At 73.9% G+C, this 328,355-nt stretch carries 239 protein-coding genes, 2 tRNA genes, 5 pseudogenes and 1 riboswitch; of the genes and pseudogenes, 117 read left to right on the top strand and 129 right to left on the bottom strand.

Features of this window, described 5'->3' with window-relative positions; translation table 11 throughout:
* Positions 1 to 55: 55 nt before the first annotated feature.
* Positions 56 to 20,416 carry a type I polyketide synthase gene (locus ACJ6WD_RS14020; RefSeq protein ID WP_407615874.1) on the bottom strand — a complete coding sequence of 6,787 codons (20,361 nt, stop codon included), beginning with the start codon at positions 20,414 to 20,416 and terminating at the stop codon, positions 56 to 58.
* 252 nt (positions 20,417 to 20,668) lie between these two features.
* On the opposite strand from ACJ6WD_RS14020, the gene ACJ6WD_RS14015 reads away from it, so the two are divergent.
* Positions 20,669 to 21,859, top strand: coding sequence for a cytochrome P450 (locus ACJ6WD_RS14015; protein ID WP_233659260.1), 1,191 nt, complete (start codon positions 20,669 to 20,671; stop codon positions 21,857 to 21,859).
* 425 nt (positions 21,860 to 22,284) lie between these two features.
* Here the strand turns inward: ACJ6WD_RS14015 and ACJ6WD_RS14010 are convergent.
* The 8 genes and pseudogenes from ACJ6WD_RS14010 to ACJ6WD_RS13975 all read right to left on the bottom strand — a co-directional run.
* A pseudogene (locus tag ACJ6WD_RS14010) lies at positions 22,285 to 28,932 on the bottom strand (SDR family NAD(P)-dependent oxidoreductase); the annotation flags it as partial.
* A 55-nt stretch (positions 28,933 to 28,987) separates the two neighbouring features.
* A complete protein-coding gene (locus ACJ6WD_RS14005) occupies positions 28,988 to 34,324 on the bottom strand; it encodes an SDR family NAD(P)-dependent oxidoreductase (protein ID WP_407615873.1) in 5,337 nt (1,778 codons plus the stop codon).
* A gap of 56 nt (positions 34,325 to 34,380) precedes the next feature.
* Positions 34,381 to 62,853, bottom strand: a complete 28,473-nt coding sequence (locus tag ACJ6WD_RS14000) for a type I polyketide synthase (RefSeq protein ID WP_407615870.1) — start codon at positions 62,851 to 62,853, stop codon at positions 34,381 to 34,383.
* A gap of 351 nt (positions 62,854 to 63,204) precedes the next feature.
* The gene (locus ACJ6WD_RS13995) at positions 63,205 to 63,921 is read right to left on the bottom strand and encodes a LuxR C-terminal-related transcriptional regulator (RefSeq protein ID WP_374206832.1); all 717 of its coding nucleotides are present in this window, start codon (positions 63,919 to 63,921) and stop codon (positions 63,205 to 63,207) included.
* Between the two features lie 337 nt (positions 63,922 to 64,258).
* Entirely contained in the window at positions 64,259 to 66,967 is a 2,709-nt protein-coding gene (locus ACJ6WD_RS13990; protein WP_376438545.1) for an AAA family ATPase, read from the bottom strand.
* Between the two features lie 3 nt (positions 66,968 to 66,970).
* Positions 66,971 to 69,700 carry an AAA family ATPase gene (locus ACJ6WD_RS13985; protein ID WP_233659269.1) on the bottom strand — a complete coding sequence of 910 codons (2,730 nt, stop codon included), beginning with the start codon at positions 69,698 to 69,700 and terminating at the stop codon, positions 66,971 to 66,973.
* Between the two features lie 79 nt (positions 69,701 to 69,779).
* Positions 69,780 to 72,677: an AAA family ATPase gene (locus ACJ6WD_RS13980; protein WP_407615869.1), complete on the bottom strand. Its 2,898-nt coding sequence runs from the start codon at positions 72,675 to 72,677 to the stop codon at positions 69,780 to 69,782.
* Between the two features lie 396 nt (positions 72,678 to 73,073).
* The gene (locus tag ACJ6WD_RS13975) at positions 73,074 to 74,102 is read right to left on the bottom strand and encodes a GDP-mannose 4,6-dehydratase (protein WP_016577845.1); all 1,029 of its coding nucleotides are present in this window, start codon (positions 74,100 to 74,102) and stop codon (positions 73,074 to 73,076) included.
* Between the two features lie 375 nt (positions 74,103 to 74,477).
* Here ACJ6WD_RS13975 and ACJ6WD_RS13970 point away from each other — a divergent pair, with 375 nt between their 5' ends.
* From ACJ6WD_RS13970 to ccrA, 3 genes are read left to right on the top strand one after another with little or no spacing between them, the layout of a single operon-like run.
* Positions 74,478 to 76,286 carry an ABC transporter ATP-binding protein gene (locus ACJ6WD_RS13970; protein WP_233659272.1) on the top strand — a complete coding sequence of 603 codons (1,809 nt, stop codon included), beginning with the start codon at positions 74,478 to 74,480 and terminating at the stop codon, positions 76,284 to 76,286.
* Positions 76,264 to 78,072 (top strand): ABC transporter ATP-binding protein, encoded by a 1,809-nt coding sequence (locus ACJ6WD_RS13965; RefSeq protein ID WP_376438538.1) that lies wholly within the window; start codon positions 76,264 to 76,266, stop codon positions 78,070 to 78,072. Before ACJ6WD_RS13970 ends, ACJ6WD_RS13965 begins: the two co-directional genes overlap by 23 nt.
* Positions 78,073 to 78,114: 42 nt before the next feature.
* Positions 78,115 to 79,464, top strand: a complete 1,350-nt coding sequence (gene ccrA, locus ACJ6WD_RS13960) for a crotonyl-CoA carboxylase/reductase (RefSeq protein ID WP_016577848.1) — start codon at positions 78,115 to 78,117, stop codon at positions 79,462 to 79,464.
* Positions 79,465 to 79,542: 78 nt separating this feature from the next.
* Here the strand turns inward: ccrA and ACJ6WD_RS13955 are convergent, their stop codons facing one another.
* A complete protein-coding gene (locus tag ACJ6WD_RS13955; protein WP_233659275.1) occupies positions 79,543 to 80,754 on the bottom strand; it encodes an FAD-dependent monooxygenase in 1,212 nt (403 codons plus the stop codon).
* A gap of 208 nt (positions 80,755 to 80,962) precedes the next feature.
* On the opposite strand from ACJ6WD_RS13955, the gene ACJ6WD_RS13950 reads away from it, so the two are divergent.
* A tRNA-Met gene (locus ACJ6WD_RS13950) sits at positions 80,963 to 81,036 on the top strand.
* A gap of 55 nt (positions 81,037 to 81,091) precedes the next feature.
* Here ACJ6WD_RS13950 and ACJ6WD_RS13945 read toward each other — a convergent pair.
* The 6 genes from ACJ6WD_RS13945 to ACJ6WD_RS13920 form a co-directional block, all read right to left on the bottom strand.
* Positions 81,092 to 82,102, bottom strand: a complete 1,011-nt coding sequence (locus ACJ6WD_RS13945; RefSeq protein ID WP_407615868.1) for a DUF418 domain-containing protein — start codon at positions 82,100 to 82,102, stop codon at positions 81,092 to 81,094.
* A 114-nt stretch (positions 82,103 to 82,216) separates the two neighbouring features.
* Positions 82,217 to 82,852, bottom strand: coding sequence for a response regulator transcription factor (locus tag ACJ6WD_RS13940; protein ID WP_232817292.1), 636 nt, complete (start codon positions 82,850 to 82,852; stop codon positions 82,217 to 82,219).
* 71 nt (positions 82,853 to 82,923) lie between these two features.
* Positions 82,924 to 84,144, bottom strand: a complete 1,221-nt coding sequence (locus ACJ6WD_RS13935) for a sensor histidine kinase (RefSeq protein WP_376438530.1) — start codon at positions 84,142 to 84,144, stop codon at positions 82,924 to 82,926.
* A 98-nt stretch (positions 84,145 to 84,242) separates the two neighbouring features.
* Positions 84,243 to 84,764, bottom strand: coding sequence for a universal stress protein (locus ACJ6WD_RS13930; RefSeq protein ID WP_233659281.1), 522 nt, complete (start codon positions 84,762 to 84,764; stop codon positions 84,243 to 84,245).
* A 16-nt stretch (positions 84,765 to 84,780) separates the two neighbouring features.
* Complete coding sequence (locus ACJ6WD_RS13925; protein WP_376556130.1) at positions 84,781 to 86,025, bottom strand: SLC13 family permease; 1,245 nt, start codon at positions 86,023 to 86,025, stop codon at positions 84,781 to 84,783.
* Positions 86,026 to 86,193: 168 nt separating this feature from the next.
* Positions 86,194 to 87,231, bottom strand: a complete 1,038-nt coding sequence (locus ACJ6WD_RS13920; RefSeq protein ID WP_407615867.1) for a DUF5954 family protein — start codon at positions 87,229 to 87,231, stop codon at positions 86,194 to 86,196.
* Positions 87,232 to 87,377: 146 nt separating this feature from the next.
* Here ACJ6WD_RS13920 and ACJ6WD_RS13915 point away from each other — a divergent pair, with 146 nt between their 5' ends.
* The 7 genes from ACJ6WD_RS13915 (at position 87,378) to rodA (ending at position 94,165) form a co-directional block, all read left to right on the top strand.
* Positions 87,378 to 87,890, top strand: coding sequence for a nucleotide triphosphate diphosphatase NUDT15 (locus ACJ6WD_RS13915; RefSeq protein WP_407615866.1), 513 nt, complete (start codon positions 87,378 to 87,380; stop codon positions 87,888 to 87,890).
* Between the two features lie 94 nt (positions 87,891 to 87,984).
* Entirely contained in the window at positions 87,985 to 88,701 is a 717-nt protein-coding gene (locus tag ACJ6WD_RS13910; protein WP_233659283.1) for an N-acyl homoserine lactonase family protein, read from the top strand.
* Positions 88,702 to 88,772: 71 nt separating this feature from the next.
* Complete coding sequence (locus tag ACJ6WD_RS13905) at positions 88,773 to 89,411, top strand: C39 family peptidase (protein ID WP_233659284.1); 639 nt, start codon at positions 88,773 to 88,775, stop codon at positions 89,409 to 89,411.
* A 180-nt stretch (positions 89,412 to 89,591) separates the two neighbouring features.
* Entirely contained in the window at positions 89,592 to 89,807 is a 216-nt protein-coding gene (locus ACJ6WD_RS13900; protein ID WP_055584440.1) for a hypothetical protein, read from the top strand.
* A gap of 183 nt (positions 89,808 to 89,990) precedes the next feature.
* Positions 89,991 to 91,640 (top strand): APC family permease, encoded by a 1,650-nt coding sequence (locus ACJ6WD_RS13895; protein WP_016575226.1) that lies wholly within the window; start codon positions 89,991 to 89,993, stop codon positions 91,638 to 91,640.
* 290 nt (positions 91,641 to 91,930) lie between these two features.
* On the top strand, positions 91,931 to 92,743 hold the full coding sequence (locus tag ACJ6WD_RS13890) for a class I SAM-dependent methyltransferase (RefSeq protein ID WP_407615865.1): 813 nt from the start codon (positions 91,931 to 91,933) through the stop codon (positions 92,741 to 92,743).
* A gap of 225 nt (positions 92,744 to 92,968) precedes the next feature.
* Positions 92,969 to 94,165 (top strand): rod shape-determining protein RodA, encoded by a 1,197-nt coding sequence (gene rodA / locus ACJ6WD_RS13885; protein ID WP_374206834.1) that lies wholly within the window; start codon positions 92,969 to 92,971, stop codon positions 94,163 to 94,165.
* 58 nt (positions 94,166 to 94,223) lie between these two features.
* Here rodA and ACJ6WD_RS13880 read toward each other — a convergent pair whose 3' ends face one another.
* Positions 94,224 to 94,667 carry a hypothetical protein gene (locus ACJ6WD_RS13880; RefSeq protein ID WP_376556104.1) on the bottom strand — a complete coding sequence of 148 codons (444 nt, stop codon included), beginning with the start codon at positions 94,665 to 94,667 and terminating at the stop codon, positions 94,224 to 94,226.
* A 283-nt stretch (positions 94,668 to 94,950) separates the two neighbouring features.
* Between ACJ6WD_RS13880 and ACJ6WD_RS13875 the strand changes: the two genes are divergently transcribed.
* The 3 genes from ACJ6WD_RS13875 to ACJ6WD_RS13865 all read left to right on the top strand — a co-directional run bounded on the left by ACJ6WD_RS13875 (position 94,951) and on the right by ACJ6WD_RS13865 (position 100,798).
* On the top strand, positions 94,951 to 95,391 hold the full coding sequence (locus tag ACJ6WD_RS13875) for a hypothetical protein (protein WP_233659287.1): 441 nt from the start codon (positions 94,951 to 94,953) through the stop codon (positions 95,389 to 95,391).
* A gap of 57 nt (positions 95,392 to 95,448) precedes the next feature.
* Entirely contained in the window at positions 95,449 to 99,852 is a 4,404-nt protein-coding gene (eccCb, locus tag ACJ6WD_RS13870) for a type VII secretion protein EccCb (protein ID WP_407615864.1), read from the top strand.
* A 184-nt stretch (positions 99,853 to 100,036) separates the two neighbouring features.
* Positions 100,037 to 100,798 (top strand): GNAT family N-acetyltransferase, encoded by a 762-nt coding sequence (locus ACJ6WD_RS13865; protein WP_376438502.1) that lies wholly within the window; start codon positions 100,037 to 100,039, stop codon positions 100,796 to 100,798.
* Here ACJ6WD_RS13865 and ACJ6WD_RS13860 read toward each other — a convergent pair.
* Both ACJ6WD_RS13860 and ACJ6WD_RS13855 read right to left on the bottom strand, forming a co-directional pair.
* Positions 100,785 to 101,519: a DUF4389 domain-containing protein gene (locus tag ACJ6WD_RS13860; RefSeq protein WP_233659290.1), complete on the bottom strand. Its 735-nt coding sequence runs from the start codon at positions 101,517 to 101,519 to the stop codon at positions 100,785 to 100,787. The two genes, ACJ6WD_RS13865 and ACJ6WD_RS13860, sit on opposite strands and share 14 nt — an antisense overlap.
* 189 nt (positions 101,520 to 101,708) lie before the next feature.
* Positions 101,709 to 103,157, bottom strand: a complete 1,449-nt coding sequence (locus tag ACJ6WD_RS13855; protein WP_020930645.1) for a glutamate decarboxylase — start codon at positions 103,155 to 103,157, stop codon at positions 101,709 to 101,711.
* Between the two features lie 603 nt (positions 103,158 to 103,760).
* Between ACJ6WD_RS13855 and ACJ6WD_RS13850 the strand changes: the two genes are divergently transcribed.
* On the top strand, positions 103,761 to 104,801 hold the full coding sequence (locus ACJ6WD_RS13850; protein WP_233659293.1) for an alcohol dehydrogenase catalytic domain-containing protein: 1,041 nt from the start codon (positions 103,761 to 103,763) through the stop codon (positions 104,799 to 104,801).
* Between the two features lie 21 nt (positions 104,802 to 104,822).
* On the opposite strand, the gene ACJ6WD_RS13845 is transcribed toward ACJ6WD_RS13850, so the two are convergent.
* The gene (locus ACJ6WD_RS13845; protein WP_331246306.1) at positions 104,823 to 105,779 is read right to left on the bottom strand and encodes a helix-turn-helix domain-containing protein; all 957 of its coding nucleotides are present in this window, start codon (positions 105,777 to 105,779) and stop codon (positions 104,823 to 104,825) included.
* Positions 105,780 to 105,879: 100 nt separating this feature from the next.
* Here ACJ6WD_RS13845 and ACJ6WD_RS13840 point away from each other — a divergent pair, with 100 nt between their 5' ends.
* Positions 105,880 to 106,194: a cupin domain-containing protein gene (locus tag ACJ6WD_RS13840; protein ID WP_038517683.1), complete on the top strand. Its 315-nt coding sequence runs from the start codon at positions 105,880 to 105,882 to the stop codon at positions 106,192 to 106,194.
* 460 nt (positions 106,195 to 106,654) lie between these two features.
* Entirely contained in the window at positions 106,655 to 107,743 is a 1,089-nt protein-coding gene (locus tag ACJ6WD_RS13835) for a cytochrome P450 (RefSeq protein ID WP_407615872.1), read from the top strand.
* Between the two features lie 106 nt (positions 107,744 to 107,849).
* On the opposite strand, the gene ACJ6WD_RS13830 is transcribed toward ACJ6WD_RS13835, so the two are convergent.
* Positions 107,850 to 108,362 (bottom strand): N-acetyltransferase, encoded by a 513-nt coding sequence (locus tag ACJ6WD_RS13830; protein WP_331246397.1) that lies wholly within the window; start codon positions 108,360 to 108,362, stop codon positions 107,850 to 107,852.
* 535 nt (positions 108,363 to 108,897) lie between these two features.
* Positions 108,898 to 110,310, bottom strand: coding sequence for a DUF5685 family protein (locus ACJ6WD_RS13825; protein ID WP_376559217.1), 1,413 nt, complete (start codon positions 110,308 to 110,310; stop codon positions 108,898 to 108,900).
* A gap of 292 nt (positions 110,311 to 110,602) precedes the next feature.
* Between ACJ6WD_RS13825 and ACJ6WD_RS13820 the strand changes: the two genes are divergently transcribed.
* Positions 110,603 to 111,019, top strand: a complete 417-nt coding sequence (locus tag ACJ6WD_RS13820) for a hypothetical protein (RefSeq protein WP_233659301.1) — start codon at positions 110,603 to 110,605, stop codon at positions 111,017 to 111,019.
* A 6-nt stretch (positions 111,020 to 111,025) separates the two neighbouring features.
* Here the strand turns inward: ACJ6WD_RS13820 and ACJ6WD_RS13815 are convergent, their stop codons facing one another.
* Together ACJ6WD_RS13815 and ACJ6WD_RS13810 are read right to left on the bottom strand one after the other, a co-directional pair.
* Positions 111,026 to 111,895 carry a bifunctional 5,10-methylenetetrahydrofolate dehydrogenase/5,10-methenyltetrahydrofolate cyclohydrolase gene (locus tag ACJ6WD_RS13815; protein ID WP_407615863.1) on the bottom strand — a complete coding sequence of 290 codons (870 nt, stop codon included), beginning with the start codon at positions 111,893 to 111,895 and terminating at the stop codon, positions 111,026 to 111,028.
* A gap of 27 nt (positions 111,896 to 111,922) precedes the next feature.
* Positions 111,923 to 112,010, bottom strand: a riboswitch (ZMP/ZTP riboswitch).
* Positions 112,011 to 112,079: 69 nt separating this feature from the next.
* Positions 112,080 to 113,156: a hypothetical protein gene (locus tag ACJ6WD_RS13810; protein WP_407615862.1), complete on the bottom strand. Its 1,077-nt coding sequence runs from the start codon at positions 113,154 to 113,156 to the stop codon at positions 112,080 to 112,082.
* Positions 113,157 to 113,330: 174 nt separating this feature from the next.
* Between ACJ6WD_RS13810 and ACJ6WD_RS13805 the strand changes: the two genes are divergently transcribed.
* The gene (locus ACJ6WD_RS13805) at positions 113,331 to 113,729 is read left to right on the top strand and encodes a hypothetical protein (protein WP_016575582.1); all 399 of its coding nucleotides are present in this window, start codon (positions 113,331 to 113,333) and stop codon (positions 113,727 to 113,729) included.
* A 75-nt stretch (positions 113,730 to 113,804) separates the two neighbouring features.
* Here the strand turns inward: ACJ6WD_RS13805 and ACJ6WD_RS13800 are convergent, their stop codons facing one another.
* The gene (locus tag ACJ6WD_RS13800; RefSeq protein ID WP_233659304.1) at positions 113,805 to 114,236 is read right to left on the bottom strand and encodes a hypothetical protein; all 432 of its coding nucleotides are present in this window, start codon (positions 114,234 to 114,236) and stop codon (positions 113,805 to 113,807) included.
* A 156-nt stretch (positions 114,237 to 114,392) separates the two neighbouring features.
* Positions 114,393 to 115,013: a TetR/AcrR family transcriptional regulator gene (locus ACJ6WD_RS13795; protein WP_233659305.1), complete on the bottom strand. Its 621-nt coding sequence runs from the start codon at positions 115,011 to 115,013 to the stop codon at positions 114,393 to 114,395.
* A gap of 143 nt (positions 115,014 to 115,156) precedes the next feature.
* Between ACJ6WD_RS13795 and ACJ6WD_RS13790 the strand changes: the two genes are divergently transcribed.
* The 13 genes from ACJ6WD_RS13790 to ACJ6WD_RS13730 all read left to right on the top strand — a co-directional run bounded on the left by ACJ6WD_RS13790 (position 115,157) and on the right by ACJ6WD_RS13730 (position 128,572).
* A complete protein-coding gene (locus ACJ6WD_RS13790) occupies positions 115,157 to 116,347 on the top strand; it encodes a cytochrome P450 (protein ID WP_233659307.1) in 1,191 nt (396 codons plus the stop codon).
* A 5-nt stretch (positions 116,348 to 116,352) separates the two neighbouring features.
* Positions 116,353 to 116,571: a ferredoxin gene (locus tag ACJ6WD_RS13785; protein ID WP_376438483.1), complete on the top strand. Its 219-nt coding sequence runs from the start codon at positions 116,353 to 116,355 to the stop codon at positions 116,569 to 116,571.
* A 342-nt stretch (positions 116,572 to 116,913) separates the two neighbouring features.
* A complete protein-coding gene (locus ACJ6WD_RS13780) occupies positions 116,914 to 117,963 on the top strand; it encodes a hypothetical protein (RefSeq protein WP_407615861.1) in 1,050 nt (349 codons plus the stop codon).
* Positions 117,964 to 118,019: 56 nt separating this feature from the next.
* Entirely contained in the window at positions 118,020 to 119,288 is a 1,269-nt protein-coding gene (locus ACJ6WD_RS13775; RefSeq protein WP_233659313.1) for an FAD-dependent monooxygenase, read from the top strand.
* Positions 119,289 to 119,403: 115 nt separating this feature from the next.
* The gene (locus ACJ6WD_RS13770; protein ID WP_233659314.1) at positions 119,404 to 120,855 is read left to right on the top strand and encodes an MFS transporter; all 1,452 of its coding nucleotides are present in this window, start codon (positions 119,404 to 119,406) and stop codon (positions 120,853 to 120,855) included.
* A gap of 44 nt (positions 120,856 to 120,899) precedes the next feature.
* A complete protein-coding gene (locus tag ACJ6WD_RS13765) occupies positions 120,900 to 121,775 on the top strand; it encodes a xanthine dehydrogenase family protein subunit M (protein WP_233659315.1) in 876 nt (291 codons plus the stop codon).
* On the top strand, positions 121,772 to 124,165 hold the full coding sequence (locus tag ACJ6WD_RS13760) for a xanthine dehydrogenase family protein molybdopterin-binding subunit (RefSeq protein WP_407615860.1): 2,394 nt from the start codon (positions 121,772 to 121,774) through the stop codon (positions 124,163 to 124,165). Before ACJ6WD_RS13765 ends, ACJ6WD_RS13760 begins: the two co-directional genes overlap by 4 nt.
* 83 nt (positions 124,166 to 124,248) lie before the next feature.
* On the top strand, positions 124,249 to 124,761 hold the full coding sequence (locus tag ACJ6WD_RS13755) for a (2Fe-2S)-binding protein (protein ID WP_233659359.1): 513 nt from the start codon (positions 124,249 to 124,251) through the stop codon (positions 124,759 to 124,761).
* Complete coding sequence (locus ACJ6WD_RS13750; RefSeq protein WP_233659317.1) at positions 124,761 to 125,492, top strand: SRPBCC family protein; 732 nt, start codon at positions 124,761 to 124,763, stop codon at positions 125,490 to 125,492. The genes ACJ6WD_RS13755 and ACJ6WD_RS13750 overlap by 1 nt, the downstream gene beginning before the upstream one ends.
* On the top strand, positions 125,489 to 126,139 hold the full coding sequence (locus tag ACJ6WD_RS13745) for an isochorismatase family protein (RefSeq protein ID WP_407615859.1): 651 nt from the start codon (positions 125,489 to 125,491) through the stop codon (positions 126,137 to 126,139). The genes ACJ6WD_RS13750 and ACJ6WD_RS13745 overlap by 4 nt, the downstream gene beginning before the upstream one ends.
* Before the next feature lie 123 nt (positions 126,140 to 126,262).
* The gene (locus tag ACJ6WD_RS13740) at positions 126,263 to 127,162 is read left to right on the top strand and encodes an alpha/beta fold hydrolase (RefSeq protein ID WP_233659319.1); all 900 of its coding nucleotides are present in this window, start codon (positions 126,263 to 126,265) and stop codon (positions 127,160 to 127,162) included.
* A 53-nt stretch (positions 127,163 to 127,215) separates the two neighbouring features.
* A complete protein-coding gene (locus ACJ6WD_RS13735; protein WP_233659320.1) occupies positions 127,216 to 127,728 on the top strand; it encodes a MarR family winged helix-turn-helix transcriptional regulator in 513 nt (170 codons plus the stop codon).
* 85 nt (positions 127,729 to 127,813) lie between these two features.
* Positions 127,814 to 128,572: an aspartate/glutamate racemase family protein gene (locus tag ACJ6WD_RS13730; protein WP_331246760.1), complete on the top strand. Its 759-nt coding sequence runs from the start codon at positions 127,814 to 127,816 to the stop codon at positions 128,570 to 128,572.
* Positions 128,573 to 128,633: 61 nt separating this feature from the next.
* Here ACJ6WD_RS13730 and ACJ6WD_RS13725 read toward each other — a convergent pair whose 3' ends face one another.
* The gene (locus tag ACJ6WD_RS13725; protein WP_233659322.1) at positions 128,634 to 129,308 is read right to left on the bottom strand and encodes a class I SAM-dependent methyltransferase; all 675 of its coding nucleotides are present in this window, start codon (positions 129,306 to 129,308) and stop codon (positions 128,634 to 128,636) included.
* 211 nt (positions 129,309 to 129,519) lie between these two features.
* On the opposite strand from ACJ6WD_RS13725, the gene ACJ6WD_RS13720 reads away from it, so the two are divergent.
* Both ACJ6WD_RS13720 and ACJ6WD_RS13715 read left to right on the top strand, forming a co-directional pair.
* Positions 129,520 to 130,815 (top strand): extracellular solute-binding protein, encoded by a 1,296-nt coding sequence (locus tag ACJ6WD_RS13720; RefSeq protein WP_407615858.1) that lies wholly within the window; start codon positions 129,520 to 129,522, stop codon positions 130,813 to 130,815.
* 80 nt (positions 130,816 to 130,895) lie between these two features.
* Positions 130,896 to 131,672, top strand: a complete 777-nt coding sequence (locus tag ACJ6WD_RS13715; protein WP_407615857.1) for a PE-PGRS family protein — start codon at positions 130,896 to 130,898, stop codon at positions 131,670 to 131,672.
* Positions 131,673 to 131,906: 234 nt separating this feature from the next.
* On the opposite strand, the gene ACJ6WD_RS13710 is transcribed toward ACJ6WD_RS13715, so the two are convergent.
* Entirely contained in the window at positions 131,907 to 132,161 is a 255-nt protein-coding gene (locus ACJ6WD_RS13710; RefSeq protein WP_233659325.1) for a zf-HC2 domain-containing protein, read from the bottom strand.
* A 49-nt stretch (positions 132,162 to 132,210) separates the two neighbouring features.
* Between ACJ6WD_RS13710 and ACJ6WD_RS13705 the strand changes: the two genes are divergently transcribed.
* Positions 132,211 to 132,915 carry a sigma-70 family RNA polymerase sigma factor gene (locus ACJ6WD_RS13705; protein ID WP_020930635.1) on the top strand — a complete coding sequence of 235 codons (705 nt, stop codon included), beginning with the start codon at positions 132,211 to 132,213 and terminating at the stop codon, positions 132,913 to 132,915.
* Between the two features lie 86 nt (positions 132,916 to 133,001).
* Here ACJ6WD_RS13705 and ACJ6WD_RS13700 read toward each other — a convergent pair whose 3' ends face one another.
* The 8 genes from ACJ6WD_RS13700 to ACJ6WD_RS13665 all read right to left on the bottom strand — a co-directional run bounded on the left by ACJ6WD_RS13700 (position 133,002) and on the right by ACJ6WD_RS13665 (position 143,710).
* A complete protein-coding gene (locus ACJ6WD_RS13700; RefSeq protein ID WP_233659326.1) occupies positions 133,002 to 133,472 on the bottom strand; it encodes a copper chaperone PCu(A)C in 471 nt (156 codons plus the stop codon).
* A complete protein-coding gene (locus ACJ6WD_RS13695; protein ID WP_407615856.1) occupies positions 133,469 to 135,910 on the bottom strand; it encodes a heavy metal translocating P-type ATPase in 2,442 nt (813 codons plus the stop codon). The genes ACJ6WD_RS13700 and ACJ6WD_RS13695 overlap by 4 nt, the downstream gene beginning before the upstream one ends.
* On the bottom strand, positions 135,907 to 136,278 hold the full coding sequence (locus ACJ6WD_RS13690; RefSeq protein WP_233659327.1) for a hypothetical protein: 372 nt from the start codon (positions 136,276 to 136,278) through the stop codon (positions 135,907 to 135,909). The genes ACJ6WD_RS13695 and ACJ6WD_RS13690 overlap by 4 nt, the downstream gene beginning before the upstream one ends.
* 459 nt (positions 136,279 to 136,737) lie before the next feature.
* A complete protein-coding gene (locus ACJ6WD_RS13685; RefSeq protein ID WP_233659328.1) occupies positions 136,738 to 137,196 on the bottom strand; it encodes a cyclic nucleotide-binding domain-containing protein in 459 nt (152 codons plus the stop codon).
* 98 nt (positions 137,197 to 137,294) lie between these two features.
* Positions 137,295 to 140,174 carry an NHLP bacteriocin export ABC transporter permease/ATPase subunit gene (locus ACJ6WD_RS13680; protein WP_376557213.1) on the bottom strand — a complete coding sequence of 960 codons (2,880 nt, stop codon included), beginning with the start codon at positions 140,172 to 140,174 and terminating at the stop codon, positions 137,295 to 137,297.
* A 1-nt stretch (position 140,175) separates the two neighbouring features.
* Entirely contained in the window at positions 140,176 to 142,458 is a 2,283-nt protein-coding gene (locus ACJ6WD_RS13675; RefSeq protein WP_233659330.1) for an NHLP family bacteriocin export ABC transporter peptidase/permease/ATPase subunit, read from the bottom strand.
* Positions 142,455 to 143,261: an HlyD family efflux transporter periplasmic adaptor subunit gene (locus ACJ6WD_RS13670; protein ID WP_233659331.1), complete on the bottom strand. Its 807-nt coding sequence runs from the start codon at positions 143,259 to 143,261 to the stop codon at positions 142,455 to 142,457. Before ACJ6WD_RS13670 ends, ACJ6WD_RS13675 begins: the two co-directional genes overlap by 4 nt.
* 233 nt (positions 143,262 to 143,494) lie before the next feature.
* Positions 143,495 to 143,710: a type A2 lanthipeptide gene (locus tag ACJ6WD_RS13665; protein ID WP_016576071.1), complete on the bottom strand. Its 216-nt coding sequence runs from the start codon at positions 143,708 to 143,710 to the stop codon at positions 143,495 to 143,497.
* A gap of 672 nt (positions 143,711 to 144,382) precedes the next feature.
* Between ACJ6WD_RS13665 and ACJ6WD_RS13660 the strand changes: the two genes are divergently transcribed.
* Positions 144,383 to 145,423, top strand: coding sequence for a PHP domain-containing protein (locus ACJ6WD_RS13660; protein ID WP_407615855.1), 1,041 nt, complete (start codon positions 144,383 to 144,385; stop codon positions 145,421 to 145,423).
* Between the two features lie 24 nt (positions 145,424 to 145,447).
* On the opposite strand, the gene ACJ6WD_RS13655 is transcribed toward ACJ6WD_RS13660, so the two are convergent.
* From ACJ6WD_RS13655 to tdh, 3 genes are all read right to left on the bottom strand, one after another.
* Positions 145,448 to 146,356 carry a LysR family transcriptional regulator gene (locus ACJ6WD_RS13655; RefSeq protein ID WP_407615854.1) on the bottom strand — a complete coding sequence of 303 codons (909 nt, stop codon included), beginning with the start codon at positions 146,354 to 146,356 and terminating at the stop codon, positions 145,448 to 145,450.
* Positions 146,357 to 146,413: 57 nt separating this feature from the next.
* Positions 146,414 to 147,607 (bottom strand): glycine C-acetyltransferase, encoded by a 1,194-nt coding sequence (locus ACJ6WD_RS13650; protein WP_038517723.1) that lies wholly within the window; start codon positions 147,605 to 147,607, stop codon positions 146,414 to 146,416.
* A 72-nt stretch (positions 147,608 to 147,679) separates the two neighbouring features.
* Positions 147,680 to 148,708 carry an L-threonine 3-dehydrogenase gene (gene tdh, locus ACJ6WD_RS13645; protein WP_407615853.1) on the bottom strand — a complete coding sequence of 343 codons (1,029 nt, stop codon included), beginning with the start codon at positions 148,706 to 148,708 and terminating at the stop codon, positions 147,680 to 147,682.
* A gap of 521 nt (positions 148,709 to 149,229) precedes the next feature.
* On the opposite strand from tdh, the gene ACJ6WD_RS13640 reads away from it, so the two are divergent.
* A complete protein-coding gene (locus ACJ6WD_RS13640) occupies positions 149,230 to 152,031 on the top strand; it encodes an ABC transporter substrate-binding protein (protein WP_407615852.1) in 2,802 nt (933 codons plus the stop codon).
* An 18-nt stretch (positions 152,032 to 152,049) separates the two neighbouring features.
* Here the strand turns inward: ACJ6WD_RS13640 and ACJ6WD_RS13635 are convergent, their stop codons facing one another.
* Positions 152,050 to 152,841, bottom strand: a complete 792-nt coding sequence (locus tag ACJ6WD_RS13635; RefSeq protein ID WP_037635493.1) for a VOC family protein — start codon at positions 152,839 to 152,841, stop codon at positions 152,050 to 152,052.
* A gap of 280 nt (positions 152,842 to 153,121) precedes the next feature.
* Between ACJ6WD_RS13635 and ACJ6WD_RS13630 the strand changes: the two genes are divergently transcribed.
* The 4 genes from ACJ6WD_RS13630 (at position 153,122) to murJ (ending at position 158,634) form a co-directional block, all read left to right on the top strand.
* Positions 153,122 to 155,539 (top strand): SpoIIE family protein phosphatase, encoded by a 2,418-nt coding sequence (locus ACJ6WD_RS13630; protein ID WP_407615851.1) that lies wholly within the window; start codon positions 153,122 to 153,124, stop codon positions 155,537 to 155,539.
* A gap of 98 nt (positions 155,540 to 155,637) precedes the next feature.
* Positions 155,638 to 155,829 carry a hypothetical protein gene (locus ACJ6WD_RS13625; protein ID WP_016579111.1) on the top strand — a complete coding sequence of 64 codons (192 nt, stop codon included), beginning with the start codon at positions 155,638 to 155,640 and terminating at the stop codon, positions 155,827 to 155,829.
* 117 nt (positions 155,830 to 155,946) lie between these two features.
* Positions 155,947 to 156,453: a DinB family protein gene (locus tag ACJ6WD_RS13620; RefSeq protein WP_016579112.1), complete on the top strand. Its 507-nt coding sequence runs from the start codon at positions 155,947 to 155,949 to the stop codon at positions 156,451 to 156,453.
* Positions 156,454 to 156,864: 411 nt separating this feature from the next.
* Positions 156,865 to 158,634, top strand: a complete 1,770-nt coding sequence (murJ, locus tag ACJ6WD_RS13615) for a murein biosynthesis integral membrane protein MurJ (RefSeq protein WP_407615850.1) — start codon at positions 156,865 to 156,867, stop codon at positions 158,632 to 158,634.
* A 295-nt stretch (positions 158,635 to 158,929) separates the two neighbouring features.
* On the opposite strand, the gene ACJ6WD_RS13610 is transcribed toward murJ, so the two are convergent.
* The gene (locus tag ACJ6WD_RS13610; RefSeq protein WP_233659337.1) at positions 158,930 to 159,163 is read right to left on the bottom strand and encodes a hypothetical protein; all 234 of its coding nucleotides are present in this window, start codon (positions 159,161 to 159,163) and stop codon (positions 158,930 to 158,932) included.
* 219 nt (positions 159,164 to 159,382) lie between these two features.
* On the opposite strand from ACJ6WD_RS13610, the gene ACJ6WD_RS13605 reads away from it, so the two are divergent.
* From ACJ6WD_RS13605 to ACJ6WD_RS13590, 4 genes are all read left to right on the top strand, one after another.
* Positions 159,383 to 160,294, top strand: coding sequence for a hypothetical protein (locus ACJ6WD_RS13605; protein WP_407615849.1), 912 nt, complete (start codon positions 159,383 to 159,385; stop codon positions 160,292 to 160,294).
* 222 nt (positions 160,295 to 160,516) lie between these two features.
* On the top strand, positions 160,517 to 161,056 hold the full coding sequence (locus ACJ6WD_RS13600; RefSeq protein ID WP_376438440.1) for a GNAT family N-acetyltransferase: 540 nt from the start codon (positions 160,517 to 160,519) through the stop codon (positions 161,054 to 161,056).
* 99 nt (positions 161,057 to 161,155) lie between these two features.
* The gene (locus tag ACJ6WD_RS13595; RefSeq protein WP_233659340.1) at positions 161,156 to 161,896 is read left to right on the top strand and encodes a bifunctional 2-polyprenyl-6-hydroxyphenol methylase/3-demethylubiquinol 3-O-methyltransferase UbiG; all 741 of its coding nucleotides are present in this window, start codon (positions 161,156 to 161,158) and stop codon (positions 161,894 to 161,896) included.
* A gap of 146 nt (positions 161,897 to 162,042) precedes the next feature.
* Positions 162,043 to 162,930, top strand: a complete 888-nt coding sequence (locus ACJ6WD_RS13590) for a DUF2268 domain-containing protein (protein WP_407615848.1) — start codon at positions 162,043 to 162,045, stop codon at positions 162,928 to 162,930.
* 145 nt (positions 162,931 to 163,075) lie between these two features.
* On the opposite strand, the gene ACJ6WD_RS13585 is transcribed toward ACJ6WD_RS13590, so the two are convergent.
* From ACJ6WD_RS13585 to ACJ6WD_RS13575, 3 genes are all read right to left on the bottom strand, one after another.
* Positions 163,076 to 163,954 (bottom strand): GNAT family N-acetyltransferase, encoded by an 879-nt coding sequence (locus tag ACJ6WD_RS13585; RefSeq protein ID WP_233659342.1) that lies wholly within the window; start codon positions 163,952 to 163,954, stop codon positions 163,076 to 163,078.
* 34 nt (positions 163,955 to 163,988) lie between these two features.
* Positions 163,989 to 165,440, bottom strand: a complete 1,452-nt coding sequence (locus ACJ6WD_RS13580; protein WP_233659343.1) for an amino acid permease — start codon at positions 165,438 to 165,440, stop codon at positions 163,989 to 163,991.
* A gap of 159 nt (positions 165,441 to 165,599) precedes the next feature.
* Entirely contained in the window at positions 165,600 to 166,556 is a 957-nt protein-coding gene (locus tag ACJ6WD_RS13575) for a hypothetical protein (RefSeq protein WP_331246771.1), read from the bottom strand.
* A 1,221-nt stretch (positions 166,557 to 167,777) separates the two neighbouring features.
* Here ACJ6WD_RS13575 and ACJ6WD_RS13570 point away from each other — a divergent pair.
* Positions 167,778 to 168,164, top strand: a complete 387-nt coding sequence (locus ACJ6WD_RS13570; protein ID WP_232817039.1) for a winged helix-turn-helix domain-containing protein — start codon at positions 167,778 to 167,780, stop codon at positions 168,162 to 168,164.
* Between the two features lie 78 nt (positions 168,165 to 168,242).
* On the opposite strand, the gene ACJ6WD_RS13565 is transcribed toward ACJ6WD_RS13570, so the two are convergent.
* On the bottom strand, positions 168,243 to 169,976 hold the full coding sequence (locus ACJ6WD_RS13565; RefSeq protein WP_407615847.1) for a hydrogenase maturation protein: 1,734 nt from the start codon (positions 169,974 to 169,976) through the stop codon (positions 168,243 to 168,245).
* A gap of 402 nt (positions 169,977 to 170,378) precedes the next feature.
* Between ACJ6WD_RS13565 and ACJ6WD_RS13560 the strand changes: the two genes are divergently transcribed.
* The 8 genes from ACJ6WD_RS13560 (at position 170,379) to ACJ6WD_RS13525 (ending at position 177,155) form a co-directional block, all read left to right on the top strand.
* Positions 170,379 to 170,543 (top strand): hypothetical protein, encoded by a 165-nt coding sequence (locus ACJ6WD_RS13560; RefSeq protein ID WP_233659346.1) that lies wholly within the window; start codon positions 170,379 to 170,381, stop codon positions 170,541 to 170,543.
* Positions 170,544 to 170,659: 116 nt separating this feature from the next.
* A complete protein-coding gene (locus tag ACJ6WD_RS13555; protein WP_376447723.1) occupies positions 170,660 to 171,901 on the top strand; it encodes a hypothetical protein in 1,242 nt (413 codons plus the stop codon).
* Positions 171,898 to 172,455 carry a hypothetical protein gene (locus tag ACJ6WD_RS13550; protein ID WP_233659348.1) on the top strand — a complete coding sequence of 186 codons (558 nt, stop codon included), beginning with the start codon at positions 171,898 to 171,900 and terminating at the stop codon, positions 172,453 to 172,455. The genes ACJ6WD_RS13555 and ACJ6WD_RS13550 overlap by 4 nt, the downstream gene beginning before the upstream one ends.
* On the top strand, positions 172,452 to 173,699 hold the full coding sequence (locus tag ACJ6WD_RS13545; RefSeq protein WP_233659349.1) for an MFS transporter: 1,248 nt from the start codon (positions 172,452 to 172,454) through the stop codon (positions 173,697 to 173,699). Before ACJ6WD_RS13550 ends, ACJ6WD_RS13545 begins: the two co-directional genes overlap by 4 nt.
* A gap of 237 nt (positions 173,700 to 173,936) precedes the next feature.
* Entirely contained in the window at positions 173,937 to 174,353 is a 417-nt protein-coding gene (locus tag ACJ6WD_RS13540; protein ID WP_233659350.1) for a hypothetical protein, read from the top strand.
* Between the two features lie 105 nt (positions 174,354 to 174,458).
* Positions 174,459 to 175,061: a carbonic anhydrase gene (locus ACJ6WD_RS13535; protein WP_233659351.1), complete on the top strand. Its 603-nt coding sequence runs from the start codon at positions 174,459 to 174,461 to the stop codon at positions 175,059 to 175,061.
* Between the two features lie 16 nt (positions 175,062 to 175,077).
* The gene (locus ACJ6WD_RS13530) at positions 175,078 to 176,532 is read left to right on the top strand and encodes a SulP family inorganic anion transporter (protein WP_331246775.1); all 1,455 of its coding nucleotides are present in this window, start codon (positions 175,078 to 175,080) and stop codon (positions 176,530 to 176,532) included.
* A 176-nt stretch (positions 176,533 to 176,708) separates the two neighbouring features.
* A complete protein-coding gene (locus ACJ6WD_RS13525; RefSeq protein ID WP_016572059.1) occupies positions 176,709 to 177,155 on the top strand; it encodes a nitroreductase family deazaflavin-dependent oxidoreductase in 447 nt (148 codons plus the stop codon).
* A gap of 27 nt (positions 177,156 to 177,182) precedes the next feature.
* Here the strand turns inward: ACJ6WD_RS13525 and ACJ6WD_RS13520 are convergent, their stop codons facing one another.
* The 3 genes from ACJ6WD_RS13520 to ACJ6WD_RS13510 all read right to left on the bottom strand — a co-directional run bounded on the left by ACJ6WD_RS13520 (position 177,183) and on the right by ACJ6WD_RS13510 (position 180,662).
* A complete protein-coding gene (locus tag ACJ6WD_RS13520) occupies positions 177,183 to 179,195 on the bottom strand; it encodes an ABC transporter permease (protein WP_331246776.1) in 2,013 nt (670 codons plus the stop codon).
* A 121-nt stretch (positions 179,196 to 179,316) separates the two neighbouring features.
* Positions 179,317 to 180,111 (bottom strand): molybdate ABC transporter substrate-binding protein, encoded by a 795-nt coding sequence (modA, locus tag ACJ6WD_RS13515; RefSeq protein ID WP_233659459.1) that lies wholly within the window; start codon positions 180,109 to 180,111, stop codon positions 179,317 to 179,319.
* 155 nt (positions 180,112 to 180,266) lie between these two features.
* Positions 180,267 to 180,662, bottom strand: a complete 396-nt coding sequence (locus tag ACJ6WD_RS13510; RefSeq protein ID WP_016573546.1) for a molybdopterin-binding protein — start codon at positions 180,660 to 180,662, stop codon at positions 180,267 to 180,269.
* Between the two features lie 416 nt (positions 180,663 to 181,078).
* On the opposite strand from ACJ6WD_RS13510, the gene ACJ6WD_RS13505 reads away from it, so the two are divergent.
* On the top strand, positions 181,079 to 181,501 hold the full coding sequence (locus ACJ6WD_RS13505; RefSeq protein ID WP_233659460.1) for a molybdopterin-binding protein: 423 nt from the start codon (positions 181,079 to 181,081) through the stop codon (positions 181,499 to 181,501).
* A 77-nt stretch (positions 181,502 to 181,578) separates the two neighbouring features.
* On the opposite strand, the gene ACJ6WD_RS13500 is transcribed toward ACJ6WD_RS13505, so the two are convergent.
* The 3 genes from ACJ6WD_RS13500 to ACJ6WD_RS13490 form a co-directional block, all read right to left on the bottom strand.
* Positions 181,579 to 182,094 carry a molybdopterin-dependent oxidoreductase gene (locus ACJ6WD_RS13500; protein ID WP_016573544.1) on the bottom strand — a complete coding sequence of 172 codons (516 nt, stop codon included), beginning with the start codon at positions 182,092 to 182,094 and terminating at the stop codon, positions 181,579 to 181,581.
* Between the two features lie 199 nt (positions 182,095 to 182,293).
* Positions 182,294 to 185,092 (bottom strand): molybdopterin-dependent oxidoreductase, encoded by a 2,799-nt coding sequence (locus ACJ6WD_RS13495; protein WP_407615846.1) that lies wholly within the window; start codon positions 185,090 to 185,092, stop codon positions 182,294 to 182,296.
* On the bottom strand, positions 185,089 to 185,931 hold the full coding sequence (locus ACJ6WD_RS13490) for a xanthine dehydrogenase family protein subunit M (protein WP_016573542.1): 843 nt from the start codon (positions 185,929 to 185,931) through the stop codon (positions 185,089 to 185,091). Before ACJ6WD_RS13490 ends, ACJ6WD_RS13495 begins: the two co-directional genes overlap by 4 nt.
* A 205-nt stretch (positions 185,932 to 186,136) precedes the next feature.
* On the opposite strand from ACJ6WD_RS13490, the gene ACJ6WD_RS13485 reads away from it, so the two are divergent.
* On the top strand, positions 186,137 to 187,648 hold the full coding sequence (locus ACJ6WD_RS13485; RefSeq protein ID WP_407615845.1) for a helix-turn-helix domain-containing protein: 1,512 nt from the start codon (positions 186,137 to 186,139) through the stop codon (positions 187,646 to 187,648).
* 27 nt (positions 187,649 to 187,675) lie between these two features.
* Here the strand turns inward: ACJ6WD_RS13485 and ACJ6WD_RS13480 are convergent, their stop codons facing one another.
* Entirely contained in the window at positions 187,676 to 188,083 is a 408-nt protein-coding gene (locus tag ACJ6WD_RS13480) for a molybdopterin-binding protein (RefSeq protein ID WP_037632613.1), read from the bottom strand.
* A 508-nt stretch (positions 188,084 to 188,591) separates the two neighbouring features.
* Here ACJ6WD_RS13480 and ACJ6WD_RS13475 point away from each other — a divergent pair.
* The gene (locus ACJ6WD_RS13475; protein ID WP_233659464.1) at positions 188,592 to 188,963 is read left to right on the top strand and encodes a hypothetical protein; all 372 of its coding nucleotides are present in this window, start codon (positions 188,592 to 188,594) and stop codon (positions 188,961 to 188,963) included.
* 78 nt (positions 188,964 to 189,041) lie between these two features.
* Here ACJ6WD_RS13475 and ACJ6WD_RS13470 read toward each other — a convergent pair whose 3' ends face one another.
* Entirely contained in the window at positions 189,042 to 189,830 is a 789-nt protein-coding gene (locus ACJ6WD_RS13470; RefSeq protein WP_376444180.1) for a methyltransferase domain-containing protein, read from the bottom strand.
* Positions 189,827 to 190,918 (bottom strand): hypothetical protein, encoded by a 1,092-nt coding sequence (locus ACJ6WD_RS13465; RefSeq protein WP_407615844.1) that lies wholly within the window; start codon positions 190,916 to 190,918, stop codon positions 189,827 to 189,829. Before ACJ6WD_RS13465 ends, ACJ6WD_RS13470 begins: the two co-directional genes overlap by 4 nt.
* A 958-nt stretch (positions 190,919 to 191,876) precedes the next feature.
* Here ACJ6WD_RS13465 and ACJ6WD_RS13460 point away from each other — a divergent pair.
* From ACJ6WD_RS13460 to ACJ6WD_RS13440, 5 genes are read left to right on the top strand one after another with little or no spacing between them, the layout of a single operon-like run.
* On the top strand, positions 191,877 to 192,062 hold the full coding sequence (locus ACJ6WD_RS13460; RefSeq protein WP_016573986.1) for a hypothetical protein: 186 nt from the start codon (positions 191,877 to 191,879) through the stop codon (positions 192,060 to 192,062).
* 50 nt (positions 192,063 to 192,112) lie between these two features.
* A complete protein-coding gene (locus ACJ6WD_RS13455; protein WP_374206845.1) occupies positions 192,113 to 192,775 on the top strand; it encodes a hypothetical protein in 663 nt (220 codons plus the stop codon).
* Positions 192,772 to 193,761, top strand: a complete 990-nt coding sequence (locus tag ACJ6WD_RS13450) for a DUF6895 family protein (RefSeq protein ID WP_233659468.1) — start codon at positions 192,772 to 192,774, stop codon at positions 193,759 to 193,761. The genes ACJ6WD_RS13455 and ACJ6WD_RS13450 overlap by 4 nt, the downstream gene beginning before the upstream one ends.
* Positions 193,758 to 194,702, top strand: a complete 945-nt coding sequence (locus tag ACJ6WD_RS13445) for a DUF6895 family protein (RefSeq protein ID WP_233659469.1) — start codon at positions 193,758 to 193,760, stop codon at positions 194,700 to 194,702. The genes ACJ6WD_RS13450 and ACJ6WD_RS13445 overlap by 4 nt, the downstream gene beginning before the upstream one ends.
* A complete protein-coding gene (locus ACJ6WD_RS13440; RefSeq protein WP_331246784.1) occupies positions 194,702 to 195,739 on the top strand; it encodes a serine hydrolase domain-containing protein in 1,038 nt (345 codons plus the stop codon). The genes ACJ6WD_RS13445 and ACJ6WD_RS13440 overlap by 1 nt, the downstream gene beginning before the upstream one ends.
* A 17-nt stretch (positions 195,740 to 195,756) precedes the next feature.
* Here the strand turns inward: ACJ6WD_RS13440 and ACJ6WD_RS13435 are convergent, their stop codons facing one another.
* From ACJ6WD_RS13435 to ACJ6WD_RS13425, 3 genes are all read right to left on the bottom strand, one after another.
* Complete coding sequence (locus ACJ6WD_RS13435; RefSeq protein WP_233659471.1) at positions 195,757 to 197,796, bottom strand: NB-ARC domain-containing protein; 2,040 nt, start codon at positions 197,794 to 197,796, stop codon at positions 195,757 to 195,759.
* 57 nt (positions 197,797 to 197,853) lie between these two features.
* Positions 197,854 to 199,710, bottom strand: a complete 1,857-nt coding sequence (locus ACJ6WD_RS13430) for an alkyl sulfatase dimerization domain-containing protein (RefSeq protein WP_331246785.1) — start codon at positions 199,708 to 199,710, stop codon at positions 197,854 to 197,856.
* A 170-nt stretch (positions 199,711 to 199,880) separates the two neighbouring features.
* Complete coding sequence (locus tag ACJ6WD_RS13425; RefSeq protein WP_233659473.1) at positions 199,881 to 200,960, bottom strand: methyltransferase; 1,080 nt, start codon at positions 200,958 to 200,960, stop codon at positions 199,881 to 199,883.
* 334 nt (positions 200,961 to 201,294) lie between these two features.
* On the opposite strand from ACJ6WD_RS13425, the gene ACJ6WD_RS13420 reads away from it, so the two are divergent.
* Complete coding sequence (locus ACJ6WD_RS13420; RefSeq protein WP_020929425.1) at positions 201,295 to 201,447, top strand: hypothetical protein; 153 nt, start codon at positions 201,295 to 201,297, stop codon at positions 201,445 to 201,447.
* 113 nt (positions 201,448 to 201,560) lie between these two features.
* Here ACJ6WD_RS13420 and ACJ6WD_RS13415 read toward each other — a convergent pair whose 3' ends face one another.
* From ACJ6WD_RS13415 to ACJ6WD_RS13390, 6 genes are all read right to left on the bottom strand, one after another.
* Positions 201,561 to 202,001, bottom strand: a complete 441-nt coding sequence (locus ACJ6WD_RS13415) for an SPW repeat protein (RefSeq protein ID WP_044372629.1) — start codon at positions 201,999 to 202,001, stop codon at positions 201,561 to 201,563.
* A gap of 213 nt (positions 202,002 to 202,214) precedes the next feature.
* Positions 202,215 to 203,246: a lysylphosphatidylglycerol synthase transmembrane domain-containing protein gene (locus ACJ6WD_RS13410; RefSeq protein WP_407615843.1), complete on the bottom strand. Its 1,032-nt coding sequence runs from the start codon at positions 203,244 to 203,246 to the stop codon at positions 202,215 to 202,217.
* Positions 203,246 to 204,133, bottom strand: a complete 888-nt coding sequence (locus ACJ6WD_RS13405) for a class I SAM-dependent methyltransferase (RefSeq protein ID WP_331246788.1) — start codon at positions 204,131 to 204,133, stop codon at positions 203,246 to 203,248. The genes ACJ6WD_RS13410 and ACJ6WD_RS13405 overlap by 1 nt, the downstream gene beginning before the upstream one ends.
* Positions 204,130 to 205,242 (bottom strand): glycosyltransferase family 4 protein, encoded by a 1,113-nt coding sequence (locus ACJ6WD_RS13400; protein ID WP_331246789.1) that lies wholly within the window; start codon positions 205,240 to 205,242, stop codon positions 204,130 to 204,132. The genes ACJ6WD_RS13405 and ACJ6WD_RS13400 overlap by 4 nt, the downstream gene beginning before the upstream one ends.
* 19 nt (positions 205,243 to 205,261) lie before the next feature.
* A complete protein-coding gene (locus ACJ6WD_RS13395; protein WP_233659478.1) occupies positions 205,262 to 205,660 on the bottom strand; it encodes a 6-carboxytetrahydropterin synthase in 399 nt (132 codons plus the stop codon).
* A 64-nt stretch (positions 205,661 to 205,724) separates the two neighbouring features.
* Positions 205,725 to 206,729: a zinc-binding alcohol dehydrogenase gene (locus ACJ6WD_RS13390; protein WP_407615871.1), complete on the bottom strand. Its 1,005-nt coding sequence runs from the start codon at positions 206,727 to 206,729 to the stop codon at positions 205,725 to 205,727.
* 123 nt (positions 206,730 to 206,852) lie between these two features.
* Between ACJ6WD_RS13390 and ACJ6WD_RS13385 the strand changes: the two genes are divergently transcribed.
* Positions 206,853 to 207,656, top strand: a complete 804-nt coding sequence (locus ACJ6WD_RS13385; RefSeq protein WP_376444204.1) for a CDP-alcohol phosphatidyltransferase family protein — start codon at positions 206,853 to 206,855, stop codon at positions 207,654 to 207,656.
* A gap of 46 nt (positions 207,657 to 207,702) precedes the next feature.
* On the opposite strand, the gene ACJ6WD_RS13380 is transcribed toward ACJ6WD_RS13385, so the two are convergent.
* Positions 207,703 to 208,104, bottom strand: coding sequence for a DUF6126 family protein (locus ACJ6WD_RS13380; protein ID WP_233659480.1), 402 nt, complete (start codon positions 208,102 to 208,104; stop codon positions 207,703 to 207,705).
* A gap of 56 nt (positions 208,105 to 208,160) precedes the next feature.
* Complete coding sequence (locus tag ACJ6WD_RS13375; protein WP_233659481.1) at positions 208,161 to 208,361, bottom strand: hypothetical protein; 201 nt, start codon at positions 208,359 to 208,361, stop codon at positions 208,161 to 208,163.
* 774 nt (positions 208,362 to 209,135) lie between these two features.
* Between ACJ6WD_RS13375 and ACJ6WD_RS13370 the strand changes: the two genes are divergently transcribed.
* Together ACJ6WD_RS13370 and ACJ6WD_RS13365 are read left to right on the top strand one after the other, a co-directional pair.
* Complete coding sequence (locus tag ACJ6WD_RS13370) at positions 209,136 to 210,236, top strand: nitrous oxide reductase family maturation protein NosD (RefSeq protein ID WP_233659482.1); 1,101 nt, start codon at positions 209,136 to 209,138, stop codon at positions 210,234 to 210,236.
* 55 nt (positions 210,237 to 210,291) lie between these two features.
* Positions 210,292 to 211,323: a methyltransferase gene (locus ACJ6WD_RS13365; RefSeq protein ID WP_407615842.1), complete on the top strand. Its 1,032-nt coding sequence runs from the start codon at positions 210,292 to 210,294 to the stop codon at positions 211,321 to 211,323.
* Positions 211,324 to 211,425: 102 nt separating this feature from the next.
* Here the strand turns inward: ACJ6WD_RS13365 and ACJ6WD_RS13360 are convergent, their stop codons facing one another.
* From ACJ6WD_RS13360 to ACJ6WD_RS13330, 7 genes are all read right to left on the bottom strand, one after another.
* Positions 211,426 to 211,758: a TcmI family type II polyketide cyclase gene (locus ACJ6WD_RS13360; protein ID WP_016573736.1), complete on the bottom strand. Its 333-nt coding sequence runs from the start codon at positions 211,756 to 211,758 to the stop codon at positions 211,426 to 211,428.
* Between the two features lie 56 nt (positions 211,759 to 211,814).
* Positions 211,815 to 212,291 (bottom strand): SRPBCC family protein, encoded by a 477-nt coding sequence (locus tag ACJ6WD_RS13355; protein WP_233659484.1) that lies wholly within the window; start codon positions 212,289 to 212,291, stop codon positions 211,815 to 211,817.
* A gap of 1 nt (position 212,292) precedes the next feature.
* Entirely contained in the window at positions 212,293 to 212,556 is a 264-nt protein-coding gene (locus ACJ6WD_RS13350) for an acyl carrier protein (RefSeq protein WP_016573738.1), read from the bottom strand.
* Between the two features lie 12 nt (positions 212,557 to 212,568).
* Positions 212,569 to 213,819 carry a beta-ketoacyl synthase N-terminal-like domain-containing protein gene (locus tag ACJ6WD_RS13345; RefSeq protein ID WP_233659485.1) on the bottom strand — a complete coding sequence of 417 codons (1,251 nt, stop codon included), beginning with the start codon at positions 213,817 to 213,819 and terminating at the stop codon, positions 212,569 to 212,571.
* Positions 213,816 to 215,084, bottom strand: coding sequence for a beta-ketoacyl synthase (locus ACJ6WD_RS13340; protein ID WP_016573740.1), 1,269 nt, complete (start codon positions 215,082 to 215,084; stop codon positions 213,816 to 213,818). Before ACJ6WD_RS13340 ends, ACJ6WD_RS13345 begins: the two co-directional genes overlap by 4 nt.
* Complete coding sequence (locus ACJ6WD_RS13335) at positions 215,081 to 215,521, bottom strand: cupin domain-containing protein (RefSeq protein ID WP_275465857.1); 441 nt, start codon at positions 215,519 to 215,521, stop codon at positions 215,081 to 215,083. Before ACJ6WD_RS13335 ends, ACJ6WD_RS13340 begins: the two co-directional genes overlap by 4 nt.
* Positions 215,522 to 215,611: 90 nt before the next feature.
* Positions 215,612 to 216,739, bottom strand: a complete 1,128-nt coding sequence (locus tag ACJ6WD_RS13330) for a SchA/CurD-like domain-containing protein (protein WP_233659487.1) — start codon at positions 216,737 to 216,739, stop codon at positions 215,612 to 215,614.
* A 293-nt stretch (positions 216,740 to 217,032) separates the two neighbouring features.
* Here ACJ6WD_RS13330 and ACJ6WD_RS13325 point away from each other — a divergent pair, with 293 nt between their 5' ends.
* The 5 genes from ACJ6WD_RS13325 to lnt all read left to right on the top strand — a co-directional run bounded on the left by ACJ6WD_RS13325 (position 217,033) and on the right by lnt (position 225,303).
* A complete protein-coding gene (locus tag ACJ6WD_RS13325; RefSeq protein WP_407615841.1) occupies positions 217,033 to 218,667 on the top strand; it encodes an FAD-dependent oxidoreductase in 1,635 nt (544 codons plus the stop codon).
* Between the two features lie 415 nt (positions 218,668 to 219,082).
* On the top strand, positions 219,083 to 219,571 hold the full coding sequence (locus ACJ6WD_RS13320; protein ID WP_233659489.1) for a glutathione peroxidase: 489 nt from the start codon (positions 219,083 to 219,085) through the stop codon (positions 219,569 to 219,571).
* Between the two features lie 165 nt (positions 219,572 to 219,736).
* Complete coding sequence (locus ACJ6WD_RS13315) at positions 219,737 to 221,314, top strand: GAF domain-containing protein (RefSeq protein ID WP_407615840.1); 1,578 nt, start codon at positions 219,737 to 219,739, stop codon at positions 221,312 to 221,314.
* Between the two features lie 249 nt (positions 221,315 to 221,563).
* Complete coding sequence (locus tag ACJ6WD_RS13310; RefSeq protein WP_407615839.1) at positions 221,564 to 223,531, top strand: ABC transporter ATP-binding protein; 1,968 nt, start codon at positions 221,564 to 221,566, stop codon at positions 223,529 to 223,531.
* Positions 223,532 to 223,725: 194 nt separating this feature from the next.
* Complete coding sequence (gene lnt, locus ACJ6WD_RS13305; protein WP_376440300.1) at positions 223,726 to 225,303, top strand: apolipoprotein N-acyltransferase; 1,578 nt, start codon at positions 223,726 to 223,728, stop codon at positions 225,301 to 225,303.
* A 236-nt stretch (positions 225,304 to 225,539) separates the two neighbouring features.
* Here lnt and ACJ6WD_RS13300 read toward each other — a convergent pair whose 3' ends face one another.
* From ACJ6WD_RS13300 to ACJ6WD_RS13275, 6 genes are all read right to left on the bottom strand, one after another.
* On the bottom strand, positions 225,540 to 227,759 hold the full coding sequence (locus ACJ6WD_RS13300; RefSeq protein ID WP_407615838.1) for an ABC transporter permease: 2,220 nt from the start codon (positions 227,757 to 227,759) through the stop codon (positions 225,540 to 225,542).
* Entirely contained in the window at positions 227,756 to 228,463 is a 708-nt protein-coding gene (locus tag ACJ6WD_RS13295) for an ABC transporter ATP-binding protein (RefSeq protein ID WP_407615837.1), read from the bottom strand. The genes ACJ6WD_RS13300 and ACJ6WD_RS13295 overlap by 4 nt, the downstream gene beginning before the upstream one ends.
* A gap of 122 nt (positions 228,464 to 228,585) precedes the next feature.
* Complete coding sequence (locus ACJ6WD_RS13290) at positions 228,586 to 228,930, bottom strand: hypothetical protein (protein ID WP_407615836.1); 345 nt, start codon at positions 228,928 to 228,930, stop codon at positions 228,586 to 228,588.
* A 94-nt stretch (positions 228,931 to 229,024) separates the two neighbouring features.
* A complete protein-coding gene (locus tag ACJ6WD_RS13285; protein WP_407615835.1) occupies positions 229,025 to 229,369 on the bottom strand; it encodes a hypothetical protein in 345 nt (114 codons plus the stop codon).
* Positions 229,370 to 229,784: 415 nt separating this feature from the next.
* A complete protein-coding gene (locus tag ACJ6WD_RS13280; protein WP_376440297.1) occupies positions 229,785 to 230,708 on the bottom strand; it encodes a Gfo/Idh/MocA family protein in 924 nt (307 codons plus the stop codon).
* A 69-nt stretch (positions 230,709 to 230,777) separates the two neighbouring features.
* Positions 230,778 to 231,989: an FAD-dependent monooxygenase gene (locus tag ACJ6WD_RS13275; protein ID WP_407615834.1), complete on the bottom strand. Its 1,212-nt coding sequence runs from the start codon at positions 231,987 to 231,989 to the stop codon at positions 230,778 to 230,780.
* A 161-nt stretch (positions 231,990 to 232,150) separates the two neighbouring features.
* Between ACJ6WD_RS13275 and ACJ6WD_RS13270 the strand changes: the two genes are divergently transcribed.
* A complete protein-coding gene (locus ACJ6WD_RS13270; RefSeq protein WP_376440291.1) occupies positions 232,151 to 232,768 on the top strand; it encodes a TetR/AcrR family transcriptional regulator in 618 nt (205 codons plus the stop codon).
* Between the two features lie 23 nt (positions 232,769 to 232,791).
* On the opposite strand, the gene ACJ6WD_RS13265 is transcribed toward ACJ6WD_RS13270, so the two are convergent.
* The 7 genes from ACJ6WD_RS13265 to ACJ6WD_RS13235 all read right to left on the bottom strand — a co-directional run bounded on the left by ACJ6WD_RS13265 (position 232,792) and on the right by ACJ6WD_RS13235 (position 238,341).
* On the bottom strand, positions 232,792 to 233,355 hold the full coding sequence (locus tag ACJ6WD_RS13265) for a hypothetical protein (protein WP_233659496.1): 564 nt from the start codon (positions 233,353 to 233,355) through the stop codon (positions 232,792 to 232,794).
* Positions 233,356 to 233,424: 69 nt separating this feature from the next.
* Entirely contained in the window at positions 233,425 to 234,138 is a 714-nt protein-coding gene (locus ACJ6WD_RS13260; protein ID WP_037682991.1) for a uracil-DNA glycosylase, read from the bottom strand.
* 78 nt (positions 234,139 to 234,216) lie between these two features.
* Positions 234,217 to 235,179 (bottom strand): aldo/keto reductase, encoded by a 963-nt coding sequence (locus ACJ6WD_RS13255; protein ID WP_233659497.1) that lies wholly within the window; start codon positions 235,177 to 235,179, stop codon positions 234,217 to 234,219.
* 136 nt (positions 235,180 to 235,315) lie between these two features.
* Complete coding sequence (locus ACJ6WD_RS13250; protein ID WP_016573001.1) at positions 235,316 to 236,086, bottom strand: SDR family oxidoreductase; 771 nt, start codon at positions 236,084 to 236,086, stop codon at positions 235,316 to 235,318.
* 43 nt (positions 236,087 to 236,129) lie between these two features.
* Positions 236,130 to 236,891 (bottom strand): 3-oxoacyl-ACP reductase FabG, encoded by a 762-nt coding sequence (fabG, locus tag ACJ6WD_RS13245; RefSeq protein WP_233659498.1) that lies wholly within the window; start codon positions 236,889 to 236,891, stop codon positions 236,130 to 236,132.
* A 236-nt stretch (positions 236,892 to 237,127) separates the two neighbouring features.
* Positions 237,128 to 237,523: a DUF3037 domain-containing protein gene (locus ACJ6WD_RS13240; protein ID WP_016572999.1), complete on the bottom strand. Its 396-nt coding sequence runs from the start codon at positions 237,521 to 237,523 to the stop codon at positions 237,128 to 237,130.
* Positions 237,520 to 238,341 carry a HipA family kinase gene (locus ACJ6WD_RS13235; protein WP_037635891.1) on the bottom strand — a complete coding sequence of 274 codons (822 nt, stop codon included), beginning with the start codon at positions 238,339 to 238,341 and terminating at the stop codon, positions 237,520 to 237,522. The genes ACJ6WD_RS13240 and ACJ6WD_RS13235 overlap by 4 nt, the downstream gene beginning before the upstream one ends.
* Before the next feature lie 628 nt (positions 238,342 to 238,969).
* Here ACJ6WD_RS13235 and ACJ6WD_RS13230 point away from each other — a divergent pair.
* Both ACJ6WD_RS13230 and ACJ6WD_RS13225 read left to right on the top strand, forming a co-directional pair.
* Positions 238,970 to 240,937: an ABC transporter ATP-binding protein gene (locus ACJ6WD_RS13230; RefSeq protein ID WP_407615833.1), complete on the top strand. Its 1,968-nt coding sequence runs from the start codon at positions 238,970 to 238,972 to the stop codon at positions 240,935 to 240,937.
* A pseudogene (locus ACJ6WD_RS13225) lies at positions 240,934 to 241,865 on the top strand (serine hydrolase domain-containing protein); the annotation flags it as partial. The gene ACJ6WD_RS13230 and the pseudogene ACJ6WD_RS13225, both read left to right, overlap by 4 nt.
* Before the next feature lie 46 nt (positions 241,866 to 241,911).
* Here ACJ6WD_RS13225 and ACJ6WD_RS13220 read toward each other — a convergent pair.
* Together ACJ6WD_RS13220 and ACJ6WD_RS13215 are read right to left on the bottom strand one after the other, a co-directional pair.
* The gene (locus tag ACJ6WD_RS13220) at positions 241,912 to 242,679 is read right to left on the bottom strand and encodes a GNAT family N-acetyltransferase (RefSeq protein WP_233659500.1); all 768 of its coding nucleotides are present in this window, start codon (positions 242,677 to 242,679) and stop codon (positions 241,912 to 241,914) included.
* 157 nt (positions 242,680 to 242,836) lie between these two features.
* Positions 242,837 to 243,412, bottom strand: coding sequence for an ABATE domain-containing protein (locus tag ACJ6WD_RS13215; RefSeq protein WP_233659501.1), 576 nt, complete (start codon positions 243,410 to 243,412; stop codon positions 242,837 to 242,839).
* Positions 243,413 to 243,494: 82 nt separating this feature from the next.
* Between ACJ6WD_RS13215 and ACJ6WD_RS13210 the strand changes: the two genes are divergently transcribed.
* Positions 243,495 to 244,667, top strand: a complete 1,173-nt coding sequence (locus ACJ6WD_RS13210; RefSeq protein ID WP_407615832.1) for an epoxide hydrolase — start codon at positions 243,495 to 243,497, stop codon at positions 244,665 to 244,667.
* A 42-nt stretch (positions 244,668 to 244,709) separates the two neighbouring features.
* Here the strand turns inward: ACJ6WD_RS13210 and ACJ6WD_RS13205 are convergent.
* Positions 244,710 to 244,844, bottom strand: a pseudogene (locus tag ACJ6WD_RS13205) (alpha/beta hydrolase); the annotation flags it as partial.
* Here ACJ6WD_RS13205 and ACJ6WD_RS13200 point away from each other — a divergent pair.
* The 5 genes from ACJ6WD_RS13200 to ACJ6WD_RS13180 all read left to right on the top strand — a co-directional run bounded on the left by ACJ6WD_RS13200 (position 244,837) and on the right by ACJ6WD_RS13180 (position 249,653).
* Complete coding sequence (locus ACJ6WD_RS13200) at positions 244,837 to 245,067, top strand: hypothetical protein (protein WP_331246841.1); 231 nt, start codon at positions 244,837 to 244,839, stop codon at positions 245,065 to 245,067. The pseudogene ACJ6WD_RS13205 and the gene ACJ6WD_RS13200 sit on opposite strands and share 8 nt — an antisense overlap.
* A gap of 225 nt (positions 245,068 to 245,292) precedes the next feature.
* Complete coding sequence (locus ACJ6WD_RS13195) at positions 245,293 to 245,826, top strand: GNAT family N-acetyltransferase (RefSeq protein ID WP_407615831.1); 534 nt, start codon at positions 245,293 to 245,295, stop codon at positions 245,824 to 245,826.
* Positions 245,827 to 246,352: 526 nt separating this feature from the next.
* Positions 246,353 to 247,069, top strand: coding sequence for a S1 family peptidase (locus ACJ6WD_RS13190; RefSeq protein WP_407615830.1), 717 nt, complete (start codon positions 246,353 to 246,355; stop codon positions 247,067 to 247,069).
* 271 nt (positions 247,070 to 247,340) lie between these two features.
* On the top strand, positions 247,341 to 248,336 hold the full coding sequence (locus ACJ6WD_RS13185) for a LysR family transcriptional regulator (protein ID WP_233659507.1): 996 nt from the start codon (positions 247,341 to 247,343) through the stop codon (positions 248,334 to 248,336).
* 477 nt (positions 248,337 to 248,813) lie between these two features.
* Positions 248,814 to 249,653 carry a carbohydrate-binding protein gene (locus tag ACJ6WD_RS13180; RefSeq protein ID WP_407615829.1) on the top strand — a complete coding sequence of 280 codons (840 nt, stop codon included), beginning with the start codon at positions 248,814 to 248,816 and terminating at the stop codon, positions 249,651 to 249,653.
* 171 nt (positions 249,654 to 249,824) lie between these two features.
* On the opposite strand, the gene ACJ6WD_RS13175 is transcribed toward ACJ6WD_RS13180, so the two are convergent.
* A complete protein-coding gene (locus tag ACJ6WD_RS13175) occupies positions 249,825 to 250,556 on the bottom strand; it encodes a hypothetical protein (protein ID WP_407615828.1) in 732 nt (243 codons plus the stop codon).
* A 474-nt stretch (positions 250,557 to 251,030) separates the two neighbouring features.
* Between ACJ6WD_RS13175 and ACJ6WD_RS13170 the strand changes: the two genes are divergently transcribed.
* Positions 251,031 to 251,669, top strand: a complete 639-nt coding sequence (locus ACJ6WD_RS13170) for an ATP-dependent Clp protease proteolytic subunit (protein ID WP_233659510.1) — start codon at positions 251,031 to 251,033, stop codon at positions 251,667 to 251,669.
* 1 nt (position 251,670) lies between these two features.
* Positions 251,671 to 252,273, top strand: a complete 603-nt coding sequence (locus tag ACJ6WD_RS13165; protein WP_016570248.1) for a ClpP family protease — start codon at positions 251,671 to 251,673, stop codon at positions 252,271 to 252,273.
* Positions 252,274 to 252,352: 79 nt separating this feature from the next.
* Here the strand turns inward: ACJ6WD_RS13165 and ACJ6WD_RS13160 are convergent, their stop codons facing one another.
* Positions 252,353 to 252,784: a RodZ family helix-turn-helix domain-containing protein gene (locus ACJ6WD_RS13160; RefSeq protein ID WP_038517851.1), complete on the bottom strand. Its 432-nt coding sequence runs from the start codon at positions 252,782 to 252,784 to the stop codon at positions 252,353 to 252,355.
* Positions 252,785 to 253,503: 719 nt separating this feature from the next.
* On the opposite strand from ACJ6WD_RS13160, the gene ACJ6WD_RS13155 reads away from it, so the two are divergent.
* A complete protein-coding gene (locus ACJ6WD_RS13155; protein WP_407615827.1) occupies positions 253,504 to 254,202 on the top strand; it encodes a hypothetical protein in 699 nt (232 codons plus the stop codon).
* Between the two features lie 427 nt (positions 254,203 to 254,629).
* Here ACJ6WD_RS13155 and ACJ6WD_RS13150 read toward each other — a convergent pair whose 3' ends face one another.
* Complete coding sequence (locus ACJ6WD_RS13150) at positions 254,630 to 255,862, bottom strand: MFS transporter (RefSeq protein ID WP_407615826.1); 1,233 nt, start codon at positions 255,860 to 255,862, stop codon at positions 254,630 to 254,632.
* A 548-nt stretch (positions 255,863 to 256,410) separates the two neighbouring features.
* On the opposite strand from ACJ6WD_RS13150, the gene ACJ6WD_RS13145 reads away from it, so the two are divergent.
* On the top strand, positions 256,411 to 257,100 hold the full coding sequence (locus tag ACJ6WD_RS13145) for a FadR/GntR family transcriptional regulator (RefSeq protein WP_407615825.1): 690 nt from the start codon (positions 256,411 to 256,413) through the stop codon (positions 257,098 to 257,100).
* Between the two features lie 46 nt (positions 257,101 to 257,146).
* On the opposite strand, the gene ilvA is transcribed toward ACJ6WD_RS13145, so the two are convergent.
* Positions 257,147 to 258,397 (bottom strand): threonine ammonia-lyase IlvA, encoded by a 1,251-nt coding sequence (gene ilvA / locus ACJ6WD_RS13140; protein WP_376440253.1) that lies wholly within the window; start codon positions 258,395 to 258,397, stop codon positions 257,147 to 257,149.
* A gap of 330 nt (positions 258,398 to 258,727) precedes the next feature.
* Between ilvA and ACJ6WD_RS13135 the strand changes: the two genes are divergently transcribed.
* From ACJ6WD_RS13135 to ACJ6WD_RS13125, 3 genes are all read left to right on the top strand, one after another.
* Positions 258,728 to 259,387, top strand: coding sequence for a hypothetical protein (locus tag ACJ6WD_RS13135; protein ID WP_407615824.1), 660 nt, complete (start codon positions 258,728 to 258,730; stop codon positions 259,385 to 259,387).
* Between the two features lie 47 nt (positions 259,388 to 259,434).
* Positions 259,435 to 259,908: a nuclear transport factor 2 family protein gene (locus ACJ6WD_RS13130; protein WP_233659516.1), complete on the top strand. Its 474-nt coding sequence runs from the start codon at positions 259,435 to 259,437 to the stop codon at positions 259,906 to 259,908.
* 274 nt (positions 259,909 to 260,182) lie between these two features.
* Positions 260,183 to 261,619 (top strand): FAD-dependent monooxygenase, encoded by a 1,437-nt coding sequence (locus ACJ6WD_RS13125; RefSeq protein WP_407615823.1) that lies wholly within the window; start codon positions 260,183 to 260,185, stop codon positions 261,617 to 261,619.
* A gap of 39 nt (positions 261,620 to 261,658) precedes the next feature.
* Here the strand turns inward: ACJ6WD_RS13125 and ACJ6WD_RS13120 are convergent, their stop codons facing one another.
* Entirely contained in the window at positions 261,659 to 267,481 is a 5,823-nt protein-coding gene (locus tag ACJ6WD_RS13120) for a TIR domain-containing protein (protein ID WP_233659518.1), read from the bottom strand.
* Positions 267,482 to 267,613: 132 nt separating this feature from the next.
* Between ACJ6WD_RS13120 and ACJ6WD_RS13115 the strand changes: the two genes are divergently transcribed.
* The gene (locus ACJ6WD_RS13115) at positions 267,614 to 268,801 is read left to right on the top strand and encodes an SLC13 family permease (RefSeq protein ID WP_407615822.1); all 1,188 of its coding nucleotides are present in this window, start codon (positions 267,614 to 267,616) and stop codon (positions 268,799 to 268,801) included.
* A gap of 21 nt (positions 268,802 to 268,822) precedes the next feature.
* Here the strand turns inward: ACJ6WD_RS13115 and ACJ6WD_RS13110 are convergent, their stop codons facing one another.
* From ACJ6WD_RS13110 to ACJ6WD_RS13100, 3 genes are read right to left on the bottom strand one after another with little or no spacing between them, the layout of a single operon-like run.
* Positions 268,823 to 269,665: an inositol monophosphatase gene (locus ACJ6WD_RS13110; RefSeq protein ID WP_233659520.1), complete on the bottom strand. Its 843-nt coding sequence runs from the start codon at positions 269,663 to 269,665 to the stop codon at positions 268,823 to 268,825.
* Positions 269,646 to 270,305: a hypothetical protein gene (locus tag ACJ6WD_RS13105; RefSeq protein WP_407615821.1), complete on the bottom strand. Its 660-nt coding sequence runs from the start codon at positions 270,303 to 270,305 to the stop codon at positions 269,646 to 269,648. The genes ACJ6WD_RS13110 and ACJ6WD_RS13105 overlap by 20 nt, the downstream gene beginning before the upstream one ends.
* Positions 270,306 to 270,324: 19 nt before the next feature.
* A complete protein-coding gene (locus tag ACJ6WD_RS13100) occupies positions 270,325 to 271,275 on the bottom strand; it encodes a hypothetical protein (protein WP_407615820.1) in 951 nt (316 codons plus the stop codon).
* A 521-nt stretch (positions 271,276 to 271,796) separates the two neighbouring features.
* On the opposite strand from ACJ6WD_RS13100, the gene ACJ6WD_RS13095 reads away from it, so the two are divergent.
* The 3 genes from ACJ6WD_RS13095 to ACJ6WD_RS13085 all read left to right on the top strand — a co-directional run bounded on the left by ACJ6WD_RS13095 (position 271,797) and on the right by ACJ6WD_RS13085 (position 273,860).
* Positions 271,797 to 272,414, top strand: a complete 618-nt coding sequence (locus ACJ6WD_RS13095; RefSeq protein WP_376556182.1) for a DUF6230 family protein — start codon at positions 271,797 to 271,799, stop codon at positions 272,412 to 272,414.
* Position 272,415: 1 nt separating this feature from the next.
* Positions 272,416 to 272,814, top strand: coding sequence for a DUF6114 domain-containing protein (locus ACJ6WD_RS13090; RefSeq protein WP_233659524.1), 399 nt, complete (start codon positions 272,416 to 272,418; stop codon positions 272,812 to 272,814).
* A 374-nt stretch (positions 272,815 to 273,188) separates the two neighbouring features.
* On the top strand, positions 273,189 to 273,860 hold the full coding sequence (locus ACJ6WD_RS13085) for a hypothetical protein (RefSeq protein ID WP_407615819.1): 672 nt from the start codon (positions 273,189 to 273,191) through the stop codon (positions 273,858 to 273,860).
* Positions 273,861 to 273,988: 128 nt separating this feature from the next.
* Here the strand turns inward: ACJ6WD_RS13085 and ACJ6WD_RS13080 are convergent, their stop codons facing one another.
* The 4 genes from ACJ6WD_RS13080 to ACJ6WD_RS13065 form a co-directional block, all read right to left on the bottom strand.
* Positions 273,989 to 274,243 carry a hypothetical protein gene (locus ACJ6WD_RS13080; RefSeq protein ID WP_407615818.1) on the bottom strand — a complete coding sequence of 85 codons (255 nt, stop codon included), beginning with the start codon at positions 274,241 to 274,243 and terminating at the stop codon, positions 273,989 to 273,991.
* A gap of 41 nt (positions 274,244 to 274,284) precedes the next feature.
* On the bottom strand, positions 274,285 to 276,666 hold the full coding sequence (locus ACJ6WD_RS13075; RefSeq protein WP_233659527.1) for an excinuclease ABC subunit UvrA: 2,382 nt from the start codon (positions 276,664 to 276,666) through the stop codon (positions 274,285 to 274,287).
* A 151-nt stretch (positions 276,667 to 276,817) separates the two neighbouring features.
* The gene (locus tag ACJ6WD_RS13070) at positions 276,818 to 277,228 is read right to left on the bottom strand and encodes a VOC family protein (protein WP_016574739.1); all 411 of its coding nucleotides are present in this window, start codon (positions 277,226 to 277,228) and stop codon (positions 276,818 to 276,820) included.
* Positions 277,229 to 277,238: 10 nt separating this feature from the next.
* Positions 277,239 to 277,682, bottom strand: coding sequence for a helix-turn-helix transcriptional regulator (locus ACJ6WD_RS13065; protein ID WP_233659528.1), 444 nt, complete (start codon positions 277,680 to 277,682; stop codon positions 277,239 to 277,241).
* A gap of 147 nt (positions 277,683 to 277,829) precedes the next feature.
* Between ACJ6WD_RS13065 and ACJ6WD_RS13060 the strand changes: the two genes are divergently transcribed.
* Positions 277,830 to 278,360, top strand: coding sequence for a MarR family winged helix-turn-helix transcriptional regulator (locus ACJ6WD_RS13060; RefSeq protein WP_233659529.1), 531 nt, complete (start codon positions 277,830 to 277,832; stop codon positions 278,358 to 278,360).
* Between the two features lie 15 nt (positions 278,361 to 278,375).
* Here ACJ6WD_RS13060 and ACJ6WD_RS13055 read toward each other — a convergent pair whose 3' ends face one another.
* The 11 genes from ACJ6WD_RS13055 to ACJ6WD_RS13005 all read right to left on the bottom strand — a co-directional run bounded on the left by ACJ6WD_RS13055 (position 278,376) and on the right by ACJ6WD_RS13005 (position 288,431).
* A complete protein-coding gene (locus tag ACJ6WD_RS13055; RefSeq protein ID WP_331246814.1) occupies positions 278,376 to 279,398 on the bottom strand; it encodes an aromatic ring-hydroxylating dioxygenase subunit alpha in 1,023 nt (340 codons plus the stop codon).
* A gap of 2 nt (positions 279,399 to 279,400) precedes the next feature.
* Positions 279,401 to 279,628 (bottom strand): recombinase-like helix-turn-helix domain-containing protein, encoded by a 228-nt coding sequence (locus tag ACJ6WD_RS13050; protein WP_407615817.1) that lies wholly within the window; start codon positions 279,626 to 279,628, stop codon positions 279,401 to 279,403.
* Between the two features lie 34 nt (positions 279,629 to 279,662).
* Positions 279,663 to 280,598: a PDR/VanB family oxidoreductase gene (locus tag ACJ6WD_RS13045; RefSeq protein ID WP_233659532.1), complete on the bottom strand. Its 936-nt coding sequence runs from the start codon at positions 280,596 to 280,598 to the stop codon at positions 279,663 to 279,665.
* Positions 280,599 to 280,611: 13 nt separating this feature from the next.
* Positions 280,612 to 282,249, bottom strand: coding sequence for a thiamine pyrophosphate-binding protein (locus tag ACJ6WD_RS13040; protein ID WP_407615816.1), 1,638 nt, complete (start codon positions 282,247 to 282,249; stop codon positions 280,612 to 280,614).
* Between the two features lie 10 nt (positions 282,250 to 282,259).
* Complete coding sequence (locus ACJ6WD_RS13035) at positions 282,260 to 283,042, bottom strand: SDR family oxidoreductase (RefSeq protein WP_376556197.1); 783 nt, start codon at positions 283,040 to 283,042, stop codon at positions 282,260 to 282,262.
* Positions 283,043 to 283,076: 34 nt separating this feature from the next.
* Positions 283,077 to 283,841 (bottom strand): SDR family oxidoreductase, encoded by a 765-nt coding sequence (locus ACJ6WD_RS13030; RefSeq protein ID WP_407615815.1) that lies wholly within the window; start codon positions 283,839 to 283,841, stop codon positions 283,077 to 283,079.
* On the bottom strand, positions 283,834 to 284,355 hold the full coding sequence (locus tag ACJ6WD_RS13025; protein ID WP_233659535.1) for a cupin domain-containing protein: 522 nt from the start codon (positions 284,353 to 284,355) through the stop codon (positions 283,834 to 283,836). Before ACJ6WD_RS13025 ends, ACJ6WD_RS13030 begins: the two co-directional genes overlap by 8 nt.
* Before the next feature lie 9 nt (positions 284,356 to 284,364).
* Positions 284,365 to 285,147, bottom strand: a complete 783-nt coding sequence (locus tag ACJ6WD_RS13020) for an alpha/beta fold hydrolase (protein ID WP_407615814.1) — start codon at positions 285,145 to 285,147, stop codon at positions 284,365 to 284,367.
* Positions 285,144 to 285,953: an aspartate dehydrogenase domain-containing protein gene (locus ACJ6WD_RS13015; protein ID WP_376440206.1), complete on the bottom strand. Its 810-nt coding sequence runs from the start codon at positions 285,951 to 285,953 to the stop codon at positions 285,144 to 285,146. The genes ACJ6WD_RS13020 and ACJ6WD_RS13015 overlap by 4 nt, the downstream gene beginning before the upstream one ends.
* Positions 285,950 to 286,882, bottom strand: a complete 933-nt coding sequence (locus ACJ6WD_RS13010) for a VOC family protein (protein WP_233659538.1) — start codon at positions 286,880 to 286,882, stop codon at positions 285,950 to 285,952. The genes ACJ6WD_RS13015 and ACJ6WD_RS13010 overlap by 4 nt, the downstream gene beginning before the upstream one ends.
* A 64-nt stretch (positions 286,883 to 286,946) precedes the next feature.
* Entirely contained in the window at positions 286,947 to 288,431 is a 1,485-nt protein-coding gene (locus tag ACJ6WD_RS13005) for an aldehyde dehydrogenase family protein (protein ID WP_376440200.1), read from the bottom strand.
* Positions 288,432 to 288,629: 198 nt separating this feature from the next.
* Between ACJ6WD_RS13005 and ACJ6WD_RS13000 the strand changes: the two genes are divergently transcribed.
* From ACJ6WD_RS13000 to ACJ6WD_RS12985, 4 genes are all read left to right on the top strand, one after another.
* Entirely contained in the window at positions 288,630 to 290,015 is a 1,386-nt protein-coding gene (locus tag ACJ6WD_RS13000) for an MFS transporter (RefSeq protein WP_233659539.1), read from the top strand.
* Between the two features lie 149 nt (positions 290,016 to 290,164).
* Positions 290,165 to 290,238 (top strand) — tRNA-Met (locus ACJ6WD_RS12995).
* A gap of 189 nt (positions 290,239 to 290,427) precedes the next feature.
* Positions 290,428 to 291,990, top strand: a complete 1,563-nt coding sequence (locus tag ACJ6WD_RS12990) for a PH domain-containing protein (protein ID WP_407615813.1) — start codon at positions 290,428 to 290,430, stop codon at positions 291,988 to 291,990.
* A 150-nt stretch (positions 291,991 to 292,140) separates the two neighbouring features.
* On the top strand, positions 292,141 to 292,380 hold the full coding sequence (locus tag ACJ6WD_RS12985; RefSeq protein WP_233659541.1) for a hypothetical protein: 240 nt from the start codon (positions 292,141 to 292,143) through the stop codon (positions 292,378 to 292,380).
* 372 nt (positions 292,381 to 292,752) lie between these two features.
* On the opposite strand, the gene ACJ6WD_RS12980 is transcribed toward ACJ6WD_RS12985, so the two are convergent.
* Entirely contained in the window at positions 292,753 to 293,517 is a 765-nt protein-coding gene (locus ACJ6WD_RS12980; RefSeq protein WP_331246821.1) for a helix-turn-helix transcriptional regulator, read from the bottom strand.
* Between the two features lie 93 nt (positions 293,518 to 293,610).
* Here ACJ6WD_RS12980 and ACJ6WD_RS12975 point away from each other — a divergent pair, with 93 nt between their 5' ends.
* Complete coding sequence (locus ACJ6WD_RS12975) at positions 293,611 to 294,408, top strand: sulfite exporter TauE/SafE family protein (RefSeq protein WP_267953006.1); 798 nt, start codon at positions 293,611 to 293,613, stop codon at positions 294,406 to 294,408.
* Between the two features lie 332 nt (positions 294,409 to 294,740).
* On the opposite strand, the gene ACJ6WD_RS12970 is transcribed toward ACJ6WD_RS12975, so the two are convergent.
* On the bottom strand, positions 294,741 to 295,559 hold the full coding sequence (locus tag ACJ6WD_RS12970; RefSeq protein ID WP_331246823.1) for a TetR/AcrR family transcriptional regulator: 819 nt from the start codon (positions 295,557 to 295,559) through the stop codon (positions 294,741 to 294,743).
* Positions 295,560 to 295,818: 259 nt separating this feature from the next.
* Between ACJ6WD_RS12970 and ACJ6WD_RS12965 the strand changes: the two genes are divergently transcribed.
* Both ACJ6WD_RS12965 and ACJ6WD_RS12960 read left to right on the top strand, forming a co-directional pair.
* Positions 295,819 to 296,259, top strand: a complete 441-nt coding sequence (locus ACJ6WD_RS12965; RefSeq protein WP_233659545.1) for a nitroreductase family deazaflavin-dependent oxidoreductase — start codon at positions 295,819 to 295,821, stop codon at positions 296,257 to 296,259.
* Between the two features lie 361 nt (positions 296,260 to 296,620).
* The gene (locus ACJ6WD_RS12960; RefSeq protein ID WP_407615812.1) at positions 296,621 to 297,184 is read left to right on the top strand and encodes a hypothetical protein; all 564 of its coding nucleotides are present in this window, start codon (positions 296,621 to 296,623) and stop codon (positions 297,182 to 297,184) included.
* Positions 297,185 to 297,252: 68 nt separating this feature from the next.
* Here ACJ6WD_RS12960 and ACJ6WD_RS12955 read toward each other — a convergent pair whose 3' ends face one another.
* The gene (locus tag ACJ6WD_RS12955) at positions 297,253 to 298,689 is read right to left on the bottom strand and encodes an MFS transporter (protein ID WP_331246825.1); all 1,437 of its coding nucleotides are present in this window, start codon (positions 298,687 to 298,689) and stop codon (positions 297,253 to 297,255) included.
* Positions 298,686 to 299,759: a nucleoside hydrolase gene (locus ACJ6WD_RS12950; protein WP_331246826.1), complete on the bottom strand. Its 1,074-nt coding sequence runs from the start codon at positions 299,757 to 299,759 to the stop codon at positions 298,686 to 298,688. The genes ACJ6WD_RS12955 and ACJ6WD_RS12950 overlap by 4 nt, the downstream gene beginning before the upstream one ends.
* Positions 299,760 to 300,010: 251 nt before the next feature.
* On the opposite strand from ACJ6WD_RS12950, the gene ACJ6WD_RS12945 reads away from it, so the two are divergent.
* Both ACJ6WD_RS12945 and ACJ6WD_RS12940 read left to right on the top strand, forming a co-directional pair.
* Positions 300,011 to 300,799 carry a GntR family transcriptional regulator gene (locus ACJ6WD_RS12945; RefSeq protein ID WP_020930811.1) on the top strand — a complete coding sequence of 263 codons (789 nt, stop codon included), beginning with the start codon at positions 300,011 to 300,013 and terminating at the stop codon, positions 300,797 to 300,799.
* 224 nt (positions 300,800 to 301,023) lie between these two features.
* Complete coding sequence (locus ACJ6WD_RS12940) at positions 301,024 to 301,632, top strand: hypothetical protein (RefSeq protein WP_407615811.1); 609 nt, start codon at positions 301,024 to 301,026, stop codon at positions 301,630 to 301,632.
* A 107-nt stretch (positions 301,633 to 301,739) separates the two neighbouring features.
* Here the strand turns inward: ACJ6WD_RS12940 and ACJ6WD_RS12935 are convergent, their stop codons facing one another.
* Together ACJ6WD_RS12935 and ACJ6WD_RS12930 are read right to left on the bottom strand one after the other, a co-directional pair.
* On the bottom strand, positions 301,740 to 302,324 hold the full coding sequence (locus ACJ6WD_RS12935) for a TMEM165/GDT1 family protein (RefSeq protein WP_016575088.1): 585 nt from the start codon (positions 302,322 to 302,324) through the stop codon (positions 301,740 to 301,742).
* A gap of 353 nt (positions 302,325 to 302,677) precedes the next feature.
* Entirely contained in the window at positions 302,678 to 303,388 is a 711-nt protein-coding gene (locus ACJ6WD_RS12930) for a nitroreductase (RefSeq protein WP_233659549.1), read from the bottom strand.
* 107 nt (positions 303,389 to 303,495) lie between these two features.
* On the opposite strand from ACJ6WD_RS12930, the gene ACJ6WD_RS12925 reads away from it, so the two are divergent.
* Positions 303,496 to 304,110, top strand: a complete 615-nt coding sequence (locus ACJ6WD_RS12925) for a TetR/AcrR family transcriptional regulator (protein ID WP_233659550.1) — start codon at positions 303,496 to 303,498, stop codon at positions 304,108 to 304,110.
* 94 nt (positions 304,111 to 304,204) lie between these two features.
* The gene (locus ACJ6WD_RS12920; protein WP_407615810.1) at positions 304,205 to 304,861 is read left to right on the top strand and encodes a class I SAM-dependent methyltransferase; all 657 of its coding nucleotides are present in this window, start codon (positions 304,205 to 304,207) and stop codon (positions 304,859 to 304,861) included.
* 270 nt (positions 304,862 to 305,131) lie between these two features.
* Here ACJ6WD_RS12920 and ACJ6WD_RS12915 read toward each other — a convergent pair whose 3' ends face one another.
* The 3 genes and pseudogenes from ACJ6WD_RS12915 to ACJ6WD_RS12905 all read right to left on the bottom strand — a co-directional run.
* Positions 305,132 to 305,812, bottom strand: coding sequence for a PhzF family phenazine biosynthesis protein (locus ACJ6WD_RS12915; protein ID WP_407615809.1), 681 nt, complete (start codon positions 305,810 to 305,812; stop codon positions 305,132 to 305,134).
* A 56-nt stretch (positions 305,813 to 305,868) separates the two neighbouring features.
* A complete protein-coding gene (locus ACJ6WD_RS12910) occupies positions 305,869 to 306,510 on the bottom strand; it encodes a DUF3887 domain-containing protein (protein ID WP_016575093.1) in 642 nt (213 codons plus the stop codon).
* 59 nt (positions 306,511 to 306,569) lie between these two features.
* Positions 306,570 to 306,788: pseudogene (locus tag ACJ6WD_RS12905) on the bottom strand (DNA-binding response regulator); the annotation flags it as partial.
* Between the two features lie 120 nt (positions 306,789 to 306,908).
* On the opposite strand from ACJ6WD_RS12905, the gene ACJ6WD_RS12900 reads away from it, so the two are divergent.
* A complete protein-coding gene (locus ACJ6WD_RS12900) occupies positions 306,909 to 307,253 on the top strand; it encodes a hypothetical protein (RefSeq protein WP_233659553.1) in 345 nt (114 codons plus the stop codon).
* A 423-nt stretch (positions 307,254 to 307,676) separates the two neighbouring features.
* Positions 307,677 to 309,893 (top strand): alpha/beta fold hydrolase, encoded by a 2,217-nt coding sequence (locus ACJ6WD_RS12895; RefSeq protein WP_407615808.1) that lies wholly within the window; start codon positions 307,677 to 307,679, stop codon positions 309,891 to 309,893.
* Between the two features lie 30 nt (positions 309,894 to 309,923).
* Here ACJ6WD_RS12895 and ACJ6WD_RS12890 read toward each other — a convergent pair whose 3' ends face one another.
* Positions 309,924 to 310,568 (bottom strand): cysteine hydrolase, encoded by a 645-nt coding sequence (locus tag ACJ6WD_RS12890; RefSeq protein WP_233659554.1) that lies wholly within the window; start codon positions 310,566 to 310,568, stop codon positions 309,924 to 309,926.
* Between the two features lie 185 nt (positions 310,569 to 310,753).
* Between ACJ6WD_RS12890 and ACJ6WD_RS12885 the strand changes: the two genes are divergently transcribed.
* The 3 genes from ACJ6WD_RS12885 to ACJ6WD_RS12875 all read left to right on the top strand — a co-directional run bounded on the left by ACJ6WD_RS12885 (position 310,754) and on the right by ACJ6WD_RS12875 (position 314,419).
* Positions 310,754 to 311,272, top strand: coding sequence for a pyridoxamine 5'-phosphate oxidase family protein (locus ACJ6WD_RS12885; protein ID WP_374206844.1), 519 nt, complete (start codon positions 310,754 to 310,756; stop codon positions 311,270 to 311,272).
* A gap of 230 nt (positions 311,273 to 311,502) precedes the next feature.
* Entirely contained in the window at positions 311,503 to 313,008 is a 1,506-nt protein-coding gene (locus tag ACJ6WD_RS12880; RefSeq protein WP_407615807.1) for an acyl-CoA synthetase, read from the top strand.
* The gene (locus ACJ6WD_RS12875; protein WP_407615806.1) at positions 313,001 to 314,419 is read left to right on the top strand and encodes a carboxyl transferase domain-containing protein; all 1,419 of its coding nucleotides are present in this window, start codon (positions 313,001 to 313,003) and stop codon (positions 314,417 to 314,419) included. Before ACJ6WD_RS12880 ends, ACJ6WD_RS12875 begins: the two co-directional genes overlap by 8 nt.
* 194 nt (positions 314,420 to 314,613) lie before the next feature.
* Here the strand turns inward: ACJ6WD_RS12875 and ACJ6WD_RS12870 are convergent, their stop codons facing one another.
* Complete coding sequence (locus tag ACJ6WD_RS12870; protein ID WP_407615805.1) at positions 314,614 to 315,591, bottom strand: LysR family transcriptional regulator; 978 nt, start codon at positions 315,589 to 315,591, stop codon at positions 314,614 to 314,616.
* Between the two features lie 75 nt (positions 315,592 to 315,666).
* On the opposite strand from ACJ6WD_RS12870, the gene ACJ6WD_RS12865 reads away from it, so the two are divergent.
* Positions 315,667 to 316,713 (top strand): DMT family transporter, encoded by a 1,047-nt coding sequence (locus ACJ6WD_RS12865; RefSeq protein ID WP_407615804.1) that lies wholly within the window; start codon positions 315,667 to 315,669, stop codon positions 316,711 to 316,713.
* Positions 316,714 to 316,943: 230 nt separating this feature from the next.
* Here ACJ6WD_RS12865 and ACJ6WD_RS12860 read toward each other — a convergent pair whose 3' ends face one another.
* Positions 316,944 to 318,275: an aminotransferase class I/II-fold pyridoxal phosphate-dependent enzyme gene (locus ACJ6WD_RS12860; protein ID WP_407615803.1), complete on the bottom strand. Its 1,332-nt coding sequence runs from the start codon at positions 318,273 to 318,275 to the stop codon at positions 316,944 to 316,946.
* 35 nt (positions 318,276 to 318,310) lie between these two features.
* Here ACJ6WD_RS12860 and ACJ6WD_RS12855 point away from each other — a divergent pair, with 35 nt between their 5' ends.
* On the top strand, positions 318,311 to 318,979 hold the full coding sequence (locus ACJ6WD_RS12855) for a pyridoxamine 5'-phosphate oxidase family protein (RefSeq protein ID WP_407615802.1): 669 nt from the start codon (positions 318,311 to 318,313) through the stop codon (positions 318,977 to 318,979).
* A 9-nt stretch (positions 318,980 to 318,988) separates the two neighbouring features.
* Positions 318,989 to 319,093 (top strand): annotated as a pseudogene (locus tag ACJ6WD_RS12850) (FMN-binding negative transcriptional regulator); the annotation flags it as partial.
* Positions 319,094 to 319,213: 120 nt separating this feature from the next.
* On the opposite strand, the gene ACJ6WD_RS12845 reads toward ACJ6WD_RS12850, so the two are convergent.
* Positions 319,214 to 320,230 (bottom strand): NAD(P)/FAD-dependent oxidoreductase, encoded by a 1,017-nt coding sequence (locus ACJ6WD_RS12845; protein WP_331250060.1) that lies wholly within the window; start codon positions 320,228 to 320,230, stop codon positions 319,214 to 319,216.
* Between the two features lie 83 nt (positions 320,231 to 320,313).
* Here ACJ6WD_RS12845 and ACJ6WD_RS12840 point away from each other — a divergent pair, with 83 nt between their 5' ends.
* Positions 320,314 to 320,928 (top strand): helix-turn-helix domain-containing protein, encoded by a 615-nt coding sequence (locus ACJ6WD_RS12840; protein WP_016574442.1) that lies wholly within the window; start codon positions 320,314 to 320,316, stop codon positions 320,926 to 320,928.
* A 36-nt stretch (positions 320,929 to 320,964) separates the two neighbouring features.
* Here the strand turns inward: ACJ6WD_RS12840 and ACJ6WD_RS12835 are convergent, their stop codons facing one another.
* Positions 320,965 to 321,600, bottom strand: coding sequence for a TetR/AcrR family transcriptional regulator (locus ACJ6WD_RS12835; RefSeq protein ID WP_233659562.1), 636 nt, complete (start codon positions 321,598 to 321,600; stop codon positions 320,965 to 320,967).
* 165 nt (positions 321,601 to 321,765) lie between these two features.
* Between ACJ6WD_RS12835 and ACJ6WD_RS12830 the strand changes: the two genes are divergently transcribed.
* Positions 321,766 to 322,569 (top strand): hypothetical protein, encoded by an 804-nt coding sequence (locus ACJ6WD_RS12830; protein WP_376557633.1) that lies wholly within the window; start codon positions 321,766 to 321,768, stop codon positions 322,567 to 322,569.
* On the opposite strand, the gene ACJ6WD_RS12825 is transcribed toward ACJ6WD_RS12830, so the two are convergent.
* From ACJ6WD_RS12825 to ACJ6WD_RS12815, 3 genes are all read right to left on the bottom strand, one after another.
* Positions 322,566 to 323,525 (bottom strand): DMT family transporter, encoded by a 960-nt coding sequence (locus ACJ6WD_RS12825; RefSeq protein ID WP_407615801.1) that lies wholly within the window; start codon positions 323,523 to 323,525, stop codon positions 322,566 to 322,568. The genes ACJ6WD_RS12830 and ACJ6WD_RS12825 overlap by 4 nt on opposite strands.
* 177 nt (positions 323,526 to 323,702) lie before the next feature.
* A complete protein-coding gene (locus ACJ6WD_RS12820; protein ID WP_376447693.1) occupies positions 323,703 to 324,863 on the bottom strand; it encodes a DMT family transporter in 1,161 nt (386 codons plus the stop codon).
* Between the two features lie 99 nt (positions 324,864 to 324,962).
* Positions 324,963 to 325,496 carry a Clp protease N-terminal domain-containing protein gene (locus ACJ6WD_RS12815; RefSeq protein ID WP_407615800.1) on the bottom strand — a complete coding sequence of 178 codons (534 nt, stop codon included), beginning with the start codon at positions 325,494 to 325,496 and terminating at the stop codon, positions 324,963 to 324,965.
* A 287-nt stretch (positions 325,497 to 325,783) separates the two neighbouring features.
* On the opposite strand from ACJ6WD_RS12815, the gene ACJ6WD_RS12810 reads away from it, so the two are divergent.
* Both ACJ6WD_RS12810 and ACJ6WD_RS12805 read left to right on the top strand, forming a co-directional pair.
* Positions 325,784 to 326,056: a hypothetical protein gene (locus ACJ6WD_RS12810; protein WP_407615799.1), complete on the top strand. Its 273-nt coding sequence runs from the start codon at positions 325,784 to 325,786 to the stop codon at positions 326,054 to 326,056.
* A gap of 99 nt (positions 326,057 to 326,155) precedes the next feature.
* The gene (locus tag ACJ6WD_RS12805; RefSeq protein WP_233659568.1) at positions 326,156 to 326,584 is read left to right on the top strand and encodes an SRPBCC family protein; all 429 of its coding nucleotides are present in this window, start codon (positions 326,156 to 326,158) and stop codon (positions 326,582 to 326,584) included.
* A gap of 49 nt (positions 326,585 to 326,633) precedes the next feature.
* Here ACJ6WD_RS12805 and ACJ6WD_RS12800 read toward each other — a convergent pair whose 3' ends face one another.
* Positions 326,634 to 327,260: a PadR family transcriptional regulator gene (locus tag ACJ6WD_RS12800; RefSeq protein ID WP_407615798.1), complete on the bottom strand. Its 627-nt coding sequence runs from the start codon at positions 327,258 to 327,260 to the stop codon at positions 326,634 to 326,636.
* 189 nt (positions 327,261 to 327,449) lie between these two features.
* On the opposite strand from ACJ6WD_RS12800, the gene ACJ6WD_RS12795 reads away from it, so the two are divergent.
* Complete coding sequence (locus tag ACJ6WD_RS12795) at positions 327,450 to 328,271, top strand: PhzF family phenazine biosynthesis protein (protein WP_407615797.1); 822 nt, start codon at positions 327,450 to 327,452, stop codon at positions 328,269 to 328,271.
* Positions 328,272 to 328,355 lie beyond the last annotated feature (84 nt).

Below are 328,355 nucleotides of genomic sequence, written 5' to 3'. Positions count from 1 at the left end.
GGGGGGGGGGGGGGGGGGGGGGGGGCCCCCCCCCCCCCCCCCCCCCCGACGATTTCTAGGACAGGCCGATCTCGTTGTCGAGGAGGTCGAAGACCTCCTCGTCGGAGGCGGATGCGAAGTCGAAGTCCGCATCGGATCGGGGGGCCTGCTGCCCGGTTGCCGTGGGGGCGTCCCGCAGGGCGTCCCACTTCGCCCGGAGGACCTCCAGGCGACCGGCCACCTGCTCGTGGACCTCCTCCGTGACGGCGAGCCCGCCGAAGGCCCTCTCCAGCCGTTCGAGCTCGCCCAGGAGCGCCTCCGGGCCGGAGGCCGCCTCGGGGGCGATCCGGGCGTGGAGGTGGTCGACCAGCTCCGCCGGCGTCGGGTAGTCGAAGAGCAGGGTCGCCGGCAGGCGGATCCCGGTGAGGGCACCCAGCCGGTTGCGGAGTTCGACCGCGGTGAGTGAGTCGAAGCCGAGGTCCAGGAAGGCACGGTCCTCGTCGATCTCCGCGGCTCCGGTGTGTCCGAGGACCACCGCCACCTGGCCGCGCACGGCGTCCAGGACGACCTCGCGGCCCTCCGCCGTCGACCGGCCGGTCAGGCGCCGGGCGAAGGCCGCCGCCGCGTCACCGTCCGCGGTGGCCGCCGCCCGGCGCCCCGGGACCCGGATCAACCCGCGCAGCAGGGACGGAACCTCGCCCTGCCGACGCAGCGCCGCCAGGTCCAGGCGGACCGGAAGCGCGGCGGGCCGGTCGGCGGCCAGCGCGGCGTCGAAGAGGGCCAGGCCCTCCTCGACGGACAGCGGCGGCATGCCCGAACGGGCCATCCGCTGCACGTCGGCCTCGGACAGCGTGCCCGTCATGCCGCTGTCCTGCGACCACGGGCCCCATCCGAGCGAGGTGGCCGGCAGTCCTCGTTCCCTGCGGTGCTGTGCCAGGGCGTCCAAGAAGGCGTTGCCCGCCGCGTAGTTCGCCTGACCCGCACTGCCGAACGTGCCGGCGACCGACGAGAAGACGACGAACGCGGCGAGGTCCAGGTCCTCGGTGGCCTCGTGCAGGTGCCAGGCGGCATCCACCTTGGGCCGCAGGACCGCCGCCAACCGCTCGGCCGTCAACGACCCCACCACACCGTCGTCGAGAACACCCGCCGTGTGCACCACCGCACCGATCCGATGCCCGGAAACCAACTCCCCGACAGCACCCCGATCCGTCACATCACACGCCACGACCGAAACCTCGGCACCACACCGACCCAGCTCCGCCACCAACTCCTCAACACCCTCGGCATCCGGACCCCGCCGACTCACCAGCAGCAGACTCCGCACACCATGCTCGGCAACCAAGTGCCGCGCCACCACACGCCCCAGACCACCGGTACCACCAGTGACCAACACCGTGCCGGAGTTCCAGGCGACGGGTTCCGGAGCGTCCGGGCGTTCGGTCCGGGCCACCCGCGGGGCGAGGACCTGGTCGGCGCGCACCAGCAACTGCGGTTCGTCCGACGCCAACGCCCGCGGCAGGAGCGCCACTTCGGCCTCCTCAGCCACGTCCACCAGGCCGAAGCGGCCCGGGTTCTCCGCCTGCGCCGACCGCACCAGGCCCCACACCGCCGCACCCGCGAGGTCCGCTCCGGACACCGCGCCGCGGGTGACGAACACCAGCCGCGCGTCGGCGAACCGCTCGTCGGCCAACCACGACTGCACCCTCGCCAGAGCCCAGGCGGCCGCGGCGTGGACGGACTCCACCGTCCCGGCGGGCGCGACCGCCGACGGGGCGAACACGATGTCGGGGACACCGGCCTCCGCCAGGTCGTCGAGGTCCGCATGGGGCTGGAGCGCCAGTTCGTCGAGGATGCCGTGGGCGTCCTTGCCGAGCACGGCCAGCGAGTCGGCCGGCTCGTCCGCGAGGTGGATGCCGGTCCAGTCGACCTGGAAGAGCGCGTCACGGTCGCCGGTCTGCAACTGACCGGTGCTGATCGGGCGCGCGATCAGGGACCGGACCGAGGCCACCGGCGCGCCGGTCGGGTCGGCGAGGGCGATCTGCGTGCCGTCGTCGGTGGAGCGGAGCCGGACCCGCAACCGGGAGGCGCCGGACGCGTGCAGGGAGACACCGCTCCAGGAGAAGGGGACACCGGCCTCGGCCGCTCCCCCGCCGCCCAGGAGCCCCGCGTGCAGGGCGGCGTCGAAGAGCGCGGGGTGCAGCGCGTAGGCGGCGCCGTCGGTCCCTTCGGGGAGTTGGACCTCGGCGTAGACGTCCGCGTCGAGCTTCCAGGCCGCCCGCAGGCCCCGGAACACCGGGCCGTACGCGAACCCGGTGTCTGCGAAGTCCTCGTAGCAGTCCGCCACGTCGAGCGGCTCGGCGCCCTGCGGGGGCCAGGCCGCCGCCTCGAACGCCACCACCGGCTCGGTGGCCGGGGCCACCGCACCGCTGGCGTGCAGCGTCCAGGGGCCCTCGCCCTCGCGGGCGTGGACGGACACCGGTCGGCGTCCCTCGTCCTCGGGCTCGCCCATCCACACCTGCACCTGCACCGCGGACCCCGACGCGGGCAGCACCAGCGGCGCGGCCAGCGTCAGTTCCTCCAGTGCGGCGCAGCCGACCTCGTCGGCCGCCCGCAGCACCAGCTCCACCAGCGCCGTTCCGGGCACCAGTACCGATCCCAGCACCACGTGGTCGGCCAGCCACGGTTGCGCGGACGTCGACAGTCGTCCGGTGAACAACCGGCCGCCGGAGTTGGCGAGTTCGACCGCGGCACCCAGGAGCGGATGCCCGGTCGAGCCCAGTCCCGCGGACCGCACGTCACCCGCCCGAGCCGCCCCTCCCGCCGGCCAGAACCGCTCGTGCTGGAACGCGTACGTCGGCAGGTCCACCCACCGCGCACCCGAACCGGCGAGGACGGCGGACCAGTCGACCGGCACGCCGTGGGCGTGCAGCCGCGCCACCGCCGTGAGCGGTGCCGTCGCCTCGGGCCGGTCCTTGCGCAGCGCGGGAACGAGAGCCGATCCGTCCGCGGCGGACTCCGCGGCGAGCGCGGAGAGGGCGCCGTCGGGGCCCAGCTCCAGGAAGCGCGTCACGCCCTGGGCCGCCAGCGCGGCGACCCCGTCGGCGAACCGTACGGCCGCGCGGACGTGGTTGACCCAGTACTCCGCGGAGCACAGCTCTTCCGCGGTGGCGGGCTCGCCGGTCACGTTGGAGATGACGGGCAGACGCGGCGCGTCGTACGTCATGCCGTCGGCGACGGTGCGGAACTCGTCGAGCATCGGTTCCATGAGCGGCGAGTGGAAGGCGTGCGAGACCCGCAGCCTGCTGGTCTTGCGGCCCTCCCCTTCGAAGTGCGCGGCCACGGCCAGCACGTCGTCCTCCGTGCCGGAGACCACGACCGACGACGGACCGTTGACCGCCGCGATCGACACCGTCTCCGACACGTGCGGCAGCGCCTCTTCCTCCGTCGCCTGGACCGCCACCATGGCTCCGCCGGACGGCAGTTGCTGCATGAGCCGACCGCGGGCCGCCACCAGCGCGCAGGCGTCGGCGAGGGAGAAGACGCCGGCGACGTGCGCGGCGGCGATCTCCCCGACGGAGTGCCCCAGGAGGTGGTCCGGGCGGACGCCCCACGACTCCACCAGCCGGTACAGCGCCACCTCGATCGCGAACAGTGCCGCCTGGGCGTACCCCGTCTGGTTCAGCAGCTCCGCGTCCTCGCCCCAGACGACCTCGCGCAGCGGGCGGTCCAGGTGCGCGTCCAGGGCGGTGCACACCGCGTCGAACGCCGCCGCGAACACCGGCTGGGTGCGGTGCAACTCCCGTCCCATGCCGAGGCGTTGCGAACCCTGGCCGGAGAATAGGAAGGCGAGCCTGCCCGACCGGGCGCGGTCGTGCGCCACGACGGCCGGCTCCGTGCGGCCGTCGGCCAGGGCCGACAGCGAGCGCAGCAGGTCCTCCCGGTCCGCGGCCAGGATCACCGCGCGGTGGGAGAACGCCGCACGGCCGGTCGCCAGCGCGTTGGCGACGTCGGTGACCCGGGTCCGGGGGTCGGCGTCGGCGAGACGGGCCAGCAGTCGGGCCGCCTGGGCCCGCAGCGCCGGCTCGCTCCGGCCCGACAGCAGCACCGGCACCGACGCGGCGGCATCGGCCGCCCCGTCCTCGGTGCCGTCCGGTGCGGCCTCGTCCGTGACCGGCTCGGGCTGCTCCAGGATGACGTGCGCGTTCGTACCGCTGATACCGAAGGACGAGACGCCGACGCGGCGCGGGCCGTCGCCCTGCGGCCACTCGGTCGCGGCGGTCAGCAGGGCCACGGCACCGGAGTCCCAGTCCACGTGGGACGACGGGGCATCGGCGTGCAGCGTCCGCGGCAGCACACCGTGCCGCATCGCCTGCACCATCTTGATGACGCCCGCGACGCCGGCCGCTGCCTGGGCGTGACCGATGTTCGACTTGATCGAACCCAACCACAACGGCCGGTCCACCGAACGGTCCTGCCCATAGGTGGCCAACAGCGCCTGCGCCTCGATCGGGTCACCCAACGTCGTGCCCGTACCATGCGCCTCCACCGCGTCCACGTCCGCGGCCGACAACCCCGCACTGGCCAACGCCTGCCGGATCACCCGCTGCTGCGACGGGCCGTTCGGCGCCGTCAGACCATTCGACGCACCGTCCTGGTTCACCGCGGAACCCCGCACGGTCGCCAGGATGCGGTGTCCGTTGCGGCGCGCGTCGGACAGGCGCTCCAGCACCAGGATGCCGACGCCCTCGCCCCAACCGACGCCGTCGGCGCCGTCGGAGAACGCCTTGCAGCGCCCGTCCTCGGCGAGACCGCCCTGGCGGGAGAACTCCACGAACGTCGACGGCGTCGACATCACCGTCACGCCGCCCGCAAGCGCCAGCGAGCATTCGCCCTGCCGCAGCGACTGGGCCGCCAGGTGCAGCGCCACCAGCGACGACGAGCACGCCGTGTCCACCGTGATCGCGGGGCCCTCGAAACCGAAGGTGTACGACACCCGGCCCGAGGCGACACTGCCCGCGCTGCCGCTGCCCTGGTAGCCCTCGAACTCGCGCCCGGACAGCAGCGTGGCGTAGTCGTGGTACATCACGCCGGCGAAGACACCGGTCCGGCTGCCCCGCAGGGTCGCCGGGTCCATGCCGGCCCGCTCCAGCGCCTCCCACGTCGTCTCCAGCAGCAACCGCTGCTGGGCGTCGGTGGTCAGGGCCTCGCGGGGGCTCATCCCGAAGAACTCCGGGTCGAACTGCGCCGCGTCCTCGAGGAACCCACCGGAGCGGGTGGCGATGGCGCCCTCGGCGTCGGGGTCGCGGGTGTCCTCGATCTCCCAGCCGCGGTCGGTGGGGAAGTCGGACACCGCGTCCACGCCCTCGGACACCAGGCGCCACAGGTCCTCCGGCGAGGCGACGCCGCCCGGGAACCGGCAGCTCATGCCGACGATCACCACGGGGTCGTCCGTCAGGGACGGGAGGGCGGACACCGCGAGCGGCGCCGCGGTGTCCGCGCCGAACAGCTCGCCCAGGAGGTGGTCCGCCAGGGCGTCGGCCGTCGGGTAGTCGAACACGGCTGTCGCCGGGAGCCGCAGTCCGGTGGCCCTGGCCAGTACGTTGCGCAGTTCGATGGCGGTCAGCGAGTCGAAGCCGAGGTCCTGGAAGGCCCGGTCCGGGGCGACCGTCTCCGGGCCCGCGTGCCCCAGGACCGCGGCGATCTGGGCTCGTACGACGTCGAGCAGCGCCGCGCGCCGCTCCGCCGTGGACAGCCCGGTCAGCCGCGGTGCGAGGCCGGCTGCCGCGACGGCGCCGGACCGGCGGGTCCGCGTGCGGATCAGGCCGCGCAGCAACGGCAGCGGCTCGCCCTGTGCGCGGAGCGCCGCGAGGTCCAGGCGGACGGGCAGCGGCGCGGGCTCACCGGTGCCGAGCGCGGCGTCGAAGAGGGCCAGGCCCTCCTCGGTCGACAGCGGCGGCATGCCCTGACGGGCCAGGCGCCGGAGGTCGACGTCGGTGAGGGCGCCGGTCATCCCGCTGTCCTGGGTCCACGCCCCCCACGCCAGCGACGCGGCGGGCAGTCCCTGTGCGCGACGGTGGCGCGCCAACGCGTCCAAGAAGGCGTTCGCCGCCGCGTAGTTGCCCTGGCCGGGGCTGCCGACCGTGCCGGCCACGGACGAGAACACCACGAAGGCGTGCAGGTCGCGGTCCTTGGTCGCCTCGTGCAGGTGCCAGGCCGCATCGACCTTCGGCCGCAACACCCCCGCCAGGCGCTCCGGAGTCAACGACTCCACCACGCCGTCGTCGAGGACGCCGGCCGTGTGCACCACGGCCGTCGGCTCATGCCGGCGGATCAGGTCGGCCACCGCCGCCGCGTCCGAGACGTCGCACGCCTCGACCACCGCCGCCGCGCCGGCCCGCGCCAGTTCGGCCACGAGCTCGGGTGCGCCCTCGGCAGTCAGGCCGCGCCGGCTGACCAGCAGCAGGCTCCGCACTCCGTGGGCGGCCACCAGATGCCGCGCCACCGCACTGCCCAGGCCCCCGGTACCGCCGGTGACGAGGACCGTTCCGTCGGTGTCCCAGCGCTCCGCGTGCTCCGAGTGGGCACGGGCCAGCCGCGGTGCCAGCACCTCGGTGCCGCGCACCAGCAGTTCCCCTTCGTCGGTCGCGAGGGCCTGCGCCAGCACGCTCCGGTCGGCGTCGTCGTCGAGGTCCACCAGGCCGAAGCGCTGCGGGTTCTCCGACTGCGCCGAGCGGACCAGGCCGTGCACGGCGGCGGCCGCGAGGTCCGCGCCGGACACCGCGCCCCGGGTCACGAACACCAGGCGCGAGGACGCGAACCGCTCCTCCGCCAACCACGCCTGCACGGTTTCCAGCGCCCAGGCGGCGGTGCGGTGCACGGACTCCACCACGCCCGCGGCGTCGGCGGGGGGTGCGACGAGGACCGTCGCCGGCACGGTCGGGCCGGTCAGGTCCGCGAGGGTCCGCAACGGCTCGCCCTGCGGTCCGGTGCCCGGTTCGATGCGTTCACCCGTGAGCGGGACGGGGACCCAGTCGACCGTGAAGAGGCTGTCCCGGTCGGCGGCCTGAACCTGCGCGGCCGAGAGCGGACGCGCCACCAGGGAGTCCACGGAGGCGACCGGGGCACCGGAGGTGTCCGCGAGCACCACGGACATGCCGTTCGCGGTGGTGCGGATCCGGACGCGGAGGTGGGAGGCCCCGGAAGCGTGCAGGGCGACTCCGCTCCACGAGAACGGGACGCCGGTCACGTCCCCGTCGCCGGCTGCCGCCGCGTGCAGGGCGGCGTCGAAGAGCGCGGGGTGCAGGCCGTAGGTGCCGCCGTCCGTACCCTCCGGGAGGCTCACCTCGGCGTAGACGTCCGCACCGAGCTTCCAGGCCGCCCGCAGGCCCCGGAACACCGGGCCGTACGTGAGCCCCGCGTCGGCGAGCGCGTCGTAGCAGTCCGCCGCGTCCACCGGCTGGGCGCCCGGCGGGGGCCAGGCCGCGACGTCGAAGGCGACCGCTCGGGCCCCCGAGGTCACCGCGCCGTTGGCGTGCAGGGTCCAGGGACCCTCGGTCTCCCGGGCGTGCACCGACGCCGAGCGGCGGCCCGACCCATCCGGTTCGCCCAGCCACACCTGCACCTGCACTCCGCCGCCCGAGGCGGGCAGCACCAGCGGGGCGGCCAGCGTCAGCTCCTCCAGCAGGTCGCAGCCGACCTCGTCGGCCGCCCGGAGCACCAGCTCCACCAGCGCCGTTCCGGGCACCACCACCGATCCGAGGACCACGTGGTCCGCCAGCCACGGATGGGCGGACGACGAGAGCCGTCCGGTGAACAACAGTCCGCCGGAACCGGCCAGTTCGACCGCGGCGCCGAGCAGCGGGTGCGCCGGGGAGTCCAGGCCCGCGAACCGCACGTCGCCGGAGCGCGCCACCCGACCCGACGGCCAGAACCGCTCGTGTTGGAACGCGTACGTCGGCAGGTCCACCCACCGCGCACCCGTACCGGCGTACAGCGCCGCCCAGTCGACGCCGGCGCCGTGGACGTGCAGGTGCGCCAGGGCACCGAGCAGCGCCGTCTCCTCGGGCCGGTCCTTGCGCAGGACGGGAGCGAGCACCACGTCGTCCGGCAGTGACTCCTCGGCCATCGCCGACAGCACGCCGTCCGGACCGAGTTCGAGGAAGCGCGTCACGCCTTCCTGGTGCAGCGCCGCCACCCCGTCCGCGAAACGCACCGCCTCGCGCACGTGCCGGACCCAGTAGTCGGCCTGGCGGAGCTGTTCGGGCTCGGCCGGGCGACCGGTCAGGTTCGAGACGACGGGGAGCGTCGGCGCGCCGAAGGACAGCCGCGCCACCACGGCGCGGAACGCGTCGAGCATCGGTTCCATGAGCGGCGAGTGGAAGGCGTGCGAGACCCGCAGCCTGCTGGTCTTGCGGCCCTCCCCCTCGAAGTGCGCGGCCACGGCCAGCACGTCGTCCTCCGCGCCGGAGACCACGACCGACGACGGACCGTTGACCGCCGCGATCGAGACGTCCTGGGTCAGGTGCGGAAGGACCTCCTCTTCCGTCGCCCTGATCGCCACCATCGCCCCGCCCGTGGGCAGTTGCTGCATCAGCCGACCCCGGGCCGCGACCAGCGCGCACGCGTCCGGAAGGGAGAAGACGCCCGCCACGTGTGCCGCGGCGACCTCGCCGATCGAATGGCCGGCCACGAAATCGGCGCGCACGCCCCACGCCTCCGTCAACCGGTACAGCGCCACCTCCAGTGCGAACAACCCGGCCTGGGCGTAGGCGGTCTGGTTCAGCAGGTCCGCGTCCTCGCCCCACACGACGTCCCGCAGGGGACGGTCCAGGTGCTCGTCCAAGGCGGCGCACACCGCGTCGAACGCCGCCGCGAAGACCGGCTGACTGTCGTACAACTCCCTTCCCATGCCGAGGCGTTGGGACCCCTGGCCGGAGAACAGGAAGGCCGTCCGGCCCGCGCCGGAGGTGCCCTCCACCAGGCCGGCGTCGGCCTCGCCGACCGCGAGGGCGGACAGGGCGAGCACCAGCGCCTCGCGGTCCTGGCCCCACACCACCGCGCGGTGGGGGAAGCTCGCCCGTGCGGTCACCAGGGAGTGGCCGATGTCCCGCGCGGAGCGCGCGTCGCGGCCGGCGACGTGGGACAGCAGACGGGCCGCCTGGCCGCGCAGTGCGGCCTCGCTCCGGCCGGAGAGCACCCACGCCAGCGCGCCGGGCTCCTCCTCGGCGACGTCCGGAGCGGCGTCGTCCGCGATCGGCTCGGGCTGCTCCAGGATGACGTGCGCGTTCGTACCGCTGACACCGAAGGAGGAGACGCCCGCGCGACGCGGGCCCTCGCCCTGCGGCCACTCGACCGCGGAGGCCAGCAGCTCCACCGCACCGGCGCTCCAGTCCACGTGGGACGACGGGGCGTCGACGTGCAGCGTCCGCGGCAGTACGCCGTGCCGCATCGCCAGCACCATCTTGATGACGCCCGCGACGCCGGCCGCTGCCTGGGCGTGACCGATGTTCGACTTGATCGAACCCAACCACAACGGCCGGTCCACCGAACGGTCCTGCCCATAGGTGGCCAACAGCGCCTGCGCCTCGATCGGGTCACCCAACGTCGTGCCCGTACCATGCGCCTCCACCGCGTCCACGTCCGCGGCCGACAACCCCGCACTGGCCAACGCCTGCCGGATCACCCGCTGCTGCGACGGACCGTTCGGCGCCGTCAGACCATTCGACGCACCGTCCTGGTTCACCGCGGAACCCCGCAGCACGGCCAGCACCCGGTGCCCGTTGCGGCGCGCGTCCGACAGGCGCTCCAGCACGAGCATGCCCACGCCCTCGCCCCAGCCGACGCCGTCCGCGCCGTCGCCGAACGACTTGCACCGTCCGTCCGCCGCCAGGCCGCGCTGCCGTGAGAACTCCACGAACATCGTCGGGGTGGAGAGCACCGTCACGCCGCCGGCCAGGGCCAGCGAGCACTCGCCCGAACGCAGCGCCTGCGCCGCGAGGTGCATCGCCACCAGCGACGACGAGCACGCCGTGTCCACCGTCACCGCCGGGCCCTCGAAACCGAAGGTGTAGGACACCCGGCCCGAAGCGACGCTGGCCGCGCTGCCGTTGCTGCGGTAGCCCTCGAACTGGTCGGCGACCAGGAGCTGTTCGTAGTCGCCGTACATCACGCCGGCGAAGACACCGGTCCGGCTGCCGCGCAGCGACGTCGGGTCGATGCCCGCCCGCTCGATGGCCTCCCAGGTGGTCTCCAGCAGCAACCGCTGCTGCGAGTCCGTCGCCAGCGCTTCCCTGGGGCTCATCCCGAAGAACCCGGGGTCGAACTCCGGTGCCTCGTGGAGGAAGCCGCCGGAGTGGCTGTACGAGGTGCCGATCGCCTCGGGGTCGGGGTTATAGAGGGACTCCACGTCCCAGCCGCGGTCCGTCGGGAAGTCGGACACCGCGTCCGTGCCCTCGGACACCAGGCGCCACAGGTCCTCCGGGGAGGCGACGCCGCCCGGGTAGCGGCAGCTCATGCCGACGATCACGACCGGGTCGTCGGCCGCTGCCAGCGGGTTCGGGCCCGCGAGCACCGGCGCGTCCTGGTCGTGGGCGCCGAACAGCTCGTCCAGGAGGAAGTCGACGAGCACGCCCGCCGACGGGTAGTCGAACACCGCGGTGGACGAAAGGCGCATGCCGGTCGCCGCGTTGAGCCGGTTGCGCAGCTCGACGGCGGTCAGCGAGTCGAAGCCGAGGTCCTGGAAGGCACGGTCCGGATCGACCGTCTCCGGGCCCGCGTGGCCCAGGACGACCGCGACCTGGGCGCGCACGAGGTCCAGCAGGGCCTCGCGCCGTTCCACCGCGCCCAGCGCGGACAGGCGCTCCACGAGGCCGGCGACCGCGGCGGAGCCGGCCACCGTCGAGCGGCGGACCCGGGTCCTGACCAGGCCGCGCAGCACCGCCGGTACGTCGTCCTGCTTCCGCAGTGCGGCCAGGTCGAGGCGGACGGTCAGGACGAGCGCGTCGTCGGCGGCCAGCGCGGCGTCGAAGAGCGCGGCGCCCTCCGCGGGGCTGAGTGCGGGCATGCCCGCACGGGCGATCCGCTGGAGGTCGGCGTCCGTCAGCGTGCCGGTCATGCCGCCGTCCTGCGACCACGGGCCCCACGCCAGGGACGTGGCGGGCAGTCCGGCCGCGCGGCGGTGGTGCGCCAGGGCGTCCAGGAAGGTGTTGCCCGCCGCGTAGTTGGCCTGTCCGGCGCCGCCCCAGAGGCCGGAGACGGACGAGAAGAGGACGAACGCGGCGAGGTCCAGGTCCTTGGTGGCCTCGTGCAGGTGCCAGGCGGCATCCACCTTGGGCCGCAGGACCGTCGCCAACCGCTCGGCCGTCAACGACCCCACCACACCGTCGTCGAGAACACCCGCCGTGTGCACCACCGCACCGATCCGATGCCCGGAAACCAACTCCCCGACAGCACCCCGATCCGTCACATCACACGCCACGACCGAAACCTCGGCACCACACCGACCCAGCTCCGCCACCAACTCCTCAACACCCTCGGCATCCGGACCCCGCCGACTCACCAGCAGCAGACTCCGCACACCATGCTCGGCAACCAAGTGCCGCGCCACCACACGCCCCAGACCACCGGTACCACCAGTGACCAACACCGTGCCGGCGGCGTCCCAGGGGGCGCCGACCCGGGCCCGCGTCACCGGCGTCCGTTCCAGCCGCGCCGCCAGCACCGCGCCGTCGCGCAGCAGGAGCTGCGGCTCGTCCGCGGCCAGGGCCCGCGGCAGCACCGCGGGGTCCGCGTCGGGACCGAGGTCCACCAGGCCGAACCGGCCCGGGTGCTCCGACTGCGCCGACCGCACCAGGCCCCACACGGTGGCCCCGGTGAGGTCCGTGCCGTCCACCGCGCCGCGCGTGGCGAACACCAGGCGCGAGGTGGCGAACCGCTCGTCCGCCAGCCAGGACTGGACCAGCGCCAGCGTGTGGGCGGCGGTGGCGTGCGCCGCCTCCACCACGTCGTCGGGGGCGGCCGTCACCGGCACCACCACCGCGCCCGGCACCTGACCGGCCTCGGCCAGCGCCGCCAGGTCCGGGTAGCTGTCGAACGGTGCGCCGGGCAGGGAGCCGAGCAGGGCCACGGACTCCGCGGCCCCGGTCGGGGGAAGCCGGACCGGGTTCCACTGGAGGCGGAACAGCGCGTCGCGCCCGATCCGGTCCGCGGCGCCCGCCAACTGCTCGGTGGCGGGCGCCCGCAGGTCGAGGGTGCCGATGGAGGCGACCGGCTCGCCGGAGGTGTCGGCGACCTCGACGGACAGCGTGTCGCCGCCGTGCTGGACGATCCGGGCGCGCACGGCCGCGGCGCCGGAGGCGTGGAGCGTGACGCCCTCCCACGAGAAGGGCAGCACGCCCCGGTCCAGGCCGTCGAGGGCCCAGGCGTGCAGGGTCGCGTCCAGGAGCGCCGGGTGCAGACCGTACGCGGACGCGTCGCCCTCGGCGACGTCGGGCAGGGCGACGTCGGCGAACACCTCGTCGCCGCGGCGCCATGCGGCGCGCAGGCCCTGGAAGTGCGCTCCGTAGTCGTATCCGTTGGCGGCCAGTTGCGGGTAGAGGCCGGTCAGGTCGACGGGTTCGGCGCCGGCCGGCGGCCAGGACTCGGCCTGGAAGTCGTAGCCGGCGTGGGCCGCCCGCTCGCCGGGCGTCAGCACGCCGCTCGCGTGCTGGGTCCACGGCCGGTCGCCGTCGCCTTCCGCACGGGAACGGATGGTGACCGGCCGGCCGCCGGCCTCGTCGGCGGGGCCGACGTGCAGTTGCAGCTGCACGCCGCCGTGCTCGGGCAGCACCAGCGGGGCGGCCAGGGTGAGTTCCTCGATCCGGTCGCAGCCCGCCTCGTCGGCGGCCCGGACGGCGAGTTCGACGAAGGCCGTTCCCGGCAGCAGCACCGAGCCGTTCACCGCGTGGTCGGCCAGCCACGGGTGCGACTGGAGCGACAGGCGTGAGGTGAACAGCAGGCCGGCGCCGTCGGACAGTTCCACGGCGGCGCTCAGCAGCGGGTGCCCGGCCGCGTCGAGGCCGGCCGCGCCGAGGTCGCCGGTGGCGGTGCGGTCGGGGACGGGCCAGTAGCGCCGGTGCTGGAAGGCGTACGTCGGCAGGTCGACGGCGTGCGCGTCGGTGCCGGCGAAGAGCGCGGCCCAGTCGACCGCGGTGCCCTGCGCGTGGAGCTGGGACAGGGCCGCGAGCAGCGTCGGCTCCTCGGGGCGGTCCTTGCGCAGCGCGGGGACGACCGTGGTCTCGTCCGGCAGCGACTCGCGGGCCATGGCCGCGAGGGTGCCGTCGGGGCCCAGCTCCAAGAAGCGCGTCACGCCCGCGTCGTGGAGGGCGCGGATGCCGTCCGCGAACCGCACGGCCTCGCGGACGTGGGTGACCCAGTAGTCGGGGGTGCGCAGGTCGTCCGGGGCGGCCGGGGCGCCGGTCACGTTGGAGACGACGGTCAGGTGCGGCTCGTCGTACGTCAGGTTCTCCGCAACGGCGCGGAAGTCGGCGAGCATCGGGTCCATCAGCGGCGAGTGGAACGCGTGCGAGACCCGCAGCAGGCTGGTCTTGCGGCCCTCGCCGGCGAAGTGCGCGCGGACCGCCTCGACGGCGTCCTCGGCCCCGGAGACGACCACGGACGACGGGCCGTTGACGGCCGCGATCGCGACGTCGTCGGTGAGCCGCGGGCGGACCTCGTCCTCGGTGGCCCGGATCGCCGCCATGGTGCCGCCGGCCGGCAGCGCCTGCATCAGCCGTCCGCGGGCCGCCACCAGGGCGCAGGCGTCGGCCAGTGAGAACACGCCGGCCACGTGGGCCGCGGCGATCTCCCCGACCGAGTGTCCGGCGACGTACTCCGGCCGCACTCCCCAGGACTCCACCAGGCGGAACAGGGCGACCTCGACGGCGAACAGTGCGGCCTGGGCGTGGCCGGTCCGGTTCAGCGGTTCCGGGTCCTCGCCCCACACCACGTCGCGCAGCGGGCGGTCCAGGTGCGCGTCGAGGCCGGCGCACACCGCGTCGAACGCCGCCGCGAACACCGGGTGGGTGTCGTACAACTCCCGTCCCATGCCGAGGCGTTGTGAGCCCTGGCCGGAGAAGAGGACGGCGTCCTTGCCGTCGTGCGCGGTGCCCGTGGTCAGTGCGCCGTCGGCGCCGCCCTCGGCGAGGGCGGCCAGGGCGCGCACCGCGGTCTCGTGACTGTCGGTCGCGACGGCGGCGCGGTGGCCGAAGGCCGTCCGGCCGGCCAGCGTGAACGCGAGGTCCGCGAGCCGCGCTTCGGGCGCGCGGTCGAGGTGGGCCAGCAACCGGGCCGCCTGGTCCCGTACCGCGCGGTCGGACTTGCCGGACAGCAGCAGGGGGACCGGCGTCGCGGGGGCGACCGACGGCGCCTCGTCCTCGGTCGGTTCGGCCTGCTCCAGGATCACGTGCGCGTTGGTGCCGCTGACGCCGAACGCGGAGACGCCGGCGCGCCACGGGCGGTCCGTCTCGGGCCACGGCAGCGGCTCGGTGAGCAGGTCGACGGCGCCCGCGGTCCAATCGACGTGCGGGGTGGGCGCGTCGACGTTCAGGGTGCGGGGCAGCACGCCGTGGCGCAGGGCCAGGACCATCTTCATGACGCCGGCCACGCCGGCGGCGGCCTGGGTGTGTCCGATGTTGGACTTCAGGGTCCCCAGCAGCAGCGGACGGTCCTGCGGCCGGTCCTGCCCGTACGTGGCGAGCAGTGCCTGGGCCTCGATGGGGTCGCCGAGCCGCGTGCCGGTGCCGTGCGCCTCGACGGCGTCGACGTCGGACGCCTCCACGCCCGCGTTGGCGAGTGCCTGGCGGATGACGCGCTGCTGGGACGGGCCGTTGGGCGCGCTCAGTCCGTTGGACGCGCCGTCCTGGTTGACCGCCGAGCCGCGGACGACGGCGAGCACCTGGTGGCCGTTGCGCCGGGCGTCCGAGAGCCGCTCCACGAGCAGCAGTCCGACGCCCTCGGCCCATCCGGTGCCGTCGGCCGCCGCCGCGAACGGCTTGCAGCGGCCGTCCTCGGACAGGCCGCGCTGCCGGGAGAACTCCACGAACGTCTCCGGCGTCGCCATCACCGTCACGCCGCCGGCGAGCGCCAGCGAGCACTCGCCCGACCGCAGCGACTGCACCGCCATGTGCAGGGCCACCAGCGACGACGAGCACGCCGTGTCGACGGTGACCGCCGGGCCTTCGAATCCGTAGGTGTACGACACCCGGCCGGAGACCACGCTCATCGAGTTGCCGGTGAGCGAGTGGCCGGTGACGTCCTCCCGGCCGGAGTTCAGCACCGAGCGGTAGTCCTGGGTGTTGGTGCCCACGAAGACGCCGGTGCTGCTGCCCCGCAGGGTCTCCGGGTCGAGGCCGGCCCGTTCGAGGACCTCCCAGGACGCCTCCAGCAGCAGCCGCTGCTGCGGGTCCATGGCGAGGGCCTCGCGCGGCGAGATGCCGAAGAACTCGGCGTCGAAGTCGGCCGCCTCGTAGAGGAAGCCGCCCCCGCGGGCGTAGCTCGTACCGGGGTGCTCGGGGTCGGGGTGGTAGAGCTGGTCGAGGTTCCAGCCCCGGTTGTCGGGGAGGACGGAGATGGCGTCCCGGCCCTCGGCCAGCAGCTCCCAGAGGTCTTCGGGCGACTGCACGCCGCCGGGGAACCGGCCGGCCATGCTGACGATCGCCACCGGCTCGTCGAGGGCGGCGACGGTCCGTTCCACGACGGCCGCGGTCTGTTCCGTGCCCAGGATCTCGGCGAGCAGGTAGGCGGTGACCGCGCTGGGCGTGGGGTGGTCGAACAGCAGGGTGGTGGGCAGGGCGAGGCCGGTCACCGTGGCCAGGCGGTTGCGCAGTTCGACCGACATCAGCGAGTCGAAGCCCACGTCCCGGAAGGCCCGCCGCGCCTCGATGCCGTCCGCCGAGTCCAGTCCGAGGGTCTTCGCGGCCTCCTCCTGGACCGTCTGCAACACCACCCGTTCCCGCTCGTCGGCGGAGAGCGCGCCGAGCCGGCCGCCGAGCGGGGAGGAGTCCGCGCGCGCGGACTCGGGCGCCGCGGCCAGGACGCGGCGCGCCTCGGGCAGGTCGGCGAGGAGCGGACTGGGGCGGACCGCGGTCAGGGCGGGGGCGTACGCCGTCCAGTCCACGTCGGCCACGGTCACGTTCGTCAGCCCCTGGGCCAGTGCCTGGCGGAGGGCGGCGAGCGCGGAGGCCGGGGCCATGGGGATCAGTCCGTCGCGGCTCACCCGGTCGGCGACGTTGCTCTGCGTCGCCATGCCGCGGTCCGCCCAGGCGCCCCAGGCCGTCGCGGTGGCCGGCAGTCCCTGTGCGCGCCGGTGCTCGGCGAGCGCGTCGAGGAAGGTGTTGGCGGCACTGTAGTTGGCCTGCCCGGCGTTGCCCAGCGAGCCGGCGATCGAGGAGAACAGCACGAACAGTTCCAGGTCGAGGTCCCGGGTGAGTTCGTGGAGGTTCAGGGCGGCGGTGGCCTTGGGGCGCAGCACGGCCTCGAAGCGTTCGAGGGTCAGCGCGTCCAGCATGCCGGCGTCCATGACGCCGGCGGCGTGCACGACGCCGGTGAGGGGCGTCTCCGCGGGGATGTCCGCGAGGACGGCGGCCAGGGCATCGCGGTCGGCGGCGTCGCAGGCGACGATGGTGACCGGGGTGCCCCGGTCGGTGAGTTCGGCCGCGAGTTCCGGTGCGCCGGGAGCCTCCAGGCCGCGGCGGCTGGTGAGCACCAGGTGCTCCGCACCGGCGTCGGCGAACCAGCGCGCGAGTTCGGCGCCGAGCGCACCGGTGCCGCCGGTGATCAGCACCGTGCCGTGAGCGGTCCACCCGGCGCCGGTGTCGCCGCCGGGGGCGATCCGGGCCAGGCGGCGGGCGAAGGTCCCGGCGGCGCGGATCGCGACCTGGTCCTCCGTCCCGGCGAGCACGTCGAGGAGGCCGGAGACGGCCCGGGCGTCCGGGTTTTCGGGGAGGTCGACGAGTCCGCCCCAGATCCGCGGGTACTCCAGCGCGGCCACCCGGCCGAAGCCCCAGTGCTGCGCCTGGAGCGGGTTGGTGAGCGCGTCCCGGTCGTCGACGGCGACGGCGCCGCGGGTCGCGCACCACAGCGGGACCGGCTTGCCGGAGCCCTCCACGGCGCGCAGCAGGGCGGTGGTGGCGGCCAGGCCGCGCGGTACGGAGGTCAGGTCGGGGTGCGGGCGCTCGTCCAGGGCCAGCAGCGACAGCACGCCGTCGATCGGGCCGTCGGGCCAGGCGAGGGGCTCGGACGGGTCCTCGGTGCCGGAGAGCACCAGCACCTCGGTGTGCAGGCCCTGAGCGCGCAGCGCGTCGAGGAGCCGGGCGGTCCACGGGTCGTCGGTGACGCTGTCGGGCAGCGCGACGAGCCAGTTCCCGGTGGCGGTGAAGCCGGTGCGGGCGGTGACCGGGGTCCAGCCCGCCCGGTAGCTCCAGCCGTCCGCCACCGCTTGGGTCCTGCGCTGCCTGCGCCATGCCGAGAGCGTGGGCAGGAGGCTGCCGAGCGAGTCGACCGTGCTGCCGTCAATGGCCAGGACGGCCGAGAGTCCTTCCAGGTCCTCGCGTTCGACGGCTTCCCAGAATCCGGCCTCGCCGGCCTCGGTGGCGTCGGCGGCGGCATCGGGGCCGCCGGTGGCCTCGTCGGCGGCGTCCAGCCAGAACCAGCGGCGCTGGAAGGCGTAGGTCGGCAGCTCGACGCGGTGGGCGTCGAGCGGGCCGAGCAGGGCGGTCCAGTCGACGGGGACGCCGTGCGCGGAGAGGGCGGCGACGCCCTCGGAGAGGGACTGGGCCTCGGGGTGACCGCTGCGCAGGAGGGACAGCAGGAGCGGCCGTTCGAGGGTGGTCAGGGAGTCCTGGACCATCGTGGTGAGCACGCTGGTGGGGGCGAGTTCGACGAACGAGGTGACGCCCTCGGCCTCCAGGGTGCGCACGGTGTTGCAGAAGCGGACGCCCTCCCTGATCTCCCGGACCCAGTAGTCGGGGGTGCGCAGGTCGTCGTCGACGGCGAGCTCCCCGGTGACCGTGGAGACGACAGGGATGCGCGGGGCGTGGTACTCCAGGGTCGCGGCGACGCTCCGGAAGTCCTCCAGGATGCTGTCCATGCGCGGGCAGTGGCCGGCGACGCGCACCTTGATCCGCTTGACCCGGCGCCCCTGGCCCTCCCAGTGGGCGGCGACGTCGGCGACGACGTCCTCGTCGCCGGCGATGACCTGGGCCTGCGGTCCGTTGACCGCGGCGATGGTGGCGCGGTCCTCCTTGCCGGCGAGGGAGGCCCAGATCTCCTCCTCGGTCGCCTGCACGGCCACCATGGCGCCGCCCGGGGGCAGCGTCGCCATGAGGGCGCCGCGGGCCGCGACGAGCTTCGCGGCGTCCGGGAGGGAGAGGATGCCGGAGACGTGGGCGGCGGTGAGCTCGCCGACGGAGTGGCCGGCGACGAACTGCGGGGTGACGCCCCAGGATTCGACGAGCCGGAACAGCGCGGTGGCGAAGGCGAAGAGCGCGGGCTGGGTGTAGTCGGTGCGGTCGAGCAGGGCGGCCTCCTCCGTGCCCTCCTCGGCGAAGACGATGTCGCGCAACGGCCGTTCGAGATACGGGTCGCACGCGGCGCAGACCGCGTCGAAGGCGGCGGCGAACACCGGGTATGCGGCGTGCAGTTCGCGTCCCATGCCCGCCCGCTGGGGGCCCTGGCCGGTGAACAGGAACGCGGCCGGCGCCTGGGCCGCGACACCGGTCACCAGGCCCGCCGCGGTGCGGCCCTCGGCGAGGGCGTCCAGGCCGCGGAGGAAGGCGTCCCGGTCGCCCGCGACGACGGCGGCGCGGTGCTCCATGAGGGACCTGGTGGTGACCAGGGAGTGGGCGACGTCGGCCGGTTCGAGGGCGGCACGGGAGCGGACGTGGCGGCCGAGTTGCGCCGCCTGGGCCCGCAGTGCCTCGCCGGTCCGCGCGGACAGGATCCAGGGCAGCACGCCGGGCCGGGCGGCCGGCGCGGGCGCCGGCTCGGACGCCCGCTCGGACACGGCCTCGGGCTCGGGTGCCTGTTCCAGCACGACGTGGGCGTTGGTGCCGCTGATGCCGAAGGAGGAGACGGCGGCGCGGCGCGGGCGGTCCAGCGTCGGCCAGGGCTCGGGCTCGGCGAGGAGCTTGGCGTTGCCCTCGCTCCAGTCCGCGTGCGGGGTGGGCGCGTCCATGTGCAGGGTCTGCGGCAGCACGCCGTGCTGCATCGCCAGGACCATCTTGATGACGCCGGCGATGCCCGCGGCCGACTGGGTGTGCCCGATGTTGGACTTCATGGAGCCGATCAACACGGGCCGGTCCGCCGGGCGTTGCTGTCCGTACGTGGCGAGCAGGGCCTGCGCCTCGATGGGGTCGCCGAGCCGGGTGCCGGTGCCGTGGGCCTCCACGGCGTCGACGTCGGCGGAGCCGAGCCCGGAGTCGGCCAGTGCCTGGCGGATGACGCGCTGCTGGGACGGGCCGTTGGGGGCGGTGAGTCCGTTGGAGGCACCGTCCTGGTTGACGGCCGAGCCCCTCAGCACCGCGAGCACGGGGTGGCCGTTGCGCACCGCGTCGGAGAGCCGCTCGGCGACCAGCAGGCCGACGCCCTCGCCCCAGGCCGTGCCGTCGGCGGCCGCGGCGAACGGCTTGCAGCGGCTGTTGGCGGCCAGGCCGCGCTGACGGGCCAGGTCCACGAACATCTGCGGGGTCGACATGATCGTCGCGCCGCCGACCAGGGCCAGGTCGCACTCGTCCCGCCGCAGCGACTGCGCCGCCAGGTGCAGCGCCACCAGCGACGAGGAGCACGCGGTGTCCACGGTCAGGGCGGGGCCTTCGAGGCCGAGGACGTAGGAGATCCGGCCGGAGGCGACGCTGATGAGGTTGCCGGTCAGCAGGTGCCCGCCGGTCTCCTCCGTCCGCTGGCTGCTGTCCGCGTCGTAGCCGGCGTGGTTGGTGCCGACGAACACGCCGGTGTGGCTGCCCGCGAGGGACTGCGGGGCGATGCCGGCGCTCTCCACGGCCTCCCACGCGGTCTCCAGCAGCAGCCGCTGCTGCGGGTCCATGGCGAGCGCCTCGCGCGGCGAGATCCCGAAGAATCCGGGGTCGAACTCGCCCGCGTCGTAGAGGAATCCGCCCTCGTGGGCGTACGTGGTGTCCTGGCGGTCCGGATCGGGGTCGTGGAGCCCGTCGAGGTCCCAGCCGCGGTTCCCGGGGAAGGCGCCCATCGCGTCGACTCCGCCGTGGAGCAGTTCCCACAGCTCCTGCGGCGACCGCACGCCGCCGGGGAAGCGGCAGGCCATCGACACGATCGCGATGGGTTCGCGCTGCTTCTGCTCCGTCTCGTCCAATTGCTGGCGAGTCTCTTGGAGGTCCGCGATCGCGCGCTTGAGGTACTCGCGAAGCTTCGCCTCGTTCGACATCAGAATGCCAACCCCTCATGGAATGCCGGTTCTGGGGCACAGAGCGACGACACTCACGTCTGACCCACTGTTCCCGGTCATCCTCAACCGAGGCGTACTGCGGGTTTCCGTAGTCTCGCCGGCGCGACGGCAGATCCACGCCACGGCGGCCAAATAGCGCTAAGAGATTCCGGGTTGCCTGGCCACTAGCGTCGCGCTTTCGCGCGTACACGCACCGTGCGCGGAGCTCCACCGCACTTGTGAAAGGGATCCTTCATGACCTCCCCCCACCGTGATCTGCCGTCCCTCGACCTCGAAACGCCCGCCCTACTGCGCGTCAGCCCGCTCCTGCGGGACCTCCAGGAACGGGGGCCGGTCTGTCTGGTGCGCACCCCCGCCGGGGACGAGGGCTGGCTGGTGACCCGCCACTCCGTGCTCAAGCAGCTGCTGAACGACGAACGCATCGGCCATTCGCATCCGGACCCGGCGAACGCGGCGCAGTACGTGCGCAACCCGTTCCTGGACCTGATGATCGCCGACACCGACGCCGAGACCGCCCGTCGCACGCACACCGAGTCCCGCCGGCTCCTGGCCCCGATGTTCTCCGCCCGGCGGGTGCGCGAGATGGAGCCGCGGGTAGCGGCGGTCGTGGACGCCGTGCTGGACGACTTCACCGCCCAGGAGCCGCCCGGCGACCTGCACGGCGGCGTGTCCGTGCCGGTGGCGAGGACGGTGCTCTGCGACATCATCGGCGTGCCGCCGCAGAACCGCGAACACCTCACGGCGCTGCTGTCCCAGACGGCCGTGCTCGGGGACCGCGAGGGGGTGCAGCGCACGCAGCGCGACCTGTACGCCTTCGTCGGGGGGTTGGTCGAGCACAAGCGGGCCGAACCGGGCCAGGACATCATCACCCGCCTGGCCGAGGGCGGGCTGTCCGACGAGCGCGTGACGCACCTGGCCGTGGGCCTGCTGTTCGCCGGGCTGGACAGCGTCGTGACCATCATGGACCACGGCGTGGTGCTGCTGGCGACCCACCCCGAGCAGCGGGCGGCGGCACTGGCGGACCCGGACGTGATGACGCACGCCGTCGAGGAGGTGCTGCGGGCCGCGAAGGCCGGCGGGTCGATCCTGCCGCGCTACGCCACCGAGGACCTGACGGTCGGCGGAGAGACGATCCGGGCCGGGGACCTGGTCCTGTTCGACTTCAGCCTCCCCAACTTCGACGAGCGGGCCTTCGACGAGCCGGAGCGGTTCGACGTCACCCGGAGTCCCAACCCGCATCTGACCTTCGCGCACGGGATGTGGCACTGCATCGGCGCACCCCTGGCGCGGATCGAGCTGAACACGGTCTTCACCCAGTTGTTCACGCGCCTGCCCGACCTGCGACTGGCGCTGCCGGCGGGCGAACTGGCGGAGAACGAAGGCCGGTTGTCCGGCGGGCTCAGTGAGCTGCCGGTGACCTGGTAGTCGGCGCGACGCAACGGCGGGCGGCCCGGTGGGCCGCCCGCCGTTGCCGTGTCACGGCGCCGCCGTCACTCGCCGAAGGTCGCCGCGAGCCAGTCGTCCGCGATCTGGGAGGCCGCGGAGGCGTCGGACCGGACGATGGACAGGTGGTCCGCGTCGAGCTTGACGATCTCGGCCGACGGGATCATCTCGCTCAGCCCTTCGCCGCCGGCCGCGATGCCCGGGTACAGCCGGGTCGCCTGGATGCTGAGCACGGGGGTGTTCATCTGGGGCACGTCGATGCTGTTCAGCAGGTGCATCCACCGCCCCATCGCGGACAGGTTGGCGTTCAGGATCCGGACCTGGGTCGCCTCCGATGCCAGGAAGTTCGCCTTCAGCAGGCCGCCGTAGTCGATGTCCTCGTTCTCCTCGTGCCGGATGCTGAGGGTGTCCAGCAGCACCAGTCCCGCGGGCTTGATGCCCCAGGTGCTCTCCAGCACGCCCGCGGCCGCGTAGGAGAACGCGCCGGCGGAGGAGTGTCCGACCAGGATGAAGGGTTCGCCGTCGCTGGCGCGCAGCGCGCTCTCCGCGATCGTCCGGGCGGCGCACTCGGCAGTGGCCGGCTGCGGGTCCCCCGGGGCGAAGCCGACCAGCGGCAGGGCACTGACGTTCCGTCGGCCGCGGAAGCGGGCGGCGAACCTGGCGTACTCGTGGACGCCGCCGTTGGCGGTGGGCGTGCTGATGCAGATCAGCCGCGGTGACGCCGGGCCCTCGGCGAGCGTGGTCGGCAGCGGCAGGTCCTCCAGCTCGGCGGTGTTCTCGTAGGACGGGCCGACGCCGCCCATCGCCGACACCAGGCGTCGCGCCTCGCTGATCCGGTCCTCCCTGATGGAGGTGAGGAAGTGCCGCACCAGCCAGTCGTCCTGGTCGGCGCTGCCCGAGCGGGCTCCCCCGGCACCGGCGGGCGCGGCGACCCCGCCCGGCCGCGCGACGAGTTCGCCGTCCAGCCAGGTGGCGAGCTTCTCGGTGGTCCTGTTCTCGAAGACCACGGTCGCCGGCAGTTGCAGACCGGTGGCCGCGGCGAGCCGGTTGCGCAGTTCGACGGAGGTCAGCGAGTCGAAGCCCAGCTCCAGGAACTCCCGCTGGGTCTCGATGCCCTGCGGCGAGGCGTGCCCGAGCACGGCGGCCGCCTCGGTCCGCACCAGGTCGACCAGGACGTCCATCCGCTCGTCCTCGGCCAGGTCCGCGAGCCGCCCGGCGAGGTCGCCCGCCGAGTCGGCGGCGGGCTTGCCGGCGGCGCGCCGGCGGGTGGTGACCAGTCCGCGCAGGACGGGCGGCACGGGGCCGTCGATGCGCAGCGGGCCGGCGGTCCGGCCCAGTGCGACGAGGTGGGCCGCGTCGCACACCCCGGCCGCGTCGAACAGCGCCATGCCCTGCTCGACGGTGAGCGGCTTGGCTCCGTACGCGGCGATCCGCTGGAGGTCGGCGTCGGTCAGGTCGGCGGTCATGCCGCTGCCCTGGGCCCAGGCACCCCAGGCGAGGGACTGCGCGGGCAGGCCGTTGGCCGTGCGGAGCCGGGCGAGCGCGTCGAGGAAGACGTTGCCCGCGGCGTAGTTGCCCTGGCCGGGGGCGCCGGTCACGCCCGCGATCGAGGAGTAGAGCACGAACGCGGCCAGGTCGAGGTCCTTGGTGACCTCGTGCAGGTGCCAGGCGGCGTCCACCTTCGGGCGCAGCACGGCCGCCAACCGCTGGGGCGTCAGCGAGGTCACCACGCCGTCGTCGAGGACACCGGCGGTGTGGATCACGGCGGTCAGCGGGTGTGCGGCGGGCACCGCCGCCACGGCGGCGGCGAGCTGCTCGCGGTCGGCCACGTCGCAGGCGCGGACGTCGATCTCGGCGCCGTGGGCGGCCAGTTCGTCGCGCAGGGCGTCCGCGCCGGGGGCGTCGGGGCCGCTGCGGCTGAGCAGCAGCAGGTGGCGCACGCCCCGCCCGGTCACCAGGTGGCGGGCCAGCTCGCGGCCCAGGCCGCCGGTGCCGCCGGTGATCAGGACGGTGCCTTCCGGGTCCCAGGCGCGCGGCATGGTCAGCACGGCCTTGCCGGGGTGCTCGCCACGGTGCACCGCGTCGAACGCCGCGGCGCTCCGTCGGACGTCCCGGACGGTGACGGGCAGCGGGTGCAGCACGCCCTGGTCGAACAGCGCCAGCAGTTCCTCGAACGTCTCCTGGACCCGCTCCGGGCCCGCCGCGGCGAGGTCGACGGTGCGGTGGCGCACGGCGGCGTCCGGGCCGGGCTCGGGGGCGTCGCCGCCGAGGTGCAGGAAGTGGCCGTCGGGCGCGGTCAACCGCAGGGCGGCGGCCGCGGGTTCGCCCGTCTGGGCGGTCAGCACCACGTCCACGCCGCGGTCTGCGGTGGCCGCCCGGAAGCGCTGCTCGACGTCGGTGGTCAGGGCGGGGGCGATGCGGTCGGGCGCCACGCCCAGTTCCCGCAGGGGCGCGCCCTGGCCCTCGTCGGCGGTGGCGAACACCTCGGCGCCGAGGTGCCGGGCCAGTTGGACCGCCGCCAGGCCGATGCCGTCGGCGTCCACGTGCACCAGGACCGACTGGCCCGGCCGCAGCCCGGCGAGGTCCTTCAGTGCGTGGTGGGCGGTCAGGAAGGCCAGCGGTACGGAAGCGGCCTGCTCGGGTGTCCAGCCGTCGGGAATGCGGGTCAGCAGCCGCCCGTCGGCGACGGCCACCGGCCCGAAGGCGCCGGGCACCAGGCCCATCACCCGGTCCCCGGGGCGCAGCCGGTCCGCTCCGGGTCCGGTCTCGGTCACCACGCCGGCGGCCTCGACGCCCAGCGGGGCGGTGGCGTCCCGGTGCGCGCCCAGGGCGTTGTCCACGTCCCGGACGTTGACACCGGCGGCCTGGACCTGGATGCGGAGCTGTCCGTCGGTGAGCGGTTCCAGTGCCTGCGGGTGCGGCGCGAGCACCAGGTTGGCGAGGCTGCCGCGGGCCGCGCTGTCCAGCCGCCACGGCCCGGCGGGCGGCAGCAGTCCCGCGTCGCTGCCCAGGAGCGCCAGCCGTCCCACCTTGATGACTCCGTCGCGGAGCACGAACTGGGCGTCCTCGGTGGCCAGCAGGCCCGGGAGTTCCGCGAGCAGCGTGCCGAGGTCCCCGTCGGTGTCGTCGAGGTCCAGCAGCGCGATGCGCCCCGGGTTCTCGGTCTGCGCCGAGCGGACCAGGCCCCACACCGCGGCCGCGGCCACGTCCCGCACGGGCTCGCCCTCGGCAGTGGAGACGGCGCCCTGCGTGAGGAACACCAGGCGTGCGGAGCCGGACGCCCGCTCCTCCCACTCGTGGAGCAGACCCAGCACCTTGGCGGTCAGCGCGTGCGCGGCGGCGGGCACGTCCTCGCCCGTCCCGGACACCGGGACGATCACGAGGTCCTCGTCGCCGGTCAGTTCCGCCAGGGAGGCGACGGAGGCACCCACTCCGATGTCGTCGGCGCCCAGGGCCACGCTGCGGACGGCGGCGGGCTGCACCTCGGGGGCGGCCACCCAGTCCAACGACAGCAGCGCGTCGTGCTCCGGGCTGCGCCGGGTGGCCACCGGGGCCGCCGCGCCGGCCAGTTGACCGCGCAGTACCAGTGCCTCGGCGGACAGGACGGGGGCGCCCTCGACGTCGACGGCCGCGATGGACACCGCGTCGTCAGCGGTCTTCACCACGTGGGCGCGCAGCACGGAGGCGCCGCCGGCGTGCAGCGAGACGCCCTGCCAGACGAACGGCAGGAGCTGGTCGTCGTCGGCGCCGACACCGGCCATCCGGTGGGTCTGCAACACCGCGTCCAGCAGGGCCGGGTGGAGGCCGTAGGACGCGGCGTCGTCCGCGACCTGGGGCGGCAGTGCGACCTCGACGAACGCCTCGTCGGCGCGGCGCCACACCGCGCGCAGGCCCTGGAAGGCCGGGCCGTACCCGGTGCCGTCGTAGAAGCCTTCCAGGTCGACGGCGACCGCGTCGCGGGGCGGCCAGACCGGGGCACCGAAGTCGGCGATGCGCTCGGTGGTGGTCAGCGTGCCGTTGGCGTGCTGGATCCACGGCTGGTCGGGCGCGTCGGCGGAGCGCGAGTGGACGGAGATCGTCCGGGTGCCCCGTTCGTCGGGGGCGCCGATCAGCACCTGGACCTGGGCGGCACTCTCCTCCGTCAGCACCAACGGGGCGAGCAGGACGAACTCCTCGACCCGGCCGCAGCCGACCTGGTCTCCGGCGCGCAGGGCCAGCTCCAGGAATCCGGCACCCGGGAAGAGGACGTGGTCGCCGATGGCGTGGTCGATCAGCCACGGGTGGGTCCCGAGCGAGAACCGGCCGGTGAACAAGGCCTCGTCGGAGTCCGCGAGGGTGAGTGTCGCGCCCAGCAGGGGGTGGTGCGCCGGGAGCAGCCCGACGCCGGTCACGTCCCCGGCCGAGACGGCGGGCCGGGGCCAGTACCGCTCGTGCTGGAAGGGGTAGGTGGGCAGGTCCACGCGGCGGGCGCCGGTCCCGGCGAACCACTCGGCCCAGTCCACCGGCACGCCCGTGACGTGCAGCCGGGCCAGGGCGGTGAGCAGGGCGGTCTCCTCGGGACGGTCCTTGCGCAGCGCCGGGACGACGGCCGCCTCCCCGTCCAGGGTGTGCTGGGCCATCGCCGACAGCACGCCGTCCGGCCCCAACTCCAGGAACACCGAGGCGCCTTCGGATTCCAACGCCCGCACGCCGTCGGCGAAGCGCACCGTCTCCCGCACGTGCCGCACCCAGTAGTCCGGCGAGCACAACAATTCCGCGGCGGCGACCTCACCCGTCACGTTCGACACGACGGGGATCCGCGGAGCCTCGTACGACAGCCCCTGCACCACCCGCCGGAACTCCTCCAACATCGGCTCCATCAGGGGCGAGTGGAAGGCGTGGCTGACCTGGAGCCGCTGCGTCTTGCGGCCTTCGTCCTTCAACTCCGCCGATATGCGGAGCACTTCGGCTTCGTCACCGGCGAGGACGACCGCCTCGGGGCCGTTGACCGCCGCGATCGACACCCCGTCCACCAGCCGCGGCCGCACCACCTCCTCGGACGCCTGGACGGCCACCATCGCACCGCCGCTCGGCAACGCCTGCATCAACCGCGCCCGCGCCGCCACCAGCGCACAGGCATCCTCCAACGACAGCACCCCGGCCACGTGCGCCGCCGTGATCTCGCCGATCGAATGCCCGGCGACGAAGTCCGGCCGCACGCCGAGCGACTCCGCCAACCGGAACAGCGCCACCTCGACGGCGAACAACGCCGGCTGGGTGAACCCCGTCTCGTCCAGGCCGTCGGCCTCGCCGAACATCACCTCCCGCAGCCCCTGGTCGAAGTGCGCCAACACCTCGTCCAGGGCCGCCGCGAACACCGGGAACCTGGCGGCCAACTCCTTCCCCATGCCGGCGCGTTGCGCGCCCTGCCCGGAGAACAGCACCGCCACCTTGCCGTCGACGTCCTGGGCGAGGCCGCGCGCGACCTCGACGGTCCCGTCGTCCCCGGCCAGCAGCACCGCGCGACGCTCCAGGTGGGCGCGGGAGGTGGCCAGCGAGTAGCCCAGGTCGACGGGGGCGGGGTCGGTCAGCGCGGTGACCTGCGCCAGCTGCGCGGCCAGTGCCTCCTCGGTGCGCGCGGAGACCGGCCACGGCACGGTCGACGGCGCAACGGCCGGCGCCGCGGGCACCGCCTCGCCGTCCTCCTCGCCGCCCTCCCCGGCGACCGGCGCCTGCTCGATGATGACGTGGGCGTTGGTGCCGCTGATCCCGAACGACGACACGCCCGCCCGCCACGGCCGGCCGGCCTTGGGCCATTCCTGAGACTCCGTCAGCAGTCGTACCGCGCCGGAGGACCAGTCGACGTGCGACGACGGTGCGTCCACGTGCAGGGTCGGCGGCAGCACCCCGTGCCGCATCGCCAGGACCACCTTCAGGATGCCCGCCACGCCGGCGGCCGCCTGCGTGTGGCCGAGGTTGGACTTCACCGAGCCCAGCAGCAGCGGGCGTTCGGGGTCACGGCCCTGGCCGTAGGTCGCCAGCAGTGCCTGGGCCTCGATCGGATCGCCGAGGGTGGTGCCGGTGCCGTGTGCCTCGACGGCGTCCACGTCATCCGTCGACAGTCCGGCGTTGGCCAGTGCCTGCTGGATCACCCGCTGTTGTGAGGGGCCGTTGGGCGCCGTCAGACCGTTGGAGGCGCCGTCCTGGTTCACGGCCGAGCCGCGCACGACGGCGAGGACCTCGTGCCCTTGCCGGCGGGCGTCGGACAGGCGCTCCAGTACCAGCAGGCCCACGCCTTCGGACCAGCCGGTCCCGTCGGCCGCCTCGGCGAACGCCTTGCACCTGCCGTCCGCGGCCAGTCCGCCCTGCCGGCTGAATCCGGCGAAGCTCATCGGCGAGGACAGCACCGTCACGCCGCCGACGAGGGCGAGCCCGCACTCGCCGGAGCGCAGTGCGTGGGCCGCCAGGTGCAGGGAGACGAGCGAGGAGGAGCACGCCGTGTCGACGGTGACCGCCGGGCCCTCCAGGCCGAAGGTGTAGGACAGCCGCCCGGACAGGACGCTGCCCGCCAGGCCGGTGCTGGCGTGCCCTTCGACGTCCTCGCGGGAGTTCAGCACGACGTTGGTGTAGTCGACGCCGTTCGTGCCGACGAAGACACCGGTGTCGGTGCCGCGCAGCGAGACCGGGTCGATGCCGGCGCGCTCCAGGGCTTCCCAGGAGGTCTCCAACAGGATGCGCTGCTGGGGGTCCATGGCCATGGCCTCGCGGGGCGAGATGCCGAAGAAGCCGGCGTCGAACGCGGCGGCGTCCACGAAGCCGCCCTCGGCCGTCGTGCTGCTGCCGCTGCCCCCGCCGGTGAGCGAGCTCAGGTCCCAGCCGCGGTCGGCGGGGAACTCCGCGATGCCGTCGCGTCCCTCGCTGAGCAACTGCCAGAGGTCTTCCGGCGAGCGCACTCCGCCCGGCAGGCGGCAGGACATCCCGACGATGGCGAGGGGCTCCTGTTGGGCGGACTCGGCCTCCCGGAGCCGTTCGCGGGTCTGGTGCAGGTCGTTGGTGACCCACTTCAGGTAATCAACGAGCTCGTGGTCGTTCGGCATGACGAGGAACCTTCCGTGTGAATGGGGGCCGGGTTCAGCGGTCGCTGTGACGCCCGAGTTCGTTGTCGATGAAGGCGAGGATTTCCACCGCGCTGGCGGATTCGAGACGTTCGGCGACCCCGGAGCCGTTCTCCTGCGCCGCGGTCCCCCGCCAGGTGTCCAGGAGTTGCGACAGGCGGTTGGCGACGGCGGTCCGCGTGCGGGAGTCGGGCGCGCCGGCCGCGAGTGCGGCGTCGAGCCGATCGATCTCCGCGAGCAGGGCCGGGCCCGTCGCGGTCCGGGCTTCGTCCACGAGCTGCGCGACGAGGTGTGCGGAGAGGGCGAGGGGGGTGGGGTAGTCGAAGACGAGGGTGGCGGTCAGCCGCAGTCCGGTCGCGGTGGCCAGACGGTTGCGGAGCTCGACGGCGGTCAGCGAGTCGAAGCCCAGGTCGTGGAACTCCCGCCGGGCGTCCACCGCCTTCGCCGAGGGGTGCCCGAGCACGGCGGCGGCCTCCGTCCGTACGAGGTCGGTCAGCAGCCGGACCCGGTCCTCCGGCCGTGCCTGCGCCAGGTTCCGGGCGAGCTCGGCGGGGGCGTCGGCGCCGGGGGCGGAGCTCGCGGCGGTCCGCCGGGCGCCCTTGACCAGGCCCCGGAGCAGCGGCGGAACCGCGCCGCGGACCCGGGTTCCGGCGGCGACCGGACCGATCGGGACGAGGTGGGGTGCGTCCGTCGCGGTGGCGGCGTCGAACAGCGCCAGGCCCTGCTCCGCGGTGAGCGGCGGCACGCCGGTCGCCGCGATCCGCTGCATGTCCGCGTCGGACAGTGCCCCCGTCATGCCGCTCGCCTGTGCCCACGCGCCCCAGGCGAGGGACTGGGCGGGCAGGCCCCGGGCGGCGCGGTGCCTGGCCAGGGCGTCGAGGAAGACGTTGCCCGCGGCGTAGTTGGCCTGGCCGGCGCCGCCCATGACGCCGGAGATCGAGGAGAAGACGACGAACGCCCCGAGGTCCGTCTCCCGGGTGAGCTCGTGCAGGTGCCAGGCGGCGTCCACCTTCGGGCGCAGCACGCCCGACAGTCGCTCCGGGGTCAGCGCGGTGACCACGCCGTCGTCCAGCACACCGGCCGTGTGGATCACCGCGGCCAGCGGATGGGCGAGGGAGTCGAGCACCCGGCCGAGCGCGGCCCGGTCGGTGGTGTCACAGGCCGCGATCGTCACGTCGGCGCCGAGGGCCGTCAGTTCGGCGCGCAGCGCGGCGGCACCCGGTGCGCTCTCACCGCTGCGGCTCACCAGGACAAGGTGCTTGGTCCCGTGCTCGGCCACCAGGTGCCGGGCGAGGAGGCCGCCCAGGCCGCCCGTACCGCCGGTGATCAGCGTCGTGCCGTCCGGGTCCCAGGCGGGGAGGCGGGGGGTGGCGTCGTCGGGTGCGGGCAGCCGGGCGAGCCGGGCGAGGTGCACCGTGTCGTCGCGCACCAGGAACTGGGCGTCGCCGGCGGCCAGCAGGCCCGGCAGCGCGGCCGGGAGGTCCGCGTCCGGCGTGTCCACCAGGGAGAAGCGGTCCGGGTGCTCCGACTGCGCCGAGGCCACCAGGCCCCACACCGCCGCGGCGGCCAGGTCGTCGCCGGACACCGCGCCGTCGGTCACGAACACCAGCCGGGCGGCGTCGAACCGCTCGTCCGCCAGCCATGCCTGGATCAGTCCCAGCGCCCACGCGGTCCGTTCGTGGACGGTGCCCGGGACGTCGTCGCCGGTGCCCGGCACCGTGGCGACGACGAGTTCGGGCACGTCCTCCAGCGACGCCAGTCCGCCGGTGCCCAGCGTCACGCTGCGCACGTCGTCGGTGGCCGGTGTCGGGGCGGCCGGCACCCAGTCCAGTCGCAGCAGGGTGCCTTCTTCGGCGCCGCTGCCGGCCGCGCGCGGGAGCGGTTTCCTGGCTTCCAGGACCAGGGAGTCCACCGACAGGACGGGGGCTCCCGCGGCGTCGGCGACGGCGACGGCGTACGTGTCCGGGCCGGTCTGCGTGAGGCGTATGCGGACCTCCGACGCCCCGCTGGCGTGCAGTTCGGCGCCGTGCCAGGCAGAGGGGGCGAGGTCGCCGTCGGGTGCGGCCGCCTGCGTCACGGCTTCCAGCAGCGCCGGGTGCAGGCCGAAGTCCGCCGCGTCGGCGACCTCGTCGGGCAGCACGGCCTCGACGAAGGTCTCGTCGCCGTGGTGCCACAGGGCGCGGACGGTCGGGAACACCGGGCCGTGCTCGACGCCCTCGTCGTGGTCCGCGGGGTGCGTCGCCTCGGCTCCGGCCGGCGGCCAGGCGGAGGCGTCGAACGCCGCGGTGCCGTGCGCCGTCCCCCCGGCCGACGGTGCGGGCGTCAGCGTGCCGTGGGCGTGGTCCGTCCACGGCCGGTCGGGGGCGCCCGCGGGCTGCGAGGACACCCGGACCTCGCGCTCGCCGTTCACGTCGGGTGCGCCGAGCGACACTTGGAGCAGCACGGCGTCGTCGCCGGCCAGTACGAGCGGCTCGGTGAGCGTGAGCGTCTGCACGCGGTCGCAGCCGACCTGGTCGCCCGCGCGGACGGCGAGTTCGAGGAAGCCGGCGGCGGGCAGGACGCACGCGCCGTCCACCACGTGGTCCAGCAGCCAGGGGTGGGTGCGGGTGGACAGCCGGCCGGTGAGCAGCAGCCCGCCCGAGGCCCCCAGGGGCACCGCCGCGCCCAGCAGGGGGTGGTCGGCGGGGAGCAGACCGGCGCCGGTCACGTCCCCGGTCGACGCGGTCGGCGCGGGCCAGTAGCGCGCGCGTTGGAAGGGGTAGGTGGGCAGGTCCACGCGGCGCGCGCCGGTGCCGGCGAACCACGCCGCCCAGTCCACCGGCACGCCCGCGACGTGCAGCCGGGCCAGCGCGGTCAGCAGGGCCCGTTCCTCGGGGCGGTCCGCGCGCAGGGCGCTGACGCACAGCGCGGCCTCGTCCAGGGTGTGCTGCGCCATCGCCGTCAGCACCCCGTCCGGCCCCAACTCCAGGAACGCCGAGGCGCCTTCGTCCGCGAGGGTCCGCAGGCCGTCCGCGAAGCGGACCGTCTCCCGCACGTGCCGCACCCAGTAGTCGGGCGAGCACACCGATTCCCCGGTGACCAGGCGTCCGGTCACGTTGGACACGAGGGGGAGCCGCGGCGGCGAGAACGACAGTCCCTCGGCCACCCGCCGGAAGTCCGCCAGCATCGGCTCCATCAACGCCGAATGGAAGGCGTGGCTGACCGCGAGGCGTTGCGTCTTGCGGCCCTCTTTCTTCAACTCCCCGGATATGCGGAGCACTTCGGTTTCGTCACCGGCGAGGACGACCGCTTCGGGGCCGTTGACCGCCGCGATCGACACCCCGTCCACCAGCCGCGGCCGCACCACCTCCTCGGACGCCTGGACGGCCACCATCGCACCGCCGCTCGGCAACGCCTGCATCAACCGCGCCCGCGCCGCCACCAGCGCACAGGCATCCTCCAACGACAGCACCCCGGCCACGTGCGCCGCCGTGATCTCGCCGATCGAATGCCCGGCGACGAAGTCGGGTCGGATCCCCCAGGACTCCACCAGCCGGAACAGCGCCACCTCGACGGCGAACAACGCGGGCTGGGTGAAACCGGTCCCGTCCAGGCCGTCGGCGTCCCCGAACATCACCGGCCGCAGTTCCGGCAGTGCGCCTTCGAACTGCGCCAGCACCGCGTCCAGGGCCGTCGCGAACGTCGGGTACCGGTCGTACAACTCCCGGCCCATCCCTGCGCGTTGCGCGCCCTGCCCCGAGAAGAGCACGGCGAGCGGGCGGTCCGTCTCCGCCCGGCCCCGCGCCGCCTCGGTCAACGCGCCGTCGGGGCACGGCGCGAGCAGCACCGCGCGGTGCGCGAACGTCGAGCGCCCCAAAACGAGCGAGAAGCCCACGTCCAGCGGTGTCGCCGTGCCGCGGTCGGACCCGATCCGCTCGATCTGTGCCGCCAGTGCCTGCTCGGACTTGGCCGACACCAGCCACGGCACCTCGGCGGGCGCCCGGCCCGGTTCCGTGCGGGGCGCGTCGTCGGGGTCGGCGCGTTCGATGATGACGTGGGCGTTGGTGCCGCTGATCCCGAACGACGACACCCCGGCCCGCCACGGCCGGTCGACCCCGGGCCACCCCTGGGCCTCCGTCAGCAGCTCCACGGCACCGGCCGACCAGTCCACGTGCGACGACGGCTCGTCGACGTGCAGGGTCGGGGGCAGCACGCCGTGCTGCATCGCCAGGACCACCTTCATGACCCCGGCCACGCCCGCGGCCGCCTGCGTGTGGCCGAGGTTGGACTTCACCGATCCCAGCAGCAGCGGGCGCTCGGGGTCACGGCCCTGCCCGTACGTGGCCAGCAGCGCCTGGGCCTCGATCGGATCGCCCAGCGCGGTGCCGGTACCGTGCGCCTCGACCACGTCCACGTCGCCGGTCGACAGTCCGGCGCTGGCCAGGGCCTGCCGGATCACCCGCTGTTGGGCCGGGCCGCTGGGCGCGGTGAAGCCGTTGGAGGCGCCGTCCTGGTTGACGGCCGAGCCGCGCACGACGGCGAGGACGGGGTGCCCGTTGCGGCGGGCGTCGCTCAGGCGCTCCACGAGGAGCACCCCGGCGCCCTCCGACCAGCCGGTGCCGTCGGCGGCGTCGGCGAACGCCTTGCAGCGGCCGTCCGCCGCGAGGCCGCCCTGCCGGCTGAACTCCATCAGGGAACCGGGGGACGCCATCACGTTGACGCCGCCGACCAGGGCCAGCGTGCACTCGCCGGCCCGCAGCGCGTGGGCCGCCGAGTGCAGGGCCACCAGGGACGAGGAGCAGGCCGTGTCGACGGTCACCGCGGGGCCTTCCAGGCCCAGCGTGTACGACAGCCGGCCGGACGTGGCACTGGCGGCGATGCCGGTGCCGATGTCCCCGGTGGCGTCGGTCAGCGAACGGATGAGCAGGTGGGCGTAGTCCTGGCCGTTGGTGCCGATGAACACCCCGGTGCGGCTGCCGCGCAGGGCGGTGGGGGCGATGCCGGCGCGCTCGATGGCCTCCCACGAGGTTTCCAGCAGCAGCCGCTGTTGCGGGTCCATGGTGACGGCTTCGCGCGGGGAGATGCCGAAGAAGTCGGCGTCGAAGTCCCCCACGCCGTCGAGGAATCCTCCTTCCTGGCTGACGGCGTTGCCGCGTTCGTCGACGCCGGCGTCCCGCAGGGCGCCCAGGTCCCAGCCGCGGTCCGTGGGGAAGGCGCCGATCGCGTCCTTGCCCGCGGCCAGCAGTTCCCAGAGGTCGTCGGGCGAGTGCGCGCCACCGGGGTACCGGCAGGCCATCGCCACGATCGCGATCGGTTCGGTGGCCGCGGCGGCGAGCTTGTGGTTCTGCCGGCGCAGGTGCTCGGCCTCCTTCAACGAGGCGCGGAGGGCTGCGACGACGGTTTCACTGGATGTGGTCATGGTCCGCTCTTTCAGCTCTGTCCACGCTCGTGGGAGGAGTTGCCGTCGAACGCCGCCTGCACCAGGTCGGCGACGTCCATGGCGTCGATCGATGCGTCGTAGGCGTCGTCCGCCGTCGTGGTGGCCGCGTCGTCGGTGGCCGCGGCCTGTTCGGCGGCGAGCTTCAGCAGGGGGTCGAGCACGCCGATCTCGCGCAGTCGCTTCATGGGGACGGAGGTGAGGAGGGCCCGGATGCCCGCGGCGTCCGCCTCGTCGTCGCCGGCCGCCTCCTGCCCCGGTCCCTCGTCGGGGACGAGCCGGGCCAGGACGTGGTCCGCCAGCTCGCTGGGGTTGGGGTGGTCGAAGACGAGCGTGGCGGCCAGGGTCAGTCCGGTCGCGGCGCCGAGTTGGTTGCGCAGTTCGACGGCGCTGAGGGAGTCGAAGCCGAGGTCGCGGAAGGCCCGGTCGGCCCCCACGGCGTCGGCCGTGGGGTGTCCCAGTACCGCCGCGGCGCGGCTGCGGACCAGGTCCAGTACGGTCCGGGCGCGCTGCGCCGGTGTCTGGCCCGTCAACTGCTCGCGCAGGGCGTCAGCGGTGGCGCCGGCGCCGCTGTCCTGCGCCGCCCGGTCCTCGGTGCCGGCCGGCACGCCGAGCAGCGGGCTGGGCCGTACGGCGGTGAAGGAGCGGACGAACCGGTCGCGGTCGAGGTCGGCGACGATCTCGGTGGGCCGTCCGTCCATGACGGCCCGGCGCAGCGCCACGACGGCGAGGTCCGGGTCCAGCGCACGGATTCCGGTGCGCTGGGCCAGGTCGGCCGCCCGCTGGTCGGCCGCCATGCCCTCGCCGCCCCACACGCCCCAGGCGACCGAGGTCGCGGCCAGGCCCCGGGCCCGGCGGTGTTCGGCGAGCGCGTCGAGGTAGGCGTTGGCGGCGGCGTAGTTGGCCTGGCCGAGGTTGCCGACCGCTCCGGAGGACGAGGAGAACAGGGCGAAGACCGCCAGGTCCCGGTCCTGGGTGAGGTCGTGCAGGGCCAGGGCCGAGGCGGCCTTGGCGCGGAAGACGGCCTCGTAGCGGTCCGGGGTGAGGCTGTCGAGGACACCGTCGTCCAGGACGCCCGCGGTGTGGATCACCCCGGTCAGCGGCGCGTCGTCGGGGACCGCGGCGAGGACCGCGGCGAGCGCGTCGCGGTCGGCGGCGTCGCAGGCGGCGAGGGTGACCTCGGCGCCCAGTGCGGTCAGTTCGGCCCGCAGGCCGTCCGCGCCGGGGGCGTCGGCGCCCCGGCGGCTGAGCAGCAGCAGGTGCCGGGCGCCCGCCGCGGCGAGCCGGCGGGCGACCTGGGCGCCCAGGGCTCCGGTGCCGCCGGTGATCAGGACGGTGCCGGTGGGCTCCCACTCCGCCGCGCCCTGCCCGGCCGGTACGGGCACCAGTCGGCGGCCGAGGGCGGCGGAGGGCCGGATCGCGATCTGGTCCTCTCCCCCGGGGGCCCTGAGGGTTTCCGCGAAGCGGGCCGCGGTCCGCTCGTCGAGGGTGTCGGGCAGGTCGATCAGTCCGCCCCAGCGCTGCGGGTACTCCAGGGCGGCGACCCGCCCCAGGCCCCACACGGCGGCCTGGGCGAGCCCGGGCACCGGTTCGGCGGGGGCGGCCGCGACCGCGCCGCGGGTGACGCACCACAGGGGTGCGGCGATCTCCGCGTCGCCGAGCGCCTGGAGCAGGGCGGTGGTCAGGGCCAGTCCCGCGGGGGCCGTCGCCGTGTCGGGGCCGGGCCCCTCGGCGAGGGCGAGCAGGGAGACCACTCCGGTGAACTCGCCCCCTTCGTCGACCAGTTGGTGCAGTCGCGCGGCCAGCGCCACGCGGTCCGGGCCGGGTACTTCCAGGCGCACGGTGTTCGGGCCCAGGGCGGCGACGGCGTCGGCGGCCCAGGCGTCGTCGGACGAGCCGGCGGGGAGCACGGCGAGCCAGGTGCCGGCCGGGGCGGGGGCGGGCTGTGCGGTGAGCGGCTGCCAGCCGATCTGCTGCCGCCACCCGTCGACGGTGTGCTCCTCGTCCCGCCGGCGGCGCCAGTCCGCGAGCGCGGGCAGCACCTTGGCCAGGGCGTCACCGTCGACGTCGAGGGTCGTCTCCAGCGCGGCGAAGTCGGCCTCGCGCACCGCCGACCAGAAGCCGTCGTCCGCCTCGGCCGGGGCGCCGGGGTCGGCGGCGGACTCGGTGGCCGGCCAGTACCGCTGGTGCTGGAAGGGGTAGGTGGGCAGGTCGGTGCGGCGGGGCGCGGTCGCGGCGGTGCCGAACAGCGCGTCCCAGTCGGGGGCGATTCCCTGGACGTACAGCCGGGTCAGGGCGCTGAGCACGGACTCCTGTTCACCGCGGTCCCGGCGCAGCGCCGGTACGGTGACCGGCTGCGTGGGCAGGGCGTCCAGGGTGTCCTGGGCCATGGCGCAGAGCGTGCCGTCGGGGCCGAGTTCCAGGAAGGCGGTCACGCCGCGTTCGGCCAGGGTCTGCACCCCGTCGGCGAAGCGGACCGCCTCGCGGACGTGCCTGACCCAGTAGTCCGGGTCGCACACCTGCTGGTCGGTGGCGGCCCGGCCGGTCACGTTGGACACGAGCGGGATCGCCGGGGCGTGGTAGGTGAGGGTCGCGGCGACCCGTCGGAAGTCCTGGAGCATGGCATCCATGTGCACGGAGTGAAACGCATGGCTGACCCGCAAACGCGTAGTCTTCCGGCCGTCCGCGGTGAACTTCTCCGCCACCTCCGACACGGCGTCCTCGTCGCCGGAGAGCACCACCGACCGCGGCCCGTTGACCGCGGCGAGGCACACGTCGTCGGCCAGGTGCGACCGGGCCTCCTCCTCGGACGCCTGGACGGCGATCATGGCGCCGCCCGTGGGCAGGGCGTTCATCAGCCGCGCCCGGGCGGCCACCAGCCGGCACGCGTCGTCCAGGGAGAGGACCCCGGCCACGTGCGCCGCGGTGATCTCGCCGATCGAGTGCCCGGCCACGAAGTCCGGGCGGATGCCCCACGACTCGACCAGCCGGAACAGCGCCACCTCGACCGCGAACAGTGCGGGCTGGGTGAAGCCCGTCGCGTTCAGGCCCTCCTCGTCACCGAACATGACGTCCCGCAGGGGGAGGTCCAGTTCCGTGTCCAGGTGTGCCGTCACCGCGTCGAGGGCCTCGGCGAACACCGGGTAGCGGGCGTGGAGTTCACGTCCCATGCCCACCCGCTGCGAGCCCTGGCCGGAGAACAGCACCGCGAGCTTGCCCCGGCGCTCCGCCGCCCGGCCGTGCAGGACCTGGGGGGTGTCGAGGCCGTCGGCGAGCGCGGCCAGGCCGGCGAGGAGCTCCTCGCGGTCTTCGGCGAGGACGGCGGCCCGGTGGGCGAAGGCCGACCGGGTGGTGGCCGCGGACAGCGCCACCTCGGCGACGGTGAGGTCCGGACGGGCGGCCACGTGGGCGTGCAGCCGTCGGGCCTGGGCCCGCAGCGCCTCCGGCACGGTGCCCGTCACCGGGACCGGCAGCAGGCCGGCCGGCTCGGGGCGGGCGGGTTCGTCCGCCGTGACCGGTGCGGGCTGCTCGATGATCACGTGGGAGTTGGTGCCGCTGGCGCCGAAGGCCGAGATGCCGGCCCGGCGCGGTCGTCCGGTCTGCGGCCACGCGACCGCTCCGGTCAGCAGTTCGACGCCGCCGGCGGTCCAGTCGACGTGCGCCGAGGGCTCGTCGATGTGCAGGGACCTGGGCAGGACGCCGTGCTGCATCGCCAACACCATCTTGATCACGCCGGCGACGCCGGCGGCGGCCTGGGTGTGGCCGATGTTGGACTTCAACGAGCCCAGCAGGAGGGGCAGTTCGGGTGCCCGGCCCTGTCCGTAGGTGGCCAGCAGTGCCTGCGCTTCGATGGGGTCGCCCAGGGTGGTTCCGGTGCCGTGGGCCTCCACCGCGTCCACGTCGGCCGGCGCGAGTGCCGCGGCGGCCAGCGCCCGCTGGATGACCCGGCGCTGCGAGGGCCCGTTGGGCGCGGTGATGCCGTTGCTGGCACCGTCCTGGTTGACGGCGGAGCCGCGCAGCACCGCGAGGACCTGGTGCCCGTTACGGCGGGCGTCGGAGAGCCGTTCCAGGACGAGGACGCCGACGCCCTCGGACCAGCCGGTGCCGCCCGCGGCGGACGCGAAGGGCCGGCAGCGGCCGTCCGCGGCGAGCGCCCCCATCTCGCCGAACTCGACGAAGTTCACCGGGCTGGACATCACCGTCACGCCGCCGGTGACGGCGAGGGCGCACTCCCCCGCCCGCAGCGCCTGGGCGGCCAGGTGGAGCGCCACCAGGGACGACGAGCAGGCCGTGTCGACGCTGACGGAGGGGCCTTCCAGACCGAAGGTGTAGGACACCCGGCCGGAGAGCAGGCTCGCCGACTGGGCGGTCTGCGCGTGGCCGAGCTGGCCGGCCTCGGGCCGGTAGTCGCCCGATCCGCCGCCGACGAACACCCCGGTGTCGCCGCCGCGCAGCCCGACGGGGTCGATGCCGGAGCGCTCCAGCGCCTCCCAGGTCGCTTCCAGCAGGATGCGCTGCTGCGGGTCCATCACCATCGCCTCGCGCGGCGAGATCCCGAAGAACCCGGGGTCGAAGTCGGCGACGTCGTAGAGGAAACCGCCTTCGCGGGTGACGGTCCGGCCGCGGCCGTTCCGGTCGCCGCGCAGCAGTCGGTCCAGGTCCCAGCCGCGGTCCGTGGGGAAGCCCCCGATGGCGTCGACTTCGTCCGTGACCAGCTGCCACAGGTCCTCGGGCGAGCTGACCCCGCCCGGGTAGCGGCAGCTCATGCCGACGATGACGACCGGGTCGTCGGTCGTGGCGGCGGACCCCACCCGCAGGGCCGCGCCGTGCTCCGCCATTTCCTCGCCGAGGAGTTCGGCCCGCAGGTGGTCGGCGAGCGCCTCGGCCGTGGGGTAGTCGAAGACGAGGGTCGCGGGCAGTGCGAGACCGGTGGCGGTGGCCAGTTGGTTGCGCAGGTCCACTCCGGTCAGCGAGTCGAAGCCGAGGTCCCGGAACGGCTGGCCGGACGGTACGGCGTCGGCGTCCGCGAACCCGAGCACCGCGGCGACCCGGGTGCGGACGAGGGCCAGCAGGACCTCGGTCCGTTCCGCGGCCGGGCGGGCGGCGAGTTCGGCGCGCAGGCCGGTCGCGGTGCCCGCCGGGCCCGCCTCAGCGGCGTCCGGCTGCGCGAGCGCCGCCCGCGCCTCGGGCAGTTCCGCGAAGAGGGCACTGCTCCGGTTGCGGGTGAAGGCGGGCGCGAACCGGTCCCAGCGGACGTCGGCGATCGTCACCGCGTCGGTGTCGAGCGAGTGGGCGAGGGCGGTCAGGGCCTGCGCGGAGTCCATCGGCGGCAGGCCGTTGACCCTCAGGTGGGCCGCCAGGCCGTCGGACGCGAGGCCGGCCCAGCCGCCCCAGGCGACCGTCACGGCCGGCAGCCCGCGCTGACGCAACACCCTTGTCGCGCAGGCGAGTTGGGCGCCCGCCGCGGCCTCGATGACGCGGCCACCGGCGCCCCACGTCGCGGCGATCGTGGAGAAGAGGACGAACGCGTCCAGGGGACGGTCGCCCGCCGCCGCCTCGGCGATCTCCGCGAGCTGCGCCACGTTGGCGCGCAGTGCGGCCAGGGCGGCATGCGGCTCCGCCGCGTCGGACGGCTCGTCGGTGTGCACGACGGCGGTCAACGGTGCCTCGGCCGGCAGCGCGGCGAGCGCGGTCAGCAGTGCCTCCCCGTCGGAGGGGCCGCAGTCGAGGACCGTCACCGGCACGCCCAGATCGTCGAATGCCGGCCGCGCCGGCGCGCCATCCGGGGCGGTGGGGTCGGCCAGCACCAGGTGCTGGGCGCCCTGCCCGGCGAGCCAGCGGACGCACTGGCCGCCGGTGCCGGCGGCCGGGCCGACGATCAGGACCGTGCCGGTCGGCTGCCACGGTGTCGCGGGGCCGTCGTGCGCGGCGCGCACCAGCCGTCGCCCGTAGAGACCGGAGGCCCGCAGCGCGACCTGGTCCTCGGCGCCGATGCCCGCGAGGACGGTGCGGAACCGTTCGGCCGCGCGCCGGTCGAGCACCGGCGGCACGTCCACCAGACCGCCCCAGCGGTCCGGGTGGTCCACGGCGGCGACCCGGCCGATTCCCCACACCATCGCCTGGGCGGGGCTGACCTCGGCGTCCGTGCGGCCCACCGACACCGCGTCGCGGGTGACGCACCACAGGGGGGCGTCGATCCCGGCGTCCGCCAGGGCCGCCACGGCCTCGGTCGGCCAGGCCGGTCCGGCGGGGAGCGCGTCGGCGTACGGGGCGGCGAGCAGTGAGACCGCTCCCGTGAACCCGTCCTCCTGCGCCGCGAGTTCGGTCAGCCGGCCGGTGAGCGCGGCGCGGTCGGTCGGGTCGGCCTCGACGAGGACGGCCGTCTCGCCGAGGGCGGCGAGGACGGCGGCGGTCCACACGTCGTCGGTGCCGCCCGTCGGGACGAGCGCCAGCCACCGTCCGGTGAGGGTGCCGGGCGCGGTGCCGGCCAGCGGGGCGAAGGTCACCCGGTAGCGCCAACCGTCGACGGTGGAGCGTTCGACGCGCTTGCGGCGCCAGGCGGACAGGGCGGGGACGAGGGTCGCCAGTGCGGCGTCGTCGAGTTCCAGGTCGTCGGCGAGCGCCGGGAGGTCCGCGCGCTCCACCGCGTCCCAGAAGTCGGCGTCCGCGGAGTCCCGCGGGCCGTCGTGGTGGGGCTCGGCGGCCGCGACCTCGGGCCAGAACCACTCCTGCTGGAAGGGGTAGGTGGGCAGGTCCACGCGGCGGGCGCCGGTACCGGCGAAGACGCCCGACCAGTCCACCGCGACGCCCACCACGTACAGCTGGGCGAGCGCGGTGAGCAGCGCGGTCTCCTCCGGCCGGTCCTTGCGCAGCGCCGGAACGACGGTCGCGGTCCCGTCCAGGGTGTGCTGGGCCATCGCGGTCAGCACGCCGTCCGGGCCCAACTCCAGGAAGACCGAGGCGCCTTCGGCCTCGAGCGTGCGCACGCCGTCGGCGAAGCGCACCGTCTCCCGCACGTGCCGCACCCAGTAGTCGGGCGAGCACAGCGACTCCGGGGCGGCGACCTGACCCGTCACGTTGGACACGACGGGGATCTGCGGGGCCTCGTACGACAGCTCCTCGGCCACCCGGCGGAAGTCCGCCAACATCGGCTCCATCAACGCCGAGTGGAAGGCGTGGCTCACCGCCAGGCGTTGCGTCTTGCGCCCCTCGCCGGCCAGCTCTGCCGCCAGGGCGAGCACGTCGGCCTCCCGGCCGGCGAGGACGAGCGCCTCGGGGCCGTTGACCGCCGCGATCGACACGCCCTCGACCAACCGCGGACCGACCCCGTCCTCGGACGCCTGGACGGCCACCATCGCGCCGCCCGCGGGCAGCGCCTGCATCAACCGCGCCCGGGCCGCCACCAACGCGCACGCGTCCGCGAGCGAGAACACCCCGGCGACGTGCGCCGCCGCGATCTCACCGATCGAATGCCCGGCGACGAAGTCCGGTCGCACGCCGAGGGACTCCGCCAGCCGGAACAGCGCCACCTCGACGGCGAACAACGCAGGCTGGGTGAAGCCCGTCTCGTCCAGGCCGTCCGCGGCGCCGAACAGCACCTCCCGCAGCTCGTCGTCGAAGTGCGCCAGCACCTCGTCCAACGCCGCCGCGAACACCGGGAACCTGTCGTACAACTCCCGGCCCATGCCGACCCGTTGCGCACCCTGACCGGAGAACAGCACCGCCAGCTTCCCGTCGCTCCCGCGGGAGACGCCGCGGGCGAGTTCCCGCACCGCCGTCCCGTCGGTGGCGAGCACCGCGCGGTGGGCGAAGGCCGAACGGCCGGTGGCCAGGGAGTGGCCGACGTCGAGCGGTGACGCCCCGGTCAGTGCCGAGACCCGCTCGATCTGGGCCGCCAGCGCGGCCGCGGACTTGCCCGACACCGGCCACGGCACCAGGCCCGGCACCGTCACGGGCTCCGGCGCCACCGGCTCCTCGGTGTCCGGTGCCTGTTCGAGGATGACGTGGGCGTTGGTGCCGCTGACACCGAAGGCCGAGACACCGGCCCGCCGGACCTGCCCGGTCGCGGGCCAGTCCTGCTGCTCGGTGACGAGCGCGACCGAACCGTCGGTCCAGTCGACGTGCGAGGACGGGGCGTCGATGTGCAGGGTCTTGGGCAGGACGCCGTGGCGCATCGCCAGGAGCAGCTTGAGGGTGCCGGCGACGCCGGCGGCCGCCTGGGTGTGGCCCAGGTTGGACTTGACGGCTCCGACCAGCAGCGGCCGCGGCCGGTCCGGCCCGTAGGCGGCGATCAGGGCGCCCGCTTCGATGGGGTCGCCGAGGGTGGTGCCGGTGCCGTGCGCCTCGACGACGTCGATGTCGGCGGGGGCGAGGCGGGCGTCGGCGAGGGCCTGGCGGATGGCGCGCTGCTGGGCCCGCCCGTTGGGCGCGGTCAGCCCGTTGGAGGCGCCGTCCTGGTTGACGGCGGTGCCGCGCACGATGCCCCACACCTCGTGGCCGTTGCGGCGGGCTTCGGAGAGGCGTTCCAGGACGAGCACGCCCACGCCCTCGGACCAACTCGTGCCGTCGGCCGCTTCGGCGAAGGGCTTGCACCGCCCGTCGGGGGCCAGACCGCCCTGGATCGTGAACTCGGTGAAGGCACCGGGGCTGGACATCACCGAGACGCCGCCGGCCAGGGCGAGGGTGCACTCGCCGTTGCGCAGCGCGTTGGCGGCCATGTGCAGGGCGACCAGCGCGGAGGAGCAGGCGGTGTCGACGGTGACGGCCGGGCCCTCCAGCCCGAAGGTGTAGGACAGCCGCCCGGACAGGACGCTGGCGGTGTTGCCGGTCGCGACGTGGCCGCGGAGGTCGGCGGTGCCGGTGCCCTGACGCAGCAGCTCGGTGTAGTCCTGGCCGTTGGTGCCCACGAACACGCCGGTGCGGCTGCCACGCAGGGTGGTGGCGTCGATGCCGGCGCGTTCGAACGCCTCCCACGAGGTCTCCAGCAGCAGCCGCTGCTGCGGGTCCATGGCCAGTGCCTCGCGCGGCGAGATGCCGAAGAAGGCCGCGTCGAAGAGGCCCACGCCGTCCAGGAACCCGCCTTCGAGGGTGGCGGAGGCACCGTGGGCGAGCGCGTCGAGGTCCCAGCCGCGGTCCGCGGGGAAGCCGCCGATGGCGTCCTCGCCGCGGCTCAGCAGCTGCCAGAGGTCCTCGGGCGACCGGATGCCGCCGGGGAAGCGGCAGTTCATGCCGACGACGGCGATGGGGTCGTCGTCCGCCGCGCGGCCGGCGGGGGCCGGGCCGGCCACGTCCACCGCGGGGAGGGTGCCGAGGAGTTCGCCGAGCAGGAAGTCGGCGAGTGCGGTCGGGGTCGGGTAGTCGTAGACGAGGGTCGCGGGCAGTTTCAGGCCGGTGGTGGCCGTGAGGGTGTTGCGCAGTTCGACGGTGGTCAGCGAGTCGAAGCCCAGGTCGCTGAAGGCGCGGTCGGCGCCGATGTCCGAGGTGCCGGCGTGTCCGAGGACCGCGGCCACCCGGGTGCGCACCAGGTCCAGGACGAAGCCGGGGCGCGCGGTCGGCGAGAGTCCGGCGAGCCGCTGGCGCAGGGCCGGCTCCGGCAGGGCGGCGTGCTCGGCCCCGGTGGGCGTGGCGGCCCGGCGCAGTGCGGGCAGGTCGCCGACGAGGGGACTGGGGCGCAGGGCGGTGAACACCTCCGCGTAGCGCGGCCAGTCGATGTCCGCGAGGGTCAGCGTCGGGGCGCCGTGCTCGATCGCCCGCCGCAGGGCGGTGAGGGCGAGTTGGGGCGGCAAGGGGGTGTAGCCGCCGCGGCGGATGCGTTCCTGGACGCTGGTGCCGTCGGCCGCCATCCCGGTCTCCGCCCAGGGGCCCCAGGCCAGCGAGGTGGCGGGCAGGCCGTGGGCGCGGCGCCGTTCGGCGAAGGCGTCGAGGAAGGCGTTGGCCGCCGCGTAGTTGCCCTGGCCGGGTGCGCCGAGGGTGCCGGCGACGGAGGAGAAGAGCACGAACGCGCTCAACTCCTTCTCGCGGGTGGCCTCGTGGAGGTTGACGGTGGCGGTGACCTTGGCGCGCAGGACGGCGCCGAACTGCTCGGGGGTGAGGGTGTCCAGGGTGCCGTCGTCGACGGTGCCCGCGGTGTGGAACACCGCGGTGAGCGGCTGCTCGTCGGGGACGGTGGCCAGGAGCGCGGTGAGCGCGTCGCGGTCGGCGGTGTCGCACGCCGCGAGGGTGACCCGGGCGCCCGACTCCTCGATCTCCGCGGCCAGTTCGGCGGCGCCGGGCGCGTCGGCGCCGCGACGGCTGACGAGCAGCAGGTGCGGGGCGCCCGCCGCGGCCAGCCACCGGGCGACGTGTCCGCCGAGGGCGCCGGTGCCACCGGTGACGAGCACGGTGCCGGTGGGGCGGAAGGTGCCGGTCTCGGGGGCCGGTTCGGCGCGGTGGTGGGACAGGCGGCGGGCGAAGGCCGCGGTGGCGCGCAGCGCGAGTTGGTCCTCGCCGCCGCCGTCGGTGAGGACGGTGGTCAGGCGACCGAGGGTGGTGCCGTCGAGCGCGTCGGGCAGGTCGACGAGACCGCCCCAGCGCTGCGGCTGCTCCAGTGCGGCCACGCGGCCCAGGCCCCAGACGGCGGCCTGTGCCGGCCGGGCCGGGTGCTCGGCCCGGTCCACGGCGACGGCGGTGCGGGTCACGCACCACAGGGGCGCCTCGATGCCCGCGTCGCCGAGGGACTGGACGGCGGTCGCCGTCAGCAGCAGGCCGGTGGTCGTGGTGTCGGCGGGGTCCTCGGCGCCGTCGCCGGCCGTGGCCAGCAGGGACAGGACGCCGTCGAACGTGCCGTGTTCCGCGGCGAGTTCGGTCAGCAGCCCGGTCAGCTCGCGGCGGTCCGGGGCGGTGACGGTGAGGCGTACCGCGGCGGCGCCCAGGGCACCGGCGACCGCCTCGCACCACGCCGGATCGCCGTCGGCCGGTACGAGCACCAGCCAGGTCCCGGCGGGGCGGGCGGTGACCGTCGGGGCGGTCAGGCGCTTCCAGGTGGTGCGGTAGCGCCAGCCGTCGATGGTGGAGCGCTCCCGGCTGCGCCGCCGCCAGGCGGAGAGGGCGGGCACGACGGTCGTGAGGGTGTCGTCGTCCAGGTCCAGTGCGGATCCCAGGGACGCGAGGTCCGCGCGCTCCACCGCCGACCAGAAGTCGGCATCCGCGGCGTCGGCGGGGTGGGCCGGTGCGGCGGCTTCGGCGCTCGGCTCGGGCCAGAAGCGCTGGCGCTGGAACGGGTAGGTCGGCAGGTCGATGCGGCGGGCCGCCCGGCCCGCGAACACCGCGTCCCAGTCGACCCGGACCCCGTGGAGGTGCAGTTGGGCCAGTGCCGTGGTCAGGGCCGGGGCCTCGGGGCGGTCCCGGCGCAGGGCCGGGACGGCGGTGGCGCGGGTCTCCTCGTCGGTGCCTTCGCGGACCGCGCCGCTGAGCACCGCGTCCGGGCCGAGCTCGAAGAAGGTCGTCACGCCGTGCTCGGTGAGCTGCCGCACGGCGTCGGCGAAGCGGACGGTGCCGCGGACCTGCCCGGTCCAGTACTCCGGTGCGGCGAGTTCGTCGTGGGTGAGCAGGGTGCCGGTGACGGTGGACACCAGCGGCACGGTGGGTGCCTGGCAGGTGACGTCGCGGACGACGCGGGCGAAGTCCGCCAGCATCGGGTCCATGTGCGGCGAGTGGAAGGCGTGGCTGACGCGCAGTCGCCTGGTGCGGCGGCCGCGCTCCTCGAAGTGCGCCGCGACGGCGTGCACCGCGTCCTCGTCGCCCGAGACGACCAGGGAGGTCGGGGTGTTGACGGCGGCGATCGCGGCCCGGCCCTCGTACGGGGCGAGCACGGCGGTCACCTCGTCCTCGGTGGCTTCGACGGAGGTCATGGCGCCGCCGGCGGGCAGTGCGGCCATCAGCCGGCCGCGGGCCGCCACCAGGGTGCAGGCGTCCTCCAGGGAGAGGACTCCGGCGGCGTGCGCGGCGGCGAACTCGCCGATGGAGTGGCCCGCGACGTAGTCGGGGCGCAGGCCCCAGGACTCGGCGAGGCGGAACAGGGCCACTTCGAGGGCGAAGAGGGCGGGCTGGGTGTAGTGGGTCTCGTCCAGCAGCGCGGCCTCGGGGGTGTCCGGGGCGGCGAAGAGGATCTCCCGCAGCGGACGGTCGAGTTCCAGGTCGAAGCGGGCCAGTACGGCGTCCAGTGCCTCGGCGTAGACCGGGTGCCGGTCGTAGAGCTCGCGGCCCATTCCGGGGCGCTGGCTGCCCTGGCCGGTGAAGAGGAAGGCCAGTCGGCCGTGGTCCGGACGGCCGGTGAGCAGCCCGGCGTCGGCGGTCGCGTCGCGCAGTGCGGTCAGGGCCCGGGTGAGGGCGTCGTGGTCGTCGATGACGACGGCCGCGCGGTGCTCCAGGGCGGACCGGGAGGTGGCGAGGGAGTGTGCGAGGTCGGTCAGCGGCAGGTCGGGGTGGTCGGCGAGGTGGGACAGCAGCCGGCCGGCCTGGGCGCGCAGGGCCGCTTCGGTGTGCCCGGACAGCAGCACCGGCACGGTGGCGGCATCGTCCGCGCCGGTGGGCGGGGTGGCGGTGGTGTCCTCGGACGGGTCCTCGGGGGCCTGTTCGAGGATGGTGTGGACGTTGGTGCCGCTGAGGCCGAAGGAGGAGACGCCCGCGCGGCGCGGGTGTCCGGTGCTCGGCCAGGGCAGCGGCTCGGTGAGCAGTCGGAGGGCGCCGGAGCTCCAGTCGACGTGCGAGGAGGGCCGGTCGACGTGCAGGGTGCGCGGCACGGTGCCGTGCCGCAGGGCCATCACCATCTTGATGACGCTGGCGACGCCGGACGCCATCTGGGTGTGGCCGATGTTGGACTTCACCGAGCCGAGCAGCAGCGGGTGTTCGGGGTCGCGGCCCTGGCCGTAGGTGGCGAGCAGGGCCTGCGCCTCGATGGGGTCGCCGAGGGCGGTGCCGGTGCCGTGTCCGTCGATGACGTCGATGCCGTCGGCGTCCACCTTGGCGTTGGCCAGTGCCTGCCCGATGACGCGCTGCTGGGACGGGCCGTTGGGCGCGGTCAGGCCGTTGGAGGCGCCGTCCTGGTTGACGGCGGAGCCGCGGACGACGGCGAGGACCCGGTGCCCGTTGCGGCGGGCGTCGGAGAGGCGTTCGACGAGGACCAGGCCGACGCCCTCGGCCAGGCTCATGCCGTCGGCCTGGTCGGAGTAGGCCTTGCAGCGGCCGTCGGCGGCCATCGCGCGCTGGCGGCTGAAGCCGACGAACGCGGCGGGTGTGGACATGATGCTGACGCCGCCCGCGAGGGCCAGGGAGCTCTCGCCGTTGCGCAGGGACTGGCAGGCCAGGTGCAGCGCGACCAGGGAGGAGGAGCAGGCGGTGTCGAGGGAGACGGCCGGGCCCTCGAAGCCGTAGGTGTAGGAGAGCCGGCCGGACAGGACGCTGGAGATGGTGCCGGTGATCAGGTGGCCCTCGGCGCTCTCCGGGCTCGCGCCGGAGGCTCCGTAGTCCTGGTAGCTGGCGCCGATGAAGGTGCCGGTGCTGCTGCCGCGCAGGGTGGCGGGGTCGAGACCGGCGTGCTCCATCGCCTCCCAGGACGTCTCCAGCAGCAGGCGCTGCTGGGGGTCCATGGCGAGGGCCTCGCGGGGCGAGATGCCGAAGAAGGAGGCGTCGAACTCGGTGGCGTCGTGCAGGAAGCCGCCGCGGGTCGAGTAGGTGTGGCCGGCCCGGTCGGGGTCGGGGTCGTAGAGGCCCTCGGCGTCCCAACCGCGGTCGGTGGGGAACTCGCCGGTGGCGTCGCCACCCTCGACGACCAGGCGCCACAGGTCCTCCGGCGAGCCGACGCCGCCGGGGTAGCGGCAGCTCATGCCGATGATGGCGATGGGCTCGTCGTCGGCGGCCGCGGTGTACGTGGTGGGGGCGCCGGAGTCGGCCGCGGCCCCGGTGAGGGAGTCGCGCAGGAAGGTGACGAGGGCGCGCGGGTTGGGGTGGTCGAAGACCATGGTGCTGGGCAGCGCGAGCCCGGTGACGGTGGCGATCCGGTTGCGCAGGTCGACGGCGGTCAGCGAGTCGAACCCGACGTCGCGGAAGGCGCGTTGTTCGGAGAGCACGTCGGGCGAGGCGTGGCCCAGTGCGGTGGCGGCCTCGCCGCGGACCAGGTCCAGCAGGAGCCGTTCCTGCTCGACGGGGGCCAGCCCGCGCAGCCGGTCGGCGAACTCGCTGCCGGATTCCGCGGGCCCGCCGGTCTGTTCGGCGAGCCGCTGGATCTCGGGCAGGTCGTCGAAGAGCCGGGTGGGGCGCGCGGAGGTGAAGACGGGGTAGTAGCGCTCCCAGTCCACGTCGGCGACGGCCAGGTGCGTCTCGTCGCCGTCGAGGGCCTGGCGCAGGCCGGTGAGGGCCAGTTCGGGGTCCATGAAGACCAGTCCGCTGCGGCGGATCTGACCGGGGTCGACCCGGCCGAGCTTGAGGTCGTCGGACCAGATGCCCCAGGAGACGGCCGTGGCCCGGGCGCCGCGGGCGCGGCGGTGCTCGGCCAGGGCGTTGAGGTGGGCGTTGCCGGCCACGTAGGCGGCGTGGGCGCCGCTGCCCCACATGCCGGCGGTGGACGAGTACAGGACGAAGGCGTCCAGGTCGTCGCCGACGAGTTCGTCCAGGTGCCGGGCGCCGTTGACCTTGGCGTCCATGACCTTCGCGAAGTCGTCGAGGGTCGTCTCCTCCAGCGTCGCCAGTTCGATGGTGACGGCGGTGTGCACGACGGTGCGCACGGTGCGGCCGTCGGCGGCGAGCGCGTGAAGCATCCCGGCGACCGCGTCGCGGTCGGTCAGGTCGCAGGCGACGACGCTGGCCTCGCAGCCCAACTCGGCCAGCTCCCGGACGATGTCGTCGGAGCCGGGGGCGGCCGGGCCGCGGCGGCTGGTGAGCACGACGTGCTCGGCGCCCTGCCGGGCGAGCCAGCGGGCCAGGTGCGGGGCAAGGGTGCCGGTGCCGCCGGTGACCAGGGTGGTGCCCCGCGGCGTCCAGGGCCGGTCCGGCGCCGGGTCGGCGGGGGTGGCTCGCACGACGCGGCGGGCCAGGACGCCCGAGGCGCGGACGGCGAGTTGGTCCTCGCCGGTGCGGCCGGAAAGGACGGCGGCCAGGCGCTCGGCGGCCCGCCGGTCCAGGGTGTCGGGCAGGTCGACCAGACCGCCCCAGCGCTGCGGGTGTTCCAGGGCGGCGGTCCAGCCGAGGCCGTGGATCTGGGCCTGGTCGGGCCGGGTGAGCCGGTCCGCGCGGCCGGTGGAGACCGCGCCCCGGGTCAGGCACCACAGCGGCGCGTCGAGGCCGGCGTCGCCGAGCGCCTGGACGAGCGTGACGGACAGGGCCGTCGCGCGGCTGAGCGCCGGATGCTGCGGGCTCGGGCCCTCGGCGGCGGCCAGCAGGGACACCACGCCCGTGAGGTCCGCGGCGCCGTCGAGGTCGGCCAGGCGCGCGGTCAGCGTCGCGCGGTCCAGGCAGGCGTCGTCCAGGACGAGGGTGCGGGCCTCGGCGCCGTGCGCGGTGAGGACGCCGGTGACGTCGTCGCCGTCGGTGTCGTCGGTGGTGACGACGAGCCAGGTGCCGGTCAGGGCCGCCGTGGGGAGGGCGGTCAGCGGCTGCCACGTGGCGCGGTAGCGCCAGGAGTCGACGGCCGCCAGGTCGCGCCGGCGCCGGCGCCAGTCGGACAGGGCCGGCAGGACGGGTTCCAGGGCGGCGCGGTCCAGATGCAGGCGGGAGGCGAGGGAGTCGACGTCCGCCTCCTCCACCGCGGTCCAGAACTCCGCGTCGGCGGGGTCCGCTTCGGCCTGGTTCTGGGTCCGGTCGGGGATGGCCCACATCTGCTCGCGCTGGAAGGCGTAGGTGGGCAGCGGTACCCGGCGGGCGCCGGTGTCGGCGAAGACCGCGGACCAGTCGGCGTCCGCGCCCCGGACGAAGGCTTCGGCCAGGGACGTCAGGAAGCGGTCGGTGCCGCCGGTGTCGCGCCGCAGGGTGCCGAGGACCGCGGTCGTGCCGCCGATCTCCTCGGCGATCGCCTGGACGCCCATGACGAGCACGGGGTGCGAGCTGACCTCGATGAAGAAGCCGTGGCCCTGGCCGAGGAGTTCGCGGACCGCGGACTGGAAGCGGACGGTCTGGCGCAGGTTGGTGTACCAGTAGTCGGCGTCCACGGTGGTGGTGTCCAGCCAGTCACCGGTGACGGTGGAGAAGAACGGCACCTCGGCCGGGCGCGGGCGGACCGGTGCCAGGACGCTGTGCAGTTCCTCCCGCACCCGCTCGACCTGCGCGGAGTGCGAGGCGTAGTCCACGGCGATGCGCTTGGCGCGGACGTCCTCGGCGACCAGTGCGGCCTGGAGGGCGTCCAGCGGCGCGGTGGCCCCCGAGACGACGGTGGAGCGGGGGCCGTTGACCGCGGCGATCGACAGGTCCTCGTAGGCGGCCAGGCGCGCTTCGACGTCGGTGGCGGGCAGCGGGACGGACAGCATGCCGCCGGTGCCGGCCAGTCCGCGGGCGATGGCCTGGCTGCGCAGGGCGACGACGCGGGCCGCGTCCTCCAGGGAGAGCGCCCCGGCGACGGCCGCCGCGGCGATCTCGCCCTGCGAGTGGCCGACCACGGCGTCCGGCTCGATGCCGTAGGAGCGCCACAGTGCGGCCAGCGACACCATCACGGCGAAGGAGGCCGGCTGGACGACGTCGACGCGGTCCAGCGTCGGTGCGCCGTCGGCCTGGCGCAGCACGTCGAGCAGGGACCAGTCGACGAACTCCGAGAGGGCGGTGGCGCATTCGGTCAGGCGCTCGGCGAAGACCGGGGACTCGTCGAGCAGCCGCGCTCCCATGCCGACCCACTGGGAGCCCTGGCCGGGGAAGACGAAGACGGTCTTGCCTTCGGTGTCGGCCGTGCCCTGGACGACGCCGGGCGCGGAGCCGCCGGTGGCGAGGGCGTCGAGGGCCGCGCGCCGGGTCCGGTCGTCGGTGCCGACGACGACCGCGCGGTGGTCGAAGAGGGTGCGCGCGCTCACCAGGGAGTGGCCGACGTCGAGGGCGTCGGGCGTCGGTTCGGCGTCGAGGTGGGCGGCGAGGTGGGTTGCCTGGGCGCGCAGCGCGCCCGGAGTGCGGGCGGACAGCATCCAGGGGATGGCGTCGCCGGCCGGGGGCACCGACGGTGCCGGGGCCGCGTCCTGCGGGCGGGGGGCCTCTTCGAGGATGGTGTGGGCGTTGGTGCCGCTGATGCCGAAGGAGGAGACGGCGCAGCGGCGCGGGCGTTCGCCCTCGGGCCAGTCGTGGGGTTCGTGCAGCAGCGCGACGGTGCCCGGGGTCCAGTCGATGTGGCTGGAGGGGGTGTCGGCGTGCAGGGTGCGCGGCAGCGCGCCCCGGCGCAGGGCCAGGACCATCTTGATGACGCCGGCGACGCCGGCCGCCGACTGGGTGTGGCCGATGTTGGACTTCACCGAGCCGAGCAGCAGCGGGTGTTCGGCGTCGCGGCCCTGGCCGTAGGTGGCGAACAGGGCCTGCGCCTCGATGGGGTCGCCGAGGGCGGTGCCGGTGCCGTGTGCCTCGACGGCGTCGATGTCCTTCGCGGCCAGTCCCGCGTTGGCCAGGGCCTGGCGGATGACGCGCTGCTGGGAGGGGCCGTTGGGGGCGGACAGGCCGTTGGAGGCGCCGTCCTGGTTGATGGCCGAGCCGCGGACGACGGCGAGGATCTCGTGGCCGTTGCGCTGGGCGTCGGAGAGGCGCTCCAGGACGAGGACGCCGACGCCTTCGGCGAGGGTCATGCCGTCGGCACCGTCGGAGAACGCCTTGCAGCGGCCGTCGCCGGCCAGGGCCCGCTGCCGGCTGAAGGCGACGAACGGGTTGGGGTTGGTCATGACGGTCGCGCCGCCGGCCAGGGCCAGGGAGCTCTCGCCGTTGCGCAGGGACTGGCAGGCCAGGTGGAGGGCGACCAGGGAGGAGGAGCAGGCGGTGTCGACGGTGACCGCCGGTCCTTCGAGGCCGAAGAGGTAGGCCAGGCGGCCGGAGAGCACGCTCGGGCTGGTGCCCGTCACCAGGTGGCCGGCGGAGCCGTCCTCGACGCCGAGTCCGTACTCCTGGTAGGTGGAGCCGATGAAGGTGCCGGTGGCGCTGCCGTGGACGGTGGTGGGGTCGATGCCGGCGTACTCGAACGCCTCCCAGGTGGTCTCCAGCAGCAGCCGCTGCTGGGGGTCCATCGACAGTGCCTCGCGCGGCGAGATGCCGAAGAAGGAGGCGTCGAACTCGCCCGCGTCGTGGAGGAAGCCGCCCTGGGCGGAGTAGGTCGTGCCCGGGTTGTCCGGGTCGGGGTGGTAGAGGCCGGTGTCCCAACCGCGGTTGACGGGGAAGTCGGTGATGGCGTCGACGCCGTCGCTGACCAGGTCCCACAGGTGCCGCGGGGAACGGACGCCGCCCGGGAAGCGGCAGCTCATGCCGACGATGGCGATGGGCTCGTCGAAGCGGCCCGCGGACGTCGCGGCCACGGCCGTCGGAGCGGCCGGGTCGCCGGCGGTGCCCAGCAGTTCCTCGCGCAGGTGGCGGACGAGGGCGGCGGGGGTCGGGTAGTCGAAGACCAGGGTGGCGGGCAGGGCCAGGCCGGTGAGGGCGGCCAGTCGCTTGCGCAGTTCCACGGCGGTCAGCGAGTCGAAGCCGGCGTCGCGGAAGGCCCGCCGCTCCGCGATGGCGTCCGCGGAGTCGTGGCCGAGGGCCACGGCCGCCTCGGCGCGCACCAGGTCGATCAGCAGCCGCGTCTGCTCGTCCTCGTCGAGACCCCGCAGGCGTGCGGCGAATTCCGGCGCGGCGCTGCCGTCCTCGGTGCGGTCGAGTGCCCGGACCTCAGCGATTTCGTCGAAGAGGGCGCTCGCGCGGGCGGCGGTGAAGACCGGGTGGTAGCGCTCCCAGTCGATGTCGGCGACGGTGACCGTGACGTCCTCGTGGAGGACGGCGCGGCGCAGTTCGGTGAGGGCGTTCGCGGGCGCGAGGAAGCGCAGTCCGCGCTTGTGCAGTTCGTCGGTGACGGCCTCGTGGGTGGCCATTCCGGCCTCGGCCCAGGGGCCCCAGGCCACGGAGGTGGCGGGCAGGCCGCGGGCCGTGCGGTGCTCGGCCAGGGCGTCGAGGTAGGCGTTGGCGGCGGCGTAGGAGCTCTGTCCGGCGCTGCCCCAGACACCGGCAATCGAGGAGACCAGGACGAAGAGGTCCAGGTCGTGGCCGTCCAGGAGGCTGTCGAGGTGGGCCGCGCCGAGCATCTTGGCGGCCATCGCGTCCGCGGCGTCGGCCAGCGGGGTGTCGGTGAGGGCGGCGTTCTGGCCGACGCCGGCGGCGTGCACGACGCCGGACAGCGGGTGCTCGGTGGGGACGGCGGCCAGCAGGGCGGCCAGTGCGTCGCGGTCGGCGGTGTCGCAGGCCGCGATGGTGACTCGGGCCCCCAAGTCCGCTATTTCCGCCGCGAGTTCGGCCGCGCCGGGGGCGTCGGGGCCGCGCCGGCTGGTGAGGAGGAGGTGGTCGGCGCCGCTGCGGGCGAGCCAGCGGGCCACCTCGGCGCCGAGCGCACCGGTGCCGCCGGTGACGAGCACCGTGCCGCGCGGCGCGGTGAAGGCGTCGGCGGGCGGCAGTTCGGCCTGCGGGTGGCGCACCAGGCGACGGCCGAGCGCACCGGTGGCCCGGATGGCGAGCTGGTCCTCGCCGCCGCGGGTGGCCAACGCGCTGACCAGGTGCTGGGTGGCGGGGGCGTCGAGCGTGGCCGGCAGGTCGATCAGGCCGCGCCACAGCTGCGGGTGCTCCAGGGCGGCGACCCGCCCCAGTCCCCAGACGGCTGCCTGGAGGGGGTTGTCGAGCGGGTCGGCCGGGTCGGTGGCGACCGCGCCGCGGGTCAGGGTCCACAGGGGGGCGGCGAGGTCGACGTCGACCAGTGCCTGGGCCAGGACGAGGCTCAGCGCGAGCCCGGTGGGCAGGTCGGCGCTGACCTCGGTGCCGGGGCGGTCGGCGAGCGGGAGCAGGGACAGGATGCCGGCGAAGGCGCGGTCCTCGCGGGCCCGTACGGCGTCGAGCCGGGCGGCGAGTTCGGCGCGGTCGCGGCAGGCGTCGTCCAGGGTGAGGGTCTCGAACTGGGCGCCGTGGCCGCGCAGTGCGTCCAGGATCTCGTCGCCGTCGATGCCGTCGGCGGTGACGAGCAGCCAGGTGCCGTCGAGTACGGGCGCGGCGGCGGCCGTCACGGGACGCCAGGCGACCTGGTAGCGGGTGGAGTCCAGCAGCGCCTTCTCCTGCCGCAGTTGGCGCCAGGAGGACAGTGCGGGCAGCAGCGCGTAGAGGGAGGCGTGCTGTTCGTCGCGGAGCCCGAGGAGGGTGGCCAGTTCGGTCGCGTCGCCGCGTTCGACGGCGCCCCACAGTGCGGCGTCCGCCGGGTCGACGGCGGCCTGAGCGGAGCGGGCCGGGGCCGGTTCGGGCCAGTAGCGCTCGTGTTGGAAGGCGTAGGTGGGCAGTTCGACGGTGCGGGCGCCGGTGCCGGCGAGGTAGCCGGGCCAGTCGACGGCGGTGCCGCGCACGTGCAGGCGGGCCAGTGCGGTGGCCGCACAGCGCTCCTCGTCGCGGCCGAACCGCAGCAGCGGGACGACGTGCACGTCCGCCGCGTCGCCGAGGGCCTCCTGGGCGGGGGCCGACAGCACGCTGTCGGGGCCGACTTCGAGGAACGTGCCGGCGCCGCAGTCGTGCGCGGCGTGCAGGGTGTCGGCGAAGCGGACCGCCTGGCGGGCGTGCGCGACCCAGTAGTCGGCGGAGCGCAGCTCGTCGTCGGTGGCGGGGCGCCCGGTCAGGCCGGAGATGACGGTCACGTCCGGCGCGTGGTAGGTGAGTTCGGCGGCGACCTCGCGCAGTCCGTCGAGCGCGGGCTCCATGAGCGGCGAGTGGAAGGCGTGGCTGACCGCCAGGCGCTTGGTCTTGCGGCCCTGGGCGGCGAAGTGGGCGGCGATCTCCTCGGTGGCGGCCAGGTCGCCGGCGACCACGACGCTGTGGGGGCCGTTGACGGCGGCGAGGGAGACCTCGTGCTCGCGCCCGGCGAGCAGCGGCGCGGTCTCCTCCTCGGTGGCCTGGAGGGAGAACATCGCGCCGCCGGCGGGCAGTGCCTGCATCAGCCGGCCCCGTGCGGCCACCAACCGGGCCGCGTCGGGCAGCGAGAGGACCCCCGCGACGTGCGCGGCGGTGATCTCGCCGATGGAGTGGCCCAGCAGCACGTCGGGGCGGACGCCCCAGGTGCCCAGCAGGCGGTGGAGCGCGACCCCGAGGGCGAACAGCGCGGGCTGGGTCCACTCGGTGCGGTCCAGCAGCGCGGCCTCGGGGCTGCCCTCGGGGGCGAACAGCACGTCCTTGAGGGGACGCTCCAGGTACGGGTCGAGGGCGGCGGTCACCTCGTCGAGGGCCTTGGCGAACGCGGGGAAGCGGGCGGCGAGTTCACGGCCGGCGCCGGGCCGCTGGCTGCCCTGCCCGGAGAACACCACGGCGAGCTTGCCCGCGCCGCCGACCTCGCCCTCGGTGACGGCGGAGGTGGGCCGGTCGGCGGCCAGGTCGGCCAGTGCGCGCAGCAGGTCGTCCCGGTCGCCGACGACGACGGCGCGCTGGTCGAAGGCCGAGCGGGTGGTGGCGAGGGACAGCGCGACGTCGACCGGGTCGAGGGCGGGCCGCTCGTCGAGGAAGGACCGCAGGCGGGCGGCCTGGTCCCGGAGCGCGGCCCGGCTCGTGCCGGACAGCGTCCAGGGCACGACGGCCGGGGTGCGCGCGGGCTCCTCGCGCCGCTCGGGGACGGCCGCCGGCTCCTCGACGATGAGGTGGGCGTTGGTGCCGCTGAAGCCGAAGGAGGAGATGGCGGCGCGGCGCGGCCGGTCGGCCTGCGGCCAGGGCGTCTCCTCGGTGAGCAGGCGCACCGCGCCGGCGTCCCACTCCACGTGGGAGGACGGCTGGTCGGCGTGGAGGGTGCGGGGCAGCACGCCGTGGCGCAGCGCCAGGACCATCTTGATGACGCCGGCGACGCCGGCGGCGGCCTGGGTGTGGCCGATGTTGGACTTCACGGAGCCCAGCAGCAGCGGCTGTCCGGCGTCCCGGTCCTGGCCGTAGGTGGCGAGGAGGGCCTGGGCCTCGATGGGGTCGCCGAGGGTGGTGCCGGTGCCGTGGCCCTCGACCGCGTCGATGTCCGTGGTGCTCAGGCCGGCGGCGGACAGCGCCTGCCGGATCACCCGCTGTTGGGACGGGCCGTTGGGGGCGGTGAGGCCGTTGGAGGCGCCGTCCTGGTTGACGGCGGAGCCGCGGACCACCGCCAGCACCTGGTGCCCGTTGCGGCGGGCGTCGGAGAGGCGTTCCAGGACGAGGACGCCGACGCCCTCGGACCAGCCGACGCCGTCGGCGCCGTCGGAGAACGCCTTGCAGCGGCCGTCCGGGGACAGGCCGCGCTGCCGGGAGAACTCGATGAGCGCACCCGGCGTCGACATCACGGTGACGCCGCCGGCCAGGGCGAGCGTGCATTCCCCCGCGCGCAGCGCCTGCATCGCCCAGTGCATGGCGACCAGCGACGACGAGCAGGCGGTGTCGACGGAGACGGCGGGGCCTTCCAGCCCGAGGGTGTAGGAGACCCGGCCGGAGACGACGCTCGGGGCGGTGCCGCTGCCCTGGTGGCCCTCGAACTGTCCGCCGGCGAGGACGGTGGCGTAGTCGTTGTACATCACGCCCGCGAACACGCCGGTGCGGCTGCCGCGCAGGGACGTGGGGTCGATGCCCGCGCGCTCGACGGCCTCCCAGGACGCCTCCAGCAGCAGCCGCTGCTGGGAGTCGGTGGCCAGGGCCTCGCGGGGGCTCATGCCGAAGAAGGCGGGGTCGAAGTCGGCGGCGCCGTGCAGGAATCCGCCGAAGCGCGAGTAGGAGGTGCCGGTCCGCTCCGGGTCCGGGTCGTAGAGCGCGTCGAGGTCCCAGCCGCGGTCGGTGGGCAGGCCCGAGATGGCGTCGGTGCCCTCGGACACCAGCCGCCACAGGTCCTCGGGCGAGGCGACGCCGCCCGGGTAGCGGCAGCTCATGCCGACGATGACGATGGGGTCGTCGTCGGCGGCGGCGCGGGGAGCACTGGCCGCGGTGGCGACCTCGGAGCCCATGAGTTCGGCCAGCACGTGCGTGGCGAGGGCGTCGACGGTCGGGTAGTCGAAGATGACGGTCGCGGCGGTGCGCAGCCCGGTGGCCGCGTTGAGCCGGTTGCGCAGTTCGACGGCGGTCAGCGAGTCGAAGCCCAGCTCGCGCAGGGGCCGGCGGGCGTCGATGTCGGCGGTGCTGGCGTGGCCGAGCACGCCGGCCACTTGGCCGGCCACGAGGTCGCGCACGACCTCGTGGCGGTCGCTCTCCGCGAGCCGGGAGAGCCGCTGCACGAGGGTGACGGCCGCCTCCGAACCGGAGACCACCGAGCGGCGGGCCGGGCCGCGGACCAGGCCGCGCCACAGTGCCGGCACCTCGCTCTGGAGGCGCAGCACGGACAGGTCGAGCCGGGTCGGCAGCAGGACGGCGGCGTCCGTCGCGGTGGCGGCGTCGAAGAGGGCGGTGCCCTGTTCCACGGTGAGGGCGGGGGTGCCCAGGCGGGCCATCCGCGCGAGGTCCTCGTCCGTCAGGCCGCCGGTCATGCCGGCGGTGGGCTCCCACGGGCCCCAGGCCAGGGAGAGTCCGGGCAGGCCCTGGGCGCGGCGCAGCTGGACGAGCGCGTCGAGGAAGGCGTTGGCGGCGGCGTAGTTGCCCTGGCCCGCCGTGCCCACGGTGCCGGAGAGGGAGGAGAAGACGACGAAGGCGGCCAGGTCCAGGTCCCGGGTGGCCTCGTGGAGGTGCCAGACGGCGTCGGCCTTGGGGCGCAGGACGGTGCTGAGCTGCTCGGGGGTGAGGGACTCGATGACGCCGTCGTCGAGGGTGCCGGCGCTGTGCACGACGGCGGTGACCGGGTGCGCGGCGGGCACCCCGGCCAGCAGCAGGTCCACGGCGGCGCGGTCGGCCAGGTCGCAGGCGGCGATGGCCACCTGGGCGCCGTGTTCGGTCAGTTCGGCCACGAGTTCCCGGGCGCCCTCGGCGTCCGGGCCGCGGCGGCCGACGAGCAAAAGGTGTCGCACGCCGCGCTCGGCGACCAGGTGCCGGGCCACTACGCGGCCCAGGCCGCCGGTGGCCCCGGTGAGGACGACGGTGCCCTCGGGGTCCCACTCCGCGGCGGCCTGCGGCGCCTGGGCGCGGGCGAGGCGCGCGGTGAGCACGTCGGTGCCGCGGACGGCGGTCTGCGGCTCGTCGAGGGCCAGGGCGCGCAGCAGCGGCTCGGCGACGGGTTCGTCGAGGGCCGGGTCGAGGTCCACCAGCGCGAAGCGGCCGGGGTGTTCGTTCTGCGCGACGCGCACCAGGCCCCAGACGGCGGCGGCCACCGGGTCCGGCGCCTGCCCGTCGTCGGTGGCGACGGCGCCGCGGGTGACGAAGACCAGCCGGGAGGCGGCGTACTGCTCGCCGGCCAGCCAGTTGCGCAGGCACTCCAGGACGTGGGCGGTGCGGGCGTGCACCGAGCTGACGACCTCGTCGCCGTCGCCGGCCGCACCGGCGACGGGGGCGAGCACCACTTCCGGGGCGCGTTCGGCGTCCACGCCGGGCAGCGCCGTGACCATCAGGTCCGGCGACGCGAGGGCCTGCTCCAGACCGAAGAGGTCCGGGCCGAGGACGGCGAGGGCGGTGGGCGCCTCCTGGGCGGGCTGGCGCGGTGCGGTCCAGCGCAGCTCGAACAGGGCGTCCCGGACCAGGGAGTCGGTGGTGCCGAACCGCTCGTCGGGCATGGAGCGCAGCACGAGCGAACCGACGGAGGCGACGGCGGCACCGGTGGTGTCGGCGACGGCGAGCGCCATCGCGTCGTCGCCGACCGGGGTCAGCTTCACCCGGACCGTCGTCGCCCCGCTGGCGTGCAGGGTCACGTCCTGCCAGGAGAAGGGCAGGCCGCCGCGGGCCCCCTCGCCCAGGTCGGCGAAGGCCGCGGCGTGCAGTGCGGCGTCCAGCAGGGCCGGGTGGATCCCGAACGACGCGGCGGACTCGGCGGCGGAGCCGTCCGCGTCGGGCAGGGTCACCTCGGCGTAGACGTCGTCGCCGCTGCGCCACGCGGCGCGCAGACCCTGGAAGAGGGTGCCGTACTCGAAGCCGGTGTCGGCGAGCCGGTCGTAGAAGCCGTCGAGGTCGAGCGGGTGGGCGTCGGCGGGGGGCCAGACGGTGGCGTCGAAGCCGGCGTGGTGCTCGCCGGCGACGAGCGTGCCGGAGGCGTGCTCGGTCCAGGGGAGCTCCTCCGGCCCGTCGGGACGGGAGTGGACGCTGACCGCGCGGCGGCCCGACGCGTCGGGCCCGCCCACCCACACCTGCACCTGGACGCCGCCCTCCTCGGGCAGCGGCAGCGGGGCGGCCAGGGTCAGTTCCTCGACCCGGCCGCAGCCGGCCTCGTCCCCGGCGCGCACGGCCAGTTCCAGGAAGGCGGTGCCCGGCAGCAGCACCGTGCCGCGCACGGCGTGGTCGGCGAGCCAGGGGTGGGTGCGCCGGGACAGGCGTCCGGTCAGCAGCAGGCCGTCGGAGTTGGCGACGGACACGGCCGCGGTCAGCAGCGGGTGGTGCGCGGCGCCCAGGCCGGCCGCGCGCACGTCGCCGCCGGCGGGCAGGCTCTTGGGCCAGTAGCGGCGGCGCTGGAAGGCGTAGGTGGGCAGCTCGGTGCGGCGGGCGCCGGTGCCCTGGAAGTAGGGCTCCCACTGGACGGTGACGCCGCGGGTGTGCAGGCCCGCCAGTGCGGCGGTGAGGGTCTCGGCCTCGGGGCGGCCCGGGCGCAGCACCGCGAGGGTGGCGGGCACGCGGTCGGCGGCGTCGGCGGATGCCGGGGCGTCGGCGACGGTGTCGGTGGCGGCAGCGGCCAGGGAGGTCTGGGCCATGGCGGACAGGACGCCGTCGGGGCCCAGTTCGAGGAAGGTGGCGGCGCCGTGGTCGTGGAGCCAGTCGAGGGTGTCGGCGAACCGCACGGCGTGCCGGGCGTGGTCCACCCAGTAGTCGGGGGAGGTCAGCTGCTCGACCGTGGCGAGGGCGCCGGTGAGGCCGGAGACGACCGGGATGACGGGTGCCTGCGGGGTGAGGCGGGCGACGACGGCGCGGAACTCCGCCAGCATGGGTTCCATGAGCGGCGAGTGGAAGGCGTGCGAGACCCGCAGCCGCTTGGTCTTGCGGCCCAGCGCGTCGAAGTGCGCGGCGACGGCGTCGACGTCCTCGACGTGGCCGGCGACCACCACGGCGGTGGGTCCGTTGACCGCGGCGATCGAGACGCGGTCCGCCCGGTCCGCGAGTTGGGGCAGGACCTCGTCCTCGGTGGCTTCCAGGGAGACCATGGCGCCGCCTTCGGGCAGCGCCTGCATCAGGCGGCCGCGGGCGAGCACCAGGGCCGCGGCGTCGGCCAGCGTGAAGACGCCGGCGACGTGCGCCGCGGCGATCTCTCCGATGGAGTGGCCGGCGAGGAAGTCCGGGGTGAGGCCGAAGGACTCGGCGAGCCGGTACAGCGCCACCTCCAGCGCGAAGAGCGCGGGCTGGGCGTAGCCGGTCCGGCCGAGCAGGGCGGCGTCGGGCGTGCCCTCGGCAGCGAACAGCACGTCCTTCAGGGGCCGTTCGAGACCTTGGTCGAGGTGGCCGAGGACCTCGTCGAGGGCGGCGGCGAAGACGGGGAAGCGGGCGGCGAGTTCACGGCCCATGCCGGGCCGCTGGGAGCCCTGGCCGGCGAAGAGGAAGGCGAGCTTGGCCCGGGTGCGGGCGGTGTCCTGCACCAGGCCCGGGGCCGGCGTGCCGTCGGCGAGGGCGGTGAGGGCGGCGCGGGCCCGGTCCAGGTCGGCGGCGGTGAACGCGGCGCGGTGTTCGAGGCCGGAACGGGCCGTGGCCAGGGAGTGGGCCACGTCCACGGGCGCGAGGTCGGGGTGCGCGGTGAGGTGGGCGAGCAGTCGGGCCGCCTGGGCGCGCAGGGCCTCCCGGGTGCGGCCGGAGACGAGCCACGGGACGACGCCGGGCGCCACGGGTTCGGCCGGGTCCTCCGGGCCCGCCTCGGGGGCCGGGACGGCCGGGGCCTCTTCCAGGATGGTGTGCGCGTTGGTGCCGCTGAGCCCGAACGAGGAGATGCCGGCCCGGCGCGGCTGTTCGCCCTGCGGCCAGGCGACCTGCTCGGTGAGCAGGCGCACGGCCCCTTGGGACCAGTCGACGTGCGAGGTCGGCGCGTCCACGTGGAGGGTGCGCGGGAGCAGGCCGTGCCGCAGGGACAGCACCATCTTGATGACGCCGGCCATGCCGGCCGCCGCCTGGGTGTGCCCGAGGTTGGACTTGACGGAGCCCAGCAGCAGGGGGTGTGCGGCGTCCCGGCCCTGGCCGTAGGTCGCCAGGAGTGCCTGGGCCTCGACGGGGTCGCCGAGGGTGGTGCCGGTGCCGTGCGCCTCGACGACGTCGACCTCGGCGGCCGAGAGCCGCGCGCTGACCAGCGCCTGCTCGATGACCCGTTGCTGCGAGGGGCCGTTGGGCGCGGTCAGCCCGTTGGAGGCGCCGTCCTGGTTGACGGCGGAGCCGCGGATGACGGCCAGTACCTGGTGCCCGTTGCGGCGGGCCGTCGAGAGGCGCTCCAGGACCAGGACGCCGACGCCCTCGCCCCAGCCGGTGCCGCCCGCGGAGTCGGCGAAGGAGCGGCAGCGCCCGTCGGCGGCGAGCCCGCCCTGCCGGCTGAACTCCACGAAGGTGGTGGGGCTGGACATCACGGTGACGCCGGCGGCCAGCGCCAGGGAGCATTCGCCCTGGCGCAGGGCGTGGGCGGCCAGGTGCAGGGCCACGAGGGAGGACGAGCAGGCGGTGTCGACGGTGACCGCCGGGCCCACGGTCCCGAAGAAGTAGGCGAGCCGGCCCGACAGGACGCTGGTGGCCGTACCCGTCAGGGCGAAGCCCTGGACGTCGTCGTCCGGGCCCACCCGGTACTCCTGGGGCATCGCGCCCACGAACATGCCCGTCCGGCCGCCGCGGACCGTGGCCGGGTCGATGCCGGCCCGTTCGAAGGCTTCCCAGGAGGACTCCAGCAGCAGTCGCTGCTGCGGGTCCATGGCGAGGGCCTCGCGGGGCGAGATGCCGAAGAAGGAGGCGTCGAACTCGGCGGCGTCGTGCAGGAATCCGCCGGAGAACCGGCCGGCGTCCTCGGCCAGCATCTCCCAGCCGCGGTCGTCGGGGGAAGCGGTGATGGCGTCCCCGTCGTCGGCCAGCAGGGACCAGAGCTCCTCGGGGCTGCGCACGCCTCCCGGGAAGCGGCAGCTCATGCCCACGATCGCGATCGGCTCGCGGGCCGCCGCCTCCAACTCACCCACCCGCTGCCGGGAGCGCCGCAGATCGGCGCTGGCCCGCTTGAGGTAGTCGCGGAGCTTCTGTTCCTGATCCATGTTCGCCACGTTCCAACCCATCTCAAGACCGTCGGACAGCAGAGGATTTCGCTGTGGGCAGCTAGTACTGGGGACGGCTGTGCCACAGCGACGGAGTTATCTGCGTGCCCTGCACGAGGCAGCTCGACTTCCCGCACGCCACGTGCCCAGTCTCTACGGGGGTGGTCAGGGAATTCCGTAGAGTCGGCGGAGCCCGGGGTCGACCGCGCGCGGACGGGCCGGGGCGCCGCGCATGCGCGGCGGCGCTCCCGGCACCAGGTGTGTTCACGGTTCGCCTTCCGAACGGGCCGGGCGCCAAAGGCAGCTCTCGGCCCGCGCCCGCACGGCGAACCAACAGAATGCGGGGCGGTGTTACTTGATGAAGTCGTCCACGACGCGGGGCGGCCAGGTGCCCACCGTGAGCACGCCCATCGCATAGGCGCGGGATACCAGGGCCGCGCGGTTGGGGGCCTTCAGTTTCCGCAGCAGTCCGGTGACGTGGTACTCCACGCCGTGCTGGCTGAGATACAGCCGGGAGGCCAGCGGAATCGTGGACAGACCGGCCGCGATTCCCTCCAGAATTCGCGCGTCGATCTCGCTGAGCAGTTTCCGTTTCGGTGTCACCATCGCGTCGTCGGCCGAGTCCCGGCCGGACCGCATCACGACGAGCACCGCGGAGGGGTCGGGTCCGTATCCGCGCACGGCGGCGGCGGTGAGACTGCCGTTGAACACGTCACCGGTCGGCCGCAGCGCCACCACGGGCGTGGCGAACCGGTCCCGGCGGCCTTCCAGGAGCCGCTCGAACTGTCGCATCAGCGGCTGCCGCACGCTGGGGTGGACCAGGTCACGGAAATTGCGCCCGAACACGTCGGGAGCCGTGGTCGAGGAATCGGAGGGGAGCGGGGCGATGACATCTGCTGGGGACGTGGCGGGGCTCGCGAATTGCCGGAAGAAGTCCTGGTTGGCCTGACGGATCGTCAGAGCAGGATCCAGCACGGAAATGCATATGCTCGACCGCTCCTCCCCCCGGACCGCGGCGCCGACCGAACCGGCCGAACCGGGATCTTCCGATAACTGCAGAGATTCCACCAGAGCAGAGAACCTCAAGGGACCGACATCCTTTCCAACCCCCGCTGGCAAATCAGAATTTCGAGAGAGACGAGTGAGAAGGAGAATCCAGAGATTGAGGCGAGGCAGGGGATCGGATGGCCCGACATCCGCCGGGATGAAATTTCGAACTCCCCTGCACAATCGACACTAAGGACCCGTCCGGACAAGCGTCAACGCCCATCCGGCCCTCATCCCTAATCCTGTGGTCCGACGCTCCGCACGGTACGGTCCGCCCCCGAACTTTCGGCGGCCGAACACTCCGCACCCCTTACCGCCGGTACGCCCGTACCCCGCGGGACGTTGGCCAACGGCGCGCTCACCGTGCCGCGAACATCTCGGACGCGCTGCGGCCGCCCAACAGCTCGCGGCGCCCCGCTACGCCCAACTTGCGGTAGCACGACGTCAGGCGCTTCTCCACGGCCCGGGTGCTCACGCCCAGTTCATCGGCGATCTCCTGGTTGGTCAGCCCCCGGCCCACCAACGCGACGACCTGGCGCTCGCCGTGGGTGAGTGGTGCCTCCTGACTGGGGGCGGCGGTGCCCAGGGCCGCATGGGCGCGTTCGGTCAGCCAGGGTGCGCCACAGGCGGTGGTGAGGTCAACGGCCTCGCGCAGCATCGCCTTCGCTTCCTTGCCGCCACCCACCGCCCGCCCCAACTGGAGCAACGTACGGGCGAGTTCCAGCCGATTGGCCGACGTGCGCAGGACGGCGGCGGACTCGCGCAGCACGGGGACGCCCCCGCCGCCGGGCAGCAGGGCACGCAGCCGCAGGGCCCGGCCGAGAGCGGCGGGGGCGGCCCACTGCCGCGCCCAGGCAAGCTCCTCCTCCGCCAGGGCCAGGGCCGGCCCGACCTCGCCCAGGCGCTGGTGGAGGACGATGGCGCGGGGCCGCCAGGGGAAGAGGGTGGAGTTGCGCCAGTCGGCCGCTTCCAGTTGGCGGCCACAGGCCAGGAGGGACTCCAGCGCGTCGGCGTCGCGGCCACCGCGGACGTCGAGGGAGGCCACGAGGAGTTGCCGCATGGCCGTCATGGCGAGGTTGGCCGGCCAGCGCTTCGCGGAGTCCGCCAAGAGGCCCTCCATCAAAGGGGTGTTGCCGGTCTCCATGGCCACCGCGGCCCGGATGACCCCGGCCGGCTCGCGCCAGTCGGCGTCGGCCAGTCGGGCAGCCCGGCCGGCCTGCTCGCCGGCCTGGGTCAGGCGTCCGCAGGCGAGCTGGATCAGGGCGTTCTCGGCGTGCACTCCCGCGTTCGGGCGGTCGGCGTGCTGCTCGCCGGACAGCCGGGTGTTGATGCCGTCCACCGCGTCGGCGGCGTACAGGGCCAACGCGACCAGCGGGAGTGTGGTGCGGGGGTACGCCGAGGCCACCGGCTCGCGTTCCAGGATCCGGCCGGCCAGGGCGGCGATGTCGGGTGCCGGCAGGGCGCCGGACAGGACCGCCGCGTTGATCAGGACGGCCGCCAGTTCGCGGGCGCCGCTGGTCTCCAAGGGGGGCGCGGTGCCGAGCGCGCGCAGGCGGTCCACCGCCCCGGCCAGCTCCGCCGGGTTCTCCTGCCCGGCGTGCCACAGGCGCGCTTCCAGGCGCAGCGCGATCTCACAGGCGGCCCCTTGGTGGGGCCCGGTGGGCTCGAAGTCCTCGGAGACGCTGCGCAGGAGGTCGACCGACGCGGGGGTGGCCTCGCCGAGGAGACTGGGCGGGATGAGCAGGGTGGCGGCCGCCCGGTCGGTGGCCGACGACAGCAGCCGGACGGCCTGGCTGACGTGGCGTTCGCAGGCGGCGGGGTCGGTGCCGCGTTCGGCCTTGGCCAACTCGATCAGCAGGTGGGCGCGTTCGCCGTCGCCGGCGCTGCTCTCCAGCAGCGCGCGCCGCAGGTAGCGGGCGGCGGCGTCCGCCCCGCCCCGGCGCAGGGCGGCCTCCGCGGCCGCCCGCAGGACCCCCATGGCCCAGGGCCGGTGGGTGGCGGTGACGCCCACCAGGAGGTCCGCTATGTTCTCGGCCGGACGGCCGGCGCGGTGGAGGATCTCGGCCGCGGTGACCCGGGCCTCCTCGCACGCGGCGATGGTGAGACCGGATTCGACGGCGTCGCGCACGACGCGGTGGAGGAAGCGCGGCGTGTCCTGGCGGGCGAGCAGGCCGAGGCGGCGCAGGGCGCGCAGGGCCCGCTGGTAGCTGATGGTGTCCAGCCGCGCGTGGTGCTGGATGAGGTCGGGCTCGCCGTGATCGCCGAACGCCGCGATGGCCGCGGCCAGATCGCGCACCGGACCGGGTTGGGCGTGCAGGCACCCGGCCAGCCGATCGCGGAGCTGGGTGGGGCGCACGGCGCGGACCCGGTCGACCTGCTCGGGGGTGGGACGGTGGCCCTCGACGGCCTGGTCGCGCAGGACGGACTGGAGGAAGAGGGGGTTGCCGCCGCAGGTGTCGTGGCACGCCTGGGCGTAACACGCCGCGGCGACTTCGCCCAGGTGGTGGTGGATCAGGGCCCGGGTGCCGTCGAGCGAGAGCGGGGCGAGGTGGAGGAGGTCGGCGGCGTCGGCGAGGTCGCCGACGAGCGGGTGCTCGGCCCGGGGGTCGCCGTCCCGCAGGGTGCACACCAGGGCCACCCGCATGCCGTGTGCGCGTCGCACCAGGTAGGCGAGCCAGCGCAGGGAGGGCAGGTCGACCCACTGGAGGTCGTCGACGAGGAGGAGCACCGGGACGGTGGCGCTGGCGTCGGCCAGGAGCGATCTCAGGCCGTGCAGCACGGCTTCGGAGTCGGGCGCCTCGTGGTCGCCGAGGGCGGGCAGTCCGTCGGACAGGAGGGGCCCGAGGAGTTGGTGGACGATGCCGTAGGCGAAGTCCTGCTCCATGGGGGCGGCATTGGCGCGTAACACCCGTAAGTCGCCCGGCGGTGCGGAGCCGGCCTCCTGGAGGAGCGTGGACCGGCCGATGCCCAACGGGCCGGTCAGCAGGAGCACCGAGGACCGGCCCTCCCGCGCCTGACGCACCGCGGCCTCGATCCGGGCCAGTTCGGATTCCCGCTCGTACAACATCGGTCATGTCCCTTCCATCAGCCGGTACCGTGACCGGAGTTCCTCGCGCGAGGCGATGCGGAGCTTCTTGTAGGTGCTGCTCAGCCGTAGTTCGACGGTGCGCCGGCTCACCGAGAGCTGTTCGGCGATCTGGCGGTTGCCCAGGCCGCCGCAGGCCAGTTCGGCGGTCTGCCGCTCGGCGGGCGAAAGGACGGCCCACTCCCTGTCAAGAGTGGACACCTCGGGGTCGGCGGTCGGTTCCAGTCGGTCGGCCAGCGACCGCACGCGTGCGGCGAGGCGGCTGGAGGTGCGGGTGACGCGATGGTCCGACAGCTCGGTCAGCAGTCGGGCGGCGGCCATCCGGTCGCCCTTGGTGGCTTCCTCGGTGGTGAGGTCGGCCAACGCCCAGGCGTGGGCGAGGTGGTTGGGCCCGATCGGAACGGTGGTGGAGGCGGCGGTTCCGGGGCTGTCCAGGGCCCGGGCGCACAACTCGGCCAGGCTCACTGCGCTGGGGGCGCCCCAGCGGCGGGCCAGGGTGAGTTCCTCGTGGATCAGGCGCCGGGCCTGCTTCCGGTCGCCGAGGCGCAGGCAGGCCAGGGCGGCCAGCGAACGCCACGGCAGCACCGCGGGGTTGGGCCACTGTCTGCGCACCAGCCACCGTCCGCTCTCCTTGAACAGCTCGACGGCCTCGGCCCAGCGACCTTCGTCGGCCGCCACCCGCGCGCGGATGAACAGCAGCAAGGGCCAGTGGATGCTGGTCTCGGTGTCGGGCGGGGTGGGCGCGGCCGTCAGCGCTCGGGCCTCGTCGTGCCGACCGCTCTCCATGGCGACGACGCAGCGCACGGCCATGAGGTGGGGGGCCGCGTAGGGGTGCCAGGCGACCGCGGGCAGCGCCCGTTCGGCGGCGTCCATGGCGCGGTGGGCCGCGTCCACGCGACCGCCGCGCAGGTGCAGGTCGGCGCTGAGGACCAGGGCGCGGGCGAGGGGGGCACGGCTGTGGCCGCGGCGCAGTTCGGCGACGAGGGCGTCGAGGTGGCCCTCGGCCTCGGCGGCGGCGTCGGTGAACCACAGTGCCCTGACCGCGACCAGGCGGGGCATGACGGGCACCGAGCTGCCCGCTTCCAGCGCCCGGCGGGCCAGTTCGGCGGCCCGTTCGCGCTGCTGGCCGAGGGTGGCGAGCTGCCCGGCGCGGATGCCCGCCTGGGCGGGGGCGAGGGGGTGTTCGGGAAGGGCCGGGACGCCGGGCGCGGGGACGTCGCGGACCTCGGGCCGGCAGCGGACGGCGTACCAGTACAGCGCGATCAGGTCGTCGCGCTCGCGGCCCTGGGCGGTCTCCAGTGCCTCGGCGGCGACGCAGCGGCCCCACGAGTCGTCGCCGCGCGCCAGTCCCATGTCCAGGGCCCGGACGCGCAGGTGGGACCAGGTCTCGCCGTCCCCGGGGCTCTTGACGACGGCGGCGAGCCTGCGGTCGCTGGCCACCGGCGCGGCCACGGCCTCGGCGCCGGCCAGGTCGAGGCCGATCCGGGCGCGCTGCTCCGGGCGCTGGGGCTCTTCGAGTGCGCGGTTCAGCCAGGTCGCGGCCCGGGCGAACTCGCTGCGGCGCGCGGCGGCCCCGAAGCTGCCGTACAGCGTTTGGACCGCCCAGGGCTCGCCGATGGGAGGTGCGTGCAGCAGGAGGCGGGCGACGTCCTCGTCGGCGGCGCCGGAGCGGTAGACGAGGCGGGCGGCGCGGGCGTACAGGCCGGCGCGTTCGGCGATCGGTGTGTCCTCCAGGACACGGGCCCTGGCGACCGGCAGGTGGATGCGTTCGAAGGGGCCGTCGGGGAGGGTGAAGCCGGCCGTCTGCAGCGCCGAGCGCAGCCGGGACTCGTGTGCGGTGCGCACCCCGGCCAGGTGGCAGATCCGGGTGAAGTCCAGCAGGTCGCCGGCGACGGCCAGCGCCCGCAGGACGGCGATGGACTCGTCGGTCAGGCCCCGCAGGGCGCGCGCGCAGCGGTCGCCGATGATGCTGGTCATCACGGTGCGCAGCTGCGGCACGTCGGCCGCGGTCGGGCGCTGGCCGGCGTCGGCGAGGCCGTGCAGTGCCGCGTGCAGGATGGCGGGGCTGCCGTAGGACGCCTCGGCGGCCGCGTCGGCGAACGCCTCGTCGCAGGGGGCGCCGAAGATCGTGCCGGCCAGCGTGGCGACCGCGCGGGGGCTCAGTCCGGGGACGAGGAGGTGGCGGGTCAGCCGTCCGGCGGCGGAGGTGCCGGCCAGCCAGTCGGGGCCGTGCCGGTCCACTCCGGTGCGGCCGACGAGCAGGGCCAGGGGGACGCCCGCGGACAGCCGCCGCACCAGTGCCTGGAGCCAGCGCCGGGAGTCCGGGTCCAGCCACTGGGCGTCCTCCACCGTCACCAGGGTGGGGCGGCGGCGGACGGTGTGCAGGAGTTCCCGGAGTCCCGGCAGGCCGTCGGGCTCGGGGGGCCCGCGCAGCACGCGGAGCGGTCCTTCGGCCTCCGGTCCCAATTGGCTGAGGAGCTGGATGACCGCGCCGTTGCGCAGGTCGCGCTCGGTCAGGGAACCAGTGGCGCGCAGGACGCGCACCGACCGCTTCTCGGCCAGTCGGCCGGCCCAGCGCAACAGGGCGTTGTGGCCGAAGCCGGGGCGACCGGTCACCACGACGACGGCGGGTTGGCCTTCGCCGATCTCGGCCATCGCCTGCTTCAGCTGGGCCTGCTCCGCCTCCCGTTCGAGCAGGGCCGGGTCGATGCGCAAGCGCGCCGTCCAGGTAGATCCAGCGTATGACTGTGTGCCGTGCAGTCCCGCCACAGGCTCCATCCCGGTCCGCTCGCCCTCAATCCTGTCCGCCCGACGGTGGTGCCGCCCCCCGCGCCCGTGCCCCGCGTTCCCCCGAGGAGCGCAGGACCGCGGAGAGCTGGGCCCGCTCGGCGATGCCCAACTTGCGGTACACGCTCGTCAGGTGCATCTCGACCGTGCGCACGCTGACGTAGAGCGACTGCGCGATCGAGCGGTTCCCCGCACCGCCGGCGGCGAGGCTGGCGACCGTGCGTTCCATGCCGGTGAGCAGGTCCAGCGGCGAGGCGGTCAGCTTCCGCATACGGCCGCCCGCGGCCACCAGGGCGTCGCGGGCGTCCTGGCCCAGTGCGAGGGCGCCGCAGCGCTGGGCCAGGCCGGCCGCGGTGCGCAGGTGCTCGCGCGCCTCGCGTCGGTCGCCGGCGGACAAGAGGGCGTTGCCCAGGGCGAGTTCGGCGCGGGCGTGCTCGACGCGGGCCGGTGAGGCGGCGAGTTCCCGCACCGCCTCGCCCAGCAGTTCCACGCCGCGTGCGCCGGGGGTGGCCACGCCGCGGGCCAGTGCGGCCAGCCCGAGGACGCGCGGCGTGCCCCACTGCCGGGCGAGCCGCTCACCGTGTGCGGCGGGCTCCTGGGCGTCCTTCGTGCGGCCCAGTTCCGCGAGGACGCAGGCCGCCTCCATCCACCAGGGCAGGAACGCCGGCTGGTGCACCTCGGCCTCCGCCAGTGCCCGGCCGCATGCGCGGAACAGCGTCAGTGCGCCCTCCGGGTCCCCCAAGGCGCGCCGGGCCCGCCCCAGGACCATCAGGTAACGGGGGTAGGTCCACACGTACTGCTCGCGCCAGGCGGGCTCGGTACCGGCGAGCAGCCGTTCGGCGTCCGCGGCCTCACCCCGGTCCACCAGGACGCCCGCCAGGGCCAGGCGCGGCATGACCAGCGTCCCGCTCCACTGCTCCGACCCACTGAGCCGGACCGCCGTCCTGGCGTCCGCGAGGGCGTCCGGGAGGGCGCCGACGCCGTGCTTGAGGACGGCGCGGATGGACAGGGCCAGGGCGTAGGTCCAGATGGCGGAGTTCTTCCGGCCGTGGCGCAGGACCCGGTCCAGGGAGTGCAGCGCCTCCTCGGTGCGGTCGGCGAATCCGAGGACGAGCGCCGAGTTGATCAACGTCCAGCTCTTCAGGCGCAGTTGGTGGCTGGCGGTGGCGCGCAGCGCCTGCTGCAGGGCCGGTTCGGGGGGCCCGCCGTCGAAGGCCGTCAGGATCCCCATGGCCGCCAGCTTCTGGCACTGGGCGGGGGTGTCGCCCTCCGGCAGGCTCATCATCGCGGCCCGCTTGCGGGTCGCGGCGATGGTGCTGCGGCCGTGCGAGCCGACGATCAGGAACACCGCCTCGACGAGCGTGCGCAGTTCCTGGTCGGCCGGCGCGGGGTCGGGGCCGAGTTCGGCGTCCAGCGCGTCCAGGACGTCTTCGAGGATCTTCAGGGCGACGGAGCACTCGCGCGCGGCCAGCCCGGTCGTGCCGAACTGCGCGGCGATCCGCGCCCGGGTGCGCACGTCGACGCTCGGTGCCAGCGCCTCGCGCAGCAGGCCGACCGCCTCGGGCGGGTCCGTGTCGGCCAGCACCCTCGCTAAGCGGACGCGGATGTCGATGCTGTCGGGGTCCACTTCCAGCACCCGGTACAGGTAGCGGGCCGCGGTCTCCGGCGCGCCGCGCTCCTCGGCGCAGGCCGCGGCCTCCAGCAGGACGCCCGGCATCCACGGTTCGTCGATCGAGGGCAGCCGCAGGAGGTGGTCGGCGACCTCTTCGGCGGGCCGGCCCGCATCGCTCAGGAGCAGGGCCGCCCGCGCGTGCAGGCCGGACAGCACGTGGGCGTCCAGGGGCGCGAGCACCGCCGCGCGCACCGCCCCCTCCGCGAGGCGGCCGTCCGCGGGCACCAGCCCGGCCTCGCACAGCACCTTCCGGGCGTCCTCGACGGCGTCGGCGGGGACGCCGGCGAGCGGACCGACGTGGTCGGCGCCCCGCTCGCCGAGGACGGCCACCGCCCGTGCGACCTCACCGATCCAGGGCGGCTGGCGGTCCAGGAGTTCGCGCGCCCAACCCGCCAGGACGCGACCGGCGGTCTCGGCGATCCGGTCGGCGCCGCCCACCCCCGGTCCGGCCCCCGCGGCCCGCAGTTCGCGTAGCAGTCGGCCCAGGAGGCGGGGGTTGCCGCCGGTCGCGGCGCGGGCGCGGGTGACGAACACGGGGGCGGCGGGCACCGGGAAGAACTCCCGCACGACCTCGGCGACGTCCCTCTCGGTCAGCGTCGACAGGCGCAGCGTCGTGGTGCGGCAGTCGGCCGTCAGGTCCGCGAGGGCGTGGTGCGTCGGGACGCCGCGGGTGAGGGCGGTGGCCTCGGACTGCCGGGCGAGGACGAGGAGGAGGGGGCGGTCGGCGGATCGGCGCAGCAGGAACTCCAGCCAGCGCAGGGAGAGTTCGTCGCAGTGCTGGGCGTCGTCGAGGGCCAGGACGAGCGGGCGGCGGGCCAGTACGTCGGCCGCGTGCCGGTGCAGGGCGTGGAACGCCTGCTGGACGGCGGGAGCGTGCGGGGGTGCGCCGTCCAGCGCGCCCGGAGCGAGCGCTCGAACGGCGGTCTGGGTGGCGTCGTCGAGGAAGGCGCGCCGTGCGGTCGGACCGAGCAACGCGCGTAAACCGCTGAAGGAAGCGCCCCCCGCATCCGGCAAACAGAGGCCCCGCAGAACCGTGGCGCCCCGACAGGCGTCCCCCCTGAGGAAGGCGCGGAGGAGGGCGGATTTGCCGATTCCGGCCGGGCCGGTCACGACCACCGAGCGGGCGTGCCCGGACAGGGCTTCGCGGGCGCGGCGGTCGAGCTCCCGCACGGCATCGCCTCGGCCCACCAAGGTGCTGCCTATATCAGGATCTACGCTCCGGCTCCGCACCATAGGACTCCTCGCACCTCGGAGACACAACGGATGTGACGGGGTGTCACCCCATCGATCCGTAAATCACCCTAAAGAGTGATGTCTGAGAAGCGTTAGAGTACATGAGCTTCCGCACATGTGGCATGCGACACGCCGCCGCGGCACCTCCACCCCCCGAGGGGAGATGATCATGCTGCGGCGGTTGCCATCGTGGCATCGGCTCCTTCCTTCGTGTGCTGGCGGCAGGGGTATGGCCGATCCGGCCCGGTGCCCCGCGCGCCCATCCCACCGGGCGGACCGCGGGAAGATCCGTAGAGCCCGCACGCACCGCGCCGGTGCGGCGCCCGGGCCGCACCGCGCGGCACGGGGCGCCCGGAGCCCGCGCCGCGCGTCAGGCGCCCCGTACGGCCGACCGGACTACCAGCTGTTGGCCATCAGGTCCCCGAACTCCCGCTCGCGGGATACCTGTTGAAGGTCGGAATCGACCATCATGCGCATCAGTTCGGGGAAGTCGACACTGGGCTCCCAGCCGAGCTTGGCGCGGGCCCGGTCGGCGTCCGCACAGAGGATCTCCACCTCGGCCGGACGCACCAGGGACGGGTCGATGCTGACGTAGTCCTCCCAGTCCAGGCCCACGTGCTCGAAGGCGATGCGCACGGCGTCCCGGACCGAGTGCATTTGGCCGGTTCCGATCACGTAGTCGCCCGGTTCGTCCTGCTGGAGCATCAGGTGCATGGCGCGGACGTAGTCACCGGCGAAGCCCCAGTCCCGCACGGCGTCGAGGTTGCCGAGGGACAGTTTGTCCTGGTAGCCGAGCTTGATGCGGGCGACCGCGAGGGAGATCTTCCGGGTCACGAACTCCGCTCCACGACGCGGCGACTCGTGGTTGAACAGCATCCCGGACACCGCGTACATGCCGAAGGACTCGCGGTAGTTGCGGGTGATGAAGTGCCCGTAGATCTTCGCGACGCCGTACGGGCTGCGCGGCCGGAAGATGGTGGTCTCGCACTGCGGGGTCTCGGCGACCTTGCCGAACATCTCCGACGAGGACGCCTGGTAGAAGCGGATCTGGCTGCCGTCGGCGGTGCGCGAGCCGTTCAGGCCGCTGACCATCCGGATCGCCTCCAGCATGCGCAGCACGCCCATGCCGTTGACCTCGGTGACGAGTTCCGCCTGCTGCCAGGACATCGGCACGAAGGAGATCGCGCCGAGGTTGTAGACCTCGTCCGGCTGCACCGTGTCGACCGCCGACACCAGGCTGGCCTGGTCCATCAGGTCGCCGTTGACGAAGGACAGGTCGGAGACCAGCCGGCTGACCCGCGACTTCCGGGGATTGGCCTGGCCGCGTATCAGACCCCACACCTGGTAGCCCTGCCCGAGCAGATGCTCCGCCAGGTAGGAGCCGTCCTGCCCGGTAATTCCGGTGATCAGCGCACGCTTGGACATCTCATTCCTTTCCTTCGCTGAGAAACAGACCGCCCAAACGCAGAGCCGAGTCTGCTACTTGACCTCTCGGCGTCGAATGGCGTCGAATGCGCCGCGGTCCAGACGCCGGGTAAGCGAACGCTTCCAAGGAGCCGGTCACGGCGTCAAGCAATTCCGGTAACACTACGGAATTCCGGAGTCCCCACCACCGGTTCGCGCATGAGCAGTTCGGGACGGGGCACCCGATCGGAACGGCCCACCGGGCCCTTGCGCCAAGAGACTACGGATTTTCCGGTGCGCGGTGCGCTGCACTGTGCGGACGTGCCCCGCCCAGGCCCGGTGGGCGCCTCGTTGGCGCCGCCGACCGGACCTGCCCGTCTCCTGGAGCGTCGCCCGGTGCTGCTCAGAACCCTCCGAACCCGACTGCGCCCCCACCGGCGCGCCGTCGTCCTGTTGGCACTGCTGCAACTGCTCCAGATCCTGGCCACGTTGGCCCTGCCGTCGCTGGGTGCCGCCGTCATCGACAACGGCGTGCTCAAGGCCGACAGCGGCTACATCGTCCAGCTGGGCCTGGGGATGCTGGCGCTGGCGGTCCTCCAGATCGCGGCGTCCATGGGCGCGGTGTCACTGAGTGCGCGGACGGCCATGGCCATGGGCCGCGACCTGCGCTCGGCCGTCTTCCGCCGGGTGCTGGACTTCTCCGCCCGCGAGGTCGGGGAGTTCGGCACCCCGTCGCTGATGACGCGCACCGTCAACGACGTCCAACAGGTGCAGATGCTGGCACTGTCGGCGTTCGGCGTCGTCGTGTCGGCGCCCCTGATGTGTCTGGGCAGCATTGCGCTCGCCCTCCAGCAGGACATTCCGCTGGCCCTGCTCCTGGTGGTGCTGATGGTGGCCGTCGGAATATGTTTCGGCCTCATTCTCGGCCGCACCGATCCGTTCTACGACCGCATGCAGAATTACTTGGACCGGGTCAACGGGCTGTTGCGCGAACGCATCACGGGAGTCCGCGTCGTACGCGCTTTCGTACGCGACGGACACGAAAGCGAGAGATTCGGCCGAACCAATTCCGAACTGTGTGACGTCTCGTTGCACGTCGGCCGGCTGCTGGCCACCATCGTCCCCGTCGTGCTGCTGGTCCTGAACGCCTTCATGGCGGCGGTGGTGTGGTTCGGGGCCCACCGCATCGACGCCGGGGCCATGCGGTTCGGGGCGCTCAGCGCGTTCCTCAGCTACCTGACGCTCATCACGATGTCGGTGGTGATGGTGACCTTCGTGTGCCTGGCGATGCCGCGGGCCAGGGTGTCGGCCGAGCGCATCCAGCAGGTGCTGACGACCGAGCCGAGCGTGACCGCGCCGCCCCGACCGGTGCGCACCGCGCCCGCGACCGGCCAACTGGAGCTGCGCGGAGCCGGGTTCCGGTACCCGGGCGCGGCGGAGCCGGTGCTGAGCGGGATCGACCTGAGCGCCGGCCCCGGCGAGACGGTGGCGATCCTCGGCAGCACCGGCAGCGGCAAGACCACCCTGCTCAACCTGGTGCTGCGGCACTTCGACGCCACCGAGGGCCACGTCCGGGTGGGCGGCGTCGACGTCCGCGAGCTCGACGCGCAGACGCTGCGCCGCACCGTCGGCTTCGTCCCCCAGCGGGCGTACCTCTTCTCCGGCACCGTCGCCAGCAACCTGCGGTTCGGCAACCCCGACGCCAGCGACGAGGCGCTGTGGCACGCACTGGACATCGCCCAGGCCCGGGACTTCGTCGAGCGGCTGCCCGCAGGGCTGGACGCCCCGATCACACAGGGCGGCACCAACGTGTCCGGCGGGCAGCGCCAGCGGCTGGCGATCGCCCGCACCCTGCTGCGCCGGCCGGACGTCTACCTCTTCGACGACTGCTTCTCCGCGCTGGACAACGCCACGGACGTCGCCCTGCGGGCCGCCCTCGCCCCGGAGATCGCCGGTGCGACGGTGCTCACGGTGGCCCAGCGCGTCAGCACCGTGCAGCACGCCCAGCGCATCGTCGTCCTCGACGGGGGCCGGGTGGCCGCCACCGGGACGCACCGGGAACTGCTGCGCACCAGCGCCGCCTACCGGGACATCGCCCAGTCACAACTCAACTCCAGCAACGGCGACTTCGACGCCCCCGCACAACGCGCCGCGAGCGCCCCGACCCCTCAGGAGGCCGTCCATGGTCGCGGCGGACAGCTCTAGCCCCGTGCGGCGCGGCACCGCCCGCCGCACACTGGGCCTGCTGCGACCCCACCGTGGCCCGGTCGCCGTGGCGGTCGCCCTCGGCATCGGCGGCGTCGTGCTCAACGCGGCGGGCCCGATCCTCCTGGGCCGGGCCACGGACCTGGTCTTCGACGGCATCCGGCACGCCCACGGCGCCACCGGAGTCGACTTCGACGCGATCGCCCGGGTACTGCTGATCGCGCTCGCGCTCTTCGTCACCGCCGCCCTGCTCACCCTGTTCCAGGGCCGGCTGGTGGCGGCCGTCGTGCAGCGGGTGGTCTTCGCCCTGCGCCAGTCCGTGGAGGCCAAGCTCGCCCGCCTGCCACTGCGGTACTTCGACCGCCACCCGGCGGGTGACGTGCTCAGCCGGGTGACCAACGACGTCGACAACCTCCAGCAGACCCTCCAGCAGACCCTCAGCCAACTGATCACGGCGGTGTTCTCCGTGCTGAGCATGCTGGTGCTGATGCTCGTCATCTCGCCGCTGCTGACCCTGATCATGGTGGCCTGCCTGCCGGTGTCCGTGCTGCTCGCGGCGCGGATCAGCCAGCGCGCACAGCCGCGGTTCGCCCGTCAGTGGTCGGCCACCGGAGCGCTCAACGCCCACGTGGAGGAGGTCTACACCGGCCACGCGCTGGTCAAGGGCTTCGGACGGCGCGAGCAGGCCGAGCGGGCCTTCGACGAGCAGAACGAGGCCCTCTACCGCGCCAGCGCCCGGGCCCAGTTCGCCTCCGGCGCGATCGAGCCGTCGATGATGTTCGTCTCCAACCTGGGCTATGTCGCCGTGGCGGTCGTCGGCGCCCTGCGCGTGGTCGCCGGGACCCTGTCCATCGGCGACGTCCAGGCGTTCGTCCTGTACTCCCGGCAGTTCAGCCAGCCGATCGTCGAGGTCGCCGGCATCGCCGCGCGCCTGCAGTCGGCCCTCGCCTCGGCGGAGCGGATCCACGAGCTGTTGGACGCGGAGGAGCAGACCCCGGACGCCGACCGCCCGGCGCGGTTGCCCGCGGTCCGCGGCCACGTCCGGTTCGAGAAGGTCGACTTCCGCTACTCCCCCGACACCCCGCTCATCGAGGACCTCTCGCTCACCGTCGAACCCGGCCAGACCGTGGCGGTCGTCGGCCCCACCGGCGCCGGCAAGACCACCCTGGGCAACCTCCTGATGCGCTTCTACGACACCGACGGGGGACGCATCCTCCTCGACGGCACCGACATCACCACCCTCACCCGCGAGGACCTGCGCTCCCACTTCGGCCTGGTGCTCCAGGACGCCTGGCTGTTCTCCGGCACCATCGCCGAGAACATCGCCTACGGCCGCCCCGCCGCCACCCGCGAGGAGGTCGAGGAGGCCGCCCGCGCCACCTGCGCCGACCGCTTCATCCGCACCTTGCCGGACGGCTACGACACCGTCCTGGACGAGGAGTCGACCAACGTCAGCGCCGGCGAGAAGCAACTGATCACCATCGCACGGGCCTTCCTCGCCCGCCCCTCCATCCTGCTCCTGGACGAGGCGACCAGTTCCGTCGACACCCGCACGGAGGCCCTCATCCAGCGCGCGATGCGCTCGCTGCGCGCGGGCCGCACCAGCTTCGTCATCGCGCACCGCCTGTCCACCATCCGCGACGCGGACCTGATCCTCGTCATGGACGGCGGCCGCATCGTCGAGCAGGGCACCCACGACCAACTCTTGGCCGCCGCCGGCCCCTACGCCCGCCTGCACGCGGCCGTGGGCCCCCGCGTCGGGCTTGAGGGCGCCGCATCCCGCTGACCGGTGCCCCCTGAGGCACCCTCCCGAAGGAGCCATTCCGCCATGCCCGACAGCCATGCCCTGAGCGAGCTGCTCGCCGCGATCAACGCGCCCGACCGCACCCCCGAGGACATCGCCGCGCTTCCCGTGCCCGAGTCCTTCCGGGCCGTGACCGTCCACAAGTCGGACACCGAGATGTTCCGCGGCATGCCCAGCGCGGACAAGGACCCGCGCAAGTCCCTGCGCGTCGACGAGGTCCCGGTGCCCGAACTGGGCCCCGGCGAGGCCCTGATCGCCGTGATGGCCAGCTCCGTCAACTACAACACGGTCTGGTCGTCCCTCTTCGAGCCGCTGCCGACCTTCGGCTTCCTGGAGCGCTACGGGCGCACCTCGCCGCTGGCCGCCCGCCACGACCTGCCGTACCACATCCTCGGCTCCGACCTGGCCGGCGTGGTGCTGCGCACCGGCCCCGGGGTGAACGTCTGGAAGCCCGGCGACGAGGTCGTGGCGCACTGCCTGTCGGTGGAGTTGGAGAGTCCCGACGGGCACGACGACACCATGCTCGACCCGGCTCAGCGGATCTGGGGCTTCGAGACGAACTTCGGCGGTCTGGCCGAGATCGCCCTGGTCAAGGCCAACCAGCTGATGCCCAAGGCCGACCACCTCACCTGGGAGGAGGCCGCCGCTCCGGGGCTGGTGCACTCCACCGCCTACCGTCAGCTGGTCTCCCGCAACGGCGCCGGCATGAAGCAGGGCGACAACGTGCTGATCTGGGGCGCCAGCGGCGGTCTGGGCTCGTACGCCACCCAGCTCGCCCTCGCCGGCGGGGCCAACCCCGTCTGCGTGGTCTCGAACGAGCGCAAGGCCGAGGTGTGCCGGGCCATGGGCGCGGAGGCGGTCATCGACCGCTCGGCCGAGGGCTACCGCTTCTGGAGCGACGACGACACCCAGAACCCGCGGGAGTGGAAGCGGTTCGGCGCGCGCATCCGGGAGTTGACCGGGGGCGAGGACGTGGACATCGTCTTCGAGCACCCGGGCCGGGAGACCTTCGGGGCGTCCGTCTACGTGGCGCGCAGGGGCGGCACCATCGTCACCTGCGCCTCCACCTCCGGCTACCGCCACGAGTTCGACAACCGCTACCTGTGGATGCACCTCAAGCGCATCGTCGGCACCCACTTCGCCAACTACCGCGAGGCGTGGGAGGCCAACCGCCTCGTGGCCAAGGGGAAGATCCACCCCACCCTCTCCTGCACCTACCCGCTGGCCGACACCGCGCTCGCCGTCCACGACGTGCACAGCAACGCCCACCAGGGCAAGGTCGGCGTGCTGTGCCTGGCCCCCACCGAGGGGCTGGGCGTGCGCGACGAAGAACTCCGCGCCCGGCACATCGACGCGATCAACCGGTTCCGCTGACCGCGCCGGCTCCCCCGTCCCGGGGCCCTTCCGTCCCGCACCGCGCACCGGCCCGGCGGAAGGGCCCCGCCCCTGCGCTCACCCCTCGCGCCGTGCCGCCAACGGGCGGTCCGGCAGCCGGAACGCGTCCGCCGGCGGGCTGAACACCGCACCCGCTACGTCACCGAACCGGTTGGCCAGCGGACTGGTGGCGGTCCGCAGACCGGCCCAGACCAACGAGCGCTGCCGTCGGGTGTGCGGGTAGACCATCCGCGGGATCCCCGGCCGGAGTTGCTGCGCCTTCTCGACGAACGGCCGCATGGTCGCCTCGTAACGGGCGAACGCGGTGTGCGGATCGGCGTGCTGGACGAGTTCGCCGGCCAGCACGTAGGCGCCGGTGAGGGCCAGGGTCGTGCTCATGCCGCTCATCGGCGAGGCGCAGTGGGCGGCGTCCCCGAGGAGCGCGATCCGGCCGCTGCTCCAGCGCGGCAGCCGCGCCTGACCGAGCGCTTCGAAGTACAGGGGCGCGTCGTCGAGGGCGTCGAGGATCCGCGGGGTCTCCCAGCCGACGTCGGCGAACGTCGCGCGCAGGACCGTGACGACGCCCGTGCGGTCGAGCCGGTCCAGGCCGCGCACGGAGCTGAGCACGTTCAGCCCGGCCCGGATCGTGCCGACGTCGTCCGGCCGCAGGGTCACCGCGCGGCCCCGGTCGCAGATCAGCCACCGCCACCGGTCGTTGTCGGCTTCGGTGCGCGGAATGGTCAAGTAGGCGCTGTAGACGCCGAGTTCGTGCACCTGCGCGTCCCCTAACACCATCGCGCGGGTCCGCGAGCGAAGCCCCTCGGCGAGGACCACCGCATCGAACCGGCGGGCCGGTCCGTGGCGGAACTCCACGTCCACGCCGTGCCCGTCGTCGTGCAGCGCGGTGATCTGGTCGCCGAAGACGTAGGCGGCTTCGGCGGACGAGTGGTCGTACAGGATCTGTCCGAGGCGCCCGCGCAGGATCTCCAGTTCGGCGGTGCCGCCCGAGGTGTCGTCGGTGCCGGCGGCGAAGCGGGCGACCGGCCGGCCCCGCTCGTCGACGAAGTCCAGGCCCGTCTCGTGGGTGTGGGCGGCCCGCACCGCCTCCTCCAGGCCCATCCGGCGCAGGACTTCCCGGCCGGTGCCGCGGACGTCGATGTTCTGTCCCTCGTCGCGCAGTTCGTCGAAGCGCTCCACGACGGTGACGTCCCAGCCGGCCCGGGCCAGCCAGGAGGCGAGGGCCGGCCCCGCGATGCTGGCACCGGAAATCAGGACGCTCGGGGTGCTCATGGTGACTGGCGTTCCTCTCTCTGGGTCGCGACTGCGAGGCCGCACGGCCTCACAGGCACATCCCTACCCGCGGGGCGCCCCCGGGACGACGGCGAGGCCCCGCCGAAGATCCCCGGCTTCCGGCAGGCGGCACGGCGGCCCCCTCGGGCCGGGCGCAAGCGCCGATTCGACCGGGCCCCCGCCGTTGCCGTACAGTTCAGCGTGCCGACGCGGGGTGGAGCAGCTCGGTAGCTCGCTGGGCTCATAACCCAGAGGTCGCAGGTTCAAATCCTGTCCCCGCTACTCAAGAAGTGAAGGCCCGGTGGATCCCACCGGGCCTTCACCGCGTTCCGGACCGTCAGCGGCGGTTGGGGACGCGCTCCCACCAGGTGACGCAGCGCAGGCACCACTCCACCGGGCCGTACCGGAAGCGGGCCAACCACCAGCGGCTGACGAGCGTCTGCACGACGAGGATCGCCAGGGCCAGCACCATCGCCGTGCCCCAGTGCAGGGAGTGCCGCAGGCCCAGCACCGGGGCGGCCGCGACGACCAGGAGCGTGGCGGTCAGGTAGTTGGTGAGCGCCATGCGACCGAGCGGTTCGAGGACCGCGGACAGCGGCGCGGCCAGCGGGGTCCGCAGCAGCAGGAGCAGGGTGACGGCGTAGGCACCGGCGGCGAGCAGCCCGGCCCCGGCGGCGATCCGGGTCGCGTGCGCGTCGGCCGGATCGACGGCGTGCTGCCACCAGACGGCCGCCGCCGCGAGCGGCACGAGTCCGGCGAGCACCGCGGCCAGCCGGCCGGTGCGGTGGTCCAGGGCGCGCGGCAGGCCCAGCCGGGCCACCGCGAGGCCGAGCAGGAACAGGCCCGGGATGGTCGCGATGCCGCCCGAGGTAACCGTCACGGAGGCCAGGGTGAGCACGGTGCCGGCGCCGAGCACGACCGGGGTGGGCAGCCAGGTCGCGGGCAGCAGCACCAGCAGTCCGAAGATCGCGTAGGGGGTGAGCGCCTCACCGGGGTGCAGCAGTTGGTGCGCCGCCCCCAGGAGACCGAGCGCGACCAGACGCCGTACCAGGAGCAGCCGCGGCCGATCCGAGCGGCGGGCGGCGCCGTCGAGGAAGAGCGCGAAGCTGATGCCGAAGAGGAACGAGAAGATCGGGAAGAAGCGCTCCTGGACGGTGAGGTCCAAGAACGCGCGGATCGGGTGCAGCACCCCGGGGCTCGGTCCGAAGGCCATGGCGGTGATCTGCGGGACGTTGACCAGGAGGATGCCGCACAGCGCGAACCCGCGGAGGGCGTCGAGGGCGCGGATGCGGGGGCGGTCGGGCGCCGGGGCCGGAGCGGGCGGCGCCGTGGTGGTGGTCTGCTGCATGGCACCACCGTCGGTCGGCGGGGGTGCCCGGGGCCTCTGCCGTTCGGCCGGAGCCGCCCGCCGTCCCTCGGCCGAACGGCCGACCCGACGCCGGCCGGGCGGGGACGGCGGCGGTCAGCGGGCCCGCACGGCGCCCGTCTCCCAGGCCCAGGCGGCGATCTCCACGCGGTTGCGGACGCCCAGTTTGGTCTGGATGCTCCCGAGGTGGGTCTTCACGGTGCCGAGCGAGACGTAGAGCTCCTGGCAGATCTCCTGGTTGGTGCGCCCCCGGGCCACCAGGCGGGCCACGTCCATCTCGCGGTCCGTGAGCGGCCCCGCGGCGCCGGCGGCGGCGCCCGGGCCGGTCGCCGCGTCCGGGTGCGGGCCGAGGCGTTCGAGCAGGCGGACCGTCACCGACGGGGAGACCAGCGCATCGCCCCGGGCCGCGGCACGGACGGCCTCCACCAACAGGCCCGGGCCGGCGTCCTTCAGGAGGAAGCCGCAGGCGCCGCCCTGGAGGGCGCCGTAGACGTAGTCGTCCTGGTCGAAGGTGGTGACCACGACGACCCGCAGCGGGTCGGTGGCGTCCGGGCCGGCGAGGATCCGGGTGACGTCCAGGCCGTCCAGCTTCGGCATCCGGACGTCCACCAGGCAGACGTCGGGGCGCAGGCGCCGGGCGGCCTCCACGCACGCGGCGCCGTCGGCGACCTCGGCGATCACGTCGAGGTCGGGTTGGGCGTCGAGGATCAGCCGGAAGCCGGTGCGGACCATCTCCTGGTCGTCGGCGATGAGCACCCGGGTCGCACGGGCCGGCTGCGCGGATGGGGACGTCGGGGAAGGGGTCACGCGTCCGATCGTGCCATGCCGGCGTCGTCCGGCCGGGGGTCCAGCACCGGGAAGGTCGCGGTCAGCTGCCAGCCGCCCTCGGGGGTCGGCCCGGCGGTCAGCGAGCCGCCGACCGCCTCGGCGCGCTCCCGCAGGCCCACCAGTCCGAAGCCGCTGCGGCCGCCGGCGGGGGTGGCGGCGCGGTCGACGGGCCCGTCGTTGCGCACCTCGACGGCCAACTGCCCGGCGCGCAGGGCGGCGCGGACGGCGACGGTCACCGCCCCGGGCGCGTGCCGGCGCACGTTGGTCAGGGCTTCCTGCACCGCCCGTTGGACGGAGGTCTCCACTTCGGGCGCGAGGCGGGCTTGGCGGGCGGCGGCGTCGATCCGGACCGTGACGTCCGGGCCGCCGCCCCGGGAGAAGTCGGCGGCCAGTTCGGCCAGCGCGGCGTACAACTCGCCGGGGCGCACCGCGCGGCCCTCCTCCTCGCGGAGCACCCGGACCAGGCGGCGCATCGAGTCCAGCGTCTCCAGCCCCGCCTTCTCGATCCCTGTCAGCATGGTGTCGACGCGCTCGGGGGCGCTCTCGCGGATGGTGCGGGCGGCCTGGGCCTGGACGACGATGCCGGTCACGTGGTGGGCCACGAAGTCGTGCAGGTCGCGGGCGAGTTCCAGCCGTTCGCTCTGGCGGACCGCGGTGACGGCGCGGGCCCGTCGGGCGTCCAGGGCACGCAGGTAGCAGCCCAGTCCGAGCAGGGTGCCGACGGCGACGGTGAGGGCGAAGGCGTAGTTGACGAGGTCGTTGTAGTGCCACATCCGCAGCGGGGCCGCGACGACGGCGGTGCCGAGCGCGGCGCACAGGGCGACCGCAGCCGGCGGCGGTTCGGCCCGCCGGGCGGTGCGGGCGAGCAGCGCCAGGAGGGCCACGGTCTCCGGCAGTCCCCAGGTCCCGGCGGCGCTCCGGTGGGGCAGGAGGGCCAGCACGCCGGTCACCGTCCAGGAGGCGGCCGCCGCGGCCGCGGCCCGGCGCCGCACGGTCGACCAGCCGTCGGGCGCCAGCAGCAGCACCGCGTAGAGCGGTGCGGTGGCCAGCGGCACGAAGTCCGCCACGTGGTGCGGATAGCCGGTCAGCGGTTGGACGCTCACCCAGTCGGCCAGCCAGGCCAGGACGAGGACCGGGCAGAGCGCGACGGGGGCCGCCCACCGGGTGCGGCGCGGGAAGGGGGTGCGAGGTTCCACGCCGGCAGGTTACGCACGCGCCGGCCCGCCGCGGCTCGGCCGAACGGCCGACGTGGCCGGCGGGCCCGGCGGGACCGCACCGGGCCGGCCGCCGTCCGTCAGGCCGGCTCGGGGGGCGGTGGGGGTGGCAGGGTGTCCAGGTCGGGGGCGGGTTCGGGCCAGACCAGGAGGACCGGGCAGGGCGCGTGGTCGACCACGAAGCGGCTGGCCGGGCCCAGGCTGTGCGGACCGAGGTGGCTGCGGTCGCCGTCGCGGGCGAGGATCAGCAGGTCGGCGCCGTCGGCGGCGGCCACCACCGCGCGTTCGGGCCGGCCGGTGCGTTCCCGGCGGGTGCACGGGCGGGCGAGACGGTCGGCGGCGGTGCGCAGCAGCGCGTCGGCGGAGGCGGCGGCCAGGTCCTCCACGCGGCTGCCCGGGTCGCTGCCCCAGCCCTCGGGCGGGTGGTGTCCCCGGCGGTGGCCGCGGCCGAGCAGCCCGGCGTAGGCGCCGTGGGCGGCGGCCGGGGCCTCGGGGCCGCTGGTGTGCAGCAGCACGATCTCGGCGTCTTCGGGGGCGTGGTCGCGGGCGGCGTCCACGCAGGCCGGCCAGGTGCCCTCGACGATCCAGACGATGACGGTCACGAGTCGGCCTCCGTGCTCAGGCTCCGAGGACGTGCAGCGACAGCCACAGTGCTACCACGGAGGCCACCAGTGCCGCGGGTACCACGAGCAGGCCGAGCAGGGTGAATTCGCCGAGCGCCACGTCGGTGCCGTGTTCCCGGACGATGCGCCGCCACAGCAGGGTGGCGAGCGATCCGGCGTAGGTGAGGTTGGGGCCGATGTTGACGCCGAGCAGGACGGCGAGCACCGCGCCGGGCCCGGCGGGGGCGGTGAGCGGTACCAGGACGAGGGTGGCGGGCAGGTTGTTGATGACGTTGGCGAGGACGGCGGCGAGCGCGGCGAGGCCCAGGAGGGCCGGCAGGGTGCCGCTGTGCGGGACGAGGTGGGCGAGGCCGGCGGCGAGCCCGTTGTCGACGACGGCGCGGACCACGATGCCCAGCGCCAGGACGAAGGCGAGGAACGCCGGGGCGGCGGAGCGGAGGATCGCGGCGGGAGTGGTGCGGCGCCGGGCCAGGGCCCGGACCGACAGCACCAGCGTGCCGGCCAGTGCCGCCCACACCGGGTTGAGCCCGAGGGCCGAGGCGAGCACGAAGCCGGCCAGCGTGCCGGCCACGGTGACCAGGGCGAACAGCGGCAGTTGGGGGGCGTCCGCAACGGCCGGTGCCAAGGCGCCGGCGTCCAGGTCGGTGGCGAAGAACCGTCGCAGCACCACGTACTCGACGGCGATCGCGGCCAGCCAGGGAAGCGCCATCAGCCCGGCGAACCGGGTGAAGCTCAGACCGCTGGCCGCGAAGGCCAACAGGTTGGTGAGGTTGGAGACCGGCAGCAGCAGCGAGGCGGTGTTCGACAGGTGGGTGCAGGCGTAGACGTGCGGTGCGGGCCGGGCGCCCAGGCGGGCGGCGGTGGCGAACACCACCGGGGTGAGCAGCACCACCGTCGCGTCCAGGCTCAGGACCGCGGTGACCACCGACGCGACCAGGAACACCTGTGCCAGCAGCCGGTGCGGGCGGCCCCGCGCGCTGCGCGCCATCCAGGCACCGCAGGCCCGGAACAGCCCCTCGTCGGCGCAGAGCTGGGCGAGCACCAGCACCGCGGCGAGGAACCCGATGACCGGCCCCAGCCGCTCGGCCTCCGCCCGCGCGTGCGCCGGCGACACCGCCCCGACCGCGAGGAGCACGCCGGCCGCCGGGACCGCCACCACCGCCTCCGGCCAGCCCCAGGGCCGCACCACCGCACAGGCCAGGACGACCACCAGGAGTGCGACGGAGAGTGCTTCGGCCAACGACGCGTTCAGGATCGGCTCCTCGCGGACGGATGAGGCGACGCCTCGAAAAAAGGGGGTGCCAAAGGGGAGGTAACGGTAACTTCCCGACTCGGGTCATCGGCCGGACACCCGCCGGACGCGCCCTGAGGACCTCCACCGGCCGGCTGGCCTGCCGGCCCGACCGGCTCAGCTGTCGTAGTGCAGCGTGCCGTCCTCGTCCATGGTCGGGTGGATCTGCGTCGGCCCGTAGTCGTCCACGTCGGACGGGCGGGGCGGTTCCGGGCCGTCGGGGCCGGTGCGCACCATCCGCTCGATGCGGCAGATCTGGAACGCCCGGTCGCCCACCCGCACGTCGTTGGCGCGGCCGGCGGCCTTGAACGCGTCGGCGGCCCGCGCGTACTGCTCCCGTTCGGCGTCACTGAACTCGTACAGCCCGGGCCAGAATTCGACCATGGCGTCGGCGAGCAGCCGCCGCGCCGCGTGCGGGGTCGGCATCAGCGCGCCCCTCGGTTGCCAGCCTCCGGAGCGGCGTTCGGCCACGCCGAAGCCGACCGGCAACAGGACGACGTCCGGATAGTCCGTGCGGGCGCGCTCGGACTCCTCGCGGACGGCGGTGGGGAAGCCCTCCCCCGGATAGGCGAAGCCCTGGAGCGCCACCTTCATGGCGGCGGCCATGGGGCTGGTCTCCCGGCCGGGGACGAGCGCGAAGTCCAGGTCCGGGGACGGGGGGTCGCTGCGGCCCTCCCAGGTGCGGGCGGCCGGTTCGGGGTCGGTGGGCCGGGGCGGTTCCAGACCGGTGCGGCCGGTGCGCACGAACTCGTCGCCGCGGACGATCCGGTAGCGGGCGCCGCAGACCGTCAGGTCGTCGAGCGGTTCGTGTTCCAGGCGGGTCACCGCGGCCAGCAGTTCGCGCCGCACGGCCGGGTCGTCGGTGTCGTCCTTGGCCGTGAACCACAGGTGGGAGTTGAGGGCGTCCCGGGCGCCCTGCGGCGTGTCGTCCGCCACGGGTTTCAACAGCCGCCATTCCGCGGTGCGTTCGGGGTCCTGCGGAGGGTCGGCCGGGGTGCGGACGGCCACCCCGAAGACCGGCCCGCGGAGCGCGAGGTCCGGATAGCGGCGGGACGCGTCCACGGCATCGGCCTCCACGACCCACTCGGTCGGGTCGTCGCGCCGCACCAACTCCCGGTGGAGCCGGTCGATCTGTCGCTTCCAGTCATCGGTCATGAGCGCATTGTGGTCGGCGCGCGTCGCGGATTCGGCCGGAACGGTGGAGGTGCCGCACACCTGCGGGTGAATGTGCGGGAAAGTGTTGCCGTCCCGGCATCGGGGCAGGTCGTGCAGGAGCCGAGAGAGGGACGGGAAGGGACGGGATGGGCAGCGGAACGGGCACGGGTACGGGTGCGGTCACCAGCCGGCAGCGCGGGGACCGACCGCCGCAGGCGCACGCGACGTTCGGGGTCGGCGTCATCGTGCTGGACGCGGGCGGGCGGGTGCTGCTCGGTCTGCACCGCGCGGGGACCTGGGAGTTGCCCGGCGGAAAGGTCGATCCGGGCGAGGGCGTGCGGTCCGCCGCGGCCCGGGAGCTCCGGGAGGAGACCGGACTGCACACCGATCCGGACGAGGTGCGGATCTTCGCCATGCTGCACGACGACGTCGACGGCCTGAACCGCATCACCATGGCCTCGCTCGTCACCCGTTTCGACGGGGCGCCGCACGCGGCGGAGCCGCAGCACGTCAGCCGCTGGGAGTGGCACTCCCCCACCGCGCTGCCCGGGCCGCTGTTCACGCCGTCCGCGCAGATCCTCACCGTGTGGCGCCCGGAGTTGGCGATCGCCGCCCCGCCGGCGCACCGGCTCGACGTGATGTGCGTCGGGACGACCTGACGGACCGCGGCGGTCACCGCCGGCCCCGGGGGCGGCGGTGACGATCGGGCGCAACCGGCTGCGGGCGGCGGGCCGGCCCGACGAAGATGGGGTCATGCAGACGACCTCGACGCACACCGCGGTGCACCGCCTCGACCTCGGCTACTTCGTACGGCCGGCATCGGAGACCGGCGGCCCCGAGCCACGGGTGGAGCCCGTGCTCGCCTATCTGGTGGAGCACGACCGGGGACTGCTGCTCTTCGACACCGGCGTCGGAGCCGCCGACCCGGAGACCGAGGCGCACTACCGCCCCCGGCGCCGCCCGCTCCAGGCCGCGTTGGCCGCCGTCGGCGCGTCCCTGGCCGACGTCTCGGTCGTCGTCAACTGCCACCTGCACTTCGACCACTGCGGCGGCAACCCCCTCCTGGCCGGGAAGCCCATCGTGGTGCAGGCCGTGGAGCTGGCCACCGCGCGGCGCGGCGGCCACACCTTCGACGAGCTGATCGACTTCCCCGGCGCGCGCTACGAGGAGCTGACCGGCGAGGCCGAGATCTGGCCGGGCGTGCGGGTCGTCCCGACGCCGGGCCACACCGACGGGCACCAGTCGCTGGTCCTGCACCGCCCCGACGGCACGGTGGTGCTGGCCGGGCAGGCCCGTGACGTCGCGTCGCACTACGCCGCCGACCACCTGGCCCGACAGGCCGCGTCGGACGGCGTCGAGCCGCCGCTGCCGGGCTACCCCCGCTGGCTCGACCGGCTCGCCGACTTCGCGCCGCGCCGGGTGCTCTTCGCGCACGACTGCTCGGTCTGGGAGCCGCCGCGCGCCGGTTGACGGCCCCGGGTGCCGGTCGTCGGCGGCGCACCCTTCCCGGCGGGCCGCGACGCCCGTCGATACCCTGCACCATGACCGCGAACGCCACCGTCATCCACCCCGTCCCCTACCACGCGCAGTGGGCCTCGCCGGAACTCGTCCCCGCGATCCTGGCCGGGACGCTGCCGGCGGCCGAGGACCCCCGCTGGCCCGAATACGGGGCCGAGGACCCGCAGGAGTACGCCTGGTGGTCCTGGCGCCTGTGCGGGATGGCCTGTCTGCGGATGGCGTTGGAGTTCTGGCGGGGGTCGGCGCCCACCGCCATGGAGCTGGCCGCCGAGTGCCTGGACGCCGGCGCCTACGTGCGCCGCGGGGACGGCCTGGACGGCCTCGTCTACGCCCCGTTCGCCGCCTACGCGACCCGCCGTTGGGGCCTGGTCGCCGAGTCCCGGCCCGACCTTCCCCGGGCGGAGATCCCCGCGCTGGTCGGCGCGGGCCGGCTCGTCCTGCTCTCGGTCCACCCCAGCGTCCGGGACGCCGACCCCCGGCCGCCGCGCCGGGGCGGGCACCTGGTGCTGGCCGTCGGCGTCACACCGGACCACGTGGTGATCCACAACCCGTCCGGACTCCCGGGTCGCTCCCAGCAGTTCGCGCACGTCGACTGGGAGCGGTGGGAACGGGTGTACGCCGGGCGCGGCGTCGTCCTGGGGCTGCCGGACGACGAGCGGTGAGCGAACGCCCCCGGGAGGTTGCTTGAGCAGGCAGTCACATCGGCGCGGTGATCGGGTTCCCTCGGATCCCCCCACATATCGAGCCGCGCTCGGCGCGGCGTCCCCGCCCCGTGTGGGTGATGGCCAACTTCCCTGCCGGCCAAGGAACATGGAGCCAGGAACGGCGGAGGGGGTGGTGGCGTGCGGGAGAGCGGCAACCCATCGGAGCGGCGGCGCGTCCCGTTGGGCGCCATCGGTCTCGTCCTGGCGCTGGCCGTCAGTGTGGCCGGGGTGGCCTGGGCCGCCGGTCTCGACGAGACCGGCGTGGAAGTCGCCCCGTCGAGCGGCGACGCCGGCGGGGCCGCCGCCACACCGGGACCGGCGACGCCCCGGCCCGCCGCGCCGCCCCGCCCGTAGCGCCGGCCCCGGCGGACACCGCCACCGGTCGGACCGTGGCGCGCCCGGCGCGGCGTGCCCGACCTCTCCGCGACCCTCCTGAAATATTGGGGCAAAAGGTACGTGCGCCCACTCGGGCCTCCGCAGGCCGTCGGGCGCTTCGTCACCGGACGCACCCGACGCAGCGGAACGAGGGCACGCCCCATGGAGATGCACCAGCCGCCCGCACCCGCCGCACCCCGGAATCCCGGCCTGCGGCGCGAGATCGGACTGATCGGGCTGATCTGGACCTCGGAGGGGTCCATCATCGGATCCGGATGGCTGTTCGGCGCGCTGTTCGCGGCGCAGGCGGCGGGCACCGCGGCGCTGGTCTCCTGGGGCATCGGGGCCGTCGCCATCGTCATCCTGGCCTTCGTCCACGCCGAACTGGGCGCGATGTACCCGGTCGCGGGCGGCACCGCGCGCTTCCCGCACTACGCGTTCGGCAGCGCGGCCGGCGCCTCCTTCGGCTGGTTCTCCTGGCTCCAGGCGGTCACCGTGGCGCCGATCGAGGTGATGGCGTCCCTGAACTACCTCAGCGTGCACGCCCCCTGGGTGCAGACGGGCAAGAACCACCTCACCGGCGCCGGCTACGGACTCGCCGTCGCCTTCATGGCGTTCTTCGTCGTCGTCAACTTCTTCGGCGTCCGGTGGCTCGCCCACACCAACAGCGTGGCGACGTGGTGGAAGGTGGCCGTCCCCGTCGTCACCATCGTCGTGATGGGCGCCGCGGCCTTCCATCCCGCCAACTTCGGCTACCAGGGCTTCGCGCCCTTCGGCGCCAAGGGGATGCTCTCGGCGATCAGCACCAGCGGCATCATCTTCGCGCTCCTCGGCTTCGAGCAGGCCGACCAGTTGGCGGGCGAGAGCCGCAACCCGGCGCACGACATCCCGCGGGCGGTGATCGGCTCGATCCTGATCGGCGTGCTGGTGTACGTGGCGCTCCAGGCGGTGTTCATCGGGGCGCTCCCGCACAGCGCGTTCGCCCACGGCGGCTGGGCCGACCTGACGTTCGCCGGCAAGGCCGGGCCGTTCGCCGGCCTCGCCACCTCCGTCGGGCTGGGCTGGCTGGCGACGCTCCTCTACATCGACGCGGTCATCTCGCCGTCCGGCACCGGCCTGATCTATGTGACGGCCACCTCCCGGGTGTCGTACGGACTGTCCCGCAACGGCTACGTGCCGGTGGTCTTCGAGCGCACCACCAAGCGCGGCGTCCCGTGGTTCGGCCTGCTGGTCGCCTTCGTGATCGGGCTCGTCGTCTTCCTGCCGTTTCCCACCTGGCAGAAGCTGGTGGGCTTCGTGACGTCGGCGAGCGTGCTGATGTACGCCGGCGCCCCGCTCGCCTTCGGGTGCCTGCGGAAGCAGGATCCCCACCGGCCGCGCCCGTACCGGTTGCCCGGCGGGCTCTTCTGGGCGCCGGTGGCCTTCGTCGTCGCCAACTTGATCATTTACTGGGCCGGTTGGGACACGCTGTGGCGGCTGGGCGTGGCGATCGTCCTGGGCTATCTGGTGCTGGGCGGTTCGGCGCTGCTCAAGCTCAACCCCAAGGCACCGCACCTGGACTGGAAGCACGCGCAGTGGCTGCCGGTGTACCTGCTGGGCATGGGGGTGATCTCCTGGCAGGGCGGCTTCTGCAGCACCGGTCCTGCGTCCAAGGTGGCGTGCGGGGCGACGGACGCGCTGCCGCTGTGGTGGGACATCGCGTTGATCGCCGCGTTCAGCCTCGTCGTCTACTTCTGGGCGCAGGCGGTCCGGTTGCCGGACGAGCGGACCCGGGAGTACATCGGGTCGGTGGAGGTGGTCCCCGGGGGCTGAGCGCCCCGGCCGCGACTCCTTGGGGTCGGCGGGCTCGGAACCCGTACGGAAACCGGGCCCGGCGCGGCCGGGATCGCCCCCGTGACGGGACGCCGCCGGGTGCGGGGCGCGGGTCCCGGCGCGGGCCGGCGAAAGGGGGCGGCAGGCCCCCGGACGGTGCGTCAGACGGGCCGTGACGCGGTCGGGCCGCTCCTGCCGACCGGGGCGTCCGGCGCGCTTCCCGGTAGCTTCCAGGAGTCGGGCGGCGCCGGACTCGGGGCGCCGGACGGGCGGCGGTTACGGGAGGACGCATGGACGCGGTGGACGGATGCGCGGAGCCGGAGCGGGCCGGCGGCGGGCCGGAGGGGGCGCGACACGTCCGCACGATGGAGGACGTGCTCCGGCTGATGGACGGACTGTTCGCGCCGGCGGCCGACCGCTGGACGGCGGGCGCGGGGGCCTGGTGGGACGCCTTCTACGCGGACCGCGACCGTCCGGTGCCGTTCTTCGCGGCGAAGCCGGACGAGAACCTCGTGGGGTACCTCGACCGCGGGCTGGTCACCGGCGGCCGCGCGCTGGACCTGGGCTGCGGGCCGGGGCGCAACGCCCTGCACCTGGCCGCCCGGGGCTTCGAGGTGGACGCCGTGGACCTCTCCCCGGCCGCCCTCGCCTGGGCCGAGGACCGCGCCCGCGCGTCCGGGGCCGCGATCCGCTTCCACTGCGGGGACGCCTTCACCGCCCTCGCCGACCCGGAAGCGGCCGCGGAGCACGGGTTGCACGGCCGGTACGACCTGATCTACGACTCCGGGTGCTTCCACCACCTGCCGCCGCACCGCCGGATCAGCTACCTCGCTCTCCTGGAGCGGGCCTTGGCGCCCGGCGGTCATTTCGGCCTCACCTGTTTCGCCGCCGGGGCGATGGGGTCGGAACTCCCGGACGCCGAGCTGTACCGCGGCTCCGGCCTGCACGGCGGCCTGGCCTACCCGCCCAGGGCGCTGCGGGCGCTCTTCGCCGACCTGATCGAGGTCGAACTGCGCCGGATGCGGGACGAGCCCCCCGCATCCGCTTCGTTCGGGGAAGCCTTCCTGTGGACGGCCCTGTTCCGGCGCCCGGTGCGGGGCTAGGGCGTGACCGACAGGTCAGCGTCGCGGCCCCGGCCATGGCCCCTCGGACAGGCCCCAGCGGCAACGGCGGTACGCCATCGGGCGGGTGGCCCCGCACCCGGCCGTGGCGCGCCGGTGGTCCTCGCCGTCGAGCCGTCCGCACCGACACACCGGTCGCTTTCATACTTGCGCAAGTTAGAGGAGTATTGTCTGCCTGTCGTGGCTCCGTCCGGACAGGAGGTCCAGGTGAGCGCCGTCAGCTTTCCCGTGCGCGGTACCACCCGCGCCAAATCGGTCTGGGGCCGGATCCTCGGGCGGGGATCCCTGGCCCGCAGACTCGACTGGATGTTGTTCGGCGCGGCCTTCGCGCTCTCCGCGATCGGCGCGCTGCTGGTCTTCTCCGCGACCCGCGGCCGGATGCAACTCAACCAGGGCGACCCCTACTTCTTCGTCGTCCGGCACCTCGTCAACACCGGGATCGGGCTCGCCCTCGGCGCGGTCACCCTCTGGTACGGCCACCGGCGGCTGCGCGACACCGCGGCCCTGCTGTACGCCGTGACCGTGCTGCTGGTGGCGCTGGTGCTGACACCGGTCGGCGCCACCATCAACGGATCCCGGCGGTGGATCGTGATCGGCGGCGGCATGTCGATCCAGCCCGCCGAATTCGTCAAGGTCGCCGTCATCATCGCGATGGCGGTGGCACTGACGTCACGGGTGGACGCCGGCGACCTGACCCGGCCGGACCGGCGGGGCATCGTCCGGGCGCTCGCCCTGGGCGGCTTCCCGGCGCTGCTCATCCTGCTCACCCCGGACCTCGGCCAGGTGCTGGGCATCGCGGCGATCGTGCTGTGCATGCTGGTCGTCGCGGGCGCACCGAAGCGGTGGGTCCTGGGGCTGCTGGGCGTCGGCCTGGTCGGCTGCCTGGCGGTCTGGCAGTTCCACCTGCTGGACCAGTACCAGATCAACCGGTTCGCCGCGTTCGCCGATCCGGCGCTCGATCCGTCCGGCGTCGGCTACAACACCAGTCAGGCCCGGATCGCCATCGGCGCCGGCGGCCTGACCGGCTCGGGGCTCTTCCACGGCGCCCAGACCAACGGCCAGTTCGTGCCCGAACAACAGACCGACTTCGTCTTCTCGGTGGCCGGGGAGGAACTGGGCTTCCTCGGCGCCGGCCTGATCATCGCGCTCATCGGGGTGGTGCTCTGGCGGGCCTGCCGGATCGCACGGAACTGCCCGGACCTGTACGGCACGGTCACCGCTGCCGGCGTCGTGGGCTGGTTGGCGTTCCAGGCGTTCGAGAACATCGGGATGAACCTCGGCATCATGCCGGTCACCGGTCTGCCGCTGCCGTTCGTCAGCTACGGCGGGTCGTCGATGTTCGCCGGGTGGGTGGGCATCGGGCTGCTCCAGTCGATAAGGACGCAGCGGGTGATGTCGGCCTGAGCGTGCGGGCCGGTCCGGGCGCCGGGCGGGCGGGACGGACCGGCCGGCGGCCGGCCGGCTACCGGGCGGCGAACAGGGCCCGCAGGTGCCGGCCGTTGGCGACCGCGACGACGCCCAGCAGCGCCAGCCCGCAGACGCCCTGCTCCACCTTCAGCCACACCGGGAACGGGCCGGGCACCGCGATGAGGACGGCGATGGCCACCACCATGACGGCGGCCACGATCCGCAGCCTGCGGTAGGCGCTGCGGGAGCCACCGGCCGCCCGGGCGGTGAAGGCGCACGTCAGCAGCGCGCTGACGACGACGATGCCGGTGCGCACCCAGACCGCGTCGTTCACGACGGCGGCGTCGTCGCGGAGGAGGAAGACGGCCGCGAGGGTGAGCGCGCTGAGCACGAGGTAGCCGCCGACCAGCAGCTTCATGCCGCGGAAGGCCCTGATGCTGCGGGGGTGTTGCAGCGCTTCGGTGGGAACCGCGCTGGGGCGCGGGCTCCGGGCGTTCATGGTGGGGTCCCTTCTGCCGGGCGCAGGGGCGGCACCCCTGCCTGCGATCCCCTCCAGCATCCGGCCGCCCCGGCCGCCGTTCGTCGGTCTGGCGGACGACTCCGTCGGCGCCGTGCGTCAGGGAGCGGTGCGGGGCAACCCGTACGGGCCACCACCGAGGCGTCTCGGGGTCACCGCGCCGCCGGCCGCAACTGGCTTGCGTTGAAGCAGTGTTGAGACATCCCAACGCCCCCCTCCGGGCGCGGCTGCCCCTAGAATCCTGCGGTGACGCGAAAGGTGGCTCATGACGATCACGGGGGACGTCACCGTCGTCGTGCACGACGAGGACGCCGATGACGAGGAACTCGACGCACTGACACGGCAGTTGCAGGAGGAACTGCTCCAGCTCCACCTGCCCGACGTGGTGCGCCCGGCGACGACCGGCGCGACCGGCGGCAAGAGCGCGCTCGTGACGGCGCTCGGCACGTTGGTGCTCAGCGGCGGTTTCTCGGTCGCCGTCCTGCGGTCGGTCACTCGCATCGTGCAGGACGTGCTCCGCCGCAGCGGAGCCCGCAAGGCCGTGCTGGTCAGTGGCGAGCACCGGCTGGAGATCCAGGGGGCGTCGAAGAAGACCACGGACGCGGCGGTGGAGGCGTGGCTCCGGATGGTGGCCGACGGCACCGACGCCGCACCGGGCGCAGCGGCGGGGCCGACGGCGCTGGAGGGCCCCACGGGGGACGCGTGATGGCACGCCCGGACCGCGCCGCGGCAGGCCGGGCAGCGCGGCCCGCGGGAGGGACCCGTGGGTGAGCGCCGCGCCCTGCTGATCGCCACCGAGCGCTACCTCGACGACTCACTGCCCCAGCTGCGCTCCCCCGTCCACGACGCCCGCAAGCTCGCGGCGCTCCTCGAAGACCCGGACATCGGCCAGTTCGACGCCGTGCAGGTGCTCGTCGACGAGTCCAAGGCGGTCATCGAGGAGGCCGTCGAGCGGCTCTTCACCGACCGGGAGGTGGACCTCGCGCTGGTCTACCTGTCCTGCCACGGCCTGAAGGACCGGCGGGGGCGGCTGCACTTCGCCACGGTGCGGACCAACCGCGAGATGATCCGCGCCAGTTCGGTCTCGGCGGAGTTCATCAAGGAGTCGATGGAGTACGGCCGCGCGCAGCAGAAGATCGCGCTGTTGGACTGCTGCTTCTCCGGCGCGTTCGGCACGTCGAAGGGCGACCCGGGACTCGACGACATCCCCCGGCAGTTCGTGGACCACCGCGGCAGCTACGTGATCACCGCCGCCAACTCCGTCCAGCAGGCGCTGGAGGACGAGTCTCCGGGCGGTGGGCCGACCGCGTGGAGTTCGGTGTTCACCCGCGCCGTGATCGACGGCCTGCACACCGGCCGCGCCGACCTCGACGAGGACGGCTGGGTCACGGCGCAGGAGCTGTACCAGTACGTGTCCGACACGGTGGCCCGCACCCACGAGCAGAAGCCCACCTTCTTCGGCAGCGACATCCAGGGCGGCAGCCACCTCCGGCTCTCGAAGGCGTCCCCGCACGCGCACCGGCCGTTCCCCGGGCTCACCGAGACCGACGGCCCCTCACCGCTCGCCACCGTCGACCAGTTGCTGCCGCCGCTGGCGGTGACCCCCGACCGCGGTCTCACGGCCGAGGAGTGGCGCAGCAACGGGCAGTTGATCACCCCGATCGGGCGCTCCCACCGGGCCGAGGGCCGCCGGGTCCAGACCCACTTCGTGGACCTGTCCGGCGGCGCCGGACACGTGGCCGTGGCCGGTGGCCCGCGCAGCGGCAAGACCCTGCTGCTCCAGACGCTGGTGACCTCGTTGGCGCTGACCCACACCCCGCACGAGGTCGAGTTCCACTGCATCGACCTCGGCGGCGGCGGACTGCGCCGGCTCCGGCACCTGCCGCACGTCCGGGGCTTCGCGCAGCGCCAGGACCCGGACGCGGTGCACCGGACGGTCGCCCGGGCGGTGGCCCTCAACGCCCGCCGGGAGCACGACTTCGAGCGGCTGCCGGCGATCGACTCCATCGAGGCGTACCGCGGGGCGCGGGCCCGCGGGCTGCTCGCCGACCAGCCGGTCGGCGACCTCTTCCTGGTCGTCGACGGGTGGGCGGAGTTCGCCGAGGACTTCCAGGACCTGGCGGCGGCTTTGCGCGGCATCGGGACCACCGGTCTGCGGCACGGCGTGCACCTGATGGTGAGCACGTCCCGCTGGGCGGCCGTCCCCCGGCCGCTGCTGGAGGTGATGCTGACCCGTTTCGAGCTGGCGCTCAGCTCCCCCGACGAGTCGCTGATCCAGCCGGAGCTGGCCGCCCGGCTCACCCCGGCCACGCCCGGTGTGGCGCTCTGCAACGACCGGGCCGAGAAGCGGTACGTGCACGTCGCGCTGCCGCGTACGGACGGGGCGGCCTCGGTGCACGACCTGGCGACGGCCGCGGCGGAGCTGGGCGCGCGGGTGCGCGGCGGCTGGGCCCGGTTCGCGGCGTCGGAGCCGGCTCCGGCCCCGACGCCCGCCGCCCGGGACGCCTTGCCGTTCACCGACCTCCTGGCCATCGAGGACGCCGGCGCCCTGGACCCGGCCCGGCACTGGCGGCCGCGCCGCCCCGAGGATCGGCTCCGGGTGCCGATCGGCGTCGACGAGCAGGGGCAGCCGGTCTTGCTGGACCTCAAGGAGGCGGCCCAGAACGGGATGGGGCCGCACGGGCTGTGCGTGGGCGCCACCGGCTCCGGCAAGTCCGAGCTGCTGCGCACCCTGGTGATGGCGCTGGCCGTCACGCACTCCTCCGAGCACCTCAACTTCATCCTGGCGGACTTCAAGGGCGGGGCGACGTTCGCCGGCCTGTCGGAGCTGCCGCACGTCGCGGCCGTGATCACCAACCTCGTCGACGACACCACGCTGATCGACCGGATGCGGGACGCGATCAGCGGCGAGCTGCAACGCCGCCAGGAACTGCTGCGCTCCGCGGGGAACTACGCCAACCTCACCGCCTACGAGCGCGCCCGGGCCACGGGACTGCCGATGGAGCCGCTGCCGTCCCTGGTGATCGTGGTCGACGAGTTCAGCGAACTGCTCACCGCCAAGCCGGACTTCATCGAGATGTTCGTCCAGATCGGGCGGATCGGCCGCTCGTTGGGCGTCCACATGCTGCTCGCCTCGCAACGCCTGGAGGAGGGCAAGCTGCGCGGCCTGGACACGACCCTCTCGTACCGGATCGGGTTGCGGACGTTCTCGGCGGCCGAGTCGCGGGCGGCCATCGGGGTGCCGGACGCCTACCACCTGCCCGCGACGCCGGGCAGCGGCATCCTGCGCTACGACGGCGAGGCCACGCTGCGGTTCTCGGCCGCGTACGTGTCGGGCGTCTACCGGGCACCGGGGGCGACCGCCGAGCCCGGAACGGGCGAGGGCCACGGGGACGCCCTCGCCGACAGCGTGCTGGACGTCCTCGTCCGGCGCCTGGAGGGCCAGGGCCCGCCGGCGCACCAGGTCTGGCTGCCGCCGCTGGAGGTGCCGGCCACCGTCGACCAGCTGCTGCCGTCGCTGGTGACCACCCCGGAGCGCGGGCTGCACCCGGCCGACTATCCGGCGCTGGGCAAGCTGGTGGCGCCCGTGGCCCTGGTGGACAAGCCGTTCGAGCAGCGCCGCGACGTCATGTACCTGGACTTCTCCGGAGGGGCCGGGCACGGGCTGTTCGTGGGCGGTCCGCAGTCCGGCAAGTCGACCGCGCTGCGCACGATGATCGCCGCGTTCGCGCTCACCCACACGCCCCGCGAAGTGCAGTTCTACTGCGTGGACTTCGGCGGGGGCGGCATGCTCGACCTGGCCCGCCTGCCGCACGTCGGCGGGGTCGCCACCCGACTGGAGCCGGACCGGGTGCGCCGCACGATCGCCGAGGTCAGCGGGATCCTGGAGCGTCGGGAGGAGTTCTTCCGCGCGCACGGCATCGACTCCGTCGCCACCTACCGCCGGCGCCGGGCGGCCGGGGAGTTCCCGGACCAGGCGTGGGGCGACGTCTTCCTGGTGATCGACGGCTACGGCACGTTCCGGGCGGACTACGAACAGCTGGACGGCGCCCTCCTCGACCTGGCCGCACGCGGCCTGGGCTTCGGCGTCCACCTCGTGCTCGGCGCCGCCCGGTACCACGAGGTCCGCCCGGCACTGCGCGACCAGCTGCTCAACCGGGTCGAGCTGCGGCTGGGCGACCCCAGCGACTCGGAGCTCGACCGCCGGGAGGCGAACAACGTGCCGGTCGGCCGACCCGGCCGCGGGCTGTCGCCGGAGCGGCTGCACTTCCTCGCCGCGCTGCCGCGGCTCGACGGCGTCGCCGAGACCGACGACCTGGGCTCCGCGCTGGGCGAGTTGGCGTCGGTGGTGCGGGCCGAGTGGCCGGGACCGGTGGCGCCGCCGGTGCGGGTGCTGCCCGCGGTGTTCCCGGCGGCCGAACTGCCGGCACCGACGGCGGGCGAGCCCGGCGTCGCGTTCGGCATCGACGAGACCGACCTGGCTCCGGTCCGCATCGACTTCGAGACGGACCCGCTGCTGGTGGTCTACGGCGAGACCGAGTCGGGCAAGTCGTCGTTGCTGCGGCTGCTGCTCGGACAGCTCGCCGCGCGCTACCCGACCCAGGAGGCCCTGATGGTGGTCGCCGACTACCGCCGGAGCCTGCTCGACGGCCTGCCCGACGACCACGTCACCGACTACTGCACCGCCGCCCCTCGGCTCGACGGGGCGCTCGCCGGGCTCGCCGCGTCGCTGGGGCGACGGATGCCCGGGCCCGACGTCACCCCGGAGCAGCTGCGCAACCGCAAGTGGTACGACGCCCCGGACGCGTTCGTGATCGTCGACGACTACGACCTGGTGGCGACCCGCAGCGGCAACCCCCTCCAGCCGTTGCTGGAGTACCTGCCGTTCGCCCGTGACCTGGGTCTGCGCCTGATCCTGGCACGGAGCACCGCGGGCGCCGGCCGGGCGCTCTACGAGCCGCTGATGCAGCGCGTCACGGAGCTCGGCGCGCAGGCCCTGCTGCTCTCCGGCGACGCGGCGGAGGGCCCGCTGGTGGGGACGCACCGCCCGGTGCAGCTGCCGCCGGGCCGGGCCCGGTTCATCGGCCGCCGCCGCGATCCCCGGCTGGTGCAAACGGCCTGGTTACCGCAGGGTCAGGGCCGGTCGGCAGCCGTCCGGCGGGGATGATTTGCCCCCTCCCGGGGGCGGTGTGCCACAGTGGGATCCCCGGCCGGCCGGGCGTTGCGCCGCGCGCGACGACCGTGGCCGCCGGACTCCCGACAACCCCATCCCCAGAACGACGGTTGCGGCCGTGCCCTGCCCGGATCCTGCCCGTCCGTCGTTCCCGAGCGACTTCTTCCCCCAGAGAGCGATGCAGGCGACGACTCTTCTTCCCCGGACCGCGGACCTGTTCACCCAGGGCCTGGAACAGCAGGCCGGCTCCGCCCTCCTGCGCTTCGGCGCCGCCCGGCCGCGCCCGGACGGCCGGATCAGTTGGTCCGGCGACGGTGCGGTGGCCTGGCTCGACGAGCCGCGCGGCCACGTCTGGAGCGTCGGCGAGCCCACCGCGGCGGCCGGCCTCGTCCTGCGCGCGTCCCATCAACTCCCTCAGAAAGTGCGGGAGTTCACCGGGCCGCGGGGCACCGAGGCGTTGCTCGCCCGACATCTGCCGGTGGCCGAGCCGATCGCGTGGGTCTTCCGGTGGACGCTCGCCGAGCCGCCGGTCCATCCGGCCGAGGAGCGGGTGGTGGAGCTGGACGCGACGCACCACGAGGAACTGCTGGCCTTCCTCAACGCGCACAGCCCGGCGCACTCGACCGGGCCCGGCTCCGCGGACGTCAGCCTGTGGGCCGGCATCCGCGGCGCGGACGGGCAGCTGGTGGCCTGCGGGGCGCTGAGCACGCTGCGGGACAGCGGCGCGCCGCTGATGGCGTCGGTCGCAACCGACGCGGCGCAGCGCGGCCAGGGCCTGGGCGCGGCGCTGACCTCGTGGCTCACCCGGTACGCGGTCCGCCGGTACGGGTTCTGCACGCTGTGGCAGCTGGCCGACAACGCGCCGGCCGACCGGCTCTACACCCGCCTCGGCTACCGCAACGAGGACCCCTGCGTGGCCGGGCGGATCACCGGGCACTGACCGCCGGGGCGTGCCGGCGCGGCGGTCGGTGGCGCAGGCGGTTCCGCAGCCGGCCGGAGCGCCGGCCGGTGCTCTCCGGGCGGAGCGGCGGGAGGGCGTCGGTCAGGAAGAACAGGTACGCCAGGACCTGAATCACCCAGCGGTCGAAGGCGACCAGAGCGCGGAACTGGCGACGCGGGTAGTGCCCGGTCCGTAGGAGCGTGGCGGCGGGCGAGCTGAGGATCAGGACGGTCAGGGCGGCCAGCGCCAGGACGGCGGACAGTCCGCCGATCCACCACACCAGCCGGAAGACCAGGGCGATCAGCACCACCAGCAGGAGCTGTGGGAGGGCGCGCAGCCGCGAGAGGAGCAGCCCCGGGCCGCGGGGCAGGTGCGTCGGACGGTCGACGTACAGGCGGGCGGGGTAGTCCGGCGCGGCGCGGAGGGTGAAGGGCGGGTAGCGGTCGGTGGCCAGTGCCCCGTAGGAGTAGTAGGCGACCCGCCAGGCCCAGCGCAGCACGCCGGTGGAGTAGGCGAACAGCCATCGGGGGTAGCGGCCGGTGACGAAGATCGCCGGGAGTGCCAGCACGGTGGCGACCAGCAATCCCAGGACCAGGGCGGTCAGCGCGATGTGGTGCGGGATGAGCAGCAGCCACTTGACCGCCCAGAGCCAGCGGGACAGCGGTTCGTCGAGCTCCGCCTCGACCCGGACCGGCTGGTATTCCTCGGCGCTCGTCGACATGGTCGTCAGCCCCTTCCGCCCTCGTGGCCCCATCCGGCCGGAGCGTGCCCGCTACCACCAGCGTGACCGAGTCGGGCCGGTTTGGGGAGGGCCCCCGGCCTGGTGCTTGGGGGCGGCCCGGCCGCCGTCGGCTGCGGCCCCGCTGCCCCGGCCCGCTGGCGGCGGGCCGGGGCAGCGGGCCGGCCGGGGTCAGTCGCGGACCGCCTGCTCCGGGATGGCCGGGCGGCCGGCCTGCTTGGTCTCGGCGCCGTGGGCGAAGCCGCCGGCGTCGGCGGCGTCGCGGTGCGGACGCTGCTGGGCCTGGAGGCGCGGCAGGACCCGCCGCAGGTCGTCCAGGAACAGGTCGCCGAGGTCGTGGCCGAAACCGTTGCGGATCACGACGCGCAGGGCGGCCAGGTCGGTGCGGTTGGCCGGGAAGGTGTAGGCCGGGACCTGCCAGCCGCGTTCGCGGAGCGCGGCGGAGACGTCGAAGACGGTGAAGTTGGTGACGTCGTCGCTCATCCGGAAGGCGAAGACGGGGAGCTGGCTGCCGTCGGTGAGCAGGGTGAACGGCCCCATGGCGGCGATCTCGGCGGCTACCCGGGTGGCGACGTCCCGGCTGGTCTGCTGGACGGCGCGGTACCCCTCGAAGCCCAGGCGCAGGAAGTTGTAGTACTGGGCGATGACCTGGGCGCCGGGCCGGGAGAAGTTCAGCGCGAAGGTGGGCATGTCGCCGCCCAGGTAGTTGACGTGGAAGACCAGGTCCTCGGGGAGCGCGTCGGCGTCCCGCCACAGCGCCCAGCCGACGCCGGGCATCACCAGGCCGTACTTGTGGCCGGAGGTGTTGATGGAGGCGACCCGCGGGAGGCGGAAGTCCCAGACGAGTTCGGGGTCGAGGAAGGGGGCGATCATCGCGCCGGAGGCGCCGTCGACGTGCAGCGGGACGTCGATGCCGGTGCGCTCCTGGAGGGCGTCGAGGGCGGCGGAGATCTCGGCGACCGGCTCGTAGGCGCCGTCGAAGGTGGAGCCGAGGACGGCGACGACGCCGATGGTGTTCTCGTCGCAGAGTTCGACGGCCTCCTCCGGGGAGAGGATGAAGCGGTCGCCCTCCATGGGCACGTAGCGCGGCTCGACCTCGAAGTAGTTGGCGAACTTCTCCCAGCAGATCTGGACGTTGATGCCCATCACCATGTTGGGGCGCTCGGTGGACTTGCCCTCGGCGCGCCGGCGGTGCTGCCAGCGGCGCTTGAGCGCGAGCCCGGCGAGCATCGCCGCCTCGCTGGACCCGGTGGTCGAACAGCCCACCGCCGCATGGGAGTCGGGGGCGTGCCACAGGTCGGCGAGCATGTGCACGCAGCGCGCCTCGATCTCGGCGGTCTGCGGGTACTCGTCCTTGTCGATCATGTTCTTCTCGGCGCACTCGGCCATCAGGCGCTGGGCCTGCGGTTCGGCCCAGGTGCTGACGAAGGTGGCGAGGTTCAGCCGGGCGTTGCCGTCCAGCATGAGTTCGTCGTGGACGATCTGGTACGCGGTGTCGGGATCCATGCCGTCGCCCGGCAGCTCGTACCGGGGGACGTGGACCGGCTGCTGGCTGAAGACCGGGTTGACGGCGAGGTTGCGGCTGGCGTCGCGGTGCTGGTGCGGGCGCTTGAGTGGCATGGTGAGCGTGTCCTTCTCGGGTTCGTACCGGGCCGTTCGGCGGACGGTCCGGTCGGCCCTCCCGCCCGGCCGGGCCGGTCCGCGCGCGGCGGCCAGGGTAACGGGTGTGACGGTGCGGGGGTGGCGGCTTGCGCCACGGTGGTGCGACGGGCGGCAGGAGGGGCGGTCCCCCGCGGATTCGGAGCGGGCAGCACTACTCGTTCCCCGTCGGGCGGCCCGCACGGGTCCAGTTCCCGCCGTCCTCACGACACCCGCTCGAACCGGACGAAACGGACGGAGCGGGCCGGAACGCCCACCCCCCTTCCCCCTGTACGCGGCCCGCCACGCACCGTGGTTCCCGCTCGGCGCGCGTGATCGGCCGTGAGCTGGTGTGCTGGTGGAAGGAGGCCGTTGCCCCAGTACGCGGCGGCGCCGGCAGCCGGCCGAGCCGCACGCACGCGCAAGAGACCCATACGGGAGACACGCAGGGAAGCCGGGGCGGGAACCGACGCGCGGGCCCCCGGCGGGCGCGACGGCGCGGACCCGCGGACGAGGCGGGTGCGCGCCGCGCGGGACCCGGCCGGGACCGCCCCGCACCGGCTCCGGCAGGCGGGAGAGATCCAGATGAGCAGCTACCGAGTCGCGCAGGTCGGTGCCGCCGGCGCGCCCTTCGAGATCGTCGAGCGTGAGGTGCCGCGGCCGGGCCCGGGGCACGTCCGGGTCACCGTGGACGCCTGCGGGATCTGCCACAGCGACGCCATGTTCGTCGACGGCGCGCTGCCGGGCGTCCGGTTCCCGCTGGTCGCCGGCCACGAGATCGCCGGCCGGATCGCGGAGGTCGGCGAGCGCACCAACGGCCGGTGGAAGGTCGACGACCGGGTCGCGGTCGGCTGGTTCGGCGGCAGCTGTCACCACTGCACCCCCTGCCGGCAGGGGGACTTCATCGTGTGCGAGCACTTGAAGGTGCCGGGCTGGGCGTACGACGGCGGGTTCGGCGAAACGGTGATCGCCCCGGCCGATGCGCTGGCGCGGATCCCCGACGCCCTGGCGGCGGCGGACGCCGGCCCGATGGCGTGCGCCGGGGTCACCACCTACAACGGGCTGCGGCGCAGCACGGCCCGGCCGGGCGACCTGGTCGCCGTCCTGGGCCTCGGCGGCCTGGGGCACTTGGGCGTGCAGTTCGCCGTGGCGATGGGCTTCGAGACGGTCGCGATCGCCCGCGGTGGCGACAAGGCGGACTTCGCCAAGCAGTTGGGCGCGCACCACTACGTCGACAGCACCGCCGGCACCTCCGTCGCGAACGCCCTGCAGTCCCTGGGCGGCGCCCGGGTGGTGCTGGCCACCGCCTCCAACTCCGCCGCCATCTCGGCGACCGTGGAGGGATTGGCGCACCGCGGTGAGCTGGTGGTCATCGGTGCGGACGCCGAACCGCTGGCGATCAGTCCGGCGCAGTTGCTGATGCGAGCCCGGGTGGTCCGCGGCCATCCGTCCGGCACCGCGCAGGACGTCCAGGACACGATGGCGTTCTGTGCGCTCCAGGGCATCCGGCCGATGATCGAGACGATGCCGCTGGAGCACGCCAACGAGGCGTACGGGAAGATGCTCGCCGGCACGGCCCGGTTCCGGATGGTGCTCACCCACACGGAAGCCGGACGCACGCGCTGACGCCGGCGCCCGCCCCCGCCGTCACGCGCCGGCGCGGAACGCCCTGCGGTACGCGCCGGGCGTCGTCCCCACGGCGCGCAGGAAGCGTCGCCGCAGGTTGGTGGGCGAGGAGAGGCCGACGCGGCGGGCGACGGCCTCCAGCGGGAGGTCGGTGGACTCCAACAGTTCCCGGGCCGCGGCGATGCGGCGGGCGAGCAGCCACTGTCCCGGGCTGACCCCGAGCTGGTCGGCGAACCGGCGGGCGAGCGTGCGCGCCGACACGCCCTCGCGCGCGGCCAGTTCCTCGACCGGCAGCGGTTCGCCGAGCCGGGCGGTCATCCACTCCAGGAGGGGCGCCAACGAACCGTCCAGCTGGATCGGGTGCGGGGGCGCCGTGTACTGGAGCTGACCGCCCTCCCGGTGCGGCGGCATGACCATGCTCCGGGCGACCTGTGCGGCGTAGCCGGCCCCGTGGTCGGTGCGGACCAGGTGGAGGCAGAGGTCGATGCCGGCCCCGGCCCCCGCGCTGGTGGCGATGTCACCGTGGTCCACGTACAGCACGTCCGGGTCCACCTGGACTGCCGGGAACAGCGCGGCCAGTTGGTCGGCGCGGGCCCAGTGGGTGGTCGCGCGTCGCCCGTCCAACAGCCCGGCGTGTCCCAGGGCGAAGGCCCCGGAGCAGATGCTGACGAGCCGTGCGCCGCGGTCGTGCGCCCGGCGCAGCGCGCGGACGACCGCGGGGGTGGGCGGGTCCTCGGGCGGGAGCCACCCGGGGACGACGACGGTGTCGGCACGGTCGAGGGCGTCCAGCCCGTCCGGCACGGACATGGCGTACCCGGCGAGGGTGGCCACCGGACCGGGCCGTTCCGTACACACCCCGAAGGCATAGCGGACCTGGATCCCGGTCCGCTCGATCCCGAACACCTCGGCCGCGCAACCGAGTTCGAAGGTCGACTGCGGTGGGCGGACGAGGGCGACCACGCGGTGGGCGGCAGGCATGTCAAGAAAGTACCGCACGATGTCTTTTCTGACACTCGGCTGGTCGGCGCCGTTCCGTGAGGCTGGGTGCATGGCAACGAAAGAGAACGCGGACGACGCGATGGCCGGCTACGTGTGGAGTGCGGTGGCCCAGGCGCCGACGCGCGAGTTGTTCCCGGGGATCCGGCTGCGCCCGCTGTGGAGCGGGGCGAACGGCGCCCAGGCACAGGTGGTGGAGTTGGACCCGGGCTCGTGCTGGGAAGGGGTGGACGTGCACGCGCCCGGCCCGGAGGAGGTGTTCGTCGTCTCGGGCGTCTTCAACGACGGCGAACGGGACTACCCGGCCGGCTCGTTCATCCACGCACCCGCCGGGTCCTGGCACGTCCCCCAGACGCGGACCGGCTGCACGCTCTTCGTCTTCTATCCGGAGGGGTAGCGACCGGCTACACCGACCACCCCTCATCGACCGACGCGCCGCCGCCCGGGCTTCCACTCGGGCGGCGGCGCCTTTGCGTCCCGGGCCGGCATCGGCATCGGCATCGGCATCGGCATCAAGTAATGCCACATCTGACGCCAGACATGGCGTCAAAAATGTGCCATCATGGCGCCGGAGCCTCCGCGGCCCACCCCGATCGCCCACGCGATCACTCAACTGCGCCTCGCGATGGAGGACTTGCCCCATGCCGCACGATTCCGCGACTCCCCCGGCCCCTTCCCTGATTCCTTCCCCGATTCCTTCCACGGCCCCGTCGACGCCCGGCGCGCCCGCACCCGCGGGCACCCCACGGCCCGAGCCGGAGCCGCTCGCCGCACTGCCGGTCACCCGTCCCGCGGGGTGCCCGTTCTCCCCGCCCGCCGCGTTCGCGGAGCTGCGGGCGGAGCAGCCGCTGCGCCGGATGCGGTACCCGGACGGGCATCTCGGCTGGCTGGCCACCGGACACTCCGTGGCCCGCGCGGTGGCCGCCGACCCCCGGTTCAGCTCCCGCTACGAACTGGCGCACCTGCCGTTCCCGGGCATGGCCGACGTCACGCTCCCGCCGGCCCCGGTCGGCGACCTCACCGGCATCGACCCGCCCCACCACACCCGCTACCGACGCCTGCTCATGGGGAAGTTCACGGTCCGCCGGATGCGCGAACTGACCTCGCGAGTGGAGCAGATCACCGCCGAACACCTCGACGCCATGGAGCGGCAGGGCCCGCCGGTGGACCTCGTCGCGGCGTTCGCGCACCCCGTCCCGGCGCTGATGATCTGTGAACTGCTGGGCGTGCCCTACGCCGATCGCGACCGCTTCCAGCACCACGCCATGGCGGCGTCCGGCACCGGCGGCTCGCTGGAGGACCAGTACGCCGCCATGGCCGCGCTCCAGGAATTCGTCCGGGAGCTGGTGCACGTCAAGCGGGCACGGCCCACCGACGACCTGCTCAGCGACCTGACCACCAGCGATCTCAGCGATGAGGAACTGGCGGGCATCGGCAGCTTCCTCCTGGGCGCCGGGCTGGACACCACCTCGAACATGATCGGGCTCGGCACCTTCGCCCTGCTGTCCCATCCGGAGCAGGCGGACGCGCTGCGCGCCGATCCCGGTCTCGCCGACCAGGCGGTCGAGGAGCTGATGCGCTACCTCACCATCACCCACACGGGCATCCGGGTCGCGCTGGAGGACGTCGCGCTGGACGGGCAGTTGATCAGGGCCGGGGAGTCGGTCACCCTCGCGGTCCAGGCCGCCAACCGCGACCCGGCGCGCTTCCCCGACCCCGACCGCCTGGACCTGCGGCGCAGGGCCACCGGCCATCTGGCCTTCGGCCACGGCATCCACCAGTGCCTGGGACAGCAACTGGCCCGCGTCGAGATGCGGGTGGCCTTCCCGGCGCTGCTCACCCGCTTCCCGTCGCTACGCCTGGCGATACCTCCGGAGGAGGTGCCGCTGCGCACCGACCCGACCATGCACGGCGTGCAGCGGCTCCCCGTCGCCTGGGACGCGTAGGAGGGCCCGCCGCAGCCGGCCCGGGGGCGCGCCCGCCCGCACCCGGCGGACGAGCACGCCCCGACCCGTCAGGGGTCCGACGCCCCGAGGAAGGGCGAACGCCCCGTCAGAGGCCGAACGCCCCGGCGTAGCGGATCACGCCGCTCGGCACGGGCACGGACGCGTCCAGGGCGAGGGCCATCAACGCCTCGTCGGGGACCTCGAACGGCGCCCGGATGCCGAAGCGGGAGGCCGGGACGAAGCCGAACCGCGGGTAGTACGCGGGGTGGCCCAGCACCACCACCAAGCTCTCGCCGTGCGCCCGGGCGGCGGCGAGCGCGGCCCGGATGGCGGCCGTCCCCGCGCCCTGGCGCTGATGGGCCGGCAGCACCGCGCACGGTGCCAGGGCCAGCGCGGGCCGGCCGTCGATGTGGCAGCGGGTGAGCAGGGCATGCCCCGCGAGGGTGCCGTCCGGCGCCCGGGAGACCAGGGAGAGGCCGTCGATCCAGGCATCGGCGTCCGCGCGCAGGGCGTCGACCAGGTCGGCCTCGTCGGCGGTGGGGAAGGCCGCGAGGTTGATCTCGCGGATCGCGGCGGCGTCCTCGGCGGTCTCGGGGCGGGTGGTCCAAGTGGTGTTCATGGTGGTTCCGTTCGAAGAAGTGGAGGGGGCGAGCCGGCCGGCGGGCGGGACGTCGGATGCGTCCCGCGCATGCGGGCTCGAACCGTAGTCCGGGGCGGGGGCGCCCGGGCGCAACGCCGGGGCGCCGGCCGGTCGCGGCATGTGCCGGGCGCAGGCGTCCGAGCCGGCGCCCTGCCGGGACGGGGCGCGGAGCAGGCTGAAGGAGGCGTCGAGCACGGGATCGACGCGGAGAGGTGGGGACAACGGAGAGACCCTTGGTGGAAGGGGCCCCGATGCGTGCCCGAGCAGGACCGCCCGACCGTCACGCGGTCGGGCGGCCGCCGGCAGGCGGGGTGCTCAGGTCAGACCCGGGGCCCGGAGAGGAGGATGGTCCGGGCACCGCACGTGGCGGTGGTCTCCGTGACAGTCATCAACTCATCTCTCCTTCGGTCCGTCGTCCTGGTCGCGTGCCTCGGCCGGCACGGCGAGCCGACGCTAACACGCCCGGCGATGGCCCCACCAAGGGTTTTCCGGTCCGCACCGTCCCCCAGCAGACTCAGCAGTCGCAGCAGCAGCCATCACAACAATCGCAGCCGTCGCAGCACCCGGAGCAGCAGTCACAACCATCACAGCAATCGCTGCAATCGCACGAATCACAACTGTGGCAGCAGCCCTCGCGCTTCTTCCCGGACCACGGGCCCTCGAACTCCGATGCGCAGCACACCTTGCAGGTGCAGCACAGCCCGACGGCGAGCGCACAGCCCGTCCAGAAACCGCGCGGCTTCCTCGGCGCCGGCGAGGTGAACCGCGGCAGCTGGCCGTCCCCGCCGCCCGCCCCGCCGTGCCCCCCGTGACCGCCGCCGTGGCCGCCCCCCGACCCACCGGGTGGCACCGGCCCACCGCCGGCCGGAGTCTGCGGGACGTTGAGGTGCTGCTGCCCGTTGGCGTACGGGCCACCGGCCGGCGGTTGCCCGTACGGGGACGCCCCGACGCCACCGTTCCCGTACGGGTTGCCCCCGTACGGGTCCTGCGCGTACGGGTTGCCGGCGTACGGGTTCCCGCCCTGGGGGTCGTGGGGGCCGGGCAGCGCCCCGTGGGCCTGGTGGGAGCAGGAGGACGTGCCGAAGGCCCGGTCCACCGAGCGCCGCAGCTCGTGCACCAGCAGCACGTGGACCAGTGCGGAGTCGGTGAACTCCACGTCGCGCAGGGCGAGTCGGACGCCGTGCAGCGCGTCGTCGCACAGCCGGCGGGCCTCGGCGAGGCCGGCGCCGGTGGCCGTGATCGGGTTCCAGGCGCCCTCGGCGGCGTCCGCGGTCCGGTCCTCCACGGCGTCGAGGAGGTGGGCGAGCCGCCCGAAGAGCCGGCCGGCCTCGGCGAGCGGCGCGGCGTTGCCCGGCCGGCCGGCCAGGACGGCGGTGTGCGCGAAGGCGGCGGCGGTCGCCGTCTCGGTCGGTTCGGTGATGACCGTCAACGGCGTACCGGGCCCGGCCGCCTGCTCGATGCCCACCTGCCGGTCGACCGCGTCGACGAGGACGGCGGTGTCGAAGCCGAGCCGGGCGCCGCCGCGCGCACCGGCCCGGTCCCAGCCCGCGGCGACCCGGCGCGCCGCGGCGGCCATCGGGCGGCGGCGCAGCACTCCGTTCCCGTCGGCCACGTGGTCACGGATCTTCGCCGAGGCGAGGACCAGGGAGACCGACGCCGCCAGGCGCGCCCCCTCGCCCCGGGCGACCGAGGCGGTGCGCATGCCGCGCAGCGGGCAGGGGCCGGCGGTGCGGCGCCGCAGCTCGGTCCGGCCGGACTGGGCGTCCGTCAGGACGGACACGATCAGTCCGTCGTAGTTGGTGACGACCCGGGCGAACTGGCCGTGGTCGGCGCGCAGTGCGAGGCACAGGCCGCACAGATGGGCCATCCACTCCGTCTTGAGACCTTGGGACAGGCGATGGGTGCAGGGCCTGACGATTCCGAACATGTAAGAACAAACCCCCCGTGTGTCATGAGCACGCGCCGATGGCAGCGGCGGCAGGAAATGCTACCCATCGGGCCGTTGACCTGCGCACACACCCTGCGCACCGAGCGTCACCCACGCCGTCACGACGCCCCGACCGGAGTCGGAACCGCCACCTCCGTCCCCCGTTTCACTCTTTCTGCTGATACCGCGGCCGCACCCCGGGTGGAAGCATGACCGCGCCGTCGCGCGGACGACCCGGCCGCGGCCGCTCCCGGCACCCAACTCGCAGCCCTTTCAAGGATCTTGGAGCGTCATGAAGGCGATGAGGCAGCTGACCGCGGTGTGCGTCGCGGGTGCGGTGCTGAGTGCGGGTACGGCCTGCGCCTGGGCACAGGCCACCCCGGCCCCGACCGCCCACCGCATCGAGCTCACCGACCGGGACGCCGGCCGGGCCCTCACCGTGCGCCCCGGGGACGACGTCGAGGTCCGGCTCACCGGCGTCCGCGACCGCGGCACCACCTTCGCCTGGAGCGCGCCGGCCCCCGATCACCCCGCGGTGCTCCGGCGGTCGGCGCTCGGGCGGACGCCGACCGGGGGCGTCACGGCGCGCTTCACGGCCGGCGACCGGGGCGGCACCGCCCTGGCCGCGCGGCGGTCCTGCCGCGCGGCGCCCGGCTCCCGCTGCCCGCACGTGGTCGCGACCTGGCGGGTCACGGTCACGGTGCGGTGAGCGGCGTCAGCCCGCGGCCCCCGACTGCCGGGCCGCCGCGTCCACGGTCTGGGCGAGGAGGGTGGCGATGGTCATCGGGCCGACCCCGCCCGGCACCGGGGTGATCAGGCTCGCGACGGCCGCCGCCGAGGCGAAGTCCACGTCGCCGACGTTGCCGGCGTTGTAGCCGGCGTCGACGACGACCGCCCCGGGCTTGAGCTGGTCGCCGTGCAGGAAGCGGGCGCGGCCCACCGCGGCGATCAGCACGTCGGCCTCCCGGACGTGGGCGGCGAGGTCGGCGGTGCGGGAGTGGCAGTAGGTGACGGTGGCGTTCCGCCCCAGCAGCAGCATCCCCGCGGGCTTGCCGAGGATCGCGCTGCGGCCGACGACCACGGCGTGCTTGCCGCCGAGGTCGACGTCGTAGTGGTCCAGGAGGCGCATGATGCCGCCGGGCGTGCAGGAGGCGAAGCCCGGCATGCCCAGGCTCATCGCGGCGAAGGAGTGCGCGGTGACGCCGTCGACGTCCTTCTCGGGCGCGATCGCCTCGAAGGCGGCCCGCTCGTCGACGTGCGGGCCGACCGGGTGCTGGAGCAGGATGCCGTGGACACCGGGATCGGCCGACAACCCACCGATGGTGTCGACGAGTTGGGCGGTGCTGGTGTCGGCCGGGAGCGCCACGTGCCGTGACCGGATGCCGGCCTTGGCGCAACGGTTGCGCTTCATCCTCACGTAGGTGACCGAGGCGGGATCCTCGCCCACGAGGACCGTGGCCAGGCAGGGCGCCTGTCCGGTGCGCGCGGTGAGCGCCGCGGCACGCTCGGCGGTCTCCTCGCCCAGACGGCGGGCGAGCGCGCTGCCGTCCATCAGGCGGGTGGTGGGGGACGTGGTCTGCGACATGGCGCCTCCTGAGCGTCGTACGTCGTACGGAATCGCCCAGGCGCACGGCAGTGACCACACCGGTCGAGCCGCTCCACGGTGGTACTCCACCCAAGCGCCAGTCACGGCTCGGCCCCCACCTTAGGCGATGGCCGGACCGGGACGGGAACGGGTGTTCGCGGGCGACGGCGCGGGCCGCCCGCGGTCAGGGCGGCGGTTGGCCCGGACTTGAGGTGTACGGCGAGGTGGCCGCCTCCCATTGGCTGAGGATGCCGTCCCAGTCGTGCTGGGTGACGGTGACGGCGCTGGGATCCCAGGCAGGGGCCGCGGCCATCGGCGGCGGCTGGGGCGCCCAGGCCGCCTGGGCGTCCTGTGGCGCCCAGGCGCCGTAGGTGCCCTGGGGCGCGGTCCACGGTGCGGGATGGGCCGGCGACCCCCATGAGGCGTGCGGCTCGTACGGCGGTTGCGGCGGGGCCGTCGGGACCTCGGTGCGGGCGAGTTGACCGGTGTCCGCAGAGCCGGCGGCGGGGCCGTCGGCCATCCGGCGGTGCCGGCCGATCCGGTCCGACGGGGCGGGCCTGGAGGTATGGGTCCCGACGGCGAGTTGGTGCGCCCTGGCGGCCAGGATGGTCACGTCCAGGCCCAGTTCGGCGGCGAGCGCGCTGAGGTCGGCGCCGGTGTGGTGACTGTGCACGAGGACCGCGTCCAGCGCCGGCGACCAGGCCGGTTCGGTGACGGGCGTGGGCGCGGGGGCCGGGGCGGGCGCCGGGGGCGGCGTGGGGGCGGGCGGTGCCGGCCGCGGCGGGATCCGGGAGGCACTCTCCGGTGGGGTGGCCGGGGCGGCGGGCACCGAGGTCGCACTGCCGGCGGTGGTGGCGCGCGGCCAGCCGTTGCCGATCGCCGCCGCGGCTGCCGCGGCTGCCGCGGCGGCGGCCGGCGAGGCGGGTCGGGGCGGTTCGGGCGCCACCGGCTGCGGCGGGGCGTCGGCCCGGCGCGCGGCGCGGCGCTCGCGGGCGGACTCGTCGAGCAGGCTCTTGGCCACCGCACGGGCGTCGTCCTTGCCGACGGTGCGGCGGGCCAGGCGCACTTCGCGGGCGTCGAGGCCGAGCAGGTCGGCGACGACTTCGTCGCTGCCGACGGTCACCGCGAAGGCGGCCAGGGTCCGCGAGCGGCGGGCCTCGGCCTCGTCGAGGAGCCCTTGCGTCCGGCGGACCTCGTCATCGCTGATGCAGAACGCCTGCGCAAGTACCGCGTGGCGCTCCCACAACTCCCTCGGTTCCATGACAGCGACAACGGTTTTTGGCCGGTATTGGTCCGGTTCTCAATGAGAGATCACTGCAAGAGGTGATATTCCCTGTATCGTGCGCAGCGCTTTGGGATGTTATGAGAGGGACCGCCCGGGGCCGACCGGGGCACGCACAGTGACCGATCGCCGGGACGAATCGTTTCTACTGCCATGAGTGCTCCCTCATCCGTCACGGTCGCCGGCCACGGCCAGACCGCCTTCGTCCCCGGCGCGCCGGTGGACCAGCCCGCCCGGCCCGGCATGGACGCCCGCGCCGCAGCGCCGCGGATCAACGCCGAAGTCGTCCGGCAGACGCCCGTGTACGCGGGACTGGTGAGGATCTGGACGGAGCGGGCCGCGACGGTGCCCGGCGTCGCCGATCCCGAGTGGCAACGGCTGGTGTCGTACCGGGCGTTGATGGAGGAGACCGAACTCGCGCTCACCGCGCTGCGGCCGCACCGGGCCCCGGACGTGCTCCCACCGCGCCGGGCGATCCCGGGGCCGACCGCCCCGTACGCGACGGAACTGGCGCCGGTGCACCACGGGTTCCGGCCACTCGCCCACCCGTGACCGCCGGGGCGTCGCCCCGCACGCAGGAGGGCCCGGGTACCGGACCCGGGCCCACCGCGGTGGCGACGCTGCGGCCTAGAGGAGGCCGAGGAAGTCGAGGCCGAGCAGCCCGGTGCGCCCCAGGCCCTCGGCGCGGCGCCCCTCCTCCTCGTTGCCCCGGCGGCGCGCGTCGTCCTTGCGGCGCTCGGCGTCACCGCGGCGGCCGTACTCCTCGTCGCCCCGGCCCATGTCATCGTCGTCGTCGTAACGGCGGTTGTCGGCGGTGCGCCCGTAGTCGTCGTCGTACCGGCCGTGCCCGTGCCGGCCTTCGTGCGCGACGCGGTGCCCCTTGCGGCCTTCGTGGCTGCCGCCGTGGGCCTGCCGACCCTTCTGGTGGCACTGGCTGTGGCCGGAGCACAGCGCCGCCTGCGCGCCGCTGGCAGCCGCGGTCGCGGCGCCCGCCGTCGGGACCACCAGGGCTGCGGCGATGCCGGCCACCGCGAGCCCGCGGGGAATCGAACGAAGCATTGTTCCACCTTTACTCAGCTGGGCAGAAAAGGAACATTCTCCTGCAAGCGCGACAATAAGTCGGCCACCCAACCCCGCGTGGCGACCCGCCGGAGGGTCACCGGAACGCAGCACGAGCCGGACCGCGCTGGCAGCACCGCAGCCGCCCGGACGACGTCACTCCGCCTTCGGCGACCCCTCCAGCAGGGCGGTCAGGGCCTCCCCCACGAGTCGGCAGACGGTGTCCGGATCGGCGCTGGCCAACGGCTCCTTGCCGACCACGACCCGCATCAGGCCGATGCCCAGGAGCCAGGACAGCGCCAGGTCGCCGCGCAGCGCACCGTCGTCGGCCCGGGAGAGGGTGGCCAGCACGTCGGCGTACTCGTCGCCAAGTCCCCGCAGTGCCTCGCCGATTTCGTCGCTGCCGCCGATGGAGCGGAGACAGACCTCCAGCGAGCGGTCGGTGCCGGGTCCGGCGCCCTCGGCGAGCATGCCGCGCAGGGCCACCTCGAACAGCCGCTCCGGCGGGGTGGCGCGCAGCTGTTCCTGGCCGCCGCGCGCCATCACCTCCCCGAACAGGGCCTTCTTGGAGCCGAAGTAGCGGAACAGCAGGGCCTGGTTGACGCCGGCCCGGGACGCGATGTCGCGCACCGTGGCGCGTTCGTAGCCGCGTTCGGCGAAGAGGTGCGAGGCCGCGTCGAGCAGGAGGCGCCGGGTGCCCTGTGCGTCCCGGCGGTGCTCGCCGGTGGCGCCGCCGCAGGGGGCCGCCTCCACCGCTCTCCTCGTTGCCTCCGGCATCGTCGCTCTCCTTCCCGTCGGTCCTTCCGATGGTCGTCGTGGCCCGCCGTAGCGGATCAGGACGACGGCCGCAATCCATCGTTGACCACCCCGAGCGTGCGTCCTACGGTATGTAAGCAGGTGCTTACACAAGGGAGGTCACCGTGACCACAGCCAAAACAGCACCCCTCTCCTACCCCTTCAACATCGCTGAGAGCCTTGACCTGTCGGCGGAGTACGAGACGGCACGCAATCGCCCCGGTCTGCTCAAGGTCCAGATGGCGTACGGCGAGCCGGCCTGGCTCGTCACGCGGTACGCGGAGGCCCGGTTCGTCCTGGGCGACCAGCGGTTCAGCCGGGCCGAGGGCATCCGGCACGACGAGCCCCGGCAGTCCGAGGGCAGCCGCAACAGCGGCATCCTGAGCATGGACCCGCCGGACCACACCCGGTTGCGCACCCTGGTGGCGAAGGCGTTCACGGTCCGTCAGGTCGAAAAGCTCCGGCCACAGGTGAAGGAGCTGACCCGGGAACTGCTGGACGAGCTGGAGGCGGCCGGACCGCCGGCCGACCTCGTCGACCGGTACGCCCTGCCGATCCCGGTCGCGGTGATCTGCCGGCTGCTCGGCGTGCCCACCGAGGACCGGCCGAAGTTCCGGATCTGGAGCGACGCCGCGCTGTCGACGAGTTCCCTGACCGCCGAGGAGTTCGACGCCAACCGCGAGGAACTCCGCGCCTACATGGGCGACTTGATCGAGCAGCACCGGCGGGAGCCGCAGGACGACCTGATGACCGCGCTGATCGACGCGCGGGACGTCGACGACCGGCTGACGGAGCTGGAGCTGGTCGACCTGTGCGTGGGCATCCTGGTCGCCGGCCACGAGACCACCGCCACCCAGATCCCCAACTTCGTCCTGGCACTGCTCGACCACCCCGACCAACTGGCCGTACTGCGCGAGCAGCCCGACCTGATCGGGGGCGCCGTGGAGGAGTTACTGCGCTTCGTCCCGCTGGGCAGCGGCGCGGGCCAGCCGCGGTACGCCACGGAAGACATCGATGTCGGCGGCACGCTGGTGCGGGCCGGCGAGCCGGTACTGGTCGCCATGGGGGCGGCCAACCGCGACGCTTTGCGGTTCGACGGCCCGGGGAAGCTGGACATCCGGCGGGCCGGCAACCAGCACCTCGGCTTCGGCCACGGCGTGCACCACTGCCTGGGCGCACCGCTGGCCCGGCTGGAGCTCCAGGAGGCGCTCTCGGCGCTGATCACCCGGTTCCCCGGGCTGCATGTGGCCGGGGACGTGGAGTGGAAGACCGAGATGCTGGTGCGCGGTCCGCGGGTCCTGCCGGTGGGGTGGTGAGCGCGGTGGCGTGGAAGGTGGCGATCGACCCGGCGCTGTGCATCGCCTCGGGCTCCTGCCCGGCGATCGCGCCGGACCTGTTCGTCCTGGACGGGCCGCACGCCCGGGCCGTGCAGGAGGAGATCGCGGAGGACGAGCGGGCGCTGGACGCGGCCGAGGTGTGTCCGGCGATGGCGATCACCGTGCAGGACGCGTCCGGACGGGTGATCGGGCCCCGGCCGTAGCGTTTGCGGGAAGAGGGGGCGGGGCGCGGCCGGGGGCCGCGCCCCGCTTCGCGCGTCCACCCGGCCATCGGGCGGACCGGAAGGCCGTACTGACGGACGTTCAGGGGCCGAAGCGGGCCAACTCGGCGCGCACCCCTTGCCAAGCCGAGATCGTACGTGTTCGGATTATCTCCGTCGGGATGCCCCAGCACCCTCGCATCTCCGCAGTTCAGCGCATGCCCGAAGGCCCGAGGCGACGGGCCGGCAGCGCCCCGCCGGAAACGGGGCGGCGCCGCGCCCCCGCCGGTACCCGCACGCGTCAACGACCACCCAGCCCCCGAACTCGTTCTCCGGAGGGTCCTCGTGTTCGACCTCTCGTCCGTCGACCTGCTCGACGCCTTCATCCGTCAACTGCGACTGTGCAAGCTGCGCGACGACGAACACGTCGTGGTGCTGGCCGAACCGGGCAGCCGCGGCGACTACGTCGCGGCGGCGTTCGGCGCGGCCAAGGCGTGCGGTGCGCACGTCATCGCGGCGACCGTGCCCGGCGGCACCCCCGCGCCGATGCCCAGCACGCACACCGGCGCCGGCCCCGGCCTGACCTCCGTCCTGAACGACACCACCGCCCAGGACCTGCTCAAATCGGCCGACCTGGTGGTCGACCTGACCCGCGAGGGCTTCATCCACGCCCCGGTCCAGCAGGAGATCCTGCGCGCCGGCACCCGGATCCTGTTCGTCTGCGACGCGCCCGAGGTGTTGATCCGCAACCTGCCCGAGGAGGAGGACAAGGCCGAGGTGCTGCGCGGCGTCGAGCTGCTCAAGCGGTCGGCGCAGATGCGGGTGCGCTCCGCCGCCGGCACCGATCTGACCGTCCAACTCGCCGGTTCCCGGCCGGAGTTCCAGTGCGGCTTCGCCGACGACCCGGGCCGGTGGGACCACTGGCCGAGCACCATGGTGCTGTGCTGGCCGGAATTCTCCGACGGGCGGATCGTGCTGGCGCCGGGCGACATCCTGCTGCCGTTCAAGGAGTACGTGCGCGAGCCGGTGACGCTGCGGATCGTCGACGGGCACATCGAGAAGGTCAGCGGCGGCGCCGAGGCCGAGTTGCTCACCACGTTCTTCGCGGACTCCCGGGACACCTGGGCACGCAGCCTGTCGCACATGGGGTGGGGGCTGATGCGCACCGCCGACTGGTTCGCCACCGCGATGTACGGCAAGGACGAGCTGATGGGCATGGACGCCCGGGCCTTCGCCGGCAACTTCCTGTGGTCGACCGGCCCGCACCCGGTCCTGGGCCGCGAGTCCTACGCCCACCTCGACATCGCGATGCGCGGCTGCTCGGTCACGGTCGACGGGACGGAGGTGGTGGTCGACGGCCGGCTCGCCGAGGACCTCGGACCCGCCGGCGGCTGACCGACCGGCCGCATCCGCTGCCCCGTCGAGCGCGAGCGCAACGTCTTGGAGGAAGAGTGGCGCCCAGCCAGTCCTACGAAGTCACCATCACCGGCGGCGGTCTCGGCGGCCTGACCGCGGCGCTGGCCCTGCGCCAGCGCGGTCTGCGGGTCACCGTGCTGGAACAGGCACCGCAGCTCGGCGAGGTCGGTGCCGGCATCCAGACCGCACCCAACGCCAGCCGGGTGCTGCTCGGGCTGGGCCTGCGCCGACAGCTCGAAGCCATCCACACCGAACCGCTCGACCAGGTGCGCAGGCGCTGGCAGGACGGCAGCGTCGTGGCGCTCACCCCGCTCGGCCAGCACTGCAAGGAACGGTTCAACGCCCCCTACTGGCACTACCACCGCGCCGATCTGCACCGGGTGATCATGGATGCCTGTCTGGATCCGACCGGTCCGGGCCCGGCGGTGGCGATCCACACCGCGAGCCGGGTCGTCGAGTTGGACCGCACCCGGCCCGAGCGGCCGGTGGTGACCACCGACGACGGGCGGCGGTTCGCCGGGGACGTGCTGATCGGGGCCGACGGCGTCCGCTCGCGCGTGCGGGAGCTGATGGGCGCCCCCGACACCCTGCTGTTCTCCGGCGAGATGGCCTACCGGGCGCTGGTCCCGGGCGAGCTGATCGCCGCCGACCCGGCCACCCGGTGGCTGGTCGACCGCTTCCAGAGCACGATCTGGTACGGCCCCGAGCGGCACCTCGTCCACTACCTGATTCGGGGTGGCGCGTACCTCAATGTGGTGGCATGCGTGCCGTGCACCGAGGAGGTCGCCGAGAAGTGGACCGTCGCCGCGTCCCCACAGGACCTGGTGGACGCCTTCCCCGGCTGGGACGACCGGGTGTCGGCGATGCTCTCCAAGGCCAAGGAGAACGTCAGTTGCTTCGCCCTCTACCACCGGCGGCGGGACCCCGTCTGGACCGACGGGCACGTGGCGCTGCTCGGCGACGCCTGTCACGCCATGCTGCCCTACCAGGCGCAGGGCGCCTCGCAGGCGATGGAGGACGCCGCGGTGCTGGCCGAGGAGTTGGGGGCGGTCACCGTCTCGGGGGTGCCGGACGCGCTGCGCCGGTACGTCGACCGGCGGGCCAAGCACGCCGGGATGGTGCAGGAGGCGTCGTGGCAGAACAAGACCTTCTACCACTTCCCCGACGGTCCCGAGCAGCGGGCCAGGGACGCGCAGCTGCGGCGCTTCGACGGGGAGTCGGACCTGTCCTACGACTGGCTGTGGCGCGGCACCCCGCTCAACGACCCGGACCAGGTGGCCTTCTCCTACCCGTTCGCCCGCTGACGCCTGAGCACACCCGCCGGGCCCCCGTCCCGGCGCCCCCGGGTCCCCACCCCGGTGTCCGCACGGGCGCGGGCAGGCCGTCCGCGCCCGGTCCGTACACCCACCTGGAGCGCATGTGAAAACCGGCGATCAGATCGTCCAGGAACTCCCCTGGAAGTGGGGGGTCCAAGGCAAGGTCTTCCTCATCGGTGGCCTCGGCTACCTCTTCGACGCGTACGACATCGCCCTCAACGGCTTCCTGATGCCGCTGCTGGGCGAGCACTTCCACCTGGCACCGGCCGAACGCGGGCTGGTCGCCACCGCCAACCTGGTGGGGATGGCCGTGGGTGCGGTGGCCTGGGGCGCGGTGGCGGACCGGCTCGGGCGGAAACGGGCCTTCAGCGTCACCCTGTTGATCTTCGCGTCGTTCTCGGTGCTGGGCGCCTTCGCCCCGACGTACCCGGTGTTCCTGGTGCTGCGGTTCGCCGCCGGGGTGGGGCTCGGCGGCTGCATCCCGGTGGACTACGCGCTGGTGGGCGAGTTCGCTCCACGCCGGTACCGGGGGCGGGTGCTGACCGCGCTGGACGCCTGGTGGCCGATCGGGGTGACGCTGTGCGGGCTGGTCTCGACGGGACTGCTGCCGGCGTCGGACAACTGGCGGTGGATGCTGGCGGTGATGAGCGTGCCGGCGCTGCTGCTGTTCTGGGTCCGCCGGGGCGTGCCGGAGTCGCCCGTGCACCTGGCCGGGCAGGGCCGGGAGGCGGAGGCGCGGGCGGTCATCGACGCGCTGGTGGCCCGTACGGGGGCGGCGCCCGAGCCCTACGCGATCCCCGCACCGGTGGCCGGGTCCGGGGCGCGCGGGCCGCGGGCGGTGGGCGAACAGCTGGTGCGGATCTGGGCGTTCAGCCCGCGGATCACCTCGGCCGCCTGGCTGCTGTTCGCGGCCGTGATGCTGGTCTACTACGCGGCGTTGAGCTGGTTGCCGTCGATCCTCAAGGACCAGGGGCTGGGCAGCACCGCCGCGTTCACGGGCACCACGGTCATGAGCGGCGTCGGCATCGTCGGGGTGCTGGTGTCCACCGCGCTGGTGGACGTGATCGGCCGCAAGTGGCTGATCGGTCTTTCGGCGCCGCTGGCCGCGCTGGCGCTGGTGCTGTTCGCGCTGGTGCGCCGGGAACCGGCGGCGTCGGTGGCGGCCCTCGCGCTGTTCGGCTTCCTGATGCAGTTGGCGATCCCGGCGCTGTACGCGTACGTCGCCGAGCTGTACCCGACCCGGCTGCGGGCCAGTGGCTTCGGCTGGGCCTCCTCGGTCAGCCGGGTGCTCACCGGCTTCGCGCCGCTGCTGTTCGGCTCGGTGCTGTGGCCGGTGCTGGGGCTGCCGCTGACGTTCGGGGTGCTGGCGCTGGCGGTGGTGGCCGCGGTCGGCTGGACCGCGGTGGCCGCGCCCGAGACCAAGGGGCGGGCGCTGGACGACGCGCCGGCACCCGACCGCACCGCGGACCCCCGCTCCGCCGTGCCGGCCGCCGCCTCCGGCGCGGCGGACCCGCTCGGCACCGCCCTGACCGCGCCCCGCCGGCGCCCCTCCTGACCCCGCCCCGCCAGGAACCGCCGCACGACACGAACAGGATCCGCATGAAACCCGCCCCCTTCCGCTACCACCGGGCCCGCGACGTCCACGGCACCACCCGGCTCCTGGCCGAACTGGGCGAGGACGCCAAGGTCCTCGCCGGCGGCCAGAGCCTGGTCGCGATGATGAACTTCCGGCTGGCCCGCCCCGACCACCTCGTCGACATCGGCGGCCTGCGCGAGCTCGACCACCTCACGGCAGGCCCCGAAGGCGCCCTGCACATCGGTGCCCTGACGACCCATCACACCGTGGAGGCCGCTCCCGACGCGCTGCTGGGGCCGGGGTTCGCGGTGCTGCGCCGGGCCATGGGCTGGATCGGCCACCTGCCGATCCGGACCCGCGGCACGGTCGGCGGCAGCCTGGCGCACGCCGACGCGACGGCCGAGTGGTGCCTGCTCGCGGTCACCCTCGGCGCCGAGATCGTCGTCAGCGGGCCCGACGGGCAACGGCGCGTACCGGCCGGGGAGTTCTTCCTCGGCCCGTACACCAGCGCCCTGGAACCCGACGAACTGCTGACCGAAGTCGTCTTCCCGCGGCCCGCGCCGCACGCCGCGCTCACCGAGTTCGCGGCGCGCAAGGGGGACTTCGCGCTGGTGTCGGCGGTGGTGGACCTCGACGTCGAGGGGGCCCGGGTGCGCGGCGGTCGGGTGGGGCTGGGCGGGGTGGCGCCGGTGCCGGTGCGGGTGCCGGAGGCCGAGGCGGTGCTGGCCGACGGCGGGTCGTTCGCCGACTGCGCCGCCGCGGCCGCCGCGGCCGCCGATCCCCCGGACGACACCGGCGGCAGTGCGGCCTACCGCCGGCAGCTCGTCCGGTCCCTGGTCGAACGGGCCTGCGTCCAGGCGAGCGGGGCGACGGAGTCGAAGGGGGCGGGGACGCGATGAGGCGGGTCGAGGACGGTGCACGCGAGGACGGGGAAAGGCTGATCGGGCGGTCCGTGCCGCGCCGGGAGGATCCCCGGCTGCTGACCGGGCGCGGTCGGTTCGTCGACGACGTCACCCTGCCGGGCACGCTGCACGCGCAGTTCGTGCGCAGCACGGTCGCGCACGGCGAGGTCACCGCGATCGATCTGGACGAGGTGCGCGCGGTGCCGGGCGTGGTCGCCGCCTACACCGCCGACGACCTCCCATTGGGCGACATCACCGCCCAACTGGCCCGCCCACCGGCGGAGTTCGTGCCGACCGCGATGCCGGTACTGGCCCGCGACCGGGTGCGCTACGTCGGCGAACCGGTGGCGATCGTGGTGGCACGGGACGCCTACGCCGCCGAGGACGGGGTCGAGGCGGCCCGGGTCGGCTACGCAGTCCGCCCGCCGGTGACGGACGAGGCGGCGGCGCTGGCCGACGACGCTCCGCTGCTGCACGCCGAGGCCGCCCGGAACACGCTGGTCGACGTCCGGTCGTTCGCCACCGAAGGCATCGACGAGATCTTCGCCGCCGCCCACCGCGTCGTCCGGGTCGAGGCCCGCACCGGCCGGCAGAACGCCCTGCCGCTGGAGACCCGGGGCGCCCTGGCGCACTGGGACGACCGGGAGGAGCAGCTCGTCCTGCACACCTGTAGCCAAGTCCCGCACCAGGTGAGGACGGTGGCCTCGCGGTGCCTGGGGCTGGCCGAGCGGGCGGTGCGGGTGGTGGTGCCCGACATGGGCGGCGGCTTCGGGCTGAAGTGCGTGGTGGGGCGGGAGGAGATCGCCGCGGCGGCGGCCGCGCTCCGGCTGCGCCGCCCGGTGAAGTGGATCGAGGACCGCAAGGACGCGCTCTCGGCGTCCTTCCTCGCCCGCGAGCAGCACTACGACGTGCGGGCCGCCTTCGACGCGGCCGGCCGGATCCTGGCGCTCGACGCGGACGTGGTGTGCGACATGGGCGCCTACTCCTGCTATCCGTTCACCGCCGGCATCGAACCGCTGATGGCCGCGGCGGAGATGCCGGGCGTCTACAAGGTGCCCGCCTACCGGGTGCGCGGCCGGGCGATCGCCACCAACAAGGCGCCGACCGCGCCGTACCGCGGGGTCAGCCGGCCGCAGTACGTGATGGTCGTGGAGCGGCTCTTCGAGCGCGCGGCCCGGGAGCTGGACCTCGACCCGGTGGAGATCCGGCGCCGCAACCTGATCACCGACTTCCCCTACACCGGCGTCAACGGCATCACCTACGACCCGGGCTCCTACCGGGAGTCGCTGGACCTGTGCGAGCGCACACTGCGCGACGAGGGCTGGTACGAGCGGCGGCGCGCGGCCCGGGCCGAGGGCCGGCACCTGGGCATCGGCTACTCCTGCTTCAGCGAGCGCACCGGCTACGGCTCGGCCGCGTTCGCCCAGCGGAAGATGGCGGTCGTGCCCGGCTTCGACCTGTCCGAGGTGCGGATGGACCCCAGCGGGTCGGTGACCGTCACCACGGGGACGATGAGCCACGGGCAGAGCCACGAGACGACCATGGCGCAGATCGTCGCCGAGCGGCTGGGCCTGGAGCTGGACCGGGTGCGGCTCCACCAGGGCGACACCGACCGGGTCGCCTACGGATGGGGCACCTTCGCCAGCCGGTCGATCGCGGTCGGCGGCAGTGCCGTCCGGCTGGCCGCCGGGCGGCTCGGCGAGAAGCTGCGGGCGATCGCGGCGGCCCGCTGGGAGGTCCCCGTGGAGGAGACCGCCCTCGGCCGCGGCGAGGTGGTGCGCCGGGGCGCGCCCGGCACCGCGCTCGGCTACCGCGAGCTGGCCGAGGTCGCCTACCTGCGGGTCGACCTGCTGCCCAAGGACATCGAGCCGGGGCTCACCGCCACCGCCGCCTTCGACGTCTTCAACGACGGGACGTTCTCCAACGCCACCCACGGCGTCGTCGTCGAACTCCACGCGGACACCGGCCGGGTGGAGATCCTGCGGTACGTCTGCGTGGAGGACTGCGGGGTGGCGATCAACCCGCAGGTGGTGGAGGGCCAGTGCCGGGGCGGGATCGCCCAGGGCATCGCCGGGGCGCTGTTCGAGCAGGTGACGTACGACGCCCAGGGCGAGCCGTCGGCCACCAGCTTCATGGACTACCGGGTGCCCACCGCGCACGAGATCCCCGACGTGGCGGTCCACCACCTCCAGACGCCGTGCGCGTTCACCGAGACCGGCGCCAAGGGCGCGGGCGAGGGCGGCACCATCGGTGCCCCCGCTGCCGTGCTCAACGCCGTCAACGACGCCCTGCGCCCCACCGGCGTGGAACTGGACGACATCCCGATCACCCCCGAGACGGTGCACCGCGCCCTGCACCGCCGGCACTACCAGGAGAGCGCCCGATGACGACCCGCCCCCAGCCGCCCGCCGCCACCCCGGACGCCGCCGCCGCGGACGCCCCACCGCCGACGGAGCGGGAGGTGCAGTTGATGGTGCTGGACGTGAACGGCGAACGGCACGAGGTGATCACCGAGCCGCGCCGCACGCTGGTGGACGTGCTCCGCCACGAACTGCGGCTGACCGGCACCCACGTCGGCTGCGAGCACGGCATCTGCGGAGCCTGCACGGTGCTGCTCGACGACCGGCCGGTGCGGGCCTGCCTGATGTTCGCCGCGCAGGCGGAGGGCGCGCGGATCCGCACCGTCGAATCGCTGTCGGCGGGACCGCCGGACGCGGCGGACGGCGGACTGAGCGACCTGCAACGTGCGTTCCGCGCGCACCACGCCCTCCAGTGCGGCTTCTGCACCCCCGGGTTCCTGATGCTCGCCGAGGGGTTCCTCGCCGAGCGGCCGGACGCCGACAAGGAGGAGATCCGCGAGGTGGTGGCCGCCAACCTGTGCCGGTGCACCGGCTACCAACCCATCGTCGAGGCCATCGAGGACTGCGCCGCGTCCCGGCGCGCCGAACGGGCCGCGGCGTCGGCCCCCCGGAAGGAGAAGTGATGCAGCTCAGCAACACGGTGCCGGTGCCGGCCCCGCCGGACGCGGTGTTCGCGCTGGTCAACGACGTGGAACGGGTGGCGTCCTGCATGCCGGGCGCGGTGCTCGACGGCCGCGACGGCGACGCCTGGCAGGGCCGGGTCCGGGTCAAGGTCGGCCCGATCACCGCCGCCTACGCGGGCACCGTGCGTTTCCTGGAGGCCGACGCCGACCGGCGGCGGCTGCGGGTGCAGGCCCGCGGGGCGGACGCGCACGGGAACGGCGACGCGGAGGCGGAGGTGACGCTGACCGTCGCCGAGGCGCCGGCGGGGGCGCGGTTGGAGTTGGTCACGGACCTGGTGATCCGCGGCAAGCTGGCGCAGTTCGGCAAGGGCGCGATCGGGACCGTCTCGACGCGGATCCTGGAGCAGTTCGCCCGGAACCTGGGCGGACTGCTGGCGGCCGAACGCGACGGCGCGACCGCACCGGCGCCCTCACCCACGCCCTCACCCGCGCCGTCGACGACACCGGCGCCGGCGGCCGCTCCGGCCGCGGCGCCCCGGCCGCGGGGGGCCGCCGCGGCGCAGGACCTCGACGGGTTGTCGGTCCTCGTCGGGCCGGCGGTCGGGCCGGTGCTGGCCAAGTACGGTCCGTTGGCCGCCGCGTTCGCGGTCGGGGCGTGCCAGGGCTGGCTGTTGGGGCGGTTGGCCGGAATGCGGCGGGAGCTCAGGACGCTGCGGCGGGGGCGCGCATGAGCCACTACGGGACGGCCACCGACCGCACCTACGAGCGGGCCGGGTTCGGCGCCCCGGTGCGCCGCGGGCGGCGGCCCGCACTCGTCGTCGTCGACCTGACCCGGGGGTTCACCGAGGACCGCTTCCCCACCGGCGCGGATCTGAGCGACGTCGTCGGGGCCACCGGGCAGCTGATCGAGGCGGCCCGGCCGGCGGGCGTCCCGGTGGTGTTCACCGCGATCGCCTACGCCCCGGCCGAGGTGTCCGGCGGCCACGTCACCTGGCTGCGCAAGGCGCCGGGGTTGGGCGCGCTGCTGGAGGGCAGCGAGGCGGTCGCGGTCGATCCGCGGCTGCCCCGGCGGGAGTCCGATGCGCTGGTCCTCAAGAAGGGCGCGTCGGCCTTCTTCGGCACCTCGCTGGCCGCCACCCTGACCGGGTTGGGCTGCGACACCGCGGTGGTGTGCGGCGCGACCACCAGTGGCTGCGTGCGGGCCACGGCGGTCGACGCGGTGCAGTCCGGCTTCCCGGTGCTGGTCCCGCGGGAGTGCGTCGGGGACCGGGCGGCGGGCCCGCACGCCGCGGCTCTCTTCGACATCCAGGCCAAGTACGGCGACGTGGTCACGCTGGCCGACGCCGTCGGTTATCTGGCGGAATCGGTGCGCGATTGAGCCAATCCGGCCCCTGGCCGCCCGGTCCCACCGCTCCGGGCCCGCCCTCCGCTGCCCGTCCGGCTCTCGTTGCCTCTTGCCCCTGTGCCCCGTGCCCCCGTGCCCCGTCAGGAAGGTGTCACCATGTCGCAGTCCTCCCCGTCCGCCGCACCCGTCCGGTGCGTGCGGCAATCCGCCCTCGCGGACCTGGCCGACGTGCCGGCCACCAGTCGGTGGGTCCGCTCGGGGGCCACCCGGCTGCACGTGCTGGACTACGGCGGCGACGGACCCGCGCTGGTCGTCCTGCCCGGGATCACCAGTCCGGCCGTCACCATGGACTTCGTCGCCCGCGAACTCACCGCTCTCGTCCGGCCGTTGGTGGTCGACGTGCGCGGGCGCGGGCTGTCGGACGGCTGCGGCGGGGAGCCGGCGGACGGCGGTGACGACGGGCGCGGCTACGGGTTGGAGTCGTACGCCGAGGACACCGAGGCGGTGATCGAGGGGCTCGGGCTGACCCGGCCGTTGCTCTTCGGGCACTCCATGGGGGCGCGGATCGCGGCGGTGGTCGCGGCGCGCGGCAGGGTGGCGCTCGGCGGCAGCGTACTGGCCGATCCGCCGATGAGCGGGCCGGGCCGCGGCCCGTACCCGACGACGCTGGCGGCGTTCCTGGGGCAGTTGGCGGAGGCCGAACGCGGCACCGACGCCGACGAGGTGGCCCGGTCGTGGCCGCGCTGGCCGCGCCGCGAACAGGAGTTGCGGGCGCGCTGGCTGTCCAGTTGCGACCGGCGGGCCGTCGCCGCCACCCACCGCGGTTTCGAGTCCGAGGACTTCTTCGCCTGGTGGCCCGCGGTCACCGGCCCGACGGCGCTGCTGTACGGCGCGCAGAGTCCGGTGGTCACGGCGGCGGGGGCGGCCCAGGCGCGGGCGGCGCTGCCGTCGGCGACGGTGACCGCGGTCCCGGACGCCGGCCACATGCTCTTCTGGGACAACCCGCCGGCGGCGCTGGACGCGCTGCGTGCGGCACTGCGTCCCATGCTGGCGTGAACATGCTGACCATCCACGGGACCGGCGCGGCGCACCGTGATTGAGTTGCCCCCATGGCTGACGAGACCACACCCACCGCGCCCGCCTCCCCCGCGGCTCCCCGCACCACCGAGTGCGGGGTGACGATTCCCCCCGCTCTGATGGCGGCCCCCGGCTATCAGGTGCGCCGGCTCTACCAGGCGTACCTGGCCGTGTGGGTGCGCGCGGTCGATCCGACGCTCACCGGGCCGCAGTTCGCGGTGCTGACCGCGGTGGACGCGACGCCGGGACGGGACCAGCGGTCGATGGCCTCGGCGGTGGCGCTGGACACCTCGACGATGGCGGACGTGGCCCGGCGGCTGGAGAGCCGGGGCCTGATAGTGCGCCGCACCGACACCGCCGACGGCCGGCGCAAGCTGCTGTACCTCACCGAGGAGGGCGAGCGGACGCTGCGCGGCGCCCACGACCGGGCCCGGCAGCTGGACGCCCGCCTGTTGACCCCGTACGACGACGGCCGACGTGCCGACGTGATGGACCTGCTGACGTCCCTGGCCGACCACTGGGAGGGCCTGGCCGGGGATTCCTGACCGGCGCCCGGGTCACCACACGGGCGCCTCGTCCCCGTATGCCCGCGCACCTCCGGGTACGCCCGCACCCTTCGAGGAGAGTCCCGTGACGGACCGCCATATCGGCCTGATCGTGCCCAGTTCGAACCTGACCATGGAAACCGAACTGCCGCGGATGCTGCGCGACCGGGAGGCCGTGCACCCGGAGGACCGCTTCGTCTTCCACAGCAGCCGGATGCGGATGCGGCACGTCACGCCCGAGCAACTGCGGGAGATGAACGCGCAGACCGGGCGGGCCGCGGCGGAACTCGCCGACGCCCGGCCGGACGTCGTCGCCTCCGCCTGTCTGGTCGCCCTCATGGCGCAGGGGCCCGGCCGGCACCGGGCGGCCGAGGCGGAGATCGCCGGAGTGCTGCGCGAACAGGGCGCGGCGGCACCGGTGGTGTCCAGTGCGGGCGCGCTGCTGGACGGGATGGCGGCACTGGGCGCGCGCCGGGTCGCGCTGCTCACGCCGTACGTGAAGGAGCTGACGGCGGTGGTCGCCGGGTACGTCGAGGACGCCGGCGTGGAGGTGGTGGACGCGCTGAGCCTGGAGGTTCCGGACAATCTGGCGGTCGCCCGGCTCGATCCCGGCGCGCTGCTGGAGCACTGGCGGCGACTGGACCTGCGCCGGGCGGACGCGCTGGTGCTCTCGGCGTGCGTCCAGATGCCGTCGCTCGCCGCGATCCAGCCGGTCGAGGACGCGGCCGGGCTGCCGGTGCTGTCGGCGGCGACCGCGACGGCCTACCGGGTGCTGGGCGCACTCGGCCTGGCGACGCAGGTGCCGGGGGCCGGGCGGCTGCTGAGCGGCACCCCGGCCGGGTAGCGGCTCTCGGCGCAGGGCGCCGGGCGCCGCCACCGCCCGGCGCCCCGCCCCGCGCCGGTCGCTAGGCGGCCGGCTTGCGGGCCAGCACGTACCCCTGCGGGCCGTTCTCCTGGCCCTCGGGCTCCCGCAGCACCCGCGTGCCGACCACGAACCCGGCCCCGCCCGCCAGGTCGGCGACCCGCTCCGGGGGCAGCCAGTAGACGTCCAACGCGAGGTCGTGACCGTAGGCGCGGTCCAGGTGCCGGAGTTCGTCGCCGGCCTTGAAGGCGAGCAGGAGGTGGCCGCCCGGGGCCAGGACGCGGTGGAACTCGTCGAAGACGGCCGGCAGCAGCTCCGGCGGCGTGTGGATGATCGAGTACCACGCGACGACGCCGGCGAGCCCTCCGTCGGCCAGCTCCAGGCCCGTCATCGACCCTTCCTCGAACCGGATTTCCGGGTGCGTCGCGCGGGCCACCGCCACCATCCCGGGCGACAGGTCGACCCCGAAGACGTCCAACCCGAGGGCGTGCAGGTGACCGGTGATCCGGCCGGGACCGCACCCGAGGTCGGCGACCCGGCCGGCGCCGTCCGCCCGCACCAGGTCGGCGAAGGCGCCGAGCATGGCCCGGTCCATCGGCATCCCGGCGAGCGCCGTCCGCAACAGCCGTTCGTAGTCGACGGCGACGGTGTCGTAGGCGGCGCGGGTGCCGCGCAGGAAGTCCGGTTCGGTCGGGGCGTGCGGATCGGGAGCGGTCATGGCGCAGGACGGTAGCGGACGGGACGGCAGCGCGGGACCCGGCGGGGAATGCGGAGCGAATGCGCCCGACCGTCACACAATGTCCACATGACACAATGTGTCAACCACCGCGTACGGTAGGCCCGTCCACCGGCCCCGGCGCCGCCCGCCTCCACGGGGGCGCCGCCACGCGTCCGGTGGACTGGTCCACGCTCCGCAACGCAGGTATGAGGTGACAGCAGCAGTGCGTCGACGGGTCTTTCTCTCGCGTACGGCCGGCATGACGGGCGCGGCGGCGCTCGGGCTCGCCGGGTGCGGGTCCGGTACGGCGTCCGGCGAGCCCGGCCGGATCAAGGTGATGGCGGCGAGCTACGGCACGACCGTGGGCTCCCCGATCGTGGACCGGTGGCACGAGTTCATCGGCGCGTTCCAGAAGGAACACCCCGACATCCGGATCGACCTGGAACTCGTCCCCATCGACAGGATCGACCGGACGCTCGCCGCACGGGCCGCGGCGGGCCGGGAACCGGACATCGCGCAGTCCTACGTCTTCGCCGACTACGCCGAGGCCGGGCGGCTCTACAGCGCCGACGACCTGTTCAACCTCTCGGCGCAGGCGGACTTCCTCACGTCCTTCGCCCGGGCCGGCGAGATCAACTTCACCGAGTACGGCATTCCGTTCCTCGCCAGCACCCCGCGGCTCTTCTACCACACCGGCCACTTCGCCCGGGCGGGCCTGAGCGGGCCGCCGACGTCCTGGACCGAACTGCGCTCCGCCGCGCAGGCGCTCAAGGCGGTGGGCGTCCCCGTCCCCTACGGCCTCCAGTTCGGCCCCGAGTCGGCGGAGGACGAGGCGCTGGCCTGGATGTTGGGAACCGGCGGCGGCTACGGCGGACAGGCCGGCTACGACTTCACCAAGGAGGCCAACGCCGAGGCGCTCCTCTGGGTCAAGGAGCAGTTGGTCGCCCCCGGGCTGGCCGGCGACGACCCGGCCACGTTCAGCCGCACCCCCGCCTACGCCGCCTTCCTGAAGGGCGAGGTCGGGATGATGCTGGCCCATCCGGTCCTCCTCGACGCGGCCGACCGGGCCAAGGTGCCCTACGCCAACGCCGACTTCCCGATGAAGGACGGCGGTGCGGCACCGCCGGTCGGGCTCAGCGACTGGTTGATGGCGTTCAAGCGGAACGGCCACCGCCGGGAGTGCGCGGCGTTCCTCAACTTCCTCTACAGCGAGCGGGCGACCACGCAGTTCGCGCGGGGGCAGGGAACGCTGCCGGTCACCGTCTCGGGCTCCGAGGCGCTGCGGGCGCAACCCTCCGAGCGGGCACTGCGGCCGTTCATCGACCAGATGCCCCGGGCCGAGTTCCACCCCGTCGGGCGGAGCACCTGGCCGAAGGTCCGCGACACCCTCCGGCAGGGGATCGGAGCGGCGGTCAAACCGGGCGGCAGCCCGCGGGCGTTGCTCAAGACGCTCCAGACGACCGCGGAAGCGGCCGAGGCCGCACGGCCGCAGGACTCCGCCCAGTAGGGGCGTCGATGCCCCGTCGTGCACCTCTTGCGCCCCTCCCGGTCCCGTTCCGGGGGCGAGGTGCGACGATGGGGCCTGTCATGGATGCGGGGCACGTTCTCAGGGGGCTGCGCGCCGCGGTGTTCGCGGTGGTCTGCGTGCTCCTGGCTGCGCTCGGGCACACGGTGATGTCGGACGCCGTGGTGCCCGGCTGGATGCTGCTCGCCGCCGGTGCGGCGACGGCGGCCGGTGCCTGGTGCCTGGCCGGACGCGAACGCGGTCCCGTCGTGGTGGGTCTGCTGACCGTCGGTGCCCAAGCCGCCCTGCACAGCGCGTTCTCCCTGGGACAAGCGGTGGCCGGCCCCGACCGGGCGTCCCTGACCCGTGCGTGGGCGAACACCTGGCTGTGCGGTGCCCAGGGGCTGTCGCCCGCCGACCTCGACGCGGCACGGGCGCTGTCGCCCATGGGTCCCCCCGGCACGTCCGGGTCCGCCGGCACGATGGACTCCATGACCGGTATGGGAGCCGGCGGTGCGATGGGATCGATGGATCCCACGGCGTCGATGGACATGTCCCACGCCGGCATGGCGCACATGGGCATGCACGGCAGCGCCGGCGGCATGCTCGCCGCGCACCTGTTGGTGGCGCTGCTCAGCGCGTGGTGGCTGTGGGGCGGCGAACGGGCCGCGTTCCGGCTCGTGCGGAGCGTGTCCGCCCGGCTGTTCGCACCGCTGCTGCTGGTGCTGCGGGCGGTGCCGCCCACCGGCCGCCCGGTCCCGCGTCCCGCCCGGCAGGAGCCGCGGTGCGCGGTGCGCCAGCTGCTGCTGGCCCATGCGATGTCCTTGCGGGGTCCCCCGCGTGAGCCGGCTGTCGTCTGACAGCACGGTCGAACTCCCCGGCCGGAAGGACGGCGGGCGGGCCACGGTCCCGTGCCCGGCGCCCCGGCTGTGACGTCACCGGTCGTCCGCGCCGTCGCGCGGCGACCGGATCACGCGAAGGACTCCAGAGGACTCCAGATGATGAATCCTGTCCGGATGCCGGTGGCACCGCCGCCCGCGTCCGTTCCCAGTCAACGGGCGGGCCGCGGCGGGCGCCCGGCGTGCCCCGGCGGCTCAGCCCGCCCGTCGTCCCGGCCGCAGGCGGGCGAGCAGTGCCTCGACGGCCGCCGGGTCGCCGTCGGCCGCGCCCCGCGAGGGCGCGGTGGCGTCGCCCAGGACGGCGGTCAACGCCCGCGCGCGGGCGTCCCATCGGCGGCAGTCCCGACAGCCCGCGAGGTGGTCGTCGAGCCGGCGGGCGGTGACCCCCGCGGGCAGCGCCTCCCCGTCGAGGCGGGCGGAGAGTGCCGTACGGATGCGCGAGCAGAGCATGCCCCCATCCTCCCCGAATTGGTCCGTACCGGCGAGGGGCGGTTCCGGCATGCGTGACGACGAGACGGTGACCGGCTGGGCGTTGGCCGCCCGGGACGGCGACGAACGGGCCGTCGAGCAGTTCGTGCGGGCCACCCAGCTCGACGTCCGGCGGTACGTGACGCACCTCAGTGGCGAGGCGCAGGCCGCCGACGACCTGGTGCAGGACACCTACGTGCGGGCGCTGCGCGGGCTGCCGCGGTTCGAGGGCCGGTCGTCGGCGCGGACCTGGCTGCTGACGATCGCCCGCCGGGTGGTGGCGGACCGGATCCGCACCCATGCGGTGCGGCCGCGGCTGTCGGCGACCGACGACTGGCAGTCCGCCGCCGAGCGGGTCCAGCCGCGCGGGGTGCCGGGCTTCGACGAGGGCATCGCCCTGGCCGAGTTGTTGGCGGCGTTGAGCGCGCAGCGGCGCGAGGCGTTCGTGCTGACGCAGTTGCTGGGGCTGCCGTACGCGGCGGCGGCCGGGGTGATGGGCTGCCCGGTGGGGACGGTGCGTTCGCGGGTGGCTCGTGCCCGGGAGACCCTGATCGCCCTGCTGGCCGAGGCGGAGGCCGGCGCCGGGTCCGGTGCGGCGGGTGCGGGCACGGGCGCGGTGCCCGCCGACGGGGTCGGTCGGCAGCGGGCGGCCGGCGCGGCCCCGTGCGATGCGGCGCAGCGCAGACCGGGCCCGGTTGACCGGCCGCCGCGTCGGCTCGCCGCCGCCCTGGCCTGACCGGCCGGGGGCGACGGGCCGCCGGGGCCCCGGGCGGGTCGATGACCTGCCCTGGGCCCCGGCGGCGGCGCGGGGTGCGCCGGCCCCTACTGGCCGGGACGTACCGCGCGGGCCTCGACGGTCAACGGCGGGCTGTCGCGGAAGTGGAGGGTGAAGGTGAGGCGGTCGCCGGGGGCGAGCCGGGGCGGCGGCGCGACCATGACGTCGAGGGTGGTCGGCGACATGGTCAGCGTGGCGCGGGCCGGGACGGTGGCGCCCTCGACCATGGCCATGGAGTGGGCGTTGCGGCCGACGGCGACGTCGCGGCTGAGCATCGTGCGGTGCCCTGGCGGTCCGGTGACGCCGGTGAGGACGTCGTCGGCCGTGCCGGTGTTGCGGAGGGTGAAGAAGGCCGCGGTGGCGTCGTGGCCGGCGGGGATCAGGATCCGTCCGTCGGTGGCGCTGATCCGGGCGGGGGTGCCCGCGTTGCCGGTGGCGGTCCAGGCCGTGAGCGTGCCGAGGGTCGCCAGGCAGGTGAGGAGCGGCACCGCAGCGGCGGCGAGACGTGCGCGCGTCATGCGGACTCCCAGGTTCCGTTGGTGCGGTGGCGGGATGCGGCGGTGGACCGGCGGGTGCCGCGGGTGGCGGACGGCGGCTGCCAGGCGCGCAGCCGCAGGCTGTTGCCGACGACGAGGAGGGAACTGGCGGACATGGCGGCCGCCGCCAGCATCGGGTTGAGCAGGCCGACCGCGGCGAGCGGCACGGTGACGAGGTTGTAGCCGAAGGCCCAGAACAGGTTGGCGCGGATGGTGCCGAGCGTGCGACGGGCCAGCCGCACCGCGTCGGCGATGGCCTGGAGGTCCTCGCGGACGAGGGTGACGTCGGCGGCGCCGATCGCCGCGTCGGTGCCGCCGCCCATGGCGATGCCGAGGTCGGCGAGGGCCAGTGCCGCGGCGTCGTTGACCCCGTCGCCGACCACCGCGACCCGGCCGCCCTGTTCCTGAAGGGTCGTGACCAGCGCGGCCTTGTCGTGCGGGCGGGCCTGCGCGTGGACCTCGGTGATCGCGAGCTGTCGGGCGACGACCCGTGCGGTGGCCGCGCGGTCGCCGGTGGCCAGCACCGGTCGTACGCCCAGGCGGCGCAGGTGGTCGACGGCGCGGTAGCCGTCGGGGCGGAGCGCGTCGCCGAGGGCGAGGACGGCTTCCGGGGTGCCGTCGACGGTGACCAGCACCGCGGTGCGGCCGGCTGCCCCGGCGGCGCGGACCGCCTCCGGCAGCGGCGCCGGGAGTCCGGTGGGGTCGTCGGGCGGCCGGACCACGGTCACCGTGCGCCCGTCGAGCGCCCCGCGCACCCCGAAGCCGGGGGTGGCGGTGAAGTCCCGGACCGCGGCGGCCGGTTCGAGCCGGACGGCGGGCCGGTGGTCCCGGACGTGGCCGAGGACGGCGCGGGCCACCGGGTGCTCGGAGCACTGCTCCACGGTGGCGGCGAGCCGCAGCACCTCGTCCGGGTCGCGCCCGTCCGTGCGGTGTGTGACGTCGCGGACGGTCATCCGCCCGGTGGTGAGGGTGCCGGTCTTGTCGAGGACGACGGTGTCGATGCGGCGCAGGCGCTCCAGTGCCTGCGGGCCGCTGACCAGGATGCCGAGCTGGGCGCCGCGGCCGGTGGCGGCCAGCAGCGCGGTCGGGGTCGCCAGTCCCAGGGCGCACGGGCAGGCCACCACGAGCACGGCGACCGCGGCGGTGACCGCGGCCTGCGGATCCGCGCCGGCGCCGAGCCAGAACCCCAGGACGGTCACCGCGATGGTCAGCACCGCCGGCACGAAGACCGCGGCCACCGCGTCCGCGAGCCGCTGGGCCCGGGTCTTGCCGGTCTGGGCGTCCTCGACGAGCCGGGTGATCCGGGCGAGTTGGGTGTCGCCGCCCACCGCGTCGGCCCGGACCTCCAGCAGGCCGCCGGAGTTGACCGCGCCGCCGACCACCGTCGCGCCCGGTCCGACCTCGACGGGATGGCTCTCACCGGTGATCAGGGAGAGGTCCAGGGCCGAACTGCCGGTGCGGACGGTGCCGTCGGTGGCGACCCGTTCGCCGGGCCGGACCAGGAACCGGTCGCCGACCCCCAACCGGGCGATGGGGATGCGGCGTTCGGTGCCGTCCGGCCCGGGCACCGACACCTCCTTGGCGGCGAGCTCCGCGAGCGAGCGGAGCGCGGCGCCGGTGCCGCGCCGGGCCCGGGCCTCCATCCGGCGTCCGGCCAGGACGAACAGCGGGACCCCGACGGCGGCTTCGAGGTAGAGGTGGGCGGTGCCGTCGCCGGCCGCGGGCAGCAGGCTGAACGGCATCGTCATGCCGGGCGTGCCGGCGCCGCCGAGGAACAGCGCGTAGGTGGACCAGCCGAACGACGCGGCGACCCCGAGGGACACCAGGGTGTCCATGGTCGCGGCGCCGTGCCGCAGACCGCGCAGCGCACGGGCGTGGAAGGGCGCCGCGCCCCATACGGCGACGGGGGCGGCCAGCACGAAGCAGAGCCACTGCCAGTTGCGGAACTGCCAGCCGGGCACCATCGACAGGGCCAGTACGGGCAGGGCGAGCGCGGCGGTCAGCAGCAGCCGGCGGCGCTCGGCACCCGCGCCGTCGCCGTCTCCCGGGCGGGCGTCGGGCCGGTCGTCGGCGGGCTCCTCGGCGGCGGAGGGCCCGGCGGCGGGGGCCGCGGCGGGCGGACCGGCCTCGTCCGGTCGGGGTGCGGCCGGGGCCGCTTCGGGGAGGTGCGCGGTGAAGCCGGCGGCCTCCACGGTGGCGACGAGGTCGGTCACGGAGACCGCGGCGGGGTGGTCGATCCGGGCCCGCGCGGTGGCCAGGTTCACCGAGGCGCTCACGCCGGTCAGCCGGCCGAGTTTGCGCTCGACCCGGCCCACGCAGGCACCGCAGGTCATGCCGCCGATGGCGAGCGTGGTGGTGCGGTCGGCGGGCGGCACGACGGTGGGTGCGGCGGCTCGGGGCGCCTGCTCGGGCTGCGTCATCGCCGTGCCCCCCGCGTCGCCGCGACGGCCTCCGGGCCGGCGGCCGCGGAGGTGACCGCGGCCACCGGCACCGCCCGTGGTGCGCCCTGCGCGCTCATCCCCGCCATGCCGGGCATCCCGCCGGAACCACCGCCGGGTGCGTCGGGGGTCCCGCCGCGCGGGCGGTCGGCGGGATGCAGGCCGGGGGCGACCGGACCGACGGCGCCGCCGACGGCGTACGACAGGGCGAAGAGCAGCGCCAGGAGCGCGACGAAGCCCAGGACCGAACGCGCCGGCAGCAGGCGCCGGATCGGATGGAGCCGGGCCGCCGCGGCCCCGGGGCGCCGGACGCGGTCGGGTGGCGGAGCGGAGATCACGGGGGTGGTCATCGCGTCATCGTGGCAGGTGGGCGCGGGGGTGGACGGGCGATCAGGGGCCGTTCGGCGCGTGAGGTTTGTCCCGTCCGGAGGCCGGAACTCGGTGGGCGTCCGGCCCGACTAACTGGGTTTGACCGGCGTCCACTTCGCGCAGCCGCGGCCTCGGCGCGCGGGTGTTGGACGCCACCCCCGACGCCTACGGGGACGCGCTGCGGACGCCGGTCCACGACGAGGGGCTCGCGGCCCGGCTGGGCGTCGTCGACCTGCGCGCGGCGTACGGGGACCCGTCGTACGACGAGAAGCGGGCCCGGATCGAGGCCGAGCACGCGCCGGCGCTCCAGACGTTGCGGGCCGAGACGCGGGCCGACGGGACGGCCCGGCGGCTGTACCGGGGGATCACCCGGTCGGACGGGCACCGCATCCGGTTCCCGGGAGGTCCGCAGGTCGTCCCGGGAACCGGCCGGACGCCGCTCAGGGCCCGGCGCCGCTGCCTTGGGGGCCGTAGAGGTCGAGCAGGCGGGTGCGGGTGCCGTGCAGGCGTTCGGCGACGGTTTCCGCGACGTACCGGTAGACGGCGCGGCCCAGGATGGGGTCGTCCTCGCACAGGGCGCGGACGAGGGCGGCGTCGAACTCGTGGGCCTCCACGGGGCCGACGGTCTCCGCGCCGAAGTGCCAGAGGTAGGGCGGGAACAGCCAGGACCAGCCGAGGACTTCGTCCCGGCCCAGGGTTTCGACGACCGCCGCCCGGCGGCCGGGGACCCGCTGGTCGAGCGTGACCCGGCCGGTGCGGATGATCCAGAACCGGTCGGCCCGGCGGCCCTCCTCGAACAGCCGGGTGGCGCGGGGCAGCGACACCTCGTGGGCGAGTTCGGTCAGTCGTCGGCGCCGGTCCGGAGGCATCGCATCGAACAGGTGCTTGACCGTGGGCATCTCGTCTCCATCCGCCGCTCTCCAGTGCCTCGCACGATATGTGGCGGATGGAGGGATTTCGACCATGGCCGGTCCGGCGGCCGGCGAGCGGGACCCGGTCAGGCCATCTGACGCCGGACCAGGTCGTGCAGCCGGCCGCCGGTGTCGGCGAGGAGGGTGGCCGGGGCGCCCTGTTCGACGATCCGGCCCTCGTCCATGACCAGGACCCGGTCGGCGTCCAGCACCGTGGTGAGGCGGTGCGCGATGACCACCCGGCTGGCGCTGAGCGCGCGGGTGCTGTCGATGACGATCCGCTGGGTCTCGTTGTCGAGGGCGCTGGTGGCCTCGTCGAAGAAGAGGATGCGGGGGCGCCGGACCAGCGCCTGGGCGATCATCAGCCGCTGCCGCTGGCCCCCGGAGATGGCACCACCGCCGGCGATCATGGTGTGCAGGCCCATCGGCATCCGCTTGACGTCCTCGGCCAACCCGGCCATCTCGGCCGCCGCCCACACCTCTTCCTGGGTGAACGCCTCGGCGCCGCAGATGCAGTCGAGGATCGAGCCGGTGAGCGGCTGGGCGTTCTGCAGGACCACGCCGCACTGCCGGCGGACGGCGGCCTGGTCGAGCGCGGCGAGGTCCTGACCGTCGTACAGGACACTGCCGGCGGTCGGCCGGTCGAAGCCGATGAGCAGGCGCAGCAGGGTCGACTTGCCGCAGCCGCTCGGTCCCACGATCGCCACGAACTCGCCGGGCCGCACCTGGAGCGAGACGTCGTCGAGGACCAGCGGGCCGTCCTCGCCGTAGCGGAAGGAGAGCTTGCGGGCCTCGATGGCGCCGGCCAGCGCACCGGGTTGGGAACTGCCGCCGCGGACCTCGGGCGCCTCGTCCAGCACCGGCTTGATCTGCTCGAACATCGGCAGCGCCGCGGCGGCCGAGACGAACGCGCCGGTGAGCTGGGTGACCGAGGTGAGCAGCATGGTCACCGAGGTGTTGAAGGTCAGGAAGGCGCCGGCGGACAGGGTGCCGCGGGCCGGGCCGGCCAGCAGCACGAACAGCGCGAGGGAGCAGAGCGGGAGGTAGACGGCGTTGAGGACGGTGGTGAGGTTCTTGATCCGGCCGGCCTGCTGCTGGAGCTCCCGGGAGCGGGCGAACTCCCGGGCCCAGGCCGCGTACGCGAAGGACTCCGCCGCCGCGACCCGCAGCTTGGGCAGCCCGCGCAGGGTCTGGAACGCCTGGTTGTTGAGCTTGTTGCCGAGCGTGATCAGCCGGCGCTGCCAGCGCAGCTCCCACAGGCCCAGGACGAGGAAGACCGCGCCGATGACGAGCAGCACGGCGAACGCGGCGAGCGCCAGTGGGACGCTGTAGACGAGCAGCAGCGCGAGGTTGACCGCGCCGACCGTGCCGGCCTGCACGGCGACCGGCCCGACCCCGGCCAGCACCCGGCGGATGGCGCTGATGCCCATCGCGGCGCTGGCCAGTTCGCCGGTGGAGCGGGCGGCGAAGAACGAGGTGGGCAGGCGCAGCAGCCGGTCCCAGACGGCGGGCTGGAGCACGCTCTCGATGCGGCCTTCGATGCGCAGCACGGTGAGGTTCTGCAACAGGGTGAAGGCGGCCGCGACGATGCCGGCGATCATCACGGCGAGCGCGACCTGGACGATCGGGCCGCGGGCGGCGGCCGGCACGAAGACGCCGAGCACCTTGCCGGTGGCGATCGGGACGAGGGCGCCGAGGGCGACCGTCACCAGCCCGCTGAGGGCGAGGTTGCGCAGGTCCGTGCGGTTCCCGCGGAGGCTGAAGCGCATCAGCCGCCACAGCGTCAGCCGGCGGTCCGGCAGCGGCCGGTAGAACATCACCGCGCGCGGTTCGAACTCCTCGGCGTTGTCCTTGCCGATCCGGATCCGCAGCCCGGACGTCGGGTTGACCGCTTCGTACCGGCCGCGCCGCCACAGCAGGGCGACCGGCGCGCCGGACTTGGCGCGGTGGCCCACCAGGGGCCCGACGTCGGTGCGCCACCAGGGGCCGTCGAGGCGGACCGCGCGGGTGCGGATCCGGGAGGCCAGGGCGATGCGTTCGACCGGGCTGATCCGGTCGCCGGCCGCGGGGCCCTTGGGCGGCTCGGTGAGCGGGATGCCGGCGGCCTGGGCGACCTGCCGGCAGACCGCGAAGGTCAGGTCGTCGCCGGCCCGGTCGCGGCCCGCGCCGGCACGCCCGGAGCGGTCCTTGCCGATCGAGGCCAGCAGCGCCCGGTCGGCGCGTTCCCGGACGGCCTCGCCGGCCTTGATGCCGGCCGCCGCACGGTCCTCGTGGGCGCGTTCGAGCTCTTCGATCCAGCGGTCGACGGCGGACAGCAGCCGGTACTGCTGGTTGACCATCCCCTGCCACAGGGCGCCGTCGACGAGCAGGTCGGCGGCGGCCTCGGCGCTGTAGGAGGCGCCGTACTGGACGGTGCCGGGCGGGACCGGCATCCACAGCACGTCGTCGTCGGCGACCGCCTCGTCGGTGGGCCGGCCCGCGAGCGGCGCCTCGAACAGCACGCCCAGTCCGCGGGCGGTGCCGAGCGCGAAGGCGTGCTCCAGGGGGCTGGCGGCCGGCGCCCCGTGGGCGTCGGCGTAGCCGTACGCCCCGGGATGCGCGCCGGGGTCGGCGTGACCTCCGTGCTCCGGGCGGGGCAGTTCCCGCAGCGCGATCCGGCGCAGTCCGCAGTGTTGGGACGGGCGGCCGACGAGGGTGTGCTGGGCGCCGTCGACGGGGCCGAGCAGCAGGGTGCCGGTTTCGAGGCGGCCGAGGAAGTGCCAGGGGCCCTCGTGGGTGGCGTCGACCGCGAACAGGTCGAGGGTGCCGCCGGTGACCAGCCACAGGACGTGCGGGCCTTCGAGGGGGACGTTGCGCAGACCGGTGTGGTCCACGGGGGTGCCGAGGCCGCCCAGGGCGTGGGTGACCGCGTCGGCGGCCGGTGCCGTGGCGGGTGCCGCGTCCGGCGACGGAGGTACGGATGCCACGTCAGTGCTCCTTGACCAGCTCGGCGTAGGCGCCCCCGGCGGCGACCAGTTCCGCGTGCCGGCCGCGTTCGACGACCGCGCCGTGGTCGAGGACCACGATCTCGTCGCTGTCGCGGACGGTGCTCAGCCGGTGGGCGATAATGACGCAGGCACAGCCCCGGCGCCGCAGGTTGTCCATGATGACCGCCTCGGTGCCGGCGTCCAGGGCGCTGGTGACCTCGTCGAGGACGAGGATGCTGGGGCGCCGGACCAGCGCCCGGGCGATCTCCAGGCGCTGCCGCTGACCGCCGGAGAAGTTGCGGCCGTCCTGCTCGACGCGGCTGTGGATGCCGTCGGGGCGGCGGGCTATGACGTCGTCGTAGAGGGCGGCGTCCTGGAGGGCGGCGATCACCGCGTCGTCCGGGATGGAGGGGTCCCACAGCGCGACGTTGTCCCGGACGGTGCCCTCGAAGAGGAAGACGTCCTGGTCGACGAAGGAGACCGAGGCGGCCAGCGCGCTGCGCGGGATGTCGGCGAGGCGCTGTCCGTCGATCCGGATGGTGCCTTCCCAAGGGGCGTAGAGGCCGGAGATCAGTCGGGAGACGGTGGACTTGCCGCTGCCCGAGCCGCCGACCAGGGCGACCTGCTGGCCGGGGCCGACGGCCAGCGAGAAGCCGGTCAGCAGCGGGGCGTCGAGCGGGCTGTAGCCGAAGGTGACGTCCTCCAGGGTGACGTGCCCCTTGAGGCGGCGGGTGCCGGCGTCCGCGTCCGGGCGGGAGTAGTGGGCGTCGGCGGGGAAGCTCTCGACGTCCTTGAGGCGGGCGACGTCGGCGGCGAAGTCCTGGATCCGGCCGGCGACGCCGTTGAGCCGGGTGATCGGGGCGGTGAAGCGGGTCACCAGGGCCTGGAAGGCGACCAACAGGCCGATCGAGATGTGGCCTTCGACGGCGCGCAGGCCGCCGATCCACAGGATCAGCGCGCTGTTGAGGGTGGCGAGGGTGGGGGCGACGACCGCCAGCCAGGCGCTGGGGACGCCGAGCCGCTGCTGTTCCTCCAGGGTGGCGGCGTGCTGCCCGGCCCAGCGGCGGAAGTAGCCGTTCTCGCCGCCGGTGGCCTTCATCGTCTCGATGAGCTGGAGGCCGGTGTAGGAGGTGTTGGTCAGGCGGGCGGTGTCGGCGCGCAGCTTCTGGGTGTGGGTGGCGCGCAGCCGGATCACGATCCGCATGGCGACGACGTTGAGCAGCGCGATGAGCACGCCGATGACGGTGAGTTGGGGGTCGTAGGTCCACAGCAGCACGGCGTAGAGGACGACGACCACGCCGTCGACGGCCGCCGCGGCCAGGTCGCGGGCGAGGGTCTCGGCGACCGCGTCGTTGGACTGCAGGCGCTGGACGAGGTCGGCGGGCGAGCGCTGGGCGAAGAAGGTGACCGGCAGGCGCAGCAGGTGGCGCAGGAAGCGGGCGCTGCTGAGGGTCGAGGAGATGATCCGGCCGCGGAGCAGGTTGGCCTGTTGGAGGCCGGTCAGGACGGCGGTGAGCACCACCATCGCGGTCATCGCGGCGAACAGCGGCCCCAGCAGCGAGGTCTGGTTGCCGATCAGGAACATGTCGATGTACGTGCGGCTGAGCGCGGGCAGCGCGGCGCCGACGCCGACCAGCAGCAGGCTGGCGAGCAGCGCCGCCAGCAGGGTCCCGGTGGTGCCGCGCAGCCGGGCCGGCATGGCGCTGAGCACGCTGGGCCGACGACCGCCCTTGCGGAACGCCTCGGTGGGTTCGAAGACCAGCACCACTCCGGTGAAGCTGGTGTCGAAGTCCTCCACCGGCACGAAGCGGCGGCCCTTGTCGGGGTCGTTGATGTGGACGCCGCGGCGGCCGAGGCGGCGGCCCGGGCCGTCGTAGACGACGTAGTGGTTGAACTCCCAGAAGAGGATGGCCGGTGCCGCGACGTCGGCGAGGGCGGCCGGTTCCATCTGCATGCCCTTGGCCGACAGGCCGTAACTGCGGGCGGCCTTGAGGAGGTTGCTGGCGCGGGAGCCGTCGCGGGAGACGCCACAGGCGATCCGCAGTTCCTCCAGCGGGATGTGCCGTCCGTAGTGGGCCAGGACCATCGCCAGGGAGGCGGCACCGCACTCCACCGCTTCCATCTGGAGCACCGTGGGGGTGCGCACGGCCTTCTTCGCCTTGGGGGCGGCGGCGGCCGGTGGTCTGCGGCGGCGGGCGGGCGGGGCGCCCTCGGGCCGGTGCCGGCCGCGGCCGGCGGGCGGGAGGTGCTGCGGGGGCGCGGCGGAGGCGTCGGGGGCGGTCACGAGAGCAGCCAATCGATCGGGTGCTGCGCGGCCAGGTGGACGGCGGCGGTGGCCTGGGTCATCGAGTCGAGGGCGAACGGCGGCCCGTCGGAGGTGGACCAGGCGTAGCCGGAGGCGGTGCGCGCGGGGTCGAGCCGGACCAGCACCGCGATCGGCTGGCCGGCGCGGGAGAACTGCTCGCCGAGTTGGCTGCTGCCGAGGAACGCGGAGATCCGCTGGCGGCTCTGGGCGGCCCGGCCGACGGCCGCGACGTGGCCGCGCAGCACCCCGAACCGCTGGGTGGGGGCGGCGGCGACGGTGAGGTCGACGGGGGCGCCGACCGGAAGGGTGGCGGCGTTCTCGGCCGGGACGTAGAGGGTGGCGGTGAGCGGGTCGCGGGTGCCGGTGGTGCGTTCCACCGCGGCGAGGTCGGCGCCGGTGGTGACGACCGCGCCGATGGTGGCGACGAGATTGGTCAACCGGCCGGCGGCGAGCGCCCGGACGACGGTGGTGGTGCCTTGGGCGGTGCGTATCCGCACCAGCGGCGCGCCGGCGGTGACCTGTTTGCCCTCCTCGGCGAGGACCTCGGTGACCTGTCCGGCGACCGGGCTCTGGAGCACGTAACTGCCGTGGCCGTGGGTGAGGATGCCGGGGGCGCTGACGGTGGCGGAGACGGTGCCGGTGACCGCCCAGACGGCGGCGGCGATCATGACGAGCACGGTGACGGTCAGCACCAGCCAGCCCTGCGGGCGGGCGAAGCGCACCGGCAGGTCCAGTTCCTCCGGCGATTGCAGCTTGGAAAGGGCCTGTTGACGGAACTGCACGACACTCTTCCCTCAACTGCAGCGGCTGGTACGGGGGTACAGACGCGCGCCGGGGGCGCGCGGTTCCGACTCCGGCGGCTTCCGGTCGCGGACAGCCGGGTGCCCCGGAACCCGGTCGGAACCGGGTTGTCCGGGGCACTCGACACGGCGGATCGGCAGGGAGGGGGCGCCGATTGCCGTCGCGACCGTTGGATGCCGGCTGTGCCGCGCGGCGGCACAGGGTCGGCTCCGGGTCAGAGACCGGCGGTCAGGTTACCCGCAACGCCCTGGACGTCCAGGCCGGTGGTCTGCTGGACCAGGCCGGTGGCGGTGTTGAGGACACCGGTGACCGGGGCGACGGAGCCGACGGTGGTGGTGACGGTGTTCACGACACCGCCGACGAGGCCACCGGACACGTTGTCCAGGTCGGCGTCGGAAATTTCCTGGGTCTGCACCTGGGCGTTGTTCATGATGTTTCCCTTCGGATCAATATCAAGAAAAACCGCGTACGGGTCTCCGGTGGGTGCCCCGGCCGCGGCCACGGTAGTCCGGGCCCCGATATCGGGAAACCCCGGTGACTCCCGCGGTGCGATGGATCAAAGCATGCGGGCGGGTTGCGCTGCTAATCGGATGAGCGGCGATCCGGACGTATCCACCCCGCGAAATTGCCGGTCGTGTGCGTGCATCCATGGCATGGTCGAAGCATCTTCACATCTTCTCCGGTTTCCTTTCCGCTGAACCTTCGTTGCCATACCTGCGGAATGGGACATTCCGGATGCAAGTCGCCGAGCGGGCCGGCGCCGCACACGCGCGAAACCGCGGCCCGTGTGCCGGCTGCGCATTCGGTGTGCAGATTTCCTGAAGGCCGCCCGACTTAACGCCCGACTAGCGCCCGGCGACGACGCGAAGTCCGCTTCGCGTTTCCTCTGCACGACCTGGATGTTGCACAGGTTTTAACCGAACATGATTGCCCTCGACTTCCACGTCACTAATGACCGGAATCATCACGGCTATCGCCCCGTCATTCCGATGGAAACGGATCGAGCATCCAGAGAACGGACATATTCGCATAACTGCGGTGCGCGCCGTTCGCCGGACCGGCCGCGGTGGCAGGAGCCCCCCGCCCGGTGCACGGTGGGTACGTGGATCCCGTGGCGGCGCTGGAGCGGATCGCGTTCCTGTTGGAGCGGCAGGGGGCGGTGACGTACCGGGTGCAGGCGTTCCGCACCGCGGCGTCGGTGCTGACCGCACTGCCCGCGGACGCCCTGCGCGAGCGGGCCGGCAACGGCACGCTGGGGCGGCTGAGGGGACTGGGCCCCAAGACGACCCGGGTCGTCGAGGAGGCGCTCGCCGGGGAGCGGCCCGCCTATCTGACGCGCCTGGAGGAGGAGGCCGGCGGCCCGTTGGTCGAGGGGGAGGCGGGTCGGGCCCTGCGCCGGGCCCTGCGCGGCGACTGCCACCTGCACTCGGACTGGTCGGACGGCGGCAGCCCCGTCGAGGAGATGGCCCGCACCGCCCGCGACCTCGGCCACGCCTGGTGCGCGCTGACCGACCACTCCCCCCGACTCACCGTGGCCCGCGGACTGACCGCCGAGCGGCTGCGGCAGCAGTTGGCCGTGGTGGCCGAGGTCAATGCCCGGCTGGCGCCGTTCCGGCTGCTGACCGGGATCGAGTGCGACATCCTCGACGACGGCTCCCTCGACCAGGAACCGGAGCTCCTGGCCGAGCTCGACGTCGTGGTCGCCTCGGTGCACTCGAAACTGCGGATGGCCGCCGGGCCGATGACCCGGCGGCTGCTGGCCGCGGTCCGCAACCCCTTGGTGGACGTGCTCGGCCACTGCACCGGACGGCAGCTCACCGGCAAGCTGCGCCCGGAGTCGGAGTTCGACGCCGCGGAGGTCTTCGCGGCGTGCGCCGAGCACCGCACCGCGGTGGAGATCAACTGCCGCCCGGACCGCCTCGACCCGCCGCGCCGCCTGCTCCGTCAGGCCCTGGACGCCGGCGCCTTCTTCGCCGTCGACAGCGACGCGCACGCCCCCGGCCAGTTGGACTGGCAGATCTACGGCTGCGCCCGCGCCGAGGAGTGCGGCGTCCCCGCCGACCGGATCATCAACACCTGGACGGCCCGGCAACTCACGGCCTGGACCCGGACCGGCCGCCCGCCGCGCGGCGCCGGCACCTGACGCCCGCCCCACCGCCCCGGCGGCTCACCCCAGGTCGGCCGCCGTCGCGCGCAGGGCCGTCAGCACCGGGCGGAACAGCGGGTGGCCCTCCGCGCCCCGCCGGACCGCGGCGAAGACCCGGCGGGTGGGCGCCACCCCGTCGACCGGCCGCACCACGACGCCCCCCAGGTCCATCCCGCGCAGCGCCGAGCGGGGCACCAGGGCCACCCCCACCCCCGCCGAGGCCAGCGCCACCACCGCCCGGAAGTCGTCCGAGGAGTGCGTCAGGCGCGGCCGGAAGCCGGCGTACTCGCAGGCCAGCACGACCACGTCATGACACGGATTGCCGGAATAGGGGCCGATCCAGGGGTCCTTGGCGAGCCCGGCCAACGGCACCGCCGCCACCCCGGCCAACGGGTGCCCCGGCGGCAGCACCGCGTCGAACGGCTCGGCGTAGAGCGGGACGCGGGTCAGCCGGGGGTCGTCCGCGTCCGGCGCGCCCCGGTACTCGACGGCCACCGCCACGTCGACCTGCCGGTCCAGCACCATCAGCAGGCTGGCGTCGCCCTCCGCGTCCTGGACCCGGACGCGGATGCCGGGCGCGGAACCGGCCAGTTCGGCGAGGGCCGGGGCGAGCACCAGCGCGATGCCGGTCGCGAACGCCGCCACCGTCACGGTGCCCGCCTCGCCCTCGTCGTACGCGGCCAGCTCCGCCTCGGCCCGCTCCAGCTGGGCGAGGACGGCGTTGGCGTGGCCGAGCAGGATGTCGCCCGCGGCGGTCAGCCGGACGCCGCGGGCGCCGCGCTCCACGAGGCGGTGGCCGGTCTCCTGTTCCAGCGCGGCGAGCTGCTGGGAGACCGCCGAGGGCGTGAGGTACAGCGCGGCGGCCGCGGCGGTCACCGTGCGGTGGTCGGCCAGCGCACGGAGGATGTGCAGCCGACGTGCTTCGATCATGGATCCAGTTTCGCAGGGTTCGGCCGGATCGTGCCCGGCCGCCTCCGGTCGGGCCGGTCAGCTCCCCAGCGCCGCGCGGGCCGCCACGAAGGCGTCCACCGCGCGGTGCACGTCCTCGGTGGAGTGGGCGGCCGACAGCTGGACGCGGATCCGGGCCTCGCCCTGGGGCACCACCGGGTACGAGAACCCGATGACGTACACCCCGCGCTCCAGCAGCAGTTCGGCCATCCGGGCCGCCTCGGCCGCGTCCCCGATCATCACGGGGGCGATCGGGTGCGCGCCGGGCAGGATCGCGAAGCCCTCCTCGGTCATCCGCGAACGGAACAGCGCGGTGTTGGCGTGCAGGCGTTCGCGCAGGTCGTCGGCGGATTCCAGGAGGTCCAGGACCTTGAGCGAGGCGGCCGCGATCACCGGCGCGAGCGAGTTGGAGAAGAGGTAGGGGCGGGAGCGCTGGCGGAGCAGCGCGACGATCTCGGCGCGCGCCGCGACGTAACCGCCGGAGGCACCGCCCAGCGCCTTGCCGAGCGTGCCGGTGATGATGTCGACCCGGTCCATCACCCCGCACAGCTCCGGGGTGCCGCGGCCGCCGGCCCCGACGAACCCGACCGCGTGCGAGTCGTCGACCATGACCATCGCGCCGTAGCGGTCGGCCAGGTCGCAGATCTCCCGCAACGGCGCCACGTAGCCGTCCATGGAGAACACGCCGTCGGTGACGACCAGGGTCCGCCGGGCGCCCTGCGCCTCCTTCAACTGCCGCTCCAGGTCGGCCAGGTCGCGGTTGGCGTAGCGCAGGCGGCGGGCCTTGGAGAGCCGGATGCCGTCGATGATGGAGGCGTGGTTGAGGGCGTCGGAGATCACCGCGTCCTCCGGGCCGAGCAGGGTCTCGAAGACGCCTCCGTTGGCGTCGAAGCAGGAGGAGTACAGGATCGTGTCCTCCTGGCCGAGGAAGTGGGAGATCCGCTGCTCCAGTTCCTTGTGCACCTCCTGCGTGCCGCAGATGAAGCGGACCGACGCCAGCCCGTAGCCCCAGCGGTCGAGGGCCCCGTGGGCGGCGGCGATGACCTCGGGGTGGTCGGCCAGGCCCAGGTAGTTGTTGGCGCAGAAGTTGAGGACCTCGCCGGGGCGGCCGCCGGCGGTGACCGCGACGGTGGCGGACTGCGGGGTGCCGATCACCCGCTCCGGCTTGTGCAGGCCGGCGGCCCGGATCTCGTCGAGTGCGGTGCGCAGGTCGTCACGTACGGCGTCGAACATGAGGGGTGTCTCCTTGGGGGTGCGCGGGTCGGGCCGGCGGGCGGCGGCGTCTTGGGGAGGGAACGGGCGGGGTCAGGCGCTCCAGTCGAGGATGACCTTGCCGCCCTGGCCGCTCGCCGCGTCGGCGAAGGCGGCGTCGAAGTCCTGGTACGGGTAGCGGCCGGTGATCACGGGCGCGAGGTCCAGGCCGCCCTCCAGCAGCACGGACATCGCGTACCAGGTCTCGAACATCTCCCGGCCGTAGATGCCCTTGATCGTGATCATGGAGGTGACGATCCGGGACCAGTCGACCGGGAACTCCTCGGACGGCAGCCCCAGGATGGCGATCCGACCGCCGTGCGTCATGTTTCCGATCATGCCGCGCAGCGCCTCGGGGCGGCCGGACATCTCCAGGCCGACGTCGAAGCCCTCGCGCAGGCCCAGTTCGCGCTGGCCGGCCTCGATCGAGGTGGCGGCGACGTTGAGGGCGAGGCTGACGCCGACCTTGCGGGCGAGGTCCAGGCGCTGCTCGCTGACGTCGGTGATCACCACGTTGCGGGCGCCGGCGTGCCGGGCGACCGCCGCCGCCATGATGCCGATCGGCCCGGCGCCGGTGATCAGCACGTCCTCGCCGACCAGCGGGAAGGACAGCGCGGTGTGCACGGCGTTGCCGAACGGGTCGAAGACCGCGGCGATGTCGAGGTCGACGGGGACCCGGTGCACCCACACGTTGGCGGCGGGCAGCGCGACGTACTCGGCGAACGCGCCGTCCCGTCCGACGCCCAGGCCCACCGTGGCGCGGCACAGGTGGCGGCGGCCGGCCAGGCAGTTGCGGCAGCTGCCGCAGACCAGGTGGCCCTCGCCGCTGACCATGTCACCGGCCTTGATGTCGGCCACGTCCCGGCCGGTCCCGACGACCTCCCCGACGAACTCGTGGCCGACCGTCAGCGGGGCGCTGACGGCCTGCTGCGCCCAGCCGTCCCAGGCGCGGATGTGCAGATCGGTGCCGCAGATGCCGGTGCGCAACACCTTGATCAGGACGTCGCCCGGGCCGACCTCCGGCTCCGGCACGTCCATCAGCCAGAGTCCCGGCTCCGCCTTCTGCTTGACCAGTGCCTTCACCGCAACGGCTCCCGTAGAAAAAGATGACTGGACGGCACCGGGGGCCCGGTACGGCCCGCCGATCTCCGGCCAGAAATCTTCCCTACGGCGGCCGCCCGGTCCATCGAGGATTTCTTAACCGCGCCCACAGCTCCCCTTTACGCCCCTTGCGCACCGCGCCCCACAGCGGTCGCGCCACCGCCCGGGGCGCTCGGCGTGCGGTCAGCGCCACCGCGCCCGGGGGTGGGGTGGCCGGATTCCGCGCTCCGTCGGACGCCCGTGACGTCGCGGCGGTCGGGGTCGGGCCGTCCTGCGGGGCGGGCGGGACGGGTGCCCGCGGGCCGGCGGCGGCCGGGCGGTGCGCGGCCGGAGTGCCGGGCCGGGGCGACGTCGGGGCCGGTCGTCGGGGCGATCGGCTGCGGGACGCGGGGGCCGTACCCGACGCACCGGGACGTTCCGTCGCAGCGGAACAGAACCGTAGCTTCCGGCCGCGCGGCGGTGGCACAATGCCGGCCCTATTCGGAACCAGCCTCAGGGGCACCATGGCGCCGAGCGAACGCGATTCCCAGATACCCGTCTTCCACGGAGCCGGACACCTGTTGCGGTTGATCGCCGACCTCGTCCGCCGGCCGCGCCGCAGGGAGTGTCCGGAGCCCGTGCGGCACCGGGGCGTGGCCCAGGGGCGCGAGGGCCTACCGGTCCTGTGCCTGGTCGCCGGCGACGACCACGCCCAACTCGCCCGCGGCATCGGCTACTTCCTCTCGCACGCCGACCCCCGTCGGGTACCGCACTGCCTGCACGACCTGGCGGCCGATCCGGCGTCCACCGACCCGGGGTCGGTGGAGGCGGTGCGCCGGACGTTGGAACGCCTGGCGCAGGGGTTCGCGCGCAGCGTCAACGGCGCCGACGGACGGGTCAGGTTCCGCCGGTTCGGCCTGGTCAACTGGCTGTTGCAGACCGGCTCCGGCAGTGGCGCTGACGGCACGGGCGACGTCGAGGGCACCGACCACAGCCTCCTCCAGGGCCTGCGGGAGCGGGAGTTCCGGCGCCGTCGGCTGTTCGGCCTGTTGCGGGCGCCGGAGACCGAACTCGCGGTGGACGGCAACGTGCCGTGGTGGGTCTGGCTGTTCGCGGTGCACGTCTTCCCCCTGGCGTGGTTCCGGGTCCGCCGCGGCCTGGGCCGCGAGTACCGCTGGCTGCTCAACCAGCCCTACCTGGCCCCGCGCGACCCGGGCACCTTCATCGGCTTCGCGGAGCGACTGACCGTCCCGCACAACCAGGTCGAAGACCCGGAACAACTGCGGAAGTTGATGGTCAACGCCTTCCTTGAGGACCTGCGGATCGCGTTCCGGCGCCGCCCGTGGCGGCCGCGCTCCGCCCGCCGGACCGCGTACTGCGTCGCCGTGCTGTCCGGCACGGCCTCCGACAACTGCGGCCACCCTCTGCTGCGCACCGTCATCGACGTCCGCAACGAGACCGGCGCCTTCGATCCGCTGTTGCTGATCAGCTGCGGCGCGCAGCCGCCCGCGGAGGGCACCGAACTCCGCACCGACTGGGGCCACAGCTCGCTGTGGGAGCTCTCCGACCGGCTCTACGGCGGCTGGCGGGACACCTTCCTGCACACCGGCCGGGCCCGCAACCGCGCCCCCTGGTACCTCCCGGTCACCGTGCCCGCGCTGATGCCGCCCTCCGACGACCCGGCGGCCAAGGCCCAATACGAACTGACGAGACGTCAAGAAGTCGCGCAGGACGCGCGGTTGAGGCTGCCCGAACCACCGTTGTGGGCCCGGCGCGTGGTGTCCGCCGCCGTCGCCTGCTGCGTGCTCGCAACCCTGCTGGGCACGGCCGGGCTGCTCTGGGACCGGGAAGGCGCCTACCGCACGGCGCACTGCGGACTCGGGCGCTTCCAGGACGACGCCGACACCCTGCACACCGTGGAGACCGGCGAGTGCATCGGCGTCTCCCGGCACGGCTTCACCTTCCACTCCCCCGACCCCGAACTGAACAAGACCCTGCGCACCATCGCCGACCAGAACGCCCGCGCCGACCAGATCCACCAGACGTCCCCGGAACGCCCCCTGGTCACCCTCGTCCACCTCTCCGCGCTGCTCAGCACCACCGGCAGGTCCACCGCCCAGCTCGCCTACGGACGCGAGGCCCTCCAGGGCGCGGCCAGCGCCCAGTCCCGGCAGCTGCGCACCACCGGCAGCACCGAACCGATCCTGCGGATCTTCCCCGCCAACGCCGGCTCCGGCATGCGCTACGGCACCCGAGTCGTGCAGATCCTCCAGGGGTTGAAGGCCCAGGACCCGTCCATCGTCGGCGTCACCGGCCTCGACCAGAGCCGCGAGGCCACCAACCAGACCATCCGCAAACTGACCGAGGCCGGAGTGCCCATGGTCGCCACCACCCTCTCCGCGGACTCCCTGGTGCGCCAGTCACCCCTGTACTTCCAGGTGTCCCCGCAGAACAACCGGGAGGCCGAGGTCGCCGCGGCCTACGCCGACCACCTCGTCGCCGGCCGGACCAAGCCCACCCGGCAGGTCCGGGTCATCGGCTCCGCCGACCCCACCGACACCTACAGCCAGACGCTCGGCGACGACGTCGCCCGGCAGTTCCGGGCCCGGGGCTTCGCGGTCGAGCGGACCGCCTTCAGTCCGCCGCCGCCCCCGGGCGGCGAGCCGTCCTCGACGGCACCGGGCGCCGGCTCGGTCGGCCAGCGCAGCTGCTCCTACCCGGGGCTGGTGTTCTACGCCGGGCGCGCGGAGGACTTCGAGACCTTCCTCGGCGGGATCAACGAGTCCTGCAACTCCGCCCCGCCGACCGTCATCGGCGGCGACGACGTCGCCCGGCTGGCCGCCGACCCGGTCCGCCGCGCCCAGTACCCCGGGATCCCCTACGCCTTCTTGGACTTCACCCTCGGCTCGGCGCACTGCGCCGACTCCAGCGAGCTGTACTCCGAGATGTCCCGGCTCTTCCCCGAGGAGTGCGCCAAGGTCCCCAATTCGTCCCTCGACGGCCACGCCGCACTCGGCTTCGACGCGGTGAAGCTGTACGTCAACGCGGTCAAGCAGCTGCGCGAGGACGCCCCGGGGATGCCGCTGACGCCCTCCGCGGTGTGGCACGCGATCAGTGGGGTGCACGGAGAGGGAGCGCTCGACGGGGAGAGCGGGATCATCGGCTTCGGCGGCGAGGTGGACCGTCAGGTCCCGCTGGACAAGCTGCTGTCGGTGCAGCACATCGACGGCGACGGCAAGCCCACCCAGGCCGGCTACTGCGGACGGGTCGGCGGCAGCGTCCAGTCCGCGTGGTGCCCGCCGCTCCAACCGGAGAGGGGCGCCTGAGGCCCGCCGCGGCGAGCCTCAGGCCGGCGCCGCGGGCCCCGTCACGGTGAACAACCCGCCATCCGGGTCGCGCACCATCGCCCGGCTCCCGTGGCCGTCCCGGGTCTCGGTCAGCGGGGTGGCGGTCCCGCCACCGGCCACCGCCGCCTCGATGGCCGCGGCGACGTCCGGGACCCGGAAGTGCACATGCCACTGGGGCCGCACCCGCGGGTCCGGGGCGGCCTCCACCGCGCCGCCGCGCAGCGCCGCCACCACGTGCGTGCGGTCGCGCACGATGACCTGGTCGTGCTCGTACGTCACCTGGCAGCCGCCCGGTTCCTCCGACGCCCAGTCGAAGACCTCGGCGTAGAAGATGGCCGCGGCGAACGCGTCCCTGGTGCGCAGTTCCAGGATCGCCGGGGCGTGGCCGGTCCCCACCGACCAGGACAGCGTCTGCCCCTCCCAGAAGCCGAAGGTGGCGCCGTCCCGGTCGGCGGCGAGGGCGGCCCGTCCGGGGCCGAGCTTGAGCGGTCCGACGGCCACCGTGGCGCCGCGCTCGCGGATCCGGCCGGCGGTGTCGTCGGCGTCCGCCACCGCGAAGTACGCGGTCCAGGCCACCGGCACCTGGAAATTCGGGGCCAACGCCCCCATTCCGGCGACCGGCTCCCCGTCGTGCAGGGCGACCGAGAACTCCTCGCCCAGACTGGCCGGCCGGAAGTGCCAGCCCAGCACGGCCCCGTAGAAGCGCTGCGCGGACCGCAGGTCGCTGGTCATCAGGCTCACCCAACAGGGCGCGCCGCGGACCGGCGTGGTCGGGCGGGGGGACGGCATGGACATCTGCCTCCTGTCGCTGGGTCCCGTCGTCGAGAACTCCCGGCGTCCGGCCGGGAGCGCGGGAGTTCGACGACGGCGCCCCGGCCCGGCCGACGGGCGGGCGCGGCTGGGCGTGACGCGCGGCCGGGTCCCCGGCGCCCCTCCCACTGTGCCAGCGACCGCCCCGCCCCGCACCAAGAAAGGCCCGCCGGCCGGTCGCCCACTCGGGGCAGGGCCGGTTGTGCGGGTGGGTGGCGGGCTCGATGCTGGAGGTACTGAACCGGGCTGGGCTGATGCCATGAACGCATGGAACGCGGCGGCGACGAGCGCCGACTTCCGTGGTCCCCTCGACGTCACCAGGGCGGCCACCGCGGTGCTGGACGCCCGGGGACGGGTCATCGGCTGGAGCGCGGCGGCCCGGAGGCTGCTGGGGTACGCGCCGGAGGAGATCATCGGCCGTCCGGTCGGCACGTTCCTGCCGGAGCCGGAGCCGGCCCCGGACGGCCCGGCACCGGGCACCGGGGCACTGACCGACATCGGGACCCGCTCCGCCCGGCACGCGGACGGCCACCGGCTGCCGGTGGCCGTGACCATCTGCCCGCTGGCCGACGCGCTGCCCGCCGCCGGCACCGGTCCGGCCCGGGTGCTGGTGGCGACGGGACTCGACGACCTGCGCCAGTGGGAGGCGCGCCAGGCGATGCTGCACGGGCTGGCCACCCAGTCACCGGTGGGCCTGGCCATCTACGACAACGACCTGCGGCTGACGTGGTTCAACACCTCGTACGGCCGGGAGATCGGGCTGCCGCTGGGGGAGTTGAGCGGCAAGCGGGCGGACGAGCTGTACCCGGGTGAGTTCGTGACCAGGGGGTATCCCCGCGGCCTGGACGCGGTGATGCACCACGTGCTGGCGACCGGTGAGCCCTTCCTCGACCTGCACTTCGTCGGCGAGCAGCCCACCGACCCGGGGACCGAGCACGTCTGGTCCTGCTCCTACTACCGGCTCCAGGACCCGGACGGGCGGGTGCTGGGGGTGTGCGAGGACTCCTTCGACATCACCGACCGCTACCAGGCGCAGCGCCGGCTGAACCTCCTGGTGGAGGCCGGCCGCCGGATCGGCACCACGTTGGACATGGTCGGCACCGCCCGGGAGGTGACCGAGGTCGCGGTGCCGGCCTTCGCGGCCACGGTCACCGTCGACCTGCTGCGCTCGGTACTGGCCGGCGGGGACCCGGATCCGGGCGAGGGCGGGCTGCCGGAGCTGGTCCGGGTGGCCTCGCGCTCCCGCGACGACCCCCCGGACCGGCCGCCGCACCCCCCGTACCCCATCGCGTACCGGCGGGGCACGCTGCCGTACCGGAGCCTGTCGTCGGGCGGCATGATCCGCACGGAGCGGACCGTCGTGGTGCCGCTGCGGGCCGGTGGCACCCCGATGGGGCTGGTGACCTTCGACCGCGAGGCCACTGCGGCGGTCTTCGACGGCGGCGAGGTCGACCTGGCCGACGAACTGGTCGTCCGGGCCGCGGTCTCGATCGACAACGCCCGCCGGTTCGCCCGCGAGCACGCCGCGGCGCTCACCCTGCAACGCAATCTGCTCCCGCAGCGCCTGTCCCCGCAGTCCGCGGTGGACACCGCCTACCGGTACCTGCCCAGCGACGACGGGGCCGGCGTGGGCGGCGACTGGTTCGACGTCATCGGGCTGTCCGGCACCCGCGTCGGGCTGGTGGTCGGGGACGTCGTCGGGCACGGTCTCCAGGCGGCGGCCACCATGGGCCGGCTGCGGACGACCGTACGGGCGCTCGCCAGGCTGGACCTGGCGCCCGACGAGCTGCTGGGCCGCCTCGACGACCTGGTCGGGCAGACCCCGGAGGACCGCGCCGCGGGCCTCGTCGAGGAACCCGGCCCGGACGACGCGGCCACCGGGGTGACCTGCCTGTACGCGGTCTACGACCCGGTGTCGCGGCACTGCACGATGGCTCGGGCCGGGCATCCGCCGCCGGCGGTCGTGCACCCCGGGGGCGAGGTGACGTTCCCGGACCTGCCGGCCGGCCCGCCACTGGGCCTGGGCGGCCTGCCGTTCGAGTCGTGGGAGACCGAACTGCCCGCGGGCAGCATGCTGGCCCTGTTCACCGACGGGCTGCTGCGCTGCGGCGACCGGGACGTCGACGCCGGGCTGGCCCTCCTGGGCGACGTCCTCCGGGACGACCGGCGGCCCCTGGAGGAACTGTGCGACCGGGCGGTGGCGGCGCTGCTGCCCGGCGGGGCGGTACCGGACGACGCGGCGCTGCTGCTGGTGCGCACCCGGGAGCTGGACGCGCGGCAGGTCGCCGCCTGGGAGCTGCCCGCGGAGCCGGCCGCGGTGGCCGCCGCCCGCGAGCTGGCCACCCGGCAGCTGGCGTCATGGGACCTGGCGGAGCTGTCGTACGCCACCGAGCTGGTGGTCAGCGAACTGGTCACCAACGCCGTGCGGCACGCCTCGGGCCCGGTGCACCTGCGGCTGCTGCGGGACCTGGCGCTGGTCACCGAGGTGTCCGACACCGGTCACACCTCGCCGCACCTGCGGTACGCCGCGAGCGACGACGAGGGCGGCCGGGGACTGTTCATCGTCGCGCAGCTGGTGCAGCGCTGGGGGACGCGGTACGTGCCGTCCGGCAAGACGATCTGGGCGGAACAGGCGTTCCCGCCGGACTACCCGGGGGCCCCGCGCCCCGTGGGCTGACCGGGTGGGCCGGGCACGCCGTGCGGGTCTCCGGCGCCGGTCCCATGATGGAACCAGCGAGGTCCCGGCACTCGGCGGGCGCGGACGAAGGAGGACCTGTGACAACCAAGGGCAGTAGTACCCCGGGCGAGCGGCGACCGGCGGAGCTGTACACGGGTAGCGAGCGGCCCTTCGACGCGGAGGACCTGGTCAGGGCGTCCGGGCGGGAGCCCACTCCGGAGAGCCTGCAGTGGGCACAGCGGCTGATCGACGAGAAGGGGCGGGCCGCCCTGGAGCGGTACCTTCCCTAGCCACGACACTTCCACGGCACCTGCCAGTTCGGCCCGGGGCACCCCGACCCCGGGCCGCGAGCTGCGCCAGGACGAGCACCGGCCCCCGCGTCCACCCCGCCGGTAACCTCTCGGTACATGACAACCGAACGCCTCGATCCGCCCCGTCGCGCCGGTGAGCGGGAGACGCTCCGCGCCTACCTGGACTTCCACCGCGCCACGCTCGCGATGAAGATCGAGGGGCTGACCGACGAGCAACTGCGGCGGCGCGCCGTGCCGTCGTCCACGCTCTCCCTGTTGGGCCTGGTCCGGCACATGGCCGAGGTGGAGCGCACGTGGTTCCGCCGGGTGGTCGGCGGGGAGGACATCCCCCTGGTCTGGTCCGACGAGGGCGACTTCCAGGCCGCGTTCGACGACGCCGAGGCGACCGGCGCCTCGGCCGTCGCCGCCTGGCAGGCCGAGGTGGCGCACGCCCGCCGCATCGAGGAGGCGGCCGAGTCCCTCGACCTCACCGCGTACCAACCCCGGTGGGGCGAGGACGTGTCGCTCCGCCTGATCATGCTGCACCTGATCCACGAGTACGCCCGGCACAACGGCCACGCGGACCTCCTCCGCGAGGGCGTCGACGGCGCCGTCGGCCCCTGACCCGCTGGACCCTGACCCACTGGACCCGGGCCGCTTGGCGCATCGGCCCACTCCCTCATGAGCCCCCGGCGCCAACGGAAAGAGGTCCCTCCCCAACACGGGGAGGGACCTCTTCTCGTGGAGCGCCCGGCCGGCCTTGCACCTGCATTTCCCACCGGATGGTGGACGTCTTTCCTTGGACCACGGACGCCGGACTCCCGCCCGCAGGGCCGGAGTTCGTTCATGATCATACAGGACCCGCGGCGCGCCTCCCGCACCGCTCGCCGGGCGGCCGGGACGGGCGAAGCGCACGACCGCGGCGGGAAAGCACCGGTCCCCGACGGCCCGTGCCCGACGGGCCGCCACGGGGTGCGAAGGTGTCTGTCGAACCACGACGGGCCACGGGGCCCGCGCTGACGAGGAGGCACCGGCATGGCTGCGCCACACGAAGAGTCCGACGGACCCGGAGGTCTCCGCAGCCATCTGCCGGACGCCACCCCGCCGTTGCGCCTGCGCGACGTGCCGGCACCCGCCTCCCCCACCACGGCCGCGCCCGAAGCGAAGGGCGGCACCGCCCGACTGGCCAAGTCCAGCGCCCTGATGGCGGCCGGCACCATCGTGTCCCGCGTCACCGGCTTCCTGCGCACGCTGGTCATGGCGGCCGCGATCGGCGTCGGCACCCTCAACGACTCCTACCAGGTCGCCAACGTCCTGCCCACGATGATCTACACGCTGGTCGGCGGCGGCGCCTTGAACGCGGTGTTCGTGCCCCAGCTCGTGCGCGCCGTCAAGAACGACAAGGACGGCGGCGAGGCGTACGCCAACCGACTGCTGACCCTCGTCGTCGTGCTGCTCGCGGGCGCCACGGCGCTCTGCGTGGTGGCGGCGCCGCTGCTCGTGCGCATGATGTCGCCGGACATCGCGGCAGATCCCCAACGGATGGCCCTGACGGTGGCCTTCGCCCGCTACTGCCTGCCCACCCTGTTCTTCATGGGCATCCACGTCGTGCTCGGTCAGATCCTCAACGCCCGTGAGCGCTTCGGCGCGATGATGTGGACCCCGGTCCTCAACAACATCGTCATCATCGCCGGCTTCGGCGCGTTCATCTGGGCCTTCGGCGGCTTCGCCCGCTCCGGCGTCAGCCCGGCGACCATCACCCCCGAAGGGGTCCGGCTCATCGGCCTGGCCACCCTGCTCGGGCTGGCCGTCCAGGCCCTGGCGATGTTCCCCTACCTGCGCAAGGCCGGCGTCCGGCTCCGCCCCCGCTTCGACTTCCGCGGACACGGCCTGGGGAAGGCCGTCGGCCTGGCCAAGTGGACACTGCTGTTCGTGCTCGCCAACCAGCTCGGGTTGACCGTCGTCACCCAACTCGCCACCAAGGCGGGCGCCGCCGCGGAGCGCGCCGGCCACAGCGGTGCCGGCATCACCGCCTACAACTTCGCCCTGCAGATCTGGCAGATGCCGCAGGCGATCATCACCGTCTCCGTCATGACCGCCGTCCTCCCCCGCATCTCCCGCGCCGCCCATGCCGGGAACGCCGGCGCCGTCCGCGACGACATCTCCTACGGCCTGCGCACCTCCGCCGTCGCCATCGTCCCCTGCGCCTTCGCGTTCCTCGCCCTGGGCCTGCCGATGGCCACCCTGCTCTACGGCAGTTCGGACGCCCAGGGCGCCGAGGGCATCGGTCACGCCCTGATGGCCTTCGGCCTGGGCCTCATCCCCTACTCCGCCCAATACGTCGTGCTGCGCGGCTTCTACGCCTACGAGGACACCCGCACGCCCTTCTACAACACCCTCGTCGTCGCCCTCGTCAACGCCGCCGCCTCCGCCCTGTGCTTCGCCCTCCTGCCCGCCCAATGGGCCGTCACCGGCATCGCCGCCTCCTACGGTCTGGCCTTCGCCGTCGGCATCGCGGTCGCCTGGCGCCGGCTGCGCCACCGCCTCGGCGGCGACCTGGACGGCGCCCGCGTCCTGCGCACCTACGCCCGCCTGTGCACCGCCGCCGCCCCGGCCGCGCTCGCCGCCGGCGCCGCGTCCACCGCGCTGCTGCACGCCCTGGGCACCGACGTCCTGGGCTCCCTGACCGCCCTCGTGGTCGGCGCGGCAGTCCTCTTCGCCCTCTTCCTCGCCCTCGCCCGACTCCTCAAACTCCCCGAACTCAACGCCCTGTTGACCATGGTCCGCAGCCGACTGGGCCGCTGAGCCCTCACCCAGCGGGACCTGCCTGGGGTGCCCCCGGCCGCACCCGCCACCGTCGGCGGCCGGCCTCCTCCTCCCTTCGCTCGCCCCTCCACTCGCGGCCCGTCCCTGCCCCCTCCCGGCGTCCGTCCCCACCCGCCATGCCGTCGCCGACGTCCCCCACCTGCGCGACGCCCGCGGCATCCGTCGCGCCCGACCACCCGAGTCGCCCCAACTCCTCCGCCATCGAGCCGGCATCCGGGCCGACATCCGGGCCGAACGCGCTCGGCCGCGATCCCGGGCGACGCGTACGCAGCGCTCACGACTGCTCCTCCGCCCAGCGCATCTCCTTCAAGGCGATCCGGGCAGCCGGCGCCTGGTCGGGGATGTCGGCCCAGTAGGGGTGCGTGGCGATCTGCACCGACAGTCGTTGCAGTCGACGGCGCAGTACCGTCGCGCGCACCGGACTGTCCTCTGCGGCGAGTTGTTGATAGGCGGCGTACCAGGCGGACTGGGCCTGGACGAGGTCGTCGGGGAATGCGTAGTGCGTCATGCCTCAAATTGCATCACGTGTTCGATTTCCGGTGCAGCACTCACACGAGTGAATGTGGGCCGGGCCGGTGCGACCGAGCCTGCGCAGTCGGCCGCTTGGGGCGGGGGCTCTGTGGGTTGCGACCTCTCCCGCGGGCTCGGGCAGCGTCCGGAGAACCGCGCCCGGTCCGCCCCGCGTCTCCACCGGGAACGGCCCCGGAACGCACAGAAGGCTCGCCCCATGACGCGCACCACGCAACACGACCGCACCACGCCGCCGTCGGACGTGCGCCCGCAACGCGGCGTCGCCGGCACGGCGTTCGCCGCCCTCCGGCGGCATCGGGGCATCCTGACGGCGGCGACGGTGCGCGTCGTCGGCCTGTCCGGACTGGCCGGGCTGCTGCTGACGGCCGCGACGTTCGCGCTCGCCTGGCCCGTCTTCACCCACATGCGGAACGAGCAGATCCGATACCACCGACTTGAGGACCCCTACCTGCACGACCCCTCCGGCCTGGTACGGGTCGCCCTCTGCGCGCTCCCGCTCTTCCTGCTCCTCCTCGGCACCGGCAGCGCGGCCCTCCAGGGCGTGTGTTCCCGGGCCGTCGCAGCGGGGGCCGACGCACCTGCGGAGGAGGACCGGTCGCGTACCGGCGGATTCGCGCGACTGCGCGGGGTGTTCGCCGTCTACGCGCTGCGCGGCCTGATCGTGTGGCCCCTGCCGCTGCTCGTCGCCGCCGCCTCGCACGCCCTCACCGGCTACCAGCTCGACACCCCGGAGCCCCTGGAGCGCGGCTCGTTGCCCTACACGCTCGTCGCGGCCTCCCCGGCGGCGGCCGTGCTCGTCGCCGTGGTGTTGCGCCTGGCGCTCGCCCTCGCCCCGGCCGCCGCGGCCGAGGGCCTCGCCCCCCGAGCGGCGCTGCGCCGCTCCTGGTCGCTGACGTGGACGCGCGCCGGAGGGGCCCGCGTCCTCGCCCTCGCGCTGCCGCTGGCCGCGCTCACCGCCGGGGTGCTCCGGCTGGTGGTGGAACTCGCCCTGCCGCTGCGCCCCCTCGTGCGGTCCCTCCTCGAAGGGCCACGGGCAACTTCTTCGCCGGCTACTACGCCGGCATCCTCACCCCCGTCCTCGTCGGCATCCTCGTCACCGCAGCGCTGACCCTCCCCCTCACCTGCACGGCCTTCGCGGCCCTCCACGACCGCCTGCGGTCGTCCCGCACCCCTCCCCGACGCCCCGGCGACACGGCGACCGCCACCGCCACCGCCACCGCCACCGCCACCGCCACCGCCTGACGCTCCCGCCCACCGGGGCCGCCGCCAGCGCACAGCGCCGCTCGGAAACCGATTGCCCCGGCCGCCCCGCTCACGTTGACTGGGCGGCATGACCGCACTGCGCACCGAACGCCTCGTGCTGCGTCGTTGGCGTGACCGCGACCTCGCACCGTGGGCGGCGATGAACGCCGACCCCGAGGTCCGGGAGCACCTCGGCGACCTGCTCACCCGCGAGCAGAGCGACGCTTCCGTCGCGCGGTTCCAGGCCGAGTTCGACGCGCGCGGGTACGGCTGGTGGGCGGTGGAGGTGCGTGCCACGGGCGAGTTCGTCGGCTTCGCGGGCCTGGACGTGGTGGACGACGGCCTGCCGTTCACCGGTGTGGAGATCGGTTGGCGGCTCGCCCGCCCGGCCTGGGGGCGGGGCTACGCCACCGAGGCCGCGCTGCGGGTCCTGGCCCACGGCTTCGACGCCCTCGGCCTTCCCGAGGTCCTCGCCGTGACGACGGCCACCAACCACCGTTCGCAGGCGGTGATGCGCCGGATCGGCATGACCCGGGTCCCGGAGTACGACTTCGACGACCCCGCCGCCCCGGAAGGGCCGCTGCGACCGAACGTGGTGTACCGCACGGGCCGGAGCGCGCCGCGCTGACGGCTCCGCCAGGATTCTCGGCCGGGGCGCTCGGCCGGCCGGCGAAACGGCCGCTTTTGCCGCCGCGGCCGAGGCCCGGCCGGCACTACGCTCCGGCCGGTGACCACTCACCCGACGAACGACGCGGCGATCCGACAGTGGAACGACATCCCCCGTGCGGCGTTGGAGGCGATGGAGCCCGACGGCGACTTCGCCAAGCGCCACCTGATCAACCCGGTGCTCCTGCGCATGCTCGGTGACGTGCGCGGACTGCGCGTCCTGGACGCGGGGTGCGGGCACGGCTACTTCAGCCGCATGCTCGCCGCACGAGGGGCGCACGTGACCGGCGTCGAGCCCACGGACACGATGTTCGGCTACGCCCAGGAGAAGGAACGCGCCCTCGCGCAGGGCATCGCCTACGTCCAGGCCGACCTCACCCGACTGCCGGATCTCGGCGGCCCGTTCGACGCCGTCGTCTGCAGCATGGTGCTGGCGGCCGTCCCGGACTGGAAGCCGGCGATGCGGGCCTGCGTGCAGGCGCTGCGGCCCGGCGGACGGTTCGTCTTCTCCGTCAACCACCCGGCCTTCGAACAACTCCTGACCACGTGGCGCGAGCACGGCGCCTACCGCGTGGACCGCTATCTGGAGGAGTACGCCATCCCCCAGACCTACGCCCACGACTTCCACCGCCCGCTCTCGGCCTACCTCAACGAACTCGCCGCCCTCGGCTGCCACCTCCGCGAACTCGCCGAACCGGGCCTGGACCCCCGCACGGCGCGCGCAGCGCAGGACACCACCCCGGGCATCGAGAGCTACGTCCACCTGCCCAACTTCTTGATCGCTGCCGCCGAACGCCCGTGACCGCGGACGTCCGCGCTCCGGGCGAGCGGACGGCGGGGTCGCGGGCCGCGCGACGGCTGGAGGTTGGCGCCGCTCGGACGACGGAACCCCCGGGGCCGTCGCCCGGCTTGACCCTCCGGTAACAGGAGGCCCTACGGTCCCGGGACATGGAGATCGTTGTGCATGACACCGCGTCCGCGATGCTCGACCTGCTGGAGCGTCCGGTCGCCCAGCGGCCGGACGCCCTGCGAGAGATGCTCAGCCCCCTGCGGGGCCCGATGGCCGTACTGGGCGACGTGGATCAGGCCCAGGTGCACCAACAGGGTGCCGGCTTCCGCCTGGACCGCGACGACCCGCGGTACGTGGCCGCCCTGCACCGGATGCGGCAGGCGCAGGTCTGGGAACGGGTCGAGGAGTCGCTGACCGCCGCCTGGGAGCGGATCAGTGGTGCGGTGCCCGGGATCAGGCACGCCGAGACGGTGCACGTCGTGGTGGTGCTCGGCGATCCCGACGACCACCACCTGACGGTCCGTAGCGCCGGCTACTTCGGTCTGGGGGGCTTCCCCGGCGCGATCCACCTGCTGATGTGGCCCACCGAGACGAGCCTGGCCAAGATCGACCACGCCGCCGCGCACGAGCTGCACCACAACGTGCGCTACGCCAACGTGGTCTGGGACCCGAGGACCGTCACGGTGGGGGAACAGGTCGTCGCCGAGGGGCTGGCCGAGGCGTTCGTGCGGGAGTTGGCCGGCGAGCAGGCCATGGGCCCGTGGGCGACGGGGTTGACCGGCGCCGCGCTGGACCGTGCGTACGAGAAGGTCACCGCCGCCATCGACGTGGCCGGAATGCCGAACCTGCCGCCGTACGTCTTCGGCGACGCCACCGCCCGGCTCATGGGGTGCGAGCCGGTGGGTCTGCCGGACTTCGCCGGGTACGCGACGGGGCTGCGGATCGTCGACGCCCACCTGGCGGCCTCCGGCCTGACCGCCGCGCAGAGCGTGGCCCTGCCGCCGGGCGAGGTCCTCACCAACGCCGGTGTGCCGCACGGTGCGTGAGCGCGCGGGCGGTGCGGCGCCCCGGGCGGTCCCGGGGCCGTCGTCGGCGGGTGCACGGCACCGACGCGGTGCTGCCGCGCGTCTTCGGAGGGCTCGGCCCTTCCGAGGCGCGCGGCAGCGTGCGTCGGCGCGGCGGGGCGTCCGGTCAGCCCAGTTCGAGGCTGGTGACGCCGAAGGTGCGGGACGGGTCCGTGGACGGGACCGGGCCGGTGTACATGCGGACGGTGTGCGAGCGGGGCGTCAGGCCGCGGGCGGTCGCCAACGTCCTTGCCGCTGCGTGGGGTTCGGGGATATCGAGGGTGACCTCGTCGGCCGGATCGAGGTGCGCGGTGAGGGCGTCGAAGAGGGCTTCGGCGGCCTGCGGGGTGTCGGCGAAGAGCGGGCCGATGCGGTGGCCCGTGTGCGCGGGGCGGAGCACGCCGTACCCGGTGACCTCGCCGTCCCGGAGGTGGACCACGGCGGTGCGGCCCGGTGCGGTCAGCCAACGGGTGACGAAGCCGCGCCGGTCGGCGGGGAAGCAGCGGCGGTCGTAGGCGGCGATCGCGTCGAGGTGGGCGGCGGAGACCGGGTGGGTGTCCGGGGAGGTCGGGGCGCCGGGGGTGGGGCGGCCGGTGTAGCGGAGGGTGTCGTGGGCCGGGGTGAAGCCGGCCCGCTGGTAGGTCTCCTGCTGGGCGGGGACCGCGTCCAGGCCGATGGTCCGGCTCCCGGCGTGCGGGAGGGCGGTGCGCCAGGTGGCGAGCCCGAGGCCCTGGCCGCGCAGGCCGGGGGCGACGAGGTAGAAGCCCAGGAAGGCGTATGCGGACGAGTAGTTGACGAGCGAGACGGCGGAGACCGTGCGGTCGCCGAGGCGGCCGAGGTGGAAGCCGTCGGGGTCGGTGGGGTGGAAGGTGTTGATGTCGCCGTCGCCGGGGTTCCAGCCCTCGTCGGCGGTCCAGTCGACGATCTCGTGCCAGTGGTCCAACGGGGCTGCGGCGACGCTGAGTTCGCCGGCGCCCGTCGGGGCGGTGCGGGGGGTCGGTCGCATCGGGGTGCGTCCCTTTCTGCTGGTGGTTCTTCGGTCAGATCAGGTCCATCGCGGCGACCTCGTCGGGGCTGCCGTAGCTGACCGGGCCCTGGAAGCGGCGGCGGGCGGTGGCGAACCACCAGATCGTGGCGATCACGAGGACCACCGCCAGGGCGATCGGGGCGTAGTTGAAGGACTCCGGGGTGACCGGGTACTGCTGCGGCAGCATGAAGAGGAGGTTGCTCACGACGATCCAGAGGACGGCGATCGCGGCGACCGGCTTGCCCCAGCGGCCGAGGTTCCAGGGGCCGGACGGGAAGTCGTCGAGGCGCAGCCGCAGGAAGATCGGCACGCCGTAGGAGAGGAAGAGGCCCACGACGTTGACGCTGACGACCGCGGTGAAGGCGGTGTGCGACCACCAGCCGGGGACGACCAGGACCAGTGAGGAGACGGCGGCGAGCCAGACGGCCTTGACGGGGGTGCGGGTGCGGTCGGAGACCGAGTGCCACCAGCGGGAGCCGGGCATCGCGCCGTCGCGGGAGAAGGCGAAGATCTGGCGGGTGTTGCTGGTCATGTTGGCGAGCCCGCAGAAGAGCATGGCGCCGATGACGATCAGCAGGAGGAACTTCGCGGTCTGCACGCCGAGCGCGTCGACGAGAATCTGCACCGGCGGGGCGTCGGCCTTCGCGGCGTGGTCGTAGTCGCGAATGGCATAGACCAGCGCGAGCATGAGGATCAGTCCGGTGATCGCGGAGCAGCTGATCGCCCGCATGATCCCGCGCGGGGCATTGACGGTGGCCTTCACCGTTTCCTCGGACATGTGGAAACTGCCGTCGAAGCCGGTGAACGTCCAGCTGGTGACGAGCAGGCCGAGCATTCCACCGTAAATGGCGTTGGTGAAGCCGGTGTTGTTGGCGAAGTGGGTGACGAAGGACGGTTCTTGGTGGTGTGTCGGAATCAGCGCGAGGGTGACGACGATCACCACCATGCCGACCAGCAGCCACCACACGGAAATTCGGTTGAGCAGTGCAACCAGCCGCACGGTGTAGGTGTTTGCGAGGGCTTGCACCAGCAAAATGGCCGCGGTGATGCCGACGGTCTGCGGTGCGGTGGGCACGTACGAGGGCCATTGCATGGCGATGAACGCCTGGATGAAGGTGGCGGCCGCGAAGTTGGTGGCGGCGGTGCCCCCGACCTGGCCGACGAAGTTGAGCCAGCCGGTGTACCAGGACCAGGCGCCCTGGTGACGCTTGGCGAGCTTGCCGGCGGAGAAGTAGAGGGCGCCGCTGGTCGGGAACGCGGAGGCGATCTCGCCCATGGCGGCGCCGACGAACAGCACCATGAGGGAGACCGCGATCCAGCCGAATATCAGGATGCGCGGGCCGCCGGCGTTCAGGCCGAAGCCGAACGAGGAGAAGATGCCGGAGATGATGTTGATGATGGTGAAGGAGATGGCGAAATTGTCGAAAGCGCGGAATCTCCGGGTGAGTTTCCGCGGATACCCCATGGCGTGCAGGGTCGCGTCATCATCGAGGGCGGCGAGATCCGGGCCGTTCTGGATATTCGAGCGGGATGCGGAGCGGGCTGGGGTGGACGTACGATCGGGCACTACCGAAACCTTTCTGTTGGTGGGGACAACGGTTCGGTGGGGGGTGCGTTCAGTGCGTCACGGTTCGTGCGGAATGGGGAGCCCGCACGCCCTTCTGGCTTTGGTCAATTGCTCTTCCGGATCACCGAAAACACTCCAGGGCATCCGTGACGCATAAGGCCCCATGATCGTGAGGACTTCCCGGGCCTCGAATTCGCACTTCGCCATGAACAACGCATGGGCGAGGTAGGCCAGGTCCACGACCGGGGTGAAGCGGTAGCCGGCCACGGTGGGGAACCAGTTGCGGTAGACGCCGGTCGCTGCGGTGATCCACTGCGGTTGTTCCCAGGTGCGGTCGGCCAACAGCGCGGCGGGGTTGTAGTCCTCGACGAGTGCCACCAGGGGCAGCAGTCGGAGCGGTGAGGAGGCCGCGGCGCGCTGGCTCAGGAAGGCGGCGACGTCCCAACTCGCGCTGGACGAACCGCCGTATCGCGTGAAGAAGAAGGACAGGAAGCGGTGGTGCGCCTCGCGGTGCCAGGGGTCGAGGCGGAGGATGTGCGCGAAGAGGTACCAGGGCCCGGTGGGCGCGGTCAACAGCCCCTGGGGAGCGGGGTCGTGGGGGCGGTCGAGACGGGCCAGGGCGAGCTGGGCCACCCACGGGGTGGGGTCCCCGGGCGCCAGTTTCGCGGCCCGCTCGCAGGCCGTGCGCGCGATCCGGTCCAGTGCGCCGGCCCGTCGGTCGCCGGCGTCGGCCATGCGCAGTGCCCGGAGCATGGCCACCCGCGCCCATAACAGGGCGGCGTCCGGCCCCGGTTCTTCGGCGAGCCAGCGTTCCGCCAGGTCGGTGCCGGCCGCCTCGGAGGCCAGCACCAACGACCGGTGGGCCCGCAGCTCGAAATCCTGCCGGGTCTCCCGCAACACCTCGTGAGCGCTCAAGTAGCGTCCGGCACGGACATCCATACACGCTCGCGCCAGCGCCCGGTCATCGGCTGCTGGACTCCATACGTAGTGCCCCTCGAATGAGCCACCCGGCATGTTCCCCTCCCGGTGCACGTGGGTACCTTGCGGCACCTACGCATTCCGTCCATGCCGAATTCGGCTGGACCGCCGCCGCTGGTCAGTCGGCAGCGGGGCACACCCTACTCATTTCCTCCTCATTTCGAAAACAGTCGTCTGGAATATCTGGTTCCGCACCTTTTCGCCGTGGGGAGTTTGAAACGCAAACCAGCCCGCCGGGCGCTTATGACTGGCATATTCAGTCCCGCCTGACGGCCAGTCACGCGAGCGGGGCGCGGGCACGGAACGGCCCGAACGGCGCCCGTCGAACGGCCCGCACGGCGCTCCACGAGGGCGAAGGGGAACAGCGCTACCACACCGCCGACGGGACCCGGCACGGTCGAGCCATCGCGCCGGTCACCTCCGGCCACGCTCCGGCCGGCAGGGCCGTGGTCCGCCGCGCGAGCACCCTCACCCACTCCTCGCCGACCGACACCGGACGCGGATCCGGCCGGGGTGCCGTCGCGCGGGCCGCCGGGGCGGGGCGGTCCGCACCGGCCGGCCCGGCCCGCACGGACCGGGCCACCGGACGCCCGGCGAATACCGCAATGCCTTCGGGGAGTTCGGCCGCCCGGCGCGGCGACGAAGGCACCGCGCCGGGCGGGAGACGGAGAGCGATTCATAAGGAAGTGGTAAAGAAATCGATGCACAACGCATCGCTTCCTGACCGCCTTCGATGCGACGCGCCTGGTCACACGGGCCGCGAACGTCGGCAAACACGAAATCGGCTCAAGAGCAACCGTGATTAGCGGAAGCTACTATCCGGAAGCGCGCGATCACATGTAGCGTTCGGTCAGACCGGTGACGTGACGGTTGTTCACGTCACGACCGCGCACGGGCACGGGCGCGAACGCCCCTCCTAACAGGGACGGAAGGGCGATCGGCCCGCTGGACGCACCCGCATCACGAGTGCCGGTGCGCCTGCCCGGCTCCACACCGGCCTGCGCAGCGAGTGCGGCGTGGCCGAACCGCACGCCGCACGTCGAGCACCGCCATGTCTGTCCGAACACGCCTGCTTTGCAAGAGGAATGGGCCCAGATCATGTTTATGAACGCGTCGACGACCCCCCTTGCGTTGCGACCGGATGCCGATTTCGGTCGGCCGGCAAAGGTCGGCTCCGGCGGAGGGCCACCCTTGGCGGTCGACCGGCTCCCCGACGGCAAGTGGCAACTCACCTTGCACGATTTGGAGCCCGTGTCGGTGCATCGATTGACCTCCGACAAACTCCACATCATCCTCGCCCCGCCGTGTGCGCAGCCGCCCTCGGCGGACACCGGTGCACAACCGGCCGGGCCGGCCGCGGCGGACCCGATCCAGATCGACACCGCGGCCCGGACCGTCGTCATCGACGGGCGGCAGATCGACGTCCCACGGCTGGAGTTCGACCTGCTCGCCCACCTGGTGCTGAACCCGCGGCGGGCGTTCACCCGGCAGCAGCTGATGGCCGCGGTCTGGCCGGACTGCCGGTCCAGCGACCGCACGGTGGACGTGCACGTCGCCCGGCTGCGACGGCGGCTGGGACCGGGCCGACGGAAGTTGATCAGCACCGTCTTCGGCATCGGGTACAAGTACCTGCCCACGCCGTGACGCCGACCGGGTAGCCGGTGCGGGCCGGTGACCGGCGCGCGTACGGTCACCGGCCCGTTCCGCGGGCGGTGCGCACGGTCAGTCGACGCGGCGCGCGGTGCTCCCGCCGTACCCGGCACCGGCGTTCAGGTGCTCCGGGGTGCCGGTCGCGGGCTCCTTGCGGACGAAGGCGCGACGCAGCGCGTGGTAGGGGGCGCCGGGATCCTCGAAGGTGCGCCGCATGCGGGCGAGTTCGTCCGCCCGGTAGGCGGCGAGCGGCCGTCGGGCCTCGTCACCGTCCCGGGCGGCCTTCTTGGCGGCGATGCGGGCGTGGACGCCGGGGGACGCCGCGAGCCGGCGGGCGAGCCGTGCGGTGTGGTCGGGGAACTCCTGCGCGGCGCAGTCGACGATCCGGTCGACGAGGCCGAGCCGTTGCCCGTGCGCCGCGGTGACCGGTAGGGCCCGGGCCATCAGGGCCGCGGCCGTCTCGGCGCCGACCCGGCGCGGCAGGGTGTACGTCCAGTACTCCGAGCCGTGGAGTCCCATCAGCCGGTAGTGCGGGTTGAGGACGGCGGCGGAGCGGCACCAGACGTCGTCGGCGGCGAGCGCCAGCATGGCCCCGCCGGCCGCCGCGTTGCCGCCGAGGGCGGCGATCACCACCCGGTCGGTGGTGGTCAGCACCGCCTGCACGAGGTCGTCGATGGCGTTGATGTTGGCCCAGGACTCGGCGGCGGGGTCGGCGGACGCCTCGATGACGTTGAGGTGGATGCCGTTGGAGAAGAAGTCCCGCTGGCCGCCGAGGACCAGGACGGTGGTGGGGCGGGTACAGGCGTAGCGGTAGGCGGCGAGCAGCCGTCGGCAGTGGCCGGTGCTCATCGCGCCGCCGGGGAAGGAGAAGCGCAGGAATCCGGCCGGTCCGTCCTCGTGGTAGCGGATGTCGGTCCAGGTACCCGGGCCGTCGCCGGTCTCCAGCGGGGCCGGCACCTCGGGCAGCGGCGGGAGCCGGTCGCCCAGGGCGAGTGTGGCGGGCAGTCTGACGGGGGTGGGCTCCCCCGGGGCCCGGGCCGGGCGGAGTTCGGGGATCCAGACGGCGCCGTCGACGGTGGCCCGGCAGAGCGCGCCGTGCCGGGTCGCGAGCAGGTCCCCGGGGCGGCCGGTGAGGGTGCCCTCGGGGTGGCCGCCGTGCAGGAACCAGGTGCCGCCGAGGAGTTCGTCCCGTACACCGGGGCGGGAGTCGGCGGCCCGCAGGGTGCGCAGGACGGTCTCGGTCGGGTCGGTCGACCAGTCGATGCGGCGGTCGGCCTGGCGGAGCGGGGGCCGGGGGCGACCGGGCAGCCGGTCGGCGGGCAGGGCGTACTGCGGCTGCGGGCGGTGGGTGCCGGAGGCGAAGCGGGCGACGGCGGTCAGCAGCGCCTCGATGGCGGCGTCGGCGATCTCGTTGCGGTACAGGTCGCTCTTGCCGACCTCCGGGACCGGGCACTCGACGGTCGCCCAGACGTCGCCGGCGTCCATCTCGTCGTTGGCCTGGAGGACGGTGACGCCCCACCGCTCGGCGCCCAGGTGGACGGCCCAGTCGACCGACGACGGTCCGCGGTCGCCGAGCGGGCCGGGGTGGACGATCAGGCACGGCCAGGCGGACCAGACCTCGCGGGGGACGGCCGTGGTGAGCATCGGCGCGACGATCAGGTCGGGGGCGTGCCGGGGCACCAGCGCGGCGAGTGGCGTCCCGCGGGTGACCAGTTCGACGCCGAGGTGGTGTCCGCGGTCGGCGAGTTCGGCGTAGGCGCGCTGGGTCAGACTGTTGAACGCGCCGGCGAGGAGCAGGATCCGCACAGCGGGCTCCCTGGGGTGGGGGGCGTGGACGGTCGTGATCGTTCCCCGTCGGTGGCGGGCGGGCAGCGGACCCGCTGGGGAGGTCACCCGAACGCATCCGGTCCGGTGCCGCCGGGCGGCGGGCCGCGGTGCCGGGGCCGCGGAGCCGGGGCCGCGGAGCCGGGGCCGCGGAGCCGGGGCCGCGGAGCGCCGAATTGAGCGGGCGTCAGATAGTTCCGCGGTCGCTCGCCGTGACGGCATCTCGCCAAAGTTGGCGCACCGACCCGCATCCCCGGCGCCCGACATTGCCTTTCATTGACATTCACTTGAAGAGCCTTTTACCTTCGAGGAGTCGGCGTCGGCGCAGGTCATCACCGCACCGCCGGGCGCCGCTCCCCCATCCCCACACCTATGGAGGTCCCCATGGAGCAGCTCATCAAGAAGATGGCCCAGGACGACGTCTGGCGGAGCTGGGTGGCCGCCAACTCCGCCGGACAGGACCCGCGGACGGCGAAGAACGGCTGCATCAGCGCCGCCCCCAAGGCCGGCTGCATCAGCGCCGCCCCCAAGACCGGCTGTATCTCCTGACACCCGGGTGACGGACCCGGCGGGCCGGCGACCGTCCGGCCGCCGGCCCGCCGACCGGTCCAGCACACCCGACGTCCCGGGCGGGCCCCCGCCCGCGCACACCTCCGAGGGATCCCATGGAAGGCCAGCCGACCGCCGAGTTCATCGAGCAGATCCGCGACATCCCGATCTACCGCGCAGCACTGGCGAAGGGCCACTTCCCGGTGCTCGACAAACCGGAGATCGCCCGCGGCTTCCCCGACAACTGGATGACACCCCGGCTGGCCGCCGCGCTGGAGTCCGGCGAGGCCGAGTTCGTGCTCTCCACGGGCACCAACCACGCCCGGATGCAGCTCATCCGGCCCCCGTACTTCCTGCTGCGCTCCTACTACCGACTGTGGAGCGAACACGCCGACCTGGCCGCCACCTGGGAGGCCGGTTGCCGGCGCGTCTCGCTGACCACCGTCCTGGCCACCGAGCACGTGGCACGGGTCAACGCCGCCAAGCGCGGCGCCGCGCCCGACCCCGTGCCGAGTCTCGACGACCGCCGGCTCGACGACCGCACCAGCTACCTCAACCTGCGGCTCGATCCGGCGCTGTGGAGCCGCGACGACGTGGTCCGCATGCTCCACGAGATCCGCACCGCCGCCGAGGCCCACCCACAGGGGTGGTACCACCTGGACTGCTCCGGATACCACCTGGCGCACCTGGTGCGGAAGGTCGGCGAGTGGGGGTTGTGGGACGACTTCCCGCCACCCGCCAGCATCATCCACGCCTACGAGTACACGCCGGTGAACGTCCGGCGCTTCCTGCACCAGCACTTCGCCTGCCCGATCATCGACCTGTTCGGCAGCACCGAACTCGGCTACCTCTACTCCAGCGACCGACGCGGCAACTACCGCCCGCACCTGGACAAGATGAGCGTCGAACTCCACCCGGTCACGCCCGGCAGCACCCTGTACCACCTGATCGTCTCCAGCGTGCGCAACCCCTACATGCCGCTGATCCGGTACCGGTCGGGGGACTGCGTGCGGACCACCAACGGCACCCCCGACCCGGACCGGATCGCCCAGTTCGCCGGCCGCCACAAGGAACTCCTGGACACCCGGCACGGTCCGGTGGCCCAGGGCGACCTCGACCGGTGCGTGGGCGAGACGACCGCGCAGATCTTCGTCCACCAGCTCCGACTGGTGGGCGCCACCGAGGCGCGCTTGGCGTACACCACCTTCAACGGCGCGCCCCTGGCACCGGCGGATTCCGCCGCGTTGGAACGGGGCGTCGCCGAACTCACCGGCCGGACCTGCCGGCTCGACCACCGACCGCACATCCCCATCGGCCGGTCCGGGAAGTACTCCTGGCTGGCGAGAGGAGAGGCATGAACCACCGGACCGCGCCGGCGGCCGCGGCCACCGCACCCGCCACGGCGGCCCCGCACCGGGCGCTCACCGCCGAGGACCTCCAAGACCTCCTCGGCGCCGCGCTGCACGCCGAAGTCCTCGCCCACTTCGAGGAGACGACCGACGCGCCGCCCGACCTCGTGGCGCGCCGCGTCACCGAATGCCTGCGCTACCTCTACCTCGTCTCCCGCTACCGCGAGCGGCTCGGCGGGCTGTTCCTGCCCGTCGAGCAGGACGTCGACGAGGTCTGGCACTACCTCATCCTGCAGACCCGGGAGTACCGCGCGCTGTGCGAGGAACGGCTCCCCGGCGGGTTCTTCATCGAGCACCGCAGCATCGGCTACGAGGCGTACCAGCAGGAGCCCGGCCGCGCGCAGGCGCTCGACGAGGCGTTGCGCTGGATCCCGCTGTACTGCCGGGAGTTCGGCCCGTTCGACGAGGACGCGCTGCCGCACTGGACCATCGTCCGCTTCCTGCACCAGCGGATGGGCATGTCCCTCGCGGACATCGCGGCGCTGGAGCCGCTGCCCGCATGACCGGTGCCGCGCCCCGGCGGCCGTTGGCCGTCCTGGTGTTCTCTCAGGTGCTCAGCGGGGCGGGACTGGCGGCCGGGATCACGGTGGGGGCGCTGCTCGCCGAGGACATGCTCGGATCGACCGGGCTGGCCGGGGTACCCAGCGCGCTGTTCACCGCCGGTGCGGCGGTCGGCGCCGCGGGCATCGGCCGGCTCTCCCAACGCCGGGGCCGGCGCGCCGGGCTCGTCCTCGGGTACGGGGCCGGAGTGCTCGGCAGCCTGGGCGTGGTGGCCGCCGCCGCGCTCGGCAGCGTCCTGCTGCTCTTCCCGTCACTGCTGGTGTACGGGGCGGGCACCGCCACGAATCTGATGGCCCGTTACGCGGGCGCCGAGTTGGCTCCGCCAGAGCGGCGCGGACGTGCGGTCAGCACGGTGCTGTGCGCCACCACGCTCGGCGCGGTGGCCGGCCCCAACCTGGTCACCGCGACCGGAGACCTGGCCCTGGCCTGGGGCGTGCCCCGGTTGGCCGGTCCGTTCCTGCTGGCCGCCGCGGCGTTCGGCGCCGCGGCCGTGGTCCTGGCCGGTCTGCTGCGCCCCGAACCGCTGCCGCAGCCCGCGGCGCCGGCAGCGTCCACCGCCGGCCCGGACGCGCCACCGGACGAACAGGCGGCGGCGCCCTCGGCCCCCGGGCCGGCGGGCGGACCGCGGCGCGGCCTGCTGGCCGGCACCGCGGTGATGCTGCTGACCCAACTGGTGATGATCGCGCTGATGACCATGACCCCGGTGCATCTGCGGGCGCACGGCCACGACGCCCAGGCGGCCGGGCTGGTGATCGCGCTGCACGTCGGGGCGATGTTCCTGCCGTCCCCGCTGACCGGGCGGTGGGTCGACCGGGTCGGGCCGCGGCGGGTGGCCGCGGCGTCCGGAGTGACGCTGCTGGCCGCCGGATTGCTCGCGATGCTCGCCCCGCCGCACTCGGTGGCGGGGCTCGCCGTGGCGCTCGTACTGCTCGGCCTGGGCTGGAACTTCGGGCTGGTCAGCGGCACCGCATGGGTCACCGAAGCGCTGCCGCCGGCGCGCCGGGCCACCTCCCAGGGACTGGTGGACGTCGGGATCGCGCTGGCCGGCGCGACCGGGGGGATGGCCTCCGGGCCGGTGCTGGCCGCGGGTGGCTTCCCGGTGCTGGCACTGGTCTGCGGGGTGCTCGCGGCGGTGGTGGTCCCTGTGGCCGCACTGGGTGCCCGGGGAGCCGGCGGCGCCCGTTAACCCCTGAGAAAGCACGCAACATGGCGTCATTTCTCGTTTTCATACTGGAAACCTGGATGCTGCACTATGGGGAGCGCGGTTCCCGCAGCCACGGTCGACGCCGAGCGCACCGGACCGGAACCACGCCCCGACGACCAGGACCGTGCACAGCCGCGGCCCGCCCCGCCACGCGCGCGGCCGGCCCCCTGCCGAACGACCCAACGGCCCCCACGACACGGGGCGAAGCGGAGGACGACGATGCGGAAGGACACCGGCATACCGGGGGCACGCCCCCCGATGGCGGCCTGGTGCCGCCTGCCGCTGACCGCGCTCCTCGTCGTCCTGACGTTCCTGCTCGGCGCGGCGGCGCCGGCGTGCGCGGCCGCGGCGGCGCGCCCGGCCGCCTCCGCTTCCGGCGCCACCGGCAAGTCGGCCGCCGCGAACTCCAGTTCCGAGGAGGAGAAGCACTCCAAGCGGGAGTCCGAGCGCAGCCGCCCCCGGCGCATGGCGCCGGCCGCGGAGGGCGTGCCGCCGGCCCGACGTCCACTGCCGCCGCACCTCAGTGGTGCGGCCGGTGACGACGGAGCAACCGGCCGGGCACCGACCGCCGACCGCGACGCGGCGGCCTCCAGACCGTCCGAACTCCCCCTGCTCCACTGCGTCTTCCGCTGCTGAGCGGCTCCGCGGCGGGCCACGGCCGCGCGCCGTGCACCGCCACGCGAGTGCCGCACATCCTCGCCATCCCCACGGTGGCATCACACTTCAGCAGGAGACCTCCTCGTGGAGACCTTCATCCAGCACGCCCGGGGCCTGACCGCCCGTATCGCCACACAGCGGGAAGAACAGGAGACGTACGGTCGGCTCGCCGCCGGCCAGTCCCCCCTCGCCCTGTTCATCACCTGCTCCGACTCCCGCGTCATCCCGTCCCTGATCACCGGGGCCCGGCCCGGGGAACTCTTCGAACTCCGCACGGCCGGCAACGCCGTGCCCGCCTACCGGGACGGCATGGCGGCCAGCTCGGAGGCCGCCACCATCGAGTACGCGATGCGGGTGCTCAAGGTCGCCGACGTCGTGGTCTGCGGGCACTCGCACTGCGGTGCGGTGGGCGCCCGGGCCCGCCGCGAGGACCTGACCGGGGCACCCGCCGTCCGCGACTGGCTGGCACTCCAACTCTCCGACGAACTACCGGGCGACGACGGGCCGGCCGTCACCGCGGCCGTGCAGCGCCACGTGCGCCAGCAACTGGACCGGCTGGGTGACTACCCGTGCGTCCGGGAGCGGCTGGACGCCGACGAGGTACGGCTGCACGGCTGGTTCTACGAGGTCCACACCGGGTCGGTCTCCGTGCACCGACCGGCTGCCGACGCATTCCTCCCTCTGTGAAGGCGGGCTGTACGTGATGAAGCGATTCCCTTTCCTCCGGGCGGACTTCACCGCCTCCCTCGTGGTCTTCCTCGTCGCCGTCCCGCTGTGCGTGGGGGTGGCGGTCGCCTCCGGCGTACCGGCCGAACTGGGGCTGGTCACCGGCATCGTCGGCGGGCTGGTCACCGGGCTGCTGCCCGGTAGCAGCCTCCAGGTCAGCGGCCCGGCCGCCGGCCTGACGGTGCTGGTCTTCGAAGCGGTCAAGGAGTACGGACTGGGCGCGCTCGGCGCCCTGGTACTGGCCGCGGGACTGCTGCAACTGGCCATGGGCGCACTGAAGTTGGGGCGCTGGTTCCGGGCGATCTCGGTCGCGGTGGTGCAGGGCATGCTGGCGGGCATCGGGTTGGTCCTGATCGCCGGGCAGCTCTACGCCCTGGCGGACGCCAAGGCACCGGGCAGCGGACTGGCCAACATCGGGTCGTTGCCGCAGCTGGCGTGGGACACCGCACGGTCCGGCCCGGCGCTCGCCGCGCTCGCCGTGGGGGCCGGCACCGTCGCCGTCCTCGTGCTGTGGCCCCGCTGGCGGCGCGCGGCACGCGTCCTGCCGGCGCCGCTGGCGGCCGTCGCCCTGGCCACCACCGCGGTCTGGGCGCTGGATCTGCCGATCGCCCGGGTGCAGGTCAGCGGGTTGTTGGACGCGATCCAGCCCCCCGGGTTCGCCGACATCGGCCGACTGACCGAACTCGGCGTGCTGGGGACGGTGTTGGCGTTCACCCTGATCGCCTCCGCGGAGTCGCTGTTCAGCGCGGCGGCGGTGGACCGGCTGCACGACGGGCCGCGGACCGACTACGACAAGGAGCTGATGGCCCAGGGCGCCGGCAACACGCTGTGCGGGGTGCTCGGCGCGCTGCCGATGACGGCGGTGATCGTGCGCAGCGCCGCCAACGTCCAGGCGGGTGCCCGGACCAAGGCGTCCCGGGTGCTGCACGGGGTGTGGTTGCTGCTGTTCGCGGCGGCGTTCCCGGCGGCGCTGGGCGTGGTGCCGGTCGCGGCTCTGGCCGGTGTGCTGGTGCACGCGGGGTGGAAGCTGATCCCGCTGCGGGAGCTGCGGCCGCTGTGGCGGGCACACCGCGGTGAGGCGGTGGTGCTGTGCGTCACCGCGCTCGCCATCGTGACGGTGAACATGTTCGAGGGGGTGCTGATCGGCCTGCTGCTGGCCGTGGCCAAGACCGCCTGGGAGACCTCCCAGGCGCACCTGGAGGTGCACGTCCCCAGCGTGCCCGGCCCGGTGCGGGTCAGGGCCGTCGGCAACGCCACCTTCCTGCGGCTGCCCAAGCTCCTCGACCAGTTGGAGGCCCTGCCCGCCGACCGGGACGTCGAACTGGACCTGAGCGGGCTGCGGCACGTCGACCACGCCTGCGAGGCGGCCCTGGCGAACTGGGCCGAGCAGCACCGCCGCAACCGGAGCCGGGCGGTCGAACTGGTCTCCTGAGCCGGGCGCCCGATGCGGCGCCACGGGGCGCGCCCGGCCGGGGACAACGGCGTTCCCGGCCGGGCGCGCCGGCCCCGGACGCCGCGGCGGACGATCGACGCGGCGCCGGCGGAATGATCCGCCCCCGCTCCGTCGTTCCCCTCACACCGGAAGACGTCGACGAAGAGGTGGACGACATGCCCCTGCAGGGAGAGTACGAGCCGAGCCCGACCGCGTGGGTCCGCGATCAGGTCGAGTTGTACGAGGGATCCGGCGGCACCCGCGGCACGACGCTGCGCGGGCTGCCGGTGATCGTGCTGACCACCCGCGGCGCCCAGTCCGGCAAGCTGCGCAAGAGCCCGCTGATGCGGGTGGAGCACGACGGGGCGTACGCCGCGGTCGCCTCCCAGGGCGGCGCGCCCAAGAACCCGGTGTGGTACCACAACCTGCTCGCCGACCCCCGGGTGGAGCTCCAGGACGGCCCGGTCCGCCGGGACATGACGGCCCGCGAGGTCACCGGCGAGGAGAAGGCCGCGTGGTGGGCCCGGGCGGTCGAGGCGTTCCCCGACTACGCCGACTACCAGCAGAAGACGGACCGTCACATTCCGGTCTTCGTGTTGGAGCCGGCGGCGACCCCGCACTGACGCCCGCGCACCGCGCGCCGCCGTCCGTCAGAGCGTCACCAGGGTCACCTCGGTGGCCTTGACGCTGGTCCAGACGGCGGCGCCGTCGGTGAGCCCTAGTTCCAGAGCCGCCGCCGGCGTGATCTCGGCGACGAGATCGGGCGCCGCGGACGAGCTGATGACGACCCGCAGCCGGCTGCCCGCGGCGGTGATCTCCCGTACGGTGCCGGGCCAGACGTTGCGCGGACTGCCCGCGGGCTTCTCGACGTGCACCGCGACCGCCTCGGGAGCGATCACCGCGAGCGCGCGGGTGCCGTCGGGGAGCGGGTCGGCGGCGACCAGGTGACCGCCTTCGGCCAGGGTCAGCCCGTCGCCGGCGGCGGTGCCGGGCCAGGCGTTGCGGCCGAGCATCCGGGCCACCCACGGGGAGCGCGGCTGCCGGGTGACCTCGGCGGGCGGGGCGTCCTGGAGGGCCCGGCCGCCGTCCAGGACGAGAACCCGGTCGGCGAGCGAGACCGCCTCGACGGGGTCGTGGGTGACGATCAGGCAGACCCCGCCGAAGCCCGCGAGGTGGCCGCGCAGGGTGTGCCGGACGTGCGCCCGGGTGGTCTGGTCGAGGGCGGCCAGCGGCTCGTCGAGCAGCAGCAGCCGCGGCCGGGCGGCCAACGCCCGGGCCAGGGCGACGCGTTGGGCCTGGCCGCCGGAGAGCTGGGCGGGCCGGCGGTGCGAGAGCGGGCCGACGCCGAGCCGGTCGAGCCACTGCTGCGCGGTTCGCCGGGCCTCGCCGCGGGACACCCCCTGGGCGCGCAGCCCGTAGGCGGTGTTGGCCAGTGCGCTCAGGTGCGGGAAGAGCGCCCCGTCCTGGGGGACCCAGGCGACACCCCGCCGGTGCGGGGGCAGTGCGGTGACGTCGCTCTCCCCCAGCTGGAGGGCGGCTCGGGCCCGCGGCGTCAGTCCGAGCAGCGCGCGCAGCAGGGTCGTCTTGCCGGCGCCGTTGGGGCCGACGACGGCGATGGTGGTGCCCGGGTCGGCCCGGAGCGAGAGTTCGGTGAAGCCGGTGACGTCGGCGTGCAGCGGCCAGCGCTCCGCGGGGGACGGCACCGGCACGGACGACTCCCGGCGGCCGTCGCCCGCGGAGCCGTCCGCCGGCTGCGGGCCGGTCCCGTCCGGCCCGGCAGGGACGCCGTCGGCCGAGGCGGTGCGCCGCCCGGCGCGGGCGGCGCGGTCCGCGGGCCCGCCGGTCCACCGTCCGCGCAGGCACACCAGCACGGCCATGGCGATGACGAGCAGCAGCAGGGAGACGGAGGTGGCGGCCTCCGGGGAGTCCTGGAGCAGGAGGTAGACCTGGAGCGGAAGGGTCTGGGTGGTGCCGGGCAGGTTGCCCGCGAAGGTGATCGTCGCGCCGAACTCGCCGAGCGCACGGGCCCAGGTCAGCGCGGCGCCGGCGGCCAGGCCGGGGGCGACCATCGGCAGGGTGACGGTGCAGAAGACCCGCACCGGCGAGGCGCCGAGGGAGGCCGCGGTCTCCTCGTAGCTGGGGCGGAGGCCGGCGAGGGTGCCCTCCAGGCTGATGACCAGGAAGGGCATCGCGACGAAGGTGGCCGCGATCACCGCGCCCGAGGTGTGGAACGGCAGGACGATGCCGAAGGTGTTCTCCAGCCAGGGGCCGATGAGCCCGCGGCGGCCGAAGCCGAGCAGGAGGGCGACACCGCCGACGGTCGGCGGCAGCACCATGGGCAGCAGCACCAGCGAACGGATGAGCACCTTGCCCGGGAAGTCGACCCTGGCCAGCAACCAGGCCAGCGGGACGCCCAGCAGCAACGACAGGCCCAGCGCCCAGCACGACACCAGCAGCGACAGCCGGAGCGCTTCGAGCACGCCGGGGCTGGTGAGGTGGGTGCCCAGGTCGCCCCAGCTGGTGCGGGCGAGGATGCCCAGCAGCGGCATCAGCAGGAAGGCGACGGCGAGCAGCGCGGGGACGGCCAGCGCGGCGGGGGTGCGGGCACCGGGCGCGCGGCGGCGGCCGACCGGCGCGGCGGCGGGGGTGCTGAGGCGGCTCATCGGGAGTCCAGGGATCGGGGCGGGGGTCGGGTCCGGGCGGCCCGGCGGACGCCGGCGGATACGGCAGCGAGGTGGGGGCCGCCCGCTCCCCCGAGCCGGGCGGCCCCCACCCCGCACGGGGTCACGGCTTCTGGAAGCCCGCCTGCTGGAGGATCTTCTGCGCCTCGGGGGTGCTCAGCCACTTCACGAACGCCTCGGCCGCGGCGGAGTGCTGGGAGGACTTGAGCGTGGCCGCCGGGTAGGACGCGACGGCGTTCTGCGCGTCGGGGATGTCGATGGCGTCGACCTTGGTGGGCGCGGTGGCGGCGTCCGTCTTGTAGACGATGCCGGCGTCCGCCTCGCCGAGTTCCACCTTGCTCAGCACGGCACGGACGTTGGGCTCCTGCGAGACCGCCTTGACGGTCAGGTGCTGGGCGTCCAGGACCTTCTTGCTGTAGCGGCCGACCGGCACCTCGGGAGCGGCCAGCACGACCTTGAACTTGGTGTCGGTGAGGTCCTTGAGTGCCTCGATCTTCTTGGGGTTGCCCTTGCCGGTGGCGATGACCAGGCGGTTCTTGGCGATGACGGTGGGGGCGCCGGTGTCCGCCTTGAGCCCGTCCATGGTCTTGGTGTCGGCGGTGACCAGGGCGTCGGCGGGGGCGCCCTGCTTGACCTGGGCGGCGAGTTCCTGGGAGCCGGCGAAGGAGAAGGTGACCTTGGTGCCCGGGTGCTCCTTCTCGTAGACGGCGCTGGCCTTCTGGAAGACGTCGGTGAGCGAGGACGCGGCGAGCACGGTGAGCTTGGTGGTGCTGCCGGACCCGCTGCCGCTGTCCTTCTTGGCGTTGTCGTTGCCGCCGGAGCAGGCGGCGAGCGGCATGAGGAGGGCGGCGGCGACGAGCGCGGTGGCGGTGCGGCGTCCGGTGACGAAGGGGGACATGGTGCGGGACTCCTTGCTGCGCGGGGCGACGGAATCGCCCGAGCGGATGGGGACATAGCCGCGCCGTGGACGGGCGACGCCGCTGGGTGGCCGACGGTCCGGGGGACGTGGGGGCGGACCACCGGAGGGTGGCATGGGGGGTGGCCTGGGGGGGCTCAGGTGCGGTCGATGTGCACGCTGGTGGATTTCACCCGTGCGACGGCCTGCATGCCGACCTCCAGGCCGAGCTCTTCCACTGCTTCGCGGGTGAGCAGGGACACCAGGCGGTGCGGGCCGGCCTGGATCTCGACCTGGGCGGCGACGTCGCCGAGTTTGACGGCGGTGACGATGCCCGGGAAGGCGTTGCGGACGGAGGTGTAGGCGTCGTCCTCCTCGCCGCCGGCGGACTGGCCCACCTCGATCGAGAAGGCGGCCAGGTCCCGGCCGTCGATGAGGCGGCGGCCGCTCTCATCGCGGTGGGTGGCGACCCGTCCGGCATCTGCCCAGCGGCGGGCGGTGTCCGGGCTGACGCCCAGCAAACGCGCCGCCTGGCCGATTGTGTAGGACTGCATGTGCGACAACATATGGGATATTGACTCGCATTTACAATCCTTTTGGCATTCCTCTATAGCAGATGCAAGGCTCATTGGAGGAAGGGACAAGCGCGACTTCCGGCCATCGGAATTCCGGCCGCCCGGCGCGGCGGCCCGCCCGCCACCCCTACCCAGCAGGGCGAATCCCGCGAGGAACCCACACCCGGAGCCGATTACAGTGCGAGGGACAGAAAGAACATCAGGGATATCTCCGTAGCGATTCGAGCAGCGCGGCATTCCCCTTCGCCGCTCCGCATCGGGACGTCCCGAATGTCGCGGCACGACATCCCGTCGCACGGCGTCCGGCTCCGTGGCATTCCGCCGCACCGCTCGGCCTTCCCCGCAGCCGCGCCCCCACACGTCCCGCACCGCTCGCACTGGAGGAAGTGGTTCCCATGAGCCTCAGCATTCGCAACCAGCTCTCCGGCACGGTCCTCACCGTCACCCCCGGGGAGGTGATGTCGACCGTCGTACTGCGGCTCTCCGGCGGGCAGACGCTCACCGCCGCGATCACCGTGGAGGCCGTGCACGACCTGGGAATCACGGTCGGTGCGCCGGCGCGGGCGCTGGTGAAGTCCACCGAGGTCGCGCTGTCCACCGGCCCGGTGGACGGGCTCAGCATCCGCAACCGGCTCCCGGGGACCGTCGTCGCGGTGACCACCGGCGGCGCGATGGCCGGCGTGAAGGTAGCCGTGCCGGGCGGTGAACTGACCGCCGCGATCACCAAGGACGCGGCGGCCGACCTGGGGCTGGCCGCCGGCTCCGAAGTGACCGCGCTGATCAAGTCCACCGAGGTCGCGCTGGCCGCCGAACGCTGACCCGAGGGCCCTGCCGGTGGGGCGCCCGCCCGCGCCACGACCGGCGCGCGGACGGGCCCACCGGCGGAGGCGTGCGCCTACCGCTCCCGCGGCTCGGGGCAGGGGCCCACCCAGATGCGGGTGATGGCACTGATGTACCGGGCGCCGCAGCGGTCGGACGGCACCACCAACTGGCTGCCCGCGGCGTCCAGCGGCTCCCCGTCCAGCGCGGTGGCCAGCAGGATCGGGGCGTTGCCGAAGTCGGCGTCGATCTCCGCCCAGGACAGCACGGTGTGGTGGCCGTCGCCGCCGGTGACCGTCAGCAGGAAACGGGAGCGGTCCTTGCGCCGCCGGGCGTCGAAGGCGGGTCCCGCTTCGTCCAGGACGTCGCGCAGCAGCGGGCCGTCGAAGGTGTGGTGCTGCGGCCCGTTGGTGGCGCAGTCGAAGACCACCGGGGCGTGCCGCTGCGGCCAGCGCGCCCGCAGGTCGGCGACGGTCAGCGTGAGCGGGCGGTGCAGCTGGCCGCCGATCAGGAAACTTCGCACGACGGGCGGGGCGTCAGCGGACGCGCCGCGGACGGCGACGGTGCGGGGCGGCGGGCTGAGTCGGCTCATTGGTGTCCCCCTGGAGACGATCCGCGCGGCGGCTGCCTCCCTGTGATGCCCCAGCGCCGCATGACTCAATCACATATGCCATCCGCTTACACATGTTTCCCTTGCGCAAGTGAGGCGAATGGGGGCAAGAAGGTGGCAGGTCCGGAGCCCCCGCAGTGCCGCCCCGGACCTGCCGCCGCCGCACGGCCGGCCGCATCCGTCACACGGAGCCCTCCCGCGACGGATGCGCCCGGGCCGACCAGCCGCCCTCGCCGCCGGCCTCGCGGTGCTCGGCGAGGGCCTGCCACACCTTGTCCCGGAGGAAGGGCACCTCGGTGAAGCGGATCCCGGTGGCGTCCCGCAGCGCGTTGCCGAAGGCCGGGGCGACCGGGTTGAACGGGCTCTCGCTCATCGACTTCGCACCGAGCGGCCCGATGGAGTCCGAGGTCTCCATGAAGTGCACCTCGGTGCGCGGGACGTCCGCGTAGGCGGGCAGCCGGTAGCGGCGGAACGCCGGGGTGAGGACCTTGCCGCCGGAGTCGACCAGGACCTGTTCGAAGAGGGTCGCGCCGAGGGCCTGGGCCACCCCGCCCTCGACCTGGCCGCGGCACTGCATCGGGTTCATGACCTTGCCCGCGTCGGCCGCGTGGACGCTGCGCAGGATCTTGATCTCGCCGGAGTCCGGGTCGACGGCGATCCGGAACCACTGGGCGTTGAAGGCCACCGAACGCGGGGAGCCGCCCCAGTATCCGTCCGCCACCAGTTCCACGTCGCGCTCGCGGGCGGCCTGGTGCAGCTCCTTGAGCGAGACCGTGCGCCCGGCGCACTCCACGGCGTCGGTGAGCAACTGGCACTGGCTGCGCGGGGTGCGGGCGTACTCCGCGGCGAACGACAGGATCCGTTCGGCCAGGCCGTTGGCCGCGCGCATCACGGCCTTGCCGGCCACGACGGTGCCGGCCGAACCGAAGGCCCCGGTGTCGTGCCGGACCACGTCGGTGTCGGACTGCCGGATGACGATCCGGTCGACGGTGGTGCCGAGCGCGCCGGCGGTGATCTGCTTGTGGACGGTGGTGGTGCCGTTGCCGAATTCGGCGGTGCCGACGGCGATGTCGTACGTGCCGTCCTCCAACAGGGCCACCGTGGCGTCGGCGTAGTGCCCGCCGGGCGGACCGGTGGCGATCATCGACATCGCGGTGCCCTCGCCGACCAGCCAGCCGTCGGGGGCGTCGGCGGCGCTGCGGTCCTCGGCGATCGCGTCACGGATGACCGTCAGGCACTGGTCCAGCCCGTAGCTGGCGATGTGGAGGTCCTCCTCCTCGCCGCCGGGGCTGAGCATGTGCTCCCCGGGGCCGATGATGTTGCGCTCCCGGAAGACCAGCGGGTCGATGCCCAGGCGGCGGGCGAGTTCGTCCATGGTCGATTCCACGGCGAAGGTGACCTGGCCCAGTCCGTAGCCGCGGAACGCCCCGGCCGGGACGCAGTGGGTGTAGACGGAGTAGGCGTTGACCTTCTTGTGCGGCGCGCGGTAGACGGCCATGGACTCGCCGACGCTGTGGAACATCACCGCCGGGCCGTGGTTGCCGTAGGCGCCGGTGTTGGAGACCACCCGCACCTGGAGGGCCGTCAGGGTGCCGTCGCGCCTGGCGCCGGCCTTGATGCCGATGGTGAACGGGTGCCGGGTGGTGGCGCCGAAGAACTGCTCGGCGCGGGTGAACTCCAGCTTCACCGGCCGGTGCAGCCGCATCGCGGCCAGCACCACGATGTCCTCGGCCAGCATCTCCTGCTTGCCGCCGAAGCCGCCGCCGACCCGGCCGGCGACCACCCGCACCTCGTCCTCCGGCAGGTCGTACAGGGCGCACAGGGCGCGTCGGGTCAGGAAGGGCACCTGGGTGCTGGAGCGGACCACGATCCGCTCGCCGTCGCCGTCCTCCTTCTCCTCGAAGTAGGCGACGGCGCCGTGGGTCTCCAGGCTGGCGTGCTGCACCCGTTGGGTGCGGAAGGTCTCCTCGTAGACCACGTCGGCCTCGGCGAAGCCCTCCTCGACGCTGCCGATCTCGCCGTGCACCTCACCGACGACGTTGTCGTCGGGACGGGAGATCCGGCAGGTTTCGGAGTCCTTGGGGTGGACCACCGGGGCGCCGGGCCGCATCGCCTCCTCCGGGTCCAGGACGTGCGGCAGCACCTCGTACTCCACCGCGATCCGGCGGCAGCCCTCCTCGGCGGCGCCCTCGCTGTCGGCGACCACCGCGGCGACCCGCTGTCCGACGAAGCGGACCACGTCGTCCAGGACCCGGGTGTCGTCGGGGTCCTCGGTGGGGTGCTCGTGACGGGCCGTGGAGAACAGCCGCTCGGGGGCGTCGTGGTGGGTGAGGACGAGGTGCACGCCGGGGACCCGCAGCGCGTCGCTGGTGTCGATGGAGACGATCCGGGCGTGCGGGTGCGGGGAGCGCAGCAGCTTCATGTGCAGCAGCCCCTCGACCTCGATGTCGAAGGTGTAGCGGGCGGTTCCGGTGACCACCTGGGGGCCGGCCGGGGCGCCCAGGTTGCGGCCGACCGACTGCCCGGGGCAGGGCTCCTCGACGTGGGTGACGCCGCGGATCGCGTCCTCGATCGCCCGGTAGCCGGTGCAGCGGCAGAGGTTGCCCTTCAACGCCCTGGGGAGGTCGGTGAGTTGGTCCTCGTCCAGTTTGGACGTGGTCATCAGGAAGCCGGCGGTGCAGAACCCGCACTGGAAGCCCTGGGCACCGAGGAACTTGCGCTGCATGGGGTGCAGTTCGCCGTCCGGTTCGGCCAGGCCCTCGACGGTGGTGACGCGGCGGCCGGCGGCGCGGACGGCCGGATAGAGGCAGCTGTGCACCGGCTCGCCGTCGACGTGCACGGTGCACGCCCCGCAGTCCCCGGCGTCACAGCCCTTCTTCACCCCGAACCAGCCGCGGTCGCGCAGGTAGGTGCGCAGGCACTGGCCGGGGCGCGGTTCGGCGTCGAAGTCCCGACCGTTGACGTGGATGGCGTAGCTCATCGGACAGCCTCCCGGGCGGACGGCGAGTGGGTGGTGAGTTCGGCACGGACCTCCTCGGCGAGGCGGAGCGCCATGTGCCGCCGCCAGGCGGGCAGGCCGTGGATGTCGTCGAACCACTCGGGCTCGGTGACGGCACCGTCGAGGGTGCCGTGCAGCACCGCGGCGGTGGGCGGGGTGGGGAACCAGAGGCGGAACGGACGGACGGTGGCGGCCGTGACGGTGATCGCCAGCGAACCGTCCAGGGGGTCGAGGGTGCCGATGACCAGGGCACCGGAGCGGCCGAGTCCGTAGAGGGAGACCTGCCGGAACGCGGTCCGGCAGGTCAGTGCGCGGGCGGGCAGGGTCACCGAGCGCAGGAGTTCGCCCTCGCCGAGGTCCTTGCGCCCGGCGCCGGTGATGAAGTCGGCGACCTGCACCCGGCGCCGGCGGCCGTCCTGGGCCTGGAGCAGGCAGCTGCCGTCGAGCGCGGCGGTCAGCGAGATCATCGGCCCGGCGGGCAGGCCGTTGCAGAGGTTGCCGCCGAGGGTCGCCATGTTCCAGATCTTGAACGAGGCCAGGAAGGCGCGGCAGCACTGCTCGAAGAGGGGCGCGGCCGGCACCGGGAAGGTCGCGGCGAAGCGGGAGAGCTGGGCGATGGTGCAGGTGGCCGCGATCTCCAGGGAGCCGTCCGGGAGGCGGGTCAGCGGCTCCCAGCCCATCCGGCTCAGGTCCACCAGGCGCCGGAGGTGCGGTTGGGGTTCGGAGAAGAGGTAGGTGCCGCCGCCCAGCCAGGCGTCGCCGGTGCGCCAAAGGGCGTGCTGCCGGCCGTCCCGCACCTCCAGCACGGTGTTCAAGTCCATGCAGCCGAGTGAAGCAAGCGGCCGGCGGGCCGCACGACTGGTCCGCAGCACGGAAAACGCACCAAGGTCCGGGGCAGGAACTGGATGATTAACCAAGAGGTATATCCGCTTGAACCCCTGGCATTTACGATGCCAGGACCCACATTCGCCTCGTGAATGTGAGATGCCGGGTCCTTCGCCCGGTAGCCGTCCAAGGAGCCACCACATGCACGTCCACGATCTCCTCCAGCTCGATGCGCTCGACCTGACCCTCCTGTGGGGCGAGGAGCCACTGCTCGCCCAAGAGGTCAGCGGGGTCACCGCCACCGACCTGGAGGCCCCCGCCCGGTTCCTCCAACCGGGAGAGCTGGTGCTGAGCGGGCTGGTGTGGTGGGCCCCCGGGGACGAGCGGGAGAAGGTGGACCGCTTCGTGGCGGCGCTCGCGGACTCCGGTGCGGCCGCACTGCTGGCCGGCGAGGAGACCCACGGCAAGGTCCCCGACGTGCTGGTGGAGTCCTGCCGCGCGCACCGCGTCGCCCTGGTCTCGGTGCCCGCGCGCACCACTTTCCGGGCCATCACCGAGGCGGTGTACCTGCGCCGGTGGGGCGACCTCAGCCGCCGCGCGGCCGGCCACTACGCCCTTCCGGAGAACGTGCGCAACGAGCTCGCCGGGCTGCTCGCCGGGGACGCCGCGCCCGACGCCCTGCTGGACCGGGCGTTCGCGCACCTGGGCGGCCCCGCCTGCTACCTGCTGACCGCCACCGGCCGGACCCTCGCACGCACCCCCGACGCCCCCGAGCTGACCGCCCGACAGGCCCGGCGGTACCTCACCGCCGGCATCGGCAACACCCTGCGGATCGAGGGCGACCCGGGACCGTACGACGCCTGGTTCCTGCACCTGCGCGGCGTGGACGACGCACCGCCGCGGGTGCTGCACGAGATCGCCGACGTCGTCGCGCAGTACCGGCACCACGAAGCGGCACGCGGGACGGCCGCGCGCCGGGCGACGAACGCCCTGTTGGCCCTGGTCGCCGCGGGCGCCGCCGAGGGGAGCGCGTTCGACGCGGCGCTGCACGCCTGCGGGCTGCCCGCCGACGGCCCGTTCCGCGTGGTGCTGGCCGCTTCGGACGGCACGGAGCCCGAGCAAGCGACCCGGGCGCTGGTCGAGGCGCTGCGGCACTCCCCCGGGCCGCCGTTCGCGGCCGGGCTGCTGCCGGGCGGGGACGCGGCCGCGGTGGTGGCCGACGACGAGGAGTCGCCGACGGCCCTGGACGAGCCGTGGCCCGCGCTGCACGCCTGCCGCCCCCAGGCGCCGCTGCACGCCGGGGTGAGCGGCCCGGTGGCCGCCGCCGACCTCAACTCTGGCCTGGAGCAGGCCCGTTACGCCCTGGCCGCGGCCCGCTCGGCGGCCCCGGAGGGGGCCGGGGTGTCCTCCGTCGACGAGCTGTCCACACTCGGCTCACTGCTCTCCGGGGTGCCGGGCGAGGTGCGGACGGCGTTCAGCAGCCGGGTCCTCGGCCCGCTGTCGCGCGGGGGCAGCGCCTCGCACCGGATGCTGATGGAGACGCTGGAGGTGTTCCTCGCCCAGCACGGGTCGTGGGCGCGCACCGCGGAGATCCTCCATCTGCACGTCAACACCGTGCACTACCGCGTCCAACGGATCGAGGCCCTGACCGGCCGCGACCTGTCCCGGCTCGACCACAAGCTGGACCTGCACGCGGCGCTGCTGTGCCGCTGAGCGGCGGGCGGGTCGACGGCCGCGGCCTCAGCCGCGCTCGTCCGGCCGGTCCACGTGCACGTGGGTGGACTTGATCCGGGCGGTGGCCTCGACGCCGACCTCGATACCGAGGTCCTCGACGGCCTCCCGGCTGACCACCGCCACCACGCGGTGCGGCCCCGACTGGACCTCGACCTGGGCGATCACGTCGTCGAGGGTGACCGCCGTGACGATGCCGGCGAAGGCGTTGCGGACGGAGGTGCGGGCCTCGCCGGGGACCGGGTGCGCGCCGGCGGCCCGTTCCTTGGCGAACGCGGCCAGACCCACTCCGTCGATCACGCGGTTGCCCGCCCCGTCCCGGTCCATGCGCAATTGCCCGCCGTCGGCCCAGCGACGAACGGTCTCCGAACTCACGCCCAGCAGTCGCGCTGCCTGGCCAATGCTGTACGAGGGCACGTCGGCACTCTAAAGGACCCGAGAACCGACCCGGGCGTCACATCCAGCCGATGCCGTCCGCCGGCCGGCACCGGCGGGTCTTCCGTCGGGCGGGCGCTGCCGCAGCACCTCGGTCGGCTCCTCCGGTGCCGGCGCTCCTCGCCGCATGTTCGTCCCGCACTCGCAGCCAAGGTCGACATCGAGCCATTCGGATCGAGGCTTGCGCTGCGCCGGGTGGCTGACGACGTGTCCGGGCCTTCGTGCGCCGCTCGACGCCTTCGCTCGCCCCACCAACAGGAACACAGGGTCTCCTTCTGGTCCGCGGACGCTTCCCGGTCGCGACGACCGCGTGCGACCCTGCCGATACGGGCCCCGCGGGCCGGCCAGGTTCCACGACGAACGGCGGCGCGGCCCAGCCCGGCGCGCCGCTCGGCCAGATCGGCCACTTGGCCCCGTACCTCACCGAGGCGCGTAATCCGGGAGAGGGAAAGGGAAAGGGAAAGGGAAAGGCAGCGGGAGGGAGACGGTGATGGAGATCGAGGTTCTGGTCGTAGCCGGCTGCCCGCACCGGCAGCTCGCCGAGGAGCGGCTGCGGCAGGCACTGGACGCCGCCGGGCTGACCGACACCGGCTTCACCACTCGGGTGGTCGGTGACCAGGCAGCGGCCGAGCGGTCCGGCTTCACCGGCTCCCCGACGATCCTCATCGACGGCCGCGACCCGTTCGCCCGGCCCGGCGCCGCACCGACCCTCGCGTGCCGGCTGTACCGCACCCCCGGCGGTCTGGCCGGGGCGCCCGACCTCGACCGGATCCGTCGCGCGCTCGACGACGCCGGCCCCGGGCCGATCACGGATGCGGACGACGACTTGAGGGCCCGACGGACGCCGCCGTCGAGCCCTTGAGCGCGCCGGACCACGTGCCGGCCGGGCACGCTCCCCCTTGCCCGTAGGGTGCGTGCGCGAAGCAGCCCGCGACCCGGTTCAGGCGCGCCGGCCGGTGACCGTGAAGGCGACCGAGTACGTCAGCGTCTCCGCGCTGTCCAGGTGCGCCAGGAAGGCGGCAACCGCCTCGTCCCCCGCCTGCGGGGAGCCGAGGGCGCGGGCGATCAGGGGCCGGGCGATGTCGAGCTTGAGCTCCCACTGGCCGCGTTGGACCGGGTCGATCCGCCCGGCGATCAGGTGGTACGGATCGACCCGCACGTCCAGGTCCGTCAGCCCGGCCCGGCGGGCCAGCCCGTACAGACGGCGCCCGGTGTGCGGGTCGAAGCCGGCTGCCGTGAGCGCCTGGGTGACCGGGTCGAGCAGGGCGCGCAGTTCGGGGCCGAGCGGGTCGTGCCAGACGAGCTGGCCGTCGAGGTCGAAGAGCACGACCGTGCCGCCGGGGCGGGTGACGCGTGCCATCTCGGCGACGGCCGCGTCCCGTTCGGCGACGTACTGGAGCATCAGGCGCGAGTAGACGACGTCGAAGGAGCCGTCCTCTAAGGGCAGTGCACGGGCGTCGCCGGAGCGTCGCTGCGGGCCCGTGCCGGCCGGGCCGCCCGCTGCGAGGCGCGCGGGGTTGCCGTCGAAGGCGACGACCTCGGCCGCCGGGCGGGCCCGCAGCACGGCCTCGGCGATGTGACCGGGGCCGGCGCCCACGTCGAGCACGCGCGCCCCGGGGGCGCTCGGCAGCACCGGGTCCAGATAGGTGCGCACCCATGCGTCGGCGTCGACCTTGGCCACCAGCCGGCCGGCCTCGCGCCGGTCCTCCATCAGGTACGGGACGGTCATGCGCTGCTCCTCGGGTAGACGCCCCGGCCGTGCAGCCGCTGGGCGTACAACTCGTCGATGTGCCGGTAGAGATCGGGGTACGCCTCGGCGAGCCACAGCGCGCGGGTGTAGGGGCGTACGGACTCGGCCCCCGCCAGGATCAGGTGGTCGATCGGGGTGGCGGTGGCGAGGGGGACGGCGGCGGGCTCGAAGTCCGCGTAGGCGTGGCAGGCCGCCGCCAACAGGGTGTCCGTCGCCCGCCGGACCTCGGTCGGATCGAGTCCCGGCGCGACCAACAGGTCACAACGGTTCTCCAGGAAGGAGAAGTTGAAGCCCAGCGGCCCCCTGTAGGCGAGCGCGGCGGCCCGTACCGTACCGGACGCGTCGTACAGGGCCCAGACGCGTCGGTGGCGGCGCAGCCCGACCAGGCGGTAGAGCCGGTCCACATCCGTCAGGCGCAGGTCGTCGCGGTCCAGGCCCTCGGCCCGTACGTACACCTCGCCGCGGCAGCGGCGGGCCAGGTCCGCCAGCTCGGGACAGGCGCCGGCGTCGAGTTCGGTGACCGTGCCGACGGAGCCGACCGGGAGGAGCGCGCGGGCGAGGGTCAGCGGGACCATCACGTAGTCACCGGGGGCGACCAGCGAACGCGCGGGGCCGAGGTTGCGCTCGATGCTGCCGAACGCGCGGGCCGCGAAGCGGTTGGAGGGGCTGAACCAGTTCTGCGCGGCGACGTCCTGCCGCTCGGCCACCCGGATCGCCTGCGCCGCCAGCATCACCGCCCGCCCTCCGGCGAGGGTCCCCGAACTGACCAGGTGCTGGGTCTGCCAGCCCCCGTGCGTGGAACGCCAGGAGCTCAGCGAGGCCCAGCCACCGCCGGGCTCGTCGTAGCTCGCGACCCAATGGAGCAACTCGCCGGCCCGGCGGGCGCGTTGCCAGTTCTCCAGGATGAGCGACCAGTAGGGGGCGAGCCTGGCCCGCTTGGCCGGGTAAAGGAAGCGGGAGCGCTCGTACCGGTCGAAGAGTTCGACCGGTGGTAGCGCGTTCACCTCGCATCCGAAGTCGGACCACGTACGGGAGGCGATCCGGTCCGCCACTGCGGAGACGGTCATGGGACGTGCCCTGTCCTTTCGCGGGGTTCCTGAGATCGACAGCATCTCCAACGGCCGACACCGGCGAAGGTGACGCCGTTCGGGCGACGCTTTCCGGACGCGAGAAGCGCGGCGCCGCACCGCGGGGCGAGGCCGGTCCGCCCTCTCCGGGCGGGGGCCGGCGCGGTCGCCTCGTGGCGCAGGACAGGCTTGCCGTCGTTCGCGGTCACGACCCGCGCTCTGTGCCAGCCGCCCTGCCACGACGCCGAGTTGACGTCCGCAGCGCGATGTCGCGCGCGTCGTCCGATGTTGCCGGCGCGGTGCCTGACCGAAACGAGAGCAGCCCGCCGGCCCCTCCCCCACCCGTGGCGTCACCCCGAACCGGGGGGACCCGGTAGCCGGACCTCCTCGTTCCTTGGTGCGGTGGACGGGTCGAGGACCTGCCTGCCCTGCGCGCGGGGGCATGGCAGGCAGGAGAGTGGGGCGGTAAGCGTGGTTCTCCGACCGGAGCGGGGTCGTCCTGGGCCAGGTGGTGGATCCGGGGCGGGCCGGACGGACGCTTCGCCGAGCCGGACGACGACGGCGCCGTCGCCGACCACCCGGACGGCGATTACCGCCAGGTAGGTCGTGCAGGGTCGGAGCGGCGGGCCGGTGTTCGACGGGGTGAGGGGAGGCGCCGCCCGCACCGGGCGGACCAGCGGGCCCGGCGCCAATTGGCACCGAACAGAGCAGTCCGGTTCGCGGCCCGCCCGCACTTCGGCACTCCGCGACCGCGCTTCTCCCCGCCCGCGGGGCACCTCGCGGCGTTCCGCCAACTCATGGGATCGGTTGGTCAGTTACCGGGAAGTCGGATCCCGGCTCCGCCAACGGGGGCCGATCGGGACGTCCTCGACGACCCCTCACCACTGGATTAGTCCGGTTTGCGGCGGTTTCTGGCGAATGTCAGCCTGAAAGCCCATTCGTCGAAGGAGTTGATCGCATGGTTACGGATCGCACCGCACCGATCGAGACCGCTGCTCTGTCCGCCGAGGTCGAGGGGCTGCTCAGCCCCGCCGAGCCCGACGGTGTCTACCGCGATACCCGCGAGTGCGGGGGCGGGCTGCTGCTGCTCGGCCTCCTGCTGATCTCGCCCCCCACCCCCCGCCCGAAGTCCGGCGTTCGCTGAGGGGAATCGCGTTGGCTGAACAGACGCAGGGAGCAGTCCCGCTCAGCGCTGTGATCGCCGATGCCGCAACCGGGGTCGCCCTCGCCCTCCAGGGTGGGGGCGACCCCTATGCGCTCTCCCGGATCCTGCGACAGGGCGATCCGCTCGCCCCTGCCGCGGTCCGGGTCCTGGGCGCCGACGCGCTCGCGCCGTACGCCCTGGAGCACCGCGCGGTGCCGGTGGGTGCGGACGACGAAGCGGTGGTGCGGCAGACACTGGCGGCCTTCCCCCCGGGCGCGGACGCCTCCGACGTATCGGCATGGAGCTATCGCGGCCTGGTGGAGGCGACGCACGCGTACCTCCCCTCGCACGCCCGACCCTGGCCCCGGCCCCCCGAGACCGGAGCCGAGTGGGCCGCCACCGACCCCTGGCCGCGGCTCGCCCACCGGGTGTCCCAACTCGCGGCCCTGGCCCTCCCGGGCCTCGCCGCCGACCTGGAGGAGCAACTGACCTCACGCACCGACGACTTGGCCCGCGGCTTCGTCCGGGCCGTACGCCGCCGCGACTGGCTCCAGGCCGCCGGGGTGGGCCGCTGGCTGGCCCGGCTCCCCGACGTGCCCCCCACCCTCGGGCTGGACGCCGGCCTGGCCTTCGTCCGGCAGATGGGCGGTGACGACCCGCGGGTGGCGCTGCACGTGGTGGCCGCGCAGCGGTTCTTCGGGCGGGGCTGGTGACCGCCGGCCGGGGCGACCCGGACCTGCTGGACCGGATCGTCGGGGGCAGCCTCGGCTGGCTGACCGCGATGCGGGACTTCTTCCGCCTGCCACCGGACACGACCACCGACGCCGACCCCAACCTCACCCTCAAACCCCTCGGCGAGCTGGCCGAACTCACCCAGCTCATCGCCTCGTCGCACCCGTGCGCGGAACTCCGGGACGCGGCGGGGCGGCTGTTCGCCTTCGCCTGGCGGGAGACCCGCGCGGGCGCCCTGTTCGCCGAGCTGATCCGCGGGGAGCCGTACGCCACCTACCCGGTGGAGATCTACGGGGTCTTCGCCCAGGCCGGGCTGCGGCACCCGGCCGTCGAGGAACTGGTCCTGACCACGACCGGGCTGCGCGGCTGGCGGGTGGCCCGCGAGGACCACACCCGAACCCTCGGGGTGCTCAACGCCGAGCGGCGGATCGGCCTGGCCCAACACGCCGACTTCGACACCGCGTTCGCGCACACCGGGCTCGGGCTGCTCCCCGAGCCCTGGGCGCTGGACCGCAAGGCGGCGTACGGCCTGACCCACGACGTCTTCCACCTCACCGACTGGGGCCGCAACCGCCGGCGGTTGGCCCCCGAGGCCGCCGGCTACCTGCGGCTCTGGTTGCCCTCCTGGCTGGAGAACTGGCAGGAGGAACAACTGTGGGACCTCGTGGGCGAGTTGCTGGCGGTCGCGGCCTGCCTGCCCGCGGCCCCGTACGACGCGGCTGCCTGGCAGCGGCTGGCCGCCGCGCAGGCCGCCGACGGCAGCGTGCCCGAGACCGGTGCCGCGCCGCGCCCGACCGATCCGGCCGAGGCGTTCCTGGCCTGCTACCACTCCACCCTGGTGACCGCGTTCGCCGGCACCCTCGCCCGGATCGCCTCGGACGAGGCCGAGCCCTACGCCGGCCCGCTGGTGGCCGGGCAGACGGCGGTGGCCGGGCCGACCCCCTACGAAAGCGAGGCTGCGCTGTGACCGTGACCGCTGCGTCCCTGGCCTCCCCGGCCTCCCCGGCACTGCTCCACCGGGTCGGCGACCGGGCCCTGAGCTGGCTCGACGCGCACCGCGACTTGTTCCGGCTGACGCCCGAGGACCGCGCCACGGGCAGCGCGACGATCGAACGGCTCAAGCCCATCGGCGAACTGGCCATCAACATGCAGGTGCTGTTCCGGGAAGGCGTGGCCGGCTCCCGGCAGCGCACCCGGGCCGGTGCGCTGCTGGACTTCGCCTGGCGGGAGCTGCTCGACGGCGGCAACGTCCTGGCCGCCCTCCAACAGGACGAACCGCACTCCCCGGTGCCGTTGGAGGTCTACGCGCCGTTCCACGAACTGGGCCACCGCCACCCGGGCCTGGAGGCGGCCCTGGCGGTGACCCGGCGCACCGCGACGTGGACCGCGCTGGAGATGGTGCCCAACCGGCGCCTGGGCGTGCTCAACGCCGAACGCAAGATCGGACTGGCCCCCAGCGCCGACGTCGACCAGGCACTGGCGCGCACCTGGCTGGGACAGCTGCCCGAGCCCTGGACGGTGCAGCTGCACATCGCGTACGACATCACCCACACCGTCTTCCACCTCACCAACTGGGGCGAGGCACCGGACCGCATCCCGCCCGACGTCGCCGACTACCTCACCCGGTACCTGCCGGCCTGGCTGGACGACTGGGCCGACCTCGAACACTGGGACCTGCTCGGTGAGCTCCTGGTCGTGGACGCCTGTCTGCCCCGTCCCACCTTGGACGCGCGGCTGTGGGAGCGGTACGCCGCCGCCCAGGACGCGTCCGGGGCGATGCCGATCCAGCACGCGATGCCCGAGGGCGATCCGGACCTGGTCTTCGACCAGGTGCACCACCCCACCCTGGTCGCCGCGTTCGCCTCGGCCATGGCCACCTCCCGCGCGCTGACGTCCACCGCCGGCTGATGCGGCCCCCCTCCGGCGGGCCGGCGCTGGCGGACCGGCTGGCGTACGCGCTGACCACCGTCGACGCCCCGGACGTCGTCCTGGCCGTCACCCGGCGGGGCCGCCGCACGGTGGTCAGCGGCGGCACCGCGCTGGCGCCGCCGACCCCGCGCCAGGACCTGCGCTACGAACTCGGCTCGCTGACCAAGACGTTCACCGTGCTGCTGCTCGCGGACCTCGCGGCGAACGGCGCGCTCCGGCTGGACGATCCGCTCACCGCACGCCTGCCGCGGCTGCCGCTGCGCCACCCGTGGTCGGGCCGGATCACCCTGCGCCACCTGGCCACCCACACCTCCGGGCTGCCCCGCATCCCCACCGACCTGTTGATCGGCGCGCTGGTCCGCCCCTACGAGAACGGCTACTCCCGCTACGACACCGAGCGGCTGCTGCGCACCTTCGCCCACACCCGCCCCCGGCACCGGCCCGGCACCCGCTGGCGCTACTCCAATTTCGGGCTGGCACTGCTCGGCCCGGCCATGGGGCACACGACCGGCACCGGCTACCCGGACCTGCTGACCACCCGGGTGCTGAAGCCGCTCGGCCTCACCGGCACCACCCTGGCGCCCGGGGCCACCGGCACCGAAGCGGTCGGCCACCGCACCAACGGCACCACTCCCGTCCAGAGCACCGACATGGGGGCCTTCGCCGCCGCCGGCGCGGTCCGGTCCACCCCCGACGACCTGCTCACCTACCTGGAAGCACACCTGTACCCAGAGGGCAGTCCGCTGGCCGGGGCGCTGCGCGCGGTGCGCACCCCGCTGCTGCGACGCGGCTGGCGGCACCGCAACACCCACACCCTGACGTGGTACCAACATCCGGCGGCGCGCGGCCCGTTGCTCTTCCACGTGGGCGCGACCTTCGGGCAGCAGGCGTTCCTCGGATTCCACCCGGCGTCCGGCACCGGACTGGTCGCCCTGGCCACCCGCCGCGGACGCACCTGCCGGATGGTCACCACCGCCTACGAGCTGCTGTACGCACTGGCCGGCGACGACGGATAGGGCCGCCGGCGCGGCGCTCAGAAGTCGCCGGCGAGGATCCGGGCGAGCAGCAGTTCCGGGTTCTGCTCGGCGGCCCGGTGGAAGGCGGCGGTGTAGGCGGCGTCGCCGATCGCCGCGCGGGCCCGGCGCTCGCACTGTTCGCGCACCGCGCGGAGTTCGGGGGTGCCGCGCTGCGGGTGCCCGACCGTGCGCCAGAACGCCTGGCCGCTGCCGTAGACCTGGGCGGCCGACGCACCGTCGCCCTGGGCGGCGACCGCGGCGGCCAGCAGGTCCAGGCCGAGGGCGATCCCGAAGTTGTCGCCGATGCGCCGCTTGGCGGCGAGCATGGCACGGGCGTGGCCCGCGGACTCCTCGGGCCGGTCCTGGAACAGCGCGATCAGGGCGAGCTGGTAGTCGGTGTAGGAGCGGGACCAGTACTCGCCGCGTTCGACGCACCCGTGCCGCAGCACGGTGGCCGCGGTGCGGGCCTCGCGCAGCCTCCCCAGGGCGGTGAGGGCGAACAGTCGGACGAGGTGGCAGCGCAGCCGGGCGGCGGAGTCGAACGGGTCGTCCGGCGGCGGGCCGAGCACCTGGCCGGCGACGGTGTGGGCGGTCAGCGGGCGGCCGGCCATCAGGTGGGTGAGGCCGATCAGGTAGCCGGCCGCGAGCACCGCGTCGTGGTCACCGCTGTCCCGGGCGGTGCGGGCGCACTCCCGACCGAGGGTTTCGGCGGCCTGGATCTCCCCTTGGAGGAGGACGGCGACGCCGAGCGCCCACAGGGCCCGGGTGCGGGCGGTGCCCTCGGCGTCCTCGGCGGCCTGGGCTGCCAGGGCGCGCTCCAGGTAGTCGCGGGCCTCGTGCAGGTGCCCGCAACAGGTCCAGAAGAAGCCGATGGCCGCGGACAGCTCCTGGGCGCGGTCCGGGGCGCTGCCGAGCAGGTGGTCCAGCGCGGTGCACAGGTCGACGTACGACTCGGCGACCCGCCCGTACCAGGTGACCTGGTCGGGGCCGAGCCAGCCGAGTTCGGCGCGGCGGCCGAAGCCGACGAAGTGTTCGGCGTGGCGGTCGGCGACGGTGACCGTCTCGTCCAGTTCGGCGAGCCACATCCGGCCGTATTCGCGCAGGGTGTCCAGCATCCGGAAGCGGTTGCCCTCGCGGCTGACCACGGATTTGGCGGCCAGCCCGGCCAGCGCGGTGCGCACCGCGTCGGGGGTGAGGGGCCCGTCGGCGCAGACCGCGGCCGCGGAGCCGACGTCGAAGGTGCCGCGGAAGACCGACAGCCGGGCCCACAGCAGCCGTTCCAGCGGCGCGCACAGTTCGTGGCTCCAGCCGATGGCGGTGCGCAGGGTGCGGTGGCGCGGGGTCCAGGGCATCCCGGTGCCGTCGAGGGCGTCGAGGCGGGAGCCGAGCCGCTCGACGACCTGGGCCAGCGGGCGGTGCGCGAGCTGGGCGCCGGCCAGTTCCAGGGCCAACGGGATGCCTTCGAGGCGCCGGCAGATGAGGGCCGCGGCGTCGGCGTTGAGCGGGTCGGCGAGCCGGAGGTCGGGGGCCGCGGTGCCGGCGCGCTCGGTGAAGAGCGTCAGCGCGTCGTTGGTGCCGGTGCAGGGCAGCGGGCCGATCTCGGTGATCCACTCGCCGGCGACCTCCAGCGGCTGCCGGGTGGTGACCATGACGATGACGCCGGGGGCGGCGGTGAGCAGGTCGCCGACCAGGTCCCGGCAGGCCGCGACGAGGTGTTCGCAGGAGTCCAGGACCAGCAGCAGGTCCTTGTCGGCGAGCCATTCGCAGAGCGCGGCCACCGGTGTCCGGGCCGAGTGGTCGGCCAGCCCGACGGCGTCGCAGACGGCGGCGACCAGCAGCTGGTCGCCTTGTAAGGGCCACAGCGGGACCCAGTGGACCCCGTCGGGGAACCGCGCCGTGGCCGCTTGGGCGGCCCGCATCGCGATCCGGGTCTTGCCCACACCACCGGGCCCGGTCAGGGTGATCAACCGATGCTGCGTCAACTCGGTGCTGAGTTGCCGAAGTTCGGCTCGGCGGCCGACGAAGCTCGTCGACTCCTCGGGAATGTTGCTCGCCACCGGCCCAGTTTGCCCCACGCCGCGGGCCGTCCGCTTCCGCCCTGCCAGCGGACGGGTTCAGGGCGTGACGATGGGGAAGTTGGGGTCCGGGGCGCTGAGCAGGCCGAGCAGTTCGCGCAGCGCCGCAGCGGGCTCACCCTCCTGAGTGACCGCGGTCGGGATGCGGCCGCCGAGCAGCTCGTGGAGCTGGGGTTTGGTGAGCGTGAGGGCGGCGTCGGTCCCGCTCTCGGGGGCGGGGGCGCCGGGGGTGCTGAGGTGGGTGAGCGCGCCGTTCGAGAGGGTCAGGTGCCAGGTGCGGTCCTCGTCGGCGAGGTGGAGGGCGAGGGTCAGGTGCGCGTGCCAGGCCCGCGGCCCGTCGACGCGGATGGCGAGCGAGTCCAGAAGCTGGTCGACGCTGCGGGCCCGGACCAGGTCGGGGGCCGGGGCGTCCGGTCCGGTGGTGTCGGGGCGGGCGGCGGCCGGAGTGCCGCGCAGTTCCATGGCGGCGGTCAGGTAGTAGTTGCGCCAGGTGCCGTTCTCGCAGCCGTGGCCCAGCCGCTGGTAGACGTCGGCGAGTTCCCGGCGGGCGCGCGGGTCGTGCGGGGCGGCGAAGACGGCGTGGTTGAGGAGGGTGGCGGCGAACCGCAGGTCGCCGGCGGCGGCGTACCGCTTGCCGGCGTCGACGGTGGCCGCGACGCCGCCCAGCGTCTCCACGTAGCGCCGGGCCTGCTCGGCCGGCGGGTGCTCCCACAGGTGGGCCGGGTTGCCGTCGAACCATCCGAGGTAGCGCTGGTAGATCGCCTTGACGTTGTGGCTGAGGGAGCCGTAGTAGCCGTGGTGCGCCCAGAGCCGTGCCAGGCCCGGGGGCAGCCGCAGCTCCTCGGCGATCTCGGCGCCGGTGCGGCCCTCGTTGAGCAGCCGCAGGGTCTGGTCGTGCAGGTATGCGTAGAGGTCGCGCTGGTTGGCGAGCAGGCGGCGGATGCGGGCGTTCCCCCAGGTCGGCCAGTGGTGGGAGGCGAAGGCGACCTCGCTGTCGGCGCCGAAGAGCGCCAGCGCCTCGTTGAGGTAGTGGGCCCAGCGCCGGGTGTCGCGGACCACGGCGCCGCGCAGGGTGAGGACGCTGTGCATGGTGTGGACGGCGTTCTCCGCGGTGCACAGCGCGCGGTGGGACGGGGCGGCGAAGTTCATCGCGGCGGGGGCGTCGGCGCCGGGGGTGAGCTGGAAGACCAGGCGGACCCCGTCGACGATCTCCTCCTGGCCGGTGCGGGTGACGTCCACGGTCGGGGGGACGAAGCTGCGGGTGCCGGCGGAGGGCAGGGTGCCCAGGCCGCAGCCGATCTGGCCGTCCGGGGCGGCGGGCAGCTGCGTGCCGTACATGTACACGGCGCGCCGGGCCATGGCCGGGCCGGTGTACAGCTGCTCGCCGACCGCGCTCTCCCGGAATCCGGCGGGTGCCAGCACCGGTACCGGGTGGTGGTCGGGCGGCAGGACGCCACGGGCGCCGCCGAAGTGGTCGGCGTGCGCATGGGTGTAGATCAGGCCGGTGACCGGTCGGTCGCCGCGGTACTTGCGGTAGAGCTCCAGCCCGGCGGCGGCGGTCTCGGTGGACAGCAGCGGATCGACGACCAGGACGCCGTGGTCGCCCTCGATGAGCGACATGTTGGACAGGTCCAGGCCGCGGACCTGGTAGATGCCCTCGGTCACTTCGTACAGGCCCTGCCGGCTCACCAGCCGCCCCTGGCGCCACAGGCTCGCGTCGGCGGACGCGGGGCAGTTCCCGGCCAGGAAGGCGTGCCGCTCGGCGTCCCAGATCACCCGGCCGTCGGCCGCGGTGATCCTGGGCGGGTCGAGCGGGGCGATGAAGCCACGGTCGGCGTCGGCGAAGTCCTCGTGGTCGTCGACGGGCACGGTGTCGTCCACGGGCACAGCGGTCACGGCGCGCCACCTCTCGCAGACCGCGGGCCATCACGGGCGCATGGCCCACACGTTCGATTTAACCGAAGATGTCGGGCCGCCGCACGCGTGGGCTCCGGCGCGCCCCGGCGCCCCGCCGTGCGGCCCGGCCCGGCCCCGCGCCCGAGGTCCGGTGGCACCGCGCGAACGGGTCAGACCGGCTCCGCCTCGATCACCGAGAAGCGGTTGGGGCGCGGGAGGGGCGTGACGCCGCGGACGGCGAATCCCGCGCTGCGGCACAGCCGCTCGAAGTCGTCCCGGGTGCGCTCCCGGCCGCCGACGTTGACCAGCATGTTGAGGTCGCTGAGGTAGCGGATCACGTCGCCCGAGGCGTCGGCGACGGCCGGCAGGACCGGCTCGACGATCAGCAGCCGACCGGCGTCGGGCACGACCCGGCGGAGGTGGCCGAGGATCTGCCGGCACTGCTCGTCGTTCCAGTCGTGCAGCACGCTCTTGAGGAGGTAGAGGTCGGCGCCGTCGGGGGCGGTGGCGAAGAAGTCGCCGGTCACCAGGGAGCAGCGGTCGGCCAGGCCGTCCCGGGCGAGCCGGCTGCCGGCCTGGGCGAGGCCCTCGGCGCGGTCGAAGAGGATGCCGCGCAGCCTCGGGTGGGTCCGCAGGACACCGGCCAGCAGGGTGCCGTCGCCTCCGCCGACGTCGGCCACGGTGGCGAAGCGGTCGAAGGGGAAGGCCGCCGGCAGCAGCGCGGCGGTGTCCGCGGTGCCCTGGCTCATCGCGGCGTTGAACTGGGCCGAGAGGGCCGGCCGTTCGGCGAGGTAGCCGAAGAAGTCGGTGCCGAAGACGGTGTCGAAGGCGGGTGCGCCGGTGCGGACGCTGTCGTCGAGGTGGCCCCAGGCGCGCAGCAGGGCCGGGTCGGTGAACATCCGGACGAGGGCGTTCAGTGAGCCTGGGGCGTCGGTGCGCAGCTGGGCGCCGACCGCGGTGGCGGCGAACCGGCCCGGCGCGGGCTCGGCGAGCAGCCCCAGGGCGGTCAGCGCCCTCAGTAAGCGCGCCATGGCCTGTGGTTGCGCCGCGCACGCGGCGGCCAGGTCGTCCGCGGTGCGCTCGCCCTCGCCGATCCGGTCCAGGACGCCGAGCCGGACGGCGGCGCCGGCGACGTGGCTGGCCATGGCGCCGTAGGTGAGCTTGACGAGGGCGTCCCGGTGCTCGTCCGCGGGACGGTGCGGTTGGGGCACGAGGTTCGGGCGGTGCTGTTGCGACGGGTCGTCCGGCATGGCGGGGTTCCTCTCCGGTGATGTCCGGTCAACTGCGTTACGCACGGGGCCCGGAAGGGCACAACAACGCCTGTGTGCCGTTGCACACCCCGCACTGGCCTACATACTTAGGTAACCCTAAGTCGGCCCGATCTCCGAAGCAACGCCCCCGTCCAGCACCCCGCCCGTACGGCGCGACCGGCAGCACCACCCGGGAGAGGAGGGACGCTCCCTGTCCCCCGACGACAACCACCAACTCCGCGACCTCGCGGAACAGTTCCCGCCCGAGGCCGCCCCCTGCCCACCCGTCCGCATACCCGCGCCGGCGACCCCGTTCCGGCGCTGGGCGGTCTGGTTGATACTGGCCACCGCGATCGCGGTCCTGGTCACCGGCGTGGCCCTCGCGCACGGCCTGCTCCTGGCCGGCGGACTGGTGCTGGCCGGGGTGGCCGGACAGCGCTTCACACCGCCCCGCTCCGCCGCCCTCGACCGCGACCGCGACCGGTAGCCGGACGGGGACCGCCCGTACGCCGCCGGACGTGCCCGGCCCGCCTGCCGTCGCTCTGGGACTTCGAAGGGCAAGCGGGCCGGTGGTCCTGCACACGCGCCGCGGGGCGCACCTCACGTGACGCGGCGGCTCCTCGACGCCACGGCGATGCACACCGCCCCCAGCGCCAGGGTCAGGGCGCCGATCACGACGTTGTTCCAGATGACCCCCGCGTCGGGACCGCGCCCGACGATCCAGGGCGACACGATCAGCCAGGCACCGATCGCGCACATCGCGCCGCTCAGGCCGTACATGCGCTCCGGAGTGACGGTGAAGCCGACCGCCAGCAGGGCGATCGCGATGCCGACGATGAGGTTGTGGGTCATCAGCGCCGGCTGCGAGGCCGTGTAGTGCACGATCCACGGTGACGCCGCGCAGTACAGGCCGACGAGGAACACCGGCCCGTCGACGAACACCACGTCCCGGCCACCGAGCGTCCGCTCGAACCGGGCCCGCATCTCGGAAACATCAGGGTGACCAGCGAGATCTCCCCTGTGGTGTGAGACGTCGGCCATACGACTCGCCTCCTTCGATCACGCGTCGGGGCCGCATCACGTGGCATCAGCCACTCACCTTTATTTTGCTCTTATGTCGCCTTTATGTGTAGATGTCGAGGTGGGTAATTTGACCGGATCCGGTCATCGGGGACACGGGCCCCTGGGACGCCCTCGGAGCGTCCCGCCCCCGGCCCCGCACCGGCGCCACCACCCGCCGCGCGAGCCCCCTCGCTAGCGCCGTCGGCCGTCCGCCGCCCCCACCAGCGCCCCGCCCCGCCGCACGCCGCCGGCGGCTCCGTGCGGGCTGCGACGGGCGGAGCGGAGCCCGGCGCCCCAGCGGGCCAGCAGCACCCCCGCGCCGGGCAGGCTCGCGGCCAGCACGAGCACGCCGTAGACGACCGCGGTGGCCAACCCCTGCGCGGCCCCCAGCCCGGCGGCGCCGAAGGCCCAGGCCGCCACGCCCTCCCGGGGACCCCAGCCGCCGACGTTCAGCGGCAGCGCCATGGCCAGCAGGGCCAGCACCACCAGCGGCACCAGGTCGCCGGCCGGCGCCCGCACCCCGGCGACCCGGGCCGCCAGCACGAACGTGGCCACGTAGCCGACGAGGACGACCGACGACGCCCCGACGACGCCCGGCCAGCGCGCCCGGCCCGCCACGACCCGCCCGGCCCCGGACACCGCGGCCCGCCACCCACCGCCGGACCGGTCGGCCGCACCGGCCCGACGACGACGCGCCCGGCCCAGCAGCACCGCCGCCAGACCACCGGCCGCCAGCGCCGCGAGCACCCAGCCGGCGGTCGGTCCGGTGAGCGCCCGGACCACCGCGGCGCGCACCGGCGAACGCTGCACGGCCAGCACCACCGCACCGACCACCAGCAGCACCAGTTGCCCCGCGGCCCGCTCCAGGACGACGGCGCGCACCCCGCTGCCCACGTCCCCGGCGGCCCGGCCGTGCCGCACCGCGCGGTGCACGTCGCCCAACACGCCGCCGGGCAACGCCGCGTTGAGGAACAGCGCCCGGTAGTAGTCCGCCACCGCCTGCCCCAACGGGAGCCGCAGGCCCAGGCCGCGGGCGACCAGACACCACCGCCACGCGCTGCACACGGTGGTCAGCACTCCGATGCCCACGGCGACCAACAACGTGCCGGCGTCGATCCGGCGCAGCCCGTCCAGGAGGGCGCCTGAGCCCACGTGCCACAACAGGACCGTCAGGATCGCCAGTCCGCCGAGCGTCCGCAGCCAGGGCCACATCCGGCGCGTCATCAGCCTGATCGGGGGCCCGGGACGCCGGCCGGAGCGGGCAGGGCCAGCAGGTCGACGTGGTGCACCGTGACGCCCAGCTCCCCCGCCGCGCACGCGTCCAAGCGGCGCCGCAGGTACCCGTCGGCCACGGCCGCCAGCTCCGGACGCGCCTCCCGTGCGGCACCCACCCAGCCGCGCAGCCACCGTTCGGCCAGCGCGCATTCCGGCCCGCCCAGTCGCCAGGGACTGGGCCGGTTCACCACCCGAGCGCCGCGCCGGGTGAACGCCTCGGTGGCCGCCGCGACGGCGTCCGGACCCAGTCGCCGGCGGCCGCCGTCGGTACGGCGCTGGTGGGCGTTGAACGCGGCGGAGAGTGCGGCGTCGAGGGGGTCGGCCGGGGTGAGTTCGACCCGGCCGGTGACCGAGAGCGCCAGCAGCGCCGGGCAGCCGGCACCCGTGCAAGCCGCGGCGACGGTCTCCAGTTCGTCGCGGGTCAGCAGGTCGAGCAGGGCCGAGGCGGTGACCAGGGACGTCCCCGCCAGGTCGGCGGCGGTCAGACCGGCGAGGTCGGCTTGCAGGGTGGTGACGGTGACGGGCCGTCCGTCGGCGGCGGTGGACGGGATCCGGCCGGCGGCCCGGGCGAGCAGGACCTCGTCGTGGTCCTGGAGGACCCAGTGCTGGGGGCCGGGCAGTCGGACCGCGAGCCAGCGCCCCATCGCCCCCGTGCCGCAGCCCAGGTCACGGATCACCAGGCCGCCGGTGCCGCCGAAGCGTTCCGGAGCGGGGGCCGCGGCGAGCCGGTCGCGCAACGGGCGCAGCAGCTCCGGCACACGGGCCGCGTCGTCGGCCCGCTCCCGCAACTCCAGCCACTGCGGACAGAACCGCGGTCTGCCGACCGCCCCGGTCACGGACTCCTCGGCGCGTTCCGCAGCCGTTCCAGCGCGCCGGCCAGACTGTGCGACGTCATCTCCCACCCCTCCAGCATGGCACGGCGACCCCGTGCGGAGACCGCCAGTCGCCGCCGCAATGCGCGATCGTCGAACCAGGCACGGAGTGCCGCCGCCAAGGCACCCCGTTCGTCGGGGGGAACCAGCAGCCCCGGCACGCTCCCGTCGGGCGCCCGCCCGACCGCCTCCGGCACTCCGGCCACCGCCGTCGCCACCACCGGTACGCCGCGCGCCAACGCCTCGGTGAGCACCATGCCGTAGGTCTCGGCGTACGAGGCGAGCAACACCAGGTCGGCGGCTGCGTAGTGGGCGGCCAGTGCGGCGCCGGTCCGCGGGCCGGTGCAGGCGATGCGCCCGGCAAGGCCCAACTGTGCTATCCGTGCGCGGAGTTGCTGCGCGGTGTTCGGGTCCTGGCGGGTGCTGCCGACGAAGGCGCAGGTCCAGGGGGCGTCGCTGACGGTGGCGAGCGCGTCCACCAGGCGTCGGTGGCCCTTGCGCGGGGTCAACGACGCCACGCACAACAACCCGCCGGCGCCGTCCGTCCCGGGCGCGAGCGGGGCGGCGTCGACGCCGGGCCGGGCGACCGTCACCGGCGGCAGCCCCGGCCCGTGGTGACTGCGGATCCGACGCGCCGCCCAGTCACTGGTGGCGATCACCGCGTGGACGGCGTGCAGGGCGCGCCGTTCGCGGGCGTCCAGCTCCGCGGCCGTTGCCGGGGCGAGCCCGGTCTCGTCGGCGAGCGGCAGGTGGACCAGGACGGCCAGCCGCAACCGGGCGGCCTCGGGGCGGAGCACGTCGGGCACCCCGCAGGCCACCAGGCCGTCCAGCAGCACCACCGCGCCGTCCGGAAGACCGGCCAGCAGGCGGGCCAGTGCGGTGATGGCGGTGGCGTCCGGCTGCGGCCAGCCGCCGGGCACCTGATGGCGGTGCACCTGCCAGCCGAGGACCGGCAGGTCGCGGCAGACCCGTAGGTCGTAGCGGTTGCCGCCGCTGGGTGCCCGGTCGTCGCCGACGCCGCCGGGCAGGACGGCGTGCACCACCCGCGCGCCCGCCGGGGCGCGGCCGGTCAACGGGTGCGCCGGCGCCGGCTCACAGCGCCCGCTCGTAGCTGGCCCAGGCCACGTGGGACTCGTGCAGGGTGACGGTGATGCCGCTCAGGTCGCGGGCGCCCGCACCGAGGTTGCCGGCGTGCACCCGGTCGGCGAGCCGGTCGGCGATCACCTTGGCGAGCGCCTCGGTGGAGGTGTTGGTCCCGGCGAAGGCGGGTTCGTCGTCGAGGTTGCGGTAGTTGAGCTCGGCGATCACGCCGCCGAGTTCCTGGGTGGCGAGGCCGATGTCGACCACGATGTTGTCGTCGTCGAGTTCGGGGCGGCGGAAGGTGGCGTCCACGATGAAGGTGGCGCCGTGCAGGCGCTGCGCGGGTCCGAAGACCGCGCCGCGGAAGCTGTGCGCGACCATCAGGTGGTCACGGACGGTGATGCTGAACACGGGGGTTCCTCCAGGAGGTGTCGCCGACGGTCGGGCTCGGACGGAAGTCGTGGGCGGTGGGACGTCACACCGCACCGGGGGCCGGGGTGCCGGGCGCCGGGTAGCGGATGCGGTGGCAGAGCGCCGGGAGCGCGCCGGAGGCCAGCTCGGGCAGCACCGACGGCAGCTCGTCGAAACGGGATTCCCCGGTGATCAGCGCGTCGAAGGCGGGGTCGGCGAGCAGGTCGAGCGCGAGCGCCAGGCGGTCGGCGTGGGTGCGCCGGCCGCACCGGGCCGGGGCGACGGCGCCGACCTGGCTGCTGCGGACGGTCAGCCGGCGGGAGTGGAAGGACTCCCCCAGCGGCAGGCTGACCCGGCGGTCGCCGTACCAGCTGAGCTCGATCACGGTGCCTTCCGGAGCGAGGAGTTCGAGGGCCCGGGCCAGGCCGTCCTCGGTGGCGCTGGCGTGCACGACGAGGTCGCAGTCGCCGCGGGCGTCGGCGGGCAGCGCGAACGGGACGCCCAGCGCCGCGGCGGTGGTGGCGCGCGCCGGATCGGCGTCGACCAACTGCACCCGGGTGGCCGGGTGGCGGGCCAGCAGCGCGCCGACCGCGGCCCCGACCATGCCGCCGCCGATCACCGCGATCCGGTCGCCGAGCAGCGGTGCCGCGTCCCAGACGGCGTTCACCGCGGTCTCGACGGTGCCCGCGAGGACGGCGCGCCCCGCGGGGACGGCGGCCGGCACGGGTGTCACCGCGCTGGCCGGGACGACGTAGTGCGTCTGGTGCGGGTAGAGGCAGAAGACCGTGCGGCCGCGCAGGTCGGCCGGCCCCTCCTCGACGAGGCCCACGTTGAGGTAGCCGTATTTGACGGGCGCCGGGAACGTGCCCTCCTGGAACGGCGCCCGCATCGCCGCGTACTGGCTCCGCGGGACGCCCCCGCGGAACACCAGGCTCTCGGTCCCCCGGCTCACCCCGGAGTACAGGGTGCGCACCAGCACCTCGTCGGCGGCCGGTCGCGGCAGGTCGACCGTGCGGATCTCCCCGCGGCCTGGAGCGCTGAGCCAGAAACTCTGGGCGACGCGCGGCAACGAGTCCTCCTGGACGGTGCGGCGATGCGTCGTGAATGCTGAGGGGCGCACGCCGGGGATCATGGCGACGCCGTCACGATACGCGGCGTCCCCCGGCTCCGCCACAGTGTCCCGGGAGGCGTGATGGCCGTACAAGGGCGGTGCGGGACAAGGCCGTTCGGCCCGGACCGGGTGGCGGGCCCGCTCGCGCAGGTGGTGCTGTTGGGGGCGCTGTGCCGGACGGTCGGGCTGGGCCCGGCGGGCTGGCTGACCGGCTGCGCCTGCACGGTGGCCACCTGGGCCGCGCTCACCCGGGCGGTACGCGGCTCCTGGCTGCCGTCCTTCGGGCCGGCCAACCGCGTCACGCTGGCCCGGGCCACGCTCGTCGGCGGGGTCGCGGCGCTGGTCGCCGACTCCTTCGGCCGCCGGTCGCCGGTGGCGGTGCTGGTCGGACTGGCCGTGGTGGCGCTGGTGCTGGACGCGGTGGACGGCCGGGTGGCGCGGCGCACCGGGACGGCCACCGCGCTGGGGGCACGGTTCGACATGGAGGTCGACGCGTTCCTGATCCTGGTGCTGTCCGTCTACGTGGCGGTCCCGCTGGGACCGTGGGTGCTGGCCATCGGCGCGCTGCGCTACCTCTTCGTCGCGGCGTCCTGGGTGCTGCCGTGGTTGCGGGCGCCGCTGCCGCCCAGCACGGCGCGGAAGGCGGTGGCCGCGGTGCAGGGCGTGGTGCTGGTGGCGGCGGGCGCCGGGCTCGCGCCGCGTCCGCTGGAGCGGGTGGCGGTGGCGGCGGCGCTGGCCCTGTTGGGGTGGTCGTTCGGGCGGGACGTGCGGTGGCTGCGGCGGGCCGGGGTGCGCCCGGCCGGCGGCGCGGCCGCGGTACGGCCGGCGGACGCCGCGCCCGCGGGGCGCCGGGGCCGTGGGGAGTCCGCGCCGGGGACGGGGTGAGGCTGCGGGGACGAGGCGCGGTGGGTCGGGTGCCTGGGCGGGTGCCTCAGATCCCGGCGTGCCGTCCGAGGTAGACGACGAGCGCCAGGAACGCCAGCACCAGGTGGGTCACGGCGATGGAGAACAGCACCCGTATCCACAGGCTGCGCCGGGCCGCCTCGTGGGCCGCGGCGCGATGGGTCACCAGGACGGTGCCGGGCAGCCGGGCCAGCCGGGTGCCGGGGCGGATCGCGGTGGCCCGGGCCCGTCGGACCCCGCAGCGGAGCGAGTGCCGGTGCCGGGCGGCGATCTCCGGGCAGGTCCGCCCGTGGCCGCGGGGCGGGCGGAGCGCACCCCGGCCGGGCCTGCCGCGGCCTCGGCAGGCCCGTGCCGAGGCGAGGGGTATGCAGGTGCGGGAGCGGACCGCACGCCACGGCGGCGGTCCCTTGCGTCGCGGTGCGCCGGACATCGGTCACCCGGCTCCGGAGCCGGAGGCCGTGCGCCGGCGGCGCGGTGCCGCGGCGGTCATTCCGCCGCCCCGCCCTGGCCGGTGCCACCGGAGCCGCGGTCCGGGTCGACCCCGACGCCGCGCGCGATGCGCAGCGCGTCGTCCAGTTCGTCCTCCGCCACGGCCAGCGCGGCGGGGTCGTCGGCGGCCCGCGCCGCTTCGACGGCGGCCCGCGCGGCGCGCACCCGTTCCCGTACCGACTCGGCGAAACCGCCCACGCATGCCCTCCGCGTTCAGGCCGACCGGCCATCGCGATGATCGTTGAACAGGGGAATTCCTCAACTGTAGACGACGGACCCCCCGGATTGAACGGGCGGGGCGACTCCGGTGGGTCCGGTGCCGCCGCCGAATCGACGGCCCCGACCCCGCACTTGCCGCGCGCGCTCCCCGGGCCCCGGGGGTCGCGCCCGGCCGGGGTCCGCGACCGGCGGCGTCGGGCGGCGGCCGGACCGTGCGGACGGGCCCGCGGAGCGGACGACGGCGCCCCGGCGCGTCGAGCGAGGCGGCCAGAAGGGACGGGGGCTCGGCGCGGTGCCGTGCGCGGAGCGTGAGCGCGCGGGTCGCCTGCGCGGGCGGGCGCACCGTCGTCCCGGAGGGCACGAAGGCGCCCGTCGCCCGGCTCCTCCCCGGTAGCGGCCGTTGGAGTGATGAAGCGGACCGGAGCGCCCCGGTCGGGTGTCGTCGGGGTGCGGCCGGCGTTGAGCATCCGTGACCGTCCCCCGCCTCCGTCCGTGGTTCCTGCCGGCCAGCCTCGCGGCCCTGTTGGCCGAGGTCGCGCCGGACGGCCCGACTGACGCACCGTCCGATCGCGGCCCCGGCCCGGTGGCTGATCCCGGGTCGGGCGCCGGGTACCCCGGAACGCCGCCGTCCGCCCCGCGTTCCCCCGACGCCCGCCCCGGCGCCCCGGCCCTGGAAAGCTGAGCCCTGCACGCACCGTGGTCAACGGGCTACCACATGTGGCGGGTCCCGATGATCGCCCATAGCTTCGCCTCATGGCGCTTCGACAGATGACCCACGGGGCACGGCGGATGACCTACTCGGGGTGCGCGGCGGTGGTCCTGGCCGGCGTACTCGGTGCGGCCCCGCCGTCCCAGGCCGCGGCGGACCGGGACGACAGGGTGCACGTCGTCCGCCCCGGGGAATCGATCCAGCAGGCCGTGGACGCGGCCCGGCCGGGCGACACGGTAGTCCTGTTGCCCGGCGTGTACCGCGAGAGCGTGCTGATCAACAAGTCGCACCTGATGCTCCGCGGGGTGGACGGGGAAGCCGTGCTCGCCCCGCCCGTCACCCGGGCGGAGAACGCCTGCGGACAGACCGGTGACGGCATCTGCGTCACCGCCGGCCCCGGCGGCCCGGTCACCGACGTCCACCTGCGGTCGCTGACCGTCGAGGGGTTCCGGCGGAACGGCGTGTGGGCCTCCGGCACCGAGGGGCTGACGGTGCGCCACGTCACCGCGCGCCACAACGGCCAATGGGGCATCGGACTGGAGAAGTCCGTGCACAGCCTGCTCCGCGACGACACCGCCACGGAGAACGGCGACGCGGGGATCTTCCTTGCCAACGCGGTCATGGAGGAGGGCGGGGCGCTGGACACCCGCCGCACCCTGATCGTCGAGAACCGGCTCGGCGGCAACCGCATCGGCATCACCGCCCGGCGGGTCCGCAACCTCCTGATCGCCCGCAACAACGTGATCGGGAACTGCGCCGGGGTGTTCGTGGTCGGCGACGAGGGCCGCCCCAAGGCCGGTGCGCTCACCGTGCGGGACAACGACGTCTCGCGGAACAACAAGCACTGCCCGGCGACCAAGCGCCTGCCGTTCCTCCAGGGGTCCGGTGTCGTCCTGACCGGCACCGAGGACTCGCTCGTCCAGCACAACCTCGTCCGCGACAACGTCGGCGACTCCCCGCTCTCGGGCGGGGTGGTGCTCTTCCCGAGCTTCGTGAAGTCCGCCAACGAGCGCAACCTCATCCGGGACAACGTGGCGCTGCGGAACGCCCCGGCGGACCTGATCAACGGAGACCCGGCCGGCCAGGGCAACGTCTTCGTCCGCAACACCTGCCGGACCTCCAGGCCGGTCGGCCTGTGCCGGTGACCGCGCCGGCGCCGGCAGCACCCCCATCGGAACGTCAACGGGAGAAAGAGGCGGAATGACCACCGTGAGCCCCACCCCCCAGCCCTCGATGCGGCTGCGGGAACTGATCTTCGGCGCCGCGTGCGCGGCAGCCGTCCGGGCGACCGCGCGGCTCGGCGTGGCCGACGCGCTGGGCGAACAGCCCATCACCGTCGAGGAACTGGCCGCTTCCGTGGGCACCGAGCCGCGCCCCCTGGAACGCATGCTGCGGGCGCTGGCCTGCTACGGGATCTTCGAGGAGACCGCGGACGGGAAGTTCGCCCACACCGACATGTCGCGGCTGCTGCGGGAGGACTCCCCCAACAGCCTGCGCTACATCTCGCTGTGGTGCACCGAGCCGTGGACCTGGGAGGCGTGGCCGCGGCTGGACGACGCGGTGCGCTCCGGCCAGAACGTCTTCGACGACCTCTACGGCAAGGGGTTCTTCGACTACCTGCACCAGGACGCCAAGGACTCCGCGCAGGTCTTCGACCGGGCGATGACCGCCTCCAGCAAGCAGTCCGCCCGCGACGTCGCCGAACTCCTGGACCTCACCGGGGTGTCGTCGGTGGCGGACATCGGCGGCGGGCAGGGCCACGTCCTGGCGGGCCTGCTGGAGAAGTACCCGTCGCTGAGCGGCACCCTGCTCGACCTGCCGTCGGTGGTGGCGAACGCCGACCCCCGGCTGCGGGACGGCGGTCCGCTGGCCGACCGGGCGCGGATCGTGCCCGGCGACTGCCGCGAGGACATCCCCGTCCAGGCCGATCTCTACATCATCAAGAACATCCTCGAATGGGACGACGACAGCACCCGCCGGACCCTGGGCAAGGTCGTCGAGGTGGCCCGGCCCGGTGCCCGGGTCGTGGTCATCGAGAACCTCGTCGACGACAGCCCGTCGATGAAGTTCACCACCGCCATGGACCTGCTGCTGCTCCTGAACGTGGGCGGCGCCAAGCACTCCAAGGAGAGCCTGGTGCGCCACATGGCCGAAGCCGGGCTGCTGGTCCACGACATCCTCGTGGTCAACCCGTACCTGCACGCCTTCGAGTGCACGGTCCCGGCCGACTGAGCCCGGATGGAGCCCGGGCGGAGCCGGCCGATGGCGGTCGGCGCGACGGCGGCCTCCCCGCAGGACCTGGCGGGGAGGCCAGCCACCGTGCGCCGGTCCGGATCAGCCGGCGCCGTCCCGTTCCCAGCAGTAGAACTCCTGGGCCATCGCGTCCTTCGGACTGCGCCAGGTCGCCGGGTCGTACGCGCTGACGTACGCGGACAGCTTCTGGCTGACGGCCTGGAACTCCGGGTGCTGGTGCGCCTTGGCGATCTCCGGGCCGGGCGGCAGGTCGGACTCGATGAGGTGCAGGTACACGTCGCCGAACTGGAACAGCTTCCGTCGGTTGACGCCCACCAGCTGGGGCAGCTCCGTGCGGTCCGAGGCCGCGAAGACCTCGGCGATGTCGGGAGCCGAGCCCGGCTTCATCCGGGCGACGATCAGAGCGTGGTGCATCGGGGGTTTCCCTTCGTTGCCGCCGGGCGGCGGTCCGGGGTCGGGCTGGCGGGGCGTCAGTTGGCCGGGGCGGCCGCGCGGAGCTCGCGGTCCCGCTGCTCGATCCGGTCCCGGATGAGTTCCATCTGGATCCGCGAGTTGCGGTTGATGTGCTCGGTCATGCCCTTGTCGTCGACCGGGGCCTCGGGCTTCATGGCGAAGTCCTGGGTCCAGTGCATCGACGTGCCGCCGGGGATCTCCTTGTACTTCCAGAAGATGTCCATGAACTTGAACGGGCCGGTCTCCACCCGGCGGGCGCGGACGGTCAGCGCGCCCCGATCGGGGGTCCGCTCGGAGATCCAGCTCCAGACCTGGCCGTTCTCGTCCGGGTGCATGGTCAGCCGGAACGTGGTCGTGTCGCCCTCCCGGGACAGCACCTCGACCGAGGCGTACTCGCTGAAGAGCCGCGGCCAGTTCTCCAGGTCGTTGGTCATGTCCCAGACGAGGCTGAGCGGGGCGGCGATGGTGATCTCGTTCTCGGTGTGGCCGGGCATGTCAGGCTCCTGTCGTGGTGACGGTGTCGGTGTTGACGAGGTCGAGGAAGTCGTGCGGCGTCTTGGCGCGCTCGGCGTCCGGGGGCAGCGACCGCTCGTAGCGGTTCTCCAGTTCGCCGACGATGCCGAGCAGGCCCAGCGAGTCCAGCCCGTACTCGGCGAAGGTCACTTCGGGCCGGTTCGCCATCTCCTCCGGGTCGACGGTCAGGCCGGCGGCCGACTTCATCAGCGCGGCCAGTTCGTCGAGGGTCAGTTGAGCGGTCATGGCAGTCTCCTTTCAGGAGGGGGACTTCTCGCACCGACGCAGCACCATCGCCGCGTTGGAGCCCATCAGTCCCCGGCTCAGCACCAGCGCCGTCTGCAACTCGGCGGGCCGGGACTTCCCGGTCACCACGTCGAGGTCCACGGTGACGTCGACGACGTTGGGGGTCGGCGGCACGACGGAACCCTCCATGGAGAGCACCGCGGCCGCGATGTCCAGGACGGGTGCGCCGCAGTACGCCCGGCCGATGCCGGTCTTGGGCGCGGTCACCGGAACCTCCGACGCGTGCCGCCCCAGGGCGTCGGCGAGCGCCAACGCCTCGGCCCGGTCCGCCGCGGGCACCCCGAGGGCGTCCGCGAAGACCACGTCGATCTCCTCGGGCGCGCACCCGGCGTCCGCCAGCGCGCCCTCGATCGCCCGGGCCAGCCCCTCCCGGGACTGCTCCCAGAGGGCCGCGCCGGTGAAGGTGGCGGCGTGGCCGGCGAGCACGGCCCGGGGCCGGGAGCCACGCTCCTCGGCCGCCGTCCGTTCCTCGACGACCAGCATCGCGCCACCCTCCGCGGGCACGAACCCGCACGCCGCATCCGTGAACGGACGGTAGGCGCGGTCGGGTTCGAGGCACCGGCTGAGGTCCTCGTACCCGAGCTGGCAGACGACCGAGTACGGGGCGAGCGGGGCCTCGGCGGCGCCCACCACCACCGCCGCGGTGCCGCGGCGGATGGTGCGGGTGGCGTGCGCCAACGCGTCCAGTCCCCCGGCCTCGTCACTGGCCACCACTCCGCACGGCCCCTTGAAGCCGCCGCGGATGGAGATCTGGCCGGTGCTGGCCGCGTAGAACCAGGCGATGGACTGGTACGGGCCGACGTGGCGCGAGCCCTGGCCCCACAGGTGCTGCAACTCCCGCTGGCCGAACTCGCCGCCGCCGGAGCCGGCCGCGGTCACCACCCCCACCGCGAACGGCGAGCGGTTGTAGTCGGCCCGGCCCAGCAGGGCGTCGTCCAGCGCGAGGTTGGCCGCGGCCATCGCGAAGTGCGTGAACCGGTCGGTCTGGACGAGGAAGCGCTCCTCGATCAACTCGCCCGGATCGAAGTCGCGGACCTCGCCGGCCACCTTCAGGGGCAGCTCCTCGCACCCCTCGCGGGTGACCGTGTCGAGAACGCTGATGCCCTCCTTGGTGGCCTTCCAGAAGGCTTCGGTGTTGGCCCCGTTCGGGGCGATCACACCGATGCCGGTGACGACGGAACAACGTTCGTGCGGGGAGTTCATCTCGGCCTCCCACCCGGCCTGGTCAGGACCACGGCTGACTGGAACCCGCCGAATCCGCTGCCCACGGAGAGCACCGAACGCAGCGGCACTTCCCGTGCGGTCTTCGGCACGTAGTCGAGGTCGCACTCCGGGTCCGGGGTCTCGTAGTTGGCGGTCGGCGGGACCACCTGATGGGTCAGCGCCAGGACGCACGCGACGATCTCGATCGCCCCGATGGCGCCCAGCGAGTGGCCCACCATCGACTTGATGGAGCTCATCGGCACCTTGAAGGCGTGGTCGCCCAGCGACTTCTTGACCGCCGCGGTCTCGTGCCGGTCGTTCTGCTGGGTGCCCGAGCCGTGGGCGTTGACGTAGTCGACCTGGGTGCGGTCGAGCTGCGCGTGGGCCAGTGAGCGGTTGATCGCCTCGGCCATCTCCAGACCTTCCTGGGTCAGGCCGGTCATGTGGTAGGCGTTGCCGAAGGTGGCGTAGCCGCGGACCTCGCAGTGGATGGTGGCGCCGCGCGCCCGCGCGTGCTCCAGTTCCTCCAGGACGAGGACGGCGCCGCCCTCCCCCATGACGAACCCGTCGCGCCGGGCGTCGAACGGCCGGGAGGCGTGGGCGGGGTCGTCGTTGTTCGCGGAGGTCGCCTTGATGGCGTCGAAGCAGGCCACCGTGATCGGGGAGATCGGCGAGTCCGACGCGCCGGCGACGCAGACGTCGGCGCGGCCCTCCTCGATGGTGTGGAAGGCGTAACCGATGGCGTCGAGGCCGGAGGTGCAGCCCGTCGAGACGGTCTGCACCGGGCCGTGCGCCCCGATCTGCTCCGCCACCGCCGACGCCAGCGAACTGGGCGAGAAGGCGCGGTGCAGATGCGGGCCGGCGGGCCGGTGGTCCACGTCCCAGCGGCGGCCGGACTGGCTGACCGCCACGTAGTCGTGCTCCAGGCGCGTGGTGCCGCCGACCGCGGTGCCCAGGGACACCCCGATCCGCCACGGGTCCTCCCGCGCCACGTCCAGGCCGGCCTCCCGCAGCGCCTCCGCCGCGGCGACCAGCGCGAACTGCACGTACCGGTCCGACTTGGCCACCTGTTCCTCGCTCAGCCCGTGCTCGGCCGGATCGAAGTCGCACTCGGCGGCGATCCGGGACCGGAAGCCGGTCGGGTCGAAGAGGGTGATCCCGCGGGTGGCCGTCCGCCCGGCGGAGAGCAGGTCCCAGAACGCCGGGATGCCCACGCCGCCCGGGGCGACGATGCCGACACCGGTGACCGCCACGCGGCGGGTCATGACACCGGCTCCGTCCGTTCGGGTGGGGCGGCCGGTGTGCTCTGCTCGGCCGCCTCGCCCTCCGTGTCGACGTGTCCCAGCTCCGGGCGCGGGGCCAGCGGGCCGAGGTGGAAGACCATCCGGGCCTCGGTGTCGCCGACGTTGCGGAAGCGGTGCCGCATGTAGGGCGGGATCATCAGCCCCTGGTCCGGCCGGAGCGCGAAGGTCTCGCCGTCGAGGTCGACCTCCAGGGCGCCCTGGACGACGTAGACGAACTCCTCGGAGTACGGGTGGTAGTGCTCCCCGATGCGCTCGCCGGGCTGAACGAGTGCCATGCCCATGAAGCCGCTCGTGGCGCCCACCACGCTGGGTGTCAGCATCGCGCGCAGGTCACCTCCGCGCCGGCGGTTGGGCTGGGTCTCGCTGAGGTCCACGATGCGTGGGCGGTGCGTGGTCATGGCTGATTCCTCCAGTGGCGTGCTGCCGGCGGATGGGGGTGGTGCGGCCCGGCGGCGGCCTGACGGCCGGCGGGTCGGCGACCGGGGCGGTCAGGCGTCGTCCGCCCGACGGTCGGTGATGAGGTCCATGTCGGCGCGGGCCAGGAAGTGGGCCAGCTCGCGGTCGGTGGTCAGACCGCCGGCCACGTCGCCGTCGAGCAGCCGCCGCAGCACGGCGAGCTTGCGGGGGCCACGGGCGCCGAGGGACACCAGCGGGTCGCGGTCGATGGGCGCCCGCAGGTCGACGAGGCGGACGACGATGTCGTCGCGCTGGAAGATCGTGCTGCCGTGCACCGGGGACGCCGGGTCGTCGGCGGCCTCCTCGTCCTGGCGGGCCAGCATCTTGGCCAGCGTCATGCCGAAGCCGGGCTTGGCCGGGTAGTACAGCGCGTGCCGGGACAGGGCCTCGGGGTCCTCGGACTCGGGGCCGCCGGCCGCCACGTGGTGCACCGCCGGCAGGGCGGCGCGGGTGAAGAACACCCGGGCGGAATCGGGGTCGTTGAGGTCCCGGTCCTGTTCCAGGTAGGGGTTGATGGCCTCCTCGACGGCCCGGACCTCGGGCTGCTGGGAGACGTGGCGCAGTGCGGCGATGAGGTCGCCCTGCACCTCGATGGCCCGCACGACGCGGTTGCCGTACATGAACAGCGAGGTGCGGCGCAGCCGGGTCCGGTCGTCGACCCGCGCCGCCGGCGAGGTGTAGCCGGAGAGGATGTCGGCCACCATCGATTCGCTGCCCGGCTTCACGGTGAAGGTGAGGGCGTGCCGCACGACGCCGTCCCCGACCCGGGGGTTCGCCTGGAGCCGGCTCTTGGCGGGCTCGGGGGCCCGGACGGCGACGTTGGAGGTCTCGCGCAGGACGCTGAAGCGCAGGGAGCGGGTGTCGCGCACGCAGCTGTGCAGCGGCTGGACCATCTTGACGTGCTCCTCGCTGTTGACCCAGGCGAGGAAGGGCGGGGCGCTCTCCCACTCACTGGTGATCAGCCACTGCGAGGGGTTCTCGATGGACTGGCACAGCTGGTCGCTGATGTGCCCGGGCACGGAGGCCACCTGGTTGCGCAGCTGTTCGTAGGCTTCCAGGAACTGCTGCTGGGCTCCTTCCTCCAGGTCCAGCATGAGCACGACCCGGAGCTTGGAACCGTCGAAGGCGGACTGCGATATTCGTTCCGACAGCGTTGTCATCGTCTACGCATCTCCTTCAGGGCACGAGGCCCCTGTGGTGCGTCGTCAGTTCCGGCGCGATCCGAGTGTTCCGGTGCCTTCCGATTACTCCCGATGCGCTCCGGTCGACTGAGCCGGATGGGCGGACCTCCGGCCCGGCGTGTCGCGGGGGGCGGTCCGGATTCGATCGTGGCCAAGACCCACGGTCGGCGCGAGATGTGTGAGCCATGCAGGTGAACCGTGATGGAAGGGGCGACGGGCCGGGCATGCGTTGCTCCATCTCCCGTACACGCCGCTGCAGCTGGAGCACGCACATGAATCCCAAGGTCGAGGACCGGGTGCCGGTACTCATCGTGGGCGGGTCCCTGGTGGGTCTGTCCGCCTCGCTGTTCCTGGGGCGCCTGGGTGTCCCGCACGTCCTGGTGGAGAAGCACGCGGACACCTCACGGCATCCACGCGGACGGGGGAACAACGTCCGCACGATGGAGCTGTACCGGGTTGCCGGCGCCGAGGAACGGATCCGTGCGGCCGCCTCGGTGCTGGCCGACAACCACGGCATCCTCCAGGCCCGTTCGCTGACCGGTGACGAGCAGGAGTGGCTGTTCCGCGAGATCGACCCGGGCGGCGGACTGGCCAAGTTCAGCCCGTCCGCCTGGTGTCTGTGCAGCCAGAACGACCTGGAGCCGGAGCTGCTGCGGTGCGCCCGCGAACTCGGCGGCGATCTGCGGTTCAGCACCGAGCTGGTCAGCTGCGACCAGGACGCCGACGGAGTGACCGCGGTGGTCAAAGCCCGGGACACCGGTGAGCACACCACCTTCCACGCCGACTACCTGATCGCCGCGGACGGTCCCCGCAGCCCGGTGCGGGAGCGGCTGGGCATCGGCCAGACGGGCCCCGGGGACCTCTTCCACAACGTCAGCATCACCTTCCGCGCCCCCGAGCTGGCGGACGCGGTCGGCGACCGCCGCTTCATCGCCTGCTACCTGACCCATCCGGAGGCCGACGGCGCGCTGCTGCCGGTGGACAACGTCGAGCAGTGGGTCTTCCACGCGCCCTGGCACCCCGACCGGGGCGAGCGCCTGGAGGACTTCACCGACGAGCGGTGCATCGACCACATCCGGCGGGCAACGGGCGTGCCCGGCATGGCGGTTGAGATCACCGGCAAGGCACCCTGGCACGCCGCGGAGCGGGTCGCCGAGCGGTACTCCGCGGGCCGGATCTTCCTCGCCGGCGACGCCGCCCACGAGATGTCCCCCACCGGGGCGTTCGGCTCGAACACCGGCATCCAGGACGCGCACAACCTCGCCTGGAAGCTCGCCGCCGTCCTCGAAGGGGCCGCGTCGCCGGCCCTGCTGGATACCTACGAGGAGGAGCGCCGGCCGGTCGCCGAGGTCACCAGCGCCCGCGCCTCCGCCCGGTCCGCCGAGCACAGCCACCCCGGCTACGACCCGGCGCCCGCCGGCGGCGGCCGGCAGCGCGGCGTGCTGACCGTGGCCCTCGGCTACTGCTACCCGCGGGGCGCGGTCCTCGGCGCCGACCCCGACCTGCCGGTCGTCCCCGAGCGGATGCGGCTGACCGGCGAGCCGGGCACCCGGGCCCCGCACCTGTGGCTGCACGCGGACGGCACCCGGCGCTCCACCCTGGACCTCTACGAGCGGTCGTTCGTCCTGCTGACCGGCACCGAGGACGGCAAGGCGTGGCGCGGCGCGGCGGAGGCCGCCGCGGCGCACTGGTCGGTCCGGCTGGACCACTACCAGATCGGCATCGGCGCCGACGCCGACCTGATCCCGGAGGACGGCGCCGACTGGGCCGAGGTGCACGGGACGGCGCCGGAGGGCGCGGTGCTGGTGCGGCCGGACGGTTTCGTGGCGTGGCGCGCGGACGGCCGGGTGGCCGACCCGGAGGGGGCGCTGCGGGAGGTCCTGGGCGGTCTGCTCCGCCGGGCCTGATCCGCTCGCCCCACCCAGGGGCCGGCGGGGCGTGCACCGCCCCGCCGGCCCCTGGAACGTATCTTCTGACCGTCACCGGCCCAGGGGCATCTGTGCTGCGCCCCGGCCCGGTCCCGCAACTCACCGGGCGAATTCGTGTTGAGTCCGGACATGGATGTGAAGAAGACCCCGGGCCATCCCTTCCAGCGCGTCTCGGTGCCGCAGCAACCGCCCCGGCTGCCGCCGCCGACCGCCCGGCGCCCGGTCGAGGAGGACACCCCGATCTTCGACCAGCTGCTGAGGGAGTGGCGGGCCGGAGCGCTGCGGCCGGTGGCCACCTGGCCGGTCGACGACGTCGGGAAGAGCAGACCGGGGACGGTTGTTGGGGCCGATGACGGACGGCCCCGTCCGCGGAACCGCATGGAGGAACCCCCGCATGAGCCTGTACGACATCCCGCTGCGCACCCTGACCGGTGAGCCCGCGTCCCTCGCCGACTACCGGGGCAAGGCCCTGCTGGTGGTGAACGTGGCGTCCAAGTGCGGGCTGACCCCGCAGTACACGGGGCTGGAGCGGCTCCAGCAGCGGTTCGCCGACCGCGGTTTCAGCGTCCTGGGCTTCCCCAGCAACCAGTTCGCGGGCCAGGAGCCCGGCACGGCCGAGGAGATCGCCACGTTCTGCTCGGCGACGTACGGCGTCAGCTTCCCGCTGTTCGAGAAGACCGACGTCAACGGCGAGCAGCGGCACCCGCTGTACGCCGAGCTGTCCGGCACCACGGACGCCGAGGGGGCGGCCGGCGATGTCCAGTGGAACTTCGAAAAATTCTTGATCGACGCCTCGGGCGCGGTGGCCGGCCGCTTCCGGCCGCGGACGGAGCCGGAGGCGGCGGAGCTGGTCGCGGCGATCGAGGCGGCGCTGCCGGCCTGATCGGCGAGGGCCTCACCTGGTGACCCGCCCACCGGACGCTCGGGCCGGTGGGCGGCACCGGCCCGCACCGGGTGGTCCGACGCTCGCCCGATGTCCCGCTTCTGGCCGAATTAGACTGGTCGCAGCCGTTCCGCGTCCGTTCCCGCCAGCCCCGAAGCAGCCGCCATGCCGCAGTCACCGCAGCTCCCCGAGCCGACCGACCCGCACGACGGTGCCGCGGCGGAGGGCTCGGCGGCGGAGCTCGCGGAGCGGACCGCGCAGAGCCTGCGGGAGGTGGCCGGCGGCCCGTTGTCGCGGCTGCCGCAGCTGCTGGAGGCGATGGTCGCGATCGGTTCGGACCTGGACGTGCACCGGGTGCTGCACCGGATCGCCGAGACCGCGGGGTCGCTGACCGGCGCCTGTTACGCCGCCGTGGAGGTGCTCGACGAGGACGGCGAGGGGCTGCGCGACCGGATCGTCCACGGCAGCGCGCCCGAGGGCCGGTCCGCGGCGGCGGGCACGCTCCAGGTGCCGATCAAGGTGCGGGGCGAACTGTTCGGCAGCCTCGTCCTGGCCGGGAAACCGGACGGTGCGGCGCCCGGTGCCGCGGCGGGTGCCGGGCGGTTCGGCGAGGTGGACCTGCAACTGGTGCGGGTGCTGGCCACCGAGGCCGGGATCGCGATGGGCAACGCCCGGATGCATGCCGCTGCCCGGCAGCGCCGCCGTTGGATCGACGGCGCTGCGTCGGTGACCACGGCGCTGCTGGCCGGTCCGGAGACCGGCTCCACGAAGGAGCACGCGCTGACCGTGGTCGCCGAGAAGGGCCGGGAGCTGGCCGAGGCCGGGACCGGGGCGGTGCTGCTGCCGCGGGCCGACGGCGGGATGGAGGTGGTGGCGATCTCCACGGTGCTGTCCGAGGCGGTGCGGGCCGAGACGTACGGGGGCACGATCCCGGCGGAGAGCCCGGTGCTGCACCAGATCCACGCCGGGCTGGCGGTCTTCTCCGACGACTTCGCGGGCGACCCCCGCTCGATCTCCCCGCTCTCCCGCCATTACGGGCCGACGATGCTGCTGCCGCTGCGCGGCGGTGGCCGGGTGCTGGGCGCGCTCGCGCTGTGCCGGGCCTCCGGCGGGCCGCGCTTCACGCATCTGGAGCGGACGTTGGGCACCCAGTTCGCGTCGCAGGCGGCGTTGGCGCTGGTCCTGGCCGACCGGCACCGGGACCGGGAGCGGCTCGCGGTCTACGAGGACCGCGACCGGATCGCCCGCGACCTGCACGACCTGGTGATCCAGCGGCTGTTCGCCACCGGGATGCTGCTGGAGAGCGCCCAGCGCACGGCCGTCCTCCCGGAGGTCAAGGAGGGCGTGGGGCAGGCGGTGGACGAGTTGGAGGCGACGGTCCAGGAGATCCGCACCGCGATCATCGCGCTCCAGCAGGGGCCGCCGGAGGCTCCGGCCGGGCCGCGCACCCGGATCCTGCGGGAGGCCGGTGCGGCCACGGTGGCGCTGGGCAACCGGCCGTCGGTGCGGTTCGTCGGGCCGGTGGACGCCCGGGTCGGCCCGGAGTGCGCCCGGGCGCTGGTGGCCGCGGTCGGGCGGGCGCTGACGGAGGTGGCGGGGGCGGCGAGCACGGCGCGGGTCGTGGTGGACGCCACCGTCACGCTGGCCGGCGGCGAGGACGGCGTGCGGCTGACGGTGACCGGCGGGGACGGCGACGGCGGGCCGACCGCACCGGTGGTCTGGGAACGCCCCCTGCTGCCGTAGGAACTTCCTTGCCGCTGGCCCATGTTGGCTACGATCAGCGCCTGGTGGGCGTCCGGACGGCCGTTCCTGGGGGCCGGTCTCGGCTGGCCGGGCCGGGGACCGGAGGTACGTTCCGGGTACCCCCTCGGGGTGACGGTGGCCGGGCCGGACCGGAATGCCTTGACCTCAAGATTGGTTGAGGTTCTAGGTTCTTTCTTGTCGCCGGTCACGCACGGCGATCTCGTGACGACCGGCACTCAGGAGGCCGCGATGGACATGGAAGTCACCGCCTGGCATTCGCTGCACAGCACGATGACCGCACAGCAGGGCAAGCGCCGCCTCTCCCGGGGGACGCTGCGCCGGATCGCGGCCTTCGCCCGGCCGCACCGCCGGATGCTGGTGTGGTTCCTGGTGCTGAGCACCGCCACCGCGCTGCTCGCGGTGGCCACCCCGCTGCTCGCCGGTCGGGTCGTCGACGCGATCGTCGGCGGCGGATCGACCCGGCTGGTCCTACAGCTCTCCGGACTGATCGCGGCCATCGCCCTGGCCGAGGCCGGACTGGGCCTGCTGACCCGCTGGCTGTCGGCGAGCATCGGCGAAGGGCTCATCCTCGACCTGCGCACCACGGTCTACGACCACGTCCAACGGATGCCGATCGCCTTCTTCACCCGCACCCGCACCGGGGCGCTGGTCAGCCGGCTCAACAACGACGTGATCGGCGCCCAGCGGGCGTTCAGCGACACCCTGTCCGGCGTGGTCAGCAACATCGTGACGCTGCTGCTCACGCTGGGCGTGATGCTCACGCTGTCCTGGCAGATCACGCTGATCGCGCTGGTGCTGCTGCCGGTGTTCGTGCTGCCCGCCCGTCTGGTGGGGCGGCGGCTGGCGGCGCTCCGGCGGGAGGGCGCCGACCACAACGCCGCGATGGGCACCCAGATGACCGAGCGGTTCTCCGCGCCCGGCGCGACCCTGGTGAAGCTGATGGGCCGGCCGGCGCGCGAGTCCGCGGAGTTCGCCGCTCGGGCCCGTCGGGTGCGCGACATCGGCGTCCGCTCCGCGATGGTGCAGACGTACTTCGTCACCGCGCTCACCCTGGTCTCCGCGCTGGCGCTGGCCGTGGTGTACGGGCTGGGCGGGTTCCTGGCCCTGCGCGGCCAGTTGGAGCCGGGCGCGATCGTCTCGCTGGCCCTGCTGCTCACCCGGCTGTACGCCCCGTTGACCGCGCTGTCCGGCGCACACATCGAGGTGATGAGCGCGCTGGTCAGCTTCGAGCGGGTCTTCGAGGTACTGGACCTCAAGCCGCTGATCACCGAGCGGCCGGACGCCCGGCCGGTGCCGGAGGGCCCGGTGTCGGTGGAGTTCGACGCGGTGCGGTTCGGCTACCCGTCCGCCGACAAGGTGTCGCTGGCCTCCCTGGAGGAGGTCGCCACCCTCGACACCCGGGGTGGCGAGGAGGTCCTGCACGACGTGTCGTTCCGCGCCGAGCCAGGCCAGATGGTGGCCCTGGTCGGCTCCTCGGGCGCCGGCAAGTCGACCATCGCCCAGCTGCTGCCGCGCCTGTACGACCCGGATTCCGGGGCGGTCCGCCTGGCCGGCGTGGACGTCCGCGAGCTGACTGCCGCCTCGCTGCGGGGCGCCCTGGGCATGGTCACCCAGGACGGCCACCTCTTCCACGAGTCGATCCGGCAGAACCTGCTGCTGGCCGCCCCCGAGGCGGCCGAGGACGAGCTGTGGGACGCGCTGCGCCGGGCCCGCCTGGACGCGCTGATCGCCTCGCTGCCCGACGGGTTGGACACCGTCGTCGGCGAGCGCGGCTACCGGCTCTCCGGTGGTGAGCGGCAGCGGCTGACCATCGCCCGGCTGCTGCTGGCCCACCCCCGAGTGGTGATCCTCGACGAGGCCACCGCCCACCTGGACAACACCTCGGAGGCGGCCGTCCAGGAGGCGCTCACCGAGGCACTGGACGGGCGGACCGCGCTGGTGATCGCGCACCGGCTGTCGACCGTCCGGGCCGCCGACCTGATCCTGGTGGTCGAGGGCGGTCGGATCGTCGAGCGCGGCACGCACGACACGCTGCTGGCGGCGGACGGACGGTACGCCGAGCTGTACCGGACGCAGTTCGCCGACCCGCCGTCCCCGGCTGCCGGCACCGCGGCCGCGGTGGACTCGCCGAAGATCGCCGACGACGCACCGGACGCCGACCCGGACCTGTCCGCCGAACCCTCGCTGGTGAACTGAACCCCCGCCCTCAGCGAGCGCCGCGGCCCCCGTCCCCGTGGACGGGGGCCGCGGCGCACCCGGATCGGCGACGGCAGGACGGGTGCACGAGAAGTGGCGGAGCCGTCGACGCCTGACAACCCTTGAATGTGGCAAGAGATATCCACGGGGCACCACGGCAGGCACGGGGACCGACACGGCGAGAGGGAGCCCGGATGGACGTACCGCTCGGCCACCGGACGCACCGGTCCGACTCCCTCTGGACGCGCGGCCCGGCCGCCGTCCTCGCCGGTGCGGTGCCCGCCCTCGCCTTCCCCGCGCCGTCCTGGTGGTGGCTGGCCTACGTGGCACTGCTGCCGTGGCTGCTGCTCGTCCGGTCGGCGCGGACCGCCCGGCGGGCGGCGCTGTACGGCTGGTGGGGCGGCGCCGGGTTCATGGTGGCGGTGCACCACTGGCTGCTGCCGAGCCTGCACGTCTTCATCGTGGTGCTGGCACTGCTGCTGGGTGCGCTGTGGGCGCCCTGGGGCGTGCTGGTGCGGGCGCTGCTGGGCGGCCGGCCCGGCCCGGGGCGGGCGGCCGCCGCGCTGGTGCTGGTGCCGTCCGGCTGGCTGATGGTCGAACTGGTGCGGTCCTGGCAGTACTTGGGCGGTCCCTGGGGGCTGCTGGGCGCCAGCCAGTGGCAGGTGCCGCCGGCCCTGCGGCTGGCGTCGCTCGGCGGCGTGTGGCTGGTCAGCCTGCTGATCGTGGCGGTGAACACCGCACTGGCCGGGCTGCTCGCCGTCCCGACCGCCCGGCGCCCCGCCGTCGCGGGACTGCTGGTGTGCGCGCTGGCCGGTACCGCGGTCTGGCTGTGGGCGCCGCTCCCCCGGCCCGCCGGGACGGTGCGGATCGCGGTCGTCCAGCCGGGTCCGACCGGCACCCCCACCCAACGGCTGGCCCGCAGCGCGGCGCTCACCGCGGCGCTGGCCGGCCGCGGGGTGCGCCTGGTCGTGTGGGGCGAGAGCAGCCTCTATCAGGACCCGGCGGACCACCCGGCGCTCGCCGCCCGATTGGCCGCGCTCTCCCGGCGCACCGGCGCCGACCTGCTGGTGAACGCCGACGCACCGGGCTCCGACGGCGCCGGCATCGCCAAGAGCGCGGTGCTCATCGGCCCGGACGGCCCGACCGGGGACCGCTACGCGAAGATGCGGCTGGTGCCCTTCGGCGAGTACATACCGGCCCGGTCCGTGCTGGGTTGGGCGACGAAGGTGGGCAAGGCGGCCACCAGCGACCGGCGGCGCGGCACCCACCAGGTCGTGATGGCGGTCCCCACCGCGGCCGGGCTGCGGATCGGCCCGCTGGTCTGCTTCGAGACGGCGTTCCCGGACATGAGCCGCCATCTGGCCGCCGACGGGGCGCAGGTACTGGTCGCCCAGTCCTCCACGGCGACGTTCCAGGACAGCTGGGCACCGGCGCAGCACGCCTCCCTGGCCGCCCTGCGGGCCGCGGAGACCTGGCGCCCCATGGTGCACGCCACCCTCACCGGCGTCAGCGCGGCCTACGGCCCGCGGGGCGAACCGCTCGGCACACGCCTGAGCACCGACCGCAGCGCCGCCGCCGTCTACGACCTCCCGCTGGCCAGCGGCACCAGCCCGTACACCCGGTGGGGCGACTGGGCGGTCTACGGGGCGATCGCCGCCCTCCTCGCCTACGGCCTCACCGAAGCGGGCCGAACCTGCGGGCGACGGAGGGCCGACCGCTCCCAGGGAGCCGAGGAAGACACCGAACAGGAGGCCGGCGCCGGGCGACGGTGATGGTGCGGTGGGACGCGTCGTGCATGTGCGCGCGTCTGGGCCGGACGACTTCCGCCCGGCCCGGGCAACACCCGGGAGACGTTCGGGGCGAAGTGCGAGGCCGCACACCGCCTTGGCGTCGTGCCTGGGAAGCCGGAAGGGTTGGGCTCACCGGCCGGCGCGGGACCGGACTTCGACCGCTCCTCTTCGGTACGGACCCAGTTGGTGCGGGTCGACGGCCCCGCGCCGGCGGTACGTCATTCTCCGAAGGGACGCCAGTCGCTCGCCTGACGGACGGCTGCTCGCGAACCGCACCACCAGGTGACGAGGGCCAGGGCAGCGAGTGCGCCAGACGTAGTGGCGAGGACGTTGTTCGAGAGCTCAACTCCGTCGGCGGGCCTCTCCTGGGGAGCCGCCAGCCAGCTTGCGGCTATCACACTGGTGACGACGGAGGCCAGCAGTGGCACGAGCAAGGTCCAGGCGGCTGTCGAGTAGTAGATCCCCCGCTGTCCGGTGAGCACGCTCACGGGCGCGATCTTCCGGCTGAAGCGCAGGAACTCCGCCAGGTTGGCCATGGCAACGGCCAGAGCAACGATGAGCACCCCGGGTATGCCGAAGAACAGCACCCACCTGCCGTGTGCGACGGATTCCCTGGCACCGACCAGCCATCCCGCCCCGGGGGTGTCGACAGTCGCCGAAGAGACCGGCAGCTCGTCCCGAAGCAGTTGTTTGATCTGTTTCTCGGGCAGGTCGTTGCCGTCGGCGGAGACGAGAACGAGGGTTTTGGGGGCCGTGGACGAGCGAGTGGTGAGCACGGGGGCCTGTTGCACCTCGACTTGATCAACTACGGGGCTGACCCAACGCAAGGTTTCCACCAACCGTTGGTCCATCCTCTGTGCCGGGGTGATCGCGTGCTGGGGTGAACAGGTGAGCCGCAGTGCGCGCAAGGCGCGGCACGGCCCTTGGATGCGGGCTGGCGCCGAGGAGCTGGGGTTGCTCGGCCGGGAGACCGCAAGCGTCTCCACTCCCTCGGGGAGTTGCCGGAGCACACCATCCACCTGACGTCGGGAAAGCCGGTCAGAGATGCTCATCAGGAGCACGCTATGGCCGACGCGCGCTGCCGTGGCCTGCGCCGCCTGCGCGCTCGTCCCGAATTGCGCGTTCTTCAACTGAACTTGGCTCACCAGCACCAAGGCGATGCTGATCCCCGCTAGCAAGCGCGCGGTCGCTCCGGGGTGTGCCGCGATATGCCGGCCGGAGACCAAGGCTCCGACGTCCCCGGTACGCCGTGACCATCGGGACAGCTGCGGCCCCACCGCCGCGGCGCAGACGGCAACTGCACAGGGCAAGGTCGCCATCACCGCCACAACGCCGGTGTTGTAGAGCTTCATCCTCAGGTCGGCGGAGTGGGAGGGGTCCAGCTGAGCCGGTCCCCACACGGTGGCGAAGAGGAGGACGGGGCAGGCCAGCGCCGCCCATTGAAGCGCACGACTCTTGCCGGCGGTGAGCCGAGTCGAGCGGGACTTCCCTCGTGCTGCCGGGCGATGCACGACGCATGCGAGAAGGAGCATTCCGGCTGCGGACGCGAGGCCGGTCAGCGCGACCGTCCCAGCCCGCTGTCGCAGGTCGGAAGACGACAACCAGTAGTCGATCCAGGGCAGCCGAACGTTCCCCAGGACGGCCACGGACAACGCAGGCAGTGCGCCGAGAACAGCACCGGCCATCACTGGCCCCGCTGCCTCACCGAAATTGAGCAGAGCACGATGACGCCAGCGACCACCCAGCGCACTCACGAGCGCGGCTCGCTTGTCCCGTCCCGCGGAGCCCATGCGCAACGCAACGACAGCGAGCACCGCGGCGGGCAGCAGGATCAGGTAAAGGGCGGTCAAGAACTTGCCGCGGTCAGCGATGAATCGCACGTCGCCAGTCGGCATCCCGCGGTCTCCGAAACCGACGATGGGGAATGCGCTCTGCTTGTCGAGTTGTCGATCCGTGGGGTTGACGTAGGCGTATCGCTCACCAGGGCTGGCGAGGCCCTCGTCACGGATCGTTCCAACTGCACTGCCGTATCTGTTCAGCGCGCCTTCTGCCTGCAAGAGGCGCGTCAGCTTCGGCGACAAGAGCGCCTCGCCGGGGGCGGGCCAACGGTCAATGCCCGGCGGCAGTTCCATCTGAGGGGACAGTGGGCGAACATAGACCAGGCTGAACTGCCGACCTTCGATCTCGTCGAAAGCGGGTTTCGCCAACGCGGTGACGGGCCGCGTCGGAAAGGCATCGTGGAATTGTGGGCTTCGGGCTGCTGTCCGCTGCTCGATTCCGTCGTATGCGGCGCACGATGCAACGACCGTGGTCAGCCCGAGTGCCAGTACGGCAGTGGCCAGCAACAGCGCGACCGCCCGCACCCGACCACCGCCAGCCCGCTTCCCGGCGGCCTGTCCCATCCGCAACAACTGCCACGAAAGCGCACTGCCCTTCATGAACGGGCCCCCGTCATGCGCTCGACGAGGGCCGCATCCATGAGCTCGAAACAGCGGTCGGCCCGTTCCGCGACCTCAACGTCATGCGTCACCACCACGAGAGCACAGCCCCAGCGTCGCGGGACGTCGAAAAGCAACTCGGCAACGGCGTCCCGAGTTGCGCGATCGAGTGCGCCCGTCGGCTCGTCCGCCAGCAGGACGGCCGGCTTATTGATCAGGGCTCGTGCCACGGCAGCGCGCTGACGCTCACCGCCCGAAAGCTGACAGGTCGGAACACCGTTGCGGGGAACACCAAGGTCACGGAGAAGGCTCTCCGCCCGCTCATAGGCCTCTCCGGTCGGCACCCCACCCAACAGGGCCGCGAGAGCCACGTTTTCCACCGGTGTCAGTTCCGGCAGTAGCTCGCCGAATTGGAACACCACACCCATGTGGCGGCTGCGGTGACGCTCCAAGGAACGCTGCCTCATCCGGACAACGTCCTGACCCGCTACCTCAACTCGCCCTTGCGACGGCCGGATCAGTCCCAAGACGCAACCGAGCAGCGTGCTCTTCCCGCTGCCGCTGGGGCCGACGATGGCTGCCGACTCACCCGCTGCGACCTGCAGATTCAATCCAGCCAGCAGTACGCGATCAGCTATCGCGTAGTGAAGCCCGCTGATACTCAATACACGCTCGTCAACGCGTGCACCGTTGCCTTGCCCCACTGGTCTCTCCACTTCCCGCTCACAGCACAGGCAGGGCGGGCGGCTTACAACGCCGTGCCCACCCTGCCGTTTTCACCCGCTACCACCGCGCGACCCACGGGTTGCGCGGTGCACGGTGAAAATCAGCCGCGGATTTCCCAGCGGCCGCACTCGTCGTCGTTGTCCTTCACCCACGTGCAGGCCCGCAAGTCGGTTACCCGTCCGCCGATACCGCTGTACGTGATGCTGCGCGGACCGCCCTTGTTCCACAGCGTGTAGTAGCTGCCGGGATCCGTAGTGCGGTAGTAGTTGGCGAAGCCTATGTCGCGAGCACTGTGGAGCATCACCGCGACCTGGGTGTCCTTCTTCTGACTCCATGCTCCGACCTTGCCGCCGGGCGAGTAGCTCTCGAACGCGGCAACGGCCGGTGACGCCCCCACCAATGCGGATCCCGCAACGGCGAGCCCGACGATCGTCTTCTTCATCATGGTCCTGTGTTCCTGCCCCGAGAGATTCGGTACCTGCGTGAGTGGCGTCGGTGCCTGAGCGCCTGGAAAGCGGGAGCTCTGGTCGCTCAGAGCATCAGCCGCGGACTTCCCACCTGCTGCACTCGTCGTCGTTGTCCGGAACCCAGTTGCAGGTACGCAGGTCAGTTACACGGCCACCGATGCCGCCGTAAGCGATGTTGTTGACGATCCCCGACTTGTTCCACAGCGTGTAGTAGCTGCCCGAGTCGGTCGTGCGGTAATAGTCGGCGTGCGCCTTGATGCCTCTACTGTGGATCATCGCTGCGACTTGGGCGTCCTTCTTCTGGGTCCACGACCCCGCCTTACCGCCGGGCGAGTAGCTCTCGTACGCGGCAACAGCCGGCGATGCCCCCATCAGTGCCACTCCGGCAACGACGCACCCCACGATCGTCTTCTTCATCACCAAAGGTCCCTCCCTCACCAACGACGCCATTCCGGCGCCACGCCTCGTGATCTTGGTAAAAGGTATATAAGGAGAAATGATCTTGGCAAACTGGTGAAGTCGCCACCGAGGGGGTGAAGTCGGACTGCGTCGCCATTGCCGGTTTTAGGCCCTTCGCGGCAAGAGCCTTGCGGGCATCCGGACGACATGCGGCCGTCGTCGACTGGAGCCGGTCACCCAGCGGCTTCGCGCAGAAGGGGGTACGCGTACAAGGGAAGCCGCAGCAGTGGGCCCGGCGCCCCCTGGCCCTGGCAGCGGCAGGCACGGACTGCACGCACCGGCCGTCGACGCCAACGCGTCGGCCGGGACGGCCGGCAACTCGGCTGGCCGCGAAGAAATCAACCGTCAGGGGTCGACGACCAGGCCCCCGCCCTCACCCCCCTTGCGTCGCCTCGCGCACGATGTGCTCGCAGAGTTCGTGGGTCTTGAGGGCGTCGGCGGCGCTCACGGTCTCGCCGGCGCGGACCGCGTCGAGGAAGGCGAGCACGACCTGCTCGATGCCGCGCTGTCGGGCGACCGGCTCCCAGTCGCCGCGGCGGCGGACGGTGGGCTGGCCCTTGTGGTCGATGACCTCCGCGAGGTTCACGACCTCGCGCTTGGTGTCCCCTCCGGACACTTCGAGGCGTTCCTCGGCCGAACCGCTGCGGCGGTTCATGATGCCGATCGCGGTGAACCCGTGGTGCCCGGGCAGGCGTCCGTCGCCGGAGAGTTGGAGCACCACCTGGTCCATCAGTCCGTCCCGGACCCGGGCCCGGACGTCGACGTGGTCGATCTCGCCCGGCGCGAGGAACCGCAGGGTGTCCACGACGTGGATGAAGTCGTCCAGGACGAGCGTGCGCGGATCCTCGGGCAGGCCGGTGCGGTTCTTCTGCATCAGGATCAGCTCGCGGGGGTGCTCGCGGCACTGCGCGTAGCCGGGGGCGTGGCGGCGGTTGAAGCCGACGGCCAGGCTGACGCCGCGCTGCTCGGCGAGGGCGACGATCCGCCGGGTGTCGGCGAGGTCGTAGGCGATCGGCTTGTCCACGTAGGTCGGCACCCCGGCCTCGATCAACCGGGTCACGATCTCCGGGTGGGCGACCGTCGCGGCGTGCACGAAGACGGCGTCCGGGGCGACCGCCAGCAGCGAGTCAAGGTCGGCGTGGAGGTGCGAGGCGGTCAGCCGGTAGGCGTCGCCGGCCTGTTGGAGGGCGGCCGGGTTGCGGGTCTGCAGGTGCAGCTCGATCCCGGGCCGTGCGCCCAGCACGGGCAGGTACGCCTTCCGTGCGATGTCGCCGAGTCCGATGCAGCCGACCTTCACGCGTCTCTCCCTTGGTTCCACGGTCCCGATGCCCGGGTCTCGGGCGGCCGGGCGTCCGGTCATCGCAGCTTACGGGGCGGTCGGTGGCCGCCAGTCGGCGATGCCGTCCAGAGCGCGCAGCGCGAGGTCGGGGGCCAGCCGGGCGGTGGCCGCGACCAGGGCGCCGCGCAGTGCGCAGGCGGGTCGGGACCGCCAGGTGGTGAGCCGGCCGATCCGTCCCGACCGGCGGACCACGGCCGTGGTGCGGGGCAGCCGCTGCCGGGTGTAGGCGGCGAGCGCGGCGGGGAGGGTGGCGTCCGGTGCGGCCCCGTGGGCGAGGACCACGGCGTCCTCGACGGCCTGGCAGCCGCCCTGGCCGAGGTTGGGGGTCATCGGATGGACCGCGTCGCCGAGCAGCGCGACCCGCCCGTGGTGGAAGGCGGGCGGCGGGGCGGCCGCGGCGTGCACGTCGTTGCGCAGGACGGCGTCCGGGCCGACGGCGTCGAGGAGTTCGGGGATCGGGCGGTGCCAGGACCCGAACCGTTGCAGGAGTTCGGCGCGCTCGTCGGCGCCGGACCGTCCGCCTCCGGGCGGGACCACCGCGGTGGCGTACGCGTAGATCCGCCCGTCGTGCAGCGGCAGGGTGCCCCACAGGCCGCCCGGCCCCCAGGTCTCGTGCGCGGTGTCGGGTGTGGCCAGCCCCGCGGCACCGGCGGCGGGCACCACGAGGCGCCAGGTGGTGAAGCCGGCGTAGCGGGGTGCGGGGTGGTCGGGGAAGAGCGCCCGGCGGGTGGCGGAGTGGATGCCGTCGGCGGCGACGACGAGGTCCGCGGTCAGGTCGGCGGACGCGCCGTCCGAGGCGGTGGTCCGCACCCGGGCCGGCCGGTCGTCGCGCAGCGGATCGCCGGGGTCCACGAGGGTGGCCGGGGTGCCGGTGCGGACCGCGGTGCCGGGCAGCCGGTCGACGAGCAGCGCGATGAGGTCGGCGCGGTGGGCGATGACGACCGGCCCGCCGAACCGCCGGACGGCCGCCGCGTTGTCCGTGCGGGCCAGGAGGCGCCCGTCGGGCCGGCGGATCTCGCCGGTCAGTTGGCGGGAGGCCATGGCGCGGACCGCGTCGCCCACGCCGATGGTGTCCAGGGCGCGCTGGGCGTTGGGGGCCAGTCCGATGCCGGCGCCGACCGGCTCCAGGGCGGCGGCCCGTTCCAGGACGGTGACCCGCCAGCCCCGCCGGTCCAGGGCCACCGCGGCGGTGAGCCCGCCGATCCCGCCGCCGATCACGATCGCGGTGCGCTGCCGCATGGTGCCGCCTCCCGGTAGTCGCGGACGGGTGGCGTGCATCCCGACCCCGATGTGACTACATCTGTAGTGCCGAACACCATGAGACTACACCTGTAGTGACCGGCGGGACAGGCGCACTACGGACGTAGTCACCGTTGCTCGGCACCACTAGGCTCACCTGCATGAACACCCGCAAGGCCACCGCTTCCCCCGACCCGCTCCCCCGCCAACGGCTGATCGCCGACACCGCGCTGGACCTGCTCGCCGAGCGCGGCATGCGGGGGCTGACCCACCGGGCCGTCGACGAGGCGGCCGGGTTGCCGCAGGGCTCCACGTCCAACCTCGCGCGGACCCGGGCGGCGCTGCTGGAGGCCGCGGTGCGGCGGCTGGCCGACCGCGAGGCGGCGGTGCTCGCCCCGGACGCGTTGCTGGGCGCCGCGGACCCGACGGCCGCCGCTCCGGCAGCCCTGGCCGACGCCCTGGCGCGCGCCCTGCACCGCTACCTCTCGCACCACCGCGGGCTGCTGGTGGCCCGCTACGAACTGGCGCTGGAGGCCACCCGCCGACCGGAGCTGCGAAAGGTCTACGACCGGGCCGGCCGGACCTTCCGGGAGCCCGTGGTGGCGCTGCTGACGGCGGCCGGGTCCACCGCGCCGGAGCGGCACGCGCTGGCGCTGGTGGCCTGGTGCGACGGGGTGCTGTTCTCCTGCGTCGCGGGGCAGTTCCACGCCGCGCCGCCCACCCGGGACGCGCTGCGCGCCTCGTGCGCGGAGGTGCTCGACGGGATGCTGCGGAACTGAGGCGGCGGCCCGCACGGGCACCGCTATCTGGTGGCCCCGGGGGCGCCCTCGATCCGTAGTTCCAGGCGCACGATCGCGGCGGTGAGGCGCCGGCGGTGCTCGCCCTCGGCGAGGGACCGCACCGAGGCGCGGGCCCGCCGGAGCTGGGCACGGGCGTCCGCCGGGCGGTCGAGTCCGGCGTAGTCGGCCGCGAGGTTGAGGTGGAGCGCGGGGAAGAACGCCCGGAGCGCGGCGAACGGGTGGCGTGGGCCCGTGCCCCCGGCCGGTGCGGCGGCGGGCCGGGCCCGGACGGGCCGCTCCGTGACGAAGCCCTCAGCGGCCGCCAGGGCCCGCAGGTCCCAGTCCAGGGCGTCCCGGGGGTCGTCCTGGGTACCGGCCAAGTAGTGCGCGAGGGCGCAGCGGTGGAAGGCGTCGCCGCGCGGGCCGATCTCCTGCCAGAGCGCGGCGAGCCGGTTGCGGGCCTCCTCGCGGTCGCCGGCGCGGTGGAGCATGATCGCCTGACCGAGCCGGGTCAGCACGCCGTCCTCGGGCTCCGCCTCCGGCCGCTGCTCCACCACCGCGCACTTCCCGTCGTCGCTCGCCACCACCGGCTCCCCCCCGACGCTAACCGCCACCGGGACGCTCCGCGCGACGTGCGCGACCTGCCGGGCGGCCGGTCAGCCCAGGTCGGGGATGCGCCAGTCGACCGGGGCGTGGCCCTGGGCGGCGATCGCCTCGTTGATCTGGGTGAAGGGACGGGAGCCGAAGAACTTCTTCGCGGAGAGCGGGGAGGGGTGGGCGCCCTGCACCACGGCGTGCCGCTCCTCGTCGATCAGCGGGAGCTTCTTCTTGGCGTAGTTGCCCCACAGGACGAAGACCGCCGGGTCGGGGCGGGAGGCGACGGCGCGGATCACCGCGTCGGTGACCTTCTCCCAGCCCTTGCCCTTGTGGGAGTTGGCCTCGCCCTCGCGGACGGTGAGCACGGCGTTCAGCAGCAGGACGCCCTGCTGGGCCCACGGCATCAGATAGCCGTTGTCCGGAACGGGGTGGCCGAGCTCCTCCTTCATCTCCTTGTAGATGTTCCGCAGCGACGGGGGCGTCTTGACCCCGGGCTGCACGGAGAAGCACAGGCCGTGCCCCTGGCCGGGGCCGTGGTACGGGTCCTGGCCAAGGACGAGCACCTTCACCTGGTCGTAGGGCGTGGCCTCCAGCGCCGCGAAGACCTGCTCGCGGGGCGGGTAGACCGGCCCCGCCGCCCGCTCCTGCTCGACGAAGTCGATCAGCTCCTTGAAGTAGGGCTTCTCCAACTCCTCGCCCAGGACCCCGCGCCAGGACTCGGGCAGCATGTCGGTGACCACGTCAACAACCTCCGGTGTGCGTTCCGTTCTCATCGGGAGAACCTACCGGCGACCACTGACAGTCCCCGAAACGGGCCGTCCGCCGACCCGCACGACAGCCTCCCCAACTCCTCAGGCGGTGTCCAGCCGGGCCCGCTGGTACGGGTCCAGGGCGAGGTCCAGCGCGGCCAGGCACTCGTCCAGCTGGGCCACCGAGCTGACCCCGAGCACCGGCACCACCGGCACCGGGCCGCCCATCAGCCACGCCAGCACCACCTGGTTCGCGGTGGCCCCGCACTCGGCCGCCACCTCGGCCAGCACCCGGCTGCGAACCACCGTCCCCGGATGGTCGTAGCGCTCGGGCAGTGGTTTGTCGGGGCGGGTGTAGGCGCCCTCCATCAGGGGCGAGTAGCCCAGCAGGGTCAGGTCGGGGTGCGCGGCGGCGTAGTCGAGGAGTTCCTCGTCGGTCTCCCGTTGGAGGCCGGCCGCCGGCTCCGGGCGCGGCCGGAGGTAGGTGTGCCGCTGCTGCACGGCGCGGAAGCCGGGCAGTCCGCGGGCGGCGGCGTGCTGTCGGGCCTCGGCGAGCCGCCAGGTCGCGTGGTTGCTGGCCCCCAGCGCGCCGACCCGGCCGTCCTGGACGCATCCGGCCAGTGCCTCGACGGTCTCGGCGAGCGGGACGGTGCGGTCCTCGACGTGCGCGTAGAAGAGGTCGACCCGCTCGGTGCCCAGGCGGCGCAGGCTGCCGTCGAGGGCGGTGCGCAGGGCGCGGGCGCCGAGCCCCTCGGCGTTGGCGGGCCAGTGGGGGCCGCGGGCCGGGTCGGGCCGGGCGCCGGCCTTGGTGGCGAGCACCGTGCGTTCGCGCGCGCGGCGGCTGCGCAACCACCGTCCGAGGACCGTCTCGCTCTCGTCGCCGGTCGCGCCGGGTACCCAGCAGGCGTAGTTGTCGGCGGTGTCGACGAACGTCCCGCCGGCTTCGGCGAAGCGGTCCAGGAGGGCGAACGCGGTCCGCTCGTCCACGGTGGTGCCGAACGGCATCGCCCCCAGGCAGAGGGCGCTGATCCGCGGTCCGTCGCCGCCGAGCGTGCGGTGGTGCATGGCGTCTCTCCCTGACAGGTCCCTGGACACGAGTGGTGCCGGCCCCGCGTCGGGACCGGCACCACGGACTCTGCCGCTTGGAGTGCACACGAAGGCAAGCCCGGTCGGGGCCGCCCGCGCCGGCGCCCCCGGGCCGTCACACCCCGGCGTTCAGGAACAGTCCGCCGTCGACGACGAGCGACTGCCCGGTGATCCAGCCGGCCGCCTCGGACAGCAGGAAGGCCGCGGCCCCGCCGATGTCCTCCGGGACGCCCAGCCGCCCCATCGGGTAGCCGGCCGCCGCCTCCTCCTCGCGGTTCTCGTAGAGCGCCGCGGCGAACTTGGTCTTGATCACCGCGGGGGCGATGGAGTTGACCCGCACCACCGGTGCGAACTCGTGGGCCAGCTGGAGGGTGAGGTTCACCATCGCCGCCTTGCTGATCCCGTAGGCGCCGATGAACGGCGAGGGGGCGACGCCGGCGATCGAGGCGATGTTGACGATCGCGCCGCCGTTGTCCTTCTGCCAGGCGTGCCAGGTGCGTTGGGCGAAGCCCAGCGCCGAGACGACGTTGGTCTCGAAGACCTTGCGCGCCACGTTGAGGTCGAGGTCGGCGATCGGGCCGAACACCGGGTTCGTGCCGGCGTTGTTGACGAGGTAGTCGACCCGGCCGAAGGTCTCCATGGCCCGTTCGACGACGGTGGCCTGGTGCGCCTCGTCGTGCGCCTTGCCGGCGATGGTGAGCACCCGGTCGGCACCCAGCTTCCCGGCCGCCTCCTTCAGGGCGTCCTCGTTGCGACCGGTGATGACGACCCGGTCCCCGCGGGCGATCAGGGCCTCGGCGATGCCGTACCCGATGCCGCGGCTGGCCCCGGTGATCAGGGCGACCTTGCCGGAGGGCTCGGGGAGCCCGCTGTCCTGCGCTGTCATGTCGAGTCCTCCTGCTCCTGTGCTCCTGCGGTCGGTCGGGCGGTCAGCAGAGCGGGCCGCCGGCGACGTACAGGACCTGGCCGGAGACGAAGCCGGCGGCCTCGGCGGTGAAGAAGGCGACCGCGTTGGCGATGTCGTCGGGGTTGCCGACGCGCTGCACCGGGATCTGGGTGGCGGCCGCGGTCTTGAACTCCTCGAAGTCCATGCCGACCCGCTCGGCGGTGGCGGCGGTCATGTCGGTGGCGATGAAGCCGGGGGCGACGGCGTTCGCGGTGACGCCGAACTTGCCGAGCTCGATGGCGAGGGTCTTGGTGAAGCCCTGCAGACCGGCCTTGGCCGCCGAGTAGTTGACCTGGCCGCGGTTGCCGAGCGCCGAGCTGGAGGAGAGGTTGACGATCCGCCCGAACTTCGCGTCCACCATGTGCTTCTGACAGGCCCGCGACATCAGGAACGCACCGCGCAGGTGCACGTTCATGACCGTGTCCCAGTCGGTGTCGGTCATCTTGAACAGCAGGTTGTCGCGGAGCACACCGGCGTTGTTGACGAGGACGGTGGGCGCGCCCAGCTCCGCCGCGACGCGCTCGACCGCGGCCGCGACCTGGTCGCTGTCCGAGACGTCACAGCCGACCGCGAGGGCCTTGCCGCCGGCCGCGGTGATCTTCTCGACGGTGTCCTTGCAGGCCGCCTCGTCGAGGTCGAGTACGGCGACGGCGCGGCCTTCGGCGGCCAGGCGCACGGCGGTGGCCGCGCCGATGCCGCGGGCCGCGCCCGTCACGATGGCGACGCGCTGCTCGGTGGTGGACATGCGGGTTCTCCTCACCCTCGATCGTCGAAAAACCTCGAACACCTGGACCGGCGGTCGACCCCGATCCGATCGGGGTGAGCAACCGCTTAGTAGCCTCAGCAGGGCTGACGCTAGAAGCCCGACCACCCCCTGTCAACGCCCCACCACCGCACACCCGCCGCGAACGACGCGTGGGGCGGGCCCCCAAAAGGGAGACCCGCCCCACGCACCGCGCGCCCACGCGCGCCCACGCGCGCTCAGCGCACCAGCAGCTCCAGCAGCCGCTCCGCCTCCACGGCGGGGTCGGTGGTCAGCCCGGTGTGCACCGGGCCCGGTTGGACGATGGTGCTGCGCGGCGCGATCAGCCAGCGGAAGCGCTGCCCCGGGTCCTCGCCCGACGCCTGGCCGGCCCGCGCGCCCCCTGCGCAGATGCCCTCCACGGCGCACAGCGCGGCCCGCACGCCGGCCACGTCCACCGTGGGGTCCAGCGCCAGCAGCCGGGCCTCGTCCAGGTGGGTGCGGGCCTCGACGAACCGCCGTGCCCGGCAGTACACCACCACCCCCGCGTTGATCATCTCCCCGCGCTCGACCCGCGGGACGACCTTCAGCAGCGCGTACTCGAAGACGTCGCGCCCGTTGTGCAGTCCACTCACTTCACGGCCCTCCGCGGCGCCTTGCCGGTCAGCCACTGCGGTGCCTGCGACGGCTTGTCCTTCGTCGGCTCCCCGATGGTGATGTGCTCGCTGATCGTCCGCGCCCGCGCCAGCAGCGTGCGCACGTACGCCTGCCGCAGCTCGTCCGGGGCGTCGAAACCCGGCTCGCCGTCCAACCACACGTCCGGCACCTCCGCGGCGATCTCGGTCAGCAGTTCCTCGGTGATCAACGGCGCGAGTTCCTCGGCCGCCGCCGCGACGTCCGGCCCGAACGTGGCCAGCGCGTGGTCGGAGGCGTCGTACGGCCGGGCCGAGGCCCGCTCCGCGGTCGGCCAGTTGTGGTGCCAGATCATCGCCGCACCGTGGTCGATCAGCCACAGCTCACCGTGCCACACCAACAGGTTGGGATTGCGCCAGGACCGGTCCACGTTGTTGATCAGCGCGTCGAACCACACGACCCGGCCCGCCTCGCGCGCACCCACCTCGAAGGCGAGCGGGTCGAAGCCCAGCGATCCCGGGAGGTAGTCCATGCCCAGGTTCAACCCCCCGCTGCCCTTCAGCAGCGCCTGGACCTCCTGGTCCGGCTCGCTCAACCCGATCACCGGGTCGAGCTCCATCTGCACCAACTCCGGCACCCGCAACCCGAGCCGCCGCCCCAACTCCCCGCAGATCACCTCCGCGACCAGCGTCTTGCGCCCCTGCCCGGCGCCGGTGAACTTCATGATGTAGGTACCGAGGTCGTCCCCCTCGACAATCCCGGGGAGCGACCCACCCTCACGCAAGGGCGTGACATAGCGGGTCGCAACGACCTCCCTCAACGCTTTCCTAGGCCCCACGGGTCATTTTCCTTAGAGTCAACGGTCGGCTTCACAGTGGTACACGCCCCGGAAGCGCCCCCGATCAGCCCCGGGGAGAACCTGGGGAGAATCGGCCGGCGCACGGCTCGCCCCGCTCGCCCGAGCGGCCCGTCGAGGGCGGTGCGACCTTCGCGTCCGGCCTCCGGCATGAAGTGAGCATAGTAACCGAGCGTGATGGCCGGGGGGTGAGTGCCCGAACCACCGCTCGACGGTCGCCAGGGACTCCCCCGCCTCCGACAACAGGGAGGCGTAGGCGCGCCACAGCACGTGGAACCCGTCCTTCGGCGCCGCCTGCGGACTGCGGACTGCGGACTGCCACACGGTGCTCGGGAGTTCCTTTGAACCCAGGTGCCTCAAGCCCGGCGTTTCGGCCACGACCGTCCGGAGGGCATCCCGCTGCGGACAAGGGGCAGGCACCCGGAACGAACGTTCCCTCGCTCTCCGGCGGGATCTCATCGCGTCCGAAACACAGGAGTTCGAAAGGCCGGTCGCTCTCGTTGAACGCGACGACATCCCGACCTCTCACCGTCTGGAGACCGTCATGTCCCCGCGTGATCGACTCAGCAGGCTCGGATGCGGGTGGGTGGGCATGATCGCCTCCCTCCGGCGCAGGCCGACGCGGCAACCGGCGCTCTCGAAGAGCGAGAAGCTGTTGTTCAGCGGTGTCCTCCGGCACGACAAGGCGTGGGCGCAGTACGAGGATCCCCTGCTGCGGCTGTCGTTCTGGAAGATGGCCCGCCAGTTCCCGGCGATGATGGCCATCGTCGCGAGGGCCGCGTGGCGCGAGGACTTACGCGCCCTAGTGACCTTGCTCACCGCGGAGTTGGGGATCGGGGTGATGCGCGCCTTCACGCTCGTGGCCACCAACCAGGTGCTCGTGGCCGTCTTCTCCGGCGGACCCACCACACGGCGTTTGCTGGACGCTGCTCCAGCGCTGTGCGCGGCCGCCGCAGTGACCGCGATGTCCTCCCTTCTGTCGGCCGTGAGCGTGGCGGCCTCCGGCCGATTGGAACCGAAGATCGAGCGGGCGTGCACGGCCCGCTACTACCGCGGGCTGGCCCGCGTCGAACTGGCCACGTTGGAGGACAAGGAGGCACAACGCGCGTTGGACGCGGGCCGGTACGGGATCCGCTCCATTCGCTCGATGCTGGGCTCGACGATCCAGGTCGTCAACACCCTCATCGGCCTGGTCGCGGCAGCCAGCGTTCTGGCCCTGCTGCATCCGCTCCTCGTCCTGACCCTGCTGCTGATCGCTACCCCCAAAGCCTGGGGAGCGGTCGCGGTCGTACGCCGCGCCTACGCCTCACGCAGAGCCTGGCTCGACCACGTACGGGCCACCGACATGGTGACCTACCAGTTGTCCCGACCGACCGCCGGTCCAGAGGTCAAAGCCCACCGGGCCGGCGAACTGCTGGCGGGCGCCTACGAGGACATGGCCGCCACCTCCGCCCAGGAGAAGCAGCGCCTGGCCTACGCCGAGGCCCGCACGGACCTGGTGGCCGCGGTGCTGTCCGGGATGGCCGCACTGGTTTCCTACGGCGCCCTGTGGGCCCTGCTGTGGTACGGCCACATCCCACTGGCGGCTGCCGGTACCGCGGTGGTCGCCGTGCGCACCTCCAGCCAGAACCTCGGCAGCCTGGTGCAGACGATGAACCGGCTCTACGAGGAGTCGATGTACCTGTCCGACCTGGAGAAGGCGTACGAGGTGGCGGAGGCCGACGCGATCCCCGCCGGCGGTCAGCCGCTTCCTTCGGGGCCCGTCGAAGTGCGGTGCGAGAACGTCTCGTTCAGCTACCCGGACGCCGACAAGGCCGCTCTGTCGGAGGTGTCGCTGACGATCCCTGCGGGGAAGGTCGTCGCACTGGTCGGGGAGAACGGCTCCGGCAAGACGACACTGTCCAAACTCCTCGCCGGCCTCTACCTCCCGTCGAAGGGCCAGTTGCTCGTCAACGGCGTCAACCTTCGTGAAGCGGACCGCGACGCCGTCTTCGACAAGGTGGCCCTCCTCTGTCAGGACTTCCCGCGATGGCCGATGACCGCTCGTGCCAACGTCCACATCGGCCGCCCCGAAATCGACCTGGACCAGGCCCGGATCGAACAGGCCGCCCACGAGGCCGATGCGCTGGGCGTGGTGGAATCGCTACCCGAGCAGTGGAACAGCATCATCGTCAGCGGCTTCGAGCGCAGCACCCAACTCTCCGGCGGTCAATGGCAACGCATGGGGAGCGCTCGGGCACGGTATCGACGAGCGCCCCTGGTGATCGTCGACGAGCCGACCTCGGCCCTGGATCCGCGAGCGGAGATCGAGGCGTTCCAGGCACTGCGGTCGCTGACCGATGACACCACGACGGTAGTGCTGATCACCCATCGCCTCGCAGCCACCGCGAGCGCCGACCTGATCTACGTGCTCGACCACGGCCGCATCGTGGAACAAGGCAGCCACACGGACCTGATGGAGTTGGACGGCGGGCACTACCGCGCGCTCTACGAGATGCAGGCCGCCCAGTACAGCCAAACGCCTCGGACCACGCTCCCCCACCCCACGCCACCCAGCTGAGCACCAATGCCCTGGCGCCGCCCGCCGCGTCTGCTGCCGCCAGGCCGGGCACCGTCCAGGAGGGCCTGAACGCGTTGGTGCGCTCCGACGGCCTGCCTGCCGCGCTGGCGAGCGTCAAGGACCGTGCGGGCCGCGCCGGTACCTACACCGCGGGGGTCGGCGACCTGGCCACCGGCTCCAAGGTGCCCAGGGACGGCCAGGTGCGGATCGGCAGCAACACCAAGACGTTCACCGCGGTGATCGTGCTGCAACTGGACGGTGAAGGGAAGATCGGCCTCGACGAACCGGTCGACACCTATCTGCCGGGTCTCGTACGCGGGGAGGGGATCGACGGACGCCGCATCACCGTCCGTCAGCTCCTCCAGCACACCAGTGGCCTTCCCGATTACGTGGACTGCATCGAGGACGCCACCATGCGGCACCGGTACTTCGACCCCCGCGACCTCCTGGACATCGCCTTCCAGCACAAGGCCCGCTTCACCCCCGGGGCGACATTCGAGTACAGCAGCACGAACTACGTGCTGGCCGGCCTGATCGTCCAGAAAGTCACCGGCCGGCCCCTCGCCGAGGAGACAGACCAGCGCATCATCCAAAGCGTCGGGCTGCGCCACACCTACTTTCCCGCCCCTGGTGACAGGACCATCCGAGAACCCCATCCCAAGGGCTACCAAAGGGGTCCAGCGGGCGGACCTCCGCGCGACAGCACGGAGTTGGCCCCTCCGCGGGCTGGGCCGCGGGCCAGATGACCTCCACCAACTCCGACCTCAACACGTTCTTCACCGCGCTCCTCACCGGCCGCCTCCTGCCAGCCGCCCAGCTCGCCCAGATGCGCACCACCGTCCCCATCGGGAACACCGGCGCCGGCTACGGACTGGGGCTCATCAGCAGGCCACTGTCGTGCGGCGGTGCCTACTGGGGCCACGGCGGTGACGTCGCGCGACGCCCCGTCGGTCGATGCCCCGTTCCCGGTGAGGTCAGCGTACGTACGGGGTGGTGGTGGACAGCGGTACGAACCCCAGGCGTCGCAGGATCGGACGGCTCTGGTCGGACGCGTCGACCTGGAGGTAGCGGTAGCCGTGTTCGGCCGCGATGCGGGTACGGAAGGCGACCAGGGCCCGGTAGACGCCCCGGCCGCGCCACTCCGGCACGGTGCCCCCGCCCCACAGGCTCGCGAAGGACGTACCCGGGTGCAGCTCCATCCGCGCCGCGCTCACCGGCACGTCACCGGCCATGGCGACGACCGCGGGAGGCAGGCCGGCGGCCAGCTGGCCCAGCAACAGCTGCCGGTGGTACGGCCGCGCCTCGCCGAACGCCCGCTCCTGCGCGGCCACCGCGAGCTCGACCCCGGCCGCATCGGTCACCGGCAGCAGGCGCACACCCTCGGGCAGGTCGACGCGCGTGGGCAGGTCGTCGATTTCGGCGACCATCAGCGTCTCCTCGGGCTCGGGCACGAACCCCGCCGCCCGCAGCCGTCCCGGTAGGTCGGCCGGCCGGTCGTGGCCGTACAGCTTCCACTCGAACCCGCGCCCCAGCGAGGTGAAGTACCCCACCTGCTCCGCGACCGCGGCGTCTGCGGTGGCTTCGTCCAGGTCCGACCAGACGATTCCGTTCCAGCCGTCGGCGTCCGCGCCGACATGGCGTACGACGCCGCCCACCCGCTCCACCCGGGCTCCGGGCCCATCGGCCCGGATGCCCTGTCGCATCTCGCGATCGAAGAGCGCCAGCACTGTGTCCTGATCCATCCGCCCACTCCAGCATTGCCAGGCACGCGAGGCAACGGAAATAGAGCGGACCGGGCCGGCCCCTACCCGAAACGGCCACCAGCCGCGGCCTCCCGGTAGCCGCCCTCGGCCCGCGCGGACTCGGGCCGAGGGCGGCAAGAACGTACCGGGGCAACGATCACTCCGCTGGTCTGAGGTTTTTGCGCTGGTTGGCGTTGAAGCGCGCTTTCTTCTGACGATTCCCGCAGGTGTTCATGTCGCACCATCTGCGGGTGCGGCTTTGACTGGTGTCGAAGAAGGCGGCTTGGCAGGTCGGCGATGCGCACAGGGCCAATTTCCCGTCTCGTTCGCCGGCGATGATGCTGATCGCGTCGGCGGCGATCACGCTGAGGGCGTCCTCCACGCAGGAAGCCGAGCCGAGCCGCCATCGCCGCTCGCCCTCGGGCGTCAGGACGGCCGCGGCCCGGCCCTGAACGCTGCGGTCGTTGATGACGTGGACGGCGGACGCGGGGAGCGCGGCCTGGGTCGCGGCCGCCGTCGCGGCGGCGTGAATCGACTCCCGCAGTTCGCGAGCGAGGTCGAGCTGGGCGGCGGTGCAGGAGTCCACGGCGAGGCCGTTGACCGCCAGCCAGTCCATGAGTCGGTGCGGCGTGGGAATGCGCTCCACGGGGTCACCATGACGCTCGGACAGGGTCCCCGTGAAGCTGGTGGCCAGCACCTTGCCGAGGCGGAAGTCAGGAAACCCAGCACGCATGGAACCACCTTAGCCGGTTGCGGCGTGGCTCGGAGGACTGCTAGAACCGCCTTAGCCGGTTCCGCGATGGCCAGGAGGTCTCATGCCCCGTCCCACCAGCGACGTGCAAGCATTTGAAGCCCACGCAACTGACGCCGACCTCGACGATCTGCGTGCACGACTGGCCGCGGCGCGGCTACCGGAGGCCGAGACGGTCCACCGCGCCGCGCCCGGCCGCCGCCGATGGGAACAGGGCGTCCCGCTCGCCGACCTCGTCGATGTCGTGAACTACTGGCGCACCGGGTACAACTGGCGGTCGTTCGAAGAGCGCCTCAACCAGATCGGCCAGTTCCGCACGACCATCGATGATCTGGGAATCCATTTCCTGCACCGCCGATCCGCCCGCGCGGATGCCACTCCTCTGCTCTTGACGCACGGCTGGCCGGGCAGCATTGCCGAGTTCGTCGACGTGGTGGACGAACTGGCGGATCCGAAGGCTGCGGACGCGCCGGCGTTCCACGTCGTGGCCCCGTCGCTACCGGGCTTTGGCTACAGCGACAAGCCGACCGCCACCGGATGGGGAACCGAAAGGATCGCGGCCGCATGGGTGGAACTGATGGGAAGGCTCGGCTACCGCGAGTTCGTGGCCCACGGCGGCGACTGGGGAGGCAATATCACCACGGTTCTCGGCGGCAGGTTCCCGGCGCACGTTCTCGGCATCCACACCCTGTTCGCGGAGGCGCCGCCCGGGTTGACGGCGGACGGGCTCACGGCGGTCGAGCGCAGGTGGACCGAGGAGACCCGCGATTTCTGGCGCCACCGCGCGGCGTACGCGAAGCAGCAGGCGACCCGGCCGCAGACCATCGGCTACTCGCTCGTCGATTCACCGGTCGGGCTTCTCGCCTGGATCCTCGACAAGTTCGCCGAGTGGTCGGACACCGACGACAGCCCGTTCGAGACGATTTCCAGAGACAGGATTCTCGACGACGTCACGCTGTATTGGCTGACGCGGACCGGCGCATCATCGGCCCGCATTTACTACGAAAGCCACAACTCCCTCGATCCCGAACTCCGGGTCGACGTGCCGTCGGCGATCACCATGTATCCCCGCGACATCGAGAAGAGTCCGCGGCCCTGGGCGCAGGAGCGGTACCGGCAGATCGTCCGGTGGACGGAGCCAGAAATCGGCGGACATTTCCCTTCACTGGAGGTCCCCGAGTATTTCGTCAGAGATCTGCAAGAGGGCCTCGCGGCAGTGCTGGCCGCCAAGCAGTGAACGCGGCTCGGTGGCGGCGCTCGATCACCGCCCGATGCGGCACTAGGGGAGCTTGAGAAGCAGTTCGCCGAGTTCGCCCGGCATGGTGATCATGCTGTCGTGGCCGGTCGGGAGCTCCCAGACCTGCGCGGCGGTCCCGTTGGGTTGGATCGGGGGGACGGGGCGGCGGGTGACGCCCGCCCTGTTGGGCATCGCCCTGCCGTACCTCTGGGAGTCCGCGGCTCCCGCCTTCGACGGCGCCTGGTTCCTGTTCGTCCCGTTGAGCAGCCACACCACGCACGTCGCGGCCGGTGTGGGCGTGGCGGAGGTCCTCCTCGGCCTGTGGGCGGGGCCGTACGTCCTGCGCGCCCGGTCCCGTGTCTCACAGGCCGTGCTCGGCCCGTCGGACACCCGCGAGTGACCCGGGCCGGGGCGGGCCGACGGCCGCGACCGCCCGGTACGGATGAGCTCGCACGTGTTCCACGGCACAGCCTTCCTTCCCCGCGCTCCGGGCACGGCCGCGCGGGACAGTCCTCCCGACAGCGCCTGGAAAAAGACGGCGCGGCGTGCAGGGAGAGGAGCCTGGGCGACGGCACGGCGAGTCCCGATTACCAACGGGTCCCCTGTCTTCGGCAGGATGGGGGCCATGACTGAGATCCGCACCCCCCGCCTCCTGCTCCGTCGCTGGGACGACGACGACCTCGTGCCCATGGCCGACATCAACGCGGATCCTAGGGTCATGCACTGGGTCGACGACGGCTCGGTGCACGACCTGGACCACACGGCGGAGGCCATCGAGCGATGGGAGGAGGAGTGGGACGAAGAGGGCTTCGGGCTCTTCGCCGTCGAACTGCTCGCCTCGGGGGAACTGGCCGGGTTCACCGGGCTGTACGTGCCTGATTTCCTGCCGGAGGTGGGGCCCGCCGTGGCGATCGGCTGGCGGCTCGGCCAACAGTTCTGGGGCCAGGGATACGCGTCCGAAGCCGCCCAGGCCACGCTGGAGTTCGCACTCCAGGACCGCGGCCTCGACCACGTCATCAGCATCAGCCGGGCCGGCGACACGGCCTCCGAGAACGTCATCCGCAAGCTCGGCATGGTGCTGGAGCGCGAGACGATCCACCCGGTGCACGGCCATCCGCTGCGCGTTCACAGCATCGACCTCACGGAGTACCAGGCATGAGCCAGCCGGGGCCTCGGATCATCGGGCGACAGGCGACTGGTGTCCAGGCGCCCTCGACCGCATCGGCCCCCGCGGGGTAGGGCGCGCAGACGACGGCCCCTGCTGCCCCACCGGGACCTGCGCCTGCATGGGGCTGCGCGCAGTGTCGGTGTCTGAGAGCTCGCGGGCGATGTAGTGGTTGAGCCGCCGGCACCGGGCCGCAGGCATGCCTGTCGAGTTCGCCGCCGCCCGCACCTTCACCGCGTGCGGCCGGCGCAGATCCGCACCGGCCACCACCAGCCAGGCAGGCAGGCAGCTAGCCAGGCAGTCAGGCCGCGGGACCCCACCCCCGGCTGCCGAGTCGGCGCTCCATAACTTCCGTGTTATGGACAAGCGTTAGTACTCCGTTCACGAATCCCTACGGGAGCATGGTCGTGTTCACGGCGAACGCCCCTTCGCACCGGGCGTTCGCCGTGGGCGCGGCCCCTCGGGCCATCGACCCCGCACACGCACGTCTCACGTGGCGTGCCTTCCGGATCGAGGAACCTTGCGCATATCGAAGCTCGTGCCCGCTCTCGCCGCCGCAGCCGTCGCCGTCCTCGCACTCGTCGCCCCCACCGCAGGCGCGGCGCCGGTTCCCCCAGGCACCAAGGGGCCGCAGCCCATCATCGGTGGGCAATACGCCAACAGCGGCCCCTGGGCCGCCCGGCTGTACTCGAACGGCCAGGAGACCTGTTCGGCCACCATCATCGCCCCGACGTGGATCCTCACCGCCAAGCACTGCGTCGCCGGCGGCGCCCTGTCGTTCCGCATCGGGAGCCTGGACCAGTACAGCGGCGGCACCACGGCCAACGGCGTGCAGACCTACACCCACGGAGCGGACCTGGCGCTGGTCCGTCTCGACCGTTCGGTGTCCACGACCTATGCCACCCTCGGACAGCCCGGCTCGGTGCGCGTCGGGCAGAACGTGCAGGTGTACGGCTGGGGCGCCACCTCCCAGTGCGGTTCGGAGATCAACTGCCAGTCCCGGTACCTGAAGTTCGCCAACGTCACCGTCAGCGGTGGCTGCACGGACGCCTACGGGGGCTCCGCGATCTGCGCCTCCTGGGGTGACGGCATCACCGCCGGCGGCGACTCCGGCGGACCGATGATGACGAACGGCGTGCAGGTCGGCGTCGCCTCCACCAGCGACCGCCAGACGAGCACGGCGTACAGCAACGTGACCGCGTACCGTTCCTGGATCCAGTCGATCGCGGGGGTCTGAGCCCGCGCCGCCCGCCCGGCGGGACCCGGGGCCCTCGTCGCGATGCGGCGAGGGCCGTCGCCGTCACCTGGAAACGCCCCGCCCCTGGATCGGCTGAAAGTCCGGTGCGGGACGCGGGGGCGGGGGTCGGCACGCCGTCCCCGGTGGTCCGACGACGCACGAATTCGGCCAGGTGCAGGCCGTAAGCGCTGGAGAGCGGCGCACGCAATCCCGACGCCTGAACTTTCAACAACTACTTGCCCGCTGTCCGTGTATTGCGCAAGCTCCCTTCATGGAACTGGAGTTGAGACATCTGAGAATCCTCCGCGCGATCGCTGACGCGGGAAGTCTGACCAGAGCGGCGACGGCGCTCGGGCTCGCCCAGCCCGCGCTCAGCGCACAGCTCAGACGGATCGAGCGCGCCTTCGGCGGCGCGCTCTTCGAACGCGGGCGGTACGGCGTGCGGGCCACGGCGCTCGGGGAACTCGTGCTGGAGCGGACCCGGGTCGTACTGCCGGCGGTGAGCGAACTCCAGCGGGAGGCCGCCCGGTTCGCGCTCACCAGGCCGGGGACCGAGCGGCTGCGACTGGGCGCGACGCACGGCCCGCTGCTGGGCGCACTGGTGGACCGGCTCGCCGACGCCGCCCCGGACACCACGGTGACCACCCACGTCTCGTGGTCCGAGCGCGAGCTGGCCGAGCTGCTGGCCGACGGGCGCATGGACTTCGCACTGGCCGGGGCCTGCGGGTCGGCGCCGCCGCCCGGCGCCCCTCATCTCGTCTGGCGCGATATCGCCGTCGATCCCGTCTTCGTCATGCTCGCCGACAGCCATCCGCTCGCCCACCGACGGGAGGTCGATCTGGCCGCCCTGGCCGAGGAGACGTGGGCGTGCGTGCCGGGCGACGGCTGTTTCGGGGACTGTTTCACCGTGGCCTGCGCCCGGGCCGGTTTCAGCCCCCGCCGCATGTACGAGACGGACACCGCCTCCTGCGCGCACCTGGTGCAGGTGGGGCGCGCGGTGGGCTTGTGCCGGGCCACGTTCCCGCCGACACCCGGCCTGACGACCCGCCCCCTCGCCGGTACGCCGCTGCACTGGCGGCACCTGCTGGGCTGGCACCCGGCGAACCAGCGGCCGGACGTCGCGGCGACGATGCTGGCGCAGGCACTGCGGGCACACGCGCGTACGGCGGCGCGCTGCGACACCTACACGGACTGGCGGGCCCGGGCGGGCCACGGGATCCGGCCGGCGGCCTGCTGCGCCGTGGCGTTGGAGGAGGACGCCGTCTGACGTCCGCGGCGAGTCACGGCGCCGCACCACGCTCCGATCAGCGGAGCAGCCCGTCCACCGGGGCTCGACAAGCCCTTCCCCGGTTGCCCCTGCTCAGTCAAGTCGACGATTTGGCAAGGTAGTTGAGAATTGCGGGGCCGTTCTGGCGCATGTGAGGCGCCCCGGCGGGAGCGTTGCCTGCCGCACCCCGGCGTGAACCTCGGGCAAGGCGGGAGCCACCGCAGGCTCATTCCGCTCCATAACGCCGCCCAGGGGGATCGGGCGGTATCTCGCTGAACCACCGCCGCTGCCCCTACCGTCGTCGGTGGTGATCGCGCCCAGGGCGGCCCTCCGAACGGCATGGCGCGGTCTGCGCGGCGCTGCCCTCGGCGTCGGCCGGCCGTCGTGGTCACGGTCCGCACGTCCGCACACCGCCAGTCACCTGTCAGGCACGCCCCGACCCTCTTCCTTCCCTACTCAGGAGACCGAGGAATCGCCATGACACCCCCTCCGCACCGCGACACCGGCTCCGGCCGGCCGATCAGCCGCAAGAGCCTGCTGAAGGCGGCCGTCGCCGCCGGTGCCACCGTCCCGCTGCTGTCGTCGGGCACGATGGCGCTCGCCCGCGACTCCGCCGGCCAGGGACGCCCCCTCTCCGTGACGCCCGCCTGCGACGACGGCGACGGCCCCACCCACGACCAGATCGAGGGCCCCTACTTCAAGCCCGACTCGCCGCTGCGGACGGACCTGGTGGACGCCGGGATGCCAGGCACCCCGCTGACCGTCAGCGGCTACGTCTTCGGCCGGCACTGCGCCCCCCTCTCCGGCGTGCTGCTCGACTTCTGGCAGGCCGACGACGCCGGCAGCTACGACATGGCCGGCTACACGCTGCGCGGCCACCAGTTCACGGATGCGCGCGGAGCGTTCGCGCTCACCACGATCGTGCCGGGCCTGTACCCGGGCCGCACGCGGCACCTCCACGTCAAGGCGCAGGCCCCCGGAGAGCCCGTGCTGACCAGCCAGTTGTACTTCCCCGGCGAGCCGCGGAACGCCACCGACACCCTCTTCGACGCCGCACTGCTGATGAACATTCGCGGGGCCGGCAGCGGCAAGGAGGGCACGTTCGACTTCGTGTTGGACGTCGACGGGACACCGGGGCCCGGCGACCCCACCGAACCGCCCACCGATCCGCCGAGCGGTGCCTGGACGCCCGGCCGCGCCTACGCCCCGGGCGACCGGGTCACCTACCGGGGCGGCACGTACCGCTGCGTGCAGGCCCACACGTCGATGGTGGGTTGGGAGCCGCCCAACGTGTCGGCGCTGTGGCGCCGCGAGTGACCACCGGTCCCGCGTCGGGCTCCGGCCACCCGGCCGTCAGGCCCGTCCGCGCGGCGGGGAGGCAGCGACGGGCCGCCCCCTGCCGGCCCCGGGCCGTTCGGACGTCTCCGTCGCTCGCCGGGGCGGTGGGCTTGCCGGGGGCAGGTCCACCGCCCCGGGGCGGTCCGAAGGTCACTCGTGGGCGCTGATGATGCCGCCGGTGCTGAGCACGATGTAAACGCCGTTGGCGTCGAGGCCGACGTCGTGGCCCTTGGTCTCCAACGTGGCGTCCACCGAACCGTCGTGGCCGATGATCTGCGCGCGGTACCGCAGTTCGCCGACCTTCGTCACCTTGGCGGTCCAACCACCGGCAAGGTGGAACGTGCCGGGACCCTGCTGCCCGCCACCCATCCACGAGCGGACCTCGCCGCCCATCGTGAGCACCACGAACATGTCGTTGGCGTCCAGCCCGGCGTCGATCTCCTGGCCCGTGGTCTCGATGGTCGCCAGCACCGAGCCCTTGCTGATGATCTTGGCGCGGTAGCGCTGCTTGCCGAGGTCGTAGACCTCCGCCTTGCTGCCGTCCACCAACTTCACGGTGCGGACCGGGGACGGTGACGTGCCCTTGCCGGCGCGCGAACCGCCCGACTGCGTGCCCGCAGCGCTCGACTTCGCCTCGCCCGTGCCGCCGCCCTTGGCGTCCCCCTTCGCGCCGGAGTCCGCCTGGGAGTCCGCCGGTGCCGCGGCGGAGGAGCCCGCGCCGTTGGACCCGGCGGTGGCCGCCTGCCCCGCGGCCTTGCCGCCACCGGCGTCCGAACCGGAGCACGCGGTCAAGGACAGGGCAGCGGCGGCGGTCAGGGCCGCCGCGGCAACGCGCAGGGTACGGCGACGACGGGCGCTACGGACAACGGTCTTGGAATTCATTGGGCTCCCCCGGGGGAAGTCGGTGACGAGGTCTCCTGGCTACGACACCCACTCTGCTCGGGGCCACTATCGCGGGACTGCCGCTCCGCTAACACCCGGCTAACCTCGCGCGCTCGCGCAGCCGGCTGCCTGACGGTAAGTCAGTTCAAGGCAAGGCACCACCGGCACGAGCAGGAGACCGTCGAGGCCCGTGCGGGCCCGTGCAGGCCCGTGAAGGCGCGTGCAGGCCCGTCGGTGGGAGGGGTCCCGTCGGGATGACGCGCTGTCGGTGGCGTCGACGCCTCACAACCGCCGGACGCCGGGCCACCCGAGGCCCCACCAGGCTCGTACGTCGCGGCGGCCCCGGCGTCGAACCCGCCGCCGGCCCCGGCCTCTGCCCGTGGCGAATCTGCTGCGGGCAGAGAAACCGCGTCCGGGGGTCTCCCGAGGTCAAGAGTGGAGTCGACGGCATGCCCGCCTCGACAAGGAGACCCGATGCATCCACTCGCCACGTCGCCGCTGCGCGCGGAGGAGGGCGACACACCGCCCAGCCGCTTCGACGACCACCTCGCGGCCCAGCTGCTCGCCCAACGGATCGTCCTCCTCGGCACGCAGGTCGACGACGTGTCGGCCAACCGGGTGTGCGCGCAGCTGCTGCTGCTCTCGGCGGAGGACCCGCGCACCGACATCAGCCTCTACATCAACAGCCCCGGCGGTTCGGTCACCGCGGGCCTGGCCATCTACGACACGCTGCGGCTCGTCCCCAACGACGTCTCGACACTGGCGATGGGGTTCGCCGCCAGCATGGGCCAGTTCCTGCTCGCCGTGGGCACGCCCGGCAAACGGTTCGCGCTGCCGAACGCACGGATCATGATGCACCAGCCCTCGGCGGGCATCGGCGGCAGCGCCGCGGACATCGAGATCCAGGCGGAGAACCTCGAATTCACCAAGCAGGCCATCGAACGGATCACTGCCGAGCACACCGGTCAGAGCCCGGAGACGATCAGGCGGGACGGCGACCGGGACCGCTGGTTCACGGCCGAACAGGCCAAGGAGTACGGGATCGTGGACCGGGTGGTGGAGTCGCTCGCCGACATCCGCCCGGCCGCGTCGCGCCGACGGATGGGGTTGTGACATGGGGTCCTACACGGTTCCCTACGTGATCGAGCGGACCGCACAGGGCGAGCGGTCCTACGACGTCTTCAGCCGACTGCTGAACGAGCGGATCATCTTCCTCGGCACCGAGATCGACGACGGCGTCGCCAACGTGGTCATCGCGCAACTCCTGCACCTGGAGTCGGCGAACCCGGAGCGGGAGATCTCCATCTACCTCAACTCGCCCGGCGGCTCGTTCACTTCGCTGATGGCGATCTACGACACGATGACGTTCGTGCAGTCGCCGATCTCCACGTTCTGCGTCGGCCAGGCGGCGTCGACGGCGGCGGTGCTGCTGGCCGGCGGCGACCCCGGACGGCGCTTCGTGCTCCAGCACGCCCGGGTGCTGCTCGGCCAGCCGGCCAGCGGCGGCCGGCAGGGCACGGTCTCCGACCTCAGCCTCGCGGCCAAGGAGATGGTCCGCATCCGCTCGCAGGTGGAGGAGGTCGTGTCCCGCCACACGCACCACGACGTGGCGACGCTCCGTGCGGACATGGACCGGGACAAGGTGCTCACCGCCGAAGAGGCCGTCGCCTACGGGCTGGCCGACGAGGTGTTGAGCCGGCGACTCGCGTTCGTCTGACCACGCGCGGCCGTGGCCGGGGCCGGCGAGCCGGCCGGTACGACGGTGGTGCGCCCCGACGTACCGGCCGTCGGCTCGATCAGGCGGCGAGGCAGAGGCCGTCGTACCGCGCGGTGGGGGACGTACGGCCCCGGGCCACCCGGCTACGGGTGTGGCGGGCAAGGTGGTCCTGGGTGCGCTGGAGCAGGTCGGCGAGGCCGAGCCCCAGTGCCTGGGCGGCGGCCGCGAGCACCTCGGAGGAGGCTTCCTTGCGGCCGCGCTCCAGTTCCGACAGGTACGGCATCGAGATCCGGGCCGCCTCCGCGACGTCCTTGAGCGTGCGTTCCTGGGCCAGCCGCTCGCGCCGCAGCACGTCGCCGACGAGGTCGCGCCACAGCGGTTCCCTCGGTGCGGGTGTCCGCGGGGCTTCCGCCGGCCGGTGCGGGGCACGGTCCACCCCACCCGAAGCGGGCGGCGCGGGCTGCGTGCGCAGGGGAATGACGCGGGCTTCGTTCGGCGCATGAGTGGTCACCCCCTCAGCCTAGGGATCCTGGACTGTGGGGGAAGGGACCGGCGTTCTGCCCTGGGTGAAGCCGTCGCCACGCGAACTCCCGGCGCGGGCGCGGGCGGGCAGCCGGGCGGCAACCGAGCGCACCGTGTCCCGGCCGACCGGATGCCGCCCCTCAAGGGCCGGTGGCAAGAATCCAGATGCCGACGAGCATGTTGGCCCCGGACGACTTGGACGGGAACTCGTGCCGACTGCCCTGCGCCTCAGCGAATGCGACCACCGCGGAAGAGGACCGCTTTACGAGAAAGCGACCGCAGGCCCGAGCCGCGCGAAATGCGCACGCAATGCGGATCACAGGAATCATGCGGGTGAGGGATGCCCCAGACCGTTTCCTTCGGATTGCCCTGCCGACCGGTCGGTGGAGATGGCGAGGGCGATGGCGATCACGTCACCACCCGCCTCACTTCGGAGTCGGATGCGACAACTGAGGCTCGAATAAGGCCCGTTGGGCATCGAGCGACGACACATCGGACCAATGCTCAGATGATTCGAAAGAAACGCCCTAATGAGGATCACGCACACCGCGCCGAACACGCCTTTCCTCACGTCGACCTGAGGGAGCATCAGTGACGCGTTAGCGAGTTGGTGGCGGCGTGGGGGAAGATGAAGTCATCCGATGAACGGGGCAACGGCACTGTTGCGGCCCGGCCTTTGTGCATGCCCGAACGAAACGAGGAACAACCGTGAACCGCACCCACACCGCCCGACTCCGACGCGTGGCGCTCACCGTGGCCGCCGGTGCGGCACTCGCGGTGACCGTCACCGCCTGCGGCCCGGCCGACGGCAGCGGTTCCGACGACTCCGCCGCCTCCGGCAAGGCCACCAACGCCGCGTCGAGCGACACCGGCAAGGACACTGCCGGCAAGGACACCTCCGACGAGGCCACCGGCAGCGAGAACGGCAAGACCGCGAAGGAGGGCGGCTCCTCCGCGGGCACCGGATCGGCGCCGTCGGACGGCAAGAAGGGCTACGGGCAGACCTGCGGGGCCAACGACCTGACGTTCAGCGCGACTTCCAAGTCCCAGGCGGGCGGCTACATCCTGCTCGCGGCCCGCGCCAAGTCCGGCATCACCTGCACCATCCCCAGCGGTCTGCCCTCGATCTCCTTCGGTTCCGGCGGCATCGAAGCCCAGCCCGCCGAACAGTCCGTCGGCCCGGCGATCGAGCTCGGCGGTTCCAAGACCGCCTACGCCGGCATCAACCCCAAGACCACCAAGGACAACAACAGCGTCGGGTTCACCTTCCTCATCGCGGGCATCGGCACCTCCGACCCCAACCCCGCAAACGTCAACACCGGCCCCGTCAAGATCGACAAGCCGATCGTCACCAACTGGCACACCAGCCCCGACGGCACCGTCCCCGGTGACGGCACGGACCAGTGACACCAGCCAGCGCCGATGAGCGCGGGCCAGCGGCGGGAACCGGTTGAGCCACCCGCCCTGGCCAGCCCCAACACCGCCCCATGGGTGGAGAGGGCTCGGCGAGGTGCGCCTCGGAGCGGCCGGTCCGCGTTTCGGCTCGCTTCCGGTCCAGGCACGACGGGCTGCCGTACCCGGTCGGGTACGGCAGCCCGGGGGCCGTCGCCTGACGGGCACGCCCGCCGCCGTCCTCCTGACGGCCACCAGGCCACTCACACGACCTCCGCTGCGACCTCCGCTGCGACCTCGGCCGGCAGGTCCTTCGCGGTGACCTGCCAGGCAAACGAAGATCCGGGGTGCGCCACAGGAACGGTGCATGCGGATCCGACGTGCGGATTCGGCATGCGGATCCGGCGCGCGTGAACTGCCTCGCCGCTGACCACGGAGTTCCCTACTGCGGCTGCTGAGCGGTGTGTGCGGTTTCGACCGGCGAGGGAGCTTTCGGGTCGGGCGCCGTCAGGGTGCGGTCCGGCAGCCGGGTGGCCATGACGACGGGCAGGACGAAGACCGCGAGGAGCGTGTAGAAGACGGCGGGCAGACCTCGCGCGTCGGCGAGCCATCCGAACGCCGGCGAGCACAGTCCGCCGGCCGCCATCGCCAGCCCCAGGGTGAGCCCACTGGCGGTGCCCGGGCGGTGGGGCAAGTAGTCCTGGCCCAAGGTGACTTGGGCGGCGAACGGCAGGAACATCGCCACACCGAACACCGCCGCACTCAGCACCAGGACCGGGAACGCGGGGGCCCAGGCAATGCCCAACAGTGCGGGGAACGCGACGAGGTAGCCGACCCGCAGCGACGTCATCCGGCCGTACCGGTCCCCCAGCCAACCACCGAGCAACGTGCCGACCGCCCCGGCCGCGGTGTACGTGCTGAGCACGGCGGCACCCGCCGCCGTGGACTCCCCCAGATCCCGCTGCGCGTGCAGCGCCACCATCGACGTGACCGTGACGTAGGGAACGGACCATCCGATGATGACGGCCACCAGCCGCGCGAAGGCGCGCCAGTCATCCGCCCGTTCGGCACCACCCGCCCCCGCCTCGGCCGCCGCGCCGGTGGCCAGCGGCGCGGCCGGCACGTGGCCCCGTGCGCGCATCCACGGGCCCTTGAGGAGCCACAGGGCCACCATGACCAGCGCGGGGACCGCCAGCAGACAGCTGCCGCCGAACCCCGCTCCCCCGATGACGAGGGTGACCAGGGTCGGCGCGAGGGCCCCGCCGATGGTTCCGCCGACGGAGAAGACACTCATGGCCTTCTGCGACGAACCACCGGCGGCGCGTGCCTGGCTGGTCGCGGGCGGGTGGTAGGCCGCAATGCCGATGCCGGCGAGCGCGACGCACAACCAGGTGACCCAGTAGCTCCCGGACAGCCCCGCGGCCGCCACGCCCACGGCCGCGGTACCGAATCCCGCGGGCACCAACCAGGGCCGTGGCGTGCGGTCGGACAGCGCGCCGAACACCGGTTGGAGCAGACTGGACAGACCGCTCGCCGCGAAGGCCAGGCCGGAGACCGCCGCGTAGCTGTAGTGACGTTGGGACACCAAGAACGGCAGCATCGCGGGGATCGCCCCTTGAGAGAGGTCGTTGACCACGTGCGTGCCGGCCAGGAAGCCGAGTTGCCCTTTTTTCATGGTGGGGACACCACTCACTTTCTTTGCGGGGAAGTCCAACACCCGGGCTCCTCGGGTCCTCAGAGGAGTCCTGACGCGCGAGCGGCGACAGGGGGAGCCGGGTGGCGACCGAACCTCATGACGACCGGCTGATCGAACGTCCCACCACCCCGCTGCGGGGCGCCAGTCGTGTCAGGCCCCGCAGCGGCGACCGAGGAGGAGCATGTCGATCAGCAGCATGGCGAGCACAGTAGCCGCTTCCAACTCCTCAGACAACCTGATGTGCTGGTGGGTGGCGGTGGCTGGGGGGGCGGACGCCTGCCGTCAACGTCCTTGGCGTGACGCGTGCTTGGCGTGGAACCGGGGTCGGGTGTGTGGGAGGAGCGACAGGCGTGTGGTGCGACCGGGCCGCGGAAGACCGGAGTTCGCCGGACCGGACCGCGTCCTCCCCTCCCCCTCGACTCACCGCGACGCGCGCCACCGGCCGCCTCCGCCGGCGCCCGGCAGCAGCGCCACCCCGAGTAGACTCACCACCCGAATCATCAGACAACCTGAGAGGTGATGGCGGAATGCCGCTCGGCGCCCTCCGTCCCAGTCCGCTGGTCGAACAGGCCACCCAGCACCTGCGCGACCAGATCACCGGTGGACAGTGGCCGGTGGGGACCAAGCTCCCGGCCGAGACCGCCCTCGCCAAGACGCTCGGCGTGGGCCGCTCCACGGTGCGCGAGGCGCTGCGCGCCCTGGCCGGGGCCGGCCTGGTCCAGGCCCGTCAGGGCGCCGGCGTCTTCGTGATCGCCACCGAGCCCGAGGAGGACTGGCCCACCCGGCTGCGGCGCGCCGCGGTCACCGACGTCTACGAAGTCCGGATGCTCGTCGAGGTGCAGGCCGCACGCCTGGCGGCACAGCGCCGCACCAAGACCGACATCGCCGCCATGCGGGCCGCACTGGAGGCCCGCCGGGCCGCGGCGGCCGGCGATGACGCGGGCTTCGTCGACGCCGACATCGCCCTGCACACCGCGGTCGTCACCGCCGCCCACAACCCCGTGCTGAGCGACCTCTTCGTCGAATTCGTCCCCGCGCTGCGCACGGGGCTGATCGGTCTGCTGGACATCCTCGACCTGCGGACCCACGAGCCCCAACACGGCGACGCGGCCCACGAGGCTCTGGTGCGGGCCGTCGAACGCGGCGACGCCGACACCGCCAGCAGTACGTTGCAGGCCGAGTTGGAGGGGACCCTCGCCCGCCTGTACCGCCTCTGAGGCGCGGCGGGCGCGGTGCCTGGGCGGGCGCGGCGCTCCACGCGGTTCACAGCAGGAAGGAGAACCACGGGGAGCCCGGCGCGATCCGTTCGATCGACAGGGGACTGTCCCCCATGCGCCGCAACAGGCTGTCGAGGTCCTGGGGACGCTCCAACTCGATCCCGACGAGGGCCGGTCCGGTCTCCCGGTTGTTCTTCTTGACGTACTCGAAGGCCACGATGTCCTCGCCCTTGTCGAGCACCTCGTCGAGGAAGTGCCGTAGTGCGCCCGGCTGTTGGGGGAACGTCACCAGGAAGTAGTGGCGCAGGCCCACGTGCACCAGTGAGCGTTCCACCACGTCGGCGTAGCGGCTCACGTCGTTGTTGCCACCGGACACCACGCAGACCACGGTGCCCGGTCCCGTGCCGGACACCACCTGCCGGGCCGCCGCGCTCGCCAGCGCACCGGCCGGTTCGGCGATGATCCCGTCGGTCTGGTAGAGGTCGAGCATCTCGGTGCACACGGCACCCTCGTCGACCGCGACGACCTCGTCCACCAACTCCTTGACCAGCGGGAAGGCCCGCTCGCCGACCTTGCCCACGGCTGCCCCGTCGACGAACGAGTCGAGTTCGGGCAGTGCCACGGGCCCGCCGTGCTCCAGCGCGGCCCGCATGCTGGCGGCGCCGGCCGGTTCGGCGCCGACGATGCGGGTGTGCGGCGAGTGCGCGCGCAGCCAGACGGCGATTCCACCGATCAGGCCGCCACCGCCGACCGGCACCACCACCGTGTCGAGGGCGGTGTCGCACTGCTGGGTGATCTCGCGGGCGACGGTGCCCTGCCCCGCCATCGTCCGCACGTCGTCGAAGGGGTGGACGTACACCGCACCGGTGCGCTCGCTGTCCCAGTGCGCCGCGGCGCTGGCCTCGTCGTAGGTGCTGCCGACCACCACGAGTTCGACCATGTCACCGCCGAACGCCGCGATGCGCTCGCGCTTCTGCCGCGGCGTGTTGGACGGCACGAACACCCGGCCGCGGATGCCGAGCCGGCGGCAGGCGAAGGCGACGCCCTGGCCGTGGTTGCCGGCACTGGCGCAGACGACGCCGCGCCGCTGCTCCTCGTCGGTGAGCGACGAGACCAGGTTGAAGGCGCCACGGACCTTGTACGAACGGCAGACCTGACTGTCTTCCCGCTTCAGCAGGATCCGGCTTCCGAGCAGCTCCGAGAGCCGCTGGTTCTCCTCCAACGCCGTCCGCCGCACCACCGGCTCAAGCCGTCGCGCCGCCTGTTCGATACCGTCTGCGTTCAACGTGCCTGACATCTCCGGATCGTAACGCGGGCCCACAGCGGGCCCTTCGCGTCGACCACGATGCGGACATACCGCGCGGTGCGACCCGTCGAGGCGGCGAGGCATGCGCCCCCGTCCCCGCCCTCACGTGGCCCCGCGCGGGATGGGGGAGGCGGAATGCCGGATGCGGACGACGCGGTCGCACCGGTCCGGGAAGGTCTCCACCAGGCCGGTGGTGCGCAGCTCCACCATGGCTTGACGGTGGCGTTGCCGCCCCGGCGCTTCGACGTGTCATGCCGGCGTTCATCAGACGCTCATTGCGGCCGGTGATCATCGTCCGAGGACCAGGAATCGGGGGGAAACGTGCTGAACGAAAGGGTCTTCCGGAGCGAGGACGCGCCGGTGGCGGACCGGCTGGCCTACTGGCAGGAACGACTGGAGCGGACCCCTGCTCCGGTGCGGTTGAGCAGTGACCACGCCCACGACTTCCGGGCCACCCAGCGGGTGTTGGACGTCGGTGCCGTTTGCGTGTGGCCGGCCACGTTCCAGTCGATGGTGAGCCGGCGCACGCCGAAACTGATCCGCCAGTCCGACCCGGAGGTGTTCCACCTCTCCCTCGTCGTGAGCGGCACGGCGCCGGGCAGGTGGGGCGACCACGAGGTCGGGTACGAGCCGACCGATCTGCACGTCAACGACTCCTCGGTGCCATGGGAGATCCACACCGGCCGCAGCCCGGCCACGTCCGTGGGGGTGGAGGTGCCCAAGGCCCTGTTGCCACTGCCGCGCCATGCGGCTGCCGACCGGATCCCACAGCGGGTGTCGACACGCGAGGGGATCGGCGCGCTGCTGGCACAGTTCCTCACCCAGTTGAACGCGGACACCAGTTGCTACCGGCCGTCCGACGGGCCCCGCCTGGGCAGGGTCCTGCAGGGCTGCGCACACGGACACAACGGCGCCCGGGGCTCCCCGGGCCCAGGGAGGGGCAACATGATGAGGTTTCGGCTGGCAGGATCGCCGTCATGACGACGGATGCAACACGGTGCGGGCCACCGTCTCGTTTGGGGGAAGCCATGTCCACGTCCCAGCGCACGGCGGCCGAGCCGGCGTCGAGCTGTCGCGCCATCGAGAACCTGATCGCCCGCTACGCCGAGCTCGTGGACGACGGTGACTTCGCCGGGCTCGGCGTCCTCCTCGCCGACGCCACCTTCGTCGGCAGCGGCGGGCCGGTGCACGGGCGCGACGCGATCGAGAAGTCGTTCCGGGACACGCTGATCGTCCACGACGACGGCACACCGCGGACCCAGCACGTCGTCACCAACGTGGCCGTCGAGGTCGACGAGCAGGCCCACACGGCGGAAGCGCGCTCCTACGTCACCGTGTTGCAGGCCCTGCCCGACCTGCCCTTGCAGCCCATCGCCGCCGGCCGGTACCACGACCGCTTCGAGCGCGCCGAGGGCCGGTGGCGCTTCGTCGAGCGGAGGGTCCGCATCAACCTGGTCGGCGAGGTGCGCCACCACCTGCGCCAGGCGGCCGCACCGCGTTAGTACCCCCGGCGGCCGTAGGGCTCCGCGCGGCGGACGCGAACCGGTGGCCCCGTCCGCGTCGACGCCTTCCCGCCGTTCCGGGCAGGCACGTCGGACCGAGCCGTGCCGTGGTGCGCGCCGGCTGGCGTGGTCGGCACGGCCGGCAGGGTCGGATTCTGCCGAGGGGGCGGGGGGTGGTGTCGGATGGCGCCGTGCGGCGGCCGGTTGGTGGCTCGGGGGGCTCGGTGGGCGGAGTGTTGCAGGCGCCTTGATCGAGACGTTCGGAGGGGAAGTCATGGACACCGAGGTGCTCATCGTCGGCGCGGGTCCGACCGGTCTGACGCTGGCCAACGAGTTGCTCGTGGCGGGGGTGTCGGCCGTGCTGGTCGACAAGCTCGCGCGGCGCAGCGAGTTGTCGAAGGCCGGCGGCGTGCAGTCCCGCACGCAGGAGGCGTTCGACCAGCGCGGACTGCTGGAGCCGTTGCTGGCCACCGGCGACTACCCGGCCGGCACCGCGCACTTCGCCGGGATTCCGCTGCCGCTGACCCGTGGCCGGCACCGTCTGCCCTGGCGGTCCATACCGCAGGTGGCGATCGAGGGGTTCCTCGAAAGGCACCTCGCCGCGCGCGGCAGCCGGGTCCGGCGCGACCACGAACTGACCGGCCTCGTCCAGGACGCGGACGGGGTCACCGCGACCTTCGCCGGCGGTGCGCGGATCCGCTGCCGGTACCTCGTGGCCGCCGACGGTGCGCACAGCACGGTGCGGTCACTGCTGCGGGCCGAGTTCCCCGGCCGGCCGGGCACGGCGACCACGGTCGCCGCCGACGTGCGGCTGGGCGGCGACGAGGTCCCGACGCACACCTGGAGTCCGGACGGGCACTGGGTGCACGTGTTCCCGTTGGGCACCGATCCGCAGGGCAGGCCGCTGCGCCGGCTGGCCATGGGCGGGCCGGGTCGGTCGCTGCCCCGGGACGTCCCGGTCACCGCGGACGAGATCCGCGACGGCCTGCGCAGCGTCCTCGGATCCCGGGTGGAACTGCTCGAACTGCGCTACGCCCGCCGCATCACCAACGCGGCCCGCCAGGTCGCCCGGTACCGGCACGGGCGGGTGTTCCTGGCCGGCGACGCCGCCCACGTGCACCTTCCGATCGGCGCGCAGGGCATGAACACCGGGATCCAGGACGCGCTCAACCTCGGGTGGAAACTCGGCGCCGCCGTGCGCGGTTGGGCCCCGGAAGGACTGTTGGACACCTATCACGGGGAACGGCACCCGGTCGGGGCCGGTGTGCTGCGCAACGTCCAGGCGCAGAGCCTGCTGATGGACTCGGAGGGCACCCGCGCCCCGGACGTGACGGCCGCCAGGGAACTGTTCGCGGGCATGACGCGCCTGCGGGACGTCCAGTACCACCTGGACGACATGCTGTCCGGCATGGGCATCCGCTACGCGATGCCGGGCGCCGAGGACGAGCCGCTGGTCGGTCTGCCCGCCTCGGAGCCGGGCCTCGGGCCGGTCCCGTTGCACGAACTGTTGCGGTCCGGGCGCGGGGTCCTGCTCGACCCGGCCGACGGGTTCGCCGAGGTCGCCGACCTCTGGTCGGACCGGGTGGACCGGGTGAGCCGGGTCGGTGGCACGCGGGCGCTGCTCGTACGACCGGACGGGTACGTGTGCTGGGCCGGCGGCCCGGACGGACCGGAAGCGGCGCTCGGGCACTGGTTCGGCGCGCCGAAGTGACGCGCCGCCCGGTGGAGCCGGGGCGGCTGCCCCGCGGCGTCACAACTCCGCGTCGAGCGGGAGGCGGTGGACGCCGGGAAGGTACTCGTCGAGTTCACCGGGGGTGAACCGGGCCATGCCGACGACGTGCCAGAACTCGCCGGCCACCTCGCCCTCGTACTTGTAGCCGCCCTCGGGGGTCAGTGCCGCCCAGCCGCCGGGGACGCCGATGAGCGTGGCGTGTGGGGTGGGCGGCGGGCCGTCCGGGGCGGGGACGTTCCACAGGCGGACCGTGCCGTCCTCGCCGCCGCTGGCCAGCCGAGTGCCGTCGGGGCTGAAGGCGAGGGAGAAGATCCGTCCGGTGTGGCCGGTGAGGCGGGCGGTGCGGCGGCCGGTGCGGGCGTCCCACAGGCAGATGACGCGGTCGTCGCCGGCGGTGGCGAGCAGCGGCAGCCGGGGGTGGGCGACGGCCGCCCAGAGCCGCCCGCGGTGTCCGGTCAGGACGTGCTGCGGCGCACCGTCGCGCCAGACGATGGCGGTGCCGTCCCAGGAGGCGCTGACCAGCCAGTCGTCGTCGGAGCCGAAGGCGACGGCGTAGACGCGGTCGCTGTGGGCGTCGAGTTCGGCCGTCAGGCCGCCGCCCTCCTGGTGCCAGAGGCGGACCCGGCCGTCGTCGCAGCCGGTGGCGAGGGCGGTGCCGTCGCCGCGGAAGGCGATGGACCGCACCCGGCCGCGGTGGTCGGAGAGGGTGACGACGTGCGCTCCGGTGGCGCGCCACCACAGGCGGACCGAGTCGTCGTCGTTGGCGGTGGCGAGCAGGGTGCCGTCGGCGCTGAACGCCTCGGCCCAGGTGTGGTCGGTCTCCACGTCGATCTCGCGGAGGTACTCGCCGGTCAGGGCGTTCCACAGGTAGACGTCGCCGTCGTTGCTGGCGGTGCCGAGGATCGGGCCGGCGGGGCTGAAGACCGCGGAGATCAACCGGTCGCCGCGGCCGGTGAGTTCGGCGGTGCGGCGGCCGGTGCGGGCGTCCCACAGGCGGACCAGTCCGTCGTTGCCGCTGGTGGCGAGGCGGGAGCCGTCGGCGCTGAAGGCGACGGTGTTGACCCGGCGGCCGTGGCCGCGCAGGATGCGCTGGCCCTGGCCGGTGTCGGCGTTCCAGATCTGGGCGCCGCCGTCGTTGCCGACGGTGACGAGTTGGCTGTCCTGCGGGCGGAAACGGCAGGCCCAGGCGGAACCGCGGTGTTCGACGGGCTGCTGGCGCAGCAGGCTGATGGCGCGGTGGCCGCCGGAGAGGGCGACGCGCCACAGGCGTACGGTGCCGTCGCTGTCGCAGGCGGCGAGGAGCCGTCCGCCGTTGCCGAACATCACCTGGTAGACCGCGCCGGTGCACCGCTCCAGCGCTCCGGCGGGCGCGCCGACCACGGGGTCCCACAGCCGGACCTGGCCGTCGGTGTCGCCGCTGACGAGGAGGGTGCCCTCGGGGTGGAAGTCGAGGGTGTAGACGCGGCCGGTGTGGCCGGTGAAGGTGTGCAGCAGGCGGCGTTCGGCGACGTGCCAGACGCGGACCGTGCCGTGGCCGTCGGCGCCGTGGTCGCCGGTGGCCAGGAGGGTGCCGTCGGGGCTGAACCGGGCGCGGAACACCGCGCCCTCGTGGCCGTCGAGGCGGCCGGTGCACCGGCCCGTGCGGGTGTCCCAGATGCGGAGGTTGGCGGCGGCGTCGCCGGTGACGAGGGTGCGCCCGTCGACGCTGAACACCGCGGTGTAGACGGGGGCGGTGTGGCCGGGGAGCTGGTGCAGGGGTTCGCCGGTGGCGGTGTCCCAGAGGGTGACCAGGCCGTCGGCGTCGCCGGTGGCGACGACGGTCCCGGCGTCGTCGAGGGAGACCGGCCAGACGCCGCCGGGGTGGACGTCCAGACGGTGCAGCTGGCGTCCGGAGACCGGGTCCCACAGCCGTACGGTGCCGTCGGCGCCGCCGGTGGCGAGGATCCGGGAGCGGAACTTCACGGCGTAGACGCGGCCTTCGTGGCCGTGCAGGGTGCGCATCGCGCGGCCGGTGTCGGCGGCGCAGACCAGCACGCCGCCGTCTTCGCTGCCCACCGCGAGGAGTTCGCCCTCGGGGCTGTACGAGAGGGGCTCGGGCAGCCGGCTGGTGCGCATGTCGAAGCCGTAGGGGACGCCGACGGCGGCGGGGCGGAAGCCGACCTCGACGGGCATGCCGGGGGCGAGGGCCGCGGTGCGCAGTTCGGGGGCGGCGCGGACCCGGGCGTCGGTGAGCGGGTCGATGAGCGCGGCGCGGTGCCAGCGGCTGCGGGTCAGACGGGCGCCGCGCAGGTCGGCGCGGGTGAGGCGGGCGCCGCGCAGGTCGGCACCGGACAGGTCGGCGCCGGACAGGTCGGCGTGGTCGAGGCGGGCGCCGTTGAGGCGGGCGTCGCGCAGCACGGCGCCGGAGAGGTTGGCGCCGATGAGGCGGGTGTCGGTGAGGTCGGCGCCGGTGAGGTCGACGCCGGAGAAGTCGCGGCCGGAGAGGTCCTCGCCGGAGAGCCGGGCGGCGCGCAGGTCGGCGCCGGCGGGGACGCGGAGCCGGTCGATGACGCGGACGGCGTTGGCGCGCGCCGCGTCGCTGACGCCGGGGCCGGGGGCGTTGAGGACGGTGCGGACCCAGGCGGTGCTCAGGTCGTGGTCGGCGAGGTCGCAGAAGAACTCGACGGCGAGGGCGCTCAGCGGGCGGGCGGCGAGCAGGGTGCTGTCGCCCTCGGCGAGGCGGTCGGCGGCCGCGCGGGCGATGAGCCATTCGACGACCGAGCCGTGGATGAACTGGAACAGGCCGTCGTCGGTGCGGATCAGCAGGCTTCCGGCGCCGACGGCCTGGGCGCTCTCCTGGGTGGTGAGGGTGGTGCCGGCGAGCCCGGCGAGGGCGGTGGCGACGGTGTCGGTCAGTTCGTCGAGGTGCAGACCGCCGCGGCCGGTCTCCCACAGGCGGCGGGCGAGGGCGGTGACGGCGGCCCACAGGTGGTCGAGGGTGAGGCCGGGGGCGGCGCCGGGGCCGCCCTGCCCGCGGCGCTCCTCATGGGCGAGCCAGGCGGTGAAGACGTCCTCGTAGAGCCGGGCGGGGCTCAGTGCGCGGCCGGCGCCGGCGACGGCGCGCAGCTGGTCGGGGTCGAGGTCGGCGACGAAACTGAGCAGCCGGGGGTTGGCGCACAGGGCGAGCAGGTCGGGGATGTTGCCCAGGAGTGCGAAGCGGCGGTCGGCGGTCTCCTCGTCGCCGTAGCGGTTGACGAGGTAGGCGCGGATCTGTTCGGGGACGAAGCCCTCGACGGCGAGGATGCGGCGCTGCGGGAGCAGGCCGACGCGTTCGCCGAGGGCGGTGAGGATCTGATCCTGCGACTTGAAGTGCTGGGTGCGGCTGCTGACCACGATCTTGGCGTTGTCGACGGCGGCGTTGAGGAGGACCTGGAGGTGGTCGGCGGCGCGGTCGTAGCTGACGCGGTTGACGAGTTCGTCGAAGCCGTCGAAGAGCAGCACGACGCGGCCCTGGCCGAGCATGTAGCGCAGGGCGCGCAGGTCGATGGTGTCGACGTCGTGGCCGGCGAGGTGGGCGGCGACGAGCCCTTCGAGGCTGTGCGCGCGGTCGAGGGTGTGCAGCGGGATGAGCAGGGGGGTGAGGTGCGGGAGGCGTTCGGGGATGCGGCGGGCGAGCTCGCGCAGGGCGAAGGTCTTGCCGTGTCCGAAGTCGCCGAGGAGCAGCAGGAAGCGGCCGTGGTCGGTCTCCAGGAGCTGGAGCATGGCCTCGACGAGGTGGTCGCGCTCGTCGGCGTCGGGGCGTTCGGCGTCGCGGTAGCGCTGCGGGAGGTAGAGGTCGGGGGCGTAGCGGTCGTCGTTGCTCAGCCGGGCGGTCTGGGCGGTGACGTAGCCGCGCAGGTCGAGCAGGCCCTGGAACTCCAGGAAGCTGCGGACGCGGACGCCGCGGCGCCCGGCGCGTTCGCGCAGGGACTGTTCGGGCGGCGGGCCGTCGTGGACCAGCTCGGCCTCGGAACCGGTGTCGGTGGCGTGCGCCTGGGCGAGGAACCGGTCGAGTTCGGCGTCGGTGGGGGTGCCGGGGTGGACGGCGATGCGCTGCTGGCGGACGACGCCCTCGTCGCTCCAGGTGACCATGATCTGGGTGAGGTCGTCGGGGGCGCCGCGGGGGACGTCGCGGAGGCGGACGCCTTCCTGCCGGGCGCGGCAGACCTCCTTGACGCGTTCGGCGAGGGAGTCGGCGGGCTCGTCGACGGCCCGGTTGTCGGCGGGCGGCGCGGCGGCGGGCGGGGCGGCGGGCTCGTCGGGCGTGCCGAGGATCCGTCCGGCGCCGTGCCAACTGACGGGGAAGACGGCAGGTTCGGTGCCGCCGTCGCCGGTCCAGCGGGTGACGCCGTCGGCCGTGACGCGCAGCAGCTCGAACCCGGCGGGGGCGGCCGGACCGTACAGCGGCAGGCTGCCGTCGTGGAGCGGCAGGTGGTCGTGGGACGGCTCGCCGCCGGTGGTGCGGGGGCCGCCGCTGGGGCCGTGCAGGACGAAGTGGAGGCGGGGCGCGGCGAGGCGGGTGAAGGTGTCGACGTCGCGGAGCGTGCCGGGGCCGCCGGGTGCGTCCTGGGGGCGGCGGCGGCCGGTGAGCGGGTGGCGGAGCGCGCCGATGCGCAACCAGCCCTCCTCCTCGTAGCCGCGCAGCGCCTCGGCGAACCAGGCGGCCTGGTCGCGGCCGAGGAAGCCGTACTGGTCGTCGGGGCGGTGGCTGGCGGCGATGGAGGAGTTGAACCCGGCGACGACGGTGTGGAGTTCGGGCACCGGGAAGAGGGTCCAGGGCTGGTCGCTGTCGAAGACGGTGTCGAGGCCCTCGTAGAGGCCGCGGAAGAGGCGGGTGTAGTGGCGCCACTTGGGCCAGTACGGGGGCTGCGGCGGGATCTCGTCGGCCTCGCAGGTGTGGAAGTAGCCGCGGCAGGCGGCCTGGCTGACGTCTTGGTTCCCGGGGACGACCACGACGCGCTGCGGCGGCAGGTCGAGCTGCGAGCGCAGTCCGGTGAGGAAGCTGAGCGCCTGGTCGCACTCGCGGGGGCTGCCGGAGGCGGTGAGGTCGCCGGTGACGACGAGGAGGTCGGGCGCGGGGGCGCCGGCGTCCTTCAGCTCGACGAGGTCGCCGCGGATCTCCCGGCGCAGCGCTTCCGGTTCGCGGCCGCGGCCGAAGTCGGGGCCGGCGAGGTGCAGGACGGTCAGCGCGCCCTGGTCGCGGGCCGCGCCGGGGGCCTGGGGGTAGCGGGGCGCGCGGGCCGGGCGGCGGCGGCCGGACCAGCCGGTGCGGCCGAGCGGACGCTGCCGGTCGTCGGCGGGGGCGGCGGGCCCGGGCAGGTGGACGGATTCGGCGGGGGTGGCGGAGCCGGGGTAGCCGGGGCGGCGGCCGGGCCGGGCGTGGCCGTCGACGGCCTGGCCGACGCGGGTGAGCAGCAGGCTGCGGGCGGTCGCGGCGTCGGCGACGCCGACGAGGTCGACGTAGGTGATGGTGGCGAGGAGTCCCTCGATGGGGATGTCCTCCACGCGGACGGTGAGCAGCTTGCGCTCGGGCTCCTCCGGTTCGGCGCGGAGCGCGGCCTGCCATTCCATGCGGCCGTAGGTGGAGCGGCCGTAGTGGCCGGAGAGGACGGCGATGACGGCGACGGATTCGCTGACGCCGCGGTCCATGAAGTCGATGAAGTTGGTGCCGGCGACGAAGTCCCATGCCTGGATGACGGTGCGGTACCCGGCTTCCTCCAGGGTCCACGCGATCCATGACGCCCATTGTTCGTCGGCGGGCGAGTAGCTGATGAAGAAGTCCAAGTCACGTGTCCGGCCGAGCAGTTCCCCGTCAGTCGCCATGTCCCCATCGTAGGAGTTCGGGAGGTGGTGGGACAGGCGGTTGGAAGGATCACGCCGGAGGCGCCCGGCGCCGGTCGGCGATCTCGCCCCTCGCCCCGACCCCGTCCGCTCGCGTGTGCGACGCTGTCGGGCGTGCGATTCCTCAAGCGTCTGCATCCCTTGGACTGGCTCGCCGGCGGGCTGCTCGCCGGCGGCCTGCTGTGCGTGGCCACGGGGCTGCTGCCGGCGGCGCCCGCCGGGGAGGCGATGGCGCGCGTCGGGCCGCTGCTGGTGTTCTTGGCGACGGTGATCGTGATGGCCGAGCTGACCGGCCGGGCCGAGGTGTTCGACGCGGTGGCGTCCTGGGTGGCGCGGACCGGGAAGGGCAGTTATCCGCGGCTGTTCGGGCTGTGCGTGCTCTTCGCTTCGGTCACCACCATCGCGCTGAACCTCGACACCACGGCGGTGCTGCTGACGCCGGTGATGCTGGCGCTGGCCGGGCGGGTGGGCATCGCGCCGGTGCCGCTGGCGATGACGACGGTCTGGCTCGCCAACACCGCGAGCCTGTTGCTGCCGGTGTCGAACCTGACGAACCTGCTGGCGTCGGACCGGGTCGGCCTCTCCCCCACCGCGATGGCCGCCACGATGGGCCTGCCCCAGCTGGCCGCCGTCGCCGCCACGATGGCGTGCCTGTGGGGGTTCTACTGGCGGCGCGGACGGCGAGGCGCCGACGGGTACCTGCCGCCGGAGCAGCGGGCGCCGGCCGATCCGGTGCTGTTCCGGGTGTGTGCGCTGGCGTGCGTGGGCTTCCTGGTGGCGATCCTCGTCGCGGACGTGCCGCTTTGGTCGGCGTCGCTGACCACGATGCTGATCGTGGTCGTCGCGTTCGCGGTGCGGCGCCCCGCCGAACTGCGCTGGTCGCTGGTGCCGTGGCGGCTGCTGGTGCTGGTGCCGGGGATGTTCCTGGTCGTCGAGACGGTGAACGCGCACGGGCTGCACGCGCTGCTGACGGCGGCGGTCGGACCGGACGGCGGCCTCGGCGGCATGCTGCGCTCGGCGGGCGTGGGCGCGGGCCTGTCCAACGTCCTCAACAACCTGCCGGTCTACATGGCGGGCGAGGCGGCGGTGCCGGTCGGCAACCACCATCAGCTGCTGGCGCTGCTCATCGGCACCAACGTCGGCCCGCTGGTCACGCCGTGGGCGTCGCTGGCGACGCTGCTGTGGTTCGAGCGGTGCCGCGGCCAGGGCACCGTCATCCCGCTGCGGCGGTTCATGGGGACGGGGTTCGTCCTGGCCGTGACGGCGACGCTGGCGGCGACGGCGACACTGGCGGTGGGGTGAGCGGCGGGGCGCCGGCCGTGCTCAGGCCGCCCGCGCCCCGGCGACCACGTCGAGCAGGTGCGTCAGGGTGTCGCCGCGGGCGGCGACGAAGCTGCGGTCGGTGTCCGGTCCGGTGGAACCCACCGTGAAGGGGCCGCCGGTCAGCGTGCGGAACTCCACGCCCGCCTCGACGGCCAGCAGGGCGCCCGCGGGGAAGTCGATGCCCTCGGCGCGGTAGCCGACGAAGCCGTCGATCGCGCCGCGCGCCAGCATGCTCCAGCCCAGCAACGGCGCCCAGAGCTGGAGCACCCGCCGGGTGCGGCGCTCCAGATGGCCCCGCAGCCCCGCGGCCACCGGGTCGGTGCGACGCACCGCGTGGCCCTGGGTCCAGGCCACCACCGGACCGCTGCGCGGCACCGCACCGTGCGGCCCGAGCAGCGGGTCGGGGCCGCAGGCGGCGCCCTGGCCGCGGACGGCCCGCCAGGTGGAGCCGGTGACCGGTTCGTGCACCACCCCGACGACCGGCGCGCCGTCCACGCACAGTCCGATGCCGACGGCGTAGGCGGTCAGGCCGATCGCGACGTTGTTGCTGCCGTCGAGCGGGTCCACCAGCCAGGTGCGGCGGCTCACCGCGTCGAGGAGGCCGGCCTCCTCGGACAGGATCCGGTCGTGCGGGAAGTGCGTCTGGAGGCGGGCGAGGATGAGCTTCTCGGCGGCCAGGTCAAGGTCGGTGACGACGTCGCCCTCGGCGTCCTTGACGCCCACCGCGCGGGCCGCGCCGAACCGGCCGCGCAGCAGGGCCCCCGCCTCCTCCGCCGCGGCCACGGCCACCCGCGTCTCGCTCGCGTAGGGGGCGGCCTCCACGTCACTCGCGCTGCTCGGCATGGATCCTCCTGAGTGCTGTGCGGACGGTCCGTTCGGTGTGCTCCGCCCCGCACAGCCGGCGCACCGTACGGTGACCGCGGCCGTGCAGGGGCCCCAGGGAGAGGTCGGTGTGGCCGGGCAGCGACCGCCCGAGCACCAAGGTGGCGGCGGGCTGGCCGCGGGTGACGACGGTGGCGTGGAACTCCCCGGCCGGCAGGCTGTACGTCTCGCCGCTGCCGCTGGAGGCGGCCGGGCCCGCTTCGCAGTGCACCAGCCGGGGGGTGGGCCGCAGTTCGTCGACGCCCGAGGGGGCGCTGAAGACCTCGAAGATCCGGTGGGTGGGGGTGCGCGCCTCGTCCGTCACGGCGACCGGGAGGTTGCCGACCCGGCCGTAGAGGACGTAGCTGCGCAGCTCCCAACTGTGGGCGTGCATGGGGGAGGCGGTGGGGTCGGCGGGGGCTCCGGTGCCGAAGAGGTGGACGCAGACGCCGCGGGCGCCGTCGCGGACCAGCGGCAGGCACAGGAAGCCGAGCGGGTGGCGGACCGCGCGTAACTCCCGCTTGCCGCAGGCGATGTCCTCCAGGGCGCCGGTGACGCTGGCGCGGGGCGCCTCCCGCGGGATGCCGGGCCGGAGCAGTCGGTCGAGCGTGTCGTAGTCCATGAGCCGCGCCCGAGGCGTCTCACCTCCGGTAGGGGTCCTCAGCGTGCAGGGCTTTCTCGACGATCTCCGCGACGTCGGCGTCGCTGAACACCGAGGGCAGGGGCAGGTCGACGTCGTCGAAGACCGAGCGGACCTCGTCGACGGTCGGTTCGTCCCCGAGCGGGGCGACGCCGCGCAGGTCGAGGCGGACGGCCTGTTCGCGGCTCTGGTGCAGCTCAGTGACGTAGTAGTCGTAGAGCGGTTGGTCGCGGGCGACGAGGAGGTTGACGCGGTTCGGGTCGTCCTGGGTGATGATCAGGCAGGTCTCGGAGAGGTCGAAGCGGAGGGTGGGGACGCCCGAGGAGAGGTGGACGCTGATCTCCAGGGTGTCGAGCCGCTGGCGGAACCAGCAGGCGGCCAGGACCGTGGCGTACGCCTCCTTGCGGGTGCGGTCGGCGGTCCAGGCGTGCGCGGCGTCGTCGTTGCGGCGGCGGGCGAAGGTCTGGCGGAAGCGGGCGTAGGCGGCGCAGGTCTGTTCCTCCGCCGGGTTGATGATGTCGATCTTGATGCTGAGTTGGGCGCGTTGGCGGGTGGCGGCCTCGACGCACCGGGGCAGCGTGACGGCCCGCAGGTAGGTGCCGGTGCCGCCCTTGAAGTACCAGCGGTTGGTCTGCGCGCGGGCCCGCTCCAGCGCGTCGCCGACCTGGTCCCCCGACAGGGAGCGGACCATCGCGAGGTCCTCCAGGGCGCGCCGGGTGTCCGCGTACGCCTCTTGTATGTCGGACTTGCGGCGCAGCCGTTCGGTCATCGAGCCGACCGCGAGCGTGCCGAGCACCAGCAGCGTCGCACCGGACGAGACCTTGTCGCTGATGACGTCGCCGAGGACGTCCATCAGGCCGATGGTCAGGCCGAGCCCCACGGCGATGAGTCCGTCGAGGTTCCTGATCGCCCAGGCGACGACGAACTCCACCCGCCCCACACGCTGTGCCACGTTGAGTCCCCCTCCCCGTTCCCTGCATCGTAGGAGGAACGGGAGGGCTCTGGCCAGGGCTACCCGACGGTCGGAAGATCCCTCCGGGGTACGGGAGTTGCGGGGCCGGACCGGGGCGCACGAGGACCTCCCGGGCCGCGCGCCGGGGGCCGCCGCGCACGCCGCGGCCGGTCCTTTCGCGCCACCGGTGCGCACAGTCGACGGAAAACCGTCGCACGCGCGTCCTTGCCAGCGGACAGCGGCGGATTTACATTCAACTCGCCGGTAACACCCGGGGTAACACCCGTAGTTCGGCACCAACGACGCAGCGGCGCCCTCTGGCGCCGCGTGCCCGCACCGCCCCGCCGCGTACGACGCACCCGATGCCCAGCCGGCGTGCACGGTTCGCCGCCGCGGCCCCGCACCTCCGCACGGCCCCGCCCACCCCACGCGCGGCGGCGCCGTGCCCTGCACGCGGAGCCCGCTACGCCCCCCACACGTTCGACAGCGCGGCCCACCGGACTCTTCGAAGGGGACACGACGTGAAGGACGCACACGGCAGACACGTCACGGGACGCATCAGCTGGCGGCGGTTCGCCGTGCTGACCGTCCCGGCCGTCGCCGGTACCGCAGCCTTGGGCATCGCCCTGGCCAACGGGGCCCTGGCGGCCTCGTTCGCGGTCTCCGGACAGCAGTTCAAGGTGTCAGCGGACAGCCTCACGGGCGACGGCTTCGCCCAGTACGGCAGCGTGGACGCCAACGCCCGCGGCGACCTCCTGCCCGTCGCCGTCACCGCCATCAAATCCGCCGAACTGCACCACCTGTGCCAGTCGGTCGTCACCCACCTGCCGGTCCTCGGCGACATCTCGCTCAAGCTGACGGCGGGCAGCAGCACGCCGGTGCGGGCCACCGACCTCTTCGTGGACGCCACCCAGCTGTCCGGCGACGCGTCCTTCCACCACATCGAGATCGGCCGGGACGCCTCGACGCTCACCAAGGGGCCGGCCGACGCCCAGGGCCTCCAGGACCTCTTCGCGCAGCAGGCCGACGACGTCTCCATCAACCACCTGCGGCAGACCGCCTGGGCGACCAACGCCGGCACGTTCCGGCTCTCCGGCCTCAGCATGCAGGTCTCCAAGGGCACGAAGGAATGCTTCTGAGATGGGCGCCGCCCGAGCCCTGGCCGGCTGGCGGCGCTGGCGCCGGGGCCGTCCCTTCTGGGGCGGGCTGGCGGCGGTGCTGGCCGGTGCGGAGATCTGCGCCCTGCCGCTGGCCCCGCTGAAGATCATGCTCCAACAGGGCATCGCCGGCGTCCCGTCCGTCCTCATGGGCCTGGTGATGGTCCTGATGGGCCTGTCGGCGTGGTTCGCCCCGCACTACCGGGGCCTGGCGGGCGTCCTGACCGTACTGGGCGCCATGGCCGCCCTGGTGATGTCCAACCTGGGCGGGTTCCTGATCGGGACCGTCCTCGGCATCCTCGGCGGGGCGCTGATCTTCGCCTGGCAGCCGGTGGACGCCGGACCGCCGCCCGCCGCCCCGGGCACGGCCGTGTCCACCTAGCCCGGCGGGGCCGGCGGCCGTCGGGGAGCCCTCCGGACGGCTTCCCGACGGCCGCCCGAACGGCCCGTGCGGAGGTCGGCGTACTCCCGTGCCGGCGCGACACCGCTCCGGGCGGCGCCCACCCGCGCGGCACACCTCCCAGCCCCCCAGCCCCCACCGCCCCTCCGCCCCCTCCCAGCCCCTCCGCCCCCGCCCGGCCGCCGGGCAACCGCAGCCACCACCCGGCCGATCCGCTTGCCGCGCGGCGCGCCCGCCCCGCCCCTCCCCGCGCCCCGGCACCCCCACGCCACCACGCACGGCCGGACACCACCACGGCACCTCCCCCCTCATACGGCCCGGACCCCCGGGCGCACCCCCGCACGAAGGAGACAGTGATGGCACAGCACCTCCCCCGCACCGTGCTCACCGCGTCGGCCGGCATCGCGGCGGCACTCGGACTCACCCTGGCCGTGACCGGTCCGGCGACCGCCTCGCCCGGCGCCCGGACAGCCGCGGCGTCCACCACCGTGGCGCCCGCCGGACACGCCTTCGGCGCGACGCTCACCGGCACCGCGACGTTCTCCGCCGGTTCGGTGACGGTGACCTGTTCCACCTCCGGCGCCAGCGGCACGGTCCCGACCGCGCCCGCGAACACCAACGCCGCCGGACCGGTCAGCAGCGCGGTCTCCGCGCCCACCTACAGCTCCTGCACCACCAGCATGCCGGGCGTCAGCGCCACCGTCACCACGACCGGCAACTGGTCCGTCGCCATGCAGAACGGCCCGACGGTGACGGCCGGGCTGACCATGCCCACGGCCGGTTTCGTCCTCAAGACCAGCGGCCTGGCGAGCTGCACGGTGACGGCCGCGCCGACCGCGGCGGCGACCGTCAACGGCACCTGGACCAACGGCGCGCCGTCCACGCTGAAGTTCACCGACGCGTCGGTGCCGGTGAAGGTGGTGGGCGGCTTCGGCTGCCCGACGACCGCGACCACCTCGAAGTTCAACGCCACCTACAAGGTCACCGACACCACCGACCCGACGTCCGCCATCACCGTCACCGGCTGACCACCGGACACCCCCCGCCCCACCGCGCCGCCGACGGCCGTTCCCCGGCCGGCGGCGGCACTCCTCGTAGCGATCCGGTCCGCCCCGGCTGGCCGGCCAACACGCCTGTCCCGTAAGCGGGTTGGAAACTAGTCCCGTCGGGCTGCCGCCGCGCGCAGGGCATCGGAGACGGAGGACCGCAGGGCGGTGGGGACGCCGCCCGCGCTGAAGTAGGCGGCGGCAGCGTCGACGACGCGGTCGTGCGCGGCGCGTGCGGTGTCCTGTGCCGCGGTGAGCGCCTCGATGCCCGTGGCCGCGTCGACCATGTCGCAGGTGGCGACGACCATCACCTGGGCGGCGGTGTGGACGGCCGGGTCGGGCACGAGGAGCCGCAGCGCGACCACGGGGCGGGTGAGGGCTCCCCCGCCGACGGCCGGGTGGCCGCTCAGTCCCCCACGTACGCCGCGAGGTGCTCCCCGGTCAGGGTGGCGCGGGCCGCCACCAAGTCCTCGGGGGTGCCCTCGAAGACGATCGTGCCGCCGTCGTGGCCGGCGCCGGGGCCGAGGTCGATGATCCAGTCGGCGTGCGCCATGACCGCCTGGTGGTGCTCGACGACGATCACCGACTTGCCGGAGTCCACCAACCGGTCCAGCAGGCCGAGCAGTTGCTCGACGTCGGCGAGGTGCAGACCGGCGGTCGGCTCGTCGAGGACGTAGACGCCGCCCTTCTCCGCCATGTGGACGGCCAGCTTCAGGCGCTGCCGCTCACCGCCCGACAGCGTGGTGAGGGGCTGCCCGAGCTTGAGGTAGCCGAGGCCGACGTCGGCGAGCCGGCCGAGGATCCGGTGTGCGGCCGGGGTGCGCGCCGCGCCGTCGCCGAAGAACTCCTCGGCCTCGGCCACCGACATCGCGAGCACCTCGCTGATGTCCTGGCCCCCGAGGTGGTACTCCAGGACGGACGCGTCGAACCGCTTGCCGTCGCAGTCCTCGCAGGTGGTGGCGACGCCGGCCATCATCGCCAGGTCGGTGTAGATGACCCCGGCGCCGTTGCACGTGGGGCAGGCGCCCTCGGAGTTGGCACTGAACAGGGCCGGCTTGACCCCGTTGGCCTTGGCGAACGCCTTGCGGATCGGGTCGAGCAGACCGGTGTAGGTCGCCGGGTTGCTGCGCCGCGAACCGCGGATGGGGCTCTGGTCGACCGAGACGACGCCCTCGCCGGCCGGGATCGAACCGTGCACGAGTGAACTCTTGCCGGACCCGGCGACGCCCGTGACGACGGTGAGCACCCCGAGCGGGATGTCGACGTCGACGTCCTTGAGGTTGTGCGCCGTGGCGCCGCGGACCGCCAGCACGCCGGTGGGCTCGCGCACGGTCTCCTTGAGGGTGGCGCGGTCGTCGAAGTGCCGGCCGGTGACGGTGCCGCTGGCCCGCAGTTCCTCGACGGTGCCCTCGAAGCAGAGGCTGCCGCCGTCGGAACCGGCGCCGGGGCCGAGGTCGACCACGTGGTCGGCGATGGCGATCGTCTCCGGCTTGTGCTCCACGACCAGCACCGTGTTGCCCTTGTCCCGCAGCCGCAGCAGCAGGTCGTTCATCCGCTGGATGTCGTGCGGGTGCAGGCCGGTGGTCGGCTCGTCGAAGACGTACGTGGTGTCGGTGAGCGGGGAGCCGAGGTGGCGGACCATCTTGACGCGCTGGGCCTCGCCGCCGGAGAGGGTGCCCGCGGGCCGGTCGAGCGAGAGGTAGCCGAGGCCGATCTCCACGAACGACTCCAGGGTGTGCTGGAGCTTGGCGAGGAGCGGTGCCACCGTGGGCTCCTTGAGGGCGCGGACCCAGGCGGCCAGGTCCCGGATCTCCATCGCGCAGGCGTCCGCGATCGAGATCCGCTTGATCTTCGAGGCCCGGGCGCCCTCGCTGAGGCGGGTGCCGTCGCAGTCGGGGCACGTCGTGAAGGTCACCGCGCGCTCCACGAACGCCCGGATGTGCGGCTGCATCGCCTCCTTGTCCTTGGCCAGCATCGACTTCTGGATCCGCGGGAGCAGACCCTCGTAGGTCATGTTGATGCCCGCGATCTTCATCCGGGTCGGCTCGTGGTGGAGGAAGGCGTGGAGTTCCTTCTTGGTGTACTTGCGAATCGGCTTGTCGGGGTCGACGAGGCCGGACTCGGCGTAGAGGCGGTAGTTCCAGCCGCCGGCGGTGTAGCCGGGGATGGTGAGCGCGCCCTCGGCGAGGGAAGCGGTGTCGTCGTAGAGCTGGGTGAGGTCGATGTCGGAGACGGCGCCGCGGCCCTCGCAGCGCGGGCACATCCCGCCGGTGCGGTTGAAGGTCGCCTTGACCGCCTTCTTGTTGCCGCGCTCGACGGTGATCGCGCCGGACGCCCGGACCGAGGGGACGTTGAAGGCGTACGCGCTGGGTGGGCCGATGTGCGGCGCGCCGAGCCGGCTGAAGAGGATCCGCAGCATCGCGTTGGCGTCGGTGGCGGTGCCGACGGTCGAGCGGGGGTCGGCGCCCATCCGCTGCTGGTCGACGGTGATCACGGTGGTCAGCCCGTCGAGGACGTCGACCTCGGGACGCGCCAGCGTCGGCATGAAGCCCTGTACGAAGGCGCTGTAGGTCTCGTTGATCAGCCGCTGCGACTCGGCGGCGATGGTGTCGAACACCAGCGAGCTCTTGCCCGAGCCGGAGACGCCGGTGAACACCGTCAGCCGGCGCTTGGGCAGCTCGACGTCCACGTCCTTGAGGTTGTTCTCGCGCGCGCCGTGCACGCGGATCAGGTCGTGGCGGTCGGCGGCGTGCGGTGCGGGCGCCTGCGGGTCCGTCCTCTTGGCCATGCTGTTCGTGTCTCCGTCTGTGCGGTGCGGGGGCCGCCTGCGCGGTGTGCCCGGGCCGTCGTGGCGGCGGCCGGGGCGGGAACCCGGTCCGCGGTCGGGCGGGTGGGCCGGGGTGGTGCCCGCGGGGCACGGGCGGCGGCTGTCGGGCGGGTCAGCGCAGTTCCTGGATCCGGATCAGGTTGCCGGCGGGGTCGCGGAAGGCGCAGTCGCGCACGCCGTAGGGCTGCTCGGTCGGCTCCTGGACGACCTCGGCGTCGCTGGCCTGCACCTGCTCGAAGGTGGCGTCGAGGTCCTTGGTGGCCAGCAGGATCCAGCCGTAGGTGCCCTTGGCCATCATCTCGGCGATGGTGCGGCGCTCGTCGTCGGTGATGCCGGGGTCGGCGGCCGGCGGCGCCAGCAGGAGGGAGGTGTCGGGCTGGCCGGCGGGGCCCACGGTGATCCAGCGCATGGTGCCCTGGCCGACGTCGCTGCGGACCTCGAAGCCGAGGACGTCGCGGTAGAAGGCGAGGGAGGCTTCCGGGTCGTCGTGCGGGAGGGAGCTGACGTGAAGGGTGATGTCCATGGCCGTCACGCTAGCCGCGGCCCGTGGGCGGCGCTTCTCGATTCCTGATCGGTCGGGTGACCTGCTTCGCCACGCACGACGGCAGGCCCACCGTCGACCGTGCCGCCTGCCGCCGGTAGGCGCTGGGCGGCATCCCGACCAGTTCGGTGAAGCGCGTGCTGAAGGTGCCCAGCGACGCGCAGCCCACCGCGAAGCAGACCTCGGTGACGCTGAGGTCGCCGCGGCGCAGCAGGGCCATGGCGCGCTCGATGCGCCGCGTCATGAGGTAGCTGTACGGCGATTCGCCGTAGGCGAGGCGGAACTGGCGGCTGAGGTGCCCGGCGGACATGTGCACGCCACGGGCGAGGGCCTCGACGTCCAGCGGCTGCGCGTACTCCCGGTCGATCCGGTCGCGGACCCGGCGCAGCAGCGCGAGGTCCCGCAGGCGCTGCGCCGGAGGGTTTCTCTCGGTCACCTGAAAAATCGTGCCACAGGGTGCGGACCCGCACCGGCCGCGCTCGGGGGCGGTCTCTCAGGGATAGGATTTTCGGGTGTCAAGGGGCCGGGACGCCGTGGATGACCTGCGGCGGCGTGGTCCCGCGGGCCGGGTGAGGGGACGGGGATGGCGGAGCGCAGGGTGGCGGAGCCGGATGCGGTGGCGCGGGTCATCGAGGACTGGGCCCGGGAGCGGCCCGACCTGGACACCTCCCCGTTGGCGGTCCTGGCCCGGCTGCACCGCTCGTACCTGCGGTACAGCGCCCGCCTGACGGCGTCCATCGAGCGCCACGGCCTGTCGGTGGCCGGTTTCGACGTGCTCACCGCGCTGCGGCGGGCCGGCCGGCCGTACCGGCTGACCGCGGGGCAGCTCGCCGACTCGGGCCTGGTGTCGTCCGCCGGGGTCACCCTGCGCATCGACCGGTTGGAGAAGGACGGGCTGATCGTGCGGGAGCGGGACGCCGAGGACCGGCGGGTGGTGTATTCGCGGCTCACGGACGCGGGGCTGGCCATGGTGGACGAGGTGTTCGCCGAGCACCTGGAGAACGAGCGCCGGATGCTCGCGGGGATGTCGCCGGCCGGGTGCCGCCAGCTCGCCCGGTTGCTGCACGAGCTGGAGCACTCGATCCTCGCGTCGGACGAGGAGCCGGCCGGCTGAGGCCGCGGCCCGGGGTCACCCGGTGGTCGCGGCCGTGCTCTGCCGTTCGGCCTCGGCGCGGAGCAGGCGGCGCAGGCGGACCACGCCCAGGTCGTGCTGGTAGAGGTTCTCGCGCTGGTCGGCGTCGGCCGGCAGGGCCTCCAGCATCACCCGGTCCTGCTCCAGGACCTCCCAGTGCCGTTCCTCGATGAGGGTCTTGTAGAGGAACCGCCAGGTGTCGCGCTGCCAGCCCTGGACGCGGCGGTAGCGCCAGAAGAAGACGCCGGTGCGTGCGGCGTCCACCGGGCAGACCATGCCGACGATTCCGAAGGCGCCGCCGGGGCCCGCGGACGGCGGGTACGGGATGGACAGGTCCACCCAGTCCACGCCGGTGCGGCACAGCTCGACCCAGTCGAAGTTGACGCCCCGCTGGTCGGTCTTCTCGAAGAAGTAGCCGCGGTCGGTCTCCCGGATGCGGAACTTGGCGGTGGTGTCGCCGTCGTACATGGTGTGCGACGCGCGGTGCAGGAACGCGCCGTGCATCGGGTCGAGGAGGTTCTCCATGGCGTAGCGCCAGGGGACCTGCCACTCGGCGTGGCAGAGGATCGCCTCGACGTCCGGGTCGTCGAGTGGTTCGGGGAGGGTGAGTGCGGCCGGTTCGGGGTGCCGGTCGTCGCCGAAGTAGGCGAGGACCGCGCCGGCGACCTCGCGGACCGGCAGCGAGGTGACCAGCTTCCTGCCTTCGAGGGCGCAGCCGGGCAGGCCCGGTACGGACGCGACGGTGCCGTCCGGCGTGACCTCGACGCCGTGGTACCAGCAGGCCACCCGGTCCCCGAGGTGCGTGCCCAGGGACAGCGGGGCGCCGCGGTGCGGGCAGCGGTCGGCGAGCAGGGCGGGGGTGCCGTCGGAGCGGCGGAACAGCAGCCACTGTTCGCCCAGCGCGGTGACCTTGCGCATCGCGCCGGGGGCGACGGCGGAGGACGGGGCGACGGGGTGCCACTGGTTGCGCAGCCCGTTGGCGTAGATGTGGTCGGCGGTGTCGGTGCAGGACAGGGTCATGGTCAGGCTCCCAGGCGGTGCATCTCGGCGCGGAAGGACTCCTCGGTCCAGGGGGTGCCGTCCGGCGCGTTGACCTGACGGTTGTTCAGTCCGCGGATGACGTCGGCGAGTTCGTGGCCCTCCTTGGTGAAGACCTCTTCGAGGGTGGCGGCCAGCTTGTACTCGTAGGGGGTGGGTTCGCGCGTACGGGACTGGTGCGGGTCCAGGTACGGCCGGTCGGCGGTGCTCATCGGGCCTCCTAGGCGCGGGGCGCAGGGCGGTGGGTCACAGGTCGAGGACGAGGCGGTCGGACGCGCAGCGCGAGACGCAGATCATCATGGTGGCGTTCGCGGTGTGCTCGGCGTCGCTGAGGAGGAGGTCGCGGTGGTCGGGGGTGCCGGCGAGCACCCTGGTCTCGCAGGAGCCGCAGATGCCGTCCCGGCAGGAGCTGGTGACGAGGATGCCGGCGTCCTCCGCGGCCTCCAGGATCGAGGTGCCGGTGCGGACGGTGAGGGTGCGGCCGGAGGCCCGGCACTCGACCTCGAACGCCCGGTCGCGGGCGCGGGGTTCCACCGCGGGCGCCGCGAAGCGCTCCACGCGCAGGCGGTCGGCGGGGCACTTCCGTGCGAGGGCGGCGAGCAGGGGCTCCGGGCCGCAGCAGTACACCAGGGTGCCGGCGGGCAGGTCGGCGAGGGCGGCGTCCAGGTCGGGGTGCCCGCGCTCGTCCTGGGGGACGACGGTCACCGCCCCGCCCAGTGCGGCCAGTTCGTCGGTGAAGGCCATCGAGGCGCGGCTGCGGCCGCCGTACACCATCCGCCAGTCGGCGCCGCGGCGGGCGGTCTCGCGGGCCATGGCGAGCAGCGGGGTGATGCCGATGCCGCCGGCGACGAACAGGTAGCCGGGGGCGTCCTCCAGGGCGAAGTGGTTGCGGGGCGGGGAGACCGGGACGGTGTCGCCGGGGCGCAGCCGGGTGTGGACGTGGCGCGAACCGCCGCGCGAGGCGGGTTCGTTGAGCACGCCGATCCGGTACGTCGCGGCGGCGCGCGGGTCGCCGCACAGGCTGTACTGGCGGATCCGGCCGCCGACGTCGACGTCGACGTGCGCGCCGGGCGTCCAGGCGGGCAGGGCCGCACCGTCGGGACGGGCCAGTTCGACGGAGAGGACCCCGTCGGCCTCCCAGGTCATCCGGCGCACGATCAGGTGCAGGGACGTCTCGCTCATCGCGGCTGGCTCCTCACTGGCCGGGGACCTTCACGGGCGGGGTGAACGGGCGCTTCATCGGGCCCAGTGCCGCCAGGTCGACCTCGACGAGCACCGGCCCGGCCGACCCGACGGCCTCGGCGAGTACCGGCGCGGCGTGCTCCGCGGCGGCGATGCGCCGGTACGGCAGCCCGCACGCGGCGGCCAGTCGCGCGAATTCGGGGGTGGCCAGGTCCACACCGGAACGCCGCGCGCGGTGGGCGTCCTGCATGTTCCGCAGCACGCCGTAGCCGCCGTCGTTGAAGACGAGCAGGGTCAGGCGCGGGCGTTCCTGGGCGAGGGTGAGGAGTTCGCCGAGGTGGACGGCGAGGCCACCGTCGCCGGCGATGACGACGGTGGGGTCCTGTGGACGGGCGAGGGCGGCTCCGATGCCCATGCCGAGACCCTGCCCGATGCCACCGCCGCGGGGGAAGACGTTGTCGCGCGGATCGTAGAGCTCCAGCAGGCGGTTGCCCCAACTGCTCGACGCGATGGTGACGTCGCGGGCCACGACGGCCGTGCGGGGCAGTATGGCGCGCAGCGCGTCGCAGAGCGCGGCGTGCGGGCCGATGGCGTCGCGCAGGGCGGCCCGCACCTGGTCGCGGACCGCGCCGACCCGGTCCGTCCAGGCCGGCTCGGCCGGTGCCGCGTGCGGCAGCAGCGCGGCGAGGACGCCGGTGGCGTCGCCGTGCAGCGGGTGCCGGGTCGGGTAGACCCGGCCGAGTGCGGCGACGTCGAGGTCGATCTGGAGGTGGGCGGCGGGCAGTTCGAGTTCGTAGTCGGCGGTCTCGTTGGAGCGGAAGTGGGTGCCGACGGTCAGCAGCAGGTCGGCGTCGGCGAGCAGGGCGCGCGCCGGCGGGGTGGTGGCGAAGTTGCCGATGACCTGGGGGTGGTCCTCGGGCACCGTGCCGCGCCCGGAGTTCGAGGTGAGCAGGCCCGCGCCGGTCGCGGCCAGCAGCTCCGCGAGGACGGTCCGGGCCCCGGTGGCGCCGCCGCCCGCCCAGATCAGCGGCCGGCGCGCGGACGACAACAGGGCTGCGGCGGCGCGCAGTTGGTCGGGGGCAGGCGCGGGGGCGGGGGTCGGCGCGGTCGGTGCGGGCGGCTCCGTCGGCGGATCGGTCTGGGCCGCGTACTGGAGGTCGATCGGCCACTCGACGCTCGCGGGGCCGCCGGGTGCGGTGCGGGCCGCCCGTGCGGCGCGGCGCAGGATCCGGCCGGCGTCGGCGGCGGAGTCCACGGTGGCCGCGTGCGCGGAGACCGCGGCCAGCATGCCCAACTGGTCCTTGGTCTCGTGGATGTAGCCGCGGCCGCCGCCCAGGTAGCGGTGTGCCACCTGTCCGGTGACGTGCAGGACGGCGGTGCCCGCGCTGAGCGCCTCGATCAGCGATCCGGCGGCGTTGCCGGCGCCGGTGCCGGTGGAGGTGAGGGCGCAGCCGATGCCGCCGCGGGCCCGCCCGTAGGCGTCGGCGGCGTTCACCGCGGTCGCCTCGTGGCGCACCGGGACGAACCGCAACGCGCGGTCGACGGCCTCGACCAGCGGCAGGTTGTGCACGCTGACGATGCCGAAGACGGTGTCGATGTCCAGTTCCCGCAGGACGGCGACGAGGAGATCGCCTCCGTTGTCGTAGTGCATGGGGGTCTCCTCAGAGGATGGTGCGGCCGATGCCGCCGCACACGTCGATGCTGGTGCCGGTGATGTACGAGGCGCGCGGCGAGAGCAGCGTGACGATCGCGTAGGCGACCTCCTCGGGCCGGCCGAGGCGGCCGAGCGCGATGCCGCGGTCGGTGGCGAGCCGCGCCTGCCAGTCCGCAGGGCTCAGTGCGGAGTTCGCCGCGGCGTGGCGGCGGGTCCACTGGCCGGTGTCGATCAGGCCCAGGCACACGGAGTTGACCCGGATGCCGTCGGCGGCGAGCTCGACGGAGAGCGATTTGGTGAGGTTGAGGAGGCCGGCCCGGGCGGCGCTGGTGGTGATCAGGCGGGGTTCGGGTTGCTTGGCGAGGACGGCGTTGACGGTGACGACGCTCGGTGCGGGGGACGCCTTCAGGTGCGGGCGGGCCGCCTGGAGCGGGTTCAGGACGCCGAAGAACTTCAGTTCCAACTCGTCGCGCCAGTCGTCGGCGGTGCAGGCGTCGAGGCCCTTCATCCGGGACTGTCCGGCGTTGTTGACGAGTCCGTCGATGCCGCCGAACGCGCGGGCGGCGTCCGCGGTGAACGCGCGCACCGCGTCCGGGTCCCGGACGTCGCAGACCGCCGTCAGCAGGCGGCCGCCGTCGAGTCCGGCCGTCGCCCGGGCGAGCCGGTCGGCGTCGCGCCCGCAGGTGGCCACCCGCGCGCCCTCGTCGAGGAGGGCGCGGACCGTGGCCAGGCCGACGCCCGAGCTGCCGCCGGTGACCACGATGGTGCGGTCGGCGAGGCCCAGATCCATGTCAGGTGTCTCCTGTTCGCTCGGTGCACCGTGGTCAGTGCATGGTGAAGCCGCCGTTGACGGCGATCACTTGTCCGGTGAGGTAGCGGGACTCCTCGCCCAGGAGGAAGGCGACCGTGCCGGTGAGGTCGTCGGGCTGCTGGGGGCGGGAGATGGCCCGGCCCACGCGGTAGAGGTCGTGCCGTTCGGCGGGCACGGTGGCGGTGGCCTCGCACTCGGTCAGGCCGGGCGCGACCGCGTTGACGGTGATGCCCTTGTCGCCGAGCTCCCGGGCCATCGCCCGGGTCAGGGCGATCACGGCGCCCTTGGAGGCGATGTAGTGCGCCAGTCGCGGGGAGCCGTACAGGGCGGCGTCGGAGGCGAGGTTGACGATGCGGCCGGGCCCGCCGTGGGCGAGGAGCTGCGGCAGCAGGAGCTTGGAGACCAGCCAGGGGCCGCGCGCGTTGACCGTCATCAGCCGGTCCCAGTCCGCGACGTCGAGGTCCCAGAACTCCTTGCCGCCGACGCCGTTGGCCAGCGCCGCGTTGTTCACCACGGCGTACAGCGGCCCCAACGCGACGCAGAAGTCCACCAGTTGCCGCACCGATGCGGGGTCCGCGACGTCGCAGTGGGTGAAGTGGGCGTCGCCGCCCGCCGCACGCAGTCGGGCCTGCGCCGCCCTCCCCCGGTCCGCGTCCACCTCGGCGAGGACGACCCGGTAGCCGTCCCGTCCGGCGCGGCGGGCCATGGCCAGTCCCAGGCCGCGGCCCGCCCCGGTGACGACGACGGTCCGGTCGCCGTTCGTGCGCCGCTCAGTCACGGGTGACACCGTGCATCGGCGAGTGGGCGGGGTAGGTCGGCACCTGCGGCTTCCGCGTCCCGATGACGACGCAGAACAGCGCGTCGGTGTCGCCCTCGTTCTTCAGCGAACGGGCCACTCCCGCCGGGACGACGATCATGTCGCGGTAGCCGAGGGTGCGGTACTCCGCCTCGGCCTCGCCGCGGTGGATGCCGACCCGCACCCGGCCCTCCAGGACGAAGAATGCCTCCTCGACGTCGTGGTGGGTGTGCTCGGGTCCCTCGGCGCCCGGCGGCAGCAGCATGTTGGAGAAGGTGAACCCGCCGGAGGGGATGATCCGGTTGTCGCCCTCGTGGTTGCCGGTGGCGCCGGAGCCGACGTAGCGGATCTGCGCGCGGCGGTACTGGTCACCGGCCTTCGCCTGGAAGGCGAGGGTGTCCCAGTCGGGTTCGCGGGACTCCCGGGTGGCGATGAGCGCGTCGGTGTACGCGGCGAGGTCCCCGCCGTTGTCGTAGTCGGTGGTGGTCAGCGGCATGGTGGGCTCCTATGCGGGGATGCGGGCGGTGATGCGGAGATGGGAGAGCACCCAGGCGTTGAAGCGCGCGGGTTGCTCCTGGTTGGCCAGGTGACCGGCGTCCTTGACGGTCACGTAGGCGGACGGGTGGACGGCGCCGGCGATCGCCTGGGAGGCGTCGGGGCCGGTGACGCGGTCCTGGTCGCCGCAGAGGACGAGGGCCGGCGCGGCGATCCGGTCGAGTTCGCCGCGCAGGTCGGCGGCGGCCATCGACGCGGCGGCGGACGCGTAGCCGGGCGGGCGGACGGCGGCCGCCATGGTGTCGGTCACCTGGCGGACCAGCGCGGCGGGGGCTCGGGCGGAGAGCAGGCGGGGGGCGCGTCGCTCGGCGAAGGCCCGGGGGCCGACCTCGGCCAGTTCGTCGGCCCGGGCCCGCATCGCGGCGGCCTTCGCCGGGTCGGTGCCGGAGCCCGGACTGGAGTCGGCGACGACGAGCGACGCGACGAGTTCGGGGTGGCGGACGGCGAGCCGCAGCGCGAGCACGCCGCCCCAGGACACGCCGAGGACGTGGGCGTCCGCCCCGCGCGCACGGATCAGGGCGGCGGCCGTGTCGACGTAGTCGTCGAGGGCCAACGAGCCTTGTGGATCAGGTGACTTGGCGTATCCGGGGGCGTCCCAGGCGAGGACCCGGGCGTGCCGGGACAGTGCGGCGAGTTGCGGGGCGAAGGCGGCGGAGGAGGAGCCGATGCCGTGCAGGCACAGCAGCAGCGGCCCGTCTTCGCCGGCCGCTTCGAGGTGGACGGCGGCGGTCACAGGATCTGTCCCGTCCGCCCGGCCAGCGCGGCGAGGCTGCGCAGCACGGCGTGCGGCACGACCCGGCTGGTCGCCGGGTTGCCGGGGTCGGGCAGGTGCGCGACGTCGAAGCGGTACGTCCCGTGCGGCCCGGACGCCTCGACGACGTGCCGGGTGTGGCGGGCGGCGGGATCGGCGACGACCCGGACCCGCACGGCGTCCAGGTCACCGACGGCCAGGGCGACGGAGGCGGCGACGTTGGTCGACCTCGGGAACCGCGTCGGAACGTCGCGGGCGGTGCCCGTCATGACCTCGACCGGGCCGGTCGCGGTCCGCAGTCGGGTGAGCAACTCCTGTTCCATCCAAGGCTGTTCGAGGGTGCCGGGCAGTTTGGTGGTGGTGAGCTCGACCGTGTGCAACGGGCCGAGGGCGCGTACCGCCTGGAGCAGGTCGAGGCCGCCGACGGCGCCGCCGGTGAAGTACACCCGGCCCGGCCCGGCCGCCAGCAGGCGAGCGGCCAGGTCCTCGTCGGCCAGGGCACCGGTGGAGGCGATCAGCAGGTCGGCGCCGGCGGTGAGGACCCGTTCGCCCCAGGCGCGGACGACGCCCTGGCCGGCCGCTTCCACGATCAGGTCGCAGCGCTGGAGGGCCTCCTCGAAGGTCACTTGCGGGGCGGGTGCGCCCTCGCCGAGGGGGCGGTTGTCGACCAGGCACTCCAACGCGGCGCCGGGGACGCGGTGTTCGGCCAGGGCTGCGCCGACGACGCGGCCGATGGCGCCCCAGCCGACCAGGCCGACCTTGCGGGGCAAGCGGGTGCGGGGTGTCATGCGGTGGCCTCCTCGGCGGGGGCGGCGAGCGGGCCGGGGTCGGGGGCGCCCGCCATGTGGCGGCGGATTTCCGGGGAGGGCGGGCCGGCGGTGCCCCACAGGTCGGACAGTTCGGGCGTGCGCCGCCAGACCTTGGCGATCCAGCGGTCCTCCACCACCTGGGCGACCTCGGAGGTGTACTCGCAGACCAGGCCGGTCGGGTCGGTGAAGTAGGAGAAGGTGTTGTCGCCGGGACCGTGCCGGCCGGGCCCCCAGTGGGGCGTGATGCCGTGGTGGCGCAGGCGGCCCAGGCCCCGCATGAAGTGGTCGATCGACCGCATCTCGTAGGCGACGTGGTTGGGCGAGACCCACTCGGCCTGGTTGAAGGCGATGCAGTGGTGGTCCGCGTTGCACCGCAGGAACGCCATCTGGTGCTCGGACCAGTCGGAGACGCGCAGGCCCAGGACGTCGCAGTAGAAGGCGACGGACGCGTCGATGTCGGTGGTGTTGAGCACGGCATGGGTCACCCCGACCGGCACCGCCGCGTCCCGGCCGCCGGGCCGGACGGCCCAGGTCTCGGCGGACAGCTCGATCAGGCGCCCCTCGTGGTCGGTGAAGCGCAGGCCGTAGCCGCCCCCGACCTGGTCGAGGCGGCCGGGCCCGGCGACCGGCGGGATCCCTCGGGCGAGCAGCCGTCGGGCCGCCTCGTCCACCTCGGCGGGGGTGCCGACCGCGAACGACAGCCGGCCCAGACCGCTGCGGTCCGCGCGGGTCAGGTGCAGCGCGTGGTGCTCCTCGCCGGTGCCGCGCAGCCAGACGGCGTCGCGTTCGGACTCGACGGGGGCGAGGCCCCACACCTCGGCGTAGAAGTCGGCGGCCTCGCCGAGCGCGGGCGTGAACAGTTCGACCGAGCGCAGGGCGCGCAGTCGGGCGACGGGGGGTCGGGTCATGGCCTTCTCCGGTAACGGGGTTGGGGGGCAGTGGAGTTGGTGCGTCGCTCGCGCTCTTCGGCGGTCACCCGGCCCACGGCAGGGGCGCGTCCGAGGTGCCCCAGTACAGGGACTTCTGTCGTTGGTGGGCGCGGATCGCGTCGCGGCCCTTCTCGGTGCCCAGGCCGCTGTCCTTCATCCCGCTGAAGGGGGTGGAGATGCTGAACTGCTTGTAGGTGTTGATCCAGACGGTGCCGGCGTCGATGCGGCGCGCCAGGCGCCAGGCCGCCCGGTGGTCGCGCGTCCAGATGCCGCACGCCAGTCCGTAGACGGTGTCGTTGGCCTGTCGGACCAGGTCGTCCTCGTCGTCGTAGGGCAGGGCGATCAGCACCGGGCCGAAGATCTCCTCCTGGCAGGCCCGCGCGGAGTTCGGGAGGCGGTCGATGACGGTCGGCAGGTAGTAGGCGCCGTCGCGGTACGCGTCGCCCTCGGGTGCGGCGCCGCCGCACCGCACCCGGCCGCCCTCGGCGCGGGCGAGGTCCACGTACCCGGCGACGGCGTCCCGGTGCCGGTGGTGGACCAGCGGGCCCACCTGGGTGGCGGGGTCGGTGCCCGGCCCGACCCGCAACTTCCGTACCCGTGCCACGAGTTCGTCGACGAACGCCCGGTACATCTGGCGCGCGACGAACAGGCGGGAGCCGGCGATGCACGACTGCCCGCTGGCCGAGAAGATCCCGAACATCACCCCGGCCAGGGCCTGTTCGAGGTCCGCGTCGGCCCGCACGATGGTGGGGGACTTGCCGCCCAGTTCGAGCGAGGCGGGGATCAGCTTGCCGGCCGCGACCGCGGCGATGGTCCGACCGGTCCCGGTCCCGCCCGTGAAGCCGATCCGGCCGACCAACGGGTGAGCGGCGACCGCCGCACCGACCTCGCGACCACTGCCCGGCAGCACCGACAACAGCCCCGGGGGCAGGCCCAGTTCACCCAATGCCTGGGTGATCAGGCGGCCGAGCGCGAGGGAGACCAACGGTGTCCAGGCGGCGGGCTTGACCAGGACCGCGTTGCCGGCCGCGAGCGCGGGGGCGATCTTCTGCGCGTCGCTGGCGACCGGCGAGTTCCAGGGGTTGATGGCCGCGACGACACCGATCGGCTCGTGCACGCTCATCGTGACGTAGGCACCGCGCGACGGGGTGAGCGCCTCCTGCGCGGTCTCCAGTGCGGCCGCGGTGTAGCGGAAGGTCGCAGCGGCGCTGAGGGCGAGGGCCGTGGTCTCGGCGAGGGTCTTGCCGGTGTCCGCGGTCTGTACCGCCGCCAGTTCGTCCGCCGCCTCCGCCACCAAGTCGGCTATGCGATGGAGGAGTTGGGCGCGCCGGTGGGGCAGGAGGTCGCGCCAGGCAGGGTCGGCGGCGGCGCGCGCACCGGCCCGCGCGGCTTCGTCCACCTCGTCGACGGAGGCCGCCCGCAGCTCGGCGAGGACCCGCCCGGTGGCCGGGTCGACGGTCGTCAGCGGTTCGCCCGTGCCGGGGCGCCACTGCCCGCCGATCAGGATGTCGGTGGAGAAATACGACACGATGGACCTCCCGGACCGGTCGGCGAAGGGGCGGCGCTGCGGGCCCCGTTGACTCCGAGCGCTAGGAATCTAAGGGCTTAAATATTTGCCGGACAAGACCCCCGACGGCGAAAAATATCTTTGCCATTAACCATTGACCGCTTAGACAACTGTTCCTACTGTCTCCGCAACTCCTCTGCTCGCGGAAGGAACCCCTCCATGACCACAGTGGCCGGCCGGCCCGCCGCGGAACCCGCGGGACCCATCGCCGCACGGCTCGAACGCCTGCCGCACTCCCGCTGGCACGTCAAGGTCCGCTGCCTGATCGGCGCCGTGACCTTCTTCGAGGCGTTCGACCAACTGATGGCCGCCTCCGCGCTGCCCGTCCTGACGCGCGAGTGGCACCTGACCACCGGTCAGGCCACCTTCGCCGTGACCGCCGGCTCGCTCGGCATGCTCCTGGGCGCCCTGGCCGCGGGCTCGCTGGGCGACCGGATCGGCCGGGTGCGAACCGTCGCCCTCGGTGTCGCCGTCACCGCGTTGGCCAGCCTCGCCGTGGCCCTCTCCGGCGGCATCGAGACGTTCGCGCTGTTCCGCCTCGTCCAGGGCCTGGGCATCGGCGGCGTCGTCCCGGTCGCCGCCACCTACGTCAACGAGATCGCCCGCTCGGACCGGCGCGGCCGCTTCGTCCTGCTCTACGAGATGATCTTCCCGGCCGGCCTGGCCGCCGCCTCACTGGTCGCGGTCTGGGTCGTGCCCCACCTCGGCTGGCGCGCGATGTTCGTGATCGGCGCGCTGCCCGCGCTCCTGGCCGCCGCCCTCCCCCGCCAGGTCGCCGAGTCCCCGCGCTGGTTGGCCGCCCGCGGACGCACGGCGGAGGCCGAACGGGTCCTCGCCCGGATCGAGGCGGAGGTGGCCCGGACCACCGCCGCCCCCCTGCCGGAGCCCGCCCCCGCCGCCACGGCCCCCGCCACCGCGGACTCCTCCCCGGGACGCCTGCGCGAACTCTTCCAGGGCCGCTACCTGCGCCGCACCGTCGTCGTCTCCGCCCTGTGGTTCGCCGCCTACTACGTCAACTACGGCATCGCCACCTGGATGCCGTCCCTCTACACCAAGACGTTCGGCCTGGACCTGACCACCGCGCTGGTCTACACCCTGCTCAGCAACGTCACCGGCCTGCTGGGCACGTTGGTGATCGCCCTCGTGATCGACCGGATCGGCCGCCGCCCGGCCCTGGTCACCGCGTTCGGCGGCACCGCACTGGCGCTGGGCACCCTCGCACTGACTGGAGCCGTCTCCGGCGGCCGGGTCGCGCTGTTCGCCTCCGGCGCGACCTTCTTCGTCTTCGCGCTCAACGCCGGGCTCTACCTCTACTCCCCCGAGCTGTACCCGACCCGCAACCGCGCCAAGGGCGCCGCGTTCGGCGGACTGTGGAACCGGGCCGGCGTCATCCTCGGACCGGTCGTCGTCGGCGCGATCCTGGCGGCCGGCGGCGGCCTGACGTTGCTCTTCACCCAACTCGCCGGCCTGGCCGCGGTCGGCGCGGTGATCGCCCTGTTCGCCGTCGAGACCAAGGGCAGGACCCTGGAGGAGCTCAACTCCTGACGCCCTCGCGGTCATGCCACGGGGCCGAGACCCGCAACTGCGGAGCGTCGACTCCGCGCCGGAAGCAGTGCCCCGATGGGGCGTCGTCGGGTCGGGACGGAAGCCGATTCGGCAGATCGAGGTCGGTGCCGTAAGGTTCAGGGTGCCGTCGCGGGGTGGAGCAGCTCGGTAGCTCGCTGGGCTCATAACCCAGAGGTCGCAGGTTCAAATCCTGTCCCCGCTACTCAACGGTGAAGGCCCGGTGGATTCCACCGGGCCTTCGCTGCTCGCGGGCCCCATCGAGGAGGGCGAACCCTTCGGTGTCCCGGGCAGGTCGCCGCGCGAATGTCTTCACCTGGGCAACGTAGTTCGCCAGAAAGCTTCCGCATCCCCCACAAGCGGCACCGCCCCGCCCGATGACAGGATTCCGCGCATGAGCAACGCGCGGGACGTGACGTGCCGGCCTCCCCAGCGGCGCGCCCTGTGGTTCTTCGTCGGACTCGGGGTGGTCGGCGCGGGCCTGGCCGTGGAGCGCGCGACGTACGGCAGCACGATCCTGGACCTCTGGTGGGGCATCGGCGTGCTGCTGGCACTGTCGGGCGTCGGGTCGCTGTGCGCGGTCACCGCCGAGGTGACCGCCGACGCGCACGGCCTGCACTTCCGCAAGCTCCTCCGCCGCCGGAGCGTGCCGTGGGCCGACGTCGCCGACCTGCGCGTCCGCCGGTTGCACGCGAACAACCCCCGCGTCCACGAGATCCGTCGCATCAGCCTGCTGCTGCGCAACGGACGCACGACGCTCCTGCCCCTCCCGCAGGCGTTCTCGGGGTACCCCTCGGACTTCGACGCGACGTGGGAGGCGCTCCGCGCACTGCACCGTGCGCACGGGACCCCGGCATCGGACCACGTCCCCGTCCTCTCGTCCCGCACCGCCGGGCGGAGTTGGGCCGGCTCGCTGATCGTGTGCGCGCTGCTGCTCGCGTCGGCTGGCGGGACCGCATGCCTCGTGCCGGCCGTCGCCTCGTACGAGCAGGCCTGGAAGTCGGCCGCCCCGTGCCCCGCCGGTACGCCCGCCAGGGAGCGCGGCGCGTGCCTGACCACCCAGCAGGCCGTGATCGCCCGAACCGAGGTCCACTCCCCCAAGCGGACCAGCTGGCTGTACTTCACCGAGCGCGGACCGCTGGAGCGACTCGCGGTTTCCCAGGACGCCGCCCAGGCGTTCCAGGCCGGCGCCCGGGTCGAACTGACCCTCTGGCGCGGCGAGGTGAGGGAGGTCGCCGGAGAGCACTACGCGTGGCGCGACCACGTGCCCACCGGCGGGTCGGTGGCCCTCATCGCGGCGGGGTTCGCCCTCGCGGCGGGCTACCCCGCGGCCCAGGTGCTGCTGCGCCTGCGCGGGCGCCGGCTGCCTGACGACGAGGTCGTCCCGTCGGCCCTCCCGTTCGCGGGTGCGCTCGTCGGGACCGCCCTGTGGCTCCTGCCGCTCTGCTACCTCCACCCCACGACCCTGCTCGGCTCTCCCGTCGCGCTCGCGGGGGCGGTCGCCGGCTCGCTGTGCACCCTGGGCCTGTTCGCCTTGGCCTGGCGTGCCACTCGGGTCCGTACGCCCGGGGAGGTCGGGACGGACGACGGGGGCGACGGGGGCGACGGGGAGGCGTCCGCCGATGAGGAGGTGTTCGTGGCCGCCCGCTTCCTGGAGCACACCGACTACAACCCGTACCACTTCGGCACCCACATCGTGCTGGGTGGCGGGCCGCCCGCCGTGACGCCGCACGCCGGCCCGGGCCGGTTCGCGGCGAAACGGATACCCGTGCAACGACTCACCGTCAAGCACGTGCGGCGTGCCCGCGGCGGCGACGGCGACCAGATCCCCAGAAGCTGGCACGTCGCCGAACTCGACGACGCGGGCAGGCCGGTTCGCCTCGCGGCCGCCCCGGCGGACCTGACCCGCGTGATCCGCGCGTGGGCCCCCGCGAAGGCCCCCTCGGCGTTGCCGTGACGGCCCAGCAGTTTCCGCTTTCGGGCCGCGAAGACGCCCAGGGCGAAGCGCTGGCCGGGCGGCCCACGTACCGGTTCCCGAACCCTGGGCCTGGGCGGAGTTTGCCGTCACGCGACGTTACCGACCGTTAATTCGGTCGTTGCTCAACACATGACGAAGCCTCGCACCGTACTTACCGCCGTCGCCCTCGCCGTGTCCGCCACGGCATTCATCGCACCCGCAGCCACCGCCGCCCCCGCAGCGAAAACGGGCGTGGCGGACAACGCCGACCCGCAGCCCTGTCCCCCCGCGGCCGCAGCAGGCTGCGCCGTGGTGGGAACCTTCGGCAAGGCGCTGCACGCCGTCGGCGACCTCTACTCGGGTTCGACCTTTTCGGACGCAGACAACTAACCCTGACCAACCGGGCACCCCAGTAATCCACTTCGACAACGCTCCCGGTCCCGTGCCGCTTCCTCCCCCACAGCGAGCGGACGAGGGCCGAAGTCGCCGGGGTGCTCGCCCGATACATGGGCGGGCATCCCGGCACTGATGGTCCCGCAGGCCCTCGCCGCCGTGCACGTCACCTCCGACGGCGGCGCCCGCGCCAAGGCGTTCCGCCCGCACGGGACCGTCATCTCGGTCGACAGCGTCGCCGGGCCCGTCCCGCCTCGGCCTGAGCCCGTCCCGGGCCGCGAGCGGCTTCGCCCTCTTCCCACTGGCGGAGATCGACGGCGCCTGGCCGGCCCCACGCGCCCGCCGAACGTGACGCACTGTGCGGCCGTCCTAGCGGGCCGCGGTGAACCGGGACGGGGGCAGGCCGAAGGCGCGGGTGAAGGCGGCGGTGAACGCGGCGGGCGAGGCGTAGCCGAGGCGGCCGGCGACGTCGCTGACCGACGCGGTACGCAGCAGCGGAACCGCCGCGAGCAGGCGGGCGCGGCCGCGCCACACCGCGGGGCTCTCGCCCGTCTCCGAGCGGAAGCGCCGGGTGAAGGCCCGTTCGCTCAAGGCCGTCCGGCCCGCCCAGGCGGCGTTGGTGACTCCGACGTCCGGAGCGGCCAGGTACCCGCGGCAGAGCTCCGCCAGGTCGGCGGAGGAGGGCAGCGCGACGTGGAACGGGAGGGGCGTGCGCGCGGCGATCTCGTGGAGGAGGAGCGTGGCGATGCACCCCTCCCGGCCGGACAGGTTGTAGTCGGCCTCGAACTCGACGGCGCTCAGCAGGAGTTCGCGCAACAGCGGCGGCACGTCGACCACCGTGCAGGTGGCGGGCCACCAGGGGACGGCATCCGGCTCGACGTACAGGCTGCGGGTGCTCACCCCCAGCATGCGGACCCGGTGCTGGGTGGCGGCCGGGATCAGCACGGCCCGTTCGGGCGGCACGGTCCAGGTGCCCTCGGCGGTGTCGACGACCATGACGCCGGTGGCGCCGTAGAGGAACTGCGCGCGGCGGTGCTCGTGCCAGTCCAGCACGTGACCGGGCGGGTAGTCGGTGCCGATGGGCAGGACGGCCCGGTCGACGTGGTCGACGGCGTCCAGGGCGACGTTCTTCACCCGGCCACGGTACTGGCCGAGACGCAAAGGTTTGGTGCCGACCTTCGGATGCGCGCAGGTCGGCGGAGCTGGTGGGGTGGTCCCGTGGACGTTATGGCTTTGATCGGGATCGGGCTCCTCACCGGGGCGACGACCGTGTTGTTCGGGTTCGGCGGCGGTTTCGTCGCGGTCCCGGTGGTCGTGTGGGCGGACGCCGCGCTCGGCGCGGACGCGATGCGGGTGGCGACGGCCACCTCGGCGCTGGTGATGGTGGTGAACGCCGGTTTCGCCACGGCCGTCACGCCCCGGCGGGTGCTCGGGGCGCTCCGCGGCAGCGGCGCGCTGCTGCTGCTCATGGCGGTCGGGGCCGCGGTCGGGGCGCTGGCCACCCGCCTCGCCCCGGCCCCCCTGGTCCGTTGGGCGTTCGTCGGCTACGTGGCACTCACCATCGTCGACCTGCTGCTGCGCCCCGGGTTCCTGCGTCCGCGGGCACCGGCCGAGACGGCACCCGGGGCGCCGCGACCGCTCCCGGCGCTGCTCGGTGCGCCCATCGGTGCGGTCGCCGCCTTCCTCGGCGTCGGCGGCAGCGTCATGACCGTGCCCGCGGCCCGGCGGGCCGGGCACCCGATGCGGGTGGCGACCGCGCTGGCCAACCCCCTCACGCTGGCCATCGCCCTGCCGGCCACCGCGGTCTCGCTCGCCGGCGCCGCGCTCCCGACCGCCGGTGGCGCGCACCCGCATCTGGTGGGTCTCGTCGACCTGGGCGCCGCGGCGGCCCTGCTGGTGGGGGCCTTGCCGGTGATCGCGGTGCTGCGCCGCCGCCCGCCGCGGATCCCGGATCGCCTCTACGCCCGGGCCTACGTCGGCCTGCTCGCCCTGGTGGCGGTGGCGATGGTGTTGTCGGGCACCTGACCGGTCCGCGCCGGGCCCCGTGCGCCCGTTGCCCTCCCGGACGGCGGCGCCGAGCCGGGGCCGTCCGGTCGCGGCCGGGCGCCGGCACCTCGAACGGGCGGAAGCCGGCCTCCACTTCGCCACGGGATCCGCTGCTGTCACGCACGCCCCGATCACCGGCGACGGGCCGGCATACGCATCGAGCACCTCCCGGCACGCATTCGGCCTGCACCACCGCACCGCCGCCCGGCCGCACCACCCCCGGCCGCCCGGCCGCCGAGCACAGGCGGAGGCCGTGCCGGGATCGCGGGCGGAGGCGGGGCCGGGGCGCCAGGCAGCAGCTTGGCTCCGGGTCAGGTCGAGGTGTGTGGCCCCGGGGCGACCAGCCCGACGCTGCCGGCGAGTTGGCGCACGGCCTGCTCGAAGAAGGCGCTGCGGGCCTCCACGACCCGGTTGAACTGGCCGAAGAGTTCGAAGCTCAGCAGGCCGAAGAGCTGCGCCCAGGCGCCGATCAGACGGGCCAGTACGGCGGGCGGCAGTTCCACGTCCAGTTCGGCGCCGAGGGCCAGCGCATCGGCCACCACCGCATCGGGCAAGGGCTCGGCCGGCTCCTTCAGCAGACCGGCGGCGTGCGCGTCCCGGACGACGCCGATGAGCGCGAGCCCGACCCGGGCCGCCGACTCGGTGGTGATGTGCGGCGCGTGGTAGCCGGGGACCGGCGAGCCGTAGATCAGCGCGTACTCGTGCGGATGGGCCAGGGCCCAGTCGCGCACCGCCGTGCAGATGGCGCACCACTGGGCGAGGGCACGCTCGGCGGCCCTGGCGCGGGCCCCGCCGCGTCCGGCCTTCTCGGACCGGCCGGTCGAACCGCCCTCGGGACGGCGGGAGGTGGGGGTGCCGGGTGCGGCGGGGGGCTCGGCGTGGGCGTCGCGGGCGCGCTCCGCCGCCACGCCGAGAGCGGTGTACGCATCGACGATCAGCGCGGTGAGCAGGTCGTCGCGGCTGGGGAAGTAGCGGTAGAGCGCGGACGAGGCCATGCCGAGCTCGCGCGCGACGGCCCGGAGGGAGAGCTTGGCGGCTCCCTCGGCGGCGAGTTGCTTGCGCGCCTCGTCCTTGATGGCCTCGGTGATTTCGCTGCGGGCTCGTTCCCTGGCTCCACGGATGGCTGTCATGCAGAGCAGTGTGACAGCCGACGGAGCGCCGAACAAAAACGAGAGCAGTGCTCTTGCGTACGAGCACCCTTCGCGTGCACACTGCTCTTAAGCGAGAGCATCGCTCACGCAATGGAGCATCGATCCATCGGTGCACCGCCCATGCCGCCGCGCCCGCCGGTTCCGACCTGCCCCTCCCGACCTACCTGCACCGCGGGCACCACCCGCACCACCGGCCGCACCCCACCGCGCCCCACCCCACCTCGAAACGGAGAACCCCATGTCCCACTACCTGAAGCCGGCCCGGCTGACCGCCCGACTCAACGGCACCATCGGCTGGCTGGCCCGCCGCGGCATCAGCCTCGCCGGCTCCGCCGACCTGGCCGTGCGCGGCCGCAAGAGCGGCGAATGGCGCCGCGTACCGGTCAACCCCATGACGTACCAGGGGGCCCGCTACCTGGTCTCGACGCGCGGCGACTCCGAGTGGGTGCGCAACATGCGGGCGGCCGGCGGCGGCCAGCTCCGCGTCGGCCGCCGCGCGGTCCCGTTCACCGCGGTCGAACTGCCGCCGGCCGAGACCCCGGAACTCCTGCGCACCTACCTCGACCGCTGGGGGTGGGAGGTCAAGTCGTACTTCGGTGACCTCACGGCGGAGTCCGCCCGTGAGGAGTTCCTCGCCGCGGCCCCCCGGCACCCCGTCTTCCGGATCGCCGAAGCGTGAGACCCCGGGGCGCGACGGGGCCCGCCGGACGCGACGGGGGACGTCCCCGGGCGGCGCCGTCGCGGGCCGAACAGCGCGCTCCGCGTCGTTCGCGCCGGCGCTCCGGCCGCGCTAGTGGATCATGGACGGGTATCGGCCGGCGACAGGAAGCCACAGCACCCCGTTGAACACGCACCCCTCTCACCAGACGCTCCCCGACCCCCAGGTCTCACCTCAGCCCGCCGAAGGCGCCCGAGGCGTCGACGGCGATCGAAGCACCGACGGCGAGCACGGCACCCACGGCACCCGACAGGGTCAACTCCCGCCCTCCGCAGGCACCGCGCCCTCGGACCCGTCACCGGACCTGTCACCGGAGCCGTCCATGCACCCGCGACCCCTCTCCACTCTGCGGAAGGACGACCCGGGCACAGCCCCGTCCACTGCCGACGACCTGCTGTTCGGCGAGGTCCACGTCGCGCTGGACGCGGACCGCGGCGTCGTCACGGTGAGGGGGGACGCGCTCCCCACCGTCAGCCTGGTGCGCGCCGAGGGCACGGACGTCGACGAGGCCGTTCCCCTCGGGACCCGCTCCGCCGCGGCCCTCACCCTGACCGTCGACGGCGAGGCCGCGCGCCTCGCGCCCGCGCGGGGACGGTTCCTCCGCCGCTCCTACCGGGTGGACGTGGAGTGTGCGGGGCTCCGGTACCGGCTGACGCCCGACGGCCTGGAGGAGAGCACGCTGTTCAAGGAGGGCATCGCCATCGGCGAGTTGTCCTCCACCGGCGACGGCCGGGTGTCGGCCACCTGGCCGGAGGACCGGCCGGCGGGCTCCGAGGTCCTGCCGCAGGACGCGGCGGTCGGGTACGCGCTGGCGGCCGCCTTCGGCACGGGCGGGCAGTCCTTCTGGGTGGCCGCGGGGGCCTTCGTGGGCGACCTGCTCTCCTGAACGGGCCGCACGGCGGTCAGCGCCCGGCCGGTGGCGCGCCGTTTCGACGAACCACCGGCCCGGGTGCTTCAGGCGCCGGCGGTGACCTCGGCCGTCCTGGGGCGCGGGATCAGGAACGAGGCGCCGTAGGCCGCCGCCGTCACGACGGCGCCGGTGAGCATCGCGGTCACGTACCCGCTCGCCGAGGAACCGCCCTGCGGGCTGCCGGTGACCTGGACGGCGGAGAGCAGGGCGAAGCTGAGCCCCGCGCCGAGCCCGAACGCCGCCGAGACGAGGCCCGGTAGGAAGCCCGGGTGGTCCTTGGGCGCCAGGACGACGCCCAGCAGGTTGAGGACGATGTTGGCGATGCCGGCGTAGGTGGCGCCGAGCAGGACCGTGCAGCCGATCATGACCGGCAACGACCGCACGCCCACCAGGGCCATCACCCCGAGCACCAGTGCGCTGCCCAACAGGCCGCAGCGCAGCATGCGTCCGTAGCCGATGACCGGCGCCAGGCGCCCGGTGAAGGGCCCGACGAGCCAGCCCACCAGCGCGAAGGGGGTGAGGAAGACGAGCGAGGCCAGGCTCGCCCCCATCCCGAATCCCACCTCGGCGTTCTGCACGAAGGACATCAGGACGCCGTTGACGACCGCGAAGACGCCGATCAGGGTCAGCAGAGTGGTCAACAACGGTGCCCAGCTGGCCCGTTGACGCAGGTCACTGATGCGCACCAGCGGATGTCGGCTGCGCTTCTCGATCCTCCAGAACACGGCGAAGGCGAACGCGCCGACGAGCAACAGGGCAATCGCCAGAGGCCAGTTGGCCGCGCCGAGCTTCTCCACCTGGTCGACGGCGAGGAGCAGCGCGGCGGCGCCCACCACCAGCGGTACGACGCCCGGCCAGTCCATCGGGGTGCCGGCCGAGGGGCGGGATTCGGGGCAGCCGACCGCGACGGCCACGGCCGCGAGCACCGCGACGGCGGCGATCACCCAGAAGACGCTGCGGAACCCGTAGTGGCTCGCCAGCCACCCGCCCGCGAGGGCGTCGACCCCCGCGATGCCGCCGTTGACGGCCGTGACCACGCCCATCAGGGTGCCGAACCGCTTGGGCTCGGTGACCTGGGAGCGCAGGGTCAGCAGGGAGATCTGGACGACCGGCCCGGAGACGCCCTGCACCACCCGGGCGACGTCGAGCACGACGATGTTCGTGGACAACGCGGCCAGGACGGTGCCCGCGGTCAGGACCACGAGCATGCCGAGCAGGACCCGGCGGCGGCCGGCGATGTCGCTGAAGCGGGGCAGGAACAGCGAGAACATCGCGCACGCGGTGAAGAACGCGGTCTGCGAGAGCCCGGTGCCCGCCTCGTCGGTGTGCAGTTCCCGCGCCATGGTCACCAGGGCCGGGCTGAGCATGCTGGCGTTGAGCTGGAAGGCCACGCAGGCGGCCAGCAGCGCGGCCATCATCGCCGCCACGCCGACCGCGTTCCGCTCGGTCGGGGCCGCCCCTGGGGCGGCGGTGCCCGTCATCTCGCGGCCCCTTCCGGAGTCCGGGACAGTCGGTCGACGAGCAGTTCGGGGAAGGTGCCGTCGGTTTCCAGGACCACCGTGGCGTTGGCGTCGGGCTGCCGCGGGTAGCCGAGGTGGATGCCCCGGGTGTCGGCGACGAGTGCGCCGCGGGCGGCGCCGTCCGCCGTGTCGACGGTGACGGCCAGGCGGGGCGTGCTCTTCGGGACGACCTCGCCGACGGCGATCCCGGCAGCCAGCGGGTCGTGGAGCGCCGAGCCGCGGAACGGCAGGGCGGTCTCCTCGTGGAAGGTGAAGTAGAAGTCGAGGATCTCGCCCGCGAGCCGCCCGATCGGGGAGCCGCTGGCCAGGAGGCGCTGCCGGTGCGCCTCGGTGAGGTTCTCGCGCATGGTCACGTCGAGCGGTACGACGGTGAGGTCCCAGCCCGCCGACAGCACCAGGGCCGCGGCCTCCGGGTCGTTGCCGATGTTGGCCTCGGCGACGGGGCTGATGTTGCCGGGGTGGTGGACGGCGCCGCCCATCACCGTGACCCGGCGGACCATGTGGGGCAGCCGGGGTTCCTTGCGCAGGGCGAGGGCCAGGTTGGTCAGCGGGGCGGTGGCGAGGATCTCCAGTTCGCCGCCGGCTTCGCGGGCGGTGTCGATGATGAGGTCGACGGCGTGCCGCCGGTCCACGGCGGCGGCGGGGGCGGGCAGCTCGACCCCGCCGAGTCCGCCCTCGCCGTGCACGAACGCGGCCTCGGGGCGGGTCTCCCCGCGCAGGGTGGTGCCGGCGCCCGCGGCGACGGGGACGTCGTGCCGCCCGGCGACCTCCAGCACCTGGAGGGTGTTGCGGGCGGCGCGTTCGGCACTGGTGTTGCCGGCGACGGTGGTGACCGCGCGCACGTCGACGGCGGGGGTCAGACACAGGTACAGGAGCGCCACGGCATCGTCGATGCCGGTGTCGCAGTCCATGAGCAGCGGGCGGGGCGGGGTGACGGGCATGGGTGGTGCTTCCGGGTCGAAGGGCGCTGCCGACGGGACGGGCGGGGTGTGGGGAGGACGGTCGGGGGACGGCTCGGACGACCTCACCATGCCCGAGATTGTCGGACAATCGATTGGAGGGGAGGTTAGCCAGCGTCCACGGCCGGCACAAGGGTCCGTCCACGGGGAATCCCCCACCCTCGACGCCCCACCGACCTCGCCGCACGCCAGGCGCCTCCCCGCACCCACCCCACCAGCACGACCGCGCGGAGCGGGCGGCTAACCTGGAGGGCCGGACGTGGATCGCGGAGCGCACCGCAGCCGCGACCCGAAGAATGTCCGACAAAACCTCGGGAGCTTTCATGCCTCGTCAGGGAGCGCGCCGGCACTCCTCGCGCGTCGAGCTGTACCAGCGCATCGTGGCCGCCATCGACGACGGCACGTTCCCGCCCGGCGCCCGGCTGCCACCGGAGCCCCAACTGGCCGGCCAGTTGGGCGTGAGCCGCTCCGGGCTGCGCGAGGTGCTGATCCTGCTCCAGGAGGACGGCGTGATCACCCGCCGCCAGGGCGCCGGCAGCACGGTCAACCAGCCGCCGCCGGCCCCCGGGCTGGAACGCCTGCTGCCCGTCGAGTCCCTGCTCGGCCCCGGTGCGGTGCGGTGCCGCCGGCTCGCCACCGAGTTGGAGGAGCCCACCGACTTCTCCGGCTACCACCTCCGCCTCGCCGCCACCGAACGCGCCTGCTTCTGGGAGACCGTGGTCGAGGTGGACGGCACGGCGGCGTGCTTCGCGCACGAGTGGGCCGCGGACGACAAGGTCCTGCGGACCACGACCGGCGCCGACCTCGCCGACACCCTCCGCGCCTCCCTGCCGGAGCCGGACGCCGCCGGGCCGCCCGCGACCACCGACGACCCGGAGGGCACCATGCTCGCCGCCTTCCTGGCCGCGGAGCAGGGCCACGGGCTCACCGCGCGCAGCACGCTCGGCGCCACCATGCTCGGCACCGAACGCGGCCACGCCATCGCGCGCCCGCCGGAGACCCCGGCCCTGCTGCTCACCCAAACCGTGTGGGCCGGCGGCCGCCCCGTCCTGGCCGCCAAGTACCTCTTCCCGGCCGGCGCACCGCTGCTGTCCCTGGCGTCCCGCCGCTGAGACCGGGCGGCACGGCGCCACGGCCACCAGGCGCGCCCCCACCGGCGAACGCCCCTCGCCGCAGCACGCCGCAGACGCTTCCGCAAGCGCGGTTCCCTCGCCTGCCCGCTCCAGCCCCGATATCGCCCTGCATTCGGGTGGGGGCGCTCCCTGCGTCGGTTCGTGACGCCGGGCGGGGGCAGGCAATGCGATGAAAGTGCTCATAGTCGGAAAGGAACGACATCATGCGCCTTTCGCACACATTCTGCGCCGTTCCCGCGGCGACCGTGGCGTTGCTGGCCTGGCCTTCCGCGCCGGTCGCCGCCGCGGCCCCACCCACCATCCCCTACGTCGAGCTGTTCAAGGGCTCGCCGCAGGACGCCGCCCAGATCAAGGTGGCCTTCTGCACCAGCCCCAGCAAACCCCCGAACATCATCAAGGTCACCGCTCAGGCCCTGCACCCAGGAGAGCAGCCCGCCGGGCACTGCGTGATCGTGCAGCCGCCGCAGCTCCCGACCGGCCCGCCGCCGCCCCAACAACGCGGCGGCACCGAACCGTTCGGGGTCGACGTCCCGCAGGCCGTGGTGGAGGACACCGTCGACAACGTACGGGCCCTGCACATTCCGCTGTGCGCCGCGGTGACCAACGCGGTGGCAACGCTCTCCCTCAACAAACCCCCTCAAACCCCCACGGCACCGTGCACGTTGGTGGACGGCGCCCACCTCGTCGGCACGCTCAGCACAGGCACAGGCACAGGCACTAGCACGGGCTCCGGCACCGGTCCAGGCACTAGTACAGGCACGGGCACAGGCACGGGCTCCGGCCCGGGCACGGGCTCCGGCACCGGCACCTGACGGCACCGGCCGCACCCCGCGGACGTCATGGGCGACGTCCGCAACGGGCCCGGCCTCCCGACGCGTCGGGGGGCCGGGCCCGTTGCCTGGCGGGGGGGGCTCCCGAGTCAGCCCGTGAAGGCTTCGATCAGGGTCCAGACGGCCAGGACGGCCATGCAGATGCCGCCGATGCGCTGCACGGTCTTCAGCGGGACGCGCTTGGCGATGAACCGGCCCACGACCAGCGCGAGCGCGGAGACGGACATCAGGGCCGCGGCCGACCCTATGGCGGTGGGCAACCAACCGTTGGTGGCGGCGAGGTTGGCGGTGGTGATCTGCGTGAGGTCGCCCCACTCGCTGATGAAGACGGCCATGAAGGCGGTGCCGTAGACGGGCCAGAACCCGGTGACGGTCTTGCTGCCCGCTTCGTCCTCGTCGTCGTCGCCACCGTTGCGCAGCAGGACGAACGCCCCGAACACGAACAGGGCGGCGGAGACGAGCTTCACCGCCATGGTGGGCAGCAGACCGATCAGGCTGCCGGCACCGACGGCGAGGGCGACGTGGACGAGGAACGCGGTGGAGGTGCCGAACCACACGTACAGCGGGCGCATGCGGGTGCCCATCGCCAGCGAGGCGAACATGGTCTTGTCGGGGAGTTCGGCGAGGAAGATCAGCCCGAAGGCGGTGACGATCGCCAGGGGGTCGAGGGTCATCCGGGTGCTTTCTGCTGGGGCCGGGCCGCCGGCTCGTACGACACCCAGCGAGGTGACGGGAGAACCCTTCCGGCCCGGCATGCTGGTGTGGCCCGCGCCGTTTGCGCAGGCCAGGTCATGCCGTGGCCGAAGGTCTCGTCCGCCGGCCCTCCTGCGCGGCCGGCCCGGTGGCCGGGTTGCCCCGTGGGGCATCCAGTGTGTCGACCAGCGGTGTTTCGGGACTACTCCCCTTCGCCACGCCCAGTGTAAAGGGTGGGTATGGGCGGGGTGCGGCCGGTGCCGGGTGGCGCCCGTCACGCGCGGCCCGGGCCGGCGGCCCGGTCCGCGCGTGACGCCCGGCCCGGCGGCCGGCGCTATCCGTGGAACGTCGTGGTCGCCTCCAGTGCGGCCCGCCCGGTGCTGAGGCGGTTCACCGGTGCGCTGCCGTCCGCGTAGCCGAACGAGACGCCGACCAGCAACTTGCCGGCCTCGATGCCGAGTTCGCCGCGCACCGTGTCGGCGTAGAAGCTCAGCAGCCCCTGTGGACAGCTGTCCACGCCGTACCCGGCCATCGCCAGCAGCAATGTCTGGAGGTAGGCGCCGACGTCCGCGGCCAGGCGTGCGTCGGCCCGGTCGGCGACGAAGAGGAACGCGACGTGCGGTGCGCCGTAGAACCGCAGGCTCTCGGCGTCGTACGCGGCGCGCGCCGGGTGGTCGTCGCGGTCGATGCCCAGCGCGCCGTAGAGCTGCGCGCCGAACGCGGATCGCCGCCGCAGTTGCGCCGGTGCGTACGCGCCCTCGTCGTACGGGAAGTCCACGGAGGTGCGGTTCGCGGCGTGGGCGGCCTGGAGGGAGTCGGCCAGCCGCTCACGCGCCGCACCGCTGGCCACCGCCACCCGCCACGGCTGGGTGTTGGAGTTGGACGGCGCGGAGCCGGCGAGCGAGAAGATCGCACGCATCGTCTCCCCGGGCACGGCGTCGGGCCGGAACGCGCGCACCGCATGCCGGCCGCGGATCAGCCGCTCCACCTGGCCGCTCGTCTCCGGAGGACCGGCCGGATCCCTCAGGCACCCCGCACGCTTCATGACGCACTCCTTGACGAAGAACTAAGTAAACGAATTCGTTTACCTCACTACGGAGCGACCTTACCCACACGCCACGCCGAAAGTAAACGCAGGCGTATACTTGCCGCATGGGTGCGACCGAGGAGACGACACAGCGGCGGGGGCGGGGCGCGCGGGAGCGCATCCTGGTGGCCGCCGGCCGGCTGTTCGCGCAGCAGGGCATCACCGCGACCGGGATGGAACAGGTCGCGGAGGAGGCACCGGTGTCCAAGCGGACGCTCTACGCCCACTTCCGCACCAAGAGCGACCTCGTGATCGCCCACCTGCAGACGCTCGCATCGTCGGGGAAGACCCTGGAGGGCGTACTGACCCTGGAGGAACTCAGCCCTCGGGAGCGGATCCTCCGGCTCTTCGAGCAGCCCGATGCGGAGGCGCCTTCGGTGCGCGGCTGCCCGTTCATCGACGCCGCGGCGGAGTTCCCCGATCCGCAGAGCCCGATCCACGCCTACGCCCGAGAGCAGAAGCTGCTGATGGTGCGGCTGGTCACCACGCTCGTGACGGAACTGGGCTGCCCCGAACCCGAGGCGCTCGCCGAGCAGTTGGTCACCCTCGCGGACGGCGCGGCCAGCCGCGCCATGGTGTTGAACGAGCCGGACTACGGCAGGCACGCACGCGCCGCCGCCGAGACCCTCCTCGCGCACGCGCTGGCCCGGGTCGCGCGGGAGCGGCAGGCCGGACGGTAGGCGGCCGCGCGCCCGCCCCGGTCGCCCGGGGCGTCGTCGGCAGCCGCCGCCGCCGGTGGCGCCGGCGGCATCGGGCATCTGGTGGAGTGGCGGCATGACCCCGCTGCCGCACCGCGCCCTTCGGGCCCTCGAACGGTTCAACGCCGCCCACCCCTGGGACCACAACGCCCACTACCACCGCTGGATCCTGCGACGGCTCCCCCGGCGCTTCGCGGCGGCCCTGGACGTCGGCTCCGGCAGCGGCGACCTGGCCCGGCTGCTGGCCACCCGCGCCGACGCGGTGCACGGCGTGGACGCCGACCCGACGATCACCGCCCGGGCGCGCGGGCTGACCCCGCCCGGAGCACCGGTGACGTTCGCCACCGAAGACGCCCTGACCGGGCTCCCCGACCGGACCTACGACGTCGTCACGTGCGTCGCCGTCGTCCACCACCTGCCGTTCGTCGAGGCGTTGACGGTGTTCCGCCGGCACCTGGCGCCGGGCGGCACCCTCGTACTGGTCGGCCTGTCCCGCCCCGCCACTGTCGTCGACCACCTGCTCGCGGCCGTCTCCAGTCCGCTCAACCCCGCCGTCGGCTGGCTCAAGAACGGCGGCCGCGCGGCGCCCGCACCGGTCTCGATGACCGCCCGGACCCGCCCGGCGGAGATGTCCTTCCCCGACGTCGTCCGCGCGGCCCGCGCCGTCCTGCCCGGCGCCGGGCTGCGCCGGCGGCTGTTCTGGCGGTACACGCTGGTGTGGCGGAACGACTGAGCACACGTCAAGGCCGCCGCGCGGGCGCGCCCGGCCCCCCGCCCGCCGAACGCATCGGACGCATCGAGGACGGCGGGGACGTCGGGGACGAACGGGACGACGACGGCCGGCGGTCGGGGGCGGTCCGCCCGTGCCGGACCCCGTGCGCCGATCGGCCCCCGCCGCCGATGCTGCCATCCCGGAGCCCGCTCGCGACAGACCGGCCGCCCGCCGCCGGGCGGTTCGGCGGGCCGACGCGGTCGAGGCGCCGCACCGCGAACGCGGCTCCGCTCAGGACGCGTTCGGGCCGTCGGGGAGGGGCTGTGCACCGGCGACGCTCCGCACCCGTCCGCCGATGCCGATCGTTCCGTCCGGGCCGACCGTCGTCACGATCTGCGACCCCTTGCCTTGCTGGATCGTCAGGTCGCGTCCCAGGTGGGCCGTCAGTCGCATGGCCGCGGCTCCGGTGGCCTCGTCCTCGTCGATGCCGTCGCCGCGGCCGGGGAAGGCGCGGGTCCGCACCCGACCGGCCGCCTCGTCCTGCCAGGCCCAGGCGTAGATCCACTCACCGGGCGGCGGCACGGCGAGCGCCGCCACCTCCGCCGCCGAGTCGTACCGGCGCAGCGTCCGCCCGGTCGACCAGGCGGCCGGCGCGGTGATCCAGGTGAACTCCCCGTCCCGCCGCACCCGCACCGTTCCGGCGGGTGTGCTCAGTTGGGCCGGTCCGAGCAGCCAGGCCGCCCCCACGCACGGATGGCCGGCGAACGGCATCCGCGCGGTGGGGGTGTAGATGTCGATGACGCCTCGGGCGGCGTCGTCGACGAAGACCGTCTCGCTGAAGCCGAGCCGTCGGGCGGCCATCAGCCGGTCGCCCTCCTCGGGGATCGCGACCCCGTCCCGCACGACTGCGAGGGCGTTGCCGTGGCGGCCGTCGGCGCCGCAGAAGACCCGTAGCGTTTCGAAGGCAATCATGCCGGCAGTCAAGCACGACCCGGACGGCGACCGGTCGGGCGTCGGTGCGGTGCGGGCTACGCGGCGTCCGGCGGGATGATGACGAGCCCGGCGACCTTCTCGTCCGCGTCGAAGGCGACCCGGGCCTTCATGTCGCCGGCCTCGTAGCGCAGCGGGATGTCGACGACCGTGTGGTCGCCGATGCGGCGGACGAACGGCTCGCCCTCGCCGAAGCCCTCGAACGCGCCGACCATGCCGGCGACCGTGGCCAGTCCGTCGCCCCGGACCTCGTCGGTGAACGCCTCCAGGACCTGGGAGTTGAAGGTCTTCCGGGCCTCGTCCATGCGGCCCTCCAGTACATCGGTGACGATCTGGACGGCGCGTTCCGCGGCGTCGGCCAGGTGCACGGTCTTGTCCATGGGTTCTCCCGTTCGGGGGTCGAGGGGCTTGCCGAACCGCTGGAAGGCGGCTTGGCGGGTGACGCCGAGCAGGTCGCCGATCTCCTGCCAGGTGTGGCCGGCGTCCCGGCACTGCTGCACGCACAGCTTGAGCACCTGTTCCGCCAGCTTGTCGACGTCGCGCGAGCGCCGGACCAGTTCCAGGTAGGCGGGCGGCGCCAACGGGCTGCGCGCCACCTCCGCGGCCAGGGCCGTGCCCTGTTCGGCCAGCAGGGCACTGAGGGCGTTGAGGGGCATCGAGGGTTCCGTCACGTCCGACACACGTAAAGGATGCCTTTACAGCCCGACCGGCGTCAAGGAATCCTTTACGACCTCCCGGGCTCCAACGGGTCGCTGGGGCGCCGCACCAGCAACTGCGCCACCACCTGGGGGTCCAGGGCGGTGCCGCCGGCCGCGACCCGGCGCAGCGCCTCGATGAACTCCTCGACGTCGGCCACGCGTTGCTTGAGGAGGTAGCCGACGCCGCTGGTGTTCGCCGCGAGCAGTTCGGCGGCGTAGCGTTCCTCGACGTACTGGGACAGCATCAGCACGGCGGTGTCCTCGCCTTCACTCCCGGTGCGGACGGCGGACGTTGCGCAACGAGGGGCGCCGAGGCCGGTGCCGGCACCGGCCTCGGTCGATCGGCCCGGCACGGCCGCGCGGGCCGCTGCCAGGGCCGGGTGCTCGCCGCCTGTGGCCTCGCCCTGTTGCCGTGGCGCGGCTACCTGGCCGGCATCCTGCCGCCCGCCGAGGCGGCGGCCTGGGTCGCCCTCGACGCGCTGGAGGCCGCCGCCCTGCTCACCGCCGGCACCCGCCTGCTGCGCGCCGACCCCCGCCACCGTGCGCCCGCGGCGGCCGCGGCCGTGCTCCTCCTCGCCGACGCCTGCCTCGACCTCGCCACCGCCGCGCCGGGGCCGGAGTTGGCCGCCGCGGTGGCCATGGCCGTCGCGGCCGAACTGCCGCTCGCCGCCCTGTGCGCCCGGCTCGCCGTCCGGCCGCCGCGGGGACCCGTCGGCGGTCGGTGAGGCAGTCCGTCGACCCGCCGGGCGGCGACCGGCCGCGACCCGCTATGATCCGCTGGCCCTGTCCGCCGTCGCCGCTGCGATCGCCACAGGGCGCCGTCGTCACCGCGCAGCCGCCCGGCAGGACGACGAATCCACCGGTCGCCGCGTCCCCATGACGCCGCAACGCGGTGCTGTGGCCGGGCACCTGGTGCCCGCACCTGGCGAAACCGTCCCGTGGCGTGCGCACACTCTGCACGTCGAGCGCACCACCAGGCACCCGCCACTTCAGGCACACCAGGCTCACGGAGCGCGTCGGGCGATCCGGCGCACCACGAGCACGCAGCAAGCACTCCAGACAGTCAGCCCCGGTCAACGGGCCCGTAGCGGCGCTCCCGTCCCGGTCTGCGCCCACCGTCCCGTCCCACCCCTTGGAGGACGACCACCGTGAAACGACGAACCGACGACCTCGCCCGCACCCCCGGCGCCGACGCCAGCCCCGACACCGACACCGACACCGACACCGACACCGGCACCGGCACCGGCACCGGCACCGGGGACTCCGACCGCTTCCCCGAGCAGTTCGCGCGCACCCGGCGCTTCTCCCTCGGTGTGCCGCGGCAGTTCACGCTCTCGCCGGACGGGCGCCGGGCGCTGTTCGTGCGCACCGGGTCCGGCGACGATCCCGTAGGGCGGCTGTGGCAGTACGAGGCCGGAGAGGAAAGGCTGTTGGCCGATCCGGTGCTCCTGGTGGGCGGGGGTACGGAGGTCGTCCCCGAGGAGGAGCGGCTGCGGCGCGAGCGGGCCCGCGAGCGTTCCGTCGGGGTGGTGGGGTACGCGACCGACGCCGCGGTCGGGCTGGTGGCGTTCGCGCTGTCCGGCGCGCTGTGGGCGGTGCGGACGGACGGCGGTGCGCCGTTCGCCGTGCCGGCGGCCGGTCCGGTGGTCGATCCGCGGCCGTCGCCGGACGGACGGCACGTCGCCTACGTGAGCGGTCGCGCCCTGCACGTCGTCGCGCTGGACGGCGACGACCGGCAACTGGCCCGCCCGGAGGGCCCGGAGGTGTCCTACGGGCTCGCCGAGTACGTCGCCGCCGAGTCGATGGACCGTTCGCGCGGCTACTGGTGGGCGCCTGACGGCCGCGGCCTCCTGGTGGCGCGCGTCGACACCTCACCCGTGGCACGGCGCTACCTCAGCGATCCGGCGGACCCGAGCCGGCCGCCGCAGGTGATCCGCTACCCGTCGGCCGGCACCGCCAACGCGGAGGTGACGCTGCACCTGCTCTCCCTGGACGGCGGCCGCACCGAAGTGTCCTGGGACCGTGCGGCGTACGAGTACGTCGTCGACGCGGGTTGGGACGCGCACGGCCCGTTCGTGGCCGTGCAGAGCCGGGACCAGCGGGTCCTGCGGACGCTCGCGGTCGATCCGGCGAGCGGCGCCACCGAGGTGCGGCACGAGCGGACCGATCCCGCCTGGGTGGAGCTGGTGCCCGGCACTCCGGCCCGGACGGCCTCCGGTGCCCTGGTGCTCCCCGAGGACGACGGTGACACCCGCCGGCTGACCGTGGACGGGCGGCGGGTCACGCCCGAGGGGCTGCAACTGCGGGCGGTCCTGGGGGTCGAGGGCGAGCGGGTGCTGTTCACCGCGAGCGAGGACCCCACGGAGACGCACGTCTGGCGCCACGAGCCCGGTGTCGGGTGCCGTCGGCTGAGTGCGGAGCCCGGTGTATGGACCGGCACGTCACGCGGGGGGACGACCGTCCTGGCGGGGCTGACGCAGCAGGGCCACGCGGTGCACGTCCTCGGGGACGACGACGGACCGGTGCGGCGGTCCCCTGGGGCCATCGCCTCGCTCGCCGAGGAGCCTCTGGTCGTTCCCCGGCAGACGCACCTCCGCCTGGGCGAGCGCCAGTTGCGGGCGGTGCTGTACTTCCCGTCCTGGCACCGGCCGGGCACCGGGAAGCTGCCGGTGCTGCTCGACCCGTACGGCGGGCCGGCGTTGCAGCTCGCCGTACGGGCGCGGGGGTGGAGCGGTTGCGTGTCCCAGTGGTTCGCGGAGCAGGGGTTCGCGGTCCTGGTGGCGGACGGGCGGGGCACTCCGGGGCGGGGGCCGCGGTGGGAGAAGGCGGTGCACGGCGACCAGTTGGGGCCCGCGTTGGCCGACCAGGTGGACGCGTTGCGGGCGGCCGGGGAGCGCTTCGCGGACCTGGACCTGGGGAGGGTGGCGATCCGCGGCTGGTCGTTCGGCGGGTTCCTGGCCGCGGCGGCCGTGCTGCACCATCCGGACGTCTTCCACGCGGCGGTCGCCGGCGCCCCGCCCACCGACATGCGGCTGTACGACACCCACTGGAAGGAGCGGTTCCTGGGCCATCCCGCGGAGGTCCCGGAGAACTACGCGCGCTGCTCCCTGGTGGGCAAGGGCCACCTGCTGCGCCGCCCGCTGATGCTCGTCCACGGGCTGGCGGACGACAACGTCGCCGTGGCGCACACCCTGCGGTTCTCCGCGGAACTGCTGGCGGCGGGCCGACCGCACACCGTGCTGCCGCTGCCGGGCGCCACGCACCTGCCCGCCGACGACGCCGTCAACGCCAACCTGCTGCGCGCGCAACGGGACTTCCTCCAGGAGGCGCTGCCCGCCCCGGAGCACGGTGCGAGCGGTGGCTGAGCGCTGATCCGTGCCACTCCCGGCGCGTGATCAGCGGGCGCGTCGGGGGTGCCGCCAGCAGGCGAGGACGTCCTCGGTGGTCGTGACCGTGGCCACCAGGGACAGGGTGTTGCGGACCATCGCGGGAGTGTAGTCGGCGGGCACCCCCGCGATGGCGTCCGCCGGAACGACCGCGGTGTAGCCGAGGTTGACCGCGTCGAACACGGCGTTGGGGATCGCCACGTTCGCCGAGACCCCGGTGACGACCAGCGTGCGGCACCCGAGGTTGCGCAGCAGGGCGTCCACGTCGGTGCCGGCGAGCGGGGAGAGGCCGTGCAGCCTGCGCACCACCAGGTCCGCTTGCGACACCGGTATCGGGTCGGCGACGCGTACCGCGGTGGACCCGGTGGTCTGCCGCACCGGCAGCCGCTCGGCGGCGCGGAAGAGCCGGGCGTTGCGGCTGGCGCCGCGGCCGTCCGGGCGGCGTTCGGCGATCGCGTGCAGCACCTGGACACCGGCGTCGTGGGCCGCAGCCACCAGGTGGGCGATCCGCCGCAGCGCCCCCGAGGTGCGGGCGACGTCGGCGAGTTCCGGTAGGGCGCTGTCGGGGCCGACCACACCGCGCTGGCATTCGACGGTGAGCAGCACCGTCGTGGCCGGGTCCAGTTGCTCGACGAGCCGGCTGTCCGAAGGCATCGGCGTTCCCCTCTGCGGAAGGCCCGCTACGGATGGCGTCGCGGCGTGCGCGGGTTCGGGCGCGCGCCGGGGCGGCGGGCCGGGAGGCGCGAGGGTATCGACCATTGCGTTCGGCAGGAAGAGCCCCCATGATTTCTGGCACCCCATTTCTGACACTCCATCAGAAACGATGAAGGGCGGCGAGGATGACCGAGGCACCGCGCACGGCCGACACGCTCACGACTGCCGACCCACCCCCGGAGGCCACGCCCCAGCGCCGCGGCCGGCGGATCATGATGACCCCGACGGAGCTGGACGCCTTCCTGGCCGCGCAACGCACCTGCCGGGTCGCCACCGTCGGCCCGGACGGGACCCCGCACGTGGGCGCACTGTGGTTCGTCTGGGACGGGACGGCCCTCTGGCTGTACTCGATCACCCGCAGCAAGCGGTGGGCGCAGCTGCGCAAGGACCCGCGGATCGCGGTGGTCGTGGACGACGGGCAGGAGTACGGCGAACTGCGCGGCGTCGAACTCACCGGCCGCGCGGAACGCGTCGGCGAGGCACCGCGCACGGGCGAACCCTGCCCGGAACTGGAGGCTCCGGAAAGGTCGTTCGCGGAGAAGAACTTCGGCCTCGCACAGATGCCGCACGACGGGCGGCACGCCTGGCTGCGCCTGACGCCCGAGTCGGTGGTGTCCTGGGACTTCCGCAAGATCCCGAGCTGAGCGCACGGCACCCCGCCTCGCGCGGCCGCCGGGACGCCCGGACGCCCGGACGCAACACCCCGGCCCGCCGCGCGAGCCGAGTTATCCACAGGCGGACCGCGCGTCGATCACAACGTCGACGGTCTCTGCGAAAGTGGTCTTCGTCAGCCCGTTCCGCGCGGCGGCGCGTGCGGGATCGGGACAGCTCCGGCCCACCTGCGCCGGCAGCCGACACGACCGAAGGAGACCCGGTGAACGTGCTCTTCCCCGCCCTGCGCGACGGCTCGCCCACACCCGCGCTGCGCTTCGGCGACCGCGCCCTGGACTACGGCCAACTGGCCGCGGTGGCCGGCCCGCTCGCCGAGCGCATCGACCGCCTCACCCCGGGCGGCATGCCCCGGCTGGCGGTCTGGGCGACGCCGACGCTGGAGACGTCCGTGGCAGTGGTCGCCGCACTGCTCGCCGGCGTGGCCGCGGTACCGATCAATCCGAAGATCGGCGAGCGCGAGCTCACCCACATCGTGACGGACAGCGCCCCCGCTCTGGTCCTGGCCGAGCCAGGCACCACCCTGCCGGACCCCCTGGCCGCGCTCCCCCGCATCGACGTCGAAGCCACCCCGTCCGCCGACGCGCCGGTGCCCGGCCCGCTGCCCGTGGAGCCGGGCGACGAAGCCCCGGCACTGATCGTCTACACCTCCGGGACGACCGGCCCGCCCAAGGGCGTCGTCCTCCCCCGGCGCGCCCTTGCCCGGACCCTCGACGCGCTGGAGGACGCCTGGCAGTGGACGGCCGACGACGTACTGGTCCACGCCCTGCCGCTGTTCCACGTCCACGGCCTGATCCTCGGCGTCCTCGGCCCGCTGCGCCGCGGCGGCAGCGTGCACCACCTGGGCCGCTTCAGCACCGAGGCGGTCGCCCGCGAACTGTCCGCGGACGGCACGATGCTCTTCGGCGTCCCGACGATGTACCACCGACTCGCCCTCGACGCCGAGCAGAACCCCACCCTCGCCAAGGCCCTGGGCCGAGCCCGACTCCTGGTCTCCGGTTCCGCCGCGCTCCCCCTCACCGACCACCAGCGGCTCACCGCCGCCACCGGCCGCCGCGTGATCGAACGCTACGGCATGACCGAGACGCTGATGAACACCAGCGTCCGCGCGGACGGCCCCGACGCCACCGGCACGGTCGGCGTCCCCCTCCCCGGGGTCTACGTGCGCCTCGTCGACGACGCGGGCCAGGCCGTCGAGGAGAGCGACGGCGAAACGGTCGGCGAGATCCAGGTGCGGGGCCCCAACCTCTTCTCCGAGTACCTCAACCGCCCCGACGCCACCGCCGCGGCGTTCGACGGCGGCTGGTTCCGCACCGGCGACATGGCCGTACGGGACCCCGGCGGCAACTACCGGATCGTGGGCCGCAAGGCCACCGACCTCATCAAGAGCGGCGGCTACAAGATCGGCGCCGGCGAGATCGAGAACGCCCTGCTGGCCCACCCGGGAGTCGCCGAGGCAGCCGTCACCGGCGAGCCCGACGAGGACCTGGGCGAACGGATCGTCGCCTGGGTCGTGCCCGAAACCGGCGCCGACACCGGCCAGCCGCCCTCCGCCCAGGAGTTGGCCGACCACGTCGCCGGCCAACTGGCCCCACACAAGCGGCCACGCATCGTCCACTTCCTCGACGCCCTCCCCCGCAACGACATGGGCAAGATCCTCAAGCGGGACCTGCGCGCCGCGGCACCCCCGGCAGGAGCCGGCGATGCATGAGCAGCCACCGCGGGACGCGGCTCCCCCGCCCAGCCTCCGCCTGACGGCCCGCCAAGCCATCGCAGCCGTCACCGACACCGCCATTGAGCTCACCCCCGGCACCGCAGGCACCCCGCCCGCCCAGCTCCCCCCGCCCGACGGCCCGCTCGGCTGGCACGGCTACGACACCGCCCGGCAGCGCGCCCGCGACCGGACCGGCGAGGACGAGTCGGTGGTCACCGCGCTCGCCACCCTCGGCGGCGCCGAAGCAGTGGTGCTCGCCTTCGAGTTCGGCTTCCTCGGCGGTTCCCTCGGCGAACGCACCGGCGACCGGCTGGAGGCCGCCTACGCGAAGGCCCGCGAGCGCCGCCTCCCCCTCGTCTCCCTCATCGCCACCGGCGGCAGTCGGATGCAGGAAGGGATGCGGGCGCTGTCCCAACTCCAGCGGGTGGCCCGACAGTCGGCGCTGAACCGCGCCGCCGGGCTACCGCAGATCGCGGTGGTCCGCGACCCGACCACAGGCGGCGGATGGGCGACCCTGGGCGCCGGGGCCGATGTGATCCTCGCGCTCCCCAAGGCCCAGGTCGGCTTCGCCGGCTCACGGGTCCGCCCGCCGGACGCCGATCCGCACGCCTACTCCGCCGAGGGACAGTTCGCGGCCGGCCAGGTCGACGCCGTCGTCCCCGCCGACGCCCTCCGCACCACCCTCCGACGCTGGCTCCGTCTCCTCAACACCGCCGGCCCACCACCGACCGCACCACCCCGCCCGGCCCCCGTGCCCTTCGCCCTGGGCACCACCCACCTCCCGGAGACCGGTTGGGACGCGGTCGGCCGGGCCCGCGACACCGGGCGCCCCCGCGCCGAGGCGTACCTCCAGGCGTACTTCGACGACTGGGAGGAGATCAGCGGCGACCGGTGCGGCGGACGCGACCCCGGCATGCGCTGCGGATTCGGCCACCGCGACGGCCGCACCATCGCCTTCGCGGCCCAGTGCGGCACGGCAACCCGCCCGGCCGGATTCCGCACCGCGACCAGACTGATACGACTCGCGGACCGACTCGGCATCCCGGTCCTCACCCTCGTGGACACACCGGGCGCCGCCAACGACGCGGAGGCCGAGCGCGCCGGCGCCGGCGCGGCCATCGCCGACACGTTCGCCGCGCTCGCCGCCGCCCACGTCCCCGTCACCTCGCTCCTCATCGGCGAAGGCGGCTCGGGCGGCGCCCTGGCCCTGGCCGCCCCGAACCACCTGTGGGCCACCCCCGACAGCTATTTCTCCGTCATCGCCCCGGAAATGGCCGCCGCCATCCTCAAACGCGGCCCGGACGACATCCACCACACCGCCGACCAACTCCACATCCGCCCACAGGACTTGCTGGAACTGGGAATCATCCGAAACATCACCGAACCAGAGCCGGCCGGAGAGGGGTGAGGCGCGTCGCGGGGCGCGTGGGTCAGGGCAAGTCGGGATCGGGCGGGGCGGGGGCAGGCGGAACAAGGGCGCGGAAGGCGCGGGGAGGGGGAGGGCAGGGGGGAGGGGGCGGGGCGGGGGGAGAGGGAAAAGCCAGAGCAACATCCCTCACCCCCAACCCCACGCCCACCCCCTCACCCCTCACCCCTAACCCCTCACCCATCGCCCCCACCCCGAGGCCGACCACCCTCGCCCCCCGTCCCCGCCCCCGTCTCCGCCCCCGCGTCCATCGCCTCCACGGCCTCCCCCGCCTTCTGCAACGCCACCACGGCCGCCCGGATCGACGGCCTACGATCGGCGTCCGCCCGCCAGATGGCATAGACGTGCCGCCGCATGGGATGCCGCACGGGCACCACACTCACCCCGTCCGGAACCGGCCCACGCCCCAGCCGTGGCGCTACCGCGACGCCCAACCCCGCTGCGATCAGGGCGAGTTGGGTGTGGTGCTCCTCCGCCATGTGCGCGATGCGGGGTTCCACGCCCTTGCCGCGCAGGGTGAACACCAACCAGTCGTGGCAGAACTCCGCCTGCGGCCAGGAGATCCACTCGTCGTCCGCGAACTCCTCCAACTCCACGAACTGGCGCCCGGCCAAGGGATGGTCCGACGGCATGGCCACATCGGACGGATCGTCGAGCAACGGCGCCTTCGCCAACCCGTCGGGCAGCGACAACGGGCGGTTGTACCAGTCCAGTACGACGGCCACGTCGAGGTCGCCGCGCACCACGCCACGCACCGAATCGTCCGGCTCGATTTCCCGCAATCGTGGGCGGAGCTGTGGGTGTTCGGCACGCAGCGCGGCGAGCGCCGACGGGAACAGTCCGCGCGCCGCGGTCGGAAACGCCCCCATCCTCAACTCCCCCACCGGCTGACCGCGATGAGCCTCCAGGTCGGCCTGCGCCAGCTCCACCTGGGACAGGATCCGAGCCGCATGATCGGCCAGCAGGCGGCCGGCATCGGTCAGCCGGATCCCTCGCCCGTTCTTCGCCAGCAGTTGCTGCCCCGTCTCGCGTTCCAGCTTGGCGATCTGCTGGGAGACCGCCGAGGTCGTCACGTGCAGCCCTTCGGCGGCCGCACTGACCGAACCGTGTCGGGCGATCGCGGACAGCGTCCGCAGTCGATCAAGGTTCAACATATAAGCAATGCTAAGCGGTATCTGCCATTAATTCTCGCTTGTGCTAAGAATTTGAATCCCGGCATCTTAGATGCCATGAGCACCACCGACGCGCCCGCCGCGCCCCCCACCTCCCCCGATGTATCGGCACCCGGCCTCGCCCCCAGCCCCACACCCGCACCCGCACCCGCACCCGCACCCACATCAACCACCTCACCCACCAGCACGTCGGCCGTCACCCCCTCCCAGGACCGGCCCGCACGCCGCACGGTCGCCTGGCGGTTCCGCTTCGCCGTCCTCTGCCTGGTCTGGGGCTTCAGCTTCCTGTTCATCAAGGTGGGCACCGAGGGGTTCGCCCCGCTACAGGTCACGCTGGGCCGAGTGGCGTTCGGCGCGCTGGTGCTGCTGGTGTTCCTCGCGATCAAGCGGGAACGGCTCCCGCGCTCGGCCCGGACCTGGGGCCATCTCACGGTCGCCGCGTTCCTGCTCAACGCGCTTCCGTTCTCGCTCTTCGCCTACTCCGAGCTGACGATCCCCTCGACCCTGGCCAGCATCTGCAACGCCACCTCGCCGCTGTGGGGCATGGCGCTGTCGGTCGTGGCCCTCTCGGAGGACCGGCCCACCCGCCGCCGCGTCGCCGGGCTCGGCATCGGCTTCCTCGGCGTGCTCACCGTCCTCGGCGCCTGGCAGGGCTTCTCCGGCACCGACCTCACGGGCACCGCCATGGCGCTGGGCGCCTCGCTCAGCTACCCCGTCGGCTGGATCTACGTCCGCCGCACCCTCGCCCGGGACCAGCACTCGCACCTCGCCATGTCCAGCGCGCAACTGCTGCTCGCCACGGCCCAACTCGCGGTGGTCACGGCGCTGTTCACGCCGCTGCCGACGTCGTTCCCGCTCGTCCCCCTGCTCGCCGTCTTCGCCCTGGGCGCCCTGGGCACCGGCGTCGCCTTCCTCCTCCAGTACGGGCTGGTCGCGGAGGTCGGGCCGACCACCGCGCAGATGGTCACCTACTTCATCCCCGTCATCGCCACCGCGTCCGGCGTGGCGCTCCTCAACGAGCACCTCACCTGGAACACCCCGCTGGGCGCCCTCATCGTCCTGGCCGGCGCCGCCCTCACCCAGAGCAAGCCCCGCACCCCGTAGTCGTAGTAGCCCCCGCGACCACCCCGCTCCCGGCCCCACCGCGAGCCCGCGCCAAGGCCCCAGCCGACGGCGAGCCGGCAGCCCCACCGAAGCCGCCGACGCGCACCCCCGCCCCGAGACCCTCAGGGCCTGCCGCTCCCCGAGCCCAGCGCCACGCCGGCCCCCTCGGCACTCGCCCGCCCAACCCACCTCATGGGACCAATCACCCGCCCCTCACCCCCCGGACGCCCTCACTCATACCTCCGCGCCTCCCGCACCCCCGTGGCCTCGGCGACCGCGTCAGCCAGGGAGTTGATGTCGGCGGCGGTGAGGCCGGAGACGGTGATGCGGATGCCTTGTGGGGACTGCATGCGGAAGCGGGCGCCGGGGGCGACGGCCCAGCCGGCGTGCACGAGCAGGGCCACCGCGGTGGTCTCGTCCGGGACCGGTACCCAGACGTTCATCCCGCTGCGGCCGCGCGCCGGCACTCCGCGTTCCGCGAGGGCGCTCATCAGGGCGTCGCGTCGCTCGCCGTACGCGGCCGCAACGGCCTTGGGGTCGATGGCGGACGTTCGCCAGAGGTGGACGACCGCGTGTTGGATCAGGTGGCTGACCCAGCCCGGTCCGAGGCGTTGCCGGCCGCGGACGCGGTCGATGGTGACGGAGTCGCCGGTGAGGGCCGCGAGGCGCAGGTCGGGCCCGTATGCCTTGGCCGTGGAGCGGATGAGCACCCAGTGGTCGGTGACGCCGGAGAGCGGGTGCAGTGGCAGGTCGACTATGCCGTGACCGTGGTCGTCCTCGATGAGGAGCACCGCGGGGTGCCGGGCCAGCAGGGCGCGGAGTTCGGCGGCGCGGGTGGCGCTGACCGCGGCGCCGGTGGGGTTCTGCGCGCGGTCGGTGACGACGACGGCGCGCGCTCCGCCGTTGAGCGCAGCCGCCAGGCGTTCGGGGATCGGTCCGTCGTCGTCCACGCCGACGGGTACGGGGCGCAGTCCGAGGGCGGGGATGAGGTCGAGCAGGCTGCCCCAGCCGGGGTCCTCGACCGCCACGGAGTCTCCGGGCCGTAGGTGTGCGGCGAGGACGCGCTCGATGGCGTCGAGCGATCCGCTGGCGACGGCGAGGGGGCCGTCCGGCACGCCGTCGCGGGTGAAGGCCGCGCGGGCGAGCGCTTCGAGGTCGTCGTCGATGGCGGGCATGCCGTAGAGGGCGGGGCGTCGGGCGTTGCGGGCGGCGGCCTCGACCAGGGCCTGCTCCAGCGGGGGCAGCAGGGCGGGGTCGGGGTTGCCGTCGGCGACGTTGCGTACGCCGGCCGGTGCGACTGCTCGCAGTGCCTCGCGCGGGGTGGTGGCGGGCCGGGGGCGGACGCGGCTGCCGCGTCGACCTGACGTTTCGATCACTCCGCGGTCGCGCAGCGTGCGGTACGCGGCCGCGACGGTGTTGGGGTTCACCTCCAGATGGAGCGCCAACTCCCTGAGCGGGGGCAGCACTTCGCCTGGTTGGAGGTCGCCGGCACCGATGGCTCGCTCCACGCTTGCGGCAATCTCCGATGCGCGCCGCCCTTCGATCCGATACTCTCCTAGCACAAAGTTGATTATGTACTAGTGCAATGGAGTTCGCAATGGCTGAGGGAAAGTCGTTCGCCGCGACGGAGCGCACCGTCCCCACCCGGGCCCGGGAGCGCGCCAGCTATGACGAGGCGACGGTGCACGCGATCCTCGACGAGGGCTACGTCTGCCACCTCGGCTTCGTGCGCGACGGCGCGCCGGTCGTCCTGCCGACGCTGTACGGCCGGGTCGGCGACCGCCTCTACGTGCACGGCTCGACCGGCTCCCGCCCGCTGCGGATGGCCGGTGGGCGGAGCGCGGACCCCGGCCTCGCGGTCTGCGTCACGGTGACCCACGTCGACGGCCTGGTCCTCGCCAGGTCCGCGTTCCACCACTCCATCAACTACCGCAGCGTCGTCGTCCACGGCACCGCCCACCAGGTCACCGACGAGGACGAGAAGAAGTCCGCCCTGGACGCCCTCGTCGATCACGTCCTGCCCGGTCGCGCCGCGGACTCCCGGCCCGCCAACGCCAAGGAGCTGGCCGCCACCGCCGTGCTCCGCCTCGATCTGCGCGAGGTCTCCGCGAAGGTCCGCACCGGCGGCCCCAACGACGAGCCCGAGGACCTCGCACTCCCCCACTGGAGCGGCGTCCTGCCCGTGGCCGCCGCGTACGGCGCGCCGATAGCGGCCGACGACCTCGCCCCCACCATCGCCGCGCCGGACTACCTCTCCGCCCGCTGAGGAACGCCGATGCTCATCCACCCTTGGGACGCGCCCACCGACGACGCCGAGTGGCAGGAGTGGCTCGCCGCCCACGACTTCGGGCAGCTCGCGGTCAACGGCGCCGCCGGTGAGGGGATGACGGGCCAGGGGTAGGCGTCCTCCCCCGGCCGACGGGCCGCGACGACGAACCGCGGAACCGGAGTTCCAGTGCCCCACGGCCAGGGACGCCGTCCGACGGCTGGCGCCGACGGTTCAGCGACCGGTCCCCGTCCGTGCCCGCTGCTCCGCCACCGCCCGCTCGACCTCCTCCGTCACCAGGTCGAGGTTGAGGGCGAAGGCGGCGGCCGCGCCCATTCCGGCGGCCGTCACCACCTGCGCCCGCGGATCGACCACGTTGCCCGCGGCCCACACCCCGGGTACGTCGGTCCGGCCCGCGGCGTCGGTGATCACCCAGCCGGCTTCGTCGCGCGCGCAGCCCAGTGCGGTGAGCAGGGCGTCGTGCGGCACCATCCGGGGCTGCACGAAGACCGCGGTGCGCGGCACGACGCGCCCGTCGGCCAGTTCGACGCCGCGCAGCCGGTCGTCCTCGGTCAGCAGGCGGGCGACGGTGCCCCCGACGATCCGCACGCCGCGTGCCGTGAGCCGCTCGCGTTCGTCGTCGGTCGGTTCGCCGTGGTGCGGGAACAGCACGACGTCGGGCGACCACTGCCGCAGCAGCAGTGCGTGGTGGACCGCGCCGGGGCCGGTGCCGAGCACGCCGAGCGGCTGGTCACGGACCTCGTAGCCGTGGCAGTAGGGGCAGTGCAGCAGGTCCCGGCCCCAGCGTTCCCGTAGGCCGGGGATGTCGGGGAGTTCGTCGCGCAGGCCGGTGGCCACCAGGACGCGGCGGGCGCGGAGTTCGGGCCCGTCGGCGAGGCGTACGCCGAGGGCCGGGGTGATCTCGTCGACCCGGCCGGTGAGCAGTGCGGCTCCGTAGGTGGCGAGTTCGGCGCGGCCGACCTCCAGGAGGGCGGTCGGTGGCATGCCGTCCCGGGAGAGGAAGCCGTGCATCCGGTCGGCCGGTGCGTTGCGGGGCGCGCCGCCGTCGATCACCACCACCCGGCGCCGGGCGCGGGCCAGCACCAGGGCCGCGTTCAGTCCGGCCGCGCCGGCTCCGACGACCACGACGTCCCATTCCCCCTCGCGGCCCGGATGGTCGGCGTGCTGCGCGGGGGCGCGGTGCCCGGGGTCCTGCGCCCCGTCGTCGGGGCCGTTGTTCGTCTCGCTCATCGCGATCACCTCCGCTCGCAGCGTGCGCGATGCATCGCAGGAACAGCAATCCTTGTTGCCGAAACCGGGAACGCTGCGGTGCAATGGGCGGTGTGGAGAACTCAGCTGCCATTTCCCAGGCCCTCGCCGAGGTCGGTCCGCGTCTGAAGCGGTTGCGGACGGAGCAGGGCGTCACGTTGTCCGCGTTGGCGGAGGCCACCGGGATTTCCAAGAGCACCTTGTCCCGTCTGGAGTCCGGGCAGCGCCGTCCGAGTCTGGAGTTGTTGCTGCCGATCGCGCAGGCGCACCAGGTGCCGTTGGACGAGTTGGTCGGGGCTCCGGAGGTGGGGGATCCGCGGGTCCGGCTCAAACCGCGGCACCTGCACGGCGCCACGGTGCTGCCGCTGACCCGTCACCCGGGTCCGCTGCAGACGTTCAAGATGGTCATTCCGCCGCACCGGAGCACGCCCGATCCCTGTACGCACGAGGGGTACGAGTGGCTGTACGTGCTGGCCGGGCGGCTGCGACTGGTGTTGGCCGACCGTGATCTGGTCATGGGGGCGGGCGAGGCGGCGGAGTTCGACACCCGGTTGCCGCACTGGTTCGGGAGTACCGGCGAGGGGCCGGTGGAGGTGCTCAGCCTCTTCGGTCGGCAGGGGGAGCGGATGCACGTGCGGGCCAAGCCCCGGTCGCGCGGGGCGGATGCGGACGACCGCTGATCCGACGGGTGCCGGATCCGTCCTGGGGTGGTGCGGTCACGCCCGTGGCGGGTGTGCGTCGAGCGGTGGGGCCTGGAGGAAGCGCTGGAGGATCAGGCGGAGGACCGGGAGCTGTTCCGCGGGGCGGAACGCCGGATCGGTGGCCGCGCTGGTGTAGAGCGAGCCGATCAGGGCGAGCACCCAGGCGGCGGCGTCGTGCGGATCGAGTGCGGGGTCGATCTGGCCGGCGGCGGCGGCCTTGGCGAGCAGGGTCGCGACGGCGGTGTGCTCCTGGGCGTTGTCCCGGCCGAGCAGGGCGTCGAGTTCGGGGTCGCGGTGGGCCTGCACGACGGCTTCCATGACCAGCGCCGGGGCGACGGGGTTCATGGCGTCGGCGGTGAGGAGTTCCACGACGTCCAGGAGGGCCGCCCAGGGGTCGTCGCTCGCCTGGGCCCGGGCGAGCCGCTCGGCCTTGCTCTCGCCGTCGTCCGCACCGTCGTCCTCGAAGAGGGCGTGGAAGAGGGCGCGCTTGTTGGGGAAGTAGTGGAAGAGGTTGCCGGAACTCATGCCGGCCGCCTTGCAGATCTCCGCCGTGGTGGTGCGCTCGAAGCCCTTGGCGGCGAAGAGTTGGGCCGCGGCGTGCAGGATGTACTGACGCCGGGCCCGGTGCTTGGCCGGGTCGACCTTCCTCATGCCGCTGTCGCCTCTCTCCCGTGACGTGCGCGTCCGGATCGCTGCGCCCGGTGGCCCGTTGCCGTCGCGCGGGGCGCCCGGACCGGCCACGGTCGCAATAATAGACCGCGTACTCGGTTTATTATTGCGGGGCACGGTCCACGTTCCGCACAGGGGGATCCGCTCATGGACATCGAGAAGCCGCAGCCCACCGGGCGCCCCGAGGGCCCCGGCCCGCAGTCCGGGCAGCCGACCCCGCCCACGGTCCTTGCCGACCCGCCCGCGCTCGTGGTCGCCGTCTGCGTGGCGTTCGCGGCGGCCGGTGCCGGCCTCGGGTGGCTCGTGCGGCTGCTGGCGAAGTGGCTGGTGACGCTGGAGCACGCGCCCTGGCAGGGCCCGGCCAGGCTGTTGACCGCGATCCCGGAGCCCTGGCTGACGATCGGCCTGCTGACGGTGGGCGCGGCGGTCGGCCTGGCGGTGGCGCTGTTCGGACAGCACGACGAACTCGCCGTCACGGTCGCCGACGACGAGGTGGTCCTCACCCGGCGGGCGAAGCCGGTCGCCCTCCCGCGCGCGACGGTCCACCTGGCGTTCCGGGACCGCAAGGAGTTGGTCCTGCTCGGTCGGGACTCCGCCGAACTCGCGCGGGAGGGCTGCACCCTGGACGCCGAGCGGCTGGCCGGGGCCTTTCGCGCGCACGGCTACGCCTGGGCGGACGGCGATCCGCACGACGACGAGTTCCGGCGCTGGGTCCCCGACACCCCGAATCTGCCGGTCGGCGCGAATGCCCTGTTCACCGCGCGCGAGCGGGCCCTCGGCAAGTCGGACACGGCCGACGACGCCCGCGAACTGCGGGCCGAACTCGCCCGGCTGGGCGTCGTCGTCCGGGACAAGGACAAGCGGCAGTTCTGGCGGCTGGTCCCGCAGGACCAGCCGCCCCGCGACCAGGGCTCATCCGACCCCGCCCCCGACCCCGCGGAAGCGCCCTAGCCGACTCGGCGGCCGCCGCCGCGCGCCTCGGTCACGGCGAGCGCCGCGACGGCCGTGAGCAGCACGGCGGTGCCGACCGCCGTCGCCGTGGTGAGCCGCTCGCCGAGGAACAGCACCGCGAGGGCCGCCGCCGACACCGGTTCGATCAGGGAGAGCACGGAGGCGGTCGCGGCCCGGACGACGGCCAGTCCGGCGAAGTACAGGCCGTAGGCGAGGGCCGTCGGGACGGCGGCGATGTAGCCGAGCAGGACCAGGCTGCGGCCCAGGTCGTGCAGGTGCGGCCACAGGCCCTCGACCGCGGCGAGCGGCAGCAGGCACAGCGCCCCGACCGCGAACGCGCTGAGGGTCGAGGCGTACGGGTCGCTGCCGCCGCCCCGGCCGAAGCGGCGGGTGGCGAGGGTCATCACCGCGCAGGCGGCCGCGGAGAGCAGGGCGTAGCCGACACCGAGCGGGCGGACGGTGGCGGCGCCGGCACCGCCGAGGACGAGGATCAGCAGCCCGCCGAGCGCCCCGCCGACGGCCAACGCCCCGCCGGCGCCGAGCCGTTCGCCCATGGTCAGGCGCGCCCCGACGGCGATGAGGACGGGGCCGGCGCCCATGGTGATGACGGTGCCGACGGCCAGACCGGTGGTCTCGACGGCGGCGAAGTAGGCGGCCTGGAAGGCGGCGAGGGCGATGCCGGTGACCGCGACCCGCACCGCGCGGCGACGCGACGGTTCGGCCGGAAGTCGGCCGGCGTCGGCGGCGCGGGTGCGGTTGCGGCGCACCGCGCGTACGGCGAGCAGGAGCAGCAGGCCGCCGAAGGTGCGCCAGAAGGTGAGGGCGAGGGGGCCGAGTCCGCTGCCGCGGTAGAGGAGGGCGGCGGCCGCGCCGGCGGTGCCCCAGGCGGTGGCGGCGAGCGAGACGTAGGCGAGTCCGCGGCCCACGGGCAGGGCGGAGTGGGGTGTGCTGTGCATGGGAGGTGTGCTCCGGGAAATCCAGGACGGCGCGGTGCGCCGCGGTGTGGTCGCGTGATCCCGTGTGCGGGCAGCGTCGACCGGCTCGGGAGTTGCCCGGGCCGGGATTTCCTGGGTGGCCGCCGCCCGCCTTACGCGGCGGGAGGGGGCAGCACGGTCGAATGCACGATCGTCAGCCTATGTGGCGGGGGAACCGGTCGACAAGCCGTCGCCGGCGGGTGCCGCGGCGTCGTCGTTCCGCGGCCCGTTGCGGGTCTCCTCGGCGTCCTTGGAGGGCGTTCCGCCGCTGGCCACGGTGCGGGTGCCGGTCTTCCCCGGCTCGCTGTGCGGTTTGGCCGACTGGGCGATGAACGCGCCGATCAGGACGACCGCGCCGCCGGCGATCTGCGGCGCGGAGAGGTGTTCGCCGAGCAGGACCCAGGCGAGCACCGTGGCGATCACCGCTTCCAGGCAGGCGACGACCCCGGCGACCTGCGGGGAGAGCCGTCGGATCGACACCACGCCGGTGAGGTAGGCGGTGACGGTGGCGACCAGCACGATCCAGGCCAGGAGCAGCAGGGCCGGCACCTGGGTGCCGTTCATGTCGGCGGTGCCGCCCAGCACCGACCAGTGCATGCCCCAGGGGCGGGCGATGACGGTGAGGACGACCGCGCCGATCAACAGTCCGTAGGCGATGACGCCCAGGGGGTCCGGCGCCGTGCCGTCGGCGCCGTCGCCGCCGTGGTCCGAGAGGACGAAGTAGCCGACCTGGCAGCAGGCCGCGGCCAGCGCGAGGGCGAGCCCGACGGCGTCGAAGGTGAGACCGCTCCACACCTCGACGACGCAGGCCAGACCGCCGACGGCCAGCACGACGCCGACGGCGGCGGCGCGGGTGACGGGGCGCTTCTGCACGAAGCGCACCCAGCCGAGGACCAGGGCGGGGGCGAGGTACTCGATGAGCAGTGCGACGCCCACGGGGATGCGGGAGAGCGCGGCGAAGTAGCAGGCCTGGACGCCGGCGACGGCCAGCAGTCCGAAGCCGGCGAGCAGTGCCGGCCGGCGGCGGGGCAGGTCCCGGTGGCGCCAGGCGACCGGGAGCATGACCAGCGCGGCGCCGGTGACGCGCAGCCAGGTCACGTGCAGCGGTTCGAGGCCGGCGGTTATCAGGGGCTTGGCCGCGACTCCGGAGCCGCCGAAGGCCAGCGCGGAGAGCAGGGCGAGGCCGAGCCCGGCGCCGCGTCCGGTGCGCCGGCCGCCGGCCGGGCCGGGAGTGACGGACTGCTGGGTCCCGCTGGGCCCGGACGTTCCCGGGCCCGGGCCGGTCGTGTGAGCCGCCGGGCTCCCCGATGAGGCGTGCATCGGGTCATCATGACAGCCGGCGTCAGCAGCGTCACCCCCCAAATCTCCTGTCTCACCAGGCGAAACGCGGTCGGGGCGGGGTGCTGCGCGACGCCCTGGTCAGTCCGGGCCCGGGCGCTGCTCGCCGTCGAGTCGGGCTGCGAGCCGGGTGGTGTCGACGGAGGCGCGGCGCAGGACCTCGACGGCCCGGGATTCGGGGTCGTCGACCAGCGCGGCGAGCAGGTCGAGGCAGTCGGCGCGGGTGGCGTAGCGGGCGTGCGCGCGGTCGAGGGCGCCGTCCATCGCGGCGGCCGCGGCGGGCGACCAGCCGGGGACGCCGCCCTCGGCGACCACGGGGACCGCCCCGGAGTCCTCGACGGTGCCGTGCCACTGGAGGCCGTAGCCGATGCTGCGTTGGACGAGGTAGCCGAGCAGTCGGGCGACCTGGTGGCCGCCGTCGAAGACCTCGCGGACCGCGGGGTCCCACTCCAGCAGCCCGTGCAGCAGGTGCGCGGTGTCGACGTGGCAGTCGCCGTCGCGGGTGGCCCGCCTGCGGGCAGCGGAAACGACCGACGCCAGCTCCACGGTGAGCTGACTGTCCGGGGCTTCCTGGGCGGGGCGTTCCCCGCCGCTGTACGCAGTACGGTTTTGCACAGCCCCACCCCACCAGTCCTGTAAGGCCGGAGCATCCCCGGCGGGAAGCATTTGCACATCCCACCGTGGTTGGGGAGGCCGACACACGATCTCATCCTTACGGAGGATATGCGGAGAGATCATGAAGGTCGGGCATCCCACCACAAACGGTCGCACCCCTGTTCGCCCGACCCGACATCGGCGGGCCCGCGACGGCAACCGACGACCGGCGTCCGCTCGTCCCTTCCCCATAGAACCCACCCACCGTCACAGCCACCCACCCACTGGACCTGCCCGCACTGCCGGTCGTGGAGTTCAGCCGCTACCGGAGCCGCCCGGACGACCCGCGCTTCGAGGGGCCCCAGAGCCTGCTGGCGCGGAAGTGGGCGCCGCTGCTGCGCCACGCGGGCCGGCGGCCGTTCGCCTGGGTCGACGACGTGATGCCGGACGGACTGGTGCGGTGCAGTCGTCGACGGCCGGACCGGCTGCTGCTACCGGTGGATCCGGCACGGGGGCTGCGCCGGCACCACGTGGACCGACTGCTGGCCTGCCCGCCGCGGCCGGCCATCACCCGGAGCTGACGATCCATCAGCGAAGTCGGTCCGTCGCTCTTGAACCTTCGCCGCCCTGCGGCTACGTTCCGCGCACCAGCCAGGACACCGTCACCGAAGGGTGCTCGCCTGGCCGATGTCACCGCCCAGGCCCGGATCGAGGCACCGGCCGAGAAGGTCTGGGACCGCCTCGCCGACTTCGACTCCTACGGACAGTGGAACGCCACCCACACCAACTTCCCGCACGGCGGCCCGCACCCCCTCCGAGCGGGCGCGACCTACGAGGAGAACATGAAGCTCATGGGCTTCCCCGCGGAGGTGAGCTGGACCGTCCAGGAACTGGAACCGGGCCGGCTGCTCGCCGTCAAGGGCAAGGGCCCGATGGGCGTCCACCTCGCCATGCGCTACCAGTTGACCCCCGACGGCGGGGCCACCACGGTCCGGATCGACGGGACCTTCACCGGCGCCGCGGTCTCCTTGATGGCGGCCAAGCTGAAGGACTCGGCGAGCACCGCGCTGGAGGAGTCCCTGCGCAAGCTCGCCGGCCTGGTGACCTGAGCGCCCGGGGCGGCGGCGCCCCTCGGCACCGCCGCCCCGACCGACCGCCTCAGTCCTCCTCGGCGAGGATCAGGTACAGCTCCTTGCGGGCCTTGTTGACCACCGCCATGGCCTTCTCCCGCTGCTCGGGGCTGCCGGTGGCCCACACCTGGCGGAACGCCTCGACCAGGCCGCCGCCCGCCTTCCGTATCTCGTTCATGGCCTCCCAGTCGACGCCGCGGCCGGCGTCCTCCCAGGGGGCGTCGGAGCCGCCGTCGGCCTCGGCGCGACCGGCCTCGGTCAGCGAGAACAGCTTCTTGCCGCCCTCGCTGGAGCTGACGATCAGCCCCTCGTCCTCCAGCAGTTGGAGGGTGGGGTAGACCGAACCCGGGCTGGGCTTCCACGCCCCGCCGCTGCGCTCGGCGATCTCCTGGATCATCTCGTACCCGTGCATCGGGCGGTCCTTGAGCAGCGCCAGTATCGAGGCGCGCACGTCGCCGCGCCGGGCCCGGCCCCGCGGCCCGCCGCGCCCCCGACCGCCTCCGAAGGGCGGCCCCCCGAACGGCGGGCCGAATCCGCCGAAGGCCGCCCGCCGCCGCTCGAAGCCGCCGCCGAAGTCGCCGCGGCCGCCGTGACGGCCGGGGCCGCCGTGCTCGTGACGGTGCCCGGGGCCGTACTCGTATCCCTGGGAACGCATGGTGACGTCCCCCCTTTCCTCATCGAGGGTGCTTCACGCACGTACTATCGTCCACAATCGTTGACCGATCGCGATGCGTCAAAGATATATCGGAAGCGTTCGGCGAACAAGAGCCCCTCGCGCTTTCCGGGGCCAGTTCCCGAAGATTGGCCGTGGCCTGCGACTTTGCGCCGCACCTACGCTCCGGCCATGAGGATCCGCATCGTCGACGCCTTCTCCGAGCGCCCGTTCGCCGGCAATCCCGCCGGGGTCGTCCTGCTCGACTCCGCCGCGTTCCCCGAGGACGCCTGGCTCCAGCACGTGGCCGCCGAGGTCAATCTCTCCGAAACCGCCTTCGCCCACCCGCTGCCCCCGGGCGGCGACGCCGACTGGGCGCTGCGCTGGCTCACCCCCGCCACCGAGGTCGACATGTGCGGGCACGCCACCCTGGCCACCGCACACGTCCTGCACACCACGGGCACGGCCACCGGGACGGTGCGCTTCCGCACCCGCAGCGGCGTGCTGATCACCACGGCGGACGACGACGGTTCGCTCACCATGGACTTCCCCACCGCCCCGCTGACCCCGACGGACGTGCCGGACGCCGTCGCCCGGGCGCTCGGAGTCGAGATCCGCTCCGCCCACGACACCGGCCCCCACGTCGGCGACCTCCTGGTCGAGCTGGCCGACGAGAAGGCCGTCCACGGCCTCGCACCGGACTTCGCCCTGCTCGCCCGGCACGGCGGTCGCGGCGTGATCGCCACCGCCCGCGCCGAAGACCCCACCGGCGGCTACGACTTCGTCTCCCGCGGCTTCTTCCCCGCCGTCGGCGTCGACGAGGACCCGGTGACCGGCAGCGCGCACACCGCGCTCGCCCCCTTCTGGTCGGCGCGCCTGGGCCGCGAGGCCCTGGTCGGCCGTCAGGGCGGCGCGCGGACCGGAAACGTGCGGACCGTGCTGCGCGGCGACCGCACCCTGCTGACCGGCTCGGCGGTGACCGTCATCGACGGCGAGCTGCTCGCCGCCCCCTGACGGCGCTCCCGAAACGGTGCGGGGCGGGGGCCACCCGGCCCCCCCCCCCCCCCCCCCCCCCCCCCCCCCCCCCCCCGGGGGGCC

Origin of the sequence: Streptomyces sp. VTCC 41912 (assembly GCF_045799175.1) — a bacterium.
In the GTDB taxonomy this organism is placed as follows: domain Bacteria; phylum Actinomycetota; class Actinomycetes; order Streptomycetales; family Streptomycetaceae; genus Streptomyces; species Streptomyces albulus_C.
Note: the sequence above shows the minus strand (reverse complement) of the source record. Positions and strands in the feature narration are given on the sequence as shown.

What these genes read in the sequence shown, in the direction of transcription:
- ACJ6WD_RS13690 (WP_233659327.1), bottom strand. Translation starts at nt 136,278, where the DNA reads ATGACCACCCCCGTGATCTCCGCTCCGCCACCCGACCGCGTCCGGCGC.
- ACJ6WD_RS13410 (WP_407615843.1), bottom strand. Translation starts at nt 203,246, where the DNA reads ATGACGCGCCGGATGTGGCCCTGGCTGCGGACGCTCGGCGGACTGGCG.
- ACJ6WD_RS13840 (WP_038517683.1), top strand. Translation starts at nt 105,880, where the DNA reads ATGGCCGGCTACGTGTGGAGTGCGGTGGCCCAGGCGCCGACGCGCGAG.
- ACJ6WD_RS13440 (WP_331246784.1), top strand. Translation starts at nt 194,702, where the DNA reads ATGCGGCCCCCCTCCGGCGGGCCGGCGCTGGCGGACCGGCTGGCGTAC.
- ACJ6WD_RS13820 (WP_233659301.1), top strand. Translation starts at nt 110,603, where the DNA reads ATGAAGGCGATGAGGCAGCTGACCGCGGTGTGCGTCGCGGGTGCGGTG.
- ACJ6WD_RS13725 (WP_233659322.1), bottom strand. Translation starts at nt 129,308, where the DNA reads ATGACCGCTCCCGATCCGCACGCCCCGACCGAACCGGACTTCCTGCGC.
- ACJ6WD_RS13275 (WP_407615834.1), bottom strand. Translation starts at nt 231,989, where the DNA reads ATGCGGCAGCGCACCGCGATCGTGATCGGCGGCGGGATCGGCGGGCTC.
- ACJ6WD_RS13475 (WP_233659464.1), top strand. Translation starts at nt 188,592, where the DNA reads ATGGAGATCGAGGTTCTGGTCGTAGCCGGCTGCCCGCACCGGCAGCTC.
- ACJ6WD_RS13055 (WP_331246814.1), bottom strand. Translation starts at nt 279,398, where the DNA reads ATGACCCTGTCCTGCACCGACACCGCCGACCACATCTACGCCAACGGG.
- ACJ6WD_RS13010 (WP_233659538.1), bottom strand. Translation starts at nt 286,882, where the DNA reads ATGACCCGACCCCCCGTCGCCCGACTGCGCGCCCTGCGCTCGGTCGAA.
- ACJ6WD_RS13320 (WP_233659489.1), top strand. Translation starts at nt 219,083, where the DNA reads ATGAGCCTGTACGACATCCCGCTGCGCACCCTGACCGGTGAGCCCGCG.
- ACJ6WD_RS13325 (WP_407615841.1), top strand. Translation starts at nt 217,033, where the DNA reads ATGAATCCCAAGGTCGAGGACCGGGTGCCGGTACTCATCGTGGGCGGG.
- ACJ6WD_RS13635 (WP_037635493.1), bottom strand. Translation starts at nt 152,841, where the DNA reads ATGCCGTCCCCCCGCCCGACCACGCCGGTCCGCGGCGCGCCCTGTTGG.
- lnt (WP_376440300.1), top strand. Translation starts at nt 223,726, where the DNA reads ATGGACGTACCGCTCGGCCACCGGACGCACCGGTCCGACTCCCTCTGG.
- ACJ6WD_RS13150 (WP_407615826.1), bottom strand. Translation starts at nt 255,862, where the DNA reads ATGAAAAAAGGGCAACTCGGCTTCCTGGCCGGCACGCACGTGGTCAAC.
- ACJ6WD_RS13185 (WP_233659507.1), top strand. Translation starts at nt 247,341, where the DNA reads ATGGAACTGGAGTTGAGACATCTGAGAATCCTCCGCGCGATCGCTGAC.
- ACJ6WD_RS13220 (WP_233659500.1), bottom strand. Translation starts at nt 242,679, where the DNA reads ATGGATCAGGACACAGTGCTGGCGCTCTTCGATCGCGAGATGCGACAG.
- ACJ6WD_RS13195 (WP_407615831.1), top strand. Translation starts at nt 245,293, where the DNA reads ATGACTGAGATCCGCACCCCCCGCCTCCTGCTCCGTCGCTGGGACGAC.
- ACJ6WD_RS13965 (WP_376438538.1), top strand. Translation starts at nt 76,264, where the DNA reads ATGGTCGCGGCGGACAGCTCTAGCCCCGTGCGGCGCGGCACCGCCCGC.
- ACJ6WD_RS13685 (WP_233659328.1), bottom strand. Translation starts at nt 137,196, where the DNA reads ATGCCCACGGTCAAGCACCTGTTCGATGCGATGCCTCCGGACCGGCGC.
- ACJ6WD_RS12965 (WP_233659545.1), top strand. Translation starts at nt 295,819, where the DNA reads ATGTCCCACTACCTGAAGCCGGCCCGGCTGACCGCCCGACTCAACGGC.
- ACJ6WD_RS13510 (WP_016573546.1), bottom strand. Translation starts at nt 180,662, where the DNA reads ATGCAGTCCTACACAATCGGCCAGGCGGCGCGTTTGCTGGGCGTCAGC.
- ACJ6WD_RS13380 (WP_233659480.1), bottom strand. Translation starts at nt 208,104, where the DNA reads ATGTCCGGCGCACCGCGACGCAAGGGACCGCCGCCGTGGCGTGCGGTC.
- ccrA (WP_016577848.1), top strand. Translation starts at nt 78,115, where the DNA reads ATGCCCGACAGCCATGCCCTGAGCGAGCTGCTCGCCGCGATCAACGCG.
- ACJ6WD_RS13460 (WP_016573986.1), top strand. Translation starts at nt 191,877, where the DNA reads ATGGTTACGGATCGCACCGCACCGATCGAGACCGCTGCTCTGTCCGCC.
- ACJ6WD_RS13815 (WP_407615863.1), bottom strand. Translation starts at nt 111,895, where the DNA reads ATGTCGCAGACCACGTCCCCCACCACCCGCCTGATGGACGGCAGCGCG.
- ACJ6WD_RS13495 (WP_407615846.1), bottom strand. Translation starts at nt 185,092, where the DNA reads ATGAGCTACGCCATCCACGTCAACGGTCGGGACTTCGACGCCGAACCG.
- murJ (WP_407615850.1), top strand. Translation starts at nt 156,865, where the DNA reads ATGGCTGCGCCACACGAAGAGTCCGACGGACCCGGAGGTCTCCGCAGC.
- ACJ6WD_RS12985 (WP_233659541.1), top strand. Translation starts at nt 292,141, where the DNA reads ATGACGAAGCCTCGCACCGTACTTACCGCCGTCGCCCTCGCCGTGTCC.
- ACJ6WD_RS13340 (WP_016573740.1), bottom strand. Translation starts at nt 215,084, where the DNA reads ATGACCCGCCGCGTGGCGGTCACCGGTGTCGGCATCGTCGCCCCGGGC.
- ACJ6WD_RS13355 (WP_233659484.1), bottom strand. Translation starts at nt 212,291, where the DNA reads ATGCCCGGCCACACCGAGAACGAGATCACCATCGCCGCCCCGCTCAGC.
- ACJ6WD_RS13165 (WP_016570248.1), top strand. Translation starts at nt 251,671, where the DNA reads ATGGGGTCCTACACGGTTCCCTACGTGATCGAGCGGACCGCACAGGGC.
- ACJ6WD_RS13850 (WP_233659293.1), top strand. Translation starts at nt 103,761, where the DNA reads ATGAGCAGCTACCGAGTCGCGCAGGTCGGTGCCGCCGGCGCGCCCTTC.
- ACJ6WD_RS12935 (WP_016575088.1), bottom strand. Translation starts at nt 302,324, where the DNA reads ATGACCCTCGACCCCCTGGCGATCGTCACCGCCTTCGGGCTGATCTTC.
- ACJ6WD_RS13215 (WP_233659501.1), bottom strand. Translation starts at nt 243,412, where the DNA reads ATGCGTGCTGGGTTTCCTGACTTCCGCCTCGGCAAGGTGCTGGCCACC.
- ACJ6WD_RS12855 (WP_407615802.1), top strand. Translation starts at nt 318,311, where the DNA reads ATGGCTGAGGGAAAGTCGTTCGCCGCGACGGAGCGCACCGTCCCCACC.
- ACJ6WD_RS13890 (WP_407615865.1), top strand. Translation starts at nt 91,931, where the DNA reads ATGGACGCGGTGGACGGATGCGCGGAGCCGGAGCGGGCCGGCGGCGGG.
- ACJ6WD_RS13465 (WP_407615844.1), bottom strand. Translation starts at nt 190,918, where the DNA reads ATGACCGTCTCCGCAGTGGCGGACCGGATCGCCTCCCGTACGTGGTCC.
- ACJ6WD_RS13640 (WP_407615852.1), top strand. Translation starts at nt 149,230, where the DNA reads ATGGCGCCGAGCGAACGCGATTCCCAGATACCCGTCTTCCACGGAGCC.
- ACJ6WD_RS13750 (WP_233659317.1), top strand. Translation starts at nt 124,761, where the DNA reads ATGCAGCTCAGCAACACGGTGCCGGTGCCGGCCCCGCCGGACGCGGTG.
- ACJ6WD_RS13530 (WP_331246775.1), top strand. Translation starts at nt 175,078, where the DNA reads ATGAAGCGATTCCCTTTCCTCCGGGCGGACTTCACCGCCTCCCTCGTG.
- ACJ6WD_RS12870 (WP_407615805.1), bottom strand. Translation starts at nt 315,591, where the DNA reads ATGTTGAACCTTGATCGACTGCGGACGCTGTCCGCGATCGCCCGACAC.
- ACJ6WD_RS13500 (WP_016573544.1), bottom strand. Translation starts at nt 182,094, where the DNA reads ATGAGCCGACTCAGCCCGCCGCCCCGCACCGTCGCCGTCCGCGGCGCG.
- ACJ6WD_RS12820 (WP_376447693.1), bottom strand. Translation starts at nt 324,863, where the DNA reads ATGCACGCCTCATCGGGGAGCCCGGCGGCTCACACGACCGGCCCGGGC.
- ACJ6WD_RS13875 (WP_233659287.1), top strand. Translation starts at nt 94,951, where the DNA reads ATGACGATCACGGGGGACGTCACCGTCGTCGTGCACGACGAGGACGCC.
- ACJ6WD_RS13370 (WP_233659482.1), top strand. Translation starts at nt 209,136, where the DNA reads ATGGCGCTTCGACAGATGACCCACGGGGCACGGCGGATGACCTACTCG.
- ACJ6WD_RS13940 (WP_232817292.1), bottom strand. Translation starts at nt 82,852, where the DNA reads ATGGTCCGCACCGGCTTCCGGCTGATCCTCGACGCCCAACCCGACCTC.
- ACJ6WD_RS13975 (WP_016577845.1), bottom strand. Translation starts at nt 74,102, where the DNA reads ATGTCCAAGCGTGCGCTGATCACCGGAATTACCGGGCAGGACGGCTCC.
- ACJ6WD_RS12920 (WP_407615810.1), top strand. Translation starts at nt 304,205, where the DNA reads ATGACCCCGCTGCCGCACCGCGCCCTTCGGGCCCTCGAACGGTTCAAC.
- ACJ6WD_RS13260 (WP_037682991.1), bottom strand. Translation starts at nt 234,138, where the DNA reads ATGAGAACGGAACGCACACCGGAGGTTGTTGACGTGGTCACCGACATG.
- ACJ6WD_RS13550 (WP_233659348.1), top strand. Translation starts at nt 171,898, where the DNA reads ATGAACCACCGGACCGCGCCGGCGGCCGCGGCCACCGCACCCGCCACG.
- ACJ6WD_RS13705 (WP_020930635.1), top strand. Translation starts at nt 132,211, where the DNA reads ATGCGTGACGACGAGACGGTGACCGGCTGGGCGTTGGCCGCCCGGGAC.
- ACJ6WD_RS13590 (WP_407615848.1), top strand. Translation starts at nt 162,043, where the DNA reads ATGGAGATCGTTGTGCATGACACCGCGTCCGCGATGCTCGACCTGCTG.
- ACJ6WD_RS13830 (WP_331246397.1), bottom strand. Translation starts at nt 108,362, where the DNA reads ATGAACACCACTTGGACCACCCGCCCCGAGACCGCCGAGGACGCCGCC.
- ACJ6WD_RS13845 (WP_331246306.1), bottom strand. Translation starts at nt 105,779, where the DNA reads ATGCCTGCCGCCCACCGCGTGGTCGCCCTCGTCCGCCCACCGCAGTCG.
- ACJ6WD_RS13580 (WP_233659343.1), bottom strand. Translation starts at nt 165,440, where the DNA reads ATGGGGTATCCGCGGAAACTCACCCGGAGATTCCGCGCTTTCGACAAT.
- ACJ6WD_RS12930 (WP_233659549.1), bottom strand. Translation starts at nt 303,388, where the DNA reads ATGAAGCGTGCGGGGTGCCTGAGGGATCCGGCCGGTCCTCCGGAGACG.
- ACJ6WD_RS13180 (WP_407615829.1), top strand. Translation starts at nt 248,814, where the DNA reads ATGACACCCCCTCCGCACCGCGACACCGGCTCCGGCCGGCCGATCAGC.
- ACJ6WD_RS13710 (WP_233659325.1), bottom strand. Translation starts at nt 132,161, where the DNA reads ATGCTCTGCTCGCGCATCCGTACGGCACTCTCCGCCCGCCTCGACGGG.
- ACJ6WD_RS12955 (WP_331246825.1), bottom strand. Translation starts at nt 298,689, where the DNA reads ATGACGGGCACCGCCGCCCCAGGGGCGGCCCCGACCGAGCGGAACGCG.
- ACJ6WD_RS13540 (WP_233659350.1), top strand. Translation starts at nt 173,937, where the DNA reads ATGCGGAAGGACACCGGCATACCGGGGGCACGCCCCCCGATGGCGGCC.
- ACJ6WD_RS13990 (WP_376438545.1), bottom strand. Translation starts at nt 66,967, where the DNA reads ATGTTGTACGAGCGGGAATCCGAACTGGCCCGGATCGAGGCCGCGGTG.
- ACJ6WD_RS13485 (WP_407615845.1), top strand. Translation starts at nt 186,137, where the DNA reads ATGCACGTCCACGATCTCCTCCAGCTCGATGCGCTCGACCTGACCCTC.
- ACJ6WD_RS13170 (WP_233659510.1), top strand. Translation starts at nt 251,031, where the DNA reads ATGCATCCACTCGCCACGTCGCCGCTGCGCGCGGAGGAGGGCGACACA.
- ACJ6WD_RS13335 (WP_275465857.1), bottom strand. Translation starts at nt 215,521, where the DNA reads ATGACCACGCACCGCCCACGCATCGTGGACCTCAGCGAGACCCAGCCC.
- ACJ6WD_RS13805 (WP_016575582.1), top strand. Translation starts at nt 113,331, where the DNA reads ATGAGTGCTCCCTCATCCGTCACGGTCGCCGGCCACGGCCAGACCGCC.
- ACJ6WD_RS13610 (WP_233659337.1), bottom strand. Translation starts at nt 159,163, where the DNA reads ATGACGCACTACGCATTCCCCGACGACCTCGTCCAGGCCCAGTCCGCC.
- ACJ6WD_RS12925 (WP_233659550.1), top strand. Translation starts at nt 303,496, where the DNA reads ATGGGTGCGACCGAGGAGACGACACAGCGGCGGGGGCGGGGCGCGCGG.
- ACJ6WD_RS13415 (WP_044372629.1), bottom strand. Translation starts at nt 202,001, where the DNA reads ATGGCCGACGTCTCACACCACAGGGGAGATCTCGCTGGTCACCCTGAT.
- ACJ6WD_RS13905 (WP_233659284.1), top strand. Translation starts at nt 88,773, where the DNA reads ATGACCGCGAACGCCACCGTCATCCACCCCGTCCCCTACCACGCGCAG.
- ACJ6WD_RS13520 (WP_331246776.1), bottom strand. Translation starts at nt 179,195, where the DNA reads ATGAGCCGCCTCAGCACCCCCGCCGCCGCGCCGGTCGGCCGCCGCCGC.
- ACJ6WD_RS13760 (WP_407615860.1), top strand. Translation starts at nt 121,772, where the DNA reads ATGAGGCGGGTCGAGGACGGTGCACGCGAGGACGGGGAAAGGCTGATC.
- ACJ6WD_RS13270 (WP_376440291.1), top strand. Translation starts at nt 232,151, where the DNA reads ATGAACACCCGCAAGGCCACCGCTTCCCCCGACCCGCTCCCCCGCCAA.
- ACJ6WD_RS12885 (WP_374206844.1), top strand. Translation starts at nt 310,754, where the DNA reads ATGACCGAGGCACCGCGCACGGCCGACACGCTCACGACTGCCGACCCA.
- ACJ6WD_RS12975 (WP_267953006.1), top strand. Translation starts at nt 293,611, where the DNA reads ATGGCTTTGATCGGGATCGGGCTCCTCACCGGGGCGACGACCGTGTTG.
- ACJ6WD_RS13490 (WP_016573542.1), bottom strand. Translation starts at nt 185,931, where the DNA reads ATGGACTTGAACACCGTGCTGGAGGTGCGGGACGGCCGGCAGCACGCC.
- ACJ6WD_RS13800 (WP_233659304.1), bottom strand. Translation starts at nt 114,236, where the DNA reads ATGCTTCGTTCGATTCCCCGCGGGCTCGCGGTGGCCGGCATCGCCGCA.
- ACJ6WD_RS13045 (WP_233659532.1), bottom strand. Translation starts at nt 280,598, where the DNA reads ATGAGCGAGACGTCCCTGCACCTGATCGTGCGCCGGATGACCTGGGAG.
- ACJ6WD_RS13855 (WP_020930645.1), bottom strand. Translation starts at nt 103,157, where the DNA reads ATGCCACTCAAGCGCCCGCACCAGCACCGCGACGCCAGCCGCAACCTC.
- ACJ6WD_RS13425 (WP_233659473.1), bottom strand. Translation starts at nt 200,960, where the DNA reads ATGCCGGACGACCCGTCGCAACAGCACCGCCCGAACCTCGTGCCCCAA.
- ACJ6WD_RS13620 (WP_016579112.1), top strand. Translation starts at nt 155,947, where the DNA reads ATGACAACCGAACGCCTCGATCCGCCCCGTCGCGCCGGTGAGCGGGAG.
- ACJ6WD_RS13605 (WP_407615849.1), top strand. Translation starts at nt 159,383, where the DNA reads ATGACGCGCACCACGCAACACGACCGCACCACGCCGCCGTCGGACGTG.
- ACJ6WD_RS12800 (WP_407615798.1), bottom strand. Translation starts at nt 327,260, where the DNA reads ATGCGTTCCCAGGGATACGAGTACGGCCCCGGGCACCGTCACGAGCAC.
- ACJ6WD_RS12960 (WP_407615812.1), top strand. Translation starts at nt 296,621, where the DNA reads ATGCACCCGCGACCCCTCTCCACTCTGCGGAAGGACGACCCGGGCACA.
- ACJ6WD_RS13695 (WP_407615856.1), bottom strand. Translation starts at nt 135,910, where the DNA reads ATGACGCAGCCCGAGCAGGCGCCCCGAGCCGCCGCACCCACCGTCGTG.
- ilvA (WP_376440253.1), bottom strand. Translation starts at nt 258,397, where the DNA reads ATGTCAGGCACGTTGAACGCAGACGGTATCGAACAGGCGGCGCGACGG.
- ACJ6WD_RS13085 (WP_407615819.1), top strand. Translation starts at nt 273,189, where the DNA reads ATGGCACAGCACCTCCCCCGCACCGTGCTCACCGCGTCGGCCGGCATC.
- ACJ6WD_RS13810 (WP_407615862.1), bottom strand. Translation starts at nt 113,156, where the DNA reads ATGGAACCGAGGGAGTTGTGGGAGCGCCACGCGGTACTTGCGCAGGCG.
- ACJ6WD_RS13145 (WP_407615825.1), top strand. Translation starts at nt 256,411, where the DNA reads ATGCCGCTCGGCGCCCTCCGTCCCAGTCCGCTGGTCGAACAGGCCACC.
- ACJ6WD_RS13075 (WP_233659527.1), bottom strand. Translation starts at nt 276,666, where the DNA reads ATGGCCAAGAGGACGGACCCGCAGGCGCCCGCACCGCACGCCGCCGAC.
- ACJ6WD_RS13860 (WP_233659290.1), bottom strand. Translation starts at nt 101,519, where the DNA reads ATGTCGACGAGCGCCGAGGAATACCAGCCGGTCCGGGTCGAGGCGGAG.
- ACJ6WD_RS13920 (WP_407615867.1), bottom strand. Translation starts at nt 87,231, where the DNA reads ATGACCGATGACTGGAAGCGACAGATCGACCGGCTCCACCGGGAGTTG.
- ACJ6WD_RS13955 (WP_233659275.1), bottom strand. Translation starts at nt 80,754, where the DNA reads ATGAGCACCCCGAGCGTCCTGATTTCCGGTGCCAGCATCGCGGGGCCG.
- ACJ6WD_RS13125 (WP_407615823.1), top strand. Translation starts at nt 260,183, where the DNA reads ATGGACACCGAGGTGCTCATCGTCGGCGCGGGTCCGACCGGTCTGACG.
- ACJ6WD_RS13895 (WP_016575226.1), top strand. Translation starts at nt 89,991, where the DNA reads ATGGAGATGCACCAGCCGCCCGCACCCGCCGCACCCCGGAATCCCGGC.
- ACJ6WD_RS13600 (WP_376438440.1), top strand. Translation starts at nt 160,517, where the DNA reads ATGACCGCACTGCGCACCGAACGCCTCGTGCTGCGTCGTTGGCGTGAC.
- ACJ6WD_RS13130 (WP_233659516.1), top strand. Translation starts at nt 259,435, where the DNA reads ATGTCCACGTCCCAGCGCACGGCGGCCGAGCCGGCGTCGAGCTGTCGC.
- ACJ6WD_RS13525 (WP_016572059.1), top strand. Translation starts at nt 176,709, where the DNA reads ATGCCCCTGCAGGGAGAGTACGAGCCGAGCCCGACCGCGTGGGTCCGC.
- ACJ6WD_RS13015 (WP_376440206.1), bottom strand. Translation starts at nt 285,953, where the DNA reads ATGACACCCCGCACCCGCTTGCCCCGCAAGGTCGGCCTGGTCGGCTGG.
- ACJ6WD_RS14000 (WP_407615870.1), bottom strand. Translation starts at nt 62,853, where the DNA reads ATGGATCAGGAACAGAAGCTCCGCGACTACCTCAAGCGGGCCAGCGCC.
- ACJ6WD_RS13035 (WP_376556197.1), bottom strand. Translation starts at nt 283,042, where the DNA reads ATGGATCTGGGCCTCGCCGACCGCACCATCGTGGTCACCGGCGGCAGC.
- ACJ6WD_RS12795 (WP_407615797.1), top strand. Translation starts at nt 327,450, where the DNA reads ATGAGGATCCGCATCGTCGACGCCTTCTCCGAGCGCCCGTTCGCCGGC.
- ACJ6WD_RS13210 (WP_407615832.1), top strand. Translation starts at nt 243,495, where the DNA reads ATGCCCCGTCCCACCAGCGACGTGCAAGCATTTGAAGCCCACGCAACT.
- ACJ6WD_RS12825 (WP_407615801.1), bottom strand. Translation starts at nt 323,525, where the DNA reads ATGCACAGCACACCCCACTCCGCCCTGCCCGTGGGCCGCGGACTCGCC.
- ACJ6WD_RS13825 (WP_376559217.1), bottom strand. Translation starts at nt 110,310, where the DNA reads ATGTTCGGAATCGTCAGGCCCTGCACCCATCGCCTGTCCCAAGGTCTC.
- ACJ6WD_RS12890 (WP_233659554.1), bottom strand. Translation starts at nt 310,568, where the DNA reads ATGCCTTCGGACAGCCGGCTCGTCGAGCAACTGGACCCGGCCACGACG.
- ACJ6WD_RS14015 (WP_233659260.1), top strand. Translation starts at nt 20,669, where the DNA reads ATGACCTCCCCCCACCGTGATCTGCCGTCCCTCGACCTCGAAACGCCC.
- ACJ6WD_RS13285 (WP_407615835.1), bottom strand. Translation starts at nt 229,369, where the DNA reads ATGAAGAAGACGATCGTGGGGTGCGTCGTTGCCGGAGTGGCACTGATG.
- ACJ6WD_RS13865 (WP_376438502.1), top strand. Translation starts at nt 100,037, where the DNA reads ATGCAGGCGACGACTCTTCTTCCCCGGACCGCGGACCTGTTCACCCAG.
- ACJ6WD_RS13835 (WP_407615872.1), top strand. Translation starts at nt 106,655, where the DNA reads ATGCGGTACCCGGACGGGCATCTCGGCTGGCTGGCCACCGGACACTCC.
- ACJ6WD_RS13330 (WP_233659487.1), bottom strand. Translation starts at nt 216,739, where the DNA reads ATGACAACGCTGTCGGAACGAATATCGCAGTCCGCCTTCGACGGTTCC.
- ACJ6WD_RS13915 (WP_407615866.1), top strand. Translation starts at nt 87,378, where the DNA reads ATGGGCAGCGGAACGGGCACGGGTACGGGTGCGGTCACCAGCCGGCAG.
- ACJ6WD_RS13585 (WP_233659342.1), bottom strand. Translation starts at nt 163,954, where the DNA reads ATGCGACCGACCCCCCGCACCGCCCCGACGGGCGCCGGCGAACTCAGC.
- ACJ6WD_RS13470 (WP_376444180.1), bottom strand. Translation starts at nt 189,830, where the DNA reads ATGACCGTCCCGTACCTGATGGAGGACCGGCGCGAGGCCGGCCGGCTG.
- ACJ6WD_RS13315 (WP_407615840.1), top strand. Translation starts at nt 219,737, where the DNA reads ATGCCGCAGTCACCGCAGCTCCCCGAGCCGACCGACCCGCACGACGGT.
- ACJ6WD_RS13545 (WP_233659349.1), top strand. Translation starts at nt 172,452, where the DNA reads ATGACCGGTGCCGCGCCCCGGCGGCCGTTGGCCGTCCTGGTGTTCTCT.
- ACJ6WD_RS13650 (WP_038517723.1), bottom strand. Translation starts at nt 147,607, where the DNA reads ATGTTCGACGCCGTACGTGACGACCTGCGCACCGCACTCGACGAGATC.
- ACJ6WD_RS13880 (WP_376556104.1), bottom strand. Translation starts at nt 94,667, where the DNA reads ATGAACGCCCGGAGCCCGCGCCCCAGCGCGGTTCCCACCGAAGCGCTG.
- ACJ6WD_RS12950 (WP_331246826.1), bottom strand. Translation starts at nt 299,759, where the DNA reads ATGGTGAGGTCGTCCGAGCCGTCCCCCGACCGTCCTCCCCACACCCCG.
- ACJ6WD_RS12830 (WP_376557633.1), top strand. Translation starts at nt 321,766, where the DNA reads ATGGACATCGAGAAGCCGCAGCCCACCGGGCGCCCCGAGGGCCCCGGC.
- modA (WP_233659459.1), bottom strand. Translation starts at nt 180,111, where the DNA reads ATGTCCCCCTTCGTCACCGGACGCCGCACCGCCACCGCGCTCGTCGCC.
- ACJ6WD_RS13505 (WP_233659460.1), top strand. Translation starts at nt 181,079, where the DNA reads ATGAGCCTCAGCATTCGCAACCAGCTCTCCGGCACGGTCCTCACCGTC.
- ACJ6WD_RS13000 (WP_233659539.1), top strand. Translation starts at nt 288,630, where the DNA reads ATGACCACAGTGGCCGGCCGGCCCGCCGCGGAACCCGCGGGACCCATC.
- ACJ6WD_RS13910 (WP_233659283.1), top strand. Translation starts at nt 87,985, where the DNA reads ATGCAGACGACCTCGACGCACACCGCGGTGCACCGCCTCGACCTCGGC.
- ACJ6WD_RS12865 (WP_407615804.1), top strand. Translation starts at nt 315,667, where the DNA reads ATGAGCACCACCGACGCGCCCGCCGCGCCCCCCACCTCCCCCGATGTA.
- ACJ6WD_RS13350 (WP_016573738.1), bottom strand. Translation starts at nt 212,556, where the DNA reads ATGACCGCTCAACTGACCCTCGACGAACTGGCCGCGCTGATGAAGTCG.
- ACJ6WD_RS13755 (WP_233659359.1), top strand. Translation starts at nt 124,249, where the DNA reads ATGGTGCTGGACGTGAACGGCGAACGGCACGAGGTGATCACCGAGCCG.
- ACJ6WD_RS13765 (WP_233659315.1), top strand. Translation starts at nt 120,900, where the DNA reads ATGAAACCCGCCCCCTTCCGCTACCACCGGGCCCGCGACGTCCACGGC.
- ACJ6WD_RS13070 (WP_016574739.1), bottom strand. Translation starts at nt 277,228, where the DNA reads ATGGACATCACCCTTCACGTCAGCTCCCTCCCGCACGACGACCCGGAA.
- ACJ6WD_RS13740 (WP_233659319.1), top strand. Translation starts at nt 126,263, where the DNA reads ATGTCGCAGTCCTCCCCGTCCGCCGCACCCGTCCGGTGCGTGCGGCAA.
- ACJ6WD_RS13980 (WP_407615869.1), bottom strand. Translation starts at nt 72,677, where the DNA reads ATGGTGCGGAGCCGGAGCGTAGATCCTGATATAGGCAGCACCTTGGTG.
- ACJ6WD_RS13025 (WP_233659535.1), bottom strand. Translation starts at nt 284,355, where the DNA reads ATGCCGCTGACCACCACCGACTACGACAACGGCGGGGACCTCGCCGCG.
- ACJ6WD_RS13345 (WP_233659485.1), bottom strand. Translation starts at nt 213,819, where the DNA reads ATGAACTCCCCGCACGAACGTTGTTCCGTCGTCACCGGCATCGGTGTG.
- fabG (WP_233659498.1), bottom strand. Translation starts at nt 236,891, where the DNA reads ATGTCCACCACCGAGCAGCGCGTCGCCATCGTGACGGGCGCGGCCCGC.
- ACJ6WD_RS13310 (WP_407615839.1), top strand. Translation starts at nt 221,564, where the DNA reads ATGGACATGGAAGTCACCGCCTGGCATTCGCTGCACAGCACGATGACC.
- ACJ6WD_RS13105 (WP_407615821.1), bottom strand. Translation starts at nt 270,305, where the DNA reads ATGGACTACGACACGCTCGACCGACTGCTCCGGCCCGGCATCCCGCGG.
- ACJ6WD_RS12840 (WP_016574442.1), top strand. Translation starts at nt 320,314, where the DNA reads ATGGGCGGTGTGGAGAACTCAGCTGCCATTTCCCAGGCCCTCGCCGAG.
- ACJ6WD_RS13060 (WP_233659529.1), top strand. Translation starts at nt 277,830, where the DNA reads ATGGCGGAGCGCAGGGTGGCGGAGCCGGATGCGGTGGCGCGGGTCATC.
- ACJ6WD_RS13040 (WP_407615816.1), bottom strand. Translation starts at nt 282,249, where the DNA reads ATGCACTACGACAACGGAGGCGATCTCCTCGTCGCCGTCCTGCGGGAA.
- ACJ6WD_RS12845 (WP_331250060.1), bottom strand. Translation starts at nt 320,230, where the DNA reads ATGAGCGAGACGAACAACGGCCCCGACGACGGGGCGCAGGACCCCGGG.
- ACJ6WD_RS13745 (WP_407615859.1), top strand. Translation starts at nt 125,489, where the DNA reads ATGAGCCACTACGGGACGGCCACCGACCGCACCTACGAGCGGGCCGGG.
- ACJ6WD_RS12835 (WP_233659562.1), bottom strand. Translation starts at nt 321,600, where the DNA reads ATGAGGAAGGTCGACCCGGCCAAGCACCGGGCCCGGCGTCAGTACATC.
- ACJ6WD_RS13250 (WP_016573001.1), bottom strand. Translation starts at nt 236,086, where the DNA reads ATGACAGCGCAGGACAGCGGGCTCCCCGAGCCCTCCGGCAAGGTCGCC.
- ACJ6WD_RS13230 (WP_407615833.1), top strand. Translation starts at nt 238,970, where the DNA reads ATGATCGCCTCCCTCCGGCGCAGGCCGACGCGGCAACCGGCGCTCTCG.
- ACJ6WD_RS13175 (WP_407615828.1), bottom strand. Translation starts at nt 250,556, where the DNA reads ATGAATTCCAAGACCGTTGTCCGTAGCGCCCGTCGTCGCCGTACCCTG.
- ACJ6WD_RS13945 (WP_407615868.1), bottom strand. Translation starts at nt 82,102, where the DNA reads ATGCAGCAGACCACCACCACGGCGCCGCCCGCTCCGGCCCCGGCGCCC.
- ACJ6WD_RS13120 (WP_233659518.1), bottom strand. Translation starts at nt 267,481, where the DNA reads ATGGCGACTGACGGGGAACTGCTCGGCCGGACACGTGACTTGGACTTC.
- ACJ6WD_RS12990 (WP_407615813.1), top strand. Translation starts at nt 290,428, where the DNA reads ATGAGCAACGCGCGGGACGTGACGTGCCGGCCTCCCCAGCGGCGCGCC.
- ACJ6WD_RS13700 (WP_233659326.1), bottom strand. Translation starts at nt 133,472, where the DNA reads ATGACGCGCGCACGTCTCGCCGCCGCTGCGGTGCCGCTCCTCACCTGC.
- ACJ6WD_RS13795 (WP_233659305.1), bottom strand. Translation starts at nt 115,013, where the DNA reads ATGCCGGAGGCAACGAGGAGAGCGGTGGAGGCGGCCCCCTGCGGCGGC.
- ACJ6WD_RS13360 (WP_016573736.1), bottom strand. Translation starts at nt 211,758, where the DNA reads ATGCACCACGCTCTGATCGTCGCCCGGATGAAGCCGGGCTCGGCTCCC.
- ACJ6WD_RS13560 (WP_233659346.1), top strand. Translation starts at nt 170,379, where the DNA reads ATGGAGCAGCTCATCAAGAAGATGGCCCAGGACGACGTCTGGCGGAGC.
- ACJ6WD_RS13555 (WP_376447723.1), top strand. Translation starts at nt 170,660, where the DNA reads ATGGAAGGCCAGCCGACCGCCGAGTTCATCGAGCAGATCCGCGACATC.
- ACJ6WD_RS13090 (WP_233659524.1), top strand. Translation starts at nt 272,416, where the DNA reads ATGGGCGCCGCCCGAGCCCTGGCCGGCTGGCGGCGCTGGCGCCGGGGC.
- ACJ6WD_RS12945 (WP_020930811.1), top strand. Translation starts at nt 300,011, where the DNA reads ATGCCTCGTCAGGGAGCGCGCCGGCACTCCTCGCGCGTCGAGCTGTAC.
- ACJ6WD_RS12940 (WP_407615811.1), top strand. Translation starts at nt 301,024, where the DNA reads ATGCGCCTTTCGCACACATTCTGCGCCGTTCCCGCGGCGACCGTGGCG.
- ACJ6WD_RS13715 (WP_407615857.1), top strand. Translation starts at nt 130,896, where the DNA reads ATGGATGCGGGGCACGTTCTCAGGGGGCTGCGCGCCGCGGTGTTCGCG.
- ACJ6WD_RS13290 (WP_407615836.1), bottom strand. Translation starts at nt 228,930, where the DNA reads ATGATGAAGAAGACGATCGTCGGGCTCGCCGTTGCGGGATCCGCATTG.
- ACJ6WD_RS13735 (WP_233659320.1), top strand. Translation starts at nt 127,216, where the DNA reads ATGGCTGACGAGACCACACCCACCGCGCCCGCCTCCCCCGCGGCTCCC.
- ACJ6WD_RS13385 (WP_376444204.1), top strand. Translation starts at nt 206,853, where the DNA reads ATGGCCGTACAAGGGCGGTGCGGGACAAGGCCGTTCGGCCCGGACCGG.
- ACJ6WD_RS13110 (WP_233659520.1), bottom strand. Translation starts at nt 269,665, where the DNA reads ATGCCGAGCAGCGCGAGTGACGTGGAGGCCGCCCCCTACGCGAGCGAG.
- ACJ6WD_RS13575 (WP_331246771.1), bottom strand. Translation starts at nt 166,556, where the DNA reads ATGCCGGGTGGCTCATTCGAGGGGCACTACGTATGGAGTCCAGCAGCC.
- ACJ6WD_RS12970 (WP_331246823.1), bottom strand. Translation starts at nt 295,559, where the DNA reads ATGACAGCCATCCGTGGAGCCAGGGAACGAGCCCGCAGCGAAATCACC.
- ACJ6WD_RS13655 (WP_407615854.1), bottom strand. Translation starts at nt 146,356, where the DNA reads ATGATCGAAGCACGTCGGCTGCACATCCTCCGTGCGCTGGCCGACCAC.
- ACJ6WD_RS13665 (WP_016576071.1), bottom strand. Translation starts at nt 143,710, where the DNA reads ATGAACAACGCCCAGGTGCAGACCCAGGAAATTTCCGACGCCGACCTG.
- ACJ6WD_RS13630 (WP_407615851.1), top strand. Translation starts at nt 153,122, where the DNA reads ATGAACGCATGGAACGCGGCGGCGACGAGCGCCGACTTCCGTGGTCCC.
- ACJ6WD_RS12875 (WP_407615806.1), top strand. Translation starts at nt 313,001, where the DNA reads ATGCATGAGCAGCCACCGCGGGACGCGGCTCCCCCGCCCAGCCTCCGC.
- ACJ6WD_RS13255 (WP_233659497.1), bottom strand. Translation starts at nt 235,179, where the DNA reads ATGCACCACCGCACGCTCGGCGGCGACGGACCGCGGATCAGCGCCCTC.
- ACJ6WD_RS13365 (WP_407615842.1), top strand. Translation starts at nt 210,292, where the DNA reads ATGACCACCGTGAGCCCCACCCCCCAGCCCTCGATGCGGCTGCGGGAA.
- ACJ6WD_RS13050 (WP_407615817.1), bottom strand. Translation starts at nt 279,628, where the DNA reads ATGAGCACCGCCGACCGGCCGTACCTGGACCCGCACCAGTCCCGTACG.
- ACJ6WD_RS13300 (WP_407615838.1), bottom strand. Translation starts at nt 227,759, where the DNA reads ATGAAGGGCAGTGCGCTTTCGTGGCAGTTGTTGCGGATGGGACAGGCC.
- ACJ6WD_RS12915 (WP_407615809.1), bottom strand. Translation starts at nt 305,812, where the DNA reads ATGATTGCCTTCGAAACGCTACGGGTCTTCTGCGGCGCCGACGGCCGC.